Source organism: bacterium SCSIO 12827, assembly GCA_024397995.1.
In the GTDB taxonomy this organism is placed as follows: Bacteria; Pseudomonadota; Alphaproteobacteria; order Rhodospirillales; family Casp-alpha2; genus UBA1479.
On record CP073746.1, the window covers coordinates 3,273,624 to 3,730,877 of the forward strand.

The window sequence follows — 457,254 nt, forward strand, 5'->3', positions numbered from 1 at the left end:
GATAGACGTCCTTGCCGTCGCGGTCCTGGCCGATCGGGTCTTTCAGCAGGTCGATGTTGATGTTGCCGGCAAGTGCATAGGCGACGACCAGCGGCGGCGAGGCCAGATAGTTGGCGCGGGTCAAGGGATGCACCCGGCCTTCGAAATTGCGGTTGCCGGACAGCACGGCGGCAACGCACAGGTTTTGTTCCGCAATCACATCTTGGATGTCTCCCGGCAGAGGGCCGGAGTTGCCGATGCAGCTGCCGCAGCCGTAGCCGGCAAGGTTGTAGCCGATGGCATCCAGATGTTCGGTCAACCCGCCTGCGTTCAGATAGTCGGTGACGACTTGGCTGCCGGGGGCGAGCGACGTCTTGACCCAGGGCTTCTTGGTCAAACCCCGTTCGTTGGCCGCCTTGGCGACCAGGCCGGCGGCGACCATCACCGCCGGGTTCGACGTGTTGGTGCAGCTGGTGATGGCGGCGATGACGATGGCGCCGTCGGACAGGTCGAAATCACAATGCGGCACGTGGATGGTTTTCTGCGTGTCGCGACCGGCCGAGATTTCCTTGAAGTTGTCTTTGAAGGACGACGCGGCGTCTGTCAGCTTGATGCGGTCCTGCGGCCGTTTCGGGCCGGCCAGGGACGGCACGACGGTGCTGATGTCCAGTTCCAGGGTGTCCGTATAGATCGGGTCCGGCGTCGACGAATCACGCCACATGCCCTGGGCCTTGGCATAGGCTTCGACCAGGGCAACGCGATCAGCATCGCGGCCGGTGAAGGTCAGGTAATCGAGAGTTGCCTGGGTCACCGGGAAGAACCCGCAGGTGGCGCCGTATTCCGGGGCCATGTTGGCGATGGTCGCCTGATCGGCAAGGGACAGGTGATCCAGGCCGTCGCCGTAGAATTCGACGAACTTGCCGACCACGCCCTTCTTGCGCAGCATTTCCGTGACCGTGAGTACCAGATCCGTGGCGGTCATGCCTTCGGCCAAGGCCCCGGTCAGCTTGAAGCCGACGACTTCGGGGATCAGCATGGACACGGGCTGGCCCAGCATCACGGCCTCGGCCTCGATGCCGCCGACACCCCAGCCGAGAACCGACAGGCCGTTGACCATGGTGGTGTGGCTGTCCGTGCCGACGCAGGTGTCCGGATAGGCGACCGTCTTGCCGTCGACCTCGGTCGTCCAGACGACCTGGGCCAGATATTCCAGATTGACCTGATGGCAGATGCCCGTGCCCGGCGGCACCACGCGGAAATTGTCGAAGGCACCCTGCCCCCATTTCAGGAATTCATAGCGTTCCTGGTTGCGCTCGAACTCCAGCGCCACGTTCTCCACGAACGCGGTCGGGGTGCCGGCATTGTCGATCATCAGGGAATGGTCGATGACCAGATCGACGGGGCTGAGCGGATTGATCTTGGACGGGTCGCCGCCCAGGGTGTTCATGGCATCCCGCATGGACGCCAGATCGACCACGGCGGGAACGCCGGTGAAATCCTGCATCAGCACGCGGGCCGGGCCATAGGCGATTTCGTGGTCCGATTTGCGGGTGTCCAGCCATTTGGCCACCGCCTTCACGTCATCGACCGTCACCGTGCGGCCATTCTCGCGGCGCAACAGGTTTTCCAGCAATACCTTCAGCGAGAACGGCAGCCGTCCGACGGCGCCGATGCCGGCCGCTTCCGCCGCTTCCAGAGAGAAATAATCGTATTCTTTGCCGCCGACCGAGAGGGTGCGGCGGGTTTTAAGGGTATCTTGGCCGGTGATGGACATATGGGGAACCTCCGCTTGGCGCTGGCGCATGATTTGCGCATGCTGGACTTAGCACTAATCCCCCTTCTGTCTATAGCTATGGTGCCCCGTGAGCCAGGTCAACCAGGAAGCGGACAGCTCTTCACGCTCACGCAAGGGCGGTGGGCTAATCCGCGCCCCTTATCAGGAACCCTCTGCGATGAAGGTTTCGACTGGCGTTGACGTATGATCACGCAAGCAGAGAGATAAGGAGAATTTTCCAAGCCAACCGCTTCGTTTTCGTCTGATCCCGGCACGACCGCTGATTCGGAATGAAACCGAACTAAACCCTAGCATATCAAGCGATTGGATTCACCTTGCAAGCCGAACTAGGCTAAACTAAACCATCCCCGGCGTTATTTCGGCGAGATCGTCTACTCGATCCGCCGTTCATTTGTCGAGAACACCCAGTATCGCGGAGCAATCATGAGCTTGTACACGGATTATTTGGCCGAAATCGCAGAACGTAAAAAGCAGGATTTGCATCCGAAACCGATCGAAGACGGCGCGCTTGTCGAAGAACTGATCGCGCAGATCAAGGACACCGGGAACGCGCATCGGGAAGACTCGCTGAAGTTCTTTATTTACAACACGTTGCCGGGAACGACGAGCGCCGCCGGCGTCAAGGCGGCCTTCCTGAAAGAGATCATTCTCGGCCAGGCCGACGTCAAGGAGATCACGCGGGACTTCGCATTCGAGCTTCTCTCGCACATGAAGGGCGGGCCGTCGGTCGAGGTGCTGCTGGATTTGGCGCTGGGCGACGATGCCGACATCGCCAAGGCCGCGGCCGACGTTCTGAAAACGCAGGTCTTCCTATACGACGCGGACACGGACCGCCTGCAGGCTGCCTACAAGGCCGGAAACCCGATTGCCAAGGACATCCTGCAAAGCTACGCCGATGCCGAATTCTTCACCAAGTTGCCGGAGATTGAGGACAAAATCGACGTCGTGACCTACGTCGCGGCGGAAGGTGATATCTCCACCGACCTGATGTCCCCGGGCGCCGAGGCGCATTCCCGCGCCGACCGGGAACTGCACGGCAAAAGCTTCATTTCGGAAAAAGCCCAGAAAGAGATCCAGGCGCTCAAACTTCAGCATCCAGGCAAGCGCCTGATGCTGATCGCCGAGAAAGGCACCATGGGCGTCGGCTCGTCGCGCATGTCCGGGATCAACAACGTGGCGTTGTGGATGGGGGAGCAGGCCAGCCCCTACGTGCCGTTCGTCAACATCGCGCCGATCGTTGCCGGCACCAACGGTATTTCGCCGATCTTCCAGACCACGGTGGGCGTCACCGGCGGCATCGGCGTGGACCTTAAGAACTGGGTCAAAAAAGTGGACTCGGACGGCAATGCCATCATCAACAACGACGGCAGCCCCGTGCTGGAGGAAAAATACTCCGTCGCCACGGGCACGACCCTGACCATCGACACGAAAGCCAAGAAGCTCCTGAACGAAGACGGCACCGAAGAATTGGCCGACGTTTCGAAGGCCTTCTCACCGCAATCGATTGAGTTCATGAAGGCCGGCGGCTCCTATGCCATCGACTTCGGCAAGAAACTCCAGATCTTCGCCGCCGAAACGCTGGGCGTGGAACCGAAACCGGTGTTCGCGCCCGCCAAGGTGGTTTCCCACCCGGGCCAGGGTCTGACGGCGGTCGAGAAAATCTTCAACAACAATGCCGTGGGCGTTCCGGAAGGAACCGTTCTGCACGCGGGTTCCGACGCCATGGTGAAGGTCAACATCGTCGGCTCCCAGGACACGACCGGCCCGATGACCGTTCAGGAACTGGAGGCCATGGCCGCGACCGTGATCTCCCCGGTTCTGGACGGCGCCTACCAGTCCGGCTGTCACACGGCGTCCGTGTGGGACAGTAAAGCGCAGGCCAATACGCCCAAGCTCATGGCCTTCATGAACAAGTTCGGGCTGGTTACCGGCCGCGACCCGAAAGGCGTCTACCCGGCCATGACGGACGTCATCCACAAGGTCCTGAACGACATCACCGTCGACGACCGGGCGATCATCATCGGCGGAGATTCGCACACCCGGATGTCCAAAGGCGTCGCTTTCGGGGCCGACTCGGGCACCGTTGCGCTGGCGCTGGCCTTGGGCATGGCGAACATCACCGTTCCTGAATCCGTTAAAGTGACCTTCAAAGGCAAGATGGCCGACCACATGGACTTCCGGGACGTGGTCCACGCGACCCAGGCCCAGATGCTGGCCCAGTTCGACGGGGAAAACGTTTTCCAGGGCCGCATCATCGAAGTCCACATCGGCACGCTGCTGGCGGACCAGGCCTTCACCTTCACCGACTGGACCGCCGAGATGAAGGCCAAGGCGTCGATCTGTATTTCCAATGATGAAACCCTGATCGAGTCCCTGGAAATCGCCAAGTCCCGCATCCAGATCATGATCGACAAGGGCATGGAAATCCCGTCTGGGATGCTTCAGGGGCTGATCGACAAGGCGGACAAACGCATCGCGCAAATCAAATCCGGAGAGCAGCCCGCGCTGCGTCCGGACGACAACGCCAAATACCATGCGGAAGTCGTCGTTGATCTGGACCAGATCAACGAGCCGATGATCGCCGACCCCGACGTCGACAACATCGATGTCGCGAAACGCTATACGCACGACACCATCCGCCCGATTTCCTATTACGGCGGCAACAAGAAAGTCGATTTGGGCTTCGTCGGTTCCTGCATGGTGCACAAAGGTGACCTGAACATCGTCGCGCAAATGTTCCGGAACCTGGAAAAGGCCAACGGCAAGATCGAGTTCAACGCGCCGCTGGTTGTCGCACCGCCGACCTACAACATCGTCGATGAGTTGAAGGCGGAAGGCGACTGGGAAATCCTGCAAAAATACGCCGGGTTCGAATTCGACGACACGTCACCCAAGACCGAGGCGCGTAAGTCATACGAAAACACCCTTTATCTGGAGCGTCCCGGTTGCAACCTTTGCATGGGCAACCAGGAAAAAGCGGAAAAGGGCGATACGGTCATGGCGACGTCGACCCGCCTGTTCCAGGGCCGGGTTGTGGCGGACTCCAATGAAAAGAAAGGGGAGTCGCTGCTGGCGTCGACACCGGTCGTGGTGTTGTCGACAATCCTCGGGCGGACACCCAGCGTTGACGAGTACAAGTCCGCGGTGGATGGCATCAACCTGACCAAGTTCACGCCGCCGCTGGCGTAAATATCGGTCAAGTTCGCGGCACCGTTATTGGCCGAGAATTAGAATGGGAGCTTGCGGCCCGGTGGGATGCGTCGACGTCCTGAAACGCATCTCACCGGGCGCTCCCTGAATTCGGCGCTGCCGCCGGCGCACTAGGCTCAGCGGCACCTTCCCTTTCTTCATATCCATCGCATGCGATGATCAGCACGTCGTCAACGGGGATGATTGTCCCCGCATCGGCCCCGTCGGACCGTATGATGACGTGGCGTCAACTGCGAAAGTTCATACATGCTTGTTCAGCGCCGGGACATTTCGGCTTGCGTCTTTCGGGGCAATCTGCATCCTATTTCCCCATAGCGCTCGGCAAGAGGCGTCGACCATAAAAAAATCCTAAAGCACATCTGACTTAAGAAGGCTGAGGATTTACAGGGAGACATCGATGTCCGGCGATCATGCGGCGGGCCTAGACACTTTTCCCAAACTGTTGGCCGCGAACGCGCGCATCCGGGGGGGCAAACCCGCAAGCCGCGAAAAAGATTACGGGATCTGGCAGACCTGGACATGGTCCGAGGTCGCCGACGAGGTCCGCGCACTCGCCTGTGGCCTGGCGGCGTTGGGATTCAAACGGGGCGACCGGTTGGCCATCATCGGCGACAACCGGCCTCATCTGTACTGGTCCATGCCCGCGGCCCAGGCCGTGGGCGGCGTGCCGGTGCCGATCTATCAGGATTCCGTCGCCGACGAGATGCAGTACGTGCTGGCGCATGCGGAATGCCGTTTCGCCGTGGTCGAGAATCAAGAGCAGGTCGACAAGCTGCTGGAGATCAAGGCCCGCCTGCCCTTGCTGGAAACGATCATCTACCATTTCCCCCGCGGTATGCGTCATTACACGCAGGATTTCCTCCACCTGTACGCCGACGTGCAGGACAAGGGCCGCGAATTCGACGCAGCCACCCCCGACTTCTATGACGGCGAGGTCGCCAAAGGCGCGGGCGCGGACCTTGCCATCATGGTCTATACCTCGGGCACCACGGGCCGGCCCAAGGGCGTCATGTTAAGCGCCGACAATCTGATCCAGACGGCGCGCAACGCCGCCGACTGGGAAGGCCTGACGGACGCCGACGAGATGCTTGCCTATCTGCCCATGGCCTGGGTCGGCGACCACATCTTCTCGGTCGCCCAGGCCTTCACCCACGGGTTCTGCGTCGCCTGCCCGGAAAGTGCGGAAACGGTGCTGGAGGATCTGCGTGAAATCGGCCCGACCTATTTCTTCGCACCGCCGCGCATCTTCGAAAACATCCTGACCACAGTGATGATCCGGATCGAGGACGCCGCCCCCTGGAAACAGCGCATGTTCCATTATTTTATGGACCTGGCCGGCCGGGTCGGGCGCGATATCCTGGACGGCAAACCGGTCCCCTTCACGGACCGCGTGAAATACCGGCTGGGTGAATTCCTGGTCTATGGGCCGCTCAAGAACGTACTGGGTCTGACGCGCATGCGGCTCGGTTATACGGCGGGTGAGGCCATCGGCCCCGACATCTTCGATTTCTACCGCTCGCTTGGCCTGAACTTGAAGCAGCTGTACGGCTCGACCGAGGCCTCGGTGTTCATCACCATCCAACCCAACGGCGACATCCGCTCCGATTCCGTGGGCGTGCCGGCCCCCGGGGTCGACATCCGGGTCGCCGATACGGGCGAGGTCCTGTTTAAAAGCCCCGGCGTGTTCCATGCCTATTACAAGGACGACGACGCCACGGCCGAGACCAAGACCGCCGACGGCTGGGTCCATACCGGCGATGCCGGGTTCCTGGACGCCGACGGACATCTTAAGATTATCGACCGAGCCAAGGACGTGGGCAAGCTGACCGACGGCACGCTGTTCGCACCCAAATACCTGGAAAACAAATTGAAGTTCTTCCCCTTCGTATCCGAGGCCGTGACCTTCGGCGACGGTCGGGATTATGTCGCGGCGTTCATCAACATGGATCTGGAAGCGGTCGGCAACTGGGCCGAGCGCCGGGGGCTTGCCTATACGGGTTATACGGACCTGGCCGGCCGGCCCGAGGTTCTGGAGTTGATCGCCGACTGCGTCGACAAGGTCAACGCCGACCTGGCCCAGGACGACAAGCTGGCGGGATCGCAGATCAAGCGGTTCCTGATCCTACACAAGGAACTGGACGCCGACGATGGCGAGTTGACGCGCACCCGCAAGGTTCGGCGCAGTGTCATCACCGAACGCTACGGCGACCTGATCGCCGCCCTTTATTCGGACCAGGACCATTGCGAGGTCACCGCGACCGTGACCTTCGAAGACGGCCGCACGGACACCATCCACGCCGATCTGAAAATCCGCGATGCCAAGGTGATCCCACCCGGCGCGGCACAGGCGGCAGCATGAGCGGCACCCGCGGCGCATAGGAGCGAAAGGAACCTAAATGCCGGACGGCCCCCAGACACCCACCGGACGCGTGATCGGCGACGTCATCATGAAGGTGGAGAACGTGTCGCTGTCGTTCGGCGGTGTGCGCGCGCTCGACAACGTGTCGTTCGACGTGCGCGAACATGAAATCCTCGCCATCATCGGGCCCAACGGGGCCGGCAAATCGTCCATGCTGAACTGCATCAACGGCTTTTACCACCCGCAGGAAGGGGCCATCACCTACAAGGGCAAGCGCCGCGACACGGCCAAGCCCTATGAGGCGGCCGAGGAAGGCATCGCCCGCACCTTCCAGAACATCGCCCTGTTCAAGGGCATGTCGACGCTCGACAACATCATGACCGGGCGCGGGCTGAAGATGAAACGCAACCTGTTCTGGCAGGCGCTTTATTACGGCCCGGCGCTGCGGGAAGAACTTGAACATCGCGCCAAGGCGGAAGAGGTCATCGACTTTCTGGAGATCGAGGCAATCCGCAAGACGCCCGTGGGCCGCCTGCCCTACGGCCTGCAAAAGCGGGTCGAACTGGGTCGGGCGCTGGCCGCCGAACCGGACCTGCTGCTGCTCGACGAGCCGATGGCCGGCATGAACCACGAGGAGAAGGAGGACATGGTCCGCTACATCCTCGACGTGAATGACGAATACGGCACCACCATCGTTCTGATCGAGCACGACATGAGCGTGGTCATGGACATATCCGATCGGGTCGTGGTGCTGGACTACGGCAAGAAACTGGCCGCCGGCACGCCGGACGAGGTCAAGCGCAACCAAGACGTGATCGACGCCTATCTGGGCGTCAGCCACGACTAGGGCGCGGGGGGAACGACACTTATGGAATTTCTCGAATCGATCCTAGTCACCCCGTTCATCGAGATATGGGAAAGCCCGTACTATTTCATCGAACTGGTGCTGGTCGGCCTGTCCACGGGCGTTCTCTATTCCCTGGTCGCGCTGGGCTTCGTGCTGATCTTCAAGGCATCCGGCATGTTCAACTTCGCCCAGGGGGCGATGGTTCTGTTCGCGGCCTTGACCCTGGTCGGCCTGATGGAACACGGCCTGCCGCTGTGGGCGGCGCTGATCCTCAGCGTCGCCACCATGGTCGGGCTCGCCTTCCTGGTCGAACGCTTCATGTTGCGCCATCTCGTCAACCAGGAAGGCCTGATCCTGTTCATGGCGACGATCGGCCTCAACTTTATCCTCGAAGGCACGGGCCAGCTGGTGTGGGGATCGGACGTCAAACGCCTTGAGATCGGCATCCCGGACCAGCCGTTCGACATTCTCGGCGGCAAGGTATTACTCAACACCTTCGACGTGACCGCCGCCTTCATCGGCGCACTCCTGGTGATCACGCTTGCCGTGTTCTTTCAGAAAACCCCCATGGGCCGGGCACTCCGCGCCGTCGCCGACGATCATCAGGCGGCCCTATCCGTGGGCATTCCCTTGAAGACCATCTGGATCGCCGTGTGGACCATCGCCGGCCTCGTGGCATTGGTCGCCGGCATCGTCTGGGGGGCCAAGTCGGGGGTGCAGTTCTCGCTGTCGCTGATCGCGCTGAAGGCCCTGCCGGTGCTGATCCTGGGCGGGTTCACCTCGGTTCCCGGCGCCATCGTCGGCGGCCTGATCATCGGCGTCGGCGAAAAGGTGGCGGAAGGGTTCTGGGGCCCGGCCCTCGGCGGCGCCATCGAAAACTGGTTCGCCTACATGCTCGCCCTCGCGTTCCTGGTGTTCCGGCCCCAGGGACTGTTCGGCGAGAAAATCATCGAGCGCGTGTAGGAAGGAACCGGACAGATGTTTTACAGAGAAGCCGGCCAGTTCAAGACCACCTACCAGGACGACCAGGCCGTTTTCCCGGTGCTCCAGGACAAGGTCGCCGTGATCCTGCTGATCCTTGCCGCCTATGCGGTGCCGTTCGTCGCCGACGAATACTGGCTGCAGGCGATCTTCATCCAGTTCCTGGTATTCGCCCTGATGGCGATCGGGTTGAACATCCTGATGGGCTACGCGGGGCAGGTCTCGCTCGGCACCGGGGCCTTCGCCGCCGTCGGCGCCTATGCCTGCTACAAGCTGACGACCAACATCGAAGGCATGAACATCATCGTCGCCATCCTGCTGTCGGGTGGCTGTGCCGCCGCCGTCGGCGTGGTGTTCGGCCTGCCCAGTCTGCGCATCAAGGGCTTTTATCTGGCCGTCGCGACCCTGGCCGCCCAGTTCTTCATCCTGTGGCTGTTCAACAAGGTCGGCTGGTTCTACAACAACAACCCGTCGGGCACGATCACGGCACCGCCGCGCGAACTTTTCGGGGTGCTGATCACCGGACCCTCGGCCTCGCCCGAGGCCCGCTATATCGTCTGCCTGACCTTCCTGATCGTCTTCGCCTGGTTCGCGAAAAATTTGGTGCGCGGACGCATCGGGCGTAACTGGATGGCAATCCGCGATATGGACATCGCCGCCGAAATCATCGGCATCCGCCCGCTGCAGACCAAGCTTATGGCCTTTGCCATTTCGTCGTTCTATTGCGGCGTGGCGGGGGCCTTGATGATTTTCTGCTGGCTCGGCTCGGCGGAGACGGAGGCCTTTGACCTGGCCAACGTGTCGTTCCGCGTGCTGTTCATGATCATCATCGGCGGCCTGGGGTCGATCGGCGGCTCCATCATGGGGGCCGCGTTCATCATTCTGGTGCCGATCTTCCTGACCAATTTTCCGCCCATGGTCGGCCTGGATATTTCCACGGCTTTGCAGAAGCACCTGGAGGAAATCATCTTCGGCGTGATGATCGTGTTTTTCCTGATCGTCGAGCCGGAAGGCTTCGCCCGGTTGTGGCAGATTTTGCGCGAGAAGCTCAGGAAATGGCCGTTCCCGTACTGACGGGACGGCCCGAAGGTTTTTTGAAGTGACGCGGCGCGACTGCCGCCAAGACCAATAACAAGCGATGTTGGAAACCGGATTGTGCGCGCTGGGCCCCTTGCCCGGCCGTGCACAACCCGAAGGACAATCAAAAGGACCAAGCCCCACAATAACCGGGGCGTCCGCAACTGGGAGACACAACCATGAAGTTCCGTAAACTGGTATTGGCCACGGCAGGCGCCGTGGTTTGCCTCGGCACCTTCGCCGCGGCGGAGGCCGCCAAGGCCGACGAACAATTCTTTCCCATGCTGGTCTACCGCACCGGTGCCTATGCACCGTCCGGCATTCCCGTCGCCAACGGATTCCGCGACTACTACACCCTGCTTAACAAGCGCGACGGCGGCATCAACGGCGTCACCGTGACCTTCGAAGAATGCGAAACCCAGTACAAGACCAACCTGGGCGTCGAATGCTACGAGAAGCTGAAGGGCAACGGCCCGACGGGGGCCTCGCTGTTCAATCCCTATTCGACGGGCATCACCTATCAGCTGATCCCGAAGGCCAGCGTCGACAAGATCCCGATCCTCTCCATGGGTTACGGCCGCACCTCGGCGGCCGACGGACGGGTGTTTGAATGGGTCTTCAACCCGCCCGCCACCTATTGGTCGCAGGCATCGGCGGTCATCAAGTACTTCTCCCGCCGGGTCGGCGGATACGACAAGCTGGCCGGCAAGAAGATCGTCCACCTGCACCACAACTCCGCCTATGGCAAGGAAGCCAACCCCACCCTTGAGGTTCTGGCCGAACGCTACGGCTTCAAACTGACCCTGGTCCCGGTCGACCATCCCGGCCAGGAACAGGCATCGCAGTGGCGGCAAATCCGCCGCATCAAGCCGGACTTCATCTTCATGTCCGGTTGGGGCGTCATGAATCAGGTCGCGATCAAGGAAGCCGGCAACATCCGCTATCCCATGGATCAGTTCGTCGGCAACTGGTGGTCCGGTTCGGACGCCGATGTGGTGCCCGCCGGCGACGGCGCCAAGGGCTACCTGTCAACCACCTTCCATGGCGCGGGGTCTGACTTCGGCGTTCATGCCGACATCATCAAGCATATCTACGGCGGTGATGCGGCGGCGGCCAAGGAAAACAAGGTCGGCGAGGTTCTGTACAACCGTGGCGTCGTCAACGCCATGTTCGCCACCGAAGCCGTGCGCACGGCCCAGGCCAAATTCGGCAACAAATCCCTGACCGGCGAACAGGTCCGTTGGGGCCTGGAAAACCTGAACATCACCCAGGAAACCCTGGACAAGCTCGGGTTCAAGGGGATGGTCAGCCCGCTCAAGATCACCTGCGAAGACCATGAAACCATGGGGCCGGTGATCATCCAGAAATGGGACGGCGCCAAATGGTCCTATGCCAGTGAATGGCTGACGCCGATGCGCGACATCGTCCGCCCCCTCGTGGAGGCCGATGCCGCAGCCTACGCGAAGGAAAACAACATCACCCCCCGCAACTGCAACTAAGCGGTTGCGACGGGTCCCCGGGCAGAACACGAAAGGCGAGGTTCATGGCACAGGCTGTTGAACGCAAGACCGAGGCGGCCGCCCAGACGTCACCGCTCGTGGTCAACAACATCGAGGTCATCTACGACCATGTGATCCTGGTGTTGAAGGGGGTATCGCTTGAGGTTCCCGAGGGGGGCATCGTCGCCCTCCTCGGGGCCAACGGCGCCGGCAAGACGACGACGCTGAAGGCCATTTCCAACCTTTTGGGGGCCGAACGCGGCGAGGTTACCAAGGGCGAGATTCTGTTCCGCGGCGAACGCGTCGACAGCCTGACGCCCAACGAACTGGTCAAGCGCGGCGTCATCCAGGTCATGGAAGGCCGCCATTGCTTCGAACATCTGACCGTCGAAGACAATCTGATGACGGGTGCGTATACCCGCCGCGACGGCGCCGCCGCCGTCGCCGAAAGTCTGGAGAAGGTCTACCACTATTTCCCGCGCCTGAAGGAACGCCGCACCTCGCAGGCGGGCTATACCTCCGGCGGCGAACAGCAGATGACCGCCATCGGCCGTGCGCTGATGGCCAACCCCAACACCATCCTGCTGGACGAGCCCTCCATGGGCCTGGCCCCGCAGCTGGTCGAGGAAATTTTCGAGATCGTGAAGGCGCTGAACGAGCAGGAGGGCGTGTCCATCCTGCTCGCCGAACAGAACACCATGATCGCGCTGAAATACGCCGATTACGGCTATATCCTGGAAAACGGCCGCGTGGTCATGGACGGGGACGCGGCGGGCCTGCGGGAAAACCCGGATGTGAAGGAATTCTATCTCGGCCTGGCCGGGGAAGGCCGCAAAAGCTTTCGCGACGTCAAACACTACCGCCGCCGCAAGCGCTGGCTCTGACGCAAATCCCGGGCAATCCGGCACGGATTGCGACGACGCATTTGCGTGCAGCCAACAACGAGAGACCGACCATGCCCGACAACCCCCATTACGATGACCAGGAAACCCGGACGGCCGAGGCCCGCGAGGCGACCCTGTTCGAGGCGCTGCGGGCGCGGCTGGCCCAGGCCAAGGCGAAGGCCCCCTATTACCGCGAAGTCCTGTCCGACATCGACCCGGCCGGGATCATCGACCGCGCGGCACTGGCCAAACTGCCCGTGACCCGCAAATCGGAACTGGTCGACCGGCAGGCGCCGGGCCATACCCTGGGCGGCCTGACGACCGTGCCCGACGGCCGGCTTCGCCATATCTATCAAAGCCCGGGGCCGACCTACGACGCCGACGGTCAGGGGGCGGACTGGTGGCGCATGGCGCGCGGGCTGTATGCCGCCGGGATGCGCGCGGGCGACGTTCTTCACAACAGCTTTTCCTATCACCTGACCCCGGCCGGGCTGATGGTCGACAGCGGCGCCCAGGCCATCAATTGCGCCGTGGTGCCCGCCGGCGTCGGCAATACGGAACTACAGGTACGCGCCATCGAACACATCCGCCCCACGGCCTATTGCGGCACGCCGTCGTTCCTCAAGCTTCTGCTCGACAAGGCCGCCGAAACGGGGGCGGACGTGTCGTCGCTCGCCAAGGCCGCCGTCGGCGGGGAACCCTTTCTGCCCGATCAGCGCGCCGCCTGCGCGGCCGCCGGGATCGACGCCTACAACATCTATGCCTCGGCAGACATCGGCCTGATCGCCTATGAATCAACCGCCCGCGAAGGCCTGGTCCTTGAAGAAGGCCTGATCCTGGAAATCGTCACCCCCGGCACGGGTGAGCCGGTCGAACCGGGCCAGGTCGGCGAGGTTCTCCTGACCACGCCGTTCAATGCCGACTACCCCTTGATCCGTTTCGCCACCGGCGACATGTCGGCGGTGATGGCGGGGGTCAGCCCCTGCGGGCGCACCAACACCCGCATCAAGGGCTGGATGGGCCGCGCCGACCAGGCGGCCAAGGTCAAGGGCATGTTCATCCACCCGCGCCAGATCGCCGACATCCTGAAACGCCACCCGGAAATCGCCCGCGCCCGCATGGTGGTGGACCGCCGGGACGGCACCGACGTCATGACCCTGATGTGCGAGACCACCCCGCCCGCCCCGGACGCCCTCGCCGCCGCCCTCGCCGACACCATCCAGGCGACCTGCAAGCTCAAGGGCGGCGTCGAATTCGTGCCGCCGGGCAGCCTGCCCAACGACGGCAAGGTGATCGATGATCGGCGGGGTGCGGCAGCGTAAGAGTCAAACCAGAAGCTCGGTCGCCCCGCCGGGCATAGAAGCGTTAGGGCTTTAGGATGAACGCCGTCGAGAAATTAGCCGAACGGATTTACATTGAAACTGATTTCGGGCGAAGCATCGCAACGACGCTGGCCGGGGTTATTGGCCTAGGTGTCTATCTTTCTTATGGCGATTGGGTGATTGCCGCATTTTCTTCAATTATATCATTTCCGATCGTGCGTTTGATTGCCTCCGGTCTGCACGAGAAGGCCATGCGAAGAAAAATACGCGGTGCCGAAAGGGAAGAAGCAAAATACCGTTATGATCAAATGAGCTCGGATGAGAAAGCCGTGGTTCAGTATTTTGTTGAACAAGGCGGCTGTGTCGTCACTTGGGCACAAGTGAATAATTCGCCTTTGAATATGGCCGCAATTGAATCACTGATACAAAGAGATCTTCTTTCAACATCTATGACAGCCGATGGAATGCGAGAAACGTTCGTACTTGATGCGGCAATGTTTGACGCGGGCCAATCTGTCAGGTGAGTACCGTCTGAGTACAAAAAGTCCGCCTTGGGTTGGAAATAAACCTCACTTCCCACCCCCAAAATCCTCCGCCAGCCGCAGCCAGTCCTGCGGCGTGACCAGGGCGATGAACGCGAAGCCCAGGTCCGCGCCGGGGTCCGGGCGGAGCACCACGGCCCCGGCCTCGTCCGTGTACTGGCCCGTGGCGGCGCGCATCAGGTTGCCGTGGCCGACGATGACCCGGTTGGTGCCGGGCGGTAGGGGGCGGGTGAAATGGGCGCGCGCGTTCTTGACCGCCGCGTCATGGCCGCCGACGAATTGCTGGGACCGCAGGTTCATGATTTCCGTCGTCGTGCGCACAGCGCCCAGGCTCATCAGGTGGGCGGTTTCCGCCGTGCGGCAGTATTCCGAGGACAGGATCTCGCCGACCGGGATGGCGAGGGTGCGGATGGCAAGGCCGATCAACTGCGCCGTCATCCGCCCCGTGTCCGACAGTTGGCGCATCCGGGCGCCGTCACAGCTTTGCCAGTCGCCGGCCTGCCGCACCTGATCGTTCTGGGCCCAGTCCGTGGCGGCATGGCGGAAATAGAGGACATGGCCGCCCGCGCGCAGGGCCGCGACCAAGGCCGCGTCATCGCGTTCCGCCGACAGCGCCGGACGCGCGAACAGGGGCGCCAGGAACAGCAGCAAAAGCAGGGCCGGGGCGGCGCGAAGCCCCCCAAACGGGCGCGGATTTGCCATGGAATTCAGAATATCGTCAGGGGCGCCTTCGGAAAAGCCCGGAATTTCAGGCCTTTGGCAGGCACAAGAAAAGATCACATTGGGGACATAATCTCGCCCCAATCGGGGGCTAAATAAGAACCATAGACCTCCTCGTCTATTAACCAGAGACCCCCCTCTCTGGTCCCCTTAATCGGCACCAGCCGAACTTAAAGCCGGGCTCTCCCCAAGAGCCCGGCTTTTTTTCGTCGTTGGCCCGGCCAGAGGCCCCTGTATTCACGCGCCCGTCCGGGGTATCTATGACCGGAGGCACGCCCGCCCGGCAGGACAGGACCGTCATTCCCGTGAAGCGTTTCGAAGGCATATCGCTGGACTGTCTGCGCAGCGCCCGGCCCGTGTTCCGGGACTTGGCGTTCCAGATCGAAAGCGGCGGGGCGCTGGTGCTGACCGGGCCCAACGGCTCCGGCAAGTCGTCGCTGCTGCGGCTCATGGCGGGGCTGTTGCCGCCGGCAGCAGGCACCTTGTCATGGAACGGCCAGGCCATTTCCGACGACCCTGACGCCCACCGCCTGCGGTTGCGCTATCTCGGCCATCTGGATGCGGTGAAGCCGGCCCTGACGGCGGCGGAGAACCTCGCCTTCTGGGCCGGGCTGATGGGCGCCGATCCCGATACGGCGGTCGCCCCGGCGCTGGAGGCGCTCGGCATCGGGCATCTTTCCGATCTGCCGGCGCGGTTTCTGTCGGCCGGGCAGAAACGGCGGTTGAACCTTGCCCGCTTGGCCTTGGCCCCCTCGGCCCTCTGGCTGCTGGATGAGCCGGCGACGGCGCTGGACGCGGAAACGACCGACCGCCTGCGCAACCTGATCCAGGGCCACCGCGACGCCGGCGGCATGGCCGTGGTTTCGACCCATTCGGACCTGGGCCTGAAGGACGCCGACAATCTGGACCTCGCCGGCTTCGCCGCCCGCCCGTCGCTGGACACGGACACCGCCGCATGACCGGCTTCCGCGCCATCCTGATGCGCGACCTGCGCCTGGCCCTGCGTCAGGGCATGGACAGCGCCATGGTCGTCATGTTCTTCGTCATCGCCGTGGTGCTGTTTCCCTTGGGCGTCGGGCCGGAGCCCAACGTGCTGGCCCGCATCGCCCCCGGGGTGCTGTGGGTCGCAGCCCTGCTGTCGGTGCTGCTGTCGCTGGAACGCCTGTTCCACACGGATTTCGAGGACGGCTCGCTGGAGCTTCTGGCCCTCAGCCCGCCGGCCCTGGAGGTCGTCGTGCTGGCCAAGGTTCTGGCCCATTGGCTGATCACCGGCCTGCCGCTGATCATCGCCGCCCCCGTGCTGGCGGTGCTGCTGAACATGCCGGCGGACGGTTTCGGTTTGTTGCTGCTCGCCCTTTTGCTGGGCACGCCGACCCTCAGCCTGATCGGCGCCGTGGGGGCGGCCCTGATCCTGGGTTCGCGCCGGGGCGGGGTGCTGCTGGCGCTGTTGATTTTGCCGCTGTTCATTCCCGTGCTGATCTTCGGCGTCGGCGCGGTCGAGGCGGCCATCGGCGGCTTCCCGGCGCGCGCCCCCCTGCTGCTGCTGGGTGCGGTCTTCGCAGGCGCCTTGGCGCTTTGTCCCTGGGGGGCCGCCGCCGGGCTTCGCCAAGCCCTGGAATAATTCAAAGGAAGGGGGTAGCTTCCCGGCCATGTTCAATTACTTCGCCAATCCGCGCCGCTTCATGAAGCTGGCCACGGTGCTCAGCCCCTGGCTGGCCGGGGTGACGCTCGTGCTGGCCGCGGCCGGGCTGTATCTGGGCCTGTTCGCCTCGCCCGCCGACTATCAGCAGGGCGAGACCGTGCGCATCATGTACGTGCACGTGCCGGCGGCCTGGATGGCCCTGTTCTGCTATGTGGGCTTGGCGGTTTCCGCCGCCGTGGGGCTGATCTGGAAACATCCGGTGGCCGACGTGGCGGCCCGCGCAACGGCGCCCATCGGCGCCTGCTTCACCTTCCTGGCACTCCTCACCGGCGCGCTCTGGGGCAAGCCCATGTGGGGAGCCTGGTGGGTATGGGACGCGCGGCTGACCTCGGTCCTGGTGCTGTTCTTTCTGTATCTCGGCTACATGGCGCTCAACAGCGCCTTCGACGATCCGCAGCGGGGGTCCAAGGCGTCGGCGATCCTGGCCATGGTCGGCCTGGTCAACGTGCCGATCATCAAGTTCTCCGTCGACTGGTGGAACACCCTGCATCAGCCGGCCTCCATCGTGCGCATGGACGGGCCGACCATCCATCCCGACATGCTGTGGCCCCTGTTCCTGATGATCGGGGCGTTCACGACCTATTATCTTTGGGTGTTGATGCTGCGCATGCGCCGCGAGTTGACGGAAACCCGCCTGCGCGCGCGGCGACAGATCCAGGCCGAGGAAGCCAGGGCGTGAAAAACATATTCAATAAAATGCAACCTTGCCCCAGAGGTTCGGGCCGCTAAACTGACCGATATCAAGAACGGCGCCGGTATCGGGGATATGATGCCGGCGTTGCCAATCCGGCGCATGGTCACCACATAAATGCCGCAATCAGAGGGCCCCTTTCCAGCACCATGACCAAGATCAGTGAATTCCTCGACATGGGCGGCTACGCGGGCTTTGTCTGGCCCAGCTACGGCGCCGTAATCGCCGTGCTGGCGGTTCTGCTGTGGCTCAGCCTGCGCGGCCTCAAGGCGGCTGAAAACGAACTGGCCCGGCTTGAAGGAGACGCCCGCCGCCCCCGGCGTGGTACCACCCCGAACGACGGAGCGGCCGAGCCGTGAAGCGCAAGCATAAACGCCTGACCTTTGCCGCCATCGGGCTGTGCCTTCTCGGCATTGCCGCCGCCTTGGTGCTGACCGCCTTCGAGGAAAGCATCGTGTTCTTCCATTCCCCCACCGATATCGCCGAAGGCAAGGTCAAGATCGACCGCCGCGTGCGCCTGGGCGGCCTGGTTGAAGAAGGCAGCGTGAAGAAACAGGCCGGTGCCGTCACCGCCTTTCGCATCACCGACGGCGCCAATGTGATCGACGTGACCTACCGGGGCATCCTGCCCGACCTGTTCCGCGAGGGGCAGGGCGTGGTCACCGAAGGTCGCCTGCAGGGCGGCCTGTTCGTGGCCGAGGAAGTCCTGGCCAAGCACGATGAAAATTACATGCCGCCCGAGGTCGCCGACGCGCTGAAGAAATCCGGCCGCTGGCAGGAAGGATCGGGCAAAGGGGACGCTGCCAAATGATCGCTGAACTGGGGCATTTCGCGCTGATCCTGGCGCTGTTCGTTTCCGCCGTGCAGGCAACCCTGCCGTTGATCGGCGCCCATCGGGGCGATGCGGGATGGATGGCCGTGGCCCGCCCGGCAGCCCTGATGCAGTTCCTTCTGGTCGCCGTCGCCTTCGGCTGCCTGATGAACCTTTACATCACGTCGGATTTTTCCGTTCTCAACGTCGCCCAGAACTCGCACACCGATAAACCGCTGATCTACAAGATTTCCGGTGTCTGGGGGAACCACGAGGGCTCGATGCTGCTGTGGGTGCTGATCCTGGCCCTGTTCGGATCGGCCGTCGCCGCCTTCGGCGCCAACCTGCCGCCGTCCTTGCGCGCCCGCGTGCTGTCGATCCAGGCGCTGATCGCCGTCGGCTTCTACCTGTTCATTTTGCTGACATCGAACCCGTTCGAACGCCTGATCCCCGCCCCCGTCAACGGCAACGATCTAAACCCGCTGCTGCAGGACCCGGGCCTCGCCTTCCATCCGCCCATGCTCTATCTGGGCTATGTCGGTTTCTCCATGGCGTTTTCTTTCGCCATCGCAGCCCTGATCGAAGGCCGGGTCGATGCCGCCTGGGCGCGCTGGGTGCGGCCCTGGACGCTCGCCGCCTGGTGCTTCCTCACGGCCGGCATCGGATTGGGCAGTTGGTGGGCCTATTACGAATTGGGCTGGGGCGGCTGGTGGTATTGGGACCCGGTCGAAAACGCATCCTTCATGCCCTGGCTGGCCGGCACGGCCCTGTTGCATTCGGCGACGGTGGTGGAAAAGCGCGACACCTTGAAGGGCTGGACCATCCTGCTCGCCATCATCACCTTTTCCATGAGCCTGCTCGGCACCTTCCTGGTGCGCTCGGGCGTGCTGACTTCGGTTCATGCCTTCGCCACGGACCCGACGCGCGGCGTGTTCATCCTGGTTTTGCTGATCATCGTGATCGGCGGCTCGCTCGCCCTTTATGCCTGGCGCGGCCCGCAATTGGTCTCGACCGGCCTGTTTCAGCCGATCAGCCGCGAGGGCGGATTGTTGTTCAACAATCTGGTCATGGCGACGGCGACGGCGGTGGTGCTTCTGGGCACGCTCTACCCCCTGATGCTTGATGCCGTCGGCGGCGGCAAGGTCTCGGTCGGCCCGCCGTTCTTCAACGCCGTGTTCATCCCCATCATGCTGCCGATGATCGTGGTCATGGCGATCGGCCCCATGCTCAATTGGAAACGCGGCGATTGGCGCGCCGCCGTCGCCCGCCTGTGGCCCGCCATGGTGGCCGCCCTGCTGGCCGCCATCGGCGCCTGGGCCCTGGTCACGGACGGCCCGTTCCTCGGCATCGTCGGCATGGCGCTGGCGGCCTGGCTTGCCATCGGCACGCTGGTTGAACTGACGGAACGTTTGCGACTGCGCCGGGACGGCCTGGGCCGCGCCCTCAGCCGCCTGGCGCGGCAGCCGCGCGCCGCCTGGGGCATGACCCTGGCCCATCTCGGCTTGGCCGTGACCATTGCCGGGATGACCGGCGCCGGGGCCTGGGTCAAGGAAAGCATTCAGATCATGGCGCCCGGCGATACGGTGACGCTGGCCGGTTACGAATTTCGCTTCGACGGCGCGCAAGACGGCCAGGGCCCCAATTACGCCTTCACCGCGGGTCATTTCACAGTGTCCAAGGGCGGGCGGGTGCTGGTTGTTCTCGACCCGGAAAAACGCGTCTACAACGTGTCGGGCCAGCCGACCACCGAGGCCGGGATCGAGCCCACCTTGCTGGGCGACATCTATGCCGTGATCGGCGACCAGGGCACCACGCCCGCAGGCAAGCCGGGCTTCGTCACCCGGCTGTACTTCAACCCGCTGGTCGCCTGGATGTGGGGCGGCCTGTTGATCATGATCGCGGGCGGAGCGCTCAGCCTGTCGGACCGCCGCCACCGCGTCGGCGCCCCGGCGCGGCGTGGCGCCGTGGCCCAGGCCGCCGGCGCGGACTGAGGACAGGCCATGAAATCACGCCTGCCCTATTTGCTGCCGCTCGGCCTGTTTCTGGTGCTCGCCCTTTATTTCGCGGTCGGCCTGACCAAGGACCCGAAAATCATTCCCTCGGCCCTGATCGACAAGCCCGCCCCCGAGTTCACCGTGCCGCCCGTGGCCGGCGGCACCTCCCCGGGGTTTTCCACGGCCGATCTGAAAAAGGGCCAGGTCAGCGTGGTCAACGTGTTCGCCAGCTGGTGCGTGCCCTGCCGCGCCGAACATCCGGAGATCAACAAGCTGGCCAAGATGGGCATCGTTCCCGTCTATGGCCTGAACTACAAGGACACGCCCCAGGCGGCCCGTGCCTGGCTTAACCAATTGGGCGACAACTACACGGCCACGGGCGCCGACGAAAGCGGACGCGTCGGCATTGATTGGGGCGTTTATGGCGTGCCGGAAACCTTCATCGTCGACGGCAGCGGGCGCATTCGCTTCAAGCATGTCGGCCCCATCGTCGGCGACAAGCTGGAAAAGGAAATCCTGCCGCTGATCCGCTCGATCCAGGGGACCGGCAAATGATACGCGTCATGGCTTTCGCCGCCCTGCTGTTGGCCGCCCTTCCCCTGTCACCCGCCCACGCCGTCAATCCGGACGAGATGCTGGCCGACCCCGCGTTGGAACACCGCGCGCGGGTGATCTCCAGGGATTTGCGCTGCCTGGTCTGCCAGAACCAGTCGATCGACGATTCCGACGCGGGCCTGGCCAAGGATCTGCGCGTGCTGGTGCGCGAACGCCTGAAGGTCGGTGACAGCAACGAACAGGTGATCGACTATGTGGTCGCCCGCTACGGCGATTTCGTCCTGTTGAAGCCACCCGTCAAGGGCTCGACCATCGTGCTTTGGGCCGGGCCGGCGGTGGTCGCCTTGTTCGGCATCCTGGCCCTGATCCTGTTTTATCGCCGCCGCCGCGCGGCATCGCCGGTCGCGGCGAAACCTCTGTCGCCCGAAGAACGGGCGCGTCTGAACAAACTGCTTGAGGGAGATGCCCCATGACCGCCCTGGTCATCGCCATGGCGGTGCTGGCGGCCGTTGTCGGGCTGGCCCTGGCGGGGCCGCTGCTGCGCCGCAACGCCGTACCCGCGGCCCGCGCCGAATACGATTTGACCGTGTTCCGTGATCAGTTGAAAGAGATCGAGCGCGACGCGGGCCAAGGACTGCTGGATGCCGAAGCCGCCGAGGCCGCGCGCCTGGAAGTCCAGCGCCGCATGCTGGCCGCCGATACGGAATTGCAGACCAGGACAGGCGCCACCGGCAGCGGCAGCCCGCGCCGCCTGACCGCCGTGCTGATCGGTGCCGGCGTGCCGTTGGCAGCGGCAGCCCTTTACATCGTGCTCGGCTCTCCCGACCAGCCGGACCAGCCCTTTGCCGCCCGCGACCTGCCCGCCGAACAGGTGGCGGCACAAACTGCGGCCCGCCCGGAAGCCAATCCCGAAATGGCCGCCATGGTCGGCCGCCTGGCGGAACGGTTGAAGGAAAACCCGGACGATATCGAAGGCTGGTTGTTGTTGGGCCGCAGCTATATCTCCATGGAACGCTTCGCCGACGCCCTGAATACCTTCGCCTACGCGCGCAAGATCGCCAATGGCCGGACCGACGTGGACATCGCCTATGCCGAGGCCCTGATCCTGACCGGCCAGATGAAGGTCACGGACGATGCGGCGGTAATCTTCCAGGCCGTGCGCGACAAGGCACCGTTCGACCCCAAGGCCCGCTATTACCTGGGCCTGAAGAAGGCGCAGGCGGGCGACGTCAATGGGGCGCTGCGTGATTGGGCCGACCTGGTCGCTATTTCGCCGGAAGAAGCCCCCTGGGTGCCCGTGGTGCGCCAGCAGATCGCCCGCGCCGCCGAAGAACTGAAGATCGACCCCCAGACCATCACCATGTCCGAGGACGCCCGCAAGTTGCTTGCGCAACAACCGCCGGTGCTGCGCCCCTCGACCCCCATCATGCCGCCCGAGGGCGCTGATTCCCATGCCGGTCACCCCCATGCAGACGCCCCCGCCGCCCAGCCGGGACCGTCTCGCGAACAGATGGAAGCGGCCCAGGAAATGACCGCCGAAGACCGCGACGCCATGGTCCGCGGCATGGTCCAGCGCCTGGCCGACCGGCTGAAGGAAAACCCGGACGATCTGGCCGGCTGGACACGGCTTGAGCGCGCTTACCGGGTGCTGGGCGAAACGGCCAAGGCCGACGCGGCGGCGGCGGAGATCAAACGCCTCGCACCCTAGGTTCCGCGCAACGCCCCCTTGGCGGCGCGGCCACTTCCGCCTATAACCCCGGCAATTCCGCGACCAAGAAACCGACTCAGGGGATTTCCGCACCATGCGCCAGTTCAAGACCATCGATGATTTCGACGTCCGGGGCAAAACCGTCCTGGTCCGCTGCGACCTCAACGTCCCCATGAAGGACGGCCAGATTTCCGACGCCACGCGCCTGGAACGGTCCGCCCTGACCCTGACGGATTTGGCGACGGCGGGTGCGCGGGTTTGCGTGCTGTCCCATTTCGACCGGCCCAAGGGCAAGGTCGTCCCCGGGATGAGCCTGAAACCCGTGGCCGACGCCCTGTCCGGCGTTTTGGGCCGCCAGGTCGCCTTCGCCGCCGACTGCGTCGGCCCGCAGGCGGAGACCGCGACCGGCGCCCTGAAGGACGGCGAGATCTGCGTGTTGGAAAACCTGCGCTTTCATGCCGAAGAAGAAGCCAACGATGCGGCCTTCGCGGGCAAGCTGGCGGCTCTCGGCGATTTTTACGTCAACGACGCGTTCTCCGTGTCGCACCGGGCCCATGCCTCGACCGAAGCCATCGCCCGCATCCTGCCGGCCGCCGCCGGGCGCCTGATGCAGGCCGAACTGGACGCCCTGACCAAAGCGCTGGAAGCCCCTGAACACCCGGTCGCCGCCGTGGTCGGCGGGGCCAAGGTATCGACCAAGATGGAAGTCTTGGGCAATCTGGTGGAAAAGGTCGACCTCTTGATCATCGGCGGCGGCATGGCCAATACCTTCCTGCATGCCCAGGGCATCGACGTCGGCAAGTCGCTGTGCGAACACGACATGGCCGACGCGGCCAGGGATATTCTGGCCCGCGCGGAAAAAGCCGGCTGTGATGTCGCCCTGCCCGTCGATGCGGTGATCGCCCGTGAGTTCAAGGAAGGGGCACCGTCGGAGGTGGTCGATGTGCGCGCCATGCCCGATGACGCCATGATGCTGGACGTCGGTCCGACCACCGTCCAGGACCTGACCAAGCAGCTGAAGGATTGCCGCACCCTGGTATGGAACGGGCCCCTGGGGGCGTTCGAAATCAAACCCTTCGATGCCGGCACCAATGAGTTGGCCCGCGCGGCAGCGGTACTGACCCGGGACGGCACGCTGACATCCGTCGCGGGCGGGGGTGACACGGTGGCGGCGCTGATCAACGCCGGCGTGGCAGCCGAATTTTCGTACGTTTCCGCCGCAGGCGGAGCGTTCCTGGAATGGCTGGAAGGCAAAGACCTACCCGGCGTCGCGGTCCTTCGAACCTGAGGCCTGGGCCCCTGCCGGCCCGGTGATCGCCTGCGGCTGCGTGCGGTGGGCGAGTGTATCGAGCAGTGCCCGCAGATAATCGGATTGCGCCGCCAGCTGGTCGGTCGCCAGGCGCGCCTCGTCGGACGCCGACGCGGCCAGACGCTGCGCCGTGTCGGTGACGTGTTCGACTTCACGCGTGCAGGCGCCAAGCGCCCGTTCGGCGCGGTCGACGGCATCGCGGATGGCCGCCAAGCGGGCCCGCGATTCCGGATCTTTCAGGCTTGCCTGACGAACGGCGCCACCATTCAGCGCAACGGTTTTATCGTCATCAGCCGCCGCCTCGGCCCCGCCTGGCGTGTTCGGACGGCCGAACAGGAACTGGTTGAATTCCTCGCGCACGGCGACGACATGGCCACCCAGACCGTCCAATTGTTCGCGCGCGGCGGCGATGTTGCGGATCAGGGTATCGGTCAGCTCGACGTCGATAATCGCCGCAGATGCCTGCCGGCTGACCTGCGACAGGTGGTCGGAAACCTTGCCCAGCGCCGCCTCGCCGCCCGCCGCCGCGGCCTGAACCTGGGATTGCGCCAGGGCCTGCGCCTTGGCGAGCGCCGGCACCGGAACCTGGTTGGCCTGATCCTCTTCGAATTCGGCCAGCAGGTTTTCCATCTCGTCCATTTCGCGGCGGTAATCGGCCAGCGTACGGCGCAGGACCTCGGCATCGTCGGCCGCGGCCTGGGCCCGGCGCGCTTCGGCCTCCATGGTCTCGACCGCCTGCAGGGTCTTGGCCTGGGCATGATCCAAGTCCTGACGCAAATGCTCCGCGTCGGCCATGGCCGCCATCCAATCGTCGAAGGCGCGGGCAAGCTGGCCAACGGCATCGCGGTTTCCGCGGCCCGGAATCATGACCGTGCGGTCGCCCCGGGCCAGCCGGTCCGCCGCCTCGGCCAGGGCCTGGACCGGGCGGGTAATGGTGCGCATGACGATCAGCCCGAGTGTCACCACCCAAAGAATGATCGCCGCACCACCGCCGACCAGGGATGCGGCGGCGAACTTGCGGGCGGCGGTCAGGGCTTCCCAGCGCTCACCGATCAGTTCGCCGGCGACACTGGTCAGCGCCGTCAGGGAAGGTGCGATATAGGTCAGAATATCATCAAAACGCTGGGCGTCTTCGTTGACGCCCACCCGTGCCGTGATCAACGCCATCATGGCGTCCTGGTGACGGGCCAGCAGGTCGGTGATCGCCGCAAGGTCGCCGCGCGGCAAGCCCGCATCTTCGACCCGCGCCGCCAGTTTCTTATAGGCGTTCTGCAGATCGATCAGATGCACCGGATCTCCGGTCAGGACCATTTCGCTGCCCAACTGGTTGGCCCGCGACAGAAGTTCGGGCAACCCGCGCCGGCCCGAGGCGGCAAGCCGGGGCGACAGGGCCTGATCGGCGTCGCGCAGGGCACCGCCCGCCGCCGCAGGATTGCCGGACAGGCTGCCGACAAGTTCCGACAGGTGCTGGTCGTATTGCACCAGACCGTCCTTCAGGGTCGCGATGGGTCGTGAAAGGTCGCCCGCATCCGCATGGGCACCGAGGGCGTCAAGGGTGCGCGACTGTTCATCCAGAAGGCCGCGCATGTCCTGTGCGGCCGCCGCGTCGCGGGTCAGGATATAGCGTTTCTCATCGGTCTGCAGGGCGGCCTGTCCGCGGGCGATGGCGGTGACCAATGTGCTCAGATTCTGCGCCCGCTCAAGCCCCAGGTGGGCGGCGGATACCCGGTCGTTTACATGCACGATAAGCCCGGCATAGACCATGACCGCCAACAGCCCCACGATCACGAACATCCCCGTGCGCGTGGACAGCCGGGTTCCGCCCAGGAATGTGCGGCTGGCGTAGGTTGGGCGGCGAAGCGCCAAGTAGGTGTGATCGTAGTCGCGGTCTGCCACGGGTGCCTTCAGTCTGCTCTTTTTATACACGCCGACATTTGCGCCCTTTCATGGGCGCCGTCCAGTCCATGCGGATTATCGCAATTAGGTCCGAATATTTCCTTAAAATACAATGGTCCAGGCCCTTTGGAACCAGTCCATAAGGCATATTGAATTCTCTGCCTGATCTGCCATGATTTGAGACCGATTCGCAAAGGGAAAATGCCGTCATGGTCGGATCCGTCGGACCTCTGGGTGCCGTTGCCAACGTTCTGGGTTTGAAGCGCTCGCTGAAACAGGATCAGTTGGCGGCTGATCTGTTGCAGGATGCGCAGAACAACCTGAAGGAACTCAACGCCCAGAACGGCGCCGTCCCCGAACTTGACCCCAATGCCCCCGTGCGGCGCGGCCAGATCATCGACGTTATCGCCTGATCCTGCCGCAAGTGGCGTTGCCAGCCCCTTTGCCGCCTGGGCCAACATTCGGCTACAGTCCCCTCCATGAGTGACGATACGCGCAAACCCGGCCCCAGCGTGTGGACCGTGCCCGAGGGCGACGAACGTGAGCGCCTGACCTGCCTGGACTGCGGGTTCATCCATTACGACAATCCCAAGGTTATCGCCGGCGTGGTCGCGACCTGGGGCGAACGTTACCTGATGTGCCGGCGCGCCATCGAACCCCGCGCCGGGTTCTGGACCGTGCCGGCGGGATTCCTCGAGCTCAATGAAACGACCGCCGACGGCGCGAAGCGCGAAGCCTGGGAAGAAGCCCGCGTCGATATTGAGATCACCGGTCTGATCGGCGTATACGAAATCCCCCGGATTTCGCAGATCTACGTCATTCACGCCGGGCGCATGACCACGGGCGACCACGCCCCCGGTCCGGAAAGCACTGATACCCAACTGCTTGCGTGGGACGATATCCCATGGGACGACCTGGCCTTTCCCTCCATCCGATGGGCCTTGGAACGCCACAAGGACGGCCTGCCACCGGACATCGCCCAGGCCCCGCCCCGGCCTGCCGCCGGCCCCCGCTGACCGCCACATCACCAACTGGGCAAAATTTACCGGGCTTTGAGACTCCGTTAACTTTTGCCCGACTATCCTCGGCGCATGAACAGCGTCAACACGCCCACAGGCGGATCAACCGCCCTTCCCGCGAAGCCCGCCGGCCGGTCGACGGTGACCTACGAGTCGGAGTCCGTGCGCGAAGTCCAGGCCCGCGCCAACCATATCCGCCAAGGCGAAACGGCGGTCGAACGGCGCGGCATGCGGCGTTTGAACGAAGTCATGGCCACGGGCAAGGATCTGCGCCGCGACGTGCCGCGCGGGTTCTACCTGAACATCACGGTCTGACGCCCCCGCGCCCGCAGACCCCCTGCGGGCTTGATCCCAGCGCGATCCGTTCATAGCTTCACCCAAGAAGCCCGAAACCCGACACAGGATCCCCGGCCGGTGTTCAGAACTGCCCTGATTTCCCTGGCGATGTGCAGTGCATTGGCGACCGGCCCCGGCCATGCCGCCGATCTGACCGTGACCGTGACGGGGCTGAGGTCCGATGAAGGCAACGTGCATATGGCGGTTTATGACCGGTCGGAAACGTTCCCCAAAAGCGACGGCATGCTGTCGGAAGGTGTCATCCCGCCCGCGGGACGCCGCGCGACCTGGGTGTTCAAGGACCTGAAGCCCGGACGCTACGCCATCGCGGCGTTCCATGACGCCAACGGCAACCATTCCTTCGACCAGGGCCTGTTCGGGATTCCGCTGGAGGATTTCGGCTTTTCCATGGGCGCAAAGGTGTTCCTGAGCGCTCCCGCGTTCGAGGAAGCGGCCTTCTCCCTGGGGAAGGAAGGCCGCACCATCACGATCGATCTTGGAAATTAAAACGAAGAGCCGACGCCGTCAGCGTCGCCCCCTTCAATTCTGATCGCTGCTGCCGCCGCCCAGGCGATCCGAATAGATCCGCACGATGTCGAGCGGAAACACCTCGGTGCCGGCCGTGCCGGCGGGCTCACCGCGCTTCACGGCCTGGGTCAATTGCGGATTGTTGGCGAGTTGCTGGAACTTCCGTTCCATGACCACGGCAGGTGCCCGCTTGGTCAAGCCGGCGATATCCAGATGGCCGATCGCCGCAACCATGTCCTCTTTCGACAATTTGGTGCCCTGTGGCGCGCAGTAGTAACCGAAAAGGTGGTTGTCGTAACGGCCGCGATAGTCATGGGGATCGCTGTTGAATTCGGCATGGAAACCAAAGCAGCTTTGCCCCGTGTCCTTGCGTTCGAACGGCAGCAGGTAATAGGGCAGCTTGCCCTTGTAGGCAAAACTGTCGGCGCCGTAGGCGAACTTGCCGCCCTTGGCCAGATTCCAAAGCTCCAACGTGTCCCGGGTGGTCTTGTCGAATTCCAAGACATGCTTGTCGCCGCCTTGCGCGCCATAACCGTAGGACGAGGCCTCGACGGAAATGACTTCCGCCTGAGCGCCGCCGGCACCTCGGAACAAGGCGTATTCTTCTTCCTGGTAGTTGTCCTTGTACTCGGCACGCAGAACGCTTTGTGGCGCCAAACCCGGCGCGTCGAACGACAATAACTCGCTGCCGGGCGGCACCGGTGCGACGGCGGGGGAAACGTTCCAGGTCGCGTTCATGGTGCAACCGGCGATCAACAGCGCCGCACCGGCAACGGCGACGCTTTTCCACATCAACGCCGATGAGGATTGCGTACGGGAGGATTTCATCTGCGGACACTCCAGTGAATGGCGGATGGATCCGGAAACCGCCCCTTCCCGGACATACGTTCAATATTGCATTTATAAATTGGGTCCGCGGGCAGGGGAAATCAAGTTTTCGCGCGCGAAACAGGCGGCTTTATTTTCAATCAATTACGCCTCAGAATCCGCGCCCGTTGTCGGCCAGGAAGGCGATTTCAGCCTCCGTCGACGGCCGGCCGAAGACGGCGTTTCGATGGGGGAAGCGGCCGAATTCTCGGATAATCGCATGGTGCTTGAGCGCCGAATCGACGCCGGCATCGTTGGGGATCGTGGCGAACAGCAGGACCGAGCGTTCCTGGGCCGCCAGATCCTCGGCATGCATGAACGGCATATAAAGGAACATGCGCTGCGCCCAGTCGAGCCCCCGGTCGTGGCGCGCCATCAGCGCTTTGCGCGCATGCGCCAGGGCCTGCGCATCCGTGGCATAGGCGTCCGGTTTGTCACGGAACAGATTACGCGGCATCTGATCAAGCAGGATGACCAGGGCGAGGCTGCCCAGGGGTTTGCGCGCCAGGCTGTCGTAATGGCCCTTGGCCGCCCAATGGTAATGATCTTCGAAACGGGCCCGGATATCGGTGTCGAACGCCGCATCGGTCTTGAACCAAACGTCGCGGAACACGGGCTCGCCCGTGTCGTCCCGCACGAACCAGAAATCCAGAACCTCTTCGATCACCGCCGCCCGTGACATGCGGCCCTCCTGTGTCCCTTACCGCCAAACAACCATAACAGGCCCACGGACCCTTGTTATGCCCCCCTCTTTAGCGATAGCGTACACGCCCTGCCGTGCAAGCGGCGTGTTTTTTCCGGCTCGGCATATGGAACGGAGAGAGTCCCCCCATGACAGTCTGCTTCCGATGGCCCTTTGCCCCTGCAACCCTGCTTCGCGGCGCCGTCTGCGGCGCGGCCCTGGGCGTGATCGCGGCATGCCAGCCGACCGTGCAGGTAAATGCACCGGAAAAACCCATCGTCATCAATCTGAACGTGAAAATCGAACACGAGGTCCGGGTGAAGCTGGAGAAAGACGTGGACGATCTTCTCAAGAAAAACAGTGGTTTGTTCTGATGAAGCGCATGATGAAATCGATCGCCCTCGCGGCGGTGCTGGTCGTGACCCTGACCGTCAACGCCTTCGCCATGGATTTGAGTACGGCCAAGGGCCAGGGGTGGGTGGGTGAACGCCCGGACGGCTATCTGGGCGCTGTCGCCGCCGGGCGCGCCGACGTGCAGGCCCTGGTCAACGACATCAATGCGCAGCGCCGCGCCCAGTACCAGGCGCTCGCACAACGGAACGGCACCTCGCTTGCCGCCGTCGAACAGGTGGTCGGCCAGAAACTGATTTCCCGTGCCGGGCCCGGCGAATACGTGATGACGCCCGGCGGCCAATGGGTCCGCAAGTAGTCCCATGACCCCATCCGACACCAACACCGGCGACATGTCTGCTCTGCTCGACTGGCTTGACCAGTTTCAGGGATTCCGGCCCGAAGACGTAAGCCTGGCCGATCCGGCAGGGGCGTCCCGCAACGCCGCCAGGGCCGGACGCGACGCCGCCCGGGACCTGCCCTTCGATGCTGACCCGGCGGGCTTTACCCGCCTGCTTGAAACCCTTGCCCGCAAAGACCCCTGATCCCGTGACCAAGCCCGCCGCCGATCCCGCCTTCATGACCCTGGCCGAGGCCGCCGCCGCGATTGCCGCCGGTGACATTTCGTCGCGCGAACTGACCGAAGGCTGCCTCAAGCGCATGACGGCGCTTGATCCCAAGGTCAACGCCATCGCGGGATTGGACGAAGCAGACGCCCTGGCGCAGGCCGACGCCGCCGATCAGGCCCGAGCCAAGGGCGAGAACCTGGGCCCGCTGCACGGCGTGCCGCTCGCCCATAAGGACATGTATTACCGCCGTGGCCGGATCACCGCCTGCGGCTCCGTCATCCGCAAGGATTTCCGCCCCGACCACACGGCGACGGCGCTGCAACGGCTCGACGCCGCGGGGGCATTGGATATCGCGCGGCTGAATATGGTTGAATTCGCCTTCGGCGTGACCGGCCATAACGACGTCGTCGGCACACCCCGTAATCCCTGGAACACGGACCATATGACCGGGGGATCATCCTCCGGCTCGGGCGTGGCGGTGGCGTCGCGCATGTGCTTCGGCGCATTGGGATCGGACACGGGCGGCTCGATCCGCCTGCCCGCCGCCTGCTGCGGGCTTGTCGGGATGAAGCCGACCTACGGGCGGGTCAGCCGCCATGGCGCCATGCCCTTAGCCTATTCCCTGGATACGGTCGGGCCGCTGACCCGCACCGTGCGCGACAACGCCCTGATCATGCAGACCATCGCCGGGTTTGACGCCAACGACCCGGTTACCGCCGGGACGCCCGTCGGCGATTATCTGGGCGGGCTGGACAAGGACGTGCGGGGGCTCAAGGTCGGCCTGCCGGAAAGTTTCTTCTACGAAGACGTCGCCCCCGAGGTTCGGGTCCTGGTCGAAGCCAGCCTGAAGGTGTTCGAGGACCAGGGCTGCGAGATCGTGCCCGTGAAGATCCCCGATGCCGTCGCCGTCATGAACCGCCTGACCAACCTAATCACGGCGACGGAGGGGGCGGCCGTGCATACCCGCTGGATGGCCGAGCGGGCATCCAATTACGGCCCGCAGACCCGCGCCCGCCTGGCCATCGGCCTGTTCACGCCGGCGAGTGTCTATCTTCGCGTGCTGACCCTGCGCAAGCAGTTGGTCCGGGAATTCTGCGATCAGGTGTTCGGCAAAGTCGATGTCCTGCACACGCCATTGATGACCATGCCCGTGCCGACCCTGGCCGAAAGCAACATGTCCGCCAACCCGGGGTTCGCCGATTATCTATTGAAGATCGGGCACAACACCCGGCCGGGGAATTTCCTTGGATTGCCGGGCCTCAACGTGCCCTGCGGCTTCACGCCGGACGGCCTGCCCTGTTCGTTCCAATTGATGGGCCGCCCCTTCGACGAAGGGCTGCTCTATCGTCTCGGCCACGCCTATCAGCAGGCCACGGACTGGCACGAGAAAGCGCCCGACCTGGGTTAATTCAGGAAGTCCAACAGCGGCTCAAAGGTTCTTGAGTCCATGACCACGGGGGCACTCCCGTCGCCGGGCGCCATGCCCGCCTGGTTGTGCCAGAACACGTCCATCCCGGCCTTGTGCGCCCCCGCGATATCGAAGGGCGATCCCGCGACGTATAAGGTGCGTTCCGCCGTGGTGCCGAGCGCAGCCAAGCCTGCCGCATAGGCCTTGGGATTGGGTTTATACCAGCCCGAGGTCTCGGCGATGGTAACCGCGTCGAAATCGACACCGACACCGACACCGGCCACGGCCTTTTCACTCAGGGCGACGGAGCAGTTGGTGACGACACCGACACGAACCCGCCCCTTCAGCCCGGTCAGAGTCTCGGCGACACCCGGCCAAGGCTGGAGATCACCGTAACCGTCGAACAGAGTCTGCACGGCGGCCTCGGAAATATCTTCCTGACGGGCGGCCTCGCGCACCAGATCTTCATAGGACACATAGGGTCCGGGCTGGGCGAAGGTCACGCGCAGATAGGCCATGCGCCAACGGCGGCCCGGCTCCGTCCCACCGGCGGCATCATTCCACAGGTCCCAGGAATTCAGCAGGCCCGTCAGCAGGTCGCAAAGGACCGCGTCGTACCGGCCCGACGCCATCAGCCGTCCAACCCCATGAGCGAGCGGGCGAAGCTGCGGGCCTCGAAAGGTTTCAGGTCGTCGATACCCTCGCCCACGCCGACGGCATGGACCGGTAGGCCGAATTTTTCCGCCAAGGCCACGACCACGCCGCCCTTGGCCGAACCGTCCAGCTTGGTCATCACCAGGCCCGTCACCTCGACCGCGTCCTTGAACGCCTCGACCTGGGAATGGGCGTTCTGGCCGATGGTCGCATCCATCACCAGAAGACAGGCATGGGGGGCCGTTTCATCCTGTTTCTTGATGACGCGGACAACCTTTTCCAGTTCCGCCATCAGGTCTTTCTTGTTCTGCAGGCGGCCGGCGGTGTCGATGATGACGATGTCGTGGCCCTGGTCGCGGGCGTCGCGGACGGCATCGAACGCCAAGCCCGCCGGGTCGGCGCCCTGGGCGCGGGCGACCACTGGACAGCCCGTGCGCTCGCCCCAGACCTGAAGCTGTTCGATGGCGGCGGCGCGGAAGGTGTCGCCGGCGGCCAGCAAGACCGATTTTCCCTGAGCCTTGAATTGGGCCGCCAGCTTGCCGATGGTCGTCGTCTTGCCCGACCCGTTGACGCCGCAGACCAGAAGCACGAAGGGCCGGGGTCCGCCGTCGACGGAAAGCGGCCGGGCGGCGGGTTCCAGCAGGGCCGCGATCTCATCGGCCAGGGCTTCGCGGACTTCGCCGTCGGTCACTTCCTTGTCGAACCGGCCCTTGGCCAGCGCCGTGGTCAGGCGGGCCGCCGTGGCCACACCCAGATCACCCCGGATGAGAATCTCTTCAAGCTCGTCGAGGGCGGCCTGGTCCAGTTTGCGCTTGGTAAAGACGTCGGTAATGGCACCGCCGACCCGGTCGGCGGATTTCGCCAGGCCCGACCGCAGCCGGGCGAGCCAGCCCTGGGATTCCTCCGCCATCAGGCCGCGGTGCCTGTCAGACCGCCGGGCCGCACGCCGGTGATCCGCGCGGCGACGACCGCACCCTCGGCGACCGAGGCATCCAGATGCACGGGCGCGTATTGGGGGCTGTAGCCCATGGCGTCGCGTTCGATCAGCACCGGTACGGTCTGCCCCACACTGGCGGCGAGGAAGCGGTCAAGGTTGGCCGCGCCCGCATCGCGCAATTCCGCCGCACGGGCCTTGCGTTCCGGCACGTCCACGGTCGGCATCCTGGCCGCCGGTGTGCCCTCCCGTTCCGAATAGGGAAACACGTGCAGATGAACCAAGTCGAGGTCGCGCACGGCGGCAAGCGTGTTGTCGTGCATGGCCTGCGTTTCGGTCGGGAAGCCCGCAATCAGGTCGGCGCCCAGAACCAGATCGGGGCGCAGGGCACGGGCACGCTCGGCAACTTTGTAGGCGTCATCGCGGCTGTGGCGGCGCTTCATGCGCTTCAGGACCATGTCGTCCATGGCCTGGAGCGACAGATGCAGATGCGGCATCAGGCGCGCTTCCTCGGCAAGTGCGCGAAACAGCTCGTCATCCATGGCGGCGGGGTCGAGGGACGACAGGCGCAAGCGTTCCAGTTCCGGCACCGCCTTGAGCAGTCGCCGCACCAGCTGGCCCAAAGTCGGATTGCCCGGCAGGTCCGTACCGTAGGAACAGATATCGACGCCGGTCAGCACGACCTCGCGGTAGCCCCGGGCGACCAATGCCCGTACCTGATCGGCGATGGCGCCCATGGCGAGGGAGCGGTTGTTGCCGCGCGCGAAAGGGATGATGCAGAAGGTGCAGCGGTGGTCGCAGCCCTGCTGCACCTGAACGAAGGCGCGGGCGCGGCCGTCGAAACCGTCGATCAGATGGGCCGCCGTTTCCTTGATCGTCATGATGTCGGCAACCTGGATTTCCGGGCCGTCCGGATTGCCGAGCGCTGCATAGGCAGTGGGGTCGAGCTTTTCCTCGTTGCCCATGACGCGGTCGACTTCCGGCATGGCGGCATATTTCGCGGGGTCGAGCTGCGCCGCGCAGCCGGTAACGATGACCTTGGCCCCCGGGCGGTCGCGGCGCGCACGGCGGATCGCCTGGCGGGCTTGGCGTTCGGCCTCGGCCGTGACGGCGCAGGTATTGACGATGATGGTGTCGGCCAACCCGGCGCGGGCCGCGTTGGCGCGCATGACTTCGCTTTCGAAGGCGTTCAGGCGGCACCCCAGGGTGATGACATCCGCACCGCTCATGGCATCACCCGCCGGTCGCGGCGCCGTTCAGCAGCCGGGGGTCCAGGGTGCCGGTGAAACTGGTGGCCACGGGCCCGGTCAGCAGCACGTGGTCGTCAGGCAGCCATTCGACGGTCAGGGTACCGCCGTCGACGATCACGTCGGCCTTGCGGCCGGCGATCAGGCCGCGGCGCACGGCGGCGACCAAGGTCGCGCAGGCGCCCGTGCCGCAGGCCTGGGTCACGCCCGCCCCCCGTTCCCACACCCGCATGCGGATGGAACCGTCAGGACGCAGGCTGGCGGCTTCGACATTGGTGAACTGGGGGAACATCTTGTGCTGTTCGATGACGGGGCCGAACACCTCGATCGGCACGGCATCCGCATCATCGACGAAATAGACCGCATGGGGATTCCCCATGGAAACGCAGACCGCATCCTGAAGCGGCCCGGCACCGGCATCGACATGCAGGGTGTCGACCGCTTCGGACAGGGGGATTTCCCGCCAGTCCAGGCGTGCGGTGCCCATGTCCACGGTAACAAGGCCGTCCTTGCCCTTTTCCGCGTCCAGCAGCCCCGCACCCGTTTCGACGATCAGATGGTCGGAGGATTTTTCATCCATCAGCATGGCCGCGATGCAGCGGGTACCATTGCCGCAAGCCAGCGATTCCCCGCCGTCGGAATTGTGGAACCGCACGAAGACATCGGCGATGTCCGAGCGCGGCCGTTCCAGCACGATCAGCTGGTCACAGCCGACGCCGCGTCGGCGATCGGCGATGGCTGCGGCCTGACCGGCGGTCAGGGGCATCGGCGTCTCGCGGGCGTCCAGCACCACGAAGTCGTTGCCCAGGCCGTGCATCTTTATAAAGGGCACCTGTTCCATGGCTCGCTACATAGGCCCGACAGGCCGAGAAGTCCATGCCCTTCGCCCTCAGGACCCGAAGGCGGTGAGGAACGATTGGGCAAGGAACGCCTGATGTTCGGGACCGTAAGCATGGCCCGCGCCGACCGGACAGGCGCGCCGCGCCAGGCAACCGCCGGTCATGCAGCCCTCCCCTTCAGCCGCGCGCAGATGCCCCAGGCAGGCCGGAAGGTCGAAGCCCGTCTCTCCGAAGGCGTTCACGGGACAGGCCGACAAGCAGGGCCGGTCGACACAGCCGTCGCAGGGATGGGCGGCCGCCGGCGGCGAGCCCAGGTCGATCATCCCGGCGAACAGCAGCGCCCCCCGGTAGCTGTGCCACAACCCGAATTCAGGATGGGTGAGCGGGCCGATCGGCGATGGCTTCAACCCCTCCGCGCGCATGGCCCATTGCTGAAACGGATGATGGGGCGGGCCGCCAAAGGGGTAGACCACGCGGGCGCCAAGGTCCGCCGCCGCCGGGGCCAGGACCCGTTCCGTCCAGGCGTCCAGAGGATCGGGCTCATCCCGGCGATTGGCCTTGAAATGGGGCCACAAACGGCCACCCTGGTCGCCGACCAGGATCAGGGTCCGGGTTCCCCCCGGCACGGCGTCTTGCCCTGCCGGATGAAACCCGCCCCGCAGGGCAAGGCCCGTGGCCGCGATGCGGCGTGTTACCGTGATCAGGTCCATGACTGCGTTTGTCCTCCCGGCAGGTTCAGGGGTCAAGGCGTCAGGCGGTCTTATCCGCCGCCCGCGCCAGGGCGCGGATCGCCTCGGTGACGCTGCGGCGCAAGCTTGGGTCGCGGATGCGCGCAAGCTGCCGTAAGAAGTCCTCGGCTTCGCCCGCGAAGGCCTTCGCCGCCCCCGCGCCGATGTCCGGCCCTGACCAGATCTCGTCCGCGCCGTCGAACAGATCGGCGGGATCGCAGCCGAACAATCGCGACAAAATCAGGATTTCGCCCGCCTTGACCTCGGTCAAACCGATTTCCCGGTTGGTATAGGCCTGCACGGAAAGGCCGAGCGCACGGGCGGTGGTGGCGCGGGAAACACCGCCGCGTTCGCGAAGCGCCTGCAACCGCGCGCCGATATGTGAGGCCAGTTTCCCGTCGTCCTTACCGTCCGTCGCCATCTGCCGCTCAGAAATTCGCGCTATATCCAATCAAGTTGAAACTTTTGGTTGCATAATATGTAGTATTTTAACTCCTATAGCATGGGGCGCAGCATTCGCAAGCCTTTCAAATATGCGCCGGGACCAGCCGGCGGTTGACTTCCGGGGCCTTGGTCCATAGATTGCGCGCCGACATTCCACTGGGTGTACGGATCATTCCGTCCCGAGGGGCGACGCCAGTCCGCGAGTTTCGCGCACTGGCGCGTTTGCCGTTGGGCATTTGATCTGGTTTTTTTGAGTTTGGACCGAAAAGGGTAATCAGGCGCATATGTTCGAGTCTCTAAGCGAACGCCTGTCCGGCATTTTCGACGGCCTGAAACGACGCGGCGCCTTGAAGGAAGCCGACGTCGAGGCAGCGCTGCGCGAAATCCGCGTCGCCCTGCTGGAGGCCGACGTCGCCCTGCCCGTGGTCAAGGACTTCATCGACGGCGTCAAGGAACAGGCCGTCGGCCAGAACGTCCTGCGATCCGTCACACCGGGCCAGATGGTCGTCAAGATCGTCCACGATGCCCTGGTCGAGATGCTGAGCCCCGCCGACGCCGAAGGGGCGGGCCTGGCCATCCACGGCAACCCGCCGCAGGCGATCCTGATGGTCGGTCTGCAAGGGTCGGGTAAAACGACGACCAGCGCCAAGATCGCCAAGCGCCTGGTTGAGCGGGAGAAAAAACGCGTACTGATGGCATCACTCGACGTTTACCGCCCGGCCGCCCAGCAGCAGTTGCAGGTTCTGGGCGAGCAGACGGGCGTGCCCGTGATGACCCCGGTGCTGGGCGAACTGCCGGTCGCCATCGCCAACCGGGCCATGGAAACAGGGCGCCGCGAAGGTTATGACGTGGTCATCCTGGATACCGCCGGGCGCCTCGCGCTCGACCAGGAAATGATGACCGAGGTCATCAACGTGCGCATGGCCGCCGTACCGTCCGAGGTTCTGCTGGTCGCCGACGCCATGACCGGCCAGGACGCAGTCAATCTGGCCAAGGAATTCAACGACCGGGTCGGCATCACCGGCATCGTGCTGACCCGCGTCGACGGCGACGGCCGCGGCGGCGCGGCGCTGTCCATGCGCCAGGTCACGGGCAAGCCGATCAAGCTGATGGGGACCGGCGAAGGCGTCGACGCCATCGACGGCTTCGACGCCAACCGGGTCGCCGGCTCGATCCTGGGCATGGGCGACGTGGTCGGCCTGGTCGAAAAGGCCGCCCAGGTCGTCGAGCAGGAAGACGCCGAGAAGCTCGCCAAGAAGATGATGAAGGGCCAGTTCACCCTTGAAGACATGGGTGAGCAGTTCAAGCAGTTGCGCAAGATGGGCTCCCTCGACGGCATCCTGGGCATGCTGCCCGGCGCGGCCAAGGTCAAGAACGCCTTCGACCAGCATAACGTGGACGACAAGATGATCGCCCGCCAGGAAGCCATCATCCTGTCCATGACGCCGAAGGAGCGGCGCAATCCAAAGGAAATCAACGGCTCGCGCCGCAAGCGCATCGCCGCCGGTTCCGGCACCTCTGTGCCCGAGGTCAACCGGCTTCTGAAACAACATCGCCAGATGGCCGACATGATGAAGAAAGTCGGCAAGAAGGGCGGCCTCAAGGGTCTCATGGGCGGCATGCCGCCCGGCATGATGCCCCCCGGCATGCCCCGGTAATCCGGCATCACGTAACCCGCAATCAAGACAACCAGAACATCAACCCATTCCAAGACATCAGACCAGACAAGGATTGAATAGAACATGTCAGTAAAAATCAGGCTCGCCCGGGGCGGCGCCAAGAAGCGCCCCTACTACCAGATCGTCATCGCCGACAGCCGCCGCGCGCGCGACGGCAAGTTCATCGAGCGCGTGGGCTCCTACAACCCCATGCTGCCCAAGGACAGCCCCGACCGGGTGAAGCTGAATGAAGAGCGCATCAAGCATTGGCTCGGCGTCGGCGCCCAGCCGACCGACCGCGTGCACCGTTTCCTGGGCCAGGCCGGCCTGACCGACGCGCGTCCGACCCCGGAAAACCAGACCAAGCGCGCGGCCCCCAAGGCCAAGACGGTCGAGCGCATGAAGGAACGCGAAGACAAGTTAAAGGCAGCCGCAGAAGCCGCGGCCGAAGCCGCAGCGGCCCCGGCCGAAGCGGAAGCTCCGGCAGAAGAAGCCGCGGTCGAGGCGCCGGCTGAAGAAGCCCCGGCGGCACAGGAAGAGGAGACGAAGGAGTAGTCGGCGAAGCGCGACACGAGCGTCAGGGTGGCCAGGCCATGACGGGCGGCGAAGGGAAAACCCCGGAACGGGTCTGTCTCGGCGTCATCGTCGGGGCCAGGGGCCTGAAGGGCGACCTCAAGGTCAAGAGTTTCGCCCAGGTCCCGGAAGACCTCACCGCCTATGGTCCGCTGGAAGACGAAACCGGCAGCCGCCGGATCGACCTTCGGATCACCGGCCAGACCAAGGACGTTCTGATCGCCCGCGCCGAGGGTGTCGGCGACCGCACGGCGGCGGACAAGCTGAAGGGCCTGCGCCTTTTCGTGGGCCGCGACCGGCTGCCGCCCCCCAATGAGGACGAATATTATTATTCGGACCTGATCGGGTTGGCGGTCGAGGTACCCCAGGGCAATCTGGGCACGGTGCGTCAGGTGTTCGATTTCGGCGCCGGCGACGTGCTGGAGATCGCAGGCGGGGATTTCGGAACGGTCATGGTGCCCTTCACCCGGGCCATCGTGCCGGTGGTGGACCTCGACGGCGGCCGGCTGGTGGTCGATCCGCCGGACGGGCTGCTGGACGACAACGGACCGGACGAAGGCGGGCAGGACGCGTAATGAGCGGTTGGACGGCCAAGGTACTGACGATCTTCCCGGAAATGTTCCCGGGACCGCTTGGTTGCTCGCTTGCCGGAACGGCGCTTGAAAAGGGCATCTGGGCCCTGGAAACGGTGGACATTCGCGACTTTGCAAGCGATAAACACCGCTCCGTGGACGATGCCCCCTTTGGCGGCGGCCCCGGCATGGTGATGCGGCCCGACGTGGTCGACGGCGCCATCCGGAGCGCCCGGGAAGGTGCTGCGGATCTGCCGTTCATCTATCTGACCCCCCGGGGCCGGCCATTGGGCCAGAAACGGGTGGCGGAATTGGCGGCGGGGCCTGGGATGATCCTGCTGTGTGGTCGGTTCGAGGGCGTCGACCAACGGGTGCTGGAAGCCCAGGACGCGGAAGAGATATCGCTTGGCGATTTCGTCCTGTCGGGGGGCGAGCCGGCGGCCCTGGTGGTGTTGGATGCCTGCCTTCGTCTGTTGCCGGGCGTGATGGGCAAGGACGCATCGCTGGAGGAAGAGAGTTTCGAGCGGGGATTGCTGGAGTATCCCCACTACACGCGGCCCCAGGAATGGCAGGGCCGCAAGGTGCCGGAGGTTCTGGTTTCCGGGCACCACGAGAAAATAGCAACCTGGCGCCAGCGCCAGGCGGAGGAAATCACCCGCGACCGGCGGCCCGATCTTTGGGCGGCGCACGAGCGGACCTAGGAATTGCCGGCGACGGCAGAGCGTTTGTAAGGAAAGGTTTGAACCATGAACATGATTGAACAACTGGATCAGGAACAGATGGCCCGCCTGACCGGCGACAAGGAGATGCCGAAGTTCGCCCCGGGCGATACGATCCGCGTCAACGTCCGCGTCGTCGAAGGCGAGCGGACCCGTCTGCAGGCTTTCGAAGGCGTGTGCATCGCGCGCAAGAACGCCGGCGTCAATTCGGCCTTCACCGTGCGCAAGCTGAGCTACGGCGAAGGTGTGGAACGTGTATTCCCGGTGTATTCCCCGAACGTCGACTCGGTTGAGGTCGTGCGCCGTGGTGACGTCCGCCGGGCCAAGCTGTACTATCTCCGGGGCCTGACCGGTAAGGCCGCGCGTATCGCGGAAAAGACCGACGGGTTCTCGGGCAAGGTGTCGCAGGAAGAAAAGAAGGCCGCGCGCGAAGCCAAGGCCAACCGCGACGAAGCGTCGAACAAAAAAGGCGGCAAGAAAAAGTCCGCCGAACAGGAAGCCACGACCGAGGAATAATTCCCGAGGGGCAACCCAGGGAAGCTTTCCAAGGTTGGCACGCAGGGCCCGGCTTGTTCCGGTCGGGTCTGCGCGCCATATATAAGAAACCAAGGAACCGCAGCGCCGTCGGGGGCCGGCGTTCGTGCACACGTCGGAGGACACATACCCATGGCACAACCGAAAACGCTGTTCGAGAAAATCTGGGACAGCCATCTGGTCGAAGTACAGGAAGACGGCACCTGCCTGCTGTACATCGACCGGCACCTGACCCACGAGGTCACCAGCCCCCAGGCTTTCGAAGGCCTGCGTAACGCCGGCCGCAAGGTCCGCCGCCCGGACCTGACGCTCGCCGTCGCCGATCACAACGTCCCGACCAAGCGGGGCGAAACCATCGACAATCCTGAATCGGCGCTGCAGCTGGAAATGCTGACCAAGAACTGCGCGGAATTCGGCGTGCCGTTGTTCGACATGGGTGACGTCCGCCAGGGCATCGTCCACGTGATCGGCCCGGAACAGGGCTTCACCCTGCCCGGCACGACCATCGTCTGCGGCGACAGCCACACGGCGACCCACGGGGCCTTCGGGGCGCTTGCCTTCGGCATCGGCACGTCCGAGGTCGAGCACGTGATGGCGACCCAGACCCTGTTGCAGTCTCCGTTGAAGAACATGCGCATCACGGTTGATGGCGACCTGCCCTTCGGCTGCACGGCCAAGGACCTGATCCTGGCGATCATCGGCAAGATCGGCACCGCCGGCGGCACCGGCCATGTCATCGAATACGCCGGCAAGGCGATCCGCGACCTGTCCATGGAAGGCCGCATGACCGTGTCCAACATGACCATCGAAGGCGGTGCCCGCGCCGGCCTGATCGCGCCGGACGAAACCACCTTCGAATATCTGAAGGGTCGCCCCATGACGCCCAAGGGCGCCAACTGGGAAGCCGCCGTCGCCTATTGGAAAACGCTGCCCTCGGACGAAGGCGCCACCTACCAGAAAGAAGTCACGATGGACGCGTCCACCATCGAACCGCAGGTCACCTGGGGCACCAGCCCGGAAGACGTGGTGCCGATTTCCGCCGTCGTTCCCGGACCCGGCGATTTCACCAATCCGGACAAGCAGGAATCGGTCAAGATGGCGCTCAACTACATGGGCCTGGAACCGGGTACCCGCATGGAAGACATCAAGATCGACTACATGTTCGTGGGGTCCTGCACCAACGGGCGGATCGAAGACATCCGCGCCGTCGCCGAGGTCGCCAAGGGCCGCAAGGTCGCCGACCATGTGACGGCCCTGATCGTTCCCGGATCGGGTTTGGTCAAGGAACAGGCCGAACAGGAAGGTTTGGACAAGATCCTGCTGGAAGCCGGTTTTGAATGGCGCGAGCCGGGATGCTCCATGTGCCTGGCCATGAACGAGGACAGGGTGCCTGCGGGTATGCGTTGCGCCTCCACGTCGAACCGCAACTTCAAGGGCCGCCAGGGTGCCGGTGCGCGCACCCATCTGGTCAGCCCGGCAATGGCGGCGGCAGCTGCCGTCAGCGGCCACCTGGCCGACGTGCGCAAGCTCTGACCCCCGTTCGCAAAAGGAATCGTTCAAATGGAAAAATTCACCAAGCTGACGGGTGTCGCGGCACCCATGGACATGATCAACATCGACACCGACATGGTCATCCCCAAGCAGTTCCTGAAGACCGTCAAGCGCGACGGCCTGGGCAAGAATCTGTTCCACGATATGCGCTATGACGCCGACGGTAACGAAAACCCGGATTTCGTGCTCAACAAGCCGGCCTACCGGAACGCGGAAATCATCGTCGCCGGCGACAACTTCGGCTGCGGCTCGTCGCGTGAGCATGCCCCCTGGGCGCTCAAGGATTGCGGCATCAAATGCGTGATCTCCACCTCCTTCGCCGACATCTTCTATAACAACAGCTTCAAGAACGGCATGCTGCTGATCAAGGTGTCCAAGGAAGAGTTGGACAAACTGATGGACGACGCCGACCGGGGCGCCAACGCGACCCTGACCATCGACCTGGAAAACCAGACCATTTCCGGGCCCGACGGCGGGGAAATCTCGTTCGACATCGACCCCTTCAAGAAGCATTGCCTGATCAACGGCCTGGACGACATCGGCCTGACCGAGCAGAAAGTGAAGAAGATCGACAGCTTCGAAGAACGCCGCGACGCCGCGCAGCCCTGGATTCCGGGTGCCGCAACCGTCAGCTGAGCCACGCGATAAAAATCAAAGACGAGGAAACCAGCCCATGGCTGCCAACAAGAAACTGCTGATGCTGCCCGGCGACGGCATCGGCCCCGAAGTGATGAAACAAGTCCAGACCATCATCGATTGGATGGACAAGCGCCGCCACGTCTCGTTCGACGTGGCGGAGGACGTGGTCGGCGGCGCCGCCATCGATAAATACGGCCAGCCCCTTGGCGACAACACCCTGGCCGACGCCATGGGCGTGGACGCCGTTCTGCGGGGGGCCGTCGGCGGCCCCAAGTGGGACAACGTGGCGCGTGACCTGCGCCCGGAAATGGGCCTGTTGACCTTGCGCAAGGAAATGGACCTTTACGCCAACCTGCGCCCGGCGACGGTCCTGCCGGCCATGGCCAAAGCGTCGAGCCTGAAGGAAGATCTAGTGTCCGGCCTGGACATGCTGATCGTCCGCGAACTGACGGGCGGCGTCTATTTCGGCAAGCCGCGCGGCATCGAGACGCTGGCCGACGGCAGCCGCAAGGCCGTCGATACCCAGGTCTATTCGGAAGCCGAGATCGAGCGCGTCTGCCGCCTGGCCTTCGAACTGGCGGGCAAGCGGTCGGGCAAGCTGCATTCCGTGGAAAAAGCCAACGTGATGGAGACAGGCGTGCTGTGGCGCGCCATCGCCACCGAAGTCGGCAAGGATTTCCCCGACATCGAACTGCATCACATGTATGCCGACAACTGCGCCATGCAGTTGGTGCGTCAGCCCAAACAATTCGACGTGATTGTCACCGACAACCTGTTCGGCGACATCCTGTCCGATTGCGCGGCCATGCTCACGGGCTCGCTCGGCATGCTGCCTTCGGCCTCGTTGGGTGCGGCCGACAGCGACGGGCGGCGCAAAGCGCTGTACGAGCCGGTGCACGGCTCCGCCCCCGATATCGCCGGCCAAGGCATCGCCAATCCCATGGCCATGATCCAGTCCTTCGCCATGTGCCTGAAGTATTCCTTCGACATGGGTGAGGATGCGGACCTGATCGAACAGGCCTGCAAGAACGTGCTGGACGCGGGCCTGCGCACCGCCGACATCATGGAAGCCGGGATGACCAAAATCTCGACCACCCAGATGGGCGAAAACGTGGCCAAGGAACTGGACAAGCTGGCGGCTTGACCGGTTCCTTCCTCCGGCCCACGACAAATAGTGTTCTGCGTCACAGCTTTGCAGCACACCGCTGCTTAGGTTAGCCCCTTATAAACACTCGGTACCGGCGCGCCCCGACCCTGGGAGCGCCGCAACCGGAGGGTCGAGCATGCGGGATTCAGAAGAACAAGAGGCCCCGTCGGAACTGTCCGGAACAGCTTCCGACGCCGGGCCCGACTGGCAGACCATCGTCGACAGCATCGATACGTCGATCCGCGCCTTTGACGCGGACGACCGACTCGTCGCCTGGAACAAAGCCTTTACCGAGATTGCCGGCACCCCTCCACTGGAATGGCGCATCGGCATGACCCAGTACGAGGTGCTGGAGCAGCTGGCGCGGCGCGGCTACTACGGCGACGGTGATCCGAAGGAACTTGCGACCAAACGGCTTCGCACCATCCGCAACAACCGCGACCGCGGCGCACCCGAAGAAATCGCCGTTCTGCCCCGCATGTTCCGAACCCGCAAACGATTCTGGCGGGAAGACGGCATCCAGATCGCCACCTCGCGCAATATCGACCAGCAAACGATCATCGAACAGGAACTGGCTAACAAATCCGCAATCCTGAAAACACTGTTCGAAACTCTGGATCAGCCGGCTTGCGTGATAAATGGCGACCATCGAATCATCGCCTGGAACGATAAGTTTCTGGAATTGAGCGGCCTTGATGCGAAAGACGCCCACGAGGGCATGCATATCCTCGAAACCCTGACCAGTTCCGCCCGCCTCGGCAATCTCGGCGAAGGCGACCCGGAAGAACTGGCCCGCGCCCGCTACCGGAAAATGTGGGAAAAAGGCGCCCCCGCCCCGCACGAAGTCATCCACCGGGCGGGCGGGCGGACATTCGACGTCCACCGGGGGCAGCTGCCGGACGGCGGCGTGGTTTCCATCTTCAACGACGTGACGGAACGTGCCCGCGCCGCCGAGGAATTGCGCGAGGCCAAGGCCCAGGCCGAGAACGCCAACGCGGTGAAATCCGATTTCCTCGCCAACATGAGCCACGAGCTGCGCACGCCGCTCAACGCCATCATGGGCTTCGCCGAGATGATGATTCACACCAAATTCGACGATCCCGACCGTTATCAGGAATATGCCGGCGACATCCGAAACAGCGCCGAGCTGCTGTTGAACATCATCAACGATCTGCTTGACCTGTCGCGGATCGAGGCGGGCAAGACCGAATTCCGTCTGGTTACCGTCAACCTGTATGACTGTACCTCGACCTGCGTTGACCTGATTCAACGGACGGACGGGGCCCAGCGCCTGACCATCGAAAACCTGGTGCCAAGTGACTTTCCCAATGTCCAGTTGGATGAGACCTTTCTGCGCCAGGCGTTGCTGAACCTGCTGTCCAACGCGGTCAAGGCGACGCCCGACGGCGGGTGCATCACCGTCACCGCCGAAATGTCCGGCTACGAGCGGTTCGCCCTGACCGTCACCGATACGGGCATCGGCATGCCACCGGAAATGGTCGAGACCGTGTTCAACCCCTATGACGGATCGGGGAACAGTTATGTGCGCAAGGAGAAAGGCACGGGCCTGGGCCTGTCGATCGTCAAGCGCCTGGTCGAAATGCTGCGTGGCGACGTTTCCATCGTCAGCGTGCCGGGCGAAGGGACGGCCGTGCGCATGGACCTGCCGACCGCCTTCACACACCCGGGCAGTCACACGGATTAGCGGGATAACCCTGGTTTTTTCTTGCGTCACGGCCCCCTTGGGAGTATGCCAGCGGCCATGAACACGCATGACGCAATCCTGGCCCCCCTTCCCACCATTAAAGGGAAGATTAAAACCGCCACCACGAGGTGACGCGGGCTTGCTGCATTGTGCGATATTAGCAAACGGCCCGCGGATACACCCCGCGGGCCGTTTGCGTTAAGATACGCGCATCGTCCCGCCCGGGATATTCGATCCAAGGGCCCCAGGGACGTAAGGAGAGTTGAGAGCATGGGTTATAAAGTTGCCGTCGTCGGCGCCACGGGCAACGTGGGCCGCGAAGTTCTGCAGATCATGGCCGAGCGGGAATTCCCCGCCGACGAGGTCGTGGCACTGGCCTCCGCACGGTCGGTCGGCCGCGAGATTTCCTATGGCGAGGACGAAGTCCTCAAGGTGCAGAATCTCGAAACCTACGACTTCAAGGGCACGGACATCGTGCTGTCCAGCCCGGGCGCCAAGGTTTCGGCCAAGTATTCGCCGATCGCCGCCGCCGCCGGCGCCGTCGTGATCGATAACACCAGCCAGTTCCGCATGGACCCGGACGTGCCCCTGGTTGTGCCGGAAGTGAACCCGGACGCCCTGGCCGGTTATGCCAAGCGCAACATCATCGCCAATCCCAACTGCTCGACCATCCAGATGGTGGTGGCGCTGAAGCCGCTGCACGACCTGCAACCGATCAAGCGGGTGGTGGTGTCGACCTATCAGTCCGTGTCCGGGTCCGGCAAGGCCGGGATGGACGAACTGTTCAACCAGACGCGCGGCATCTATTCCAACGAGCCGTTCCACAAGTACCAGGAAAAGTTCACCAAGCAGATCGCCTTCAACTGCATTCCCCATATCGACGTGTTCATGGACGACGGGTCGACCAAGGAGGAATGGAAGATGGTGGTCGAGACCAAGAAGATCCTGGACCCGGACATCGCCGTTCATGCGACCTGCGTTCGTGTGCCCGTGTTCATCGGCCATTCGGAAGCGGTCAACATTGAGTTCGAATATCCGGTCAGTGTTGAAGAAGCGCGCCGCGCCCTGCGCAAGGCGCCCGGCGTGACCGTCGTCGACCACCAGGCCGACGAAGGCTATGTGACACCGATCGAATGCGCCGGCGAGGACCCGGTCTACGTGTCGCGCATCCGCAAGGACCCGACCGTCGAACACGGCATCAGCATGTGGGTTGTCTCCGACAACCTGCGCAAAGGGGCGGCATTGAACACGGTGCAGATCGCCGAGGAACTGATCCGCGCCTACATGAAGAAGGCGGCCTGATCCGATGACGACACAGGCGACGCAGGTGACCGCCCCCCGGCACAGCCGCATCGGCCAATGGATCGGCCTGGGCGTGATTGTTCTCTGCGTCGCCATCATCGGCTATATCGCCAGCCAGCGCCCGGCCGAAATCAGCCTGGCCGATGCGGAGAACCACAAACAGGTGGAGGTTGGCCAGCTGACCTATCAGCAGACCTGCATGGCCTGTCACGGGGTCAAGCTGAAAGGCAAGCCGTCGTGGGAGGTTGGCTCAGCCAAACAGGCCGGCATTCCGCTATCCGCCGACGGCACCACCTGGCACATGTCCGACCGCAATCTGTTCGACGCCATCGCCACCGGCACCCGCGTGAAGGGCGGCAAGACCGACCGTATTCACGACACGGCCTTTGGCAAAGTCCAGGGCGGGCGCCTGACGGATGCGGAAATCTGGGCCCTCATCGCCTACTTCAAGACCACCTGGACCGCGCGCCAGATCGAATCCCAAAAGGAAACGGGTCTGCGCGAACGGCCCACGGCCCCCGCGCCGAAATGACCGGCTGGCCGGTGACGCGCCGCCGGGCGCTGACCGGCCTGGGTGCGGCGGCGGGTGCCGCCCTGATTTCCGTCACCCTCCCGCCGCTGGCCCGCGCCAAGGGCAATATCCGCGACGTCCGCCTGCAGGCGGGTCCGGCCACGGCGCGGCTGGTCGGCCCGGAAGGCCCAGAGACCGCCGTCTGGGCCTATAATGGGCGCACACCGGGCCCCGTGATCCGGGCCATGCAGGGCGAACGCCTGCGCGTGCATTTCAAGAACACCCTGGAACAGCCGACCACGATCCACTGGCACGGCATCCGCCTGGCCAACGCCATGGACGGCGTGCCCTACCTGACCCAGGATCCGGTGCCGCCCGGCGGGACCTTCACCTACGAATTCGATGCCTTCGACGCCGGAACCTATTGGTACCACCCCCATTTCAATTCATCGGAACAGGTCGCCATGGGCCTGGCCGGGGCCCTGATCATCGACGAACCTGCCCCGCCCGAAGTCGACCGCGACGTGCTGTGGGTGATCGACGACTGGCGCCTGACCAAGGACGCGGCCATCGCCTCTTTCGACCGGCCCTTTCACGACATGGTTCACGGCGGGCGGTTCGGCAATACGGTGACCGTCAACGGCCAGATCGCCGAAGACGTGCCCGTGACCCCGGGTGAGCGCATCCGCCTGCGCATCGTCAATGTCGCCAACGCGCGCATCTTCCGCCTGATCTTCACCGGCCATCGGCCGTGGCTTGCCGCCATCGACGGCCATCCCGTGCCGCCCCGGCAGTTCGACGAAGGGCAGTTGATCATCGCCCCCGGATCGCGCGCCGACCTGATTATCGACATGACGGGCAAGACCGGCGACCGCTTCACCGTGATCGACAATTCGCCCGAGGGCATCCGCTACCGCCTGGCCGACCTGGCCTATGGCCCCACCCCGGCAACCCCGCCGCCGGCACGCAGGGCGCCCGAGGCCTGGGCCGAGAATCCATTGCCTGAGCCGGACCTGGACACCGCGACGCGCCTGGAACTGGTCATGGAAGGGGGTGCCATGGGCGGACTGGAAAGCGCCCTGTACAAGGGCGAAAAACTGACCGGCCGCGAATTGGCGCGTCAACACGGCATGGTCTGGTCGTTCAATGGGGAGGTCCATCCGCCCATGCAATACGGCGAACACAGCCACCCCATGTTCACCTTCAAGAAGGGGGAAAGCGTGATCCTGGCGATCCGCAACGACACCGCCTTCGAACACCCCATCCACCTGCATGGCCATACCTTCCGCGTGCTGACCCGGAACGGCAAGCCGGCCCCGGACCAGCCCTGGCAGGACACGGTGCTGCTTACCGTGGACGGCGAGGCGGAAATCGCCTTCGTCGCCGACAACCCGGGCGACTGGATGCTCCATTGTCACATCATGGAACACCAGAAGTCCGGGATGATGGGGCACTTCCGGGTCGGTTAGGCGGCAATGGCGACGGGCATCCTGGCGCCGCTTTCCGGTTTGCTCAAAACCGCTATGATCGCGGCTTGACCGGGCGGCTTTCTCTGATCGGTCTCAATCCGCCAACGGCGACACGGAGATGGTCATGACGGCAGGCATCGACTTGACGGCGGAAGCCGAGGACATCGCGAAGGACCAACCGCTGATCGAAGACATCCGGCTACTCGGCCGATTGCTCGGAGAGACGGTGAAGGCACAGCAGGGCGACGGCGTGTTCGACCTGATCGAAACCATCCGCCGCGTGTCCGTGCAGTTCCACCGCGAGGACGACCTGTCGGCGCGGCAGGCGCTGGAGGATATCCTCCGCGCCCTTGATCCCGCATTAGCGGTCCAGGTCATTCGCGCCTTCAGCTATTTTTCCCACCTGGCGAACATCGCCGAGGACCACCACCACGTGCGGCGCACCCGCCACCACGCCATCGCCGGATCGAAGCCCCGGCGGGGAACCATCGCCGACGCCCTTGACCGGGCCTTCAGCGCCGGCCTTTCCCCGGCCGAGGTTCGGGCGTTCTTCGACAGCGCCCAGATCAGCCCCGTGCTGACGGCACACCCGACCGAAGTACGTCGGCAAAGCATGATGCACCGCGAGATCGCCATCGCGGACCTGATCGCGCGGCGCGAGCGCACCGACCTGACACCCGATGAACAGCGGGAGGTCGAGGACCGTCTGGCCCGGGCCGTTCTGGTTCTGTGGCAGACCAACCTGCTGCGCCAGACGCGCCTGGATGTCATGGACGAGGTCACCAACGGCCTGACCTACTTTGACCATACCTTTTTCACCGAACTGCCGCGCCTGTTCGCGGAGGTCGAGGACCGTCTTGCTGCGGCCGGCGCCGATACGGACACGGCCGCCCTGCCGTCGTTCCTGATGATCGGCAGTTGGATCGGCGGCGACCGGGATGGCAATCCCTTCGTCGATGCCGACGTCCTGCGGGGCACCCTGCGCCGGCATAGCGAGAAGGCGCTGACCTTCTACCTGCAGGAGGTTCATAAGCTCGGGCAGGAGCTTCCCCTATCCTCGTTGATCGTGGACGTGTCGCCGGCCCTTGCGGAATTCGCCGCCGGGTCGCCGGACACCTCACCGCACCGCAATGCGGAGCCCTATCGCCGCGCCCTTAGTCGCATTTACGCCCGCTTGGCTGCGACGCAGCAGCACCTGAACGGAATCACCCCAGCGCGCGCGCCGCTGGGCGAGGCCGCACCCTACGGCAGCGCCCGCGAGCTGAGCGACGACCTTCGGGTCATTCACGACTCACTTGCGCAGCACGGCTCCCTCGCGTTGACCAAGGGCCGGTTGCGCCATCTGCGCCGGGCCGTCGACTGCTTCGGATTCCACCTTGCCCGCCTTGACCTGCGGCAGGGGTCGGACGTTCACAACGCAACCCTGGCGGAACTGCTGGACGCGGCCGACCCCGGCACTGGCTATCTGGACATGAACGAACAGGCGCGGCGCGATCTTCTCGGCGCCGAACTGCAGCGCCGGCGCCCCCTGATCATCCCGCGCCACGCCTATTCCGTAATGACGGCGAAGGAACTGGCCGTGCTGCGGACGGCCCGCGACGGGCTGGACAGATACGGCGCGGACGCCATCCGCACCGCCATCGTGTCCAACACCCGGGAAGCCTCCGACATCCTATGCCTGGCGGTCCTGTTGAAGGAAGCCGGTCTGATCGACGAGGCGGGGCAGAGCAGCCTCAACCTGGTGCCTTTGTTCGAAACCATCGACGACCTGCGCCGTTCGGTCGAAATCATGGACGCCCTGCTGTCGACGCCCGCCTACCGCCGTCTGGTCGACAGCCGCGACGGGCTGCAGGAAATCATGCTGGGCTATTCCGACAGCAACAAGGACGGCGGCTACGTCACTTCTGGGTGGGAACTGTACAAGGCCGAGACGGGCCTGGTTGATCTGTGCAAACGCCACGGCGTCAAACTGCGCCTGTTCCATGGCCGGGGCGGGTCCGTCGGGCGCGGCGGCGGTCCCAGCTTCGACGCCATCCTGGCGCAGCCGGCGGGTGCCGTCGACGGCCAGATCCGCCTGACTGAACAGGGCGAGATCATCTCGTCCAAATACACCAACCCGGAAGTCGGCCGACGCAACCTGGAAATTCACGTCGCGGCGACGCTTGAGGCCTCGCTGCTGCACCCGTCCGACGGCCCCGTGCCCGAGGCATTCACCGGGGCCATGGATCGGCTGTCAGATCTGGCTTTCCGCGCCTACCGCGACCTGGTGTTCGAGACACCCGGGTTCAACGACTACTTCCGTGCCTCGACCGTCATCGACGAGATTTCGACCCTGAACATCGGATCGCGGCCGGCATCGCGCAAGGCGTCCGGGCAGATCACCGACCTGCGCGCCATCCCCTGGGTGTTCAGTTGGTCGCAATGCCGGATCATGCTGCCGGGATGGTACGGATTCGGGTCGGCCGTTCAGGCCTGGCGGGACGAAGCGGGCGACGGCGCCCTTGACCTGCTGCGCCAAATGCACCGCGACTGGCCGTTCTTTGCCACCTTGCTGTCGAACATGGACATGGTGCTGGCCAAATCGAACATGGCGATCGCCTCGCGCTATGCGGACCTGCTGCCGGACAAGGCCTTGCGCGATACCATTTTCAACCGCATCCGCGAGGAACGCATCGCGACCATCACGGCGCTGTTCGAAATCACCGGCAACGACCGGTTGCTCGCCGGCAATGCGCTTCTCGCCCGATCCATCAAGAACCGCTTCCCTTACATCGACCCGTTGAACCACCTGCAGGTCGACCTGCTGCGCGCCCATCGGGGCGGCGCCGACGACCCCAAGGTGCTGCGCGGCCTGCTGCTCTCCATCAACGGCATTTCGGCGGGCCTGCGCAACAGCGGGTAACCCCGCGGCCCGGGGATCAGGCGAATTTCACGGCCGCGATCGGCGGCAGGCGCGCGTCCAACGCCTGCCAACTGTCGCCCGCGTCCTCGGATATCCAGAACCCGCCCGAGGTCGACCCGAAGGCCAGCCGCTCGCCTGTTTCGTCGACGGCCAGCGCGTGGCGGTAGACCAAGTCATAGGCATGGCGTTGTGGCAGGCCCTTGGACAGAACCTCGAAGGTCTTGCCGCCGTCGCGGGTGCGCGAGACGACCAGCTTACCGTCCTTGGGGATGCGCCGCTCATCCTTTTCCGCCGGCACGAACCAGGCCGTGTCGCCGTCCGTCGGATGGGCCTGCACAGCGAAGCCGAAGCCCGTGGGCTTGGCCGCCGTCACCATCACCCAGTTCTCGCCGCCGTCGGTGGAGCGGAAGATGGCGCTGTGGTGCTGGCACCACATGACGTCGGGATGGGCGGGGCATTGGGCGAGCTGATGGATGTCCTGGGGGATGGGGTCGCCCTGCTGATCCGGCGGCATGTATGCGTTGGTCATGCCCTTGTTGATGACGTTCCAGGTTTTGCCTTCATCCCGCGTCGCCCAGACGCCGCCCGTGGACACGCCGACGGTGACATGGGCGGGGTCGCGGGGATCGACCAGGACCGAGGACAACCCCGGCTGCTCGCCCCCGGCAACGCCGAACCATTGCTTGCGGCCGGGATGCCGCCACAGTTCCTCGACCAGGGACCAAGTTTCGCCCATGTCGTCGGAGCGGAACAGGCCGCCCGGCATGGTCCCGGCGTAAAGCCGCCCCGGCGCACCGCCCGGCGTGAAATTCCAGATACGGCCAAGCGTCCAGGGGTGCGGGTCGTCGTCAGCATCCGCCGGCTTTTCCGGAAAGGTCGGCATGGCCATTTCCGACCATTTGCCCTTGCCGTCGCGGCGCCACAGCTTGGGCCCGAAATGGCCCAGGTCGGGGGCGGCCAGGGTCATGCCATCGATGCTCAGCACGGCGGAAATGGGATCGCCCAGGAAATGGCTGGCGACGATGTCCCAGCCGCCGTTCTTGCGGGCGATTTCAAACAGGCCCTTGCGGGTCGCTACCTGCAACAGATCACTCATCACTCGTTCCTTTTGTTTCAGCCCCCGGCCCCGTCATCCACCGGACAGGGCCTGGAATACGTGGATTTCTTCGTCCGGCCCCACGGGGTCGGTCAATTTCTCGCGGTCCCGGACCGGCTTGCCCGCGACGAACACCGCGACATGACGGCGCAGCGCTCCCTGGTCATCCAGGATGTAGCTTTTCAGCGCCGGATGGTCCGCGAACACGGCGGCCAACGCCGCCCCCAGGGTCGGGGCTTCGGCCCCCACGTCGACACTGGGGGCCGGCAGGAAGCGTTCAAGCTGGCTGGTGAAATGCACGGTCGCCATGGCGCGTCGGTTCACCCGGCCGCCAGAAGGGTGGCGATCTTGTCGAAGCACATGCCCCAGCCCTGGCCGTGCAGGTCGCGCGCTTCGTCGTCGGTGAAAGCTTCGTGGCGCAGGGTCAGGTCCGTGCCGCCGTCCTGTTCCGCCAGGGCCACGGTGACCAGGGTGTCCGCGCCCTTGAAACCGCCGGCTTCCCAGGACCAGGTGAAGACCAGACGGTCCGGTTCGGATATCTCGCGGTACACACCCCACACGCGGTTGACGGTGCCGTCGGGCATGCGGCCTTCGGAAACGAATTCGCCGCCCACGCGCAGGTCGTTGCGGAAGGTGACATCGCTTTCCGGTGCGCAGCCCAGCCAGCGGACGACATGCCGCGGCTCCGTGAACATGCGGAAGACGAGCGCCCTGGGGGCGGCGAACCGGCGCGTGACGATCAGGGCGTCGGCGTCGGTCGAGGCTGTTTTGATCTGTGAGGTCATGGCAGCGACGTCCCTTCAACCGTTGCAATCAGCGAGGTAGCCGCCAAGGCGGTCGAGGCTGGCGCCCCAGCCCTCGCCATGGGCGTCACGGTGGTCTTCCTGGGTGAAGGATTCGTGGCGCAGCGTCAGTTCCGTCTGGCCGTCCTTGTCCGCGAACGTCACCGTGACCAGGGTCTCACCGCCCTGGAAGCCGTCCGTGTTTTCCCAGGACCAGGTGAAGACCAGACGCGCCGGTTCCTCGATCTTGCAGTAGACGCCGGTGATGCGGTGCGTATGACCGTTAGACAATTGCATAACCGCGGTGAATTCGCCGCCGACCCTAAGGTCGTTGGTGAAATCGACGTCGCCCGCTTCGGCGCAGCCCCACCAGCGAACGATATGTTCCGGCTGGGTCCACAGTTTGAACAACAGGGCGCGGGGTGCCGCGAAGGTGCGAGTCAGCAGCAAGGTCGTGCGGGGTGTGTCGAGTTCCGCGGGTTCGATGGAATCCATGTCTGCCCCTCCCCGGGCCAGAAGTTAAGAGTATCGGGTTACTGTTCCAGGTAGGTGTGCAGCCGCTCAAAGGTACCGGACCATCCGCCTTGCATGGCGGGGATGCTCATAGCGAAAATCTGCTGTTCTTCCGCCGTGGCGTTGTGCGGCTCGGCACGCAGGATGATTTCCGTCTCGTCGCCCAGGTCCGTGAACGTGACGACGTTCACGGTCTCAAGCGGCCAGTTGTCGGCGAAGGGGGCTCGGGCGAAAGCCCCCTCCGGGTCGGAAAAGCCGGAAAGATAGATCAGCCGTTCCGGCGCCGTGATTTCCTGGTATCGGAAGATGCCCCACAGCACCCCCATACCCGGCACCGTCATGCGGTAATGGAAGGTGCCGCCCACGCGCAGGTCGACGCGCGAATGCGACATGGTGCTGCCGTGCGGACCGAACCAGTCCGCAAGCTGGCCTTCGTCGGTCCAGGCCTGCCAGACAAGATCGCGGGGCGCCTTGACCCGGCGGGACATCTCGAACACGGACAAGGCGTTAGTGCCGCTCATCGCTGGCATCCTTTTTCTGTATTTCTTCCAAATAGGCTTCAAGCCGGTCGAAGCTCTGCTCCCAGAACCGGCGGTATTCTTCGACCCAGTCAAAGACCGGCTTCAACCCCTCGCCGTTCAAGCGGCAGGGCCGCCATTGCGCCTGGCGGCCGCGTTCGATCAGGCCAGCGCGCTCCAGCACCTTCAGATGCCGGGAGATCGCGGGCATGGACATGGCGAACGGCTCGCTAAGTTCCGACACCGACGCCTCGCCCGAGGCAAGCCGCGCCAGGATGGCCCGACGGGTCGGGTCGGCCAGGGCCTGGAAGGTTTCGCTGAGGGCGTCTGTGCTCATGCTGCATTGGCTTTCTTTATTTAACACATTAGTTAAATACTAAACCGGCGGCGACCTGTCAAGAGCACCTCTGTGACCATTTCGGGTCAGCGCACGGCTTGTGGTTTGAAGCTGCGTTCGGGCGTCACCAGAAGCTCGCGGCGACGGATCACCGGTAGATCCAGATCACTTTCATCGGCCGCTTCCAGCAACCCATGAACCGAGGCCGTGGCCCGCGCCGCCGCATCGCGCAATGCCATGCCGGTGAGCAGATGTCCGATGATCAAGCCCGCGAACACGTCGCCCGCCCCTTTCGCCCGGCGGGTCAGTTTCGGCGCCTCGATCAGCCATTCGCCCTCGTCGTCGACGGCGAGTGTCCCGATCATCAATCCGCCCAGGTTCGGATCTGGGTGATCGGGCACGGAGGTCACGACCACGGCCCCCGTGCCCCGCGCGCGCAATGCATGGGCGGCGGCCACGGCCGTGCCGACGTCGACCACCCGGTCGCCGGTCAGCTGTTCCAGCTCGAAGGCATTAGGCAGGGCCAAATCGGCGCGCGGCAGGGCGTCGCCGCGAAAGAACGGCACCAGGGCGTCGTCCACGTAGATGCCTTCATCCCGGTCGCCCAGGATTGGATCACAGACATAGAATGCCCCGGCGCGCGCCGCCTTGACCCGGTCGACGACACCAAGCGCCGCCCGCGCCGTATCGACCCCGGCCATGTAACCGGTCATCACCGCACGGAAGGCGGGGGTCCCGGCCAGCACCAGGACCGCGTCGGCCAATGCGCGGACTTCTTCGGCGGGCACCCGGCGGCCGGTCACCGTGCGGTGACCCGGATGATTGGACAGCACGACCGTATCCACGGCGGCGACGTCGCGGCCTAGGGACTGCAGCGCCGGCACAACGGCGCTGTTGCCCACGTAGCCCCGGGAAACCCGGGAATGGAAGGACAGAACGGACATGCGCGGAAGCTTGCCACCGGTCGCGGGAACTTGCTAGTGTGCGCCGCAACATAATCATCGCATTTCCGACCCAATTCATTGTCCCAAGGAGAGCTTTCAGATGGCCCCCTCCATTCGGCCCCGCCGTTCCGTTCTGTACATGCCCGGCTCCAACGCCCGCGCCCTGGAAAAGGGCCGCAGCCTGGCCGCCGACGGCCTGATTCTGGACATGGAGGACGCCGTCGCCCCCGACGCCAAGCAGACCGCCCGCGACCAGATCACGGCGGCGATCGCCGAGGGCGGATACGGGGGGCGCGAGTTGATCGTGCGCACCAACGGGCTGGACGGTCCCTGGGGCGAGGACGACCTGAAGGCCGCCGCCAAGATGGGCGCCCATGCGGTGCTGCTGCCCAAGGTCGAAAGCAAGGCCATGGTCGATCAGGCCATCGCCATCCTGGACGGCGCCGGGGCGCCTAAGGACCTGCCGATCTGGGCCATGATGGAAACGCCGCTCGGCATGTTGCACGCCGAGGAAATCGCCTTTTCCAGCCCGCGCCTGCAATGCCTGGTCATGGGCACGTCGGACCTGGCCAAGGATCTGCGGGCACAGCACACGCCGGACCGCATTCCCTTCATGACGTCGCTGGGCCTGTGCATTCTGGCGGCGCGGGCGGCCAAGATCGCGATCCTCGACGGCGTGCATCTGGACTTGGCCGACGACGACGGCTTCGTGGCGTCCTGCCGCCAGGGCCGCGAATTGGGCATGGACGGCAAGACCCTGATCCATCCCAAGACCATCGCCATGGCCAACGAAGCCTTCTCGCCGTCGGAAGATGAAATCGCCTGGTCCAAGCGCATCATCGAGGCCCATGCCGAGGCCGAGAAGGCCGGCAAGGGCGTGGTTCTGGTCGACGGCAAGCTGATCGAAAACCTGCATGTCGAGGGCGCCAAGCAGATGGTCGCCATGGCCGGTGCGATCGCGGCCATGGAACAGGCTGCCCAGGCCGCCGAATAATCTACTTCCCAATCCATACGACCGGAACACCACAGGCCATGAGCGACAAGACAAACCGGGGCAATTTCTTCGAGGACTTCGTCCCCGGCCAGATCCTCCGCCATGCGACGCCGCGCACAGTGACCGAGGGCGAGATCGCGCTCTACACCGCCCTTTACGGCAACCGTTTCGCGCTGCACTCGTCGGACATGTTCGCCATGGCGCTGGGCTACGACGGCATGCCCGTGGACGACATGCTGGTGTTCCACATCGTGTTCGGCAAAACGGTACCGGACATCTCGCTCAACGCCGTGGCCAATCTGGGCTATGCGGACGGGCGATTCGGGGTGCCCGTCTATCCGGGCGACACGCTGAGCGCCCAATCCGAAGTCATCGGCGTAAAGGAAAATTCCAACGGCAAGACCGGCGTCGTCTGGGTCCGCACCACGGGCACCAACCAGCGCGGCGAGGAAGTTCTCTCCTACGTGCGCTGGGTGATGGTCCGCAAGGGCGACGAAGCCGCGCCGGCACCAGTAACCCAAGTGCCAGACCTGCCCGACGCCGTCGCCGCCGAGGATTTGGCCGTGCCAGAAAGCCTGAACCTTGCCGTCTATGACGAGATCGCCGCCGGCAGCCCCCATTTCTGGGACGACTACGCGGCCGGTGAGAAGATCGACCATGTCGACGGCATGACCCTGGAAGAAGCGGAGCACATGCTGGCGACGCGGCTTTACCAGAACACCGCCAAGGTGCATTTCGACCTGCATGCGCAATCAGGCGGGCGGTTCGGCAAGCGCCTGATCTACGGCGGACATATCATCTCCCTCGCCCGGGGCCTCAGCTACAACGGCCTAGCCAACGCCTTCCACATCGCCGCCATCAACGGCGGACGGCACGTCGCGCCATCCTTCGCGGGCGACACGGTCTATGCCTGGTCGGAAGTCCTGGACAAGGCCGCCCTGCCCGACCGCGACGATGTCGGCGCGCTCCGCCTGCGTCTGGTCGCGGCCAAGGATCATCCCTGCGCCGATTTCCCGCTGAAGGATGGCGACAACAAGGATAACCCGGCCGTGGTTCTGGATTTCGATATCTGGGCACTGATGCCGCGCCGGGCCTAATCCGTCACCCGGACGTCCATTCACGTCCGTTATTTGGCCCGCCCTGTCTTCCCCCTTATCCGCGCGCGAGCAAACTGTTCGCACGAATTGATCGGCGTATTGTTATTTTAACATTTGTTATGTTATAACATTTTGCGCATCAATTTTCGCGCAAATGATAATTATTATTATCTATGCCATCCCGGCTCATGATAAGAACGATTCGCAAATAAGACGCGACGTCGCCGCGCAAAGACCACCAAAGGGGTTACGAATGACCAAAATCAACCGACGTTTCACATCCATCATGCTGGCCTCGACGGCGCTGGTCGCCGGCCTGGGCTTGGTGTCCGCACCAGCGTCCGCAGGGTCCATCAAGAACAACAGCCCCGTAGAACTGACCATCGGCGGGCAACTGAACCGCGCGTTCCTTTACGTCAATGACGGCGAGGAAGGCATGTACCGCCATGTCGACAACGAGAACGATTCGACGCGGATGTTTCTCAATGCCGACGGCAAGATCAATGAAGACTGGTCGGTGGGCACGCAATTCATCGTGCTGATGCGCTCCAACCCGTCGAACGAGATGAGCGCCTCCACGGAATCCGCAGGTGCAGGAAGCTTCGAGGAAGAAGCCGCCGAAGTCTATTTCACCCACAGGCGTCTCGGCACCTTGTGGCTGGGTCAGGGCGACACGGCGACCAACGGCATCTCAGAAACCGACCTGTCCGGGACTGGCGTCGCGGGCTATTCGTCGGTTGGCGACGTGGCCGGCGGTTTCGCCTTCGTCACCTCGGCCACGGGGGCCCGCTCGACGGCGACGATCGGTGGCTCGGCGGACAATCTCGACGGCCTCAATGTGGCCGATCGCATCCGCTACGATTCGCCCGAGATCAATGGCTTCCATCTGTCCACGAGCCTGTTGGACAATGGTATCATCGACGCCGCCCTGTACTATTCCGGCGACATCTCGGGCATCACCGTCGAAGCCGCGGCCGGCTGGTACAATGGGTCAGGCAATACGGACGCCTTCACGGACGGGGTTTCGGGCTCGGTATCGGCGCTTGCGCCGAGTGGCTTCAGCCTGACGCTGGCCGCAGGGACCAAGTCATCCGCAACCCAGGGCCGCGACGATCCGAAATTCTATTACGGTAAGGTCGGTTATCAGGCGAAGCTCAATACCTTCGGCACGACCGCCTTCGCCGTCGACCTGGGACGGTTCGAGGATTCGGCGCAGAACGGCGACACCCTCGACACCTTCGGCGCCCAGGCGGTGCAGGAGATTGAAGGGACCGGCTCCAGCGTCTATGTCGCCTACCGCTATCACACGCTTGATCGCAGCGGCACCGACTTCGACGCCATCCACTCGATCATGACCGGGGCATACGTGGCCTTCTAATTCCAGGACTTCCGATCAAGGAATACCCAACGGGCCCCGTCAATCGGGGCCCGTTTCCTTTTCCGGGGCCTGGGCCCGACGGCAACGGGCGGCGGCCATCAGCGTGATGGCACCGAAAATTCCCGCGAACAGTGTCATGGCGAGAACCCCGTCATATCCGGCGACCAGCCAGACCAGCCCCGCCAGGCCGGGGGCGAGGGCGGAAAATCCGATATAGGGCATGGCCAGAATTCCGGCGATGACACCATAGCGCCTTCGGCCCAGAAGTTCGGCGACGATGACCGGGCGGGTGATGCTCATGACCCCATTACCGGCCCCCTGGAACAACACGAAAACGACCAGCAGGCCGGGCACCGCATGGGCCCCCAGCAAGGCCGCCGAGGCGATCGCCATGGCCAGCAGACTGACGGCTGCAATAGGCGGTGCCGAGGTCACGTGGCGCTGCACGGCAAGCACGCAAAGCCGGCCTGCGACCTGCATGGGCCCGATCATCGATGCAGCCAGAACCGCCGTTTCCGGCCCGACGCCGCGTTCCGCCAGCAACGGCAACATGTGGGAAATGATGGCGAAATGATTGAACGCCATCATGGCGTAGGCCACGGCGAGCAGCCAGAACACGATATTCCGCGCCAGGTTCAGTGGCTTTCCCGTATTCGCCGCCGCATCTTCGGTCGGGGCCGGGGCTTCTTTGCCATGGTGGGCCAGACCATAGAACAGCAGCGGCACGCAGACGAAAGCCGCCAGACCGGCAAACACCAGCACCACGTTGCGCCAGCCCATGATCGCGTCCAGGGTATGGACCGTCGGGAACGCCACCGTGCCGGCAAACCCGGCGACCAGGGTGACGATGGTGATCGCCTGGCGCGATCGGTCGCCCATGATCCGGGTCAGGATCGCGAAACAGGGTTCATACAGGCAACCGGCCATGATCACGCCGATCCCGGCCCAGACGGCATAGAATTCCCACAATTCGGTCACCCGCGACAGCGCCACCAGCATCACCGCCCCCATGAAGGCGGAGCCGATGAACAGGCGCCGGCCGTGTCCATGATCGATCAGGCGCCCGGCGACGGGGGCAAGGAAGGCGGAGACCAGAAGCGCCGTGGTCAAAGCGCCCGCGATTTCCAACTTGGTCCAAGGAAATTCCTGTTCCCAAATGCCCAGCAAGGCCGGGAACAGATAGTAGAAACCGGCCCACAACAGGGTTTCCGCCACGGCGAGCGGCCAGACAACGCGGCGGAACGTATCACCAGACGCCACGGGGATACTCCTTGGTGGGCAACGGCGGAAACGCGGGCGGACGCCCACTGCATTTGTTTAGACCAATTTTCTCATGGAAGCAAAACAAGGGGGCCAACCAAGCGGATGCGCTTATTCCATAAGAAGAGGCGTCAGGGATACAGGTCCTGGGACACCTGCATCTCGTGCCGACAAGCGACACACCTGACACCTCTCTTGGAGCCGGCCAGGCTCCACGCTTACGAAAAACGCCTATCCGCCTGTGAAAACCCTTCCTCCCGCGGCCGCACCCTGGGCAGAGATCGAACCCCGGGACGATGGGTTTTTGGACTTGCGACCGGCGCGCGTTCGAAAACGTGCCCCGGGCCTGGGCCCTACGGCGGGATGCCGGACTGCGGCTGATACCGGCTCTCCCTCCCTCCGGATCGGCGAAGCGAAGCTTCGTCTTTCTTTCGGGTGGCCCGGCCGGACGGCCGGGACCATGGCGACGCCTTTCAAAGCGCGCAACATCATGGTCTTGGCATATGTGTCGCGGCAACGCGGAAACCTGGGGATGAGCGGCGAAAGTTGTGCATAACTCCCGTATCTTCCCACATTTCATCCACAGGTTTTCCCCAGGCGATCAAGGACATTCCACCTAACCCATTGAAAGGTTACGGAACCACCATATCGCCGCCGCCAAAACCGCGACGGCACGATCTGCATCGAGACGTGCGAGCACCAATGGGATTTATTGTGGGATACAAAAGACCATATACCATAAGTATCTGAAATCGTGACATATCCAATCGCCAACAGACGTTTGCGCAATTGCGAAATAGGCGTTAGGTTTGCCGCGGATTCATCACTAGGCGAGGTTCTCCCATGGCGCGTCGTGAACGGCCCCTGTCGCCCCATCTGCAGGTCTATCGGCCGCAAATCACTTCCGTACTGTCGATCACGCATCGCATGACCGGCATCGCCCTTGCGGGGGGCATCCTGATCCTGACCTATTGGCTGACGGCCGCGACCTACGGCGCCGACGCCTTCGCCGCCGCGCAGGCGGTCATTGGGTCCTGGGTCGGCCAGGTGGTTCTCTGGGGACTTCTGTTCTCTCTTTATTATCATTTGGGCAACGGCATCCGGCACCTGATGTGGGACGCCGGGTCTGGCTTCGACCTGCCGTCGGTCCGGCGCACGGGCATGCTGGTCGTGCTGTTCGCCATCGTCATGACGGCGGCGACGCTCGGTTGCGCCTACTTCGTGATCGGAGGTTAAGCCCATGGAAATGCGATCCCCCCTTTCCCGCGTGCGCGGTCTGGGTGCGGCCCACGAAGCCGTCGCCCATTGGTGGGCCCAGCGCTTGACCGGCATCGCCCTGGTGCCGCTGACCCTGTGGTTCATCTGGGCCATGTCCGGACTTCTCGGCGCTGACCTTGCGGCCATGAAAGCCTGGATCGGCACAGGACAGAACGCGGTTCTGCTGATCCTGCTGATCGTCGCCGGCATGCATCATGCGCAGCTTGGCCTGCAGGTCGTGATCGAGGATTACGTCCATGCCGAAGGCCCCAAGACCGCGTCGCTGATCCTTGTCAAACTGGGCGCCGTGTTCCTTGGCGTCATCAACATCTTCGCCGTCCTCAAGCTGACCTTCGGGAGCTGATCCGAAATGCCGAAAGCCTACGAACTCACCGATCATAAATACGACGTCGTCGTGCTGGGCGCCGGCGGCGCCGGGCTGCGGGCGACGCTGGGCATGGCGGCGGCGGGACTGAAGACCGCCTGCATCACCAAGGTATTCCCGACCCGGTCCCACACGGTCGCGGCCCAGGGCGGGGTGTCGGCAGCGCTCGGCAACCTGGATGAAGACCATTGGGAATGGCACATGTACGACACCGTCAAGGGCGCCGATTGGCTGGGCGACCAGGACGCCATCGAATACATGTGCCGCGAGGCCGTGCCGGCGGTGATCGAAATGGAACACTTCGGCATGCCGTTTTCCCGCACCGACGACGGGCGAATCTACCAGCGTCCCTTCGGCGGCCACATGCGTAATTTCGGCGAGGCCCCGGTGCGCCGCGCCTGCGCCGCCGCCGACCGCACCGGCCATGCCATGCTGCACACCCTGTATCAGCAGTCATTGGCCCATAACGCGGAATTCTTCGTCGAATATTTCGCCCTCGACCTGATCATGAGCGACGACGGCGTGTGTGAAGGCGTCGTCGCCTGGAACCTGGACGACGGCACCATCCATACCTTCCGCGCCCATCAGACCGTGATGGCGACGGGCGGTTACGGCCGGGCCTATTTCTCCTGCACCTCGGCCCATACCTGCACGGGCGACGGCAACGCCATGTTCGCGCGCGCCGGCCTGCCGCTGGAAGACCACGAATTCGTGCAGTTCCACCCGACCGGCATCTATGGCGCCGGCTGCCTGATTACCGAGGGGGCGCGCGGCGAAGGCGGCTACCTGACGAATTCCGAGGGCGAGCGTTTCATGGAACGTTACGCACCGACGGCCAAGGACCTGGCGTCCCGCGACGTCGTGTCCCGCGCCATGACCATGGAAATCCGCGAAGGCCGCGGCATCGGCGACAACAGCGATCACATCATGCTGCACCTGGAGCATCTGGGGGCGGACACGCTGATGAAGCGCCTGCCCGGGATCACGGAAACGGCCAAGATCTTCTCCGGCGTCGACGCCACGAAGGAACCGATCCCCGTGCTGCCGACCGTGCACTACAACATGGGCGGCATTCCGACCAACTACATGACCGAGGCCCTGAACCCCACGGACGACGATCCGGACGCGGTCAGTCCCGGCATCATGGCCGTCGGTGAATGCGCCTGCGCCTCCGTGCACGGAGCCAACCGGCTGGGCACCAACTCGCTGCTCGACCTGATCGTGTTCGGCCGCGCCGCCGGTCTGCGCGCCGCCGAAACCATCAAGCCGGGCTCGCCGCTGCGCCCTTATCGCTCGGGCTGCACGGACAAGGCGCTGGAGCGGCTCGACCGCATCCGCCATTCCTCGGGCAGCACCAAGGTCGCCGAGATTCGCGACGCCATGCAGCGCACCATGCAGAACGACGCCGCCGTCTACCGCACGTCGAAGACGCTGAAGGAAGGCTGCGAGAAGATGGACGCGGTTTGGAAATCCAAGGAAGACATGCGCATCGAGGACCGCTCCATGATCTGGAACTCGGACCTGGTCGAAGCCTTGGAACTGGAAAACCTGCTGATCTGCGCCAAGGCGACGATCCATTCGGCGGAAGCCCGCCACGAAAGCCGCGGCGCCCAGGCCCACGAGGATTATCCCGACCGCGACGACGCCAACTGGATGAAGCACACGCTCGCCTGGGTCAACGAGGACGGGTCCGTGCGTCTCGACTACCGGCCGGTCCACACCTGGACCCTGACCGACGAGGTCCAGTACATCGAGCCCAAGGCTCGCGTGTACTAAAAGAAGGAAGGAACGCAGCACATGGTCGAATTCAACCTTCCCGCCAACTCGCGCATTACCGAGGGCAAGACCGTCAAGGCCGCCCCCGACGCGACCAATATCCGCAAGTTCAAGGTCTACCGCTGGGATCCGGACACGGACGACCTGCCCAGGGTCGATACCTACGAGGTCGATCTCGACCGTTGCGGGCCGATGGTCCTGGATGCCCTGATCAAGATCAAGAACGAGATGGATTCGACCCTGACCTTCCGCCGGTCCTGCCGCGAGGGGGTCTGCGGGTCCTGCGCCTTCAACATCGACGGCACCAACACCCTGGCCTGTACCAAGGCCATCGAGGACATCAAGGGCGACGTGAAGATCTATCCGCTGCCGCACATGCCGGTGATCAAGGATCTGGTGCCTGACCTCAACGTGCCCTATGCGCAGCTGAAATCCATCGAACCCTGGCTGCAGGCCGACACGCCGGCGCCGACCCGCGAACGCCTGCAAAGCCCGGAAGAGCGCGAAAAGCTCGACGGCCTGTGGGAATGCATCCTGTGCTTCTGCTGCCAGACGTCCTGCCCGAGCTACTGGTGGAACGGCGACCGCTACCTCGGCCCGGCTATTCTGCTGCAAAGCTACCGCTGGATCGCCGACAGCCGCGACGAGGCCACGGGCAAGCGGCTCGATAACCTGAACGATCCGTACCGGCTGTACCGCTGCCACACCATCATGAACTGCACCAACACCTGCCCGAAGCACCTGAACCCGGGCCTGGCGATCGCGGAAATCAAGAAATCAATCGCGGCGCGGCAGTAGGTTTCATTCAATTTCGCCAACGAAAAGCCCGCCTTATGGCGGGCTTTTTGCTGTCCGACCTTAAGCGTCCTACTCAGTCGTAGGACGGCGTGCCGTGCGGGTCCTCGGGCTCCAGCGTGATGTCGCTGGTGATGTCGTGGCTCAGGCCCAGTTCGGGAATGCTGAGGGTCACCTTGGCGGTCACACCGCCATCTTCGGCCAGCTTGCCGGACGCAAGAGCGGCACGCACCGCACCCTCGATCTCGCGCTGGCTGGTCACGCCGACCTGTTTCAGGAATTTCCTGATCTGCATGTTGAAGTGTTCTTCGTCCATCGGTCCCTCCGTCGTCCGGGCGCGCCCATCCGCCATTGAACGGGCTGTCCCATTGCATCCTGGCAACCTAGGCCGTGCCCCGCGCCCGGGCAACGGCCAAAGCGGCCCTTTTCATTTCATGGAAATGGTCCTTTCATAGGCCCCATTCCAGGCCTAAACGGAAATCCGGCGCAGCCTGGGCCGCCCCCCGACGACTTGAAGGACCACCATCATGTACCGCCCCAAGATGTTCGACATTACCGACGTCACCGACATGCACGGAATTATCCGCGCCAACGGCTTCGCCGCCCTGGTGACGGCGGGCAACCAGGGCATGACCGCAAGCCATATTCCCCTGCACCTGATGGATGACGGGGAATTCGGTTTGTTGTGGGGACACCTGGCCAAGGCCAACGACCAATGGCAGGCCTTCGACGGCACGGCCGAGGCCATGGCCATTTTCGGCGGCCCGCACACCTATATTTCGCCGAGCTGGTACGTAACGGAAAAGTCCGTGCCGACCTGGAACTACGAAGCCGTGCATGCCTACGGCCGACCCAGAGTGATGGCTGACCCGGATCAGGTGATACGCCGGTTGGCGTCATTGACGGCGCAATACGAAGACGGCAAACCGCCGCCCTGGACCATGGACGGCCTGCCCGATGATTTCGTACGCGCGCAGTTGAAGGGCATTGTCGCCTTCGAAATGCGGATCGAGCGCCTGGAAGGCAAACGCAAGATGAGCCAGAACCGCAAGCCGGAGGATGCCCAGGGCGCCATCGACGGCCTGAAGGCAACGGGTGGCAAGGTCGAAAATCAGGTCGCCGAGATCGTCGCCAAAGCCAACAAGGACCGGCTTTAGGATCTGCGGAACGGCTGAACCAGCAGGTCGGTGAGCCGTAATTTTTGCGGGTCACGATAATCGCCGACGCCGATCGCCATGGCGTCGTGGCCATCGCGGGGCTGGGCCCGGTAAGTGCCGAACAGACGGTCCCAGACCGACAGGTTGAAGCCGAAATTGCTATCCGTCTCGTCCCGATGGACGGAGTGGTGAACCCGGTGCATGTCCGGCGTCACAAGGACCTGGCGCAGGACAGCGTCGAGCCCCAATGGCAGACGCAGGTTCGCATGGTTGAACAGGGACGTCGCGTTCAACACGACCTCGAACACCACCACGGCCGCCGCCGGCGCTCCTAAGGCCAGGACCAATCCGACCTTGATCGCGATCGACAGCAGGATTTCCAGCGGGTGAAAGCGCACGCCCGTGGTCGCATCAATGGCCAGGTCCGTGTGATGCACCCGGTGCAGGCGCCACAGCACCGGAATGTGGTGAACGGCCACATGCTGGGCATAGATGGCGAGGTCCATCAGCAGCAGAGCCACCCAGAAAGCCATCCAGCCGTCCAGCCCGAGCAGGGGAAACAGCCCCCAGCCCCGATCCGCCGCGAGCACCGCCGCCGCCACGGGCAGGAAGGCCGGCAGCGCCCAGGCCACGGCACGCACGGCCAGGGTATCGACCACGACCAGGGCCGCGTTACGCGGCCACCGTTGTGCCCGGCCCGTGTCCGGGCGGCGCGGCCACAGGGCTTCCGCCGTCGCCATGGCGATCAGCATACCGGCGAAGCAGCCCAGCCGTAGCAGAGGCTCATGGGCCGAGATGAAGTCGTTGAGCGCAGTCATGCCTTGGTCTTCGATTACCTGATCAATGGCCGGGGGGAATCCGGCATCGGGCCTGTTTCCCGTTCCGAATTGGGATACGGTTGTAGTATGGTGCGTTTTCCCCCGGGCGGCCAGCAGGGCCACGGAAACGTGATACCCGGGGGGACGCGCCGCACCCAGCCGCACCAGGGTCGGCCGCCAACCTGGGAAGTGGTGCCTGGGAACGGATCCGGGGAAAGGGTCCGGGGAAAGGGAACGGATGAACCTTAATTCGCTTCTGCACGCCCGCGCCGATGCAGGAAACCCCGTGCGCGTCGGCGTGATCGGCGCCGGCAAGTTCGGCTCCATGTTCCTCAGCCAAGCCCTGCATCATCCGGGCTTCCACGTCGTCGGCGTCGCCGACCTGAACCCCGCGACGGCGGAAAAGGCCCTGTTGAACACGGGTTGGCCGAAGGAACGGATCACCCGCCATTCCGCCGCCAAGGCGCTCAACAAGGGCATGACCTTCGTCACCGACGACGCCCTGTCGCTGATCGAACACGGCGGCCTGGAAGTCGTCGTCGAGGCCACGGGCATCCCCGAGGTCGGCATCAAACATGCGCTCGCCGCCTTCAGTCGCGGCCGCCACGTGGTCATGGTCAATGTCGAAGCCGATGTCCTGGCCGGCCCGCTGCTGGCCAAAAAGGCGGCCGAGATGGAGGTCGTCTACTCCATGGCCTACGGCGACCAGCCGTCGCTAATCTGCCAGCAGGTCGACTGGGCCCGCACCATCGGGCTTGAGGTCGTCGCCGCCGGCAAGGGCACCCTGTACATGCCGGAATTCCACGCATCGACGCCGGATACGGTCTGGTCCCATTACGGACTGACCCCCGAGCGCGCCAAGGAAAGCGGCATGAACGCCAAGATGTTCAATTCCTTCCTCGACGGCACCAAATCGGGCATCGAAATGGCCGCCGTCGCCAATGCGACCGGCCTGACCCCGGCGCCGCACGGGCTCGACTTTCCGGCCGTGCCGGTGGATGAGCTGGCCTCGACCCTTATTCCGAAAGAGGCCGGTGGCCAACTGCACCACAAAGGCCAGGTCGAAGTGATTTCAAGCCGCGAACGCTCGGGCGAGGATCTGGAAAACGATCTGCGCTGGGGCGTCTATGTGGTGTTCGAAGCGCCGACCGACTACGTCAAGCGCTGCTTTTCCGACTACGGCATGATCACCGATGCCGGGGGCGGCTATTCCGCCCTGTGGCGGCCCTATCACCTGATCGGCCTGGAACTGGGCGTGTCCGTCGCCTATGCGGCAATCTTGAAGCAGCCAACGGGGGCGTCGACCCAGTTCGTCGGCGATGTCGCCGCCTGTGCCAAGCGCGACCTGCGCGCCGGCGAGGAACTGGACGGCGAAGGCGGATTTACCGTCTGGGGCAAGCTGATGCCCGCCGCCGACAGCCTGCGCACCAAGGCCCTGCCCATCGGGCTGGCGCAAAAGGTAAAATTGAAACGCCCCATCAAACAGGGCGCCATCGTCACCTGGGACGATGTGGACCAGGACCGGACGGACGCCACCTACCAGTTCCGCCGCGAGATGGAGGCCCTGTTCGGCCCCGCGCCGAAGACCCCGGCGGGTGCGCCACCGGCCACACCCGGTGCCGCTTCGGGTGGCGGGACTGCATCCGGCCCCACGAAGCCCAAGGACAACCAGGTCGCCGCGGCAAGGAACTGACCCCTGCACGATTTCCAAAGACAAGAAAGGTGACCGCAGGTGTCGATCATCCGCACCCCGCAGGAAGCCTATGACGCGCTGATCAAAAACGGCGACGTGCGTCCCGACCCTGCCCAAGCCCATGCCATCAAGCGCCTGCAGGACCTGTCCGAACGGTTGCAAGGGTATGGCTCCCAGATGGGTCGTTCCGGCTGGGCCGCGCGCCTGGGCTTGGGCGGACGCAAACAACCCCCACCCAAGGGCATCTACATGTGGGGCGGCGTTGGCCGCGGCAAGACCATGTTGATGGACCTGTTCTTCGAACACACCCCGGTCGAGGCCAAGAAGCACGTCCATTTTCACGCCTTCATGCAGGAGGTCCATCGCCGCATCCACGCCTTCCGCGAAGCCCAGAAGGCGGGCAAGGTCGGCGAGGAAAAGGACCCTCTGCCGGCGCTTGCCCGGGTCATCGTCGATCAGGCTTGGCTTCTTGCCTTCGATGAATTCCACGTTACCGACATCGCCGACGCCATGATCCTGGGCCGCCTGTTCGAAACCCTGTTCGAACAGGGCGTGGTCGTTGTCGCGACGTCGAACCGGCACCCCAAGGACCTGTACAAGGACGGCCTGCAGCGCGAACGATTCGTGCCGTTCATCGAGACGTTCATCAATAAGATGGAGGTCATCGAGCTGGATTCCGGCACCGATTACCGCCTGCAACGGCTGCAGGAATTGGACATTTACATCACCCCCAATTCGGCCGAAGCGGACAGGAAGCTTGAACGGGCCTTCCGCGACCTGACCGTGGGCATGGAACCGCGGGCCGTGACGCTGGCCGTCAACGGCCGGTCGATCGACATTCCGCTGGCCGCCGAGGGCGTTGCCTTCACCACGTTTTCGGATCTCTGCGCGCGGCCGCTGGGAGCCGGCGACTATCTGGCGATCGCGGAAAAATTCCATTCCGTGGTGATGAACGGGGTGCCCAGGCTGGGTCCGGAAAAGCGCGATCAGGCCAAACGTTTCGTGACCCTGATCGACGCGCTGTACGACGCCCGCGTCAATTTCATCTGCGCCGCCGACGCGCCGCCCACGGAGCTTTACACACAAGGTGACGGCGCGTTCGAGTTCGAACGCACGGTCTCGCGCCTGATTGAAATGCAGTCGCCCGAGTACATCGCCCAGCCCCACGGCAACGGTGTTTAGGGCAAATTGCCACCCGTGCCGTCCAGGCACAGGTGTCATGCAATTGAAAAATACAGATTGACCCGACACCTTGTTCTGGTTTTCTTAAGGTCTGAACCTATATTAGGGTTCAGAGACCCCCTCCGAGGCTGGCCCCGATGCCGCTGGCCGGGGGAAGACGTTTCAAGGAGCTTTCAGGCAATGGCCGCCGATATGACCCCATTGATCGTGCCCGATACGGTGATCCCGGCGGGCCCCGAGGCAATCTCGTGGACGGACGTCGACCCGAATATCGACCTGTGGGCGGAAATCGACCGGCTGCGCAAGGAAAAGAACGCCGTCATCCTGGCCCACTATTACCAGGACCCGGAAATCCAGGATCTGGCCGATTTCGTGGGCGATAGCCTCGACCTGTCGCGCAAGGCGGCGGCCACGGAAGCCGATATGATCGTGTTCTGCGGCGTGCGCTTCATGGCCGAAGTCGCCAAGATTCTGAGCCCGACCAAGACCGTCGTGCTGCCCGATCTGGAAGCCGGCTGTTCGCTGGAAGAAAGCTGCCCGCCCGACGACTTCGCCAAGTTCGTCGCCCAGCACCCGGACCACATCGTGGTCACCTACATCAATTCATCGGCCCGGGTGAAGGCCCTGTCGGACGTCATCGTGACCTCGTCCAACGCCGAACACATCGTGCGCAACCTGCCGGCCGACCGGCCGATCCTGTTCGCGCCGGACAAGCATCTGGGGTCCTACATCCAGCGCCAGACGGGCCGCGACATGATTTTCTGGAACGGCGCCTGCGTCGTCCACGACATGTTCTCGGAACGCGAACTGGTCAAACTGAAGGCGCGCCACCCGGACGCCCCCGTTGCTGCTCATCCGGAATGCCACGAGGGCATCCTGAAGCACGCGGACCATGTCGGCTCGACCCGCTCGATCCTCGATTACGTGGTCGAGCATCCCGCCGATACGGTGATCGTCGCCACGGAACAGCACATCTTCCACCAGATGCAGAAGTCGGCCCCCGGCAAGACCTTCCTGGCCGCCCCGGGTGCGGACGGCACCTGCAACTGCGCCAACTGCCCCTATATGGAGCTGAACACCCTGGAAAAGCTGTACCTGTCCATGGTCAACGAAGCGCCTCGGGTGGAAATCAACGAGGATCTGCGCCTCAAGGCCCTGAAGCCGCTGGAGAAGATGTTGGAGATGTCGCCACCGGCCAAGGCGAACCAGGAAACCAAAAGCCAGAACGGTAAAGGCAAGGCCGCGGCCTGATCGCCGCCGCCCGCCTGTCCAGCCCAAAGCAGATGACCTTCGCCCCCCCTGATCCGGCCGACATCAAGGCCGTCGTCGACGCCGCGCTGACCGAAGACATCGGCGAAGGCGACGTGACGACCCGCGCCACGGTGCCCGCCGGCACACAGCTGACCCTCGACCTCAACACCCGCCAGGACATCGTCGTCTGCGGCATGCCGGTGGCGCTGGAAGTATTCCGCCGTCTTGCCCCCGACGCCGTTGTCGAGGTCTTCGTCAAGGACGGGGATCATGTGGCCAAGGGCACCCATCTGGCGCGCCTTACCGGCACGGCTCAGGGCTTGTTGTCGGCGGAACGCACGGCCTTGAACCTGCTGCAGAAGCTGTCCGGCATCGCGACCATGACCCGCCAGTACGTCGACGCCATCGACGGCACCGGGGCGGTGCTGCTGGATACGCGGAAAACCATTCCCGGCCTGCGCGGCCTGTCGAAATACGCCGTGCGTGCCGGCGGCGGCACCAATCACCGCATGCGGCTGGACGACGGCATCCTGATCAAGGACAACCATGTCGCGGTCTGTGGCGGATCGGTCGGCGAGGCCGTGACGCGGGCCAAGAACGCGAACACCGGGCTTGAGGTGCGCTGCGAATGCGACACGCTTGATCAGGTCCGCGAAGCGGTCGACGCGGGGGCGGACTCGCTGCTGCTCGACAACATGCCGCCGCCCGTCCTGCGCGAGGCCGTGGCCTGGGTCGCCGGGCGCGTGCCGCTGGAGGCCTCGGGCGGGGTCAAGCTCGACACCATCCGCGCCATCGCCGAGACGGGGGTCAATTACATCTCTGTCGGTGGCATCACGCAGAGTGCGCCCGCCGTCGACATCGGGCTTGATTTGGCCGAGTAGCTTTCACTTCTTCTGAATTCAACGCCGCACGCAGGCGGCCTGCGTATTGTAACGCACGCCGACCATGCCTTCGGCATCGGCAAAGCGATGGGCGAGACCAAGGATCGCCGCGCGGGCGGCTTCCTCTCCGTGCACCTCTTTATAGGGCGTCATCTTGGACCGCGACAGCATCAGCCCGGTGAAGCCTTCCGGCGTCAGACGCCAGGTCCAGGGATGGACGATCTCGGTCACGTCTTGCGCCCAGGCGAGCGCATGCAGTTCCGCCATCAGGTCCCAGCTGCGATAATTCCGCCAATAGCCCTCGACCGAGGTTTCGACCTCGGTCTCGAAGGCTGCCATCAGCGGATCGTCATAGAGATCGCGGTTATTGTAGAGGATCACCATCGCCCCGCCCGGCGCCAGGGCCCGCGCCGCATCGGCATAAAACCGGGGACGGTCAAACCAATGGGCCGCCTGCGCCGCCAGCAAAAGTCCGACAGCGCCGTCGCCGAATGGCAGGGCCTCTGCCGTGCCCTTCACCACCGAAACGTCCGGCCGGTCGGCCAGCGCCGCTTCCGCCTGGGTGCGCATGTCGTCGTTGGGCTCCACCACCTGAGCGGTCCAGGCATCCCCGCCGCCCTCGGCCAGAATCGCCAGCATGGCTCGGGTCGAGATCCCCGTGCCGCCGCCGATATCGGCCAACAGACGCGGCACACCGGGGGTTTCCGCCCAATAGGCCCGCACAGCCGCAAGGGCTTCCGCGGGATAGCTCGGTCGGAATTTCTCGTAGGTTTCGGCCAGGCCGGTGAAGCGGGTCGTGTTGTCCGGAGGGGCGATCTCGATCATTGCACAACTATAGCGCCAGAGCCGCGGGGGACGCATCGCCGGAACACTTGGCAGGCACAGAATTTTTTCATCACCCGGCGGGAACAGGCTTGCCGAGATGAAATCCCTGTGGGATATTGTATACCAGATTGTAACACCAAGGGGTGGGCAGCCAGTCCCGGTTGCCCTGGGGATCGTTTCGCGCTACGAACAGTTTGAGATTCTTGGGGTTCTTGGGGAGTTCCGGGACAAATCCCAATGTCCCGATCCGGAATCCAGGTAATCGCATCACCACAAACGACTCGCGGCAAGGGATTTAAAAATGGCACGCAACAAAATCGCGCTCATCGGCGCCGGTAACATCGGGGGCACGCTGGCCCATCTGGTCGGCCTCAAGGAACTGGGCGACGTAGTGCTTTTCGACATCGTCGACGGCATTCCCCAGGGCAAGGCCCTGGACATCGCTGAATCGGGCCCCGTCGAAGGCTTTGATTCCAACATGAAGGGTGCGAACAGCTACGCCGCCATCCGCGGCGCCGATGTCTGCATCGTCACCGCCGGCGTCGCCCGCAAGCCGGGCATGAGCCGCGACGACCTGATCGGCATCAACACTTCCGTCATGCAGTCCGTGGGTGCGGGCATTAAGAAGTACGCGCCCAACGCCTTCGTCATCTGCATCACCAACCCGCTCGACGCCATGGTTCAGGTCCTGCGCGATGCCTCGGGCCTGCCCCACCGCAAGGTCGTCGGCATGGCCGGCGTTCTGGACAGTGCGCGGTTCCGCCATTTCCTGGCCGAGGAATTCAAGGTTTCCGTCGAAGACGTCACCGCCTTCGTTCTGGGTGGTCACGGCGACAGCATGGTGCCGTCGGTGCGCTATTCCACGGTCGCCGGCATTCCCGTGCCCGACCTGATCAAGATGAAGTGGACGACCCAGGAAAAAATCGACGCCATCGTCCAGCGCACCCGCATGGGCGGCGGCGAGATCGTCGCGCTGCTGAAGACCGGCTCCGCGTTCTACGCGCCTGCGTCTTCCGCCATTCAAATGGCCGAAAGCTACCTGAAGGACAAAAAGCGCGTCCTGCCCTGCGCCGCCTATCTGTCGGGCGAATACGGGGTTAAGGGCATGTACGTCGGCGTGCCGACGGTGATCGGCGCCCGGGGTGTCGAGCGCATCGTCGAGATCCAGTTGGATGCCGACGAGAAGGCCATGTTCAAGGCATCGGTTTCGGCCGTGAAGAGCCTGGTCACCGTGACCCAGCGTCTGATGAAGAAGGCTGCCGCCGCGGCCAAGAAGGCGCCGGCCAAGAAAAAGGCACCGGCGAAGAAAAAGGCGCCGGCGAAGAAAGCTGCGGCGAAAAAGCCGGCCGCCCGCAAGGCCCCGGCGAAGAAGGCCGCCGCACCGGCGGCCGCTTCCACGCCGCCGACGAAGTCGTAGTGAACAACCGCCCGCGCCCGTCCCCCGGGCGCGGGCCGGTTTTTTTGAAACTTAACCAGCAGAGTTGGGAGTTTGAGGGGACGCAATGAACATCCATGAGTACCAGGGCAAGCAGCTGCTCGCCAAATACGGGGTCGCCGTGCCGAAAGGCAAGGTCGCCTATACCGTCGACGAGGCCGTCTCGGCCGCCCAGGAGCTGGGCGGACCGGTGTTCGTGGTCAAGTCCCAGATTCATGCAGGCGGCCGCGGTGCCGGCAAGTTCAAGGGCAACGAAGGCGGCAAGGGCGGCGTCCGTGTCGTCAAGTCCGTCGACGACGTCAAGGCGAGCGCTTCGGAAATGCTGGGCCAGGTCCTGGTCACCAAGCAGACCGGCCCCGAGGGCAAGGAAGTGAAGCGCCTTTACATCGAAGAAGGCTGCGACATCGCCCGCGAGCTGTATCTTTCGGTGCTGCTCGACCGCGATAGCTCGCGCATCGTCATCATGGCCTCCACCGAGGGTGGCATGGACATCGAGGACGTTGCCCACAACACCCCGGAAAAGATCATCAAGGTCTTCATCGACCCGGCCACCGGGATCCAGGCGTTCCACGCCCGACAGGTCGCCTTCGGCCTGGGCCTTGAAGGCAATCAGGTGAAGTCGGGCGTCAAGTTCGTGATGGCGCTGTACAAGGCGTTCATGGACCTGGATTGCTCGCTGGTCGAGATCAACCCGCTGGTCGTCACCGGTTCGGGCGACGTCATTGCGCTCGACGCCAAGATGAACTTCGACGACAACGCCCTGTTCCGTCACAAGGACGTGGCCGAATTGCGCGACGAAGACGAAGAAGACCCCACGGAACTGGAAGCCGCCAAGCACGAGCTGAACTACATCAAGCTCGACGGCTCAATCGGCTGCATGGTCAACGGCGCCGGCCTGGCCATGGCGACCATGGACATCATCCAATTGGAAGGCGGCTCGCCCGCCAACTTCCTGGATGTCGGCGGCGGCGCCACCAAGGAGCGCGTCACCGAGGCCTTCAAGATCATCCTGTCCGACCCCAACGTCGAAGGCATCCTGGTCAACATCTTCGGCGGCATCATGCGCTGTGACGTCATCGCCGAAGGCGTCGTCGCGGCGGCCAAGGAGGTTTCCTTGAGCGTCCCTCTGGTGGTTCGCCTTGAGGGCACCAACGTCGAAAAGGGCAAGCAGATCCTCGCCGATTCGGGGCTTCCCATCAAATCCGCCGACGACCTGGGCGATGCCGCCCGCAAGATCGTCCAAGCCGTGAAGGAGGCCGCGTAATCATGTCGGTTCTGGTCAACAAGAACACCCGGGTCATCTGCCAGGGCTTCACGGGTGCGCAAGGCACCTTCCATTCTGAACAAGCGATCGCCTACGGCACCAACATGGTCGGCGGCGTGACGCCGGGCAAGGGCGGCACGAAGCATCTTGATCTGCCCGTGTTCGACACGGTCAAGGATGCCCGCGAAGCCACCGGCGCCGACGCCTCCGTGATCTACGTGCCGCCGCCCTTCGCGGCCGACGCGATCCTGGAAGCCATCGCGGCGGAAATCCCACTGGTCATCTGCATCACTGAAGGCATTCCCGTGAAGGACATGCTGGCGGTGAAGCGCGCCCTGCAGGGCTCCAGCACGCGGCTGATCGGGCCGAACTGCCCGGGCGTCATCACGCCGGGCGAATGCAAGATCGGTATCATGCCGGGCCACATCCACAAGCCGGGCAAGGTCGGCATCGTGTCCCGCTCGGGCACGCTGACCTATGAAGCCGTGGCGCAGACGACCAAGCCCGGCCTGGGCCAGACCACCTGCATCGGCATCGGCGGTGACCCCATCAACGGCACCAATTTCGTCGACTGCCTGCAGATGTTCGTCGAAGACGACGCCACCAAGGCCATCGTGATGATCGGTGAAATCGGCGGTTCCGCGGAAGAAGAAGGCGCCGAGTTCCTCAAGGCATCCGGCACCAAGAAGCCCGTCGTCGGCTTCATTGCCGGCCGCACGGCCCCTCCGGGCCGCAGAATGGGCCACGCCGGTGCGATTATCTCTGGCGGTAAAGGTGGTGCGGAAGATAAGATCGACGCCATGAAGGCCGCTGGAATCCACGTATCGGATTCACCGGCGGCCCTCGGCGAAACGATGATGAAGGTGTTCAAGGGGTAACCCGCGCCTGGGATCGACCCGGCGCGGCCCCCATATCAGGGAGGGCGCGCCGGGCTCGCGCCTTATTGCATGACGGAAATCGATCTCGATCCGACACAATTTCTCTACTCCGGCAATACGGTCTACGTAGCCGAACTCTATGAACGCTACATGGACGACCCCGGCTCTGTAGACCTGCGCTGGCAGGATTTCTTCAAGGGGCTGGAAGACGACACCCGCGGATTCGCCAAGGAACAGGACGGGGCCAGTTGGGCGCCGCGGTCCGAGAAGATCCTCGGCCACGGCGATGTCGTCCCCCTGACCGACCATCTGACCGCGGCCCAACAGGGCCGCCGCCGCGACGACCGCGGACGTGACCAGGAACCGGCGCAAGACCGCATGAGTTCCGCCAAGGTCCGCGAAGCGACCCTCGATTCCCTGCGGGCATTGATGCTGATTCGCGCCTATCGCGTGCGCGGCCATCTGCACGCCAACCTGGACCCCCTCGGCCTGACCGAACCGGCGCCCCATTCGGAACTGGACCCGGCGACCTACGGTTTCACGGACAAGGACTGGGACCGGGAAATCTTCATCAACTACGTCCTGGGCCTGGAAACCGCGACGCTGCGCACGATCATGCAAATCCTGAAGGAGACCTATTGCGGGTCCATCGGGATCGAGTTCATGCACATCCAGGACCCGGAGGAGAAATCCTGGCTGCAGGAACGGATCGAGCGCATCCGGAATCAGACCTCGTTCACCAACGAAGGCAAGCGCGCGATCCTCAACCGCCTGATCGAGACGGAAGGCTTTGAGCGCTACCTGGACAAGAAGTTCACGGGCACCAAACGGTTCGGCCTGGACGGCGGGGAAAGCCTGGTCCCGGCCATGGAACAGATTTTCAAGCGCGGCAGCCAGCTGGGCATGGAGGAAATCGTTCTCGGCATGGCTCACCGCGGCCGCCTCAACGTGCTGGCCAACGTCATGTCCAAGCCGTTCCAGGCGATCCTCAATGAATTCCAGGGTGGGGCCTCCAAGCCGGAGGACGTCGGCGGATCGGGTGACGTGAAATACCACCTGGGGGCCTCGGCCGACCGCGTGTTCGACGGCCGCTCCATCCACCTGTCGCTAACCGCCAACCCGTCGCATCTGGAATGCGTCAACACGGTCTGTCTGGGCAAGACCCTGGCCAAACAGCGCCAGCGTAACGACCCGGAAATGGAAAAGGTGATGTGCATCCTGCTGCACGGCGATGCCGCCTTCATGGGACAAGGCATCATCCAGGAGACCCTGGATCTGTCCAACCTGAGCGGCTACCAGACCGGCGGCACCATCCATATCATCATCAACAACCAGATCGGCTTTACCACCAATCCGAAGCAGCACCGTTCGTCACCCTATTGTTCCGACGCGGCCAAGATCGTTTCGGCACCCATTTTCCACGTCAACGCGGATGATGTTGAAGCCGTTGTCCATACGGCGCGCATCGCCACGGAATACCGCCAGCGCTTCAAGAAGGACGTGGTGGTGGACATGATCTGTTATCGCCGCCACGGCCATAACGAAGGCGACGAGCCGATGTTCACCCAGCCGAAGATGTACAAGACCATCCAGACGCATCCGACGACGCTGAACATCTACGCCCGCAAGCTGATCCACGAAAAAGTCCTGACCGAGGACGAAATCGAAAAGCAGATGCAGACCTTCATCACCACCATGGATGAGGCTTTCGAAGCATCCAAGGGCTACAAGCCCAACAAGGCGGATTGGATGGACGGCGTATGGGCCGGCATGGCCGTTGCCTCCGGCGACGCCCGGCGCGGCGAAACCGGCTGTTCCATTGATTTCCTGAAGGAAGTCGGCGCCGGTTTGACCCGACTTCCGGGCAACTTCACCCCGCATCCGAAGATCGAACGCCAGTTGGCCGCCAAGGCCAAGATGATCGACACCGGTGAAGGCATCGACTGGGCGACCGCCGAGGCCTTGGCCTTCGGCACTCTGGTCGTCGAGGGCCATCCAGTACGCCTGTCGGGCGAGGATTGCGAACGCGGCACGTTTTCGCAACGCCACTCCGTGCTGATCGACCAGGAGAACGAAGACCGCCACACCCCGCTGGCCAACATCCGTTTCGGCCAGGCGCCGTTCGAGGTCCTGAACTCGCCGCTGTCTGAATTCGGCGTGCTCGGATTCGAATACGGCTATTCCCTGGCCGAACCGCAGACCCTGACCCTGTGGGAAGCCCAGTTCGGCGATTTCGCCAATGGTGCCCAGGTCATCATCGACCAGTTCATTTCCTCGGGCGAGCAGAAGTGGTTGCGCATGTGCGGTCTGGTGATGTTGCTGCCGCACGGCTACGAAGGCCAGGGACCGGAACATTCATCGGCCCGCCTGGAACGCTATCTGCAGAATTCCGCCGATGACAACTGGCAGGTCTGCAACTGCTCCACGCCGGCCAATTATTTCCATGTCCTGCGCCGCCAGATGCGCCGCGACTTCCGCAAGCCGCTGATCCTGATGACACCGAAATCGCTGTTGCGTCACAAGCTCTGCGTGTCGAAGCTGGAGGAAATGGGGCCGGGCACAACCTTCCATCGGTTGCTGTGGGACGACGCGCAACTGGTCAAGGGCGGCCTTGTCGCCGACGACAAGATCAAGCGGGTCGTGCTGTGTTCGGGCAAGGTCTATTTCGACCTGTTCGAGGAACGCGCCCAGCGCGGCATCAAGGATGTCTACCTGCTGCGGGTCGAACAGCTTTATCCGTTCCCGCATTCCGCCCTGGTCGAGGAATTGAAGCGTTTCAAGAACGCCGAGATCATGTGGTGCCAGGAAGAACCCAAGAACATGGGGGCCTGGAGCTTCATCCTTGAGCCGATGATGGCCGTGATGGAAGAACTGAAACTGAAACAGGCCAAGCCGTCCTATGCCGGCCGTGCCGCCGCCGCAGCCCCGGCAACCGGCAGCGCCAACAAGCACAAGGTCGAACTGGCCGCCTTCATGGATGCCGCGCTGACCGTCCAGGCGCCGCCGCGCGCCAGAACCAAAGCACCGGCCAAAGCACCAACCAAGACCCCGGCCAAGGCCCCGGCCAAAGCCAAGAAATAACGCCGAAACCGGTCGCAGGGTTTCGAGCAGTCGATAATCGCAGGGGAAGATTTTATGACCGTTGAAGTTAATGTCCCGACCTTGGGTGAATCCGTTACGGAGGCGACCGTCGGCAAATGGACCAAAAGTCCGGGCGACGCCGTCGCCATGGACGAGGCCCTGGTCGAGCTGGAAACCGATAAGGTAACCATCGAGGTCAACGCCCCGGCTGCCGGAACGCTGGGGGCCATCGCCGCCCAGGAGGGTGAGACGGTTGCCGTCGGCGCATTGCTCGCGACCATCCAGGAAGGGGCCGCCCCCGCCAAGGCAGCGGCCAAACCGGCCGCCGCCCCGGCTGCCGCACCCGCCGCTGCGAAATCGGGCGGCGGCAAGACGGTCGACATCGTCACCCCGACCATGGGCGAAAGCGTATCCACGGGCACCCTGGGCACCTGGGCCAAACAGGTCGGTGACGCGGTCACCGCAGACGAGGTCCTGGTCGAGGTTGAAACGGACAAGGTGACCATCGAGGTCAATGCCCCGGCCGCCGGACGCCTCGCCTCCATCGACGCGCAAGCGGGTGCTGAAGTCGGCCCCGGTGTGAAGATCGGCACCATCGAAGCGGGCGCGGCCGGCGCCGCCGCTGCTCCCGCCGCTACCCCTGCCCCTGCCGCTGCTCCCGCACCTACCGCCAAACCAGCCGCTGCTCCGGCACCCGCCGCGGCACCGGCGCCGGCCGCATCCGGCAGCCGTCCGCCCCTGTCCCCCGCCGTGCGCAAACTGGTCGATGACAACGACCTGGATCCGGCCCGCATCAGTGGCACCGGGCCCGACGGCCGGATCACCAAGGGCGACGTGCAGCAGGCCATCGCCAACGGCTCCGCCAAGCGCCAGGCGGCACCTGCCCCCGCCGCCGCCCGCGCCGTCGGCCCTGCCCCGGCGCTGACCACGGAAAACATGTTCGCCCCCCGTCCCCCCCGCGCGCCCAACGACCGCGAGGAACGGGTCAAGATGTCCAAACTGCGCCAGGTCATCGCCCGGCGCCTGAAGGAAGCCCAGAACACGGCGGCCATGCTGACGACCTGGAACGAGGTCGACATGGGCAACGTCATGGCGCTGCGTTCCGAATACAAAGAGGTCTTCGAGAAGAAGCACGGGGCCCGCATGGGCTTCATGTCCTTCTTCGTGCGCGCCGCCTGCATCGCGCTGAAGGAATGGCCCGCCGTGAACGCGGAAATCTACGGCGACGAGATCATCTACAAGAACTATTACAACGTCGGCGTCGCCGTCGGCACGCCGCAGGGCTTGGTCGTTCCCGTGCTCAAGGAAGCCGACAAGATGGGCTTCGCCGATATCGAGGGCGGCATTGCCGATTTCGGCCGCCGCGCCCGCGACGGCAAGCTGGGCATGGACGAAATGACCGGCGGCACCTTCACCATCTCCAACGGCGGCGTGTTCGGATCGCTCAACTCCATGCCGATCCTCAACGTGCCGCAGTCGGCGATCCTGGGCATGCATTCGATCCAGAAGCGCCCCATGGTGGTGAACGACGAGATCGAAATCCGGCCCATGATGCACCTGGCCCTCAGCTACGATCACCGCATCGTCGACGGCCGCGAGGCGGTCAGCTTCCTGGTCCGCATCAAGCAGTGCATCGAGGATCCGCAGCGCATCCTGTTGAACGTGTGACCCAGCGGGTTACATTGAAGAACGAGACTCCCGAAACACGATCAGGAGCGATCAGATTATGAGTGACGCTTACGACCTGGTGGTCATCGGCGGCGGGCCCGCCGGCTACGTCGCCGCCATCCGCGCGGCGCAGCTGGGCATGAAGACGGCCGTCGTCGAAGGACGCGGCGCCCTGGGCGGAACCTGCCTCAACGTGGGCTGCATCCCGTCGAAGGCAATGCTGCAGTCGTCCCACCACTTTGAGATGGCGGACAAGGAGTTCGCCCATCACGGAATCGACGTTTCCGGCTTGAAGGTCAACCTGAAGACCATGCTGGCGCGCAAGGACAAGGTTGTCGAAGGCCTGACCGGCGGCATCGAGATGCTGATGAAGAAGAACAAGGTCGACTACATCAAGGGCTGGGGCAAGATCGACGCCGTCGGCAAAGTGTCGGTGAAGCCGCTTGAGGGCAAGGCCAAGGCGCAGGTCTTGAACACGGCGAACATCCTGATCGCCACGGGCTCCGAGGTCACGCCCCTGCCCGGCGTGACCATCGATGAAAAGCAGATCGTGTCCTCCACGGGCGCCCTGGCGCTGCCCAAGGTGCCGAAAACCATGGCGGTGATCGGCGCCGGCGTGATCGGGCTGGAGCTCGGCAGTGTGTGGCGGCGGCTGGGTGCCGAGGTTACGGTGGTCGAATTCCTCGACGTTGCCCTTCCCGGCATGGACGGTGAAGTGTCCAAGCATGCGCAGCGCATCCTGAGCAAGCAGGGCCTGACCTTCAAGATGAAGACCAAGGTGACGGGCGCCAAGGCCGGCAAGGACGGTGTGACCCTGACCATGGAGCCGCGCGACGGCGGCAAGGCCGAAACCCTAAAGGTGGACGTGGTGCTGGTCGCCATCGGCCGCCGGCCGTTCACGGAAGGCCTGGGCCTTAAGGAAGCCGGGGTCGAGATCGGTGAGCGCGGGTTCATCCCCGTCGATGACGATTATCAGACCAACGTCGAAGGCATTTATGCCATCGGCGACGTAATCGGCGGCGCCATGCTGGCCCATAAGGCCGAGGACGAAGGCGTCGTCTGCGCCGAGATCATGGCCGGACAGACCGGGCATATCGATTACGGCGCCATCCCGGGCATCGTCTACACCCATCCGGAAATCGCCGCCGTCGGCAAGACCGAGGAACAATTGAAGGAAGCGGGCATCGCCTACAACAAGGGGAAATTCCCCTTCACCGCCAATTCCCGCGCGCGCTGCAATGACGACACGGACGGCTTCGTGAAGATCCTGGCCGACGCGACGACGGACAGGGTTCTCGGCTGCCACATCATCGGCCCCCAGGCCGGCGACCTGATCCAAGAGGTCGTCAACGTGATGGAATTCGAAGGCTCGGCCGAGGATATCGCCCGCATCTGTCACGGCCATCCGGGCCTGCCGGAATCGGTCAAGGAAGCCGCACTCGGCGTCGCTGGGCGCGCGATCCACATCTGATCGTCCCACCCAGCCTGATCTACCAATGGCCTGCCTCGTCCAGGGGCGAGCACGAATGCGCCTTTTCATCCATCTAGGCGTGGGCGTTTTTTAATGGTCTAAACGTCTATCCCTCCTGGCATCCGCCGGGGCGTCGTTCGACGAAAGATGGATCATGGATACCTGGATTCTCGCGCTGGTCCTGCTGGCGGCGGCCCTCCATGCGGGCTGGAACCTGCTGGTCAAGATGCGCGGCGACAAGCTGGTGATGATGGGCGTGATCGACGCGGGCCACGGCCTGCTCGCCCTGCCGCTGCTGCTGTTCTTTCCGTTCCCGAACCTGGAGGCCTGGCCCTTTATCGTCGCCTCGGCGGTGTTGCATGTGGGTTACAAGCTGTTTCTGGTGCGGGCCTATGTCCACGGCGACATGGGCGTGGTCTATCCCATCGCCCGCGGCATGGCGCCGGCCCTGGTGGCGCTGGGCGCCTATGTGTTCGCCGGAGAAAGCCTGAACCCGACGCAGCTTGCCGCCATCATCGCCATCGCCATCGCCATTTCCGGCCTGACCTTCGCCAACGGCTGGCGCGATCTTCCGCTGCTTGGCCTGGCCTTCGCCGTGGGCACGGCCGTGTTCATCGCGTCCTACACGGTGGTCGACGGGATCGGGGGGCGGCTTGCCGGCAGCGCCCATGCCTACGCATTGTGGATGTTCGTCACCGACGCCTGCCTGTTCACCCCGATCGTGCTGCTGCGGCGCGGACGGCAGTTCCTGGCCACGGCCAGGGAATACTGGAGGCCGGGCTTGACCGGCGCCGCCATGTCCATGAGCGCCTATTGGATCGTCATCTGGGCCATGAGCGTCACACCCATGGCCCCGGTGTCCGCGGTGCGGGAAACCAGTGTCCTGTTCGGCGCGCTGCTCGCCGGTTTCGTTCTGAAGGAAGGCCGCCTGGTTCTGCGCCTTGCGGCGGCGACCGTCATCGCGGCCGGGGTGATCAGTCTACAATTCTAAGACCACCTCGATGGCGCGGCGGCGGCCGCGCAACCTAGATTTTCTTGCGGGCCCTAGGGTGGGCGTCCTCGTAAACGGCGCTGAGCCGCGCCATGTCGACATCCGTATAGCGCTGGGTCGTCGACAGCGACGCATGGCCCAGCAGTTCCTGAATGGTGCGCAGGTCACCACCGCCGGCCAGCAAATGGGTGGCATAGGAATGACGCAGCGCATGGGGCGTCGCCGTTTCCGGCAGACCCAAAAGGGCGCGCAAATTCCGCACCCGGGCCTGGGCAACCCCGGCGGCAAGCCGCCCGCCGCGCGCGCCCAGGAACAGCGGCGTGGTGCCATCGCCTGAATAAGGGCAAACATCCAGATATGCCGCGATCGCCTGACGCACGGCGGGCAGAACGGGAACCAGACGGTCCTTGTTGCCCTTACCGCGGACCATCATGGTATCGGCCGGATTGCCGAACAGGCCCGGTGCGCGGTCGCGGTTGAGGTCCAACGCCTCGCCGATGCGCAGCCCGCAGCCGTAAAGCAGCGTCAACAACGCCCGGTCACGCAGCCCGATCCAGGCATCGTCGGCCAAGTCCGGCGCCGAGAGAATCAGGTCGAAGGCTTCCTCGATGCTGAGCGCCTTGGGCACGGATTTGGGCACGCGGGGCGTGCGCAGGGCGCTGATCGCCGAATTGCGCACCACACCCTGTTTTTCCAGATAGCGGAAGAAGCCCCGCAGGCAGGACAGCGCCCGGGCGGTGGAGGTCCGCGACAGGCCCCGGTGGTTGAGATCGGCCAGCCAGGCGCGGAAATCCAGCGGCTTCAAGCCTTCGATCTCCTTCAACCCCGGCGGCCCGCCCAGATGATCCGCCATGAAGCGCAGGAACCCGGCAAGGTCGTGCTGATATCCCGCAAGGGTGTGCTTGGAATAACGCTTTTCGTGGGCCAACCAATCCCGCCACCGCGACGCCGCGGCCGCCAGGGCAGGATCGCAGGTCAGCTCCGGCGCCAAGGTCACATCGAAGGTTCCTGCATGCGCTCGATGCAGTTTTCCAACACGCGGGCGAGGAACACCACCAGTTCCGTGCCCTGGCCCGGTTGGAAGAACGAATCGGAGCGTGAGCCGAGCGCCATCAGGCCCACGGGCGTGCGTGGTCCCGGGCGCAGGCGTGCCACGGCGGCCGACTGCACCAGACCGGCGGCGGCGCCGAACACGGACCCGTCGTCAGCGATGTCGCGGTACAGTTTGGCCGCCCCGCCCGACCCCAACAGGGCATCGACCAATCCCGGTTTCAGGTCGGTGATTTCAGGAGAGACCAACCAGGACAGCGGATTGTTCGACGGCTCATAGCCGACGCAGACGATATCCACGTCGAGAATCCGGGCCAGATCATCATTGACGATGCGGATCAGGGCTTCAAAATCGCGGGCGCTCAGCAGCGCCAGCACGGCGGCATGGGTGCGCTGTTGTACCGACATGTTGGAGCGGCTGGTCTCGATCACATCGCGCACGCATTCGCGCAATTCCTCGACCGCCTCTTTCTGCTGGGTCAGCAGGGCCTGCTGGAAATCCACCACCTGGGCCCCTTCCTGGGGGCCTTCCTGGGCGAATCGGCCCGGCATGTTCATGAAGGACAGCACTTCCAGGCGTTCGCGAAAGAAGTCGGGATGGGCCACCAGGAATTCGGCCACGTCGTCGTCCGACAGGCTGATATCCGCCGTTTCCAGGGTCTCGGCTGCAACCTCGTCCTTGCCTTGGGGCATCCCTTGGGTCCTTTCGTACTCACGCGCGGTGAAGGCGCGCGCCTATGATCCCTATTATAATGCCAAGCCCCGCGTCCCCATAGAACCACCCCCAAGGACCCTGCAAACCCACCATGACGAAGGATCACCAATCGGCCGACGGGAAAGACGCCCCGGTTTTCCAGCCGGGCACGCGGGTCGCCGTGCGCCTGCCGCTGCCGTTGACCGACGCCTATGACTACCGGGTACCGGCCGGACTGCCCCTGGCCGCCGGGGATTTCGTGCGCGTCCCCCTGGGTCCGCGCCGCATGGCCGGCGTCGTCTGGGGCCCCGGCACCGGCGACGTGCCCGACGCCAAGATGAAGGAAATCCTGGACCGGCTTGACGCCCCGCCCATGACGGCGGAGGCCATGGCCTTCGTCGACTGGGTCGCCGAATACACCCTGAACCCGCCGGGCGCCGTGCTGCGCATGGCCTTGAGCGTGCCGGAAGCCCTGGAACCACCCAAGCCGCTGACGGCCTACCGCCCCGCCGATCCCCGGCCTGAGATCAAGATGACCCCGGCCCGCGAGCGCGTGTTGGCCGCCGCCGCCGAAGGCCCGCCGCGTCAGGCGGCGGAGCTTGCCCGCGCCGCGGGCGTCACCCCCGCCGTGGTCACCGGTCTGGCTAAGGTCGGCGGGCTGATCGCCTACCCGATTCCGGCCTTTCCCCCGCCCCCGGCGCCGGACCTGGGTCGTCCCGGCCCCGATTTATCGGCGGAACAGGCAGCGGCGGCGGATTCGCTGAGTGCGGCCGTGACCGAGGGCTTTTCCGTTCAGGTTCTGGAGGGCGTCCCCGGGTCGGGCAAGACCGAGGTTTATCTGCAGGCCGTGGCGGAAGCGGTCTCGCGCGGCCGCCAGGTGTTGGTGCTGCTGCCGGAAATCGCCCTGTCGGCGCAATGGCTGGAACGGTTTCAGGCCAGGTTCGGCGGGGAGCCGGCGCTCTGGCATTCCGAGGTCACCCAGGCGCAAAAGCGCGAGACCTGGCGCCATGTGGCCCTGGGCCAGGCGGACGTGGTGGTCGGCGCGCGATCGGCCCTGTTCCTGCCGTTCCGGGATTTGGGCCTGATCATCATCGACGAGGAACACGACGGCTCTTTCAAGCAGGAAGAGGGTGTCGTCTACAACGCCCGCGACATGGCCGTGGTGCGGGCCCGGATGGGCCGCATCCCCGTGGTTCTGGTCTCAGCAACGCCGTCCCTGGAAACCCAGGCCAACGTGGACCGGGGCCGCTACGTCCATCTGCATCTGCCGGCCCGCCACGGCGGCGCCGACCTGCCCGATGTCGAACTGGTCAACATGACCAAGACGCCCCCGCAGCGCGGACAATGGCTGTCACCGCCACTGCGCGAGGCCGTGACGGCGACGCTTGAGCGCGGCGAGCAGGCCTTGCTGTTTCTCAACCGCCGGGGTTACGCGCCGCTGACCCTGTGCCGGACCTGCGGCCACCGCCTGCAATGCCCGCAATGCACGGCCTGGCTGGTCGAACACCGCCTGCTCGGGCGCCTGCAATGCCACCATTGCGGCTACCAGATGGCCCCGCCCCATACCTGCCCCGGCTGCGGCGCTGAAGATAGCTTGGTGCCTTGCGGGCCGGGGGTTGAGCGCCTGGAGGAAGAGGTCCGCGGCCTCTACCCTGATGCCCGCATCGCCATGGCGACATCGGACAACCTTTACAATCAGCGCACGGCCCGCGAATTCGTCCACCGCATCGAAGCCCATGAGATCGACCTGATCATCGGCACCCAGATCGTCGCCAAGGGCTACCATTTCCCCCTGCTGACCCTGGTCGGCGTGGTCGATGCCGATCTGGGGCTTTCCGGCGGCGACCTGCGGGCGGCGGAGCGCACTTATCAGTTACTTTACCAGGTCGCCGGGCGGGCCGGGCGGGCGGACCGCCCGGGCCGGGTCCTGATCCAGACCTTCATGCCCGAGCATCCGGTCATGGATGCCATTCTGAAGGGCGACCGCGCCGCCTTCCTGACCGCCGAGGCCAAGGGCCGCGAGGACGCCCGCATGCCGCCCTACGGCCGCCTGGTCGGCGTGGTGGTGTCCGGTACGGACGAAGCGGCGGTCGATGCCGGGGCCCGCGCACTGGGTCGCTCCGCCCCTCAGGGCGCGGATATTCAGGTCCTGGGCCCGGCGCCGGCGCCGCTCGCCATGATCCGGGGCCGCCATCGCCGCAGGCTGTTGTTGAAGGCCGGGCGTGGCACGGCAGTGCAACCCCTGGTGCGGGCCTGGATCAAGCGCGCCAGCATTCCGAAAAAGGTTCGCGTGCTGATCGATATAGATCCCTATTCCTTCATGTAACCGGCATGTGACCGGCCCCCAAATCCGGTTGCTCATCGGGCTTTAAAATTGCCCCGAAACGGGCCCAATCAGAGGTCTTTCACAGTCTGTGAAAAAACCCGGGCGACTCTGGTTGCATGCGCGAAACCTCTGTGGTAGGACTGGCCGCGCTTTCCAGGCGGGGCCCGCCGGAATTGGCGGGATTACGGCTGTTTTTTAGGCGCGATCCCTGTCCGAAACCGGCATATCAGGGTCCGTAAAAAAAACTTAATCAAGGGGTTTCCCAGGTGTCATCGGATATCGCAGGCGCTTCCGGCCTTGCAGGTCGCTACGCGACCGCCCTTTTCGAATTGGCTGAGGCCGACAAGCAGCTGGACACGGTCGCCCAGGATCTGGCTGCAATCCGTGATATGGTCGATGGCAGTGCCGACTTGGCGCGCCTGATCCGATCCCCGGTCATTGCCCGGGACAACCAGATCGCCGCCATGGATGCGATCCTGACCAAGGCCGGGGTTTCCGAGCTAACCAAACATTTCGTTGGTGTCGTCGCGCAGAACCGCCGTTTGTTCGCGCTGACCGCCATGATCACGCAATTTCAAGGTATCTTGGCCCAGCACCGGGGTGAAATGACCGCCGAGGTCACGTCCGCCCAAGCGCTGAGCGACAAACAGCGTCAAGCGATCGAGGACGGACTGAAAAAGGCCATGGGCGCGAAAGTCGCCGTGGACGCACGGGTTGATGAAGATCTTCTGGGCGGCCTCGTGGTCAAAATCGGTTCACGTATGATCGATTCCTCGATCAAAACCAAACTTCAGCAACTTCGCTTAAGCCTGCGATAAGAGGGGATCCCGAAAATGGAAATCCGCGCCGCGGAAATCTCCGCCATTCTCAAGAAACAGATTGCCGACTTCGGTTCGGAAGCCGAGGTCGCGGAAGTCGGCCAGGTGCTGTCCGTCGGTGACGGTATTGCCCGTGTCTATGGTCTGGACCAGGTCCAGGCCGGCGAAATGGTCGAATTCCCGGGCGGCATCAAAGGGATGGCGTTGAACCTGGAAACCGACAACGTCGGTATCGTTATTTTCGGCGACGACCGAGACATCAAGGAAGGCGACACGGTCAAGCGGACCGGCGACATCGTTGACGTCCCCGTCGGCAAGGCTCTGTTGGGCCGCGTCGTTGACGCGCTCGGCAACCCAATCGACGGCAAGGGCGATATCGACACCACCGAACGCTCCCTGGTCGAAGTCAAGGCGCCCGGCATCATTCCCCGGAAATCGGTGCATGAGCCGGTGCAGACCGGCCTCAAGGCCATCGACAGCCTGATCCCGGTCGGCCGCGGCCAGCGTGAATTGATCATCGGCGACCGCCAGACCGGCAAGACCGCCGTCATCATCGACACCATCCTGAACCAGAAGTCGGTCAACGAGAACGCCAAGGACGAGTCGGAAAAGCTCTACTGCGTTTATGTCGCCGTCGGCCAGAAGCGGTCCACCGTGGCCCAGCTGGTCAAGACCCTCGAAGATTACGACGCCCTGAAATATTCCATCGTCGTCGCCTCGACCGCATCCGAGCCGGCGCCGCTGCAGTTCCTGGCCCCCTACACGGGCTGCGCCATGGGCGAATATTTCCGCGACAACGGCATGCACGCCGTCATCTTCTATGACGATCTGTCCAAACAGGCCGTCGCCTATCGTCAGATGTCCCTGCTGCTGCGCCGTCCGCCGGGCCGCGAAGCCTATCCGGGCGACGTCTTCTACCTGCACTCCCGCCTGCTCGAGCGCGCGGCCAAGATGAACGACGAACTGGGCGCCGGTTCGCTGACCGCCCTGCCGGTCATCGAAACCCAGGCCGGTGACGTTTCCGCCTACATCCCGACCAACGTGATCTCGATCACCGACGGTCAGATCTTCCTGGAAACGGAACTGTTCTATAAGGGCATCCGCCCGGCCGTGAACGTCGGCCTGTCGGTGTCGCGCGTCGGTTCCGCCGCCCAGACCAAGGCCATGAAGCAGGTCGCCGGCTCGATCAAGCTGGAACTGGCCCAGTATCGCGAAATGGCGGCCTTCGCCCAGTTCGCGTCGGACCTGGACCCGTCGACCCAGCGGCTTCTGGCCCGTGGTGCCCGTCTGACCGAACTTCTGAAGCAGCCGCAGTATTCGCCGCTGACCGTGGCCGAACAGGTCGTCGTCATCTTCGCCGGCGTGAAGGGCTACACCGATAAGGTCGCCGTCAACGACATCACCGCCTACGAGCGCCGTCTGCTGGACGCCGCCCGTGACAAGGGGGCCGATATCCTGGCGACGATCACCAAGGAAAAGGCGCTCAGCGACGACACCACGGAGAAGCTGTCGGCATTCCTCGACGACTTCACCAAGTCTTTCGCGGCCTAACGGACGCCGAAGACCGGTTTAACGCACGCCTGACGGACGAACGAGGAAAGCGCTTTCATGCCTTCGCTCAAGGACCTGAAAATCAGGATCAACAGCGTCAAGTCGACGCAGAAGATCACTTCCGCCATGAAAATGGTGGCTGCCGCCAAACTGCGGCGCGCCCAGGAAGGTGCGGAAGCCGCCCGTCCTTATGCGCAGCGCATGGAAGGCATGGTTGCCGCCATCGGAGCGTCGATTGGGGACCCGACCGGCGCGCCGAAAATGTTGGCGGGAACCGGTTCGGACAACACCCATCTTCTTGTCGCCTGCACCGCCGACCGCGGTTTGTGCGGCGGTTTCAACGGCACCATCGTTCGCGAAGTGCGCCGTGTGGCCCGCAAGCTCAAAAGCGAAGGCAAGACGGTCAAGATTCTCTGCGTGGGTAAAAAGGCTCGCGACCTTCTGCGCCGCGACTTCAAGGCCGACATCGTCGAAACCTTTGAAGGCATTGGACGGCGCGGTGTCGAATACGAGCAGGCTCAGAGCGTCGCCGATAAGATCACGGAAATGTTCGAAGCCGGTGAATTCGACATCTGCACCGTCATCTTCAACCGATTCCAGTCGGCCATGACGCAGATCGTCACGAACCAGCAGATCATCCCCTTCCAGCCGCCGGAAACCGACGGCGACAAGGAAAAGACCGGTGGCCCGTCGGCGATTTATCTGTACGAGCCGGAAGAACAAGAAATTTTGGCCGATCTGCTGCCCCGCAACATGGCGGTGCAGTTGTTCCAGGCGTTGCTGGAAAGCTCCGCTTCGGAACACGGTGCGCGCATGACCGCCATGGACAGCGCGACCCGAAATGCCGGCGAAATGATCGACAATCTGACGCTGACCTATAACCGGACACGTCAGGCATTTATCACCAAGGAACTCATCGAAATCATCTCGGGCGCGGAAGCGGTCTAGAGACGATTTGAACGGGAGCTAGAAAGAGTATGGCTACGAACAGTGTTGGTAAAGTGTCCCAGGTTCTGGGCGCCGTGGTGGACGTCAAATTCGACGGCGAATTGCCGGCGATTTTGAACGCCCTGCACCTGAAGATCGGCGACCGTTTGCTTGTTTTGGAAGTGGCGCAGCACCTGGGTGAAAACACCGTGCGCACCGTTGCCATGGACAGCACGGACGGCCTGCAGCGCGGTGCTGAAGTGACCGATACCGGCGACAGCATCACGGTTCCCGTGGGCCCCGAAACCCTGGGCCGCATCATGAACGTCATCGGCGACCCGGTTGACGAACGCGGCCCGGTGAAAACCAAGTCCCGCGCCCCCATTCACCGCGCGGCCCCGAGCTTTGCCGAGCAGTCGACGGAAACCGAAATTCTGACCACCGGCATCAAGGTCGTCGACCTGATCGCGCCCTACTCCAAGGGCGGTAAGATCGGCCTGTTCGGCGGCGCCGGCGTGGGCAAGACGGTGCTGATCATGGAACTGATCAACAACGTCGCCAAGGGCCACGGCGGGTATTCGGTGTTTGCCGGTGTCGGCGAACGTACCCGCGAAGGCAACGACCTCTATCACGAAATGATCGAATCGGGCGTTATCGACCTGGAAGGCAACAATTCCAAGGCAGCCCTGGTTTACGGTCAGATGAACGAACCCCCGGGGGCCCGCTCCCGCGTGGCGTTGACCGGCTTGGCGCAGGCGGAATACTTCCGCGACGAAGAAGGTCAGGACGTGCTGCTGTTCATCGATAACATCTTCCGCTTCACCCAGGCCGGCTCGGAAGTGTCGGCGCTGTTGGGCCGCATTCCCTCGGCCGTGGGCTATCAGCCGACGCTCGCCACGGATATGGGCACGCTGCAGGAACGCATCACCTCGACCAAGAAGGGCTCGATCACCTCGGTCCAGGCCATTTACGTCCCGGCCGATGATTTGACCGACCCCGCGCCCGCGACCTCGTTCGCCCACCTGGATGCGACCACGGTGCTGTCGCGCCAGATCGCCGAACTCGGCATCTATCCGGCCGTGGATCCGCTCGATTCGACCTCGCGTATCCTTGATCCGCGGATCATCGGTGAAGAGCATTACGGCGTCGCCACCAAGGTTCAGCAGACCCTGCAGACATACAAGTCCCTGCAGGACATCATCGCCATTCTGGGCATGGACGAACTGTCGGAAGAAGACAAACAGACCGTGTCGCGCGCCCGTAAGATCCAGCGCTTCCTGTCGCAGCCGTTCCACGTCGCCGAAGTGTTCACCGGCACGCCGGGCGTCCTGGTGTCCCTCGAAGACACCATCAAGGGCTTCAAGGGCATCGTCGACGGCGAATACGATCACCTGCCGGAAGCCGCCTTCTACATGGTCGGCACCATCGACGAGGCCATCGAAAAGGCCAAGAAGATGGCCGCGGAAGCCGCCTAAGGACTTGGTGCGAACAAAGGACATCCGATAATGGCCGATACGATCCAATTCGATCTGGTTTCGCCGACAAAGCTGGTGGCGTCACAGGCCGTGGACATGGTCGTCGTTCCCGGCGGCGAGGGCGACCTGGGTGTCCTGCCCGGCCACTCGCTGCTGATCGGCACCGTGCGTCCCGGCGTCATCGACATCCATGAAGGCGGCAAGGTGACCAACAGCATCTTCGTCGCCGGCGGGTTCGTTGAGGTTAATCCCGAAACCTGCACGGTCCTGGTCGAAGAAGCGACCGCCGTCGCCGATATCGACAAGGCGGCCGCCAGCCAGCGCCTTCAGGACGCACAAAAGGCCCTCGCCGACGCCGATGACGCCAGGGCAAAATCCGCCGCCGAAAGCGAAGTGAAGGTCGCCGAGGCGATGATCGCCGCCGCGCCCTAAACCGGCCCACGCATTTGGGAAAAAGCCGCGCTTGCGCGGCTTTTTTCATGCCCATTACCCCGCGTTCATGAGCCCCCCCCTCACGCCAAAGAGCATTTGGCCGGGGCAGGGGGGCTGCTATAACAAGGCTGCCCATTAAAGATAAAAAACAGACCAATTGAAGGGAAGCCGTCTATGCGCCTCTACCTCGTGCGTCACGGCCTTGCGCTGACCAAGGACGAAAATCCAGATCGGCCACTCAGCGAGCAAGGTCAAAAGGATGTAAAGCGCATGGCGTCGTTTCTCGGACGGGCCGGTGTTCGGATGCCACGCGTCATCCATTCGGAAATCCTCCGAGCCCAACAGACCGCCATGCATCTGTCGGCCGTGATCGGACCCGGGCGCATCGTCGAGGAAATGAAAGACCTGAAGCCGTCGTCGCGCCTGGACAGCCTGGTGCAGGCCGCGTCCGGATGGACCGAGGACACCATGGTCGTCGGCCACGATCCGTTCATGAGCCGCATCACCTCGTTCTTCACCGCGGGCGATGCCAACGCCGGGGTCATCGCCTTCGATCCGGGTTCCGTGGTCTGCCTGGAACGCGACCCCATCATCACGGAAAACGGCGGCCATTGGACCATCCTCTGGCACATGAGCCCGGTCTTGCTGAGTACGTGATGACTGCGTTCCCCAGCGGCCCGGCGGCCATCGTCCTATTGGTGGTGCTGATCTACCTGGCGATCCGCGTGTTCATCGTCGCCCATCCCAAGAACGAGCGCACGGTGAAGGAAGTGTTCGAGGACATGCTTCTAGAACTCGTCGGCGCCGCGATCATCATAATCGGCGTTCTGCTTCTGCCGCTGTTTCTGTGATCGTGTAGCCAGCGATGTTCACGACCGCCGCTTCGGCGCGCGAGACGTCGCCTTGCGCGCGCCCTTGCCTTTCGGTTTCCACGCCGGGCCGCCCGCCGCGCGCTTTTCCGCCCCCGGCTTGCGACTGACCAGTTTGGAAGGCGCCGTGCCTGGCGAGGCCAACCCGAGGTCGACCGCTTCCAGCCTTCGAATTTCGTCACGCAGGCGGGCCGCTTCCTCGAATTCAAGGTTACCGGCGGCCTTGCGCATCTTGTCGTTCATGTCATTGATGACGGCGGTCAGGTTGTTGCCGGCGAGATGGGTTTCGCCGGTAACGCCCGTGTCGACGGTCATGTAATCGCCCTCGTAAACGCTTTCCAACGCCTTGGAGAATCCCTTCTTCACGCTTTCCGGGGTGATGCCGTGGGCGAGGTTGTATTCCTGCTGCTTTTCCCGCCGCCGTTCGGTTTCCGACAGGGCATAGTCCAGGGCCTCGGTCATGTTGTCGGCATAGAGAATGACCCGGCCATCCAGGTTGCGGGCGGCGCGGCCGATGGTCTGCACCAGCGACGTCTTGGACCGCAGATATCCCGGCTTGTCCGCGTCGAGAATACAGACCAGGGCGCACTCCGGAATGTCCAATCCTTCGCGCAGAAGGTTAATACCGACCAGTACGTCGAAAGCACCCAAGCGCAGATCCCGGATGATTTCGATGCGTTCCAGGGTGTCGATGTCGGAATGCATATAGCGCACCCGCACACCCTGTTCATGGAGGTATTCGGTCAGGTCCTCGGCCATGCGCTTGGTCAGGGTGGTGACCAGGGTGCGCTGGCCCTTGAGCGCCGTTTCCTTGACCTCCATCAGCAGGTCATCGACCTGATTTTCCACCGGCCGGACGATACACAGCGGGTCGATAAGCCCGGTCGGGCGCACCACCTGCTCGGTTATTACGCCCCCGGTACGATCAAGCTCCCACGGGCCGGGTGTGGCCGAGACAAACACCGTTTGCGGGCGCATGCCGTCCCATTCCTCGAACTTCAAGGGCCGGTTGTCGACGCAACTGGGCAGGCGGAAGCCGAATTGCGACAGGGTCGTTTTGCGCGCGTAATCGCCTTTGAACATGCCGCCGATCTGCGGCACGGTGACATGGCTTTCATCGACCACCAAAAGGGCGTTTTCCGGCAGGTATTCGAACAGGGTGGGCGGCGGCTCGCCGGGGGCCCGGCCCGTAAGGTAGCGGCTGTAATTTTCGATACCGGAACAATGCCCCGTGGTCTCCAGCATTTCGATGTCGAAGGTGGTGCGTTCCTGCAGCCGTTGCGCCTCCAGAAGCTTGCCCTCAGCGATCAGACGGTCGAGGGTTTCCTTCAACTCGACCTTGATTTGGGGGATCGCCTGCATCAGCGTCGGACGCGGGGTCACATAGTGGCTGTTCGGATAGACAATGATTTCGTCCAGGGTTGCGATCTTGTCGCCGGTCAGGGGATCGATCTCCCACATGGCCTCGACCTCGTCGCCGAACAGGGACAGCCGCCAGGCCCGGTCTTCCAAATGCGAAGGGAAAATTTCCACGACATCGCCCCGCACCCGGAACGTCCCCCGGACAAATGCCGCGTCATTGCGCTTGTATTGCAGCTCGACCAACTGCTTTAGCAGTTTTTGCCGGTCGACGATGGACCCAGCCTTCAGGCGCACGATCATCTCGGCATAGGTCTCGACAGCGCCGATACCATAGATGCAGGACACCGAGGCGACGATCACCACGTCGTTGCGTTCCAACAGGGCGCGGGTCGCCGAATGGCGCATGCGGTCGATCTGTTCGTTGATGGAGGCGTCTTTTTCGATATAGGTGTCCGTCCGCGGCACGTAGGCTTCCGGCTGGTAATAATCGTAATAGCTGACGAAATATTCGACCGCGTTTTCCGGGAAAAACTCCCTCATCTCGCCGTACAATTGCGCCGCCAAGGTCTTGTTTGGCGCCAGCACCAGGGTCGGCCGGTTCAGATTGCGGATGACGTGGGCCATGGTAAACGTCTTGCCCGAGCCGGTAACGCCGAGCAAAACCTGATCCCGTTCCCCCGCCTCCAACCCCGCCGTCAGCTCGGCGATGGCCTCGGGCTGGTCGCCGGCCGGGGAATATTCGCTTTGCAGGTCGAACGCGGGGCCGCCCGCGACCGCCGGTCGCCGGGACGGATGATAAAGCGCCGGGTCGTTTTTCAGTTCCATGACCATGGCTGATTATATAGGCGCTGTGCGCCCGCCGGTCATCCCTTGGCTTGGCTAAATTCCCAGGATGTCGGCGGGCGCAAACACGGTTCAGGCTTTAGGATTCAGGATGGCATCCACAAGCTGCGCCGACAGACCCGTGTAGCGCGCCGGATCAAGCAGGGTATCCAGTTCCTCAGCGGTCATGATTTCCGCCACCCGGGCGTCTTCCAACAACAGGTCGCGGAATACCTTGCCTTGTTCAAAGGCCGTCATGGCTGCTTCATAGACCACGTCATGGGCCGTGTTGCGGCCGATGGTCTCGCCCAGCTTCATCATCACCGCCTCGGACAGCAGCAAACCGCCGGTCAGATCCAGGTTTCGGCGCATGTTGTCGGCCCGCACGGTCAGCCCGCCGGTGACCATCACCGCCTTGCGCAGGGCCGATTCCGTCAGGCAGCTGACCCGCGGCACGAAATCCCGTTCGACCTGGTTGGCGACCTTGTCGCGTTCGTGGTCGGCGATCATGCTTTCGAAGGCCGGGGGCACACAGGCCCAGGCCAAGCGGACAATGCCCTGGGTCACTTCGCAGATCGCCGGGTTACGTTTCTGCGGCATGGTTGAGGATCCAACCTTGCCCGGCTTGTGCGGTTCCTCCAGCTCGGCCGCTTCCGTGCGTTGCAGGGTCGCGACCTCGCGGACGATGCGGCCCATGGTGCCGGCGATGCTGGCCAGCACGGCCGCGTATTCGGTGAACCGGTCCTTGGCGACATGCCAGGAAATCGCCGGCGCGCCGAGCCCCAGATCGGCCATCATCCGGGCCGCGACCTCGGGCCCCTTCCCGCCGACCGCCGCATGGGTGCCGACGGCGCCGGAGAACTGGCCGACCAGAACACGCACGGCCATCTGGTCCAGGCGTTCGCGCTGGCGGCGGATTTCGTCGATCCAGACGGCAACCTTGTAGCCGAAGGTGATCGGCAGGGCCTGCTGGCCATGGGTGCGCCCGGCCATCGGTGTGTCGCGATGGTCCCGCGCAAGCTTGGCGCAGTTGGCTTCGAGTTCATCCAGACCATCGCGGATCAGCGCGACCGCGTCCTTCATCTGCAGGACAAGACCGGTGTCCATGACGTCCTGGGTGGTCGCCCCCCAATGGACGTATTCACCCGCCTTCTTGTCGCCCTGGGCTTCGCATTGCGCGGCCATGGCACGGACCAGCGGCACGATGGGATGGCTGGTGCGGGCCATTTCATCGCGGATGGCGTCAAAATCGTACAATGACATGTCGGCCGCCTTGGTGATCTGCGCGGCGGCACTTTCGGGAATGATGCCGAGGGCCGCTTCGGCGCGGGCAAGCGCCGCTTCCATGTCTAGAAATTTCTGCAGTGTCGCGGTGTCGTCGAAGGCCGCGCGCATGGCGGGGGTGGAAAACTGGTCGCGGTAAAGGACGCTGTCGATGCCGGAAACGGCCATGGGGTATTCCTCCTGGAGGCGTGGTTTCTTATTGAGAAGGCCGCCATGTTAGGGGGAACTACGGGCCAGGTTAATCAGAATCGCTGTTCCGCCGTGACGATCAGGCGAAACGGGCCGCCCGGCGTCCAATCTTCGAACGGATAACAGGTGATCAAGGTCAACAGGTTTGCCTCCGGATGCAGCATGACCTGTTCGCGGCGCGTGTCGATGACCCGGCGTTCGACGATGCGATAGCCGCTTTTGGCGCCCGACGGTTGTTCGATCCCGATCAGGTCGCCGACACGGGCATCCTTCAGATAGGCGAAATGGGTGTCGCGATGGGCCGAAACGATGCTGTGCCCCGGTTGCCCCGGCAGGGCGGTACCATCGACATGACCAGGCCCGAAGGCCAGCGTGCTGCCCGACGCCCCGGTGAGCACGATGCTCGACGATTTCAGCCGATCGATACCGAGCCGCGCAACCGGCGTCATGTCGGCCCATGGCCAGGGCCGGGCCAGCACGCCCGAGGGGGCCTGATTGGCCCGCGACTGGTCCCAAGCATGTTCCAGCAGCATCTGCGCCGCCCAGGCCTTGGCCGGGATATAGGCCCCCCAGGCAAAAAGACCCAGGCCGGCGGCGGCCATAAGAACAGCCGCCGGCCTGGAAGGTGCCTTGGAGGCAGGGAGCAATCGCGAAATATGGGCGGCCAAGGCCATCAATCCGCCCCTTCCGTTCCCCGACGTCGGCGCGGCCGCGGACCACGCCAGCCGAGCGCAAGAATGGCGAGGGCGGCGACCACGAACAGCAGGCCGAGCCCCATGTAGGCATGGGCCGGGGTCGCCGTCTGGGGAGTGGCCGCCAACGGCGTGCCGGAACCGGCGGCCGCGAGATGGGCGCGCATGGCCGGGTCCGTCCGATCAAAGGCCAGGGTTGCCGCCTGTCCGGCCGGCACCGGAGCAGCCGGCGCCATGGTCTTTTGCGGGCCCGGCACAGGGGAGGACACGGGTGCTGCGGAAGATCCTTCCAGGCCCGAACGGTCTTGGCCGGCCGGCAGGTTGACCGGCACCTGGGACGTCGCCATCGGCGTGCCGGCGGGACGGCCCGGTTCCGCATCAACGGCGACCAGGCTGGTGAACTTGCTGATCAGGCCCAGGGTCAATGCCGTATCGACGATTTCCCGGCGGATTTCGACGCGGGCGGCGTCCGCGTCCTTGGGTTCAAGATGCAGGCTGGCCGTCCGCATGTTCGCCATAAGTTGGCGGATCTTTTCGCGCCCCCACAGGCCCGCCACTCCGGGTGCTGCGGCACCGCCGGTAATGGTCACCGACTGTTCCCAAAAGCGCCCGCCCAGATGGCCGGCGACCTTCAGTTCCGGCCCGGCCCCGTTCAGTTTCATCAATGCGACCAGCGGTTCGCCCGCATAAAGGTCCGGCAGTGGCCGGGGCCAAACCTCGACCGAATGGGTTCCGCCCTGGGGCCACGTCAGGGTCACGTCGGTCAGGGCCGGGCGTTCCAGCTTGAGGAACAGCTCGGCCATACGTTCCTGAATTTCGTCGGCTGCCTGAATGAACGTATAGGTGCCGCGTCCGGCGCGGGCGGCGCGGGTCATCAGGAAGCCGTTGGGGGCCGATCCGATGCCGACCGTGAACAGGCGAGCAGCGCCGATGCGACCGTTGATGAGGGACAGCAGGCGGTCCTCGTCGCCGACGGCGCCGTCGGTGATCAGCACGATCTGCTGCAGGCGGGTGCGGCCCTCGGGTGCCGCGTCTTCGGCCCCGCTGTCGACACCGGCAAGCGCCGCCGTGACCGCGTTGGTGATCTCCGTGCCGCCTTCGGCCTCAAGCCCCCGCACATAGGCCTTGGCACGATCAATGGCCGCCGTGTCGGCGGTCACCGGCAAGGGCGTCAGATCCGAATAGCCCGAGGCAAAGCGGATGATGCGAAAACGATCTGCCAACGTCAGGCGGTCGAGCGCCATGACCAGGGCGTCCTTGGCCTGGGTCAGTGAGGTCCCCTTCATGGAGCCGGAGGTATCGATCACGAAGGTCACATCGCGGGCCGGCCGGGGCAGGTTCAGTCCGGCCCCGCCGGACACGGGCGGCATAAGCATGAGCAGGCCGTAAGTTTCATCCCCAACCTGCTCCCAGAAGAACCCAGCCTGCGGAGCAGCCCCCGCCTCGGCCGGTGCCCAGCGCAGGATGAAATCACGGTCAGCAGGCACGGCGTCGCCATCCAGGCGCACGACGGCTCGGCCAGAATCCGGGCGCGTCACGGTAACGTCGTGGCCGGGACTGGTGATCTTGCCGATATCGAAGCCGGCGGCCAGAGCGACCTCAAGCGTGACCGGATTGCCCTTGCCGGCCCCTTCATCGCGCAGCGGCGGTGTGATTTTGGAGGCATCGGGCACCCGATCCGTGTCCTGGGCCCAGCCCGTGCCGCCCGCGAAGTTCACGGGATGTGCACGGCCGGGGATATAGCGCGGCCCCACGACCAGCGGCAGACGCAGGGTGAACTGCCCGTCGCGGAAGGTCAGGCGTTCCTGAAATTCGATGGCGACGGTGACTTCCTCGCCAGGCCCCAGGTTGGCGACGGCGGTGGTGAAGATGTTGGGCCGCTGCTGTTCGACCAAGGATGCCCGGCGCCCGGCGCTTTTCGCCGCCGTATACAGGCGCCGCGCCTCGGCCCGTTCCTTGATTTGGCCCACGGTCACGCGCCCGCCGACGATCATCTTCAGACGGTCGACGGCACTGTCCGGCGGTAGGGGATAGGTATAGATGGCTTCGGTCCAGCGCGCCGTTGGGTTGCGAAAATGGTGGGTGACGGTAAAGCGCGCGATCAGGCCCGAAACCTGGACCTTGATGTCCGTGCCCAGCAGCGGCACGGCCCGCACCCGGGTATCGCCGCCTTCATCCTGTCCCCCGTCATCCCCGGCCGGCAGAAACAGGCCGCCCAGGTCCATGGCCGCAGCCGACACAACCGCCGACCGTCCGGCCGAACCATCAGCACGCGCCGATGACGTCGCCATGATGGTCATCAGAACCAAGGTAACGGCCAAAGCCAGAGGAAAGGCCCACCAGCGGCGGCCGATGACGGTGACGATGGGCATGGCGTACTTCTCTCCCGGCGAAATTCCGCCTGACGCGGTTCGGCATGGCCGCCCGTAATGCTGCGTTCCAGCGGGCGGCGGTTCGATGCATTGAAGAGGGAGAGTGCGGCGGCCCTAGGGTTCACCCAAGACCATTTGGGGGCAGTCAGGCCGCGATTTCGCCATAGTTCCCACGCGGGGAGGAATTGTTCCGTTCCCAGGGCTTCAACATGGCCCGAAAACGATCTAGTTTACGCGCCATCCAGATGGAACCGGGTTGAAGGAGACATCCCATGCATAAGAATACGATCTGCCTGCACCACGGCTACCGTGCCGACCCGGCAACCAATTCCGTCGCCGTGCCGATCTATCAGACCACGTCCTATCAGTTCGACGACACCGCCCATGCGGCCCGTCTGTTCGGGCTGGAAGAACTGGGCAATATCTACACCCGCATCATGAACCCGACCTGCGACGTGCTGGAACAGCGCATGGCCGCCTTCGAAGGCGGCGCCGCGGCGCTTGCGGTGTCATCGGGTCAGGCGGCATCGGCCATGTCCGTGCAGAACATCGCCCAGGCCGGCGACAACATCGTCGTATCGACGGATATCTACGGTGGCACCTGGAACCTGTTCGGCAATACCCTCAAGACCATGGGCATCGAGGCCCGTTTCGTGGATCCGGCGGATCCGGAAAATTTCCGCCGCGCCACCGACGACAAGACCCGCGCCTATTACGGCGAAACCCTGGCCAATCCCAAACTGCGGGTGTTTCCCATCGCCGCCGTCGCGGCCATCGGCCGTGAACTGGGCGTGCCGTTGATCATCGACAACACGGCGGCGCCGACCCTGTGCCACCCGTTCGAACACGGTGCCGCGATCATCGTCTATTCCATGACCAAATATATCGGCGGCCACGGCACGTCGATCGGGGGCATGATCATCGACGGCGGCACTTTCGATTGGGAAAAGAATGCCGCGCGCTTCCCCCTGCTGACCCAGCCCGACCCCAGTTACCATGGCGCGGTCTGGACCGAGGCCGCCAAGGGCTTGGGCGCGCCCATCGCCTATATCCTGAAGGCGCGGACCACTCTGTTGCGCGACATGGGCCAGGCGATGAGCCCGTTCAACGCCTGGATGTTCATCCAAGGACTGGAAACCTTGCCGCTGCGTATGCGCGAACATTGCCGTAACGCCGAAACGGTGGCGCGCCACCTGGCCGCACACCCGGCGGTGAGCCGGGTCATCTTCCCCGGCCTGGAAAAAGACACCGCCATCCGCGCCCAGGGGGAAAAGACCATGCCCGGCGGATGGGGCGGTCTGGTCGGCTTCGAACTGAAAGGCGGCGAAGCCAGCGGCGCCATGTTCATCGACGCCCTGAAGCTGTTCTATCATGTGGCCAACATCGGCGACGTGCGCTCGCTGGCCATCCATCCCTGGTCGACCACGCACCAGCAATTGACGCCCGAAGAACGGGTTTCCGCCGGCGTCACCGAAAGCTATGTGCGGCTGTCGGTCGGGATCGAACACATCGACGACATCATCGCCGATCTGGACCAAGCGCTCGGCGCGCAGTAGCCGCCGAGCCCCCAAGGTCATTGGACAACGCCGGGAGGTCATGCCGTTTCCCGGCGTTTTTCATTGCGTGTCTTGCCTGAAACAAATGGGCAGCGTAGTCTCCGGTCGGCTCGAAACCGGGCCAATGCCCTTGTCCCATGGATCAAAATACAAGGACCCGATCATGGCTTTCCTCGCCGACCGCCTTGCCGCCATCAAACCGTCCCCCACCATCGCCGTCACCCAGAAGGCCAACGATCTGAAGGCCCAGGGCAAGGACGTCATCGGCTTAGGGGCCGGTGAACCCGATTTCGACACGCCCCAGCACATCATCGAGGCGGCGAAAAAGGCGCTCGACGCCGGCATGACCCGCTATACGGCGGTCAACGGCATTCCGGAACTGCAGGACGCCATCATCGCCAAGTTCAAGCGCGACAGCGGCCTGGATTACGCCCGCGATCAGATTCACGTCAGCTGCGGCGGCAAGCCGGTGATCTTCAACGCCTTCATGGCGACCATCAATCCGGGTGACGAGGTCATCGTGCCCGCCCCCTACTGGGTGTCCTACGCGGACATTCCGCTGATGTTCGGCGCCGAGGTGAAGGTCGTTCAATGCAGCGCCGAAAACAGCTTCAAGCTGACCCCGGAACAACTCGACGCGGCGATCACACCGAAAACCAAATGGCTGGTCTTCAATTCGCCGTCGAACCCGACCGGCGGCGCCTATACTCGCGACGAGATTAAGGCCCTGACCGATGTCCTGTTGCAGCATCCGCATGTCTGGATCTTCTGCGACGATATCTATGAGAAGCTGGTCTATGACGGCTTCGAGTTCACCACCATGGCCCAGGTCGAACCCAAGCTGTACGACCGCGTCGTGACCATGAACGGCATGTCCAAGGCCTATTGCATGACCGGCTGGCGCGTCGGCTATTGCGGCGCGCCCAAGCAACTGGTCAAGGCCATGACCATGATCCAGTCCCAGGGCATCACCCATACGGCCGCCGTATCGCAGGCCGCCGCCGTGGCGGCCTTGAACGGGCCGCAGGATTTCATCGAAAAGCACAACGCGATCTTCAAGGAACGCCGTGACCTGGTCGTCAGCATGCTGAACCAGGCCAATGGTCTTTCCTGCGCCACCCCGGAAGGGGCGTTCTACGTCTATCCGTCCTGCGCCGGCACCATCGGCAAGAAGACGCCGTCAGGCCAGGTCATCAAGAACGACGAGGATTTCGTGACCTACGTCCTGGAATCCGAGGGTGTGGCCGCCGTGCACGGTGCGGCATTCGGGTTGGAGCCGCATTTCCGGATTTCCTACGCCACGGCCACGGATCTGTTGGAAGACGCCTGCCAGCGCATCCAGCGGGCCTGCGCCAACCTAAGCTGACCGCCAGACAGGTGACATTGGGATTGTCCCCAAGGCGACGTCATCTATCGCGGGCCGTGGTCTTGGCCGTTATCGTTCTTGTTGCCGCCGTCCGGCCTGCCCAGGCCGACCTGGCCGAGGCGCAGGCCGCCTATAACGCCGGCGATTTCGCTGCCGCCTTCAAGAACCTGAAGCCCGCCGCCGAAGGCGGCGACGCCGAGGCCCAAACCCTGATCGCCGGCATGTACGCCCGCGGCCAGGGCACCGCGGCCGACCTTGGCGAAGCCGCGCGCTGGTACGGCTTGGCCGCCGACCAGGGGCATCTTTACGCCACCACCATGCTGGGCTGGTTCCACATGCGCGGCATCGGCGTCGAACAGGACGCGGTCAAAGGATACCGTCTATTGTCGCGGGCAGCGGCGCGGGGCCAACCACGCGCCGTGGAAATGAAACAGGCCGTGGCTGAAAAGGCGCTCGCCGGTCTCGACGATTTGGTGACCACGGAAGCGCAAAGCCAGTCCATCGACCGCCGCGCCGCCTACTTCCGGATCGGCCGGAGCTTCGCCCTCGGCCACGGCGTGCCGCGTTTGCCGGAGGTCGCCGCCGAGGCCTTCCACCGCGCGGCGGACCTGGGCCACCGCGACAGCCAATACGAATACGCACGAAGGCTGGATACTGGCGACGGAGCCCCGGAAGACGCCAAAGCGGCCTTCACCTGGTTCAAAAAGGCGGGCGAGCAGGGCCATGCGGACGCCCTCGCCATGGTTGGAAAGGCCTACCTGACCGGACGCGGCACGGCCCCCGACCGCCATCAGGCGATGGTCGCAATCACCCGGGCACGGGCCGCAGGCTCCCCCATCGCTAAACTAATACTGGAAGACATGAGCAAATGACCTCGACGATCACCGCGTTTACGGCTGAACTTCTCCGCCTGCCGCTGGACCGCCCCGTGGGCGGATCCGGCGTGGCCCAGATCGACGTCCTGGCCGTCGATCTGACGGACAGCGACGGCGCCACCGGCACGGGGTTCAGCTACTGCCTGAACGGCGGCGCAGGGGTCGTTCTGGCAGCAGCCCGAGATCTTTTGGAAACCCGTGTCCAAGGCCAAGCCGCCCATACGCCGGAAGCCCTGTGGCGGCACATGGCCGGGTCCCTCAACCGCATCGGTCGGGGTGCGCACAACCTGGCCATGGCGGCCATCGACGTGGCCGCCTGGGACCTGCATGCCCGGCGCCTGAACCTGCCCCTGGGCATCGCCATGGGTGGCACCGCGCGCAGCCTGCCCGTCTACGGCTCCGCCGACCATCGCCCGGACCACAGCCCGGAAGAAACCCGTGATCTGGCCCTGGCCCAGGTCGCCCAAGGATTCGCCGGGGTCAAGCCGCGCCTTTCCGGGGACGGCACGGACGGCGCACGGCTGAGCACCCTGCGCGCCGCCCTGCCCGACCGGGTGCGTCTGATGGCCGACGTGAACGAAAAATGCGATCCGGCATCGGCCCTGCATCTGGCGGCGGCCTGCGCCGACGCCGGCTGCCTGTGGCTGGAGGAACCCCTGCCGGCCGGTGACACCATTGCCTTCGCCCGCCTGGCGGCGGCTTCGCCGGTCGCCATCGCCGCGGGTGAACACCTCCAGGGCATGTCCGAGGTCATGCCCTATTTGACGTCGGGCGCCCTGCACGTCCTGCAACCGGACCTGGCCATGATGGGCGGCCTGACGCCTTGCCTCACGGCGGCGCGGGCGGCCGAGTCCTTCGGTCTGCCGGTCGCGCCGCATTTCCTGCCGTCCCTGTTCATCCATTTGGCGGCGGCGCAGCCCAACGTCACCTGGCTGGAGGATTTCCCCCTGCTGGAACCCCTATTCGAAATCGCGGCCAGGACCGAGAACGGCGCCATGGCCCTGCCCACCCTGCCCGGCCACGGCATGGCCTGGGCCGAGGGGGCCAGGGAACGGTATCGTCTGGACGGCTGAACGGGTGACGAGCGGCGCTTAATCCGTGTCATCGGGGGCGTCGATGTCGACGGGCACTCCCGGCTTGGCCTTGGAGGCGCGAATCGACAGCGCCGATTTCACGTGGCTGACATTGGGCGCGGCGGTCAGCTTGGTCGTCAGGAAGTCCTGATAGGCGTCCCAATCGGCGGCGACCACCTTCAGCAGGAAATCCGTTTCCCCCGCCAGCATGTGACATTCGCGCACCTGGGGCCAGGCACGCACGGCATTCTCGAAGGCCTCAAGATCATGTTCCGCCTGGGAGTTAAGCCCGACCTGGGCAAACACGGTGACATTGAAGCCCAGCATCTTGGGTTCCAGATCGGCATGGTAGCCGCGGATGAAGCCTGCTTCCTCCAACGCCCGGACCCGACGCAGGCAGGGAGGGGCGGAAATTCCGGCGCGTTTCGACAGTTCCACGTTGGTCATGCGACCATCGTTTTGCAGGTCGCGCAGGATACGCCGGTCAATCTTATCCAGTTTCACGCGCTGCATGATCGTTTCCTAACCCCCGGGTCACGGCGAAATATTGTTGCGAAATTATATTATAACAACGCCGGGGGAAAGCCCTGTCGCTGGGCGCCTTCCCATGGTTGCTGAAGATGTCCCCGTCGCTGGGCCGCTTGTCCTTGCACGGCGGCCGGGGCCCACTTATCTTAGGTCCCCAATCCGCCGTGAATCCTGGGCAGACACGGCCCCCCCATCTTCGTTCAAAAGGTAGATCGCTTCATGCCCGCCGCTTCCGACCCTAGCCCCCGCCACACCAAGGTTCTGATCATCGGCTCTGGCGCCGCCGGCTATACGGCCGCCGTCTATGCCGCGCGTGCCAATCTGGCGCCCCTGCTGGTGCGCGGCCTGCAGCCGGGCGGCCAACTGACCATCACCACGGAGGTCGAGAACTATCCGGGCTTCGCAGAGCCGATCCAGGGCCCCTGGCTGATGGAACAGATGTTCGAGCAGGCCAAGAACGTGGGTACGGAAATGGTCGAAGACACGATCATGGAGGTCGACCTGAAGGCGCGGCCGTTTCGCGCCGTGGGCGATTCGGGCGCGGTCTATACCGGCGACACCCTGGTCGTCGCCACGGGGGCCAGTGCCCGCTGGCTCGGCCTGCCGTCCGAGGAGAAATTCATGGGCTTTGGCGTGTCCGCCTGCGCCACCTGCGACGGGTTCTTCTACCGCGGGAAGGAAGTCGCCGTGATCGGCGGCGGCAACACCGCGGTTGAGGAAGCCTTGTTCCTGACCAATTTCGCCTCGCGCGTGACCCTGATCCACCGCCGCGACGAGCTGCGCGCGGAAAAGATCATGCAGGACCGCCTGTTCAAGAACGACAAGATCGAGGTGATCTGGGACACGGTGCTGGAGGAAGTCCTGGGCGACGGCAATCCGCCGGGCGTTTCGGCCATGAAACTGCGCAACATGAAGACCGGCGAGATCACCGAGCGCGCCGCCGACGGCGTGTTCATCGCCATCGGCCATGACCCCAACACCGCCCTGTTCAAGGGCCAGGTCGACATGGACGACGAAGGCTATATTCTGACCAAACCGGACAGCACCAAGACCAACATTCCGGGCGTGTTCGCCGCCGGCGACGTCCAGGACAAGGTGTTCCGCCAGGCCATCACCGCGGCCGGCACCGGATGCATGGCGGCGTTGGAGGCTGAACATTTCCTGGCCGCCCAGGAGGCACAGCAAGCGGCCGCCGAATAGGCGGCGACAACCGGCCCGGATGCATTAGGGAGCGCATCCGCGAAGGGCCGATCAGGGGGCTTTCCCATGGATTGGGACAAACTGCGGGTGTTTCACGCCGTCGCCGAAGCGGGTAGCTTTACCCGCGCGGGCGAAGATCTGCACCTCAGCCAATCGGCGGTCAGCCGCCAGGTCAGCGCGCTTGAGGAAAGCCTGCGGGTACCGCTGTTCCACCGTCATGCACGCGGGTTGATCCTGACGGAACAGGGCGAACTGCTGTTTCGCACGGCGCATGACGTGTTTTCCAAGCTGGCCATGGTCGAGGCACGCATCGCCGACAATAAGGACGAGGCCCAGGGGCCGCTCAAGGTGACAACCACCGTTGCCTTTGGCTCGATCTGGCTGACGCCGCGCATGCGCGAATTCAAGACTCTGTACCCGGACATCGCCATCAGCCTGGTGCTCGCCGACACGGAACTGGACCTCAGCATGCGCCAGGCCGACGTCGCCATCCGCCTGGCCCCGCCGAAGCAGCCGGACCTGATCCAGCGCTACATCATGACCATGAACTACCATGTCTATGCGTCGGAAGAGTATCTGGCCGAACACGGCACGCCGGCCCGGCCCCAGGATTTGGACGACCACGACCTGGTCGTCTATGGCGACGATGCCCGCCCGCCGGTCGAAAACCTGAACTGGCTGCTGACCGCCGGCGCGCCGCCCGGCGCAACGCGAGAACCGGTTCTTCGGGTCAATTCCATCTATGGCATCTACCGCGCCGTGCAGTCGGGGCTCGGTATCGGCGCATTGCCCGATTACATGAGCCGCGAGGCCGACAATTTGAAGGAAGTGCTGCCGGAACTACGGGGGCCCTCGATCGAGGCCTATTTCGTCTATCCGGAAGAACTGCGCAATTCCAAGCGCATCACCGTGTTCCGCGACTTCCTGGTCGACCGCCTGAACCCGGAAAATTTCTAGAATCCGCCGACGCGAACTTCACAAAATTCACAGCCGGCGGCGATTTTTTGTTACCCAAATGCAATATTTGCAGGGCGATGAACGAGATATGCGTGAATTGCATATCTGGAATGCAGGTTTGTGACTGGTATACCAAGCATGGCGGTTTATATAACCACCATCCCGTCGCCGCCGATTGCTCCTAAGCGCTGTGGCAACGGAACGGATTTTGGGTCTCCTCCCAGACCCACCCCGCCGGAGGTCATCCGGCACCGGGACCGCTCCCTGGCCCCCCAGGCCAGCGGCCCCAACGTCTCCCAGACGTGAAGCCTCCCTGTCAAACTCGCCGGTCCCTTCCCAGGGACCGGCGGTTTTTTTTATGGGCCCCGGGTATGGCTGGCAGTGCTATAGCGCCGGGTCAAATAGTTGGCGGCGCTATTGCGCCGCCTGGGCCCGCAGCGCGACCACTTGGTCCGCCTCCTTGCCCATCAGTTCCTGCAGGTGGTCGAATGCCCATTCGAAGGTGCCGACCCCCATGGTCATGGAGCGCAGTTCGATCACCAGGTCGTGCATTTCCGATTGCGGTAGTTGGACCTGAACCTCGTCCCAACCGGCCCAACCGGGCTTGGCATCAAAGCCCATGATCTGCCCCCGCCGTCCGGACACCAGGCGCTGCATCCGGGACGTGAATTCCGACGGCATGGAGATGACGACCTTGCAGATCGGCTCCAGCAGCACCGGCTGACAGTTGGGCATGCCTTCGCGCATGGCCTGCTGGGCCGCCTTGCGGAACGCCATGTCCGAGGAATCGACGTTATGGTACTGCCCATCGGTCAGGGTCACGGACAGGTCGACCACGGGAAAGCCCAAAGGCCCACGCGCAAGATACTCGCGCACCCCGGCCTCGACCGCCGGAATATACTGTTTGGGCACCACCCCGCCAGTGATCGTGTCGCCGAAGGTGAACCCCTCGCCCCGGGCAAGCGGCTTGATATCCAGGTGCACATCGCCGAATTCACCATGCCCGCCCGATTGTTTCTTGTGGCGCGCGTGCTGGCTGGTCGGCTTGCGGATGGTTTCCTTGTAGGGGACCTGGGGCCGTTCGCTGTCGACGTCGATGTGGAACTTGCCCTTCATCCTGTCGAGGGTGATCAACAGGTGCATTTCGCCCTGCCCCCAGAGCAGCATCTCACCCGTATCCGGATTGTGCTCGTGGGAGATCGAGGGGTCTTCTTCCATGATCTTGGCCAGTGCGCCGGACATCTTGACCTCGTCACCGCGGTTGGCCGCGTGCACGGCCATGGAAAACAGCGGCGTCAGGGGCGGTGGCCAGGCCATGCCCTTGACCTTACCCGAGGCCGAGACCAGATCGCCGGTCTTGACCGCGTCCATGCGGCCGAGGGCGACCACCTCGCCGACCCCCGCCTTGGCGGTCTTTTCCGTCTTCTGGCCGAAGGCTTTGGACAGGCCGGACACCCGACCCTGGGCCGACGCCATACCGTCGGTGATGTCGTCGCACCACACCCGGGCAAAACTGAGCTTGCCCGCATGGCCGGCATGGACGGTCTTGAACACCCGCGCCGCCGCTTCGCCCGACACCGGCTCACCCAGGCGCGCGGCCGTGGTCTCCGGGCCCGGGGCTTCGTGACGCAGGGCCTTGAGCAGGCGGCGAACGCCGTTGCCGTGTTCGGCCGAACCGAAGAACACGGGCACGGCCTTGCCGTCCTGCAGGACCTTGGTCAGATGTTCGAACACCTCCCCCGTCTGCGGCACCACGTCTTCCAGCAGCGTTTCCAGCAGCGCGTCATCGAAATCGGCGAGGCTTTCCAACAGTTCCGTGCGCGCCGCCGCCTCGCGGTCGCGGATGCTTTCGGGCAGTTCCATCAATTCCGACGGCTTGCCTTCCTGCCAGCGAAAGGCGCGTTCCGACACCAGGTCGACATGGCCGGTCACGTCGTCACCGTCACGGAGCGGGATTTCCCGCAGCACCAAGGGGCTGTCGGACAGACCCTGCAGGGCGTCCAAAGTCTCGGCGACACTGGCCTCGGCTGTGTCCATCTTGTTGATGAAGATGAGGTGCGGAATCTGGTGCTGATCCAGGAATTTGAGGATCGGCGCCGCCGTCAGGGCCCGCGCCTGTCCCGGCTCACAGACCACCACGGCGGCATCGGCGACCATCAGGGCGTTATGGGCGTCCTGCAGCATGTCGATGGAACCGGGACAGTCGATAAAGGTCCAGGGGTCGCCCAGGTAGGGGGCGCTCACGATATTCATTTCCGTGGACATCTGGCGGGCGCGGGCTTCGGGCGAGCCGTCGCCGACCATGTTACCGTCCTTGACGGAGCCCTTGCGGTCAATGGCTTCGCATTGACGCAGGATTTCTTCGAGTAAGGATGTCTTGCCGCTTAAGTAGGGGCCGACCAGGGCTGCCACGCGGGGCCGGTTGTCGGATTTGGTCATCGTTTCCTCCCAAGTGCGTTTTTTTGTCGCAGGAAGGGGCCGTTCAGTCGGCCTTCGAAGTCCGTTTATGGTTAAAGCCTAGCCTGCCCAGAGGGGGATTCAAGTAGATTCCGGGAATCCGGCCGATATTTGCCATTGCACAGGCCTTTGGCCGAACAGATGAGTGTCACGAACAACAAACCCTTGGCGTTAGTGGACAACCCCCCCATATCCGAGGCTAAACTGGCCTTTCTCGGCGCGCCGCCGTGGCAGAAACAGCGACAGACCATGAACACCAAGACACATAGCTACTCAGAAACGACCCGCGACATCCATGTCAGCGTGATCCCTCAGTACCTTCCCGACCAATCCGCGCCCGAGGACGGCCGCTATGTCTGGGCCTATACGGTGCGGATCGAGAACCAGGGGACAGAGACGGTGCAGCTGCGCAACCGCTATTGGCGGATCACCGACGCGCTCGGCACTTCTCACGAAGTCCGCGGCGAGGGTGTGGTCGGCGAACAGCCGGTCCTGAACCCGGGCGAGGCCTTCGAATACACCAGCGGCACGCCTTTGGCGACGCCGTCGGGCATGATGATGGGATCCTACGAAATGGAGACCCAGGCCGGTGATTTCTTCGACGCCGCCGTGCCGGCCTTCTCGCTCGACAGTCCGCACGAACGCATCCATCTGAACTGAGCCCCAAAAAACCAACAGGACCGGGAACCCCGACCGTGACCGCCAAGAAACATCTGAGTGTCGCCAATATCGCCGCCGCCAAAGCAAAGCCGACCCGCGCCGAGGCCGAACAGGCCGTGCGCACGCTGATCCGCTGGGCCGGCGACGACCCCACCCGCGAGGGCCTGGTCGACACACCCAAGCGGGTTGCCAGCGCCTATGAGGAATTCTTCGCCGGTTACGATGCGGATCCGATGGAAATCCTGCAGCGCACCTTCGAGGAAACGGACGGTTACGATGAGATCGTGGTCCTCAAGGACATCCGCCTGGAAAGCCATTGCGAGCACCACATGGTGCCGATCATCGGCGTCGCCCATGTCGCCTATCTGCCGCACCGTCGGGTCGTCGGCATCTCCAAACTGGCGCGGGTCATCGACGCCTATGCCAAACGCCTGCAGATTCAGGAGAAGATGACCGCCCAGGTGGCCAACGCCATCAATGACGTGCTGGAGCCCAAGGGCGTTGCCGTCGTCATCGAGGCGGCACACCAATGCATGACCACGCGCGGCGTCTCGAAGCCGGGCGTGACCATGGTGACGTCGCGCATGCTGGGGGCGTTCCGCGACGATCCGACCACGCGCCGTGAGTTCCTGGCCATGATCGGCCACTAACCTTCTCAAGGGGCTGGCCCGACCCCAGCACCGTCGATTGGTTCCTTCTTTGTCCAAAATGCTCTAAACCTCGTCGCAACGGGGATAAGACGAGGCAAGGGCATGGATTTCCGTCCCATTCTGATGATCGTGGGCACGCTGCTGGCGACGCTGGCGCTGGTCATGTGTGTGCCGGCCGTGGTCGATGCCTCGCTCGGCAATCCGGACTGGGAAGTGTTCGCCGCCTCCGCCGGGGTGACCCTGTTCCTCGGCGTCGCCATGGCGCTGACGGCGACGACCGGCGGCGTGCGGAACCTCAGCGTGCGCCAGGCCTTCGTCATGACGACGCTGACCTGGGTCGCCCTGACGGTGTTCGCATCCTTTCCCTTCATGTTTTCGGAACGGGATCTCAGCTTCACCGACGCCTTTTTCGAGGCCATGTCGGGCCTGACAACCACGGGATCGACCATCCTGACCGATTTGGACAGCCTGCCGCCCGGCATTCTGCTGTGGCGTTCCCTGCTGCAATGGCTCGGCGGCATCGGGATCATCGTCATGGCGATCGCCATTCTGCCCATGCTCAAGGTCGGCGGCATGCAGCTGTTCCGCATGGAATCGTCGGATCAGTCGACGGAAAAGGCTCTGCCCCGCGCAGCCCAGATCGCCAGCACCATCGGCGTTATCTATCTGTTCCTGACCATAATCTGGGCGGGAGCGTTCTGGCTGGCGGGGATGAGCGGGTTCGACGCGGTGGCCCATGCCATGACCACCATCGCCACGGGCGGATTTTCGACCCATGACGATTCCATGGGCCACTTCGACCATGCGGCCATCGACTACATCGCCTCGGCCGGCATGATCGTCGGCGCGCTGCCGTTCATTCTTTACGTGCGCTTCCTGCAGGGCCAATTCATGGCCCTACCCCGCGACCCCCAGGTGCAATGGTTCCTGACCACGGTCTGCGCCGTCGTCATTGTGACCGCCGTGTGGCTGTGGCTGGAACAGGACAAGCATCCGTTGGATGCACTCAGGCTTGCGACCTTCAACATCATTTCGATCATCACCGGCACGGGCTACGCCACGGATGACTATTCCCTGGGGGGGCATTTCGCCCTGCCGATCTTCTTCTTCATAATGTTCATCGGCGGCTGCGCCGGGTCAACGACCTGCGGCATCAAGGTGTTCCGTTTTCAGATCCTCTACGCTGCCTGCCGCACCCAGCTGCGCCATCTTTTGCATCCCCACGGCGTGTTCATTCCCTACTACAACAAGCAGCCGATTTCCGACGAGGTCATCATCTCCGTGCTGTCGTTCTTCTTCGTGTGGTTCCTTTGCTTCACGGTGCTGGCGCTGGGGCTGGGACTTCTCGGACTCGATTTCGTGACCGCCTTTTCGTCCGCCGCCACGGCGATCGCCAATGTCGGCCCGGCGCTGGGCGAAACTGGTCCGGCGACGACCTTCGCCGACCTGCACGACGGCGCGAAATGGCTGATGGCCATCGGCATGCTGTTGGGACGGCTGGAACTGTTCACGGTGATCGTGCTGTTCACCCGCGCGTTCTGGCGGAACTAGGCGGCCCGAAGCAGCCCACACTTATTGTTGGGCGATCACCGCGAGTGCCACGACCGCCAGCATGGACAACGCCATGGCGACATTGATGGCGAACTGGGTGCGTTTCGGCAGGTCCAGGCGGTGCAAGGTCACCCCGGCCCATAGCCAGAGAAAATGGATGCAGACCCAGAGCGCGTTCATGATCGCGAACTTGATCGCAAGTTCCATCACCAGATTGTCCGGCATGAACGCAAAGCCCGAGAAAAAGGCCGTATTCACGGCATAGGCCTTGGGGTTGATCGCCTGCAGCATGAGGCCGCCGATTATGCCGGGGGCGGACTGGCGTTCGATGAAGGCGATCTTGGAGCCGGCGAAGGCGATGCGCAGCGCCAGATACAGAAGATAAGCGGCCGACGCATAAAGCAGCGCGGTACGCACATGCGGCACCGCCAACACGGCGGCGGCAAGGCCCGTGACCACGGCCAGCGCCACGAAGTTGGTGCCCAGGAACAGCCCGACCATGTAGCGCCGCCCCTGGGCGAAGCCGAAGCCGGACCCAACCCCGGCCAGCGACAGCACCCCCGGCCCCGGCGTGATGAACAGGAAAAAGCAGGCGGCGGCGAACGTCAGCATGAAGGCCTTCCGGCAGGGATGGAGCAGAGTGTTGCGGGATTACGGATGCACACCGGACATTGGCGGCCCGGACACATGGTGCGGAGCCGGCGTCACCCGGTCAAGCCCCAAAGGGGTCAGTCAGCGCATCCAGTTGCCGAGGAACCGGCGCATGTTGGTTTCCATTTCGTGGTCGAAGTCCTTCAGCGCCGCTTCCATCATCGCGAACCAGGTCTTGTTCAGATCATTCAGGGTCACGTCCTCGGGCACGGTCTGGTTGCGGGTGGCGCGCGCCGCCGCATGGCCGACACGCCGGCCCTGGGGGTCGAACACCTCGATCATGGCCGACATTTCCAGGTCGTAACGGGCGTCCTGATCCGTCGTGAAAGCCCCCTTGATGCCTTGGGTGCGCGGCAGCTTGGTCTCCACGACCTCCGCACGTTCGATGGTCAGGCGTGCGACCGTGCCGGCGGCGCCACCCACGGCCTTGAGACGGTCGCGACCCCAAATCGCCATCGCCTTGGCCGGCGGCGTCTGCATCTTGTGCTCCACGTTGGGCGGCGCAAGCGGCGCCTTGTGGACATCGACGATTTCAACCCGGTCGACGGCAAGGTTCAGGGCCGGTGCGTGCTGGAAGGTGATTTCCGGCAGGTTGACGCTGGGATCCGGCGTGGTGCAAGCACCCAGCGCCAACAGGCCGGCGACAAGGGCGGCGGTCAGTGATCTGGTCAAGGTCATCGGTTGTCGGTTCCTCGCTCCAATGGTTTCCCCGGCACCCCTCATACTGGGCATGCCCTGTGTCAGGATCAAGGCATGGGTCGAATTATCCGCGCCGACGGGACGGGCGCGGCGTCAATCCTGGTAAAGTGCCTCGACCTGGTCCGGGCCGAAGACATAGTCCGTACGGCAGAATTCGCAGGTTACCGTGACCGTACCGTCATCGGCCATGTCCTCGATTTCCGCCTGCGGGAAGGAACGCAGGGTCATTTCAACCTTGTCCCTGGAACAACGACAGGTCTGTTTCACAGGTCGGCCCTCGGTCACCCGCACACCGTCCTGATGGTAAAGACGATAGAGCAGCCGGTCCGTCGTCACCGCCGGGTCGAGCAGTTCGCCGGACGACAGGCTGCTCATCAGGATCACCGCCCGACGCCAAGCTTCCTCGGCCTCGTCCTTGTCGGCGCCGTGCTTGTCCGGCAGGCGCTGCACCATGATCGCCCCGGCGCTCAACGGATCGGCGCCGGACGCCAGAAGGATCGCGGTTTCCAGCTGTTCGGATTGGCGAAAATAATCATGGGCGCAGTCGGCCAGGGTCGCCCCCACCAGTTCGGTGATGCCCTGATAACGGTCTGTGTCCGGCCCCTGGTCGACCGTGAAGGCGAGATAGCCGGAACCGAGCAACGCCGGAACGGGCGCCCCCTGAGCGCCCGCGGCATCAACCGCCGCGAGACGGTCCGCGTCATAACGCGCGTAGCTGCGCACCCCGCCGGCCGACGTCCCGTCCGCCATGACCAGGCCGACCGGGCCGTCACCTTGGACCTGCAGGGTGAACACGCCGTCGAACTTGAGCACGCTGGACAGCGTCGCCGCCAGCACCACGACCTGCGACAACAGATCGGCGACCAACGGCGGATAGCCGTGCGGCCCGACCAATTGGTCGAGTATCGGACCCAGGCGCACGACGCGCCCGTTGACGCCCAGTGCATCTACATGGAACGGCTGAACAACGTCGTCGAGGGAAAGGGTCACGTCAGGCATTGTCTCGGTCGGCGGCATCTGGGAGGGCATCGTTTGGAGCGGCTTGTGTCTGTGTCCGATAGTAATAGGTATGCGCGGCTTGGAAACCCGCCAAGTGATAAAGCGCCATGGCGGGACGATTGTCCGATTCCACCTGCAGAAACAGGCGGCGGTCGCGGTCCGTATCAGCAGCCCAGGCGGCGAGTGCGGCCAGCACCCGCGCGGCATGTCCCCGGCGGCGGTAACCATCCCGTGTCGCCATGCACAGGATCAATGCCCAGTCATCGCGAATAACGGCCGCCCCCACGGCGGCGGGCTCGGTCCCGTCGTCCACCACCGCATAGGCCCGCGGCGCAGGCAGGCTTTCAGCCAGACGACAGCGTAGGCCACGTTCGCGCCCCTGCGCCAGGCCGCCGCCATAGACCTGAAACCACGCCCCGGTGGGGCCGGAAAACAGACGCGCGCGAAAACGGAGCGCCTGTCGGTCGGCTAAATTTTTCACCACGGACGCGGCATCGGCGATCATGACCAGGGTGCGCGCCTCGATCACGTAGCCACGGCGTTCCAACTCAGCGTCCAAGCCGTGCGGCGCGACCGCGCCGGAAATCTGAAAGCGGCAAGGCAGGCCGCGCTGGCGATAGAATTTTTCCGCGGCGTCGATGCGTAGCTCAAGGGCGCTCGACCCCGTTTCCTCAAGCGCCAGAACGGAATTGGCACGCCGCGATACCCCTTCGGAAAAGCGCAGTTGCCAGCCTTCCAGAATACCCTGGCTGAACGGCGGCCAGCATTCGGCGGCCCGGCGCTCCAGGTCGCGGATGCCCTCTTCGTTAAACATGAGGGGCGTCCTTCACCATCATTCGGAAGGCCCGATCAGACGTCGCCCAGACACCAGGCCAGGATACCCTTCTGCGCATGCAGGCGGTTTTCGGCCTCGTCCCAAATAACGGACTGGGGACCGTCGATCACGGATTCGGTGACTTCCTCGCCGCGGTGCGCGGGCAGGCAATGCATGAACAGGGCATCGGACGCAGCCTTGGCCATCAGGCGGTCATCCACCCGGTAAGGCGTCAGCAGGTTGTGGCGCGGCCCCGCGTCGGCGTCGCCCATGGACACCCAAGTGTCGGTAACAACCAAATCCGCCCCGGCAATCGCCGCTTCGGCGTCTTCGGTCACTTGCACGTCCGCACCCTCGCCCGTCGCCCAGGACACCAGCTCGGGATTGGGAGACAGCGCCTCGGGACAGGCTAGGCGCAACTGGTAGCCAAACCGCGCGGCCCCGTGAATCCATGACGCGGCGACGTTGTTGCCGTCCCCGGCCCAGGCCACGGTACGCCCCTTGATGTCGCCCCGGTGTTCTTCATAGGTCATGATGTCGGCCATGATCTGACAGGGATGCGACGCGTCGGTCAGTCCGTTGATCACCGGCACGGTGGCGTATTCAGCCAGATCGTGCAGTTTCTGCGGATCGTCCGTGCGGATCATGATGACATCGCAATAACGCGACAGTACGCGCGCCGTATCGGCCACGGTCTCGCCCCGGCCAAGCTGCGATTCATTGCCCGACAGCACGACGGCGCAACCGCCCAGTTGCTGGATCGCGACCTCGAACGACACGCGGGTGCGGGTCGACGGTTTTTCGAAGATCATCACCAGCGTTTTCCCGGCCAGGGATGGTGACGTCGAGGCCGCCGCTCCGTTCTTCTTCATCGCGGCCGCGCGGTCGAGAATCCGGCGCAGGGTGCCCGCGTCGGCGCGGTCGAGGTCGAGGAAATGGCGAAGCGCGCTCATCCCGTCTTCTCCTTGGCCATGTCCGCCGCGATTTCACCGCAGCTTTTGTCGAGGGCGGCGACGGCTTCGTTGATGTGACTTTCCTCGAGGATCATCGGCGGCAACATGCGCACGACGTTGTCGCCCGCCGGCACCGTCAGCACGCCGTTGTCGGTCATCTTGCCGACCAGGATGCTGTTTTCCACGGCGCAACGCATGCCGACCATCAGGCCCTGGCCGCGCACTTCGGTCAGCACGGTCGGATGTTTGGCGACGACGGCGCCCAGCCGGTCCCACAGAATACGGGCCATCTTATCGACCCGGGGAAGGAAGCCGGGCTCCAGCACCACGTCCAGCATGGCGCCGACCGCCGACATGGCAAGCGGCGTGCCGCCGAAGGTCGACCCGTGACTGCCCGCCGTCATGGCCTTGGCCGCGGCCTCGGTCGCCAACACGGCGCCGACGGGGAACCCGCCGCCCAGGCCCTTGGCCGTGGCCAGGATGTCCGGGGTCACGCCGGCCCATTCATGGGCAAACAGTTTGCCCGTGCGGCCGTTACCGGTCTGCACTTCGTCCAGCACCATCAGGATGCCGAACTCGTCGCACATTTCGCGTACACCCTTGAGGAAGCCCGGCGACGGCGCCTTGATGCCGCCCTCGCCCTGCACCGGCTCGACCAGGATCGCCGCCGTCTGGTCGGTGATCGCGGCGCGCATGGCGTTCAGGTTGTCGAACGGCACATGGTCGAAGCCTTCCGGCATGGGGCCGAAACCCTCGCGATGCTTTTCGTTGGACCCTGCGGCCAGATCGGTCAGGGACCGCCCGTGGAACGAGCCGTCGCAGCTGATGATGCGGTAACGCTCCGGATGCCCGGCCCCGTGGTGATACCGCCGCGCCATCTTGATCGAGGCCTCGACGGCCTCGGCGCCCGAGTTGTTGAAGAACACGGTATCGGCAAAGGAATTGGCGACCAGAAGGCCTGCCACCCGTTCCTGCCCGGCGATGCGGTACAGGTTCGAGACATGCCACAGGGTCTTCGCCTGTTCGGTCAGGGCGGCGACCAGTTTCGGATGGCAATGGCCAAGTGAATTGACAGCGATCCCCGACCCCATGTCGAGGAATCGTCGGCCGTCGTCCGCCCAGACATACATGCCCTCACCCCTGACCAGGGCGAAAGCGGTCCGTGCGTAAGTCGGCATGACGGCGCTGATCATTTCGCTCTCCTTTGGCTCAACGTGTCAAAACGGAAAAAAGCCCCCGTTTTCCAGGAGCTTCAACCATCTTCCTTACCAGGAAAGCCGCCGAGTATCAGTATCTCATGGCCCCTTGTCAACGGCGGCAAGATGACCGTTCGGCGACGGCTTGCGCACGGGCCTCAGGCCTTCAGCTTGTAGCCCGTGCGGAACATCCAGGTACAAAGCCACCAGAGGCCCGCGTTGATCACCGCCATGACCGTGACGCCGATCCACAGGTTGCCGTCGGCATGGCCGATGAAACCATAGCGGAAGCCGTCGATCATGTAGAAGAAGGGATTGAAATGGGCCGCGATCTGGACACCTTGGGGCAGGCGTTCGATCGAATAAAAGGTCCCCGACAGGAACGACAGCGGCGTGATGACGAAGTTGGTAACCGCCGCGATATGGTCGAACTTATCGGCCCAGATGCCCCCCGCCAGCCCCAGCAGCGACAACATCAAGGACCCCATGACCGCGTGATAGACGACGAAAAACGGATCATGCAGGCCCAGGTCCACGGTCATCGCCATGGCCACGCCGACGACGACGGCAACGGCGACGCCCCGTGTCATGCCGCCGATGGCAAAGCCGAACGTCAGTTCATGGGCGTTGAGGGGCGCCATCAGGCTGTCGACGATGTTGCCCTGAATCTTACCGATCATCAGCGAACTTGAGGTATTGGCGAAGGCATTCTGGGCGATCGCCATCATGATCAGGCCGGGCGCCAGGAAGGTCATGAACGGCATGCCGGCGACGACCCGGTGATCGCCGCCCAGCGCCAGGGCAAACACGGCGAGGAACAGCATGGTCGTCACCAGAGGGGCCACCAGGGTCTGGGTATAGACCTTGATGAAGCGCCGCACCTCGCGCAGGTAGAGCGTCTTCAGCCCGATCCAATTGACCGCACCCATAGCGGGCAGGTCGTCGGACGCGGACGGCATGTCGGGCAGGGCGGCAAGGGGTGTCTGGTCACGCATCATCGCGCTCCTTATAAGATATGACCATGGAGAGTCCAATCGGTTCCGACGATCCGGCGCCCGCCAAGGGTGCCAGGCGCAAGCCCCGGGGGCCCAAGAAGGCGACGCAGAGCCATCTTGCCAACGCGGCCCTCCACTATCTTGCGCGCTTCGCCACGTCGGCCGAAAACCTGCGCCGGGTGCTGATGCGCCGGGTCGATAAATCCGCCCGCCATCACGGCACGGATCCTGAGGAAGGGGCCGCCTGGGTCGAGGATCTGATCCAGCGCTACCAGCGGGCGGGTCTGCTGGACGACGCCGCCTATGCCGAAGCCCGGGCCGGCGACATGTTGCGCCGGGGCACGCCGATGAAGGGTGTGCGGTTCAAACTGATGCAGAAGGGCGTGGGTGCGGACGACATCGACAAGGCCCTTGCCGCCGCGACCGAGGACACAGCCGAGCCCGATCTGACCGCCGCCGCCGCCCTGGCCCGGCGCCGCCGGTTGGGACCCTACGCCGCCCCGGACAAGCGTGAAGAACGGCGCGACAAGGACCTGGCGACCCTGGCCCGCGCCGGGTTCGATTACGACACGGCGCGGCGGGTGATCGAAGCCGAAACCGTCGACGACCTGACCCGGATGCTCGACGACGGCTAGGGTTTGCCGCCAGCCCGGAATTCGGGAACAATAGGCTAAACCGGTCCGGGAGGGACGGATGACGCCACGCATGCCGGTGATATTCGGGATTTGGGCCGCCCTGATGACAGGCGCCGCATCCGCACAGGCAGACAGCGCGCTGAAAACCGTCGGCCTGATCGAAACCGTCCACATTCAGCCGGAAGGCATCGACATCCGCGCCAAGGTCGACACGGGGGCCGAGAATTCGTCCCTCGACACCCGGGACTGGCAAACCTTCGAGCGCGGCGGTGCGACCTGGATTCGCTTCACCTTGAATCTCGACGGCGGCGACAGCCGGACCCTGGAACGCCCGCTTGGGCGCATGACGATGATACACCGCGCCGGCAGCCGCCAGGAACGCCCCATCGTGACGATGACCCTTTGCGTCGGCGACGTCGCCCGCGCGGTCGAGGTCAACTTGGCCGAGCGGCCCAAGCTGACCTACCGCATGCTGCTGGGGGCGAGCTTCCTCACCGGTGTCTAGGTGGTCGACGTGTCGCAATCGGACCTGACCCACCCTACCTGCGGCGAGGCCGCAAAATGAGGAACCGCACGGTCTATCTGCTGGCGGCGGTATTCGCGGCGGCGGGGCTGGCGCTGTTTGCCTACAAGGTTTTGGCCCTTGATTTTCCCCTGACCCCGGGGGATGCCCCTGACAATTGGGCGGTTGAAACCCGCGTTACCTTCCAGGCCGCGGGCGGCCCGGTGGCCGTGCGCCTGTTCATCCCGCGCAACACCCGGGCCTACACGATCCTGGATCAAAGCTTCGTCTCCCGCGGCTATGCCCTGGCCATGGAACTGACACCCGACGGCCGCATGGCGAGCCTGACGCGGCGCCAGGCCAAGGGGCCGCAGACGGTCTATTTCCGCTTTCTGATTCACCGGGCCGAACCCGCCCCTCCGCCGCCCCAGGCGGAACCGGCCCCGGTGCAGCCGCCGCCGTGGAAGACCCTGCGGCTGATCGCGGCGCGGGCCCTTCTCGACCAGATCCGAAATGAGGGCGAGACGGCGACCGCCCTGGCCCAAGCCCTGATCAAACGGCTGGCGGCAACCGACCCGGACGACGCGGCGCGCAGCCTACTGGGTAAAACCGCCGGCGCAGAGCGTATCGTCGACGTGGCGGCGGGCGTGTTGGCCCTGGGCGGCATCCACGCCCGGTCCGTGCACGGCATCGCCTTGGCCGAAAGCCAGAAACCGGTGCACACGGTCCATTGGCTGGAAGTGGCCGAGGCCGGTGCCTGGCACCGCATGACCGCCGACCCGGCTGCACCAGAAGTCCCGGCAGGTTGGTTCCCCTGGTGGCGAGGCACCGGCAAGATGGCCCAGGTCGATGGCGGCAGCCACCCCAAGCTGCGCATCACGGTCGAACGGGCAGCCGACCAGACGATTGTCGACAGCCTGTCGCAGGACCGCGCCCAGGCGAAAAACCTTGTGACCTCGGCCATGGCATCCCTGCCGTTGGAGGTGCAGCAGGTCTACCGCGTGTTGCTGGTGGTGCCGCTGGGGGTGTTGCTGCTGGTCGTCCTGCGCAACGTGATCGGGCTGAAAAGTTTCGGCACCTTCATGCCCGTGCTGATCGCCCTGGCGTTCCGTGAAACGCAACTGCTTTGGGGCATCGTGCTGTTCACCGTGATCGTCGCCATCGGTTTGGCGATCCGCTTGTGGATGGAGAACTTGCGCCTGCTCGTCGTGCCGCGCCTGGCGGCCGTGCTGATCGTGGTGGTCGGGGCCATGGCCGTGCTCAGCGTCGCCAGCGCCCAGTTGGGCCTGACCGGCGGCCTGTCCGTCGCCCTGTTCCCCATGGTCATCCTGACCATGACGGTGGAGCGCATGTCCGTGATCTGGGACGAACGCGGCCCGCGCGACGCCGTGCAACAAGGGGTCGGCAGTCTGGTTGTGGCCACGGTCTGCTACCTGTTGATGAGCCATCCCCTGGTCGAACACCTGTTCTTCCAGTTCCCTGAACTGCTGCTGGTCGTGCTGGCGGCGGTGCTGCTGCTGGGCCGCTATTCCGGCTACCGGCTGACGGAGCTCTACCGTTTCAGGCCGCTCGCGGGCGGGCAGCCCTAGGATGGAGATTGTCGACCTTTACAGGCGTCTTCGCGCCAACGGGGTTCTCGGCCTGAATTGGCGCAATGCGGAGTACCAGTTGGTCCACAATCAACGCAGGTATTTCCCCCTGGTCGACGACAAGCTGAAATCCAAGCGCCTGGCCGAGGCCGCGGGCATCGCCGTGCCGCCCCTGTTCGGTGTCATCGAGTATCCGCACGAAGTCCGCACCTTCGACGCCATTGTCCAGGATCATGAGGATTTCGTGGTCAAACCGGCCGAAGGCAGCGGCGGCGACGGGATTCTTGTGATCGTGGGCCGCGACGGCGCCGGATTCCGCCTGGCCAACGGCACCGTCATGTCGGCGGACGAGATGCGTTTTCACATCAACAATATCCTGGCTGGCACCTTTTCCCTGGGCGGGCAGCCGGACAAGGCGCTGATCGAATACCGAATCCGTTTCGATCCATTGTTCAAGCACATCGCCTTTCAGGGCGTGCCGGACATCCGCATCATCGTGTTCTACGGTGTACCGATCATGGCCATGACCCGCCTGCCGACCGAAGAATCGTCGGGTAAGGCCAATTTGCACCAGGGCGCGATCGGCGCCGGCATCGACATGACATCGGGCCGAACCCTGAATGCCGTGTGGCACGACCGCATCATCACCACCCATCCCGACACCGGCGCCCCCGTGTCGGGTGTGCAGATCCCCCATTGGGAGATCCTGCTGCACCATGCGGCACGATCCTTCGATCTGACCCATCTGGGTTATCAGGGCATCGATATGGTGTTGGATTCCGAACGCGGGCCAGTGATGCTGGAATTGAACGCCCGCCCGGGCCTGAGCATTCAGATCGCCAACGGCGAGGGTCTGGGCCTGCGGCTCGCCAAGGTGGAGGAATACCTGCAAAGTGCGCCGGACACCTTGGCCTTGGTCGACAGCCGCGTGGCGTTCACGAAAGCGCATTTCGTCCCCCGCCCGGCGGTTTGAAGCCTGCCCATTATTTTATTGCGGAACTTCGATGGCCTCGCGGCGGCGGATCAGGATCAGCTTGCCCTTGAAGGAAATGCGATCCTCCATCAGCAGCGCCGTGCCGAACTCGGGCACGTACCAAGCGTTGATTTCGACCAGGTCCCATTTCATGGACTTGGGCCCCTCGATCACCTTCTGCGAGATGTCGACCAGATAGGCGGTGAAATCGCCGGCCGGCAGTTTCAGGACCTTGGAGCCGCGCACACACAGTGACGACTGCAGCTTGAACACCGACTTGCCGTCCTTTTTGCCTTCGACGACATAGTTGGCCTCGTTGCCCTGCTTCAGGGGCCACAGCTTGTCGTACTCCGGCATCTTGAAATCGAAATTCCACCCGCCGCCGCCGGCGACACGGGCGAAAGCGCGGTACAGGGTCACGTCCTGGATCGGCCCCTTGCCCTGGACCGGTTCGCGGAACCAGCGCACCTTGTCGCCATCGATGGTTTTCACTCGATAGCGGTGATGGGTCACGTCCGGGGTTTTCGAATCCGGATTGTGGGTGATCTTGAAAATGAAATTGGCGTTTTCAGCAGGCGACGAATAGGGAATCGGCGCGTCCCCGCCCTTCGAGGCGATGCAGGCCGAAGCCCATGCGGAAGACGACGAGGCCATGGCCCCGATCAGGGCTGCCACAAATGCAGTAGTACGGGACAGGCCCATTCGGCTCCCCTTGGCTGTCACGGTGCGGGACGAGCCCGCCCTCGCCCCCAAGAAGCAATTTTATCCGGGCAACAGTCTAGTCAAGCAGGCCCAACATACAATAAACAACTGTTATGAAAGACATGACAGAGTTCTGGAATCTGGTTGTCGACGTGTGGCAGCACGGCGTGATCGGCATCGACGTCGGGCGCATGGCCGCCGCCCTGGGGATTTTCCTCGTCTTCCTGATGTTGCGCGGTTTGCTGACCCGCTTCCTCATGGGTTGGCTGCGCATGATGACCAAGCGCACGCCCTGGACCCTGGACGATCAAATTCTGGCCGCTATCGAACCGCCGGTCCGCTTCGTGCCCGTGGTCATGGGCCTGTTCTTCGCCTTCCAGGTCCTCAAGCTTGCGGGCACGCCCGACCAGATGGCGTCGAACCTGGTACGCTCGCTGATTGCCTTCACCATTTTCTGGGCGCTTTACCGGGCAGTCGATCCCTTGAGCGTGCTTCTTCATCGCCTCGACCGGATCTTTTCCACGGAACTGGTGGAGTGGATGGCGCGTGCGATCCGCGTGCTGGTGTTCATCATCGGCGCGGCGGCGGTGTTGGAAATCTGGGGCATCAAGGTCGGCCCGATCATTGCCGGGTTCGGCCTGATCGGGGTCGCCGTGGCCCTGGGCGCGCAGGACCTGTTCAAGAACCTGATCGCGGGCCTGTTGATCCTGGCGGAAAAACGCTTCCACAAGGGCGATTGGATCCATGTCGAAGGCGTGGTCGAAGGCCATGTCGAGATCATCGGATTCCGCTCCACCATGGTTCGCCGGTTCGACAAGGCGCCGGTCATGGTGCCCAATTCGCAACTGTCTGACACGGCGGTCATCAACTTCACCGCCATGACTCACCGCCGCATCAAGTGGCTGATCGGGGTCGAATACCGCACCTCGGTCGACCAGTTGCGCCAAATCCGCGATCAGATCGCGGCCTACATCGATGAAACACCCGACTTCGCGCCGAAAACCGATGTCTCGACCTTTGTGCGAATCGACAGCTTCGGCGATTCCTCCATCAACATCATGGTCTACTGCTTCACCCTGACGACGAAATGGGGGGAGTATCTGGAGATCAAGGAACGCCTGGCCTACAAGGTCATGGACATCGTCCACGGTGCCGGGGCGGCCTTTGCCTTCCCGAGCCAATCGATTTATGTGGAAAGCCTGCCGGGCGACGACGCGCCGGAAATCTTCCAACCGCCCACGGGGCCCACATCCGGCGGAGACGCATGACGACGGTCCCACCGGCAGAAGATGACAAACATCAGGAGAGCAGACATCATGGGCATCACCATCTATCACAACCCGAAGTGCAGCAAATCACGCCAGACCCTTCAACTGCTGGAGGACAACGGCGTCACTCCGGAAATCGTGCTGTACCTGGACACCCCGCCCACGGTGGACGAAATGAAGGCGCTGTTGCGTAAACTCGGCCTGAAAGCCTCCGACATCCTGCGCCAGGCCGAAGCCAAGGAGGCGGGCCTCGCCAAGGACATGGACGAGGATGCCTTGATCAAAGGCATGATCGCCAATCCCCGGTGCATCGAACGGCCGATCGTCGTCAAGGGCGCCAAGGCGGTTCTCGGACGGCCGCCGGAAAACGTTCTGGCGCTTATCTGACACCTACCTGACAGACCACCCGAACCGCCGAGTTTTATTGTAATCCTCGTAGGTTACGGGACTTGCGGTTCCGTTGTGGACACTTCAATATGTGCGCGCGAGGGGAGTGTGGTTCCACATCACTTCTCTGGTTTGCCTTAAGATCACCAAAACGGGGCATGGGCAGGCCAGATGAGCACTACCGACAGCGGTCCAGGGGCCGCTGAAATCGTGGAGGACTGATGGCCGCCGAAGATCGCGCCAGCCCGGATCAATCTCCGGTGGACGTCGCTGACGCCCGCGCCGCATGGGAGTCTCTTCCGGAAGAAGAACGCACGGCCCTGCGCGACCGCGAAGCTGCGCGCCTGTTCGCCATCGGCTCCGACCATCAACGGAACGGCCGACTGGAAGAAGCGATCCCCGATTACACCCGGGCCCTCGCCCTCAACCCCAATCTGGCCGAAGCCTACAACAACCTGGGCGTGGTGCTGCGCGCCACGGGCCGACCGGAAGCGGCTGTCGCCTGCTACCGGCGGGCCATCGCGCTGAAGCCGCGCAACGCGACATCCCATTCCAACCTGGGCAACGTACTGCGTGACCTGGGCCGGTTCGAGGCCGCGGTGGCCAGCCACCAACAAGCCGTGCACCTGGACCCGAAAAATCCCGACACCCTGCACAACCTGGGCGTGGCGCTGCGCGACCTTGGCCGCCGTGATCAGTCCCTCGATTGTTTCGAACGCGCCCTCGACCACAACCCCGACCATATCCCAAGCCTGCTCGACCGCGGGCGGTCGCTGCTTTTGGCGGGTGAATATGCCGCCGGCTTCAAGGACCTGGAAGCCCGTTTCCGGATGCGTCGCTTCCAATTGCGCGGCACCGACACGCCGCGCTGGACCGGGGCCAAGGTCAAAGGCAAGACGGTTCTGGTGCCTTGCGAGGGCACACCGGGCGACATCATCCAGTTCGCCCGCTACATCCCCATGATCAAGGCCCAGGGTGCCAACGTCGTTCTCGAAGCGCCTGCCGCGCTGGCCGATCTGCTGGCCACCGTGCCCGGCGTCGACAAGCTGGTGGTCCAGGGCGCCGCCTTGCCGAAATTCGATCTGCACGCGCCGCTGTTGTCGCTTGCCGCCATCTTCAAGACGACCGCCACCAAGGTGCCGGCCGCGCCCCCCTACATCACCCCGCCCGACCCCGGGGCCTTTCGCCTGCCGCCGGGCGGCGATTTCCTGAAGGTCGGGATCGCCTGGGAGGATGAGCGGACACCGGCCCACGTCACGCCGACACCGGGTCTGCGCCCGTTCCTCGATCTGGCCGGTCTGGCCGGTGTTACCTTGTTCGGCCTGCAGACGGGACCGGCGGCGGGGGATTTGAAGGCACAGGGGGCGGGCGCCCTGATCATCGACGTGGCGCGCCGTTCCGGCGGGCTGGCGGGCCTGGCGGCCTATATCGATCAGATGGACGTGGTGATCGCCGTCGACGGCGCCGTCGCTCATCTGGCCGGTGCGCTGGGCAAGGAAACCTGGCTGATCGCCCCGGCCTCACCCGATTGGCGTTGGGGTACTTCGGGTGATACCACGCCCTGGTATCCGACCATGCGCATCCTGCGCACGGAACGGCGGGGCGACTGGTCAGCCTTGCTGGACCAGACCCGGCGTGACCTGCGGGCCCGGGTGCGGCGCGGCAACGGGGCTTAAGTTCGACTCTAGAAGCGGTAGCTGTAGCGCAGGCCGATGTTTTCCAGGCCTTCGTTGTAATCACAAATCTTGGCATTCGAGATATGGTCGAAGATGGCCGCGATCTTGTGATGTTCGGTCAGTTGCCAGCCAAGCGTGAACGATTCCCGGAACAACAGGTGACAGCCCAGATCCTTCTTGTCGGCCGCCCCTGAATCCGTTTCTCCGTCATGATAGGCACCGCCGACGCTGACCCCCGCGAACAGCCCCTTCCACAGGTTCCATTCATAGCTAAGACCGGCGAACACCTGGCTGGTGTCGCCTTCGGAATTGATGTTAGCGCCGATGTGGGGCTCCGGGCTCCAGATCAGGTCGAGGAATTTCGGCGAAGCGAAGCGGATTTCGATATGCCCGTCGTAGCCATCTTCCTTGGAGTTGGAGAACGGCCCTTCGTCGTGAATCAGGGCGCCGATGGAAATTTCAGAAATGATGCCGCCGAGCGGTTTGCCCCGCGAACTGGCGCGGGCTCCCTGTTCCGTACCGCCGGGCCACAGCGGCCCCGTTTTCGACGACACCCGCGTCATCGGTTCGGCCTGCGGCTGCGGTGCCGGCGCGGAGGTCGGAATGGGGCGGACCTGAGGTCGGGGCGCCGGACGCGCCGGCATGGGGGCGTAAATCGGCTGGGCTACGCGCCCTGCGGCAGGCTGTCCCGGTCGGGCTTGGTCCCACTCTTTGGCCGGACGAGCGGCGAAGGGATGGGCCTTGCCCATCAGAATTCGGATGTCGTACCCGGTCGACGCACTATCCGCCTGCGCACCGGAAACAGTCACCATGCAGAGCCCGACGACCCAGCACAATCCCTTGAACTTATTATACAAAATAGCCCCTCACTCGCTCACAGGACGCCGATTTCGACGGTCCCCGTCTCCGGTCATATCCTTAGCATTCAGCCGCGATAAGGAAGCAGATCGGCCTTAAACAAGGGTAAACCTTCTTTCTGTTTAATGGACGGGGCGGCAATCGTCCAGCGCCGCCGTCGGCTCCGATCGGATTGGATAACCGGCGAACTGGTGGATAGCGTTTAGCGAACAGGCCAAGGTCCGTGAACAGCAGGAAACAACAGTTCCGCGACAAGGACATCATCTTCCGCGAGGGGGATCCGGCGACCCGTGCCTTCACCATCATCGCGGGCAAGGTCGAACTGATGACCGAGGTCGACGGCAAGGAAAAGCATCTGGGAGTTCTGGGCCCGGGCAAAACCCTGGGCGACGCGGATGTCGCGCACGGCCGCCACAAATCGACGGCGATCGCCGCCGGCATGGTGACGCTGCGCCCGCTCGACCAGCAGGCCCTGGCCCTGGTCAAGGCGCCGGCACAGCAGGCCGGCCTGCTGGCCCGCTTGCTCGCTCCCCTGGCTGTGCCGGACACCGGGGCACCACGCCGCCGGTTTTCCCTGTTCGGCTGGTTCCGCCAGATCAAGGAAGCAAGCCAACCCGCCGACCCGACCCGCATCGAGGTCCGCGTTGCGGCCCTGCCTCCCGAAGGCCAAGCCCCGGAAGGCATCAACATTGATAGCGACACCGCGACGGACCCTGAAATTCTGATTCTCGACGCCTTCGCCGAACTTGAAGGCGTGCGCGCCCGCCCCCTGAAGAAGCCCCTCACTCTCCCTGAGGATACGGAACCCGAGGACCGCGCGAACCGCCTGCATTGGGCGGCACGCCAAGCCCTGGCGCAGGTCGAGGCGGACATCCTGATCTGCTTCGAATTGGATGCCGCCGGCAAGCGCCTGACCCTGCGGTTCCTGCCCTTGGGCATCCAGAACGAGGATCCGCCCGGGATGTTCCATGCGGCCCAGGCGCTGGTGCTGCCGGCCCAGCCGGATCCGGCCCTGTCCGCCTTGGCCACGGCCGTCGCCCTGACGGCGACGATCCCGCTGACCGAGGTCAAGAAGAGCCGTCTTGCCAAAGTCCTGCCCCAGGCCATGGAACGCGCGGCCCCGGCCATCGAAGCCCTGGGCACGGCCCCCGACATCACGGACCGCGATCGTGCCATCGCCCGGCTGTTTTTCGCCAACCTGCTGACGCTTCAGTCGGGCCCGGCGGGACAGCTTGAGGGCTACCGCATGGCCGCCGACATCTACGGTCAGGCCATCGCCTTCCTGAAGGATGACAGCGATGCCTTCGACCGCGCCGTGGCACAACGCGCGCTCGGCGCGATCCTGCCGACCCTGGCCCCTGAATGGGAAACCCTGGAGATGGCGGCCGACGACGAACATAAGGCGGCCGGGCCGATGGCCCAGGCGATGGCGCTTCTGGAAGCGGCGGCCGAGCAGTTCACCCGCGACGCATATCCTAAGGAATGGGCGGCGCTACAGAACCGGATGGGGCAAATCTGTTACCGCATCGACGCCCAGGAAGGCGACCAAGACCTTCTGAAACAGGCCCTGAATCACTATCAGGCCGCCTTGCAGGTCTTCAACCGGATCGACCATCCCATGCGCTGGGCCGAAGTCATGAACAACATCGGTCAGGCGGCGGCGATTCTGGGTGAGCAGTTGAAATCGGTGGAGCTGTTTGAAAAAGCCATCGAAGCCTGTTCCGGCGCCCTGGAAGTCCGCCACAAGCTGGATCATCCGTTGCTGTGGGCAGCGACCCAGAACAACTTGGGTTCGGCCCTGTTCATGCTGTCCAAGCTGACCCACGATCCGGGTCAGTTGGAAGCCGCCCGCGAAGCCTTTTCCCTGGCCAAGGGCGTGTACGAAGCGCGCGGCGCCCACCGCCTGACCATGATCACGGAAAAAAACCTGTCGCGCGTCGAACGCCTGATGGATATCGCCCGGCCCAAGTCGCCGCCGCCCCTGCCTTGGGAGCCCAAGGATTACGCCCCGCATCTGGCCGAGGCATCGGACCTTGAGGAAGAGGACGACGAGGAAGAGGGCGACATGTCGGTCTATGACGCCCCCAAGGACGACGATGACGACCGCGGCCTCAAGAGCCGGGCCGCCAGAGGCTGAGCCTCGCCCGGCCTTCAAGGGGACTTGCACCCGGCCGCGAAGATATTACACTTAGGGCTCAGCATCGCGACCAAGCCATCGAACCGGCGCGATAGCCCAAGGACCGCGGACGGACCCATGACCAGCTTGCGTTCACCCATCGGATCGGAGATCACCTGGCGTCAGCCGGACGGTGAATTGGTGTCCTGTGAGGAGAAGCTCAAGGTCCTGAACGAGAATCTCGAGGAAATCCGTCAGTACTGCCAGGACGCCTTCGAGGATGCGATCCTCATGGGCTGCGACGAGGCCCAGGTTCGCGAGGTCCTGCAGTCCGTCGTCGACGCGATCGAGAACCCCTACAAGGGCCGCGCGTCCTAACTTTCCATGATATCGATCAGTCGGCGCCGATGAAGCGATCGGCGAAGGTGAAGGGATCGGGGCTGGGCTTTCCGAAGTGCCAGCCCTGGCCGTAGTCGATGCCGCAATAGAACAACTTGTTGGCCGCATCCTTGTCCTCGACCATTTCCGCGACCGTGTGCACGCCGGCGCTTGAACACATCTTTGCCATCGACGACAGCATGTCGCGGCCCTTGTCCGAGGCACAGGCCCGGCGCACCACCGGGCCGTCGAACTTGACCACGTCGACGTCGAGGGCGTTGAGGTAATCGAAGCTGGCAGCCCCCGCGCCGAAATCATCGAGACAGAACTGGAACCCGCGCGAGCGGATTTCCTGGATCACCTTGTTGAGGGTTTCCAGGTCTTCGGCCTCGGCCGATTCCGTCAATTCGAACATCACCCGGCGGTTCATATCGCGGCGGCTTTCGAGAACCTGAATCAGGCGCTGCACAAACTGCGGCTGAGCCAGCGACAGCGACGAAAGATTGACCGCCACCGGCGGCAGCGGCCCGCGCTTCGCCATATGCCCCAGAATATCCATGACCTGACGGACCACCGCAAAGTCGAAATCGACAATCAGGCCCAGTTGTTCGGCCAGCGTGATGATCTGGAACGTCGTCTTGGCGCGGGTCTGGTCGCGGAACCGGGACAGGGCCTCAAAATGATGGACCCGGCCCAGGCGTAGATCGCAGATCGGCATGAACACCAGATCAAAATCGCAGCGTTCCGTCGTTTCCTTGATGTATTTCACGGTTTCCACCGTGTCCTGCATCATGTCGTCGAGCGCGTCGGACAACTTCTCGACCGGCAGCCGCGCCTTGCCGGTGCAGAACTGCTGCATGGTATGGACCAGGGCACGGGCGACCTGATCCTCGCTGAGCCCGGCACCGTCGGCATCCAGGGTCGAGGAACGGGCACCGAATTCGGCGGCCTTGTCGCCGAGAAGCCGCTGGGCGGCTTCCTCGACCTTCATGTTCACATCCTCGGGGTCGACGTCACCACCGTGAACATAGGCAAAGTTCTCGGCATCCAACTGGCCCGCCGTGCTGCCGCCCAGCGAATGGGTTTTCAGGATACTGCCGACAGCGGTCATCAGGTTGCGCTTCTCGCTGGCGCCCAGGGTTTCGGTCAGGGATTTGACGTTGTCCAGGCGCACGAAAGTCAGCTGCCCTCTGGCGCCCGTGCGATCGTAATCTTGAATGCGTTCGACCGCGGCGCGGGTGAAGGACTCGCGCTCCAACACGCCCGACCATTCATCCTCGATCAGGTCTTCGGCCGGGACATGGGTCTTGCGCACCGGCTCGACCTTCAGCGCCAGGAAATAATGATCCTCGAAATCAGGCATGCGGTAGCCTGAAAACACCACGGGAATGCGTTTGCCGGCGATGCTTTTCAGGTCGAGGACAACGTCCTCCAGGCGACCGTTGCGGCCGCCGCCCGTCAGCAGATCGCGGGCATAGGTCTTGTGCTCGTCACCGACAAAGTCGAGGAACGACGACCCCAACAAGGTTTCCGGCGTAGCGCCCAGCACCGGGGTCACCCCGGCGGCGAAGGCAATGTTGTAGTTGCCGTCCAGTTCAAGAAGCAGGTCCGCGCGGCAGAAGGCCAAGGCCACGAAGCGTTCGCGGTCGGTCTTGCCCTGAACGCGGGATTTCGCCGCGGGCTTGGCCTTGGCGGCCGCGCCCGATTTCCCCGCCGTGTCGTCCCTGTCCGCACCGGTCATGGCAGCCCCTGAATGCTTGAGCGCGATCTCGTTCATGTCGAGCCTACCTTACCCCGTCGCCGGGGTCCACGGGCCGCCCCCTGGCCGACCTTATGGCGATAGCGTAGGGATGCGGGTTCGCGCCATCTGTGACGGGCGGCACAATTTGAAATTAAAGGAAAATTGGTTGCGCAGGCGTTACGAGCCGGCGGCGTCCTCGACCAGGTCTTTCATGCGTTTGGCGATCGCGTCGTAGCGATAGTCGGAAATCCGGAACACCCAGGGCCCGGTGCGCGCGCGCAAGCCATCGGCCTCGGCCGTGCCCTCACCGCCGGCAATGTCGAGCGACACCCAATATTCAGCCGTCGGCCCCTTGAGATCACCCTCGGGCAGGTCGATCAGGGCGGTCACGGTCAGCCCGTCAAAAGTTTCGTAGACGACACGGGTCGCCGTCGCCGGATCGATGGGATGCTTTTCGCGAAGCGCGACGTCCATGATCTTGTAATCGTCGATGGCCGACGCGATGCCGTTGACGCTGAACCGGCTTTTTACCTTTTTGCCGTCGGGGACACCGTTCAGAACGAAATCCAAATCCCCCTGCTGTTCCTTGAAGATGGAAATCTTCTCGCCATCGGCGTGATGAATTTCGACGCGACGGATGCGCTTGGTCTGAATATCGAAGATGTCCGTCTCGATCCATTCGGAAATCAGCTTGCCGATTTCGATCGAGCCCTTGGCCAGCCAGGCCTGATCCTTGCCGGGAATGCGGAAATAGGTGCCGCCCGCGGCCGAACCCTCGAGCGAGCTGCGGGCCTTGCCGAGCACCATATCGACCATCGGCCGCCCGCCCTTGTCGTTGAGACGCAGGCTGATGGCCTTCGAGCCCACGACATCGGGATCACCCAGATCAAGCCGTGGGAACAATTCCGGGGTCGCGGTCTTGGGCGCCAGATAGGTGAGTTCCGCCACGCGCAGCGCCAGCGCATTCACTTGGCTTGCCTTCGCCGGGTACATATCGCGGTTGGCAATGCCCCAGTCCCCGGCATCCTTGGCGTTGCGCTTGAAGGTCAGCACCCCGCCTTCGTGGCTTTCGATACGCACCGTGTCGACATCGTTCAGGTTGTCGATCAGGCCGGGCACCACCGGGTCGCCCAGATTGGCATAGACCGCGTCACCAGGCCGGGTGACCACGGCGGCGGCGGCGGCAACGATGCCCAGCACCGTGGCGACCAGAAGGATCAGGAAATTTTTCGCACTCATGCCGGCTCTCCCTATTCCGTCACCGGCCGCGCGCGGGCGCGGCTCAGGCGGCGGGCAACGGCGATGACCAAGGCGGCAAATCCCAGGATCAACGGAATGGCCGCGATGTTGAGGAACTTCAACCAGGCGTCCAGCGCGTCGATATCCTTGCGCAGCGCATGCTGCACGTTGCGCAGGTCGTGGCGGATATCGATCATCTTGCGGCGGAATTCGGCGATCGCGGTTTTTTCCTCCGCCGTCAGAATGGCTTCGCTATTGGCGCCTTCGCGGTTGGTCAGGCCCTCGATCCGCTTTTGCGTTTCCTGCAATTCCTTGGCCAGCTTTTCCTGTTCGGCGCGGAACTTGCGCTCCGCCTCAAGCTGGATTTTCTCAACCATCAGGAACGGACGCTTGGAATCTCCGCGCGAGCGCAGGCCCAGCAACACATCGCCGCCGGACAGGTTCTCGACCGCATTGATGACGAAGTCGCTGTTGCCCGCATAGGGCACCAGAAGCTGTTCGCCGTTGACGTTGCGAATTTCCGCCCACAGACCTTCGTGCAGGACATCCGTATCGGCGACGATCACCGCGTTGAGCGGCTTCTGCGCTTCCGCCAGATGGGTCTTGGCCCTCTCTAGGCGGGCCTTTTCGGCATCCTCGCCCTCACCGATCAAGGGCGGGCCGTCGGGGAATGCCGATTTGACCGGACCGGTCACGCGCGCGGCCATGGTCAGCTTCTTACCCGACGCCTTGAAGTCGCGGAACAGGGCGACAATGTCGATCCGTCCCTGCAGCTTGGCCACGTCAAGGGCTTCGGAATCCTCCGAGGTGGTGACGAGCGGGCGGAAGGTCGTGGTCGCGCCTTCGGCCGGCTCGAGTATCCCGGCCGAACCGACGTTGAGGTCGCGGATGTCGGCGACCACCGCGTCGGTGGTGTCCAGGTTGCGCCGGTCGAGCGTATTCCACGCCACGTAATCAACCTGGGTGATCTGGCCTTCGTGGCGGACATTGACGCGGCGCGCCGATTGCAGGTCGGCGGCAACCTTGTCCTTGATGAAGGTGACGCCCCAGGATTTCAGAAGCCGATCGATGTCCGACGGGCCTGCCGGTCCCTGGGGACTGGGGGCTTCGGTTTCCGCGTTGGGGTCGATAAAAGCCAGCACCCGACCGCCGCGCATCACGAACTGGTCGATGGCGTACAGGGTTTCGTCGCTGAGGTTCTTGGGATGAACCAGCATCAGCATGCCGATTTCCGGCGGCACGGCATTGAATTCGGCCGGCATGGTGCGGACGTCGAACAGTTCGCGGATCTGGCTGATCACGGCCCAGGCCGGCACGGGCCGCTGGCCCATCATGAAGCCGCCTTCGACCGGCAAACGCGCGACCATGCCGACAACCGGACGGTCCAGGGTCGCCAGCGAATAGACCAGCTTGGTCAAATCGTATTCCAGGAACGGCTCGCGCTCCGTCGTGAAGTAGGGGATGACGGCCTTGCCGTCGACGGAATTGGTGCCGGCCAGGCCGAAATAGCCGCGGTCACCGGACTGGTCATAGGGCAGGCCCTGCAGGCCGAAAGTGACGGCCTCGTCCTCGACCTCGGAAAAGGCCTCAGGGTTCTTGACCTCAAGCCGGATCTTGCCGCCCGAAATGTTGACGTAGCGTTCCAGAAGCTCCCGCACGCGGTTGGCATAGGCCTGATGGCCGGGATAGCGTTCACCCAGCGCCCGGGTGAAATAGAGGCGCAGCGTGATCGGTTCCGTCAGCGACGTCAGCACCTTGCGCGTGCCGTCGGACAGTGTGTAGAGCCCGCGTTCCGTCAGGTCGACCTGGGCCGAGCGCAGGGACAGATTGACCGCCAGATTGACGGCAAGGAACAAGACGGCGGCAAGGCCCACGCCGATCACGGCAAGACGGTTGCGGTCTATGGTCTTCAATGCGTTCATGGTCGTTCCCGCCCCCCTACGCCGATTTCTTCACTTCCACGACGATCACGTTGGTGAACAGGAAGAACGCGATCAGCGACACGAAGAACAGCACGTCGCGCAGGTCGATGACGCCGCGCATCACCGCATCGAAACGAACCAGGAAGCTAAGACTGGCCACCGTGTCGACGATCAGCGCCGGCGCCCAGGCCTGGAAGAAGTTGAGCACCAGATCCAGGCCGCTCATGGTGAACAGGAAGCACACCGTGGCCGAGATGATGAAGGCGATCACCTGGTTCTTGGTCATGGCCGACATGCAGGCGCCGATGGACATGAAAGCGCCCGCCATCAGAAAACTGCCGACATAGCCCGCGACGATCACGCCGTTGTCCGGTTCGCCCAGCACGTTGACGGTAACCCAGACGGGAAAGGTCAGCGCCAGCGCGATGCCGCAGAACGCCCAGGCCGCCACGAATTTGCCGAGCACCGCCTGCGCCGTGGTCACGGGCAGGGTCATCAGAAGCTCGATGGTCCCCGACTTGCGTTCCTCCGCCCACAGGCGCATGGCGACGGCGGGGATCAGAATCAGATACAGCCAGGGATGAAAGCGGAAGAAGGCTTCCAAATCCGCTTGGCCGTTGTCGAAGAAACGGCCCAGGTAGAAGGTGAAGGCGCCAGTCAGCGCCAGAAAGATGACGATGAACACAAGCGCCAGCGGCGTCGCGAAATAGCCCGCCAGTTCGCGCTTGGCGATGATCCAGATGTTACGCATCGGCTCCCCCTTGGGCGTCGCCCTGGGTGATCTTGCGGAACACTTCGTCCATATGGCCGCGTTCCACGTACATTTCCTCGGGCGTCACGTTCTTGGACCTGAGCAAATCGCCGACCGGCAGAACGATGGACGCCCCCGCCTTTGGCCGGGCGCGGAAAGCCGCCGTACCGTTGACCGGATCGCCCAGCGCATCGACGCCCGCAACCTGATCCAGGGCCGCCAGTCCGGCCACGATGTCGGCGGCCTGATCGGCGGCCAGCTTGACCACCACCGCATTGTGGCGCGCATCACGGCACAGCAACTGTTCCGGCGTGCCGTCGGCCAACAGCTTGCCATGGGCGATGACCACCGCGCGGGTGCAGATGGCTTCGACCTCTTCCAGGATATGGGTCGAGATGACGATGGCCTTGTTATGGGCCATGTCCTTGATCAGCGAGCGGACCTGATGTTTCTGGTTGGGGTCGAGGCCGTCCGTCGGCTCGTCCATGATCAGAACTTCCGGATCATGAAGGATCGCCTGGGCCAGACCGACGCGGCGTTTGAAGCCCTTGGACAGGGTTTCCACCGGGCGATCGAACACCTCGTCCAATGCCGCCATCTCACGCACCCGGTCGACCCGGCGGCCGATTTCGGCGCCGTTGAAGCCGCGGATCTGGGCGATGAAGCGCAAGAATGAGGAAACCCGCATGTCGCCGTAGGTCGGCGCCCCTTCGGGCAGATAGCCGATCGCCGCCTTCACGGCCATGGGCTCGGTCACCACGTCGTGACCCTGCACCCGGGCGGTGCCGCTGGTCGGCGTCAGATAACCGCAGACCATCTTCATGGTCGTCGATTTGCCGGCGCCGTTGGGCCCGAGGAAGCCCAGCACCTCGCCCCGGCGCACGGCCATGGACACGGCATCGACGGCAGTCAAATCACCGAACCGTTTGGTCAGATTTTCAAGAACAATCATGTCAGACATTGCGCGTCACCAACCCCCACTGGCGTGCGTGATCCCACGGGACGGGGACCGGCGCAATGATAATCGCGAATATGTCCGGAATGCGGCAAACGCAATTCACGGGTCTCTCTCCCTGCTTGTCCGGTTGTTGACCAACCTTGAACGGCAAGGGAGATAGTCTGATTAATCGGGCATTTGCAACCCTTTGGCGGGAAGATTTTTTGCCGGGCCAATCAAACGGCCTGGGAATGGCGGGCCAGGGGGGCCGCCCCCGGGCCCGGCAGATAGGCATCAAAGACCGCCGCTACCGCCCGCATCAGGGGCCGCGCGTCTTCGGGAACGGTGACCACCGCCCCGTCGACACGCACCAATCCGTCCGCCGCCATATCATGCAGGCGCGCCAGTTCGGCGGCGAACGAGGCCGCGCCGCCGAAACGATCGAGATCAACCGTCATGTCGCACATCAGGCGTTCGATGACCGCCCGGCGGCGCTGGTCGTCGGCGTCGATGGTGATGCCTTTCACCGTTGCCAACTGCCCGGCGGCGATGCGCCGGCTGTAGGTCCCTGTGTCCGGCGCGTTCTGGAAATAGCCGCCCGGAAGCTCACCGATGGCCGATGCGCCGAGCCCCAACCGGACATTGGCCGTATCGGTGGTGTAGCCCTGGAAATTGCGACGCAAGCGGCCGCCGTCGAGGGCTTGGCACAGGCTGTCGTCCGGCAGTGCGAAATGGTCAAGGCCGACCCGCCGGTAGCCATTGCGGGCCAGGCGCAAGGCAGCGGCGGCGGCCTGATCGAACCGTCCTTGCGCATCGGCCCGGGGCAAGTCGTCCAGCAGGCGTTGGTGGCTTTTCATCCAGGGCACATGGGCATAGCCGAACAGGGCGATGCGCTGGGCTTCCAGTTCCGCCGTGCGGTCCACGGTGCGCAACACGTGATCGACGGTCTGCAAGGGCAGGCCGTACATGAGATCCAGATTGATGCGGTCGATGCCGGCCGCGCGCAGAAGATCAACGGCGCGGCGCACGACCGTGAACGGCTGCTCACGATTGATCGCCCGTTGGACCCGTTCGTTCAGATCCTGGACCCCGATGCTGACGCGGGTCACGCCGGCCGCCGCCATGGCTTCTGCCATATCATGGGTCAGCACGCGGGGATCGATCTCGACCGCCGCCTCGGTCTGCGGGCCGAAGCGAAAGGCGGCATGCAGATGATCCATCATGGCGCGAAAGTCGTCGGCGCCCAGGATGTTGGGTGTGCCGCCGCCGAAATGAACATGCGATACGGCGGGCGGATTGCCCAAAGCCGCCGCGACCAGATCGATTTCCGCCCTCAGGTCGTCGACATAGGCGGCGATGGGGGCGTATCGGCGGGTGATCTTGGTGGTGCAGCCGCAATAGGTGCAGAGTTCGCGGCAATAGGGGATGTGGAGGTAGACCGACACGGGGCCGTCGGCGGGCGTCAGCCCGGCGAGACCATCCGCATAATCCGCGGGACCGATGCTGTCCCGGAAATGCGGCGCGGTCGGATAGCTGGTGTAGCGCGGCACGGGACCGCCATAGGTCTCAAGCAAATGCCGGCTCATTTCCCGGTCCCCTCCCGACGTCATTGGCGCCGGAATTTAAGGACGGCGGCGGAAGCCCCGCATTGATATGGGTCAAAAATGCCCGCGTCGTGACGGCGGATCAGCGGGCCGCGTTGACCCGCCAGTCATAGGCATGGCCGTCGATTTCCGTGCGCCCGGTCAGACGCGCCTTCAGGTCCGGCCCGGCGTATTGCGTCAGATGCGCCAGCACACCCGCCTCCTCACCGCCGAAATCATTAATGAACCAGTCATAAATCTTGGACACGACCAGCCTGCCGTCGCTGTCGATGCGCACGCCGCGCGGGCTGTTGACGTAGGTTTCCGCCGCCGCCGTCAGCATGCGCTCCGCGGTGTCGCCCGTGAAGGGCCGGGGCGCCAGATCGGGACAGCCGATGGATGCGCAGTTGACGGCGTAATGGATGCGAGGGTCCCGCCAGATCGGGCGCAGGATGCGGTGTTCGATATCGTCGAGGGCGATCTTCTCGCCCTCCACCACGGCCAGTTTCTTGCCCCAGGGACCATCGGAAAACAGGCCCGGCGAGATATCGATATCGCGGATCGAGGACACCGGCCAATGATCGAGGATCACCTTCACCGTAAGCGCGTTATAGAGGTTGATCCAGAACGCCATCTGTTCCCGCCGGTTCAGGCCGGAGACCGCGACCGCCTCCATCTCCGCGACATAGGCCGCGAGGCCCACATGGTCGGCCGCCGTGACGCGGGCGTAATCGACTTGGTTGGCCCCTTGGGGTTCAACGCGCAGATAATGGGCGAGGAAGCGGCCCCAAGCGCCATGATCGACCCGCACCATCGACGTCGGATCATGGGCCAGCCAGCGCGCCCAAAGTTCCGCCTTCGGCCCTGCGGCGGCGGCAGGCAGGGCAAGGACGACGATAAACAGAAAAACGGCGGCGCGGATCATGGATTAGGGTCCTGAAAATCAAGGGTCGGGGGCAACGATGTGATGGGATGACAGGGATAGAATATTCCGCAGGCAGGCGCCCTACACAGCCGTTCACATCCCCGTCACCAGCGTCGAAACGCCCGTCACAGGGCGGAAATCGCCCTTTAACGCCGGTTTAACTGGAAATCCGCGACGATGCCCCTTATATCGGGTCGTTAAATACCCTGGGAAAACGAACATCTTAAGCCTTTGAAGAGGTGCCTTATGGCGATCAAATGGACGCCCGACTCCTGGCGTGGCAAGCCGATCCTTCAGGTTCCGGAATATCCGGACGCGAAGGTCCTGGAAACCGTTGAAACGCAGCTGAAGCGCTGCCCGCCGCTGGTTTTTGCTGGCGAGGCGCGCTCGCTGAAGAAATCCCTGGCCCAAGTGGCCGAGGGTGAGGCCTTCCTGCTGCAGGGCGGTGATTGCGCCGAAAGCTTCGCCGAATTCCATCCGGACAACATCCGCGACACCTTCCGCGTGCTGTTGCAGATGGCGGTCGTGCTGACCTTCGGCGCGGCCTTGCCGGTGATCAAGGTCGGCCGGATGGCCGGTCAATTCGCCAAACCGCGATCAGCGCCGACGGAAGTCATCGACGGCGTCGAACTGCCGTCCTATCGGGGCGACATGGTCAACGGCATGGAATTCACGCCGGACTCCCGCATTCCCGATCCGCAGCGCCTGATGCAGGTCTACAACCAGTCCGCATCGACCCTGAACCTGCTGCGCGCCTTCGCCCAGGGCGGCTATGCCGACCTGCACAAGGTCCATCAGTGGAACCTGGGCTTCGTCGCGGACAGTGCCGAAGGCGAAAAATACGCCGACATGGCCAACCGCCTCGACGAAACGCTGGGCTTCATGGCCGCCTGCGGCCTGACGTCCGAAACCACGCCGCAGATCCGCGAAACGGATTTCTACACGTCCCACGAGGCGCTGCTGCTTTGGTACGAACAGGCGCTGACGCGCATCGATTCGACCACGGGCGACTGGTACGACACCTCGGCCCATATGCTGTGGATCGGTGACCGCACCCGCCAGCCCGACGGCGCCCATGTGGAATTCATGCGCGGCATCAACAACCCGATCGCCTTCAAGGCCGGCCCGTCCCTCGACCCGGACGAGATGATCCGCCTGATCGACCAATTGAACCCGAAAAACGAACCCGGGCGCATCACCATCATCGCCCGTATGGGATCGGACAAGATCGCCCAGGGCCTGCCGCCCCTGGTGCGCAAGGTGAAATCCGAAGGCCGCAAGGTCGTCTGGGTCACCGACCCCATGCACGGCAACGTCATCAAGGCGTCCAGCGGCTACAAAACGCGGCCGTTCGACCGCATCCTGTCGGAAGTGCGCGACTTCTTCGCCGTCCATCAGGCCGAAGGCACCCATGCCGGCGGCGTGCATCTGGAAATGACCGGCCAGGACGTGACCGAGTGCACGGGCGGGGCGCAGGCGATCAGCGACACGGACCTCAGCGACCGCTATCACACCCATTGCGATCCCCGGCTGAACGCCCGTCAGGCGCTGGAACTGGCGTTCCTGGTGGCGGAAATGCTGAAGGAAGCCCGCACGCCGAAGCTGAAACAGGCCGCCCTGCCGTCCTAGGCGGCAGCCGGCCGGCGGCACGGTTGGGGGACATTCCATGGCCGGTCCACCGGATGATGCAGGCGACAGGTTGCCCGACGCGGCGCCCGACGATGACGCCGTCCGGTTCGAAGACCAGATCACCCGCTGGGCCGATCATTATTTCCTGCGCACCAAACAGGCCGTGCGCCGCTTCGGCGACACGCAAGTTACTTATGCGATCTTCATGCGTCGGCCCGTCGTGTTCGCGCCGCGCATCGCGCTGGACTGGCTGAACGACGCCGCGCGGGCGCGGAACACGGATTTCAGGATCGAGCCCAATTTCACCGAGGGCCAGTGGGTGGGCGCGGGCGAACCCCTGATGTACGTCACCGGCTCGCTCGAACATCTGGTCGACCTGGAAACCCTGCTGCTGCAAAAGCTGGGAGCCTGCTGCGTCGCTGCCAACAATGCTTATGTGATGTGCGCGACCCTGCCCAAGGTCGCCTTCATGGCCATGGACGCGCGGCACTGCGCGGGCACGGAAATGGCCGACCAGATGGCCTATGCGTGCTCCGTCGGATCGCACGCCGCGCGGGAACAGGCGGGGGCCAAGGGCTTCATCGGCAACGCGACCGAGGCCACCGCTCATCACTTCGGCAATACGGACGGCATGGGCACCATGCCCCACGCCATGATCGGCTACGCGGGATCGACGCTGCGCGCAGCGGAAATGTACGCCGAGACCTTTCCGGGCGAGCCGATGACCGTGCTGGCCGACTATTTCGGGGCCGAGATCACGGACGCGCTTGCCGTCTGTGAACGGTTTCCGGACCTGGTCGCAGCGGACAAGCTCGCGTTCCGCCTGGACACCCACGGCGGGCGCTATATGGAAGGCCTCGACCCTCAGGAAAGCTATGCCGTGCTGGAGCGCCACGTGCCCTTGGCCGTGCGCCGCTACCGCAATGAAAAGGAATTGCGCTATCTGACCGGCACGGGCGTGTCGGCCGCCGCCATCTTCCTGTTCCGCGAACGGCTCGACGCCGCCGGATATGACAAGGTGAAGATCGTCTGCTCGTCGGGCTTCGATGTCGAAAAATGCAAGGTCATGGCCGACGTGGAGGCCCCCATCGACGTGGTCGGCACCGGCTCCTACCTGCCGTCGAACTGGAGCGAGACCTACGCCACGGCGGATATCATCGCCTATGACGGCAAGCCGCGCGTGAAGCTGGGCCGGGAATTCCTTCTCCAGCGCCCCGGAAAGGACAAGTAACCGGCCCCATATCGCGCCGGTTTCGTTGACAGGGGAAAGGTGCATCCCTACCCTGCCGCCGCCTGATCGACCCCTTCTGACCCCTTGGATTCCATGACCGAAACCCTGGCCATCGCCATTGCCCAGATCAACCCGACCGTCGGCGACGTGGCGGGCAACCTGACGCTTGTCCGGGATGCCCGGGCCGAGGCCGCCAAGCTGGGCGCCGACCTGGTGGTCACCGGGGAATTGGCGCTGTGCGGTTATCCGCCGGAAGACCTGGTATTGAAGCGCTCGTTCCAGGATCGCATCGAGGATGCGGTGAAGACGCTGGCCAAGGAAACTGCCGACGTCGGCCCGGCCGTGCTGACCGGCGCCCCCTGGCGGGAAAAAGGCAAGCTATACAACGCGGCCCTGCTGCTTGACGGCGGCGAGGTGCAGGTCGTGCGCCTGAAGCACGAATTGCCCAATTACGGGGTGTTCGACGAAAAACGCCTGTTCCAGCAAGGCCCCCTGCCCGGTCCGGTGCCGTTCCGGGGGGCGCGCCTGGGTGTCATGGTCTGCGAAGACATGTGGTTCGAGGACGTGACCGAATGCCTGGACGAATCCGGGGCCGAGATGCTGATCGTCCTCAACGGATCCCCCTATGACATCGAAAAAAGCGACCAGCGCCTGGCCTATGCGGTTGCACGGGTCAAGGAATCGGGCCTGCCGCTGCTTTACGCCAATCTGGTCGGCGGACAGGATGAACTGGTGTTCGACGGCGGATCCTTCGTGCTGGATACGGATTGCGTCCTGACCGCCAAGATGCCCTGCTGGCAAAGTGCGGTGACCCTGACCACCTGGACCCGCAATGGCGAGGCCTTCCGGCCCGAACCGGCGGAGATCGTCGCCGCCCCCGACGACACGGAATCCATTTACCGCGCCATGGTGCTGGGGCTCCGCGATTATGTGAACAAGAACGGTTTTCCCGGTGTGGTTCTGGGCCTGTCGGGCGGTGTCGACAGTGCCCTGTCCGCCGCCGTCGCGGTCGACGCCCTGGGGGCGGACCGTGTGCTGACGGTGATGATGCCCTCGCCCTATACCTCCGCCGACAGCCTGGAGGACGCGACCGAAGCGGCCGCTCTCATGGGCACGCGGCTGGAAAGCGTGCCGATCCAGCCCGCCATGGACGCCTTCGATGCCATGCTGGCCCCCCTGTTTGCGGGCCGCGACCGCGACATCACGGAAGAAAACATCCAGGCCCGCACGCGGGGTCTGCTGCTGATGGCGCTTTCCAACAAGTTCGGCCATATGCTGCTGACCACCGGCAACAAGTCGGAAATGTCCGTCGGCTACGCCACCATCTACGGCGACATGAACGGCGGCTATTCGGTGCTGAAGGACGTCTACAAGACGACCGTGTTCAAGCTGTGCCATTGGCGCAACCAGAATTGCCCGGCGGACTTCCTGGGCCCGAAGGGTCGCGCCATTCCCGAACGCACCATCACCAAGCCGCCCAGTGCCGAACTGCGCCCCGATCAGACGGATCAGGACTCACTCCCGCCCTATGAAGACCTGGATGCCATCCTAATGTGTCTGGTGGAGAAGGAAATGGGCTTCGACGCCACGGTCAAGGAAGGCTTCGATGCCGACGTGGTGCGCCGCATCTGGGTCTTGCTCGACCGCGCCGAATACAAACGCCGCCAGGCCCCGCCGGGGGTTAAGATTACCGGCCGCGCCTTCGGCCGCGACCGCCGCTATCCCATCACCAACGGATTTACAAAGCAGTTCTGATGACCCTTCGCCTGCACAACACGCTGACCCGGGACAAGGTCGATTTCAAACCGATCGACGACAAGAACGTGCGCATGTACGTCTGCGGCCCCACGGTCTACGACTTCGCCCATATCGGCAACGCCCGGCCCGTGGTGGTGTTCGACGTGCTGTACCGGCTGCTGAAGCGGCTTTATCCGGCCCCCGACCACAAGGTTACCTACGTGCGCAACATCACCGACGTTGACGACAAGATCAACGCCCGCGCCCAGGAATCCGGCCGCCCCATCGAAGACATCACCAAGGAAACGGCGGCCCAGTTCCACGCCGATATGGCGGCGCTGGGCGCCCTGCCCCTGCCCCGCAAGTACGAACCCCGCGCCACCGACCATATCCCCGAAATGATCGCCATGATCGAAACCCTGATCGAAAAGGGTTTCGCTTATGAGGCCGAAGGCCATGTGCTGTTCAGCGTGCCGGCCATGGACGATTACGGCCAGTTGTCGCGCCGCGACCGGGACGAATTGATTGCCGGTGCCCGGGTCGAGGTCGCGCCCTACAAGAAAGACGCCGCCGACTTCGTGCTGTGGAAACCGTCACCGATTGCCGACGGTCTGCCCGGCTGGGACAGCCCCTGGGGCCGCGGGCGGCCCGGCTGGCACATTGAATGCTCGGCCATGTCGGCCAAGATCCTGGGCAAGACCTTCGACATCCACGGCGGCGGCCAGGACCTGATCTTCCCCCACCACGAAAACGAAATCGCGCAAAGCCGCTGCGCCCACGGCACGGACGTGATGGCCAGCGTGTGGATGCACAACGGCTACCTGATGGCCGAGGGCGAGAAGATGTCCAAGTCGCTCGGCAACTTCTACACGGTCCACGACCTGCTGCAGGAATTCCCCGGCGAAGCGATCCGCCTGACGCTCTTGAAAACCCACTACCGCCAGCCCCTGGACTTCACCAAGGACGGCATCCGCGAGGCCAAGGCGGACCTGGACGGGTTCTATGGCGCCCTTCGTGGTGTCCCCGTTACCGACAGCAACGATGCACCGGCGGCCCTGATGGACGCCCTCTGCGACGATCTGAACACGCCGCTGGCGATCAGCCAGCTTCACAGCCTCGCCGCTGTCGCCAACAAGGCCGATAGCGCGGCCAAACCGGCGGCAGCCGCAGCCCTGAAATCCGCTGCCAGCGTTCTCGGCCTTCTCCAGCAGGATCCGGAGGAATGGTTCAAGTGGCAGCCGCCGGCCAAGGCGGGCGGGTTGTCAGACGCCGAGATCGACGCCCTGATCGCGGAGCGCGTTGCCGCCCGCCAGGCCAAGGATTTCGCCCGCGCCGATGAGATTCGCGGCATCCTGACCGCCGAGGGCATCGCGGTCGAGGACAGCGCCGAGGGCGCGACCTGGCGGCGGATTTAACTTAAACGGGCTAGCCACCGAAGGCGCGGAAGCGCCGGCGGATTTCCTGTTCCGAGGCATCGCGGGGCGGCTCGCGCAGGGCGGCGGCGTCTGCCTTGCTGCGCTTGATTCCGGACCATGTCTCGGCGCAATGCGGCAGGGGGGCGTCATCCGCCGCCAGATGTACCGCGTACTTCTGAAACAGGCCGATACAGCGCTGATAGGCCATGACCTCAAGCTCATCGTGGCGCAGCTTTACATCCGCCGGCAGGTCGAACCAGGCGACATCAATGATCGCGCCTTCATCCACGCGCCGCTCCATGACATGCAAGGTCGCGCCGAATCGGGTCGCCCCTTCGTAAAGGGCGAAGCCGGCGGCCCGGCTTCCCGGATAGGTCGGCGGGCCGGGGTGAAAGTTGTAGGCCGGGCCCGGCAGGGCGGCGAGAACGTCAGGCGGCACCACGACGCCGGTGCAGAAGGCGATCAGCCGGCAGCCCGCGTTGGCGGCAGCCCCACCCGCCAGATCAAGAGCAGCGCGCAGGGAATCCGCGCCGTCGACGTGGTTGACGTGAACGGTCGGGTTATGGGCCATCAAGACAGCCGCCAGATGGGGCCCCTCGACGTCGCCGGTCAGCAGGATGATCTCGGTCGGCATGACCGAACGCTAGCACGCCACCCGCCATGCGGCGAGCCTGCTAAAGCAATGTAACCTTTTGGCTAGCTTGACGGTTTCGCCCTTTCACCCGCTATAATGCGGGACAGGGTGAGAAAATCCCCCGAACCTGCGGAGATCGGCCATCGAGGATGGTCAGGGGGCAAACAAAAGCTGGTTCAATGGCGGACATCTACGAAATCAAGCCTGGGGCCCGGCAGACAGGCGGGCACCTTAAGACCGACGGTGATGCCACGGAAGAGGCCAACGAGACTCTTCTGGAAACCCTTAGCCACGACCTGCGCACCCCCCTGAACACCATCATCGGATTCGCCGACATGATGGACCAGGAAATCCTGGGTCCGCTTTCGAACCCCCATTACCGTGAATACGTGGAAGTGATCTCCACCGAAGGCCGGCGCATGCTGGACTTCATCAACGACCTGCTGAACCGCAAGCGCTTCGAGAACATGAAACGCACGGAACAGGGCTTTCGCCACGTCATCGAACTGGCCCCGGACCTGATCGCCGTGTGCCGAAGCGGCGCCATCGACCTGATCAACCCGGCCGGCGCCGACATGCTGGGCGTGTGGCCGGCGGTTGAACTGAAGGGCCGTATCTTTACCGACTTTGTTCATGCCGACAGTCTTGAGCATTTCAAGGGCGGGATTGAAAACCTGACCAAGGAACGCCTGCGCACGCCCATGGTCCTGCTGCGGGCCGACGACACGACCTTGGATGTTGAACTGGCCGCCCTGCCCTATGAGGAGCACGAGGACGACGGCGACGGCACCGCCTACATCATCATGGCCCGCGACGTGACCGAGCGGAACCGCGCCCTCAAGGCCCAGGCAACGCGCGAAGAACACCTGCGCAAGATCATGGACACGGTCGCCGACGGCATCATCACCATCGACGAGACCGGAACCATCGAGACCTTGAACCCGACGGCCGAGGAAATCTTCGGCTACAAGCCCGGCGAACTGGTCGGCTCCAACGTCAAGGTCTTGATGAATGAGGACGACGCTGCCAACCACGACCATTATCTCGCGCGGTACACCAACACCGGCGTGCGCCATATCATCGGTAGTGCCCGCGAAGTCATCGGCCGGCGCAAGAACGGCTCGCTGATCCCCATTGAACTGGCGGTCAGCGAAATGCGGTTTTCCGGGCGGCGCCTGTTCATCGGCGCGCTTCGCGACATCACCGAACGCAAGGAAAACGAGGAACGTCTGCGCGACCTGGCGACCCGCGACCCGTTGACCCGCCTGCCCAACCGCAACCTGTTCACCGAACGCCTGGAAGAAGCCATCGAACAGGCCGATACCTGTGGCGTCGGCTTCGCCGTTCTGTTCCTTGACCTCGACAACTTCAAGACCATCAACGACGCTCTCGGCCACCTGATCGGCGACCGTATCATCCAATTGGCGGGACAACGCGTGTGCGGCTGCGTGCGCGGCCAGGACACGGTCGCCCACCTGTCCGGCGACGAATTCATGGTCATCCTGGAAGGCATGGACGACGAAGCCCGCGCCGCCAAGATCGCCCGCGATGTTCTGAAAAGCCTGTCGCAACCGTTCAAGGTCGACGGCCGCGAGGTCTTCACCTCGTGCAGCATCGGCGTGGTGATGTACCCGAAGAACGCCAATTCGCTGGTAGAACTGATGCGCAACGTGGACACCGCCGCCCACTTCGCCAAGAAGCAGGGCCGGGCCAATTTCCAGTTCTACACGGAACAACTGTCCGAGGACGCCCGGCGGCGGATCGAGGTTGAAAGCGGCCTGCGCCGGGCCTTGGAGAACAACGAGTTCGAACTGGTTTTCCAGCCCAAGGTGGACCTTGAAACGCGCCGCATCATCGGCGCGGAGGCTCTGCTGCGTTGGGACAACGCCAACCTGGGCAAGGTATCCCCGGTGGAATTCATCCCCGTCGCCGAGGAAACGGGCCTGATTGTTCCCATCGGCAGTTGGGTGCTGCGCCAGGCCTGCGAGACGGCGGCGCTCTGGATCAAGGAAGGGCTGACCGCCTGCCATATCGCGGTCAACCTGTCGGCCATGCAATTCCTGCACGGCGACCTCGCCGGTGAAATCAAGGATGTGCTCGACAGTTGCGAGCTTGACCCGAACCTGCTTGATGTCGAATTGACGGAAAGCATGTTGGTCTCCAACGCCGAGGAAACCATACGCATTCTCAAGGTCATCAAGGACATGGGCGTCAACGTGTCGATGGACGACTTCGGCACCGGCTATTCATCGCTCAGTTATCTGACGCGCTTCCCGCTCGACAACCTGAAGGTCGACCGCTCGTTCGTCACGGGACTTCCCGATGACCGCGATGCCTCGGCCGTGGCGCGGGCCATCATCTCCATGGCGCAGAACCTGAATCTGAAGATCATCGCCGAAGGCATTGAAACGGAAAATCAGGTTGGCTTCCTGCACGCCCTGGGCTGCCAGGTCGGCCAGGGCTATCTGTTCAGCCCGCCGGTCAGCAACGAGAAATTCATGGAACTGGTGCGCGCAGGCACAAGCGCCTTCCTCAAGACGCCGCCCGCCGCCGGGGAATAGCCGGGGAACCGGCGCCGCCCCCGCCCGCACCGCCTTCAGGTCGCGATGATGGTATCGATCTCTTCCTGATCCATGGTCTTGGTCGCGCCGTGGATGATGCCCGACGCGGTATCCAACAGACGCTGGATCATGCGTGACATCACCGTCGCCTGCTCGCGCAGCATGCTCTGGTCGCCTGCCTCGATATAACGTTCCAGAAGCTGGACGCTGGTCACGATCACATTGTCCAATTGCCGCACCGTATGGTCGAAGGGTTCGCGGTAAACCGGCAATACATGATCGTAGGCTTCCATGGCCAGTTCACGGTCGGCGATGGTCGAGTCGCGAAAGTGTTCGACATAGCCCTTGGGCTGCCACGCCTTCACCTCCTCCATGATTTCCGGCATATCGGGAACCATTTCCAACAACATGACGATTTCATTGAAGTGGTTGAGGTAATCGGTGGCCAGCAGGGTGTCGGAATCAAGATTCGACCCGGCAGCGCGGGCCTTGAGGTCCAGATATTCCGGCGATGGTTCCGTCACCATGTTTACACCCACAGCCGCCGCGGAAGTTAACGCCACGATAAATCCCTTCAGACCGCCTTCCCCCATCCCGGCGGCGCCGCACCAGCCGATGTCGGAGCCCCCCGCGAAACCGGCCGGATCAATCGAATTTACCCGTCCAGCATAGTCACCTGGGCGGCAATTTCCAATCGGCCATTGAGAACCCCCAATCTTGCATACAACCTGACCTGGGTCGGAACGCTTGAGAAATGCCGCCGCATTCGGCATTCTCCCGCGACCCTGCGACGGGCAATGCGCCCGGGATCAGAAAACCGAGGCCAGCCCCCATGACGGACACCCGCGTCTATCTGTTCGACACCGCGCCCTGCGGCGGCGTCACGCCCGAAAGGGCCTGACCCGGGTCATGGCGGGCACGGATTCCTCGCGGCGCGGCGACGCCGATACGATCGACGCCTCGGGTGCGCCCGCGGTCGTCCTGGTCGAACCGCAATTGGGCCAGAACATCGGCATGGCGGCGCGCGCCATGCTGAACTGCGGGCTGACGGATCTGCGCCTGGTCAATCCCCGCGACGGCTGGCCGAGTGAGCCGGCGCGGGCCGCCGCCTCCGGCGCCGATCTGGTGATCGACCAGGCCCGCGTCTACGCCACCGCCGCCGAGGCCGTTGCCGACCTGAACCTGGTCATCGCGACCACGGCGCGGTCCCGCGACATGACCAAGCGTGTCCTGACCCCGCGCCGCGCGGCCGAGGAAATCCGCCACATTTATGCAGATAGCGGGGCCCGCACGGGCATCCTGTTCGGCCGCGAGGCCAAGGGCCTGACCAACGATGAGGTCGCCCTCGCCGACGCCATTTTGAACGTGCCGCTGAACCCGGCGTTCTCGTCCCTCAACCTGGCGCAGGCAGTGCTGCTGGTCGGCTACGAATGGCGGCTTATGGGATTGGACGTGGCCGACGAAGACTTGGCCATGCCCAAGACGACCCGTCCCGCCGACCACGGGGACCTAGTCCATCTATTCGAACATCTGGAAAGCGAACTGGAAACCTGCGGCTTCCTGCAGCCGCCGGAACGGGCGCCGACCATGGTCCGCAACCTGCGCAACCTGTTCGGCCGTGCGCGTCTGACGGACCAAGAGGTCCGCATCCTGCGCGGCGTGATCGTCGCCCTGCGGCGGGGCCCCAGAGACCCCGCCAGCCAGGATTAATCCATCACGAACACGCCCTTGCCGGTGGTCTGGGTGTCGAACAGCTTGTAGGCTTCATCCGCCTGATCCAGCGTGAAGCGGTGGGAGAACAGGGCGTCGACGTCGATCTTGCGTTCGGCGACGAAGGCCGCGCAATCGGCCTGCCCGTTCTTGGAAAAGGTCCAGGACCCGAGGATGGAAACCTGACGGCGCAGGATGTCCTGGCTGACGTCGAGCGTCACCTGCCCGCCTTCACCGACGAAACACGCCACCCCCCAGGCCCGCAGGCAGCGCACGGCCGATGCCCGGGCTTCGGCGTTGGATGAACAGTCGAGGGATTTATGCGCCCCTTCGCCGCCGGTCAGGTCGCGGATCGCCGCGACAACGTCATTGCCCATGGGGTCGATGACCTCATCCGCGCCGAAATCTTCCGCCAGCTTGCGCCGCTCGGCGGAAATATCCAGGGCGATGACCCGCGCGCCCATGGCCTTGGCCAGTTGTGTGGCACTGAGCCCCACGGGCCCCTGACCGAAAATCACCACGGTCTCATCCCCGGCCAGGTCCAGGCGCTTCAGCGCACCATAGGCCGTGCCCGTGCCGCAGGAAATTGCCGCACCGGTGGTGAAGCTGAGATCGTCCGGCAGTTTGACCAGGGTATGGGCCGGCACTTTCATGTACTCCGCATGGGCGCCGTGGCCCGTGGTGCCATAGACGGTGATGCCGTCGATGCACATCTGCGACCAGCCCGTGCGGCAATGCTTGCACACGCCGCAGCCGGAATAGTGGTGATCCATCATGCGGTCGCCGATGCGCGCCTGGGCTTCGGACACGCCCTCGCCGACCTCGACCACCACGCCGCAGGGCTCATGCCCGGCGATGATCGGGCCCTTGCGCTCGCCCAGGCCCAGCGTCGGGGTGCCCGGCGGGTTGCGGTAGTACTTCAGGTCGCTGCCGCACATACCGGATGCCTTGATCTGCAAAACGACTTCGCCCGGGCCCGGATGGGGGTCGGGAAAATCCATGATCTCGATCTTGCGGTCGCCGGGGAATACCACTGCCTTCATCGTCTTGGTCCTCTTGGTTTCTTTTGGTTTCTTCTGTGTCTTGGATGGTCTTCAGGAGCGCGCGGCGGATCAGATCCGCTCCGACAGCCAGATGGCGAGCTTCGATCCCCGCTTGATGACGCCCTTCAGGGCCTCATAGCCGGGGGCTTCCTCGGCCCCCAGGTCCAGCGCCGTGTCGTGGTGCTCCAACTCTTCCTGGCGGAATTTTTCGAAGGTGTCGCGCAGATCGTCCTCGCCCTCGCCGTCCAGGCGCGCGATCTGGGCCGCGTAATGTTCGTCGATGGCTTCCTCGACCGCGACGGTGCAGGCATGGGCCGCCTTTTCGCCCAAAAGCGCCGTACCGGCGCCGAGCGCGAAACCGGCCAGATGCCACAGCGGCAGCAGCGCCGTCGGGCGCACCCCGCGTTCGGCCACCAAGTCATTGAAGGTGGCAAGATGAACTTCTTCCTGTTCCGCCATGTGCTTGATGGCGCCGCCGCTGGCCTTCTCGCCCAGTACAGCCATCTGGCCCTCGTAGATGCGCACGGCGCCGTATTCACCTGCGTGATCAACGCGCAGCATGCGTTCGACCATCGCGGCCTTGGACGGGTCGCCCGGCATGCGCCGGGGCTTGGCAGTTGGCTTCGCAGAGGTCTTGGTCGCCATGGTTTCCTATTGCGTCCTTGAACGCCCTGTCAGGCGGCCTTCATGCGGCGGACGGCGACAAAGCACAGCCCGGCCATGACGGCGGAGAAGGCCGCATTATAGGTCGCCATGGAAAGGCCAAGAAAGACCCAGTCCACGGAATCGCAGGATTTTTCCGGCGGGGCCGACAATCCGGCCATCAGGTCCATGGTCGACCCCAGGGTCGGCAGCGCGCCGCCGCAAACGGCGGACGCCCACCAATGCTGCTCCACGCCTACGTGATAGACCGCGATCCCGGCCCCGATGGCGAAGCCGAGAGCCGCCAGCCCGACCACGGCGCGAACGGCCTTGGCATTGGGGCGCATCATGCAGGCCCCGGCGAACAGGCCGATCACCGCGAACGGAATGCGCTGATAGAGGCAGAGGTTGCAGGGCTCCAGCCCCAGAACGAACTGGGCATGCAGGGCCAGGCCGAGGGCCCCGGCCGATATGGCGAACAGAACAGCCGGGTACCAGCGTTGCAGTTTGGGATCGTCGAGCAAGGATAACATCTCGGTCTCCTACAGCACGAACCTGATAACCACGAATCCGCCGACCAGGAGAATGCAAAAGATCGTGAACAGAAGCCCCAGGCGCCGTTCGATAAAGGCGCGGATGGGTTCCCCGAAATACCACAGCAACCCCGCCACCAGATAAAACCTGAGCCCCCGCGCCAGCACCGAAGCGACACAGAACACCCAGATATCCAGCGACGCCAGGCCGGACAGGATGGTGATGACCTTATAAGGAAAGGGCGTGACCCCCGCGATGAAAACGGCCCAGGCCCCCCCATCCGCATAGGTCTGGCGGAAGGTCTCGAACTTGGCGGTGTAGCCATAGAATTCCAGCATGGGTCGGCCGACCTGATCGAACAGGAAGGCGCCGATGGCGTAGCCCAGCATGCCGCCCAGCACCGAAGCGACCGTGCAGATGAAGGCGATGCGCCAAGCCCGGGCCCGGTCGGCCAGAACCATGGGAATCAGCATCACATCGGGCGGGATGGGAAAGACCGAGCTTTCGATAAAGCTGACGAACGCCAGCCAACGGTCCGCATGGCGATGGCCGGCAAGGGCCAGAATTCGGTCGTAAAGGCGGCGCAGCATGGGCGGAAGGCCCCGTCCCGTCAGTGAAAGCGTCGGGCGCTTCTATCAGGCGACCGGCCTGGAGACAATGGGAACGGCGCCGCACCGATGCCGCCGGAAGACCTGGAATTCGGCCGGAAACGGTTCGCATCCACCCCGCTTTGGGGCTTTGAATTTCGCAAGAGCACCCGTATCCTTTGATCAGAAACATCTAACAAAAGGCAGATACCAATGAACCATCCAACCGCGCCGCTGAAAGGCGATTTCGGCATTTTGATCGATCAAGTCACGCCCGACGACCTGGGCAACCCGGACTTCCAATCCTGGGCCCATGGCCTGTGGCTGGACCATGGCGGGCTGCTCGGCGTTCGGGGGGAGAAGCTGGCCGAATTGACGCCCGCGCAGCTTGTCGCTTGGTCCGAGGTCTTCGGCGTCATCGAGGACAAGATCCAGACGGCGCGCGAGGATAAATCCGTCAAAGGCTTTCCCATCCTGCGCATCGGCAACGTGAAAAACGAGGATGGCAAGATCGTCGCGCAACTGCTGCAGGTGCCGCAGCTGACCAGCGACGCGGACATTCGCTACAACCCGGAAACCCGGCGCCCGGTATGGCATACGGATTCCACGTTCCGCGCGCGGCCGCCGGTCGGCTCCGTCTTCCACTGCCGCAAGGCCCCGCCCGAGGGCGCGGAAACCCTGTTCGCCGACATGCAGGGCGCCTATGCCGCCCTGCCGCCGGCGGAACGGCAGAAACTCGACGGCCTGGAGGCCGTCTGCTCCCTCGCTCATCATGACAAGAAGATCAACAGCTACTCGCCCCATTATCCGGTGCTGACGCCCGAGCAGCGCAAGGAAAACCCGCCCAATCGCGTGCCCATCGTCCTGAACCATCCGATCACCGGCCGGCCGTCGCTGTACGGCCTCAACAGCTCGACCTGCGCCATCGTGCCCAAGGGGCAGGAAGTCGATCCGGCGGACCTGGACAAATGGGATCTGGAAGGCGTGGAAGACGACAGCGTGATGATCTGGCGCAACATGCTGCCCACCGTCACCGGCCCCGACTTCACCGTGAAATGGCAGTGGCAAGCCGGCGACGTCGTCGTCTGGGACAACCGCTCGACGATCCATGCGGGGACCGGCTTCGACTACAGCAAGTACGAACGGGAAATGTGGCGGCTGACGTTGGTGGACGAGGCTCGGGCACGGGCCTGACGGCAGCCGAATTCTTCAAGGGAAGAATGGTGCGGGCGGGGAGAATCGAACTCCCACTTCCTTGCGGAAACCAGATTTTGAGTCTGGCGCGTCTACCAGTTCCGCCACGCCCGCGCACCTTGGAAGGGCGCTGTTCTATCATCCCTTTTGCCGCAAGGTAAACCGCGATGACGCGGTCGCCCTGCAATGGATGCGGATTTTTCCCCGCCTCCAGGCGAACGACCGCGCCCCTATTCCACCACGCGGTAGCCGACACCCTTCATGGTGAGGATCACCGTGGGATTTTTCGGGTCCGGTTCGATCTTGCGGCGCAGCCGTGAAATATAGGTGTCGATGGTGCGGTCGAGGGGCGCGTCGTCAAAACCGCTGATGGCGTCCAACAGGGTATCGCGGCTGACAACCCGCCCGGGGTGCCGCGCCAGAGCCGCCAGGACCAGGAATTCCGAACGGGTGAAGTCGACATCCTCGCCCTTGGGATTTTGCGCCGCATAACCGGCAAGGTTCAGGGTCCAGCCGGAAAACTGCACCACGCCCGGGCCCGGCGCGCTCAACGGGCTGCGCCCGGCGGTGCCGGGCGTCCCCGATTGCGCCCGCGCGATCATGTTCCGGATGCGCAGCAACAGTTCGCCCGGATCGACCCCCTTGGTCAGATAGTCATCGGCGCCCAGTTCCAGCGCCGCCAGGCGCTGTTCCGTGGTGGTGCGGGCACTCAGCACGATGATCGGCACGTTGGACCGGGTCCGCACCTTGCGGATCAGGGTCAGGCCGTCCTCGTCGGGCAGGCCCAGGTCGGTGAGGATCAGGTCCGGGGGACGGGCCTCGATGGCGGTCAGGGCGTCTTCGACGGTCTTAGCGATATCAACGCCATAGCCCTCGGACTTCAGATGGAATTCCAAGAGACCGCTGATCAGCGCGTCGTCTTCAACCAGGAGAATATGTGTGGTCATGGCGCGCAGATTATGAATTTTCAGCCGCCCTCGCCAGTTCAATCCCGTCAGGCTGTGTCAGGTGCGAGTCAGGTTGCCGCCATCACGGGTCAAGGTGCCGCGGCGAGAATGGTGTCACTCCAGAGCCGCCCTTTCGGCCTCTGGTCACAGAACGTGAGCCAACAGAAGAGAGCCGACCATGACCATCTTCCGCCGTATCACCCTCGCCGCCCTTGTCCTGATGTCCACCGCCTTCGTCGGCGCGCAGACGTCCGCGCAGGCCGCCGATGAACTCGCCCAGGTTCGCGTGCCGCGCCTGGACATGCTGATCGACGCCCGCTGCGAAGGGGGTGCTGCCGTGTTCCGCATGAAGAACCGGGGCGACATGTGGCCGAAGACCGGGACGCTGATGGTCGTGACCCATGACGGCGAGACGCTTCTGGCGAAACGCGAGATGCGCTTTGCCGTCAATCAGACCGCGACCGTGAAATTCCTCAAGGCCGCCAAATATCCCGCGGGCGTGACACTGTACATCCAGCCGCGCTGGGAAGACCGTGGATACGGCTCGGGCCTGCGCCTGCGCTGCGGCTGACGCCTCAGGCGGCGTATGCCGCCGCGATGGCCTCCGCATCCAAGCCGTATTTCCGATGCAGATCCTGGACCGTGCCGCATTGGCCGAAGTCCTCGACCCCCAATGCGCTCACCCGATGGCCCAGCACGCCGCCGAGCCATGACAACGTCGCCGGATGGCCGTCGATGACGGTGACCAGCTTGCCTCCCCGCTTGACCGCCCCCAGCAGCTTGGCCGCGTGGCTGTCGGCACCGTTCTTGCGCCAATCGGAATACAGCCGGTCCGGCGAGGTCACGGCGAGCACGCCCGGGCCGTTCTTCCCGGCCAGCGTTTCCGCCGCCGCCATGGCTTCCGGCGCCAGCACGCCCGTATAGACGATGGCGCCCGCGTCTTTTGACGACGGTTGCTTCAACCAATAGGCGCCGGCGATCACCTGATCGGCCAAGGCCTTGTCCATCTTGCGGTCGGGCTGTTCCAGCGGCCGGGTCGACAGGCGCAGATAGACCGAACCGCCGTCCGCCGCCTGCATATGGCTGAAGCCCCAGCGCATGACGGCTTCAAGCTCGTCCGCATAAGTCGGCTCGAAATAGGCCAGGCCCGGCTGCCCCATGCCGATCATCGGCGTGGCGACGGACTGATGGGCGCCGCCTTCAGGGGCCAGGGTCACGCCGGCCGGTGTCGCCACCACCATGAACCGCGCATCCTGGTAACAGGCATAGTTCAGCGCATCCAATCCCCGCTGAATGAACGGATCGTACAGCGTGCCGATGGGCAGCAGGCGTTCGCCGTACAGTTCGTGGCTGAGCCCCAGGGCCGCCAGCGCCAGAAACAGGTTGTTTTCGGCGATGCCCAGTTCCAGGTGCTGGCCTTCGTCGTTGGCGCCCCATTTCTGCACCGACGGCACGTTGACCTTGCGGAAGGTGTCTTCCCGTTCCTCCATGGCGAAGATGCCGCGGCGGTTGACCCAGGGCCCCAGGTTGGTCGACACGGTGACGTCGGGCGAGGTGGTGACGATGCGGTCGGCCAGGTCCTGGTCCGTCGCCGCCAGTTCGAACAAAATCTTGCCGAAGGCTTCCTGGGTCGAGCCCTTGCCCTTGCCCGTTTCCGCCAGCCTGGCCGGCACGGCGACCGGCTTGGCCGACATGCGGCGGGTCTTCGCGCCGGGGCCCATGAAGGGAGTTTGGGCGATGAAATCCTGGAGCGCCTGGGCGCGGTCTTCCATGCCCGCGAAGGGTTCCCACTCCTGGCCTTCCTGGATGCCCAGGTCCTTGCGGAAGCCCGTCAGCTGATCCGGCGTGAGGATGCCCGCGTGGTTATCCTTATGCCCCGCCAACGGCAGGCCCCAGCCTTTGATGGTATAGGCCAGGAAGCAGGTCGGGATGTCGTCATCGGCGGATTTGAACGCCTCGCAGATGGTTTCCAGGCAGTGGCCACCCAGATTGGACATCAGGTCCTGCAATTCGTCGTCCGTATGGGACGCCAGCAGTTCCGGCACCCCCGGTTCGTTGCCGATATCGGCGGTCAGATGGTCGCGCCAGGCCGCGCCCCCCTGGAACGTCAGGGCCGCGTACATATCGTTGGGGCAATCGTTGATCCATTTCTTCAGCGCCTTGCCGCCGGGCCTTTTGAAGGCATCGCGCATCAGCTTGCCGTACTTCATGATGACCACGCGCCATCCGGCGGCGCGGAACAGTCGGTCGATCAGGCGGAACAGCTTGTCGTTGACGACGCCGTCCAGGCTCTGGCGGTTGTAGTCGATGATCCACCAGCAATTGCGCAGGTTATGCTTCCAGCCTTCGAGGATCGCCTCGTACATATTGCCTTCGTCCATTTCGGCATCGCCGACCAGCGCGATCATGCGCCCCGGTTCGCGCGCGCGGACGGATTCGAAATGGCGGCGGGTATAATCCTGGGTCAGGGAGGCGAACATGGTCATGGCCGGGCCCATGCCGACGGAGCCGGTGGAGAAATCGACGTCGTCCGTGTCCTTGGTGCGCGACGGATAGCTTTGCGCCCCGCCGAGGCCGCGGAAGTTTTCAAGCTTGTCCCGCGTCTGATTGCCCATCAGGTACTGGATGGCATGGAACACCGGGCTGGCGTGGGGTTTCACCGCGACCCGGTCCTGCGGGCGCAAGGCATGGAAATACAGCGCCGTCATCAGCGCCGCCGACGACGCGCAGGACGCCTGATGCCCGCCGACTTTGACCTCACCTTTGGCGCGGATGTGGTTGGCGTTATGGATGGTCCAGGTCGACAGCCACAGGATGCGTTTCTGCAGATCACTCAGACAGGCCAGGGTGTCCGCGTCGGGGCCGGCACCCGGATTGGGTTCGATCATCAGGTGGTTCGGGGTGTCGAGAGGGGCCATGGGGGTCTCCGGGCGGAAAGGATGCGGAAGCGCATTATCTGGCGCAATCCTACGCCAAAATATCAGGTATTTCCTTGCGATCTGAGGCGTTGAATGGAATATTTACGCAATAAATTAGTTATTCCCGGCTAGAAATTGGTGAAATATGCCAGATATTGACCTTGATGCCATCGACCGCCGCATCCTCACGGCGATCCAGACCAACGCCCGCATGCGCAACGTCGATCTGGCAGAGGCCGTGGGCCTGTCGGCCTCGCCCTGCCTGCGTCGGGTCAAGCGTCTGGAGGACGCGGGCGTGATCCGCGACTACGTCACCCTGGTTGATCAGCAGGCCGTGGGCCTGCCGGTGTCGATCTTCATCAGCGTGACCCTGGAACGGCAGGTGGAAAAGGCGCTGGAGGAGTTCGAGGCGACCATCCGGTCCTGGCCCGAGGTCATGGAATGCTACCTGATGACCGGCGACGCGGATTACCTGCTGCGGGTGGTCACGGCGGACCTTTCCGCTTACGAGCGGTTTTTGATGGACCGGCTGACGCGGGTCACCGGCGTCGCCTCCATCAAGTCGAGCTTTTCACTGAAACAGGTGGTTTACCGCACAGCTCTGCCGGTGGCGGTTTAAGGCCGCCCTGGCAACGCTATTTCTTTTTATCGACGTCGATGTAGCCGCGCTCGATCGCGGTTTCGATCATCTGCGCCCCATGGATCAACTCGTCGTATGAGCGGCGCAGCAGGTTCAGTTCGCGCACCTGATCTTCCGACGGCAGGTTGTCCGTGCCGTGGGCCAGATCGATGAGGCTTTTGATGTAAAGCCCCCGCGCCTTGGCCACCAGCTTGAAATAAGGGGTCAGTTCGGACACGGACACGTTGGGCACCAGGTCGTGGATCGTCTCGCGGTTGATGTCGCGCAGAATGCCATGCATTTCCATGCGCGCGCGGCCGATATCCCGTTCGTCACTAGGCATTGGATGGACTCCCGAAAAGGTTTGATCCTTGCCCCGACGTTACGCCGAAGCGGGCCCGCCGCCAATGCGCGAAATCAAGTCCCTGAATTGGGCCTTTGGGCGCCGGTCAATCCAGCGGCAGGTCTTCTTCCAGGATCGCGATTTGCAGGGAGTAGGAGACTTCGCCCTCGTCCTCGTCGCGGTGCAGAACGCCAACGAACTGTTCACCCAGATAGACCTCGACCGGATGGCCTTCCTTCTTCGGCGGCTTGACCGTGAAGCGGTTGTTGTCGAAGGCGCTGCGCAGATACTGCTGCAGGCGGGCGATTTCCGATAATTTCATGGCGATGGGGCCTTCCCTGTCTTTATTGCGATTGTGCCGGGCGTGGCGTGCATGAATGCACGATCATAGCCGACTTTTCAAATATCCAGCACCAGCGCCGTTTTCGGCACGGAACAGCAGATCAAAATCTCGTCCGGCGCATCCGGCTGATAGACGCCGTCGTCGCTGTATTCGATGTCGCCTTCGATCTTGCGGCATTGGCAGGTCGTGCAGATGCCCGACCGGCAGCTGTAGGCGAGCACCAAATCCAGGCTTTCCGCCAGTTCCAGGATGTTGTCGTGGGATCCGTCCCAGGTGCCGGTCACGCCCGAGCGACGGAATTCGACGGTCAGTTTCTCAGTCATTTGCGCCCCTGACCGCGGCCAATACCGCGTCCGTGACCTGGCGGGTGGTGGCGTTGCCGCCAAGATCCGGCGACACCGCCTCGCGCGATCCCGTGACCCGCTCGACCGCCGCCATCAGGCGCTTGGCGGCGGCGGGTTCGCCCAGGTGTTCCAGCAACATGACACCCGACCAGAAGCAGCCGATGGGATTGGCGACCCCCTTGCCGATGATGTCGAAGGCGGAGCCGTGGATCGGCTCGAACATGGACGGGAAATCGCGTTCCGGCCGCAGGTTGGCCGTGGGCGCGATGCCGAGCGATCCGGTCAGCGCCGCCGCCAGGTCCGACAGCACGTCGGCGTGCAGGTTGGTGGCGACGATGGTGTCCAGCGTCTCCGGCTTCAGCACCATGCGCGTGGTCATGGCATCGACCAACATCTTGTCCGTTTCGACGTCCGGGAAATCCTTGCGCACGACTTCGAACACGTCGTCCCAGAACACCATGCCGTGACGCTGGGCGTTGGATTTGGTGACCAGAGTCAGCTTCTTTCGAGGGCGTGAGCGGGCCAATTCCAGGGCGAAGCGCTGAATGCGCTCGACACCCGCGCGGGTGAACACGGCAACATCCATGCCGACCTCTTCCGCAAGACCCGTATGCACGCGGCCGCCGACGCCGGCGTATTCGCCTTCGGAATTTTCCCGCACGATGACCCAGTCCAGGTCGCCGGGCTTGACGTTCTTCAGCGGACCGTCGATGCCTGGCAGCAGGCGCGACGGGCGCACGTTGGCGTATTGATCCAGGGTCTGGCAGATCTTCAGGCGCAGGCCCCAGAGAGTGATGTGGTCGGGAATATTCGGGTCGCCGGCGGAGCCGAAATAGATGGCGTCGAAGGGCTTAAGCGTCTCGACCCCGTCTTCCGGCATCATCACGCCGTGCTTGCGGTAATAATCACCGCCCCAGGGGAAGGTTTCGACCTTGAGCGAGAACCCGCCGTCCTTTTCCGCGACCGCGTTCAGGACCTCGACACCGGCCTCGACGACTTCCGGCCCGATCCCGTCTCCGCCGATGGCGGCAATTCGGTATTCACCCATGGTCTAATTTTCTCCATAATTTAATCGGATGTTTCCCATTAATGGGCTTGAATAGTGGAATTTCCGCTGTGGTCAAGTTGTGCCTGGGCGGAAATGGTAAAATTCCCCGGCTAAGATACTGGAAATATAAGCGGCGAACCTGGACATATGCCTCGATTAAATCAGCACACCGCCTGGACCATTTTTGTCGATTGGTGCCAGAACCGGGGGCTTCGCCCCCTGCCGGCCAACCCGTGGACGGTGGCCGCCTATGCCCGCTGGTGCGAAACCAATCACCACTACCAGACCATCGTCAACATGGTGAAGGCGATCGCCAAGGAGCACATGCGCAAGTCGCGCAAGCGGCCCGACCGTCATCCCCTGGTGACGCGCACCCTCAACCTGATCGCCAAGCGCGAGGAGGAACGGGAAGAAGACAAGGTCCAGGCCGCCGCCCTGTTCCCGGAAGAAGATTTCGTTTCCGCCAAGGCCGCCGAAACCACGACCGCCCGCGTTCAGCGCGAGGTTCACACCCGCACCCAGGACGCTGCCAAGGGCCTGCGCCGAGCCTTGCGGGCCACGCCCAAACTGGTGTCACGCCGACCGTCCCTGACCTGACCCGCGCCGGGCAGACCGCCCCCACCCCCCTATTCGATATTCAGCCGGCGTTCGATGCGGAAGGTTTCCTTGCCGCCGTCCTTGGTCGTGCGTTCCAGAACGGCAACACCGAGATAGCTGCCCGCGTGCCAGTCCACGGTCTTGCGCTTGCCGACGAAGCGCATGTGCCGCGCCTGATTTTTATCCAAGGTAAAGGTCTTGGCCGCGATCTTGCGATCCTTGGGGCCGGTGAAGGTCAGGGTCAGGCGGTCACCTTGTTCAACCCAGAAGGCATCGACCCAGAAGGCCAGCAGCGGCGCCTTGGCCGACAACTTGGTGTCGCGGTAGAACCCCCGGCGCAGCGCGATGGGATTGACCTCGACCGGCGCGAAACCGGCGTCGTAAAGCGCCGTCGGCGTGCCCTTGAGCTGGCCCAGGGTACGTGAATCCCACAGCGGTGACGGCCCGGCGCCGCAGTTCGACGCACGCTGGACCCCGACGAAGGGGTCCACGATCTTGCCGTTCAGGCGCACGCCCAGGTGGATATGGGGAAATTCGGCCAGACCGGAGGAACCGACGGAGCCCAGCCTGTCGCCCTTTTCCACCCGCTGATCCGGCCGCACGGTGAGCGAGCCGCGCCGAAGGTGGCAATAAAAGGTTTCCCAGCCGCCGTCATGGCCGATGGCGATGAAATTGCCGCAGCCCTGGGACATCACCGCGTCGTGGCCGACCAGGGACGCGTCGCCGTCCAACATGCCGTCACGCAAACGCCGCACCGTGCCGGCCGCCGCCGCGACCACGGGCACGCCGTCTTCCATCGTGGAATAGTCGCGGATGGCAATGTCGACGCCCGTATGACCGTTGTAACTATGGGCATCGCAGGCATAGTCGCGAACACCGGGGCCGGGATCGTGGTCGACATGGTTGACCAGCCAGCAGGTCCGCCCCGGATCGCAGATCAGCGGCAAGCCCAGGGACGGCTGATCGGCGGCGCGCAGCGGGGCTGCGGACATGAGGCCCGCCACCAGCAGAATTGCCGCCAAAATCATGGAAAACCGGGGAATTTCAATGAACCGCACAGCACTGTCCCTTTCCCGGGCATGCTACACGGGCGGCTCCGCGCGACAAAACATTCCCTTGCCCGGCTTAATATTGCGATGCAATATACGAACGCTGCACCGCGAAATCCCACCAGATGTCAGAAAAACCCAATCCAACGGTGTATTGGAGCGCTTAAAATCATGGACACCCACGCCGTCACCGCCCTCGACAAACTCCACGGTTTCTACTTCGAAGACTTGGAGGTCGGGCAGAGCGACGAGTATTCCCGGACCATTTCCGAATCCGACATCCTGATCTTCGCGGGCGTGTCCGGCGACACCAACCCGGTGCACCTGAACCACGAATTCGCCTCGGAAACCATGTTCGAGGGCTGTATCGCCCACGGGCTGTTGACCGCCAGCTATATCTCCACCGTGATCGGCACCAAGATGCCGGGGCCGGGCTGCATCTATGTCGGCCAGACGTTGAAGTTCAAGGGCCCGGTCAAGGCCGGCGACACGGTCATCGCACGGGCGACGATCATGGAAAAGATCGACGCCAAGAAGTTCGTCAAGATCCAGACCCAATGCCTGGTCGGCGACAAGGTCGTGCTGGACGGTGAAGCCACCATCATGGTGCCGTCGCGCAGCAAATAACCCAATCCGGATCCGGTCCCTGAACGGCGGATCAGGCCGGGGTTGACCGGGTCGGCACCTGCGGGCACCTTCACCGGCATCATGCGTATTTTTCGCCATTACCAGAACATCCCCGACGACGCCCGGGGCGCCGTGGTCGCCATCGGCAATTTCGACGGCGTGCACCTGGGCCACCGCGCCGTGATCGGCGAGGCCGGGGCCATCGCCCATGCCACCGCCCGGCCCTGGGGTGTCTTGACCTTCGAGCCCCACCCCCGCGCCTTCTTCGCCCCCGGCAGCCCGCCTTTCCGCCTGACCCCGTTTCACGCCAAAGCGCGGCTGATTTTCGGGCTCGGCGTGGACACCATCTTCGTGCAGCAGTTCAACAAGGCGTTTTCGTCGCTCACGGCCGAGGACTTCATCGAAACCGTGCTGGTCGGCGGCATCGGCGCCCGGCATGTCGTCTGCGGCTATGATTTCGTGTTCGGCAAGGGCCGGGGCGGCAACGCCGAGATGCTGCTGGGCTTCGGCAAGCGCCTGGGTTTTGATTTCACGGCCGTGCGCGCCCAGACCTTCGCGGGCGGCGACAGCGCCGAAACCGCCTATTCCTCCACCGGCGTGCGTGAGGCCCTGCAATCAGGCAACCCCCAGGCCGCCGCCCACATCCTGGGCCGCCCATTCGAGATCGAGGGCCGGGTCATCGAAGGCCATCAACGCGGGCGCACCATCGGCTTTCCCACCGCGAACCTGGCGCTGGGCACCTATCTTCGGCCCGCCAGAGGCGTCTACGCCGTGCGCGTGCGCGTCGGCGAGGGCAAGGAAGGCAAGGAATATGCCGGTGTCGCCAATATCGGAAAGCGCCCGACCTTCGCCGGCGAGGCCGATTTGCTGGAGGTCTTTCTGTTCGATTTCACCGGCGATCTTTACGGCCAGCGGCTCGGTGTGCAGCTGGTCGAATTCCTGCGCCCGGAAAAGAAGTTTGACGGCATCGACCAATTGAAGGCACAAATCGCCGCGGACAGCGACCAAGCGCGCCAAATTTTATCGAAAACAGAGCCATGACCGTCGATTACAAAGCCACCGTGTTCCTGCCCCGAACCGACTTTCCCATGAAGGCCGGTCTGGCCGCCAAGGAGCCGGACATCATTCAGAAGTGGGAAGAGGTCGGCCTCTACCAGCTTCTGCGCGAAGATGCCAAGGGTCGCCCGCCCTTCGTGCTGCACGACGGCCCGCCCTACGCCAACGGCAACCTGCACATCGGCCATGCGCTGAACAAAATCCTCAAGGACGTGATCGTGCGCGCCCAGCAGATGATGGGCAAAAACGCCAACTACGTGCCCGGCTGGGACTGCCACGGCCTGCCCATCGAATGGAAGATCGAGGAACAGTACCGCGCCCAGGGCAAGGATAAGGACCAGGTTCCGGTCGTCGAATTCCGCCAGGAATGCCGCGATTTCGCGCAACATTGGATCGGTGTGCAGCGCGACGAGTTCAAGCGCCTGGGCGTTATCGGCGACTGGGCCAATCCCTACACCACCATGAGTTTCCCGGCGGAAGCCCAGATCGTGCGCGAACTGTTGAAGTTCCTGGACAACGGATTGCTCTACCGCGGCTCCAAGCCGGTGATGTGGTCGGTGGTCGAAAAAACCGCCCTGGCCGAAGCCGAGGTCGAATACCACGACCATGAATCGGACACGATCTGGGTGAAATTCCCGGTGGTGTCCGGCGACGGCGAATTGTCCGACGCCGCGGTCGTGATCTGGACGACGACCCCCTGGACCATTCCCGGCAACCGGGCGATCTGCTTTTCCAAACGCATCAGTTATGGCCTGTACGAGGTCACGGCGGCGGCGGAAGACAATTGGGCCAAGCCCGGCGACAAGCTGGTTCTGGCCGACGCCCTGGCCGCCGACGTCATGAAATCCGCCCGGGTCGAGGCGTATGAGCGCCGCAGCGACGTCGCCGCCGACACGCTGGCCGGCCTGACCTGCGCCCATCCCCTGCGCGGCATGGGATATGAATTCGACGTGCCGCTGTTGGACGGCGACCATGTCACGGAAGAAACGGGCACGGGCTTCGTCCATACCGCCCCCGGCCACGGGCGCGAGGATTTCGAGGCCTGGACCGGGTCCGGCAAGCTTTTGGCCGAACGCGGCATCGATCCGCACATCCCCTATACGGTCGATGCCGACGGCCGCTTTACCGCCGAGGCCCCTGCTTTCGAAGGCGGCCAGGTCATCACCGAGCACGGCAAGAAGGGCGACGCCAACGACCGCGTCATCAAGGCCCTGGTCGACGGCGGCAAGCTGATCGCGCGGGGACGGCTAAAACACCAGTACCCCCATTCCTGGCGCTCCAAGAAGCCGGTGATCTTCCGAAACACGCCGCAATGGTTCATCGCCATGGACCGGGATTTCGCCGTGCCGAACGGCAGCGGCCAGGCCAGCCTGCGCGACATCGCGCTGGGCGCCATCGACCAGACCCAGTTCGTGCCCGGCGGCGGACAGGCCCGCCTGCACGCCATGATCCAGAACCGCCCGGACTGGGTGATTTCCCGCCAGCGCGCCTGGGGCGTGCCGATCACCGTGTTCGTGCACAAGGAAACGGGCGATCTTCTCAACGATCCGGCGGTCAACGCCCGCATCGTCGACGCGGTCGAGGCCGAAGGCGCCGACGCCTGGTTCGCGTCCGAGCCCGCGCGCTTCCTCGGCAACGATTACAGCGCCGACGACTACGACCAGGTCATGGACATCCTCGACGTGTGGTTCGATTCCGGATCGACCCATTCCTTCGTCCTGGAACACCGCGACGACCTCACCTGGCCCGCCGCCCTCTACCTGGAAGGCACGGACCAGCACCGCGGTTGGTTCCATTCCTCATTGCTGGAATCCTGCGGCACCGGGGGACGCGCCCCCTATGACGCGGTGCTGACCCACGGCTTCGTCATGGCCGAGGACGGCCAGAAGATGTCGAAGTCGCTCGGCAACATCACCGCTCCGCAGGACGTCTGCAATCAGCACGGCGCCGACATCCTGCGCCTTTGGGTCGTCGGGTCGAACTACTCCGAGGACCTGCGCATCGGGCCGGAAATCGTCAAATTCCATGCCGACATCTACCGCCGCCTGCGCAACACGCTGCGCTATCTCTTGGGCAATCTGGACGGCTTCAACGCCGCCGAGCGCCTGGACCCGGCCGAGATGCCGGAACTGGAGCGCTGGGTGCTGACCCGCCTGTGGCGGCTCGACAAGATGCTGCGCGGCGCCTGCGACAGCTTCGAATTCCACGGCGTGTTCACGGAACTGCACAATTTCTGCGCCGTCGATCTGTCGGCCTTCTATTTCGACATCCGCAAGGACACCCTGTACTGCGACCGCGCCGATTCCCTCGAACGCCGGGCGGCCCGCACCATGCTGGACGAACTGTTCAATTGCCTGACCGCCTGGCTGGCGCCGTTCCTGTGCTTCACGGCCGAGGAAGCCTGGCAGGCGCGCCTCGGTCAGCCCGACGCCGCCGACAGCGTCCACCGCCGCCAGTTCCCGGAAATCCCCGACAGTTGGAACGATGAAGCGCTGGAAGCCAAATGGCGCACCGTGCGCCAGGTCCGCCGCGCCGTGACCGGGGCGCTGGAACTGGAACGGGCGGAAAAACGCATCGGCGCCTCCCTGCAGGCTCATGTCACCGTCCATGTCACGGCGGAACAGGCGGCGGCTCTCAACGGCCTCGACCTTGCCCAGACCTTCATCACCTCGTCGGGCGAAATCACCACCGCCCCGGCGCCCGAAGGGGCCTTCACCATGCCGGAAGCCCCCGGCGTCGCCGTCGTGCCGGTGCTGGCCACGGGCGAGAAGTGCGAACGCTGCTGGAAGGTGCTCGACGACGTGGGCACGGACACGGACCATCCGACGATCTGCACGCGCTGTGCCGACGCCGTGCGCCATTCGCCCCTGGCCGCCGAATAGACGGCAGGCGGCGGACCCTTGGCCGAACCCCATATCACGCTGCGCCGCCAGGGCCTGGGGCTTGCCTTCCTGGTCATCGTTCTTGATCAGATCAGCAAATGGTGGGTACTGACCGACATCATGAACCCACCCCGGGTCATTGAAGTCACGCCCTTCGCCAATCTGGTCCTAGTATGGAATCGGGGCGTCAGCTTCGGCCTGTTCAACACGCAGTCGGATTACGGCCCCTGGATTCTGGCCGCCGTGGCGGTTGGCGTTTCCGCCATTCTGGCGGTCTGGCTGTTCCGCGGACCGGAGCGCATTGTCGGCTGGGGAATCGGGCTGATCCTGGGGGGTGCCTTGGGCAATGTCATCGATCGCCTGGTCCATGGCGCCGTCGTCGATTTCGTCGATTTGCACGTGGGCGGCGCCCATTGGCCTGCTTTCAACGTCGCCGACAGCGCGATCACGGTGGGGGCGGTGCTTCTGATCCTTGATTCCTTGTTTCACCGGGATAAATCATCGTAGATTGGCATGCCTCGGCGGGGGCCGGAACGGTAAGCCGTCCCGCGAAAATCACCCCAGGGCGCAACCTGTTGAGCATGAAACGGCGGGCATGAAACAACAAACGGCACGAACGACGGGCATTCTTCTGGTGCTGATGATGGCGTTCAGCCTGAGTGCCTGCGATTCCGTGAAGCGCGCGATTTCCGGCGGCAAGAAGGCCCCCGACGAATTCGCCGTCTACAAGCGCCCGCCTTTGTCGCTGCCGCCCGATTATGCGCTGCGCCCGCCCGAGCCGGGACGCGAACAGCTTGAAACATACAGCCCGCGCGACCAGGCCCGCGCCGCCATGCTGCGCCGCCCGGTGCAGGCGCAGCCGCTTGCCGCAACCACGCCGGGCCTGACCGTGCTGATGGACAAGATGGGCACCGCCGATGCCGATCCCGCCATCCGTCAACTCGTCGACCAGGAAACGCTCGCGCTGTCCGAAGAGGACCGCCGCCTGATCGACAAACTGATCTTCTGGGTCGACGACCCGAAATATTCAGGCACCGTGGTCGACCCGGCGGCCGAACAGCGCCGCCTGCTGGAAACCCAGGCGTTGGGCAAGCCGGTCAACGAAGGCAAGACGCCCGAGATCAAGCGCGAGACCCGCAAGAAGGGCATTCTCGGATTCTAGCCGAAAGCCCGCAAAAAGCGTCTATCCGCCTTGAAATCGCCGTGATCTCGACGACAATCTCGATAATGGCAATTCCCATGTTTCCGGGCCCCCTCTTCCGGGGCCCTGCATCCCGCCCGCTGACCGCAACCCGCAACAGGTCCTGATCCCGACATGTTCATGCCCTCCGCCTCTCGCCACCGGTCCGGCCGGCACCGCCATCTGCTGATCGCCGCCCTGGCCCTGCTGACCGCCGCCCTGACCCTGGGCGCCACGCCGGCCTTGGCCAAGGTGTTCAGCCCGGAAACCTTCACCCTGAAGAACGGCATGCAGGTGGTCGTCGTGAGCAACCACCGCGCGCCCGTGGTCACCCATATGGTGTGGTACAAGGTCGGCTCCGCCGACGAAAGTTCCGGCTATTCGGGGATCGCGCATTTCCTTGAGCACTTGATGTTCAAGGGGACCAAGACGCGCAAGCCGGGCGAATTTTCCAAGCTGATCGCGCGTTACGGCGGCCAGGAAAACGCCTTCACCTCTTTCGACTACACGGCCTATCACCAGACCATCGCCCGCGAACATCTGGAGATGGTCATGGAGATGGAGGCCGACCGCATGACCAACCTGACCCTGACGGACGAAATCATCGAGCCGGAACGTCAGGTGGTGCGCGAGGAGCGCCGGTCACGCACGGACAACAACCCGGCTGCGATCCTGAGCGAACACGTATCCGAAGCGCTGTACCGCAACTATCCCTACCGGCGGCCGATCATCGGCTACGATCACGAAATCGTCGCCATGACCCGCCAGAACATCATCGATTTCTACAAGCGCTGGTACGCGCCCAACAACGCGATCCTGGTGGTCGCCGGCGACATCACCGCCAAGGAACTGAAGCCGCTGGCGGAAAAATATTACGGCGCCGTTCCCGCCGCCGCCCCGATCACCCGCGCGCGCCCGGCCGAGCCGCCGCAGGAAGCCGCGCGCATCGTCGCCATGCAGCATACCCAGGTGCGCCAGCCGTCGTGGCGCCGATCCTACCTGGCCCCCAGCTATCTTTACGGCGAAACACAGCACGCCTATGCCCTGCAGGTTCTGACCGAAATCCTGGGCGGCGGCGGCACGTCGCGGATATACCGCAAGCTGGTCATCGACGACCGCAAGGCGGTCTCGGCCGGCTCCTATTACGACGCCGATTCCCTGGGCCCCAGCAGTTTCACCATCTACGGCAGCCCCCGGCCCGGCGTCACCCTGCCCGAGATCGAACAAGCCGTCGATGCCGAGCTTGACCGGGTCGCCAAGGACGGCGTCACCAAGGACGAGGTCGCCCGCGCCAAGAAACGGCTGGTCGCGAGCGCCGTGTTCGCCCGCGATTCCTTCACCACCGGGGCGCGGACCCTGGGGGCAGCGCTGGCCGTCGGGCGTAAGGTCGCCGACGTGGAGGCCTGGCCCGACCGCATCACGGCGGTCACCGCCGAGGAAATCCAGGCCGCCGCCAAATACGTTTTCGTCAAGAAACGCTCGGTCACGGCCTTTCTCGTGGAAGATAAGGAGAAGCCGGAATGAGCCGCCTTCTGTCCCGCGCCGCCCTTGCCCTGGCGGCGGTCATCTTCGTCCTCTACGCGGCACCGGCCAAAGCGACGCAGATCGAACGCGTGGTCAGCCCCGGGGGGATCGAGGCCTGGCTGGTCGAGGATCACCTCAACCCCATCATCTCCCTGCATCTGGCATTCCGTGGGGGCAGCGCCCTTGACCCCGAAGGCAAGGAAGGCCTGGCCAACATGGTCTCGACCCTGCTCGACGAAGGGGCCGGTGACCTGGACAGCAAGGCCTTTCAGCAGACGCTGGAGGACAAGTCCATCACGCTGCGCTTCAGCGCCGCGCGCGATAGCTTCGGCGCCCGCGTCCAGGTATTGACCGAATACCGCGACCTGGCCTTCGACCTGCTGCGCCAGGCCATGACAAAGCCACGTTTCGACGCGGAACCCGTGTCGCGCCTGCGCGCCCAGCTGCTGGCCAATCTGCGCCATGAATCGGAAGACGCCGACGCGATCGCCGGCAAGACGCTGATGAAGACCCTCTACCCCGATCATCCCTACGGCCGCCCGACCGGCGGCACCCCGGAAAGCGTCGCCGCCATCCAGGTTGCCGACATGCGCGCCTTCGTCAAGGAACGGCTGGCCCGCGACACCCTGGCGATCGGCGTGGTCGGCGACATCACGGCCAAGGAACTGGCACCGCTGCTCGACAAGACCTTCGGCACCTTGCCCGCCAAGGCGGCCCCCTGGAAGGTTGCGGAAGTGGCGCCCAAGGTCGCGGGCCGCACCATCGTCATCGAAAAGCCCCTGAAGCAAAGCAACATCCTGTTCGCCGACCGGGGCCTGATGCGCAAGGATCCGGATTTCTACACCGCCTATGTGATGAACCACATCCTGGGCGGCGGCGGATTCACTTCCCGTCTCTATACCGAAGTGCGGGAAAAGCGGGGCCTCGCCTATTCGGTCTATACCTACCTGCATCCCATGGACCGCTCCGCGATCTATGCCGGCGGCGCCGGCACGGCCAACGCGCGGGTCGCGGAAACCCTGAAGGTCGTCCGTGACGAATGGGCCAAGTTGGCCAAGGACGGCGTGACCGAGGCGGAATTGACCGCCGCCAAGCAGTATCTGACCGGCTCCTTCCCGCTGCGCTTCACGGCGACGGAGCGAATCGCGGCCATGCTGGTCGGCATGCAGACGGAAGATTTGGGCATCGACTATCTGGACAAGCGCAACAGCTATATCGAGGCGGTCAGCCGCGACGATATCCGCCGCGTGGCCCGGAAACTCTTGCATCCGGACGACCTCACCATCGTCGTCGTGGGAGAACCCAAGGACGTCAAACCGACACCTTGAGCCCCGCCGTTGGCGACGCCGGGGACCGATGGTACTCTCGCCCGCGCAACGTCCCCCCGGAGGATCAGAGACCTTCATGCCCCCCCCCGCCCCAACGCCGGCCTGGCAGGCGCTCGCCGACCATCACCGGAAGGCAGCGGGCAGCCATCTGCGAGACCTTCTCGGCGACGACAAGCGCACCGAGGCCCTGACCTTCGCCCTGGGCGGCCTGTGCTTGGATCTGTCCAAGAACCGCCTCACCCCGGATACCCTTACCCTGCTGATCGCCCTGGCCGATGAGCGCGGTGTGGCGGCCCGGCGGGATGCCATGGCGGCGGGCGAGGCGATCAACACAACCGAAGACCGTGCCGCCCTGCACATGGCGCTGCGCGCCCGGCCTGAAGACGGTTTCGCCGTCTGTGGCACGCCGGTCCATGGCGAGGTTCAGGCCGTGCTCGACCACATGGCGGACTTTGTCGCCAGGGTGGAAGCCGGCACCCGCACGGGTGCCGCCGGCAAGCCCTTCACCGACGTCATCAACATCGGCATCGGCGGCTCGGACCAAGGCCCGCGCATTGCCTGTCGGGCCCTCTTTCCCTACCGGCGGCGCGGCCTCATCCCCCATTTCGTATCCAACGTGGACGCCACGGATCTGACGGAGACGCTTGAAGCTTGCGATCCGGAAACCACCCTGATTATCATTTCCTCCAAGACGTTTACGACCGCCGAGACCATGACCAACGCCATGACGGCGCGACGCTGGCTAACCGAGGCGTTGGGATCAGGCGCCGTCGCCAAGCATTTCTGCGCCGTCACCAGCAACGACGACGCGGCACGTGATTTCGGCATCGGCGACGACGCTCTGTTCGGGTTCTGGGACTGGGTCGGCGGTCGGTATTCGGTTTGGTCGGCGATCGGCCTGCCGCTGGCCCTGACGCTGGGCATGGACCTGTTCCGCGATTTCTTGGCCGGCGCCCGGGACATGGATCGCCACTTCCTGGAAACGCCGCTGGCGGAAAACCTGCCCGTGTTGCTGGCACTGGCCGGTATCTGGAACCGCAATTTCGAGGGGGCCGCCGCCCATGCGGTGCTGCCCTATAACCAGCTGCTGGACGGCCTGCCCGACTACCTGCAGCAGTTGGAAATGGAAAGCAACGGCAAGGCTGTCGATCGAGACGGCGCCATGGTGGTCCAACCCACCGCCCCTGTCGTATTCGGCCAAGCGGGCACCAATGGTCAGCATGCGTTTTATCAGCTGCTTCACCAGGGCACGGATCTGGTCTCCGCCGATTTCATCGCTGCCGTGGCGCCGGCCCATCCGGCGGGCGACCATCACGACAAGCTGCTGGCCAATTTCCTGGCCCAACCGGCGGCCCTGGCGCTTGGCCGCAAGGCCGGGCCGGGCGTGCCGCCGCACATGCAGTTTTCCGGCAACCGGCCATCGACCACGATCCTGCTTGATCGGTTGGACCCACGCAGCTTCGGCATGCTGTTGGCGCTTTACGAGCACAAGGTGTTCGTCCAGGGCGTGATCTGGAACGTCAATTCTTTTGACCAATTCGGGGTCGAACTGGGCAAGGAACTTGCCGGTCCGTTGACCAGGGCCCTTGCCCAGGGCACGGATGCCCCGGGGTTGGATGCCTCGACGCGCAGCCTGCTCGCCCGCATTCGCCGGGTCCGGGGCGGCGGGGACAGTTCATGATCAATCCCCCCGTTATCCGCCGTCTGCCGGAAACCGTGGTCAACCGCATCGCCGCCGGCGAGGTCGTGGAACGCCCGGCCTCGGCGGTGAAGGAACTGGTCGAAAACGCCATCGACGCCGGCGCCAAGCGTATCGAGGTCGTGATTCGCGACGGCGGTCAGACGGCGATCACCGTGACCGACGACGGCTGCGGCATGACGCCGGAAGAAATCGAATTGGCGCTGGAACGCCATGCCACGTCGAAGCTGCCGGACGACGACCTGATGGCCGTGTCCACCTTGGGTTTTCGGGGCGAGGCCCTGCCCTCCATGGCCGCCGTGGCGCGCATGACCATCACCTCACGCCCGCAAGGCGCCGAGCAAGCCTGGGCCGTCACGGTCGAAGGCGGCGGCCCCGCCAAGGCCCAGCCCGCCGCCCATCCCCACGGCACGCGGGTGGACGTGCGCGATCTGTTCTATGCCACGCCGGCCCGGCTCAAGTTCCTCAAGGCCGCGCGCACGGAACAGAACCATGTGGTCGAAACCCTGAACCGCTTGGCCATGGCCCATCCGGAAATCGCCTTCACCCTGTCCGACGGCAGCCGCGACCTGATCAAGCTGAATGCCGTCACCCCGCGCCTGGGCGACGATCCGGCCGCGGCACGGCTGGAGCGCCTGGCCGGCATCATGGGCCGCCCCTTCGCCGACAACGCCATGACCATCGACGCCGTGCGCGAGGGCATCCGGCTTTCCGGCCATGCCGGGGTGCCGACATTGAACCGCGGCAACGCGGCCATGCAGTTCCTGTTCGTCAACGGCCGGCCCGTGCGCGACCGCCTTCTGCTGGGGGCCGTGCGGGGCGCTTACCGGGAGTTCCTCGCCTCCGACCGCCATCCGCTGCTGGCCCTGTTTCTGGAGGTGCCGCCGACCGAGGTCGACGTCAATGTCCATCCGGCCAAGACCGAGGTCCGGTTCCGCGACGCCGGGGTGGTCCGGGGGCTGATCGTCAGCGCCCTGAAGCATGCCCTGGCCGAGGCCGGGCACCGGGCCTCGACCACCGTGGCGGGGGCGGCGCTGGGCGCCTTCCGGCCCAGCGAACTTTCCGGCGGCGCCCTGCCCCTGGGCCGAAGCGGCGGCGGATATGGCGGGGCCTATGCCCCCGCCGCGCGGCCAAGCGGCCTGTCGGACCATTACGCCCCCCTCCCCGATCTTGACCGTGCCCCCAGCGCGCCGATGACGATGGACCCAGACGGCGGCATGGCGTCGGAACAGCCCCCGGCGGAATACCCCCTGGGCGTGGCGCGGGCCCAGGTTCATGCAACCTACGTGATCGCCCAAACGGCGGACGGCCTGGTCATCGTCGATCAGCACGCGGCGCATGAGCGCCTGACCCAGGAAAAAATCAAGACGGCGATGGCATCCGGCGGCGTCAACCGCCAGATGCTGCTGATCCCCGAGGTTGTCGAGATGGAGGAGCCGGCGGTCGACCGCCTGCTTGCCCGCGCGGATGAACTGGCCGAGATGGGCCTGGTGATCGAAGGCTTCGGCCCCGGTGCCGTGGTGGTCCGCGAGACGCCGGCTCTACTAGGAGACATGGACATCCAGGGCGTGATCCGCGACCTGGCAGACGATCTGGCGGAATACGGTGAAACCATCGCGCTGGCCGAGCGCATCGGCGATGTTTGCGCGACCATGGCTTGTCATGGATCAATCCGCGCCGGCCGGCGCCTGAATGCGGATGAGATGAACCGTCTTTTGCGCGAGATGGAGGCGACCCCCCATTCCGGGCAGTGCAGCCACGGCCGCCCGACCTATGTGGAACTGAAGCTGGCCGATATCGAAAAACTGTTCGGCCGGCGTTAAGATCGCCCTGTTTTCCGCAACCGGACGATCAGGCCCATGCTGCGTGAATGGCTCACCCATCGGATGACCCCGGCCCCGGAACCGGTCAAGCGGCTCGGCTATCTGAAGGAACAGATTGCCATCGCCGCCCGCCATCGGCGGCTCCATCCCGCGTGGAAGGAGCACCTGGTCCGCTCGCGCCGCTTCGTCCTGTGGTCCGCCGCCAATTGCCCCGGCCAGAACAAGGTGGTGATCCTGGGCTCGGGGGGGCTTCTGGACGCACCGCTTTGTGATTTGGCCGACGATTTCGCCGAGGTCGTGCTGATCGACATCTTTCACCCCCCTGCCGTGCAGGCCTGGGCGGCGCAATACCCCAACGTCTATCTGGTCGAAACCGACCTGACCGGTCTGGTCGACGGCCTGGCCCAAAGCGAGATGCCGTCGGAGCCGCCGCTGCCGGACATCCCCGAGGCCGATGCGGATTTGGTCGTGTCCCTGAACCTGCTGAGCCAATTGCCGCTGATCCCGGCCCGACACGTGCCGGAGAAACAGGCCAAGGCCTTCGCAACGGAAATCCAGCGCCAGCACCTGCGCGCCCTGCAGGCCCTGCCCGGGCGGGTCTGCCTGATCACGGAAACGGTGCGGGAATTCGTCGAGGACGGCGAGGTGAATGAGACGGAACCCGCCCTTGGCGATATCAAGCTGCCGGAACCGGATGAACGCTGGATCTGGAATTTGGCGCCGGCGCCGGAAATTGAACGCAACCGCGGCCTGCGCCTCAGGGTCGCCGCCTATTCCAACCTTTTCAAGAAGTAGACCTTGGCCGCACCGTAGGTGCGTTCGTCCCGCACCTCGAACCCGCGCGTCCCGGCCAGGCTTTCCTCGGCCCCGACCTCGACCACCACGGTGGCATCGGGGGTCAGCCAGTTTTTGTTCAAAAGCCCGCGCAGGGCCGGATCAGCCATCCCCATGCCGTAGGGCGGATCGAGAAACACCAGCCCGGCCGGCGTCTTTGCCGCCCGCGGCGGCACGGCCAGATGAGTGCAGTCGAGCCCCAGCATCAGGCATTCCCGCCACAACCCCATGGCCGCCGCGTTGTCCTTGGCGATCTTGAGGTGCTGTGGATTGCGGTCCGCGAACAGGCCGAAGGCCGCCCCCCGCGACATCGCCTCAAGCCCCAACGCCCCCGTGCCGCAGAACATGTCAGCGACGGTGATGCCGTCCAGATCCACGGCCGCCTTGCCATGGGCCAGAATGTTGAACACGGATTCCCGGGCCCGGTCCGAGGTCGGACGCAGATCCCGGCCCTCCGGTGCCGTCAGCTTCTTGCCGCGAAATCTGCCGGCAACGATGCGCATCAGACCGCACCCCGCATCAGGACAGGACCTTGCCCAGCTGTTCCTTCAAGGTCTTGCCCTTGATCTCATAGACGTCGCCGCGCGCCAGATTGCCCAACTGGAACGGGCCGTAGGCCGTGCGGATCAGGCGGTTCACGGAAAGCCCCAGATGTTCCATCACCTTGCGGACCTCGCGGTTCTTGCCTTCGGACAGGCTGACGGTCAGCCAATGATTGGCGAAACCCTTGCGCATCTTGTCGCCGGCATCCATCTGGTCGATCTCGGCCTTGATCGGGCCATATCGCACGCCGGACACGGTGACGCCGCGGGCCAGTTTGGCCAGGTCTTCAGGTTTCACCACACCGTGCACGCGCACCCGGTAGCGCCGGTTCCAGCCGTTGGACGGCAATTCCAGGCGCCGCGCCAGGCCGCCGTCGTTGGTCAGCAGCAGCAGGCCTTCGGAATTGAGATCGAGACGGCCCACGGATACCACCCGGGGCAGGTCCTTGGGCAGGCGGTCGAACACGGTCGGGCGGCCTTCCGGATCCTTATGGGTGGTGACCAGCCCGACCGGCTTGTGATAACGCCACAGCTTGGGCGGCGCCTTGCCCGGCAAGGGCTTGCCGTCGACCAGGATGATGCTGGCCTCTGTCACCGTATGGGCGGGGGTCGTCAGCTTCTTGCCATCGACGATGACGCGGCCTTCTTCGATCCAGCGTTCGGCCTCGCGGCGCGAGCACAGGCCCGCGCGGGCGATCACCTTGGCGATGCGTTCGGGGGCGTCTGCGGGTTTCGTGGTCTTTGGTTTATCGGCCATGGCGGGGACATTAGGGGCGGACGGCGGCGGCGGCAAGCATTGACGACGGAGGGCCGGCGAGTATGGTTGGCGCCATGGACAAACCCGCATCCGACAGCTTCATGGCCCAGGCCCTGGATGAGGCCCACGCCGCCGCCAAGCGCGGCGAGGTCCCCGTGGGCGCCGTGGTGGTCGAGGCCGCGACCGGGCGCATCCTGGCCCGCGCCGGTAACGAGACCGAGGCCGGCCATGACCCGACGGCCCATGCGGAAATTCTGGCGCTGCGCCGCGCAGCACAAGCCCGGGGGGAACCCCGCCTTCCGGACTGTGATCTTTACGTGACGCTGGAGCCCTGTGCCATGTGCGCCGCCGCCATCAGCCACGCCCGCATCAGAAGGCTTTATTTCGGGGCCTACGATCCCAAGGGCGGCGGGGTCGAACACGGCCCCCGGTTCTTCACCCAGCCGACCTGCCACCACGCACCCGAGGTGGTCGGCGGCCTGGACGAAACAGCGGCCGCCGCCTTGCTCAAGGATTTTTTCAAGGAACGCCGCTAAGCGGCTGAAATTTCCGGGTTCAGGATTCCGCCGCGAGCGGCAAATTGACCAAAAGATTCTGTGGCTTCAGACGGACCCGCTGATCCGGGGTCATGCAGAGGGCGAGATAGATCGGCTTGCCCCGCACCTCGGCCGCCATCTGGTTGGGGTCCTTGAACTCGAGGCGGAACAGCGACAGCAGCCGCGCCATGCGCGCATCCTCGACATCCTCCCCTTCGTAGAGGTCGTTCAGCAGCATCGATGCCTCGGCGTCCAGCCCCAGATGCCAGACCCATTTCTCGTCGTTGATTTCTTGCACGGGCTGGATAGAGATCTCTGCCTCCAGGAAATGGCGGACCCAGGCTTCGAGCACGCGGCACAGCGCGTCAAGCCCCGGCCGGGCGAAGGAGATGTCGAGCACGGTGTCGTAACGCTCGTTGCGGTCCCAATAAATATCCGCCGTGTCCGGCTGCAATACGTCCATGTCGACCTGACGGGCGGCGGCACCGCTGCCGACCACCAATTTTCCCAGACTGCCCATGCCGGCTGTGGTCGCCAGCATCTCGACTGTTTCCGCGTCGCCCAGCAAAATCGCGCCGTCTTTCAGCGTCACCGTCTGCTCACGGAACAGAAGTTCCGCCGCACGGGCGCGAAACGGATCGTCCGTGCCGTCGATGACGCGCCGCGCCACGACCTGGGCCATCTGGTCGATGAACAAGGGTGGGATGGTGACGCTGTCGGCGCGGAAAATTTCCAGATAACAGGCCTCGACCGTGCCCGCCCCCACAAGGCGGTCACGGAAGGCCAGCATCACACGGTAATTGTCGCGCGCGTCTTCATCGGCCATGGCGTCGATACGCCCATCACCCACGGCTTCGCGGGGATTGGCCATCAACGCGCCATGCAAGGCGCGTTCAGCGTCACAGGATTCCGCGATAGGGGCGATTTCCGGGCGCTGCAGATAGGCGCGCAAGAAGGCGTCCGTCACAGCCAGATGGCCGGCCCCGTTCCGTGTCAGCAGGTGATAGCCGGAATTGGGCCAAAAGTCGGGCGCCGGGCCGTTCATGGGCTAGTTGTGGCCGCTGATATCGGCGTGCAGCGGCTTGGTGTCCTCAAAGGCCTTTTTCTGCGCTTCGTCGGCGGGTTTCTGGAACTTGTCCTTCCATTCGCCGAAGGGCATGCCGTAAATCGCCTCGCGGGCCGCATCGTAATCGACGTCCTCTCCCTTGGCCTGGGCCTCGGCGGCATACCATTTTGCCAAGCAGTTGCGGCAGAACCCGGCCAAGTTCATCAGGTCGATGTTCTGCACGTCCGTGCGTTTCTGCAGATGCTTGATCAGGCCGCGAAAGGCGGCGGCTTCCACTTCCGTGCGGGTCTTGTCGTCCATGTCGTCATCTCCTCCGTCTGCCGCCGCGTGCCCGATGGGCGCGCGAGGGTCGTCTGTCTCTGCGCTCTATATAGGGGCCGGCCTGCGTCGGCAAAAGGGCGGCGGCACCTAGCGCTTGATCGCCCGCCAACCAATGTCGCGGCGGCAGAAGCCTTCGGGCCAGTCGATCAAGTCGACCGCCTCATAGGCCCGGGCCCGGGCTTCGGTCACATCCTTGCCGATGGCCGTGACCCCCAGCACGCGGCCACCGTTGGCGAGGACCGTTCCGCCCGCGCCCGCCGCCGTGCCGGCATGGAATACGACCACGCCCTCGACCGTGCCGGCGGCATCCAGACCCTTGATTTCGGTGCCTTTTTTATACTTTCCCGGATACCCCTTGGCGGCCATGACAACGGTCATGGCGACATCGTCCCGCCATTGCAGCTTGGTCTTGGCCAGCCGTCCCTCGGCACAGGCCAGGAGAACCTCCAGCACGTCGGATTTGAGACGCATCATCATGACCTGGCATTCCGGGTCGCCGAATCGGGTGTTGTATTCGATCAGCTTGGGCCCGGCGTCGTCGATCATCAGCCCGGCGTAAAGCACGCCCTTGAAGGGCCGACCCTCGGCCGCCATGCCCTTGATTGTCGGCTCGATGATTTCCGCCATGACCCGGTCGACCATGGCCTGGTCGATGACGGGGGCCGGGGAATAGGCGCCCATGCCGCCCGTGTTGGGCCCTTCGTCGCCGTCGTGGGCGCGCTTGTGGTCCTGGGCGCCGACCATGGGCAGCGCCGTTTCGCCGTCAACCAAGGCGAAGAAGCTGGCTTCCTCGCCTTCCAGGAATTCCTCGACCACGATTTCCGTGCCCGCGTTGCCGAAGGCTTCCTCGATCATGATCTGGTCGACCGCCGCATAGGCCTCGTTCACATTGCGGCAGATGATGACCCCTTTGCCGGCGGCCAAGCCGTCGGCCTTGACCACGATGGGGGCACCATGGGTGCGGATGTATTCCTTGGCCGCGTCCGGCTCGTCAAAGCGGTCGTAATCGGCGGTCGGGATGCCGTATTTGGCGCAAAGGTCCTTGGTGAAAGCCTTGGAGCCTTCCAATTCCGCCCCCGCCGCCGTCGGTCCGAAGGATTTGACCCCCAGCGCATCCAGTTTATCGACCAGGCCCGCCACCAGGGGGGCTTCCGGCCCGACCACGACGAAGTCGATGGCGTTGTCCTTGACGAATCCGATGATGCCGCCCAGGTCCTCGGCCTCGATATCAAGGTTACGCGCAAGAGCGGCCGTGCCCGCGTTACCCGGAGCACAGAACAGTTCGCTGCATTTGGGGGATTTGGCGATGGCCCAGCAAAGGGAATGTTCCCGCCCGCCCGAGCCGACCACAAGTACCTTCATCCTGTCCCAATCCCTCCCGATTCCGGCGGTTTGATCGGCAGACGCGCTTGGCATCCTCCGGCCGTATTGTGTCCGTTCACTGGGCCTTGCATACTGCGCCCATGAGCGACAATTCCAGCGGCACCGCGCAGAGTCAACCCGGCGAAACCGAGACCAGCCACAACCTGCCGGTCTTTACCGTTTCCGAGATTTCCCAGGCCGTGAAACACACGGTCGAGGAGACCTTTCAATGGGTGCGAATCCGGGGCGAAATATCGGGTTTCAAGCGCGCCGCTTCGGGCCATCTGTATTTCACATTGAAGGATGCGGACGCGGTTATCGACGGCGTGTGCTGGCGCGGCACCGCCGGGCGCCTATCCATTAAACCCGAAGACGGGATGGAGATCGTCGCCACCGGGCGGCTGACCACCTACCCCGGGCGCTCAAAATACCAGGTCGTCGTCGACCACATGGAACTGGCCGGCGAAGGGGCGCTTCTGAAGCTGCTGGAGGATCGCCGCCGCAAGCTTGAGGCCGAAGGCCTGTTCGCGGCCGAGCGCAAGCGCGACATCCCCTATCTGCCCGATGTGATCGGCGTCGTCACCTCGCCCACGGGGGCCGTGGTCCGCGACATCCTGCACCGCCTGGCCGACCGTTTTCCCGTCCATGTCTTGGTTTGGCCCGTGCTGGTCCAGGGCGAGGACGCGGCCGCCCAGGTCGCCGCTGCCGTGCGCGGATTCGGCGCGATCGAGGCGGGCGGCCCCGTACCGCGCCCGGATGTGGTCATTGTCGCCCGCGGCGGCGGCAGCCTGGAGGATTTGTGGGCGTTCAACGAGGAAGAGGTCGTGCGCGCCATCGCCGACTGCCCGATCCCCGTGATTTCCGCCGTCGGTCACGAAACGGACACCACCCTGGCCGATTTCGCCGCCGACCGGCGGGCGCCGACACCCACCGCGGCGGCGGAAATGGCCGTGCCCGTGCGCCTGGACCTGCTGGCGCAGGTTCTGGAGGATGGACAGCGCATCGCCAGCGCCGTATCCCGGCGGCTCGCCGATCATCGCCGCAATCTGGACGCCACGGCCCGGGCCCTGCCCAATCCGGCGCGCATGCTGCAGGAACAGGCGCAGCGGCTCGACGATTGGACCGACCGCCTGGGCCATTCGCTCGGCAGCGGGCTGGAGCGCCGCCGCGCGCGCCTTGCCAATGCCGCCGCCGGGCTGACCCGGCCCGACAAGATCATCCAGATGGAGGTCGGCCGCCTTGCCTCGGAAGTGCGCGCCCTGAAAACCGCCGGAAAATCCGCCATGGACCGGGCGCGGGGCCGCCTGAGCCAGGCCTCGGCCCTGTTAGAAAGCTATTCCTACCAGCGCGTCCTCGACCGCGGGTTCGCCCTGGTCACCGATCCGGCGGGCGCCCCCGTGACCTCGGCCAAAACGCTCAAGACCGGCGACCGGCTGGACCTAAGGCTTCGCGACGGGACACGCCCGGTGGTCGTTTCCGGCGGCGCGGCCTCGGCCAAGACGGCAACGTCCGCACCGGGCAAGGATACTCCCGCGAAACCCGAAACCAACAAGCCCGGCGACGACCGGCAGGGGCGGCTTCTGTGACATTCCTTTTTCGCATTTTCCTGGTCGCGGCGGCCCTCGTCGCGGCGGGGGCTTATCCGGCCGGCGCGCTGGAAATTTCCGGCTCATTCGTCCAAGGCGGCCTGGCCACCGGTAAGGTTGAGCCGGGGACCAAACTGACGCTCGACGGACAACCCGTGGCGGTGGCGCCCAACGGCAGCTTCATCATCGGCTTCGGACGCAAGGCCAAGGCGAAGATGGTGCTGCGGGCGGAACCGCCGGAGGGCCAGTTGGAAGAGCGGGAGCTTGTCATCGAAAAGAGCAAATACAAGGTTCAGCGCATCGACGGCCTGCCGCAACGCAAGGTCAGCCCGACCAAACCGGAAGACCTCGCGCGCATCAAGAACGACCAGATCCAAATCGCCGAGGTCCGCAAGCGGACGACGCTCAAGACCTTTTTCGACACGGGCTTCATGTGGCCGGTCGAAGGCCGCATTTCCGGCGTCTACGGCAGTCAGCGCATCCTTAACGGCAAACCGCGCAGCCCGCATAACGGCGTTGACGTCGCCGCCCCCCGCGGCACCCCGGTCAAGACCATGGGCGACGGCATCGTCGCCCTGGTGAACCAGGACATGTTCTTTACGGGCAAGACGGTGATGATCGACCACGGCCTGGGCCTGACGTCGGTCTACATCCATATGGACAAGACCACCGTGAACGAAGGCGACTTCGTCACCAAGGGCACGCAGATCGGCACCGTGGGTGCGACCGGCCGGGCCACCGGCCCGCATCTTCATTGGGGCGTCAGTTGGTTCAAGACCCACCTGGACCCGGCGTTGCTGGTCGGGCCGCAGCAAACCGGAAAATAACCGGCTGCCCTATTCCCCGCCGTTGGGCCAGCGGTTGTGCAGCCACAACCATTGTTCCGGCGTGTCACGCACCCATTGTTCAACCTGGTTGTTGATCTGCGTCATCGCGGCAAGGACATCGGCCTTGTGGTCGCCGGTCTTCTCAAACCGGACTGGCGGCAGGGCCGTCATCTTGAAGGTCGCCCCCTTGACCCGCGTCACCCTAGCCGCCACTACGGGGCAATTGTGGCGCAGCGCCAATTCGGCCAATGCCGGGGCGGTCATGGCCGGGCGGCCGAAGAACGGCACGGCGATGCCGTCGTTCATTTTCTGATCGACCAGCATGGCCAGATGGCTGCCGGAGCGGAAGGCGTTGAGAAGCTGGCGCACGCCCTGTGGCCCCTTGGGGATCAAGGCCCCTTCGACGGCGGCGCGGCCATTGCGGTACAGCCATTCGACCAGGCGGTTGTTGGCCTCGCGGTAGACGCGGTCGAGCGGCAAACCCCGCTGTGTCGCGCCCAATGCCAGAATTTCCCAATTGCCGATATGGGCGGAATAGAAAATGCCCGCCTCATTATCGTCACGCAACTGGTCCACGTACTCGCCGCCTTCGACGATCACCCGGCCGTTTCCGGCGTAGACGTCTATTTCCTGCAAATGGGGAAACTCGGCGGCGAGCCGGCCCAGGTTGTCCCACATGCCGTGGACGATGCGCTCAACTTCGGCATCCGGCATCTCGGGAAACACGGCGCGCAGGTTTTTGCGCGCCCGATCCGACAGGCGCAAACGCGGCCCGATGGTGCGCGCCAGGAGCCCCCCCAGCCCCGACGCCCAGTCAAGCGGCAACATGCGGAAGAACATATAGACGGTGAACGCCGCCGCCGCCTGGACGGGGTGAATCACGTATTTGTTCAGCGGGGCCGGCGCATGAGCCATGGAATCGGCAGCCTGACTACGGTTTGACGGTTTGCAGCAATTGGTCGAGGGCCGCTTCGTCGTCCCATTGCAGGGTGATTGTCAAGACTTCAATGCCCGCGCGGTCGCCGGCGGGGATGCGTTGGACGTCCTTTTCCGTGGTTATCAAAACCCCTTTCAGGGCCTCCGCACGGCGTTTCAAGGCAGCCAGATCGGCGGAGTTGAAGGGGTGATGGTCTGGAAAGGCTTTCGTTCCCGCAAGGCGGCAGCCGTGATCGCGCAGGGTCTGAAAGAATTTTTCCGGATGCCCGATCCCCGCGAAGGCAACACCCAGGGTTTCTGAAATTTTCTTAACCTCAGGTCCGGGCACGATCCGGGCTGTCAACACGGGTAGGTTTTCCGGGCCGAAGCGGCGCACCGCATCGGCCACGCCCCAAATATCATCGCCGATCACAACCAACGCATCCGCCCGCGCGAGCCCCGCCCGCAGGGTTTCGCGAAGCGGCCCGGCCGGGATCAGAAAGCCATTGCCGAAACCATAACGGCCATCAACGACAACGATGGACAAATCCTTGGCAAGCGACGGATCCTGGAAGCCGTCATCCAGTACCAGGGTCCCGGCTCCGGCGTCCACGGCGGCGCGGGCCGCCTGGGCCCGGTCACCGCCGACCCAGACCGGCGCGGCCCTGGCGATCATCAGGGGCTCGTCCCCGACCTTGTCCGCCGTATCCATATCCGGGTCCACGGGTCGAGGGGCCGTGCCGACCGTGCCGCCGTAACCGCGGCTGATCACATGAGGCTGCTGTCCGATATTCGCCAAGCGGCGCGCGATATCGATCACCACCGGCGTCTTTCCCGCCCCGCCGGCCGTCAGATTACCGACGCAGACCACGGGCGCACCAGCACCGACCACCTTCTTGCGCTGGCGCAATGCCGTCGCGGCGCCGTAGATCAGACCGAACGGCGACAACAAGGCCCCCAGGGCCGACGCCTCGCCATACCAAAAATCCGGAGCTTTCATGCCCCCCCTTTGCACCGTCCAGACGCTGAAGATAGGGCGTGAGTTCCGCCATAAGCCGATCAATCACCCCGGCTTCCGCCTGGGCGAATATGCGGGCGCGAGCGGCAAAGGCCTCGGCCTCACCGGCATCGTCCAGCAGACGGCCCACGGCAGCACTCAAGCCCGCCCCGTCGGCGACGGGCAGGGAGGCACCGGCCGCCGCCATTCGGGCCCCCATGTCGGCGAAGTTTGTCATGCGCGGACCGTGCAGCACGGCGCAGCCGAGGCGCGCCGGCTCCAACAAATTCTGTCCGCCCTCTGCGGACAACGACTTGCCCATGAACACGACGGTAGCCAGAGTAAAGAACAGGCCCAGTTCGCCCATGGTATCGGCGATATAGACGTCCGTGCCAGTGTCGGGCAGTGTCCCCGCAGCCCGGCGCTTAACCCTGGCGCCCTGCGCGGTGAGCTGGGCCGCGATCTCGGCCCCCCGGTTCGGGTGGCGCGGCACGATGATGGTCAACAGCCCCGGATGGGTGGCCGCTTGGTCCTGATGGACCCGCCAGGCGATGTCTTCCTCGCCCGCCCAGGTGCTGGCCGCGAGCCACAGGGGACGGCCCGCCGTGGCGGCGCGCATATCCGCCAATCGCGCCGCATCTGCGGGCAGCGGGTCGGCCGCGAACTTCAGGTTCCCCACACTGCGCGCACCCGGTGCACCCAGGGCCCGCAAGCGCTCGGCATCGCCTTCCGTCTGGCCTAGGCAAAGCGCGAAGCCGCCGAGCAGCCCGGCGATGAATTTGGGGGCGCGGGACCAGCCCTTGAAGGAACGTGGTGAAATGCGCCCGTTGACCAGAACCAGCGGATTGCCCCGTACAGCCGTTTCCGAAATCAGGTTGGGCCAGAATTCCGATTCCGCCCAAAGGGTCAGGTTCGGCCGCCAATGATCGAGAAACCGGCGAACGTAAGCCATGCGGTCGACCGGCACATACTGATGAACCGCCCCCTTGGGCAGACGGTCGGCCAGCATACGGGCCGAGGTCACCGTCCCCGTGGTGACCAGGATGTTGGCGGCAGGCACTGCCGTCTTCAGACGGGCGATCAGGGTCAGCAGCGACATCGCCTCGCCCACGCTGGCGCCGTGCAGCCAGATCAATGGACCGTCGGGGCGCGCCAGGGCAGCCCGCCCCAGCCGTTCATTGAAGCGGTGGGGATCTTCCTTTCCAGCCTTGATCCGCCGGCCCAGGTAGATATGGATCACGGGCGCGCCCAGGGTCGTCAGGAAACGATAGAGGCCGAGCATCACGGGGTCTCCTCGGCCATGGCGGGTTCGACCGGCACACGCCCGGTCAGACGGTCGGCTTCGGCAGTGATGGCGTTGAGCGCGTCTTCGACCCGCGTTCGGGCCATGTTCATTTGCTCGGCATCGGCGTCGCGGGCAACCTCGATGGGATCGCCCCAGACGATCACCCCCCGCCCGAATGGCCAGGCGACCAGGAATCGGTCCCAGCTTTGCAGCACCTTGCCCCGCGCCGCACCAAAGGTCGCCGGGATGATCGGCGCACCCGACAGCCGGGCCAGGGCCACGGCGCCGTCGGTGGCCCGCATGCGGGGGCCGCGTGGACCGTCCGGCGTGATACCGACACAGTCGCCTGCCTTCAATGCCTTGACCATGGCCCGCAGCGCCTGGGCGCCGCCTTTTGATGACGACCCCGCCACGGTTTTGATGCCGAAATGGCCCACCGTGCGGGCGATGATCTGACCGTCGCGGTGTTGGGAAATCAGCATGTGGATCGTCTTATCGCGGGGCCAGCAGTGAGGCATCATCAGAAGGCGGCCGTGCCAGAAACACAGAATGAACGGCGTGCCCGCCGCCCAATGGGCGCGGGCGGCATCACCGCCGATGACCTGCCAGCGGCCCGTGGCATGAACTAGGCGGATATAGAGCGAGCCCAGCCAGCACAACGCCCGGCGCAATCCGTCGCTTTTCAGGATTCGTTTCAACATGGCGGGATCACCGGCCCGGGCCGGTTACCGTCCCGCCGCCTGGCGGGCGGCGTCCGGACCGTTCCCCGGGGCATCGCCGGCGAACTGCAATTCGTAGAGATGCTTATAATGGCCGCCGCGCGCCAACAGTTCCGCGTGGCTGCCCTGTTCCGCGACCCGGCCGTCGACGATCACGCAGATCAGGTCGGCGCGAACCACCGTCGACAGGCGGTGGGCGATGACCAGGGTCGTACGGTCGGTCATCAATGCGTCAAGCGCGGCCTGTACCTGGCGTTCGGATTCCGTATCAAGGGCCGACGTCGCCTCGTCGAGCAGCAAGATCGGCGCGTTCTTCAGCATCGCCCGGGCAATCGCCAGACGCTGACGCTGGCCGCCGGAAAGCTTGACCCCCTGTTCACCCACCAGGGTGTCATAGCCGTCGGGCAATTCCGCGATGAAGTCGTGGGCGGCGGCGTTCCTGGCCGCTTCGATAATCTCGTCCTCGCTCGCCCCGGCGCGGCCATAGGCGATATTGGCGCGCACGGTATCGTCGAACAGGGTGACTTCCTGGCTGACCAGGGCCATGGCGCCGCGCAGGGATGCGAAGGTCAGGCCACGCACATCCTCGCCATCGACCAGCACCGCCCCCTCGGCGACATCGTAGAACCGGGGGATCAGGTTGAGGATCGTCGACTTGCCCGCCCCGGACGGCCCGACCAGGGCCACGGTCTTGCCCGCCGGCACGGTCAGGGACAGATCGTTGAGGGTCACCCGATCCTGGGTATAGGCGAACCCGACATTACGGAACTCGACCGCACCCTTGACCGGTGTCTGCAGGTCACGGGCATCGGGCGTTTCCTGGATCGCCGGTTCCATGTCGAGCATCTGAAACAGGCGGTCGGCGCCGGCCAGGCCCTGCTGCAAAGCGGCGTTCAGATTGGCCAGCCGCTTCATGGGCTCATAAGCCAGCAACAGCGCCGTGATGAAGGAAAAGAACGACCCCGCATCCGTATTGCCGTGGATCACCCGGTAGCCGCCGTAGAAGATGACGATGCCGACGGCGACACCGCCCAGGGTTTCCATGATCGGGCTGGAAAGCGCCCGGGTGCGTTCGGCCTTCATGGTCAGATTGAATACGCGTTCGACGATTTCGCTGACGCGGCCGCGCTCGTAAGCTTCCATGGAGTAGGCCTTGACCACACGGATGCCCTGGATGGTCTGTTCCAGCAGGGTCGTGAACAGGCCCATTTCACGTTGCGTGTTGGCGGTCACCTTACGCATGCGGCGGCCCAGCTTGACGATGGGCAACAACGCGGCGGGGAAGATGATGAAGGCGATGAGCGCCAACCGCCAGTCCTGGTAGAAGGTGACGCCGATCAGGCCGATCAAGGTCATCGCGTCCTTGCCGAGCGAGACCCAGGCGTTGGACACCGCCCCCCGCATCTGGTTGATGTCGACCAGAAAGCGCGAGATCAGCCCGCCCGTGTTGGAATCCTGAAAGAACTTAACATCCATGCGCGACAGCTTGTCGAACAGGCGGTTCTGATTGTCGGTGACGATGCGGAGCCCCACATAGGCCATCAACGTCGCCTGCCCGTAATTGGCCAGGCCCTTGATGATGAACACGGCAAACACGGCCAAGCCCACGGGCATCAGCATGGATTCGTCACGATTGACGAAGATATCGTTGACCACCGGTTCCATCAGCCAGGCGCTGGCCGCCGTCGCCGCCGCCATCAGCGCCATGCAGGCCAATGCTGCGAAGAACCAGCGCGCGTAGCCGCGCATGCTTTCGCGGAACAGCCGGCCGAGCAGGCTTGCCGTGGAGGCGTGGACGGGGGAATGGGTGTCGATGGCGGACGCCACGGGCCTCGGGTCCTTCCGAAGGTTCCTGGGACAGGGTCGGACCTTTTACCACGTAGCCTTTGAAAGGCCAAGAATCCCGCGTGATTTCAGGGATTTATAAGACTGTTCTAAAGGCCTCAGCGAAACACGTGCAGATTGCCCTCGAACTGGTCGAAACTGGCATCCCAGGAATACTTCAACGCGTGATTGCGGCAGGCTTCGGCAGGAATCGCGAGGGCCGCCTTGACCGCCGCCGCCAGATCGTTGGACAGCACCCCAGCCCCCGACTGGCTGACCACGTCCAATGGCCCCGGCACGGGATAGGCCGCGACGGGCACGCCGGACGCCATGGCCTCCAGCAGGACCAGACCGAAGGTGTCGGTCCGGGACGGAAACACGAAAACATCGGCAGCGGCGAAATATTTCGCCAACTCCTCCCCCTCCTTCACGCCGGCGAAGCGAACAGCTGGGTATTTGCGTTTCAAGTCGTCCAGCTGCGGGCCGTCGCCGACCACGTATTTGGTGCCGGGCAGGTCGAGCTTCAAAAAGGCTTCGATGTTTTTTTCAACCGCTACCCGCCCGGTGAACAGGCTGATCGGCCGGGGAGCATCCAGGAACGCCTTGTCGCGGGGCTTGAACAAATCCGTCCACACGCCCCGCGACCAGCGCCGGACAGGCGGGCGGAAGCCCCGGGATTTCAGATCGTCCTCGATGGTCTGGGTCGCCACCATGATCGCCGAGGACGGCCCGTGAAACCATTTCATCACGGCGTAAAGCCAGCCGAGTGGCAGCGGCACCCGGGCGTGGACGTATTCGGGGAACCGCGTGTGATAGGCCGTGGTGAAGGGATAGCCCTTACGCAGACAATGGGCGCGTGCAGCAACACCCAAAGGCCCCTCGGTCGCGATGTGAATCGCTGGGGGGCGGAAATCCTCGATCATGGCCGCGACGTTGCGGCCCGGGAACAGGGCCAGCCGGATTTCCGGATAGGTCGGGCAGGGTATGGTGCGGAACTGGTCCGGCGTCACCAGACGGACCTGGTGGCCGCGCTTCTCCAGCCCCTGCCTCAGCGTGTCGAGGGTTCGGACGACACCATTGATTTGGGGAAGCCAGGCATCGGTGACGATGAGGAGTCGCATGCGTCTTCGTCCCTTAGAAAAGATAGGCCGCGCAGTTCCGCCCATTTGAGAATTTCCAGGCGCCCATCCTCGTGTTCGACCAGGGCCGTGCAGCTTTCGACCCAGTCACCGTCGTTGCAGTAGAGAATGCCGTCCATATCGCGCATTTCGGCGGTGTGGATATGGCCGCAGATCACGCCCTGCACACCCAACTTGCGCGCCTCGCCGACCACGGCGGCCTCGTAACTGGACACGAATTCGACCGCGTTCTTGACCTTGTGCTTCAGGTAGGCGGACAACGACCAGTAGGAGAACCCCAGCTTACGCCGGGCGATGTTCAGCCACAGATTCAGCATCAGCGCCGCGTTGTAGGCGTTGTCGCCAAGGAAGGCCAACCACTTGGCGTATTTCACCACGCCGTCGAACTGATCCCCGTGGATGACCATGAAGCGCCGCCCGTCGGCCATGGTGTGATAGGCCTCGTTCAGAACGGCGACCCGCCCAAAGCGATGGTTGGAGAAATCGCGGAAGTTTTCATCGTGATTACCGGGCACGTAGATGACCCGCGTGCCCTTGCGCGCCTTGCGCAGGATCTTCTGGATCACGTCGTTATGGGCCTGACGCCAATACCAGGCCCGGCGCATGCGCCAGCCGTCGATGATGTCGCCGACCAGGTAGAGGTATTTCGATTCCGTATGCTTGAGAAAATCGAGCAGCATTTCCGCCTGACAGCCCCGGGTGCCCAGATGGATGTCAGAAATCCAGATCGAGCGGAATTTGTAAGACGTTTTCCGGTTTACAGCGTTCATTTCGTCCACGGCGGTTGTTGTCGCATGGCCTATATTTAGTGGGGACTTTTATGTAATTTACCATATGTCCGCCATTACTTTCAGGTGCTGTCACCGAAACTTCACACACGCGAAATAGATTTGAAATTATAGTCGCAACAAAAGTGCCACAATCCTGGGTCTAAACGACACATCATGCCCGATTCAAACACCCTACCGGGGGAGCCGGACACGCTGATGGCCGCTCCCCGCAAGGCTCTTGTGATCTTCAACCCGACCGCGGGCGCCCGCCGGCGCGCGCGCCTGACGCGCATCCTGGAGATCATGTGGAGCCTCGGCACCGACGTCACGCTGCACGAAACCCGGGCTCGGGGCGATGCGGAACGCACCGCGCGCGAAGCATCTACCGAGGTCTATGACGTGATCGTCGCCGCCGGCGGCGACGGCACCATCAACGAGGTCATCAACGGCCTGGCGGGACGGCAGATGCCGCTGGGCATCATCCCGCTGGGCACCGCCAACGTTCTGGCCGCCGAACTGGACCTGCCGACGGATGATGTCGGTTTGGCCCGCACCATCGCCCTGGGCCGCACCCGGCCCGTCAACCTGGGCGACGTCAACGGCCGGCGCTTCGTGATGATGGCGGGCGTCGGCTTCGACGCCCATGTCGTGGCCTCGGTCGATGCGGGCCTGAAACGCCTGATCGGCAAATCGGCCTATGTGTGGGAAACCCTCCTCGGCTTCTTCCGCTACAAGTTCCGGTCCTACCGGCTGGTCGTCGACGGCATCCCCTACGACGTGGGCTCGGCCGTGTTCGCCAACGGCCATTTCTACGGCGGGCGCTTCGTCTGCGCCAAGGATGCGGCCTTGGGCGACCCGCGCCTGCATGTCTGCCTGTTCAAGTCGGTGGGGCCGTGGAGCGCGCTGCGCTACACCGCCTGGGTGGTCCTGGGCCGGCTCGACAAGCTGCCCGACTACGAGGTTATCCCCGCGACCTCGATCATCGTCGAGGGCATGGCCGGGGAGCCGGTGCAGGGCGACGGCGACATCGTCACCCGCCTGCCCCTGGACGCCCGCATCGCGAGCGAGCGCCTGAACATGCTGGTTCCGGCATAAGGTTTTTTCCAACCTTGCCCTTTGTCGCCCGGGCTGTTCCTTCCTAGACTGCGCCCAACCGCCGAAGGAGCTCCGCCATGTCCACGCCCGACCTCTATCAGGCCTTCGCCCGATACAACCGCGCCATGAACGACGCCGTCTATGCCGTCTGCGCCGATATCCCGGACGCCCTGCGCAAGGCCGACCGGGGAGCATTCTTCAAATCCGTGCACGGCACGCTCAACCATCTGATGTTCGGCGATCATGCCTGGATGAACCGGTTCGACGGCGGCAACCGCCCGGCCCCCGGCACGGGCGTGGAGTTGTTTTCCGACTTCGACGAGATGCGGGCCGCGCGGGAAACCTTGGATGATGAGATCAACGCCTGGACGGCGGCCCTGACCGATGCCTGGCTGTCGGAAACGGTGGCATGGACGTCGCGTACGGACAATCTGACCTTCAACCAGCCGCGCTGGATCCTGGTCAGCCATATGTTCAACCATCAGACCCACCACCGGGGGCAGTTGACGACGATCCTGACCCAGATGGGCCACGACGTCGGCGTCACGGATTTCCCGAAGCTGGTCTAGGGATCAGTCCTCGGCGCTGATCCGCACCACCTGCTTGCCGAAGTTCTCACCCTTGAGCATGGCGATGAAGGCGGCGGGGGCGGCGTCCAGGCCCTCGGCCACATCGATCCGGTATTTGATCTTTCCCGCCTTCAGCCAATCAATCATCTCCGCATCGAATTCGGCACGCCGGGCGGCGTGGTCGGAGACGATGAAGCCCTGCATGCGGATCGCCTTGCGCACCACATGGGTCATGTTGCGGATGCCCGGCGTCTCGTCGCGGGTCAGGTTGTACTGCGAAATCATGCCGCATTCGACGAAACGGGCGAACCGGTTGGCGGCGTCGAGGGCGGCTTCGAGGATCGGCCCGCCGACGTTGTCGAAATAGATGTCGATGCCGTCGGGGGCGGCGGCCTGAAGCGCACCCAGCACATCGTCGCCGGCGGCCCGGTAGTTGAAGGCCGCGTCGAAGCCGAGGTCGTCCGTGAGGTAGGCCACCTTGGCGTCCGTGCCCGCCGTGCCGACCACCCGGCAGCCGCGCAGGCGGCCGATCTGGCCGACGATCTGGCCGACCGCGCCCGAGGCGGCGGAGACGAACAGGGTGTCGCCCGGTTTCGGGTCGGTGAAGCCGAGCCCGACCCAGGCGGTCATCCCCGGCATGCCCAGCGCCCCCAGATGCCAAGTCAGCGGCACATCGGCGGCGGCGGGGTCGATCTTCTTCAGCCCCTTACCGCCCGGCACCAGGGTGACATCGGCCCAGTCGAGCGTGCCGAACACCAGGGTGCCTTCCGGATAATCGGCGTTCCGGGACGTCGCGACGCGGCCGATCACGCGGGCCTGCAGGGGTTCGCCGATTTGGAACCCAGCGGCATAGGACTTGGCCGCGTCCATGCGCCCCCGCATGTAGGGGTCCAAGGACATGTAGATCGCGCGCACCAGGACGTCGCCGTCGCCCACATCGGGCAGAACCGCGTCGCGAGCGGCGAAATTGTCCAGGGAGACCCAGCCCTCGGGCCGGGATTTGAAGATAATCTGGCGGTTGGTGGTCATGGTCTCTGTCCCCGTCACTTGCCGGCCACGGTCATGCCGTCGATGCGCAGGGTCGGCGCGTTTGTGCCGTACTTGAATTCCAGATCGTCGGCCGGGGTGATGGCCATGAACATGTCCTTCAGGTTGCCGGCGATGGTCAGTTCGCTGACCGGAAAGGTCAGTTCGCCGTTCTCGATCCAGAACCCGGAACAGCCCCGGGAATAATCGCCGGTCACGCCGTTCACGCCCATGCCGATCAGCTCCGTCACATACAGGCCCTGCTTGATATCCCCGATCAGGTCTTGGGGCGAAACGCTGCCCGCTTCCATGTACAGATTCGATGCCCCCGGTGACGGCGGCGACGAGGTGCCGCGCGATGCGTGGCCCGTGGTCACGAGCTTCAGTTGCCGGGCCGAGCGGCAGTCGAGAATCCAGGTCGTCAGGCGGCCGTCCTCGACCACGTTCAAGCGCCGCGTCGCCACGCCCTCGCCGTCGAAGGGTTTGGAGCGCAGGCCGCGGCGGCGATGCGGGTCGTCGACGATGGTCACGCCGTCAGCAAAAATCTGCGTGCCCATGGCGTCCTTTAGGAAGGTCGTGCCGCGGGCCACGGAAGACCCGTTGATAGCGGACGACATATGGCCCGGAATCGTATTGGCGACGCGCGGATCGAAAATCACCGGCGCCTGCTGGGTCGACACCTTCTGCGGATTGAGCCGTTTGACCGCTTTCTCACCGGCCGACCGCCCGATGGCTTCCGCATCGGCCAGGTCGCTTCCGTACACCTTGGTGTCGTAGTCGTAATCCCGTTCCATCGCCGTGCCGGTGCCGGCCAGGACCGAAACACCGATACTGTGGCGGGACGACTTACGCGTCTGTGCAAAGCCGGTGGAGGTGACAAGGGCGATCTCGCTCGACCCCCAACTGGCGCTGGCACCTTCCGAATTGGTCACGCCGGGCACGGCACGGGCCGCGTCCTCGGTCCGGGCCGCGAGCGCGATCAAATCGTCGGCCGCAGGCTCCATCGGATCGAAGTCATCGATGTCGGCAAGGTCGGTCGCCAACTGGTCCGGATCGGCGAGGCCGCAGAACGCGTCCTCGGGCACGTTACGGGCCATGGCGACGGCGCGCTCTGCCAATTCATCAAGGGCCGAATCGGACATATCCGAGGACGAAACCACCGCCTGGCGTTTGCCGACGAACACGCGAAGGCCCAGATCATTGTCCTCCGAACGCATCAAATCTTCGGGATTACCCAGCCGCTGCGACAGTGACAACGACGCCGAACGAACAAAAACCGCGTCCGCCGCATCGGCGCCCAGCGCCTCGGCCTTGCCGATAAGTGATTGAAGCCGGTCGATAATATTGCCTGTGGCGGTCATGATGTTCCGTCTTGGTTGTGGATGCAGGATGGGTTCTGGTCTTAAATATGGTCCGCAGGGGTCCTGGGGCCAGGATAATCGTGGACTGTAACACTACTTAAACTGTGGTTGTTCTGCGCCATGGGGTGCACTAGATAATTTGCAATCATGAAGTAACGGCCTCGCAGGGCGGTTCTTCAAGGCATCGACGGCCGGCGGGCGCCGGTCGTGAGCCCACATCGCAACCGCCGTTTTCATAAACGCCGGTTGAACGTCAATGGATCGCCAAAACATGTCCAACACCGCGCTTGCCGAAAAGACCTCCGACCCCTCCCATCGTGAAACCGTCGAATCCGCCGTCGTCCGCTTTGCGGGCGACTCCGGCGACGGCATGCAGTTGACGGGCGGGCAGTTCACCCTGGCCACCGCCTTCGCCGGCAATGACCTGTCGACCTTCCCCGATTTCCCCGCGGAAATCCGCGCCCCTGCCGGCACGACCTTTGGCGTGTCGTCGTTTCAGATCAATTTCGGATCGCGCGTGATCAAGACCGCGGGCGACGCCTTCGACATGCTGATCGCCATGAACCCGGCGGCGCTGAAGGTCGAACTGCATGGCTTGAAACAAGGCGGCGTCATCATCGCCGACACCGGCAGCTTCGGCGAACGCGATCTGCGCAAGGCGGGCTATGACGCCAACCCGCTGGAAGACGGCAGCCTGGACGGCTATCACCTGGTCGCGCTGGACATCTCCAAGCTGACCATGGAAGCGGTCAAGGACACGGGCCTATCCAAGCAGGAAGCACTTCGCTGCAAGAACATGTGGACGCTGGGCTTCGTCTATTGGATGTACGGCCGCGACCGCAAACCGACCGCCGACTGGCTGATCGCCAAATTCGGCAAACGCCCGGACGTCGCCGCCGCCAACGTTGCCGCCATGGACGCGGGCCATACGGTTGCCGAAACCATGGAACTGCCCGACGGCGTGCATGGCTTCCACGTCGACGCCGCCGACATCGCGCCCGGCACCTACCGCACGGTGACCGGAGCCGAGGCCCTGGCCTGGGGTCTGGCGGCGGGCACGCATTTGGCCGACATCAAAATGGTGTTCGCGTCATATCCCATCACCCCGGCGTCGCAATTGCTGCATTCGCTGTCCAAGATGATCGACCACAACGTCGTGACCTTCCAGGCGGAAGACGAAATCGCCGCCGCCTGCGCCGCCATCGGCGCGTCGTTCGGCGGATCGCTCGGCGTGACCTCGTCGTCGGGCCCGGGCATCGCGCTCAAGACCGAGGCCATCGGCCTTGCCATCTCGACGGAACTGCCGCTGATCATCGTCAACTCGCAACGCGCCGGGCCGTCCACCGGCATGCCGACCAAGACGGAACAGTCGGACCTGTACCAGGCCGTTTTGGGCCGCAACGCCGACAGCCCGCTTTGCGTGCTGGCCGCCCGTTCGCCCGCCGACTGCTTCGAGGTCGCGATCGAGGCCGTGCGCATCGCCATCAAGTACATGACGCCGGTGTTTATCCTGACCGACGGCTACATCGGCAACGCGGCCGAACCCTGGAGCATTCCGGACATCAACGATTACGCCAAAATCCCGGTCAATTTCCGCACCGACCCGGACGGCTTCCATCCCTTCCTGCGTGATGACGACACCTTGGCCCGGGTCTGGGCCGTGCCGGGCACGCCGGGGCTGGAACACCGCATCGGCGGGATCGAGCGCGATTACGATTCCGGCAACATCTCCTACGATCCCGACAACCACCAGAAAATGACCGACACCCGGTTCGCCAAGATCGAAGGCATCACCAAGGACATTCCGGCCCAAGGCGTCGAGGACGGCAACACGTCGGGCAAATTGGCCGTCGTCGGCTGGGGATCGACCTATGGGCCGATCAGCCGCGCCGTCGCCAACCTGCAGGCCGAGGGGCTGGACGTCAGCCACATCCATATCCGCCACCTCTGGCCGTTCCCGGAAAATCTGGGCGGCCTGCTGAAGGGGTTCGAGCAGGTTCTGGTGCCGGAAATGAACCATGGGCAGCTCGTCAACGTGCTGCGCGCCGAATACCTGGTGCCGGCGGAGGGCCTGAACAAGGTGTCCGGCCAGCCCTTCAAGATCACCGAAATCGAGGACGCGATCCGCGCCCGGTTGGAGAGCTAAGATGAATGTCGTCACCCCGCCTGAAAAACTGACGCCCAAGGATTTCGCCACGGACCAGGAAGTGCGCTGGTGCCCCGGCTGCGGCGATTACGCCATCCTCAAGGGCGTACAGAAGACGCTGGCCGACATCGGGGCCAGGCCCGAAAACACCGTGTTCGTATCGGGCATCGGCTGCGCCGCGCGCTTTCCTTATTACGTGAAGACCTATGGATTTCACACCATCCACGGCCGCGCCCCGGCCTTCGCCACAGGTCTGAAGCTGGCCAATCCGAACTTGGACATCTGGGTCGTGTCCGGCGACGGGGACGCCCTGTCGATCGGCGGCAACCACCTGTTCCACCTGCTGCGCCGCAACGTCGACCTGCAGTTCCTGTTGTTCAACAACGAAATCTACGGCCTGACCAAGGGTCAGTATTCGCCGACATCGCGCCAGGGCACGCGCTCGCCCTCCACCCCCTGGGGCTCGCTGGATAATCCGGCCTCTGCCACGGTGTTCGCGATCGGCGCGGGCGCGCGTTTCATCGCCCGCGGCATCGATTCCAACCAGAAACACCTGCCCGGCGTGCTGGCCCGCGCCCATGCCCACAAGGGCACGTCCTTCGTCGAAATTTTCCAGAACTGCAAGGTCTACAACGACGGCGTGTTCGAAAACTTCACGGGCCGCGACGTGGCGTCGGACCGGCAGATCTATGTCGAGCACGGCAAGCCGCTGATCTTCGGCAAGGACGGTGAAAAGGGCCTGCGCCTGAACACCCAGACCCTGGCCCTGGAAGCCGTCGTGATCGGCGAGAACGGCGTGAACGAGACCGACATCCTGGTCCATGACGAAACCAACCGGATGATCGCCACCCTGCTCGCCCATATGGAGCCGCCGGCCATGCCCGTGGCGCTGGGCGTGCTCTATTGCGCGCCGGGGCAAAGCTATGACGAGGAAGTGACCGACCTGGTCCACAGCCATACCCCGGCCGAAAAACCGGACTTCAACAAGCTGCTTCGCGCCGGGCGAACGTGGACGGTGGATTGACCTTACCGTAGGTAGGGGCTAACCAAGACGGATGACAATTTCCGTCGCCATTATCGGGTCCGGCCCTGCGGGGTTTTATACCGCCGACGCGCTCGTTAACGGCGGCTGCGACGTGCAGGTCGATATCATCGAACGCCTGCCCACGCCCTACGGCCTGATTAGGGGCGGCGTGGCACCGGACCATCAGACCACCAAAAAGGTCGCGCGCAAGTACGAACAGACGGCCCTGTTCGAGCAAGTCCGCTATTTCGGCAATGTCGAGGTCAACAAGGATGTCTCCCTTGCCGAGCTGCGCGAGATGTATGACGCGGTGGTCCTGGCCGTTGGCGCGCCCAGCGACCGCAAATTGACCATCCCAGGGTCGAACAAGGACGGCGTACACGGTTCCGCCGCCTTCGTCGGCTGGTACAACGGCCATCCCGATTTCCGCGACCTGGAGCCGAACCTCGACATCCGCGCCGCCGTCGTCATCGGCAACGGCAACGTGGCGCTGGATTGCGCCCGGGTGCTGGTGCGATCCCGCGAAGGCATGGCCGGCGCCGACATCGCCGCCCATGCCATGGAAATAATCGAGACGGCGCCCCTGACCGATGTTTACCTGACCGGCCGGCGCGGGCCGCTCGACGCCAAGTTCACCAACGTGGAACTGCGCGAACTGGCCGACCTTGAACGAGCCGTGCCGCTCGCCCGCGCCGAACAATTGCCCGACGCCGCCCCCGACGACATGGACCCGCGCGAAAAGCGCCTGGCCGAACGCAATCTGGCGAACCTGCGCGACTATGCGACGAACGATCCCGACGCCAAGCCGAAGCGTATTCATTTCGAGTTCTTCGCCCAGCCCGTGGCGATCCTGGGGGATCAGCGGGTCGAGGCCGTATGCTTCGAGCGCACCCGCGTCGTCGACGGCCGCGCCGAGGGCACGGGCGAAATGTTCGAAATTCCCTGCGGCCTGGTGATCGCCGCCATCGGCTACCGGTCGGACCCCATCGAAGGGGCGCCCTTCGACGACAAGGCCGGCATCATCCCCAACCGAAACGGACGGGTCGATGACGGGCTTTATGCCGTCGGCTGGATCAAGCGCGGGCCGACGGGGGTGATTTCCTCCAACCGGCCCGACGGCGTGACCGTCGCTGAATACATCTGCGAAGACTTCAAGGACGCACCGGGAAAGCCGGGACGCGCGGCCCTGGAGCCGCTGCTTTCGGAACGCGGCGTGCGCGCCGTCAGCTTCGACGACTGGAAAAAGATCGAAGCCGCCGAGGTCGCTCGCGCCGAGGGCTCAGGCAATCCACGCGAGAAATTCGTCACTGTCCCGGAAATGTTGAAAGTGCTGGACGCCTAGGGCGGGCTGCGCGATACATGGGCCGCGTCTCGGAACGGGCCGAGCGAACCAGGAACGACACTCCATGACTGACGGATACGCCGGAGACATTACACCCAAGGACGCCTGGGACCTTCTTCAGAAGGACCCCAAGGCCGTGCTGGTCGATGTGCGCACCCATGCGGAATGGGCCTACGTTGGCCTGCCCGACCTGTCGCCGCTGGGCAAGGAATTGCGGATGATTTCCTGGGTTCTGTTTCCCAAGGGTGACGTCAATCCGGAATTCACGGACGACCTGGAAGACCAGGTCGTCGACAAGGACGCGACCGTGCTGTTCCTGTGTCGTTCGGGCGTGCGCTCCATCGCCGCCGCCAAGGCCGCGACGGAAGCGGGCTATGCCAAGTCCTATAACATCCTGACCGGCTTCGAAGGCGACAAGGACGGCGCCAATCACCGCGGCACCATGGGTGGCTGGAAAGTCGACGGCCTTCCCTGGGTACAGAAGTAGTCCCTCTCTTGGCTGCCCTCTAAGAGGGTCAGCCGTTGGCCGCCTTCAGCCCCCGCGCCAAATCTTCCTTCAGATCCTCGACGTCCTCCAACCCGACCGACAGCCGGATCAGCCCGTCGCCGATGCCGAGTGCGGCGCGGTCTTCCGGCGTCAGGCGCTGATGGGTCGTGGTCGCCGGATGGGTCGTGAGCGACTTGGTGTCGCCCAGGTTGTTGGAAATATCGACCAGGTTGAGCGCGTTGAGAAAGCGGAACGCAGCCGCCTTACCGCCGGCCAGTTCGAACGACAGCATGGTCGATCCGCCGGACATCTGCTGCATGGCGAGGGCGTGCTGCGGATGGGATTTCAAGCCCGGGTAGAGCACCTTGACGATGCCTGTCCGGCCTTCGAGGAATTCGGCCAGGGCGCGGGCGTTGGCGCAGTGCTGGCGCACGCGGATGTTGATCGTCTCCAGCCCCTTCAGCATGGTCCAGGCGTTGAACGGGCTCATGGCCGGGCCGGTATGGCGCATCCAGGGCACCAGATGGTCCGTGTAATAGGCTTCGTCATTGGTCAAAAGCGCGCCGCCCATGCAGCGGCCCTGGCCATCGACATGTTTGGTGGTCGAATACATCACGATGTCGGCGCCAAGGGTCAGCGGCTTCTGCAATACCGGCGTGGCGAACACGTTGTCGACGATCAGCCGCCCGCCGGCCTTGTGGGTCAGGTCGGCCACGGCCTTGACGTCGATGATATCGAGACAGGGATTGGACGGCGTTTCCAGGAACACGGCGACGGTCGGTTTGGACAAGGCCGCTTCCCATTGGGCCAGGTCCGTGCCGTCGACCAGGACCGTCTCGACCCCGTATTTCGGCAGCAGGTCCTGAACCACGTAAAGGCAGGAGCCGAACAAGGCCCGCGACGCGACGACCCGGTCACCGGCCTTCACGAAGCTGGCGAGCGAGGCGAACATGGCCGCCATGCCGCTGCCGAAGGCCATGCCGAACTTGGCCCCTTCCAACAGCGCCATGCGACGTTCGAACATGCAGACGGTCGGGTTGGCGTAGCGCGAATAGATGTAGCGCTCGATCTCGCCCTTGAAGGACTGTTCCGCCTGTTCCGCCGAGGCATAGACATAACCCGAGGTCGCGAAGATGGCTTCGGACGTTTCCTCGAAATTGGAACGAAAGGTGCCGCCGCGCACCATCTGGGTCGCCGGGCGCCAGGTTTCGGGATTGTTGTTGTCGTCGGTCATCTCACGCTCTCTTCATCATTCCAGGCAGGCTGCATTACAGGTTCGGCCCGGCCATAAAAAACCCCGACCGCTAAGAATTAAGGGTCAGGGCGAGAACGCCACAGACCGTTTAGCGGGATTTTTAACGTGGCCGCAAGCTGGTCGAACAAATCACCACGAAGCTGAAAAATACAGCCGCCCCGGAAAACGTCAAGGGCCAATGGGGCCCGCAAGTGTCTCGGCATGGACGGCGGCGCACGGTATGTTGCCAGCATTCTGAAGGAGCATACCGTGCCAGACGATCAACCGCCGCTGTCCGGTGCCTGCCGTTGCGGCAACACCACGTTCGACGTTTCCGCCCCCGCCGTGATGACGTCGGCCTGTCATTGCCGGGGCTGCCAACGCATGAGCGCCAGCGCCTACTCCCTGTCCGCCCTGTTCCCGACCACGGCCTTTCGGGTCACCAAGGGCACACCGGTCAAGGGCGGCATCCAGGGCCCCGACCTGGACCACTATTTCTGTCCGGATTGCAAAACCTGGATGTTTACCCGGATCACGGCCCTGCCCGAACTGGTCAATGTCCGCCCGACCCTGTTCCAAGACCCCGTCTGGACCAAGCCGTTCATCGAGACCATGACGGCGGAAAAATTGCCCTGGGCCGACACGCCGGCAAGGCGCAGTTATGCGGGATATCCCCCGCCCGAGGAATTCACGCAACTGCTGGCGGATTTCGCGGCGGCGCATTGAACGGCCGTGTGCGGGACGATTGAACGCCGTCTGAAAAATGACCGTTTGCAGCCGGTCAAAGGTCCGGCGTCGGCTTGCCGTCCGCCGATTTTGAAATCACCCGGCGCATGCGCTTGACGCCGTACCAGATGCTGGCGACCACAGGCACGAAGGCGACCAGGACGACGACATAGGGATCAAAGTGCGACAGCCCCGCCGTCTTCGCCCCCTTGGCCAGGTAGGATACCAGCGACAACAGGTAATAGCTGATGGCGACGACGGAGAGCCCTTCGACCGTTTCCTGCAGGCGCAGCTGCAGGCGCGCGCGGCGGTTCATGGATTCCAGAAGGTCGCGGTTCTGGGCCTCCAGCGCGACGTCGACCCGGGTCCGCAGCAGCGAGGTCGCGCGCGAAATACGGCCCGACAGGCTTTCCACCCGCGTCGCCAGGTTTTCACAGGATTCCATGGCCGGGGCGAAGCGGCGATCGAGGAAATCCATGGCCGGCGGCACGCCTTCCATGCGTTCCTCGCGCATCGACGCCATGCGCCGCTTGATCAGTTCATGATAGGCGCGGGCGGCGGCGAAGCGATAGGCGGTCGCCACGTTGACGGCCTCGGTCTCGGCGGCCAGGGCCGATAGATCGTCGAGCAGCTGACGTTCGTCCTCGACTGCTTCGCGCGTACCCAGCCGCGCGATGATGCCGCCCAGTTTGGTTTCCACCGCCGTCAGGCGCGGGCGCGATTCCTTGGCCAGCGGAAAGGCCAGCATGGCCATCATACGGTAGGTCTCGATCTCCAACATACGCTGGACCAGCCGGCCCAGGGTCGGCGGCGTAATTTCGCCGACATTGAACAGAAACCGGGTGAAGCCGTCCGAGTGAAGCTGGAAATCCGTCCACAGCCAGGCGCTGCCGCCGGACACGATGGAGCCGTTCAACGGATTGTTGTCGAACAGCCCGGCCAGGTCGGAGGGCGTGCGATGGCTGCCCTGGCCCGTTTCCACCGCCACATGGCAGGCGGCGATGACCTGGCCCGGCAGGTTCGTCAGCCAATCCTTGGGCAGGCCGTCCACGGCCGTTCCCTTGAACGGCTGTGCAAAGGCGCCTGGGCGGATGATGGTGAAGGTGGAGAATTCCGTATGGCGTTCCCAGGTCAGGCGGATTTCGCCCAGGTCGGCGGAAAAATGGGTCGCGTCCGCCGACGGCGGGGAGACCCGGAAGTGCTTGCAGAGCGCTTCCAGATGGGCGACGTGGGGCGCCATGCCGTCCTCGCCCGAAATCAGGGCGATGTGCGAGACCTGTACGGGGGCCGCCAGATTGGCCGGCGGGCGGGCGTGAATTTCTTCCGCGAGCGCGCGGCGCAGGGGATGTTCCTTGAACATGGTCACCCGTATACTCGAAAATACCTTCTACGATCCCTATATAACCAGGACAGGGGCGTTTCGCGCCCATTAAATTTCAACGCCGCCGCTTCGCCCCGCCGCTTAACCCCAAGGGATGCCATGACCGATCTTGCCGCCACCGACGACCTGTTCTTCAACCGTACCGGCATGGACCGGGACCGCGTGCAAGGCATGCTGGACGACGCCCTGACCGGCATGGACGACGGAGAGCTGTTCCTGGAATACCGGCAATCTGAAAGCCTGGTGCTCGACGACGGCCAGATCAAAACCGCCAATTTCGACACGGCCCAGGGCTTCGGCCTGCGCGCCATCGCGGGCGAAAGCACGGGATATTCCCATGCCTCCGAACTGTCGGAAGCCGCCATCGGCCGCGCTGGGGAGACGGTGAAGGCCGTGCGCCGGGGCCATACGGGCAGCCTCGCCGCCGCCCCGAACGGCACCAACCGGGCGCTGTACATGGAAGACAATCCCCTGGCCCTGGTCGATTTTCAGGAAAAGGTCGACCTGCTGCGCGCCATCGACGCCTATGCCCGCGCCAAGGACCCCCGCGTGCGCCAGGTCTCGGCCTCGATCCTCGGCAATTGGCAGGCGGTGCAGATCCTGCGCTCGGGCGGTCATCGGGTCGCCGACATCCGCCCCTTGGTGCGCATGAACGTCTCCGTCGTGCTGGAACAGGACGGCCGCATGGAAACGGGCGGCTACGGCGTCGGCGGCCGCGTGACCTATGAACGCTACATGGATGCGGCCAGTTGGAAAGCGGTGGTCGACGAGGCCTTCCGCCAGGCCGAGGTCAACCTGCAATCCGTCCCCGCCCCCGCCGGCGAGGTTCCCGTGGTCCTGGGCCCGGGCTGGCCCGGCATTTTGCTGCACGAAGCCATCGGCCATGGCCTGGAAGGTGACTTCAACCGCAAGAAGACATCCGTGTTTTCCGGATTGATGGGTGAGCGCGTGGCCGCCAAGGGTGTGACCGTGGTCGACGACGGCACCATCCAGGACCGGCGCGGCTCCCTCACCATTGACGACGAAGGCACGCCCGCCGAAAACACCGTGCTGATCGAAGACGGCATCCTGAAAGGCTACATGCAGGACCGTACCAACGCGCGGCTCATGGGCATGGCGCCCACGGGCAACGGGCGGCGCCAAAGCTACGCCCATCAGCCCCTGCCGCGCATGACCAATACCTACATGCTGGGCGGCGACAAGGACCCCAAGGAGATTTTGGCCTCGGTCAAGAAAGGCGTCTACGCCGTCAGCTTCGGCGGCGGTCAGGTCGACATCACGTCGGGCAAGTTCGTGTTTTCCTGCACGGAAGCCTACGAGATCGAAAACGGCAAGGTCGGCCGCCCCCTGAAAGGGGCGACCCTGATCGGCGACGGCAAGGACGTGTTGAACCACGTCGGCATGGTCGGCAACGACATGGAAATGGACCCGGGCATCGGCACCTGCGGCAAGGACGGCCAGGGCGTGCCCGTCGGCGTCGGCCAGCCAACGCTGCTGGTCAATCAGCTGACGGTGGGCGGCACCGGGGCGTAGTCCTTTGAATTCGTATTAGCTTTTGCGTCAGGCGCTCTGCGCCAGATCCTCGCCCTTGAGCGCCCGGTCGATCAGGGCGACCGTTTCATTGACGCCGTAAAGCGCGATGAAGGAGCCCATGCGGGGGCCCTGGGACTGGCCGAGCAGGGTTTCATAAAGCGCCTTGAACCAGTCGCGCAGGTTCTCGAACCCGTGACGCTTGCCGACCTCGTAGACCTGGGTCTGCAACTCTTCGGCTTCGGCCGTCGCGTCCATGGCCTTGAGCGTGTCGGCCAGGTCCTGAAGGGCCGCGCGTTCGGTTTCCGTCGGCGGACGGTAGACCTTGGCCGGCTTGATGAAATCCCGATAGTAGGCGATGGCCGTGCCGACCAGCCCGTCGATGAACGGCGCGTTTTCCGCCGTCAGGTCCGGGCGGTAGCGTGAAATGAAATGCCAGAGCACGTCCTTGTCCTCGGTCCCGCACACGCCCGCGAGGTTCAGGAGGATCGAATAGCTGAGCGCCGCCTGGGGGGCGGGCGGATTGCCGGAATGGATGTGCCAGACCGGATTGGCGAGCTTCTGCGCGTCGTCCTGGCCCGGATAGGCGGAGAGGTGCGACAGATAGTCGTCGACGTTCTTGGGAATGACGTCGAAATGCAGGCGCTTGGCCGTCTTGGGCTTCTGGAACATGAACAGGGACAGGCTTTCCGGCGGCGCGTAGGCCAGCCATTCTTCCATGGTCAGGCCGTTGCCGCGGGATTTGGAAATCTTCTCGCCGTTTTCATCGAGGAATAGCTCATACGTGAAGCCCTTGGGCGGCTTGCCGCCCAGGATGCGGCAGATAGCGCCCGACTGCTTCACGGATTCGATCAGATCCTTGCCCGACATTTCGTAATCGACGCCCAGCGCCGTCCAACGCATGGCCCAGTCGGGCTTCCACTGCAGTTTGCAATGGCCGCCGGTGACAGGGGTTTCAAGCTTCTCACCGTCTTCGTTTTCGTAAACGATGGTGCCGGCATCGGGGTTGGTTTCCAACACGGGGGCCAACAGCACGCGCCCGGTCTTGGGACAAACAGGCAGGAAGGGGCTGTAAGTCACGCGCCGTTCTTCGCCCAGCGTCGGGATGATGACCTTCATTACCGCGTCATAACGTTGCAGCAGGGTCAGCAGCGTGGCATCGAAATCCCCCGCCTTGTAGCACTCGGTCGAGCTTTTGAATTCGTAGTCGAAGCCGAAGCCGTCAAGAAACGCGCGCAGCCGCGCGTTGTTGTGATGGCCCATGCTTTCGTGGGTGCCGAAGGGATCGGGGATCGAGGTCAGGGGCTTGCCCAGGTTTTCCGTCAACATGTCCTGGTTGGGCAGGTTTTCCGGCACCTTCCTGAGCCCGTCCATATCGTCCGAGAACGCGAACAGCTTGGTCGGCATGCCGGTCAGGATTTCGAAGGCGTGGCGCACCATCGTCGTGCGCGCGACCTCGCCGAAGGTGCCGATGTGCGGCAGGCCCGACGGGCCGTAGCCCGTTTCGAACAGCACATAGCCCTTTTCCGGCAGCTTGCCGCCGAGCTGTTTCAGCAGCTCGCGGGCCTCGGCAAAGGGCCAGGCGTTGGCGTTTTCGGCGATGTCGCGCAGATCGGTCATGGGTCGGGTCTCTCGGGCGGAATGGAGCGGGAACCTAACCCCGCGCCCCGCCCGGGGGCAAGCAAAGTTAGTAGGCGTACTCCGTGAACACAGGATCGATGTTGCCCTTCCAGCGGCGTTCGTAAGCGACCAGAAGCTCCTCGGCCTGGGTCATGCCGGAATCGCAGATCTGGTGCATGGGCTTCAGGAAATGGCTTTCGTCCAGGCCGACGGCGTCGAGACGGGCCCGGTTCTTCAGCCCCTGGCGGGCGATGCACAGGACTTCGCAGGCGATGTCCTTGACCTGCTTGTCGCGGAACGAGGTCTTCAGCGCCGTCTTGGGCACGTCCCGGCGCATGGCCTCGCGCTCGTCCTCGGTCCAGTCCTTGACCAGGTCCCAGGCGGCGTCGCGGGCTTCGGTATCGTACAGCAGCCCGACCCAGAAGGCCGACAGTGCGCACAGCCGGGCCCAAGGCCCACCGTCGGCACCGCGCATTTCCAGGAAGGTCTTGAGCCGCACCTCGGGGAAGGCCGTGGTCATGTGGTCTTCCCAGTCCTTCATGGTCGGCAGTTCACCCGGCAGGGCCGGCAGCCGGCCCGCCATGAAATCGCGGAACGACTGCCCGGCGGCATTGATATAGGTGCCGTCGCGGTAGACGAAGTACATGGGCACGTCGAGGATGTAGTCGACATATTGTTCGAACCCGAAGCCGTCCTCGAACACGAAGGGCAGAGTGCCGCAGCGGTCGGGGTCGACGTCGGTCCAGATGTGGGAGCGGTAGGACAGGAAGCCGTTGGGCTTGCCGTGGCGGAACGGCGAATTGGCCCAAAGCGCCGTGGCGATCGGCTGCAGCGCCAGGGCGACGCGGAACATCTGGCGCATCACCGCTTCGGAATTGAAGTCCAGGTTGACCTGCACGGTGCAGGTCGACTGCATCATCTCAAGCCCCAGGGAACCCTTGGTCGGCATGTATTCCCGCATGATCGCGTAGCGGCCCTTGGGCATCCAGGGCATGTCTTCGCGCGTCCATTTCGGATTGTAGCCCAATCCCAAGAACCCGATGCCGAGCTCACTGGCCACGTTTTTCACCTGTTTCAGATGCTCCGTCACCTCGCCGCAGGTCTGGTGGATGGTTTCCACAGGTGCCCCCGACAATTCGAGCTGCCCCGCCGGTTCAAGCGAAATCGAACTGCGGTCCGGCTTCGACAGGGCGATGACGTTGCCTTTCTCCAGCACCGGGGTCCAGCCGAAGCGGGTCAAGGCGTCGAGCATCTGGCGCACGCCCGGCTCCCCATCATAAGTCAGCGGACGCAGGGTCTTCAGATCGTAGGCGAATTTTTCGTGTTCCGTGCCGATCCGCCAGTCGCGCGCGGGCTTACAGCCCGCTTCCAGATATTCGACCAGGGTGGCCTTGTCGGTAATGGGCTGGGACTTGGGGGAACTGTCATTGGCCATGGCCGGGTCTTTCGTCGTTGGAGGGAATGGCGGCAAGAAGGAGAAGAAAAGGTCCGCCATTCCTATATTTGGTCAGGTCCAGTCGCCTACAACCGCCTGCCATACGGAAAGGGCGGCAAGGCAGGCCGTTTCGGCGCGCAGGATGCGGGGACCCAGCGTAACCGAGGTGATGAAGGGAAGCTTAGCAAACCTGTCAAGTTCCCGCGCCTGAAAGCCGCCTTCCGGGCCGACCAAAAATCCGACCGCCGCGCCCGCGGTCGCGGCAACGGCCGCAAGGGGGGCGCCGCCCCCGGTCTCGTCCAGGACGAACAGGGGCCGATCCTGGGGCCAATCGGCCAGCAGAGTATCAAGATCGGTCATGTCTGAAACCGCGGGCAGGGTCAAGCGCTCGCATTGTTCCGCCGCCTCGACCGCCTGGGCGCGGAGGCGCTCCGTATTCGTGCGCCCGGTCTGGGTATTGGCCGTGGCGACGGGCATCAGGCGCGATGCGCCCAGTTCCGTCGCCTTTTGGATGATGAAATCGGTGCCGGTCTTCTTCACCGGCGCGAAGGCGAGCCAGGGGCCCGCAGCTTCGGTCTGGTCGCGGTTTTTTTCCCGGATGGTCATCTCGGCCGCGCGTTTGTCCATGCGCGCGATCTCGGCCCGCCATTCGCCGTCACGGCCATTGAACAGCAGGACCGGATCGCCGACACCTAAGCGCATGACCCGGCCCAGGTAATGGGCTTGGTCGGCCGTCGCCTCGACGGCGGCGCCGGCCCCAAGGGGGCTGTCGACGTAGAGGCGGATCCCTGCCGCCATGGCGCTTTTCCCCTTTGAATGTCGCGGGTCCCGCCCCTATTACTTGAGGCCATGGATGAACGACAACAAGTTTCGGCCTCGGACATTCCGCCGCAAAGCTGGATTGACCGAGTCCCGGGGGAAGGCCTCAGGCCATATCTGCGCCTCGCGCGCCTGGACCGGCCGATCGGCACCTGGCTGCTGCTGCTGCCCTGCTGGTGGGCGACGGCGATGGCCGCACCGGGCTGGCCCGACCCCTGGTTCATGGCTCTGTTCGCCGTGGGGGCCCTGGTCATGCGGGGGGCGGGCTGCACCATCAACGACATCGCCGACCGGGATATCGACAAAAAGGTCGCGCGCACGGCCGATCGGCCCATCACGTCCGGCCAGATCTCGGTCGTCCAGGCGCTGGCGTTCCTGGCCCTGCAGCTTGGAATTGGGCTCGCCGTGCTGCTGCAATTCAACACCTATACGGTGACCTTGGGAGCAGCGTCGCTGCTCCTGGTCGCCCTCTATCCCTTCGCCAAGCGGGTCACCTATTGGCCGCAGTTCGTGCTCGGCCTGACTTTCAATTGGGGCGCGCTGGTCGGATGGGCCGCGGTGACGGGCGGGCTGGAGGCCCCGGCGGTACTGCTTTACGCCGCGGGCCTGCTGTGGACGATGGGCTACGACACCATCTATGCCCATCAGGACAAGGAAGACGACGTCCTGGTCGGCGTCAAGTCGACGGCCTTAAAGTTTGGTGATGCGACCCGCCCCTGGCTGGCCGCGTTCTACGGCGGCACGATCACCCTGCTGGCGGCGGCGGGCGTGCACGCGGCCCTGCACCCGATTTATTTCGCGGGTTTGGCCGTGGCAGGACTGCATCTCACCTGGCAGGTGCGCAGCCTCGATCTCGATAATGCCAAGGTCTGCCTGGCGCGGTTCAAGTCGAACCGGGATTTCGGGCTGATCGTGCTGGCCGCCATCATCGCCGGGCGGCTTCTTTCCGCCGCCGGCTGAGGCATCGGTAGAACTGCCAAGGCGTCAAAACCCAAGGTTCCTGCAGGCCAAGCACCCGCTTGACCGCCTCGACACAAGTATAGGGCCGCCAGGCCTGGGCGCGGGGCGGCGGCATGTGGGGCCGCGCCAAACGCAATCGGCAGCCCCGGCGGCGGAACACGCGCAACAGGCCCAGCAGCGGATAGGCCCCGATCGCCGAAGCGAAGGTGTAATGGGCCATGGGATCGTAATAGAGCCAATTGCCCTGCGTGCGCAGCAGCACGAAGCAGTGACGAAACCCGGGCTTCAGCAGGCGCAACCAGGGCAGGGTCGCCCGCCCGGTGAAGGCGACCACGGCCAGATCCGGGCCGGCCAGGACCTTGTCGTCGCTCATGCCAGGATGCCCTTGCGGCGCAGCACCGTCGTCATGCGGTCGAGGGCTTCGTCCCACAGGCGGGCGGGCCAGGCCTCGTCGCGCAGGCGGGCGTCGGGGGGGCGATCACGGGCGCCGAATTCCAACAAGGTGCGCAGATGCAGCGCCTTAAGCACCCGCGCCCGCACCAGGGAGACGGCGGCAAGGTAGACGTCGTCGGCTTCGCACGGTCGGGCCATGCCGCCGCCACCCTCAAACCGCTGGCCGTCGCGTCGCGCCCGATGGGCGCGCATGAACCAGAACCAGGCCTCTTCCGCCGTGTCGAAGGGCCGGACCGCGCCGGCGGGCTGGGGGCGCGGGAAATAGCGTTTGCGTTTCACGGGGGCGGCCTCCTTACGGCTTGAAATAGAAAAGAACATTTCAAGAACATATACAAATAACCAGTCTAAAATTCCCATGTCAATAATTTTTAAGGTTGATTTTCCTATATATCTTGCGAACCCATCTCACCTCAAAATCGGCTCTCTATGACGATTCGCTATGGAAATTGGCCACAAATTGTAAGACAATGTTCCCATGTTGCGGCATTCAAGCGTATGGCATGCAGTTGACCGGCTGGCCCGCGAACATGGCCTGTCGACCTCCGGGCTTGCCCGCAAGGCCGGCCTTGATCCCACCACCTTCAACAAGAGCAAGCGCACGACACGCGACGGCAAGCTGCGCTGGCCGTCGACGGAAAGCATCGCCAAGATTCTGCAGGCCACGGGGGCCAGCCTGTCGGAATGGGTGTCCTACGTGGACGAGACCGAAGGTGGCGGCGTCTACCGCAACGTGCCGCTGATCGGCTTCGCCCAGGCTGGAAATTCAGGGTTCTTCGACGATGCGGGATACCCCGTGGGCGGCGGCTGGGATGAAATCCCCTTCCCCGGCCTGAACGATCCCAACACCTTCGCCCTGGAAATCAACGGCGACAGCATGGAGCCCGTGTTCCGTGACGGCGATACCATCATCGTCGCCCCCCATGCCTCGGTCCGGCGCGGCGACCGCGTCGTCGTCAAAACGACGGAGGGCGAGGTCATGGCCAAGGTGCTGATCCGCCGCACGGCGCGTCACATTGATCTGCAATCCCTGAACCCGGCGCACGAGGACCGGTCCCTGGACCTTGCCCAGGTCGAATGGATTTCCCGCGTCGTCTGGGCCAGCCAGTAGGCCGCCCCCCCGGGGTAACTTTCCATCAGACGTTGAAATTCCACCACAAATAACTGTAATTACTTGATTTCCCGCCCCACCCTTGGCCTTTCGCCCCCCAAGGGGTATGCTGCATATGCGAAGAGAGTGGCGCTGGCTTTGGGAGTTTTGAAAGGCCGATGCCATGAAATATGGACAAAGTAGAGGCGGCAACGCCATCAGTTGGGTCGACGGCGAATGGCACGATGACGAGCCCGCCGTCGCGAAGGCGACCGATCACGCCATGTGGCTAGGGTCCGCCGTGTTCGACGGGGCCCGGTCGATGGCCGGCAAGGTTCCCGATCTGGAAGCCCATTGCGCGCGTGCCATCCAGTCAGCCCGCATCATGGGCATGGCACCTGACGTGACGACGGAAGACATCGTCGAGTTGTCCCTTGAAGGCATCCAGCAATTCCCCGACGACGCCCAACTGTACATCTGCCCGCTGTTCTATGCTTCGGGCGGGTTCGTCGTGCCCGACCCCGCATCGACCCATTTCGTCCTGACGGTGGAAGAATCGACCCTGCCCGCACCGACCGGCTTCAAGGCCTGCCTGTCGCCGTTCCGCCGCCCGACCGCCGACATGGCGCCGACCGGCGCCAAGGCCGCCTGCCTGTACCCTAACGTGTCGCGCGCCGTGGCCGACGCCAACGAACGTGGATTCGATACCGGTGTGATGCTCGACCCGGACGGCAACGTGGCCGAATTCTCGTCGGCCAATCTGTTCATGGTGAAAGACGGTGCCGTGCACACGCCGGCGCCCAACGGCACCTTCCTTGACGGCATCACCCGCCAACGGGTGATCCAACTTCTGCGCGAGGCCGGCATCGAAGTCGTGGAACGCGCGATTAGCTTCGAGGACCTGCTTGACGCCGACGAACTGTTCGCCACCGGCAACTATTCCAAGGTCATCCCCTGCACCCAGTTGGACGAACGTCCCCTGCGTCCCGGCCCCGTGTTCCAGAACGCCCGTGACATGTATTTCAGCTTCGCCGAGGCCTGTTAAGGCGTCATTTCCAGATCGGCTTGCCCGATCCCGGCAGGCCGTAATCAGCCCATTTGCGGGTGACCTCATCAATCACGTCATCCGACATGCGGATCTTGCGGCCCCATTCTCGGTGCGTTTCCGCCCCCATCTTGGCCGTCGCGTCGATGCCCATCTTGCTGCCCAGCCCCGGTTCGGGCGAGGCGAAATCCAGATAGTCGATGGGCGTGTTCTCGATCATCGTCACGTCGCGGGCCGGATCCACATTGGTCGAGATCGCCCAGATCACGTCGTTCCAATCGCGGGCGTTGATGTCGTCGTCGACCACGATCACGAACTTGGTGTAGGTGAACTGACGCAGGTAGGACCACACCCCCATCATGATGCGTTTGGCGTGCCCGGCGTAGGCCTTCTTCATGGAGACCACGGCAACGCGGTAGGAACAGGCCTCGGGCGGCAGCCAGAAATCGACCACTTCGGGGAATTGCTGGCGGAACAGGGGTACGAAGACTTCGTTCAGACCTTCGCCCAGGATCGACGGCTCGTCCGGCGGACGGCCCGTATAGGTCGACAGATAAATGGGGTCCCGTCGCATGGTGATGGCCGAGACCGTGAAAACGGGGAACGGCTCCACCGAATTGTAATATCCCGTGTGGTCGCCGTAGGGCCCTTCGTCGCTGTAATCCTCGAGCGAGACATGACCTTCGATGACGATCTCGGCTTCGGCCGGGACCTTCAAGGGCACGGTCTTGCAGTCAACCAGATCGACCCGCTTGCCGCGCAGCATCCCCGCGAATTGATATTCCGACAGGGTATCCGGCACCGGTGTGACGGCGGCCAGAATGGTGCCCGGATCTGCGCCGATCACGGCGGCAGCAGGCAGCGGCTCGGGCCGGGTTTCCTTCCACCGGGCGTGATGCTGCGCCCCGCCCCGATGCTTCAGCCACCGCATCAGGGTGGTATTCCGGCCCGTTACCTGCATGCGATAGATGCCCAGGTTGAAGCCGTCGCGCTTGTCCCCACCCTTCTGCCCGGCCTGGGGCCCCTGGGTCACGACCAGCGGCCAAGTGATCAGGGGGGCCGGTTCGCCGGGCCAGCAGGTCTGGATCGGCAGGGCCGCAAGGTCGATATCGTCGCCCTTGAGGACGATTTCCTGGCACGGCGCGGTCTTCACCGTTTTCGGCTTCATCGCGACCATGGTTTTCAGCAGCGGCAGCATGTCCATGGCTTGGCGCAGGTTTTCCGGCGGCTCAGGCTGGCGCAGAAAAGCCAGCGTCTCACCGACCTCGCGCAGTTCCGACGGTTCGCGCTCCATGCCCCAGGCGACGCGCTCCACCGTGCCGAACAGATTGACCAGGACCGGCATGCCGTAACCCTTGCCATCACGCCGCACGACGTTCTCGAACAGCACGGCCGGACCGCCCTCGGCGATCAGACGGGTCTGGATTTCCGTCATCTCCAATTCCGGCGACACGGGGGTTTTGACGCGCACAAGACGGCCTGCCGGCTCCAGCCGGTTGAAGATAAAATCCCTGAGCGAGGCATAAGCCATATGCGGTTTCCTTGTCGCCGGGGCAGGTTTTTCGGCGCGCGCCGACGTTAGCCGCTGAAACCATGGGGCAAAAGGTGAAATTGCCATCCCTTACGCCAATTCTCCGCCAAACTGCGTTCAGTTGTCATGAGGGACAAAGGCGGATACCCTTTCCGGTGCCGGTAAATGACATTAACTCCCTATAAACACCGGCAGATTAGGATTTCTAGGGAAGTCCGGTTGGAGAGGCCGGAAAAATTCCAAGGCACGACGGGAAGTGAAGACCTCATTGGTGAAACATGTCCGGTGACGCAATGACTGCGCAGACCGATCCGGCGCTGAAGAATTTTCAGCGCCTGATCGATATTGGCATCGCGTTGTCAGCCGAACGCGACATCAACCGATTGATGGAAAAGATACTTTTGGAGGCCAAGGACCTGACCTCGGCTGACGGCGGGACCCTTTACATCAAGACGGAAGAGGACGCGCTGAAGTTCGAGATCATGCGCACCGATTCCCTCAACATCGCGCTGGGCGGCACCACGGGCAAGGACATCACCTTTCCACCGATCCGCCTGTTCGATCCGGAAACGGGCCAGCCGAACCAGAAAAACATCGCCAGCTACTGCGCTCTGACCGGCGAATCGATCAACATTCAGGACGCCTACGAGGCAGAGAATTTCGACTTTTCCGGCACCAAGAAATTCGATGAGGGCACGGGCTATCGTTCCAAATCGTTCCTCACCGTGCCCCTGAAGAACAGCCAGGATGAAATCATCGGCGTCATCCAGTTGCTTAATGCCACTGATGCGTCGGGCACGGTCATCGATTTCTCCAAGCAAATTCAGCCCCTGGTCGAGGCCCTCGCCTCCCAGGCCGCCGTGGCGCTCGACAATCAGCAGTTGCTGGAAAGCCAGCGCAAGCTGTTGGAAAGTTTCATCGAGCTGATCGCGTCGGCGATTGACGCCAAGTCTCCCTATACCGGCGGCCACTGTCAGCGCGTGCCCGAGTTGACCAAGATGCTGGCCAAGGCCGCCTGCGACGACAAGGACGGCCCGTTCAAGGATTTCGACCTGACCGAAGAGCAGTGGTACGAACTGCACATCGGGGCGTGGTTGCACGACTGCGGCAAGGTCACGACGCCGGAATACGTCGTCGACAAGGCCGTGAAACTGGAAACCATCTACAACCGGGTTCATGAGGTGCGCATGCGCTTCGAGGTGGTCAAGCGTGAGGCCGAAATCGAGTACTACAAGGCGCGGCTTGAGGGCCGAGGCGACCCGGACGCGCTGAAGGCCGAACTGGACGCGACCCTGGCCAAGATCGACGCGGACTGGGAATTCGTCGCCAAGGCTAACGTCGGCGACGAATTCATGGCGCCCGAGGACCAGGACCGCATCCGCGAGATCGCCCAGACCCAGTGGACGCGAACTTTGGACGACCGTCTGGGCCTGTCGTTCGAAGAACGCAAGCGCAAGGACCGCATGCCGCCCGTGCCGGTGCCGGCCAAGGAATCCCTTCTGGCTGACCGCGACGACCATGTCGTTTTCCGCGACGCGCTGGAGCCCGCCGCCCAGCCCGACAACCCCTTCGGGTTCAAGCTGAACATCCCCGAGCACAAGTACAATTTCGGCGAAATCTATAACCTGTGCATCGCCCGCGGGACGCTGACCGAGGAAGAGCGCTTCAAGATCAACGACCACATCGTGCAGACCATTATCATGCTGGAACAGCTGCCGTTCCCCAAGCATCTGAAGCGGGTGCCGGAATACGCCGCCGGCCACCACGAAAAGATGGATGGCACGGGCTATCCCCGAAAGCTGACCGAGGATCAAATGTCCGTTCCGGCGCGCATCATGGCCATCGCAGACATCTTCGAGGCCCTGACCGCCGCCGACCGGCCCTACAAGGACCCGAAGAAACTATCGGACAGCATCAAGATCATGTCGTTCATGAAAAAGGACGCGCATATCGACAGCGAATTGTTCAAGTTGTTCCTGACTTCCGGCGTGTTCCAGGAATACGCCGACAGGTTCCTGGAGCCCTATCAGATCGACGACGTGGACATCGCCAAATACCTTGAATAACCCGCCCACCTCATCCGACCGTCCACGCCGCCCCCGGTCCGTTTCCCGGGGGCTGGCCTATCCTTATGACGTGCCCGACCGGTCGTTCGTGATCCACGCGGGCCATGTCCAACCAGTCGACAGCGACGCCCATCTCCACGACCTCGCGGGCGGCGACCTGGCCGATCGCGTGCCGGTGATTGCCTGCGGCTCGAACCAGGCGCCGTCGGCGCTGACCTGGAAATTCGCCCGGCCCGAGGACGGCCCCATCCCCGTGGTGCGCCTGGAGTTGAAGAATTTCGACAGCGTCTATTGCGCCCATTTCGCGCGCTACGGATCGGTTCCGGCAACCCTGCATCCCGCCCCCGGCACCATAGTATCGCTGTTCGTCAATTGGCTGACCCCGGCCCAGCTCGCCCATATGCACACCACGGAGACCACGCGCGGCAATTATGTTTACGGCGAGTTGGCGGAGCTTGAGGCCGAGGTCGAATTCGGCCCCGCCGTGAGCCGCGCCGGCGCCTATATCTGCACCCGGGGGGCGCTCGCCATTGACGGCCGCCCGGTGCCGCTTGCCGAGATTCCCGCCCGGGATCGCAGCCATCCCGCCTTGGCTCAACGCGACCTGATCCAGCGTCTGGTCGCCCTGCACGGCCTGGCCGACACGGTCGAAACTTTTGTTCAACGCAACCTCGACGATGAGGACGAACGGGCCCGCCGCGCGGCCCTGCTACACCGGGACGCCCTGCCCTTCGATTACCCGGCCTTCCGCCCGGCGGGCTGACTCATCCCGCGAATCGTGGGGCCGGCGGGATCATGCCGCCACGCCACATCGCCACCGCCCAGCCCCGGCCAGAGCCCCGCAGACGGGCGATTGGGCCATTCCCCTGTGCAAAATCAGCATGGGCGGGTATTTTTTCCGGTTATGGAACAGTTTCTGTCGGACTTGGTACTGATCCGTGACGGGGTACTGAACTCGACCGCGGACCTATGGGTGCCGCTGGTGGAAACCGTCGCGACGATGCCGACCTGGGTGCTTGCCGCGGCCGGGGCGGGGGCGCTGGCGCTAATCGGCGTACTGCTGTTCGGTGGCCGCAGGCTTCGCGGCGGCGACCGCCTGGACCGTCCCGACCCCATCCTGCGCAGCCAGCCGACCGCGGCGGACACGCCCCCGGTCGACGTAATGGCGCCCGCTCCCATGGAGCCGGCCCCCCTGCCCGACACGCCCGAGATTCAGGGCCTGGCCGAAATTCTCGCCGACCAAGGGATCGACGATCAGGCACGTGACGGGCGGCTGCGATCTTTCGCGGGCGAACTGGACGACCTGCGCGCCCGGCTCGGCACTGTCAGCGCCGGGTCACCGGCGGCAGCCAAGCTGCTGCATGACGCCCGGGGCGCCATCGCTTCCGGCGACATCGCCCGCGGCACGGACCTGCTGATCCGCGCCGCCGAGGAAGAGGACACCACCGGCCACAAACATGCCTGGACCGCCGGTATCCATGGCCGTGCCGCGGCCTTGGCCCGCTTGGTCGCGGGTGACCTTCTGGCGGCGCGTGGCGACGCGGAAGAGGCCACGACCTTGTTCCGGCTGGCCGCCGACGCCGTGCCCGAGGATGACCTGGAACTGCGGGTCGAATGTCTGGGCCGGCTGGGCGCCCTGGCCCACGGCCGGGAAGACTACAAAGCCGCGCGCAAGCATTTCGCCGCCGCTTTGGACCTGCTCGAAAAATCCGGCGCCGAGGGCCACCCCGACCTGGGCGGCATCCTCAACAACTTAGGATTGGCCTGCGACCTGGCCGGCGATGCCAAAGCCGCGGAACTGTATTATCAGCGTGCCCTTGCCGCCGACGAGACAACCTGGGGCGACAATCATCTCAACGTCGCCGCCGTGGTCAACAACCTTGGTCTTTATTACCGGCGACGGGGTAAGACCCAGGCGGCGGAACCCCTGTTCCGCCGTGCCGTCGCGATCAAGGAAAAGCATTTGATGCCGGGCGATGCCTCGCTCGCCCTCAGTCAGGTCAACCTGGCCGCCGCCCTCCGTGCATTGGGGCGCGAGGAAGATGCCCAGGACCTGGAACGTCGGGCCGGCCTGCCCCCGCCCGAGCCGCCGGAGGCCGAAGAGCCCGCGGTAGAGGCGGCCCCGGAAACCGCTGAGGACGGTGGCGAATCGGCACCCCCGGAAGACACCGAAGCGAACGGACGACCCGTGCCCGCCGGTTGACGCCGCGTCACCCTTTCCCCCCATCCTGAAACCTGTATAGTCGGCCCACTTTCCCGTCCGGAGGCAATGACCAGGCGGCGAAAAACCAGACCATTCCGCCGGCAATGGCGCCGGCGGTCGCTCGAAGGCAAGGACCAAGCGAATGCCCAATACGACTGAAAATTCCAGCAAGACCGGTATCATGATTTGCGGCCACGGCAGCCGCGACCAAGGGGCCGTCGATGAATTCGGCGCCCTGGCGGGCCATCTGGCCAAGCGATTCCCCGATTACGAAGTGGAAAGCGGATTCCTGGAATTCGCCACCCCCGTCATCCGCACGGGCCTGGACAAGCTGAAGGACCGGGGCGTCGACCGCATCATCTGCGTGCCGGGCATGCTGTTCGCGGCGGGGCATGTGAAAAACGACCTGCCGTCGGAGATCAACAGCTTCGCCCATGCGCACCCGGACCTGGATGTGCGCTTTGGGCGCGAACTGGCGATCGACGCCCGGCTTCTGCGCGCGGCAAAGGTCCGCATCGAAGAAGCCGAGGCCGCCGCCAACGCGACCGGCGAGATCGCCCGCAAGGACACGCTTCTGATGGTGGTCGGGCGCGGCACCAACGATTCGGACGCCAATTCCAACGTCAACAAGGTCGCGCGCATGTTGTGGGAAGGCATGGATTTCGGCTGGGCCGAAGTCAGCTATTCCGGCGTCGCCTATCCGCTTGTCGACGAAGGATTGAACAAGGCGGTGAAGCTCGGGTTCAAGCGCATCATCGTATTCCCCTATTTCCTGTTCACCGGCATCCTGGTCAACCGCATCTACCGCTGGGCCGATGACTGCGCCGCCGCGCACCCCGAGGTTGATGTCGTCAAGGCGCCCTACCTGAACGACCATGAGGACCTGATCGACTGCTTCGCCGACCGGGTCGAGGAAGCGCTCAACGGCGACAACAAGATGAACTGCCTGCTGTGCAAGTACCGGGAGCAGATCATCGGCTATGAGGACGACCAGGGTGCCGCCCAGGTCGGCCACCACCACCATGTGGTCGGCATCGGCACGGACGGCCACGGGGCTGAAGATTATGGTATCCATCACGGCAAGCATGGCCATCATCATCACGGGCACGGCCATGACCACGGTCACTCTCACGATCACGGGCACAGCCACGGGCACTCCCATCCGCATTCCCACGACGCCGACAACTGACCCGGGGACGCGATGTTCGATTACGTCCGCGACCCGGCGGAGATCTACCGCCGTTCCTTCGCCGCCATCGAGGCGGCGGCGGATTTGTCGCGGTTCAAGGGCGCCGAACGGGCCATGGCCGTGCGCCTGATCCATGCCTGCGGCATGGCGGAGATCGCGGCGGATTTGGTGCTGTCCGGCGATCCGGCGCAGGCCGGCAAGGCCGCCCTTGCGGCGGGGGCGCCCATCCTGGTCGATGCGGAAATGGTCGCCCGCGGCGTCATCGCCCATCGCCTGCCCGCAAACAACAGGATCATCTGCACCTTGAATGACGATGGCGTCCGCGAACGGGCGGCGGCCCTGGGCACCACCCGCTCCGCCGCCGCCGTCGATGCCTGGGTTCCGCATTTGGCGGGGGCGGTGGTTGCCATCGGCAATGCGCCGACGGCCCTGTTCCGGTTGTTGGAACTACTGGCCGAAGGCGCGCCCAAGCCGGCGGTCATCCTGGGCTTTCCCGTGGGCTTCATCGGCGCGGCGGAATCCAAGCAAGTCCTGATCGACCATGCGGGCGATATCCCGTTCACGACCTTACCGGGTCAGAAGGGTGGCAGTGCTTTGGCCGCCGCCGCCGTGAACGCGCTTTGCCCCGCCCCTGAGCAGCCGGAGGCACAAAATGGATAGATGGCTTTCCGTGATCGGCATCGGCGAGGACGGATTGGGCGGCCTGAGTGCCCGCGCCCGCGCCCTGATCGAAGCCGCCGATGTCCTGGTCGGCGGCGACCGTCACCTGGGCAAACTGTCCCCCGATGCCAGGCCGCGCCTGACCTGGGCCAACGGCCTGGACGCCGGGATCGCCGCCATCGAACAACATGCGGGCAGGCAGGTCTGCGTGCTCGCCTCGGGTGATCCGCTCAACTTCGGCATCGGCAAGCGCCTGGTCGCGCGCTTCGGCATCGAGGTCATGAACATCCTGCCCGCCCCCGGCGCCTTCGCCCTTTTGGCGGCGCGCATGGGCTGGTCATTGGCCGATGGCACCCTGCGCACGGTCAGCTGCCACGCCTTCCCGGTCGAGATCCTGAACCGCCACTTGCTGCCGGGCATGCGCCTGTTGATCCTGGCCCGCAACGGCGAGACCCCGGCGCGCGCGGCGGAATTGCTGTGCCGGCGCGGTTTCGGGGAAAGTCCCATGACCGTGTTCGAACACATGGGCGGGCCCGACGAAGGACGCTACGACACCGTGGCCGAGGAATGGGAAGGCCGGCGGGTCAAGGACCTGAACGTCATCGCCTTTCATCTGTGGCCGAGTCCGGGGGCGACGGTCTGGCCGGAAACCCCGGGCCTGCCCGAGGCTGCCTTTCGTCACGACGGCAAGATCACCAAGCGCGAGGTCCGCGCCGCGACCCTGGCCCGCCTGCAGCCCCTGCCGGGGCAACTGCTGTGGGACGTAGGTGCCGGATCGGGGGCGGTCGCCATCGAATGGCTGCGCGCGGCGGCCGACGCGCAGGCAGTCGCCATGGAACGCGACCCGGCCCGCTTCGACGACATCGAAGCCAATGCGAACAACCTCGGCGTGCCGCATCTGAAACTCATCAAGGGCGACGCCCCCCAATGCTTCACGCAAGCCGGGGACGCCCCCGACGCGGTCTTCGTCGGCGGCGGCCTGTCCCGGCCCGGCGTGATCGACGGCGCCCTGGCCGCCCTTAAACCCGGCGGGCGTCTGGTCGCCAACGGCGTGACCCTGGAAGCCCAGGAGATCTTGATTCAAAACCATCGCGCCCATGGCGGAGAGCTGACCCGCATCGCCGTCGCCCGCGCTGACGCGGTCGGCGGCCTGACCGGCATGCGGCCTTTGATGGATGTGCTGCAGTGGGCGGTGACCAAGTCATGAGCAAACCCGGCACCTTGTATGGCGTCGGCGTCGGCCCCGGCGACCCGGACCTGCTGACGCTGAAGGCCGTGAAGGTCATTGCCCAGGCCCCCGTCATCGCCTATCCGGCGGCGGCGGGCACGGACAGCCTGGCCCGCGCCATCGCGGCCCCGCATATTCCGGCGGGCAAGACGGAAATCGCCATCGTCACGCCCATGGTGCCGGGACGCTTTCCTGCCAACGACGTCTACGATGACTATGCCCGGGACATCGCAGGGCACCTCGCCGCCGGGCGCGACGTCGCGATCCTGTGCGAGGGCGACCCTTTTCTCTACGGCTCGTTCATGTATCTGTTCCTGCGGCTGGCCGAAAATTATCCGACCCAGGTGGTGCCCGGCGTGTCGTCGCTCGCCGCCTGTGCCGCCATGGCGGGCGCGCCCTTGGTGTCACGAAACCAGGTGCTGACGGTGATCCCGGGGCCACTGGACGAGGCCGACCTGGAAGCCCGCCTGGAAAAATCCGAAGCCGCCGCCATCATGAAGGTCGGCCGACACCTGCCGAAGATCCGAGGCGTGATCGAAAAACTGGGGCGGCTCGACCGCGCGCAGTATGTCGAGCGCGCGACCATGGCCGATCAGAAAGTCATGCCGCTTGTCGATGCCCCCGACACCGCCCCCTATTTCTCCATGATCCTGGTGCGCTCGCCCGAGGATGTCGAAACCACGGAGCCCCAGACATGACCGCCGCCCCACCCGTCATCCTCGCCGTGACCGAACCGGGGACGGCCCTAGCCCGCCGCCTGCAAAGCGTCATTCCGGGCGCGCTGGTCCATGGCCGGGTCGGCCGCGTTGCCGAGGCCGATGACTTCTTCGACGAAACCACCAGCCATGCCGCCCGCCTGTTTCAGGCCGGGCATCCGGTGATCGGCATCTTCGCCTCGGGCATTCTGATCCGCGCCCTGGCCCCGCTGCTGGCCAACAAGGTCGCCGAGCCGCCGGTGATTTCCGTGGCCGAGGACGGCAGCGCCGTGGTGCCGTTGTTGGGCGGGCATTCTGGCGCCAACGTTCTGGCCCGCGAGATCGCCAAAGCCTTGGGCATCAGCGCCGCCGTGACCACGACCGGCGACCTGCGCCACGGCATCGGCGTGGACGACCCGCCCGCGGGCTGGATGGTGGCCAACCGCAAGAAATCCCTTCCCGTTGCCGCCGCCCTGCTGGCGGGCGATCCCGTGCGCCTGAACGTTCAGGCCGGCGACGCAAGCTGGCTCACGGACACTGACCTGCCCATCGATCCGTCGGCACGGCCCGGCATTCTGGTGACCGACCGCGCCCAAGGGGATACGGACGATCTGGTCCTGCACCCGCCGGTGCTGGTCATCGGCGTCGGTTGTGAGCGCGACGCCGATCCCGCCGAAGTCCGGGACCTTGTCACCGAGACCCTGGCCAAACACAGGCTGGCGCCGGGGGCCGTTGCCTGCGTCGCCACCATCGACGTGAAGATGGACGAAGCCGCCGTCAACGATCTCGGCGACGTCTTGAGCGTGCCGGTTCGGTTCTTCGACGCGGCGACGCTGGAGGCCGAGACCCCGCGCCTCGCCAATCCGTCGGACGTCGTGTTCCAGGAAGTCGGCTGCCATGGCGTCGCCGAAGGGGCGGCCCTGGCCGCCGCCGGGCCGACGGCCGAACTGATCGTGGAAAAAAGCAAATCCAAACGCGCCACCTGCGCCATCGCAAGGGCCAGCGGCAACATCGACGCATCGGCCGTGGGCCGGGCACGCGGACGGCTGACCGTGGTCGGCACCGGGCCGGGCGCACCCTTGTGGCGCACCCCCGCCGTCTCCCGCGCCGTGGCCGGGGCGACGGACCTGGTCGGCTACGGCCTGTACCTGGACCTGCTGGGCCCCGCCGCCGAGGGCAAGGCGCTGCATTCCTCGGACCTGTCGGAAGAAGAGGCGCGCGCTCGCAAGGCCCTCGACCTTGCCGCCGAGGGCAGGCAGGTCGCCCTGGTCTGTTCCGGCGATCCCGGTGTCTATGCGCTGGCGACCCTGGTTGTGGAGCTGATCGACCGCGGGAACGATCCCCGCTGGAACCGCCTTGCCGTCACCATCGAGCCCGGCGTGAGCGCGCTGCAGGCCGCCGCCGCGCGGGCCGGCGCCCCCCTGGGCCATGATTTCTGCGCCGTGTCGCTATCCGATCTGCTGACGCCCTGGGAGGTCATCGAAAAGCGCCTGCGCGCGGCCGCCGAGGGCGATTTCGTCATGGCCCTCTACAATCCCGTATCCAAGCGCCGGCGCTGGCAGCTGGAAAAAGCCCGCGACATCTTGATGGCTCACCGCCCGCCGGAGACACCGGTGATCCTGGCCCGCAATCTGGGCCGTGACGGCGAGACCATCCAGATCATCGACCTCAAGGATCTGACGGCGGACATGGTCGACATGCTGACCCTGGTGATGATCGGATCCTCCGACAGCCGCGCGATCACCCGCGGCACCCGGCGTTGGGTCTATACCCCCCGGGGCTATGCCGGGAAAATGCAGAAACAGGAGACCGGCACATGACCGTCCATTTCATCGGCGCCGGACCGGGGGCTCCCGATCTGATCACCGTGCGCGGCCTGAACCTGATCAAGGCATGCCCGGTCGTGCTTTACGCCGGGTCCTTGGTTCCGGCCGAGGTCGTGGCCGAAGCCCCCACAGGGGCCCGCGTGATCGACACGGCACCGATGAACCTGGAGGAGATCATCGCCGAGATCGAAACGGCCCACGCCGCCGGACACGACGTCGCCCGCGTCCATTCCGGCGATCCGTCGATCTATGGCGCCGTCGCCGAACAGATGCGCCGGCTCGACGCGCTTGGCATCGATTACGACGTGACGCCGGGCGTGCCCGCCTTCGCCGCCGCCGCGGCCTCGTTGAAACGCGAATTGACCCTGCCCCAGGTCAGCCAGAGCATCATCCTGACCCGCACCTCGGTGCGGGCGTCGGACATGCCCAAGGGCGAAGACCTGGAAACGCTGGGCAAAAGCGGGGCGACCCTGGCGGTGCATCTATCCGTCAACAACTTGGCCAAGGTGGTGCGGGACCTGACGCCGCACTACGGCGCCGATTGCCCCGTGGTCGTCGCCTACCGGGTGACCTGGCCGGACCAGCAGATGGTCGAAGGCACGCTCGCCGATATCCGGGAAAAGGTGAAGGCGGCGGGCTTCACCCGCACGGCCCTGATCCTGGTCGGCCGCGCCCTCGGCGAAACGGCGTTCGACGATTCAGCCCTTTACGCCGCCCATCACCACCACGTCCTGCGCCCCAAGAAGGTGCAACCTTCCTAAAGACTGTCCAGCCAAGCGAGGGCCCCGTCGATGCTTTCGGCATGGGGCGGCGGCGGAAGGTCCGGCGGATCGATCAAAATCACACGCAAGCCCAGGTCCAACGCCGCATCGACCTTGGCCCGCGACGCGGCGCTGCCGCCGTTCTTGGCAACCAGGGTATCGATGGAGAATTGCTGCAGCATTCGGCGCTCGTCATCATAGGTTCCGGGGCGGCCCGTCAGGACTTCATAGCGATCAAACGTCGGCGGCGACGCAGGCGCGTCGATGAAGCGCAGCAAAAAGAAGCGGTCTTTTAAGGTGTTGAATTGATTAACTTCTTGCCGGCCTATGGCAAGGAAAATGCGCTGCCCGGCACTTTCCAGCGCTGATTTTGCTGCACTTATGCTGCACACATGCTGCATTGCAGCATTTTGCACAAATTGCCATGGTGGGCGGGCCAGAACCAGGCGCGGGACATGGGCAATTGTTGCGGCCTCTGCCGCGCTTTTCGAAATCTCGGCGGCGAAGGGATGGGTGGCATCGATCAGGGCGGTAACGCGTTCAGCCCTTATATATTCGGCCAGCCCGGCCGCGCCGCCGAAGCCGCCGGCCAGAACCTCGCCCACGGGCAGACGCGGGGTCGCCGTGCGCCCTGCCAGCGACGTGATGATACGCATATCCGGCCAGCGTGCCTGCACGGCGGCGGCCAGGATGCGGGCGTCCGCCGTACCGCCCAGGATCAGGAGCGTGCTAACCACCGGCGCGCCCGGCGCGTTGTCCCTGGCGGTCGAACACCAGAACCTCGACCGCGACGTCACCCGCCAGGGCCGCCAGGGCCACCTCCCGCGCACCAGCCGCCACCCGGTCGGCGAGCGAAACACCCGCCGCCTGGGCCAGGGTCAGGGCTTCCATCCCCGTGTTCGCCGTCTTGATGCATTCGGCCAGGGCCGCATCATCGGCGGCCAGCGCCGCCAATTTGTTCATGTCGAGGGATGAGCGCGCGGAGTGCAGATCCAAATTCCCCTGCGCCAGTTTGGCCAGCTTGCCGAAGCCGCCCGCGATGGTGAGGCGCGGCAAGGGATGGCGGCGCAGGTATTTCAGCAATCCGCCCGCGAAATCGCCCATGTCGATCAGCGCCATGTCCGGCAGATCATAAAGCGCCTTCACCGCCGCTTCCGAGGTCGAGCCCGTGGCCGCCGCGATATGGCTAAGCCCGCCCGCCCGCGCCACGTCGACGCCGCGGTGGATCGAATGGATCCAGGACGCACAGGAATAGGGAATAACGATGCCCGTGGTGCCCAGCACCGACAGCCCACCGCGAATGCCGAGGCGGCCGTTCATGGTTTTTTCAGCAAGCCGCTCGCCGTCCTTGATGGCGACCGTGATCTCGACGTCGCCGGGACCGTTCAGGCGCCGGGACAAATCCTCGATCACGCCAGTCATCATCCTGCGCGGGCCCGGATTGATGGCGGGCTCGCCAACGGCCAAGGGCAGGCCGGGCAGGGTCACCGTGCCCACGCCCGGCCCGGCGCGGAAGGTGACGCCGGTCCCGGCGCCCCCCGGGCGCAGGGACACCGAGACCTCGGCCCCATGGGTCACGTCCGGGTCGTCGCCCGCGTCCTTGATGACGGCGGCGCTCGCCCTGCCGTCGTCCAGGCCCGTGCGCGCCAAGTCAAAGGTCGGCTCCTCGCCACGCGGCAGGGTAATGGTGACGGCTTCCGGGAAGGCGCCCGTGACCAGGGCCTCATAGGCAGCCGCCGTCGCCGCCGTCGCACAGGCGCCGGTGGTCCAGCCACGTTTCAGGTTTCCATCCGGTTTGCGTGCGGGCATGGCGGGAATCTAGCGCATTGACCCGTCGTGACCCAAAGGGGAAAACAAAGAGAGGGAATGCCGGTGCAACGAACCGCCCAAGGAGGAGTGACCCCATGGCCGATCAAGCGCCACCCCCGGGCCGGGACCCGAGCCTGTTCGACGCCTATGCGCCGGCCCAGATGGCGCGGCGGGTCGAGGTTGCCGGCGTGGCCAAGGCAGGGCTGCCTCTGTTGCCGCTGTTCACCCTGGCCCTGCTGGCCGGTGCCTTCATCGCCTTCGGCGCCATGCTGTTCACCCTGACCATGACCAACCACGGCCTGGGCCTGGGGCCGTCGCGCATCCTGGGCGGGATCACGTTCTCCCTCGGCCTGGTTCTGGTCGTGGTCGGCGGGGCGGAACTGTTCACCGGCAACCTGCTGCTGGTCATGGGCTGGGCCGACCGCAAGATCGCGACGATGGCGCTGTTGCGCAATTGGGGCGTGGCCTATGTCGGCAATCTGGCCGGCGCCGTCGCCATGGCCGTTCTGGCCTATTGGTCCGGCTATATGGACCTGGGGTCCGGCGCCGTCGGCGCGACGGCGGTCAAGATCGCGGCCGCCAAGGTCGAACTGGATTTCACCACCGCCTTCGTACGCGGCCTGCTGTGCAACACCCTGGTCTGCCTCGCGGTCTGGCTGTGCTTCGCGGCCCATGACGTGATCGGCAAGATTTTCGCCATCCTGTTCCCCATCACCGCCTTCGTCGCCCTGGGCTTCGAGCATTCGATCGCCAACATGTTCTTTATTCCCGTGGGCATGCTGGCGGCGGGAAATGACGCCTATGTGACGGCGGCAGGCCTTCCCGGGGATGTGGGCGGTCTAACGCTCGCGGGTTTCGTGGGCAATCTCGTGCCGGTGACACTCGGCAACATGGTCGGCGGCGGATTGTTCGTGGCCGGAACCTACTACCTGGTCTATTTACGGCCACATTCCTGACCGACAAAGGTTGAATAGGCGGACAAAGTCCGTACCTTTCCCAGACGCTGAAACAGCCGGCAACGAGGCCATGACCAAGCAACCCAACAAGACCGTTTCCCGCCTGCGCCTGGTGCGCCGCATCGCCTTCGGCCTGGCGGCCGTCATCCTGATCGCCGTTGCCGCCGTGATCGCGCAGCAGCGCCTGGCCGATTCACCTCGCACGGGCACCGCGCCTGAAGTGAAGATCGGCGGCCCCTTCACCCTGACCGACCACACCGGCCGCCAGGTGACGGAAAAGGATTTCCAAGGCAAGGCCATGCTGATCTTTTTCGGCTACACCTTCTGCCCGGACGTCTGCCCGACCTCGCTGACCGAAATTTCGGCGGCCATGGATAAGCTCGGCCCCCTGGCGGCGAAGGTCGTTCCCATCCTGGTCTCCGTCGATTCGGAGCGCGACACGCCCGAGGTGCTGAAGGATTATGTCGCCCACTTCCATCCCAGCATCGTCGGCCTGACAGGCACGCCGGAACAGATCAAGCAGGTCGCCAAGGCCTACCGCGTGTTTTATGCCAAGGTCGTGGACGAAGGCGGGGACAAGGACGCCTATCTGATGGACCACTCATCGGTGATCTATCTGATGGGGCCGAACGGCAAGTTCCTGACCCATTTCAGCACCCAGACGGACGCCGAAACCATGGCGGCCAAGATCAAGTCCCTGCTGTGACCGGTGGGTTGCCGCCGGGGATCGTCATCGCCGCCCCGTCGTCGGGCAACGGCAAGACGCTGCTGACCCTTGGCCTGCTGCGCCATTTCCGAGACACGGGTGTTGCCGTGGCCTCGGCCAAGGTCGGCCCCGATTATATCGATCCCGCCTTTCATCAGGCCGCCGGCGGCCGGTCCTGCCCCAATCTAGATCTTTGGGCCATGCGGGACGGGACCTTGGCATCCGTCCTGGCGGCATCCGCCAAGGGGGCGGATCTGATCGTCTGCGAAGGGGTCATGGGCCTGTTCGACGGCGCCAGGCTGGACGAAGGTTCGACCGCCGACGCGGCCCGCACCTTCGGCTGGCCGGTGATCCTGGTGGTCGATGCGGCGGCCCAGGGGGCGTCGGCGGCGGCCCTGGTCGGCGGCTTCGCCCGTCACCGCCCGGACGTCACCGTCGCCGGGGTGGTGTTCAACCGAACGGGCAGCAGCCGGCACGCGGATATCCTCACTGCCGCCATGGCCCAGGATCACTCGGACATTCCCGTACTCGGCTGCCTGCCCCGGCTGGCGGACCTGACCCTGCCCGAACGGCACCTGGGTTTGGTGCAGGCGGGCGAGCATGGTGACCTGGAAGCCTTTCTGAATGCTGCTGCCGAAGCCGTCGCCGCCCATGTTGATACGATGGCACTGCGCGCCCTGGCTCACGCCACAGGCACCACCGCAAACACGGATGCCCTGCCGTTATCGCCGTTGGGCCAGAAAATCGCGGTCGCCCGCGACCGGGCGTTTTCGTTCTGCTATCCGCATGTGCTGGACGGCTGGCGCCATGCCGGGGCCGAAATCACCTTCTTTTCGCCGCTGGATGACGAGGCGCCGGCGGCCGGCGCCGACGCGGTCTATCTGCCCGGCGGTTATCCGGAACTGCATGCGGGGCGACTGGCCGGAAACGCCCGGTTCCTGGCCGGACTGCGCAGCATGGCGGCGGCAGGGCATACCGTGTTCGGCGAATGCGGCGGCTACATGGTGCTGGGCGATGTCTTGACCGATGCCGACGGCCAAGCCCATGCCATGGCCGGGCTGCTGCCCGTTGAAACGTCGTTCGCCCAACGCAAACTGCACCTGGGCTACCGCCGCGCGGTCATCGCGGATACCGGGCCGTTCGGGCCGGCCGGCGCAGCGCTGCGCGGCCATGAATTCCATTACGCGACGATCATCGCCGAGGGCTTGGCCGAAAGCATTGATGCCCCTCTGTTCCACGTCTCCAACGCCGACGGCATGTATCTGGGTGCCTTGGGCCGGCGGCGGGGCAGTGTCATGGGATCGTTTGTCCACCTGATCGACCGGGAGGACAGCGGCGCCTGAGGGCAGTATGCTGTCGGCCTTCATTGCCCCTTAAGGAAAGACAACGTCCATGTTCGGGCTGTTCAGGAAGAAGAAACGCGACCTACCGCCGCCGTTCTGGAAGACCAAGGGTCTTGCCGAAATGTCCAAGGGGGAATGGGAATCGCTGTGCGACGGCTGCGGACGCTGCTGTCTGAACAAGCTGGAAAACGAAGCGACGCGCGAGGTTCTCTATACCGACGTCGCCTGCCGCCTTTTGGACACGGACAGCTGCCGCTGCTCCAGTTACGAAGACCGCAAGCGATTCGTCCCCGAATGCCAGATTTTGACACCGCGCATGGTCAAAAAACTGGGTTGGCTGCCGTCAACCTGCGCATACCGCTTGATTTCCGAAGGCCAGGACCTTTATTGGTGGCATCCCCTGGTTTCCGGCGATGCGGAAACGGTTCATTATGCAGGTATCTCGGTGCGCGGCCGCGTGGTTTCCGAACGCGACACCGACGATCTGGAAAATCATGTGGTGGGCTGGCCCAAATAGCCGCCCCGCCGCCCGGCAAGCAGGCCGGAAAGCGCTGCGAAGGAGAAAGACATGAGTGCGAGCAACCTGGAACTGACGGGCGTCTATGCCGCCGTCCTGACCCCGCAGCATGCGGATTTGAGCCCCGATCACGCCCGCATGGCGGCACATGCCAAATGGCTGCTGGCCAACGGCTGCGACGGCCTGGGCGTTTTGGGCACCACGGGCGAGGCCAATTCCTTTTCCGTCGCCGAGCGCCTGGAAATTCTCGACAAGCTGGCCGAGAACGGCGTGCCGACCAAAACCATGATGCCCGGCACCGGGTGCTGCGCCATTCCGGACACGGTCGAGATCACCAAGAAGGCGCTTGAAGTCGGCGCCGGCGCGGTGCTCATGCTGCCGCCGTTCTATTATAAGAATCAGTCCGACGAAGGCCTGTTCGCAGCCTATTCGGAAGTCATCCAGCGCATCGGCGATGACCGCCTGAAGATCTGCCTCTACCACTTCCCGCAGATGTCGGGCGTGCCGATTTCCATGAACCTGATCGGCATGCTGCGCAAGGAATACCCGAACACAGTCGTGGGCATGAAGGATTCGTCCGGCGTGCTGGAAAACATGCTGACCGCCGCCCACGAATTCCCCGGCTTCTGCGTGTTCTCCGGCGCCGACGATCTGATGCTGCCGGTCCTGCGCGAAGGCGGGGCGGGCTGCATCACGGCCTGCGCGAACATCGCCTCCGACCTGGCCCAAGCGGTCTATTCCGAGTACCGCACGAACGGCGACGACGGCAATGTGGAAGAGCTTCAGAAGCCGCTGGCCGCCGTGCGCAAGATCATTTCCGGCTATCCGCTGATTCCGTCCCTGAAGGCCATGGTCGCCCGTCACACGGGCGATAATGCCTGGGCCAACATGCGCCCGCCGGTCATGCCGATGGACGCAGCCGCCACCCAGCGCCTGTATCAGGAATACGATGGCGCCGGCCTGGCCATGGCAGAAGCGGCCTGAGTTGACCGACGGCGGGAGCGGCCGGACCTTACAGACCCTGGGCCACGGCCTTGACCGCGCCGACGGCGGCGCGGTGCCGCTCACCATCCGCCGCAACAAGCGCGCCAAGCGCCTGATCCTGCGTGCCGACCCGGCGACGGGGACGGCGGTGGTGACCTGCCCACCCTGGGTCTCGGACTCGGAGGCCCACGCCTTCGCCGAGAAACAGGCAGGCTGGGTCCATGCCCGTCTGGCCTCCGCCCCCAAGCCCCTGCCCTTCGCCGACGGCCAGGTCATCCCCTATCTCGGCCGCCCGCATATGATCCGCCACCGCCCAGACGCGCGCGGCGGCGTTTGGGTTGAGGACAGCGGGGACCAAGGGGAAATCCATGTCACCGGCCAGGCCGAACATCTGCCACGACGGCTTGCCGACTGGTTGAAGCGGGATGCCCGGCGACGCATCCTTCCCTGTGTCGAAGCGGCCTCGGCGGCCCTCGGTGTCACCGCCGGGCGGATTACCCTGCGCGACACGAAAAGCCGCTGGGGCTCCTGCGCCATCAACGGCAACCTGAATTTCTCCTGGCGCCTGGTGCTGGCCCCGGAACGGGTGCTGCGTTACGTCGTCGCCCATGAGGTCGCCCATATCCGCGAACACAACCACGGCCCCCGGTTCTGGGGCCTGGTGCGCGATCTGGCGGACGATATGGACGCCTGCCGAAAATGGCTGCGTGACGAAGGATCGGCGCTGTTTCTGGTCGGCCCTGTCTCGGATTAGAATTACCCCGCAAGCTTCGGATGGCCTGATCCAGGCCTTGGGCGTAGGCTTTCCCCATGGATCACACAACACACCAAGACCCGACCCTTGAAGACGACCGCTGGCGCCAAGTTCTGGACCGCCGCACCGGCGGCGGTTTCGTCTATGCCGTCACCACCACGGGCGTCTATTGCACGCCGGGCTGTGCCTCGCGCCGGCCCAAGCGGGACAACGTCCGCTTCTTCGACACAGGCACGCAGGCGGAAAGTGCGGGGTTCCGCCCCTGCAAGCGCTGCCGCCCGGACAACAACCGCATCATCGACCCGCGCCTTGCCGCCGTGGCCGAGGCCTGCCGCCTGATCGAGGCGGCCGGGATCCCCCCGCCCCTGGACGCCCTGGCCGAGGCCACGGGCTACAGCCCCTTCCACCTGCAGCGCATGTTTCTGGCCATGGTCGGTGTCAGCCCCAAGCAATACGGCGACGCGGTGAAGGCGGAACGCCTGCGCCGGGGATTGAAGGCCGGCGGCGGCGTGGCGGGGGCGCTTTACGGCGCCGGATACGGCTCCGCATCCCGGGTCTATGAGAAATCCGCGGCGTTGCTGGGCATGACGCCGGCAAGCTATGCCGCCGGCGGACGCGGGGCCACGATCCGTTTTGCCATCGCCGAGGGACCTTTGGGCCAGGTGCTGGCGGCGGCAACGGACAAGGGGCTCTGCATGGTTGCGCTGGCCGACGACGACGGCGCCCTGGAATCGGAGCTGCGCCGCGACTTTCCCCTGGCCGAGATCACCCGCGACGACGCGACCCTGAAACCCCTGATGGAAGGCGTGGTCGCCTTTTTGGACGGGGCCGATACGGCGCAATCCCTGCCGCTGGACGTGCGGGCGACGGCCTTTCAATGGCGGGTCTGGCAGGCCCTGGCCGCGATCCCGGCGGGAGAGACGCGGACCTACGGCGAACTGGCGGCGGCTTTGGGCCGCGACGGCGCCGCCCGCGCCGTCGGCCGTGCCTGTGCGACCAACCCGATCTCCCTGGTTATTCCCTGCCACCGCGCCGTAGGCTCCAACGGATCGCTGACCGGATACCGCTGGGGCGTCGCGCGGAAACGCGCCCTTCTTGCCCGCGAACGGGGGCGGAAGACCTAAACGCCGCGCACCAGCCGGTCCGCCGCCGCGCGGGCGAAGGTCAGAGTCTGTTTGCGCCGGCGGTTGCCCTTCATGGGCGTTTCGTCGGCCGACCGCAGGATCGCCCCATCATGAGCATCCGCGACGATCAGCCCGGCATTCATCGGCAGGATGTCCTGGGGAAACCCGGGCGGCACCGCGAAATAGAACCCGTCGCAGAAATCGGGATATTCGTGCCATTTCCCGTCGGCGCGGAAATCCTCGACCGACGATTTAACCTCGACGAAGAGAAACCGGCCCTGGCCGTTCAGGCCGGCCACGTCGATGCGGCGGCGTGACGTCAGCTTGAATTCCGTGAGCGGGCTGAACCCCATGCGCCAGAGCAGGCGCACGACGCCGCGGGTCACGCCCTGGGTCACCTGCGGGCGGGGTGCGTCCGGCAGAGACAGAGTATCGCGGGCATCAATTTCGTTCATCATATGTTCTTTTCCTATCGAACCTGATTACCCGTCCGACACGGATATGACAAGCCCTTGCCGCCGGGCTTGGGGAAGGCTAAGCATCCCCCATGCGACAGGCGCAGCATGAACTTGGCGTGGCCACCGATGGTCCCGGCCTTTACGAGATTACCCGCGACGTCGCGGCCTGGGCCGCTGGCCAGGGAATGACGACGGGGCTGCTGACCCTGTATTGCCGTCACACCAGCGCATCCCTGACCATTCAGGAGAATGCCGATCCGGACGTATGCCGCGACCTTGTGACCTTTTTCGAACGGCTGGTGAAGGAGGATCCCACCCTTTACCGTCACACCGCAGAAGGCCCCGACGACATGCCCGCCCATATCCGCAGCGCCCTGACCAACGTTCGGCTATCGGTCCCCATGACCGGGGGCCAAGTGATGCTTGGCACTTGGCAGGGCATTTATCTGTTCGAACACCGCCGCCAGGCACATCGCCGCCGGGTGTTGATGCACCTCGCGGGCGCATAGGATCAGCACATGGAAAACGGTTGGAAACTCGTCATCATTCTGGTGCTCGCCGCCGTGGCCGGCGTCCTGCTGCGCCGTCGGTTTCTGACCGGCGACGCCCCCCTGCGCCATTGGTTCGACACCCGCGTGGCGCCGCTGGGCGGGAAACTGTTCACGGCCTTCTGCTTTCTTACGCTGGCGGCCTGGATCGCGCTGTGGGCCGTTGCCAGCCCGGAAGAACGCGCCCGCTTGCCCGGCGAATTCCAGAAGGTTCTGAGGTCCATGGAATGGGGACAGAAGGACAAGCCCGGCGCCGCAAGTTCAGAGACCACGGCCCCCGCCCCGGCACCCCCGGTCCACGGTCCGGAGCCGGAGCCGGAGACGCCAAAGTGAAAAAGCAGAAGCGGCGGGCCAATCCGGGGGCATCGAAAAAACGCAAGCGCGCGTCCCCGCCCGCGCCCACGGCAAAACCCCGCCCGCAGCCGCAACCGGCCCCGGCCGCGCCGGGACTTGCCGGCTTCGCCCCGCCGGCCATTGATGCCTTGCTCGACACGGGCCGCAGGGCGCTGGCCCAAGGCGACTGGCGGGCGGCATTGGCCGCCGGGCGCGACGCGTTGATGGCCGCACCGGACGACGCGGACGCCCTCAACATCACCGGCGTCGCCGCCTTTCACCTGGGTGACCGGGCCGAGGCCTTGACCCTGTTCGACACAGCCCTGGCCTTTCATCCCGGCCACGGCGAGGCGTTGATGAATCGAGGGAACGTACTGTCCGACATGGGCCAGTGGGGTGCCGCAGAGGCTGCCTATCGTACTGTCCTGAGGACCGACCAAAACCATACGGGCGCGCGCTTCAACCTGGGCGTTCTGTTGGAGGTGTCGGGCAAGTTCACGGAGGCCGAAGCCGCCTTCCGCCACATTCTGGCCCATCAACCCGATCATGCGGAGGCGCTGTTCCACCTGGGTAATATTCTGAAGGCCCTGAACCGCCTGTCCGATGCCCTTGCCCAGTATGACGCGGCCCTCAAGGCCCAGCCGGGCCACGCCGGCGCGGCGACCAACCGGGGGGCCGTGCTGCAGGAAACGGGCAAGCCTTTGGAGGCCCGCGCCGCCTATGCCCAGGCCTTGGCGGCGGAACCGAACAACCCCGATGCACGCTACAACCTGGGCACCCTGTTGCAGGAGACGGGCCATCCGGAAGAAGCCATCACCGAGTACGAGGCCGTGCTGATCCGAGAACCCGGCCATGCGGGCGCCCAAGTCAACATCGCCTATGCGCTGCGCGAACTGGGACGACTGGAGGACGCCCACGAAGCCTCGCGAAAAGCCATCGCCCTCGCCCCCGATTACGATAAAGCCCGGGTCAACCTGGGCGATCTTTTGCTGGAGATGCGCCGGCCCGAGGATGCCGTCACTGAGACGGCGGCCTTTCTCGCCAGTCATCCGGGCAATACCTCGGCCCTGGCATTCCAGGCCATTGCCCTGAACGAGGCCGGCGACCGGGCCGGCGCGGCACGGCTGTTGGATTTTGAACGATTGCTGAGGCCGATTGAGATTTCGCCGCCCGAGGGCTTTGCCAGCGTCGCCGATTTCAACGCCGCCTTGGCTCGCCATCTGCGCGCCCATCCGTCCCTCGCCTATGCGCCCGCCAGTCACGCCACACGCCGGGGACGCCATTCAGGGGAACTGACGATCGGCGACAAGGGTCCCGTGGCCGGGCTTGAACAAACCATTCTGAGGGCGGTTGAGGCCTATCGCAGGGCCCTGCCGCCGGAACCCGATCATCCATTCCTGGCGCAGCGGCCGGACAAGCTGGCGCTGTCGATCTGGGGCGTGGTGATGGAAGATCGGGGCCATCAGATCGCCCATATCCACCCGGCGGCCTGGCTGTCGGGCGTTTTTTATCCGGAAATTCCGGATGTCGTGCGTAACGATGATCCGGATCATCAGGGCTGGATCGAATTCGGCCGGCCGCCTGCTGATTTCCACGCGACGCGGGAACCGATCACGACGCGGGTCTGCCCCCGGGAGGGGCTGATGCTGCTGTTTCCCAGTTATCTGTACCACGAGACAGTGCCGTTCCATGCGCCCGTGGAACGGCTCTCCGTCGCCTTTGATGTGATGGCCGGGGATTAAGCCGGGGCCTAGAAATTACCCTCGACCACGGTCAGGCCAAGAACGTGCCAAGCCTGCATGCCGCCCCGGTAGTAGAGGATCTTGTCCGCCGGATAGCCCTCGCGCAGCATCGCCTTGATCGCCATGGGGGACTGTCCGCACCACGGGCCGTTGCAGAACAAGAGAACCTTTTCCGCCTTGGCGCAGTCCCATTTCTTGTCGGCGCCGCGGGTGCAGCCGATTTCATCGAGGCGTTCCGCCATTTGCGTGTAGGGCATGTTGATGGCCCCCGGAATTGTGCCCTTGACGTGCCATTCGACCGTGCGGCCGTCGATCATCTTGCCGCCCGCCTTGGCGAATTCCAAAAGTTCGACCTCGCCGACCGTGGTCACGCCGGGCGCCACCTGCATGGGCTGAATGCAGAACGGCGGACATTTGCGCGACGTCTTGGCATAGGCCGGGTCGATCGTGTTGTTGGTGTCCTGGTTGCGCATGATCTTCACCGGGCCGTCGGCGGTGGGCACGGTGACGCTGGGCATGCGGGCGTTGATCTTGACCTCCAGGGCGTCGTCATCGGCGGCCGCCTGCGGGGGCGCCGAGACGGCAAGGGTGAACAGACAGACCAGGGCGATCAGGAGATGTTTCATGGGGCGGGGTCCTTGGATGTTTCCGGGGATGTTTCACAATGCACGCAAGCGATACGATGGCGTCGCGCGGGCCTTCATTTTATATTTGATGAATATGATGGCGGGATTTGTACACTCTCGCAAGTGTTGAATGCACCGCGGCCAAAACCCCCGGCGGCCCTCGGAATGGCAGACGGGAAGGCATGTGTCGGTTGAAGGAAATGGTGCACCCGGCACGATTCGAACGTGCGACCTCTGCCTTCGGAGGGCAGCGCTCTATCCAGCTGAGCTACGGGTGCAGCGCGGCGGAAACCTACGCTTTGCAACCTGTTAAGGCAAGGCTTTGATCGGAGGTCATATCCATTTTCTAGCCTGTTGCCACCTTGTTGCCATTCCCCGAGCCTTCGTTTCCTCCTTCCAGGGCTTGGAATGGCAGTTCGAACACGGCTGATTTGATCGCGTCTTCCTGGGGGATGACATAGTAGCTGTCAGTCACTTGGGAAGTGGGCGAATGGCCGAGAAGTGATTTCAAGACCCGCTGGGGAACCTTGCCGTTAATCGCCTGCCACGTCGCATAGGCCTTTCTAAGCGTATGCGGGGTGACGTGGACGGGCTTTCCATCTCGCTTGATGTTCGCTTTCTTCACGGCCTTGTCGAACGCTTTCTTGATGTTCGTGATCGGCCTGTCGGGAACCTTTCCCCGAAACACGTAATCGCCATCTTTCGGCAAGTGCCGCAAAATACCGATCAGTTTTCGGGACAAAGGCACCCGACGGATCGATGCCCTGGTCTTAGGCGTCCATCCATCTTTCGGTTTGAAGTCGGCGTATCCATCGGAAATCGAGATGCGATCCCAGGTGAGGTTGAAGGCCTCTCCTGACCTGCATCCGGTTTCCGCGATGAACGTGACCAACGGCCTGAGCCTTTCGGGAAGATTAGAGATGATCTGTACGACTTCTGCCGGCGTCGGAATGACGGCATTCGACGGTTCTTCCGGTATCCGCTCAACGCGGGGGACGATTGCAATATGTCCATTGCGCTTAGCCCAATTGAGGATTTGCACAACGGTCTTCATGTCGCTGTTGATCGTCGCGGGCGTTCTGCCCTGCTGGCAGCGATAGTCCTGAAACTCCACAAGGCGGGTTTCGGTGATCTTTGCCAGTTCATCATCCCCAAGAAATGCCAGTACGGCTCTCAGACGGTATCCATCCGTTTTAAGGGATATCTCCCGCTTCTTGCTCGTGCTGACCCTCAAGCGTTGCAAGGTCTTCCAATCCTCCACGGCTTGCCGAAACGTTAGCCTGACCTTTGGCGATGGTTCCGGTTGGGAAAGCTCTCCGCGCCGGTATCGTCGTTCCATCCGCTTGGCGTATTCGTCCGCAAGCTTCCGGTTCTTGAAGAACTTGCGGGCGCGTTGGTCGCCGGTGATCGACTTTGGGATGGTGACGACCCACTGACCATTGAGCTTCCCGTTTCGTTTTTGCGGGCTGACCAGGAACGGTCCGAAATGGTGTCCTGTTGTCATGGCGTTCTCCTTCATTGTGAACGCCCCCGCACACTATCCGCTTCCGAGTCTAACAAGCGCCTGCGCCTCCTGGAATTCTCGGATGCGTCCCGCCTCTCATTGATCTTCGTGCGGTGGTATCGCAGCACGTCTTCCTTGGCATACAGGTTCCTGCGGCCAGGTCTTGCGAACGGAAGATCGGCGAACGGGATTTTGCGCACCGTATCGATGGCGACATGAAGGAGCTTGGCGACTCCTTGAATAGCGAGAATATCGCTGTCGGTTCGCTCCAACTCTTTCTGCTTTAGCCAGGCCGCCCGTTGCTTGCGAAGCTTCACCAAGGACGGAGACGGCCCTTTTCGACGGGCAGACCCGTTTGGGTTCTTCCGGCGGCGGAAGCCCTTAGGTGTACGCAACTTTTTCTTTTTGCGGGCCTGCGGCTGTTCGGTAGCTATTTCGCTCATGCCGCCGCCCTCCACAAAAAACTCTGCCATTCCTCATCAAGCAGTCGCAGACGTTCTACGGCACGTTCGTAGGTCTGCGTCACAACGTACACGCCATGCTGCAATCGTCGCAGAATGCCATCCGCTACCAGTCTGGAGATAAACCCTCGATCAAAGCCGCCTCTGATCCGACCATGCCGAATGAGATTTCGACAAAGGTCCACTGCCCTTTCAGGCGTCCTCGTTCGTTTGCAAACGTTGGCAAAAAAGACTTCTGGCGGCTCCCCTGGGGGCGGGGGAATGTTACGACTGCTCGAATGGATTAAGTCGATGTGCGGGAACGCCACCCGCGCCACGTCTTCGATGATTGAGCCGAGTTCCAGGCCTTCATCGTGACGCATTGAGCGACTAATCCCATGCCTCTTGAACGCCTTCACACCGAAAACGCATTCCAGCCTTACCCGCCTGTTGGTTTTTTCGTAGAGCTTCACGCGCTCATCTGGGCCCGCAAAGCCATAGACAAGTAATTGCTCTCGATCTCGTTCCACGTACCCCTGGGCACTTGACCCATAATGATTTTCGAGTGTCCGCGAGAAACTACGATGAACGGTAGGGGCTAGGCTCTGCACCAACGAATGCGGATCATCTGCGGAGACATCGAGTGCAATCTCCATCTCACGAACTGAAATGCCTTCGGGCGTGGAATAGCCTTCCGGCGATAAGGCTTGGGCTAGTTCGTTGGTGAAGTCCGATAGAACAGACTCAATTGTCCAAACCATTTGAGTGGCGACTTCAAAGACGAAATTGTTGTCGTCTTCGATGTCCTCAGGATGCAGCCAGTTCACCGCATCGTTGCGACCGCACTCCCCTTCGTAATCCTCTCGAAGACAATGAAGATATGAGAGCGGATTGACCTTCACGTAGATGCAAATAGGAGCGTCTGGTTGCGGTCGCGTGAGCCGTACGGACTGGACGTGATCCGCTGTAGCCTGACTGGTCAGGCGTCCGAAGTTCATTCTGCGGCTTGCCGCATTCTGCGTTCGCGTTCGACGGAACCCAAATTCCTGTACCAGAACGTTCGCAACGTTCCTGAATGAGGCACGAGGAACGCGATATCTAAAGTTCAATGTTATGGCATCAGGATAGAGGCTACTGACACTGATTGGGCTATGTGCATTCGGCAAAGGCATTTGATCTTTCCTTATCCTATTAAGACGACGGGGCCTCCTTTCGCCGAAGCGGGTCGGTTTGGCCATCATCCATAGAATGCCTGAGAAAGATCGGTTTTAGAGTTACCCGCAGCTTTTAACGGCAGAAAGTATCGTACACCTCCTGAAACAACGAATGACCTGCCTCCCAAGGTAATTCACCGTCACAACTGTCCCGCAGTCGAATGAGCCGCTTCCGAACGAGGGCAACCAATTGCTCCTTCGCATCGTACGCAGTATTTTTCGGCTTCTTGATGGTGAGGATATGTTCGAATGCATTGGCCAAGGGATACCAGTTGCGTCGCTCGACCCGCGTACGCCCATTGGCAGCGATGTAACCAAGTATGATTAAGGTTTGAACGCGCTCAAGAAACCGTTCGGTATAAGTTTCACGTTTGTCTGCTGTGCCTTGGAAGACCGCCGTCCCTCGTCTGCCGTCAGCCATCAATTGGTATTGGCCTAACCAAAACTGGCGTTTTTTGTCAGACCGCCAATCCTCGCAAGATTTAACACCGATAAGAAGTGCTTCACAAATCTTGGGCTCTATACCGTTTCGCTCAGCAGCCCGTATCGCCTTCCGAAGGCTCTCCCACTGCTTTTGCTTCCTAAACGCCCGTGCGTTTCGGCTGGCATGAAGATGCACAAAATCTGGAAGTTCATCAGGGATCAAAACCATTCAAGGATGCTAGCACTGACTCGGAAGTGCCGTACACCTAAATGGCAGCCTATCTCTCAAACCTCCTGGACGCTCCGCATCATCAATTTTCTAACTGTACTTGGATACCACTCCCCGCCCCGTGCCGTCGCAATGCCACGCATGTTGAGGGCGTCGGCTATCGCTGTGTAGGTGACGGCACCCGTGGCTTGGATGTCGCGAATGACGGGAAGCACGTTGGCGGCGAATTGATCGGCACGACGAAGGCGCTCCCTGAGGCCCTTGGACTGCGCTTCGGCCAGGTTCGTCCGATTGCCGAGGCTCGCCCCCGCCGCCCGCTTGGCTTGCAACGCGGCTTTTGTCCGTTCGGCGATGAGGTTCCGCTCCTTCTCCGCCAGGGCGGCGTAGATATGGAGCATGAACGGCTCAACCTCTGGGCCGAGTTCCGCCACGATGAAGCGGACGTTCCGAGCGACTAAGCCTGAGATGAAATGCACGTCGCGACTGAGACGATCCAGCTTCGCGACCAGCACGGGGCATTTCCGCTTCTTAGCGTCGGATAGAGCCGCAGCGAGGCGTGGGCGCCTGTCGATAGCGTCGGCCCCCTTACCCGTCTCGACCTCGGAATGCTCTTGTACGATCTCGTATCCGTTCTGTAGGGCGAATTGACGGCATACGGTGCGTTGCGCTTCCAGCCCGAGGCCGCTTTTGCCCTGCCGGTCGGTGGATACACGGGTATAGAGAACGATGGGATGCATGGCCTTTACCTTGATTAAACGTGGGTTTAGTTCGTCTAATCCAGACCTTGCCAACCACGAATTCTGGCCTGCAAACCTAATCGCTCTCCTTTGATCTGCTATTTCGACATGGGGTTCTGCCCGCAAAACATGGCAGGCCAAAAGACGACGTTTGTCTCTTGGAGGATAGCCCGCGCGATCCAGACTTACTGTTTGTGTCGCTAGGCCTGTTTACTACGGCGTCAATGCGTAGAGCGCGAAGAAGCAAATCGCAGCGACGCCCAGGACCATGGCCGCAGCGCCCAGGTAATCATTTCGCGACAACCCGACCCAAACGGAGGGCAGGAATTGCCGAACGATGCCTTGCGCATTCGGTCGCTGGTCACGCCCGCTCTTTCTTCGGTCGTAGATGTAAACGGCCAACACAAAGACCACCAGCACGGGGAAAGACCAAAGCGTCCATTTGAAAACGCGGATGGGGTCTCCGCTGGCAATTGCCACCAAGACAAAAATACCTGCATAGGCAATGAACGAGAGAGTGGCCCGAACGAAGTTACCGCCGCCCAGAAGGACCAACAGAATGCAGAATAGGAGAATGACGATGAGCCAAATCATCGGGACAGGGGCCGCCTATCTGCCCTTGGCAGCGGCAAAGACGATGCCCGTATCGATCACGCCATAGATACAGCGCATTTCATTGAGCACCAACCCGCCGAACTTATTCTTCCCCCTGATGCGGGCCGTGTAGACGACGCGGCGGGGCGGCAGGTGATCCCACTTCTGCCCGTAGGTGGTATCGATCCAGATACGGTTGATCTCAAGCGGCCCCGCCAGTTCGAAGGAACTCGGGTCATGCATGTTCCGCTTGAAGTCGGTGATGCAGAGTTCCTTGTCGGCATCTGTGAAATGCTTCTGAGCGATGGCGATATCCCGTTCGATATCGGCGGCGCGTTGCGCACGGTCTTGCGTCGTCTGACAGGCCGCTACCGTTCCCGCAATTGCCAGCGCGGCGACAGCGGAATTCATGCGCCGGCGACGGCACTGCTTAAAGCGTTCACTCATCAGACGATCCCCTATCGTGGGAGCCAGAGCTTGCGGCACGCCTACCGCAAGGTGACTACACTTAACCCTGGTGATCGGGGAGTTAGTAAGCCGTAGCAAGACGGCCCCTGTGACCTTTAGGCGGAGAGCCCTGGACTTACGTCACAGGCTCCCCGACCGCATAGGTCAAGGGTGGTTTTGCGGTCCCACCAGACCGCTTGCTACGGGGTTACTACGCCCCAGAACGATGCGTCTTCGCTCCGAGGCACAGAGTAATCAATTAATACAAGGTCAGAAAGGGTAATCGCTGAATTGCTGGTCAGTCTTCGCCCCGACGCTTCCACGCAAATCCGCGATAGCCTTTCCTGAAGAACAGATACAATTTTTTGCGGAATTCATTGTAGGTGGGGTCTGGTGCCCATGCCTCCGTTTTCGCCAATCTGAGCGTCACGGGGCATTGGTATCTGGGCTTTTCTAGCTATCGCAGATCGCAGATTAGGGAATTTGCGTTCATCATTGCAGATTTGGCTAAGGGCCTCTTATGACTCGATGAATCTGCGATCCAGGCAACGTTCCATAGAGTGCTTATCGACATAAGGTAGGTTAGTCGTCCCACACGATTCCTTGGGGAAGACCAATAGTATCACCCCGCAATCCGTCTCATATCGAATGCCCAAGACAGCAAGCCAATTAGACTTTATTTTCTAGTTTTGCGCCTTGATCTTCTTTTTCTTTTTTGAGCGCTGGCATGGGAATCGGATAATTTCGCCTCCCGTTGAATTTCTGCTTTTCTTAGCGTAATTCGTGTGGGCTTCAATATTTCGTCTGCAAGGTTCAACAACAACAATCGGTCTTTTGAGTTCCAGTGATCCCAATAAACACGGGTTAATATGTGTTCACTAAGCATTACCCTAAAGAAGACTCCTGGGTTCACTTTCTTGAGCGCTGCATCTATGAGCTTCACTCCTGAAGGGGTATCCAAATCCGCAATCCAACACCCTTTTAGAACCTCCTCTACTCCATTGTTTGTATTTACCGCTTCGATGGATTTTGAGAGGACTTTGTGACGCCCAAACTCATCAAAGACATAAAAAACAAAACCCGTTGCCTCACTCAAAATATCGATCTGCAGCCGTTCTGCTATGTGATCGAGCAAATTATCAATACGATTTCGCTTTTCTTCAGTAGAAAGAGCATTTCGAAATTCAAGGTACTCTTCGGACCTCTTCAAATCTTCCGCTATCTCTTCGACAGATATGCTTGAGCGATCTCGGGTCCAGCCATTAATAATGTTTGATGCTAGCTTTAGAATTCCGGCAACCAAATCTTGCTTTGTTTTTCCTTCAATCCGTTCTGCGCCAGCGGATAATGCCGTGCACCCAATCATCAGATCGAATGCAGCCCAATGCTTCCGCTCTTTGACAATCTCCTCAGCCTCGTCCTTTTCTCCTACGTCAGAGGCATGCCGCTCAGTTTGAAGCAGCACTTGATTGGTAAAATCTAAAGCTGCCTGCTTTTCTCTCGCAGCCGAATTTCCCTCTTGCACTGTAGCCACTGCTTCTGTAATCGCGTTTCTCGCCCGTCGAACATGAGCTGGCCACGACAATCCAATCGTGTCGAGACTATGAGTATTCATTATGTGCCCCTCGGGGTACATTTCAGATATCGCGGCCGAACTATTTTCTATTCTATTTTTAATTATATCCAACAAACCATTATTAACTGACATTTCACAATATAAATCAAGCGTACCAAAATCAACAAACCTAGAACTAAAATCAAAATACTTAATATCAGAACCAGGCCTCTCGCACATTTCAGTTGCAAGTAAGTAGCTCTCCATAAATGGTAAAACAAATTCTACATGGCCAAATTCTTCACGCAAAAATCCAAATGAGAAGAAACCCTCAATGAATTTCGTCGCGTCTATAGGGTAGTCCATTTTTTTTGCGAACTCTTCGGCGCGCAGCACCAGACCTGCCTTTGATATCTTCAAAAGCTCAACTTTTAAATCAAACGCAAGATGCTGGAGGAATTTCTGCCTCGTCGTCCTGCTTAAAGATACATCATCCGTGTCACCCATAACCATAAAGGTCAAATAGCCTTGAACCGCTAATTGGATGAGCTCCGACCTTCTATTGGCCTGCAAAAACGCCATTAGAGTTGCTTCAGGGATGCCCGCGAAATAAGAGGGGTGAGCGTTAAGGTCAAAACGAGAGAAGACATTATTTAAACGACTGGCGAGCACCTCCGCCTTTTGCGGCTCTAGTTCAAATGATTTTTGAAGGAATAACGTTAATTCTAGAAAAGAAACCCGATCTACAGAATAAATCTGGGCCCCAATTTTCTTGGCAACTGAATCTCCCGAATGAAGATTGCTGCTTTCTCGAGACACCAGCACAAACTGAAGGTCGGGATTAGATTCTATTTGTTGCATCAAGAATTTCCGACGGTTCTGAGTGCTGAGGTTCGGCCCTGCAACAATTACAATCGGCAAACATCCATGATGTTCAACTAGATTACTGATGTCATAAGGGCCAATTAGATCTGAAATCGATCCATTCGGAGGCGATATCTGGCCACCATCAAGGACTATCGGATATGCGATCTTCCCGGATATTTCGGCACCAAGGATATGCTGCCCAATCACCCAGGGAAGGCTGTCATCAGGATAACTACTTTTAAGGTTAATCCATGAAATACGGTGCGTCGCTATTACTTCGTTGATTTCCTTCCCTGCCTCGGAGCGCTCGCTCTCCTGGACCGCAGATAAGGAGATTCTACTAAATCGCGGAGTAGGAAGAACATATCCAGAAGGCTTGTGCCTGTATTCTGGAGACAGTTCCGCAAGTGAGCTTTCAATCTCTTTAGAAACTCGAATAATTTGAGCCTGCAAATAATTGGATGACTGAACGTCCGGACCTTTATCAATCTCTAATGGAAGTGTGCGATTTTTGAATTGCTTCACAGAGCTTACGAAAGCATCAGAAAACATTTGCTTATAAAGAAAACGAGCAGCGTTGTGCGCCGCGCAAATGCGCGCAAGACCTTTTGTGCGTTCTTCGAGAGCATTTTTGTCGCCATCTGCTTGGTCACAAATGCCCCTAATGATGATAACGTTGTTATCAGGAACACGAGAACTAATGGCCTCGAATATTCCCGCGCTTTCCATTTCAACCGCCAACATTTGCCGGTTCAAAACCTTAAGGTCTTCCTTAAATTTTTTTGACTTGATAACCGGCCCACAAATGATCGGACCTGATGCCCGCGCATCTACCTTTTCCGGAACATCCGCACATTCCTCTTCAGATAGTCCCAGATTTTCCACAAAACGAGCTCGGTTCTGTGCACAAAGTTCCTGCCAATTTTCAAAATGGTGTTTAGTTGGCGGATGATTCCGCAAAAAAATCGTTGCTCTGAATAAATCTTTATCTGAGCGGTACGTTTCCGGAGAAAAAGCAAGCTTTGGTTCGGCATCAGCTACTCCCGATGCCGAAAGATTATTTGTCACATCTATAAGCTCGCCACCGTAACAAACGTCTCCAATCGAATTGTCTTTATTCAGGCTTCCCGCAATTCCATAAGAAACGAAGACACCAACATCAAATCGTCGTAGAGCATACTCTGTCGCATCCCTAGCAACCTTCTTCCCCATGTCAGCTAATAATATTGAAGCAATTCTGATGTCCCCATTCGGAGCAACTAATTCTGAAACAATATAGTCCCCTTCTGATAGGTCCGATTTGAACTCAAACGTGCTCATCAAAACATCGTGCTCCTCCTCAAGGGGCACAAAAATCAAAATGTCGAAAAACTCTTTTTCCATCAAAGCAGCCTATACAAAATTGGGATGTTACGGGGATACTCCGGTGACTCAGTTTGTAACAATAGAAGAATTTCATATTAGGTGCAGCAACTAGCACGAACAAAACTGACGCAAGGCACATCTCGAGGTTAATATTTGCCGCATCCGATTTAAACGGCATTGTAGAAGTTGCCGCCTTCCCACGTTTGCTGCCATCTGCTGCCATTCCCTACACCCAACGAAGCCATAACCGACACAAAAGAGCGTCGGAGCGGATAGCGTGCGGGGGCTTTAAGTTGTTGAGATTTAGCGGCTTTCGGATTTAGCGATTTTTGCCCTGGAGAGTTCGGAGGGCAGCGCTCTATCCAGCTGAGCTACGGGTGCCTTGGTCGGCGCTGGCGCGAACGGGCGGACCATACGCCGAACCCTTGCCCGCTGGCAAGCATTGCGCGCCCCCGAAATCATGGGCAGACTTCCGTCATGCAGGGGCTTCAGCGCCGCAACAAGGCGCCGGGCCCGCTTGTTCCTTGGGAGGGAAACAGATGACACAGAGCCTTACGTTCCGCACGCCCGTCCACGCCGTTCTGGCCACGGCCGCCGTCGCCGTTGTTGCCGCCCTGTCCGCCAGCCCCGCCTGGGCCACGGGCGACGTGAAGATCACCCCGCTTGGCAGCCACGAAGGTGAGTTCTGCCGCCAGGACCGGGCCTTGATTTTCGAGGATCCTGACGGCACGCGGCTGCTTTATGATCCGGGCCGCACGGTTGCGGGGGGCAACGACCCGCGCCTGGGCAAGATCGACGCCGTCCTGGTCAGCCATATGCACGGCGACCACGCGGGCGACCGCCACCTGCCCGCCCCGGGGGCCGGGACCTGCGCCAAGCCCGACGTTTCAGCCAAGGCGACACCCAACACAAGCGCCGTCAACATCGCGCTGGCGACCGGAGCGAAGATCGTCACCGGTTCCGAAATGCCCAAGTTCTTCGCGGGCAAGCTGAAGGCGTTGGGCGGGGACCCCAAGAAATCCGTGCTGGTACGTTTCGGCGCCTCGACTGCCGTCGGCGGCGTCACCATCACCACCGTGCCGGCCGTCCATTCCAACGGCGTCGCCGGCGCCATGGTCGGCGGTGATCTCGGCAAGATGCTGGATGCGTCGGGGCTGACCGCCTACGCCGGGCCGTCCACGGGCTACGTGCTGACCTTTTCCAACGGCCTGGTCACCTATCTCTCCGGCGACACCGGCATGACGGCGGAACAGAAAACCGTGGTCGGCGATCACTACAAGGCCCAGTTGGCGGTCATGAACATCGGCGACACCTACACCACCGGCCCCATGGAGGCGGCCTATGTCATCAACGACCTGATCAAACCGGCCTCCGTCATCGCGTCCCACGCCAACGAGACGGGCACCGAGGGCGGCAAGGTCGTCGGCAAGCGGACCCTGACCTTCATCAAGGCGGCCAAGGTGCCGGTGCACGTGCCCCTGAGCGGCAACACGATGTCGTTCGACGGGGCCGGCAAATGCACGGCCGGCTGTTGACCGCTAGGGAGATGTCTTAAGCGCCCGGGCCGCCCGCCCGTCCGCGCCGGACGGCGGGGGGGCCTGGGCGTTTTCGATCCAGGCGCGGATGTCGCGCCACACGGTCTCGGCGTTGAGGTCGCGCAGCAGCATGTGATAGCCGCCGTCGTAGAGGGCGAAGGTCTGGCGATCCTTGGCGGCGGCCGGAAGGCGGCGTACCATCTCGAACGTCGGCCGGCCGGGAATGATGTCGTCCTTGGCGCCATAAAGAATCAGCGCCTTTTCGGAAAACTGGGGGGCCGCGGCCAGCGCCCGGTCCATCAGTTCAACCAAGCCGTAAATGGTTTCGACCCGCGTACGCTTGATGACCCGCCAGTCGCGGCCAAGTGCACGCAGCATGTCGATGTTGTCCGACGGCTGAATGTTGAGGCCCTGCGCCGTCAGGCGGAAAGTCGGGATGGTATGGGCCGTGAGCCACAGCGCGCCCCGCTCGTACCACGCCATGGCGGCACGGCCCCAAACGGCGGGGGCGGCCAGGATCATGCCGTCGGCATCGGGCCGGGTTTCCGCCGGGCCCGCCCCAGCAACCAGGGCGACGGCGCCGCCCATGCTGTCGCCCAGCACATAGACCGGAACCCCCGGATGGGTGCGGCGCACGAGGGCCGTGAAATCGGCGAGGTCGCGGGCATAAGCATCTGCCCCGGCCCACAGGCCGATGCCGATACCGTCGCCAAAGCCGCGCTGATCGTACGCGTAAGACGCAATGCCCCGGCCCGCCAGCCAAGCCCCCGGGGCCGCGAAAAAGTTGGAATAGTCGTTGAACCCATGAAGGGCAACGACGATGGCCCTGGCCGGCCCCTTGGGCCGCCATGACCGCACGGTCATGCGGATGCCGTCGCGGGCGACGAACCAGTCCATCAGGAAGTGGGGCGTGGTCGCCGCCGGTCCCGCCGGATAGGTCAGCGGCACAGCGCAGGCCGCGAGCAGCCCGCAGATCGCCAGGGCGGCGAGCCGCCGCAGGAGGCCCCGGGTCATTGCCCGGCGGCCGCCCGGTCGCCGTCCGTGGGGCCGCCGGACGTCAGGCGCAGGAACACGTCTTCCAGCGCCGCTTCCTTGGTCGTGAGATTGGTGATGACGTAGCCCGCATCCTGCATAGCGGCGATGATTTGGCCCGAATGGGCCTGCGACGGCGGAAAGGACACGGAAATCTGCCGGGGCGTGGGCAATTCCGTGCGGAACGTGCTCAGAATTTCCGGCACATCGGTGATGTCGCGGTCGACGGTGATCAGCATTTCCTTGGAATCCAGGCGCGCCAGCAGCGCTGCCGTATCATCGCAGGCGACCAGCTCACCATGGTTGATGATGGCGACCCGGTCACACAGCGCCTGGGCTTCCTCCAAATAATGGGTGGTCAGCAGGATCGTCGTGCCGCGCGCGTTGAGATCGCGCATGGTGACCCAAAGCTGGCGGCGCAGTTCCACATCGACCCCCGCCGTGGGCTCGTCCAGGATCAGCACCGGCGGCGAATGGACCATGGCCTTGGCGACCAGCATGCGCCGGCGCATGCCGCCCGACAACGAGCGGGCATAAGCATTTGCTTTGTCGGCCAGGCCAACGGCTGCGAGAATGTCGTCGGAGCGACGACGGCTGACCGGCACGCCGAACAGGCCGGCCTGAACCTCCAGCAATTCGCGCGGTGTGAAAAACGGGTCCAGGTTCAGTTCCTGGGGCACCACGCCGAGTGACAACCGCGCCGCCCGCATGTCACGGTCAATGTCATGGCCCCACACCCGGGCCTGGCCCGAGGATTTGATGACCAAACCCGACAAAATGTTGATGAGTGTCGATTTGCCCGCCCCGTTGGGCCCCAACAGCGCGAAAAACGAGCCCCGGGGCACGTTCAGCGAAAGGTCCTTGAGCGCCGCCACGGTCTGGCCCGTGTCCCCGGGCACATTGCCGCCGCGCCCGTAGACCTTACGTAAATGGCTGATTTCCACCGCGAATTCAGGCTGGCTCCGGGCGGTATCGGAAGTTTGGACCGTCATTGGCTCCTCGGGAGGGCGCCGGTACGCCGGACCGGATCGGTCGGCGGCGCCGGAATGATGCCGCTGCATATTGATTGTCGGGCCGCAATCGGTATCATCCGCTCAAGCGCAGGGTCAACGGTCATGGCCTGACCCGGGCGGACTGGAACAGCGAATCAAGGGATACGACATGGACCCGGAAGAACCCATCTACGTGGACACGCCGATCGTCGCCTGCGACGGAGGCGGCGGCGCGCTGGGCCACCCAAAGGTGTTCCTGAAGTTCGACGAAGAGGCGGAGGTTGTCTGCCCCTATTGCTCAAAACGCTATCTTCTCAACCCTGACGCCCCGGTCGCCAGCCACGGCCACTAGGCTGCGGCCTTGGTCTTCGCCTGGCCCAAGGGGATGGCTTAAATATCCTTGCCCCGGCAGGTTAACCGGCGGGGTGTTCTCGTCGCCGCAACGGCGCATATCTAACGCCCTTTCGGTCGCGATGACGAACGGCCGTTCGTCATAGATAAACCCTTCATGCCCGCCCGCCCGTCGGGCTATAACAGGGGGCGCGCCGACCCAGCCCGCCAGCCTGCATCCCCACCTACCGAAATGGATCCCCATGACCGATCAACGCGAACATGTCTTTCTGGTCGACGGCTCGGGCTTCATCTTCCGCGCCTATCACGCGCTGCCGCCGATGACGGCGCCCGACGGCACGCCGACCAACGCGGTGTTCGGGTTCACCAAGATGCTGATGAAGCTGGTCGAGGATACGGAAGCCGATTTCGTCGCCGTCATCTTCGACCGCGCGCGCAAGACCTTCCGCAACGACATCTATCCCGAATACAAAGCCCACCGCCCGCCCGCACCCGACGACCTGATTCCGCAGTTCGACCTAGTCCGCAAGGCGACCGAAGCGCTCAACGTGCCGGCAATCGACATGGACGGGTTCGAAGCCGACGACCTGATCGCAACCTACGCCCGCCAAGCCCGCGAACGGGGAGCAGAGGTGACAATCGTGTCTTCGGACAAGGATCTGATGCAGCTGGTCGATGACAGCGTGGTCCTGTTCGATGCCATGAAGAACCGTGAGATCGGCCCTGAGCAGGTTATGGAAAAATTCGGCGTCGCGCCGGACAAGGTGATCGACGTGCAGGCCCTGGCCGGCGATTCGTCGGACAACGTGCCGGGTGTGGCCGGTATCGGTGTGAAAACGGCGGCGCAGTTGATCGGCGAATACGGTGACCTCGACACCCTGCTGGCCCGCGCGGAAGAAATCAAACAGCCCAAGCGGCGCCAATCCCTGCTGGAACAGGCCGACATGGCGCGCATTTCGCGTGATCTGGTGACGCTCAGGGACGACGTGCCCACAACGCGGACCATCGACGAGATGCGCAAGAAGACGCCGGATGCGGAAACGCTATTGGCCTTCCTGCGCGACCTCGGCTTCAAGTCCTTGGCGACCACGGTGGAAAGCCGCCTGGGCATGCCCGCGAATGGCGGCAACGGCGCGGCAACGCAATCGTCCGCCGTGCTCGCCCCGCAATACGACCTCGTGCAGACGCTCGACCAGCTTCAACCCTGGATCAAGGCCGCCTACGCCACCGGCGTCGTCGCCGTGGATACGGAAACGGACGCGCTGGACGCCATGGGGGCGGGTCTGGTCGGCGTGTCGCTTTCGACCGAGGCGGGCCGTGCATGCTATATCCCGCTGGCCCATGTGTCGTCCGTGCCCCAGGGTCAGCTGGATCTTGGGGATGGGGATGGAGACGGCGGCGGCGAAAGCGCGCCCGAGCAGATCCCCCTTGATGACGCCCTGGCCGCCCTCAAGCCGATGCTTGAGGATCCGTCAATCCTGAAGGTCGGCCAGAACATCAAGTACGACATCCAGGTGCTCGGCCGCTACGACGTCGAGGTCGCACCCGTGGACGACACCATGCTGCTGTCCTATGTGCTGGACGGCGGTCTGCACGGCCACGGCATGGACGACCTGGCCCGCGATTTCCTTGATTACGACACGATCAAGTTCAAGGATGTCGCCGGCACCGGCAAGGCCCAGGTGTCGTTCGACCGGGTGCCGCTGGACAAGGCGCTTGATTACGCCGCCGAGGACGCGGATATCACGCTGCGTCTGCATGGCGTGTTCAAGCCGCGTCTGGTGGCCGAACACATGGTCACCGTTTATGAGACCCTGGAACGGCCCCTGGTCCCGGTGCTGCGTGACATGGAACGGCGCGGCATCAAGGTTGATGCCGGCGTCCTCAGGGACCTAAGCGCCGATTTCGCCGCCCGCATGGACAATCTGGAGGGCGAGATTCACAAACTCGCCGGCCATGAATTCAACATCGGATCGCCCAAACAACTGGGCGAAATTCTGTTCGACGAGATGAGCCTGGACGGCGGCAAGAAAACCAAGACCGGCGCCTATGCCACGGGGGCAGAGGTGCTCGAAGAGCTGGCCGCCCAGGGCCATGACCTGCCGCAGAAGGTTTTGGATTGGCGGCAACTGTCGAAGCTGAAAAGCACCTATACGGACACCTTGGTCGGCCAGATCAATCCCAAGACAGGGCGGGTCCATACGAACTATGCCCAGGCCGTCGCGGCAACCGGGCGGCTGTCGTCGTCGGACCCCAACCTGCAGAACATTCCGATCCGCTCCGAGGAAGGGCGCAAGATCCGCACCGCCTTCGTCGCCGACAAGGGATATACCCTGATGTCGGCGGATTATTCGCAGATCGAACTGCGCCTGCTGGCCCATGTGGCGGGGATCGACGTTCTCAAGCAGGCGTTCCACGACGGCATCGACATTCACGCCCTGACGGCCAGTCAGGTATTCGGCATTCCGGTCGAGGGCATGGACCCCATGGTCCGGCGCCGCGCCAAGGCCATCAACTTCGGCATCATCTACGGTATTTCCGCCTTCGGCCTAGCGCGCCAGCTGGGCATTTCCCGCGGTGAGGCGGGTGAGTACATCAATGCCTATTTCGAACAGTATCCGGGCATCAAGGCCTATATGGAGCGAACCAAGGAACAGGCCAAGAAGCAGGGCTTCGTGGAAACCACATTCGGGCGCAAATGCCATGTCCGCGGCATCAACGACCGCAACCCCAACATGCGGGGGTTTGCCGAGCGCGCCGCCATCAACGCGCCGATCCAAGGCGGCGCCGCCGATATCATCAAGCGCGCCATGATCCGCGTGCCGGATGCTCTCGAGGCGGCGGGCCTGGGTGCCCGCATGCTGCTGCAGGTCCATGATGAATTGATCTTCGAGGTTCCCGACGCCGAGATCGAGGCGACCCGTGACGTGGTCCGCAAGGTCATGTCCGGCGCGGCGCATCTCAGCGTGCCGCTCGACGTCGACATCGGCACCGGCGCCAATTGGGACGAGGCGCATTAGGCGGGGACAGCCTCGCCCTCGCTGCGTCCCCTCCGCTGCACGCTTTTACCTTTTCTTCATTTTATGGCACGGCCTTTGCTACGAAATTTTCGTGGGGACCGCTCGCGCGCGGGCAAAAGCAGAGGAGAGCAATCATGAAAATCGACAACGTCGCCAACATCCTGTTTCCGCAAAAAACCGACAAGCCGGCGGCAGCCGATGCGGGGTCCGGTTCCTTCGCCGAGATGATGGCCGCCTCCGTCGCGCCCCAGAGTGGCGACGAAAGCGGTCTGCCCAAGACCGACCTGGACATCGTCCGCGAGAAGGGGTTCACCGCCTACGCGAAAGAAGTCGAGGAACGGAAGCGGGAAGAACTGCGCGAAAAGATTCTCAACCGCATGGGTCTTTCCGAGGAAGATTTGGAGAAAATGCCGGCTGAACAGCGGGCCGCCATCGAGGACCTGATCGCCCAGGAAATTCAGCGCCGCATGCAGGCCAGCGCCGAATTGGAGAATGACAAGCCCGGCCTCCTTGGCGATGCGCCGGACTTGGCCCGCGACATCTCCGACACCAGCGGAACGGGCAGTGCAGGGTCGGTTCTGCTGGCTGCGATGGAAGCCCGAGATGCCCTGGACGATGACCCGGCGGCCGTCACCGACGAATCAAAGGACGACAAATAAGTCTTAAAACCGCCACGAGGCGCCGACCCACCCCCGGCGTCCATGGATGACTGGCCGGAATCAATTGCCGCCCAATTGGGAAAATTATGCCCAACCGGGAAAAATTTTCCCAGTTTCACGGCCCCATAGGCACGCTGAGCAGGGGCATTTTTAACCCCATCGCACGTGGGGTTGCCTAATCACGCGCGCCCCGGCACCATTCGAGAAACGATAATTTCCACGGGGAGAATGGTGATGATGAGGCATAAGCCCCTCACGCGCGCCTGCCTGCTGGCTGTCGGGCTGGCTATTACCGCCGGGCCCGCCGCGGCCGGAGCAGGGCACAATCACAGCATCGATGTCGCGCAGGCCAAGACTTCGGAAATCACAATCGGCGCCCAACCGGTCGCCGGCAAAATCACCATGCTGATAGGGGTCGGCGGATTTTCCGGCGGCAACGTCGCGGTTCTGCCGGGGCCGGACGGCCTGCTGATCGTCGATGACAAGCTGGAAGCGTTTTCGGAGAAGCTAACGGCAGCGCTCAAGCCGTTCGGCGGCGGGACGCCCAAATTCGTGCTCAACACCCATTGGCATTTCGACCATACGGGCGGCAACAAGCATTTTGCCGAGGCCGTCATCATCGCCCATGACAACGTGCGCAAGCACATGGCCGTGGATCAGGACTTCAAGGCTCTGGACAAGACGATCCCCGCCTCGCCGCCCGAAGCCCTGCCCGACGTCACCTACAACGACCGCATGACGGTTCATTTCAACGGCGAGGAAATCCAGCTTCTCCATCTGCCGGGCGGTCATACGGATGGCGACACTGTGGTCTATTTCAAGACGTCCAACGTCCTGCATCTGGGGGACCTGTTCTTCAACGGCATGTTCCCCTTCGTCGACGTGGCCCATGGCGGCAACGCGCTGACCCTGGCGCGCAACATTCGCGACATCACCGGTCGTTTCCCGGCCGATGCCAAGATCATTCCCGGACACGGCCCCTTGGCGACCATGGCCGACCTCGAGGCCTATCTGGACATGCTGACGTCGACGACAATGTTCGTGCAGAGCGCCGTCATGGAAGGCAAGGACCTGAAGGCCATTGAGGCCCAGGGTTTCCCCGAGCAGTGGAAAAAATGGGAATGGCCGTTCATTTCCCAGGCCATGTGGATCGATCTGATCCATCAGAGCCTCAACTAGAAACGGCCGGATAGAAACACACTGCGGCGGTCAGGCCGCCTGAACGTCCGCCCGGGCGGCGCGCGACCGCATCCGCATCTTTATCCAGGCAACGGCGCGATAGGCGAGCAACAAACCCGCGATCCCACCATAGATCAGGGGTTCGATCTGGAATCCCTTGCGCATCATAAAGAAATGAACCGGCGCGGCGATGGCCGCGACGTAGACCAGCTTGTGCAGGCGCTGCCAATTGCGCCCGCCCATCTTCTTGACCATGGCCTTGGGCGAGGTAACGGCGAGGGCCGTCAGGATCACCAGCCCCAGCATGCCGACGGTGATGTAATTGCGTTTCAGGATGTCCTGCCAGATTGCGGCCCAGGCGAAATACTGATCGAGCACCACGTAGCTTGAGACATGCAGGAGAGCATAGAAGAACGCATAGAGCCCAAGCATGCGGCGAAAACGCATGACCACGGCCAGCCCCGTGATCCCGCGAACCGGCGTCACGGCAAGGGCGATCAACAGAAAGCGGATGGCCCAGTCGCCCGTGTAACGGTTGATGAATTCCGCCGGGTTGGGCCCGAACTGTCCGCCCAGGCCGAGCCAGACCAGCCAGACGAGTGGGCTCAGCGCGGCCGCATGGACCAGGGGTTTGAGGCCCCAGTTAAGACGGGCTTCCTTGTTCATGACACCATCCTAACGCAGCCGGCACCGATTGGGCACCGGCGGGCGGCCCGTACGCAGACCTAGAAGAATTTCTTGAGATCCATGCCCGCGTAAAGGCTTGCGACCTCGTCCTCGTAGCCGTTGAACATCAAGGTCGGCTGGCGGATCGGCAGGCCGAAGATGTTGTTCAGGCCGATCTTCTTTTCCGTGGCCTGGCTCCAGCGCGGATGGCTGACGTTGGGATTCACGTTGGAATAGAAACCGTACTCGCGGCCATTGGCGATGGACCAGGAGGTCGGCGGCTCTTTCTCGACGAAGCGCATGAGCACGATCGACTTGATGGATTTGAACCCGTACTTCCACGGCACGATCAGGCGGATGGGGGCACCGTTTTGGTTGGGCATGACCTGGCCGTGCACACCGACCGCCAACAGGGTCAGCGGATTCATGGCCTCGTCCATGCGCAGGCCTTCCTTATAAGGCCATTCCAGATACGGCCGACGTTGCCCCGGCATCTGGTCCGGGTCGAACACGGTTTCGAAATAGACGTACTTGGCTTTCGACGTTGGGTTTAGGCGCTGGATCACTTTGGCAAGCGGCACGCCCAGCCAAGGCACGACCATCGACCAGGCTTCGACGCAGCGGAATCGGTAGACCCGGTCCTCGATGTCCTCGGCCTTGATCAAGTCGTCAATGTCGTAGGTGCCGGGCTTTTCCACCGCCCCCTCGACCTTGATGGTCCAGGGCGTGGTCTTGAAATTTCCGGCGTTTTCCGCCGGGTCGCCCTTGCCGACGCCGAATTCATAGAAGTTGTTGTAGGTGCTGACGACCTCGAACGACGCCGGTTCCTGGCCCAGGACCTGGGCGTTGTATTTCGGATGCGGCGCGCCGGAAAGCGCCTTGCCCTCGGCCGGGCGCCAGGCCGCGGCGGCCTGGTTCGGAAGCCACATGGGCATGGTCGCCGCAAGCCCGCCGAAGCCGAGCGTCTTGAGCACCCTGCGGCGGTCTTCGAACACGCTTTTCGGCGTGATCTCGCTGGACGAGATGGGATGGCGGGGGCGCTGGCGGATGATCATGGCGGTCTTCCTTCCGGTTCGTCTGCGTCGATATCCGGCGCGCAATAGGATCGCCGGGCCGGGGTCATGCGGTCTTTATGGTTCCGCGAAGAGTATAAGCCGGGAAGGTGCCCACCCAATAAGGCGAAGGCGGGGCAGGGCCGTCACATCTTCGCGAGGGTTTCGCGAGCGACCCGCCAACTGGGGCGTTCCCATTCGCCGGAAAGCGGTGTAGGAGAAACCACCATGCGCACGCTTTATCATCTGTGGATGTCGCCTTTTTGCCGTAAGGCCCGAATCTTCCTGGGCGAAAAGCGGCTGGAGCACGAACTTCGGATCGAGAACATCTGGGAACGCCGCGAGGAGTTCCTGGCGCTTAATCCTGCCGGAACCGTGCCGGTGCTGGTGGAGATCGACGGCACGGCGATTTCCGGGGCCGATGTGATCTGCGAATTCCTGGACGAAGTCCATGATGACCCGCCGCTGATCGGCCGCACGCCGGTGATCCGGGCCGAGGTCCGCCGCCTGACCAACTGGTTCGATGAAAAATTCAATCGCGAGGTCACGGATAATCTGGTCGGCGAAAAGCTGCTGAAGCGCTTTCTTGGCCAGGGTGAGCCCAAGGGCGCGCGGATCCGTGCCGGGCACGCTAACATCCACATGCATCTGAACTACGTGTCGTTCCTGGTAGAGCGGCGGCGCTGGCTGGCCGGGGATGATTTTTCCATGGCCGACGTAGCGGCGGCGGCGCATCTGTCCTGTGTCGACTATCTGGGCGACGTGCCCTGGGAAGATCACCCGGAGGCCCGCGACTGGTATGCCCGGGTCAAGTCACGGCCCAGCATGCGGTCCGTGCTGTCCGACCGTATGCCCGGCTTTCCGCCGCCCCGCCATTACGCGGATTTGGATTTTTAACGCCGCGGCGGCACGCTGTCAGGCCGCACATCCATGTTTTCGATGTTCTGCCGCGCCGGTCCGGCGGCTGCGCTGTCGGGCATGGCATTCAGGATTTTCAACCAGTCCGCCCGGGCCCCCGCATCATCGCCCTTGAGCCGCCGCAGGATTCCGCGCTCCAAAAGGGCCTCCGGGTTCGCGGGATCGATTTCCAACGCCGTGTTGGCGTCGGCCAGCGCATCGGCCGCCCGATCCAGGAAACGCCGGGCACTGGCCCGGAGCGCATAAGCGTCGGCACGCGACGGCGATAGGTTGAGCGCGGCACTCAGGTCCGTGTCCGCCGCGTCGTAATCGCCCCTTGCCGCCCAGGCCTGGGCCCGGTCGACCAGCAGGTCCGGATCACCGGGCATGAGTGCTATGGCGGAGGCGAAAGCCCGCGTCGCGTCCTCGGGCCGGCCTTCCAGCAGCCAGGCCTGGCCCGCCTGATCGTACAGCCCGGCCTTGACCGGCGGTTCCTCGATGGAAATCTGGGCAAGGCGCTCCAGGCGCTTGGCCGCTTCGCCAAATTGTTCAAGCTCGATCAGAGCAACCGCCGCGCAATGGTCGGCCGCGTCACCCCCGCCCAACGACCGCCAGCCGATGGCCATTTCGAACCCATCCTGGGGCCGGCGGCGTGCCAGGGTCATGCATTTCTGGTATTCCGCCGCCTGAGCGGCCTTGGATGCAGTGCCAAGTCCCGTCTGCGCGGACGGTTGCCCAAGCAGTCCCTGCTGGGCCGCCGCCGGCAGGGGCGGCAGGCCGACGGCCAGGCACATCAACAGTCCCGCAAGCGGGCGGAGGGCACGGCAACGATGAATGGGCGGGATCCCTGGCATGACGGTCGGGCTCTGGTTATAACCAAGCCTGCTTATAGGAGGCATTCCGCCCCCTTGTCGACCGGGGCCGCACGCACATGACCAACCTGTTCTGTTTCGGATTGGGCTTCAGCGCCCAGACTTTGGCCCGCGGCCTGATGGCCGAGGGTTGGACCGTGGCCGGAACCTGTCGCACGCCGGGCAAGCAGGCGAAACTGCGGGCAGGCGGGATCGACGCCTATGTGTTCGACGGTGCTGCCCCCCTGGACATTTCCGCTGGGGCGGCCCTGGCCCGCGCCGATCACCTGTTGATGTCCATCCCGCCGAGCGGCGAAGGCGATCCCGTGCTGACACAGGCCGGCCCGGCCCTTGAACAGGCCGCCGGACACATCCGCTGGGCCGGGTATCTATCGACCACCGGGGTTTACGGCGACACGGGCGGCGCCGAGGTGACGGAAGACAGCCCCCTCGCCCCGACATCCCCCCGGGGCGCATACCGCGCCGCCGCCGAGGCGGCCTGGCTTGATCTCGGCCGCCGCAAAAACCTTCCGGTCCATGTCTTTCGTCTGGCCGGGATTTATGGGCCGGGCCGCAGCGTACTCGACCAGCTGCGCCAAGGTACGGCGCGCCGCATCGACAAGCCGGGGCACCGGTTTTCCCGCATCCATGTCGCCGATATCGCCGCCGTGCTGCGCGCCTCCATGGCGCGGCCGAACCCTGGAGCGATCTATAACGTGTGCGACAACGAACCCGCCGCCCAGGCCGACGTGATTGCCCATGGCGCCAAGCTCCTAGGCCTGCCGGCCCCCGATCTCGTGCCCTTCGATCAGGCCGCCGAGACCATGTCGCCCATGGCGCGCAGCTTCTGGCGCGACAATCGGTTGGTCAGCAATGCCCGCATCAAGGATGACCTGGGCGCGGCGCTGTCCTGCCCGACCTACCGCGAAGGCCTGGCCGCGATCCTGGCGGCGGAGAGTTGAGCCGGTTAGCGCAGACCCGGGAATCATCATATTCCCATATTCGGATTATTTTCCTTGACTACCGAATAACCCTCGGGTAGGGTCCCTTCATCGACAGGGCGAGGTGTGTCCGCGCTTCGGCGCCGGCCCTCCCTCTCGGCTTTTTCTTCATTCGATCCGGCCCGCCCGGCCCCGCTTTGACCAGCGGGGTGCCGATGGGCGCGCCCTCCTTCCGGAGACATTCCCATGACAGCGAAACCGACCGCGCGCCGCGCCCGCCGGGGCAGCGGTGCGCGCACCGCCTTTGACCGCCAGGCATTGATCGACCAGTTGACCCGTTCCGACGGCGGGCTGGAGGACATCCTGGCCAAATCACCCCGCGATCTGACCGAGGCCGAGGTCCGCCAGATTGCGCAACGCCGGCTCGCCCTGCCCGCCGGGGCGGAGAAGGAAACCCTCGACCGGTTCGAGCGCGCGTTCTACGACGATGCCTACGGCACAGACTTGGCCGAAGCCGATGAAACCGGCCGCCTGATGGCGCCGGCGGCGCGTCGTCCCGTCAGCACCGCCCCTGTTCCGGCCCGCACGGCCGACGGCATGGACCTGTCCCGCGCCATTGGGCGCCTGGCGGAGCGCGTCGCCGACATTGCGGAAACTCAGGGATCGCGCGATGCCGTCCGCTTTCTGCAACGGGGTCTGACCATCCTCAATCAAGCTGTCACGGAAGCCCGCGGCGACGATGCCATGGCCGCAGCCCCAACCAACGGCCCGATGTTCCAGGATCTTGTCGATGACGGCGACCCGGGCCCCAAGACCCGTGCCGCCCTGCGCACGGCGTCGGCCCGTCTGGGGGCCCCGAAGATTGAGGAAGCCCTCGCCCTCGGCCGTTTCGAAGCTGCGTTGCGTGGCCTCGCCGACGGAACGTCTGCATCGGGCCTTCGTGACGTTACATCTGCCTCATTCGCCGAGTTGTTTCGCGAGCCCGCGACCGTCGGCCCGCATATTCCGACCGAGGAAGGGGAGAGCCTGCAGATGACGGTCAACGACCTGGGCAAGGTTCTGCTCGGACCGCGCGGCTTCACGGCCCTGCGCGAGGACGGCATCATCGGGCCGAAGACCGAGGCGGCGTTGAAACGCGTTCTCAAGGCCGCGGGCCCCCGGCGCCTGACGGAAACCATGGGCCGCAACCTGGGCTTCTTCCTGTTCGAGCCACCCAAACCGGGCCGCCGATCCCTGCTGCAATCCGCCGCGGGCGCTTTATCAGGGCAAAATTTTGATGTTGTATAGGAAAATATTCTTGACGCGACAAGTCCGATCTGTCATAACCAAACCAACGAACGGGCGAGATGCGTCCGCCCCCCCGAACGTTCCCCCCCAACACCGATGATAGGAGCCCTTGATGGGGAGCATGGATAACAGGCCATCGCTGCCGCCCGCACCGTCTTCTTCCGACGATGACACGGTGACGGGGCTTCCCGGCAAGGGCGGCGCGGACGGCTTCGGTGGGTTCGGCAGAACATTCTTGTCGGACAGTGTCGGCCGCGGCCAAGCCAACAAGCCCGATGATGTCCTGCAGGTTTCGCGCTTTCTCGCCAAGAACGACATCCTGCCTGCACCGAGCGAAACCGCGGATGAGGATTTCTTCCGCGCCGTCGAAAAGGGCCAGGATCGCCTCAATGTACTGGCCGGCGGCGGCCTTCACCGCGATGGCATCATCAAGCCCTGGGGCCCGACGGAGGTTCTCAGCCAACGCGCGGTCTCGTCCGGCAAAATGCGCCCCTTCGACACGGACCAATCCGCCCCGGCCGACGGCAATTCCGCCCAGGTTGCCGACACGCAAAACGGGCGCCGGCCGGTGCCGCCGCAGTATCCTCCGCGGCTGCCGCCCTTGCCCGCACGCCAGGGTGATGGCGCAAACATCCGAACGATCGGGACGCATGGCACGCACGAAGAGACGCCACTTGAACGGAAGTCACGGTTCGGCTCCCAAGGCGTCGAGGCGGACCAACTCTTTCGCCCCGATAAAATGGATCCTGATTCCGCCGCCGCGTTCATGCGCCGCTTGGAAGACCGGCGAACAACTGTTCTTGAACCAAAGGCCAATGAGCGCTCCATCCCCGTCACCATAGGCGGATATCAACTCACCCGAGAAAGCTGCTACCTTCTAGGAAAGGCAATGACAGCGACAGCCGAGACCAGGAAGGCGGTCATGGCCGAGGTCAACAAGTCGGGTTTAGGGCGCACGCAAAAAGGGGCCGTGAATGAATTGATCACGCGCCGCCTGGAATCTAGTGGGAAGGACCCCGTCCGGTTCGGTGACAGGAAGGTTATTGCCCGGCTCATGAGCCAGATGGACGAACGGAACGCCAAGACCCGTGACACCGTTTCTGGGGCGTTGCCATTTTTGTTTCCGACGCTGCAGGTAGAGAAAGTTGCGCCGGCAATCAAGCTGCAGGATGCCATCGGCACGATCATCCGCGAGACGATCAAAAAGCAGACCGAGGACTAAATCTGGACAACAACCATTGTCAACGTGGCAAGATGCAAGTACCACTTCAGGATGAATTTCTCCGCACTCCGTCCGTTGATTTTCCTCATGGCCATATGCTTGACTACCCCGTCGCTGGCCACCGAACGGAATGATGTGATATCCCGCGAAGACGCTCTGGTTCGGCTATTCGAAGAATCCGTATTCAAGGGATGGACCTGGCCCATCGCATCAAACAACCAGAAACCGTTCAAGATCGAAATCGCGGTCAAATGGCAAGCTCCGCTCAATATCTGGATTATGCATGAAATAGGCTTCGGCTATCCGCTTTCATGGGAAGACGACTACGAAAATTTTCGAGCATTCATCGCCACCCTATTGCTGGAACTGTCCCAGCTGACGGGATTGCCCATCACCGAGTACCCTCCAACCGAAGGTCCCGACCTCAATGCCGCCGTTTATATCATCGGCGAAGATTACATTGAAACGTACTACGAGAATTTCAACCGCGCCGGTTTGGCGCGCCTCGGCACCCAAAGCTTCGTATGCAGTGGCTGGCCGCAACCGAATGAGGCCGGCACCTTGAGCCGCGGGTACATGTTGCTACGAACTGACTTACCCAAGAACCTGGCGCAGCACTGTATCGTCAAGACGATGCTTGAGGCCTTGGGGCTCTCAGGTATCGGCGGACGCCAACAAGTCTCCCGTGACCGAATTGACGGACACCCTCTGTATCCGCTGAGCCTTGAAGTGAAGCTGATCCTCCGCACGCTCTATGATCCGCGGATCAAGCACGACATGGCCAGGGCCGACGCCATGGCGCAAGCCCGCACCATTATCGGCGGCCTGCTGCGCGCCATCGACCGGCAAGGTGAAAGCGCGCTCTACCAACACTGAACGCTCCGGACCGCGCCGACACCCGCCGGTTCACCTCAACCCTAATCAGGAGACGAAGATGATGAGGTATGACCCGGCCGCCATTATGGCGGCGGCGGGCGCTTTGCTGTGTGCGGCGATGATCGCGCAGGGATTGGCCTGACCGATGTTCGATCTGACCGGTGGCGGCTGGGCACTCGGCCTTGCCGCCGCCGACGCGGCCGCGATCCTTGCCCTGGTCATGCTGATTGAACGCCGGGGGCGGAGCCAGGCCATCGCGCTTGAGGATGCCCGCCACGAGTTCGAGACCGGTTTGGCTTTCCTCGAAAGCCGGCTGCGGGCACGCAGCGCCCCCGCCGGCAAACTTCCCCCCATCGATGACGAAGGAACCTGAGATGAGCCGACTCCCGGATCACGCGCAGGCGGCCCAACACGCCGCCGATGTCCTGGCCCGCACCCTTTATGGCGAGGCACGGGGCGAGTCCGTGCGCGGCAAGGAAGCCGTCGCCGCCGTGGTCATGAACCGGGTGCGCCGCGCCCGCATCGCCGGCGGGACTTATTGGTGGGGCGGCACGGTGGAAGAAGTCTGCCGGCGGCCGTGGCAGTTTTCCTGTTGGAACGCGGGCGATCCCAACCGCGTGAAGATTGAAGCCGTGGCCGCCGACAATCGCGTGTTCCAGACTTGCCAGCGCATCGCGCGGCGTGCCCTTGCCGGAACCCTGGCCGATCCCACAGACGGCGCCACCCATTACCACACCAGGTCAGCCAACCCGCCCTGGGCCCGGGGCAAGGCCCCTTCCGCCGAGATCGGCGGCCACCTGTTCTATGCCGATATCGAGTAGCCGCCATGCTGAGTGCATTGATTGCGCCCGTGATCGGTGGGCTGTTCAACGTCATCGACCAGGCCGTCGAGGACAAGGACGAGGCCGCCCGCATCAAGGCGCGGCTGCAGGAAATGGTGCTGACCGGCCAAATGAAGGAGATCGAGGCGGCGGCCCAAGTCATCGTCGCCGAGGCCCAGGGCGACAGTTGGCTGCAGCGCAACTGGCGGCCCCTGCTGATGTGCCTGTTCGGCATCATTGTCGCCAACAACTACATCGTTCACCCCTGGTTCGGCGTGCCCATGCTGCCCCTGCCGCCGGACATGTGGGAACTGCTGAAGATCGGCGTCGGCGGCTATGTTGTCGGCCGGTCCGTAGAAAAGGGCATCCGCGTTTGGAAGGACCAGCCGTAATCCGGCCCGTCCCGACCGCGACACCCTCCCCCTGCTGACATTCCGGAGAAACCCATGGCAGATCATATTCAGATCGGCGACATCACGCCGCGCAAGCGCTACGTCGCCGACGGCACGCAGACCCTGTTCACTTATCCCTTCCCCATCTTCAAGGCCGCCGACCTGGAGGTCTATCTGGACGACGCCCTGCAGGAAACCGGTTATGCCGTTTCTAACGCCGGACAGGACCTGGGTGGTGAGGTCAATTTTGACACGCCGCCCGCCGCCGGCGTCGCCGTTACCCTGCGCCGCCGACTGACCATCGCGCGACAGTCCGACTTTCAGGAATCTGGCGCCTTCCGGGCGCGCGTCATTAATGACGAATTGGATTTCCTAACTGCTGCCCTGCAGCAGGTCGCCGACGACACGCGACGCGCGCTGCAACTGTCACCGACGGATCCGGACGCAGTGCTGACCCTGCCGGACCGCGCGGCACGCGGCGGCACCTTCCTCGCCTTCGATGCAGAAGGAAATCCAGTGGCCGGCGCCGGGTCCATCGGCGGCTTTCCAGCCACCACCTTCATCACGACACTGCTCGACGATACGGATCCACTTTCGGCCCGCGCCACCTTGTCGGCGCAGGAAGACTTGGGCGTGACACCGCCGACGGCCGGCAACGTGGGGGCCGTTCTTACCGTCAATCCGGCAGGCACCCTCCATTACGACCCGACCTTGACCCATGGCGCCCATCTGACGGCGCTCAGCTTCGGCCTTTGAGGAGACCAAGACATGGCAACCACCCCCGATTATCTCGGTGCGCGAAATTGCAAATGCACCATCATCACCAACAGTGACGGCACCACGGCACAGACCATCTTCACCGCCGGCACCAACGGAGCCCGCGTGCATCTGGTTTCCGCCTCCACGGACGACACCACGCCGTCGCTCACTTTGATGAAAAACGACGGCACCACGTCCTGCATCCTGGCGACCTTCCAACTACCGACGAATTCGGGCCGCGTGAACGGGGCGCCGGCTGTCGACCTTCTGGACCCCACAGTCATCCCGTCGATCTCCGCCGACCCGGGCCGTTTCCTCACGCTCGGCGCGGGTGAAACACTGGCCATCGCCATGACCACCACCCTGACCGTCGACAAGACAGTCCACGTCGTGGTGGACGGGGTCAATTACTGATGAGTGCACGGGGCGGCGATGATCCGCGTAAACTCGGCCCAGGTCCGGAAAAACCGCAGGCGGACGATGGCGGATTGACCATGGGCCTACACCGTCAGACGGCGCATATGGACGACCCCGGCGTGAAGACCCACGGCCGCCTGCACGGTATTGGCCCGTCGCGGCGGCCGGTCGATGGCTTCAAACGTGAACGCCGCGTGGACGTCCGGGTTGAGAATTGCACGGGACTACTGAAGAACGGCAATTGCGCCGGGGACCCTTTCTGGATGCCGCCGGACGGTGCCTGGTACACCTGGCCCGGGATCGGCGGCACAGCCTCCAATCGCAATGGCGGCACGATTATGGCTCAGAACCCGACCAATCCCGGATTCGACTTCGCGGGCGGGCAGACGACATCAAACACAGACATCGTCGACTGGAACGCACCACAGCGAACCGCCTACGCAATTACGTCAGACGACACATTGACGGTCGTGAAACAGCGCGAGGTCACTGGCTTCGGCCAAGGCGCCGGCGGCGCCGGCGACGACAATTACAACTGCTATTCCAACTGCAACTGCAATTGTGCCTGTGCCTGTGCCTGTGTCTGCCAATGCGCCTGTGACTGCTGCTTTCCCGCCGGAACGCCGGTAACCATGGCCGACGGCAGCCAACGCGATATTGCAATGCTGCAGCCTGGCGATCTGGTGAAGGGCGCGTTCGATACCATCAACCGCATCGACCGCATGTTCGTTGGCCGCATCGGCCCGCACAGCGCCTTTCTGATCAACGGCCGCTATTTCGTAGCGGGCGCGCACCGCATCTGGTCCCTTACCCGCGGCTGGGTCGCCCCCGATCCGGCCAGTTGGTACGCCGCCATAAAGGAACCTGGATCCCTCGCCCGGTTCGCCACCATCCACGGCGTGGCGGAACCGCCGGCGGACGGCATCTACGCCCCCGAGAGCGAACGCCCAAAACAGATGGTGCTGGGCGACCGTCTCGCCTGGGGCGACCTCGGCAGCTTCCTTGCCATCGACAGTATCGAGCCCATCCACCATGACGGCTCCCTGATGCTGTATGAGCCGATCTGCCACAACGGATCCGGCAGCTACGAGGTTCATGGCGGCCTGTGGGCCGTCGCCGGACCCGACTACTCCTTCCCCTTCCAAAGCTACCTGCGAGAGGAGATTCGCCATGACGCCTGGCATGACCCGCGACCGGTTGCTCAACTGGGACCGTGACACGGCCTTGGACATCGCACCCCGACTAACCTGGCTGCATCCCAACTGGATCACCACGGCAAGCCTGATCCTGGCGCTCGTCGGCCTAGCGCTCATCTGGCGCGGAACGGATTGGGCTTCCGCCGTGATCGGCGCTGGCTTGATCTTTGCCTCACGCTGGGTCGACTGGATCGACGGTCATGTCGCCCGCGCCACCAGTCGCGCCACCAACCTGGGCGGGCTCTACGACATCGCCGTCGGCTATATCACCATGGTCCTGGTCATGGTTGTCATCGGCCTACGTCAGAATGATCTTGCCCTGGCATGGGTCGGCGCGGGCGCTGCAGTTCTACTGCGTCTTGTGCTCATGGGCGTCGGCTGGGGCCTAGCGCGACGCCAGCGTCTTGATGTCGTTCCCTGGAATCCGCAGAAGCTTTTGACTCCACGTCAGCGGCCCGCCATGCGTCAGATGAAATGGGGCCTCGACGTCTGCCGCAACGACTACTGGATCGTGCTGTTCGCCCTTGTCGGCGGCGCCGGCCTTCAGGCCTGGGCTTGGGCCTATACTGGCGTCGTCGTCGCCCTCACCGCCTGGGTTGCGGCCGCCGCCGCGCGCTACGTCCGGCGGGTTCACCCCACAGCATCGGCGCTTGAAGTCCGTGTTTCGCAGAGTGAGGACGGCCCATGTTGAAACGCGCACGACGCATTTGGACCCTTCCCGGAACCGACGTCGAGAACCTAGTCCACGACTGCACGGTGACGGCGGACAGCCTGCGCCTGCGCACTTGGTACCGCCAACGCGACGGCGTCAACCGGCCAGGCAAGGGTGGTGCCGGCGGTAGCATCTTCGGCGAAGATCTCGCGCCGCGGCTTTCGGGCATGCTGCTGACACCCGCGGGCAACGTGACCCTGGATTGGGATAACACCGCTATGCGGGATGGCGCGGTCCATTACCTGTCCACAACCTGCAATGGGTCGCCAGCACCGGCACCCTACCGCGTGATGGAGATCGATGCTATTGCTCGCCTCTGTCCCGCGGAGTTACGCCAAGCCGCCGAGTACCCCCATTGGGAGCATAAGCAATACGTCTACATCTACGATCTCATTGACCACATCACCGCAGTCTCGGGTGTTAGCCTGTTTCCCGCCCTCAAGATCGTCACCGACGGGGATGGCATAGGTGGGTTCACCGGACCTGGCGTGATTGTCGAGGCACGTCTGGGCCCGCTCGGCTTCGTCGGCGCATTCGACCACACCGTGACGGGGAACGGCGTCGACTACCGGGACGCCCGCCGCCTTCTGCCCGACGGCACGCTCAATCCTAATCGCGGTTTTTTCACCCTACCCTCGGTCATGCCGCCGGAATGGGAGTTCGGCTGATGCCATACAGGCTGACCCTGGAGGGGAAGGACACCCTTCATCTTCTATACGATCCGATGTTCTCAACCCTGACCCACGAGGAAGACGACGGCGGACAGATCGTCCATCCCGCCTTCACCGCCGAAGGCCCCGTGTCCTGGTCTGTGCCGCAGCGCGTGTCGCCGGACAACCCCGGCCGCAAGGCAGGTATCCGCACTCTGAAAATCCAGATGGGATTCAAGTGCAACTACGCCTGCGCCTATTGCAATCAGGCAAGTTGGAGCACTTTCCTGGGCGGCGCGATTGAGGACGCCAAGCTGTTCTTGCGCAATCTCGATACCTGGTTCGCAACCGATTCTGCCGCCAAGGACGGCGGCAACGACCTACGTATCGAATTCTGGGGCGGCGAACCTTTCGTCTACTGGGCCAAGCTGAAGATCCTGGGCGACGAGCTGCGCCGGCGCTATCCCAGAGCACGATTCAATGTCATCACCAATGGCTCGTTGCTCGACGATGAAAAGATCGATTGGCTGATCGCCCAGCGGGTCGGGGTGCAGATCAGCCACGACGGCCCAGCCCAGAAATACCGCAACCCGGAAGACATTCTGGACGATCCGGAAAAATGCCGGCTGATTCGCCGGTTGATGGCGGCGGCGGGCCAGTTGGACAGTGCGGATCAATCTTCGAGCGACACGCCGTCCTTCGGCTTCGGTTTCGGCACGGTGCTGACGCGGTGGAATTATTCCCTCGCCGCCGTGCGCCGCCATATCGAGGAGAAGCTGAGCGTGCCGCCTGGGTCAATCTCCTCCAACACCGAAGAAATCCTTCTTCCCTATGACGATGACGCCCTGGCCTGCGTGCCGCAAGATGCACGCGACCATCGGGCGGCGTTACACACCCTATTCATTGAAGCAGCCAATGGTCTAACTGTCCCCGGTTGCAATTCCGTGCGCGGAAAGATCGAGGACTTTCTTGAATCGCTCAGCAAGAAGCGCCCAATCGCGGCCCTCGGCCAAAAATGCGGCATGGACCGCGAGGACACCATCGCCGTTAACCTGATGGGCGAGGTAACGACTTGCCACAACGTTTCCGCCGACGACCCTCGACACAACTTGGGCAATGTCCGCGACCTAGCTGCCGTGCGCCTGGACACCGCGCATCACCATCAGACACGCAACGAATGCCGCAACTGTCCGGTAGTCCAGTTGTGCAAAGGATCCTGCATGTTCCTGGAAGGGAAGTACTGGCAGACCGCCTGCGACGTCAGCTTCACCTACAACACGGCCATGCTGGCCGCCGCCCTCTATTATCTGACCGGGATGACATTGACCCGAATTGATGCCCTGGACGGTGCCTTCATCCGCCGGCCCGGCATTACATCGGCAGAGGTCATTCGCCTGAAGCCCGCGGATCTGGCGGAGGCGATCGATGCGTGACCTTGCCCGATGGTCGGAGCCGATCCCGAAAATCATGATCTTCGATTTCGCCGGTGGCCGCATCGCCGCCATGAACGACCTGATCCTTGCGGAAATGCGCACCGTCGACGCGACACCGGACAGCATCCACGGCGACAACATCGTCAATCGACGGGCGACGGAATGCCTATTCGACCGCAGACCCCTGCCGCCCGGGCTGACGGGCTTGGTCGAGCGGCTCTACGCCGCGCTCGCCGTCTATCTTGAACGCTGGCATCCGGCGCTCATTGATCGGCCCTTCCGCCACAGGTCTTGGTGCAATTATTACAAGCCCAACGAGGGTGTCCCCTGGCACGACCATGGAGAGACCCCCGTGGTTGCCGTCTATTCGGTGCAGGGAGACGGCGGCGATCTGATCATTCAGGACGACAGCGATCCCGCTCGATGCCATCGGGTGGAAACGCCGCCAGGACGGCTGATCTTCATGCCCGGACATCTGCGCCATTGTTCGACTCCGAATTTCGGGCCGATCAACATGCGGGTTTCCCTACCCGTCAACTTTCAGTTCACGAAGGGCCCCGGCGCGACGCTGACCAACCCTGAGCTTTCCTGAAATTAACACCATCACAGTCGCGAGGCCTCATGCCGCCGGTCGATTTTTCCGTCTTCGTCGTTCTGTGGAACAATCTGCAGGGACTGAAGACGCCGAACCTCCACATCCACATGGCCCGGTGGCTAGAAATCAAGCCGCAAGAAGGTCACCACGAACTACTAATGATGGCGTTCCGCAATTCAGGAAAGTCGACCTTAGTTGGTCTATTTTGCGCCTGGATGCTGTGGCGAGATGCAAATCTACGGATCATAGTGCTGGCGGCGGATCTGGCGTTGGCCCGCAAAATGGTGCGCAACGTCAAACGCATCATCGAACGCCACCCATTGACACAACGCATGAAGCCGAAACGGGCAGACCAATGGGCATCAGAACAATTCACGGTCAATCGCGGGGCCGAACTGCGCGACCCATCCATGTTGGCCCGTGGCATTAGCGCCAACCTGACCGGGTCGCGCGCCGATGTCGTGATCTGCGACGATGTCGAGGTTCCAAACACCTGCGACACTGCACCCAAGCGGGCCGACCTACGCGCACGTTTGGCGGAAATAGAATACGTTTTGGTACCGGGTGGCCTGCAGCTTTATATCGGCACACCCCATGCCTACGACACCATCTACGCGGCCGAGGCACGGATAGGTGTAGAGAACGGTAATCCGTTCCTTGCCGGGTTCGAAAGGCTTGAGATGCCATTGTTGGGCCCCAGTGGGCAATCACGCTGGCCGGAACGCTTTCCCACTGCGCGCATCGACGCGATCCGCGAGCGCAGCGGCCCCAACAAGTTCCGCAGCCAGATGCTCCTGGAGCCGGTCAACATCCTGGACAGCCGCCTCGACCCGGACCGCCTGATCTCCTACGCCGATCCGCTGGTTTATGCGGAACGCAACGGCGTCGGCGTCCTGACCCTTGGCGGCACGCGCCTAGTGTCCGCGTCCTGCTGGTGGGATCCGGCGTACGGTGCGCCTGGTATCGGCGACGCCAGCGTGGTTGCCGCCCTGTTCACGGACGACAACGGCACCCATTACCTGCACGCCGTCCGATACCTGGAACACGACCCGGAGGAAGCGGCGCGCGCGGCGGTTGGATCGGACAACAATGACCGTGACGAGGCCTCGCAGCAATGCCGGCAGATCGCCGCCTTCCTGCGCGACAACCACTTGACCGCGGTAACGCTGGAGACCAACGGCATTGGACGGTTCCTGCCGGGCCTGCTGCGCCGGGCCCTGGGAACGGCCGGGGTCGAGGCGGCGGTGATCGAAGCGTCCAGTCACCGCGCCAAGGACCTGCGCATCCTGGATGCCTTCGATGCCGTCCTTGCGGCCGGGCGTCTGCGTGTCCATGAAAGTATATGGCGGACTCCTTTCGTCCGTGAAATGCGCGAATGGGCCCCCGGCACAACATGCCGAGACGACGGCCTGGACGCGGTCGCCGGCTGCCTGCTGTCGGAGCCTGTGCGCTTGGGCCGCGGTGTCCCGCCTTCCGGCGACGCCCCCCGCCGCAAACCCAATTGGCGAAGCGGCGACACCTTCACGGCAAAAACCGATTTCATTTTGTGACGATCGCCGAAACCGATTTGAAAAGGAATATTCCCATGGGAACCACGGAGCAAAACCACGCGCTGCCGCCCGATCAGACCCCGACCCCGGATCGGCCCGGCCATACCACCGAATCCGATCTGCCGGGCGTCGGCGGCGTGGACGGGATGGGAGGCTACGGGCGCACCTTCCTGACCGCACCTGTCGGACGCAATCAGGAAAACCGCGCCGATGACGTGCATAAGGTCTCCGCCTTCCTTGCCGGAAACAACCTGATGCCTGCGGCCACGCGGGAAGCCAACGAAGATTTTCTCGGCGCCATCGAAAAGGGCCAGATGCGGCTCAACGAGCTTGCCGGTGGGGGATTGCAGGTCGACGGGATTGTCAAACCCTGGGGCCCGACAGAGGTCCTCAGCCAGCGAGCGGTTTCGGCAGGTAAAATGAAGACTCCATCGCCCAACGACCCGTCCCCGGCATCAAGCAGGATTCCGAATGTGCTCCAACAATACATTGGGGACGGCCCGCACCAGCCCGAAGAGACTCCCCTGCTCATCGATCTGCTGAAATCGCTCAGCGCCCAGATTCGAAAGGACAAGAACCTGTTCAAGAACGCCAAGGTAATCGGCGGCATCAAAGGTTGAACGGGACGCACAACCGTTGTTGATCACCTAGCGCCGGTTTTCTAAATTTCAGGTTGTCTTGGCGCAGTAACCATACTGGACAGAAAATGCCGGTCGGCCGCTCATCCCATCCGCCCGAACTATCGGCCGCCGAAATCGCTCTCGTGGCCATTCTGTTCGCGGCAAGCGTCCTCGACGACGTCATCCTGATGATGCATATCGCGGACATAAATCACTTCCTCCTGTTCGACTATGGAAAGAAGGCCATCATGTTCGCCGTTTGCTTGTCCATGCCGGGCTTTCGGCAGGCATGCCGGCAAGCATTTGCCGCGCCGGGCGTGCCGTGGAGCGGTTCCGGCTGGTTTAACCCGCACGTCCTTGTCGTCATGACCGGCGCCTTCGCCGCCGACCAAGTGGTTTATCAGATTGGGGGTACTTGGAATTGGCACTTCGGCGGGCTTGAGTTGTATCAGGTTCCGACCTATCGCGAGGACGTCATCAAGTATCTCGACCTGACCTTCGGGCTGGTCTTCAATTCGGTGGTGGAGGAGTTGTTCTACAGAGCCATCCTGCTCGCCGCCCTCGTCCGTTTCATTCCCCATTGGGGCCTGCGTATCGTGATCGCGGGCCTCATGTTCGGAGCCGTTCACTGGTCTCAGGGCATTATCTGGGTGATGACGATCTCCCTCCTGGGCGGCCTGTTCGGTTACCTATATCACCTGACACGGTCAATCTTCCCCGGCATCGTCGTCCACACCGCGCACAATCTGATCGCCTTCACGAATTGATGCCGGCCGGCACAAAATTGGGAGTGACCCGCATGCCTTCCACTGCCGACACTGCCAATACCCGCGCCCTGCACACCGCCAACGAAGCTTTGCGCGAGGCAAGCCTCGCCCGCCAAGCCATCATCGCCCACGAGCGGCAATGCGTGGAGCGGTCGCGCGAAGCAGCCCAGTCGTTCGAGCGCATGGGTCAGGAACTGCGTGCCTTCATGGCCCAAACCCGCGATGCCCGCGCCCGCCTGCATGACCGGGTCGACCAGACACAGGATCGCATCACGGATAATCAGGTGCAGGTTCTGGAGGGTTTCGCGGCACTCCGCTCTGGCCTGATCCGGGGATTGTTCGCGGCCCTACTGGCGCTGACAGGCGGCGTCGCCGCCATGGCCTGGTATCTGATGACGGGACCAATGACTGAGCGGCTGATGCCCTAAGGCGCGGGACGCATCATGTGGCTGTCGAAATCCGGTGGATCAGTTCCGCCATGGTTTCCTCGGCGATCGAATTGTCCGCCTGACAGGTGCCGGCAGCGCGATGACCACCGCCGCCGAAGCGCAGCATGAGTTCGCCCACGTTGACCGGCGAGGAGCGGTCGAAAATCGACTTACCGACGGCGAACACGGTGTTCCTGTCCTGCTTTCCCATGACCACATGCATGGAGATATTACACTCCGGAAACAGGGCATAGATCAGGAACCGGTTGCCGCAATAGATGTCCGTTTCCTTGCGCATGTCGATGACAGCGAGCTTGTCGTGCATGGCGGTGCAACGCCGCAGTTGTTCCTCGAACTTGGGCCGATGTTCGTTGTACAAATCGATGCGTTCCTTGACGTCGGGAAGTTCCAGGATCTCCTCAATAGTGAAGTTCCGGCAGTCCTCGATCAGGCCCATCATCAATTCGTAGTTGGGAATGCGGAAGCCGCGGAAGCGGCCGAGCCCCGTGCGCGGGTCCATGATGAAATTGAGCAGCGCCCAACCCTGGGGATTGAGTACGTCATCCATTTCGTATTGCGCCGAATCCGCCTGGTCGACGGCGTCCATCAGTTCGCCCGACACATAGGGGAAGCCCTCTTCCCCGCCGAAATAGTTGTAGACCACGCGCGCCGCCGACGGCGCCGTCGGGTCGATGACATGGTTGTCACGCTGACCGCCGACGCGCTCCATCTCGCTCAGGTGGTGGTCAAAGGCGAGATAAACCCGCTCGTCAAATGGCACGTTGGTCGAGATGTCGCTGTCAGTGAGGTCGACCTCGCCGTACTGCATTTGGCGCGGATGAACGAACAGGATGTCGTCGATCAGTTCCATTTCCTCGAACAGAACGGCGCAAACCAAACCGTCGAAGTCGCTACGGGTGATCAGGCGGAACTGCCGCCCACTTTCCTTCAACGCGCGGGCCAGCGGCTTTCCAGCGCCCATGATCGGAGATTCGATGGGCTTCGTGACTGGCTTGGCCTCGGGCTTGGGTTCTGGGGCGGACGTCGTACCGTTTTCAACAGGCTGGTCCGCTGGCTCAGCTACCGGTGACACGGAGACACGCTGCGGCGTGCCGCCCTTGACGGCAAGGCCGATTTCCAGCGTCTCGAACCAGTTGAGAAAACGGCCCACATTAGTGCCGGTGAACACCAGACCGCGCTGCGGCACGATGATTTCAGGGCTCAGTTCCCGCACGCGGCGGATCCAATCATCGCGCGCGGCGGGAGAGCCCATCCAACGCTGATGGAACCCGGTCAGGTACTGAACATGGCGGTCAAAGTCGCGCACCGTGAACCCGTCACGGTCATCGGGTGGCACCAGGGCGCCACCGATGTCGCCCGAGAACAACACCTTGGCGACGGGATCAAAGACCGAGAAATTGCCCGGAGAATGCAGGTAGTGGGCCGGGATCAGTTGCAGTCGGCCGCCCTCGCCAAAACGGATTTCCATGCCTTCGTCGGGCACGGCGACGAAATCGGCCTCGCGATCGTAATGGGTGACGTAGCCCAGCCATAGCCAGGGCACATGGACCTTCAGTTCGTCGACGCAGACCTCGCGCCACAGCGGCAGCGATGATCCTGCGTCCGGATCCTCATGGGTCAGGATGACATGTTTGATGTCGGCAAGCGGCACCTCGCGTTCGACGGCGTCGAACACGGCCGGAAAAATCTCCACACCGCCCGGATCGATCAGCACGGCCTCATTGCCCGCGCGCACGACCACCTGGTTGGAATCAACCAGATCGGGCGGCTTGCCGCTGTCCTGGCCAAAGATCAGCCAGGACCGCGTTCCGTCTCGGAACACCACTTCTGAACGCACTATGACAACCCCTGTCGTTGGACTTGGTTCAAGTGGCCTTCCTCTTGAGCACAATCGGTTTCTTATCACTTGCCGGCCCCAACAATAGAAGATTTTTCTAAACCGCGCCAAGGGCTTGTGAATGCCCGCGCAACCGACCCGCGGCCTGTTTCATCCGAAGCGGCAAGACATTTGTCCGTTCCGCCTGGGAACCCGCGAACAAAGGACAATGTTCATGCGCCCGACTTTCCTCGGAACACCAACCAGGCGGCTCGATCCCGTCACCGCCGCCAGTGAGTTCCGTCATGTCGCGGCTTCCGGCCAGGGTAGGTTTCAGCGCGACCCATCCGGCAATGCCGATATCCAGGGTGTCAGGATCGACAAACAAAAAGCCGACCTATTGGAGACCGCGCTGAAAACGCGCGGAATTGCCGATCAGAAAGCATTCTCTGAACGGTTACGCCGCCATGGTGCAGGCCTTGAGGATGAGGAACGCGATCTCCTCATCAATCTGGCGGCAAACTGGTTCGAGACAACCGCAGATCAGGAATTTGAGGTCATTGCGGCGAATAGCCTTGAACTGCTGGGAAATAGAGCATCAGGGAACATTGCCTCTACGCCAGTCAAGCGGGACACTTCCGACGCGCCGGCGCAACCTGCATCTCTGGATTTCGGGCGTTTGCAGGCCGAGCTTGAAACTGCGAGCCGAAACCGGCGCGCCGCGATCGAACGGGCGGCCCGTAAAGAAGCAGAGTTCAATGTCGCGAGAGATGCCTCCAACATTGCCTGGGAGCGGGTCCAGAAAGAATCTGCCAAGGCCGGCATCCAGGTCGGGTACATCCTATTGACCGGGAAAGGGCGCGCCGCGCCTCCTGCCCTGGCGGCGGCGATAGGCGCCTACAATCAGGCGATGACGGATGCGGCACGACAACAGGATGAGTTAAATGTTTTGCGAAACGACATCGCGGAATGGGACAATGTGATCCGCGAAATTCTCGCGCGCATGCCCGGAGCACCCCCGGCAAAATAGCCGTATCATCTTCGTTTCAGCGCGGGATTTCAGGGGTTATATCCCCTTTAGCCAAATGCCCGCGCCGCCCGATGGCCCGGGCGACAGGGAGAACAGGGAGTTCGACATGAAGTCCATCTCTTCGATAGTCCTCGGCATGCTGTTCGGTGTCGCGGCAACCGTGGGCCTCTCGGCCGCAAACGAGGTATTCCGACCGCATCAAATTGTCGATCGGCACGCATTCCTTGAAAAGCTGCCGCCCACTGCGCAAATCGAATACCTGACCGGCCTCGCGGATGCGATCGCCTATATCCGACCCAAGGATGCAATCGGCGAGGGCGTTTCGAATTGCCTGAGCGAGGCGAACGCACACAAAGGCATGATCTTTGATGCCCCGATGATGCACTTCGTGAAGCAGGCACAACCCGACACGCCCGTCGTCGCGGTTCTTCTTGATCTTCTGCGCAAGGACTGCGCGGACCATCTGAAGTAGGTTAAAACCCGACGCGCTCACAAGCGCGTCTTTGTATCTTTGCCCTTTCCCCACCCCGGACAACCCAGGGGCCGCTTCCCTCATTGAAGCGCCGATGGCCCGGATTTATCCCGACGCTCCCCGCGGCGGCGGGCCCGTTCACGCGCCCGCCACAACCGCCGGGACCGGCGTCCTTCCCTCAACGCGACACGACAAAGGAGTCCGGATTTCCGGAGAACACGCATGTCGACACATATCGCACAATCCTTCATCAAGCACTTCCAGACGGACGTGCACCTGGAGTACCAGCGCGTCGGCTCAAAGCTGCGCAACACGGTGCGTTCCAAGAACGACATCCAGGGGTCGTCCACCACCTTCCAGAAGGTCGGCAAGGGCACCGCCTCGACCAAGGCCCGCCACGGCATGGTCCCGGTCATGAACCTGGATCACACCCCCGTCGAATGCCCGCTGCAGGACTATTACGCCGGCGACTGGGTGGACGAGCTTGACGAGATCAAGACCAACATCAACGAACGCCAGATCATTGCCCGGGCCGGCGCCAATGCGCTGGGCCGCAAAACGGACGAACTGATCGTCACCCAGTTGGACACCAGCACCAACTATTCCGGTGACGGGTCCGACGGCCTGACCAAGACAAAGGTGCTGACCGCCTTCGAAATGCTGGGCGACGCCGACGTCCCCGACGACGGCGACCGCTTCGCGGTCATCGGCTGGAAGCAGTGGACGGACCTTCTGAAGATCCCCGAGTTTTCGGACATGGATTTCGTCGGCTCCGACGATCTGCCGTGGCGCGGCATCCAAGCCAAGCGCTGGCTGGGCACCCTGTGGATTCCCCATTCGGGCCTGACCAAAACCACCGGCGTGCGGTTCTGCTACTGGTACCACAAAAGTGCAGTGGGTCACGCCGTGGGCAAGGATGTGAAGACCGACATCACCTGGCACGGCGACCGCGCGTCCAACTTCGTCAACAACATGATGAGCCAGGGGGCCTGCTTGATCGATCCGTCGGGCGTGGTGTCTCTGCGCTGCCTGGAAAGCTAGGAGGCGACCATGGCATTCGTTTCGAAAGACCTGAGCGTTCTCAGCTACGCCAACGGCTTCACCTTGTGGCACTACACCACGGTCGACGCCGCCGCCGCCGTGGACAGCGCCGGCTACTTCAACGACGCGTCTCACATGCTGCGGACCGGCGACATCCTGATGGCCAATGTCGATACCGACGGCACGCCAGGTGCCGGCCTGTTCCTGGTCAGCGCCAACACAGGCGGCATCGTCGACGTTGATGATCTGACCGCTGTCGGCGGCACGGACACCGACTAGTCCTCACCGCCCACGCATCACACTTTGGGGCGCCCCGATATTCTCCGGGGCGCCCCTTTGCGCCTGCCCTTTCCCCGATCCATCACCGGAGTTTCCGCCATGGCGTTAAGTCAGATCGCCCTTTGTTCCCGCGCCTTATTGAAACTGGGCGGCACCACCATCACCTCGTTCGACGAAGGCACGGCGGAGGCTGAAATCGCGGCCAACCTGTACCCTTCCATACGCGATGCCATGCTGTCCGGCCATCCGTGGAGCTTCGCCACGGCGCAGCAGCGCCTGCCGGTTCTGGCGGCGGAGCCGGTCGCCGATTACGCCAAGGCGTTCCAGCTGCCGGCCAATTTCCTGCGCGCCCTGTCGGCCGGCGGCAGCGCCCGCGGACACGGCCTGGAATACCGAATCGCCGAACGGCGCCTGCACGCCAACACGGACGACGTGGTCATGACCTACATCTTCCGACCGGCCGAGATCGATTTTCCTCCATTCTTCGACCAGGCCCTGATCACCCGTCTGGCCGCCGAGTTCTGCATCCCGCTGACGGAAAGCACGTCACGGGCCGAAGCCTTGCACCGCCTAGCCGATCAGGAGTTTCAGCGCGCCAAAACCATCGATGCCCAGCAGGAAACACCGGGGCGCATCGATGACTTCTCTTTGGTGGAGGTGCGCGCCTAATGCCCCGCCTGACAACACATAAATCCAACTTCACCGCCGGTGAGGTTTCAACCCGCCTGCTCGGGCGCAGCGATTTACGGTCCTACGCCAATGGCGCATCGAAACTGCGCAACGTGGTGATCCAACCGACCGGCGGCGTCACCCGCCGCGCCGGCACGCGGTTCGTCGACATGGCCCCAGGGCCCGGGCGACTGACCGCCTTCGAGTTCAATACGGAGCAGACGTACCTGCTGTGCTTTTCCCACCTTCAGATCGATGTCTACACGGACGGCACGAAGACCGCGACGATCGCCGCCCCTTGGACCGAAACGCAAACCACCAAGCTGGCCTGGGTACAAAGCGCGGATACCTTGTTGGTTGTTCATCCGGATACAGCACCCAAGAAGATCACCCGCACCTCACATGCCGATTGGCAGATTACCGATTGGGTCTTTGCCGAAACAGACAACCGCATCCATCAGCCCCACCATAAGTTCGCGGCGACGGACGTCACCCTGGAGCCGACCGGAACCAGCGGCACCATCACGGTCGCCGCATCGGCCCCCGTGTTCGAGGCAGGTCACGTCGGCACGCGGTTCCGCATCGCCAACAAGGAGATTGAAATCACCGCCGTCGCATCGACAACGTCTGCCACGGCGACGGTGAAGGAGACCCTGGCTAACGCAAATGCCACCAAGGACTGGGAAGAGCAATCGTTCTCCCCCGTCCGTGGATACCCGGCGACCGTCACTTTCCATCAGGACCGCACGGTGATCGGCGGATCGCGAGATCTACCCAACCAGATATGGATGTCCAAGTCAGCAGACCTGTTCAACTTCGATCTGGGCGAAGGCTTGGATGATGAAGCCATCGAATTCGCCCTGCTGTCCGATCAGGTCAATGCTTGTTCCGCCGTGTTTTCTGGCCGCCATCTGCAAGTCTTCACTTCGGGTGCGGAATGGATGGTGACGGGTGATCCACTGACCCCAGCGTCCGTGCAGATCCGCCGTCAGACCCGTATCGGCTCGCCCGCAACCCGCTTCGTGCCGCCGCGCAATGTGGATGGTGCCACACTGTTCGTGCCGCGGACAGGGCGTGAGTTGCGCGAGTTTCTATTCACGGATGTCGAACAGGCCTACCAGTCGCGCGATCTGGCGACCGTCGCGGAACACCTGATCCGTGATCCCGTCGACCAAGACTTCGATGCGGGGCGCCGCAACCTGCATTTGGTCATGGCCGACGGCACCATCGGCACATTGACCCTCTACCGGGCGGAAGAGATCATCGGCTGGACCCTGTCCGACACCCAAGGTGCCTTCCGATCCGTCTGCGCCGTGGGTGACGCGGTCTATCTGCTGACGGAGCGGTCGGGCAAGTATTTCATCGAAGCCTTCGACGACAACCTGCGGGTTGATTGCGGGCTGCACATCACTGACGCCACGCCCAAGACCGAATGGGGCGGCCTGGACCATCTGGAGGACTGCACGGTGAAAATCGTCGCCGATGGGTCGGTTCAAAGTGACGCCACGGTCGCAGACGGGCGGATTACCCTGAACGTCGCGGTGTCCGAGGTGACGGTCGGGCTGGGCTACACCCATGTCATCGAACCGCTACCGCCGGCGGTTAACGGTCTGCAGGGATCCAACCAAGGTGGACGCCTGCGCATGGTCGCCGCCACCTACCGCCTGAAAGACGCATCGGCCCTTCGCTTGGACACCGGACGCGGGTTCATCGACGTCCCCTTCCGCGAATTCGGCGACGATCTTTTGGATGCACCACCCGTCGCCTTTTCCGGCGACCGAACGGTGCGCGCCTTCGGCTGGCGGCGAGACGGCACGCAATCCCTGTGGCGCATCGAACAGGACACGCCCCTGCCATTCACCCTGTTGTCCGTGACTGAGGAAGTAAACGTCAACGGCTGAGCCTTCCCCACAAATTCAAGGAGACCCACTCAATGGCAGAGTTCGCAACCCTTGCCTTGACCACGGCCATCAGCACGGGGCTTTCGGCCGTGCAGCAGCAGGCCGCCGCGAAACAGCAGGCGGCGCAGGTCGAAACGCAGCGCCGGCAGCAGGTCGCACAAATCAACCAACAACAGGAGATTGAAACCAAAAAGCGGCGCGAACAGCTGCGCCAAGCCCAGGCCGCACAGCGCGCGCGCTTCTCCGGCAGTGGCATCAACGCCAGCAGCGGATCGGCATCGAGTCTTTTGTCCGGTTTGGCTCGCCAGGTCGACGAGGCTATCGCCGACACCGGCAGCCTGAACAAGCTGCGCATCGATGGCATCAATTCCAGCGCCGCCGCCCAGCGTTCCAGCCTGCTCAGCAAGCCGCGCGCAACCTTGCTCGGCGGATTTTCCGACATCCTGACGGCCGGCATCGGCCCGAAGGGGCTTAATTTATTCGGCAAATAGTCGGTTGGCACAGCTCCCAATGGGAACCACCCCCCCGTTGCGAACAATCCGCACCGCCGTCAAGCGACGGCTCCCGAAATTGATGCGCAAGGCGATGGCTGATTATGCCGCCTTCGCTGCCCAGCCCGCCCCCGATGACGCCAAGGGCTTCGCCGGCCATCAGGCCGCCTGCAAAGCGGCGCTGGCGCACCTCGACGCCGGGGCGAAGTTGCTCACCTGGGCCGAAGGGTCCGGCCCGGATACCGGTGAAACGGACGACCTCGCCCGCCTGATCAAGGCGGCAGAAGACGCCGTCTCCGCCGCCGACCCGGACAACATCTGATTACCGGCCCTGATCTCCAGCTTCACCGAAACGCAAGATAAAGGAGCCCCCGCCATGGGAGGAATCTTCAGTTCGCCCAAATTGCCACCCGCGCCGCCGCCGCCCCCACCACCGCCCGATCCAGAAGAAGGCGAGCGCGAACGCCGTCTGGAACGCCTGGAGCGTCAGCGCCGCGGCCGCGCCGGCCTGATCACCACGTCGCGCCGTGGTCTGTTGGACGCGCGACCGAACAACGCCGGGGCCGACCAAGTCGGTGCCAAGACCAAGTTGGGAGAATGACCATGATGGAACTCACGCCCGAAGCGGTGATGGCCCGGTATCGACGGGCTCGGGACCGGCGCGCAACCTGGGAGCCTCTGTGGCAGGAATGTTTCGACTTCGCCTTGCCACAGCGGGAAACAGCCTTGGGCCGCACCCAGGGGGCCAGCCGCAAGACCGACCGCCTGTTCGACGGCACGGCACCCGACGCCGTCGATCAATTGGCGGCCAGCCTGTTGGCGCAGCTTACGCCACCCTGGGCGCGGTGGTTCGGCCTGATGCCGGGCACAAAAGTCGAGGACACCCAGCGCGCCGGCCTGTCCCAGGAATTGGAAACGGCGGCACAGACCCTCCAATCCCATTTCGACCGCTCCAACTTCGCGGTTGAAATGCACCAGTGCTATCTGGATCTGGTCACGGCAGGCACGGCGAGCCTAATGTTCGAAGCCGCACCACCGGGCGAGCCCTCGGCCTTCCGCTTTACCGCCGTTCCACTAAGCCAGGTCGCGTTCGAGGAAGACGCCTCCGGCCGCCTGGACACGACATTCCGCACCAGCCGCCTGACCCGCGCGCAGATCGTCGAACGATTCCCAAAGGCCAAGCTGCCCGACGCCTTGAAGGCCCGCAAGCCAGGTAACGGGGAGGAGCCGTCGGCGGATATTCTCGAAGCCCTGACCCCGACCAAGGGTAGCTTCGAGTACATGGCGTTGATCGATCCCGGCGAGGGAACGACGGGCGATCAGGCAGTGACGGTGTTGAAGACCGGTCGGTTCGAACGCTCACCCTTCATCAATTTCCGCTGGCTCAAGGCGCCCGGCGAAATCTACGGGCGCTCGCCGGTGATGAAGACGTTGCCCGACATCAAGACCGCTAACAAGGTGGTCGAACTGGTCCTGAAGAATGCATCCATCGCCGTCACCGGCATCTGGCAGGCGGACGACGACGGCGTGTTGAACCCGGCCAACATTCGTCTGACGCCGGGCACCATCATTCCCAAGGCTGTGGGCTCGGCAGGCCTGAAGCCCTTGGAGGCACCGGGCCGGTTCGACCTGTCCCAGGTCGTGCTGCAGGATTTGCGGGCGGGCATCCGTCGCGCCCTACTGGCCGACCGCCTTGGGCAGATCGAGGGACCGCGCATGACCGCGACGGAAGTTCTGGAGCGCGTCGCCGAAATTTCCCGCCTTCTGGGCGCGACGTATGGACGGCTTCAATCGGAACTTTTGACGCCATTGGTGACGCGGGGGCTGTCGATCCTGATCCGCCGGGGCGAAGTGCCGGCCCTTCGCATCGACGGCCAGACCATCGATCTGGAATACAAATCGCCCCTCGCCCGTCATCAGGCGCAGCAGGACGTTCAAGCGACCTTGGCGTTCCTTGACGGTCTGGCACGTCTGGGGCCGCAGGCACTGGCTATCATCGATGTCCCGCAGGCGGCGCAGGTCCTTGCCGCGGCTTTCGGCGTACCGTCTAAAATACTGAGAGACCTCGACAGAAGGATTGAACCGGCAACCCCACTCCCGGCCGACGATATACCGCCGGGGGCAACCGGTGACGGAGGCGGCGGACTTGCCGCGCTTGCGTCAGCCTTGGGCGTGACACTGCCGTCTTCCCCGACAACGGGGAGCGCATGATGATCGCCCCTGAAGTCGAATGGCCTTGGCGACCTGAAGATCTTGCCACGCCCACCATGGACAGGACCACGGCGATGGAAGGCGACCGCACCGCCCAGCTGGCGGCCAGATGCTTTCGCGGCGCCGATGGCGTGGCACTGCTGGCCTACCTGAAGGGACTTACCCTGGACCGCGCTCTCGGCCCCGACGCGAACGACGCGGCACTTCGCCATCTAGAAGGCCAACGCCAATTGATCCGCCACCTGTCTCATCTCATCGATTTGGGCCGCGCCGGCCCTGATCCTTCCCCCGCCCAGAAAGGAGACAACGCATGACCGATCCCCAACCTCTGCCCGCAGCGCCCGACGCGTCGGTGGAAATGCTGCAGCCCATGGACGGCGGCGGTGCCGAAACGCCTGAAGCGGCGACGGCGCCCGACTATCTGCCGCCCAAGTTCTGGGATGCGGAGGCGGGTGAGGTGCGGGTCGACGACCTGGCCCGCTCTTACGCCGCACTGGAACGGCGGCTGGGAGCCGCTGCCGGGGACACCGTCCCCGATGATCCGGCGGGCTACCGGATCGAGCCCGCCATGGAAGGGTTGACCGCCGACCCGGAAATCAACGCCCGGCTGATGGACGCCGGGTTCACCCAGGCCCAGGCGCAACTTGTCTATGACCTGGCGGCGGAGAAGCTCGCCCCTTTGGTCCGTGACCTGGCGGCGGAAACGGTGCAGGGCGAACAGCGCCGCCGCCTGACCGAGCATTTCGGCGGCGCCGATCGCTGGCAGACGGCCGCGGCGCAGATCGACGCCTGGGGTCAGGCCAACCTGCCGGCACCGGTGTTCGAGGCGCTCTGCAATTCCTATGACGGCGTTCTGACCCTGCATCGGATGATGCAGGACGGTGAACCGCAACTGCTTTCGGGTGCGGCGCCCGCGCCGTCCGGCCGATCAGAATCGCAGCTTCGCCGCATGATGCAGGATCCCCGCTACTGGCGCGATCACGACACGGCCTTCGCCGCCGAGGTCCGCCGCGGCTTCGAGGATCTGTATCCCGACGAGGGGTGAGCGCGTTCCCTCCGCCGCACCCCCTCATTCTCGGGACGGGGCGCCGGCTGCCTGTGCTCCCTTCAGGCGCCGGCGCCCCGGCTTTTTGTGTTTATGGCAAGAAGAAAACCCCTCATGGGCGAATTCGAACGTGTCTCCCTGCCGCCGCCCCCGCGCGGCGGCGACGCCGAAACATCGTGCGGCAACGACGGCCTGCCCGGGGTCGGCGGCACGGACGGGTTCGGCGGTTTCGGCCGCTCGTTCCTGACCGATTCCGTCGGCCGCGGTCAGACCAACCGGTCGGAAGACGTGTTCCAGGCATCCAGCTTCCTCGCCGCCAACAGCCTCCTGCCCGCGCCCACGCGGGACGCCGGCGAGAGCTTTCTGCGCGGGATCGAGCAGGGGCAGGTACGCCTCAGCGGCCTGGCCGACGGCGGCCTGTTCGTCGACGGCATCGCCAAACCCTGGGGCCCCACGGAAATGCTCAGCCAGCGGGCCGTGACCTCGGGCAGGATGAAGATGCCTGCCTCAGGGCCCGATCCCGCGTCCAATCCCGTGACCGCCGCCGGTACGTCGGACCGCTCGCCGGCGCAACAGGCGGAGACGGCCCGCACGCTTCAGGCGACGATCGCCCCCGGCAACCGTCCGTCCGAACCAAGTATCAGCGCCCGAATTGACCTTAGCGCAGACACGCCGCAGGAGATGCTGGCACGGGGAACATCTCAGGAAAACAAAGGGATGTTGGTGTCGGATCGTCCACTTCACACCAATAATCCTGCATCGAAACGGGAAGCCACAGCGCGACCAATTGTAAACATGGCGAACGAACGGATTGACGTGATTATCACCAACAAACCCGCAATTTTTGAAGTTCGTGACAATCCTAAGGCCGATGGCAGTGACCCCTGGTATGCATCTCCAAGTGTTGGGAAGACCTCTGTGCTGAATTACGAGGAACTCTTAAACAAAGAGGCGAGAAAACAGGGCGTTGATCCCGATCTTGCGAAGGCGATCATTTTCGCGGAAAATGCAAGAGGCCACTATTTCGGGTTAGCGAAGACTGCCGAAGGACTCGGCGCCGCAAAGACGATCTTGCCGATGAACATCAACCCGAGCATCTGGACCGGCCTTGGAATTGACGCAATATCCACGCATGATCCTGCCACCAACATCCGGGTCGGCGTAACCTTGATCAAGCGGATAAGTGATCGGATCGTCAATCCGACACCTGCGAAAATTGCATCCGTTTGGAACTTGACAGGTCGAGAGAACGTCAACGACTTTGGCGCCTACGTTGGTCGGATTTATCGGGAAAAACCGTGGGCTAAGTAGGGATAGGTAGGGAAAGGACGACCGCGTTGAGGATCAGCCGGGAAGCGGGCAGCATCATCCTCGCACTGGTTTGTTCCGTGGCGATTGCGGCCATTCCTGTCTTCTTAATTCTCGCAGCATCTGATGGCACCGAACCTCGAGGTCTGTGCGAGTTTGTCACGGGCTCGAATGGGCTTCTGGCACTCAATCCGAACTCCGGCGGCACGGTGCAATACTCATGCGATTTGAACTGGACGCAATTTGCATCTTATGTCCTTCCTCCGTCGGTCCTTCTTCTTTATCCCGCGTGGCGCATTGTGCGACGGATTACTCGGCGGCGGGAATACCCAGCACCTTAAACAGTTGCAAGGGCTGCGCCGCCTTCGGCAACACCCTGTTCCGCCATGGCGCGAAGCGGCAGAACGACAGCGGCAAGGGCGGCGAGCGACATCAGAAACCGAAAACGCATCCTTGATGTGTCGCCGGAATTCTGGCCTGTTCAAGGTGGCCGGCAGCGCAGGAGGCCGGGGCGTCCGTTCTAACGCAGGCCCTTCAGCAGCGCCTCCAACGTCCGCGTCATGCGGTCCAGGTCGTGATCTTCGGACAGGCGGTGGCCACCGTTCTTGACCAGTTGCACCTCGACGTCGTCGGAGACGAGCCGTTCCTGAATGCGCAGGGCGGTCCGCCAGGGCACGTCGTCGTCCATCAGTCCGTGGATCAGGCGCACGGGGATGTCCAGGTCGATGGAACTGTCCAAGAGAAGACGGCTCCAGCCGTCGTCGATCAAGGGCTTGCAGATGCGGTAAGGCTGCTGGTCGTCATAACAATTCGGCAAGTCCACGTAGCCGTCCCGTTCCATCTGCGCCTTCTGGTCGTCGGTGAACGCGTCCCACAAAAGCTCACGGGTGAAGTCGGGGGCGGCGGCAAGACCCAGCAGACCCCGGCTTCGCGGTTTTCGCGCGAGGGCCGTCAAAAGCATGATCCAGCCGCCCATGGACGAGCCGACCAGAACCTGATCGCCCGTGGTCAATTTATCGAGTGCCGTGACCGCGTCGTCGGCCCACTGGCCGATCGAGCCTTCCTCGAAAACCCCGGAAGACTGCCCGTGACCGGTGTAGTCAAAGCGCAGGAAAGCCCGGCCTTGGGTGCGGCAATAGGCCTCTATTGCAAGCGCCTTGCCCCCCGTCATGTCGGATTTGAAGCCGGTCAGGAAGACAACGCCGGGAGACTTGCCAGCCATTTGATGGTAGGCAATAGTCCTGCCGTCACCACATTCCAGGAATTGCGGCGGAGTGTCGGGTGCAACGTCTGGGCCTGAAGACATGATCGGTTTCCATCCATGAACAAGATGCCGGAACATACCACCGGCGGCGGTGAAAGCGAACGCGCACAATCCGCCCAAGGGATGACGGGCGAAGGCCGCCTGGCGACCGTGCTGCAGATTCTGCCGGCGCTGGGTGCTGCCGGCGGGGTCGAGCGCGGCACCGTTGAAATCGCGGGCGCGGTGGTGCAGGCCGGCGGTCGCGCCCTGGTCGCTTCGGCCGGGGGCCCCCTGGTCCATGATCTTGCGCGCGTTGGCGCGGAGCATGTCGAGCTGCCCTTGGATTCCAAGAACCCGCTCACCATCTGGCGTAACATCGATCGCCTAGCCCAAGTCATTCGCGACGAAAAAGTCGATATCGTCCATGCCCGATCCCGCGCCCCCGCGTGGAGTGCGCGGGCTGCGGCCAAGCGGACCGGGGCTCATTTCGTCACCACCTTCCACGGCACCTATGGGGCCAGCAATCATCTGAAGCGGGTCTATAATTCCGTCATGACCCGGGGCGAACGCGTGATCGCCATCAGCCAGTTCATCGCGGGGCACATCCGCCAGCTTTACGGCGTGCCGTCCAACAAGATTCGCGTCATTCACCGCGGCGTTGATCTGGACCGCTTCGATCCGGCCAAGGTTACGGCCCAGCGGGTGGTCAACTTGGCCACCGACTGGATGCTGCCCGACGGCATGCCGGTGATCATGCTGCCCGGGCGCCTGACGCGGTGGAAGGGCCAGCCGGTGGTTATTGATGCTCTTGGCAAATTGAATCGCCGCGACATCCGCTGTCTGCTCGTCGGCGGCGACCAGGGGCGCGAGGGCTACCGCGCTGAACTGGAATCCATGATCGCAGCCCGTGGCCTGAACGAGGTCGTGCGTCTGGTTGATCATTGCGACGATATGCCCGCCGCCTACATGCTGACGGACGTGGTGATTTCCGCCTCGACCGACCCGGAAGCCTTCGGCCGTGTGATCGCTGAGGCCCAGGCCCTCGGTCGCCCGGTGATCGCGACCGACCACGGCGGTGCCAAGGAAACCGTAATTCCCGGCGTGACCGGCTGGCTGGTGCCACCGGGCGACGCCGATGCGCTCGCCACCGCCATCGAAAAGGTGCTCTCGCTCGACAGCGCCCAGCGCAGCACCCTGGCCGGTAAGGCCATCGCCAACGTCCGCGACAATTTCTCCAAGGCCACCATGTGCGCCAAGACGCTGGACGTCTATGACGAGGTTCTGGGCGTCCGCCCGTCTGCCTGACGCCATGGCCGCGCCCCTGTCCCCTCCCGAAAATATCCTGGTCATCAAGCTGGGCGCGCTCGGCGATTTCGTGCAGGCGCTAGGTCCCATGCAGGCGATCCGTGACCATCACTCGGATGTTCGCGTCGATCTTCTGACCACCCCCTCTTTTGAAGAACTGGCCGTGGCCTCCTGCCTGTTCGACCGCGTCATCGCGCGGCCGCGCATGAAGTGGCATCAGTTGGGCGCCGTGTGCGCCCTGCGCCGCGACCTGATCCAAGGAGGATATGCGCGGGTCTACGATCTGCAGACCTCGGACCGCTCATCGTTCTATTTCCGTCTGTTCCCGGCCAGGGCAAGACCGGAATGGTCCGGCATCGCCCGCGGCTGCTCCCATCCCCACGCCAATCCGAACCGCGACCGGATGCATACGGTGGAGCGCCAGGCGGACCAGCTTGCCATGGCCGGTATTCCGTCGGTTCCGGCCTCCGACCTGTCCTTCGCCGAAACGGATTTGTCCCGCTTCGCCCTGCCCGATCCCTTCGCCCTGATCGTGCCCGGCGGCGCCGCACACCGGCCGGACAAGCGCTGGCCCGCCGACCGCTTTGCCGCCCTGGCCCGCCATCTGTCAGATCATGGCATGACACCCCTGCTGATCGGCGGCGCGGACGAGCGGGCCCTGCACGACACCATCCTGACCGCCGCGCCGGGGGCACGAAGCCTCTGCGGCAAAACATCCTTGCTGGACCTGGCAGCGCTTGCCCGCCGGGCGGCGCTGGCCGTCGGCAACGACACGGGGCCGATGCACATGGCCGCCATCGCGGGCGCGCCCACGGTGGTGCTCTATTCCCATGCCAGTGACCCGGCCCTTTGCGCCCAGCGGGGGCACCAGGTGGCGATCCTGCGCGCGGCCCGCCTGTCCGAGCTGGCGCTTGCGGATGTGCTGAAGGTCCTGCCGATCCCGTCCCCGTCCTGATTGCGGCCCGTGAACGCTTGACACACGGGGGCCACGGCCTACATTCCCCCCCCTATCCGAACGCTTTTTCAAACGGCCCGAGCATCATCATGGTTGCCATTACCCTTCCGGACGGCAGCGTCCGCCAATTCGACGGCCCGGTCACGGGTCTGGACGTCGCCGCCGACATCGGCCCCGGCCTGGCCAAGGCCGCGCTGGCCGTGCGTATCGACGGCGAGATGAAGGACCTGTCGACGACCATCAAAAGCGATGTCAACTTGGCCATCGTCACGTCGAAGGACGCGGATGCGCTTGAGCTGCTGCGCCACGACTGCGCCCATGTGCTGGCCGAAGCCGTGCAGGAGCTTTACCCCGGCACCCAGGTGACCATCGGCCCGACGATCGAAAACGGTTTCTATTACGACTTCGCGCGGGACGAGCCCTTCTCCTCCGACGATCTGGAGAAGATGGAGCAGAAGATGCACGAGATCGTCGACCGCGATACCGCCTTCGTCCGCGAAGTTTGGAACCGCGAAGACGCCATCCATCACTTCAAGAAAATCGGCGAAAAGTACAAGGCCGAGATCATCCAGGACCTGCCCGACAGCGAGGAGATCAGCATCTACCGCCAAGGCGACTGGCTGGACCTGTGCCGCGGCCCCCATTTGCCGTCGACAAGCCGGGTCGGCCATGCCTTCAAGCTGATGAAGGTGGCCGGCGCCTATTGGCGGGGCGACCACCGCAACGAGATGCTGCAGCGGATTTACGGCACCTGCTGGTTCAACGAAAAGGACCTGAAGGCCTATCTGCACATGCTGGAGGAAGCGGAAAAGCGCGACCACCGGCGGCTTGGCCGGGAAATGGACCTGTTCCATATGCAGGAAGAAGCCCCCGGCTCGGCCTTCTGGCATCCCAAGGGCTGGACGCTCTATCGCCTGTGCCAGAATTACATGCGGACGCGCCTGGACGACGCCGGCTATGTCGAGGTCAACACACCCCAACTGGTCGACCGCACCCTGTGGGAAGATTCCGGCCATTGGGAGAAATTCCGCGAGAACATGTTTATCTCCGAGTCCGAAGATAAACTTTTGGCCATCAAGCCGATGAACTGCCCCTGCCATGTGCAGATCTTCAAACAGGGCATCACCAGTTACCGCGATCTGCCGCTGCGCATGGCCGAATTCGGATCCTGCCACCGCAACGAGCCGTCGGGCGCGCTGCACGGCCTGATGCGCGTGCGCGCCTTCACCCAGGACGACGCCCATATCTTCTGCCGCCCGGACCAGATCGAAGCCGAGACCAAGATCTTCATCGACCTACTGTCCTCGGTCTACAAGGACTTCGGTTTCGATGAATTCGTCATCAAGTTTTCCGACCGGCCGGACGTTCGCGCCGGGTCGGACGATACCTGGGACCGCGCGGAAAAGGCCCTGTTGGACGCGACCAAGGCCGCCGGCCACGACCCGGTCCTCAACCCGGGCGAAGGGGCGTTCTACGGACCCAAGCTGGAATTCGTGCTGCGCGACGCCATCGGCCGCGACTGGCAATGCGGCACCCTGCAGGTCGATTTCGTGCTGCCGGAACGCCTGGACGCCCATTACATCGCCGAAGACGGCGCCAAACACCGCCCAGTGATGCTGCACCGAGCGATTTTGGGCTCGTTCGAGCGCTTCATCGGCATCCTGATCGAGAACTATGCCGGGCGATTCCCGCTGTGGCTAGCGCCCCATCAGGTGACCGTGGCGACGATCACCAACGAGTCCGATGCCTATGCCGCACAGGTCGCCAAGGCCTGCCGGAAGGCGGGATTGCGGGTTGAAATCGATACCCGCAACGAAAAGATCAACTACAAAATCCGCGAGCACAGCCATGCCAAGGTGCCGGTGATCATGGTCGTGGGCGCCAAAGAGGCCGAAGCGGGCACGGTCGCCATTCGGCGTCTGGGCGGCAAGGATCAAGAAATCCTTGCGCTTGAACAGGCGATAGATACATTAGTGACCGAAGCGGCGGGGCCGTTGGGCGCCGGGGCCGGTCGATAGGCCGCCCCCCTTAAAATCATAAACAACGATTTGCGTTCACGTTCCGCCGGAGCGGGGTAATTTGACCGCAACACCCCCGTTTGTCGAAACCGATTGAGGAGCAAGGCAATAGCACGCCGCCCCATGCAACAGACGCCGCCGTCCAAGGACGGTCCGCGGATTAACGAAGATATTGATGTCGCCCAAGTGCGGCTGGTTGACGCCGATGGTGAAATGGTTGGTGTCGTTTCCACCAAGGAAGCCATCGAAATGGCCGGCGAGGTAGGTCTTGACCTGGTCGAGGTCTCGCCTAACGCCGACCCGCCCGTGTGCAAAATTCTGGATTACGGCAAGTTCAAGTACGAAGCCCAGAAGAAAGCCAACGAAGCCCGCAAGAAGCAGAAGGTCATCGAGGTCAAAGAGATCAAGATGCGCCCGGGCATCGACGAGCACGATTACCAGACCAAGATGAAAGCCGTGCGCAAGTTCCTGGACAACGGCGACAAGGTCAAGATGACCATCCGCTTCCGGGGCCGCGAAATGGCGCACCAGGATCTGGGCATGAAGGTGTTGGACCGTGTGCGCGTCGAAGTCGACGAACAGGCCAAGGTCGAACAGTTTCCCCGGACCGAAGGCCGCCTCATGACCATGGTAATCGCACCCCGGTAATTCCCTCGGATGGAAGGAACGGCGCATGCTGTCCTTCTTTTTCTACGGAACCTTGATGGATTCTGACCTGCAGGCGGTCGTCCTTGGCGGACGGCTGCCGACGGGGGTTTCCGCCGTGCTTGATGGATACCACCGCCGTACCGTCGCGGGACAAGGCTATCCCGCCATCGCACTGTCCAGGAACAGCCAGGTCAGCGGCCTGCTGGTCGGGGACATCAGCCCAGTTATGGCGGCCAGGGCCAGCCTGTACGAAGGCCCGCAATACACCGCCACCTCTCTGACCGTGACGACCGAAGACGGCACGCCCCGCCGTGCCTGGACCTTCCTACCCGTGGCGGACGTCCGGTTAAGCGCCCGCGACTGGTCCCTCCACGCTTGGCAGCGGCGGCGCAAGACCCTCACTCTCAAATCAGCCAACACCCACATGACAGCCATACGGGCGGGGGCGTTGCGGCGAAATGAATCCGACTGGATCACCCGCCTGCGGGATTCACGCCGCCCCTGATCGCGGTTTCCGCGCGCGACCGCTTCCCAATTTCATCACAAAGGAGACAACCCCATGGGTGGAACCACCGGTGGCCCCAAAGACCTGCCCAATGCCCAAACCCCGGTCGAGACGACGGCGACGGGCCCTGATGATGCAAGGCCCGGCCTGCCTGGGCGCGGCGGCACGGACGGGTTCGGCGGGTTCGGACAATCCTTCCTGACCGAAGGCGTCGGCCATGGTCAGGCCAACCAGCCCGAGGACGTGTTCCACGCCTCCAATTTTCTTGCCGAAAACGGCCTCCTGCCCGCTCCCACGCAGGACGCGGACGAAGGTTTTCTGCGCGGGATCGAGAAGGGGCAGGAACGCCTCAACGACTTGTCCGGCGGCGGACTGCAAATCGACGGTATCGCCAAACCCTGGGGACCGACGGAGATTCTCAGCCAGCGGGCCGTGTCGTTCGGCAAGATGAAGCCGCCGCGCCCGGATACAGAGACAGAAACAGAGACGATCTCCATAACCCAGAGCAGCATCCCGCATGGCGTGCAGATTAAGCCAGCATCTCCGCCACCGCCCACGGCGGCACCGACTTGGCCCGTCAACGACGGGCGGAATCAGACCTTCAACGACCTTCTCGCCCACACCAAGCGGATCGAGGGCGGCTACGCAAATCGACCGAAAAGCGCCGACCGGGGCGGCCCGACGATGAAAGGGGTTTCGCAGAAAACCCTCGACGGCATCAGGGCCAAATACCCGCAGTGGAAGCTGCCGAAAGACACCAAGAACCTAACGGATGAGCAGATCGACGGAATTTACCGTCATGACTATTTCGATCTGCCCAAGTTGGACAAGATGGCGGCCATTCCCGGCATGGATATACGCCTGCTGCGCCACGTCTATGATGCCGGTGTGCAGCACAGCCCGGTGCGGGCCGGAAGATGGCTTCAACAGGCGCTCGACAAGCATCTTGGAACGGATTTGCGGTCGTATGACAAAAGCGGTGGCACTTACTACGACGGAAATATCGGCCCCAAAACGCGTTCCGCCCTGGCCAAGGCCATCAGACGGGGAAAATTGAAGGATGTGAACAATGAAATTGTGCGCACGCGGGAGGCATTCATGCGCGGCTTGCCGGAATTCCCTGCGAACCCTGGCTGGATAGCGCGGGCCAAATCATTTTCCATGCCATGACGAACAAGCGGAGAAGTACTAGAACTCATACTCTATCCGTTGCGCCACAATGGTCTTCAACATCTTTTCGTATATCGCCGCCGTTTCGCTCAAATGGAACGTATAATACATCGTACCGCAGTGCGGCTTGCAGCCAGGGTTTTCATTATAAATCCACCAATACAATGCACCTGCGGAAGCGCTAATTTCGCGCAACTTCTCTCTGACTTTTTCGACCGTGGGGCGTTTATCTTCCGGCGCGAGGTACAACGTCAGATTAGGGCTAAAAACCTTGAACTGGTCGACGATGCGATCTTCCAGGCATTGGACAGAATCGAGTATTCCGTCATAGATACGGCCGGTGCTCGGACTAGATCGCTGCTCCAAAGTTGCATCCCAGCACGCCTTTATAATGGCATCCGCATCCGGACGTTCGACCGGATTGCCGCCAGCCGATGAAGATATGGGCATGGCGATCAGCGCCGTTATCGCGATGATTGCAATAATGATTATTTTCATCTTCAGAATTGTACCCGACTTTGCGGCACCATCAAGGCGGATGCGTTGCCTTTGCCGTACAATCAGCCTATGTCCTCTGCCCGTCCCCCACCGACAAGGAAGCCCCGCCATGAAACGCAAGGCGCCGGTGCGGCGGAACCCGGTGGCCCGGGTTGTGCGGACCCTGCGACAGCAGAAGATACAGTCGGCCAAGGCCTACCGCCGCCGCACCAAACATATGAAAGCCCGCCCCGAGAACGATCCCGGGGCGGGCTTTTCATTTTGCGTTTCAGGCCCCCGATACGGCCGCCTGATTATTCAGCAGCAAGAGGTCTGGTGCGGATGATTTCCATGATCTCGGCGGCGGCGGTCGGGATGTTGGTGCCCGGGCCGTAGATCGCGGCAACCCCCTTGGCCTTCAGGAAATCATAATCCTGGGCCGGGATCACGCCGCCGCAGACGACCAGAATGTCCTCTGCCCCCTGGGCCTTCAACTCGTCGATCAGGGACGGCACCAGGGTCTTGTGGCCGGCGGCCTGGGACGAGACGCCGATCACATGCACGTCATTTTCGATGGCCTGGCGGGCGGCCTCGTCGGGGGTCTGGAACAGGGGGCCAACGTCGACGTCGAAGCCGATGTCGGCGAAGGCCGTGGCGATCACCTTGGCCCCCCGGTCGTGGCCGTCCTGCCCCATCTTGACGACCAGCATGCGCGGGCGGCGGCCTTCGGCCTCGGCGAAGGCGGCGACGTCCTTCCTGATCTTGTCGAACCCGGCGTCGCCTTCATAGGCCGCGCCGTAGACGCCTGAGATCGAGCGGATTTGCGCCCGGTGGCGGGTGTAGACCTTTTCCAGGGCGTCGGAAATCTCGCCCACGGTGGCGCGCTTGCGCGTCGCGTCGACGGCCAGTTCCAACAGGTTGCCCTCGCCGCTTTCGGCGGCCCGGGTCAGGACGTCGAGCGCCGTCTGACAGGCGGCAGCGTCACGGGTGTTGCGGATGGTATCGAGGCGCTTGATCTGGCTTTCGCGAACAGCCGCGTTATCGACGTCCAGAATATCAAGATCGTCCTCGTCCGCGCGGGCGTACTTGTTGACCCCGACGACGACTTCCTCGCCACGGTCGACTCGCGCCTGCTTGCGCGCGGCGGCTTCCTCGATCACCTTCTTGGGCATGCCCTCTTCCACGGCCCTGGTCATGCCGCCGAGATCTTCGACCTGGGCAATCAGTTCCCGCGCCGCCTGGGCCAGGGAGGCCGTGAGGCTTTCCACGTAATAACTGCCGGCAAGCGGGTCAATGACCTGCGGGATGCCCGTTTCTTCGGCCACGATGAGCTGCGTGTTGCGGGCGATACGGGCGGAGAACGGGGTCGGAAGCGCGATCGCTTCGTCGAGCGCATTGGTGTGCAGACTCTGCGTGCCGCCCAATACCGCCGCCATGCATTCGATGGTGGTGCGGATCACGTTGTTGTAGGGATCCCGCGCCGTCAGCGACACGCCCGAGGTCTGGCAGTGGGTGCGCAGCGTGGAGGACCGGGGGTCCTTCGGCTCGAACTGCGCCATCAGTTCCGACCACAACAGACGTGCGGCCCTCAGCTTGGCGACCTCCATGAAGAAATTCATGCCGATGGCGAAGAAGAACGACAGACGCGGCGCGAACTTATCTACGTCCAGCCCCTTGTTCTTGGCCGCGCGCACGTATTCCAGGCCGTCGGCCAGGGTGAAGGCCAGTTCCTGCACCGCCGTCGCCCCCGCTTCCTGCATGTGATAGCCGGAGATCGAAATCGAATTGAAGCGCGGCATGTTGAGCGCCGTGTATTCAATGATGTCGGCGACGATGCGCATGGAAGGCGTCGGCGGATAGATGTAGGTGTTGCGCACCATGAATTCTTTGAGAATATCGTTCTGGATGGTGCCCGACAGCTTTTCCGGCGCCACGCCCTGTTCCTCGGCGGCAACGATGTAGCCCGCCAGCACGGGCAGCACGGCGCCGTTCATGGTCATGGAGACAGACATCTCGTCGAGCGGGATCCCGTCGAACAGGATTTTCATGTCCTCGACACTGTCGATCGCCACCCCGGCCTTGCCGACATCGCCGACCACGCGCGGATGATCTGAATCATATCCCCGGTGGGTCGCCAGGTCGAAGGCCACTGACAGGCCCTTTTGCCCGGCGGCCAGATTGTCGCGATAGAACTTGTTGGAATCTTCGGCCGTGGAAAAGCCCGCGTACTGGCGGATGGTCCAGGGCCGGTTGGCGTACATGGTGGCGCGCGGGCCGCGCAGATAGGGTGCCATGCCGGGCAGGGAATCAATGTGTTCCAGCCCCTCCAGGTCCGCCGCCGTATAAAGCGGCTTCACCGCGATGCCTTCCGGCGTCTGCCAAATCAGATCGTCGGGGGATTTGCCCTTCAGTTCCTTGGCGGCGGCCGCCGCCCATTCGTCCATGCCGTTCTTATCGACAGCCATTTTTTGTCACTCCTGATGGTCCCGCCAAAATCCCCCTTCGGCTCCCCCCGATTATACCGCCCCCTTCGCCCGACAAAGGAATTTTTTTGCATCTGCGTCGCAGAAATCCTCTCTAGTTTATGTTTTTATCAACAACACAACATGTATTGTGGATAACTATATGTGGTGGAGCTAGTTGACGGTCAGGCGAAATCTTGTAATTATTAACGCGTTCCAGCCTGATTTTCGGGCAAAAATGGGCATTTCGGGCCGGTATGACCCGCAAATATCCGTTCCAGGGGCAAGAAATTTGGATTTCGGCCGCGATGCGACATCGGGCCGAAAAGCGGGAGGCAAGGGTACATGCAAACGACGTACGAATGGACGCCCCAACGGGTCAACGCCCTGATCGCCCTATGGGACGAGGGATTGCCGACCAGCGAAATCGGCCGCCGCCTCGGCATTACCAAGAACGCGGTGATCGGCAAGGTTCATCGTCTCGGTCTGGCCAAGCGTGGATCGCCCATCAAGGAACGGCCCGACCAGCCCCAGGTCAACGAGAACCTCGTGACCATGGCGAAGTTGCGGCCCGGCATGTGCAGCTGGCCCGTGGGCGAGCCCAATGATCCGGATTTCCATTTCTGCGGCGAGGAAGCCCTGGACGGCAAACCTTATTGCCGCACCCATTGCGCCAAGGCCTATATTCGCATCACTAAAGACGGCCGCAAGGTGGCTGCCGCCTAGGCGCATCACCAAGGACGGCCGCAAGGTCGCCGCCGCCTGATCACCCATATCTGATCATGCCCCCCTGCCCGGGTAATCACTTTTCCGCGCTTTTTGCCGCCCGCCTTGAATTTTAAGGCGGGCGGACTATCATCAGGGCATGAGGATTGCATCGCCCCTCCGTGTGACCGGAACCATCCGGCGAATTATCGTCCCGGCCTCGTAATCGAGGACCGGGCCTTTTCTGATTCGCCGTGACCGGCTTCCCCCACACCAAAGGATTTTCCGATGCGGACCCAAGACCGCGGGCACGCCCCGCATTCCCCCGCTTTTTCCCCGGCCCCCCGTGCGCGACACAAACGCAAGGCCCAGCCGACGCAATGCTTTTCCGTACAGGCCCTGGCCGATCCGGGCACCCTGCCCCGCGTGGTCGAGGTTTTCGCCAAGCGCGGCCTGATCCCCGGGCGCATCCACGCCAGCCGCACATCCACGCCGAAGGAAGGCTTGATCGTTGAGGTTCATCTTGAAGATGCGGACGCGGAACAGGCCCGGCTCATTGCCCAGGAACTGCGCCGCCAATTCTGCGTCGAGGCCGTTCTGGTCACCGAAAAGCAAGGTGACGCCCATGCCTAACCTTTTGGGCGGGACATCCGCATGAGCTATCTGGAGCGTGTCCGCGCCCTGCAGGCCTGGGAACCGTCGGCCTATCGGCCCTTCATCGCGGACCGCAGGCGGGTCGGCCTGATCCACCGGGATTTCATTCCCCATCTCGCGGATTTCAGTGCGGTCTTTCAAGTTTCCGAGACCGCCGTCGCCCTGGCCCCGGACCTGGGCGATGCGGCGTCGCGCACCGCCGCCATGGCAGAGGTCCTGGCCGAACTGCGATCACGGGACCTGATCCCCGGCTGGCGCAACGAGCCCTATGCCGTTTGCGAAGACTGGGGGACCCCGCCCCTGTTCCAGATGGAGCGCGCGGCCGTGCCCCTATTCGGGACCTTGGGCTACGGTGTGCACCTGAACGGGTTCGTGCGAGACGGCGACCGGCTGAAGATGTGGGTCGGGAAGCGCTCGATGACCAAGCCGACAGGGCCCGGCAAGCTGGATCAGCTTGTCGCCGGCGGCCTGCCCGCCGGGATTAGCGTCATGGATAATCTGATCAAGGAATGTGTCGAGGAAGCCGGAATTCCCGACGACATCGCCCGCCGGGCCAAGCCCATCGGGGCCATGTCCTACTGCACGGAGCGGCCCGAGGGCCTGCGCCGCGACGTGTTGTTCAACTACGACCTGGAGCTTCCGGCCGACTTCGTGCCGCACAACACGGACGGCGAGGTCGAGGAATTCTACTTGTGGTCCATGGACCAGGTCATGGACACTGTGCGCGAGAGCGAAGATTTCAAATTCAACTGCGGGGTCGTCGTCATCGACTTTTTAATCCGCCGGGGGTTTATCGGACCCGATCATTCCGATTACCTTGAGATTCAACGGGGCCTGCACACGGCCCTGCGCTGACCGAAAATCAGAAAACGAAGGGAACGACCCAGTGAGCAACCAAGCGAACAACCGCCCGTTCAGCGACGATACGCCCTGGACTGTTTATCTGTCCGGCGAAATTCATACCGACTGGCGCGACCGGATCGCCGCCGGCGCCGCCGAGGCAGGCCTGCCCATCGAATTCGTCGGCCCGGTGACCGACCATGCGTCGAGCGACGATTGCGGCGTGGCCATTCTGGGTGATGAGCCCGACCCCTTCTGGAAAGACCACAAGGGCGCCAAGGTCAACGCCATCCGCACCCGTACCCTGATGGAACGCGCCGACGTTGTTGTCGTGCGCTTCGGTGACAAGTACAAACAATGGAACGCCGCCTTCGACGCCGGATATGCCGCCGCCCTTGGGACGCCGATGATCACGCTGCATGACCCGTCCCTGACCCACGCGTTGAAGGAAGTGAACGGCGCCGCCATGGCAACGGCGGAAACGCCCGAACAGGTCGTGCGCCTGTTGAAATACGCGATCTCCGGCCAACTTAATTAACGAGGGCCCGCGCCCGCAACCGCCCCTTGGGGGCCTTTGAAAACCCGAACCGGCCAACGAACATTGGATAAATCCAACACCGCCTTGAACCGCCCGTCGCCGGACCTCTATCCCCGGATCGAACCCCATGCCCAGGGCCATCTGGACGTTTCCGGCGGGCATCGCATCTATTGGGAACAGTCGGGCAATCCGACCGGCGTGCCGGTGGTCTTTCTGCACGGCGGGCCGGGGGCCGGCTCCAACCCGTCGCACCGCCGGTTCTTCGACCCTGATCATTACCGCATCGTCGTGTTCGACCAGCGGGGGGCCGGACGATCCACCCCCTTCGGTGAAACGCGCAACAACACGACCCAGGACCTGATTGACGACATGGAGGCTCTGCGCCGCCAGCTCGACATCGACAAATGGTTCGTGTTCGGCGGCTCCTGGGGGTCGACCCTGGCGCTGGCCTACGGCATCGCCCACCCGGACCGATGCCGGGGCTTCGCGCTGCGCGGCATCTTCCTCGGCCGCCAGTCGGAGGTCGACTGGTTCCTCTACGACATGAAGCGGGTGTACCCCGAAGCCTGGCGCCGGTTCTCGGGATATCTGCCCGAAAACGAACGGGGCGATATCCTGACCGCCTACCACAAACGCCTGAACGACCCCGACCCGGACATCCACCGACCGGCGGCCGAGGTCTGGAGCCAGTTCGAATCCGCCTGCTCAACCCTGCATCACAGTGGCGGCGGCGGCGGGTCCGGGCGCGGTGCCCTGTCCCTGGCCCGGCTTGAGGCCCATTACTTCGTCAACGACGTGTTCATGGCGGAAAACCACCTGCTCGCCAACATCGGGCGCATCACCCATCTGCCCTGCGCCATCGTGCAGGGCCGCTATGACATGGTCTGCCCGATCGTCACGGCGGACGAACTGGCGCAGGCCTGGCCCGACGCCGACTACGTCATCGTGCCCGACGCCGGCCACTCGGCCATGGAGCCGGGCATCCGCTCGTCCCTGGTCAAAGCCATGGACGGCTTTCGGCGGCTCGACGCGGTCTAACCTCGTTCCCATGCGTAACGGCTTGAAAGATCAGGCTGATCCCTTAAGATGCAGGCCAAAGGGGCGGGCCCGATAACCGGGCCTTATCGGGGAAAAGCCAACATGTTCAAGAAATTGATCGTTCCGGCATTGCTTGCCGCCGTGACGGTATTGCCACCCGGCGCGGCACGGGCCGCCGACGACCCCGACTTCCTGACCCTTGCGGTCGGCAAATTCGATATCCTGCGCAACCGGGAAGAGGATGCGGAAATCCGCCTCGATTACCGGTTCGGCAACAAATTCTGGATCTTCAAACCGTTCCTGACCGCCGCCTATGCGACCAATAATTCGTCGTTCATCGGGGCCGGCGTGCTGGTCGACATCTACCTCGGGCGGCGCTTCGTGCTGACGCCTCAGTTCTCGCCGACCTACTGGCGGGGCGCCACGTCGAACCTGGACCTGGGACATGAACTTGAATTCCGCTCCCGGCTGGAACTTGCCTACCGCTTCGACGATCGGTCCCGCATCGGCATTTCCATCGACCATTCATCGAACGCGGGCCTGGGCGACGGCAATCCCGGCGTGGAATCGGTCATGCTGAACTATTCCGTGTCCATGGACCGCATCAAGAGCATGTTCAAATAGGCCGTCCGCCGCCCCACCATCCCCGCCAGCAAATCTTGGAATCGGCACGGAAACCTGTGGTATAGACGGGCGCGCATGATCGCGCGTCAGGCAGCTGGCGACAGGGCCCCGTAGCTCAGTCGGATAGAGCACAGGATTCCTAATCCTGGGGTCGCAGGTTCAAATCCTGCCGGGGTCACCAGCCGCCCGGCCCGACTTTCCGGTCAGGCCCAGCTCAAACCCGGCGCGGACAGGCCGGTGATCCAGCCCACCTCGATCCAGCCGCGTAGGAACCCGGCCGCCCGCAAGGCGGCCGCGTCCTCATCGCCGAACCCCGCAAGGGTTTCACAGAACGTCTGGAAATCGCCGCCCGCGCGCAGCAGGGCGAGCCCTGACGCTTCGTCCGTATCGAGCGCGCGGTAGCGCACCTGACAGGTTTCCCCGTCGCGCCAGAAGGCCCAGGTCTGCGGGCCGTCCGGGATCGCTTCGGGGGCGGCGTCCGGATCCTGGTCCCGGGCCACGGCCTGTTGGAACGGGGCGACGTCATGGTGAAGGACCGCCGTGTTCAGCGCGGGATGGAAATCGAAGGTCAGGATCGGCCAGGCTTCCGGCGGCACGGCGGCCAGCGCCGCGACCCCAAGGGCATCCGCGTCGGACGCATCGAATGCCAGGCCCAGCCCCCATTCGAAAGCCGCCATGTCGGCCACCACCGGCAGATCCGACCAGGGCGCGGTTTCGCCCAGCCAGTTCGCAAAGCCGCCGCCCAGCCAGCGCACGGATCGCGCGGTCGACGGATGGCCCCGCACATAGGCCGCCGCCGCGTCGGCGAATGCGTCATCGCCGAGCAAGGTGTGCACGGCGGGGAAATCCTCGACCATCACTTCCAACAAGCGCGCCACGTAGGCATGGTCATAGACCTTGAGGAACGGGCCGCCCGAGGTCAGATGCGCTTCGATATCCGTGCGTCCGGTCAGCAGCCGATCCTGGAACAAGTTCTGGAGTTCGAACAGGGGCACGGTCATGCCGCAGCCTCGCCCAGGGCTTCGGCCGCCAGACGGCGCGCGGCACCCAGTTCTTCCACCAGGTCGGCAAAGGGCGGGATGTTGGCGTCGCGCTCGATCATCGTCGGCACCGCGCCGAAGCGGCGGACCGCGCGGCGGTACAAATCCCACACCGGATCGGCCACCGGCGCGTCGTGGGTATCGACGATATGATCGCCGTTGTGCTCATGCCCGGCCAGATGGATCTGGCGCACCCGGTCCTTGGGAATACCAGCCAGATAATCGGCGGCGTCGAACCCGTGGTTGAAGGCCGAGACATAGACATTGTTGATGTCGAGCAGCAGGTCGCAATCGGCCCGCCGCGTCAGCTCCGCCAGGAATTCCCATTCGTCCATGGTGTCGGACGTGAAGGTGACATAGGTCGATGCGTTTTCAAGGGCGATGCGCCGTCCCAGGATATCCTGCACATGGATGACCCGCGCCGCCACATGGGTCAGGGTTTCCTCGGTCAAGGGCAGGGGCAGCAGATCATGCAGATTGACGCCGTGGGCCCCGGTCCAACACAGATGGTCGGAAACGACCGCCGGGTCGATCAGATCGGCCAGCGATTTGAGATTCTTGAGGTAGTCGTCATTCAAGGGATCGGGGGCCCCGATCGACAGAGACACCCCGTGCATGGCCATGGGGCGGCGTTCGCGCACGGCCATCAGGTTGCGCAGCGGCATGCCCCCCACGGCCATGAAGTTTTCCGAGATGATTTCGAACCAGTCGACATGCCCCAGGTCATCGTCCCCGTCAGGGCCGAGAATGTCCGGGAAATGCTGCGGCCGCAGGCCGAGCCCGAAACCGCCAAAGGGATCCTGGCAGAGAGTCATGGAATGAAGCCTAGCGCGAAACGGGATCGAGGGGCCGGATTCCTCCGGCCCCCCGCAATCCGTCGTGTTGGGTAAGGGGCTGGATACCGTTACTTGGCAACCGTGCCGCCCTTTTCCATGCATTCCTTTTCCGAGCTGGTGGAAATCCAGCCCTTGCCCTTGCAGGCGTTGTGGCCCTTGCATTCGTTTGACGCGGTCTTGCAGGAACCGTGGCCCTTGCAGGAATTCGCGCCCATGCATTTGACGCCATCGGCCTGGGCCGCGGTCGGGGCGACCGTCATGGCGGCACCGGCGATGAACAGGGCGGCGGCGGCAGTGGCCAGGGTGGCGCCGGCGGTCTTTTTCTGGATCGACATTGGGTACTCTCCTTTGATGAAGCCTCTGATCCGGCTCTCATGTCCGGTCGATGGGGAGTGTACCCGTGCATGCGGATAGCGGGCGTAACGTTGACGTCGCACGGCATCACAAGGGTGTGAGAGAGGGTTGAACAGAAAACCGGCGAAAGCCGTGAGCCGTTCAGGCCGGATCGTCCCCCGCCACACCCCAGATGCGGGCATGCTGACCCTCACCCTTGGCGGGAATGACGCGCACGCGTTCGGCGATGCCTTCGTCCGTCAGGTCCCGTTCGATGGCAAGCAAGGTGCCCGCCGGATGGTCGCACAGGTCGGCCATGTCGCGGCATTCGCCCCGGGCCGCGTCGAGGGCCGCCATCATGTCGGGCGCACCGTAACGTTCGAACAGATGCCCCGCCAGGGCACGCACCGCGTCCTCGACCTGGCCGTCGGGCAGCACCGCGACCTGCACGAAGGTCGAGCGCCCGAAACTGCCGAGGCCGAGCCAACCGCTTTTGAACGCCAGCTGCTGTTTATTGGTCCAGGAAGACGGATCGCCATCGGCGAATTCAAAAGTACCGGCGACAGCCCATTCACCCGGTTCCGCCGGAATATCGAACACGTTCTGATCCGAGGCGTCGAGCCGGATGGTGCGTGCGAATTTCATTGTGTCGGACGTCCTCCCAAGTCGTGACCCGTCAATATAGAGGTCGGCAGGCCGCTTCGCATCATGGTAAAGACGAAGGCATGAGCGCACGTTTTCTCATTCCTTCCGCCCTGGCGGCAACCCTTGCTTTGGCCCCCCGCATGGGAGCAGCCGACGGCATCGATCCCGCCGCCGTGGCCAAGGCGGCACAGTCCGTGGTCGTCGTGTTGCCGAGTTGGCAAGGCGTGCGGCCCGGCTTCGCGCCGAAAAGCACCGATGGACGCATCGCCCCGGAGGGCTCCGGCGTCGCCGTTCTACCCGGCGGCTATGTCGTGACCAACGATCATGTGTTGGGCAACGCCATCAGCGTCCGCATTCGCCTTTCCGATGGGCGCACCGTTACCACCGAGATCGTCGGCCGCCACAAGGCGACGGACATCGCCCTTCTGAAAGCCCCCATCGACCTTCCCGTGGCCGAACCGGGGCCCGAACCGAACCTGGCCGAACCGGCCTGCGCCATCGGCAATCCGTTCGGGCGGGGGATTTCCGTGTCCTGCGGCGTCGTCTCGGCCGTCGGCCGGGCCAATGCCGGGTTCAACGAGATCGAGGATTTCATCCAAACCGACGCGGCGGTCAACCCGGGCGGATCGGGCGGCGCATTGGTCGACGGCCAGGGCCGCTTGGTCGGTTTGGTTTCTGCGATTTTTGCGCAAGGGTCCGATGCCAACATCGGCGTCAACTTCGCGGCGTCCAGGACCCTGGTCGCGCGGGTCGTCGATGACCTTGTCGCCCACGGCAAGGTGATGGCGGCGACGGCGGGGATGGAGACTGGGCCCCTATCCGCCCTGCAGCAAGAACGGACCGGCGGCGTTGCAGTCGTTGAAGTGACACCGGGCGGCCCCGCCTTCACGGCCGGAATCGATGCCGGAGATATCATCACAAAAGTCGACGGCAGGCCCGTTACGTCACCGGGGCAGGTTCGCGCGTCCTTGTTCCGCCATCACGCGGGGGACGCCATCGTCCTGACCGTACAGCGCGGTGGAGAGATTCGGGAAATTACCTTGACCTTAAAGCCCCTGCCCTAGTCGGCGGCAATCACCGCCCCTTCGTCGATCAAGGCCTGGATCTCATCCGCGCCATAGCCGTATTCCGCCAAAACTTCGCGCGTGTGCTGGCCATAGACGGGCGCACCCTGGTCCGTCTTCGCGGGTGTTCCGGAAAACTTCACCGGCATGCCCAGCGCCTTGGCCGCGCCGAGGGTCTTATGCGGGACCTCGACGATCATGTCGCGGGCGATGGCGTGCGGGTCGGCGTGCATCTGCGTGATGTCGAGGACCGGGCCGGCGGGCAGGCCCACCGCATCGAACTTGGCGAGCCAGTCGGCGGACGGTTTCGATTTGAAGATCGGCGTCAGCACGTCTTCGAGCGCCTGACGGTTCGCCATCCGCCCGGTGTTGTCCGTGAACCGGGGATCATTGGCGATCTCGGGATTGTCGAGGGCTTCAAGCAGGCGCTCCCATGTCCGCTGGTTGGCGGCGCCGCAGGTGATCCAGCCGTCGGCGGTTTCAAACGCCTGATAGGGCGCGTTCAAGGGATGGGCCGAGCCCATGGCGGCAGGGGATTCCCCGGTCGCGAAGGCGATCGCCGATTGCCAATAGGTATGGATGATCCCCGCCTCGAACAGCGACGTGTCGACGACCTGGCCCTGGCCGGTCTTGACCGCATGGGCATAGGCCGCGGACACCCCCATGGCCGCCAGCAGGCCGGCGGTGATGTCGGTGATCGGCGAGCCGACCTTGCAGGGCGGGCGGCCCGGGCCCTCGCCGGTGATGTGCATGAGCCCCGACATGCCCTGGGCGATCAGATCAACCCCCCCGCGTTCCGCGTAAGGCCCCGTCTGCCCGAAGCCGGAGATCGAACACCACACCAGCTTGGGGTTTTCCTTTTTCAAGGTTTCGTAATCCAGGCCCAGCTTGGCCAAGGTCCCCTGGCGGTAGTTTTCCAGCAGCACATCGGCCTCGAGCGCCATGCGCCGCACGGCAGCCTGACCGCCCGGGGTCTTGAGGTCGACGGCAACCGACCGCTTGCCCCGGTTCATGACCAGGAAGGCGGCGGCTTCACCCCCGATCTTGGGCGGTGCCGCGCGGCGCGTGTCGTCGCCGCCCGGCACCTTTTCCACCTTGATCACGTCGGCCCCCATGTCGGCCAGCATCAGGGCACAGGTCGGCCCGGCCATCACATGGGTCAGATCCAAGACCTTCATGCCGCCGAGCGGCCCGTCACCTCGTGCCATGGGATTTCCTTCCGTTTCTTCTTATCGTCGTCAGTCGTCTTGCCGTCAGCGGGCCTGCGGATTGACCAGATAGGCCATGGCGGCATCAACGCCGCCCTTTTCAAACGGCACCTTGGCCAACTCCAGGCCCATCTCCACACCCGACAGCGTGCCCATGAGCATCAATTCGTTGAAGTCGCCCAAATGGCCGATGCGGAACACCTTGTCGGCGATCTTGTTGAGCCCGTTGCCAAGCGACATGTCGAAGTTTTCCAAGGTCACCTTGCGGAAGTTGTCGGCGCTGTGGCCCTCGGGCATGACCACGGCGGTCAGTACGGGGGAATATTCCTTGGGTTCCTGGCACAGAACCTCCAGGCCCCAGGCGCGGACAGCGCGGCGGGTCGCTTCGGCCATGCGGTCGTGGCGGGCGAACACGTTGTCGAGTCCTTCCTCCATCAGCATGGCGATGGCTTCCTTGAGGCCGTAAAGCAGGTTGGTCGCCGGCGTGTAGGGGAAGTAGCCGGTCTTGTTCATCTTGATCATTTCATCCCAGGCCCAATAGGACTTGGGCAGGGACGAGGACTTGGACACTTCCTGCGCCTTTTCCGACACGCAGTTGAAGCTGAGCCCCGGCGGCAGCATCAGGCCCTTCTGCGAACCGGCGATGGTGACGTCGACGCCCCATTCGTCCTGGCGGAAATCGGCAGAGGCCAGACCCGAGATCGTGTCGACCATGAACAGGGCCGGATGCCCCGTGCGGTCCATGGCTTCGCGCACCAGCTTGACCCGCGAGGTCACGCCGGTCGACGTTTCGTTATGGACCATGCAGACGGCCTTAATCTCGTGGTCCTTATCCTCGTTCAACCGCTTTTCAATGACGGCGGCGTCAACGCCGTGGCGCCAGTCGCCGTCGATGAATTCGGGCACCAGGCCAAGGCGCAGCGCCAGGTTCTTCCACAGGGTAGCGAACTGACCGGTTTCGTACATCAGCACCCGATCGCCCTGGGACATGGTATTGGCGAGCGCCGCTTCCCAGGCACCCGTGCCGGAGGCCGGATAGATCACGACCTCGCACTTTTCCGTCTTGAACACCTTCTTCATGCCGGCGATGCAGGACAGACCCAGGTCGGCGAAATCGGGACCGCGATGGTCCATCACCGGGTAGTCCATGGCACGAAGGATGCGATCGGGCGTGTTGGAGGGGCCCGGAATCTGCAGGAAATGGCGGCCGCGGCGCACAGTCATGATCGGATGTCCTCTTTATATTCAGGTTTTCGCGCCAGGGGGCGCGATGGCCTGGGAATTATGCATACATTTTTTTCCCAGGCAACCCGGATTAATTGAAAGCTGGTAAAATTCGTTATTATTTACGTAAAAACAATGAGGTATAGGACTTTCAGTAGCCTTTTTCCGAATCAAGATGATTTGCCTTATTGAATTTTGAATGCAATTTGCTACACTCCCGCCATCGAAACAGCCAACTAAAGTGGATCCGCCCATGGCCCTGTCCGACGCGCCCCTCGCCGCCCCCGCCCCCCGCAGCCGCCCGGCCAAGGGTGACGCCGGACTGGCCCGCCGCCTGAAGGCCGCGATCAAGGGCCAGGTCCTGTTCGATCCGTTCTCGCGTGGACGCTATTCGACGGACGCCTCGATCTATCAGATCGAACCGCTCGGCGTCGTCGTGCCCGAGGACGCCGAGGACGTGGAAGCGATCATCACCATCGCGCGGGATGCAGGTGTACCGCTTCTGCCGCGAGGCGGCGGCACCTCGCAATGCGGGCAGACGGTTGGCGAAGCCCTGGTCGTCGACCTGTCCAAACATCTGAACAAGATTCTCGACTTCGATGCCTCGGGGCGCCAGGCCCTGGTCGAACCGGGTTTGGTGCTCGATCACCTCAACGCTTACCTCAAGCCCCATGGCCTGTGGTTTCCGGTCGACGTTTCGACCTCGTCCCGCGCCACGCTCGGCGGCATGGCGGGTAACAACTCCTGCGGCTCGCGCTCCATCGTTTACGGCACCATGCGCGACAATGTGCGCGCCATCGACGCCGTCACCATGGACGGCCGGGCCATGCGCTTCGGCGAAGTGTCCGACAATGAACCCGCGGCCAAGCTGGATCCCGTGCAGCAGGACATGGTCGCCAAGCTTTTGGATATCGGCCGGCGCGAGGGCGACCACATCCGCCAGTCCTTCCCCGACCTGATGCGCCGGGTCGGCGGCTACAACATCGATTCCCTGATGCCGGGCGGCGCGCCCAAGGGCCCCTGGGCCGAGGCGACGCTGTACCGTCAGCAGACCCACCCGAACCTGGCGCACCTTCTGATCGGATCGGAAGGCACCCTGGCCTTTTCGACCAAGCTGCACCTGGATCTGCAGCCCCTGCCGAAGCACAAGGTGCTGGGCGTCTGTCATTTCCCGACCTTCTACAAATGCATGGATGCGGCCCAGCATCTGGTGACCCTCGGCCCGGCGGCGGTGGAACTGGTCGACCGCACCATGATCGGCCTGGCCCGCGATATCGAGATTTTCCGCCCCACGGTCGAACGCTTCGTAAAGGGGGAGCCGGACGCCCTGTTGCTGGTCGAATTCGCCGGCGAGGAGCGCGAACCCCTGATCGCCAAGCTGAAACAGCTGGTCGAGATGATGGCCGACCTAGGCTTCCCCGACGCGGTGGTCGAGGCCGTGGACCCGGCCTTCCAGCGCGACGTCTGGGAGGTCCGCAAATCGGGCCTCAACATCATGATGTCCATGAAGGGGGACGGGAAGCCGATCTCCTTCGTCGAGGACTGCGCCGTGCGCCTGGAAGATCTCGCCGAATACACGGACCGCCTGACGCAGGTGTTCCACAAGCACAACACCGAAGGCACCTGGTATGCCCATGCCTCGGTCGGCACCCTGCATGTCCGGCCCGTGATCAATCTGAAACAGGAACTGGGTGCGAAGCAGATGCGCGCCATCGCCGAAGAAGCCTTCGAGATGGTCCGCGAATACAAGGGATCGCATTCGGGCGAACACGGCGACGGGTTGGTGCGTTCTGAATTCCACGAAGCCATGTTCGGCAGCCGCATGATCGAGACCTTCAAGGAGGTCAAGAACACGGTCGACCCCACGGGCCTGATGAACCCGGGCAAGATCGTCGACCCGCCCAAGATGGATGACCGATCGCTGTTCCGTTTCAAGCCCGGATACAAGACGGAGCAGATCGCGACGGTTCTCGACTGGTCTGACTGGGGCGGCTTCGCGGGCGCTGTCGAGATGTGCAACAACAACGGGGCCTGCCGCAAACGCGACGCCGGGGTGATGTGCCCGTCCTACCGCGCGACCGGCGATGAACAGCACCTGACCCGGGGCCGCGCCAACACGCTGCGCCTCGCCATTTCCGGACAGCTCGGCCCCGACGCCTTCACCTCCGACGACATGGCCGCGACCATGAAGCTTTGCGTCGGCTGCAAGGGCTGCAAGCGCGAATGCCCGACGGGCGTCGACATGGCGCGCATGAAGATCGAGTTCCTCAACCAGTACAACAAGCGCCATGGGCTGCGCCTGTTCGACCGGCTGGTCGCCTACCTGCCGCGCTATGCCCCCGCCGCCAGCAAAGTTTCCTGGCTGCTGAACCTGCGTGACACGGTCCCCGGCGCCGCCTGGTTGTCGGAAAAGCTGCTGGGCTTTTCCGCCGACCGCAACCTGCCCCGCTGGGCCGCGACGCCGGACAAGGGCGCAACCCCGGTCGACCCAAGTTCCTGTCCGGCAGGCAAGGCGGTCGTTCTGCTGGGCGATACCTTCAACACCTATTTCGAGCCCGAGAATCTGGCCGCCGCTCGCCGGGTGCTGACCGCCGCCGGCTACCGCGTCGTCACCGCCCAGGCCCCGGACCGCGCGCGGCCGCTGTGCTGTGGCCGCACCTTCCTGGCCGCCGGCCTGGCCGACGAGGCGAAGAAAGAAGCCCAGCGCACGCTTGACGCCTTAAAACCTTTCGTCGACGCGGGCGTGCCCATCGTCGGGCTGGAGCCGTCGTGTCTTTTGACCCTGCGCGACGAGTTCACGGTCCTGCTGCCGGGCGACGACAGCAAGGCGCTGGCCGCCAAGGCCATGCTGTTCGAAGAATTCCTGGCGGCGGAAGCCGAGGCCGGCACCCTGACCCTACCGCTGAAGGACGCGGCCGACGGCAAGGCGCTGCTCCACGGCCATTGCCATCAGAAGGCCTTCGCCGCCATGGGGGCGGTCGAACGGACGCTCCGTCTGGTGCCGGGATTGAACGTGGAGACGGTCGACTCAAGCTGCTGCGGCAGGGGGGGGGCCTTCGGCTATGACAAAGACAACGTCGATGTCTCCAAACGCATGGGCGAACTGTCCCTGCTGCCCGCCGTGCGCGACGCCGACGGCGACACGGTGATCGTCGCCGACGGCACCAGCTGCCGCCATCAGATCGCCGACGGCACGCCGCGCGAGGCGGTGCATGTCGCCCAGGTCCTCGACCGCTATCTGGTCACGGAGTGATGCCCATGGATGCCTCACCGCAAACCCCGATTGAGCGCCGATCCCTGCATGACACCATCGTCAACCGGGTGCGGGCCATGGTCTATGACGGCGACCTGAAGCCGGGGGACAAGGTGCCGGAACGGCTGTTGTGCGAAACGCTCGGCATCTCGCGCACCCCGCTGCGTGAAGCCTTGAAGGTGCTGGCATCCGAAGGGGTCTTGGAACTGCTGCCCAACCGGGGCGCGCGGGTCGCCAAGCTGACCGCCGCCGATGTCGACGAGATGTTCCCCGTCATGGGCGCCTTGGAAGCACTGGCCGGCGAACTTGCCTGCGCCAATGCGACGGAGGCCGACCTGGCCGAGCTGCGCGCCCTGCATTACCAGATGGCCCTGCATCACACGCGGGGGGAGCGGTCCGAGTATTTCGCCCTGAACCAGAAGATCCACGAAAAGATCATGGGCTCGGCCGGCAATGATCTGCTGGTCGCCATGTATGAAGGCCTGGCCGGACGCATCCGCCGGGCGCGCTATATTTCTTCCATCACGTCCCAACGCTGGAAACAGGCCATGGCCGAGCATGAAGACATGCTGGCCGCCCTGGAAGCCCGCGACGGCCCCAAACTCGCCAAGGTCCTGCGCGACCACCTGCAGAACAAATGCGAAGCGGTGAAGGAAGCATTGCGCCAGGACGGCGGCGATACGAACGCCGGCTGATCCCCTGCCAGATGACGCAGCCGTGACTTCCCGGTGAGCGCTTCGGTCTGATAGACAGGCGGCCACCTGAAGGGAGCCTGCATTCCGTGATTGAGCATTTGTCCGGGACAGTCCATCGTTCGGGCATGTGGACATCCTGCATGACCTTTATCTTCGGCGAACCCGTCTCCGGGCGGCTGCCCGCCCGCGTGCGCGAGCGCATCGCCCGTCAGCAATTGCAAAGCGAAAAGCTTATCAGTTGGGTTCAGATGCTGCTGGTCGTGCTGTTCGCCAGCCTGTGGGCCGTGGCGCCCAAGACCGCGACCAATCCGGATTTCAATCTGGTGCCCTTCGCCCTGGGCTTCTATTTCCTGTTCACCCTGGCGCGCTTGATCGCCGCCTATCGCGGCACCCTGACCAAGCCCTTCCTGATGATCTCGGTGGTCATCGACGTCGGGCTGCTGATGCTGCTGATCTGGTCGTTCCATATTCAGTACATGCAGCCGGCGAGCTTTTATCTGAAGGCGCCGACGCTGATGTACGTGTTCATCTTCATCGCACTCCGCGCCATTCGGTTCGAGCCGGGCTACATCGTGCTCGCCGGGGCGTCCGCGGCCCTCGGCTGGGTCATGCTGATGCTCTACGTCGTCCATGCCGAGGCGGGCAACCCCATGATCACCCGCAACTACGTGGAATACATGACATCCAACGCCATCCTGATCGGGGCGGAAGTCGACAAGATCGTCTCGATCCTGATGGTCACCTGCGTCCTGGCCATCGCCGTGCTGCGGGCTCAACGATCTCTCTACCGCGCGATCATCGACAGCACGGCGGCCCAGGACCTGATGCGCTTCGTGTCCAGGGAGGTGGCCGAGCGCATCACCCAGGCGGACCGTGCGATCCAGCCCGGCGACGGCGAAAGCAAGATCGCGACCATCGTCTTCACGGACATCGAGGGGTTTTCCACGGCCTCGGAAAAGATGACGCCGAAGGAGTTGGCCCGCACCATCAACGATTACTTCCAGGCGGCCGGCGACGTCATCGCCCGTCACGGTGGTGTGGTTCTGCTGTTCGAAGGGGATGCCATGCTGATTACCTTCAACGCCGTCACACCGCAGGATGATCATGCCGCCCGGGCCCTCGACTGCGCGCTTGAACTTGAACAGGTCTGTCGTGAACGAACCTTCGGCGATGGCGTGCGCCTATTAACCCGCTGCGGCGTCAACACGGGGCCCATCGTGGTCGGCGCCGTCGGAACGGCCGAACGCTTGACCTTCACCGTGCACGGCGACAACGTGAACATCGCCGCCCGCCTGGAACAACTGAACAAGCAGTACGGGACCTACGTCATGTGCACGGAGGAAACCGCCGACAGCTGCGGCGATGGATATGACTGCGCGTTTCAGGGAGAAATCCCGGTCAAGGGCCGGGCGGCGCCGGTGAAGGTCTATTCCGTCGCACCCGCTGCGGCCTGAGCCGCCAGCACCGCGTCCACCGCTTCCGCGAAGCCGGCGCCAGAGGCGCTTTCCGTCACGTACTTTGGCTTGGCCGAAAGACGGTCGCCGAAATCGCGCACGTTGGCGACGCCGACGGCATGGGGAAAGAAGTCGAACAGCGGCGCGTCGTTGGGGCTGTCGCCGACGAACATCCAGCGCCCGCGTTCGCCCTCATCCGACACGTCGGCGCGGAACAGTTCGCGCAGCACCAGGCAGGTCGTCGTCAGCTTGTCATAGGGGCCGAGCCAGCCGTTGACGTGAATGTTGGAATAGGTCGCGGTCATGCCCGCGGCCTCCATGATGGAAACGATCTGGGCCACGGCCTCCTCGCCCAAGGGCGCCACGTCCTGGGCATGGTCGATGGCAAGGTCGGTCTCGCGATATGCCTGATCGGCGGCCAGCGCCGCCCCCGGCACTTCGGCGATGATTGCTTCCAGCACTTTTTCGTACTGCGCCCAATGATTGCGCCGTTCGTCCCGCGCCAGGATATGCAGATGCACCATGCGCCCCGTGTCGGGATGCAGGCGGAACACGAAGCCGCCCGATTCACCGACCACGGCATCGACCGGCCAGGTCCGCGCCATGGCATCGCAGGTGCCGGCGGCGGCCCCGGTCACGGCGACGACCTTCAGCCCCGCCGCCTGAGCACGTTCCAGCGCCGCGAGGGCGGTCGACGTGATCTTGCCGTCGGTGGTCAGGGTGCCGTCGACGTCGGTGATGATGCCGCGGATGGCACGGCGATGGTCGGTGGAGAATGCGTCGAGCGGGCCCATCAGGTCCGCAGCTCGCCGCCCGTGGCCTTGGTCACGCCGGCGATGACCTTGTCGGCGACGGCCTCGATATCGGCGTCGGTCAGGGTCTTGTCCACGGGCTGCAGGACGACGTTGATGGCCAGCGACTTCTTACCTTCACCCACACCCTTGCCTTCGTAAACGTCGAACAGGGTGACCTCGGTGATCAGGGCCTTGTCGGCGGCATGGGCGGCATTGATGACCTTGGCCGCCTCGACATCGGCATCGACGACGAAGGCGAAATCGCGGGCGACCGGCTGCAGGGCCGACAGCACGAGGTGCGCCTTGGCGGCGGACTTCTTCGCCTTCACCGCCGGCAGGTTGTCGAAATAAATTTCGAAGGCGACGGCCGGGCCCTTCACGTCCAGGGCTTTCAGGACCGCCGGATGGACCTCGCCGAAGGCGGCCAGCATCATGGGGCCGAGACGCAGCGTGCCGGAACGGCCCGGGTGATACCAACTTGGCGCATCGGTCTTGATCTGCGCCCGGTCGGCCGGCAGGCCGAGATCGGCCAGCACCGCCTGGGCATCGGCCTTGGCGTCATAGGTATCGACGCCGCGCGGCTGCGCCGCCCAATGGCGCGGGCCGGTCTTGCCGACGCGGATACCTGCGGCGACCAACTGCTGGTCTTCCGGCTTGGCGCCCGGGAATTGAGGGCCGACCTCGAACAAGGCCAGATCGGCATAGCCCCGGGCCTGATTGCGCGCCGCGGCGGCCAACAGGTTGGGCAGGATCGACGGACGCATGACGTCAAGATCGGTAGAGATCGGGTTGAGCAGCCGCATGGTATCGGCCACGCCGCCGAACAGCTTGGCCTGGGCGTCGGGCATGAAGGAATAGGTCACGGCCTCGACCATGCCGCGGGCGGCCAGCAGGCGACGCGCCTGGGCGCGGCGGCGCTGGTCCGGGGTCATCACGGGGCCTTGGGTTCCCGCGGGCCGGGTGACCGCAACCGGCGCAATGCGGTCATAACCGTTGATGCGCACGATTTCTTCCACCAGGCAGGCTTCCGACACGATGTCGGAACGCCAGGACGGCACACTGACCACCAGACGGCTGCCCTGGTCGGAATCGATGGCGAAGCCCAGGACGTTGAGAATCCGCCGCGCCTCGACGCCCTCGATCTCGGTGCCGCCCAGGGTCAGAACCTTGTCCAGGTTGAAATCGAGGGTACGGCGCCAGTCGGGGCCGTCGCCGGCGGAGACCACGTTCGACGCCTCGCCGCCGCAAAGCTCCAGGATCAGGCGCGTCGCGATCTCGCAGGCGTCGTCAAGGAAGTCGGGATCGACGCCGCGTTCGAACCGGTACCGCGCGTCGGTCTGCAGGTTGAGCTTGCGCCCGGTCATCGCCGTGCGCACGGGATCGAAATAGGCGACTTCCAGGAACACCTCCGTCGTCGCCTCGGTGCAGCCCGAGTCCAGACCCCCGACCACACCGGCCACGGCCCGCGGGCCGTTATCGTCGGCAATCACGGTCATGTCCGCGTCCAGGTCGTATTCGACCTCGTTCAGCGCCAGAATTTTTTCGCCCGGCTTTGCCAGGCGGGCGGTGATCGTACCCGCGACCTTGGCCGCGTCGAACACGTGCAGCGGGCGGTCGAATTCGAAGGAAATGTAGTTGGTGATGTCGACCAGGGCCGAGATCGGGCGCAGCCCCACGGCGGTCAGACGATCCTGCAGCCATTTCGGGCTGGGGCCGTTCTTGACCCCCCGGAAGGCGCGGCCCACGAATTTGGAACACGCACTGGCCGTCTCTTCCGTGAAGTCGAGAGCCACGCCGAGGGGGCTGTCGAACACACCCGGCACCGGCGAAGTATCAAGGGGCTTCAGGCTGCCGAGTCCGGAAGCCGCAAGGTCGCGGGCGATGCCGCGCACGCCGAGGCAATCGCCCCGGTTGGGCGTGATGGCGATTTCGATGACCGGATCGGCCAGGCCCATGACATCGACGGCGCGGGCACCGACCTCGGCATCCGCGGGCAGTTCGACGATGCCGTCGTGTTCATCGGACAGGCCCATTTCCCGTTCCGACAGCAGCATGCCGTTCGACGTCACACCGCGAATTTCCGTGGGCTTCAGGGTAATACCCGTGCCCGGGACGTAAGAACCGGAGGGGGCGAACACGCCCTTCAGGCCGGTCCGCGCGTTGGGCGCGCCACAGACCAGTTCGACCGTCTCATCACCAGTGTTGACCTGACAAACGCGCAGGCGGTCGGCATCTGGATGCTGCTTGGCGTCCAGAACCTCGCCGACGATGAACGTCTCCAGCCCCTTTGCCCGGTCGGTCACGCCTTCGACCTCGAGCCCGACCATGGACAGGCGGTCGGTGATTTCCGCCAACGTGGCGTCGGTTTCCAGATGTTGCTTGAGCCAGCCGAGTGTGAACTTCATCGGTTCAGCCCCCCGGTCCGGGACGGAATGTCGAGGGACGCGAAGCCGTAATGGCGCATCCAGCGCAGATCCGATTCATAGAAGGTGCGCAGGTCCGGCACGCCGTATTTCAGCATCGCCATGCGCTCGACCCCCATGCCGAAGGCAAAGCCCTGGTATTTCTCGGGATCGATGCCGCAATTGCGCAGCACGTTGGGATTGACCATGCCCGAGCCGCCGATTTCCAGCCAGTCGCCGCCATGCCCGATCTTCAGCTCGCCGCCTTCGCGGGTGCAGCCGATATCGACCTCGGCCGAGGGTTCGGTGAAGGGAAAATAACTGGGCCGGAAGCGCACGGGCAGATCGTCGATGCCGAAGAAGGCGCGGCAGAATTCGATCAGGCAGCCCTTGAGATGGCCCATATGGGTCTTCTCGTCGACCAGCAGTGCTTCGACCTGATGGAACATCGGTGAATGGGTCGCGTCGTAATCGCAGCGGTAGGTGCGGCCCGGCACGATCACCCGGTAGGGCGGCGGGCCGGCCTGCATGGTGCGGATCTGCACCGGCGAGGTATGGGTGCGCAGGACCAGACGGCCCGCGTCCGCGCCGTCGGCCCCGGGCAGATAGAAAGTGTCGTGATCCTGGCGGGCCGGATGGTCGGCCGGGATGTTGAGGGCGGTGAAGTTGTGCCAATCGTCCTCGACGTCCGGGCCCTCGGCGATGCCGAAGCCCATGTCGCCCAGGATGGCGACGATTTCCTCGATGACCTGGCTGACGGGATGGATGCGCCCCGCGTCCTCAGGTCTGGTCGGCAGGGTGACGTCGATGCGCTCTTCGCCCAGGCGGGCGTCCAGCGCCGCCCCCTCCATGGCCGCCTTGCGAGCGTCCAGGGCGTCTGCGACGGCATCCTTCAACGCGTTGAGGGCTTGGCCCGCCTCGCGCCGCTGGTCGGCGTCAAGCGCCCCCAGACCTTTCATCTGATCGGTGATGCGGCCCTTCTTGCCGAGCGCTGACACACGCACCTGTTCGAGCGCGTCCAGATCGCCCGCCGCCTCAACGGCGGCAAGCAGTTCCTCACGGAGCTTGTCGACACTCTCCATGGCCAGGCCTCGTCATTCAGATGGCGGTGCCGGTGCCGGCGCGCCGCCCCAAGCCGGGACGGGCGCCGGATACCGGGTCGGGATTAGTTGCCGAGGGCGGCCTGAGCCTGTTCCACCAGCGACTTGAAGGCTTCCGGTTCGCGGATCGCGATATCGGACAGGACCTTACGGTCCAGTTCGATCCCGGCCTTGTCCAGGCCGTTCATGAACTGGGAATAGGTCATGCCGTGCTCGCGCACGCCCGCGTTGATGCGGGTAATCCAAAGACGACGGAAGTTCCGCTTCTTGGCGCGGCGGTCGCGGTAGGCGTATTGCAGCGCCTTTTCGACCTTTTCCAGCGAGATGCGGAAGTTGTTCTTGTTCCGGCCGCGGTAACCCTTGGCGCGGGCGATGACCTTTTTATGACGGGCGTGCGCGGTGACGCCCCGAGTGACTCGTGCCATTGTCCAGCTCTCCTAATTCAAAAATACGCGGCGTTACAGGTAGGGCGCGAAGGATCGAATCTGGCGCGCGTTCGTCGCGTCCAGGACCATCGTGCCCCGTGCCTTGCGCTTCATCTTGGTGGAGCGCTTGCGCAGATTGTGGCGTTTGAAGGAGAAATTGCCGCGCACCTTGCCGGTCCCGGTAACCCGGAACCGTCCCTTGGTGCTGGACTTGGTCTTCAGCTTGGGCATTTCGACATCCTTTCTTTGGTGGGCCCCGCGCATGGCGGAGGCCGCAAGGTCTTGATCAATAGTCGTTTCGGGGCGGCCAGGCATGCCCGTTACAAAGCCATGCCGCCCGGTCGAGCCGCGGGTTATAGCGCCGAGGGCGGAATGATGCAAGGGCCCCCGGAAAATAAGGGATAAAGGGACATTCAGCCCGCCGCGCCGGGGGCCCGATACTCGGGCAGGTCGACGGTTACCGTGGTGCCCTTGCCGAGGCGGCTGTCGATGGCGATGGCGCCACCGTGCATTTCCACCAATGACCGCGAAATCGCAAGCCCCAAACCCCAGCCCTTTTCCCCCGTATAGGGCGCCTGCGGGTCCCCCGCATAGGGTGATCCCGGGCCGCCGGTGAAGGCCGCCATCATGTCGCTTAAACGTTCAGGCGCGATGCCGATGCCCGTATCGGACACCCGGACACGCACCACACCGGGGCCGGTTTCCGCCGTTATGACGATACGCCCCCCCCATTCCGTGAACTTCGCCGCGTTGGACAACAGGTTCAGCAGCGTCTGTTTGATGGCGCGACGATCCGCGAGGATCGGCGGCAGATCGCCCGGCACCATGGTCTCAAGCGTAATACCCTTGGCGCGGATGACCTCGGTCATGGTCTGGGCGCAGTCGGCGATGATGCCGGCGACAGGTTCCGCCTCCAGGCAAAGCGCCGTGCGGCCCGCCTCGATCGCGGAAATGTCGAGAAGATCGTTTACCAGATCAAGCAGGTGGCTGGCGCTGGCGTGGATGTCGCCGGCGTATTCGCGGCGCTTCGCCCCTTCTGGCGCGCCGAAATAGTCATTGGCCAGGATATCGGAGAACCCCAGGATGGCGTTCAAGGGTGTGCGCAGTTCATGGCTCATGGCGGCCAGGAACTCGGACTTGGCGCGGTTCGCTTCCTCGGCCGAACGTAGCGCCGCGTCGCGGGCACGCTGGGCCCGACGTTCCTCGGTCACGTCCGTTCCGGTGCCCCGGTAACCGGCGAACTGCCCGTCCTCGGAGAACAGCGGCTTGCCGCTGATCCGGGCCGAGCGCGGATTGCCCCTACCGTCCATGAATTGATATTCGAAATCACGGAACGGCCGATGATTTTCCAGGTCGTCCAGATGACGGCGCCACTTCTCCTGGTCCGTGTCTTCACCAGCCACCTCCGCCCGCCGCCGGCCCAGGTAGACCGTGGGATCGAAGCCAATGACTTCGCCCGTGCGGCGGGAGAAATAACTGAACCGCAGATCCGCATTCATTTCCCACAGCCAATCGGACGCGACCTCGGCGAAGTCGCGGAACCGCGCCTCGCTTTCCGCCAATTTGCGCTGGGCCGAGACCTGTTCGGTCAGATCGACGCTGACCGAACCGACCTTGATGATGTTGCCGTCGGGGTCGCGGATCGGGAATTTGGTGATGTTCAGGATGCGTTTCTCACCATCGGCGAAGGTGCGTTCAACCTGACGGCTGAGCGTGTTGCCGGTGGTCAGGACATGGCGTTCCTGTTCATTCATGACGACCGCCTCGGCCGGCGACTGGAAATCCTCGATCTGATCCGACCGGCGGCCGACCATGGTGTCGATGTCGAAGCCATACCAATCCGTATAGGTTCGGTTGGGCCGCTCGATGATATGGTTTTCGTCCTTGATCAACAGCCCGACGGGGACGTTCTCGAACACCGACCGCAGGACGCTTTCACTGTCTTCGAGCGCTACCTTCTGGCGGGCGACCAGGCCCGTCTGGCGGACCATCTGCAGCACGGTGATGACCAGCCCGACCAGGATCAACACCGCCGACAGTCCGTTGAAATACCAGCTGTAGGTCAGATGAAGAGCGGTCATGGCCGGCATCGCCGCCTCGATGGCCGGCCGGCTGACCATCAGGTAAAGGTCGGCAATGTACAGGGACACGCCGCACCACAGGCCGGCCAGGATAAGGCCGACGCCCGGCGTGGCCCCCGCCTGTCGCAGCGCCCGCCAGCGCAGCAGCGCCGCCGTGGTCCCGGCACAAGCCACGGCGACCAGCAGCAAATCCGTGGTGACCATGACGCCCCACGGCGGAAACCGTTCGAGAATTGATCCGTCCTGCATCTTCGCCCCCCAAGGCGCCCCTCCCGGCGCGCCCGAACGCAGGTTTATTCGATAATTGTCACACCGCCTCGGAAGCTGAAGGTCCCCGATTTCGACATACCGACGATCACGCAACCATCCCCCTGATTATAGATCTGCCATCCGCGCAGCAGAATCGATTCCCCCACCTGGATCGGATGAAGGGTTGCCCTGCCACTGAAATTTTCAACCACGCCCTTGCCCTCGGCATCGGCCGTCAGGAAGTATCGCCCGGACTTGTCGGCATTAAACTGCGCCTTTTGGCAGACATAAACATGGCGCGCGTGATGAGACATGGTCTCCATCTTGGCGACGGCCTTGGCAAACTGGATGCAGCGTTCTGTCACCTGTTCGTCTGATGCGAACTTGGACAGGCCGACCAATTGGCGCTGGGTAAATTCCGTGTACACGATGCCCGCGGGAATCCGGTATTGCTCCTTAATCTGGGCGCAGGCATCGAAATCCTGAATCTTGAAGCCTTCCTTGGCGGCGCGGCGGGCGAATTTGTTGGCCTTGCTGGCCAGTTCCTTCGCCCGGGCGTCAAGCGCTTCCTGGCTGTCCTTCGCGACATGGCCCATCACCTGATAGGCGTACCAGCCCAAAAGGGCCACGGCCGGCACGACAAGAATGAGGATAAAGCCCCAGAAGAAGCTTTTGGGCAGGCCCTTCTTGGCCTTGCCGCCGGCCTTTGCCTTGCCCTTCGGCTTGCCCTTGGCCTGGGGCTTTGCCTTGGTCGGTGCCTTCGGTTTTGCCTGTTCCGCCATGTTCCTGCTTTTCTCATGCCCATGTCGTCGCTTGTCCGGGCGGGAGCCTAATCATCGACCCTTACATTACCCTTAAAATCACACCGATACAGCCCCCACGCCCGCCCATACCATTGTACGCGGCGCCATTGACCCGGCGGGGAGCACCCCCCATTCTGCCGACGCCATGCTGTTGATCGGTCTCATCGACGGGGGGAAAGCGGCCTTCGATCCCCTGATTTTGCTGCTGCTCGCCCTGCTGCTTGACGCCTATCTGGGCGACACGCCGTGGCTGTTCAAGCGCGCCAAGCATCCGGTGGCGCTGCTGGGCGCCGTGATCGACTGGCTCGACCGCAAGCTGAACCGCGACAAACGCCCGGAAATGGACCGCGCCGTGCGCGGCGCGGTGGCCGTCCTGGCCGTGGTCGCGCTGACCGGCGGCCTGGGGCTGGGCGTGGCCTGGCTGTCCTTCGTCCATCCCTGGGGCTGGATCGTCGAACTGTTCTGCATCGTTCTGTTGATCGCGCAGCGAGGTCTTTACGACCACGTGCGCGCCGTGCGACGGGGGCTGGACAACAATCTGGAGGCCGGGCGCAAGGCCGTGTCGCACATCGTCGGGCGCGATCCGCAGCAGCTCGACCGTTACGGCGTCGCCCGCGCCGCCATTGAATCCGCGGCCGAGAATTTCTGCGACGGGGTCGTCGCCCCGGTCTTCTTCTATGTGCTGTTCGGCGCCCCCGGCCTGTTCATCTACAAAGCCGTCAACACCATGGACAGCATGATCGGCCACCGCACGCCCAAGTACCGGGCCTTCGGCATGACGGCGGCGCGGCTGGACGACGTGTTGAACCTGATTCCGGCCCGGCTTTCCGGCCTGTTCATCTGCCTGGGCGCCCCCTTCGCGCCGGGCGGCCAGCCCTGGCAGGCGATCAAGGTCATGCTGCGCGACGCCGGCAAGCACCGGTCCCTCAATGCCGGCTGGCCCGAAGGCGCCATGGCGGGTGCCCTCGGCCTGGCCCTCGCCGGACCCCGCCGCTATGCCCAGGATGTCGCCCGCGACCCCTGGATCGGCCACGGCACGGCCCAGGCCACGGCCGCGGACATCGGCCGTGCCCTCTATCTTTACGCCGTCGCCTGTTTGATCAACGCGGGCTGGGTCGCCGCCCTTGCCGTGGTGCGCTTTTCCCAACCCGTGACCGGTTAACAGCAGCGCAACAGACCGTTGCCGCGCTGCCGGGGTGCGGGCAGAATGCGCGAAACATTCCGCCGGACCGGTTTCCCGGCGAGAAAATCACATCAGGGAGTGCACCCGCAGGCCATGGATCAGACACATCGCGATCAACCCCTCTGGATCCCGTCCCCCGAATACGCCGACGGGTCGACGATCAACCAATTCCGCCTTCACCTGAACCAAACCCTCGGCCTGAACCTGGCCGATACGGCGGACCTGCATGCCTTTTCCGTCAATGACCGGGAACGCTTCTGGATCGCCCTGAAGGATTACACCGGCGTGCGGGCGCAGACCTGGGGCGACACCGTCCTGGTCGACGGCGACAAGATGCCGGGGGCCAGATGGTTTCCCGATGCGCGGCTGAATTACGCGGAAAACCTACTGCGCCGGCGCGACAGGGCGGAAGCCATCGTGTTCCGTTCGGAAAACGGCGCGCGCCGAGCCGTGACCTTCGCCGAACTGTACGATCAGGTATCGTCCCTGACGCAATACCTGAAGGACCGGGGTGTGCAATCGGGCGACCGGGTCGCGGGATACCTTCCCAACATGCCGGAAGCCGTGGCCGCCATGCTGGCGGCGACGGCGCTGGGGGCCGTGTGGTCGTCGTGCTCGCCCGATTTCGGGGTTCAGGGGGTGCTCGACCGGTTCGGGCAGATCGAACCCAAGGTGTTTTTCTGCACGGACGGCTATTTCTACAACGGCAAGCGCCATGACGTGATGCCTAAGAACGCCGAGATCCTGGCCGGCCTGCCGACGGTGACCGACGTCATCGTCGCGCCCTACGATCCTGCCGACCAGCCGAGCTTGGAAATGATTCCGAAGGCGGTCCTATTGGCCGACGCAGCGGTGGCCCATGCCCCCGGCGACATCGACTTCGTGCAGGTGCCGTTCGACCACCCGCTCTACATCATGTTTTCCTCGGGCACCACCGGGGCGCCCAAATGCATGGTTCATTGCGTTGGCGGCACGATACTGAAACACGCCAGTGAACAGGCCATTCATTGCGACATCCGCCGCGACGACCGGGTATACTTCTTCACGACCTGCGGCTGGATGATGTGGAACTGGCTGGTCTCGGTGCTCGCCTGCGAGGCCTGCCTGCTGCTCTATGACGGCTCCCCGTTCCACCCCGGCCCCGAAACAATCTTCGATTACGCCGACGCCGAGAAAATGACCCTGTTCGGGACCTCGGCCAAATACATCGACGCCGTCGCCAAGTCGGGCATCCGCCCGAAGGAAACTCACGGCCTGACCAGCGTGCGCATGCTGTGTTCCACCGGATCACCCCTGGCGCCGGAAGGCTTCGAATTCGTCTACGACCACATCAAGTCCGACGTGCATCTGGTGTCGTTCACCGGCGGCACGGACATCATGGGCGTGTTCGCCGGCGGCGACGCGACCCGGCCCGTGTGGCGGGGCGAACTGCAGGCCCCGGCGCTGGGCATGGCCGTGGAATGCTGGGCCGACGACGGCAAGCCGATGATCGGGCAGAAGGGCGAGCTGGTCTGCATTAAGGCCTTTCCCTCCATGCCCACGGGTTTCTGGGGCGACCACGACGGGTCGCGCTATCACGCCGCCTATTTCGAACAGTTCCCCAATGTCTGGACCCATGGCGACTACATCGAGATCACCGAACACGGCGGCATGATCGTTTACGGCCGGTCGGACGCGACCCTGAACCCCGGCGGCGTGCGCATCGGCACGGCGGAAATCTACCGCCAGGTCGAGAAACTGGAAGAAGTCGTCGAAAGTCTGGTCATCGGCCAGGACTGGGACAATGACGTGCGGGTCGTGCTGTTCGTGCGCCTGGCCGAGGGCAAGACCCTGGACGATGGGCTCACGAAACGAATTAAGGATCAGGTGCGCGCCAACTGCACGCCACGCCATGTGCCGGCCAAGGTGGTCCAGGTCACCGATATCCCGCGCACCAAGTCTGGCAAGATCACGGAACTGGCCGTGCGCGACATCATCCACGGCCGACCCGTGAAGAACAAGGAAGCGATGGCCAATCCGGAAGCGCTGGATCTGTACGAAGACTTGGTCGAATTGAAAAGCTAGACTGCGGCGCGACCCGGCCGTGCCTGGAAATGCGCGACCTCGTCCAACAACCAATCCCGGAACAGACGGCATTCGGGCGCTTCGGCCCGGCCCGGCACCGTGAGCAGGTAATAACCCGGCTGCAGCGTCAGGGACGGCCCGAAAGGCACGGCCAGACGCCCCGCCTCGATGTCCTCGGCAGCCAACGACCAGCGGCCCAGCGCCACGCCCGCCCCCGCGATCGCCGCCTGCAACACATTTTCCGGTGCCGTGAAGCGCGGGCCGTCCTCCGCGTCCAGGTCCGGGCAGCCGGCCGCCGCCAACCAAGACCGCCAATCCGGCGCGAGCGGATCGAAGGTAACGGAATCGTCGTGCAGCAGGGTGAAGCGGCCAAGATCATGGGGCCGTTCGAGCGGCCCATCGGCCGCCAGCAGCGCGGGCGACGCCAGGGGCACGACCATTTCGTCGAACAAGCGGTGCGCCTCGAGCCCCGGATAATTCCCCATGCCGAAGCGGATCGCCATGTCGGCTTCGCCGGCGATCAGGTCCGCCCGGTCGCGGGTCGCCACGATCTGCACCTGCAGACCCGCCGGTCGCCGGTCCAGGCGCGGAATCAGCCATTTCATGGCAAAGGACGGCACACAGGACAGGACCAAGGGTCCGGGCTTTGGCGGGTGGATGTGCGCGACCGCGCCCGCCAGTTCCTCGAACCCGCGGCGCAGCCCCGGGTAAATGGCCCGTGCCGCCGCCGTCGGCGCCACCGCCCGCACCTCGCGGCGGAACAGGGGTTGGCCCAGAACATCCTCCAGCAGCTTGATCTGATGGCTGACCGCCGACGGGGTGACGTTCAATTCACGCGCCGCGGCGATGAAGCTTTCGTGGCGGAACGCGACTTCGAATGCGCGCAGCGCCTTCAGGGGCGGAAGCTTGGCAAACATGAGTTATTTTTTCTCATTCAATAAATTAAGTTTATGCGTTTGTTTTCATAATTTATGTCAACATAATAACTCAGAAATTCAAATAAGGATGATTATTTTTCATCCTAAAGTGATAACACGGCCTGCGGGCTGACGAAAAGGATCCCGATCATGACCAACGACCCCGTTCTCTATGACCAACGCCACGGCGTGGCGATTCTGACCCTCAACCGCCCGGATCAGCTCAACGCCCTGAACTTCGCCCTGATCGACCGTTTCATGGCCCATCTCGACGTCATCGAGCGCGACGATACGGTCCGCGCCGTGATCGTCACGGGAGCCGACGATCGGGCCTTCAGCGCCGGCGCCGACATCAAGGAATTCTCCCATTCGGTCGCCGCCGGGGTCGAGGTCGCGCTGCGTGACTTCGTCGCCCGGGGACAGGCCTTCACCTCGCGCATCGAACGCTTTCCCAAGCCCATCATCGGCGCGGTCAACGGGTTGGCCTTCGGTGGTGGCTGCGAAATGCTGGAGGCCATGCCGCTGGCCGTGGCGGCGAACACGGCGACTTTCGCCAAGCCGGAAATCAACCTGGGCTTTCCCCCGCCGTTCGGCGGCAGCCAGCGCCTGCCGCGCCTGATCGGGCGCAAACGGGCGCTGGAAATGATCCTGACCGGCGATCCCATTACCGCCGAGGAAGCCCGCCAGGCGGGCTTGGTAAACCGCGTTGTTACGAAATCGAAACTGATGTCCGAGGCAGAGAATCTGGCCCAGCGGATCATCGAAAAGTCAGCCGTCAGCGTCGCCGCCAGCCTGACCGCCGTGACCCGCGGCATCAACCTGAGCATCGACGAGGGCTTGGCCGTGGAGGCCGCCCAGTTCGCCCGCGCCGCCGCGACCCCGGCGGTCGCGCAGGGAATCGGTCGGTTCTTGGCCCGCTCGGCCGGGTCTCCTGCCGCCGAATGAACCCAATTTGGCGGCTACGGCCCTTCGAAGCGCTGGCCGGAAATGGCCGGATGGTAAATCGGCTGAATCACGTTGCCGGCCGGGTCCGTGCAATGGAACGAGCGCGCCCCGTCGAAATGGTCCGCCGGCGTGTCCAGCAGGTTGACCCCCTTGGCCTTCATGAAGTCGTACCAGGCCTGCAGGTCTTCCTTGGTGTCGACGACGAAGCCGAAGTGGTCCATGGGCCGCTTGGCCGGGGGCGCTTCGCCGGGCCGGGCGCGGCCGAGCGACAGATTGTCGTTGCCCAGGGTCAGATAGACCAGATCGTCGTTGAAACGGCTGAGTTCGCGCATGCCCAGGATATCGCGGTAAAAACGTTCGCAGGCGTCGAAGTTTTCGACCACCAGGGCGAGATGGCGCAGGCCGTTCAAGGGCGGCGGGGTTGCGGTCATGACGAGAGTCTCCTCCTGTTTTGCGATCACCTTAAAAGGCCATCGGTCCGCCGTCACGCGGCATCGAATTCACCTTCGAGCCATTCCCGGAAGGCACGGACCTTGGGCCGGTCCTCCTCGCCCTCGACGCAGGCTAGGTAATAGGCCTGGGGGGCCGGCAGGGCAAAGTCGAAGAGGCGCACCAGGCGCCCCGCCGCCAGATCGTCGGCGACCATGACGCTGCGGCCCAAGGCCACGCCCTCGCCCGCCCGGGCCGCCAGCAACACCAGATTGGAATGGGAATAACCGGGCCCGCGTTCCGGGTTGACCGTGTCGCAGCCGGCGGCGGCCAACCAGTCCCGCCAGTCCACGGGCATTTCGTCGTGCAAAAGGGTGAAATGCGCAAGGTCCCCGGGCTCCTTCAGCGGCGGGCCGGTTTCCAGCAGTGTCGGCGCGCAGACGGGAAACAGCTCCTCGGTCCGCAGCAGGGACACCGTAAGTCCGGGCCAACTGCCGCGGCCGTAGCGCACGGCGACGTCCACGCCTTCCCGCGCCAGGTCGACCATGCGATCGGCCATGACCAGGCGCACGTCGATGTCGGGATGGGCCTGACGAAACCGGCCAAGGCGCGGCACCAGCCAGGATTGGGCGAAGGAATCCATGGTCGTCACGGTCAGGACCCCTTCGGAATCCTGGCGCTGCACCCGATTGACCGCCGTGGTCAGGATATCCATGGCCTCGCGCACCTCGGGAAACAGGGTTTGTCCCGCCTCGGTCAGGACCAGGGCGCGGCTGAGCCGCCGGAACAGGGGAAAGCCGAGCCAATCCTCGAGCCCGCGAATTTGATGGCTGACCGCCGCCTGGGTCACATTGAGTTCGTCCGCCGCCTGGGTGAACGACAGATGACGGGCGGCGGCCTCAAAGGCGCGCAGAGCATTCAGCGGCGGCAGGCGGCGGGACATGATTGTACCATAACATTAAATTTCCTTATCCAAGCGATTGTCATCAGAATCATAAAATTTATAAACCATTGAAATAACATAATTTTAATATTGTATTGATACATATGGATAATATTTTCTAATCCATATAGGAGTTTTTGTCGTTTGTGAACCAGCCTTGAACCGGCCTATTCAACTTGGGCGCCACCGATCGGCGCAGCCCACGAACCGACTTAATTTGCAACCTCGCCCGGCCGGCCCCCGCCGCCCCGGCAACGAAACAAGGACAGGACCCATGGCCTCGTCATCGACGACCACGCAGACCGCGGATCGCTCCGTCGCCCGCCCGGGCCTGTTTCCCCTCGGACAGGCCCTCGCTTCGCTGACCACTTCCACCGCCCGGGCGGTGTTTAATTTCCCGACCCTGCTCGTGGAATGGCAAAAGCGCTACGAGATGCGCCGCCGTCTTGCCGAACTGGACAACCGGATGCTTGCCGACGTCGGCCTGACCCGGGCCGACATTCACCGCGAGACTGAAAAGCCGTTTTGGATTTCCTGATCCAAACGACTACACTTTCCCTGGCACATATGTGCCCCTGGACGGGATCGGCCCTGTGGCCGGTCCCGTCTCCCTTTGTCCCCGGCACTGACATTGCCGGACCGGACCGGACCCACTGCCGTGATCTTGCTGCTTTACGCCGTGACCGTGATTGCCTGGGGCTTCAGTTGGTACGGGGTCCAGATGCAGTTGGGCGTGGTGGCGCCGGAGGTTTCCGTGTTCTACCGTTTCGCCCTGTCGGCGGCGGTGATGTACGCGTTCTGCCGCGCCACCGGGCGCGCCATCGATTTCCGGCCGCGCGACCATGCCTGGGTCGCCACCCAGGGCCTGTTCCTGTTCGGCAGCAATTTCTATCTGGTCTATCTCGGCGCGCAGTATCTGCCGTCCGGCCTGGTGTCGATCCTGTTCTCCCTGGTCATCGTCATGAACGTGGCTGGAGGGGCGCTGTTCCTGCACAACCGGGTCGAACCCCGCATGGTCATCGGCGCGGTGTTCGGGATCGGCGGCATCGCCGTGATCTTCTGGCCGGAATTGGCCCATTTTGACCTCACCCAGGGCGGCGCCAAGGGCATGATCCTTGTGCTCTGCGGCACCGCCTCGGCGGCCACGGGCATGCTGATTTCGGCCTTGAACCAGCGCCGGGGCTTGGGCGTGGTGCGCACCAACACCATGGGCATGGTCTACGGATCCCTGATCATGCTGGTGTACTGCCTGGCGCGCGGCGCCGAATTCCGGTTGGAATGGACCTGGGAATATATATCATCACTGCTGTTCCTATCCGTGGTCTCGACCGTCATCGCATTCGCCACGTATCTTACCTTGGTCGGGCGCATCGGGCCGGAACGCGCCAGCTATTCGTCGGTCCTGTTCCCGCTCGTCGCGCTTGCCGTATCGACCTGGATGGAAGGCTTCCAATGGACAAGCGGCGCCGTGCTCGGCGTCGGCTGCGTGCTGATCGGCAACCTGTTCGTCCTGACCCCGCCGGCCATGCTGGCGCGCCTAACGCGCCGCGCCGCAGCGCCGCCCGCCGCCGCTTCCGACTGACCCCCGGTTTCAACGAGGAAACACCATGTCCACCAAACGCATCGGTATCGCCATCTGGATCGTCGCCTTCGCCGGCTGCCTGATCGGCAGCCTGAACCTAGGCACCCGCACCACTTTCGGGCTGTTCCAGACCGACATCCTGCGCGACCTGGCCATCACGCCCAGCGACTTCGGCCTGGCCATCGCCGTGCAGAACCTGATGTGGGGCATCGCTACGCCGTTCATGGGGGCCATCGCCGACAAATTCGGCAGCATGCGCATGATCATCCTGGGGGTCCTTCTGTACGCCGTGGGTCTTTACGTCATGGGCACGGCCGACAGCCTGTTCGCGTTCAACGTCGGCGCCGGATTCCTGATCGGCATCGGCATGGGCGGCGTCGGGTTCGGCGTCGTGCTGGGCGCCGTCGGCCGCCGCGTGCCGGCCGAGCACCGCTCCCTCGCCCTCGGCATCGCCAGTGCCGGCGGCTCCTTCGGACAATTCTACATGGCCCCCGTGGGCCAGGCGCTGCTGGAAACCTACGGCTGGACCGGGGCGCTGACGGCGCTCGCCGTAATCATGCTAATCGCCGTGCCGCTGGCCTTTCTGTTGGCCCGCCAACCGCTGGCCGCCGACGCGGCGCCCGTTGCCGCGCGCCAGGGCAAGACACCCGACATCAGCTTGGGGGAAGCCCTCGGCGAAGCCTATCGCCACCTGGGCTTTAACCTGCTGACCCTGGGATTTTTCGTCTGCGGGTTCCAGGTCGCCTTTATCACCGTGCACTTCCCCAAATATCTGGAGCTTCTGCACATTGACCTGCGCATCGCCGCCCTGGCGTTGTCGCTGATCGGGCTGTGCAACATCGTCGGCACCTTCGCCTGCGGCGCGCTCGGTGGCCGGTTCCCCAAGAAATGGGTGCTGGCCTGGCTCTATTTCCTGCGCTCACTCTGCATCATCGCCCTGCTGGCAGCCCCCAAGACGGAACTCAATATCCTGCTGTTCGCCGGCGCCATGGGCTTGCTGTGGCTCGGCACGGTGCCGCTGACCTCGGGCCTGGTCGCCCATATGTTCGGCGTGCGCTACCTGTCCATGCTGTTCGGGATCACCTTCCTGAGCCATCAGATCGGCAGCTTCCTGGGCGTGTGGCTGGGCGGTTATCTGTACCAGACCACCGGGTCTTATGACTGGGTATGGTACGGCTCCATCGCCCTGGGCTTCATCGCCGCCGCCCTGCATATCCCCATTCCGGAAAAACGCCCCACCGCCGCCACGGCTTGATCCACCGCCGCCGACTTTCGCTTCGCCGGTCCCGCCCGGGCCTCGGTCCGGGCGGGTGCTGGCTGTTGTCGCCGCCCTTTCGTACATCTATAACCCATGCGAATCCTGCACCCTCGGCCCGCATAGCCTCCGGCCGCCAACCCAGTTCGGCTGGTCATGATGTTCAACATGAGTTCCATCCTGATCTCGCTGGCCGTGGTGCAGTTCATCATGGCGACGATTCTGGTCACGTTCTGGTTGGCCCGGCTGAAGATCGGCGGCCTGAAGGAAATGGCCCTGTCCATGACGATCGGCGGGATCGGCGCGCTCGCCATCAGCACCGGCGCCGCGATACAGGATTATCGCCCCGCCAGTTTCGGCCTGCTGTGTTTCGTCGTCACCACCCTGTCTGCGGCCCGCGCCATGCGGCGCCTGCAGGGACGCCACCCGCGCTACGTTCTGGAAGCGACGGCGCTGGCCTTCTCCTGTGCCGCCATTTATTACTTCCTCATCGTCAAGAACGACGTCCCCGGCGTGCTGGTTTCGAACTCCGTCGTGTTCGCCATCGTCTGCGCGCTGACCACCCGGGACCTTTGGCTGGAACGCGATCCGGGCCTGATCCGCGGCTGCCGGATTCTCGGCACGATGTTCGCCGTATTCGCCGTCGTTCAGGCCCTGCGCATCTTCATCCGCCCGCTGTTCGATGGCCCCGTGGGACCGAATCCACAGATCGTTGCCCTTGATGTCGCCATCGCCTTCATCGGCATGGCGATGGTGATCGGTTGGAGCCTCGGCCTGTTGTGGACGGCCTACAGCTACGCCGAATATCAGATGCGGGCAGCCTATGAGGAGCTTGAGCGGTTTTCCGGCGCCGTCGCCCACGACCTGAAATCGCCGCTCAATGCCGTGATCGGGAATCTTGAGGCCGCCGCCCTGCCGTCCGCAGCCATGGACACCCAGCAGAGGGCGGAATTTCTTGCCTCCGCCCATAAGGCGGCCCTGCGCATGAACCGGTTCATCGGCGACCTTCTCGACGACGCCCGGTCGGTACAGCAAGGCCCGCCGGTTGATGTTGCCGACCCCGGCCAATGCCTGCGCGAAGCCCAGGACAGCCTGCGCCCGATGATCGACGCCATCGCCGCCGAGATCACCATCGGCGATCTTCCGCCCGTCGCCGTCAGCCCGTTGCAATTGACCCGCGTGTTCCAGAACCTGTTGGACAATGCCCTTAAATACAGGTCGCTGGAACGGCCCCTGACGATCGATATCTCCGCCCTGCGCCAGGGTGATGCCGTGATTATCTACATCAAGGACAACGGCGTCGGAATCGCCCAGGCCGATCAGCCCCGCGTGTTCAACCGATTCGTGCGCGCCGGCAAGCAATCCCTGGTGCCCGGCGACGGCGTGGGCCTGTCGGAATGCCGGCGGATCGTCGAGAAGGCCGGCGGGTCGATCGACCTGTCCTCTCAACTGGGCGCCGGTGCGACCTTCCGCCTGATCCTGCCCGCCGCTAGTTAAGGGTTCCCGGCGCGGCCCCCGTGGTCAGCACCACCTTGCCCGTCGACTTGCGCGACAACAGCATGTTCATGCCATCCTTGGCATCGGCCAGGTCGAACACATGACTGACGTGGGGGCGCAGGTCACCCGCCGCCATCCAGCCCAGAAGTTCATCGAACGAGCGCTGGATCAAATCCGGATCAAGAGTGCGGTGGGCCCCCCAGTAGAAACCAATAACCGAAAGGTTTTTGACCAGAAGAATGTTGGCCGGGATCTGCGGAACCGTGCCCGACGCAAATCCGACGACCAGAATGCGCCCGCCCTGCACCGTGCAGCGCAGCGACGCGTCAAACGCCGTACCGCCGACCGGATCATAAACGCAATCGGCCCCGCGCCCGTCGGTCAGCTGTTTGACCCGCTCGCGGATGTCTTCCTTGCGGTAGTCGATCAGATGGTCGGCGCCATATTCCTTGGCCACGGCCAGCTTGTCCGGCCCGCCCGCCGTGGCGATCACCGTCGCCCCCAGCTTCTTGCCGATTTCGACCGCCGTCAGGCCGACCCCGCCGGCGGCGCCATGGACCAGCAACACCTCGCCCGGCTGAACCTTCAGCTTTTCGACCAGGCCGACGTGGGACGTGCCGTAGACGATGGGAAAGGCGGCGGCGGAGACGAAATCCAGATTGTCGGGAATAGCAAAGACCGTGGCTTCGTGGGTGACCGCTTCGGACGCGTATCCGCCGTAATGCACCGTCGCCATGACCCGGTCGCCGGGGGAGACGCGGGTGACGCCGGGGGCGACTTCCAGAACCTCGCCCGCGACCTCCAGCCCCGGCGAGAACGGGAACGGCGGCTTGACCTGATATTCGCCCTTGCACATCAGGGTGTCGGCGAAATTGATGCCCGCCGCCTGCACCCGGATGCGCACGCCGTTCTCGGTCATCGGCGGGGTGGGGGCATCGTCGACGCAGGTCAGGGCGTCAATGCCGTCGAAGGTGGTGCAGACAACCGCGCGCATCGGGGTCTCCTTGAAATTAGGTTGGTCAAAACTTGATTTCGGGCCGGAATTGGCCAAGGTTGCGCAACCTGACCATACCAAGGGCCAAAGGGCAAGACGCCCCGGGCCCGCTTTCAGGGGATGAAGTCAAACCATGCGCGGATATTTCGGGATCGGGGTCGAGGGCATTTCCAAGACCATGAACGTGGGCAATCTGTTCCGCACGGCCCATGCCTTCGGCGCGTCCTTCGTGTTCACCATCGACGCGACGTACGAGCGCACCATCGGGCAAAAATCCGACACCTCGAAAAGCGGCGGCCATGTGCCGTTCTACAGCTTTCCCACGGCGGATCAGGTGATGCTGCCCGACGGCTGCAAACTGGTCGGGGTCGAACTTCTGGAAAATTCGATCGAACTGCCGAGCTTCCGCCACCCGCAGCAGGCGGCCTATGTCCTGGGGCCGGAGAGGGGCGAGCTGAGCCCCGCGATGATCGAACGCTGCGACCACATCATTCAGATTCCCATGTCGTTCTGCGTCAACGTCGGCATCGCCGGGGCCATCGTCATGTACGACCGGCTGACCAGCCAGGGCCGCTTCGCCCCGCGCCCCGTGGCTGAGGGCGGCCCGATCGAGGAGCTGCCCGCCCCTCAGTTCGGCGGGCGCTTCTCGCGCAAGGAGCAGGCCCGCATGAAGGCCTTCGAGGATACGCCGCCGGAAGTCTATAACGACTAGGGCCGGTCCCAGCCCGCCTGCGGCCGCACGGCGCCGACGGGCACACCCGCCGCATTGACCACGGTCATCTCCAGGAACGGCGCCATGTCGGCGCGGGCGCCGTCGTCGAAGGCGCCCAGGAAATTCAGCACGTTCGCCATCATGCTGTCGGATGCGCGCTTGGTGCCGTCCTCGGCCTTGACCGCCACGCCCAATCCCAGGCCCGGCAGGATCGCCGCGTGCACGGCCTCGGCGCCGGTCTTGGTCGCGAACACGGGTGCGCCCGTGCGCTTGGCAACACCGATGCCCGCCGTCATGGCGGCATGATCCAGGCGCCCCCGCCCGGAAACCATGAAGTTGTGCTTGGCCATGGACTGGACGATGCGCTGGGCGGCCGCGCTGCGTACCGTGCCCAGGCCCGCCTTTGCCGGGTCGGCCATTTTCGCCATGGCGCGGGCAAGAGCCGCAAGCGGCATGCCGTAGACGGGAATGCCGCAGCCGTCGACGCCGCGCCCGGTACCGGACAGTGCCGCCCCGCCCATGTCCATGAGCGCCTGGTAAAGGCGCTGTTGCACCGGATGGTCCGCACCCGTGTAGCCATGAATATCCTCGCCCATGTGCAGGGCCGTCGCGAGAAAGCCCGTGTGCTTGCCCGAACAATTGTTGTGCAGCCGCGTCGGGGCCGCCCCCTGCTTGATCAGGCGATGGGCCGCTGTCTCGTCCGTCGGCATATGGGCGCCGCATTCCAGATCGTCCTCGCCCCGGCCGATGTCGGCCAACCAGGCCTCCACCGCCATGATATGGGCGGCCGAGGCGGAATGGGACGCCGTGGCCAGCGCAATGCGCTCATCGGTCAGCCGCCAATGATCCGCCGCCCCGGTTTCGATCAGGGCCAGGGTCTGCAGCGGCTTGATGGCCGACCGGGGAAAGATTTCCAATTCCCCGTCGCCCCAGGCATGAACAACGGTGCCGGCCGCGTCGGCGACCACCGCATGTACGCGGTGGCGGCTTTCGACCAGGGTGCCGCGCGTGACCTCGATGATCGCGGGGTTCGGCGAATGAATGGATTTTGTCATGCCTTCCCATGCCACCGAACGGGGGCCCTGGCAAGGGGGCCGGAAAGTTATCCCACCGCCCGGGCTTGAGGCCCGCCGCCGTCCCGGCTATCTATGAGCAATGATCAAATGCATCGCCGCCACCCTCGCCGCCCTGGCCATCCTGACCCCCGCCGCCGCCCAGGCCGCGCCGGAACTGATCGGCCTGTTCGACGACTGGGAGGCCTATACGGCCAACGAGGCCGGGGCCAAGATCTGCTACATGGGGTCCGAGCCCAAGAAGATGGAGGGCAAGTATTCCGCGCGCGGCCGCGTGGTCATGCTGGTCACCCACCGGCCCAAGGACAAGGAGAAGGGCGTCGTTTCCGTGACCACGGGCTATACCTATAAGGAAGGCTCGGACGCCACGGTGACCATCGGCGACAAGACGTACAAGCTGTTCACCTCGGGCGGACATGCCTTCGCCGAAGAAGGCAAGGACGCGGCCCTGGTCGACGCCATGATCCGGGGTGCGGACATGGTCGTGAAGGGTACGTCGTCGCGCGGCACCCTGACCACCGATACCTATTCCCTAACCGGCTTCACCGCCGCCTGGAAGGCCATCGGCAAGGCCTGCGGCTACTGACCCCCTTCGCGTTTTCACGTTGGGAAGCGGGGCCGGACGCGCTATATGAGGGCCCATGACGATTGATGCTGCCCCTGAGAAGACCAATCTGGTCGGCCTGTCCCGTGAGGAACTGGCGGCGACGGTTGCCGCCGTGGGCGAAAAACCGTTCCGTACCAAGCAGTTGTGGCACTGGATCTATCATCAGGGGGCGACCGACTTCGCCCAGATGACGACCCTGGCCAAACCGTTGCGGGAAAAGCTGGCTGAAATCTTCGAAGTGCGGAAGCCCGTCGTCAGCCGCGAACAGACCTCGAACGACCGCACCCGCAAATGGCTGGTCAAGTTCGAGGACGGTAACGAGGCGGAAACCGTCTACATCCCCGAGGATGACCGGGGCGCGATCTGCATCTCGTCCCAGGTCGGCTGTACCCTGACCTGCACGTTCTGCCACACAGGCACGCAGAAACTGGTGCGCAACCTGACGTCTGCGGAAATCGTCGGCCAGTTCATGGTCGCCCGCGACAGTTACGGTGAATGGCCGACGCCCATGGACGGCGGGCGGATGATCTCCAACATCGTGATGATGGGCATGGGCGAGCCCCTGTTCAATTACGATAACGTATCGAAAGCGCTGAAGATCATCATGGACGGCGAGGGCATCGCACTGTCCAAGCGGCGGATCACGCTGTCGACCTCGGGCGTGGTGCCGATGATGGAAAAATGCGGCGCGGAATTGGGCGTCAACCTGGCGGTCTCGCTGCATGCCGTGACGGATGAATTGCGCGACGTTTTGGTGCCCATCAACAAGAAGTATCCGTTGAAGGATCTGATCCGCGCCTGCCGCGAATATCCGGGCGCCAACAACGCCCGGCGCATCACCTTCGAATACGTGATGCTGAAGGGTGTGAACGATTCCGAGGCCGACGCCCGGGAACTGCTGCGCCTGGCCAAGGGCATCCCGGTCAAATTCAACCTGATCCCCTTCAACGCCTGGCCGGGGGCCCCCTATGAATGCTCGACGCCCGAGGCCATGGACAAGTTCGTCAACATCCTCAACGACGGCGGCTTTTCCTCGCCGATCCGCCAGCCCCGCGGCCGCGACATCATGGCCGCCTGCGGACAGTTGAAATCGGCGAGCGAGCGCGAACGCCTGAAACGCATGACGGCCCGGGTCGAAGCCCTGGTTCCCGAGGGCGCCGAGCCCGCTCCGCGCGACGCGGCGGGCAATGCCTGATCCGGCGATGGCCGCCGGCGGGATCACCATCGCCGATTTCCCCGAGCGCGTGCGCACCGCCGTTTGCGGCATCGTCATCGCCGACAGCACCAACACCAAGATCCTGCGCGAAGGCGACTATCCGCCAATGTTCTACTTTCCGCCCGAGGACGTGCGCATGGGCGAGTTCCTGATCCCCACTCCCAAGCAGACCACCTGCCCCAAAAAGGGCGTGGCCCGCTATTGGACCTTCCGCCTGGGCGACACCGAGGTGCCCGACCTGGCCTGGGCCTATCCGGACCCGATCCCGGCCTGCGCCGCCATCAAGGACCATATCGCCTTCTATTGGGACCGCATGGACGTGTGGTTCGTCGGCGACAAGCCCGTATCGGCGCCCCCCGCATGAGTGCGTCCGCCAGGAAGGCCCCGCGCCTTGGCCGCCGCCTGTTGGTCGGCCCGACCTTGGGGTGGAAGCCCTATGCGCTGCTGACCCTGTTCTGCTGCATCCTGTTCCTGCCGGGCATCGCCAGCCTGCCGCCCTTGGACCGGGACGAAGCCCGCTTCGCCCAGGCGACCGCGCAGATGCTGGAAACCCAGGATTTCGTCGACATCCGTTTTCAGGACCAACCCCGCCACAAGAAGCCTGCCGGCATCCATTGGCTGCAGGCGGCCAGCGTCACCCTGCTGTCCGACGTGGCGGCCCGGGAGATCTGGGCTTACCGCGTGCCGTCCGTGATCGGTGCCTGGGCGGCGGTGCTGCTGACCTTCGCCATCGGCACCCTGTTGTTCGACCGGCGCGCGGCCTTTGCGGCGGCGGCCATGCTGGCGGCCTCGACCCTGCTGATTCTGGAAGCCCATCAGGCCAAGACCGACGCGGTGCTTCTGGCCTGCGTCCTGGCGCTGATGCTGCCGCTGGCCCGTCATTACCTGGCGGCGCGGGGTAAAACCGGCGCGGCCGGGTTCGGCTGGTCGCTGCTGTTCTGGCTCGCCATGGCCGCCGGCATTCTCATCAAGGGGCCGATCGCCCCCCTGATCGCGGTCCTGACCCTGGTCGCCCTGACCATCGCCGACCGCGACGGCAAATGGATCAAGGGCCTCGGCTGGCTGTGGGGTCTGCCGCTGATGCTGGCCCTCGCCCTGCCCTGGTTCCTCATGGTCGGCGGCGGCGATGACGGCGGCGACGGGTTCGTCATGACGGCGATCACCACGGACCTGATCCCCAAGCTGCTGGGCGGGCAGGAATCCCATGGTGCACCGCCGGGATATTATGTCCTGACCATGCTGCTGTTCTTCTGGCCGGGGGTGTTCCTGGCCTGGCCGGCGGTTTACCGCGCCTGGCGGGAACGGGCCGATCCGGCGCTGCGCTTCTGTCTCGCCTGGCTGATCCCGGCCTGGATCCTGATGGAAATCATCCCGACCAAATTACCCCATTACGTATTGCCGCTTTACCCGGCCCTGGCCCTGGTCTGCGCGCGGTCGGCCATCGCCATCCTTGAGGGTGCCACCCCCTGGTACGACAAACGCGTCCTGTGGCTGACCGGCGGGCTCTGGGCCCTGGTCGGCCTGATCCTGGGCGGCGGGGCGGCCTATCTGCCACTTCATTTCGGGTTCGATTCAAACTGGCATACCTGGTTCTTCATCCTGTTCGCACTTTACCTTCTGGCCACCACGGCGGCGGCCATGAAACACCACGTCATCACCGAGGCCCTGGAGAATTCCCTGATTTCCGGGGGCATCCTGACCGCCATGGTGGTCTGGCTGATGGTATCGAACTTCAGCCCCATGTGGGTCGCCGAACGGGCGGCACAGGCCGTGGCCGGGGAATTCAAGGACGGCCCGCCACCCGTAACCGCCGTTGCCGGATTTTCCGAGCCCTCCTTGGTATTTCTTTCCGGAACAGGAACGGTTTTGACCTCGGGCGGCGGGGCGGCGCAACATCTGTTGAACGAACCACAGGCCGCCGCCATCATCGAGGGCCGGGAAATGCCCGCCTTCACCCGGGCGATCGGTGACCGGGGGGCCGATATACGCGAAGCCGCCCAGGTATCCGGCATCAATTATTCCAAGGGTAAGCCCGTGACCCTGCATGTCTTCGTGCGGAAGGCCCCGGCCAAATGACGAACACGGCCGCGAAACCCCTGAACTGGGGCCTGATCATCGGCGGGTTCCTCGCCGCCGCCGCCGTCTCGGCCCTGTGCATGGCCTTCGTCGACGAAGCCGCCGCACGGTTCTTCCGTGACGCCTTCGATGCCGATCAGCGGCGGTTTTTCGGCCATACGGTAGGGGCCTTGGGCAAACCGGAAATCTATTTCGCCGCCGCCGCCGTGACCGCCGCCGCCTGCTGGGTCCTGCGCCGCCGCGTGGCCCAGGGGGGCGAGCGCCTGCGCTGTGCCATGCATGCCGCCCTGTTCGTGATTTTTTCCATCGCCTCTGCGGGGGTGCTGGTCAACCTGCTCAAATTCGTGATCGGGCGCATGCGGCCCCGTGAACTGCTGGAAAACGGGCTCACCGGCTTCCTCCCCTTCAACACGGATTTCGGCATGAACTCCTACCCATCCGGTCATTCCCAGATGGTGTGGTCGTTGGCCGTATCCCTGTTCCTGATCTTTCCTCGCCTGTGGCCGGTGCTGTTCACCTTCGCCGCCGCCGTCGCCGCCAGCCGCTTTCTGGCCAGCGTCCATTTTGTGTCCGACGTGGTGATGGGCAGCTATATCGGCGCCGTGGTTCCGTTGCTGCTGAAACATTACTTTTATGATCGGCGCGGCATCCCCCTCCGCCCTTAAAGCCCCTGCCCCATTCAGACTGTCTTAACCGGTTGCGCCATAGACTCAGGCGCTTATCGGGGATGATCGAACTGGGGATCCATGACCGTGTTGCGCCTGATCCGCACCCTATTCACCGCGGGCCTTGTTTGGGGGCTTGTCGCGCTGCCCGCCCATGCGGCGGAACCGGCACCGGGCCTTGAGGTGCGTACCGGTCTGCACAAGGATTTCACCCGCCTGGTGCTGGAAACCCGTGCGCCTGTTCCCTACAAATTCGCCTTTCCCGGCAAGGACGAGATTGTCGTCACGGTGACCGGCGCGGCCCTGTCCGAAGCGGCCGACAAGCCCGAGGCCCAAGGCATCATCCGAGCCATCGAGATCGAACGTGACGCCCGCGGCAGCCGCCTGATCATCAAGACGCGCCACCCCGCCGACATCCGTCGCCAGTTCACCCTGCTGCCCAAGGGCGGCCAGGGGGCGCGCATCGTCATCGACCTTGCCGCCGCCGCGCCGTCCCAACCACCTGCCCCGGCGCATCCCCGGATCCTGCTGCCGGCGCCGCATACCACCATCACCGTGGCCCCCGCATCCGCCCATCCGGCACCACATGCCCAGGCCCTGCCGGCCAGGCGCAAGACGCCACGGCCGATGCAACCCTTCGAGGTCGCCGCCGCCGGTGGCGGCGAAATGCTGTTCGACGGCGGCCCGGCCGAAGCCCTGGCGCAGCCGGTCGAATTGGCCCGGCAACCCCTGAACTCGGAAGAACTGGCGCCACAGGAACTCGCCCAGGCCGGCGGCCTGTCCGTCAACGATTGGCTGATGCGCGAGGGCGGCAACCCGAACCTGCGCCCCATTCCCCCCGCACCGGCACCGGCCAGCGCCGTCAACCCGCCCGCGCCCCCGGCCTATCCGGCGACGCCGGTCTATCAGGCACCGATCCCCGCCGCCTACTCGGCACCCCCCGCCGCCCAAACCAATCCGTCCCATCCCGGCTACCGCGCAGCGCCGCAACCGACGCCCACCTGGGCGCCCCCGCCCCGTGGCCAAGCAGCCGCCCCCCCGGGCGGAGACAGCGATCCCGCCGCCCGTTATGCCAGCCAAAAGCAATCCGTACCCGTCGAAGACCAGACCTCCGTCCGGCCGCAGCGGTTCTACGCCGGCATCGGCCTGGGCATGGGCATGCTCGATTACGAAAGCGACACCCCCAACACGACGATCGACGAAAAGCCCTTCGCCTGGAAGATTTTCGGCGGCTACCGGCCCAACGACGTCCTGGCAATCGAAGCATCGATCGGCAAGGTCGGCGCGTTCGACGAAGACTTTGCCAGCGGCGCTTCGGTGGAAAGTCAGTTCCACGCCTTGACCGCGAGCGCGCTGATGTCGCTGCCCCTGAACGCGGCCATCAAGCCGTTCGCCCGTGCCGGCGTCAGCCTGTGGTGGGAAGATCGGGACCCGTCCAGCGGGAGCGGCCGCCAGGAGGAAACGGGGACAGGCGTTGTGCTCGGCCTGGGCGCGGACTACCGGTTTTCCGACCGCATGGCCCTGCGCGGTGAATGGGAGCTCTACATCCTGTCCGATACTGCCTATGCCAACGTGTTTTCAGCCAACGTGCTGTATAATTTCTAATCCCGCCGGTCGTTGATTTTTGCCGGGCGGCGTATTGCGGCGGCAGGCGAAATCCCTATACTGCGCCGTCTTTCCGCCGGGCCGCTTGCCGCCCGCGCCGCATCAGGGAACCCGCCATGACCAAAGACGTGAAAAAAGTCGTGCTCGCCTATTCGGGCGGCCTGGATACCTCGGTCATTCTGCGCTGGCTGCAGGACGCCTACGGGGCCGAGGTCGTGACCTTCACCGCCGACCTGGGCCAGGGCGGCGAGCTTGAGCCCGCGCGCAAGAAGGCAGAGATGCTGGGCATTAAGCAGATCTTCGTCGAGGACCTGCGCGAGGAATTCGTGCGCGACTACGTGTTCCCCATGTTCCGGGGGGCGGCTCTGTACGAAGGCACCTACCTGCTGGGCACTTCCATCGCGCGGCCGCTGATCGCCAAGCGGCAGATCGAGATCGCCGCCGAAACGGGTGCCGACGCCGTGTCCCACGGCGCCACCGGCAAGGGCAACGACCAGGTGCGGTTCGAATTGGGCTATTACGCCCTTAACCCCGGCATCCGCGTGATCGCCCCCTGGCGCGAATGGGACCTGACCTCGCGCACGCGGCTGATCGAATACGCGGAAAAGCACCAGATCCCCATCCCCAAGGACAAGCGCGGCGAAGCCCCCTATTCCCAGGACGCCAACCTTTTGCACATCTCGTCCGAAGGCAAGGTGTTGGAAGACCCCTGGGTCGAGGCCGACGACAGCATCTACACCCGCGTCGTCGCCCCCTGGGACGCGCCGGACAAGGTCACGGAAATCACCATCGACTTTGACCGCGGCGACGCCGTCGCCGTGAACGGCGAGAAGATGTCGCCGGCGACCCTGCTGACCAAGCTGAACGAATTGGGCGGGGCCAACGGCATCGGTATCCTGGACATCGTGGAAAACCGCTTCGTCGGCATGAAGTCGCGCGGCGTCTACGAGACCCCGGGCGGCACAGTGCTGTTCGCCGCGCGCCGCGCCATGGAAAGCATCACGCTGGATCGCGGCGCCATGCACCAGCGCGACGAGCTGATGCCGCGCTATGCGGAGCTGATCTACAACGGATTCTGGTTCGCGCCCGAACGCGAAATGCTGCAGGCCGCCATAGACAAGGCGGCGGAGCGCGTGACCGGCACGGTGCGCCTGAAGCTCTACAAGGGCAACGTCATGGTCACCGGCCGCAAGTCGCCCAACAGTCTCTACGACGAGGCCCTGGTCACCTTCGAGGAAGACCAGGTCTACGACCAGCGCGACGCCCAGGGCTTCATCAAGCTGAACGCGCTGCGCCTGATGACCTTGAAGCGCAACGGCGGATAACGCCCACGCGTTCTCTGCCCGCGACGGACACCGCATAAAAAGACGCCCCGGCCATCTTTGGCCGGGGCGTATCGTTTTGCGTTGGTCGGTGGTCTTACGTCACCTTGCACCACACCACGCGTTTCGACGTGATCATGTCGTCGTAGCTGCCGCGCGTGGAGGCCAGCAGCGCCGAATTCATATGCGCGTCGACCGCCGCCTTATTTGTGTAAAGCTCGTACAGAAAGACACTGTCACTGGCTTCCGTGGGGTCAAGCACGTCGAACTGCTCGCAACCCGGCTCCGAATCCAGGGTCATCTTGGCGTGGGTGCGCATGAGGGCGAGGAAATCATCCCGCCGCGCGGCCTTAACGCCGAATTCCACCATCAGGGCGATCTTGCCGCTCATGTTCTTCGTCTCCGGTCCGAAAGGGGATCAGGCGGGCACACCGCCCAAGGTCGAAATGCGGTGCAGGGTGCGCACCTTGTCCGGCGGCAGGTTCTTGGTCGTCGCCCGGTGCATGACGCAACGGTTGTCCCACAACACGATGGTGCCGGGGTCCCGCCATTTGAACTGGAAGTGAAATTCGGGCTTCGACAGGTGGTCGAACAGTTCGTCCAAAAGGTCCGCGCTTTCGATGGCATCCATGCCGACGATACCGCGCACGCCCGCCGACGCCCCCCGGAACACGAACAGGCCTTTGCGCCCCGTTTCCGGATGGGTGCGTACCAGGGGGCGGACGACCGGCGGGGTCTTTTCCATTTCTTCCGGCGTCAGGAAGTTCCAGCGCGATTCCGGATCGCCCCGGTTGGTTGACCAGCGGTACTGCGACACGTATTGCCGCCCGTCGATCCGAACCTTGGTCTTTTCCGGCAGGGCGTCATAGATCGCCTCCATGTCACCAAAAAAGGTGTCGCCGCCTTCGTCGGGGATTTCGATGGAGAACAGGATCGTCGCGTCGGCCGCGCGCTCCATGTAGGAGCGGTCCGAATGCCAGAACGATCCCGCGTCCTTGACGCCCAGCGGCTTGCCCAGGCGGGTCGAATTGGACAGCACCATGACCTTGGGAAAATCCGGGTGCAGAAAGTTCTTCACCGGATGTTCGACGGTTTCGCCGAACAGCTGGCCGAAGGCGTCGAACTGGGCGACGGACATGTCCTGACCCTCGATGACCAGCACCTTGTGGTCGAGATAGGCCTGATGCAGATCGGCGGCCTGGGCGTTGGTGAGATTTCCGGCGTCGATCCCGGAAACCCGGGCGGCGAAACTTCCCCCGAGCCGTTCAACGGTCATGTTCATGGTGGATGCATCCCTAGTTTTTCTACGTCGTTTTCTGGCCCGTTTGCATTCCGGGTCCTTGGCGCTATTGTACGCCGCCGCAAAAACGCGGCAAACGATCAAATCTATCGAAGTGTTTGAGGAAATCTCCGCTCATGGCGCATCCCATTCCGCCCCTCAACGCGCTGCGCGCCTTCGAGGTCACGGCCCGTCTCGGCACCCTGGCGCGGGCGGCGGACGAGTTGTGCGTGACGCCCTCGGCGGTCGGCCATCAGGTCAAGAACCTGGAGGACTGGCTCGGCATCCGCCTGTTTCAGGTCGAGGGCGGGGCACGGCGCCTGACCTTCGAGGGCGAGCGCCTGGCCCAGCAGTTGGGCGACGCCTTCGGCCAGATCAACCTGGCCTGCCGCGCCTTGTCACGCAACCAGGCGTCGACGGAACTGCACATCCATGTCACCCCGACCTTCGCCATTCGCTGGCTGGTGCCGCGCCTGGGCCGGTTCCAGGCCCTGCATCCCGGCATTTCCGTGCATATCGCGACCAGTGCGCGGCCCATCGATTTCGAGCGCGACGACGTCTACGCGGCGATCCAGTTCGGCGGCGGCGCCTGGCCCGGCATGATCGCGGACCTTCTGTTCAAGGAAGACGTGTTTCCCGTCTGCCATCCGCGCCTGCTGGAAGGCGACCGGCCCCTGGCGGCCCCCCACGACCTAAGCGGCCACACGCTGCTGCACACCTACCACCGGCGAGGCGACTGGGCGCGCTGGCTGGCGGCGGCGGGGGTGCCGGCATCGGCCGTCGATCCGGATCAGGGTCAGACGTTCGATCTGACGACCATGGCATTGGACGCCGCCGAGGCCGGCATGGGCATCGCCATCACCCGCGAGGCCCAGGTGCGCGACGCATTGGAGTCCGGGCGACTGGCCGCCCCGTTCCGACGCGACCTGCTGCGCGGGGAAGGATGCTATTTCGTGTCCCGCAAGGCGCGCCGCGACGAAATTCCGGTCAAGGCATTCCGCGACTGGCTGCTGGCCGAGGCCGCCGCCGGCCGCTGACTAGCCCTTCCGCGTGCCCAGCCAATAAGCATAGAGCGCCGCCGGCACCAGGGTCAGGTCAAGGCCGCCGCGCCGCGCCGGCCCGCCCCGGTTTTGCGTCAACAGGGTCATGCGCGCGTCCGGATTGGTACGGACGGCGAAATTGACCATGGTGTCCGGCCCGTTGTCGGAGGCCGCGACCGCGCCCGACCAATCGAACTGAAACAGCTGTTCCGGGCGGCCCTCCGGCTTGTCGAGCAGGACAAGATCGACCATGCCGCCCTTCCAACTGGCATAGGCCAGACGGTCGGCCAGGCCCGTGGCGAAGCATTGCGAAACGACCGCCGTTTCCACCAGCCGCGCGTATTCCGGCGCGTCGGGGGCGACGGGGCCGAACAGGGCGGTGTAGAGAGTCGGCGAGGTCAGATAGACCTTGAACAGGACTTGGCGCTGGAACGGCCGTCCGTCGCGGTTGAGGCGCGGCACCCGGCGGATCAGGAACGCGCCCTCCAGGAAATCGAGGTATTTGCGCAAGGTGTTTTTGGCCACGCCCGTGGCCTTGGCCAGGTCTTCGATGGCCGCCTCACCGCCCGTATTGCGGGCCAGGACCGCAAACAGGCGGCCCAGTTCGCGCGGCTCGATCACGCCGGCGAAGGCGGCGAGATCGCGATGCAGGACATCATGCAGCAGGGCGTCCCGGACCAGAGCCGGGGGGGCCTCGTCCTCGCGCTTGGCGGCGATGCCGGACGGGAACCCGCCAAAGGAGACATACCGCGCGAATTCGTCTTTGAGGGCCGCAATCCGGCCCGCGTCGAGCGGCAGCGACGATCCCGCCTCGGGCAGCACGCCCCCCGCGTCCGTGCGCCTGAACCCCATGAATTCGGCGAAGCTAAGCGGCGGCAGGATGCGGACCTCGACGGCGCCGGTCCCGCCGTCGCTGTCAATGTCGGCCCGCCCGGGGGTCAGCCGGGGGGCGCCCGAAGACAGGCCGGCGATCAGCCGCGCATTGGGCAGGCGCGATTGCAGGGCTGCCAACTGCCCGACCCCGTCGGCGACGTAATCCAGATCGTCCAGGAACAGGAACACTTTTTCATCGCGGCTGTAGGCGAACCGATCGAGCACCCGGTCGGCGAGCGCCGCCAGGTCTTCACCGGAAAACACCGGCGCGCCCAAGGACAGATAGGCGATGCGCATGGGCGACACACCGGCACGAACCACGGCGGCCAGGGCCTGGCGCAGAACGATGGTTTTGCCCGCCCCCGGCGGGCCGGCGGCGATCAGCGGCACGTCGAGCGCGGCATCGAGAGCGCGGGCCGCGAAATCACGGGCAAACCCCCGCTGCGGCGGGTGGCGGAAGCGCACCCGCGTGCCCGAGCGAAAAGCCCACCAGGGATTGTCGAATTCCAGGCGGCGCAGAATGTCCGATGCGGCGATGTGTTCCAAGGGATCCCCGTCCCATTCCCCGGCGCATCCGCAAAACAAGCTCAAGCGGATGTGCTTATCGACCAAGCATCGCGCCCTCGATGCCCGACGTCAAGACCCGACCCGGCGCGGTGCCGTGACGCAAGGGCCGGAGATCAGGCCAGGGCCTTGGCCACAACGCGCCGGAGGTCCGGCAACAGGTCCGATTCGAACCAGGGGTTCTTTTTCATCCAATGAGTGGTGCGCCAGCTGGGATGGGGGGTCGGCAGATAATCCGGCAGGAAATCACGCCAACGGGCGACCGTTTCCGTCATCGTCGCGGGGGCGCGGCTACCCAGGTGGTATTTCTGAGCGTACGTACCGATCAGCAGGGTGAGGCGCACCTCCGGCAGCAACGCCCGCAAAGCCCCATGCCATTGCGGCGCGCATTCCGGGCGCGGCGGGTTATCGCCGCCCTTGGGCGCCCGCCCCGGATAACAGAACCCCATGGGCATGATGGCGATGCGGGATTCATCATAAAAAACGTCCGAGCCGACGGCCAGCCAGTCGCGCAGCCGTTCCCCGGATTTATCGTCCCAAGGCACGCCCGAGGCATGAACCTTGGTGCCCGGCGCTTGTCCGATCAGCAGCACCCGTGCCGACGGCGCCATGCGCACCACGGGTCGGGGGCCCAGCGGCAGATGATCCGCACAGGTGGTGCAGGCGCGGGCGCGCTTTAACACCGTTTCCAGATTTTCCGATCCCATGGCGGCCCTCCCGCACCGTTGCGGCGGATAAATGTCATTGCGATTCGGGGCGTCACGCATGATCTGAAAAAAGGCGGGAACATTTTCGCCGACTGCCGCGTCCAATGACCAGACATCGTTAACCGCCTGAGGACGAAATTCAATGCACAGCGCCAGGAAGCCCGTTCACAAAGACGTCACGGTGACGGCGGCCGTCATCGACCAGGCCCGCGCCGGCGACCACACGGCGTTCGAAGCCATCATGCGCGCCCATAACCGGCTGCTGTACCGCTTTGTCCGCAACCTGGTGCCCAGCGACGCGGATGCCGAAGACATCATTCAGGAAACCTATATCAAGGCGTTCCGGGCGATTGACCGGTTCGACGGGCGGGCCCGGCTGTCGACCTGGCTGGTTAAGATCGCCCTCCATGAAGTTTACAACCGCGGCAGGAAAACCCGCATGACCGAACAATTGGATACGATGGAAAACGTGATTTCCATGGCCGCCCACCTGCGCCCGGCGGGCGGGTTGATGGCCCAGGCCACCACACCGGAACAGGACGCGGCGCGGGACCAAATCCGCCGCTATCTCGAAGTCGCCATCGCCCAGTTGCCGGAAGACTTCCGGGCGGTTTTCGTCCTGCGCGGGATCGAGGAATTTTCCGTCGATGAAACGGCCGACATGCTGGGCATTCCGGCGGCCACGGTCAGCACCCGGTTTCACCGGGCCCGGGCGCGGCTGCGCGACCTGCTTGACCGGGATGCCGGCAGCGCCTTGCAGGATGTCCATCCCTTCGCCGGGGCGCGCTGCGACCGCATCGTCAACGGGGTTCTCAATCGCCTGACGCCCTCACCCGACTGACGCTTCAGAACCTTTCCTGAGATGCAGGCGCCCCATGGGCGTCAACGCCACCCCTTTGCCCAGGTTCCATCACCCCCCAACCAAACCAAAAGGAGACCACCATGACCGATACCCAACCCGACTTTCAGGCCCCGGACCTTCCGGCTGAAGACAACGGTCTGATCCTGCCCCGCCGCAGCTTTCTGCGCGGCGCCGGAACCCTGACCCTGTCCGCCGCCGCCGTCGCCATGCTTGCCGGATGCGAAAGTGCCGCCGCCGGCAGCAGCGCCAGCGCGGCCGATATCTCGATCCTCAACACGGCCCTCGGGGCCGAGCTGGAAGCCATCGCCGCCTATCAGGTGGGGGCTGAAAGCGGCTTGCTGCAGAAGCCGGTTCTGGACCTTGCCGTGCAGTTCCAGGGCCATCACAAGGAACACGCGGATGTCCTGGCCAAGACCGTGCGCTCGCTCGGCGGCAAACCCGTGGACGCGAAAAAGACCTATGACTTCCCGGTCGACCAGTTGAAGTCCCAGAACGACGTGCTGGGCTTCGCCGCCGGCCTGGAAAAGGGTGCGGTCAGCGCCTATCTGGGTGCCGTGCCCTTGTTCCAGAACCGCGATCTGGCCAAGGCGGCGGCGAGCATCCTCGGCGACGAAGCCATGCATTGGGCGGTGTTACGCAACGCCCTGGGCCAGAACCCCGTGCCCGTGGCCTTCGTATCGTAATGCGCGCGCGCCGCACCCCCCTCGGCGCAGCCGGCGGCGGTCCCCGAAAGGGGGCCGCCGACCGCACCCGCGCCACCTTTCGCCGGGCCTGGGCCGGGCCGTTGGCGGCGGCCGTCATCGTCGCCGCGGTCCCGGCACAGGCCGCCGCTGCCCCGGACCCCGCCCGCGGCAAACAGGTTTACGACCGCTGCCTGGCCTGTCACGCCGTTGCCCATGACCGCGTCGGCCCGCGCCATTGCGGGCTTAAAGGTCGGCAAGCCGGGGGCATGCCCGGGTTCGAGTATTCCGATGCCATGCGGGCCATGGGGTTCACCTGGAACAGGCAAACCCTCGACCGGTTTCTGGCCGATCCGCTGGGGGTCGTACCCGGCACCACCATGACCTATGACGGCATCAAAGACGCGCGGGATCGCCGCGACCTCGTCGCCTATCTGCTGTCCCTGCCGCCCTGCGGCGGCCGATAAGACGGCGGTCGACGACAAGCGGCAGCCGCTTTCTGTTACAAGTTGCCATGGAATGGTCGTAATGCCGCCCTGATGTCGTCCCCCTTGCGGGGCATTCAGGGCCGCATGTTTGAAGGGTGGCCCCAAGGGGGCAATGCCGATAAGGCCTTGCAACGCCCAAGGGCCGACCACATCTTGGCCACACGGCCGCACCGGCAACGAAAAGTGATGAACATGACCGCATGCCTGCAGCGCCTGACCCCCGCGCGTTGGACCGCCACGGCGGGCCTTACCGCCGTCCTTCTGGCCGCCGCCGGGATCGTCTTCGACATGACCGACCGCGACGTGCGGCAGGAAGCCATGGGCAAGGCCCGCGCCGTGGCTGCCCTGGCCCATGATCCCCTGCATGCCGTTTCCCTGGACAAGGTCCGCCGGACCGGCGTGGTGCCGCCCGTGTTCGCGGCCCGCATCGCAACCGACCTGGACGCCCTCGACCTTGAGGCCAAGAAACAGGCCTTCCTCAAGATCGCCCTGCCCCTGGTCGCCCGCGAAAACGCCCGCATCCGAGGCGAGCGCCGACACGCCGCCGGCCCGGCCGAGGACGTGCCCGAATACATCTGGGAAAAGTACCAGGTAACGCCCGGCGACATTGCCACCCTGCGCCGACGGATCGACGTCATTCCCGCCTCCATGGTGCTGGCCCAGGCGGCGCTGGAAAGCGGCTGGGGCACCTCGCGCTTCGCGCGCGACGCCAACAACCTGTTCGGCATCCGCACCTACAACCCCGACACCCCGGGGCTGGAGCCAGAAAAGGCCGATGGCTTCAAGGTCGTGAAATATGCCGACCTGAGCGAAGGCATGGGCCATTACATGCTGAACCTGAACACCCACCCGGCCTATCTAGAGTTCCGCCAGGCACGCCTTGAGATGCGCGCCCAGGGCCGCGACCCGGACGCGCGGCACCTGGCGACGCGGCTGACCCAATATTCGGAAATCCCCAAGACCTACAGCAAGCTGCTGCACCAGATCATCGACGCGGAAAAGCTGGAGGATTTCGACGGCGTGCGCCTGATCGACGAAGGCTGATCTAGTCCACGGCGGCCAACCCCCGCATCAGCAGGTCATCGACAAAGGCCGGCACGGTTTCCGACGCGGGACCGTAGCGGGCGTGCTCGAACAGGCTCGCCCCCTCGCTGGGTTCCAGGTTCAATTCCATTGTCCGCGCGCGGCCGATCATGCGCACCTGGCGCACATATCCCGCCGCCGGATAGACATTGCCCGACGTGCCGATCGACAGGAACAGGCCGCAATCGCCGATCGCGTCGTCAATGTCATCCAGGCCCAAGGGCATTTCCCCGAACCACACCACATGCGGGCGCAGGGTGCCGAGGGACCCGCAAGCCGGACAGGCATGGTCCAAGGTGATGTCGTCCCGCCACGGATGCACCCCGGTACAGGCCGTGCAGCGCGCCTTCAACAGTTCGCCATGCATATGGATCAGGTTTTTCGATCCGGCGCGTTCGTGCAGGTCGTCGATGTTCTGGGTCACGATCAGAACCTCGCCCGGCCATTCGGCCTCCAGCCGCGCCAGGGCCAGGTGCGCCGCGTTGGGATGCACGTCGTCGGCGACGGCCCCCCGGCGCCGGGCGTTGTAGAACCCCAGAACCCGTTCCGGGTCGCGGGCATAGGCTTCGGGCGTGGCCACGTCCTCGATGCGGTAGCGGGCCCAGATACCGTCCGCATCGCGGAAGGTCGCAAGCCCCGATTCCTTGGATATGCCCGCACCGGTCAGAATCACGATGGACGGCTGATCTTCCGTCGTCCCCGCATCAGCCATGGTTGTCGCCCTTCCCCGCCGCGCGCTAAGCTGCGCCGTCTGATTTCACCGCCGCACTATTTAAGAGAGAGGGCCGCACCTTGGTCAACGTTCTGTTCGTCTGCCTTGGTAACATCTGCCGCTCGCCCACGGCCGAGGGCGTGTTCCGCGACCTGATTCGCCGCGAAGGCCTGGACGCCGACATCAAGACCGATTCCGCCGGCACCAGCGATTGGCATATCGGCGAACCGCCGGACCGCCGAGCCCAGGAAGCCGCCAAACGCCGGGGCGTCGATCTGTCGGACCTGCGTTGCCGCCAAGCCCGGACCGAGGATTTCGAGGATTTCGACTACGTGCTCGCCATGGATCGGCGCAACCATGCGGCCCTGTCCGTGCTGGCACCCCAGGGACGGGGGGACCGCCTGCACATGTTCCTGTCGTTCGCCCCTCAGCTTGGCCTGACGGAAGTGCCCGATCCCTACTACGGCGCCGGCGACGGGTTCGAACAGGTGCTGGATATGATCGAGGACGCGTCCCGGGGCCTGCTCGACCACATCCGCGCAACCAATCTGGCGCGCTGACCCGAAACCCGGGCGCGTTGCATCCTTTCTTTACAAGCGATGGCCGCAGCCCGTACACCTGCGGCCCCTTGATCCCTTCGGTGAGTAATCCATGCTTTTGATATTCGACTGCGACGGCGTGCTGGTGGACAGCGAGATGATCGCATCGCGCGTGCTGGCCGGCCAGCTGTCGGCCCTGGGTTATCCCATCACCGCCAAGCAGTGCCGTGAACGCTTCACCGGCAAATGGATGACCGATGTCGTCAACCTGGTGCGCGGCGAAGGCGTCGAGGTGCCTGACGATTTCATCGAGACCCTGAAGGTCAAGGACCGGGAAGCCTTCCAGCGCGAATTGAAACCCATGCCGGGGGTTTTGGAGATGGTGCGGGGGCTCTCCCATGAGCGCTGCGTCGCCTCGTCGGGCCCGATCGTGAAGATCGAGACGACCCTGGGTGTCACCGGCCTGCTGCCGTTCTTCAAGCCGCATTTGTTCTCTGCCGGCATGGTCAAACGGGGCAAGCCGGCGCCGGACCTGTTCCTTCACGCCGCCAATGCCATGGGCCGGGCGCCGGAAGACTGCCTGGTGATCGAGGATTCCACCGCCGGGGTGACCGGGGCCCGGCGCGCGGGCATGCGGGTCCTGGGCTTCGCAGGTGCCTCCCATGCCAGGGAGGTCGCGAATTACGGGGAAACCCTGATGGCCGCCGGGGCCGAGATCGTGTTCGACGACATGACGCGCCTGCCCGATCTGATCAAGGGCGCCTAGGCCTCGTTGTCGGCGTAGTCGGCGGCCAGATCCTCGAAATCGCCGTAGTCGGCGTAATCGAAGGTGCGCAGCGGATAGCGGCAGAGCGGCGTGTAATGCGCCCCTTCGCCGCCCAACGTACTTTCGAACAGCACGAATCGTTCCACCGTGAAGGGTCGGGTCGTGAACCCGGCGTGGTCTTCGAGGAACCGCTGCGCGGCAAGCTCCGGCGTGCCCTTGAGCCGCGCCAGGGTGACATGAGGTTTGAACTTGCGCTGTTCCTCGGCGAAGCCTGTGCGGACCGCCGCGCGCTCCACCTTGTCATGAAGATGGACAAGCGCGCCTGAGGATTCGAGCCCGGCCCAGATCGCCCGAAGCCGCCCGCGCGAGGCGAAACTGCCGACCCCGTGGAACGCCAGATCGAAGGCCGGCACGTCGATGTCGGCCAGGGCGTCGTCCAGGTCGGCCGCCTGATGGCGGTCGGCCTCGCCGATGAAACGCAGGGTGATGTGGAAATTTTCAGGGGGAACCCAGCGCGCCCCGTTGATGCCGGCGCGCAGCAGGCCAAGGGTGAGACGAAGGTCTTCGGGCAGGTCCAATCCGACGAAAAGGCGCATCACGCGGCCTCCCTGGCTGTTGGCTTCCCGGAACAGACGACACCGTTCCCTTGCCTTCGCTTCTATGGCGTCGGTTTGGGGATGTCCAGACGTATGCATCAAGGTGCCAAGGAAGCCGCCCGGACGACGCCGCTTTCCAGGCCCCGAGGGTCGAAAGCAAATGCGGCACCATCATGGCGCGGTTGGGCGGCGGTGGAAAAAAACCGGGGGCGAAATGGTCCCGATTCGCGGGATCGGCGGCGGGTCCTAGAGAAACAGCGCCAGCACGCCCGTATAACCGTAGAGCCGAGCGTTGGAAATCTCGCCGTTACCGTAGAAGCCGACCAGGGGGATGTCGCCCAGACGTTCGACGATCAGGGCCATTTCCTTGCCGGGTGCTCCGAACATGCCGGGGCCGCGCGCGACGCAGGAAAAATACAGCCCGCCCCGGGGCGGGGACGGCAGGCGCGCCTTCAGGCCGTTGACCATGTCGGCCAAATCCTGTTCGGCGGAGATCGGGTCGCGGCGCACGAACATGACGCGGTCGCCGGTCTCGACCGCACCGCCGACGGCGACCCAGCCGCGGTCCACGTCGATGCCGAGAAGCGAGCGCACCAGATAATCCCGGGTGTCGGACCCCGGCACGGGGAAGGCCGCATGAATATATCCCGCGACCCGTTCCAGATTGCGCGCCAGAAGTTCACCGATGTCAGCCTTCATGACGTCCAATGCCCGCTTGCCGTCGATCGACATGATGATGTTGTCTTCGGCCTCGGTCACTTGGCGCGGCTCGCCCACGGGTGTGCAGCCCTGACTGAGCCCCGTCGCGACCTGGACCTGCGGCCCGAACAGCGCACCCGAGACTCCGCCCTTGGCGATCGTGCCCGCGATCTGCGGACCGCTGCCGCGCGACGCCGTCAGCCCGCCGACCAGGAATGACGACAGGCCGCTCGCGGTTTCTTCCAAAAGCTCGGGCAGGTGATGGTTGTAGGGATCGCCGTGAACTACGCCGAAGGGCGCGGCGCCATCGTCGACCCAGCCGCGCAGCCCCGCCGGCATGTCGCCGAGCCCGCTGCGCAGGACCGGAAACACCCGGAACGAATCCGCGGGAAAGGCGCCCAGCAGCACCGCCGCCGCCGGCGCGTCATGATATTCCTGGGCGCCTGCGCAGATGCCCATGCCGACGGTGCCGACCCAGTCCTCGACGCCCGAAGTCTGACGCAGGAAGGTGAGAATCGACGTCAGGTCGTCGGCCAGCGCGTCGGTGACATAGAGAAAGCCCAGATTGGCGCCCTCGGGGATGGGGTCAAGCTGTCGGGCACAGTCGCGTGCGACCTCGGCCCAGTCCGATCCCCCCGCATGGGCATGTTTGAAGCCACTCACGACGCCCCCGCTTTCGTCTTCGCCCACGCCAGCAGGTCCAGCACATAGGGCAGGATACGGTCGACGACGGCCCGCACGCCTTTGGGGTTGGGATGAATGCCGTCGTCCTGGTTCAGTTCCGGTTTGGTCGCAACACCGGCCAGGAAGAACGGATAGAACAACACGTCGTTCTTTTCCGCGAGGCGCGGAAAGACCGCGTTGAAATCATCCGCGTAGTCGCGGCCCAGGTTGGGCGGCGCCAGCATACCGGTCAGCAGCACGGGCAGGCCGGCCGTGCGGATGTCGGCAATGATGGCGTCCAGATTGTCGAAGGTCGCCTTGGGGTCAAGGCCGCGTAGGCCGTCGTTGGCGCCCAGTTCGACGATCACCGCGTCGGGCTTGTCGCCCAGCGCCCAGCCGATGCGCGCCCGCCCACCCGCCGTGGTGTCGCCGGACACGCCCGCGTTCAGGACCACGACATCGCGCCCGGCATCCTTCAACGCCGCCTGCAGCTGCGCCGTGAATCCGTCTTCAGCCTTCAGCCCATAACCCGCGGTCAGGCTGTCGCCCAGCACGAGCAGACGCAGCGGCGGGGCCGCGCCCGCGGCCGGGGAAAACCACATCAACGCCAACAGAAAGACAGCCGCCGCGTTGACATTCGCGGCCTTACGCACATATCCCATGATAGACAAACGGCGGCGGAACGATTGCATGGATGCTCATCCGAATGGAAAGACCGGCCCGGCGACGCCCGCGGTACGGACGCGCGACCTGCGCCTTACCCTGGAGAGCGAAGCCGGTGAGGTCAATATCCTTAAAGGCATCGATCTGACCGTCGGGGCGGGCGAAACCCTGGGCATTGTCGGCCCCTCCGGGTCGGGCAAGACGTCGCTGCTGATGGTTCTGGGCGGCCTGGAACAGGCGACAGGCGGCGCGGTCGCCGTCGCCGGCCATGACCTGACGGCCCTGGACGAAGACGGCCTGGCCCGGTTCCGCCGCGACAACCTGGGCATCGTGTTCCAGGATTTCCATCTGATCCCGACCATGACGGCGCTGGAAAACGTCGCCGTGGCATTGGAATTCGCCGGGCGAAGCGACGCCTTCGACCGCGCGGCGGAGGAACTTTCCGCCGTCGGCCTGGGCCATCGCACCAGCCACTATCCGGGTCAGCTGTCGGGCGGCGAACAGCAGCGCGTGGCGCTCGCCCGCGCCTTCGCCGGCGCACCCAAGCTTCTGTTGGCGGACGAGCCGACGGGCAATCTGGACGAACACACCAGCGACCAGATCATCGACCTACTGTTCGGCATGCACGAACGCCTGGGCACCACCTTGCTGCTGGTCACCCATCAAAAATCCCTGGCCGAACGCTGCGGGCGCATGCTGACCATCCGCGACGGCCTGGTCGCGGACGACCAGACCGCCCTGCGCCTGGCGGGGGACTGACCCCATGGGCATCGCCCTTGCCTGGCGTCTGGCCTGGCGTGACCTCAAGGGCGGGCCCGGCGGGGTGTTGCGCGGGCTCGGCATTTTCCTCGCCTGTCTGGTGTTGGGCGTGACGGCGATCGCCGCCGTGAATTCCCTGTCCCGGTCCTTCGTCGCCGGGCTGGACCGCGACGGCACGAAACTGCTGGGTGGCGACGTCGACCTGCGCCTGACCCACCGCGCCGCCGACGCGGCGCAGCTTGCCTATCTCGACGCCCATACCCGGGCGCGCGCCGACACGGTGGAAATGCGCACCATGGCCCGGCCGCTCGACCCTCAGGCCCGGCGTTCCCTCGCCGAACTGAAGGCGGTGGACGGCGCCTATCCACTCGCCGGTAAACTTGTCACGGAGCCCGCCCTGCCGCTCAGCGACATTCTGGCAAACCGGAACGGCGCCTGGGGGGCCGCCGTTGACGGCAACCTGCTGGCCCGCCTGGGGGCCAAGGTCGGCGACCGGGTGCGCGTGGGCGAGGCAGAGTTTGAGATCCGCGCCGTCATCAAGAAAGAGCCCGACCGCGTCGCCAGCGTGTTTTCCTTCGGCCCCCGCTTCATGGTGTCCCTGGACGCCCTGCCCGCCACGGGGCTGGTGCAACCGGGCAGCCAGATCCGCTATCACCACCGGGTGATGCTGCCGCAGGGGACCACCGTCCCCGCCTTCATCGAAGGTTTGAGCGAACAATTCCCCGACGCCGGCTGGCGCATCCGCGCGGCGGACGAGGCCGCCCCCGGCGTTCGCCGCTTCGTCGAACGCCTGACCCTGTTCATGGGCTTCGTCGGGCTGACGGTCCTTTTGGTCGGCGGCATCGGCATCACCAACGCCGTCGCCGGATACCTGGACCAGCGGGCGACAACCATCGCGACCCTGAAATGCCTGGGGGCGCCCGGGCGGCTGATCTTCACGATCTACCTGATCCAGGTGCTGATCCTGGCCGCGGGGGGCGTGGCGCTGGGTCTTGTCCTGGGCGCCGTCCTGCCCTGGCTGGGGGTGACTGCTTTCGGCGGGCTGCTGCCGGTGGCGCCTGAACCCGGCATCTTCCCCGCCGCCCTGGCCACGGCGGCGGCCTTCGGCATGTTATCCGCCGTGACCTTCGCCCTTTGGCCGCTGGCCCGTGCACGGGAAGTCCGGGCGGGTGATCTGTTCCGCGACCGCGTCGCCCCCGCCGGCCGCCGCCCCAGGGCTGTCTATCTTATGCTGATGGCGCTGGGCGTGGCCGCCCTCGCGGCACTGACCGTCGCCACGGCGGCGGACCGCGGGTTCGCCTATTGGTTCGTCGGCGGGGCCATTCTTTTCCTGGCCGTGTTGCGCGCCGCCGCCTGGGCCGTCGGACGTGCCGCCCGGGCGTACAAGCACCCGCCGGGGGCGCGACTGCGTTTGGTCATCGCCAACCTGGGGCGGCCCGACAGCATGGTGCCCAGTGTCGTCACTTCTTTGGGCCTGGGCCTGGCCGTGCTGGTCGCCGTCGCCCTGATCGACGCCAACATGACCCGTCAAGTCAGCGAACGCTTGCCGGAAGAGGCCCCGGCCTTCTTCTTTTTGGATATTCAGCCGGATCAGGTCGCCGAATTCGACGCCGCCGTGATGGGCGTCAAGGGAGCCGCCCATCTGCAACGCGTCCCCTCCTTGCGTGGGCGCATCACCCATATCAACGGCACGCCCGTGGACGAAATCGAGATCGCCCCCGACAGCCAATGGGCAATCCGGGGCGACCGCGCCCTGACCTATGCCGCCGTGCGGCCGGAGGCCAGCGAGATCACCGCCGGTGAGTGGTGGCCCCAGGATTATGCCGGGCCGCCGCTGATTTCGCTCGACGCCAATCTGGCCAAGGGCTTCGGCATCGGATTGGGCGATACCCTCAGCCTCAACATCCTGGGCCGGCCGGTCACGGCCACCGTCGCCAGCCTGCGCCGCATCGACTGGCGGTCGCTGCGTTTCGATTTCGCCATCATCTTTGCGCCCGGCACCCTGGAAGGGGCCCCCCACAGCCATATCGCCGCCGTCGAAGCCCCGCCATCCGCCGAGGACGCCATCGAGCGCACGGTCGCCGACAAGTTCCTCAACGTGTCCGCCATCCGCGTGCGCGAAGCCCTGGAAGCCGCCGCGCGCATCATGGAAGGCGTCAGTTGGGCCGTGCGGGGGGTCGCCGCCATCACCATCGCGGCGGGGGCCCTGGTCCTGGCCGGGACCATCGCCGCCGGTCATCGGCGCCGGGTCTATGACGCCGTGGTGTTCAAGGTGTTGGGCGCCGGGCGCGGCCGGGTGTTGGGCGGCTATCTTTTGGAATACGGCGCCCTCGGTCTGCTGACGGCGGTCATCGGGGCGGCCGTGGGCACGGCGGCAGCCTGGGGCATCGTCGTCCACCTGATGAAAAGCGACTGGGCCTTCGATCTGCCCGCTGCCGCCGTGACGGCGGCGTTCTGCCTGGCGGTGACCCTGGTCATGGGGCTGTTCGGGACCTGGCGGGCCATGGGCCAGAAGGCCATGCCCCACCTGCGCAACCAGTGACGGAAACGTCGGCGCCGAAATCGTACGTAAAACCTATGTGACGCCCCCGGTAACAGTTGAATTTCCGGGATTCGCTGCCATATTAGGAACAGGGAAATTCACAGGTTTCACCGGGCAGGGCCGCAATGTCACAAGGACGGCCACCCGATTAGGGAAGTGTAAAAGGAGAACATCAATGGCTATGGGTCAGAACGATAGGTTCCGGCTGCAGACTGCGCGCATGGACCATGCGCAGGCCGCTGCCGCCGGCATCGACGTCGGCCTGCGCAGCTACATGCTGCGCGTCTACAACTACATGTGCATCGGCTTGGCGCTCACGGGTGCGGTGGCCTTCGCCGCCTCGACCTCGGGCGAGTTGATGAACGCGATTCACGGCACGGCGCTGCGCTGGGTTGTCATGCTGGCGCCGCTTGGCTTCGTATTCTACCTGTCCGCGCGCATCCACAGCATGAAGGCCGCGACGGCGCAGACCGTGTTCTGGGTCTACGCCGGGCTGATGGGCTTGTCGCTCAGCTACATCTTCCTGGCCTTCACCGGCGAAAGCATCGTCCGAGTGTTCTTCATCACCTCGGCCGCGTTCGCAGGCCTGTCGCTCTACGGCTATACGACCAAGAAGGACCTGTCCGGTTTCGGCACCTTCCTGGTCATGGGCGTGATCGGCATCCTGATCGCCTCGGTCGTCAACATCTTCTTAGAATCCTCCGCGCTGCACTTCGCGATCTCGGCCCTCGGCGTACTGATCTTCGCCGGTTTGACCGCTTACGATACGCAGCGGATCAAGGCGATCTACGCCGAAGGCGATCATTCGGAAACGCACGAAAAGAAGGCCATCATGGGCGCTTTGACGCTCTACCTGGACTTCATCAACATGTTCATCTTCATGTTGCAGTTCTTCGGCAACCGCGAATAGCCGAACCGCGTTCCCCTTCGGGGGAATCGAAAACCGCCCGGCGGCGCCAAGCCCCCGGGCGGTTTTTTTCATGCGCCGTTGCTAACCAATCAGGGCGAACCGATCAGGCCAGCCGGTCGACCGGCTCCTCGCCCCGGAAGAAGGCGTCCAGGTTGTCCAGCGCGCGGAAGCCCATGGCGTTGCGCGTTTCCACCGTCGCACTGCCGATATGCGGCAGGATGAACGCGTTCTTGGTGGTAAAGTAGCGCTTGTCCACGTCGGGTTCGCCCGCGAATACGTCGAGCCCGGCGGCCGCGATACGCCCGGATTCCAGTGCCGGAATAAGCGCGTCGTCGTCGATGATGTCACCCCTGGCCGTATTCACGATGATCGCCCCCTCGGGCATCAGGGCGATGCCGTCGGTGTTGATCAGATGACGCGTTTCCGGCGTCGATTCGCAATGGATCGACAGGAACTGCGAGACCTTCAACAGCGACTGCGGCGTGTCGTGATAGACCGCGCCTTGTTCCAGGTCCGGCGCCAGGCGGGATCGGTTGTGATAATGGATCGTCATGCCCATGGCCCGCGCCCGGGCCGCCGCCGCGCGGCCGATGCGGCCCATGCCGAGAATCCCCAGGACCTTGCCTTGGGCGCCGGTGCCGAGGAACTGAGTCGGCCGCCAGCCGCCGATGTTCAGCCAGTTGTCGCCGGAAATCATCTCAAACGCTTCGCGCGCCCGGCGCGACGCCGCCAGCAGCAGCAGGATGGTGATGTCGGCCACGGCCTCGGTCAGCACATCCGGCGTGTTGGTGACGACCAGGCCCCGCGCCTTGGCGGCGTCGAGGTCGATATGCTCATAGCCCACGGAAAAGGTCGCCAGCATGCGCACGTTCGCCGGCAGGCCCTGGATGACCTCGGCCGGATATTTGGTGCGCGCGGACGTCAGGATCGCATCGACGTCGCCCGCCCGGGCGATCACGTCGGCCCCCGACCAATTGGCGTCCTCGGAATTGACGATGCAGTCATAGTCACGGGCAGCGCGGTCCATTACGTCTTGCGGGAAGATGCGGGCGACCAGAAGGCGCGGCTTGTTGTTGGGCATGGATGGATACTCCCCCTGTTGTGATTATGGTGGCGGCGGATGCCTAAATGCAGCGCCCGCCGTCGACCTCTAGGCACACGCCGGTCAGGAACTCGGCCTCGTCCGAGGCCAGGAACAGGGCCGCGTTGGCGACATCCCGGGGCGTCGACATGCGGCCGAGCGGAATGGTGGTATTGAACTGGGCGCGCAGGTCCGGGCTATCGCCGCCCATGAAATCGGCGGTCAGGCCCGTCGCCCCCAGTACGGGGTTGATCGCACAGACGCGGATCTTGTCCGCCGCCAGTTCCCCGGCCATGGACTTGGTCAGGGTGATGACCGCCCCCTTGGATCCGTTGTACCAGGTCAGGCCCGGGCGCGGGCGCACGCCGGCGGTCGAGGCCGTATTCAGGATCACGCCGCCGCCCTGTGTCCGCATCTGCGGGACGGCATGGACGGCCGCCAGATAGATGCTCTTCACATTGACGGCGTAAATTCGGTCGAAATCGGCCTCGCTGACGCTCAGCATGGGGCCCCGCTTCTGCGCGATGCCCGCGTTATTGACCAGGATGTCGAGGCGGCCGTGCCAGCTGACGGTGGCGTCGACCATGGCCTTGACCTGGTCGCTGTTCGAAACATCGCATTGGAAGGAGCGAGCCTGAATGTCCTTGGCCACCCGCTCGGCCGCCGTGCCGTCAATGTCGGCGACGACGACCCGTGCCCCTTCTTCGGCGAAGCGGTGGGCGATGCCTTCACCAAAGCCTGACCCGGCGCCGGTCACCAGCGCCACCTTATCTTTTAGTCGCATGATCTTATCCTGAATGTCGTTGGTCCGCCGCTGCCGAACGGCAGGGCGGCGCGTCTCGTCCTTGGCCGGCATGAGGCCATAACGGCCGGACCGCCTCAAGAAAAAATGGCTCGCAGGGCGTCGGATTCAGGCCAGGAGAACAGCGGTTTTCATTCCGCTAGCGCACCGGTTATGCTCCCAGCCCTCTCGGCAGCCGGAACTGCGGTCAGGCCGCGCCGCGCTTCAGGATGTCCATGGCGCTGTTGAGCTGGCTCATGCGCCGATGGTCGCCGTGGGGACTGTCCGGATGATGAATGGTCGCCAGCATGCGGAACCGTGCGCGCAACGTCTCGCCGTCGGGGGTGCGGCCCGGCGGGAAGCCGAGGACGTAAAGGGCGTCCTCGCGCGAGCGCACACCGTCGTTCAAGGGGTCGAAGGAAAGCACCGAAACGATGGTGCGCAGACGGACGATCTCTTCGGGGTCGACGACCTCCCGTCCGGTCGTTTCCGGCGGCTCTTGCGGGGCGTCCTCGGAATGCAGCAACACCCGAGTTTCCCCGTGATCCAAGGCCAGGGCGATGGCCAGGGCGCGGCGCATGAATTCAACCTCGAAGCCGGGCGCCATCCGTACCTGCAGGCGCGGCTTGCGCCGCCATGGACGGCCCTTGGCCGTGCCGGATTTGAGAATGACCGTTTCGCGGTCGTCCTGATCCGGCTCGCCCGGATCGGGGAAATCCCGGATCACGCCTTCCGGAACGACCAGCAGCACCGAGCGCGCCAGATCGCCCACGTTGACACGCCGCCGGGCGGCCAAGTCCATCACCGCGTCGCGGAACGCGGAGGCACATGGAATGGTATAGGAATGTTTTTTAATGTCCTGGGTCATTGCCTTGCCCCATACCTGTTCGCTGCCGACGTCACCCCTCCGGCCTGCCGTCCCGCCCCGAACCGGGATCCCCGCGAACGTCGGATGGCCGTCCGGCCGGTCCGGTCCATACCCGTGATGCAATGAATTTACCCGCTCGCCGGCACCATGCAACTGCTATCGTTGTTAAGCGGGGGCCAGACAGCCGAAACACCGGCGGCAGAGGTCTTGAACATCAACGGGCCTTCTCCCGAATCCAAGGTTATTGTTGAGGTAAATTGGTTAATGTTTTGATAATTCAGGACTTCACATCCATATGGACAGGCGGGCATTGACCCGGCCCGAAGGAAGCCGGCTGGACCTCGGCGGCTCGAAACCAGCCCCGTGAAGGACAAAATCGTTCCGCAACAGTGGCGGAATCGCACTTTCGCAACTACTTGCGCAGTATTGCGGTCCGATTCGCGGACCGGACGTTGATTTTGTTAACCATTAAAATTCAATTAGTTAGGCGGTTTCGCTGAGATTCCGTCACGCTCCAAAGCATCGCCGCAGTTGGCTGCCGCCCTCCCGCTTGCTAGACTGAGCACCGACTTGACGTCCAGGATGGCCCGAGGAACGGGCCGTTCCGCGCATTCCGGACCGCGCACAGAACGGACCGCGGCCGCCAGAACGAACCGCCCCACTGAGGAACGGTTCCCGGGAATGTCCATGGCCACGGACATCAACGCCGCCATCGCCACGCAATTGAACCTGTCGAGCGGGCTTGCCGTCAGCCGTGCCCGCAGTGCCCTTTCCTTCGAACGAACCGCGGCGGCGACACCGTCCCGCGCCACCCCCGATTCCCTTGGCCTGTCCCTTGATCCGCGGCAAGGCATCACCCTGCGTGCGGCCGACGCCGCCACCGCCCTCGGCCGCGCCACGACGGCGGGCGGGCAGATCGTCAATCATCTGCGCGCCCTGGAAGAGCAATTGTCCACCGCCATCAACGGCGGGCTGATATCGCCCCGCACCGCCCTTCGCCTTGACGAAACGCGGGTGTCACGGCTGAACATCACCACCGCCGCCGGGCGCGCGCTGGGTGCCATCGACCGCCTTGTCGCGCGCGCCGAAACGGGTGGCGTTAACCTGATTTCCAGCCGCCAGGGCCGGGTAACCATCCAGACCACGGAATTCGGCGGCCGCATCACCGTGCGCGCCCAACCGCTCGACAGCACAGGCCTGGACCTTGCCGGGATCAGCGCCCTGACCCAGGATGAGGCGGTGGCGGCCCGCACCCGCGTGCGCGTCGCCCTACGCACGGCGGAAAGCCGGCTGTCGAGCCTGGCCGCTCTGGGCGACACGCTTGAGTTCCGCGGCGGCACCGCTCAGTCCTTTATCCAGATCGGCAATGAAGGATTGTTCGAAAGCGCGGTGCGCGGGCGATTGGTCAATCTTCGCGCCTAAACACCGCCGTTCATCAGGCAAGTCTTTTTTTCGCCCTTCGGGCCGATTTTTAGTTTGAAAAGCAGGTGACCGCCGCGTTACGTAGTGCGACTAAGTGCTCTCCCCCTGTCACCCCATAGAAGACCAAGAAACCGAAGAAGAATGAAGAAGCGTCGCATCGACCTTGGCGCCCGTTTCGTGAAGGTGGACGAACCCCGCATGGTCTGGGTCGTCGCCGCCAACGGCAGCGAACGCACGCCTGTTCCTCATTACGTTCTGGTTCGCGAAGATTCCCAAAACCGCCGCCGTACCTTGTCCGAGGCCGTGCTGCTGGATCGCAACTTCTATCGTCAGCTCCAAGAACACTGACGCGCCCGGCGCACCCGCGCTCAGACCACTGCCAGCCCTTTAAATTATTTTTTTTGAATGTGACTTTGGTCACTGAATCAGACCGATCTGCCCGCTAGGGTATGGTCATTGTCGAGGTATCCCTCTCCCCTCCCTCCCCGGATGCCTCGGCAGCCTCCCTGTTAAAACTCGCCGGCCCGCTCCTCGCGGGCCGGTTTTCTTTTCCGTGTAGGGGGGGGCTTATCCGGAAAGTGTCGCGCAGGCACCGACGGGTGCATTGTCCCCGATGCTGTCCGACAGCACAGCGCCGAGCACTTCCTGCCCATGACGGTTCAGGTGCTTCCAATCGCGCGGGCCGTGGATCGCCCGAACCCGCGCCGCAGCGTGAAGCGCCACGCGGGTATCGAGAAACCCAACGCCGGCACGGCCCGCGATGTCACGCAGGCGCCGGCACAACGCATCACTGCGGGCCGCAACGGCCGCCGCAGGCCAGCGGGCTGGGCCTTTGTGGTAAGTCTGAATGACGACATGATCCGACGCCGGCTCGTAAACCGTCAGCGGGGACGGCAGATATACAGTGACGATGTCTGAATCCGGAAACAGCGCACGCAGGCGGACGAGCGCCCGTTCCGAAATCAACAAGGCGCCATCTGTTTCGGTCGGAGAAAGTTCAAGGCTTGGAGATTGCATCGGCCCGCTTACCGGTTCGGCGCGACCGTCGATGCGGATAGCATTTGAAGATTGTGAAGATGAGGGCGCCGTCACGGGGCGGTCCTGGGTCGCGGCCTGCAGTTCGGCCTCCGCCACATCGCTGCGCGACGAAAGCCCGTGACGCAGGATATTGCGGGCGAACTTTAGAGCGAAAAGATTGTAGAGCACCGTCACATTGTCCCGTTGACGGGCACCGGCGAACGTTTCGAGATAGGTATCGACGGCCGCGGCATTCGTCAGGAAGTCATTCGGAATAGCACCTCCGAAATGAAATGCCGCGCGGCGCAGATTGTCGTCGAGATCGTTGCCTTCGTAGAAATAGGCGAACACGGTCTTCGGCCGCTCGACCCCGTAGCGCCAACTCAGGTCCAGCCAAGTCATGTATTCTTCCGGACGCATGACCCAGGCGCCGGCACTGCCGGCCCCCGGCAACCCGAAATTGAGCACATCGCGTCCGGTCTTTTCGTGGATGACATGCGCCGCCTGAAACGGTGGGTTGCCCCCCTTGTCGACGGACAGAAACCAATCGCCATTCCCCTTGGCATAGGAGTCCCCGACAAGCAGCACCCATTCCCCTTTCGGCCGCAACCCGGATTTCGAGCTCTGGGCCAAGGGCTCCAACTCACCCAGGAACGCATGCAGGCGCATGGGCAGGTTAGGAACCGCCATCGGGAAAATCACCGATTCGATCCCGCCCCAGGCAACCACCAAGGACAGCAGGAGAAGTCCGAAATTCTGCAGCGCCGATTTCACGTTGGGTTTTCCGCCGACGGTACGCCGGCGCCCTTCAATCCAGTTCAAACGCGTCCTTGTAGTCCGTGATCGGCGCGACGACCTGTTCGGATTTCCGCACCATGCAATTGCCGATCACAAGAAGCTCAAGTTCCGTGCCCATCAAGCATCGGAAAGCATCCTCCGGCGTGCATACGATCGGCTCCCCGCGGATATTGAAGCTGGTATTGACCAGTACGGGACATCCTGTCACCCGATCAAATTCCGTCAACAAGGCGTGAAACCGGGGATTTGTATCCTGGGCGACCGTGTGGAGCCGGGCGGAAAAATCCACATGCGTCACCGCCGGGACCGGCGACCGCGCGATATTCAACTGATCGGCACCCCAAACGTTATGATCGGTCTCACTCGGCGCCTTCCGAAGATCCTCGCGCAACCAATCAACGAACAGCATGTAGGATGACGCCCCCCCTCCTTCGAACCAGTCTCCCGCCCGGTCCTCAAGGACAGACGGGGCGAAGGGACGGAAACTCTCCCGATACTTCACTTTCAGATTCAGCTTTCGCTGCGCATCCGCCGGGCGTGGATCGGATAATATGGAGCGCGCGCCAAGTGCCCTTGGCCCGAACTCCATCCGGCCTTGGAACCACCCCACTGCGGCACCCTCGGCCAAGGCCTTGGCGGTTTCCGTGATGACCTTCTCGTCGGACAGAACCTGAAACCTGGCGTCCTGTGCCGCTAATCTTCGTTCGATTTCGTCCTGGGCGTATTCCGGCCCCAGATAGGCACCGGCCATGTCGTCGCCGGCGGCGGCCCTTGTCCGCGGTTGCTTCAGATACATGTGGTGGCCGGCCAATGCCGCACCCAGGGCGCCACCAGCGTCACCGGCGGCAGGCTGAATCCAGATATCGCGAAAAATGCCTTCGCGCCGCACTTTGCCGTTGGCGACGCAGTTAAGCGCAACACCACCGGCAAGACACAGATTCGAAATTCCCGTCTCAGCCGCTAGTGATCGTGCAAGGCGCAAGACCACTTCTTCGGTAACGGCCTGAATGGAAGCGGCGATATCCATGTCACGCTTTTCCAGGGGGGCTCCGGCTTGCCGGGGCGGCCCACCGAACAGGGCATCAAAGTCCCCATTGGTCATGGTCAGGCCGGTACAGTAATTGAAATAGGATAGGTTCAACCGGAACGATCCGTCCGCCTTCAGGTCAATCAGATTGTCGAGAATCGTATCCACATAGACAGGTTCGCCATACGGCGCCAAGCCCATGACCTTGTACTCACCAGAGTTGACCTTGAACCCCAGATAATAGGTAAACGCGGAGTACAGAAGCCCCAGCGAATGGGGGAAATGGATTTCCCGGTCGATGAGAATGTCGCTGCCCCGACCGATTGCCGCCGAGGTCGTGCTCCATTCGCCGACACCGTCCATGGTGAGAATGACCGACTCGTCGAACGGCGACGGATAAAAGGCCGATGCCGCGTGACTGAGATGATGTTCCGAGAACAACAACTTGTTCTGCCCATCGAAGTCCCCGAACGCCGCCTTCAGACGCTTTTGCAGAAGGTCTTTGAGAAACAGCTTTTCCCGCAACCAGATCGGCATCGCGCGACGGAACGACGCAAAACCGCGGGGAGCGAAGGCGACGTACGTCTCAAGTAGACGTTCGAACTTCAGGAAGGGCTTGTCGTAGAATACGACCGCCTCGACGTCAGAAAGCGATATCCCCGCTTGATCAAGGCAAAATCCGATGGCCTGCTGAGGAAATCCCGGGTCGTGCTTTTTCCGGGTGAACCGTTCTTCCTGCGCCGCAGAGACAACCTTACCGTCCCTGACCAGCGCCGCAGCGCTGTCGTGATAAAATGCGGAAATTCCCAGAACATACATTCGCCGCGCCGCCGTCCGTCAGAACAGCGTGTAAATAAAGGGCGCAATCGCTGAGCCGTGGGACAGGACGATTAGGCCGCCGAACAAAGCCAGCATCGCGAATACGGGAAGAAGCCAGAATTTCTTGCGTACGCGCAGAAACCGCCAAAGTTCAGCAACAAAAGCCATGGCCTACCTAAAACTGGTCTTTCAATGTGGTCGGTGCCGGGCCCGGTGGATCACGGCGGATCCAGTAGCTTTCAGCGCTTGGGTCTAGCGTCCGCGCCATCGAGTCTTTTCCGGCCATCCGCCGGATCACGCCTGTCGGCGTGACCACGGTCAACCAGACCAGACCCATTACGAGAGGACTGACAACACTATTGAGACAATGCCCCACCGCCTGCCAAGCCTTGTTTGGGCCCCGCAGCAGGTGCGGATATAAAAGCGCGATGACGAATAATGCAACGGAGGCAACGCCCGACAGGTAAGCCCCCTCTGTCGCCCAAGCGACGGTGGCGAACAGGATCAGCCACAGGGCAACCAGCGCGAACACCACGGTAAACACAAAGCCAAAGGCTCGGTCAGAGCTTGCCGGAACCTGGTCCGATAATTCCAATCGTTCGTGCAAATTGGTTTTCACCACAAAACCTACCCTGCTCGTGGTCTTATTGGGCGCGTAGAATCACCACGTGCCCGGAGATTACAGCAAGGGTCTTCTCAAAGCCAACCTCAACGGCACGCACAATCGCCCGCGTGGTTGCACCAATGCCCGGATGGACTGTGATGATGGGAAATGGTGCCGCCTGGGTGACTCGAACACCCGACCCCCGCATTACGAATGCGATGCTCTACCAACTGAGCTAAGGCGGCGACGCGGCCCTAAGGCGCGTTTCCAGGCGGAAACTCTATCAGGCGGGCCTGCAAGTCAAGTTCAAACACGCAGCCCGGGGTCAGGGCTGCGGCGTTCAGGCGCCGCCGGCGTCATCCGGTGCCGGCAGGCGGGCCGTACCGCCGTCGGGAATCGCCCCCACACGCCCGTCCGGAGCGTCGACATGGAGCCCCGCATGCGGCGGCGTGCGCCAGGAATAACCGTCGAACTGTCCGCAGTTGGAACAGGTCACGGACCATTCCGGAGCCGCGTTACCGCAACTGGCGCAGACCCAGGCGTTGTCCGGGCCCGCCGTCGCGGCGCGCAGCAACCAATCGCGGGCCCGCGCGGGGTTTTCGCCTTCACCCTCCTCGACCGCCGCCAAGAGGCGCAGCGCGCGGCCCACATAGCCGTCGTGACCCGTCCCCGTGACCACCAGATCCAGATGTTTGCGCGCTTCGCCCCACAGCGCCGCATCGGCGGCCGCCTGGGCCAGAGCAAGGTGACTTTCAGGATGATCCGGGTTGGCCCGGGCCAGTTTTTCCATGGCCTTGACCGCGGCCAGCGCATCATCGGCCCGCCGCGCGTTCAGATATTCGCGGGCAAGGTCCGGAGGGGGGGCGGTGATCCAGGCTTTTTCGATCAAGCCGGCGGCCCGCCGATCCTTGCCGTCGATCACCAGCAGGTGAGCCAGACGCACCGACGCCGGCACCAGGTCCGGCGCCAGATCATGAGCTTGGCGCAGGTGCTTGAATGCGGCGGCCGGATCGCCGTTGGCCTGGGCCAGACGCGCCTGTTCAAAGGCCAGCACGCCCTTGCGCCGCTCGGCCGTGGCGCGGTCGACCAGCTTGCGGCGGCCGAGTTCGTCATTGGTTACGCTGGCATCGAGCCACAAGCCCGACTGGGCCTGCAGGTCAAACAGGGTCCCTGCCACCCATTCGCTGGCCGGGCGCAGACGGTAGGCGCGGCGCGCAAGATCGAGCGCGCGGTCACGGTCGCCTTTATTGAGCGCCTGCGACAATAGGCCGCGCAAGCCGAGGAATTCCGTTTCCGGCCGTTCCGACATGGCCTTGAAGAAGCCTTCAGCGGCCTTAACGTCGCCGTCGAGCTGCGCCGCCTGGGCCGACAGCAGCATGGTCAGCGGCGGTTCGTTGAGCAGCACCTCCGCCCGCTTGGAATGTTTGCGGGCCTCCCCCGGGTCGCCGGCGGCGACGGCGACCATGCCGCGGGTCAGGGCCTCGTAGCCGCGCCGACGGCGACGTTCGCGCCAGGCAGCGGCAATGGCGCCCGGCGTGCGGCGCAGGAAAATCCAGCCCCGATAGATCACCGCCGACGCCCCCATCAGCAACGCCACGACGGCGGTCAACAGGGCGGCCGAGGTTTCGACCTGATAGCCCCGCCATTCGGCCCGGATCGTGCCGGGATTGTCGGTCAGCCACAGAACCGCGGCGATCAGGACCGCGAGGACGGCGAGGAAGCGGAGGGCGCGGAGCATGTTTTCGTTCCCGTTCAGCCGCCGGCCTTGGCCGGGGCGATCAGAGACAGGGCATGGACGTGCAGATTGGCGACAGCCTTCTCCGCCGCCAGGCGCGCCTCGGCAGACCGCAGCCGGGGGGCAACGACCTCGGCCGGCTTGCCCTTCAGCAGCGTGAGTGCTTCAACCGCCGAGCGCAGATCGCCCGCCGACAGCAGAGCATCGACCCGCGACACCAGGGCGTCGATGGAATCGTCGGGCGCGGTATTGCCGACGCGCCGGATGGTGACCAGGGACGCCAGCCGGGCCGCCGCCTCGGCGAACCAGCCGTCACCTTCCGCCGCATCGGCCGCGTTGACGATGGGGCCGGCCAAGGTCGCGAAGCGGGTGCGCAGCACGGCCAGGGTCGAGACGCCAAGATCTGCATGGGGGGTCAGGGACCCCAGGATCTGGGTAAGCGCCGGACGGCCGTCGGCAAGCACCTTGAGAGCGTCCAGGTCATCGGTAAACGGCCGGCCTTCCCGCACGGCGTCGCGCAGCTGCGCCGTGGCCAGGACGATGGCACGGGCCGCCGCACCGTCAAAATCGGCGGCCTTACCGTCGGTTTCCTGTTCCAGGCGCTTCAGGCGCTCGGCCATGGCGTCGCGCGCCGCCGCGACTTTCGGGTCCGGCCCGACGTCGGGGGCCGCCCCTTGGCCCGCGCCGATCTTGGCCTTTTCGATTTCCTCGATCCGGGCGGCCAGGGCACCGACCTGCCCACCGCCATGCTCAAGCTCGGCCAAGCGGTCGGACAGCACCTTGAGGGATTCCGCCGCTGCTGCCGTGCTGGCCGGGGCTTCGGCCGCCTTGACCAGATTGCGGGCCTCGGCCACGGCCTGTTCGACCTCGGTCAGGCGCGTCATCAGGGTCTTCAACTCACTCTGAAACCGGGCGCGTTCCTGTTCCAACTGATGCAGGGTGCCGGTCTTTTCCTGTTCCAAGGCCTGAACGCGGCCGGCCAGTTCGTTGATCACGGGGGGCCCGGCATCGGCCGTCGCCAGATGGGGAAACACCTTGACCAGATAGGGCGACCACTGGGGCCAGGTAAACGCCGCCGTGCCGACACAGACGCCGATGGCCAGGGTCAACCAGGCCAGGGCGCGCGCCGCACTTGCCGTGCGCGCCGGCGGCGGGATGAAGGCCGCCGGGGCCTCGGCCTTGGTGGAGGATTTCGGCTTTTCCGCCGCCGGAGCGGCCTTTTCTTCGGGCGCCTCAGCCTGGGGCGCCGGGGCGTCCTGGGTATCCTTCGGCGACGCGGCCGATGACGATGCCTGGGAGCGGCTCTTGGCCGGGGTGCGTTTGGCGCTGGCGCGTTTGCGCGGCGGGGTGGTCATGGTCCGATGGCTCCCATCTGGTCTGCGTCGCTTTGAGATTCGGGCCCGCCGCCGATCCTGTTGGAACCGGTCCTGTCGGGCCGGCGGTCGTTGTCGTCCAAGGTACGTTGAGGGACCGCCCGGCGCAAGGCGCGACGCCCGACACCGGGCCCTATTCTGAGGCCCATTCGACGACCGCATCCATCAGGGACGGTTCCGTCGGCCGCGCGGCCACCACGACCCGGCGCCATCCCGCACCGGCCCGCCCGGCCACATTGGCGCTGAGGCAGAAAGCGGTCAGGTTCTCGACGAACCCATCCAGCCCGGCGGCCAGAACCAGATCGCGGAACAGGGCCGCCGTGCGCGGCGAATAGAGCAGAACCCCCGCCGCGCCGTCGGCGAGAACCGCCTGGGCCGCCTGGGGCAGCGCCGCCACGGGCCGTGCGTCATAAAGCACGCTGCGCCGGTAGGTATATCCGGCCTGGGCCAGCATCCCCGCCAGATCGCCCGCGACCTTGCTGCCCGCGACATGCAGCAGGGCGCCGTCCCCGGGGCGCAAACGTTCCGCCGCCAGACGCGCCAGGTCATCGACATCGCCGCCGGCACTTTCCACGTCCGCGAATCCCAAATCCCGGGCCGCCCGCGCCGTGGCATCGCCGACGGCCAGCACGGGCAGAGGGATATTCGACCCCGCCTGACGCGCAGCAAGGGCGCGCGCCCCGTTGGCGCTGGTCACCAAAAGCGCCTGCACCCCTGCCAGATCAAGGGGGGGGCCGGGCAGGAAATGAACCGCCATCAGGGGCATGATGAGCGCCTCGTGCCCCATATCCCGAAGCCGTGCCGCCGTCGCCGCGGCATCCCGTTCCGGTCTCGTAACCAGAATTCGGGCCACGGCTCAGTTCCCGCCGCCGGGACCGGGATCATCGAGAAATCCAGGGCCGGCCATGGCTTTCAACTGCTCGCCCAGGTCGCGGCCAAGGCGATAGGCATCCCCGGTCCGGCCGCTGCGCCGGGCGCGGTGCAGCGCGCTGCCGTCACCGCGGGCGACCAGGCCGTCGAGGGTCATTTCGCTGCCGTCATCCGACAGCACGGCCAGGCCGCCGATGGGCGTGCGGCAGGATCCGTCGAGGGCTTCGAGCATGGCGCGTTCCGCCGTGACCCGGGCCAGGGTCGGAGCATGATTAATGGCCGCCAATAAATCCAGCACCCGATCGTCACCCGCGCGGCAGGTGATGGCGACCGCCCCCTGGGCGACGGCGGGCAACATATCTTCGGGCGCAATCGCCTGGGTCACGACCTCGGCCCGGCCCAGGCGGTTGAGCCCGGCGCAGGCAAGCAGGGTCGCGTCCGCCTGACCGTCGGCCAGCTTGCCGAGGCGCGTCTGCACGTTGCCACGGAAGGTCACGCATTTAAGGTCAGGGCGCCAGTGCAGCAGCTGCGCCTGCCGGCGCACGGAAGCGGTGCCGATCACCGCCCCCTGGGGCAGATCGGACAAGGATTGATGCGAATTCGAAATGAAGGCGTCGCGGGGGTCTTCCCGTTCCAGCACGGCGGCGATGACGATGCCGTCGGGCATCCAGGTTTCCAGGTCCTTCATGGAATGGACGGCCAGATCGACGCGATTGTCCAACAGCGCCCGGTCGATTTCCTTGGAAAACAGGCCCTTGCCGCCGATATCGGCCAAGGGCCGGTCGAGCACCAGGTCGCCCGTTGTCTTGAGGTCGACGATCGAGGTCGCCCCCAGCGGCGTCGGCTTGCCGTGGGCAGCCTCAATCAAGTCGCGGGCCGCATGGGCCTGGGCCAGCGCCAGGGGGCTGGCGCGGGTGCCGATGCGCAGGAATTTCGGGTCGGTCGGGTCGATGGGATCGGTCACGGGCAAAAAAGCCTTTTGGTTGTGCGGCGGGCGACAGAGTAAAGTCCCCGGCCATTGCCGCAACCATGAAATTCACCCATGTAGATAGCCATGCGCGTTCTGGGCATTGAAACCAGTTGTGACGAGACCGCCGCCGCCGTGGTGAGCGACGGGCGCGACGTGCTGTCCAACGTGGTGCATCAGCAACTGGCCGACCACCAGCCCTTCGCCGGCGTGGTGCCAGAGGTCGCGGCCCGCGCGCACCTGGATCAGGTCGGCCGGGTGGTGCAGGCGGCGCTGGACCAGTCCGGCGTCGGCTGGGACGGCATCGACGCCGTCGCCGCCACGGCCGGGCCGGGCCTGATCGGCGGCGTGCTGGTCGGCGTGATGACCGGCAAGGCCCTGGCGGCGGCGCGCGGCCTGCCCTTCGTCGCCGTCAACCATCTGGAGGCCCACGCGCTCACCGCGCGGCTGACCGACGACGTGCCCTTTCCCTATCTGCTGCTGCTGGTGTCGGGCGGCCATTGCCAACTGCTGGTGGTCGAGGACGTGGGCAGGTATCGGCGGCTCGGCACCACCATCGACGACGCCGTGGGCGAGGCCTTCGACAAGACCGCGAAAATGCTGGGCCTGGGCTATCCCGGCGGCCCGGCGGTCGAACAGGCCGCGCAGGCGGGCGATGCGACTCGCTTCGAGCTGCCGCGCCCACTGAAGGGCCGGGACGGCTGCGATTTTTCCTTTTCCGGCCTCAAGACCCGCGTGCGCATGGCGATCGAGGGCCTGCCCCCCGGCCCCATGCAGGACCGGGACATCGCCGACCTCTGCGCCTCGTTCCAGGCCGCGGTCGCCGACGTGCTGGCCGAACGCACGGGCCGGGCCATCGACATGTTTCTGGAAAGACATCCGGCGGGCCGGACCCTGGTCGTCGCCGGCGGGGTCGCCGCCAACCAGGCGATCCGCACACGATTGCAGGCTCTGGCGGCGGACCGGGGGCTGGGTTTCGCCGTGCCCGCCCCGGCGCTGTGCACCGACAACGGCGCCATGGTCGCCTGGGCCGGGGTCGAACGCTTTCGCCTGGGCCTGACGGACGGGCTCGACTTCCGCCCGCGCCCGCGTTGGCCGCTTGACCCCGATGCGCCCAAGGCCATCGGTGCCGGGGTCAAGGCATAAGGAACAAGAATGCGCCATCTCCCTCTTCCCAGCCCCCGGCCCGGCCTATAAAAGAGTCGCCATGGAACGTTTCGCCGTCATCGGCGCCGGTGCCTGGGGCACGGCGCTTGCCATGGTCGCCCGCCGGGCGGGCCGTTCGGTGATCCTGCAGGCCCACGAACCCGATGTGGCCGCCGAGATCAATTCAAGCCATCAGAACCCCTACCTGCCCGGCGTGACGCTGGACCCGGCCATCGAGGCGACGTCGGACATGGCGACCGCCATCGACGGCGCCGAAGCGGCGATTCTGGTCGCCCCGGCGCAGTTCATGCGCCCGGTGACCCTGGCCATGTCGGCCGCCAAGCCGTTCAAGGCGCCGGTGCTGATCTGCGCCAAGGGGATCGAGAACGGCAGCTGCAAGCTGATGACCGAGGTCGTCGCCGAAACCCTGCCCGCCGCCCCGCAGGCCGTTTTGTCCGGGCCGACCTTCGCCATCGAGGTTGCCCAGGAAATTCCCTCCGCCGTGACCCTGGCATCCGACGACGGCAAGCTGGCGGAACAGTTCATTCAGGCCATCGGCACGCCGCGCTTCCGGCCCTATCGTTCGGAAGACCCGATCGGCGCCGAGGTCGGCGGAGCGGTGAAGAACATCCTGGCCATCGCCTGCGGCATCGTGCAGGGCCGGGGCATGGGCGACAACACGCGCGCCGCCCTGATCACCCGGGGCCTGGCCGAAATCGTGCGCCTCGGCCTGGCCAAGGGGGCGCAGGCGGAAACCCTGATGGGCCTGTGCGGCATCGGCGACCTGACCTTGACCTGCAACGCCCTGCAGTCGCGTAATTTTTCCCTGGGCGTGGCGCTCGGCCAGGGGCGGCCGCTGGCCGATATTCTGGGCGAACGCAAGGCCGTGACCGAGGGCGTGTTTTCCGCCCGCGCGGTGATCGAACTGGCCGGGCGGCTTGGCGTCGACATGCCGATCTGCACCGCCGTCAACGCCATCGTCAATCACGGCAAGGACATCGACCGCATGATCGAAAGCCTGCTTGCCCGCCCATTCACCAAGGAATTGTGAGCCCCCTGCCCCCTGCCCCTGCCCCCTGCCCCTGCCCCCTGCCCCAAGAAACGTCAGCCAAAAGGATCGTCCCATGCATTACATCGTGTTCGCCATCGACAAGCCCGGCCATGTCGATATGCGTCAGAGCATCCGCCCGGATCACTTGGAATACCTGAAGTCCCAGAAGGACATCCTCGTCACCGCCGGGCCCATGCAGTCCGACGACGGCGAGGCCATGATCGGCAGCATGCTGGTGATCGACGTGGCGGACCGCGCCGCCGCCGAGGCCTTCGCCAAGGGCGACCCCTATGCCAAGGCAGGCCTGTTCGAAAGCACGGTCATCAAGCGCTGGAAGCGCACCATCCCCGCCGAATAACGCGACCGAGACCCGACCCGAGAGCATCATGACCGAACACGCCCTCTGCCCATTGGACGATATCGCCGACGGCGGCTCGGCCGGGTTCGAGATCGCCGGCAAACTGGTCATGGCGATCCGCCAGGGCGATACGGTCTTCGCCTATGTCAATTCCTGCCCCCATGTCGGCACGCCGCTGGACATGTGGCCGGGGCGGTTTCTGACCCGGGACGGGGAATACATCCTCTGCGCCACGCATGGTGCCTTGTTCCGCATCGAAGACGGCCATTGCGTCGCCGGCCCCTGCGTCGGACGCGGCCTGACGCCGATTGACGCGCGTGTCGTGAACGGCGTTGTAAATATTTTCAATATCGATTGACGCCCTTGTAAATAAAGAAAAATTTCCGCCACGCACTTGCGCGATCCCTAATTTTTCCCTATCCAACGAATCGCCCAACCGACTTCCGGGGCGCTATACCTTGTTCTCGGGCGAGATTTCGCCATACCATTCGAGACCGCAGGGGGAAACCCGGGAGGAACAATCCCGGCTCCGGGGAAACGGCACACGGCACGGCCGGCGCAATCAAGCTCAAGCAACCGCCGGCCGACGCAGGGAGCAAGATCGGGCGGGACGCAGACCAGCCCCGCGCCAAAAAAGCGGCGCTTGCCGCGCGCAATATTGGGAGGTTTCTACCGTCATGTCTGAAGATCAATTGTTTCCGGTACCCGACGCCGTTGCCAAGGCGTCGCTGTGCACCAACGACCAATACCTGGAAATGTACAAGCAATCCGTCGACGACCCGGACGCCTTCTGGGGCGAGCAGGGCAAGCGTCTGGATTGGATCAAGCCCTACACCAAGGTCAAGAACGTCAGCTACGACTACGGCAACGTCTCCATCAAGTGGTACGAAGACGGCAGCCTGAATGCCTCGGTCAACTGCATCGACCGGCACTTGGCCACGCGCGGCGACCAGGTCGCCATCATCTGGGAAGGCGACGACCCCAAGGACGACGCCAAGATCACCTATAAGGAACTGCACGAACACGTCTGCCGCCTGGCCAACGCCATGAAGGCGCGCGGCATCAAAAAGGGCGACGTGGTCACCATCTACATGCCCATGGTGCCGGAAGCGGCCTATGCCATGCTGGCCTGCACGCGCATCGGCGCCATCCATTCCATCGTGTTCGGCGGGTTTTCGCCGGACGCGCTCGCGGGCCGCATCGAGGATTGCAAATCCAACTGCGTCATCACCGCCGACGAAGGCATCCGCGGCGGCCGGCCGATCCCGCTCAAGGTCAACACGGATGCCGCCATCGAAAAATGCGGCGGCGTCGACACGGTGTTCGTGGTCAAGCGCACGGGTGCGGACATCAACTGGGTCGAGGGCCGCGACGTGTGGTACGAGGAGGCGACCGCCGCCGCCGAGGCCGATTGCGCGCCCGAGGAAATGAACGCGGAAGACCCGATGTTCATCCTCTATACCTCGGGCTCGACCGGCAAGCCCAAGGGCGTGCTGCACACCACCGGCGGCTACATGGTCTATGCCTCGATCACCCATCAATACGTGTTCGATTATCACGACGGGGAAATTTACTGGTGCACGGCCGACGTCGGCTGGGTCACGGGCCACAGCTATATCGTCTATGGCCCGTTGGCCAACGGGGCGACCACGCTGATGTTCGAAGGCGTGCCCAACTACCCGTCCATGTCCCGCTTCTGGGAAGTCTGCGACAAGCATCAGGTCAACATCTTCTACACGGCCCCGACGGCGATCCGCGCCCTGATGCGCGACGGCGACGGCCCGGTCAAGAAGACCTCGCGCTCATCGATCCGCCTGCTGGGCTCGGTCGGGGAGCCGATCAACCCGGAAGCCTGGCTGTGGTATTACAACGTGGTCGGCGACGGCCGCTGCCCCATCGTCGATACCTGGTGGCAGACGGAAACCGGCGGCATCATGATTACCCCGCTGCCGGGTGCGACGGCGCTGAAGCCGGGGTCGGCGACGCGGCCCTTCTTCGGCGTCCAGCCGCAGATCGTCGATGCCGACGGCAACCCGCTCGAAGGGGCGACCGAAGGCAATCTCTGCATCATCGAAAGCTGGCCGGGCCAGATGCGCAGCGTCTACGGCGACCACAAGCGGTTCGAAGACACCTACTTCGCCACCTACAAGGGCAAGTACTTCACCGGTGACGGCTGCCGCCGCGACGCGGACGGATATTACTGGATCACCGGCCGCGTCGACGACGTCATCAACGTGTCCGGCCACCGCATGGGGACGGCCGAGGTCGAAAGCGCGCTCGTCGCCCATCCCAAGGTCGCCGAGGCCGCCGTCGTGGGCGCACCCCACGACATCAAGGGTCAGGGCATCTACGCCTATGTCACGCTCAACGCCGGCGAGACGCCGTCGGACGAGTTGAAGAAAGAACTGGTGCAATGGGTGCGCAAGGAAATCGGACCCATCGCCAGCCCCGACTGGCTGCAATGGGCACCGGGCCTGCCCAAGACGCGGTCGGGCAAGATCATGCGCCGCATCCTGCGCAAGATCGGCGAGGACGATTTCTCCAACCTGGGTGATACCTCGACCCTGGCCGACCCGGCCGTGGTGGATGATCTGGTCAACAACCGCCAGAACAGAATTCACTAAGCACCGATTACCATCCGAACAAGAAAGGCGGGGCCGTTTGGTCCCGCCTTTTTTCTGCGTCGGGCCGGGTTGGGCTTCTCAGGTCCAGGCAGCCAGCGTAGAAAAGAACAGCGGCGCCCGGCCGCTATGAACAAGGGAGGCATCTATGGCCCGCATCGCGATCGGCGGTTTCCTGCATGAAACGCACTGCTTCGTGCCCATGCGAACCGACTATGACTATTACGCCCGGGGCGGCGAGTTCCCGCCGTTGGCACGGCGCGCGCAAATCATCGAGCGTACCAAAGGCGGGTCGTTCGGCATGTCAGGCTTTCTCGACACCATCGACCCGTCCCATGAGCTTGTCCCCCTGATCTGGGGCCATGCCGGTGCCGGCGGCTATATCACCGACGATTGCTTCGAGCGCATTGTCGGCGAACTGGTCGGCATGCTGTCCCAAGCCATGCCCGTGGATGCGGTGTATCTAGACCTGCACGGCGCCATGTGTTCGGAAACGTTCCCCGACGCGGAAGGCGAGGTGCTCCGCCGCGTGCGGGCCTGCATCGGCCCGGACGTGCCGCTTGTCATCTCACTCGACTATCACGTCAACCTGACGCAGCAGATGGTCGACAATATCGACGGCGTCGCCATCTATCTGACCTACCCGCACATCGACCGCCAGCATACCGGCGCGCGGTCGGCGCGGATCCTGATGCGCGTGCTTGAGGAAGGCATCCCCCGGGGCAAGGCCCTGCGTCGCATTCCGTTTCTGCTGCCGCTGAATTTCCAATGCACCCTGATCGAGCCGACCAAGGCGATCATCGAGGCCTCCGTTGCCGCCGAGGGCGGCGACATTCTGAACCTGTGTTATGCCGCCGGTTTCCCGCCGTCCGATCTTGACGAATGCGGCCCTGCCATCGTCTGCCATGCCCGCACCCAGGAGGCCGCCGACCGCGCCGCCGACATGCTGGAGGCCATGGTGATGGACCGAGAAGCGGATTTCGCCGAACCCCTGATGACACCAGACGAAGCTGTGACCAAGGCCATGGAATTGGCGCAAACAGCATCGGCGCCCATCATCATCGCCGACACCCAGGACAATCCCGGCGCCGGCGGGACCTGCGACACCACGGGCATGCTGGCGGCCCTGGTGCGACACGATGCCCAGGGGGCCGCCATGTGCGTGATGTGGGATCCGGAGGCAGCCAAGGCCGCGACCGAAGCCGGGGTCGGCGCGACCGTGACCCTGGATCTGGGCGGCAAACATTCGATACCGGGTGACAAGCCGTTCCACGGCACCTTCGAGGTCGCGGCGTTGAGCGACGGCCGGTTCACGACCACGGGGCGGAGCATCCCCGGCCGCCGCATTGACATCGGCCCGGCCGCGGTCCTCAAGATCGGCGGCGTGTCTGTAGTGACCACCAGCAAGCGCATGCAGGCCTACGATCAGGACATCTTCAAACACATCGGCATCGAGCCCACGGAGCAGAAAATCCTGGTTCTGAAAAGCACCTGCCACTTCCGCGCCGATTTCGACCCTATCGCTGCCGCAACCCTGGTTGCCGTGGCCCCAGGGGCGCATATCGTCGACCCCAGGGAATATCCCTACCGGCATCTGCGCGCGGGCGTTCGTCTGGTCCCCCTGGGGCCTGCGTTCGTGCCCTCACCGGCGTAAGGCCGCCCGGCAAGGGGGGCACCAATCACTGAAACAAGAAAGGCGGGACCGTGATCAGGTCCCGCCTTTTTTTGTCTGATCAATCGGCCCGCGCCTATTCGGCCGCAACCATGGTCCGGACCAGAAGCAGCAGGTCCTTGGCGTTATCGAACTGCTTTTCCTTGCAGCGCTGTTTCGCCAGCTCCATGACTTTCAGCAGGATTTCCTCGGACTTGCCTTCGACGGCTGGATTCTCGTCAACTGCTTGGGCCGTGTCCGTCATCACCTGAAGGCATTGCTTTTCATCCCGGATCTCTTGCGCGGATGCAGGTGATGAAACCGCCACACCCAAGGCAATCGCCGTAAAGGCCACTGCCATAAGACCGAGCCGGCCATTGAAATTAGACATTTCAAACCTCCGTTGGTTGGTTGATCGAACATGGGCCGTCCAGGCACGAAAAATTTCCCTGCCGAGTTGACATGGAAAAATGCGGCTTAGGTTTGTGCTGTTTCACCGGACGCAGCCTGTCCGCGCGTTGGCGGCGCTCGTAAGGCACTGCCTTTTTCAGTCGCTTCTAATATACCAGAACGGCGGATACGCCGCTACTGGACAAACAGATTACCGAGTGCCGCACGCCCCTTGCTTACGCCATGCGCAGGCCCGCTTTTTTCAGCGGGAAATCGCGGATGCGTTTACCCGTAGCGGCGAAGATGGCGTTAAGCACGGCAGGGGCCGCGACCGCAATCGTCGGCTCGCCGACCCCGCCCCAGAACCCGCCTGACGGCATGACCAGGGCTTCGACCTTGGGCATGTCCTTCATGCGCATGACGTCGTAGGTATCGAAGTTCTGTTGTTCGACCCGACCGTCTTTCACGGTGCATTCACCCATCAACATGGCCGACAGGCCATAGACGAAGGACCCTTCGACCTGGGCCGCGATCTGCTGCGGGTTGACGGCATGGCCGGAATCCGTGGCCGCGACGATGCGGTGGATCTTCACCGTACCGTCGGGCGTGACCGAAACTTCGGCACAGGCGGCGACATAGCTGGCGAAGGCCGTACAATGGGCGAGGCCCCGGAACACGCCCTTGGCCTCCGGGGTGCCCCAGCCGGCCTTATCCGCCACGGCCTGCAGAACGGCCCGGCTTTTCGGATGGTCCTGCATGTATTTCAAGCGGAACGTAAGCGGGTCCTGGCCCGCGATATGAGCCAGTTCGTCCATGAAGCATTCCAGGTAGATGACGTTCTGGTTGGCGTTGACTCCGCGCCAGAAGCCCGGGCGCAGGTGCGGGTTGCGCATGGCGTGATCGACCTTGAGGGCGGGGAAACCATAGCTGATGGCGTGGTCGCCCTTAGGCCCCAGGCACTGGAAGGTGACCGGATCCATCCCGCCCTTGAGCCGCCCCGGCATGATGCCGGCCAGGATCGACTGCCCGGATATGCGCACGCGCAGCCCCGTTATCTCGCCCTTGTCGTCGAGCCCGGCCGTCATCCGGCATTGGGTGATCGGGTGGTAGGCGCCGTGGGTCATGTCCTCTTCCCGGGTCCACAGCAGTTTCACCGGCGTGCCCGGCATCTGCTTGGCGATCAGGACCGCCTGGCGCAGGTAGTCATGAACCGGGCCGGCACCCCGCCGCCCGAAACCGCCGCCCAGCAGCGTCTTGTAAACATCGCATTTGTCGGCGGGCAGGCCCGCCGCCTCAGCCGTGGCGTCGAGCGCCGATTCCCCGTTCTGGGTCGGACACCAGACCTCGCAGCGGTCCGCCGTCCACAAGGCCGTGGCGTTCATAGGCTCCATGGTCGCGTGGTGCTGGAACGGGTAGGAATAGGTCGCCTGCACCTGCTTGACCGAGCCGGCGATGGCCGCGTCGACGTCGCCGACCTCGTTGGCGACGAAGGCGTCCTTGGCATCCAGGCCCTCGGCGACCATGGCCGCGATGTCGGCGCTGTCGACCTTGGCGTGGGGGCCGTCGTCCCATTCGATGGGCAGGGCGTCGATCGCCGTCTTGGCCTGCCACCATTTGTCGGCGATCACGGCGACGGCGTCATCACCGACGGCCACCACCTTCTTAACCCCGGGCATGCCCATCACCTTCGATGCATCGAAGGATTTCAGCCTGGCCCCCAACAGGGGGTATTGACGGATCGCCGCGTTGAGCATTCCGGGCAGCTTCAGGTCCGTGCCGTAAACCTGCTTGCCCGTCAGCTTGTCGGCGGTGTCGAGACGCTTGAGCGGTTTCCCCGCGATGGTCCAATCCTTGGGGTCCTTCAGGGCGACGGTCTCTGGCACCGGCAGCTTGGCGGCGGCCTCGGCAACCTTACCGTAGGTCGTCGTGCGGCCCGTGGCGCCGTGGGTGATGACGCCCTTGGCGGTGGTGCAGTCGCCAGCGGCGACACCCCAGGCATTCGCCGCCGCCGTCACCAGCATCAGGCGCGCGGCGCCGCCGCCTTCGCGCACGTAATCGTGGGACCCCCGGATGCCCCGGCTGCCGCCCGTTGCGAAGCTTTTCCACACCTTGCCGCGCGCAAGGTTGGTGCCCGGCGTGGGATATTCCGTGGTCACACGGGCCCAGTCGCAATCCAGTTCCTCCGCGACCAATTGGGCAAGCCCCGTCAAAGTGCCCTGCCCCATTTCCGAGCGCGCGATGCGAATGACCACAGTCTCATCCGGCTGCACCACGACCCAGGCGTTGATCTCGTCCCTCTGTCCGGCCCCGGCCAGGGCGGTCCCGCCGCCACTGCCCAAGGGCACGCGGAAGCCCAGGATCAGGCCGGCGGCCCCAGCCCCCGCCATGAAGGTGCGCCGCGAAACGTTCATCGATATCGTCATGTCCGTTCCTCCCCTTACGCTTTCTGGCCGGCGGCCTGATGGATGCCGGCGCGTACGCGCTGATAGGTGCCGCAGCGGCAGATGTTGGACATCTCGGCGTCGATGTCGGCGTCCGAAGGCTTGGGGTTTTTCGCGAGCAGCGCCGCCGCCGCCATGATCATGCCGGTCTGACAGTAGCCGCATTGCGGCACGTCGAGATCCAACCAGGCCTTCTGCACCGGATGGCTGCCATCCGGCGACAGGCCTTCGATGGTGACGATCTTGTCCGTGGCCGCGACGGCCTCCAGCGGCAGGGCGCAGGCGCGCACGGCCTCGCCGTTTACATGGACGGTGCAGGCGCCGCAGGCAGCGATGCCGCAGCCGTATTTCGCACCCGTCAGGTCCAGGTATTCGCGCAACACCCACAACAGGGGCGTGGCGCCATCGACATCGACCGTGACGGCCTTACCGTTGACGTTGATGTTCGCCATGGGGCGATCCTCCGCAATTTGAAGATGAGATTGCGGTGATGTTCCGCCCGCGCGGATGAAATGTCTAATCACATTGTGATGACACGAAAGCCCGGTGATCAGCTTTCGTAGCGCGTGTTGCCGCGGCGGTTGGTGTCGATGGGGAGATCCATCAACAGCGGCTGATGGGCGCGCTGTGAGCAGTTCTTGCGCGGACACAGGTGGCAATTGATGCCGATGGGCGCGAACAGCTCATCATCTCGGCTGTTGAAGGGGGCGGCATAGGCCAGGCGATGGGCGTGTTTCAACTCGCAACCCAGGGACAGAGCCAGGCGGCGATCTTGGGTGTCGCGCGAGAACACGGGCCGTTCGGTCGTGCGCGACATGGTGAAGAATCGTTCCCCATCCGGCAATTCCACGAACTGCGGGACAATAACGCCCGGCGTGCGGAACGAGGTATGGATGTTCCACACCGGGCAGGCGCCACCGTAATCGGCGATGTTGAAGGACGTCGAATTGAACCGCTTAGTCACGTTGCCCGCCTTGTCAACGCGCAGGAAGAAGAACGGCACCCCCTTGGCCCCGTCGCGTTGCAACGTCGTCAGGCGATGGCAAACCTGTTCGAACGACACGCCGAAGGCGGCCGCCAGGCGGTCGACGTCATAGCGGGTTTCCTCCGCCGCCTCGAAAAACGGGCCGTAGGGCATGAGGAAGGCGGCCGCGAAATAGTTGGCAAGTTCGACATGGCAGCGCGCCACGGCGGTTTCGGAGCTGAGGGCGCTGCCGTCCGTGAGCTTTGCCAAAATCCCCGGCAGTTCGACCAGACAGAGCACATGGGCCAACTGGAACACCCGGTTCTGATGATCCAGGGCTTCCGACAGACGAACGATCGACGTCGCCTCGTCGTGGATGCGAAGCGCCTGTCCCATGTCCTCGATGGAGGCGATCCGCACTTCCAACCCGTGCACGCGCATCAACCGGCCCTTCAACACGGCATAAACGTTATCGACCTCGCAAGGCGTGGCGGCACGCAGGCGTTCCGCCGCCGCCTCCAGGTCGGGGAAGTGGTTGGAATGGTCACGGAAAAAATCATGGATGATGCGCTCCGGCGTCGACGACAGCAGGTCCGCCGGCATCCCCTCGCTGCCCAGCCGCATCATGTTCTCAAGCGCGTTTCGGTGATTGCGGTAGAGATGCAGGAAATGATCGACCAGCCGGGGCGCGTGGTCGATGGCGGCCCGCAGTTCCTGCAGGTCGGGCTGGTCGCCGCCGAACAGCGGGTCCTGCAGCATGTTGCGCAGATCGGCCAGCTGGGTCGAACTTTCGTCTTGGATCAGGTCGCGCCAGTCAACGCCATAGGCGTCGGACAAGGACATCAGCATGGTCACGGACAGCGAGCGCTGATTGTTTTCCAGCAGGTTCACATAAGCGGTCGAAACGCCCAGCGCCGACGCCATTTCCGCCTGGGTCTGACCGTGCTCGCGGCGCAACTGGCGCAACCGCGGCCCGACCAGGGTTTTGCGCATGCGCATGACCGTGTTCCGCTTTTAACTCAGATATTAACAAATTTACATTTAACTAAGAATGTTGCCAATACAAATAACACATAAACCCGATAAATCGTGATTTCGTGGTATACCAAGCGTAGGGTCTCGCCTGAAACATCGTCCTCTTGCAGGGGCGACGGTGGAAAGCAAAGACATCTGAGGAGACCCCACATGGCACATAACATTCTCATTCTTGGCGCTTCCTACGGCTCCCTGCTGGGCACCAAACTGTTGATGGCCGGCCACAACGCAACCCTGGTCTGCCGCGAGGAAACGGCCAAACTGATCAATGAAAAAGGCACGGAAGTCCGCATCCGCCTGAAGGGCGAGGACACGCACCGCACCTTCCGCTCCAAGGACCTGCCCGGCCGCCTTGACGCCCAGACGCCGGAAAACGTCGCCGCCGGGGCCTATGACCTGGTCGGCCTGGCCATGCAGGAGCCGCAGTATTCCGCCCATTCGCTGCGCACCCTCTTGATCCGCATCGCCGACGCTGGCATTCCCTGTCTTTCGATCATGAACATGCCGCCGCTGCCGTTCCTCAAACGCATTCCCGGCCTGGACACGGGCAAGCTGGAAACCGCCTATACCAACCCCCGGGTCTGGGACCGTTTCGAGCCCGACTTGATGACGCTGTGCAGCCCCGATCCCCAAGCCTTCCGCCCGCCGGAAGAAGGGGCGAATGTCTTGCACGTGGGCCTGCCGACCAACTTCAAGGCCGCGCGCTTCGGCGACCGCGACGCCAACAAGCTGCTCGACCGCCTGGACGCGGACATCGCCGCCGTGCGGGTCGGCCGGTCGGACGTACCGGTCAAGTTGAAAGCCTTTGATTCGATTTTCGTGCCGCTTGCGAAATGGTCAATGCTGCTGACCGGAAATTACCGCTGCGTGACGCGGGACGATGTCCGCCCAATCCGCGATGCGGTGCACGAAAACCTGGGCAAGTCGCGTATGATCTACCAACACGTGGACGCCATCGCCCGCAACCTGGGCGCCGATCCGGCCGACGCCGTGCCGTTCGAAAAATACGCCAATGCGGCGGAAAACTTGGCAAAGCCGTCGTCCGTGGCCCGCGCCGTGGCCGCCGGATCACCGGTGATCGAACGGGTCGATAGGCTGGTTCAGCTGATCGGCCGCTCGCTCGGCATGGCCAATCCCGAAATCGACGAAATCGTCGCCACGGTGGACGCGCGCCTGGCCCGGAATCAGCGCCAGTCCGCCTGACTGGCCCGCGCCCGGGACGGCGTTTACGCCACATTCGTTTCCTTCCTCCTTGCATGGGCGGAACCTTCGGGTTCCGCCCCCTTTTTTTGCATCTGGCCGGGCACGACGACGCCGATTGCCTGGCATTTATTGATTTCCAGGGCCGGATCGCGCATCGTCCGGGACCGCCCGGCGCCGCCGCCGGGCCCATCAACCTACAGAAAACACTCAAAGGGACGGAACATGACGAAAGACGCCATCGCCGACCTGCTGGACCCCACGGTCCTGCAGGTCGGAATCAACCTGGGTAACATCCTTCTGGTCACCGGCAAAAAGGCCAACGGCGACCCCGAGGGCATCGCCCCCGACATGGCCGCGGCCATCGCCGAAAAGCTGGGCATCAAGGTGAAATTCAACACCTTCGCCACGCCGGGCGAGGTCGCCGACGCCGCCGAGCGGGGCGAATGGGACATCGGCCTGATCGCCATCGAACCCAAACGGGCCGAGGTCATCGATTTCTGCAATGCCTATGTGCAGATCGAGGCGACCTATCTGGTCCCCGATGCCTCGCCTTTCCAGAAGGTCGAGGACGTGGACGCACCCGGCGTGAAGATCGCCGTCTCCGAACGGGCGGCCTATGACCTTTATCTTTCGCGTACTTTGAAGAACGCCGAACTGCATCGCGCCAAGGGCCTGCCCGGCGCCTTCGAGCTGTTCAAGCGGGAAAAGCTGGACGCCCTGGCTGGGCTGGTCCCGGCCTTGCGCGACAACGCCAAGGACATGCCGGGCACGCGGTTGCTGCCGGGCCGCTACACGGCGGTCAAACAGGCCATCGGCACCCGCCATGGCAAGCCCGCCTTGAAGGCCGTTGTGCAGGCTTTCATCGCCGAGGCGATCACGAGCGGTTTGGTGCAGAACCTGATCGACAAACACGGGGTGACCGGCAAACTGGCCGTCGCGACCGACGACTAAGCGGTGGGCCAGGGGGGCGTCAGGCCCCTCTGGCCATCTGCTTCACGCGCTGCAGATTTTTTTCGATGACGATGACCCGCTTCTGGTTGCCGGCGGCACGATAGATTTCCGACGCGCCGGAAAAGTATTTCTGCGCATCGGCGACCAGCTGCGGTGACGGTTGCCGCTTGGCCAGGGCGAAGCAGGCGGCTCCTAAGTTGTTCGCCGTCTGCGCCCACAACAGCGGCACCAATTCCTTCTTGCGCACGTCCAACGCCTGTTTGAAGGCATCGACCGCCTTGGCCGCCAGTTCCGGGCCCTGGGCCCGTTCGGCCAGGGCCAGCATGACCGTGCCGTAGCCGTTCATGGCCTCGGCCCAGCGCCCGGGATTCAGTTCCACGTCAAAGGCGGCCAGAGCACTTTCAAAGGCCTGGGCCGATTCCTTGAGCCGCGCCGGCGTGGTTTCCTTGTTGCCGATCTTGTACAGCACCATGGCCGTGTTGATCAGCGCGAGCGCGTATTCGTTGGGGTAATTGTCGCGGCCGAGGGCATCGGCGACCTCGCGGTAGGCCGCCGCTGCGGCGGCCAGGGCGTCCGGATCCGCATCCTGGGTCGATTTCATTTGCAGGCCATCGGCGAAATGGTTCTGCGCCAAGGCCCATTGCAGCAGGTCCTGCGACTTGTCGATCGTTTTGACCGCTTCCTGATAAGCCTTCAACCCCTTGGCCAGGTACTTCTTGGCGCCGACCCGGCACAAGGACAGGCAGACATTGCCATAGCAGGTCAGGCAGGACGCCAGATGCGGCGGTTCCAGATGCGGCGGGCTGTCCCAGACCTTCTCCAAATCCTTCATCTCGCCCTCAAGCACGCTCGCCAGTTTCTTGCGTGCCCCCCGGTGCACGGGCAACAGCGCGCCCATGGCCGACACCAGGATCAGTTTGTACAGATCGCGCGGCATGGGGATCGGCAGGGTCAGGTGATCAAGCGGCCCGAACGTGCTGGCCGCCCCTTCGGCCGCCCCCACGGGCAGAAAGCGCAGTTCGACCGCTGTGCCGAGGTCGACCGTGGCCCCCCAGACCAAAAGGTCCGCCTCTTCCTCGCGCAACCATTCCGCACCCGTGCGGACCCCTTCCTGCAGAGCGCTGAGCAGGGGGGCCTTGGGATTGAGCTTGATCGCCTGGGTCCGGCGGTAGACGGCGACGTCGGAAATGGCGCCGAAGATGTCGGCCAGGCTTTCGGTAATCTTGTCGCCGCCGGCACCGTCGATATCGGTCAGCACGATGCTGGCCGCCGAGCCCGACATTTCGGTCGGCACAAAGCCGCCGCCGACCCGTTTCCCTTTGCGGCGGGATTTCTTTTTGGCTTTGGTCCCGCCCAACCCAAACAGTGCCTTGAGAAGACCCATTTCTGAATTCTTTGTATTGCGGCGCGAACGTGCGGCGATCACCGGCGTCCGCGTCTCCGTCCTCGCCCGATCAGGGCATAGAATGTCCCACCGGCGCGCCAAGAGCAAGCCCCCGGCAGCCCGCGGGATCGTGGACGGTTCGGAAGCGGATCAAAAATCGATGCAGCGGCCGTTCTTTTCCCAATCACCGAAGCGGGTGGGGTCCGGGCGTGCGGCCTTGACACCGTCCGCACCCTCGGCGGTGGGTGCCTGGGAAGCGGCCTGGGGTGCCGGTTGCAGACGGGGGTCGATCTGTGTACGCCCGGCCGCGAGAAAGGCCCGCGCCCGTTCCAAGCGTTGAACGCGCTTGCTGTCGTTGTCGTCGGTCATGGCCGCAGTTTAGCGGGATCTCTGCCCGCCCGCCAAGGCCGTGGTTGAATCCCCTTGCCCGCCCCGCGCCACCCTGGCATGACCGGGGCATGAACCATGACAGCCCGGATGCCCGCGCGGCGGCCCTCGACCTGTTGCAGGGCGTGATTCGCCGCAAGCAGGCCCTCGACCAGCAAATGACCGGTGGTGCCTTCGCGGCGCTCGACCCGCGCGGGCGCGCTTTTGCCCATAATTTGGTCGCCACGACCTTGCGCCGCCGGGGCCAGATCGACACGCTGATTGCTTCCTGCCTGGAGAAGCCCCTGCCGGCAAGCGCCCGCACGGCCCAGGACATCCTGCGGCTGGGCGCCGCGCAACTGCTGTTCACGGGCACGGCCGACCATGCCGCCGTGGACACGGCCGTGGACCTGGCCCGCGCACGCGGCCAGGGACGCCTGGCCAAGCTGGTCAACGCGGTGCTGCGCCGCCTTCAGCGCGAGGCCGCCGCCGCCCTGGCCGGACAGGACGCGGCCCGGCTCAACACGCCGGACTGGCTGTGGCAGGCCTGGGAGGCCGCCTACGGCCCCGATATCTGCCGCGCCATCGCGGAAAGCCACCTGACCTCGGCCCCTCTCGACATCACGGTCAAGGACGATGCCGCGGACTGGGCCGAACGCCTGGGCGGCACGGCCTTGTCGGACCGCAACCTGCGCCTGACCGATGCGGCACCCGTGCCCGAACTGCCCGGATTTGCCGACGGTGCCTGGTGGGTACAGGACCGGGCAGCGGCCCTGCCCGTACGGTTGTTGGGCGATGTCGCGGGCCTGAGTATTCTCGACCTATGCGCCGCACCCGGCGGCAAGACGGCGCAATTGGCGGCGGCGGGTGCCCGGGTGACCGCCCTTGACCGCTCGGAAAAGCGCCTGGAAACCCTTGTCCGCAATCTGGACCGCCTGGCGCTTCAGGTGGAAACCGTGGCCGCCGACGCCCTTTCCTGGGACGCCCCCACCCGCTTCGACGCAATCCTGTTGGACGCCCCCTGTTCGGCCACGGGAACGATCCGCCGCCACCCGGACCTGCCCCATCTGAAGCGGCCAGAGGACACGGCCAAGCTGGCCGACCTGCAGGACCGCTTGCTGACCCGGGCGGCCGGATGGGTCCGCCCCGGCGGCGTGCTGGTTTTCGCGACCTGTTCCCTACAGCCCGAGGAAGGGCCCGAGCGCGTTCGGGCGTTCCTGAGCCGACAGGCCGACTTCAAGACCGAGCCGGCGACAGCCGGCGAATCGGGCGTCACACCGGACATGCTGTCGCCGGAAGGATGGTTGCGCACCCTGCCCTGCATGGCGGCGGAAATCGGCGGCATGGACGGGTTTTTCGCGGCCGTCCTGCGGCGTATCGCCTAGCGCCCCGTTCGGTGCTATTCATCCGCGGATGGTATTCCGGTTCGCCCGCGACGTGTTTTACCGCAGCGACATCTACAACAGGATGTTGCACCGCCACGGGACGGCCCAAATCCACGCCATTACCACCGATCCCCTGCCCGGTGACCCGGTGCGCGGCGCCGGAATCCTGAACGGCGAGATGATCCTGGCCGCGCGCAAACGCACCTTAGGGTCCTATCCTTTTGCCGCCGACCTGAAAAGCCGCCGCGCCGTGGCCGAGCTTTACGGATTTTCCTGGCTGCGCGATCTCGCCGCGCTCAGCGCGCCGGACGCCCGTGAGGCCGCCCAGGCCCTGATCCGCGACTGGCTGCGTCATCACGACCGCTGGGATGCCGTGACCTGGGCCCTCGATGTGGCTGGAACCCGAATTCTCGCCTGGCTTAATTATATCGATTTCATAACAGATGGGGCTGACAATGGTCTGCGCGCGGAAATGGCGGCCGCTGCGTCGGCTCAGTTGCGCCACCTTGCTGGCAGAAACCGTTCCGGAAACGAACATTCCGGACTTGATGAAAGTCCGTTCACGGCCGGGGCAGCCCTGATCGCCGGGGCTGTCAGCCTGCCGGGCCTGGATTCCCTGCTCGACACCGGCCTTGAACGGCTGCGGACCGCCATCGCCCGCGATATTCTGGCCGACGGTGGTCACCGGACGCGAACGCCGGAAACCGCCCTGCGCACCCTCACCCGGCTGGTCGCGGCGGCGCGCGCCCTCCGGGCCGGGCGTCGGCCGGTGCCCGATTTCCTGACCGACGCCCTGGCCAGGGTGGCCCCTGCGGTCAAGGCGACCGTACTGGGCGACGGGGGGCTGGCCGCTTTCAACGGCGGCAACAACGGCAGCGCACCCGCGGTAACGGCAATCCTGAGTGCGGCAGGCATGCGTGGCCCGGCGCCCACCAGCCTGCCTGATTGGGGGTATGAGCGCCTTCACGCCGGCACCACCACGGTGGTCGCCGATACGGGCTGTTACGGCGGCATCCACGCGGGGGCGCTCAGTTTTGAAATGTCGGCAGGCCGCCACCGCCTGGTCGTCAATTGCGGCGCCCACCCTGACGAGACCACGGAATGGGCGCGGGTGCTGCGCTCGACCGCCGCCCATTCGACACTTGCCGTTAACGACACGGACGCCCTGCCGACGGACGGGTCCTGCACGGCCGAGGTCGGCATGGCATTCCGCCGCAACGAGCGGGAAGGCAGCTCCCTCGTCCAATCGGCGCACGACGGCTACCGCCGGGCATTCGGCATTGTCCACAACCGCGACCTCTACCTGTCGGGGGCGGGCGACGATTTCCGGGGCAAGGATACCCTGGTCGGCGGTACCGGCGCCTTCACTTTGCGTTTTCATCTGCATCCGGAAACCGGGGCGTCGATGTTGGAAGGCGGCGACGCCGTGTTGTTGAAACTGCCCGGCGGCAAGGGGTGGCGCTTTCGCTGTTCAGGCGCCCGGCCGGCGCTGGAGGAAAGCGTTTATCTGGGCGATCCGGCCCGCCCCCGGCGCTGCGGGCAGATCGTCCTGCGCGGCGAACACCGAGGCCGCGAGACGGCGGTGCGCTGGTCGTTCCTGCGCGAAGGGGCCTAAACCTGCGGCCGCGCAAGTGGACCCGCGCGGAGGCTTCTGCTATCAGCGGTCAAACTTTATAACCCCGGCCCTTCGGGGTTCAGCGGACCCTTCATGGCCATGACCGACGACCATCCACATTCGACCTGGCTGCGTGACGTGACCGCGGTCGCGATCGGCCTGACCGTTCCCGTCATGGTGTCGGGGCGGGCGATACTACAGGGGATCGTGGCGGCGGCGTTGATCGCCGTCCTGATCGTTGCCTGGCGGGACCGCGCCATTTTTGCGCGGGCCGGCGCCGCCGTACGCTCACGTTTCGGCATGATCGTGCTGGCCGCCTTCGCCGGGATGGCAATCAGCATTCCGGGCTCGCTCGATCCTCTCAGATCTTTCGAAGCCTGGGCGCGGACGCTCGCCTACATCGGTGGATGCACCTTGTTTTGGGCGTTCCTGTCCGGGGACCCGCGTGCGCTTCGACAAACGACCCGTACCCTTGTCCTGTTTTCCCTGATCAGTGTGGGGATCATAATCATCGCGCAGTTGGGGTATCGAGAGCCCCTGAAATGGATCCGTGGCGAATTCCGCTTCATGCCGTCGACTTGGGCCTTCCACGCGCCAAAGGCCTATGCCGCACTGGGCGCCTGCGCCGCACCAGTCCTAGCCTGGGTGGCCGTGCGGGAAACCGGCGCCTGGCGGTGGGCCGCCCTGAGCGCCGCCCTTCTCCTAGTTTACATCGTCATCACCACGGCGAACAAATCAGCCCTTGGCGGTCTGCTGACCATGCTTTTGGTCGTCAGCTTCGCCCTTGCTACGCGCAAGAACCGAAAATGGCTTGCCGCCTGGGTGGTTTGGGCCGTGGCGACGACGGCCGCGGTTCTGTTGCTGGTCTATGAATTGCCGGACGAACCCTCGTCGACCGCCGTCTGGGACTGGGTGCCGCCACAACTGGTCGACACCCACCGTCAGCAGATATGGCACTTCACCGCGGGAAAGATCGCCGAGGCCCCCTGGACCGGATATGGGATCAACGTCATTAACCGCGTCGAAGGCGCCGGTGATATTCTGCCCGGTTATGAGGCCGAGGCCTTGCCGTCGCATCCGCACAATTGGATTCTTGAAATTCTGGGGGAAACCGGCCTGATCGGATTCATTCCGGTCTTTTTCGCCATCGCCTGGTCGGCCGCCCGCAGCTTTCGCCGCTATCTTTTATGGGCGGATCCGGCAGCGCTGGCCCAGCTTGGCCTGACCGCCGTCTTCTGGGGGTCGTCCCTGTTCAATTTCTCGATCTGGTCGTCCTGGTGGCTGATCGGATATTTCCTGCTGATGGCGGTCATCAGTGCCGGGACACGGCAGCGAACATAAGGTCCATCAACGCTGGCGCAGCCGCTCCTGACGGGGCGGGTAAAGGTCACTCGCCCAGGCCCCGATCAGGCGCGAGCGAAACCGCGTTTGCGCGGCGGGGGGCGCCCCATCCGGCAGGCTGTCATGAAGCGCGATGATCATCCCTTTGGGATGCACCGCCAACCAGTCTTCCAGTTCCGCCGGCCCATCGACGACCCCGAACGGGCGCGTCAAACGACCGAGAAAGTGGAACTGGCCGTGGTATTTGCCAAAGGTGACGAAGTCATACCCCTTGTCTTCATGGGCCTTGAGGGCTTTCGCGAAGGACCGGAAGTCGTGCGATTCCATCATCAACGGCCTGAAGGTCAGGTGAATGCCGATTATCATCGTCACGGATAACGCCGCGATTCCCACGGTCCGGGCCGCGGCCCCACCTTGAGCCCGGAAATACAACGCAACCGCGACCAGCACGACCGCCGCAAGGGGCCAGAGCTGCGCATCACCGACCGAGGTTGCCCAGGACGGCCTCAAATCGAAATGGAAAGCCCCGGCGATCACCCCCGCCGCCAAGACGAAGAACACCATCGGCAACCAGCGGTCGACGGGGCGCCAAAATCCGCTCGTCCCGGCCGATGCACCGCAGAGGGCCCGCGCCAGCAGCAACGCCAGGGCGGGAAACTCGGGCAAAAGATAATGCGGCTGCTTGCCACTGATCGCCGAGAACACCAGGAAGGCTGCGGCAAACCAGATCACGGCGAGGCGCGCGCCGCCGTCGGCGCGCATGACCGGCATCTCGACGCGGATGGCGCGCCACGCGGCCGGCCAGATCAGCCATGGCAGCACCATCGCCGGCAGGATGGCCGCGAACCACCAGAACGGGCGGCCATGGGCGAAGGAATCGACCATCCGTCCGGCCGACTGGCCCCACAGAATGGCGTCGCGGTAGGCATCGCCCCCGGCCGCCGCCGCCGGAAGCGCCCAGGCCAGCCCGATCGCCGCCCCAACCAGCACGGCGGCGCCAAGGCACGCATACCACCGGCCCCATCCGCCGCCCCAACCGAAACTCTGCGCCCAAAGCGGAGCCATCAGGGCCGCCGGCAGAAGATGAACCAGGATCGCCGGTCCCTTGCCGAGAACGCCGAGACCGACGGACAGCGCGAACAAGGAGAATCCCACAAACAGCCTGCCACGCGCCACAAACGCCAACCCGATCATGCCGGACACGGCAAAACAGGCGTGCAGCATGTCGAACATGGTCATGGAGGTGAACAGGGTCCAGAACAGGGCCCCCAGAGCCAGGGCCGCCGCCACGGCGCCGGCCTCGGCCCGATCCGGCCACAACAGACGCCCCAGCCGCCACGTCCCCAACAGAGCCGCAAGTCCGAACAAAGGCGCCACCAATCTTGGCCACCAGTCGTTGACGCCGAACAGGGCCCAACCCAGATGCATGCCCCAGAACAGAAGCGGCGGCTTGTGGCTGTAAGGCTCCCCGTTCAGATAGGGAACCAGGAAATCGCCGCGCTGCCACATTTCCCAGGCAACGGCGAGATAGCGGGTTTCATCGACCGGCAGAAGCGGGCGCACCGCAATCGCAACCGCAACCATCACCGCCCACAGAATGGTCAGGATCAGGACAAAGGGGGGCCGACGTACCGTCATGGGCCCCTGTTAACCGATCAGCCGGGGCAAACCAACGGCAAATTGCGTCGTCGCCGCCCCCGGCCCGTCCCTTGACAGCACTGCCGTTGCCGACTATTCCGCGTCGGCGGACATTGGGGGCGGGCATCCGGCCCGGCGGCGCATAACGGCACGGTCCAATTGCAGGGGAAATCAAGTGTTGCGGTTCGAGACCACGCTGGAGCGGCGCCTTCCCTTGATCCTCGCCATGATCTTCGTCGGCTGGGGCGCCTACATGATCGGCATGAAGTTCCGCCTGCTCCATTACGGGCTGGCGACGGACGATCTGTTCAACTACGTAAACGCGCTCTACAACACGAATTTTCAGGACAAATGGCTGTTTTCCGGTCGCTATGAACTTCTGCGCGGTCTGCCGTCGCTGCTGTTCAACCACTGGCAGCCGACCTTGCTGGTGCTCTGGCCCGTTGTCCATCTGGCCGGGGCCGAGGGACTGTTGGTGGTCCAGGCGCTGGCCCCCCTATGGGCCGCGGCCTTCCTTCTGAAGATTGCCGAGAGGTTCGGCCTGTCGGCCTTCGAACGCCTGTTCGTGGCCGTTGTCTGCCTGTTCCATCCGAACCTGATGGCCGCGGTGATGGACAGCATGTACGGCTTCCACGGCACCTGTCTGTTGCTGTATTTCGGCGCCCCGATGGCTTGGGCCGCCGTGACAGGGCGCTGGCGGCTCACGTTCGTGTTGCTGATCTTCTTCCTCAACATCCGTGAAAACGCAGCCCTTTACGTTGGCGGCGCCGCTGTCGGTTGGTTGCTCTTCACCAACCCCTATTTCGCCACCCGACGCGGCCTCGCGGCCGCCGTCCTGATCGCGGCCGCGACGTTCGTCGGCGGACTGATCGTGGCGCCTTGGCTTATGGGCGTTGTTCATGAGCACGCCAACCACGCCCGTGAAGTTCTGACGACGCCCAGCCGGATCGCTCTTGCCCTGAAGAACATGGACACGGACTGGCACAACCTGTTCCTCTGGCTGTGGCCGGGGCTGGCGGCACCGGGCGCGCTGCTGGCCATCGTGCCGGAGTCCGTCATTCTGATCCTGGCCCAGAAGAAGGCATCACACTGGTACGGCATGACGTTGGTGTTCGCCGGTGCGCTGGCCGTGGCCCAGGGGCTGCCGAAGGTACGCGCCTACGCCGACCGGAAGGGCCTGGCCAAGGCGCTGATGGTGCTGCTGACCCTGCACATGATCGCCATCGCAGTGGCCGGCCCCAAGGAAGTCTGGGGCCAGACACGCAAGCTGGTCACCCGCATCGGCTACCATGTGCCACCGGAATCCCGCCTCCAGGCACGGGCCGTCATCGACACCCGCTGCCGCGTGGCGGTCGAACTGCAGGCCATGTACGGGTTCGGCGATCTGCCCTACCTTCAGTACCCCCGTCAGGCCGCTCAATCGAAATATATCGTTGCCATCCCCAGCATGGCGTCCAGCCTGACAAAATGGGTGAACGCAACGAAAGGCGACCTTAAGCTGATTTACGAAGACAGCCATGTGGCGGTTTTCGAAAATCCGAATGTGCCCTGCGTGTGGCCACTTGATACGGCGGCCAAGGGCTAGCCCCCCCACCAACAGGTTTTAGGCAAGGGAGGACGTGCGTGGCTGCCCTGGACGACAAAACACCCGCCGCCGCGATCGAACGCAACATCGGCCTCCTCACCATCCTGATCATCGCGGGATGGGCTGTGTTCATGCTGATCGTCAAATTCCGCCTGGCCCACCACGGCCTCGCGACGGACGACCTCTACAACTACGCCAACGCCCTCTACAACACCAATTTCTGGGACAAATGGCTATATAACGCACGCTATGCGGTCGGCCGTGACCTGCCGTCATTGGCTTTCGACCATTGGCAGCCGACAACCCTCGTTCTATGGCCTGTCGTGCGTCTGTTCGGCCCCCATTCCCTGCTCGTGATCCAGGCCCTGGCGCCGATCTGGGCCTGTCTGTTCCTTATCAAAATCGGCTGCCATCTCGGGCTGAATGCGTTCGACCGCCTGTTCACGGTGATCATCTGCCTGTTCAGCCCCTACATGATGCTGGCCGTGATGGATTCCATCGAAGGGTTCCACGCCACCAGCCTGCTGCTCCTGTTCGGCGCACCTCTCGCCTGGGCCGCCGTTATGGGACGGTGGACACTGGCCCTCGTGCTGTTGTTGTTCTTTCTTAACGTGCGCGAGAACGCCGCACTTTATGTTTTAGGCGCGGTGATCGGCCATTGGATCCTGGGGAACGGATACTTCGACGGACGCAGGCGCGCACTCGCCGCCCTGCTGATCGCGGCCCTGGTTTTCTGGATCGGCATCAAGGGGGCCCCGATGCTGGCCGGGGTCGACAATTTCCACTTCAGCAAGGTCGGGCACGCGGTCGGCACGTCGGAAATCCTCAAGTTCAATATTGCAGCCATCGACAAGGATTGGGCCGCTTATCTGCTCGGCCTGTGGCCGGCGATTTTCGCGCCTGGCGCACTGATCACCGTGATCCCGGAAGCGATCGTACTTCTGATCGCCGACAAAAAGATCGTAAACTGGTACGGCATGTCGCTGGTGTTTGCGGGGGCACTGGCGGCGACATTCGGTATTGCCTGGATCCGTCGCACGTTGCCGGCCGGCATCTGGGGCCGGACGCTGACAGCGGTGTTCGCAGTGCATATGGCCGCTCTGGCGATGACCAGTCCGGTCAATGTGTGGGAAAAGACCGGTACGATTATCGAACGTTATGGCTATGTAGTTCCTGAGGCATCCCTGGCCGCCGCACGAGCCAAAATTGACCCGCAATGCGGAACGTCCGTGTTCTTCCAGGCAATGAAAGGGTTCGGCGATCTGCCGCAGCTTTTGTACCCGCACCCGACGCAGGCCGCGCAAGCACGCTATATAATCGTGAGCAAGCGCGAACCGCTGGGCCTAAACCACAATCGCTTACAGGTAGAGTTTGTGGCAGACGTCAAAAACAGCCTGATCCTTCTGCATGAAGATCCATTTTTGAGAGTGTATGAACGGACGGACGCCCCGTGCGTTCCCGGGTTCTCACCGAAAGCCGGTTAACGGTCGCAATCGTTCTGGCAGAAATCGGTTTTCTTTTTGTAAAGCGTCTCGAACAGGTTTTCGTTTCGCGCATATATGTCGGCGAAATCTTCCGTAAAGATATTGCCGTCCAAAACATGCTTGGAACACGTGACCTCGATGGTTCCCACAGGATCGACGCGGATATTTTCCAAGGAACGATTGCATGTGCCATAGGGCTTATTCGAGCGATCTTCGTTGAATTCCGTCGATGTCAGACGGTCGCCCAGAATTGCGCGCAGCCGCTTAACGACGGCGAAGAACCGGCCTCTTTCCATGCGATGGAACGGGTTCACCGTGTTGCGCATGCGCGGCAGGAGATGCCAGAACCAGAACGTGTCGAACAGCTCGTCGTTCTCACGCACGAAGATTTCGGCCTCGTCGGCATTCTCCTCGAACGCCGTCCAATTGATGTTAACCACCGGCTTATTGACGCCGCGCTCATCCTTCAGCGCCTTCAGCTTGCGCAAATTCTTGAGCACCCGATCCAGATCGTTGACCTCGCGGATCTTCTTATAAAGCTCGGGCGTCGCGGCATCGATGGAAACCGCCATTCGGTCGACACCACAGGTAACCATGGCCTCCATCATCTCATCCGTCAGAATGGCCCCATTCGAGACAAAGTGGATGTAGGGAACCTTGTAGCGAGCTGCAACACGGATAAAGTCGGCCAAGTGCTTGTTCATTGTCGGCTCCCAAGCACATGACAGCGCAAGCGAGTGTGCATACGGGAACAAGTTCTCGGCGGTCTTTTCAAAATCCGCCAATGACATCAACTGAGTCCGGTGGCCCGTAAGGTCCAGCGTGTAGCAATACTGACAGCGATGGTTACAGGCGGACACGGTATCAATGCGCACCGAGAGGTAGCGCTCACCCTTTTTCCGCCGCTCCATCAATTTGTAGTGTTCGGGCACGGAAAGCAGGCCGTTCTTGACTCTCGACAAGGCGTGATAGGTCGAATCAGGAAGGACTTTACGTGCGAACTGCTTAATCAGCATCGGCGTTCCGCTAAGTTACAAGGGCATCCGCATACAGCATGCCTGAAGGCCGTATATAGAGGCAGACCTTGGCGCATTCAACCACAACCTCCGAAGTGAGGATCTCCGCGCACGGCTTTCCGGCCCCCAAAGAGCCGTCATAAACGTGCGAGGGGGCGGTCACCCGCGTCGCAAAATCTATCGAGATTACAGTATGAAAAGACGACACTCTCAGTACCTCCAAGGCATGCACGCAGATTGACGTTCATGCCTTGAACATAGTATGTTCAGGGCATGAACAGAGGCTCTTATGGCAAACGGTAAATTCGACGCGCAAAATCACAACCAAATGATTGAGACGACTCTCGATCTTTTGGATGCGGTGGCCGAAGATGAAACGATTTCGCAGCGCGGTCTTGCCGAACGGTTGGGCGTCGCCTTAGGGCTGACAAATGCCGTTCTCAAGCGTTGCGTCAAAAAAGGCTTGCTCAAAATCAGTCAGGTTCCCGCGAGACGCTACGCTTATTATTTGACGCCGCAGGGATTCGCCGAGAAAAGCCGCCTGACAGCCGAATACTTGAGCCATTCTCTGAATTTCTACCGCACCGCACGCCATGAGTACGCTGAGATTTTCCGGTTCTGCGCAACCCGCAACTGGCGACGGGTCGTCATCGTCGGCGCGACGGACCTTGCTGAAATTGCCTCCCTGGCCATTGTCGGCACCGATGTCAGCATCGTCGGCATCCTCGATCCCGGCCGAAACGAGGCCACTTTCTGCGACATTCCCGTGTATCAGACGCTTGAGGCCATTCAATCATCGCAGCGCCCTGATGCAATCATCATCGCCGACATGACCGACCCTCAGCAGACCCGCGACCGGTTGATCGCACTGCTGCCGGAAGATTGTGTTCTGACCCCCAAGTTTATGCGCGTGAGCGGAATGTCGGCGCATCAAATTCCCGGAGCGAACGTTCAATGAATTGGTATGTCGTCTATACCCAGCCGCACAAAGAACAGATCGCCTTCCAAAATCTGCAAAAACAGGGGTTCGACACCTATCTACCACGCTATCAGAAACGCTGCCGGCACGCGCGCCGCGTCTATACGGTCATGTCGCCGCTGTTTCCCCGCTATCTGTTCGTGCACATGAACCCGGCGACCCAACGATGGCGTTCGATCAACGGCACCTTGGGGGTCAGCTATCTTCTCAGTGACGGCCCCGACCCGATCTCTATCCCTGACGGGATCGTGGACACGATCCGCAACCAAGAGCAGGAGGGCATCGTCCAGGTCATGCCGCCGGCTTTCGTCAAAGGGCAAAAAATCTGCGTCACAAACGGGCCGTTCGCCGAACTCGAAGGCCTATTCGAATGTGTTGACGACGACCAACGCGTCGTCCTTCTGCTGGAATTCATGGGCCGGGTCGTGCGCACACGCCTGCCTGGTCACGCCGTCACCGCGGCCTGATTTTCAGCACCCTCGGCGGCCATTCGGCCGCGCACTGCCTTAAGCGCAGTCTGGGTGTCCCGCTTCACCCGGACTGCGGTAGCATGCCCGGATTCTTGCGCCGGGCCGGGAACATCTTGATCAAGATGATAGACGGAAAGACCTGTCTGGGCGTGATTGTTGCGCGTGGCGGCTCCAAGGGCCTGCCAGGCAAGAATATCGCCGACCTAGGCGGCCGCCCTTTGATTGCCTGGACCATCGCCGCGGGACAACGATCTGCGTGTCTTGATCGGCTTATCTTGTCTTCCGACGACGACGCCATCATTGATGCGGCCCAGGCCGCGGGCTGTGACGTCCCTTTCCGCCGCCCGGCGGTGCTTGCAACCGACGAAGCCCCCATCGCCGACACCTTAATCCATGCATTGGACAATTTGGACGGTCCCTTCGACTACGTCGTACTGTTGGCCGCAACCTCACCCTTGCGCAGCAGCGACGACATTGATGCTTGCATCGCGGCCTGCCATTCCGGCGGCGTCTGCGCCGTCACCGTCGTCGAGGCACCCAAACCCCTGGAATGGATGTGCCGCATCACGAATGGCGGCCAGCTGGTTCCAGCCATCCCGGGCGACGGCCTGCACACCCGCCGCCAGGACACCGCCCCCACCTTCCTTCCCAACGGCGCCGTCTACGTCGCGCGCACCGACTGGTTCCGTGAACACCGAACCTTTTATGGCAACGATACCCGCGCCAGCATCATGCCCGCTGACCGTTCGGTCGACATCGACGGCGAATTGGATCTGATGATGGCCCGCATGATCGTCGAACAGAATGCCGCTGCCGCTGGAGGCACATCAACGTCATGACCCTCGCTCGCAAACGCATCCTCGTAACCGGCGCGGATGGGTTCATCGGCTCCCATTTAACCGAGGCCCTGGTCCGCCGCGGGCACGACGTTCGCGCCTTCGTGTACTACAACTCGTTCAACTCTTGGGGTTGGCTCGACCACGCGGACGCTGACATCCGTGAATCGCTCGACGTGTTTGCCGGAGACGTTCGCGACGCCCACGGCGTTCGCGAGGCCGTGCGCGGCTGCGATGTCGTCCTGCATCTCGCCGCACTGATCGCCATTCCCTATTCCTACCATTCGCCCGCGACCTACGTCGAAACCAACATTCAAGGAACCTTGAACGTTCTGCAGGCTGCGGCGGACCAGGGGTCGACGCATGTCGTGCATACCTCGACCAGCGAAGTCTACGGGACCGCGCAGTTTGTGCCGATCACCGAGGAACATCCCCTGCAAGGCCAATCGCCCTATTCGGCGACCAAGATCGCGGCCGACCAAATGGCGCTCGCCTTCCACCGTTCGTTTGAAACGCCTGTCGCCGTGATCCGGCCCTTCAATACCTACGGCCCCCGGCAATCGGCGCGTGCCGTGCTGCCGACGATCATCACTCAGGCGCTGTCCGGGCAACCGCGCCTGCGGCTCGGCGCTCTTCATCCAACACGGGATTTCAACTTCGTTTCGGACACCGTCCGCGCCTTCATCATGATGGCCGAAGGCGGCGGCGGCGTGGGCGACGTCATAAACATCGGCAGCAACTTCGAAATTTCCATCGACGATGCCATCAACGTGATCACCGAGGTGACCGGCACACCACTTGAGGTCGAGACCGAAGATCAGCGGCTGCGCCCGCAGCAGAGCGAGGTCGAGCGCCTGTGGGCCGACAACACGAAGGCCCGCGACGTGCTTGGATGGGAGCCGGAGTACGGCGGCTTGTCCGGCTTCAAACGCGGCATCGCGGAAACGGTCGAATGGTTCCGCGCCTCGGGTCACCTGACCCGCTACAAGGCTGACCGATACAATGTCTGACCCCATCGCCGCAGCCCCGGCCGTCCGCACAGACGCCGCCGACGAGGCAGGGCGCCGATTGATCGGCTTTCTGCGCAATACCCTGGGCGCGGAAGGCCCGGTTGCGCTTCACGAACCGTCTTTCGAAGGCAACGAATGGGCCTATGTGAAGGACTGTCTGGATACCGGTTGGGTGTCTTCCGCCGGCGCTTATGTGGAGCAGATCGAGCGCCTGACCGCCGATGCCTGCGGCACGGCACACGGCATCGCCGTGGTCAACGGCACGGCAGGTTTGCACACCGCCCTTCTGGCGCTCGGCGTCGAGCCCGGAGACGCCGTTATCTGCCCGGCATTGACCTTTATCGCCACGCCCAACGCCATCAGTTACTGCGGTGCGGTGCCCCTGTTCGTCGACAGCGACGCCGTCACGGGCGGTATCGACGCGGTGAAGCTTGCCGGTCTGTTCAAGGATGATTGCACGCCGGGCCCGGACGGCCTGATCCACACGGCAAGCGGGCGGCGGATCGCCGCGATCCTGCCGGTCCACTTGTTCGGACACCCTGCGGACATGACGGCCCTTGATACGTTGGCTCGCGAATTTTCGTTGCCGATTATCGAGGACGCCGCCGAAGCCCTCGGCAGTCGATATCAAGGCCGCGGCTGCGGAAGCTTGGGGGCGGCCGGCGTCATCAGCTTCAACGGGAACAAAACCGTGACCACGGGCGGCGGCGGTGTAATCGTGACCAACGACGATACGTTGGCCGCTCGCCTCAAGCATCTGACAACGACCGCACGCTTGCCGGACCGCTGGTGGTTCGATCATGACGCGGTCGGTTACAACTACCGCATGCCCAATATCAACGCGGCCCTGGGCTGTGCCCAGTTGGAACTGCTGCCTGTCTTTATCGACCGCAAACGCGATCTTGCGGCACGCTACGCCGACTTGTTCAGCGATCTCGACGGGGTCGCGACATTCGCTGAACCGGCCGGCTGCGAAAGCAATTTCTGGCTGAACGCCTTGATGTTCGAAAATGCAGACAGCCGCGATCGCTTCCTAACTCAAACCAACGACGCCGGCATCCAAACGCGGCCCTGCTGGCGCCTGATGCCGGATACCTCCGTTTATGCCGAGGCCCCTCGAGCCGGCGACCTTGCGACGGCACGCGACTTTGTCGAGCGCTTGGTGAACATCCCAAGTGGCCCTCGGCTATTGCACGGGACGAACGGCTAACCCATGGCGTCGCGCCGGATCTGTGTGCTGACAGCAACGCGGGCCGAATACGGCCTGTTGGTACCTTTGCTGCGCGCGATCACAGCGCAAAAGGATCTTGATCTGCAATTGATCGTGACCGGAACGCATCTGTCCGAAGCATTCGGCCATACCGTCGACGCCATTGAATCCGACGGCTTTGATACTACGGCACGGATCGACATCCTGCACCCCGGCGACGACGCGCAGGCCGCCGCCGACACGATGGCCGCGGGACTGAGCGCATTCACGACGACCTTGAGTGAACGGCAGCCCGATGCCCTGGTGCTTCTTGGCGACCGCTACGAAACCCTGGCTGCAGCATCGGCGGCCATGCTTGCCAATATCCCCATCGTGCACATTCACGGCGGGGAGTTGACCGAGGGCGCCTTCGACGACCCGATCCGGCACGCCGTCACCAAGATGGCGCATCTGCATTTCACGGCCGCAGAACCTTATCGCCAACGGGTCATCCAAATGGGGGAGGATCCGGCATCCGTCTACACCACCGGCGCTCTTGCCGCCGACAATATGCGGACCCTGAAATGGATGGGCCGCGCGGATCTGGAAAGCGACCTATGTCGTGATCTCGGCGCGCCGCTGTTTGTCGTGACGTATCATCCGGTGACCCTGGATAACGACGATGGATTGGCCGGCGTGGCCGCCTTGATCGAAGCCCTCGAACACCATGCCGACGCGCGCGTCGTGATCACCGGCGTCAATGCCGATCCCGGGCATAGTGCCGTCAGCCGCGCCCTGGACGCCTTTGTGACGCGCAATTCAGAACGCGCCTCTCTGCATCCATCGCTCGGCAGTCGCCGTTACCTGAGCCTGATGAAACTTGCCGACGCCGTCATCGGAAATTCCTCGAGCGGCGTGATCGAAGCGCCGATCCTGGGAACGCCCACCGTCAATGTCGGACCTCGTCAGGCCGGTCGGCTACGCTGGCCGAGCATTATCGATTGCGACGAAAACCCGGCCGCCATCATCGCCGCCATCGATGCGGCTCTTGTGCGGGACCACGCCGCCGAGGGCGGACCGGCGTCTCTTTTCGGCGACGGCCATGCCGGTGAACGGATGGCGGAAATTTTGGCCACGACCGACTTTTCAGGGCTGTGCCGCAAAAAATTTCATGACCAGCCCCCCGCTTTGCCCAATCCAACAGGCGCAGTGACGGTAATTGCCGAAGCCGGCGTAAACCACAACGGATCCTGCGCGACGGCGATTGCGCTGGTCGACGCTGCTGCCGATGCGGGCGCCGACGCGGTCAAGTTTCAGTCGTTCAAGGCCGACCAGCTGACGACAGCGACAGCCGCGAAAGCCGGCTATCAGGCGAGCCGGACGGGCGCCGAAGAAAGCCAGCGCGACATGCTGAAGGCATTGGAACTCAGTGAAAAGGACCAACGCGTAATCCACGCCCATTGCGTCGAAAGGGGCATTACTTTCTTGTCGACGCCGTTCGATATGGGCTCTCTCGTCTTCCTTGCCGATGGTCTCGGGTTGCGGCGGATCAAGGTCGGCTCCGGCGATTTGACCAACGCACCATTGCTCCTGGAGATCGCGCGCCGCGGATGTGACGTCATTCTATCCACGGGCATGGCAACCATGGATGAGATCGAGACCGCCCTCGGCGTTCTTGCCTTCGGTTACAATGGTGGCGCCGGCGTACCCGGAAGCGTGGCATTCGACCGGGCACTTCGTGATCCCGTCACGCGGATGACCTTGGCGCGCAAGGTGACATTGCTTCAATGCACGACCGAGTATCCCGCACCCGCAGGCGACCTGAATCTTCGAGTCATGGATTCGCTGTCCGCGCGATTCGGCTTGGCCGTCGGGTTTTCCGACCACAGCCAGGGCCCGACCGCGGCGATTGCCGCCGTCGCCCGGGGCGCCCGTATGATCGAAAAACACATCACGCTGGACTGCACAATGGCCGGGCCTGATCACAGTGCCTCCATGGAACCACGCGATTTCGCCGCCTTGGTGACCGCCATCCGCGATGTCGAGGCAGCGCTTGGTGACGGTGTAAAGCGGCCGTTGGAAAACGAGGTCGCCAACAAGGAGGTCGCCCGCAAGAGTCTGGTCGCCGCCTGCGCCATAAAGAAGGGCGAGCCGTTCACGGCAACGAACCTGACAGTCAAGCGGCCGGAGACAGGCATACCGGCCTACGAATATTTTGATTGGATCGGGCGACCGGCATCGCGCGACTTCATCGCCGATGAGATGATCTCGTGACCCGACCGCTTATCATTATCGGGGCCGGGGGCCACGCGGCGGTTGTGCTCGACGCGGCACGCAGCGCGGGCATGCCCGTCCTTGGTTTGGCCGATGCCGATCCGGCACGGCGCGACACGCTGGTACTCGGCGCGCCTGTGATCGGAGACGACGTTGATGTGCTCAAACACGCCCCCGCGGATATCCTTCTGATAATTGGTATCGGATCGACCGGGAGCACGGACCGGCGGCGCGCGGCGTATACCGCATTCAGGAACAAGGGATACACCTTTGCCACGGTTGTGCATCCCACCGCGACCGTCGCCGCCGAAATTGAACTCGGCGCCGGAACGGTGGTCATGGCCGGCGCCATCATCCAGCCCCGCGCTAAGGTCGGAGACAACGTGATCATCAACACCGGTGCCCGGGTCGACCACGACAGCAAGATCGGGGCCCATGCCCATATCGCCCCCGGTGCCGTACTGTCCGGCAACGTGACGGTTGGCGACGGCGCTCATGTCGGCGTCGGCACAACAATATTGCAGGGCATCGACATCGGCGCGCAGGCCATCTGCGCCGCCGGCGCGGTCGTCATCCGCAATGTCACCGATGGCGCCACGGTGGCAGGGAACCCAGCGCAGGAGATCGGATAATGGGAAATTGGCGAGACGCCATCATCCGGCCGCACGACACGATCCTTGCCGCCATCGAAAGCATCGAAAGAGGCGTTCGGCAGATCGCCTTGGTTCTTGACGATGACGAACGCCTCATCGGATCGGTCACAGACGGCGACATAAGGCGGGCAATTCTCAAGGGCATGACTTTGGAGCAGCCTGTCGTGCATGCCATGAACAGTGCGCCATTTCGCGTCGATCGCGATCATGACAAGAGCGCACTGAAGGCAACCATGCTGGCCCGTCGCCTACACCAGGTGCCCGTCACCGACAGCGACGGCCACGTCATCGACCTGATCATCATCGACGACCTCGTCAAAAGCGGTCAGGCGCGGGAAAATTGGGTCGTGTTGATGGCTGGCGGCTTGGGCAGGCGACTGCACCCGCTGACGGAGAACACGCCAAAGCCCTTGATCGAGGTCGGCGGCAAGCCGCTACTCGAAGGTATTGTCGAGAATTTCGTCAGCCAGGGATTTTCCCGCTTCTACATATCGATCAACTACAAAGGCGATCAAATCCGCAACCATTTCGGTGACGGCGGTAAGTGGAATTCCGAAATCCGCTATCTGTCCGAGAACATCCCCATGGGAACAGCGGGCGCCCTGAGCCTGATTGACCCTCCTCCCGAAACACCGCTGATCGTCATGAACGGCGACTTGTTGACGGAGATTGATTTCAATCGCGCGCTTGAATTCCACGATGAACAGGGCGCAACCGGCACGATGGGAGTCAGATCGTATGATTTCCAAGTCGATTTTGGCGTTGTCGATATCGACAACGGCCGCATTTCGGCAATCAACGAGAAGCCGGTGCACAAATTCTTCGTGAATGCCGGAATTTACGTACTGGATCCTTCTGCCTTGGCAGACATCCCGCGCGACACGGCGACCGACATGCCGGCCCTGTTTGAAAGCTGGATGGCCGCCGGCAAAAACTGCGCCGCGTTCCCCATTCACGAATATTGGCTGGACGTTGGTCGGATCGAGGATCTGGAACGCGCGCGTGAGCAGAAAAAGCCATAAGCGTTTATTCTCCGCCCCCAACAAGACCACGGAACCGAATGCCCCCTACTCGAATCATCGCGCGCCTCGACATCAAGGGTGAAAATGTCATCAAGGGCGTTAACCTGGAAGGTTTACGTGTCGTAGGCAAACCGTCGGAGATGGCGCACAAATATTACAACCAAGGTGCCGATGAATTGCTTTACATGGACGCCGTCGCGTCTTTGTACGGGCGGAACAGCATCCTTCATATCGTCGAGGATGCGGCGCGCGATATCTTTGTGCCAATGACCGGGGGGGGGGGGCTCCGGACGCTGGACGACATCAAGACCGTGCTGCGAAGTGGCGCCGACAAAGTGGCGATCAACACAGCGGCCGTAAACCGCCCGGTGTTTCTCGGAGAAGCCGCCCGCGCCTTCGGCAGCCAATGCATCGTGCTGTCCGTCGAGGCAATCCGACGGGAACCGGGGTCCTGGGAAGCCATGACAGATAATGGGCGAGAACGCACAGGACGCAACGTCCTTGATTGGATCCAGGAAGCCGAGCGGTTTGGTGTCGGAGAGGTTCTGCTGACGTCCATAGACAAAGAAGGCACACAATCCGGCTTTGACCTGCCGTTGATCGAAGCCGTTTCTAAAGTCGTCAAGGTGCCGGTCATCGCGTCAGGAGGTGCTGGAAGTGCGGATCATGTCGCTGCAATGATTAAAGGCTCCCGGACAGAGGCCGTCGCCTGTGCCTCTGTCTTTCACTACGACACCTGTTCGGTGGGCGATGTGAAAATGGCCGTTATCGCCGCCGGCGGCGAGGTTAGGCCATGATCGGCATAATCGATTACGGACGCGGAAATTTGTTCAGCCTTCGCCAGGCACTATTCGCTCTCGGCCATGAGCACGAGGTCACAAACGACGCGGACCTTCTCGGCAATTATAGCACCGTGATCTTGCCGGGTGTCGGCGCCTTTGGTGATGCGATCGCCAAGCTGAAGAGTATCGGCATGGATCAGGCGCTCCACCAGGCGGCGGCCAGAGGCACCCGCCTGGTAGGCATCTGCCTGGGCATGCAGCTTCTCGCCACGCGCAGCGAGGAATTCGGTGACCATGAGGGCCTGGATCTAATCAAGGGAAATGTTCTTCGCCTGCCAAGGGCAAAGAACGGCGATGAACAAACACGGATTCCGAACATCGGCTGGCGCCGCGTCACAGGAGAAGGTGGTGAAACGTTTTTCGAAGGCATCGTCCAAGCCCCCTACTTTTACTTCGTGCATTCCTATGGGTTCCATTGCTCGGACGCACGAGATGTTGTCGGCAGCATTGCCGTCAATGGCGAGAACATTGCCGCAATCATCATGCGCGGAAATGTCTGGGGATGTCAGTTCCATCCAGAAAAAAGCGGGCCGGACGGGCTGCGCCTTCTGGATCGATTAGTCCGCGCCGGCAGCTCCTTAAACAATCAACCAAGCTGATAACGAATTGAACATGAAAAAACACGACGTCATCGCCAAATACAACCTGCCCGCCGAGGTAAAGTTCTGCAAAAGGTGCACGATATCCAACCAGCGCCCGCGCATCACGTTCGATGAGGCCGGAGTGTGTAGCGCATGCAATTTTGCGGACCACAAGAAGTCGTTCGATTGGGACACGCGCGAACGGGAACTGGTTGACCTTCTCGACAAGCACCGACGCACCGACGGCAGCTACGATGTCATCGTACCCTGTAGCGGCGGGAAGGACGGCAGCTTTGTCGCCCACCAACTCAAGTTCAAATACAACATGAACCCGCTTTGCGTGACCTGGTCGCCAAACATTTATACCGACATCGGCTGGGTCAATTTGCGCAATTTCATCGATTCCGGATTTGACCACGTGCTCGGCACGCCGAACGGGCGCGTCAATCGCGAATTGACCCGTCTGGCTCTGCTGCACATCGGCGACCCGTTTCAGCCTTTCATTTACGGGCAAACAAACTACCCCCTTCAGATGGCCGTGAAACACGGGGTGCAATTGATTTTCTATGGTGAGAACGGCGAGGTCGAATATGGGGGAGACATGAAGAACGCGTTTCGCCCAACCCGAGAAATCACCGATCACGATAAGCATTACTTCTCCGGCATGCCGCCGGAATTCTGGCAGGATCACGGGCTATCGCTGGCCGACCTTCACCCTTACCGGGCGCCAGATTACGCTAAGATCATGGACAATAAGACCGAAGTCCATTTCCTTGGTTATTACAAAATGTGGGACCCCCAAGAGAATTTTTATTACTGCCAAAAGAACACCGGCTTCACGACAAACGCCGAACGCAGTGAAGGCACGTATTCAAAGTACGCAAGCCTCGACGATAAACTCGACGGATTTCATTACTATCTCGCCTACATCAAGTTCGGGATCGGTCGCTGCACGTCTGATGCAGCCCACGAAATCCGCGATGGGAAAATTACACGCGAAGAAGGCATCGCCTTGATCAAGCGCTTTGATGGCGAATTTCCATCGCGGCATTTCAAAGTACTGCTCGACTATTGCAATATCACTGAGGATCAATTTTGGGAGTCCATCGACCTTTGGCGCTCTGATCACTTATGGGCCAAAGACGGAAACGATTGGAAGCTGCGTCACCCCATTTGGGATGAAGCCTAATTGCAGCGACACCCAGGTCTGACATGACACGCCCCCGGCATCGTCGGCGCTACGTTCTGCTTGGGCATCATTTGATATTACAACGGGATTATACTCGCTTCGGCTGTGATGAATTCAAGCGGCGCGGATACGAGGTTCGCCTGATCAGCTGCTGGAACGTCCTGCGCAATGGACAGAATCTCGACACGCAATCGGAATCGTTCAGGAATGCCCCCGGGGTTGAGACCCCAAATTCCAGGGAAGAGCTTTTCGAATTTCTTGACACCTTGCAGCCCACAGATTTCATCCTGCCCATGGTTGGGCTGACATATGAAAATTACTGGCTATTCAAGGCTCTTTCAGAACGGGGTCTTCGATACTCGTTCGTCAATCGCGGCAAGATACCGTCTACTTACCTACTCCGGCTCACCGCAACGTCGGGTGTCCGCCGCCTACTCGGCATGACGTTCCGTAACGCGCGTCAATTCCTCACAAGGCTATACAATAAGCTGCACCTGGTGGCGCAGATTGGATTGGATTATTGGCGAATCGACGGCCCGCTTATTGAAATTCGAGGCGGTGTTTATCAGGCGCCTTTTACAAGCCTGTTCCCGTTCTCCGGAAAAAGCGAAAAGGTCGATGTCGAGGGGTTCGAACTTTTCTGGGCGAAGCAATCGGAAGACGACCCCGCCGTAACGACAGTGGAGAAATACGCCCTATTCCTCGAAGGCGGGGTCGGCAATCAACCGGACGCCGCTATCTGGAATATCCCGCGGCCAAAAACCATCGATTTGTACTTCGAATCCCTCAGGAAAACCCTGGACAAGGTAGAGGCGAATACAGGTCATCCCGTCATTATCGCTCTGCACCCGAAATCTTCTTACTCCAAATCCGAAGCGGACCGCTTGTTCGGCGGCCGCGTAACAATTCAGGGCAAAACGGCGCAGCTTGCCCGGAATGCATCCTGCATTCTTGTGCACTACAGCACCTCGATGTCATTTGCGGCGATCTATCGAAAACCGATTCTGTTTCTGACCAACTCAACATTGAGGGATTTTCCGGAAGGCGAATATGTTGACTTCATGGCCAGTTGGTTTGAACAGGTCCCACTGGATATGGACTTGATCGATGATCAGTCGATCGCAATTCCACCGGTACGGGACGACGTCATCGATCGCTACGTGCATAATTTTCTCCGCGCAAAAAATGCATCGGATGAACCAGCATGGGTCGTTGTTTCTAGAACTTTCGAACATCTGATGCCGTTCACACCGAACCGTCCGTCGCTCTGATCACAAAATTGCAAGGTTCCCGCCCTATGCCCTTTTCGCCCTGTCCGCCCCCGCCACTGCTCGACTCCTGTTTGATCGTCGATGGCATGACCCGTACGGGCAAGTTCATGGCCTGCAATTTGGTTGGCGCACTTTCTCTGGTAGAGCATCCGCTGCACAATCCGCAGATCGAGAACATCTGCTTCATGTGGCAGTTGGGGCAAATGTCGACGGAAGCCGCATCGACATTGATCAGCAACACCTTAAGCACAATGCTCTATGAGAGCATCATCGGTCGGCACTTGAACACCCGTCTGAGTGACAACTCCAGCATTTACAATTCCCCCAAACTTTCCGAAATCATCAAGAGAACGGCATCACCCGACGGTCAAGCCGCAGTCGATGCGTTTATCTCCGCGAAGTCCATCCCGCTGGTATGCACGCACGACGCCTTGCCGAGCGCAGACCTATTATTTGATATCGTTCCTGGGCTCAAATTTCTTCATGTCGTCCGTCATCCGGTCGACGTCATTGACTCATGGCATCGGCGTCAATGGGGAACGCGTTTCGGATCCGATCCACTGGCCTTCACCGTCGTCTCATCAACGCCCTCAGGCCGCTGTCCGTGGTGGGCCGTCGACTGGCATGCTGATTTTTTTTCCTTAACAAATCCAATCGACCGATGCATTCGTGGCGTCCTGACAATCTCAAACATATATCGCGAACGGATAAGCCTTCTATCCCCTGCGCGCCAATCATTGATCAAGACCATAACCTTTGAGGGGCTTGTCACCGATCCAGCGAAAGAGCTCGGTAGCATCGGTGATTTTCTAGGTACGGATATCCACGAAAAGTATAGCGGGGTTTTCGGTCGAGAGCGGGTGCCGAGAACGCTGCCGATCGCCGCGCGGCGCGCAAAGGTCAAACAGTTTCAGAAAATCGGTGCGGCCCCCAATTTTCTGGCAGAACTTGAAGCGGCTAGCCGTGATTTCGAGCGAACCCACGGCCTTACGGAATCGGCCTTCTGAGCTCTCCGAGATATGGCCGGAACAACTCAAAAAACCCTAATGACGCAATGAAATGAGAAAGCATTCTGAACATGGTTATTTGGCTAACTGGTATGTCGGGCGCCGGAAAAACAACAATTTGCACGGCACTTCACGACCTACTGAAACCCCACTTACCTGAACTGGTGCTGTTGGACGGCGACGTAATCCGCCGCGCCTTCAGTCAAGACCTTGGATTCATAGAGAGTGATCGCAAGGTGCAAATTGGGCGAATCCAGAAGTTGGCGAAAATCCTGTCCGATCAAAATCTCATCGTCCTTGTGGGCGCTCTGTACGCGCACCCCGATTTGCTGTCCTGGAACCGACAGAACCTGCAGCCCTATTTCGAGGTTTACGTGAAAGCGTCGATGTCTCTTTTGAAAGAACGGGATTCAAAAGGCCTTTATGGATCGAGCGCACCGAATGTCGTGGGTGTGGACATTCCTTGGCACGAGCCTACGCATTCTGACCTGGTCATCGACGCGGACCAGCTTCCCAATCCGGCGTCGGTTGCGCATGACATCGCACGTGCCGTCCCCCGCCTAGCCGCCAAGCTGTCAGAAATACAACAATGACCACGATTCATCTCGATCGCGACCAATACCTGGAGCTTGAAAAAATCGGGCTAGGCGCGCTCGCGCCAGTCACCGGCTTCATGACCGAGACGGAGCTCCATTCCGTGGTCGATCATATGCGCTTGCCGAGCGGTGCCGTGTTTCCCTTACCCGTCATTCTCCCCATCCAGTCGGCACAGGCCCAAGGACTTGAATGCGGCAGTCAGGTCGATCTCTATTTCCACGGCACTCAAGTCGGCGTGATGCAGATCAAGTCGATTTTCGAATTCGATAAGAAAATTGCCGCGCAAAAGGTGTTTGGCACGACAGACCCTGCCCATCCTGGCGTCTCGCAGTTCCTTCGCGCCCCAAGCATAACCATCGGTGGTCCCGTCAAACTTCTTACTCGCGTACCCCTGGAGTTCGACGCCCATGAACTAACGCCCGAGGAGACAAAACGGACATTCAATGAAAGAGGCTGGCAGACTGTCGCCGGATTTCAAACTCGGAATGTTCCGCACCGTGCGCACGAATACCTGCAACGGATCGCCTTAGAGCATGTCGACGGGTTGTTCATTCAGCCGCTCGTTGGGCGCAAGAAAAAAGGGGATTATACCCCGATCGCCGTTATCACCGGCTACAAGGCATTGATCTCGGAATTCTTCCCGCCAGATAAGGTTGCGTTCGGCGTCCTTTCTACGGCAATGCGCTACGCAGGCCCCCGTGAAGCGGTGTTCCATGCGATCGTTCGTCGCAATTACGGATGTACGCACTTCATCGTCGGTCGGGATCACGCCGGCGTCGGAGACTATTACGGAAAGTATCAGGCCCAACAATTGACTAGGCAATTCGAAGGCGAACTCGGGATCGAGATCATGCGCCTTCATGGTCCTTACCATTCTTCAAAATGCGACGGGATCGTTACCGAACAGACCTGCCCCCATGAAATGACAGACCCACGTTCCGTGACGCATATTTCCGGCACGGATATGCGTGCAATGTTGATCGGTGGGCGGACTCCCGCCCCTCATCTTATGCGGGACGAAGTCATTTCCAGCCTCCGGGACGTCCCCCTGTTCATTACCGACGAGAACCTCGACGACCAATAAGGCTAAGATTATTACGACGGTCGGTCCGCGGCGACGTCGCGAAGGGCCCCTCCCCACATTTTTCAAGACCGGGATGACCGTTGCCCGCTTAACGGCGGACAAACCAATAGAAGCGCAGAAATTCCGGATACAATGATGAAATGGCGACGCAAAGCTTTAATATGTATTATAAAGTAGTAGGTGTTTTCCGGCCTCATTGAATTCGGCAAGACCAGCATCAACCGCATTCTCGGCTGATCAGAAACGCGATCACGTCATGGCCCTATAGCCAATGACGGCCTTGTTTTTGATACTTCCGCTGGCTATCCGAAATCGGGAAACAGGATAAAGCTGATTGATGCCCATTACGTGCGGGATTTTGTAGACCCTCAAGGTTGGACATGAGTTTCCTAACTCGCAATGAACATTGCCTCGGCACGGCCCACCCCGGAGAGGTTCGTGAAATTGGTTGGCAAACGCGGCTCCCGACCACATCTGATGCCTAAGCCCGCTTCACAGAAAGACCAGGATCAAATTGTGCGCAGCAATCCATTCAAGCCACTGTATGAGTCCTGCAACGCAGGTAATTCGCGAAAGAAGTTCGAAGAACTTCCCGACTTTCCGAATTTCGTCGATCTGGAATTGACGAACACCTGCAATTTTCGTTGCTTGATGTGCCCGACCGGAAACCATTCCTTGGAACGCGGTGCCGGGTTTATGGCGGAAGACACCTTCCGCAAGGTGGTCGATGAACTTGCGCTCCACAACACGCCGATCCGCTTCATTCTTTGGGGCGAACCGACGCTGCATCCGAAGTTTCTTGAATTTCTGTCAATGGCGAATGAGCGCGGCATTCTGACGCACATCAACACAAACGGCAGCAAGCTTACGCCAGATTTTATCAAAAAAATGATCGATCGCGGGATCGACTCTATTAAGTTTTCATTCCAGGGCGTCGACCGTAAGAGCTATCACGAGATGCGTAATATCGACTACTTCGATGGATTAATCGAAGTAATGAAAGTCTTTCGTGACATGCGGGGCGACCGCGACCTTCCATACCTTCATGCCTCCACCAGCATCACATACGAAACTCGCGAACAGGTTCAGGCATTCCGTGATTTAATGAAGGAACTTGTAGATGCCGTATCGATCGGGCGGACGGTGTTTTATCACGCAGATCTGAAATCCGTACGACTGCGGCCAAGCGAAATGAAAATTCTTGAGACGCTGATCGAAGAAGAGAGCGTCGTCAAAAAGCACCCCGAATGCCCGGAGGTTTACGACAAGCTATCGATCAACTGGGACGGCAGTGTCACCGCTTGTTGTGACGACCCCAACAATGAAATGGTTCTCGGTTCATTGGACAACATGTCGATTTCCGAGATTTGGCATTCTGAGAAACTCAATTATTATCGCGAAATGCTTGCACAAATGCGGCACGACGAGTTGCCTCGCTGCAAGACCTGTTATGATTATCAGGGGCTGGTCACCCCAGGCTTGCAAGAGATTGATTAACCCCGCCCAAGCTTAATTTGCACGCTCGTGCTCGCCGAAATGACCCCTTTATCACGTCTCATCCGCAATTGATAAAGCGCTCACGTAGCGCTTTAGCCAATCCTTACGCCCCTCACATCAATGCCCATCACCGGGCAGCAGACCGGAAGCAAGTCCATGGGAATTCTTGACGGCCATTCAGTATTAATAACCGGCGGCACTGGCTCCTTCGGGAAGGCCTTCGTGCGGCACGTCTTAACTAACCACAACCCAAAGCGACTTGTTGTTTATTCTCGCGATGAGCTGAAACAGTTCGAGATGGCGAACGAGCTCAATGCGCCGAACTTACGCTACTTCATCGGCGACGTGCGCGATGTTAAGCGGTTGGAGCGCGCATTGGACGGGATCGACATCGTGATCCATGCCGCCGCGCTGAAACAGGTGGTCGCGGCGGAATACAACCCCATCGAATGCATCATGACCAACGTGATGGGGGCCGAGAACGTCATCAATGCGTCGATCAACGCCGGCGTCAAAAAAGTCATCGCCCTGTCGACGGACAAGGCCGTCAATCCCATCAATCTCTATGGCGCCAGCAAGCTATGTTCCGACAAGCTATTCGTCGCCGCCAACCACATTTCCGGCAGCGACGGCTGTCGCTTTTCAGTCGTCCGCTACGGCAACGTGATCGGATCACGTGGTAGCGTCATTCCGGTCTTCAGGAAGCAGATGGAAAGCGGAACTCTGCAAATCACCGACCCGGATATGACCCGCTTCTGGCTGACCGTGGAACAAGGCGTGCAGTTCGTAATCGACAGCCTGGGGCGCATGCACGGCGGCGAGACATTCATCCCGAAGATCCCTTCCATGCGCATCGTCGACTTGGCAAAGGCCATTGCTCCCCACTGCACGCATGAGATCACCGGGATCCGCCCCGGCGAGAAGCTGCATGAAATCATGATCCCCTCGGACGAAGCGCGCCAGACCCGGGAATTCGACAACTTTTACATCATCCATCCCAGCTTCCATATGTGGGAGGCGGAGAAAGCACGCCTTTACGAAGGAAGCGAAGGCAGCCCCGTCGGCCAGGGATTTGCCTATACCAGCGACAACAACCAGCAATGGGTCGATGCGGATACGCTGCGCACGATGATAACCGAAGAGAGCCTGGCTTGAGCCGCAGATTCCTCGGTTACGGTCGCCAGTCGGTCGACGACGCCGACATCGCGGCAGTCGTCGGCGTCCTGAAGGGCGATTTCCTGACCCAAGGGCCCGCGGTCGAACGCTTCGAGGCCGCGTTGGCCGAGAGGGTCGGCGCACGCCATGCTGTCGCGGTCGCCAACGGAACGGCCGCCTTGCACATCGCCTGCCTCGCAGCCGGCCTGGGGCCGGGCGACCGCGCGTTGGTGCCGACCCTGACCTTCGTTGCAACGGCTAATGCACCCGCCTATTGCGGTGCGTCACCATGCCTCGCCGACATCGACGTGGATAGCCGTGCACTTGCCGCTGAAACTGTGGCCAATTTTGTTGCCAGGCAACCTGAAACCAAAGCCGTGTTGCCGGTGCATTTCGCTGGCCTGGCGTCGGCGATGCCAGAGATTCGCACGGCCGCCCAGCATCGCATCGTCATTGAGGACGCCTGCCACGCATTGGGTGGAACCTATGCGAACGGGGCCCCGGTCGGCAGTTGCGCTCATTCCGACATGGCTGCGTTCTCCTTCCATCCGGTGAAACCGATCACCACCGGCGAAGGCGGCGCGGTGACGACCAATGATGCGGAACTCGCACGCCGCCTGCGGCTGTTCCGCAATCATGGGATCGAACGCGACCCTGCCCATTTTACCGGCAAAGAAACCGCCGCGCCCTGGCTGTACGAGCAACAGGTTCTCGGCTTTAATTATCGCATGACTGATCTTCAGGCCGCGTTGGGCGTCGCCCAACTCGGCAGGCTGGATCACTTTCGTTCGCGTCGAAAAGAAATTGCCGACTATTACGACGGCCGCTTTATCAGTCTGGACAACCTTACCGTACCACAGTCGAGACAGGACCAACGGGCCCGTTCGGGTCTCCATCTCTACCAGGTTGACATTGATTTTGACGGCCTGGGCCGCTCCCGCACCGAAGTGATGTCGGCGCTCAAAAGCGTCGGGGTCGGAACCCAGGTTCATTATATTCCGGTCCACCGACAGCCCTTCCACAAGGACCTGGGTAGTTATCGCGACGACGCCTTTCCGCACGCGGAGCGCCATTACGCGCAGACACTTTCCATTCCCCTGTTTCCGTCAATGACCGACGAAGACGCGGACTACGTTGCCACTCAGGTCATTGATCAGGTCAAATGAATCTTCCCCGCTTCATCGGCGAGCTATTTTCCCGATATCCCAGGCTTCTTATCGGGAACGTCATTCTGGCCGTGATCTTGATGGCTGTGGATGCGGCGACCCTCGCCTCCATCGCCCCGGTCGTCAATCTCCTGACCCAGGGCTCTGGGACGGATGCGATCACACCCATCGTCACCGATGCACTTACCTGGATTGGCATTGAACCAGGCATCGAAGCCTTCCTGACGACCTTCGTCATCTTGACGGTAATCAACAGCCTGATGCTGGTGGTGATCAACTATTTCATCCTACGCGCGCAATTCAAGGTGCGCGGCGACATGGTGGTCGGGACGACGGAGAAAGTGATCTACGCTAGCGGCGCCTATATTAACCGCCACCATCAGGGCGATTTCATCAACACGCTGACTCAGGAAGCCGCCCGGGTTGCCGATTCCTTCACCGCATTAACCCGGCTGATCGCTCCGATCGGTCAGGCGATCATTCTACTAAGTGTTCCGCTTTTGATTTCGTGGCAGGTCACGGGCTTCGCCCTGATCGCGATCACCATCTTGACTGTGCCTCTTCGCCTGTTCCGGAACCGGGGGTACACGTTGGGCCAAGTGTACACGAAGTCGTCCAACCGCATGGCGACGACGCTTCAAGAATCTCTCCAAAACCTACGCCTGATTTCCGGGTTCGCCAATGAAAGCCGGACCATTGACAGTATCAGAAAGGCGTTTTCCCACGTCCGTGATTCGTCGGTGAAGATGCAGATTTTGCAAACGTCAGTCTATTCAGCCTATGCGCCCATCGGCATGGTCGTTGTTTTCCTGACGTTTCTCATGTCCCGCCACCTCGGCGTCGAATTGTCGGAAGTTGCGGTGATTCTCTACGCCTTCAACCGCCTTTCTGGAGCCCTTGCGACGATCAACCAGAACCGCCTGCAGTTGATCGGGCTTTATCCCAGCTATGAGCAAGTCATGCGGGTTCGCAACGAGGCCGATGCGTCGCGCCTCAGGTTTGGTGACAAAACATACACTGGCCTCAAGAAGGAAATTCGCATCGAAGATGTTTCGTTTTCCTACGATGTCGGCCAGCCCGTTCTTCAGAACGTCAATCTGACGATCCCCGCCGGCGCAATGACCGCCTTGGTCGGCGCTTCCGGATCCGGAAAATCCACGCTCGCCGACATGGTCATGGGTCTGCAACAGCCCACATCGGGACGCATCCTGATCGATGGCACGCCGCTGAACGATTTGGACATCGCGCTCTATCGGAATGCCTTGGGATACGTGCCGCAGCAGCCGGCCTTGTTTCACATGTCGGTGCGCGAGAACATTGCCTGGGCGCGCCCGGATATCGACGATGCCGCAATCAAGCGCGCCTGCAAGCTAGCCAATGCGAAGGAATTCGTCGATGCCCTGGAAGATGGGCTCGATACGACGGTCGGCGACCGCGGCACTCGCCTATCCGGCGGCCAACTGCAACGCATCGCCCTGGCCCGGGCGATGGTTCGCGAACCCTCGTTTCTGGTCCTAGACGAAGCAACCAGCGCCCTCGACTCGGAAAGCGAGGCAGCAATCCAGGCCGCCATCGAAAGTATAATCGGCAACACAACCATTCTGGTGATCGCCCATCGCCTATCGACCATATCGAAGGCACAAAATATCGCCGTACTGGATAAAGGGCGCATCGTCGAGCAAGGAACTTTCGATGCTTTGATCGCCCGGCGCGGCATATTCGCCCGCCTGGTCGAAATGCAAAAGTTATCCGTCAGCACATAGGAAGAATTATGGTTCATTCACAATCCTACTTTCGGCAGGTCCAAGAGATCGCCCAAGAGATCGACACCGACAAGGTTGAACGGCTCGTCGCAGAACTGGTCGCGCTGCGTGCGCGCGGCGGGCGCCTTTTCGTTCTAGGTGTCGGCGGCAGCGCCGCGAACGCATCGCACGCGGTGAACGATTTTCGCAAGCTCTGTGGCATCGAAACCTATGCGCCGACGGATAACGTCTCGGAATTGACTGCGCGCACAAACGACGAAGGATGGGAAACGGTCTTCACTGGCTGGCTGAAGATCAGCCGTCTTTCCGCCGAGGACGCCGTGCTTGTCTTTTCCGTGGGCGGCGGAAATTTGGAAAAGAACGTCAGCGTCAACCTGCTGCATGCACTGGAACTCGCCAAGGAACGAGGCGCGAAAATCTTAGGCGTGGTTGGCCGAGACGGAGGACACGCTGCAAAAATTGGCGATGAAGTCGTGATTGTTCCGATCGTGGATTCAAGTTTGATAACCCCACATACGGAAGCGTTTCAGGCCGTCGTGTGGCACTGCCTCGTATCGCATCCCGATCTTCAAGAGAATGCGACGAAGTGGTAAACGACTGATACCCTATCAGTCCGTCAGCACGTCGCCATAAAGTTCAGGAACGCTTGTGCCGGACGATGGAAATTGGTTCCCGGGCGCCGTCGCGTCGTGATCTGGCTGCCGACCTCCGCGTTGTTCCAATGATAGAGGCCGGTCAACAATCCGAACGCGTACCGGTAATCGATGAATAATTCTGAGTAGTCAGCGTCTGGGTAAATTCCGGTTTCCCAAGAGCTAATTTCCGGCGCCTCCTTGTTTGCATTTAGGATAAAGGAATTGGCGCGGTTCTCCGGTGCCTGAACATTAAGGATGAAATAGTAGTCCGTAGCGACTTCGCTTTTGACGATTGCTTTCCCGTATGCCGCCCGCACGAGCCTGGCAAAGTTGATCTTCTCGAACGGAATCTGAATTTCCCTTTCATAGTCCAAGGGCAAGTTTTTTATCTCGTTGATCCGCGATTGACGGTCCGCCTCGGAATAAGGTTCGTCGCGGGTTTCTCCAACAACATCTGCAGCTAAATCAATCGTACCCGCGCCCCCATCGGCAAGGACGATGGCTTTCGGGTCGATCTTTAGGATCTCCACCGGGTCCGCCACGCCACGAAATTCATTCAAGCCAGCCAGCTTTCCGCCCAACAAGTACTTCCCAGCGAATGGCAGATTGTAGCGCGCGGGGAACGCCTCACAGTATTTCTGGTAACGGGCGAAGAACCGCTGCTTCTTGCCCTCCGCTTCGGCAATCAGCGCGTCGCGCTCAGATATAGGATCGAAGTAGGTCTGGGGATAGGGGCCGGCACCTGTGAAACCTGATGCCAAAAGGTCCAGGGAAATGCTCTTTCGAGACATATAGGCATGAATCGCGTCAACGTGCGCATCGTTCCATTCACAGTCATTTAGATTCAGGACTGCGTTGGTGCCATCTGAAACAAGTACAGCTGAATCAATATCGGAGACGGAACCGGATAGATTGGGGAAAATAGCGATATCGGTATTGCCGATCTGCATTTCCGTCGTCGGCAATGCGGTGATGCCGTCGGTTTTTGTCTTGAGGGCGAGGAAGTTGTTTTCAAAATCTGGGATAATGACGGGTTTTTCCCCATACCTTGCAAATAACTGTTTCAGGAAGGTGGAATCGTAATGGTCGGGGTGAATGTGGGAAATGTAAATCACGTCCGGCTCTTCAAGGATGTCCAACGGATCTTGGATTCTGGGAAAGTGGTACCAGCTTCCGTCGTAAATCCCTTCGGTGAACCATGGGTCAGTTAGCAACGTCAGGTCGTCATTGCTAACTTCGATACAAGCCGAATAAATATATCTAACTTTCATGATGTCGGTTGTCCGATCTTTCCAATAACTGACAGCAGCTTTACCTATATTTCCTGACAATCAAGCTTCCACGCCATTGGCGCACAACTTCCACCACAAGGCGCCCGAAAATCATTCCGAACCAACGGTCTTATTCCTGATATGTCGATGACCCAGATCAAATACGGCAGGGCGACGTCTTTTGTCATTGGACGAATTTTCGTGCCTATATTGTTTCCAATTGCCCGCCACGTGAAGGATCAGTTGTTCCTGCGGCGAATGAACAACCCTCTTCTCAAACCGTCGCCAATTTCCCGCCCCCTCTCTTACATAACCCGAGCCTGGGGATATTTCGGTCGCGTGTTTCGAAGGGAATTCGACGATTACGCCTTGCGCCGCTATTCAACCTATATCCGCCGACACTACAGCCAGAGCGGGCGCGGATACTTTTCTTATAGCAACTTGAAAGAAGAAGAAAAGGCCGCGCTATTCGGCCAGCCGGAAGGCCGTCTTCAAGGATTCATCGATCATTATGGCGACTTATTGAATTATCAAGACGGCGACACCATTTTCGACGCCGGCTGTGGCCGTGGCCAGAATGTCAAGACACTGCTGGAAGCGCTCCCGACATCACCGATCGACGCGATGGACATCAGTGCGGAAGCCGTCAGCGTAATTACCGCCGCGATTAAATCTCCCCGCGTCAAGACCTGGGCTGGCGACCTCACGGATCCAGCGGTTCTTGGCGATCTGCAAGACAACGCCTATGACCACGTCGTTATCTCACATGTGCTCAGCGTCATCCTGGGAAACGGGATCGATGCGACGCAAAACGTGCGGAAAGAAATCATCGGAAACCTAGCACGGCTCGCCCGCAAAACAGTTCTCATCATCGATAGCCCCGCGATCATCGCAGCTGAGGAGCGTTTTGAGATTGAGCAACGTGATCGCGGTTGGTTCGCCAGTTCCATTCTACCCATTTGCGAAGACCTGCCGACACAGGTGGTCGTTCTGACCTCATCCGGCAGTATCGGTGTCCTGATGCGAAAGCATTCCGGAGATAGAGATTGAGCGCCGCGTCTCAACCCTGCAAAAATTAGGACGACACTATAAAGGTGCCTTATGACTGACCCTAAGAACACGGCAACGGCCCGAGCCGGGCGCCGCCGGTCCGGTACATCCGTGCCGAAGACATCGAAAACCCGAACATCCAACACCGCCTCTCGGCTAAATGCTCATATCAACCCTGAGGACTTAACGACGGTTGTTGCTGTTCTGACATCAAGCCGAAGCGGAAGTGGTTTGATGTCTTCGCTGCTCGACAATCATCCTTCGGTTGCGTCTACTCCGGATTGTGTCCTGATGGGCTTTTACGAGTTCTGGACCGATTTCGGTGATCTGCCCAGCAACGAACTGATCGATACTTTCGTTGATCAGTTCGCGACCCTGTTTATCGGGTCGAAGCCTTCAAAGGTTCATCGCAGCGCAAATTGCTATGGTGATGCCGTGGGCTTCAACACCCTGGGTGAAGCCCGGGACCAGACACTGTCTGCGGACATCGGGGTCTTCCGTAACTCAATGCTGGAAATGCTGCCGGACAATGCCACGGTCACCCGCCGCCTGTTTTTTCAGACGCTTCATGTTGCCTACGCGAATGCAATCGGACACAGGTTGGAAACAGGCGCGATCATTTCTTTCGGCCTTCATACGACACCACGTCACGCGGCAACGGCATTCGCTGATGATTTTCCCGACTGCCGTTTTCTTCACATGGCCCGCGACCCCATCCAAACCCTGGGGTCGCAATTTCGCGCCCATGTCGAAGCCGTCCGGCTCGGACTGCGCACATACGACCCAACAGTTCCCAGCGACGTTACGTTGACCCGGTTCTTCAGCGGCAAGCCCGCCCTTGAATGGGTTAAGTTTCAATCTCGGGTCGTCCGCCTGGAGGACCTCCATCGCCAACCGAAGAAAACGATGATGGCGGTTTGCGGATGGCTGGGCATCCCTTGGGATGACAGCTTGATGCAATCGACAATGAACGGGCTCAAGTATTGGAATGACAATACCTCCGCTCATCAGGTAAGCGGTTTCAGCGAAGCGATCGTCAGCCAACGCCACGAAGCCTATATCACCAGGTTCGACCGGTTCCGATATACCCTGATCTTCTCCCCGCGGTTTTCGCGCATGGACTATTTCGACGGCTCGCCACTGATGCGGCAATTTCCCATATTTCTCTTTTTGTCGCCGCTTATCCTGCTGCCATTTCGCACCGAACGAATTATGTTCCGCGGCGCGCCGCTCATGAAGTGCGTGAAGAACTACGTGTCGATGCGACTGCGCATCTGTCAGTACATTCTGAAACCGCACGACATCGTCCCGATGATTTTTTAAAGCTTCTCACCAATTTCCAGCCTGAGTACACCCACGGTTATTTCGGGCATCGGACTTTGCGATGCTGGTAAAAAACGATGATCCGCAAAGCTGTCAGAAAGCGCACTGAAACCTACTTACCCCCGTTCCTGCTGCGTAGTGGCGCGGCGACCAAATCGCACATCAAGTCCCCGAAGGCCGTCGACAACCTGTCGGGAATACCTTCGTTTGTCGAAAAGGACGAATAATATGACACCCACTAAAATCGTTGCCACGATCGGCCCCGCAACGGCAACACCCGAGATGCTGCGCCGCTTGTCCGAATTCGGAATGTCGATAGCCCGGCTGAACGGCAGCCATGCCGATCTGGATTGGCACAGAGACGCAATCAAGCTGATCCGAGATACGCTGCCCCAAACGCCAATACTTTTGGACATTCCGGGGCGCAAGGTACGGACGATACAATTGGCGCATGAACCGTCTTTTTCGGCCGGCGACACCTTGATCCTGACCACCGACACGGTTCACGACGGCACCGAGAAAGTCCCCGTCAATTACGCCAATTTGCACAAGGACGTCGAACCGGGAACGACCATTTTGGCGGACGACGGCACGCTGCGGTTCACGGTTATGGAGATCAACGGCCCCGACATTGTTTGCCGTGCCGATGTCAATGGAACATTGCGGAGCCGCAAAGGCATCAACGTGCCAAATGTTCGCCTGGGTACGGATCTCATCACGCAACGTGACCATGACATGGTCGCCTTTGCCCGCGATAATGAGGTGGATTTCATTGGAATCAGCTTCGTCGAATCAGCCGCCCATGTCGAAGCAATCCGCAGCCTGACCGGCGGCACATGGCCCCGCATTGTCGCCAAGGTTGAGAACCAAGGCGGGATCGATAATCTGGAAGAGATCTGCAGTGCCACCGACGCCATCATGATTGATCGTGGCGACCTCTCCGTAGAGACGAATCTGGAGACCTTGGCCATTGCACAGAAGAAGATCATCATCGCGGCGACTGCCGCCGCAAAGCCGGTGATCGTCGCCACCGAAATCCTCCACAGCATGATCGAGAATCCGTTCCCGACAAAAGCCGAAGTCAGCGATATCACCAACGCCGTGATCGATGGATGTGCGGCGACGATGCTCAGCGGGGAAACGGCGGTCGGCAAACACCCAATTCAGGCAGTCGAAATGATGCAGAATGTGGCGAAGGCGGCCTCGTCACATGTACAATCGGTTCTCGACTACGACACGCCCGACGACAAAAAAGCTGTGCCCAAAGCTGTCGACGCAGCGATCGCGCTTATCTGCCGACAGTTGGCAATCTCGAAGATCGTCGCCGTCACCGTGTCAGGCTATGCGGCGCGATTGGTCGCATCCCACCGCCCGAGCCAACCGATTCTCGCCATCAGCAACGATCCCATCGCCGCGCGCAGCTTCAATCTTCTTTACGGAACGGAAGGCTTTTTCATTGATATCCCGTTTCCGAAATCCAGCACCGACCATGTTGTACATTGTCTTGAACATTTGTGGCGGATCGGAAAACTTGTGGATGATGATTTGGTACTGGTTACCGCCGTCGGCTATCCAAATACCGGCAATCGAATGAACTTGATCCAGACGCATTATATCTCTGATCTCAAGCAGGTATTTGACTGGCAGCCGTAACGAAGAGCCATCTTGCCGGGACGCAACTGTCACTCAGGCGCATTCATGAGGGCTTCCATCATCAATGCCACACCATGGTCGAACGGAACAGAAGCTTGGAACCCAAGAATTTCACGCGCCTTGTCCGGCAAGCCGACGGACAATCGCACGCCGGCATCGGCCAGCCCGTTGAAAACAACTTCAAGCTCCCTACCGGCGACACGCTCCAACTGATCAATTACCTGGGCGACCGTTACCGGAACTCCCGAACATATATTAATGACGTCGGCGCCTTTCGGCTCCCTTGTCGCCGCCGCGACGATCGCCCGAGCCGCATCGTCCACATAGATAAAGTCCCGTTGCTGCGATCCATCCCCTGCGACCGTCACCGGCTCGGCCCGAAGAACGCGATCTGCGAACAGACGGACCACGCCGCAGTAAGGAGAGGAAGGCAGTTGGCCGGCACCATAGACGTTAAACATGCGAAGGCCCATCGATGCCAGGCCCGTAGTTTCGGCGGCGGATGCCGCAGCACGTTCCAACGCCACTTTCTCCATCCCATGCGAATTGACCGGATCGCACGGGGTCGTCTCGGCAATTGGGCTGTTAGCGGCTTCACCGTAGACAGCCGCAGAAGAAGCATAGATCACAGGAATGCCGGCGGAGGCAGCTGTATCAAAAAAGGTATCTGCGGAATTTTTGAAAACTTCCAAATGGTCCGCACGGTTTGCTCTTGGGCAGTCGAGCACCGGAGACCCCGCCAAATGGATGCACCGATCAACCCCGTCAAGTGCCGAAACAAGGACCGTACGGTCGCCGACGGACCCATTGATCAGTTCAACGGCACCCGCCATCCCCGAAATTTGTCCATAGGCGAGATTGTCGAGTACGCGAACGCGATGCCCTGCAGACATGAGCCGCTTGACAACTTCACGGCCAATGAACCCACATCCACCGCTTACCAGGAAATTCGCCAATCGCCGTCTCGATCAAAATTTAGAGGGGATCAAAAAGTAGGCCGAGTATTAGTGCATGAATGGAAACGGCGCAATCCTCCCGTCCCCAGCGCGATGGGCGGTTTTACTGTCGGAGAATTTGAATGAACAGCGACCCTATTTCACAAGGCCATCGCGCCTGCATGGTTTGTGATGCGCCGTTGGTGCCGGCCCACCGGTACCCGGGGCTGCTGAAGTGCGACACCTGCGGCTTCCATACGGCAGATGTAAGCCTGTCGCCGGAAAAAATCCGCGCCCTATACGGCCACGATTATTTTCATGGCGCCGAATACGGTGATTACATTGAAGAAAAGAATGCCCTGCAGATTAATTTTATCCACCGCCTGGCTGAGATCCGCGCACTACCGGGATTATCCGCGAGCTCCAAGCTGTTTGAGATCGGCTGCGCTTATGGCTTCTTTATGGAGATGGCCGACACGGTATTCTCGGACGTCGCCGGAATCGATATCGCTGCGGATGCCGTCGCCTATGCCCGTGATGATTTGGGCCTGAACGCGGTAGAGGGTGATTTTCTGGAGGCTGACCTTCCTTTCACGCCCGACATCATCTGTATGTGGGATGTGATTGAACATCTGGAACGACCGGATCTGGTTCTAAAAAAATCCTCCGAAATTCTAGCGCCGGGAGGATATCTCTGCATCACTACCGGCGACATCGGATCATTTACGGCAAGGCTGCGCGGGCCGAACTGGCGCATGATCCACCCACCAACGCATCTCCACTACTTCAGTGTTGCGACCTTAGGACGCTTGCTTCAGCGCAGTGGAATGGACCTCATGTCGGTAACGCATCCGGCGGTCAAACGGACCATTGGATCCATGCTATACGGTGTCTTCGATCTCCGTTTGGGCGCACACAAGTTATACTCTCTATTGTCACGCCTGCCCGGGCAGGACTTGACGGTATCGCTCAATCTTCACGACATCATGCTTGTCATTGCCAGGAAGCCCACATGACCAACCGCATTGATCACGCAAGCGCGGCCGATCGCGAAAACCTGCGGTCGCTTGCCGGCAAACTTATTTCGGTAACCGCGCCCGCGTTAAACGAAGAAGACAACCTTGAGGCTCTCTGCCAACAGATCGCGGAAGCCTTGTCTCCGCTTACAGAGAACTACGAAATCGTCATCGCCGACAACGCAAGTTCCGACAATTCCCACGCACTGCTGCAGCGCCTTTCCGCTAAGGATCCGCGCATCAAATACGTCCGGTTATCACGCAATTTCGGACATCAGGGCGGATTGATCGCGGGAATGCACCATTGCGCAGGTGACATCATCATCACGATGGATGCCGATCTACAACATCCTCCCAAAGTCATCCCGGAGCTTTTGGAACAATGGCAAAAGGGCTTTGATGTCGTCGGCACCCAAAAGCAGGCCGTCGGCTACACGACACCACTTCGGCTGCTCTTAAACCACATATTCTATAAGGTGGTTGGCCGATCGACAGGCATTCCCCTCACCCAGCATCAATCCGATTTTCGGCTTCTGGACCGGGCCGCATTGAATGCCTTGCTGGCGCTTCCCGAGCGGGAAAAGTTTCTGCGCGGGCTTTGCCATTGGATTGGGTTTCGTCAGACCAGCGTAGAATTCAAACCTTCGGCGCGACAATTCGGTCGGACCAAATTCCGCTTCATGGGGCTGATGGCGTTTGCCATTCACGGGGTCGTATCCTTCAGTGTCTTGCCGTTGCGTCTGTTCACGATCACCGGCCTCATTGTCGCGGCGCTCGCGCTCGGCAATGCCGCTTATCTGATTTTCGATTGGCTTTTCGGGCTTTCCACCGAACCGCCGGCGGGCTGGCTGACGCTTGCCACAGGGGTCTATTTCCTGGGAGGTCTGCAATTGGTCGGAATCGGTGTCTTGGGTGAATACTTGGCCCTGACGTTGGTCGAATCTCGCCGCCGCCCGAGCTTTATTGTGGCAGATGCCAACACACCGATGTACGTTGGCGACACCGCGACACCGCGATCAACTTCTCCCTAATCAGCCAATACAACCCGTCAGCCCAAGCGATTCAGTCCAATGTGCGGCATCTTCGGCATCATTTTGAAAAACCGCAACAGCGTCGCCCGGAATACGTTCGAGCACGCCTTGAATTTTCTGTACACCGCATCCATGGCACGCGGGCGGGATGCCACGGGATTGGCCCTTCATGATGGCGCCAAGGTTCATATTATCCGGCGCGACTGCGATCCCACCATGATGCTGGCCAGCAACGCTTATCGGCGCGTCATCGCCGAGGGGTTCGCTGCCGATGCCGCCGCCCCTCTGATCGCGTTCGGACAGTGCCGGTTGGTAACCAACGGATCCCTTGCGATTGACGATAACAACCAACCCGTAACGGCGGGCAACATCGTCGGCGCGCACAACGGAATCGTGATCAATGACGATAGCCTGCTGCCTCAAACGGCTGCCGCCGCGTCGGAAAAGACCCGGCCAACCGCATTGGCGGAAACCGTTCATGCGGCCAACGACACAACACGGTTGATGCAAGCAATCGACGCGGCTCTCGGTCACACAGGTGACCTGCGGGCAGCGGTCGGCGACGTTTTCGGGCGGCTTGAGGGCGAAGCTTCCGTGGTCGTTATGTCCAGGCTTAATGCCACATTGGAGCTGGCCACCAACACCGGCTCTCTGTATTTCGTCCAATCCGACGAATCAGAAGCGTTCGCTTTCGCGTCTGAACTGATTTTCCTGAAACAGCTGATTGCCAATAGCCCGATCTTCGCGGGTATAGATGAACACAAGATCGTTCATCTTCACCCGGGCGAGTACGCCCACATCAACCCGCGTACGATGGCCCTGCAACAGGGATCGCTCAACTCCCCATTGATGGCCGCCCCCGAAGATGGGGCGCTAGACACGACGCAAACGATTGCTGTCCCATTGGTTCGTGTCTCGAATTCGGCCGGCGCCTTACGCCGGTGCACGGCCTGCGTGCTACCTCATACGTACCCCGGCATTTCGTTCGATGACAAAGGCGTCTGCAATTTTTGCCGAAACCACAAGCGCCAAAAGGTCCACGGCCGGTTGGCCCTTGAACAACTTTTGGACAAACATCGGCGGACCGACGGGCGATACGACTGCATTGTCGGGTTGAGCGGCGGGCGTGACAGCAGTTACGGCCTGCACTTGCTTAAGACAGAGTACGGAATGAATCCGATTGCCTACACCTACGACTGGGGCCTTACCACGGACCAGTCGCGGCGAAATCAGGCAATCATGTGCAGCAAGCTCGGCATTGAACACATCATCAGAGCGCCGGATATCGGGAAGAAACGCCGTCACATTCGCAAAAACATCAACGCTTGGCTGGAACGTCCCCAGCTTGGCATGGTTCCGTTGTTTATGGCGGGGGACAAAGACTTCTATCAGCTCGGCCGCGACCTGAAGCACGACTACGATGTTGATTTGACCGTGTTCTGTTCAGGTTCCCTTCTCGAACAACGACAGTTCTTCGTCGGGTTCTGCGGTGTCCATGATCACGTCACCTATACGGCACGACTCTATGGCTATCCACTGAAGGTCAAGGCACAGCTCGCGTTTTATTACGCGTCCCAATATCTGCTCAATCCGCGCTACCTCAATGAATCGCTGTACGACAGCATCAGGTCTTTCTTCACCAGCTTCTTGTTCAAAGACGATTTTCTGTACCTCTACGAGTACATCGATTGGGATGAGGGGAAGATCGATGCAACGCTCCGCGATCTCTACGACTGGCAGTCGGATTCGCGCTATGGGAAAAACCAGTGGCGCATGGGAGACGGCCAAACGGCTTTCACCAACTACATCTTCCACGCCGTCGCGGGGTTTTCGGAGTTCGATAATTTTCGCTCCAATCAAATTCGCGAAGGCTTGATTGATCGGGAAGAAGCCATGCGGCTTGTGACCGAAGACAACCAACCCAAATGGGGCGCGCTTGAGTATTTCGCTTATGTGATCGGGATCAACCTCGACGAGGTTCTGGCCAAGATCAACAACATTCCAAAGCTGTATTGACCCAACCACCCAATTTCCCTGCACGCGATGCAGCCGGCCGCAACTTGGCCGCAGATACGAGCTGGAATCTGCTGTCGCTGGCAGTGCAGGTTCTCGCGGGTGCCGGCTTGACCATCGGTGTGTATTTCGGCTTCGGCAGCACGTCTCTTGGCATCTTCAATCAGCTTTATGCGATCTTTGTAATCAGCGGTCAGTTGTTCGTTTTCGGGCTGAATGATTCAGCCCTGACGCACTCTGCGCGGTACAGTGATAAGCCCCGCCAATCCGACATGATGCTCGAGACCGGCCTCCGTTTGGCGTTTCTCGGTGGTGGTATTGGCGTGGCTGTGATTTTCGCGGCGGCGATCCTCGGTGGCGAAACGATATTGAGCGCAGAGGTACGGGAGGGCGTTGCTTTTTTAGCGCCCGGTATCTTCCTGTTCGTAATCAACAAGGTGCTGTTCGGCGTTCTTAACGGGCGGCGCTGGTTTTTTCGCTTCGCCTTGGTGCAGGCGGTGCGGGCCCTCGTGTTGGTGGCCTCGGTTTTTGCGGTGCTTGGTTTTGACGCATCTCCCGGGCTGCTCGGCTTGTGTTTTACCTTCACAGAAACCGTCGTCCTGGCCTTTAATTTCGACCTGGTCCGCGATGCCTGGCGTATCCGTTCAGAAAGGTGCGGTGATCCTGACGGGTTTCACTCCTGGATACGGACCCACTTGTCATTCGGTATGCGCGCCGTTCCGCACGGGCTTCTTTCCGAAACATTCATACGCCTCGATATTCTGGTTCTCATGCTGTTTGTCGATGATTCCGCGATCGGCATTTACAGCTTTGCCGCATTTTTCGTTGAAGGCGTCTATCAATTGCCCGTCGTCATTCGCAACATCACGAACCCGCAACTTGTTCCTTTATTCACTGCCCGTGCCGGGAAATTGTTTCGCCGTCTCGTGATCCGAAGCGGGGGAGTCAGCCTGATCCTGACGGCATCGGCGACAGCCGTCATCCTCTTGGCGGCCCCCCAAGTGTCGCGATTGATCACAATCCAAGATTTCGATTCCATATACGGCATCTTGTTGATCATTCTGCCCGCCCTGACGTTTTATGCGTTTTCAATACCTTTCGATTTCGCGATCCTGCAGGCAGGGCGGCCCGGCCTGCAAAGTATGTTCATGACGGCAACGACGCTTGTGAACCTTGTCGCCAATCTCATTTTGATTCCGAGCTACGGGCTGCAGGGCGCGGCAATAGGAACAGCAATCGCTCTTTTCAGTTCGACCCTGATTCTCTGGCTCGTTCTAATCTGCGTGATTCGCATCCACACTTGGCCACATGACGGATAGTTAAAGTTCCCCCCTCATACATTACTTAGCCGGCGATGCCGCCGGCACGTCGAGTTCGAGGAGAAGCCCCATGTTGAAATACATCGTGAAAATGTATTGGCAAGACGATAGCTGGGTCGCCGTCGTACCCGACCTTCTTGTTGCCGGCAAAGGCCCCACAGCCGCTGCTGCCGTTGATGCCGCAATTTCACGTGCCGAAGAAACTGAGCGCAACCTTACTGAGGCTGGTTTTGCCGAAGTCAGCAGTGAGGGGACCACCCTGTCGATACATCGCCCCAGATCCCTTCGCGACATCGCCGTCGAAACCTTAACCGAGTTTGGTCTGCGCGCGGCAATCGTCGGAGTTGTCTTGCTGGTCCTATTGCTTCCCGTGGCCGTCGGCTTATTTAGCTTCGCACAACAGCTGAAGACCGAGGTCCTCGCAGAAATCAGTGTGGTTCGACAGGACCTTCTGGGGGACTCCGTCGACAGCTCCAGCGACAAGGGCGAGCGCCTCCGGATTCGCGCCGAACGCCTGCGCGATATGTTGACGCCCGCCGCAGAAGAGCTTCGGCCGCTGGTTCGCATCCTTATGGGCACGGACACCGCAAATAACGGCACCGGCAAATAGGCCGATGGCTGCGAAGCTTCCGAACGGCGCGAACGTCCGCTCAGCGTCTGCGGTGGTGGCGCTGACGGCCATCCAGCCCGCGTTACACCAGCGTTGGATCGCGCCACTGCTGGCCATGGTCCTTCTGGGCGCCCTGGCGTTTGGTTTGGGGTGGCATCAACTGGTTCCAATCCTCAGCAAGTGGGAAGCATTCCAGTATTTCTACAACTACGCGACCGTCGATCCTCATTTGTCATTCGCGATTGCCCCGCGGGCAAACATCGGTGGACAAGGGTATCCCTTGCTGGACATGGGCCGGTTTGCAACGGACCTTTTCGGCCTTTCGCTTCCCACTTTCCGGACGGCGTCTTTGCTGTATGGGCTCGCTGCCTACGGTCTGATCATCGTCGTCTTTCGCCGATGGTTTGGACTATATGCTGCCTTGGCCGGTACGACGCTGACCGTGCTGAGCATCGGCTATCTGTTCATGTCGAATCAGATGCTCGTGTTCACGCCAACTTCTCTTCTTTGTGTGCTGTTAGTGGAACGAACACAAACTCTTGGCCGCAAACCAAATTGCTTGATTGCCCAATCCACGGTGGTGTTCGTCCTAGCCATGCTATTGATCCATTATGCCATGGGTCGTTACTTCGCGGTCGGTTGGATAGCCTGGTTTTTCTTGTCACGCATCGCCGTTGCGCAGCGCGTGTTCGGCTTAGGGGCAGCGTGGCGGGAATTCGTTTCGTGCCAATTTCGCCTCGCTTTCGGAATTACCATTGCGACCGCGACGCTACTCTGCCTGCTTGACCCGCGTAACGCTGCTTATCTGATCGATCCGGTCAGCATTTTTTTCCCCGACCAATGGGACGAAGTTGAAACGTCACCCGGAAAGTTACTGCCGACGGTGCTCGGAAATATCGCCTTACTTGGCGAAATGATCTTTCCTTTCCTGACGCAGGCCGCACCCAATCTACCGGACCCGCTGCTAACCGGCGCACGGGCACCAATACTGAACTATTGGCATACGCCGTTTCTGATCCTCGGGTTTTGCGTCGCCGTTGTTCGAACCGGGCGGCGGACGGTTGCGGACGTTCTGCCGTATGCATCCATCCATGTGATTGCATTCCTGACGCTCGGCCTGACGTTATTTTCCGAACAGATTGGCGATCTGGCGACCATCTCGGCGAACCGGACATTTTGTGGATTTTTCGCGTTTGCCGGGTACATCGTGGTGGCATTTAAGTGGATCGCCGAAAAGGCCCAGAATCAGAGCGCACTCTTACGGTTCGGGCTTTTGGCGCTTCCCTATATCTTTTGTGCTGCTGCGGTGCCCGTTCTCAATGTGACATTTCGCGGCATGTCTGAACGGATCTCGGCCATGGCGACAATCGACGATGTCAAAAGGCAGTTTTCACCCGTTCCCACCGTCCTTCCTGCTGGTATCCAGGCGGATACCTACCTACACGCACGCTACGCCCGTCTGGCGGAGCGCCTGATGCCGTGGCAAGCATGCTTCGCCAGACACGAGGTCGTTCTGTTAAGGGTCAGCCCGCAAATTCTACTCAACCGCGGCAAGTATGATGGTCTGCATTATATTCACAATTTCAATGACTTATCGTCCACCTTTGCTCTGTACCTAAGCAATCTCGGCATGAATGTCGGCCATGTCGTCGTCCATGGCATACGCGCCAAGGGGTACAAGGATCGCGGTCATGGGTACGGCGGACGGCCCCGGGTATTCTCCGGCCCAATCGCTTGGCGAGATGAAGAAATTATCTACCCTGCGCGGGGACCTCGCGCATTTCAGTTAGTGGCCTCACACCAGGGCCGCATCCCCGACTTCATCGTTACCTTTTCCCAAGCGGAAGCAGACGCCGCCAGGCAGCTGCTGGCGGATTTGGGGCGCCGCACGAGCGAACCCGTTCCGATCACCTCCCTGCCGGCGTCATTCATAAGGGCCGATGGCGCAAGCACGCCGTGTCAGGCAATTCGGTAGGCCGACAACAGGGCTTGGGAGAAGCGAAGCAGACCGATCTGAAACGGCAGAAATCTGCGGTTTTATGATTGCATCGACACCACCACTGTGCAATATTCTGACTTCATTGTTCACTGCATGAACATCGGGCAGCCTGCGTCTCACACACCTCTCGTGCCCCCATCCGGTATTTCGCCGTGGTTTCACCCGGAGTGCGGTAGCATGGCGTGATGCCCTTAAGATCTGCCCCATCCAACAGCATGCCGGTTTCCGCCCATGGCACCCAGTGAGCGCCTTCGCAAAGCCGTCTTTCTTGACCGTGACGGCGTGCTGTCCCGATCCGATGTGCGCGACGGCAAGCCATATGCACCGACCCGGTTTGAGGATTTCGACATTCTCCCGGATGCGGCAGGCGCCCTTGGCGCCTTGAAGAAGGATCGTTTCCTGTTGATCGTTGTGACCAACCAGCCGGACGTCGGCAACGGCCATGTCGACCGTGCCGTTGTCGAAGACATGAACGCGCGATTGGCCCGCGATCTGCCCATCGACGCCGTGAAGGTTTGCTATCACGGACAAGCCGACGGTTGCGATTGCCGCAAGCCCAAGCCTGGCATGATCCTGAATGCGGCCAAGGAATTCGATATCGACCTTGCCGCCAGCTTCATGGTCGGCGACCGCTGGAGTGATATCGACGCCGGCCGCGCCGCAGGCTGCCGAACTGTATTCATCGATCGCGGCTATGGCGAAAGGCGCCCGGTGACCCAGGATTTCACCGCTGCATCCATGGGCGAAGCCGCGGATCTGATCCGCACCGCCGCCCATCTCTGATCCACCGAGGAAGTTAAAGGAACCTCGCCATGCCGGACGTCAATGACCTGACCATCAAGCTTTTCGCCGACGGCGCCGATCTGGACGGCATGATCCGGATGTACGCCAACCCGCTGATCAAGGGCTTCACCACCAACCCAACCTTGATGCGCAAGGCAGGGGTGGGAGACTATGAAGCCTTCGCCCGCGAGGTGCTGAAAGCCATTCCGGACCGCCCGGTCAGCTTCGAAGTGTTCGCCGACGACCTGCCGACGATGGCCGCGCAGGCGCGGGCCATCGCCGCCTGGGGGCCCAGCGTTAACGTCAAAATTCCCGTCACCAACACCAAGGGCGAATTCACCGGCCCGATCATCGAGAAATTGTCGGCCGAAGGCGTGCAACTAAACGTCACCGCCGTGTTCTCGCTGGATCAGGTCCGCGCCATCACCGATGCCTTGGACAAAGAAGTGCCGGCCATCGTCTCCGTTTTCGCCGGACGGATCGCCGACACGGGTCTCGACCCCATGCCGCTGATGGCAGAGGCGCTGAAGATCATGGCCGACAAGCCCAAGGCAGAGCTGCTCTGGGCCAGCCCGCGTGAATTGCTGAACGTCATCCAGGCTGATCAGGTCGGCTGTCATATCATCACCGCGACCAATGACCTTCTCGGCAAGCTTGGGGGCATCGGCAAGGACCTGGAAGTCTTCAGCCGAGAGACCGTCCAAATGTTCTACAGCGACGCCAGCGCCGCCGGCTACACCATCGTCACGCCCGCCGACGCGGCCGCCGAATAACCAACGGAGCTTCGAGACATGCCCAACGCCTTCAATCACGTCCTGATCACCGGCGGCGCCGGATACGTCGGCAGCCTTCTGGCACCGCAGCTGCTTGCCCGGGGATACAAGGTCACCGTGTTCGACATCATGTATTACGGCGACGATTTCCTGCCCAAGGACAACCCCAACCTGCGCGTCGTCAAAGGCGACATCCGCGACACGGCGGCGCTCAAGGGCGCGCTCGACGGTGTCGACGCCGTTATCAGCCTGGCCTGCATTTCCAACGACGCCAGCTTCGAGCTGGACGAAAACCTGTCGACCTCGGTCAACCTGGACGCCTTCGAGCCCATGGTGATCGCCGCCAAGGAAGCGGGGGTGAAGCGTTTCATCTTCGCCTCGTCGTCATCGGTCTACGGCGTGTCTGAATCGCCTGACGTGACCGAGGACCACCCCCTGGTGCCGCTGACCTTGTACAACAAGTACAAGGGCATGTGCGAACCGCTGTTGTTCAAGCATCAGTCCGACGATTTTGTCTGCGTCACCATCCGTCCCGCGACCCTGTGTGGATACGCGCCGCGTCAGCGCCTGGACGTGTCGGTCAACATCCTGACCAACCATGCCGTGACCAACGGCAAGATCACCGTGTTCGGCGGATCGCAGATGCGCCCCAACCTGCATGTCCAGGACATGTGCGATTGCTATGAAATGCTGCTCGACCTGCCGAACGACAAGATCGCTGGCGAAACCTTCAACGTTGCTTTCCAGAACATGAGCATCATGCAACTGGCCGAGATCGTCAAAAAGGTCGTCCAGGAAGAGTTTCCCGAAAAGGGCGATATCGACATCGTTACCACGCCGACCGACGACATTCGCTCCTATCACGTCAATTCCGACAAGATCACCCGCATGCTCGGCTTCTCGCCGAAATACAACATCGAAGACGCGGTGCGCGGCCTGTGCCGGGCCTTCCGCAACGGCGATCTGCCCAACAGCATGGATGACGACAAGTACTTCAACGTTCGCCGCATGAAGGCGCTTAACGCCGCATGACGACCAAACCGATCGCCATTGTCACCGGCGGCGCCGGGTTTATCGGCAGCCATATGGTTGACGTGTTGCTGGAGCGCGGCCACGCCGTGCGTGTGATCGACGACTTCTCCGGCGGCCATGAACGCAATCTCACGCACCTCGCGGGCAATCCCGACCTCGCCGTCGAACATGCCGACATCCGCGCCCTCACGCCGGGGTCGGCATTATTCCAAGACGCCCGCTTCGTGTTCCATTTCGCCGGCATCGGCGACATCGTGCCGTCGATCGAAAAGCCCATCGACTACATGGACATCAACGTCCAGGGAACGGTGAAGGTTTTGGAATGCGCGCGCGCGGCCGGCGTGCAGAAACTGGTCTATGCCGCGTCATCGTCCTGTTACGGCCTGGCCGACGTGCCGACCCGCGAAGACCATCCCATCGACCCCAAATATCCCTACGCCCTCAGCAAGTACCAGGGCGAACAGGCGGCCCTGCACTGGCACAAAGTTTACGGCCTGTCGGTCAACGCGATCCGCATCTTCAACGCCTACGGCACCCGCGTCCGCACCACGGGTGCCTATGGCGCCGTGTTCGGCGTGTTCTTCAAGCAGAAACTGGCCGGCAAACCCTTCACCGTCGTCGGTGACGGCACCCAAGGCCGCGACTTTCTTTATGTCACCGACGTGGCCCGCGCCTTTCTGGCAGCGGCGGAGACGGAGCACACGGGTGAGATCTACAATCTGGGCGCGGGCAATCCTCAGACGGTCAACCGCCTGGTCGAACTTTTGGGGGGCGAGGTCGTTTACATCCCCAAACGTCCGGGCGAGCCGGACTGCACCTGGGCCGACATCGGCAAGATAACAAAAGACCTAGGCTGGGCGCCTGTGGTGTCGTTCGAAGAAGGCGTCGGCCGCATGACCGCCGAGATCGAGAACTGGCGCGATGCGCCATTGTGGGATCCGACAAGCATCGAACAGGCGACCAAAACCTGGTTCAAATACATGGCGCCGACGGACAAGACATGACCGCTGAATTTTTCGAAAAATACCAATTCAAGCTGAAGACCGCCGCGGAACTGCGCGACCTGATCGGCCCCTTCCCGCGTAAGAACAAGGTGATCATGTGTCACGGCGTGTTCGACGTCGTGCACCCCGGGCATGTCCGACATCTGGCCTATGCCAAAACCAAGGCCGACATTCTCATCGCCTCGATCACCGCCGACAGGCATATCAAGAAAGGCACCTACAGACCGCACGTCCCCGAGCGTCTGCGCGCCTTGAATCTTGCCGCGTTCGAAATGGTCGATTACGTGATGATCGACGAGAATGCCAAGCCGCTTGAGAATCTTCGCGGCCTTCAGCCCGACCTTTTCGCCAAGGGGTTCGAATACACCTCGGGCGGGCTTCCGGCGGCGACGCAGGAAGAAGCTGATATCGTCGAAGGCTATGGCGGCGGCATGATCTTCACACCGGGCGACATCGTCTATTCATCATCGCGCCTGATCGAGCTTGCCGCGCCGAACATTCAGATGGAAAAGCTGCTGACGCTTCTCCACACCCATAATCTGAGCTTCACCGATCTGCGGGCGACCTTGGACAAGATGCGGGGCTTCCGCGTCCATGTCGTCGGCGACACCATCGTCGACAGCTACACCCGGACGTCACTGATCGGCGGTCAAACCAAGACACCGACCTTCAGCGTACTTTACCAAGGCAAGGACGATTACATCGGTGGCGCCGGCATCGTCGCCCAACACCTGAACGCGACCGGCGCGGACGTCACTTTTTCAACGGTCCTGGGTAAGGACGTGCTTGCCGATTTCGTGATCGACGGCCTGAAAGAGGCCGGCATCAAGATCAACGCCATCATCGATGATACCCGCCCGACAACCAACAAGAACGCCATCATTGCCGGCGGGTACCGCCTTCTGAAGGTTGATACCCTTGACAACCGTTCGATTTCCGAAGGCATTCTCGAACAGCTGACCTCGAAGATCACGGGCACGGAAACCGATGCCGTCGTGTTCAGCGATTTCCGGCACGGCATCTTCAATCACTGGACCGTGCCGCAGTTAACCAGTGCCATTCCGCACGATGTCTATCGCGTGGCCGACAGCCAGGTCGCCAGCCGTTGGGGCAACATTACCGAGTTCAAGAACTTCGACTTGGTCACGCCCAACGAACGGGAAGCACGGTTCGCGCTGGGCGATCAGGATTCCACCGTCGGCGCGCTGGCCAGCGCCTTGGTTTCCGCCAACGCATGTAAACTCCTAATTCTCAAACTCGGTGACCGCGGTGCGTTCGTTTCCCGGCCCAAAATCGGCACAGAGGATGAAGGCAACTATTTCTCCGTCGACAGTTTCGCCCACAACATCGCCGATGCTGTCGGCGCGGGTGATGCGCTGCTGTCCTACGCAACGATGACCATGCTGGCGACCGGTAACGAAGTCATTGCCGGAATCCTCGGCTCCATGGCCGCCGCCTGCGAATGCGAGATCGACGGCAATGTGCCGATCCGTCCGGGCGACGTTCTGGCCCGCATCGACCAAGTCGAAAAAGCCGCCGGGTACGGCGGCTGACGCACATGCGGGTCATCGTTGCCGGAATGGGGGTCCAGGGCGCCAAGCGGCTTTCCGCCGCGGGTGCCGACGCGGTCGCCACCGTGGACCCTGTACGGGAAGACGTCGATTACAAAGACGTTCGTGACGTGCCGGTCGACGCTTATGACGCCGCCCTGCTGTGTATTCCTGACGAGCCGAAAATCCAGCTTCTGGAATATCTGCTGTCTAACCGGAAGCATGTGCTTGTTGAAAAGCCCGTGCTATCCACCAACGATGATGACCTGATCGGCCTTGCGAACCTGGCCGAAAAGTCCGGCACGGTCTGCTATACCGCCTACAATCATCGCTTCGAGCCGCACTTCATGCGCATGGCCGACCTGATCAAGAGCGGCCGACTGGGCAAGATCTATTCACTGCGCATGTTCTACGGAAATGGCACCGCCCGCCTGGTGCGCGACAGCGCCTGGCGTGACCAGGGTGCGGGCGTTCTGCCGGATCTGGGCAGCCATCTACTCGACACCCTGCGGTTTTGGCTTGGCCAGGATTTCGACGCGCGCTTCCGTGTGCGGGGTGCATACCGTCACGAGAACCGGTCCTTTGATCATGTCGTGATTGACACCGCCGATGGCTTGGCCATCCAACTTGAGATAACGATGCTGAGCTGGCGCAACCATCACACCACCGACATCGTCGCCGCGCACGGCAGCGCGCATATCGAAAGCCTGTGCAAATGGGGACCATCGACCTTCACGCACCGGACCCGCGTGCTGCCCAGCGGCCGCCCCCCGGAAGAGGCCGTGACCCTTGTCCAGGCCGATCCGACCTGGGACCTGGAGTACGCGCATTTCAAGGAGCTCTGCGCCAAGACGCCGGGCACCAACAGTCTGGCCAATGATCTCTGGATCAATCGCACCCTGCGCGATCTGGCCGCCCAGGCTGGCGTGCACGACTTAGTGCGCGAAGGGGCGGACACATGACGGCACCCGTCATCGGTTTTGCCGGCCTGACGCATCTCGGCCTTAACATGGCGGCGGCATCGGCGGCACGCGGATTCAAGGTCGTGGGCTATCAAGACGACCCGGCGGGTGTCGACGCCATCAACGCCGGGCACCTTCCCGTCGCCGAACCGGACCTGGACGACATGATCGCGCGGAACCGTGAACGCCTGACCTTTACCAGCGACGACACCAAGCTTGCCGATTGCGACATCGTCTATATCTCCGTCGACGTGCCCACCGACGACAACGGCCAAAGTGATCTGGCCCCTATTACCGGCATCATCGCGACGACCGAACGCGCCATGAGCGACGATGCCCTTCTGATCGTTCTCTGCCAGGTGCCGCCAGGCTTCACCCGCACCCTGGGCCGCGATCCCGCCCGGCTTTACTATCAGGTTGAAACCCTGATCTTCGGGCGTGCCGTGGAACGCGCCATGCATCCGGAACGGTTCATCGTCGGCTGCGCGAAACCGGATGCGGCAATAGACCCGCGTCTGGAAAATTACCTCGGCGCCTTCGACTGCCCCATCCTTCCCATGCGATATGAAAGTGCCGAACTGGCAAAGATCTCCATCAACATGTGCCTGGTCGCCTCCGTCGGCGTCGCCAACACCATGGCCGAGGTTTGCGAGCATGTCGGCGCCGACTGGTCGGAAATCATCCCGGCCCTGCGCCTGGATGCCCGCATCGGCCCGAAAAGCTATATCGCGCCGGGCCTGGGCTTGGCAGGCGGCAATCTCGAACGCGATCTTGCCACCGTGATCGGGCTCGCCGACCGGCACGCCACCGATGCCGGGATCGTCCACGCCTGGCTGGCCAACAGCCGACACCGCAAGGACTGGTGTTATCGCACCTTGAAGCAGGCCGTGCTCGACACGAAGCCCGATGCCACCATCGGCCTGCTTGGGCTGGCCTACAAAGAAAACACCCACAGCACCAAGAACGCGGCATCACTGGCGCTGCTGTCACATCTGGATGCGCGGTGGGTGACCGCCCATGACCCACAAGTCCGTGCCGCTAATATCCTGCCGGAATTGCGCCAAGCGGAAACCGCTCTCGACGCCTGCGACGGCGCCGATGCGGTGGTGATCGTCACGCCCTGGCCCCTGTACCGTGAGATCGACCCCGAGGAACTTGCCCGCCGCATGCGCGGTCGCACGCTAATCGATCCGTATGGCCTGATCCCGCGCGCGGGTGCCATCGCTGCCGGGCTTGACCATCACATGTTGGGCACGGCACCGACCCGCGCCGAGGCCTGCTGATCCCATGTTGCAACGCTCACCCGATAGATCGTCCATTACTTTTATACACATCAAACGACATGCCTGATCACGTTCTGATATATGCCGTAATCTCCGTATGCGCCGTCGTACAATCCTTGTTCGGTGTCGGCATTCTCGTATTCGGCACGCCGGCCCTGTTGCTCCTGGGATTTGATTTTGTAAGCACGCTGAGCTACCTCATCCCCGCGTCTTTTAGCGTATCCTTGTTACAGGTACTGGCCAAGGATGCCCGCCGGACATCAATCTCCATTTATCTTTATACACTTTGCCTTCCGGGCATCGCCTTCGGTCTATGGCTTTCGACGGTTGTCCATTTCACGTCCTGGCTCAACAGCTTCATCGGGGCAATCTTGCTGATTTCGGCGATGCTGAGGTTCTACACCAACCACGGTGGCGCCAATAAGTTCGACCTTGGCCGCGTTCTTCCTGCCTATCATTTCGTTATGGGGCTGATACATGGCAGCACCAATTTAGGTGGTGCGCTTTTGGCGATCCTTGCCGCATCGACCAAAAAGGAAAAGGAAGTTTTCCGCTATACCGTCGCTTATTACTATCTGATGTTCACGATCGTGCAATTCTTCGTTCTGCTCGCCAGTTTCGGGCCGGATAAGATGCTGTCGTACAACCTGCTGACCGCCGTCTTCTCCGCAACCATCTACGTGATAATCGGGAACCGCATATTCCTTCGAACTGGGGGGGGGCTTTATCAGCACGCCCTTACATCGTTCATGGTTGCCTTCGGCGTCTTGTTGATTTGCAAACCCTATCTGTGATCCATGCCAAAGCATGATGTAAATGGAGCCGATAAGATTTTAGATGCCGCTTGAACATACGCAATCTCACCCAAGCCAACCGACCCGTGTCGTCGTTCTCGGCGCCGGCGGGTTCGTTGGGCGAACCGCCGCCGACGCCTTCGCCACCGACGGGACGCCTGTTCTCGGCCTCGGCCGCAACGATGTCGACCTGATCGCCGACCGTGCTGACACCGTCCTGGCCGAGCAGCTTCGCGACACCGACACCTTGATCGTCATATCTGCCGAAGCTCCCTGCAAAGACGGTGCGATGCTGGAACGCAACATCCGTATGATGCGGAGCGTGACGGGTGCACTCACCCAGGTTCAGCCCGCGCATGTCGTTTATGTCAGCTCGGACGCCGTTTATGCCGACAGCGCGGCTCCGCTGACGGAAGCCTCCTGCGCCGAACCCGGTTCGCTCCACGGCGTCATGCATCTGGCCCGCGAATTGATGCTCAAAGAGGCCACCAAAGGACCTCTCGCAATCCTGCGCCCGACCCTGATCTACGGTGCGGCCGACCCGCACAACGGTTATGGCCCCAACCGCTTTCGCCGCCTGGCCGCGGCCGGCGAAGACATCCTCCTGTTCGGCGAGGGCGAGGAACGCCGCGATCATGTCGACGTCCGGGATGTCGCTGAACTGATCCGCCTGATCGCGGCGCATCGCTCGTCCGGCGTGCTGAATGCAGTAACCGGAACAGTAACGTCGTTCCGCGAGATCGCTGAGCTGGTTGTTGCCCTTTCCGAAACGGAAGTTGGCATCAAAGGCTCACCGCGCCAAGGGCCCATGCCTCACAACGGATACCGCGCCTTCGACCCGTCCGACACGCTGGCGGCCTTTCCGGAATTCCGATATACGCCCCTGGCGGACGGCTTGGCCCACGCGCAAAACGAGATGGCGGAGACCCTCTGATGGCCGAAGCAAACCTGCTGCGCGGCCTTCCCCAAGGCAAACGCAACGTCCAGGCGCGCGAGACCGCCAAGACAGAAGACCATATCCGCATTTCCCGCGAATACGGCGAGATGTACTTCGACGGCCCTCGCGAATACGGTTACGGCGGATACCGCTATGACGGCCGCTGGCAGCCGGTCGCCAAGGACATCATCACTCATTTCGGACTGAAGCCGGGCGACCGGGTGCTCGACGTCGGTTGCGCCAAGGGATTCCTCGTGAAAGATTTGGTCGCAGAGGGCATCGATGCCTACGGCATCGACATATCGAAATACGCATTGATGCACTGCGAACCGGAGGTCGTCGGCCGCCTACAGATCGGCAGTTGCGACGACCTGCCGTTTCCCGACGACAGTTTCGACGCGGTTCTGGCGATCAACACGATCCATAATCTGGATCGTGACGGCTGTATTCGTGCCGTGAAGGAAATCGAGCGCCTGGCCCCGGGCAAGGGGTTCATTCAGGTCGACAGCTACCTCACGCCGGAACAGAAGGAAATCTTCGAAAGTTGGGTGCTGACCGCACGGTTCCACGACTACCCGGACGGTTGGTTGAAGGTCTTTGAAGAGGCCGGATATACGGGCGACTGGTACTGGACCATCATCAGATGAACACGATAACGGGAGAACGGTTTCTTGCTTCCCAATTCCTTTGACGATTCAACTGCGCGCAAGCGCTGCATGGGATACCGTCGGCGTGTCCTAGAAATCTCCCAACAGGTCCAGGCCCTGCACGCGGCAGGCGCTTTTTCCTGCCTCGAGATGGTGGACGTTATCTACAACGGCCTGATGCGCGGCGCCGCCGGCAACAGCCCGGACACCTTCCTCATGTCCAAGGGGCATGGCTGCATGGCGCAATACGTGATCCTCGAAGACCTCGGCATCCTGTCTCGTCAGGACTTGGACCTTTATTGCAAGCCCGACGGCCGGCTCGGCTGTCATCCCGATTACGGCGTTCCGGGCATTGAAGCCTCGACCGGATCCCTCGGCCACGGCATGGGTCTGGCCACGGGCATGGCCTACACGGAACGCCATGTGAACAAGGGCGACGGACTGATCTTCACTGTCCTGAGCGACGGCGAACTGCAGGAAGGTTCGACCTGGGAATGCATGATGATGGCCGCGAACCTTGAGGTCGACAACCTGATCTGCTTCCTTGATCACAACGGCATGCAGTCCTTCGGCAACACGGCCGAGACCCATCCCAGGTTTTATCCGATCCGCGAAAAAGTTGAGGCCTTCAACTGGGAGGTCGCCGAGGTCAACGGCCATGACGGGGCCGCTGTCTTCGACGCCGTCGCCGCCCGCAAAGGGGGGCGTCCTTTCCTGTTGATCGGGAACACGGTGAAGGGCCGGGGCGTTTCCTACATGGAGGGCGGTGCGATCTGGCATTACCGTTCACCCAACTCCGAGGAATATAAACAAGCGCTCGACGAACTGGTGGAGATCTCGTCATGAGGAACAAGTTCGCCGATGCGATCTACGAGATCGGAAAGACCAATTCGAAGATCTGTGCCTTGGTCGCGGATATTTCGCCGGCCGGCTCCATGGTCAAGTTCCGCGAAGAGTTTCCCGAACGCTTCATCAATTGCGGCGTCGCGGAACAGGCGATGATCGGCATCGCCGCCGGCATGGCGCTGAAGGGCATGCGGCCATTCTGCTATACCATCGCAACGTTCTCCCTCTATCGGCCGTTCGAAATGGTGCGCGACGACCTCGCCTATCAGAATCTGCCGGTGACGGTGATCGGCATGGGGGCGGGCATCATCTATTCGACCCTCGGCGGCACCCATCACACCATGGAGGACATCGCCGTCGCCTCCGCCATTCCCAATATGACGGTGCTCGCACCCTGCGACCCTGAAGAGATGCGCCTGGCGACAACTTGGTGCGCGACCGAAAGCACGGGGCCCGTCTACATGCGGCTCGGCAAGGCGGGCGAACCCGACCTGACAGCCAACGCCGTCGATCCGTTTATAGTCGGCAAGATCCGCTATCTGGTCCGCGGAGACGGTGATCTGTGCATCCTGACCTACGGCATCACCATGAAGATGGCGTTCGACGTGGCCGACCGCGTGCGCGCCAAAACCGGCAAAACACCATCGGTTGTTTCCGTCCATACCATCAAGCCACTGGATGAGGCCGGCATCCTGGACGCACTGACGTCGCACAAGCAAACAGCGGTGATCGAAGAACACGTGCCGCACGGCGGCCTCGGGTCCCGAGTCAAGGAGATCGCCTGGGACAACGGCATCACAAACGGCCTCAAGAACTTTACGCTCAAGGACGAGTTCATCCATTTCTATGGCAGCTATGAAGAGCTTTTGGCCCGCCATGGGCTGGAAGCCGGTGCCATTGCAGAGGCCATATGAGCACCCTCCCGACAAACATGGCAGACAGACTTGCCATCCTGGGCGGCACACCAGTAAGGGGCGTGCCGATGCCGGCCCGCCTCGCCATCGCGGAGGCCGAAGAGGCCATGGTCAAACAGGTCATGGCTTACTACCGGGAACGCAAACTGGACCCAGGTTATCAGGGGCATTTCGAAGACCGATATTGCCAAGCCTTCGCCGAGAAGATGGGAGGCGGGTTCGCCGACGCGGTCGCCACGGGAACGGCGGCGCTCTATGTCGCGATCGCAGCACTCGATTTGCCGAAGGGATCGGAAGTCCTCGTCTCTCCCATCACCGACCCTGGCAGTTTAAGTGCAATTATCCTGAATGGCCTAACCCCCCGACTTACAGACAGTAAGCCGGGCAGCTACAACATGGGGCCTAACCAGTTTCTTGATCGCATCAGCGATTCCACCTCAGCCGTGATGGTCGTCCATGCCGCCGGCCAGGCGACGGAAATTGATGCCATTACGGCAGAGGCACATGCGCGGAAAATCAAGGTCATTGAGGATTGTTCTCAGGCCCATTTCGCCACTTGCGCCGGCAAACCCGTTGGCAGCTTTGGGGACATCGCCGCATTCTCGACCATGTACCGCAAGGCCCACATTACGGGCGCCAGCGGCGGCCTCGTCTTCACACGCGACGAAGAAATCCACCGCATGGCGCTGGCACATGCAGACCGTGGCAAGCCGCGCTGGCAGGATGAATTCGACGACCGCGATCCGTCGGGCTACCTGTTTCCCGCACTCAACCTGCATTCGGACGAAATTTCCTGCGGCGTTGGCTTAATCTCGCTTGCCCGCCTTGATGACACCATCGCCCGGCGCCGCGCCTTTGTCGATGCCGTGGCATCCGGTATCGACGAACGGTCTCGTGTCTGCACGCCGTCCGCCCATTCGGATGCGGATTCACCTTTCTTCTATCCCGTGTTCATCGACCCGGCGAAGATCACTTGCACCAAGACCGAATTCGCACTCGCTGTCCGAGCCGAAGGCATCGACCTTAACCCCGACTATAAATATTTGGCCACGGACTGGCCGTGGTTACGCTCACATCTGTCGGACGGTTTCGATTGCCCCAACGCGCGGCGCGCTCTTGCAGAAAGTTTCAATCTTTATTTGAACGAGAATTATGGCGCGGCCGAAGCTGACGATACGGTCCGGGCAATTCTCAAAGTTGAATCCCATTTCGTCGAATAGTCGGCATCTGGCAAGCAGCATAACGGCAAACACATCATGATCGTTCTTGGAATTCACGGCGGCGTCACCTTGGGCCAACACGAGCCCGCGGCAGCCCTGATTATTAACGGGCGTTGCGTCGCGCTATGCGAAGAGGAACGCTATCTGCGGATCAAATCCTGCTACGGCATGCTTCCCTTCTACTCCATAAAGGCTTGCCTGGAGATTGCCGGTATTTCCTTTGAGGACATCGACCTGGTCGTGACGCCAGGCATCACCTACCCGGGCCATGATGGCCGGATCGAAGCATATCTGCGCCACAACTTCGGCTCGTGCCCGAAGGTCGAGCAGGTCCACCACCAGATGGCGCACATCGCCACGGCATTTTACGGCTCTGGGGTTGATGATGCGATTTGCGTGTCTCTGGATGCCGCCGGCGATGGCATGGCGGGAATGGTCGCCAGTGCATCGCGCGAAAACGGCATTACTGTGCTGGAGGAAATTCCGACCGATAATTCTCTTGGTTACTTTTACACGCTGATGACCTACTTCCTGGGTTTTGGCGATGGCGACGAATACAAGGTCATGGGCTTGGCGCCGTATGGTGAGCCGACCGTCGATCTTAATAAGATCATCCGGCCTGTCGACGGCGGGTGGGAATTTGATTGGTCGTTCGTGCGCCGGGACCCGTCGGTCAAATCACCGTTTGAGCCACTTTACGGCCCCAACTTGGCCGAGGTTTTAGGCCAACCCAGCCGCATTCCGGGAAGCGAGATGACGCCGTTCTACCGAGACTTGGCACGCTCGATTCAGGCCGCCACGGAAGAGTGCCTTTTGAGTCTGCTTAAATCCGCCCGGGCACGCGTCCCCGATACGGCCAATTTCTGTTATGCAGGCGGCGTTGCACTCAATTGCTCGGCCAACCGCCGCGTTGTCACCGACGCGGGGTTCGAGACTTTCTATGTTTCGCCCGTGTGTTCGGATCGCGGCCTCGCTCTTGGCTGCGCCTATTATGGGGCGGTACAGATGGGCGACACGCCGTGGCCGCTGCTCACCCCCTATCTTGGGTCTTCCTATTCCGACGACCATATTCGCCAGGAACTAACGGGCAATAGCTGCACCTTTGAGGAAGTGGAAGATCCAGCTGAATCAGCGGCAGCACTTCTTGCTGAAGGCAAAATTCTGGGATGGTTTCAAGGCCGGTCAGAAGCCGGGGCGCGGGCGTTGGGTAACCGCTCAATCATTGCCGCAGCCGGAACCGAGGAGATGCGTGACCTTGTGAATGCTCGCATCAAATACCGTGAGGAATTTCGTCCCTTCGCGCCGTCTGCCCTGAAAGAGCGGGCGCAGGATTTCTTCGATATCGATTCCAGAGACTACCCATCCATGTCGATTACGGTAGATGCCAAAGCCGATGCCGCCGACAAAATTCGCGCCGTTGTCCATACGGACGGAACCGCCCGGCTGCAAACCGTGCGAAGCTCGGACAACGAAATTTATTACAACCTGATCCGCGCCTACGATGCGGTCACCGACGTTCCGGTGATACTGAACACCAGCTTCAATCTTAAGGGCCAGCCGATCGTCGAAACTCCGCGGGATGCCCTTATGACATTCTTCGGATGCGGCTTGGATGCGCTGATGTTGGGCCGTTTTCTGGTTCGAAAGCCCGCCGCGTGATTCCTGTTTCAGCCGGACCGGAAAAGCATATCGCCGGTGCATTTTCTCGATTCGGCGTACCCCGCGACAGCACATTGTTCGTTCACAGTTCATTTAAGGCCTGCGGCCGCGAGGGTGGCGATCCGGTCAATGTATTGGAAGCAATGCTCGAGTACATGGCGCCCGGCACGTTGATGTTACCGACCATGTCCTGGCGGTTCGTCAAACCGTCCGACCCATTTTTTGATGAACTGAAGACACCGTCCAACGTCGGTATCCTGACGGAAATATTTCGCACACGATATGCCGACGGGCGCAGCATTCACCCAACCCATTCCGTCGCCGCCAAGGGCAAGGATGCCGCAGCGCTGCTTGATGGCCATCACTTGGATGACACGCCGTGTTCCGCCAACAGCCCCTTTGGCCGCCTTTGCCAGGCGGATGGATGGGTTGTCATGTTCGGCATCTCCATGGATTGCTGCACTCTCATCCATCACGTCGAAGAGATAATCGCACCGGACCTTTACCTACAGCCGGTAGAGCGGACCGAACATTATAATTGCCGCCGTCGCAACGGCGAGGAAATCTCCGTTGCCTTGCGTCGCCATTTGTTCTTGCCTCGCGATTACTGGCAATTTCAGGACATCATTGCGGCAGACGGAAAGTTATCGGTTTTTGCCATCGGCAACACAGTGATCCGTGCGTTCCGAGCCCGTGATCTTGTTTCGGCCACAACCCGCGTTCTTGAACATAAGCCCGACGCCGTGATCGCCCGGCCGGGACAACGCTATCGAATGATGTAAACACGGACATCACGTTTCGATAGGTTCTGACTCATTTCACAATAATACGGCATAACAAATCCATGATTGTTCTAGGTCTTCATTTCGGCCACGACGCGTCGGTCTCGGTGGTCCGCGACGGCATTGTCCTCAACTGCATCGAGAGCGAACGCTTTACCCGCGCCAAGCATGCCATCGGGTTGACCGCTCGCGAGGTCGGTCTGGCCTTGGCAGACGCAGATGTGGCGGTCGCCGACATCGATTACTGTTCCGTGACGTCGACACAGCGCCTGGAATATTTGTTCGAAGACCCGGCGCGACTGTCCTTCACTGTCGATCTGGCGGCGCCGCATGCAAAATATTGCACAAGCGGAATCGACGCCGACACCCTTAGCCAGAAATCCCCCAAATATCTTGGTGAGATCCTCGCGCAGGGCCGCTTTCATCCCTATCTGAAACGGCTGCCCGAAAGCTTTTTGAATAATTTCCAAGCCCTCGAAAGTGTCGGCGCCATCGAGGACTTCCTGATTCCCGATAAGTGGCTGAAACCACGCACCTTGACTGAAACCGCCGATATCGACCTGAGCGATGTGCTGAGCGATGAAAATCGGTTTGGCATGCAGGTTCCAGTCACGGTTCAGGTAGAAGGTCGCGCCATACCGGGCTTCATGATGTCGCACCAATTTGCCCACGCGGCTTACGCATTTTTCGCGTCGGATTTCGATGCGGCCGCGATAATGACCCATGATGGCAGCGACCCCGGCACGTCCTACTGGGGTGGCATGTACTACTATGGAGAAGGCACGAACCTGTACTCGGTCGCGCCCCATTTCCTGTCGGCGGGAAACCTTTATGAGCGCATCGCCTTCTTATTGAATTTGGGTTACGACACAGGCGCCGGCAAACTTATGGGCCTGGCACCCTGGGGCAAGCCGCGGTTCTATGATCCAGCCTTTGTCGGCAATTGGTTCGACGGCCTGCAGGCACCCATCGTCGAGCCGGGGGAAAAGGCGGCAGCCGCAATTCCCGACTGGATCACCGACGAACGCCACCCGCTGCTTTATCGCTGGCTATGCCATTGTCTCAATCAGGCCGAGACGGAAGGCTACGATTTCGATCCTCTCGGCGACACAGACCGGATTCTCGAACCCATAAACGCGGATTTGGCCGCGAGTACCCAGCATCTGATCGAAGAAATTCTCCTCCGTGCGGCGGAAAGTCACGCTGTCTTACAGGACCGACTGGGCAGGCCGACCCCTAATCTGTGCCTAAGCGGCGGTGTTGCGCTCAACTGCCCCGCCAACAGCGTCCTGTCCAATAAGTCGCCGTTCGAACATCTGTTCGTCCCGCCAGCGGTCAGCGACCGCGGACTTTCCATCGGTGGTGCGCTGGCCGTTACCCACAACATATTTGCCGTTCCGAGGCCTAAAAGAAAATTGGATGCCCGAGAGTGCGCCTATCTCGGCCCCGCACGCTCAAATGAGGAAGTGCAAGCCGCGCTGACGCGCTTTGCAGACGACATAATCGCAACCGAACTGACCGAGTATTGCGACGTTGCCGCCAAGATGTTGGCTGAAAACAAGGTCATCGCCTGGTACGACGGACGATCCGAAACAGGTCCGCGCGCCCTCGGTCATAGATCGATCCTGGCGCATCCGGGACACGATGAGAATTGGCGACGGGTCAACGCCATCAAGGGGCGCGAGCACTGGCGACCGTTTGCCCCGGCAGTGTTGGAAGAAGATGCCGGCGAATGGTTCGAGGAATGCCCGATTCCTTCCCCGTTTATGCTATTCACGGCCCGTGTTAAAAACGACCGCTTACCCGCGATCACACATGTAGACGGCAGCTCGCGGATTCAGACTGTGAGCGAATCCGAGGGCGCCTATTTTCATGTTATTAGCGCGTTCAAAACGTTGACGGGGCTGCCCGTAGTCATGAATACATCCCTCAATGGACCGGGAGAGCCCATCGTTGAGACCCCGGATGAAGCACTATTGCTGTTTCTCAACACCGACTTGGACGCTCTATTTTTCCCGGGCGTAATGGTTGTTGCATCCTAGAGCAATCGTTGTTTCAGCATGGAAACTCGCCGTGCAGACATGGAATCACCACAGTTAAACCCACATGGGTTTTACTTGACTCACATTGACCGGAAATAAATTTAGATTAGTATATCAACGCGTTATTGGAGACTTACGTCATGGACATGAAAATTGTCGACCCAAAGATCAAGCAGGAGAATGAAGGCGTTGTCGCTGACTTCGCCAAGGTGATGGGTATCACCTCAAATCACGAGCTGGAGCGCTTTCCCAAGCGCATTGCGATCGAAGTGACTTCGACCTGCAATGCCCGCTGCGTGATGTGTCCCATTGAGGAATGGGAGCGCAGCGTCAACTTCATGCCCGATGACATTTTCAACAAGATTGTCGAAGACATGCGCCCTCACGTCGATTGGATCGAAGAGGTTTCTCTCCATATCGACGGCGAGCCGTTAATGGACAAGAAGCTCGAAGCCAAGCTCATCGTCATGAAGGAGATGGGAATCAAGTCGGTGATGATCACGTCAAATGCCGGATTGATGTGGGAACACCGTTCCGAATCTCTTCTGAAAGCAGGCCTTGATCGCGTCGACTTTTCCATCGACGGCGCGACCAAAGAGACTTTTGAGGCGATCCGCCTGCGCCTTAATTTTGAAGAATGCGTCACCAATATCGAAAACTTCCTCAAGGTGCGTGACCGTTTGGGTAAAACGGACGATGTGCATGTCACGATCCGAATGACCGTGTCTGAAACCAACTGCGACGAGTACGAAGATTTCAAGGCCTACTGGAAGCCGTTGTTGGGGAAGAACGATCGCGTCTACGGAAAGCTTCTGCACAATTGGGGTGCCTGGGCCGAAGAGTTTGCCCCGGGATCCGGGATTGACAAAACCGCCCTGAATAATCGCGCCTGTCCGTCCCCCTGGGTTAACTTCAACATCTTCACCGACGGTCGCGTGCCGTTGTGTTGCGTCGACTTTAACGCTGATCTTGAGATGGGCAACGTGGTCGACAACACGATTCAGGAAATTTGGCAAAATCCAGTATCGCGCAATGCCCGCCAACAAATGCTTGAGCAGGGCCGAAATTGGAGCGCCAAGTGTGTCGATTGCCTGGCCTGGGATCAAACGCTGAAACTTTCCTGACGGCTTCGGAATAAGCCGTTTCTCTGCCTTCATCCGCTTTGATGCTCCGCCGCTTGTACCGCACGGTTAGATCACTTGCCGTATTTGTGATCAGGAATGCGCTCGTGCGGCCGCTATTTTTCATCGCGTCGCGGTTTTCGCAAATCCACATCATCGTCATGCAGGGCCGGATCGGTCCGCTTGCGTGCATACCTGAATACTGCGCCCGGATGGTTCAGATGGGGGGGATCGGTCCAAAGGATCGGTTTGTTTTCATTCTTGAAAGCCGTGAAAACAACAGCCTGATTGAAATCGTCCGCCGTCGATGGCCTGTCTTTGTTGCCGAAAGATTCAATGAGTTCGTTGCCGATGTGTTTACAGGCCTGGAACAGAACGACGGCCAGGCCTTTGCCCTAAAGCCGCTCAACAAGCCATTTGCCTTGGCAAAAGGTGAGACTCAATTCTCTAAGGATGAAGACGCGCGCGGTCGCCGGCTTCTCGCGGATATGGGGATTGGGGCAGACCAATGGTTCGTCTGTTTCCATAGCCGTGATCCGTCTTATCTAAACGCACGATTTCCGAAACAGAATTGGTCTTATCATTCCTACCGCGACACGGACATCACACGGTCCCGCAAGGCAATGGAGTATATCGCCGGGCTGGGGGGCGTCGCTGTCCGAGTGGGATCTCACCCACATGCCCCCATCGAACCGGGCCCTGGAATCATCGACTACGCAAGCAATTACCGCGATGAGTTCGGCGACATCTATCTTTTGGCCAAGTGCCGGTTCATGGTTGGCTGCTCGTCCGGGTTGACCGGCGTTGCCACGATGTTCGATGTACCGGTGGCGATGAACAATCTCATTCCATATGCCCCAGGACCACACGGACCTTGTGACATTTTCACGCCAAAACTTGTCTGGAGCCATGATCAGAAGCGGCATCTGAGCTTTGATGAATGCAGGGATCTGGGATTGTTCGATCCGTTTTCGAAAGGTGCAACCCAGAGCTTCTACGATGACAACAGGCTTTCTCCCGTCGAAAACAGCGAAGATGAAGTCTTGGACCTTTGCATGGACATGCTCGATAGGCTCGACGGTCGACAACCGGATTCTGAATTGGCCGGCCTTCAAGAACGATTCAACGCCCGCTACTACGCCAATTTCGAGGATATCCAATACAGAACTCGTATCGGCCCTAGGTTTCTCAGCAAGTACAGACATCTGATGGGCTGACGGTTCCGGCATTCTGATATGCCCTCTCCAATTATCGCAACGATAGTTCAAGCCTCTATGGCACAGCCGGCTGATGGCAAGGAAATCCGTTGACCCTCTGCGCAATCATTCAGGCCCGCATGACTTCGACCCGGCTTCCGGGAAAAGTCCTGAGCCCGCTATATGGCCAGCCGGTTCTTGCGCGTGTAATCGAGCGGCTCGGCCGGGCGCAAAGCATTGATGCCATCGCGGTTGCCACAACCGTCAATGCGACCGACGACCCTATTGCCGCTCTCACCGCCGAACTGTCGGTACCGTGTTTTCGCGGAAGCGAGAGTGATGTCTTGTCCCGTTATCTGGGTACGGCCCGCATGATGCAAGCGGATGCCGTCATCCGCATCACCGCGGACTGTCCCCTCATCGACCCTGCCATCGTCGATTTGGTTGCCTCGGCTTTCGCAAGTTACGGCGCGGACTATGCGGCTAATACCCTTACCCGATCCTACCCGATCGGCCTCGATACTGAAATTTTCACCTTTGCCGCCCTGGACCGCGCCCAACAAAGTGCCACCCGGCCCGATGAACGTGAACACGTGACCCCTTACATCTATCGCCATCCTGAATTTTTTTCGTTACACGGCATCGACGCGCCCCCGGCACACCGCCATCCCAACCTGCGCCTGACCCTCGACACGCCCGAAGATCTGCAACTCATCACTGCGGTCTATGATGCGCTTTATCCTGAGAACCCGGAGTTCTGCCTGGACGATGTCCTGACCCTGTTGGGCTCTCACCCTGACCTTGCCAAGATCAATCAGGATGTGCCGCACAACTGGATCATGGGGCGCCCATGACGGCCAAGGCCCCGTCGGTTGTCGTATTCCGCAAATTGTCGGCGGCCGGCCTTATCGCCGCCGCGGCATTTCGGATTCTCGGACGTCGGGTGATTTATCTCGAGCCGCTCAACATGGTCCGTTCCGAACGATGGATCGAACGCCTGGGCAAGGTCGGGATAGATTGGATCGACTATCACGCCTACGACGGGTTCAAGGTCAATGCGGACATCGCGGTAAGCGCCCGATACGCGGGAGAACTGGTCGCCGGACAGACGCTTCACCTCGCCCTGGAAACATTGTGCGCGCGTGTGCCCGGTCTTGCCGGCAATCCGCAGCGGGCGCGTGCCTTGCTGTTCGATCGCCTCGCCGGGAGCCTGGCGCCCGTAGCGCCCGCCTATGCCTTGGCAGAGCATCTTCGCAACCTGGGCAACAAGGCTGATGTGTTTCATCCGGGAACACCGATAGAGGCCCTGATTGCCGCAGAGGGTGTCACGAAGGTCCGCAATCTGTTCCCCGGGTGGCTTGCACTTCTTGGCCGCGCCGCCACGCTTGGCCGAACGGCCGCGCTGACGCTCCTGTACCGCGCCGCACGGTCGGTGACGCGCGTTGCGTTTCGGGGCGATACCGTAGCTGCGACACCCAAGATGAATGCAGCCCCCACCGCAGAGACCGTGAACATGCCGGCTGTCCTTCTGTTCCCTCACAAAGGACTGGCTTACGGCAACCTTCTGGTGAAAGACCAATATTTCTCTTCAGACCCGGACAGCCCGTTTCATCCCTCACGCATGAAAATGATCGAATTGGCCTGGATGCTTTCAGCCGACACCCGCGAAAGCATTGCCGCCGATTACCGTCGGCGTGGGTTCAGTGTCACCTTTCTTGAACGGTCCCCCGTTTCACTCAAAGAAAAGATGTCGTGCGTAGCCTTTTATCTTTTCCGAAAACCAAGCCCCCGGAAAGCCTGGGCACAGGCTCTGATTCTCGCTCAATTGGAAACCCAAGTCTGCGCTTGCCGAAAAAGCTTTCAACCTTTTGCCGGCGCGGCGCTTGCGCTGATCGATTCTGACAACCTGTTTCCACGGGCCGCCACGGTCGCCCTGCAATCTTTGAACATCACCGTCGCCGCGCTACAAGAACGGTTCATGAGCGCCCAACATGAAGTGTTCGTGCCGCTGTTTGATGTTCTATTCGTGCATGGTGACGCAGTCAGACGCCGGATTGCGGCAAACCCGAACGCATCCGTGGGGCGGCTTATCGTCACCGGAGATCCGAATGTCGCCAAGATTGCGGCCAATCGCATCACCGCACAAGCCGAACGCAAGGAACGATTCGCCAAGTTCTCGCATGTCTGTCTGGTGCTGGACTTTCACAGCCCGGAAAACATCTTTGCCGACGCCCTGAGCTACGGTCCTGACCAGCGGAGCAATCTCGACTTCTACCGCGTCATCGCGGACTTGGCGGCGGCGGAACCTGATTGCGCCTTCATCATCCGGGGCAAGGACAACAATTGGATGGGCCTGCCCGCGATGGCTGCCGCCCGTCGGCGTTTTGAACAACTCGCCAACGTTGTCGTGGACGACGAATACGATCGGTTCGATCGATCCTACGAACTTGCCGCCATGTCCGACATCGTCATCGCACGTTATACGTCGCTTTGCGACCAGTGCCTGGCAGCGGGTATTCCGGTGCTGATCTACGATGCCCTGCCCAACGGGGATAAGCTGATTTCCTCATGGCACGATTACGCGCCTTATCCGGTGATCGTGTATGACGCCGAGACCCTGCACGCACGGTTTACAGAGACCGTCTGGAAAGGCCATTACATGGACGCCGACCTGTTCACGAGCCTGCGCCGGGATTACTACAACGCGGGCGGCCCAAACCCACGACAACGAATGGATGCGGAACTTGGGGCGTTGCACCAGTCCGCAACCGAACGCCCCATTCAATCACAGGCAGCCTCCGAGTTTGACCGGTGACGGATCAACCACATGCCGTTTTTCGGGCCGATGCCAGTGCGGCCATCGGCGGCGGACATATCATGCGCTGCCTAGTTTTAGCGGATGAACTACAAACCCTCGGCTGGCGTACGACGTTCGCCGTCAACGAGGGAGCCGAGGAAGTTATTGCATCCAGCATGACGGCAGCAAGTCGCGTCACCCCCCTGCCGCCCGATGTCCTCGCCTGTCGCGCGTCGGTGATTCGCGCCATCGGGGGCAGTTGTGATCTTATGGTCATAGATCACTATGGGCTGGACACGGCATTCGAAAAAGGCGCCCGCCAGGGTGCCGCCAGAGTGATCGTGTTGGACGACCTGGCGACACGCCCACACGATTGCGACTTGCTGCTTGATCCTTCTCCAGGCCGGAAACCATCGGATTACACCGGCTTGGTCCCGGCCAATTGCCGCGTTTTGACCGGACCTCATTTCGCATTGCTTCGGCGCGAATTTATCTCCGCACGCTCAGGAATGCCCTTACATGACCAGACTGCGGACAACCGGTTCCGGATCGTAATTTCCTTCGGGCTGACGGACCCTACGAACATGACGGCCCATGCCTTACGTGCGATCACCGGAAGCGGCCTGGATGTCGATATCGACGTGATCCTCGGTGGCAAGGCACCGTACCTCGAAGAGATCGTGCAGATTATCGGAACCGTGGACGAAAATATCGTTTTGCATATCGACCCTGAGAATATACCCAGGATATTGGCAGCCGCCGATCTCGCAATTGGCAGCGCAGGTGGTTCCGCCTTTGAACGCTGCTGCCTAGGCCTGCCTTCCATCGTGCTATCTATCGCCGACAATCAAGAAAGTAACATTCAAGGGCTTGCAGCGATGAATGCCATCTTCCCGCTAAAGGTAACGGCCGGCGATGAGCAGACATTGATCGCGCACGCTTTCCAAGAGCTCGTAGCCGACCGTCCGCGTCGGATTGCCATGTCAATAGCAGCGGCACAAATCTGCGACGGCCGTGGTGCAGGAAGAGTTGTGCAATATCTTTTGCCGGAGACAGACACCTGCGGCAACACAGTAGCAACCCGGCCTGCCGGAGAAGAAGATATCAACCGCATCTTCGAATGGCAGACAATTCCCGGCATTCGGAAGTACAGCCGAACACCGCATGCGCCAACGCTCGACGAACATCGGCGCTGGATGCAGCGCCGCTTAGCGAGCACGAAGGGAGTGTTCGAAATTCTTGAATGCGAGTCCTCTCCTTGCGGATTCATACGCCTGGACCCCGTTGCAGAGACCAAAAATACATTCGAAGTCTCCATTCTCATTGACCCGGCATTTCAGGGACGTGGGATTGGAACTTGCGCCTTAAGGCTTGCCCGGCGCCTGATTCCAGACGGAATTTTTCATGCATCTATTCATAAAGACAACGCACCGTCGATGCGGATATTCATGGCTACAGGTTATTGCAAAGAAGGTGATCGCTTCATAAGTCGGGTGAAGCATTGAGCGCACGTCGGAGACATCCTGGCTTCGCCATCGCCGGCCGTGCCATCGGCACGGACCATCCCCCTTATGTGATCGCCGAAATGTCGGGCAACCACAACGGCGACATTGAACGCGCTTTGGCATTGGTCGACATGGCGGCGGACAGGGGCGCCGATGCGCTCAAGCTACAGACCTACACTGCCGACACCCTGACCATCGACCACGACGGCCCCGGCTTCAGGGTCGAGGGCGGACTGTGGGACGGACGCACGCTCTACGACCTGTATCAAGAAGCGGCCACACCCTGGGACTGGCACGCCGCGCTGTTCGCGCGCGGCCGCGAACGCGGCATCACTGTGTTTTCATCACCCTTCGACGAGACCGCTGTCGATTTTCTCGAAACCCTCGACTGCCCAGCCTACAAGATCGCCTCGTTCGAGGCCATGGACCTGCCCCTCATCCGCAAGGCCGCATCGACCGGAAAACCATTGATCGTGTCGACCGGAATGGTCACACCCGACGAAATCAATGAACTGATGTCCCTATTGTCGGGCATGGGCGCCGATCAGGTTGCGCTTTTGCATTGCGTCAGCGCCTACCCCGCCCCTATCGAGGCCTCGAATATCCGTTCGATCCCGGAGCTCGCGGCCCGTTATGATGTGGTCGTCGGGTTGTCGGATCACACTCCCGGCACGGCTGTCGCCGTGGCCGCCGTCAGTCTGGGGGCCGCCATCATCGAAAAACATGTCTGCCTGGCCCGTGCCGACGGCGGGGTCGACAGCGCGTTTTCTCTGGAACCCTCGGAACTGGGCACCCTCGTGACTGACTCCCGCAACGCCTGGGCGGCCTTGGGTGAAGCCCGCATCGGAAGGCAGAGCGCCGCGGAACCGAGTGCTGTGTTCCGGCGGTCGCTCTACGCGGTGACCGACATCCCTGCCGGTGGAGAGTTGACGTCCGCGAACGTACGCTCGATCCGCCCGGGTCACGGTCTTGCGCCGAAGCATTTTGACGCTGTTCTGGGACGCCGCGCCAAACATGACATCTCACGCGGCACCCCGCTGTCCTGGGAACTGATCGACGGTCCGCAGGACTGAACCACCCCCATCTGAACAGGGTTTCCATGCTCCAATTCACCAAATGCATTCTGGTCACACTGGCCCGCATCCTCACTTGGCCACTGGGCGCAGGTGGTCGGCGGCGCCTGTTGCGCATCCTCCGCCAAGGCATGAAGACCCATGGATACGACGAGGTCATCGCCGAGATTCCAACGCCGCGTGGGCTGGTCAAATTTTACTGCCTGGGCGATCTCCCGTTGTGGCGGGCCAAGACCCTGCTGACCAAAGAGCCGGAAACGATCGAATGGATCGACACCATCGAAGACGGTGCCGTTCTTTACGACATCGGCGCCAATGTCGGCGTCTATACGCTATATGCCGCGATCAATCGCAAGGTGCGCGTGCTGGCGTTCGAGCCGCTGGCCGCCAACTATTTTCTGCTCAACCGCAACATCGAAGAGAACGGCCTGTCAGACAACGTGCGCGCCTATTGCCTTGCGCTCAACGACGCGGACATGACCGCCAGCTTTCACGTGCGGGACACCGGATTCGGATCGGCACTGTCCAGTTTCGCGGAAGCCATCGACCATAACGGGGAGCATTTCGCGGCGCGCTTCGAACAAGGCATGGTCGGCATGACGCTGGACAGCTTTATCGAGAAGTTCGCGCCGCCCTTCCCCGATCACATCAAAATCGACGTCGACGGCATCGAAGACAAAATCGTCATCGGTGCAAGGCGCACGTTGGCCGACCCGCGCCTGAAGTCCCTGTCCATCGAACTGGACGCGGCGCGGCCCGACTACACGGATGCCGTCGTTCGCGACATCGAGGCCGCGGGCCTGGCCCTGATCAGCAAGCGTCGTTCACCGGAACTGGACGGCACACCGTTCGGCAACATCTATAACTATCTGTTCCGGCGCCCGGCCATGAACGAAGTTCCGAAGACATGACCGCCGACAATCAGCCCCTTCGCATCGCCATCGCCGGCTACGGCGTCGTCGGCAAACGTCGGCGGGAATTCATCGACGCGCATCCGGCACTGAAAACCGTCGCCGTCTGCGACAGGGCCTTCGACGGTAATGGGCAGCTTGAGGACGGCGTTCCCTATTTCCGTACGCCGGACGAACTTCTGGCTCAGGATTTCGACGCTCTGTTCGTCTGCATGACCAACGACATCGCACCTGACGTGACGATCGCCGGCCTGGA

Annotated in this window: 431 protein-coding genes, 4 tRNA genes, 1 pseudogene and 1 riboswitch (2 of these 437 running past the window's edge); of the genes and pseudogenes, 285 read left to right on the top strand and 151 right to left on the bottom strand. The window is 63.1% G+C overall.

Annotated elements, in window-relative coordinates; translation table 11 throughout:
* Nucleotides 1-1,753, bottom strand: partial view of an aconitate hydratase AcnA gene (acnA, locus tag KFF05_15295; protein UTW51258.1) — the 5' portion only. Its footprint begins 935 nt before the window's first position; 1,753 of the gene's 2,688 nt are visible here — the first part of the coding sequence; the start codon lies at nt 1,751-1,753; its stop codon lies beyond the left edge, outside the window.
* Nucleotides 1,754-2,197: 444 nt separating this feature from the next.
* Here acnA and KFF05_15300 point away from each other — a divergent pair, with 444 nt between their 5' ends.
* From KFF05_15300 to KFF05_15340, 9 genes are all read left to right on the top strand, one after another.
* Complete coding sequence (locus tag KFF05_15300) at nt 2,198-4,963, top strand: bifunctional aconitate hydratase 2/2-methylisocitrate dehydratase (protein ID UTW51259.1); 2,766 nt, start codon at nt 2,198-2,200, stop codon at nt 4,961-4,963.
* Nucleotides 4,964-5,381: 418 nt separating this feature from the next.
* A complete protein-coding gene (locus KFF05_15305) occupies nt 5,382-7,343 on the top strand; it encodes an AMP-binding protein (protein UTW51260.1) in 1,962 nt (653 codons plus the stop codon).
* Between the two features lie 37 nt (nt 7,344-7,380).
* Nucleotides 7,381-8,190: an ABC transporter ATP-binding protein gene (locus KFF05_15310; protein UTW51261.1), complete on the top strand. Its 810-nt coding sequence runs from the start codon at nt 7,381-7,383 to the stop codon at nt 8,188-8,190.
* Between the two features lie 21 nt (nt 8,191-8,211).
* The gene (locus KFF05_15315; protein UTW51262.1) at nt 8,212-9,153 is read left to right on the top strand and encodes a branched-chain amino acid ABC transporter permease; all 942 of its coding nucleotides are present in this window, start codon (nt 8,212-8,214) and stop codon (nt 9,151-9,153) included.
* A 15-nt stretch (nt 9,154-9,168) separates the two neighbouring features.
* Nucleotides 9,169-10,245 (top strand): branched-chain amino acid ABC transporter permease, encoded by a 1,077-nt coding sequence (locus KFF05_15320; GenBank protein UTW51263.1) that lies wholly within the window; start codon nt 9,169-9,171, stop codon nt 10,243-10,245.
* Between the two features lie 182 nt (nt 10,246-10,427).
* Nucleotides 10,428-11,747 carry an ABC transporter substrate-binding protein gene (locus KFF05_15325; protein ID UTW51264.1) on the top strand — a complete coding sequence of 440 codons (1,320 nt, stop codon included), beginning with the start codon at nt 10,428-10,430 and terminating at the stop codon, nt 11,745-11,747.
* Nucleotides 11,748-11,791: 44 nt separating this feature from the next.
* The gene (locus tag KFF05_15330) at nt 11,792-12,631 is read left to right on the top strand and encodes an ABC transporter ATP-binding protein (GenBank protein ID UTW51265.1); all 840 of its coding nucleotides are present in this window, start codon (nt 11,792-11,794) and stop codon (nt 12,629-12,631) included.
* A 71-nt stretch (nt 12,632-12,702) separates the two neighbouring features.
* On the top strand, nt 12,703-13,953 hold the full coding sequence (locus KFF05_15335; protein ID UTW51266.1) for an AMP-binding protein: 1,251 nt from the start codon (nt 12,703-12,705) through the stop codon (nt 13,951-13,953).
* A 56-nt stretch (nt 13,954-14,009) separates the two neighbouring features.
* On the top strand, nt 14,010-14,477 hold the full coding sequence (locus KFF05_15340; protein ID UTW51267.1) for a hypothetical protein: 468 nt from the start codon (nt 14,010-14,012) through the stop codon (nt 14,475-14,477).
* A 45-nt stretch (nt 14,478-14,522) separates the two neighbouring features.
* Here KFF05_15340 and KFF05_15345 read toward each other — a convergent pair whose 3' ends face one another.
* Entirely contained in the window at nt 14,523-15,197 is a 675-nt protein-coding gene (locus tag KFF05_15345) for a histidine phosphatase family protein (GenBank protein ID UTW51268.1), read from the bottom strand.
* A gap of 317 nt (nt 15,198-15,514) precedes the next feature.
* On the opposite strand from KFF05_15345, the gene ccmA reads away from it, so the two are divergent.
* The 10 genes from ccmA (at nt 15,515) to KFF05_15395 (ending at nt 23,964) form a co-directional block, all read left to right on the top strand.
* A complete protein-coding gene (ccmA, locus tag KFF05_15350; protein ID UTW53746.1) occupies nt 15,515-16,174 on the top strand; it encodes a heme ABC exporter ATP-binding protein CcmA in 660 nt (219 codons plus the stop codon).
* On the top strand, nt 16,171-16,836 hold the full coding sequence (gene ccmB, locus KFF05_15355) for a heme exporter protein CcmB (protein UTW51269.1): 666 nt from the start codon (nt 16,171-16,173) through the stop codon (nt 16,834-16,836). The genes ccmA and ccmB overlap by 4 nt, the downstream gene beginning before the upstream one ends.
* 28 nt (nt 16,837-16,864) lie before the next feature.
* The gene (locus KFF05_15360; GenBank protein UTW51270.1) at nt 16,865-17,596 is read left to right on the top strand and encodes a heme ABC transporter permease; all 732 of its coding nucleotides are present in this window, start codon (nt 16,865-16,867) and stop codon (nt 17,594-17,596) included.
* Nucleotides 17,597-17,757: 161 nt separating this feature from the next.
* Nucleotides 17,758-17,967 carry a heme exporter protein CcmD gene (gene ccmD / locus KFF05_15365; protein ID UTW51271.1) on the top strand — a complete coding sequence of 70 codons (210 nt, stop codon included), beginning with the start codon at nt 17,758-17,760 and terminating at the stop codon, nt 17,965-17,967.
* Nucleotides 17,964-18,419 (top strand): cytochrome c maturation protein CcmE, encoded by a 456-nt coding sequence (gene ccmE, locus KFF05_15370; GenBank protein ID UTW51272.1) that lies wholly within the window; start codon nt 17,964-17,966, stop codon nt 18,417-18,419. The genes ccmD and ccmE overlap by 4 nt, the downstream gene beginning before the upstream one ends.
* The gene (locus tag KFF05_15375; protein ID UTW51273.1) at nt 18,416-20,410 is read left to right on the top strand and encodes a heme lyase CcmF/NrfE family subunit; all 1,995 of its coding nucleotides are present in this window, start codon (nt 18,416-18,418) and stop codon (nt 20,408-20,410) included. The genes ccmE and KFF05_15375 overlap by 4 nt, the downstream gene beginning before the upstream one ends.
* Before the next feature lie 9 nt (nt 20,411-20,419).
* A complete protein-coding gene (locus KFF05_15380) occupies nt 20,420-20,968 on the top strand; it encodes a DsbE family thiol:disulfide interchange protein (protein UTW51274.1) in 549 nt (182 codons plus the stop codon).
* Nucleotides 20,965-21,441, top strand: a complete 477-nt coding sequence (locus tag KFF05_15385; GenBank protein UTW51275.1) for a cytochrome c-type biogenesis protein CcmH — start codon at nt 20,965-20,967, stop codon at nt 21,439-21,441. The genes KFF05_15380 and KFF05_15385 overlap by 4 nt, the downstream gene beginning before the upstream one ends.
* The gene (gene ccmI / locus KFF05_15390) at nt 21,438-22,676 is read left to right on the top strand and encodes a c-type cytochrome biogenesis protein CcmI (protein ID UTW51276.1); all 1,239 of its coding nucleotides are present in this window, start codon (nt 21,438-21,440) and stop codon (nt 22,674-22,676) included. Before KFF05_15385 ends, ccmI begins: the two co-directional genes overlap by 4 nt.
* 94 nt (nt 22,677-22,770) lie before the next feature.
* Nucleotides 22,771-23,964: a phosphoglycerate kinase gene (locus tag KFF05_15395; GenBank protein UTW51277.1), complete on the top strand. Its 1,194-nt coding sequence runs from the start codon at nt 22,771-22,773 to the stop codon at nt 23,962-23,964.
* On the opposite strand, the gene KFF05_15400 is transcribed toward KFF05_15395, so the two are convergent.
* Nucleotides 23,935-25,881: a HAMP domain-containing protein gene (locus tag KFF05_15400; protein UTW51278.1), complete on the bottom strand. Its 1,947-nt coding sequence runs from the start codon at nt 25,879-25,881 to the stop codon at nt 23,935-23,937. The genes KFF05_15395 and KFF05_15400 overlap by 30 nt on opposite strands.
* A 209-nt stretch (nt 25,882-26,090) precedes the next feature.
* Between KFF05_15400 and KFF05_15405 the strand changes: the two genes are divergently transcribed.
* The 4 genes from KFF05_15405 to KFF05_15420 all read left to right on the top strand — a co-directional run bounded on the left by KFF05_15405 (nt 26,091) and on the right by KFF05_15420 (nt 27,743).
* The gene (locus KFF05_15405) at nt 26,091-26,294 is read left to right on the top strand and encodes a hypothetical protein (GenBank protein UTW51279.1); all 204 of its coding nucleotides are present in this window, start codon (nt 26,091-26,093) and stop codon (nt 26,292-26,294) included.
* A gap of 66 nt (nt 26,295-26,360) precedes the next feature.
* Complete coding sequence (locus KFF05_15410; protein UTW51280.1) at nt 26,361-26,897, top strand: NUDIX hydrolase; 537 nt, start codon at nt 26,361-26,363, stop codon at nt 26,895-26,897.
* A gap of 75 nt (nt 26,898-26,972) precedes the next feature.
* Complete coding sequence (locus KFF05_15415; GenBank protein ID UTW51281.1) at nt 26,973-27,215, top strand: hypothetical protein; 243 nt, start codon at nt 26,973-26,975, stop codon at nt 27,213-27,215.
* Nucleotides 27,216-27,314: 99 nt separating this feature from the next.
* The gene (locus KFF05_15420) at nt 27,315-27,743 is read left to right on the top strand and encodes a DUF2141 domain-containing protein (protein UTW51282.1); all 429 of its coding nucleotides are present in this window, start codon (nt 27,315-27,317) and stop codon (nt 27,741-27,743) included.
* Nucleotides 27,744-27,776: 33 nt separating this feature from the next.
* Here KFF05_15420 and KFF05_15425 read toward each other — a convergent pair whose 3' ends face one another.
* Together KFF05_15425 and KFF05_15430 are read right to left on the bottom strand one after the other, a co-directional pair.
* Nucleotides 27,777-28,592, bottom strand: a complete 816-nt coding sequence (locus KFF05_15425; GenBank protein ID UTW51283.1) for a hypothetical protein — start codon at nt 28,590-28,592, stop codon at nt 27,777-27,779.
* A gap of 151 nt (nt 28,593-28,743) precedes the next feature.
* A complete protein-coding gene (locus KFF05_15430) occupies nt 28,744-29,313 on the bottom strand; it encodes a DUF924 domain-containing protein (GenBank protein ID UTW51284.1) in 570 nt (189 codons plus the stop codon).
* Nucleotides 29,314-29,462: 149 nt separating this feature from the next.
* On the opposite strand from KFF05_15430, the gene KFF05_15435 reads away from it, so the two are divergent.
* Genes KFF05_15435 through KFF05_15450 form a run of 4 tightly spaced genes read left to right on the top strand, consistent with a single transcriptional unit; the run spans nt 29,463 to nt 31,680 of the window.
* Nucleotides 29,463-29,687 (top strand): YnbE family lipoprotein, encoded by a 225-nt coding sequence (locus tag KFF05_15435; GenBank protein ID UTW51285.1) that lies wholly within the window; start codon nt 29,463-29,465, stop codon nt 29,685-29,687.
* Nucleotides 29,687-30,022: a YdbL family protein gene (locus KFF05_15440; protein UTW51286.1), complete on the top strand. Its 336-nt coding sequence runs from the start codon at nt 29,687-29,689 to the stop codon at nt 30,020-30,022. The genes KFF05_15435 and KFF05_15440 overlap by 1 nt, the downstream gene beginning before the upstream one ends.
* A 4-nt stretch (nt 30,023-30,026) precedes the next feature.
* A complete protein-coding gene (locus KFF05_15445) occupies nt 30,027-30,248 on the top strand; it encodes a hypothetical protein (GenBank protein UTW51287.1) in 222 nt (73 codons plus the stop codon).
* Nucleotides 30,249-30,282: 34 nt separating this feature from the next.
* Nucleotides 30,283-31,680: an amidase gene (locus tag KFF05_15450; GenBank protein UTW53747.1), complete on the top strand. Its 1,398-nt coding sequence runs from the start codon at nt 30,283-30,285 to the stop codon at nt 31,678-31,680.
* Here KFF05_15450 and KFF05_15455 read toward each other — a convergent pair.
* Genes KFF05_15455 through KFF05_15480 form a run of 6 tightly spaced genes read right to left on the bottom strand, consistent with a single transcriptional unit; the run spans nt 31,677 to nt 36,503 of the window.
* A complete protein-coding gene (locus tag KFF05_15455) occupies nt 31,677-32,312 on the bottom strand; it encodes an HAD-IA family hydrolase (GenBank protein UTW51288.1) in 636 nt (211 codons plus the stop codon). The two genes, KFF05_15450 and KFF05_15455, sit on opposite strands and share 4 nt — an antisense overlap.
* Entirely contained in the window at nt 32,312-33,244 is a 933-nt protein-coding gene (gene ftsY, locus KFF05_15460; protein UTW51289.1) for a signal recognition particle-docking protein FtsY, read from the bottom strand. Before ftsY ends, KFF05_15455 begins: the two co-directional genes overlap by 1 nt.
* Nucleotides 33,244-34,497, bottom strand: coding sequence for a tRNA (N(6)-L-threonylcarbamoyladenosine(37)-C(2))-methylthiotransferase MtaB (gene mtaB / locus KFF05_15465; protein UTW51290.1), 1,254 nt, complete (start codon nt 34,495-34,497; stop codon nt 33,244-33,246). Before mtaB ends, ftsY begins: the two co-directional genes overlap by 1 nt.
* Nucleotides 34,498-34,501: 4 nt before the next feature.
* Entirely contained in the window at nt 34,502-35,356 is an 855-nt protein-coding gene (locus KFF05_15470; GenBank protein UTW51291.1) for a diaminopimelate epimerase, read from the bottom strand.
* A gap of 48 nt (nt 35,357-35,404) precedes the next feature.
* Nucleotides 35,405-36,064, bottom strand: coding sequence for a 4Fe-4S dicluster domain-containing protein (locus KFF05_15475; protein ID UTW51292.1), 660 nt, complete (start codon nt 36,062-36,064; stop codon nt 35,405-35,407).
* Between the two features lie 40 nt (nt 36,065-36,104).
* Nucleotides 36,105-36,503 (bottom strand): helix-turn-helix transcriptional regulator, encoded by a 399-nt coding sequence (locus KFF05_15480; GenBank protein ID UTW51293.1) that lies wholly within the window; start codon nt 36,501-36,503, stop codon nt 36,105-36,107.
* A 307-nt stretch (nt 36,504-36,810) separates the two neighbouring features.
* On the opposite strand from KFF05_15480, the gene ffh reads away from it, so the two are divergent.
* From ffh to ppc, 13 genes are all read left to right on the top strand, one after another.
* A complete protein-coding gene (gene ffh / locus KFF05_15485) occupies nt 36,811-38,184 on the top strand; it encodes a signal recognition particle protein (GenBank protein ID UTW51294.1) in 1,374 nt (457 codons plus the stop codon).
* A gap of 84 nt (nt 38,185-38,268) precedes the next feature.
* On the top strand, nt 38,269-38,739 hold the full coding sequence (rpsP, locus tag KFF05_15490) for a 30S ribosomal protein S16 (protein UTW51295.1): 471 nt from the start codon (nt 38,269-38,271) through the stop codon (nt 38,737-38,739).
* A gap of 38 nt (nt 38,740-38,777) precedes the next feature.
* Nucleotides 38,778-39,332 (top strand): 16S rRNA processing protein RimM, encoded by a 555-nt coding sequence (rimM, locus tag KFF05_15495; protein ID UTW51296.1) that lies wholly within the window; start codon nt 38,778-38,780, stop codon nt 39,330-39,332.
* Nucleotides 39,332-40,030 (top strand): tRNA (guanosine(37)-N1)-methyltransferase TrmD, encoded by a 699-nt coding sequence (trmD, locus tag KFF05_15500; GenBank protein ID UTW51297.1) that lies wholly within the window; start codon nt 39,332-39,334, stop codon nt 40,028-40,030. Before rimM ends, trmD begins: the two co-directional genes overlap by 1 nt.
* A 45-nt stretch (nt 40,031-40,075) precedes the next feature.
* Complete coding sequence (gene rplS / locus KFF05_15505; protein UTW51298.1) at nt 40,076-40,564, top strand: 50S ribosomal protein L19; 489 nt, start codon at nt 40,076-40,078, stop codon at nt 40,562-40,564.
* A gap of 150 nt (nt 40,565-40,714) precedes the next feature.
* Nucleotides 40,715-42,115 (top strand): 3-isopropylmalate dehydratase large subunit, encoded by a 1,401-nt coding sequence (gene leuC, locus KFF05_15510; protein ID UTW51299.1) that lies wholly within the window; start codon nt 40,715-40,717, stop codon nt 42,113-42,115.
* Nucleotides 42,116-42,142: 27 nt separating this feature from the next.
* On the top strand, nt 42,143-42,769 hold the full coding sequence (gene leuD / locus KFF05_15515) for a 3-isopropylmalate dehydratase small subunit (protein ID UTW51300.1): 627 nt from the start codon (nt 42,143-42,145) through the stop codon (nt 42,767-42,769).
* Nucleotides 42,770-42,806: 37 nt separating this feature from the next.
* Nucleotides 42,807-43,916 (top strand): 3-isopropylmalate dehydrogenase, encoded by a 1,110-nt coding sequence (gene leuB, locus KFF05_15520; GenBank protein ID UTW51301.1) that lies wholly within the window; start codon nt 42,807-42,809, stop codon nt 43,914-43,916.
* A gap of 139 nt (nt 43,917-44,055) precedes the next feature.
* Nucleotides 44,056-45,624 (top strand): PAS-domain containing protein, encoded by a 1,569-nt coding sequence (locus KFF05_15525; protein ID UTW51302.1) that lies wholly within the window; start codon nt 44,056-44,058, stop codon nt 45,622-45,624.
* Nucleotides 45,625-45,894: 270 nt separating this feature from the next.
* Entirely contained in the window at nt 45,895-46,926 is a 1,032-nt protein-coding gene (locus tag KFF05_15530) for an aspartate-semialdehyde dehydrogenase (GenBank protein UTW51303.1), read from the top strand.
* Nucleotides 46,927-46,930: 4 nt separating this feature from the next.
* Entirely contained in the window at nt 46,931-47,458 is a 528-nt protein-coding gene (locus KFF05_15535) for a cytochrome c (protein UTW51304.1), read from the top strand.
* Nucleotides 47,455-48,906: a multicopper oxidase family protein gene (locus KFF05_15540; GenBank protein ID UTW51305.1), complete on the top strand. Its 1,452-nt coding sequence runs from the start codon at nt 47,455-47,457 to the stop codon at nt 48,904-48,906. Before KFF05_15535 ends, KFF05_15540 begins: the two co-directional genes overlap by 4 nt.
* 118 nt (nt 48,907-49,024) lie before the next feature.
* Nucleotides 49,025-51,808 carry a phosphoenolpyruvate carboxylase gene (gene ppc / locus KFF05_15545; GenBank protein ID UTW51306.1) on the top strand — a complete coding sequence of 928 codons (2,784 nt, stop codon included), beginning with the start codon at nt 49,025-49,027 and terminating at the stop codon, nt 51,806-51,808.
* A 16-nt stretch (nt 51,809-51,824) separates the two neighbouring features.
* Here the strand turns inward: ppc and KFF05_15550 are convergent, their stop codons facing one another.
* From KFF05_15550 to pdxY, 7 genes are all read right to left on the bottom strand, one after another.
* Entirely contained in the window at nt 51,825-52,904 is a 1,080-nt protein-coding gene (locus KFF05_15550; GenBank protein UTW51307.1) for an exo-alpha-sialidase, read from the bottom strand.
* A 33-nt stretch (nt 52,905-52,937) separates the two neighbouring features.
* Complete coding sequence (locus tag KFF05_15555) at nt 52,938-53,213, bottom strand: MoaD/ThiS family protein (protein ID UTW51308.1); 276 nt, start codon at nt 53,211-53,213, stop codon at nt 52,938-52,940.
* Nucleotides 53,214-53,224: 11 nt separating this feature from the next.
* Nucleotides 53,225-53,689: an SRPBCC domain-containing protein gene (locus KFF05_15560; GenBank protein ID UTW51309.1), complete on the bottom strand. Its 465-nt coding sequence runs from the start codon at nt 53,687-53,689 to the stop codon at nt 53,225-53,227.
* A 15-nt stretch (nt 53,690-53,704) separates the two neighbouring features.
* Nucleotides 53,705-54,181: an SRPBCC domain-containing protein gene (locus tag KFF05_15565; protein UTW51310.1), complete on the bottom strand. Its 477-nt coding sequence runs from the start codon at nt 54,179-54,181 to the stop codon at nt 53,705-53,707.
* Between the two features lie 38 nt (nt 54,182-54,219).
* Complete coding sequence (locus tag KFF05_15570) at nt 54,220-54,720, bottom strand: SRPBCC domain-containing protein (GenBank protein UTW51311.1); 501 nt, start codon at nt 54,718-54,720, stop codon at nt 54,220-54,222.
* A complete protein-coding gene (locus KFF05_15575; GenBank protein ID UTW51312.1) occupies nt 54,707-55,054 on the bottom strand; it encodes a winged helix-turn-helix transcriptional regulator in 348 nt (115 codons plus the stop codon). Before KFF05_15575 ends, KFF05_15570 begins: the two co-directional genes overlap by 14 nt.
* An 86-nt stretch (nt 55,055-55,140) precedes the next feature.
* On the bottom strand, nt 55,141-55,998 hold the full coding sequence (gene pdxY / locus KFF05_15580; GenBank protein ID UTW51313.1) for a pyridoxal kinase: 858 nt from the start codon (nt 55,996-55,998) through the stop codon (nt 55,141-55,143).
* Between the two features lie 100 nt (nt 55,999-56,098).
* Here pdxY and KFF05_15585 point away from each other — a divergent pair, with 100 nt between their 5' ends.
* The 3 genes from KFF05_15585 to KFF05_15595 all read left to right on the top strand — a co-directional run bounded on the left by KFF05_15585 (nt 56,099) and on the right by KFF05_15595 (nt 59,467).
* Nucleotides 56,099-56,992, top strand: a complete 894-nt coding sequence (locus KFF05_15585) for a CoA ester lyase (protein UTW51314.1) — start codon at nt 56,099-56,101, stop codon at nt 56,990-56,992.
* A 38-nt stretch (nt 56,993-57,030) separates the two neighbouring features.
* Nucleotides 57,031-58,089 carry a MaoC family dehydratase gene (locus KFF05_15590; GenBank protein ID UTW51315.1) on the top strand — a complete coding sequence of 353 codons (1,059 nt, stop codon included), beginning with the start codon at nt 57,031-57,033 and terminating at the stop codon, nt 58,087-58,089.
* Nucleotides 58,090-58,342: 253 nt separating this feature from the next.
* Entirely contained in the window at nt 58,343-59,467 is a 1,125-nt protein-coding gene (locus KFF05_15595) for a hypothetical protein (protein UTW51316.1), read from the top strand.
* 39 nt (nt 59,468-59,506) lie between these two features.
* Here the strand turns inward: KFF05_15595 and KFF05_15600 are convergent, their stop codons facing one another.
* Complete coding sequence (locus KFF05_15600) at nt 59,507-60,727, bottom strand: MFS transporter (GenBank protein UTW51317.1); 1,221 nt, start codon at nt 60,725-60,727, stop codon at nt 59,507-59,509.
* Between the two features lie 843 nt (nt 60,728-61,570).
* Between KFF05_15600 and sdhC the strand changes: the two genes are divergently transcribed.
* The 4 genes from sdhC to KFF05_15620 are packed head-to-tail and all read left to right on the top strand — an operon-like array spanning nt 61,571 to nt 64,943.
* Nucleotides 61,571-61,963 carry a succinate dehydrogenase, cytochrome b556 subunit gene (gene sdhC, locus KFF05_15605; GenBank protein ID UTW51318.1) on the top strand — a complete coding sequence of 131 codons (393 nt, stop codon included), beginning with the start codon at nt 61,571-61,573 and terminating at the stop codon, nt 61,961-61,963.
* Between the two features lie 4 nt (nt 61,964-61,967).
* Nucleotides 61,968-62,348 carry a succinate dehydrogenase, hydrophobic membrane anchor protein gene (gene sdhD / locus KFF05_15610; protein UTW51319.1) on the top strand — a complete coding sequence of 127 codons (381 nt, stop codon included), beginning with the start codon at nt 61,968-61,970 and terminating at the stop codon, nt 62,346-62,348.
* 6 nt (nt 62,349-62,354) lie between these two features.
* Entirely contained in the window at nt 62,355-64,145 is a 1,791-nt protein-coding gene (locus KFF05_15615) for a succinate dehydrogenase flavoprotein subunit (GenBank protein ID UTW51320.1), read from the top strand.
* A gap of 21 nt (nt 64,146-64,166) precedes the next feature.
* Nucleotides 64,167-64,943 carry a succinate dehydrogenase iron-sulfur subunit gene (locus KFF05_15620; GenBank protein ID UTW51321.1) on the top strand — a complete coding sequence of 259 codons (777 nt, stop codon included), beginning with the start codon at nt 64,167-64,169 and terminating at the stop codon, nt 64,941-64,943.
* 73 nt (nt 64,944-65,016) lie between these two features.
* Here KFF05_15620 and KFF05_15625 read toward each other — a convergent pair whose 3' ends face one another.
* Nucleotides 65,017-65,256, bottom strand: coding sequence for a hypothetical protein (locus KFF05_15625; GenBank protein ID UTW51322.1), 240 nt, complete (start codon nt 65,254-65,256; stop codon nt 65,017-65,019).
* Between the two features lie 211 nt (nt 65,257-65,467).
* On the opposite strand from KFF05_15625, the gene KFF05_15630 reads away from it, so the two are divergent.
* The gene (locus KFF05_15630; GenBank protein ID UTW51323.1) at nt 65,468-66,097 is read left to right on the top strand and encodes an FMN-binding negative transcriptional regulator; all 630 of its coding nucleotides are present in this window, start codon (nt 65,468-65,470) and stop codon (nt 66,095-66,097) included.
* Here KFF05_15630 and KFF05_15635 read toward each other — a convergent pair.
* A complete protein-coding gene (locus KFF05_15635) occupies nt 66,094-66,915 on the bottom strand; it encodes a sterol desaturase family protein (GenBank protein ID UTW51324.1) in 822 nt (273 codons plus the stop codon). The two genes, KFF05_15630 and KFF05_15635, sit on opposite strands and share 4 nt — an antisense overlap.
* A 238-nt stretch (nt 66,916-67,153) precedes the next feature.
* Here KFF05_15635 and KFF05_15640 point away from each other — a divergent pair, with 238 nt between their 5' ends.
* The 4 genes from KFF05_15640 (at nt 67,154) to nadC (ending at nt 71,922) form a co-directional block, all read left to right on the top strand.
* Nucleotides 67,154-68,608: a flagellar biosynthesis protein FlgA gene (locus KFF05_15640; GenBank protein ID UTW51325.1), complete on the top strand. Its 1,455-nt coding sequence runs from the start codon at nt 67,154-67,156 to the stop codon at nt 68,606-68,608.
* Nucleotides 68,609-68,653: 45 nt separating this feature from the next.
* The gene (locus tag KFF05_15645) at nt 68,654-69,790 is read left to right on the top strand and encodes an AFG1 family ATPase (GenBank protein UTW53748.1); all 1,137 of its coding nucleotides are present in this window, start codon (nt 68,654-68,656) and stop codon (nt 69,788-69,790) included.
* A gap of 192 nt (nt 69,791-69,982) precedes the next feature.
* Nucleotides 69,983-71,041 carry a quinolinate synthase NadA gene (gene nadA / locus KFF05_15650; GenBank protein ID UTW53749.1) on the top strand — a complete coding sequence of 353 codons (1,059 nt, stop codon included), beginning with the start codon at nt 69,983-69,985 and terminating at the stop codon, nt 71,039-71,041.
* A gap of 32 nt (nt 71,042-71,073) precedes the next feature.
* Nucleotides 71,074-71,922, top strand: coding sequence for a carboxylating nicotinate-nucleotide diphosphorylase (gene nadC / locus KFF05_15655; GenBank protein UTW51326.1), 849 nt, complete (start codon nt 71,074-71,076; stop codon nt 71,920-71,922).
* An 18-nt stretch (nt 71,923-71,940) separates the two neighbouring features.
* Here nadC and KFF05_15660 read toward each other — a convergent pair whose 3' ends face one another.
* Nucleotides 71,941-72,747, bottom strand: a complete 807-nt coding sequence (locus KFF05_15660) for a class I SAM-dependent methyltransferase (protein UTW51327.1) — start codon at nt 72,745-72,747, stop codon at nt 71,941-71,943.
* A 301-nt stretch (nt 72,748-73,048) separates the two neighbouring features.
* Between KFF05_15660 and mdh the strand changes: the two genes are divergently transcribed.
* From mdh to KFF05_15695, 7 genes are all read left to right on the top strand, one after another.
* On the top strand, nt 73,049-74,164 hold the full coding sequence (gene mdh, locus KFF05_15665) for a malate dehydrogenase (protein UTW51328.1): 1,116 nt from the start codon (nt 73,049-73,051) through the stop codon (nt 74,162-74,164).
* 85 nt (nt 74,165-74,249) lie between these two features.
* Nucleotides 74,250-75,446 carry an ADP-forming succinate--CoA ligase subunit beta gene (gene sucC / locus KFF05_15670; GenBank protein ID UTW51329.1) on the top strand — a complete coding sequence of 399 codons (1,197 nt, stop codon included), beginning with the start codon at nt 74,250-74,252 and terminating at the stop codon, nt 75,444-75,446.
* A 2-nt stretch (nt 75,447-75,448) separates the two neighbouring features.
* Entirely contained in the window at nt 75,449-76,324 is an 876-nt protein-coding gene (gene sucD / locus KFF05_15675; GenBank protein UTW51330.1) for a succinate--CoA ligase subunit alpha, read from the top strand.
* 69 nt (nt 76,325-76,393) lie between these two features.
* A complete protein-coding gene (locus tag KFF05_15680) occupies nt 76,394-79,405 on the top strand; it encodes a 2-oxoglutarate dehydrogenase E1 component (protein UTW51331.1) in 3,012 nt (1,003 codons plus the stop codon).
* 54 nt (nt 79,406-79,459) lie between these two features.
* Nucleotides 79,460-81,073, top strand: coding sequence for a 2-oxoglutarate dehydrogenase complex dihydrolipoyllysine-residue succinyltransferase (odhB, locus tag KFF05_15685; protein ID UTW51332.1), 1,614 nt, complete (start codon nt 79,460-79,462; stop codon nt 81,071-81,073).
* A gap of 58 nt (nt 81,074-81,131) precedes the next feature.
* On the top strand, nt 81,132-82,544 hold the full coding sequence (gene lpdA / locus KFF05_15690; protein ID UTW51333.1) for a dihydrolipoyl dehydrogenase: 1,413 nt from the start codon (nt 81,132-81,134) through the stop codon (nt 82,542-82,544).
* A gap of 154 nt (nt 82,545-82,698) precedes the next feature.
* Entirely contained in the window at nt 82,699-83,535 is an 837-nt protein-coding gene (locus KFF05_15695; GenBank protein ID UTW51334.1) for an EamA family transporter, read from the top strand.
* A 34-nt stretch (nt 83,536-83,569) separates the two neighbouring features.
* On the opposite strand, the gene KFF05_15700 is transcribed toward KFF05_15695, so the two are convergent.
* Nucleotides 83,570-84,532 (bottom strand): tyrosine recombinase XerC, encoded by a 963-nt coding sequence (locus KFF05_15700; GenBank protein ID UTW51335.1) that lies wholly within the window; start codon nt 84,530-84,532, stop codon nt 83,570-83,572.
* Nucleotides 84,529-85,278, bottom strand: a complete 750-nt coding sequence (locus KFF05_15705) for a DUF484 family protein (protein UTW51336.1) — start codon at nt 85,276-85,278, stop codon at nt 84,529-84,531. Before KFF05_15705 ends, KFF05_15700 begins: the two co-directional genes overlap by 4 nt.
* Nucleotides 85,279-85,391: 113 nt before the next feature.
* On the opposite strand from KFF05_15705, the gene KFF05_15710 reads away from it, so the two are divergent.
* The 8 genes from KFF05_15710 to KFF05_15745 all read left to right on the top strand — a co-directional run bounded on the left by KFF05_15710 (nt 85,392) and on the right by KFF05_15745 (nt 93,659).
* Nucleotides 85,392-87,605, top strand: coding sequence for a primosomal protein N' (locus tag KFF05_15710; GenBank protein UTW51337.1), 2,214 nt, complete (start codon nt 85,392-85,394; stop codon nt 87,603-87,605).
* A gap of 266 nt (nt 87,606-87,871) precedes the next feature.
* Nucleotides 87,872-88,423, top strand: coding sequence for a F0F1 ATP synthase subunit delta (locus tag KFF05_15715; protein UTW51338.1), 552 nt, complete (start codon nt 87,872-87,874; stop codon nt 88,421-88,423).
* 15 nt (nt 88,424-88,438) lie between these two features.
* The gene (gene atpA / locus KFF05_15720) at nt 88,439-89,974 is read left to right on the top strand and encodes a F0F1 ATP synthase subunit alpha (protein ID UTW51339.1); all 1,536 of its coding nucleotides are present in this window, start codon (nt 88,439-88,441) and stop codon (nt 89,972-89,974) included.
* A gap of 57 nt (nt 89,975-90,031) precedes the next feature.
* Complete coding sequence (locus KFF05_15725; protein ID UTW51340.1) at nt 90,032-90,922, top strand: F0F1 ATP synthase subunit gamma; 891 nt, start codon at nt 90,032-90,034, stop codon at nt 90,920-90,922.
* 29 nt (nt 90,923-90,951) lie between these two features.
* On the top strand, nt 90,952-92,376 hold the full coding sequence (gene atpD, locus KFF05_15730; protein ID UTW51341.1) for a F0F1 ATP synthase subunit beta: 1,425 nt from the start codon (nt 90,952-90,954) through the stop codon (nt 92,374-92,376).
* 30 nt (nt 92,377-92,406) lie between these two features.
* The gene (gene atpC / locus KFF05_15735) at nt 92,407-92,808 is read left to right on the top strand and encodes an ATP synthase F1 subunit epsilon (protein UTW51342.1); all 402 of its coding nucleotides are present in this window, start codon (nt 92,407-92,409) and stop codon (nt 92,806-92,808) included.
* A gap of 174 nt (nt 92,809-92,982) precedes the next feature.
* The gene (sixA, locus tag KFF05_15740; GenBank protein UTW51343.1) at nt 92,983-93,465 is read left to right on the top strand and encodes a phosphohistidine phosphatase SixA; all 483 of its coding nucleotides are present in this window, start codon (nt 92,983-92,985) and stop codon (nt 93,463-93,465) included.
* The gene (locus tag KFF05_15745) at nt 93,465-93,659 is read left to right on the top strand and encodes a hypothetical protein (protein UTW51344.1); all 195 of its coding nucleotides are present in this window, start codon (nt 93,465-93,467) and stop codon (nt 93,657-93,659) included. The genes sixA and KFF05_15745 overlap by 1 nt, the downstream gene beginning before the upstream one ends.
* Before the next feature lie 18 nt (nt 93,660-93,677).
* Here KFF05_15745 and uvrB read toward each other — a convergent pair whose 3' ends face one another.
* From uvrB to KFF05_15765, 4 genes are all read right to left on the bottom strand, one after another.
* Nucleotides 93,678-95,864 (bottom strand): excinuclease ABC subunit UvrB, encoded by a 2,187-nt coding sequence (gene uvrB / locus KFF05_15750; GenBank protein ID UTW51345.1) that lies wholly within the window; start codon nt 95,862-95,864, stop codon nt 93,678-93,680.
* 90 nt (nt 95,865-95,954) lie between these two features.
* Nucleotides 95,955-97,313 carry an adenylosuccinate lyase gene (gene purB, locus KFF05_15755; GenBank protein UTW51346.1) on the bottom strand — a complete coding sequence of 453 codons (1,359 nt, stop codon included), beginning with the start codon at nt 97,311-97,313 and terminating at the stop codon, nt 95,955-95,957.
* Nucleotides 97,314-97,387: 74 nt separating this feature from the next.
* A complete protein-coding gene (locus KFF05_15760; GenBank protein UTW51347.1) occupies nt 97,388-97,936 on the bottom strand; it encodes a class GN sortase in 549 nt (182 codons plus the stop codon).
* Nucleotides 97,937-98,007: 71 nt separating this feature from the next.
* The gene (locus KFF05_15765; protein ID UTW51348.1) at nt 98,008-100,398 is read right to left on the bottom strand and encodes a marine proteobacterial sortase target protein; all 2,391 of its coding nucleotides are present in this window, start codon (nt 100,396-100,398) and stop codon (nt 98,008-98,010) included.
* Between the two features lie 272 nt (nt 100,399-100,670).
* On the opposite strand from KFF05_15765, the gene KFF05_15770 reads away from it, so the two are divergent.
* The 4 genes from KFF05_15770 to KFF05_15785 all read left to right on the top strand — a co-directional run bounded on the left by KFF05_15770 (nt 100,671) and on the right by KFF05_15785 (nt 105,268).
* Nucleotides 100,671-101,954: a PLP-dependent transferase gene (locus KFF05_15770; GenBank protein ID UTW51349.1), complete on the top strand. Its 1,284-nt coding sequence runs from the start codon at nt 100,671-100,673 to the stop codon at nt 101,952-101,954.
* Between the two features lie 163 nt (nt 101,955-102,117).
* Nucleotides 102,118-103,320 (top strand): pyridoxal phosphate-dependent aminotransferase, encoded by a 1,203-nt coding sequence (locus tag KFF05_15775; protein ID UTW51350.1) that lies wholly within the window; start codon nt 102,118-102,120, stop codon nt 103,318-103,320.
* A 62-nt stretch (nt 103,321-103,382) separates the two neighbouring features.
* Nucleotides 103,383-104,192, top strand: a complete 810-nt coding sequence (locus tag KFF05_15780) for a sel1 repeat family protein (GenBank protein UTW51351.1) — start codon at nt 103,383-103,385, stop codon at nt 104,190-104,192.
* Nucleotides 104,189-105,268: a mandelate racemase/muconate lactonizing enzyme family protein gene (locus KFF05_15785; protein ID UTW51352.1), complete on the top strand. Its 1,080-nt coding sequence runs from the start codon at nt 104,189-104,191 to the stop codon at nt 105,266-105,268. The genes KFF05_15780 and KFF05_15785 overlap by 4 nt, the downstream gene beginning before the upstream one ends.
* Nucleotides 105,269-105,286: 18 nt before the next feature.
* On the opposite strand, the gene KFF05_15790 is transcribed toward KFF05_15785, so the two are convergent.
* Nucleotides 105,287-105,781 carry an Lrp/AsnC family transcriptional regulator gene (locus tag KFF05_15790; GenBank protein UTW51353.1) on the bottom strand — a complete coding sequence of 165 codons (495 nt, stop codon included), beginning with the start codon at nt 105,779-105,781 and terminating at the stop codon, nt 105,287-105,289.
* 234 nt (nt 105,782-106,015) lie between these two features.
* Between KFF05_15790 and trxB the strand changes: the two genes are divergently transcribed.
* Together trxB and KFF05_15800 are read left to right on the top strand one after the other, a co-directional pair.
* Nucleotides 106,016-106,996 (top strand): thioredoxin-disulfide reductase, encoded by a 981-nt coding sequence (trxB, locus tag KFF05_15795; protein ID UTW51354.1) that lies wholly within the window; start codon nt 106,016-106,018, stop codon nt 106,994-106,996.
* A 66-nt stretch (nt 106,997-107,062) separates the two neighbouring features.
* Nucleotides 107,063-107,953: a LysR family transcriptional regulator gene (locus KFF05_15800; protein ID UTW51355.1), complete on the top strand. Its 891-nt coding sequence runs from the start codon at nt 107,063-107,065 to the stop codon at nt 107,951-107,953.
* Between the two features lie 414 nt (nt 107,954-108,367).
* Here the strand turns inward: KFF05_15800 and KFF05_15805 are convergent, their stop codons facing one another.
* Complete coding sequence (locus KFF05_15805; GenBank protein UTW51356.1) at nt 108,368-110,392, bottom strand: elongation factor G; 2,025 nt, start codon at nt 110,390-110,392, stop codon at nt 108,368-108,370.
* 267 nt (nt 110,393-110,659) lie between these two features.
* Here KFF05_15805 and apaG point away from each other — a divergent pair, with 267 nt between their 5' ends.
* The 3 genes from apaG to KFF05_15820 all read left to right on the top strand — a co-directional run bounded on the left by apaG (nt 110,660) and on the right by KFF05_15820 (nt 113,271).
* A complete protein-coding gene (apaG, locus tag KFF05_15810) occupies nt 110,660-111,070 on the top strand; it encodes a Co2+/Mg2+ efflux protein ApaG (GenBank protein ID UTW51357.1) in 411 nt (136 codons plus the stop codon).
* 35 nt (nt 111,071-111,105) lie between these two features.
* Nucleotides 111,106-111,720, top strand: coding sequence for a GTP cyclohydrolase I FolE (folE, locus tag KFF05_15815; GenBank protein UTW51358.1), 615 nt, complete (start codon nt 111,106-111,108; stop codon nt 111,718-111,720).
* A 102-nt stretch (nt 111,721-111,822) separates the two neighbouring features.
* Nucleotides 111,823-113,271, top strand: coding sequence for a TrkH family potassium uptake protein (locus tag KFF05_15820; GenBank protein ID UTW51359.1), 1,449 nt, complete (start codon nt 111,823-111,825; stop codon nt 113,269-113,271).
* A 21-nt stretch (nt 113,272-113,292) separates the two neighbouring features.
* Here KFF05_15820 and KFF05_15825 read toward each other — a convergent pair whose 3' ends face one another.
* The 7 genes from KFF05_15825 to KFF05_15855 all read right to left on the bottom strand — a co-directional run bounded on the left by KFF05_15825 (nt 113,293) and on the right by KFF05_15855 (nt 119,512).
* Nucleotides 113,293-113,883 carry a LysE family translocator gene (locus KFF05_15825; protein ID UTW51360.1) on the bottom strand — a complete coding sequence of 197 codons (591 nt, stop codon included), beginning with the start codon at nt 113,881-113,883 and terminating at the stop codon, nt 113,293-113,295.
* A gap of 120 nt (nt 113,884-114,003) precedes the next feature.
* Complete coding sequence (locus tag KFF05_15830) at nt 114,004-114,600, bottom strand: hypothetical protein (protein UTW51361.1); 597 nt, start codon at nt 114,598-114,600, stop codon at nt 114,004-114,006.
* 114 nt (nt 114,601-114,714) lie between these two features.
* Nucleotides 114,715-115,620, bottom strand: a complete 906-nt coding sequence (locus KFF05_15835; protein ID UTW51362.1) for an Hsp33 family molecular chaperone HslO — start codon at nt 115,618-115,620, stop codon at nt 114,715-114,717.
* Nucleotides 115,613-116,434, bottom strand: coding sequence for a GNAT family N-acetyltransferase (locus tag KFF05_15840; GenBank protein UTW51363.1), 822 nt, complete (start codon nt 116,432-116,434; stop codon nt 115,613-115,615). Before KFF05_15840 ends, KFF05_15835 begins: the two co-directional genes overlap by 8 nt.
* A 35-nt stretch (nt 116,435-116,469) precedes the next feature.
* Nucleotides 116,470-117,387 (bottom strand): ornithine carbamoyltransferase, encoded by a 918-nt coding sequence (gene argF / locus KFF05_15845; GenBank protein ID UTW51364.1) that lies wholly within the window; start codon nt 117,385-117,387, stop codon nt 116,470-116,472.
* Nucleotides 117,384-118,580, bottom strand: a complete 1,197-nt coding sequence (locus KFF05_15850) for an aspartate aminotransferase family protein (protein UTW51365.1) — start codon at nt 118,578-118,580, stop codon at nt 117,384-117,386. Before KFF05_15850 ends, argF begins: the two co-directional genes overlap by 4 nt.
* 161 nt (nt 118,581-118,741) lie before the next feature.
* Nucleotides 118,742-119,512, bottom strand: coding sequence for an ABC transporter permease (locus tag KFF05_15855; GenBank protein UTW53750.1), 771 nt, complete (start codon nt 119,510-119,512; stop codon nt 118,742-118,744).
* A 92-nt stretch (nt 119,513-119,604) separates the two neighbouring features.
* Here KFF05_15855 and KFF05_15860 point away from each other — a divergent pair, with 92 nt between their 5' ends.
* From KFF05_15860 to KFF05_15875, 4 genes are read left to right on the top strand one after another with little or no spacing between them, the layout of a single operon-like run.
* Complete coding sequence (locus tag KFF05_15860) at nt 119,605-120,213, top strand: RecX family transcriptional regulator (protein UTW51366.1); 609 nt, start codon at nt 119,605-119,607, stop codon at nt 120,211-120,213.
* Between the two features lie 58 nt (nt 120,214-120,271).
* The gene (locus tag KFF05_15865; GenBank protein ID UTW51367.1) at nt 120,272-120,718 is read left to right on the top strand and encodes an ATP-dependent zinc protease; all 447 of its coding nucleotides are present in this window, start codon (nt 120,272-120,274) and stop codon (nt 120,716-120,718) included.
* A gap of 56 nt (nt 120,719-120,774) precedes the next feature.
* Complete coding sequence (locus KFF05_15870) at nt 120,775-122,304, top strand: UUP1 family membrane protein (GenBank protein ID UTW51368.1); 1,530 nt, start codon at nt 120,775-120,777, stop codon at nt 122,302-122,304.
* Nucleotide 122,305: 1 nt separating this feature from the next.
* Nucleotides 122,306-123,277: an alpha-L-glutamate ligase-like protein gene (locus KFF05_15875; GenBank protein UTW51369.1), complete on the top strand. Its 972-nt coding sequence runs from the start codon at nt 122,306-122,308 to the stop codon at nt 123,275-123,277.
* Between the two features lie 15 nt (nt 123,278-123,292).
* Here the strand turns inward: KFF05_15875 and KFF05_15880 are convergent, their stop codons facing one another.
* Complete coding sequence (locus KFF05_15880) at nt 123,293-123,979, bottom strand: hypothetical protein (protein ID UTW51370.1); 687 nt, start codon at nt 123,977-123,979, stop codon at nt 123,293-123,295.
* A gap of 113 nt (nt 123,980-124,092) precedes the next feature.
* Here KFF05_15880 and KFF05_15885 point away from each other — a divergent pair, with 113 nt between their 5' ends.
* The 3 genes from KFF05_15885 (at nt 124,093) to KFF05_15895 (ending at nt 127,310) form a co-directional block, all read left to right on the top strand.
* Nucleotides 124,093-125,247: a mechanosensitive ion channel family protein gene (locus KFF05_15885; protein UTW51371.1), complete on the top strand. Its 1,155-nt coding sequence runs from the start codon at nt 124,093-124,095 to the stop codon at nt 125,245-125,247.
* A 48-nt stretch (nt 125,248-125,295) separates the two neighbouring features.
* Nucleotides 125,296-125,634: an arsenate reductase (glutaredoxin) gene (arsC, locus tag KFF05_15890; GenBank protein UTW51372.1), complete on the top strand. Its 339-nt coding sequence runs from the start codon at nt 125,296-125,298 to the stop codon at nt 125,632-125,634.
* 221 nt (nt 125,635-125,855) lie between these two features.
* Nucleotides 125,856-127,310 carry a glycosyltransferase family protein gene (locus tag KFF05_15895; protein UTW51373.1) on the top strand — a complete coding sequence of 485 codons (1,455 nt, stop codon included), beginning with the start codon at nt 125,856-125,858 and terminating at the stop codon, nt 127,308-127,310.
* Between the two features lie 8 nt (nt 127,311-127,318).
* On the opposite strand, the gene KFF05_15900 is transcribed toward KFF05_15895, so the two are convergent.
* On the bottom strand, nt 127,319-128,167 hold the full coding sequence (locus tag KFF05_15900) for an acyloxyacyl hydrolase (protein ID UTW51374.1): 849 nt from the start codon (nt 128,165-128,167) through the stop codon (nt 127,319-127,321).
* 224 nt (nt 128,168-128,391) lie between these two features.
* On the opposite strand from KFF05_15900, the gene KFF05_15905 reads away from it, so the two are divergent.
* Nucleotides 128,392-130,305, top strand: a complete 1,914-nt coding sequence (locus KFF05_15905; GenBank protein UTW51375.1) for a cyclic nucleotide-binding domain-containing protein — start codon at nt 128,392-128,394, stop codon at nt 130,303-130,305.
* 117 nt (nt 130,306-130,422) lie between these two features.
* Nucleotides 130,423-130,662 carry a hypothetical protein gene (locus KFF05_15910; GenBank protein ID UTW51376.1) on the top strand — a complete coding sequence of 80 codons (240 nt, stop codon included), beginning with the start codon at nt 130,423-130,425 and terminating at the stop codon, nt 130,660-130,662.
* 16 nt (nt 130,663-130,678) lie between these two features.
* Here the strand turns inward: KFF05_15910 and KFF05_15915 are convergent, their stop codons facing one another.
* The 7 genes from KFF05_15915 to KFF05_15945 form a co-directional block, all read right to left on the bottom strand.
* The gene (locus tag KFF05_15915) at nt 130,679-132,439 is read right to left on the bottom strand and encodes an EAL domain-containing protein (GenBank protein ID UTW51377.1); all 1,761 of its coding nucleotides are present in this window, start codon (nt 132,437-132,439) and stop codon (nt 130,679-130,681) included.
* 141 nt (nt 132,440-132,580) lie between these two features.
* Complete coding sequence (locus tag KFF05_15920; protein ID UTW51378.1) at nt 132,581-133,642, bottom strand: DUF4340 domain-containing protein; 1,062 nt, start codon at nt 133,640-133,642, stop codon at nt 132,581-132,583.
* A gap of 11 nt (nt 133,643-133,653) precedes the next feature.
* Nucleotides 133,654-135,564, bottom strand: coding sequence for a Gldg family protein (locus tag KFF05_15925; protein ID UTW51379.1), 1,911 nt, complete (start codon nt 135,562-135,564; stop codon nt 133,654-133,656).
* Between the two features lie 16 nt (nt 135,565-135,580).
* Nucleotides 135,581-136,315 carry an ABC transporter permease subunit gene (locus KFF05_15930; GenBank protein ID UTW51380.1) on the bottom strand — a complete coding sequence of 245 codons (735 nt, stop codon included), beginning with the start codon at nt 136,313-136,315 and terminating at the stop codon, nt 135,581-135,583.
* On the bottom strand, nt 136,308-137,267 hold the full coding sequence (locus KFF05_15935; protein UTW53751.1) for an ABC transporter ATP-binding protein: 960 nt from the start codon (nt 137,265-137,267) through the stop codon (nt 136,308-136,310). Before KFF05_15935 ends, KFF05_15930 begins: the two co-directional genes overlap by 8 nt.
* A gap of 221 nt (nt 137,268-137,488) precedes the next feature.
* A complete protein-coding gene (gene hemN, locus KFF05_15940; protein UTW51381.1) occupies nt 137,489-138,838 on the bottom strand; it encodes an oxygen-independent coproporphyrinogen III oxidase in 1,350 nt (449 codons plus the stop codon).
* A gap of 100 nt (nt 138,839-138,938) precedes the next feature.
* Nucleotides 138,939-139,760, bottom strand: coding sequence for a DUF547 domain-containing protein (locus KFF05_15945; protein UTW51382.1), 822 nt, complete (start codon nt 139,758-139,760; stop codon nt 138,939-138,941).
* A gap of 246 nt (nt 139,761-140,006) precedes the next feature.
* Between KFF05_15945 and KFF05_15950 the strand changes: the two genes are divergently transcribed.
* The 4 genes from KFF05_15950 (at nt 140,007) to cysS (ending at nt 145,772) form a co-directional block, all read left to right on the top strand.
* Nucleotides 140,007-141,389 carry a 3-deoxy-7-phosphoheptulonate synthase class II gene (locus tag KFF05_15950; GenBank protein UTW51383.1) on the top strand — a complete coding sequence of 461 codons (1,383 nt, stop codon included), beginning with the start codon at nt 140,007-140,009 and terminating at the stop codon, nt 141,387-141,389.
* Nucleotides 141,390-141,426: 37 nt separating this feature from the next.
* Complete coding sequence (locus KFF05_15955) at nt 141,427-142,620, top strand: nicotinate phosphoribosyltransferase (GenBank protein UTW51384.1); 1,194 nt, start codon at nt 141,427-141,429, stop codon at nt 142,618-142,620.
* Nucleotides 142,621-142,713: 93 nt separating this feature from the next.
* Nucleotides 142,714-144,375 carry an NAD+ synthase gene (locus KFF05_15960; GenBank protein ID UTW51385.1) on the top strand — a complete coding sequence of 554 codons (1,662 nt, stop codon included), beginning with the start codon at nt 142,714-142,716 and terminating at the stop codon, nt 144,373-144,375.
* On the top strand, nt 144,375-145,772 hold the full coding sequence (cysS, locus tag KFF05_15965; GenBank protein ID UTW51386.1) for a cysteine--tRNA ligase: 1,398 nt from the start codon (nt 144,375-144,377) through the stop codon (nt 145,770-145,772). The genes KFF05_15960 and cysS overlap by 1 nt, the downstream gene beginning before the upstream one ends.
* 10 nt (nt 145,773-145,782) lie before the next feature.
* Here cysS and KFF05_15970 read toward each other — a convergent pair whose 3' ends face one another.
* A complete protein-coding gene (locus tag KFF05_15970; GenBank protein UTW53752.1) occupies nt 145,783-146,343 on the bottom strand; it encodes a methionyl-tRNA formyltransferase in 561 nt (186 codons plus the stop codon).
* 242 nt (nt 146,344-146,585) lie between these two features.
* Here KFF05_15970 and KFF05_15975 point away from each other — a divergent pair, with 242 nt between their 5' ends.
* The gene (locus KFF05_15975) at nt 146,586-148,967 is read left to right on the top strand and encodes an EAL domain-containing protein (GenBank protein UTW51387.1); all 2,382 of its coding nucleotides are present in this window, start codon (nt 146,586-146,588) and stop codon (nt 148,965-148,967) included.
* Nucleotides 148,968-149,002: 35 nt separating this feature from the next.
* Here KFF05_15975 and KFF05_15980 read toward each other — a convergent pair whose 3' ends face one another.
* A complete protein-coding gene (locus tag KFF05_15980) occupies nt 149,003-149,494 on the bottom strand; it encodes a hypothetical protein (GenBank protein ID UTW51388.1) in 492 nt (163 codons plus the stop codon).
* 382 nt (nt 149,495-149,876) lie between these two features.
* Here KFF05_15980 and KFF05_15985 point away from each other — a divergent pair, with 382 nt between their 5' ends.
* Complete coding sequence (locus tag KFF05_15985) at nt 149,877-150,677, top strand: RNA methyltransferase (GenBank protein UTW51389.1); 801 nt, start codon at nt 149,877-149,879, stop codon at nt 150,675-150,677.
* On the opposite strand, the gene KFF05_15990 is transcribed toward KFF05_15985, so the two are convergent.
* The 4 genes from KFF05_15990 to KFF05_16005 form a co-directional block, all read right to left on the bottom strand.
* On the bottom strand, nt 150,674-151,720 hold the full coding sequence (locus KFF05_15990; GenBank protein ID UTW51390.1) for a zinc-binding dehydrogenase: 1,047 nt from the start codon (nt 151,718-151,720) through the stop codon (nt 150,674-150,676). The genes KFF05_15985 and KFF05_15990 overlap by 4 nt on opposite strands.
* Before the next feature lie 69 nt (nt 151,721-151,789).
* A complete protein-coding gene (locus tag KFF05_15995) occupies nt 151,790-152,365 on the bottom strand; it encodes a demethoxyubiquinone hydroxylase family protein (protein ID UTW51391.1) in 576 nt (191 codons plus the stop codon).
* A gap of 29 nt (nt 152,366-152,394) precedes the next feature.
* Complete coding sequence (locus KFF05_16000) at nt 152,395-152,895, bottom strand: disulfide bond formation protein B (GenBank protein ID UTW51392.1); 501 nt, start codon at nt 152,893-152,895, stop codon at nt 152,395-152,397.
* A 9-nt stretch (nt 152,896-152,904) separates the two neighbouring features.
* Nucleotides 152,905-153,486, bottom strand: coding sequence for a DedA family protein (locus KFF05_16005; protein ID UTW51393.1), 582 nt, complete (start codon nt 153,484-153,486; stop codon nt 152,905-152,907).
* Nucleotides 153,487-153,696: 210 nt separating this feature from the next.
* Here KFF05_16005 and KFF05_16010 point away from each other — a divergent pair, with 210 nt between their 5' ends.
* Nucleotides 153,697-154,677, top strand: coding sequence for a TauD/TfdA family dioxygenase (locus KFF05_16010; protein ID UTW51394.1), 981 nt, complete (start codon nt 153,697-153,699; stop codon nt 154,675-154,677).
* A gap of 27 nt (nt 154,678-154,704) precedes the next feature.
* On the opposite strand, the gene KFF05_16015 is transcribed toward KFF05_16010, so the two are convergent.
* Together KFF05_16015 and KFF05_16020 are read right to left on the bottom strand one after the other, a co-directional pair.
* Nucleotides 154,705-154,791, bottom strand: a tRNA-Leu gene (locus tag KFF05_16015).
* A gap of 116 nt (nt 154,792-154,907) precedes the next feature.
* Complete coding sequence (locus KFF05_16020) at nt 154,908-155,624, bottom strand: response regulator transcription factor (GenBank protein ID UTW51395.1); 717 nt, start codon at nt 155,622-155,624, stop codon at nt 154,908-154,910.
* A 178-nt stretch (nt 155,625-155,802) separates the two neighbouring features.
* Here KFF05_16020 and KFF05_16025 point away from each other — a divergent pair, with 178 nt between their 5' ends.
* Nucleotides 155,803-156,195 carry a hypothetical protein gene (locus tag KFF05_16025; GenBank protein UTW51396.1) on the top strand — a complete coding sequence of 131 codons (393 nt, stop codon included), beginning with the start codon at nt 155,803-155,805 and terminating at the stop codon, nt 156,193-156,195.
* A 4-nt stretch (nt 156,196-156,199) separates the two neighbouring features.
* Here the strand turns inward: KFF05_16025 and KFF05_16030 are convergent, their stop codons facing one another.
* Nucleotides 156,200-158,512 (bottom strand): transketolase, encoded by a 2,313-nt coding sequence (locus KFF05_16030; GenBank protein ID UTW53753.1) that lies wholly within the window; start codon nt 158,510-158,512, stop codon nt 156,200-156,202.
* A gap of 175 nt (nt 158,513-158,687) precedes the next feature.
* Here KFF05_16030 and KFF05_16035 point away from each other — a divergent pair, with 175 nt between their 5' ends.
* Entirely contained in the window at nt 158,688-159,161 is a 474-nt protein-coding gene (locus tag KFF05_16035; GenBank protein ID UTW51397.1) for an Lrp/AsnC family transcriptional regulator, read from the top strand.
* Between the two features lie 16 nt (nt 159,162-159,177).
* Here the strand turns inward: KFF05_16035 and KFF05_16040 are convergent, their stop codons facing one another.
* From KFF05_16040 to KFF05_16055, 4 genes are all read right to left on the bottom strand, one after another.
* Nucleotides 159,178-159,504 (bottom strand): hypothetical protein, encoded by a 327-nt coding sequence (locus KFF05_16040; GenBank protein ID UTW51398.1) that lies wholly within the window; start codon nt 159,502-159,504, stop codon nt 159,178-159,180.
* 106 nt (nt 159,505-159,610) lie between these two features.
* Nucleotides 159,611-159,826, bottom strand: coding sequence for a DUF3126 family protein (locus tag KFF05_16045; protein UTW51399.1), 216 nt, complete (start codon nt 159,824-159,826; stop codon nt 159,611-159,613).
* Between the two features lie 77 nt (nt 159,827-159,903).
* A complete protein-coding gene (locus KFF05_16050; protein UTW51400.1) occupies nt 159,904-160,170 on the bottom strand; it encodes a 2Fe-2S iron-sulfur cluster binding domain-containing protein in 267 nt (88 codons plus the stop codon).
* A complete protein-coding gene (locus KFF05_16055) occupies nt 160,163-161,239 on the bottom strand; it encodes a tartrate dehydrogenase (protein UTW51401.1) in 1,077 nt (358 codons plus the stop codon). The genes KFF05_16050 and KFF05_16055 overlap by 8 nt, the downstream gene beginning before the upstream one ends.
* A gap of 147 nt (nt 161,240-161,386) precedes the next feature.
* Here KFF05_16055 and KFF05_16060 point away from each other — a divergent pair, with 147 nt between their 5' ends.
* Nucleotides 161,387-161,836: a hypothetical protein gene (locus tag KFF05_16060; protein UTW51402.1), complete on the top strand. Its 450-nt coding sequence runs from the start codon at nt 161,387-161,389 to the stop codon at nt 161,834-161,836.
* Nucleotides 161,837-161,865: 29 nt separating this feature from the next.
* Here the strand turns inward: KFF05_16060 and KFF05_16065 are convergent, their stop codons facing one another.
* Nucleotides 161,866-162,894 carry a M23 family metallopeptidase gene (locus tag KFF05_16065; GenBank protein UTW51403.1) on the bottom strand — a complete coding sequence of 343 codons (1,029 nt, stop codon included), beginning with the start codon at nt 162,892-162,894 and terminating at the stop codon, nt 161,866-161,868.
* A gap of 162 nt (nt 162,895-163,056) precedes the next feature.
* Here KFF05_16065 and KFF05_16070 point away from each other — a divergent pair, with 162 nt between their 5' ends.
* From KFF05_16070 to KFF05_16115, 10 genes are all read left to right on the top strand, one after another.
* Nucleotides 163,057-163,512, top strand: a complete 456-nt coding sequence (locus tag KFF05_16070; protein ID UTW51404.1) for a MaoC family dehydratase — start codon at nt 163,057-163,059, stop codon at nt 163,510-163,512.
* Nucleotides 163,513-163,593: 81 nt separating this feature from the next.
* On the top strand, nt 163,594-164,553 hold the full coding sequence (locus KFF05_16075; GenBank protein ID UTW53754.1) for a bifunctional riboflavin kinase/FAD synthetase: 960 nt from the start codon (nt 163,594-163,596) through the stop codon (nt 164,551-164,553).
* Complete coding sequence (locus KFF05_16080) at nt 164,550-167,450, top strand: isoleucine--tRNA ligase (GenBank protein UTW51405.1); 2,901 nt, start codon at nt 164,550-164,552, stop codon at nt 167,448-167,450. Before KFF05_16075 ends, KFF05_16080 begins: the two co-directional genes overlap by 4 nt.
* Before the next feature lie 39 nt (nt 167,451-167,489).
* Nucleotides 167,490-167,957 (top strand): lipoprotein signal peptidase, encoded by a 468-nt coding sequence (locus tag KFF05_16085; GenBank protein ID UTW53755.1) that lies wholly within the window; start codon nt 167,490-167,492, stop codon nt 167,955-167,957.
* An 88-nt stretch (nt 167,958-168,045) separates the two neighbouring features.
* Nucleotides 168,046-168,612, top strand: coding sequence for a DUF3035 domain-containing protein (locus KFF05_16090; protein ID UTW51406.1), 567 nt, complete (start codon nt 168,046-168,048; stop codon nt 168,610-168,612).
* A 159-nt stretch (nt 168,613-168,771) separates the two neighbouring features.
* Nucleotides 168,772-170,154, top strand: coding sequence for an insulinase family protein (locus KFF05_16095; GenBank protein UTW51407.1), 1,383 nt, complete (start codon nt 168,772-168,774; stop codon nt 170,152-170,154).
* On the top strand, nt 170,151-171,482 hold the full coding sequence (locus KFF05_16100) for an insulinase family protein (GenBank protein ID UTW51408.1): 1,332 nt from the start codon (nt 170,151-170,153) through the stop codon (nt 171,480-171,482). The genes KFF05_16095 and KFF05_16100 overlap by 4 nt, the downstream gene beginning before the upstream one ends.
* Before the next feature lie 76 nt (nt 171,483-171,558).
* Nucleotides 171,559-173,163: a glucose-6-phosphate isomerase gene (gene pgi, locus KFF05_16105; GenBank protein UTW51409.1), complete on the top strand. Its 1,605-nt coding sequence runs from the start codon at nt 171,559-171,561 to the stop codon at nt 173,161-173,163.
* Nucleotides 173,160-175,004 (top strand): DNA mismatch repair endonuclease MutL, encoded by a 1,845-nt coding sequence (mutL, locus tag KFF05_16110; GenBank protein ID UTW51410.1) that lies wholly within the window; start codon nt 173,160-173,162, stop codon nt 175,002-175,004. The genes pgi and mutL overlap by 4 nt, the downstream gene beginning before the upstream one ends.
* 36 nt (nt 175,005-175,040) lie before the next feature.
* Nucleotides 175,041-175,799: a hypothetical protein gene (locus KFF05_16115; protein UTW51411.1), complete on the top strand. Its 759-nt coding sequence runs from the start codon at nt 175,041-175,043 to the stop codon at nt 175,797-175,799.
* Here the strand turns inward: KFF05_16115 and rsmD are convergent.
* Nucleotides 175,775-176,341, bottom strand: a complete 567-nt coding sequence (gene rsmD / locus KFF05_16120; protein UTW51412.1) for a 16S rRNA (guanine(966)-N(2))-methyltransferase RsmD — start codon at nt 176,339-176,341, stop codon at nt 175,775-175,777. The genes KFF05_16115 and rsmD overlap by 25 nt on opposite strands.
* Before the next feature lie 16 nt (nt 176,342-176,357).
* Nucleotides 176,358-177,137: an rRNA pseudouridine synthase gene (locus KFF05_16125; protein ID UTW51413.1), complete on the bottom strand. Its 780-nt coding sequence runs from the start codon at nt 177,135-177,137 to the stop codon at nt 176,358-176,360.
* A 101-nt stretch (nt 177,138-177,238) separates the two neighbouring features.
* Here KFF05_16125 and KFF05_16130 point away from each other — a divergent pair, with 101 nt between their 5' ends.
* Nucleotides 177,239-177,673 (top strand): nucleoside deaminase, encoded by a 435-nt coding sequence (locus KFF05_16130; protein UTW53756.1) that lies wholly within the window; start codon nt 177,239-177,241, stop codon nt 177,671-177,673.
* Between the two features lie 19 nt (nt 177,674-177,692).
* On the opposite strand, the gene KFF05_16135 is transcribed toward KFF05_16130, so the two are convergent.
* The 3 genes from KFF05_16135 to purD all read right to left on the bottom strand — a co-directional run bounded on the left by KFF05_16135 (nt 177,693) and on the right by purD (nt 180,422).
* Nucleotides 177,693-178,718, bottom strand: a complete 1,026-nt coding sequence (locus KFF05_16135; protein UTW51414.1) for a hypothetical protein — start codon at nt 178,716-178,718, stop codon at nt 177,693-177,695.
* Between the two features lie 3 nt (nt 178,719-178,721).
* On the bottom strand, nt 178,722-179,039 hold the full coding sequence (locus tag KFF05_16140) for a DUF1244 domain-containing protein (protein UTW51415.1): 318 nt from the start codon (nt 179,037-179,039) through the stop codon (nt 178,722-178,724).
* A 108-nt stretch (nt 179,040-179,147) separates the two neighbouring features.
* A complete protein-coding gene (gene purD / locus KFF05_16145; protein UTW51416.1) occupies nt 179,148-180,422 on the bottom strand; it encodes a phosphoribosylamine--glycine ligase in 1,275 nt (424 codons plus the stop codon).
* A gap of 101 nt (nt 180,423-180,523) precedes the next feature.
* Between purD and KFF05_16150 the strand changes: the two genes are divergently transcribed.
* Together KFF05_16150 and KFF05_16155 are read left to right on the top strand one after the other, a co-directional pair.
* Complete coding sequence (locus KFF05_16150; protein ID UTW51417.1) at nt 180,524-182,008, top strand: exodeoxyribonuclease VII large subunit; 1,485 nt, start codon at nt 180,524-180,526, stop codon at nt 182,006-182,008.
* Nucleotides 182,009-182,022: 14 nt separating this feature from the next.
* Entirely contained in the window at nt 182,023-182,835 is an 813-nt protein-coding gene (locus KFF05_16155; GenBank protein ID UTW53757.1) for a M23 family metallopeptidase, read from the top strand.
* 9 nt (nt 182,836-182,844) lie between these two features.
* On the opposite strand, the gene KFF05_16160 is transcribed toward KFF05_16155, so the two are convergent.
* The 7 genes and pseudogenes from KFF05_16160 to KFF05_16190 form a co-directional block, all read right to left on the bottom strand.
* Nucleotides 182,845-183,750 carry a lauroyl acyltransferase gene (locus tag KFF05_16160; protein UTW51418.1) on the bottom strand — a complete coding sequence of 302 codons (906 nt, stop codon included), beginning with the start codon at nt 183,748-183,750 and terminating at the stop codon, nt 182,845-182,847.
* Between the two features lie 16 nt (nt 183,751-183,766).
* Complete coding sequence (locus KFF05_16165; GenBank protein UTW51419.1) at nt 183,767-184,750, bottom strand: tetraacyldisaccharide 4'-kinase; 984 nt, start codon at nt 184,748-184,750, stop codon at nt 183,767-183,769.
* Nucleotides 184,751-184,766: 16 nt separating this feature from the next.
* A pseudogene (locus KFF05_16170) lies at nt 184,767-186,032 on the bottom strand (3-deoxy-D-manno-octulosonic acid transferase).
* Nucleotides 186,029-186,733, bottom strand: a complete 705-nt coding sequence (locus KFF05_16175) for a lysophospholipid acyltransferase family protein (GenBank protein ID UTW51420.1) — start codon at nt 186,731-186,733, stop codon at nt 186,029-186,031. Before KFF05_16175 ends, KFF05_16170 begins: the two are co-directional and overlap by 4 nt.
* A 24-nt stretch (nt 186,734-186,757) precedes the next feature.
* The gene (locus tag KFF05_16180) at nt 186,758-188,500 is read right to left on the bottom strand and encodes an ABC transporter ATP-binding protein (protein ID UTW53758.1); all 1,743 of its coding nucleotides are present in this window, start codon (nt 188,498-188,500) and stop codon (nt 186,758-186,760) included.
* Nucleotides 188,501-188,694: 194 nt separating this feature from the next.
* Nucleotides 188,695-189,696 carry a glycosyltransferase family 1 protein gene (locus KFF05_16185; GenBank protein UTW51421.1) on the bottom strand — a complete coding sequence of 334 codons (1,002 nt, stop codon included), beginning with the start codon at nt 189,694-189,696 and terminating at the stop codon, nt 188,695-188,697.
* Nucleotides 189,624-190,484: a UDP-2,3-diacylglucosamine diphosphatase gene (locus KFF05_16190; protein ID UTW51422.1), complete on the bottom strand. Its 861-nt coding sequence runs from the start codon at nt 190,482-190,484 to the stop codon at nt 189,624-189,626. The genes KFF05_16185 and KFF05_16190 overlap by 73 nt, the downstream gene beginning before the upstream one ends.
* Before the next feature lie 174 nt (nt 190,485-190,658).
* On the opposite strand from KFF05_16190, the gene KFF05_16195 reads away from it, so the two are divergent.
* Nucleotides 190,659-191,579 carry a diacylglycerol kinase family lipid kinase gene (locus KFF05_16195; GenBank protein UTW51423.1) on the top strand — a complete coding sequence of 307 codons (921 nt, stop codon included), beginning with the start codon at nt 190,659-190,661 and terminating at the stop codon, nt 191,577-191,579.
* Nucleotides 191,580-191,656: 77 nt separating this feature from the next.
* Nucleotides 191,657-192,148 (top strand): damage-inducible protein DinB, encoded by a 492-nt coding sequence (locus tag KFF05_16200; GenBank protein UTW51424.1) that lies wholly within the window; start codon nt 191,657-191,659, stop codon nt 192,146-192,148.
* 3 nt (nt 192,149-192,151) lie between these two features.
* Here KFF05_16200 and KFF05_16205 read toward each other — a convergent pair whose 3' ends face one another.
* Together KFF05_16205 and KFF05_16210 are read right to left on the bottom strand one after the other, a co-directional pair.
* Nucleotides 192,152-193,177 (bottom strand): NADP-dependent oxidoreductase, encoded by a 1,026-nt coding sequence (locus tag KFF05_16205; protein UTW51425.1) that lies wholly within the window; start codon nt 193,175-193,177, stop codon nt 192,152-192,154.
* Between the two features lie 14 nt (nt 193,178-193,191).
* Entirely contained in the window at nt 193,192-194,535 is a 1,344-nt protein-coding gene (locus KFF05_16210) for a TldD/PmbA family protein (protein ID UTW51426.1), read from the bottom strand.
* A 271-nt stretch (nt 194,536-194,806) separates the two neighbouring features.
* On the opposite strand from KFF05_16210, the gene KFF05_16215 reads away from it, so the two are divergent.
* The 4 genes from KFF05_16215 to KFF05_16230 all read left to right on the top strand — a co-directional run bounded on the left by KFF05_16215 (nt 194,807) and on the right by KFF05_16230 (nt 199,534).
* Nucleotides 194,807-196,681 (top strand): 2-oxoacid:acceptor oxidoreductase subunit alpha, encoded by a 1,875-nt coding sequence (locus tag KFF05_16215; protein UTW51427.1) that lies wholly within the window; start codon nt 194,807-194,809, stop codon nt 196,679-196,681.
* A 1-nt stretch (nt 196,682) separates the two neighbouring features.
* Nucleotides 196,683-197,705, top strand: a complete 1,023-nt coding sequence (locus KFF05_16220) for a 2-oxoacid:ferredoxin oxidoreductase subunit beta (protein ID UTW51428.1) — start codon at nt 196,683-196,685, stop codon at nt 197,703-197,705.
* A gap of 31 nt (nt 197,706-197,736) precedes the next feature.
* Nucleotides 197,737-199,047: an FAD-dependent oxidoreductase gene (locus tag KFF05_16225; GenBank protein UTW51429.1), complete on the top strand. Its 1,311-nt coding sequence runs from the start codon at nt 197,737-197,739 to the stop codon at nt 199,045-199,047.
* A gap of 64 nt (nt 199,048-199,111) precedes the next feature.
* A complete protein-coding gene (locus KFF05_16230) occupies nt 199,112-199,534 on the top strand; it encodes a rhodanese-like domain-containing protein (GenBank protein ID UTW51430.1) in 423 nt (140 codons plus the stop codon).
* A gap of 28 nt (nt 199,535-199,562) precedes the next feature.
* Here KFF05_16230 and metZ read toward each other — a convergent pair whose 3' ends face one another.
* Entirely contained in the window at nt 199,563-200,768 is a 1,206-nt protein-coding gene (gene metZ / locus KFF05_16235; protein ID UTW51431.1) for an O-succinylhomoserine sulfhydrylase, read from the bottom strand.
* Between the two features lie 89 nt (nt 200,769-200,857).
* Nucleotides 200,858-200,935, bottom strand: a riboswitch (SAM riboswitch).
* A 55-nt stretch (nt 200,936-200,990) separates the two neighbouring features.
* On the opposite strand from metZ, the gene KFF05_16240 reads away from it, so the two are divergent.
* The gene (locus KFF05_16240) at nt 200,991-201,494 is read left to right on the top strand and encodes a GFA family protein (protein ID UTW51432.1); all 504 of its coding nucleotides are present in this window, start codon (nt 200,991-200,993) and stop codon (nt 201,492-201,494) included.
* 55 nt (nt 201,495-201,549) lie between these two features.
* On the opposite strand, the gene KFF05_16245 is transcribed toward KFF05_16240, so the two are convergent.
* Nucleotides 201,550-202,854, bottom strand: coding sequence for a DUF3422 domain-containing protein (locus KFF05_16245; GenBank protein ID UTW53759.1), 1,305 nt, complete (start codon nt 202,852-202,854; stop codon nt 201,550-201,552).
* 120 nt (nt 202,855-202,974) lie between these two features.
* Here KFF05_16245 and tldD point away from each other — a divergent pair, with 120 nt between their 5' ends.
* On the top strand, nt 202,975-204,408 hold the full coding sequence (gene tldD / locus KFF05_16250; protein UTW51433.1) for a metalloprotease TldD: 1,434 nt from the start codon (nt 202,975-202,977) through the stop codon (nt 204,406-204,408).
* A gap of 27 nt (nt 204,409-204,435) precedes the next feature.
* On the opposite strand, the gene KFF05_16255 is transcribed toward tldD, so the two are convergent.
* The 3 genes from KFF05_16255 to KFF05_16265 all read right to left on the bottom strand — a co-directional run bounded on the left by KFF05_16255 (nt 204,436) and on the right by KFF05_16265 (nt 208,258).
* Nucleotides 204,436-206,025, bottom strand: a complete 1,590-nt coding sequence (locus KFF05_16255; GenBank protein UTW51434.1) for a lysine--tRNA ligase — start codon at nt 206,023-206,025, stop codon at nt 204,436-204,438.
* 67 nt (nt 206,026-206,092) lie between these two features.
* Nucleotides 206,093-207,460 carry a glutamate--cysteine ligase gene (locus tag KFF05_16260; GenBank protein ID UTW51435.1) on the bottom strand — a complete coding sequence of 456 codons (1,368 nt, stop codon included), beginning with the start codon at nt 207,458-207,460 and terminating at the stop codon, nt 206,093-206,095.
* 72 nt (nt 207,461-207,532) lie between these two features.
* On the bottom strand, nt 207,533-208,258 hold the full coding sequence (locus KFF05_16265) for a 16S rRNA (uracil(1498)-N(3))-methyltransferase (GenBank protein UTW51436.1): 726 nt from the start codon (nt 208,256-208,258) through the stop codon (nt 207,533-207,535).
* Nucleotides 208,259-208,309: 51 nt separating this feature from the next.
* Between KFF05_16265 and KFF05_16270 the strand changes: the two genes are divergently transcribed.
* A complete protein-coding gene (locus KFF05_16270) occupies nt 208,310-209,239 on the top strand; it encodes a 4-hydroxybenzoate octaprenyltransferase (GenBank protein ID UTW51437.1) in 930 nt (309 codons plus the stop codon).
* Here the strand turns inward: KFF05_16270 and KFF05_16275 are convergent.
* On the bottom strand, nt 209,205-209,612 hold the full coding sequence (locus tag KFF05_16275) for a hypothetical protein (protein UTW51438.1): 408 nt from the start codon (nt 209,610-209,612) through the stop codon (nt 209,205-209,207). The genes KFF05_16270 and KFF05_16275 overlap by 35 nt on opposite strands.
* Nucleotides 209,609-209,971 carry a hypothetical protein gene (locus KFF05_16280; GenBank protein ID UTW51439.1) on the bottom strand — a complete coding sequence of 121 codons (363 nt, stop codon included), beginning with the start codon at nt 209,969-209,971 and terminating at the stop codon, nt 209,609-209,611. Before KFF05_16280 ends, KFF05_16275 begins: the two co-directional genes overlap by 4 nt.
* 196 nt (nt 209,972-210,167) lie before the next feature.
* Here KFF05_16280 and KFF05_16285 point away from each other — a divergent pair, with 196 nt between their 5' ends.
* Complete coding sequence (locus KFF05_16285) at nt 210,168-210,800, top strand: helix-turn-helix transcriptional regulator (protein UTW51440.1); 633 nt, start codon at nt 210,168-210,170, stop codon at nt 210,798-210,800.
* A gap of 163 nt (nt 210,801-210,963) precedes the next feature.
* On the top strand, nt 210,964-211,824 hold the full coding sequence (locus tag KFF05_16290; protein UTW51441.1) for a branched-chain amino acid aminotransferase: 861 nt from the start codon (nt 210,964-210,966) through the stop codon (nt 211,822-211,824).
* A gap of 4 nt (nt 211,825-211,828) precedes the next feature.
* Here KFF05_16290 and KFF05_16295 read toward each other — a convergent pair whose 3' ends face one another.
* On the bottom strand, nt 211,829-213,355 hold the full coding sequence (locus KFF05_16295; GenBank protein UTW51442.1) for a UbiD family decarboxylase: 1,527 nt from the start codon (nt 213,353-213,355) through the stop codon (nt 211,829-211,831).
* Nucleotides 213,356-213,633: 278 nt separating this feature from the next.
* On the opposite strand from KFF05_16295, the gene KFF05_16300 reads away from it, so the two are divergent.
* From KFF05_16300 to cobM, 9 genes are all read left to right on the top strand, one after another.
* On the top strand, nt 213,634-215,421 hold the full coding sequence (locus KFF05_16300; GenBank protein ID UTW51443.1) for a GAF domain-containing protein: 1,788 nt from the start codon (nt 213,634-213,636) through the stop codon (nt 215,419-215,421).
* Nucleotides 215,414-216,184: a hypothetical protein gene (locus KFF05_16305; GenBank protein UTW51444.1), complete on the top strand. Its 771-nt coding sequence runs from the start codon at nt 215,414-215,416 to the stop codon at nt 216,182-216,184. The genes KFF05_16300 and KFF05_16305 overlap by 8 nt, the downstream gene beginning before the upstream one ends.
* Before the next feature lie 141 nt (nt 216,185-216,325).
* Nucleotides 216,326-217,624, top strand: a complete 1,299-nt coding sequence (locus KFF05_16310; protein UTW51445.1) for a tetratricopeptide repeat protein — start codon at nt 216,326-216,328, stop codon at nt 217,622-217,624.
* Between the two features lie 181 nt (nt 217,625-217,805).
* Entirely contained in the window at nt 217,806-218,813 is a 1,008-nt protein-coding gene (locus tag KFF05_16315; protein UTW53760.1) for a sirohydrochlorin chelatase, read from the top strand.
* 12 nt (nt 218,814-218,825) lie between these two features.
* The gene (locus KFF05_16320; protein UTW51446.1) at nt 218,826-219,473 is read left to right on the top strand and encodes a precorrin-8X methylmutase; all 648 of its coding nucleotides are present in this window, start codon (nt 218,826-218,828) and stop codon (nt 219,471-219,473) included.
* Entirely contained in the window at nt 219,466-220,680 is a 1,215-nt protein-coding gene (cbiE, locus tag KFF05_16325; GenBank protein ID UTW51447.1) for a precorrin-6y C5,15-methyltransferase (decarboxylating) subunit CbiE, read from the top strand. Before KFF05_16320 ends, cbiE begins: the two co-directional genes overlap by 8 nt.
* A complete protein-coding gene (locus KFF05_16330) occupies nt 220,677-221,399 on the top strand; it encodes a precorrin-2 C(20)-methyltransferase (GenBank protein ID UTW51448.1) in 723 nt (240 codons plus the stop codon). The genes cbiE and KFF05_16330 overlap by 4 nt, the downstream gene beginning before the upstream one ends.
* Entirely contained in the window at nt 221,396-223,216 is a 1,821-nt protein-coding gene (gene cobJ / locus KFF05_16335) for a precorrin-3B C(17)-methyltransferase (GenBank protein ID UTW51449.1), read from the top strand. Before KFF05_16330 ends, cobJ begins: the two co-directional genes overlap by 4 nt.
* Nucleotides 223,213-223,983: a precorrin-4 C(11)-methyltransferase gene (gene cobM / locus KFF05_16340; GenBank protein ID UTW51450.1), complete on the top strand. Its 771-nt coding sequence runs from the start codon at nt 223,213-223,215 to the stop codon at nt 223,981-223,983. The genes cobJ and cobM overlap by 4 nt, the downstream gene beginning before the upstream one ends.
* Here the strand turns inward: cobM and KFF05_16345 are convergent.
* On the bottom strand, nt 223,980-224,720 hold the full coding sequence (locus KFF05_16345) for a cobalt-precorrin-6A reductase (GenBank protein UTW51451.1): 741 nt from the start codon (nt 224,718-224,720) through the stop codon (nt 223,980-223,982). The two genes, cobM and KFF05_16345, sit on opposite strands and share 4 nt — an antisense overlap.
* Complete coding sequence (locus tag KFF05_16350) at nt 224,713-225,792, bottom strand: cobalt-precorrin-5B (C(1))-methyltransferase (GenBank protein ID UTW51452.1); 1,080 nt, start codon at nt 225,790-225,792, stop codon at nt 224,713-224,715. Before KFF05_16350 ends, KFF05_16345 begins: the two co-directional genes overlap by 8 nt.
* Nucleotides 225,793-225,887: 95 nt before the next feature.
* On the opposite strand from KFF05_16350, the gene KFF05_16355 reads away from it, so the two are divergent.
* From KFF05_16355 to ada, 7 genes are all read left to right on the top strand, one after another.
* Nucleotides 225,888-226,748 (top strand): formate/nitrite transporter family protein, encoded by an 861-nt coding sequence (locus KFF05_16355; GenBank protein ID UTW51453.1) that lies wholly within the window; start codon nt 225,888-225,890, stop codon nt 226,746-226,748.
* Between the two features lie 70 nt (nt 226,749-226,818).
* A complete protein-coding gene (locus tag KFF05_16360; protein UTW51454.1) occupies nt 226,819-227,454 on the top strand; it encodes an SCO family protein in 636 nt (211 codons plus the stop codon).
* Between the two features lie 8 nt (nt 227,455-227,462).
* Complete coding sequence (locus KFF05_16365) at nt 227,463-228,797, top strand: cobyrinate a,c-diamide synthase (GenBank protein ID UTW53761.1); 1,335 nt, start codon at nt 227,463-227,465, stop codon at nt 228,795-228,797.
* Nucleotides 228,798-228,846: 49 nt separating this feature from the next.
* On the top strand, nt 228,847-229,314 hold the full coding sequence (locus tag KFF05_16370; GenBank protein UTW51455.1) for a YcgN family cysteine cluster protein: 468 nt from the start codon (nt 228,847-228,849) through the stop codon (nt 229,312-229,314).
* 51 nt (nt 229,315-229,365) lie between these two features.
* Complete coding sequence (locus KFF05_16375) at nt 229,366-230,298, top strand: dihydrodipicolinate synthase family protein (GenBank protein ID UTW51456.1); 933 nt, start codon at nt 229,366-229,368, stop codon at nt 230,296-230,298.
* Complete coding sequence (locus tag KFF05_16380; protein ID UTW51457.1) at nt 230,264-231,052, top strand: M48 family metallopeptidase; 789 nt, start codon at nt 230,264-230,266, stop codon at nt 231,050-231,052. The genes KFF05_16375 and KFF05_16380 overlap by 35 nt, the downstream gene beginning before the upstream one ends.
* Before the next feature lie 56 nt (nt 231,053-231,108).
* Complete coding sequence (ada, locus tag KFF05_16385) at nt 231,109-232,176, top strand: bifunctional DNA-binding transcriptional regulator/O6-methylguanine-DNA methyltransferase Ada (protein UTW51458.1); 1,068 nt, start codon at nt 231,109-231,111, stop codon at nt 232,174-232,176.
* Here ada and KFF05_16390 read toward each other — a convergent pair.
* A complete protein-coding gene (locus KFF05_16390; protein ID UTW53762.1) occupies nt 232,173-232,631 on the bottom strand; it encodes an MmcB family DNA repair protein in 459 nt (152 codons plus the stop codon). The two genes, ada and KFF05_16390, sit on opposite strands and share 4 nt — an antisense overlap.
* Before the next feature lie 92 nt (nt 232,632-232,723).
* On the opposite strand from KFF05_16390, the gene KFF05_16395 reads away from it, so the two are divergent.
* Genes KFF05_16395 through KFF05_16405 form a run of 3 tightly spaced genes read left to right on the top strand, consistent with a single transcriptional unit; the run spans nt 232,724 to nt 235,257 of the window.
* On the top strand, nt 232,724-233,143 hold the full coding sequence (locus KFF05_16395; protein UTW51459.1) for a secondary thiamine-phosphate synthase enzyme YjbQ: 420 nt from the start codon (nt 232,724-232,726) through the stop codon (nt 233,141-233,143).
* 9 nt (nt 233,144-233,152) lie between these two features.
* Nucleotides 233,153-233,515, top strand: a complete 363-nt coding sequence (locus tag KFF05_16400; GenBank protein ID UTW51460.1) for a hypothetical protein — start codon at nt 233,153-233,155, stop codon at nt 233,513-233,515.
* Nucleotides 233,512-235,257 (top strand): tetratricopeptide repeat protein, encoded by a 1,746-nt coding sequence (locus KFF05_16405; GenBank protein UTW51461.1) that lies wholly within the window; start codon nt 233,512-233,514, stop codon nt 235,255-235,257. The genes KFF05_16400 and KFF05_16405 overlap by 4 nt, the downstream gene beginning before the upstream one ends.
* Before the next feature lie 8 nt (nt 235,258-235,265).
* Here KFF05_16405 and KFF05_16410 read toward each other — a convergent pair whose 3' ends face one another.
* The 10 genes from KFF05_16410 to KFF05_16455 all read right to left on the bottom strand — a co-directional run bounded on the left by KFF05_16410 (nt 235,266) and on the right by KFF05_16455 (nt 245,276).
* Nucleotides 235,266-235,883, bottom strand: a complete 618-nt coding sequence (locus KFF05_16410) for a rhodanese-like domain-containing protein (protein UTW51462.1) — start codon at nt 235,881-235,883, stop codon at nt 235,266-235,268.
* 201 nt (nt 235,884-236,084) lie between these two features.
* Nucleotides 236,085-236,161, bottom strand: a tRNA-Arg gene (locus KFF05_16415).
* A 68-nt stretch (nt 236,162-236,229) separates the two neighbouring features.
* Nucleotides 236,230-237,402: a site-specific integrase gene (locus KFF05_16420; GenBank protein UTW51463.1), complete on the bottom strand. Its 1,173-nt coding sequence runs from the start codon at nt 237,400-237,402 to the stop codon at nt 236,230-236,232.
* Complete coding sequence (locus tag KFF05_16425) at nt 237,399-237,830, bottom strand: hypothetical protein (protein ID UTW51464.1); 432 nt, start codon at nt 237,828-237,830, stop codon at nt 237,399-237,401. Before KFF05_16425 ends, KFF05_16420 begins: the two co-directional genes overlap by 4 nt.
* A complete protein-coding gene (locus tag KFF05_16430; protein ID UTW51465.1) occupies nt 237,827-238,825 on the bottom strand; it encodes a hypothetical protein in 999 nt (332 codons plus the stop codon). Before KFF05_16430 ends, KFF05_16425 begins: the two co-directional genes overlap by 4 nt.
* A 289-nt stretch (nt 238,826-239,114) precedes the next feature.
* Nucleotides 239,115-239,693: a hypothetical protein gene (locus tag KFF05_16435; GenBank protein UTW51466.1), complete on the bottom strand. Its 579-nt coding sequence runs from the start codon at nt 239,691-239,693 to the stop codon at nt 239,115-239,117.
* 56 nt (nt 239,694-239,749) lie between these two features.
* The gene (locus KFF05_16440) at nt 239,750-240,430 is read right to left on the bottom strand and encodes a recombinase family protein (GenBank protein ID UTW51467.1); all 681 of its coding nucleotides are present in this window, start codon (nt 240,428-240,430) and stop codon (nt 239,750-239,752) included.
* Nucleotides 240,431-240,643: 213 nt separating this feature from the next.
* Nucleotides 240,644-241,024: a hypothetical protein gene (locus KFF05_16445; GenBank protein ID UTW51468.1), complete on the bottom strand. Its 381-nt coding sequence runs from the start codon at nt 241,022-241,024 to the stop codon at nt 240,644-240,646.
* A gap of 15 nt (nt 241,025-241,039) precedes the next feature.
* Nucleotides 241,040-241,471 (bottom strand): hypothetical protein, encoded by a 432-nt coding sequence (locus KFF05_16450; protein UTW51469.1) that lies wholly within the window; start codon nt 241,469-241,471, stop codon nt 241,040-241,042.
* A 676-nt stretch (nt 241,472-242,147) separates the two neighbouring features.
* A complete protein-coding gene (locus KFF05_16455; GenBank protein UTW51470.1) occupies nt 242,148-245,276 on the bottom strand; it encodes a hypothetical protein in 3,129 nt (1,042 codons plus the stop codon).
* Nucleotides 245,277-245,797: 521 nt separating this feature from the next.
* On the opposite strand from KFF05_16455, the gene KFF05_16460 reads away from it, so the two are divergent.
* Entirely contained in the window at nt 245,798-246,793 is a 996-nt protein-coding gene (locus KFF05_16460; protein ID UTW51471.1) for an MBL fold metallo-hydrolase, read from the top strand.
* 3 nt (nt 246,794-246,796) lie between these two features.
* Here KFF05_16460 and KFF05_16465 read toward each other — a convergent pair whose 3' ends face one another.
* On the bottom strand, nt 246,797-247,807 hold the full coding sequence (locus KFF05_16465; GenBank protein ID UTW51472.1) for a lysophospholipase: 1,011 nt from the start codon (nt 247,805-247,807) through the stop codon (nt 246,797-246,799).
* Nucleotides 247,804-248,817 carry an ABC transporter ATP-binding protein gene (locus KFF05_16470; GenBank protein ID UTW51473.1) on the bottom strand — a complete coding sequence of 338 codons (1,014 nt, stop codon included), beginning with the start codon at nt 248,815-248,817 and terminating at the stop codon, nt 247,804-247,806. The genes KFF05_16465 and KFF05_16470 overlap by 4 nt, the downstream gene beginning before the upstream one ends.
* Before the next feature lie 169 nt (nt 248,818-248,986).
* Between KFF05_16470 and KFF05_16475 the strand changes: the two genes are divergently transcribed.
* The 4 genes from KFF05_16475 to KFF05_16490 all read left to right on the top strand — a co-directional run bounded on the left by KFF05_16475 (nt 248,987) and on the right by KFF05_16490 (nt 254,026).
* Entirely contained in the window at nt 248,987-249,169 is a 183-nt protein-coding gene (locus KFF05_16475) for a zinc-finger domain-containing protein (protein ID UTW51474.1), read from the top strand.
* A gap of 241 nt (nt 249,170-249,410) precedes the next feature.
* Complete coding sequence (gene polA, locus KFF05_16480; GenBank protein UTW51475.1) at nt 249,411-252,188, top strand: DNA polymerase I; 2,778 nt, start codon at nt 249,411-249,413, stop codon at nt 252,186-252,188.
* A gap of 134 nt (nt 252,189-252,322) precedes the next feature.
* On the top strand, nt 252,323-252,847 hold the full coding sequence (locus tag KFF05_16485) for a hypothetical protein (protein UTW51476.1): 525 nt from the start codon (nt 252,323-252,325) through the stop codon (nt 252,845-252,847).
* A gap of 234 nt (nt 252,848-253,081) precedes the next feature.
* The gene (locus KFF05_16490; protein UTW51477.1) at nt 253,082-254,026 is read left to right on the top strand and encodes an MBL fold metallo-hydrolase; all 945 of its coding nucleotides are present in this window, start codon (nt 253,082-253,084) and stop codon (nt 254,024-254,026) included.
* A 30-nt stretch (nt 254,027-254,056) separates the two neighbouring features.
* Here the strand turns inward: KFF05_16490 and KFF05_16495 are convergent, their stop codons facing one another.
* On the bottom strand, nt 254,057-254,692 hold the full coding sequence (locus KFF05_16495; protein UTW51478.1) for a sulfoxide reductase heme-binding subunit YedZ: 636 nt from the start codon (nt 254,690-254,692) through the stop codon (nt 254,057-254,059).
* Between the two features lie 59 nt (nt 254,693-254,751).
* Nucleotides 254,752-255,747 carry a protein-methionine-sulfoxide reductase catalytic subunit MsrP gene (msrP, locus tag KFF05_16500; GenBank protein ID UTW51479.1) on the bottom strand — a complete coding sequence of 332 codons (996 nt, stop codon included), beginning with the start codon at nt 255,745-255,747 and terminating at the stop codon, nt 254,752-254,754.
* A 225-nt stretch (nt 255,748-255,972) separates the two neighbouring features.
* Between msrP and KFF05_16505 the strand changes: the two genes are divergently transcribed.
* A complete protein-coding gene (locus KFF05_16505; protein UTW51480.1) occupies nt 255,973-256,641 on the top strand; it encodes a glutathione S-transferase family protein in 669 nt (222 codons plus the stop codon).
* On the opposite strand, the gene KFF05_16510 is transcribed toward KFF05_16505, so the two are convergent.
* On the bottom strand, nt 256,638-257,435 hold the full coding sequence (locus tag KFF05_16510) for a hypothetical protein (GenBank protein UTW51481.1): 798 nt from the start codon (nt 257,433-257,435) through the stop codon (nt 256,638-256,640). The genes KFF05_16505 and KFF05_16510 overlap by 4 nt on opposite strands.
* Before the next feature lie 137 nt (nt 257,436-257,572).
* On the opposite strand from KFF05_16510, the gene KFF05_16515 reads away from it, so the two are divergent.
* From KFF05_16515 to KFF05_16600, 18 genes are all read left to right on the top strand, one after another.
* Nucleotides 257,573-258,454 (top strand): SDR family oxidoreductase, encoded by an 882-nt coding sequence (locus KFF05_16515; protein UTW51482.1) that lies wholly within the window; start codon nt 257,573-257,575, stop codon nt 258,452-258,454.
* Nucleotides 258,455-258,679: 225 nt separating this feature from the next.
* A complete protein-coding gene (locus KFF05_16520) occupies nt 258,680-259,720 on the top strand; it encodes a hypothetical protein (GenBank protein UTW51483.1) in 1,041 nt (346 codons plus the stop codon).
* Nucleotides 259,721-259,841: 121 nt separating this feature from the next.
* The gene (locus KFF05_16525) at nt 259,842-260,942 is read left to right on the top strand and encodes a hypothetical protein (GenBank protein UTW51484.1); all 1,101 of its coding nucleotides are present in this window, start codon (nt 259,842-259,844) and stop codon (nt 260,940-260,942) included.
* Nucleotides 260,943-260,993: 51 nt separating this feature from the next.
* Nucleotides 260,994-261,818, top strand: coding sequence for a DUF2927 domain-containing protein (locus KFF05_16530; protein UTW51485.1), 825 nt, complete (start codon nt 260,994-260,996; stop codon nt 261,816-261,818).
* A gap of 145 nt (nt 261,819-261,963) precedes the next feature.
* Nucleotides 261,964-262,191, top strand: coding sequence for a hypothetical protein (locus tag KFF05_16535; protein ID UTW51486.1), 228 nt, complete (start codon nt 261,964-261,966; stop codon nt 262,189-262,191).
* Nucleotides 262,175-262,639 (top strand): cell wall hydrolase, encoded by a 465-nt coding sequence (locus KFF05_16540; protein ID UTW51487.1) that lies wholly within the window; start codon nt 262,175-262,177, stop codon nt 262,637-262,639. The genes KFF05_16535 and KFF05_16540 overlap by 17 nt, the downstream gene beginning before the upstream one ends.
* Before the next feature lie 5 nt (nt 262,640-262,644).
* Nucleotides 262,645-263,031 (top strand): hypothetical protein, encoded by a 387-nt coding sequence (locus KFF05_16545; protein ID UTW51488.1) that lies wholly within the window; start codon nt 262,645-262,647, stop codon nt 263,029-263,031.
* Nucleotides 263,032-263,085: 54 nt separating this feature from the next.
* A complete protein-coding gene (locus tag KFF05_16550) occupies nt 263,086-263,787 on the top strand; it encodes a hypothetical protein (GenBank protein UTW51489.1) in 702 nt (233 codons plus the stop codon).
* A 12-nt stretch (nt 263,788-263,799) separates the two neighbouring features.
* Nucleotides 263,800-264,204, top strand: a complete 405-nt coding sequence (locus KFF05_16555; GenBank protein ID UTW51490.1) for a hypothetical protein — start codon at nt 263,800-263,802, stop codon at nt 264,202-264,204.
* Complete coding sequence (locus KFF05_16560; GenBank protein UTW51491.1) at nt 264,204-265,424, top strand: hypothetical protein; 1,221 nt, start codon at nt 264,204-264,206, stop codon at nt 265,422-265,424. Before KFF05_16555 ends, KFF05_16560 begins: the two co-directional genes overlap by 1 nt.
* Complete coding sequence (locus tag KFF05_16565) at nt 265,378-266,094, top strand: CDP-alcohol phosphatidyltransferase family protein (protein ID UTW51492.1); 717 nt, start codon at nt 265,378-265,380, stop codon at nt 266,092-266,094. Before KFF05_16560 ends, KFF05_16565 begins: the two co-directional genes overlap by 47 nt.
* On the top strand, nt 266,088-266,783 hold the full coding sequence (locus tag KFF05_16570) for a hypothetical protein (protein UTW51493.1): 696 nt from the start codon (nt 266,088-266,090) through the stop codon (nt 266,781-266,783). Before KFF05_16565 ends, KFF05_16570 begins: the two co-directional genes overlap by 7 nt.
* Nucleotides 266,783-268,198, top strand: coding sequence for an SPASM domain-containing protein (locus tag KFF05_16575; GenBank protein ID UTW51494.1), 1,416 nt, complete (start codon nt 266,783-266,785; stop codon nt 268,196-268,198). Before KFF05_16570 ends, KFF05_16575 begins: the two co-directional genes overlap by 1 nt.
* Entirely contained in the window at nt 268,191-268,790 is a 600-nt protein-coding gene (locus tag KFF05_16580; GenBank protein UTW51495.1) for a hypothetical protein, read from the top strand. Before KFF05_16575 ends, KFF05_16580 begins: the two co-directional genes overlap by 8 nt.
* Nucleotides 268,791-268,819: 29 nt before the next feature.
* Complete coding sequence (terL, locus tag KFF05_16585; protein UTW51496.1) at nt 268,820-270,343, top strand: phage terminase large subunit; 1,524 nt, start codon at nt 268,820-268,822, stop codon at nt 270,341-270,343.
* The gene (locus tag KFF05_16590) at nt 270,340-270,963 is read left to right on the top strand and encodes a hypothetical protein (GenBank protein ID UTW51497.1); all 624 of its coding nucleotides are present in this window, start codon (nt 270,340-270,342) and stop codon (nt 270,961-270,963) included. Before terL ends, KFF05_16590 begins: the two co-directional genes overlap by 4 nt.
* An 86-nt stretch (nt 270,964-271,049) precedes the next feature.
* A complete protein-coding gene (locus KFF05_16595; GenBank protein ID UTW51498.1) occupies nt 271,050-271,730 on the top strand; it encodes a CPBP family intramembrane metalloprotease in 681 nt (226 codons plus the stop codon).
* A gap of 32 nt (nt 271,731-271,762) precedes the next feature.
* Nucleotides 271,763-272,158: a hypothetical protein gene (locus KFF05_16600; GenBank protein UTW51499.1), complete on the top strand. Its 396-nt coding sequence runs from the start codon at nt 271,763-271,765 to the stop codon at nt 272,156-272,158.
* A gap of 13 nt (nt 272,159-272,171) precedes the next feature.
* Here KFF05_16600 and KFF05_16605 read toward each other — a convergent pair whose 3' ends face one another.
* Nucleotides 272,172-274,016, bottom strand: coding sequence for an MBL fold metallo-hydrolase (locus KFF05_16605; protein ID UTW51500.1), 1,845 nt, complete (start codon nt 274,014-274,016; stop codon nt 272,172-272,174).
* 121 nt (nt 274,017-274,137) lie between these two features.
* Between KFF05_16605 and KFF05_16610 the strand changes: the two genes are divergently transcribed.
* From KFF05_16610 to KFF05_16670, 13 genes are all read left to right on the top strand, one after another.
* Entirely contained in the window at nt 274,138-275,025 is an 888-nt protein-coding gene (locus KFF05_16610; GenBank protein UTW51501.1) for a hypothetical protein, read from the top strand.
* Nucleotides 275,026-275,131: 106 nt separating this feature from the next.
* Nucleotides 275,132-275,497: a hypothetical protein gene (locus tag KFF05_16615; GenBank protein ID UTW51502.1), complete on the top strand. Its 366-nt coding sequence runs from the start codon at nt 275,132-275,134 to the stop codon at nt 275,495-275,497.
* A gap of 222 nt (nt 275,498-275,719) precedes the next feature.
* Complete coding sequence (locus KFF05_16620; protein ID UTW51503.1) at nt 275,720-276,538, top strand: hypothetical protein; 819 nt, start codon at nt 275,720-275,722, stop codon at nt 276,536-276,538.
* Between the two features lie 9 nt (nt 276,539-276,547).
* Nucleotides 276,548-276,817, top strand: coding sequence for a hypothetical protein (locus KFF05_16625; protein UTW51504.1), 270 nt, complete (start codon nt 276,548-276,550; stop codon nt 276,815-276,817).
* A 99-nt stretch (nt 276,818-276,916) separates the two neighbouring features.
* Nucleotides 276,917-277,486, top strand: a complete 570-nt coding sequence (locus tag KFF05_16630) for a hypothetical protein (GenBank protein UTW51505.1) — start codon at nt 276,917-276,919, stop codon at nt 277,484-277,486.
* The gene (locus tag KFF05_16635; protein ID UTW51506.1) at nt 277,486-279,387 is read left to right on the top strand and encodes a hypothetical protein; all 1,902 of its coding nucleotides are present in this window, start codon (nt 277,486-277,488) and stop codon (nt 279,385-279,387) included. The genes KFF05_16630 and KFF05_16635 overlap by 1 nt, the downstream gene beginning before the upstream one ends.
* 32 nt (nt 279,388-279,419) lie before the next feature.
* Nucleotides 279,420-279,878, top strand: a complete 459-nt coding sequence (locus KFF05_16640) for a hypothetical protein (GenBank protein ID UTW51507.1) — start codon at nt 279,420-279,422, stop codon at nt 279,876-279,878.
* 94 nt (nt 279,879-279,972) lie between these two features.
* The gene (locus KFF05_16645; GenBank protein UTW51508.1) at nt 279,973-280,200 is read left to right on the top strand and encodes a hypothetical protein; all 228 of its coding nucleotides are present in this window, start codon (nt 279,973-279,975) and stop codon (nt 280,198-280,200) included.
* Between the two features lie 54 nt (nt 280,201-280,254).
* Complete coding sequence (locus KFF05_16650) at nt 280,255-280,479, top strand: hypothetical protein (protein ID UTW51509.1); 225 nt, start codon at nt 280,255-280,257, stop codon at nt 280,477-280,479.
* A 5-nt stretch (nt 280,480-280,484) separates the two neighbouring features.
* Nucleotides 280,485-282,089: a head-tail connector protein gene (locus KFF05_16655; protein ID UTW53763.1), complete on the top strand. Its 1,605-nt coding sequence runs from the start codon at nt 280,485-280,487 to the stop codon at nt 282,087-282,089.
* Entirely contained in the window at nt 282,086-282,403 is a 318-nt protein-coding gene (locus KFF05_16660) for a hypothetical protein (GenBank protein UTW51510.1), read from the top strand. Before KFF05_16655 ends, KFF05_16660 begins: the two co-directional genes overlap by 4 nt.
* A gap of 44 nt (nt 282,404-282,447) precedes the next feature.
* A complete protein-coding gene (locus tag KFF05_16665; GenBank protein ID UTW53764.1) occupies nt 282,448-283,134 on the top strand; it encodes a hypothetical protein in 687 nt (228 codons plus the stop codon).
* A 114-nt stretch (nt 283,135-283,248) separates the two neighbouring features.
* Nucleotides 283,249-284,445 (top strand): lytic transglycosylase domain-containing protein, encoded by a 1,197-nt coding sequence (locus KFF05_16670; GenBank protein UTW51511.1) that lies wholly within the window; start codon nt 283,249-283,251, stop codon nt 284,443-284,445.
* 517 nt (nt 284,446-284,962) lie between these two features.
* Here KFF05_16670 and KFF05_16675 read toward each other — a convergent pair.
* On the bottom strand, nt 284,963-285,748 hold the full coding sequence (locus KFF05_16675) for an alpha/beta hydrolase (GenBank protein UTW51512.1): 786 nt from the start codon (nt 285,746-285,748) through the stop codon (nt 284,963-284,965).
* A gap of 81 nt (nt 285,749-285,829) precedes the next feature.
* Here KFF05_16675 and KFF05_16680 point away from each other — a divergent pair, with 81 nt between their 5' ends.
* The 6 genes from KFF05_16680 to KFF05_16705 all read left to right on the top strand — a co-directional run bounded on the left by KFF05_16680 (nt 285,830) and on the right by KFF05_16705 (nt 292,286).
* Nucleotides 285,830-286,990 carry a glycosyltransferase family 4 protein gene (locus KFF05_16680; protein UTW53765.1) on the top strand — a complete coding sequence of 387 codons (1,161 nt, stop codon included), beginning with the start codon at nt 285,830-285,832 and terminating at the stop codon, nt 286,988-286,990.
* 4 nt (nt 286,991-286,994) lie between these two features.
* Complete coding sequence (locus KFF05_16685; protein UTW53766.1) at nt 286,995-287,945, top strand: glycosyltransferase family 9 protein; 951 nt, start codon at nt 286,995-286,997, stop codon at nt 287,943-287,945.
* Between the two features lie 89 nt (nt 287,946-288,034).
* Nucleotides 288,035-289,963 carry a threonine--tRNA ligase gene (gene thrS / locus KFF05_16690; protein UTW51513.1) on the top strand — a complete coding sequence of 643 codons (1,929 nt, stop codon included), beginning with the start codon at nt 288,035-288,037 and terminating at the stop codon, nt 289,961-289,963.
* A 123-nt stretch (nt 289,964-290,086) separates the two neighbouring features.
* The gene (gene infC, locus KFF05_16695) at nt 290,087-290,611 is read left to right on the top strand and encodes a translation initiation factor IF-3 (GenBank protein UTW51514.1); all 525 of its coding nucleotides are present in this window, start codon (nt 290,087-290,089) and stop codon (nt 290,609-290,611) included.
* Between the two features lie 25 nt (nt 290,612-290,636).
* The gene (locus KFF05_16700; GenBank protein ID UTW51515.1) at nt 290,637-291,116 is read left to right on the top strand and encodes a gamma-glutamylcyclotransferase; all 480 of its coding nucleotides are present in this window, start codon (nt 290,637-290,639) and stop codon (nt 291,114-291,116) included.
* 54 nt (nt 291,117-291,170) lie between these two features.
* Complete coding sequence (locus tag KFF05_16705; GenBank protein UTW51516.1) at nt 291,171-292,286, top strand: hypothetical protein; 1,116 nt, start codon at nt 291,171-291,173, stop codon at nt 292,284-292,286.
* Nucleotides 292,287-292,304: 18 nt separating this feature from the next.
* Here KFF05_16705 and KFF05_16710 read toward each other — a convergent pair whose 3' ends face one another.
* Together KFF05_16710 and scpA are read right to left on the bottom strand one after the other, a co-directional pair.
* Complete coding sequence (locus tag KFF05_16710; GenBank protein ID UTW51517.1) at nt 292,305-292,784, bottom strand: hypothetical protein; 480 nt, start codon at nt 292,782-292,784, stop codon at nt 292,305-292,307.
* Between the two features lie 293 nt (nt 292,785-293,077).
* Nucleotides 293,078-295,228 (bottom strand): methylmalonyl-CoA mutase, encoded by a 2,151-nt coding sequence (scpA, locus tag KFF05_16715; GenBank protein UTW51518.1) that lies wholly within the window; start codon nt 295,226-295,228, stop codon nt 293,078-293,080.
* A 342-nt stretch (nt 295,229-295,570) separates the two neighbouring features.
* Here scpA and KFF05_16720 point away from each other — a divergent pair, with 342 nt between their 5' ends.
* The 7 genes from KFF05_16720 (at nt 295,571) to KFF05_16750 (ending at nt 299,805) form a co-directional block, all read left to right on the top strand.
* Nucleotides 295,571-295,951 carry a global cell cycle regulator GcrA-like protein gene (locus KFF05_16720; GenBank protein ID UTW51519.1) on the top strand — a complete coding sequence of 127 codons (381 nt, stop codon included), beginning with the start codon at nt 295,571-295,573 and terminating at the stop codon, nt 295,949-295,951.
* A gap of 267 nt (nt 295,952-296,218) precedes the next feature.
* On the top strand, nt 296,219-296,563 hold the full coding sequence (locus KFF05_16725) for a hypothetical protein (GenBank protein ID UTW51520.1): 345 nt from the start codon (nt 296,219-296,221) through the stop codon (nt 296,561-296,563).
* Between the two features lie 21 nt (nt 296,564-296,584).
* On the top strand, nt 296,585-297,439 hold the full coding sequence (locus tag KFF05_16730; GenBank protein ID UTW51521.1) for a DUF4743 domain-containing protein: 855 nt from the start codon (nt 296,585-296,587) through the stop codon (nt 297,437-297,439).
* A gap of 31 nt (nt 297,440-297,470) precedes the next feature.
* Nucleotides 297,471-297,962: a YtoQ family protein gene (locus tag KFF05_16735; GenBank protein UTW51522.1), complete on the top strand. Its 492-nt coding sequence runs from the start codon at nt 297,471-297,473 to the stop codon at nt 297,960-297,962.
* 84 nt (nt 297,963-298,046) lie between these two features.
* Entirely contained in the window at nt 298,047-299,000 is a 954-nt protein-coding gene (gene pip / locus KFF05_16740) for a prolyl aminopeptidase (protein UTW53767.1), read from the top strand.
* Between the two features lie 102 nt (nt 299,001-299,102).
* Nucleotides 299,103-299,624: an acyloxyacyl hydrolase gene (locus KFF05_16745; protein ID UTW51523.1), complete on the top strand. Its 522-nt coding sequence runs from the start codon at nt 299,103-299,105 to the stop codon at nt 299,622-299,624.
* A gap of 104 nt (nt 299,625-299,728) precedes the next feature.
* Nucleotides 299,729-299,805: transfer RNA gene (locus KFF05_16750), tRNA-Arg, on the top strand.
* A 22-nt stretch (nt 299,806-299,827) separates the two neighbouring features.
* On the opposite strand, the gene KFF05_16755 is transcribed toward KFF05_16750, so the two are convergent.
* The 4 genes from KFF05_16755 to KFF05_16770 all read right to left on the bottom strand — a co-directional run bounded on the left by KFF05_16755 (nt 299,828) and on the right by KFF05_16770 (nt 302,478).
* The gene (locus KFF05_16755; protein ID UTW51524.1) at nt 299,828-300,625 is read right to left on the bottom strand and encodes a putative DNA-binding domain-containing protein; all 798 of its coding nucleotides are present in this window, start codon (nt 300,623-300,625) and stop codon (nt 299,828-299,830) included.
* Nucleotides 300,622-301,479, bottom strand: a complete 858-nt coding sequence (locus KFF05_16760; protein ID UTW51525.1) for a DUF692 domain-containing protein — start codon at nt 301,477-301,479, stop codon at nt 300,622-300,624. Before KFF05_16760 ends, KFF05_16755 begins: the two co-directional genes overlap by 4 nt.
* 89 nt (nt 301,480-301,568) lie before the next feature.
* Complete coding sequence (locus KFF05_16765; GenBank protein UTW51526.1) at nt 301,569-301,835, bottom strand: hypothetical protein; 267 nt, start codon at nt 301,833-301,835, stop codon at nt 301,569-301,571.
* 160 nt (nt 301,836-301,995) lie between these two features.
* Nucleotides 301,996-302,478 (bottom strand): hypothetical protein, encoded by a 483-nt coding sequence (locus tag KFF05_16770; GenBank protein ID UTW51527.1) that lies wholly within the window; start codon nt 302,476-302,478, stop codon nt 301,996-301,998.
* An 80-nt stretch (nt 302,479-302,558) separates the two neighbouring features.
* On the opposite strand from KFF05_16770, the gene KFF05_16775 reads away from it, so the two are divergent.
* Complete coding sequence (locus tag KFF05_16775) at nt 302,559-303,542, top strand: trypsin-like peptidase domain-containing protein (protein ID UTW51528.1); 984 nt, start codon at nt 302,559-302,561, stop codon at nt 303,540-303,542.
* On the opposite strand, the gene KFF05_16780 is transcribed toward KFF05_16775, so the two are convergent.
* On the bottom strand, nt 303,539-304,750 hold the full coding sequence (locus KFF05_16780) for a CoA transferase (protein ID UTW51529.1): 1,212 nt from the start codon (nt 304,748-304,750) through the stop codon (nt 303,539-303,541). The two genes, KFF05_16775 and KFF05_16780, sit on opposite strands and share 4 nt — an antisense overlap.
* A 45-nt stretch (nt 304,751-304,795) precedes the next feature.
* Complete coding sequence (locus KFF05_16785; protein UTW51530.1) at nt 304,796-305,974, bottom strand: aminotransferase class V-fold PLP-dependent enzyme; 1,179 nt, start codon at nt 305,972-305,974, stop codon at nt 304,796-304,798.
* A 253-nt stretch (nt 305,975-306,227) separates the two neighbouring features.
* Between KFF05_16785 and KFF05_16790 the strand changes: the two genes are divergently transcribed.
* The 3 genes from KFF05_16790 to KFF05_16800 all read left to right on the top strand — a co-directional run bounded on the left by KFF05_16790 (nt 306,228) and on the right by KFF05_16800 (nt 311,376).
* Entirely contained in the window at nt 306,228-309,227 is a 3,000-nt protein-coding gene (locus KFF05_16790) for an FAD-binding protein (GenBank protein UTW51531.1), read from the top strand.
* A gap of 5 nt (nt 309,228-309,232) precedes the next feature.
* The gene (locus tag KFF05_16795; GenBank protein ID UTW51532.1) at nt 309,233-309,922 is read left to right on the top strand and encodes a GntR family transcriptional regulator; all 690 of its coding nucleotides are present in this window, start codon (nt 309,233-309,235) and stop codon (nt 309,920-309,922) included.
* Between the two features lie 125 nt (nt 309,923-310,047).
* Nucleotides 310,048-311,376, top strand: coding sequence for an adenylate/guanylate cyclase domain-containing protein (locus KFF05_16800; GenBank protein ID UTW53768.1), 1,329 nt, complete (start codon nt 310,048-310,050; stop codon nt 311,374-311,376).
* Here KFF05_16800 and KFF05_16805 read toward each other — a convergent pair.
* The 7 genes from KFF05_16805 to KFF05_16835 form a co-directional block, all read right to left on the bottom strand.
* Nucleotides 311,349-312,170, bottom strand: coding sequence for an HAD-IIB family hydrolase (locus KFF05_16805; protein UTW51533.1), 822 nt, complete (start codon nt 312,168-312,170; stop codon nt 311,349-311,351). The two genes, KFF05_16800 and KFF05_16805, sit on opposite strands and share 28 nt — an antisense overlap.
* Entirely contained in the window at nt 312,170-314,575 is a 2,406-nt protein-coding gene (locus KFF05_16810) for a phenylalanine--tRNA ligase subunit beta (protein UTW51534.1), read from the bottom strand. The genes KFF05_16805 and KFF05_16810 overlap by 1 nt, the downstream gene beginning before the upstream one ends.
* Complete coding sequence (pheS, locus tag KFF05_16815) at nt 314,572-315,654, bottom strand: phenylalanine--tRNA ligase subunit alpha (protein ID UTW51535.1); 1,083 nt, start codon at nt 315,652-315,654, stop codon at nt 314,572-314,574. Before pheS ends, KFF05_16810 begins: the two co-directional genes overlap by 4 nt.
* An 83-nt stretch (nt 315,655-315,737) precedes the next feature.
* Complete coding sequence (gene rplT / locus KFF05_16820) at nt 315,738-316,097, bottom strand: 50S ribosomal protein L20 (GenBank protein UTW51536.1); 360 nt, start codon at nt 316,095-316,097, stop codon at nt 315,738-315,740.
* A 33-nt stretch (nt 316,098-316,130) separates the two neighbouring features.
* Entirely contained in the window at nt 316,131-316,328 is a 198-nt protein-coding gene (gene rpmI / locus KFF05_16825) for a 50S ribosomal protein L35 (GenBank protein UTW51537.1), read from the bottom strand.
* 182 nt (nt 316,329-316,510) lie between these two features.
* A complete protein-coding gene (locus KFF05_16830; protein UTW51538.1) occupies nt 316,511-318,427 on the bottom strand; it encodes a PAS domain-containing sensor histidine kinase in 1,917 nt (638 codons plus the stop codon).
* A 44-nt stretch (nt 318,428-318,471) separates the two neighbouring features.
* Nucleotides 318,472-319,209, bottom strand: coding sequence for a hypothetical protein (locus KFF05_16835; protein ID UTW51539.1), 738 nt, complete (start codon nt 319,207-319,209; stop codon nt 318,472-318,474).
* A gap of 166 nt (nt 319,210-319,375) precedes the next feature.
* Here KFF05_16835 and cobD point away from each other — a divergent pair, with 166 nt between their 5' ends.
* Nucleotides 319,376-320,392, top strand: a complete 1,017-nt coding sequence (cobD, locus tag KFF05_16840; GenBank protein ID UTW51540.1) for a cobalamin biosynthesis protein CobD — start codon at nt 319,376-319,378, stop codon at nt 320,390-320,392.
* A 114-nt stretch (nt 320,393-320,506) separates the two neighbouring features.
* The gene (locus tag KFF05_16845) at nt 320,507-322,477 is read left to right on the top strand and encodes an acetoacetate--CoA ligase (protein ID UTW51541.1); all 1,971 of its coding nucleotides are present in this window, start codon (nt 320,507-320,509) and stop codon (nt 322,475-322,477) included.
* Here KFF05_16845 and gcvA (KFF05_16850) read toward each other — a convergent pair.
* Nucleotides 322,474-323,394, bottom strand: a complete 921-nt coding sequence (gcvA, locus tag KFF05_16850; GenBank protein UTW51542.1) for a transcriptional regulator GcvA — start codon at nt 323,392-323,394, stop codon at nt 322,474-322,476. The two genes, KFF05_16845 and gcvA (KFF05_16850), sit on opposite strands and share 4 nt — an antisense overlap.
* A 150-nt stretch (nt 323,395-323,544) precedes the next feature.
* Between gcvA (KFF05_16850) and KFF05_16855 the strand changes: the two genes are divergently transcribed.
* Complete coding sequence (locus KFF05_16855) at nt 323,545-324,339, top strand: crotonase/enoyl-CoA hydratase family protein (protein UTW51543.1); 795 nt, start codon at nt 323,545-323,547, stop codon at nt 324,337-324,339.
* 14 nt (nt 324,340-324,353) lie between these two features.
* On the opposite strand, the gene KFF05_16860 is transcribed toward KFF05_16855, so the two are convergent.
* Nucleotides 324,354-324,770, bottom strand: a complete 417-nt coding sequence (locus KFF05_16860; protein UTW51544.1) for a VOC family protein — start codon at nt 324,768-324,770, stop codon at nt 324,354-324,356.
* A gap of 53 nt (nt 324,771-324,823) precedes the next feature.
* Entirely contained in the window at nt 324,824-325,711 is an 888-nt protein-coding gene (locus tag KFF05_16865) for a transcriptional regulator GcvA (GenBank protein UTW51545.1), read from the bottom strand.
* 274 nt (nt 325,712-325,985) lie between these two features.
* Between KFF05_16865 and KFF05_16870 the strand changes: the two genes are divergently transcribed.
* The 4 genes from KFF05_16870 to KFF05_16885 all read left to right on the top strand — a co-directional run bounded on the left by KFF05_16870 (nt 325,986) and on the right by KFF05_16885 (nt 330,045).
* Nucleotides 325,986-326,249, top strand: coding sequence for a DUF1127 domain-containing protein (locus KFF05_16870; GenBank protein UTW51546.1), 264 nt, complete (start codon nt 325,986-325,988; stop codon nt 326,247-326,249).
* A 120-nt stretch (nt 326,250-326,369) separates the two neighbouring features.
* Nucleotides 326,370-327,293 carry a DMT family transporter gene (locus KFF05_16875; GenBank protein UTW51547.1) on the top strand — a complete coding sequence of 308 codons (924 nt, stop codon included), beginning with the start codon at nt 326,370-326,372 and terminating at the stop codon, nt 327,291-327,293.
* A gap of 25 nt (nt 327,294-327,318) precedes the next feature.
* Nucleotides 327,319-328,548: an MFS transporter gene (locus tag KFF05_16880; protein UTW51548.1), complete on the top strand. Its 1,230-nt coding sequence runs from the start codon at nt 327,319-327,321 to the stop codon at nt 328,546-328,548.
* A gap of 168 nt (nt 328,549-328,716) precedes the next feature.
* Nucleotides 328,717-330,045, top strand: a complete 1,329-nt coding sequence (locus KFF05_16885) for a HAMP domain-containing histidine kinase (GenBank protein ID UTW51549.1) — start codon at nt 328,717-328,719, stop codon at nt 330,043-330,045.
* Here the strand turns inward: KFF05_16885 and KFF05_16890 are convergent.
* Entirely contained in the window at nt 330,038-331,039 is a 1,002-nt protein-coding gene (locus KFF05_16890) for an NADPH:quinone oxidoreductase family protein (protein ID UTW51550.1), read from the bottom strand. The two genes, KFF05_16885 and KFF05_16890, sit on opposite strands and share 8 nt — an antisense overlap.
* A gap of 133 nt (nt 331,040-331,172) precedes the next feature.
* Between KFF05_16890 and KFF05_16895 the strand changes: the two genes are divergently transcribed.
* Nucleotides 331,173-331,751 carry an RNA methyltransferase gene (locus KFF05_16895; protein UTW51551.1) on the top strand — a complete coding sequence of 193 codons (579 nt, stop codon included), beginning with the start codon at nt 331,173-331,175 and terminating at the stop codon, nt 331,749-331,751.
* On the opposite strand, the gene KFF05_16900 is transcribed toward KFF05_16895, so the two are convergent.
* A complete protein-coding gene (locus KFF05_16900; GenBank protein ID UTW51552.1) occupies nt 331,748-332,806 on the bottom strand; it encodes an asparaginase in 1,059 nt (352 codons plus the stop codon). The two genes, KFF05_16895 and KFF05_16900, sit on opposite strands and share 4 nt — an antisense overlap.
* Before the next feature lie 100 nt (nt 332,807-332,906).
* Between KFF05_16900 and KFF05_16905 the strand changes: the two genes are divergently transcribed.
* The 7 genes from KFF05_16905 (at nt 332,907) to KFF05_16935 (ending at nt 340,318) form a co-directional block, all read left to right on the top strand.
* Nucleotides 332,907-333,410, top strand: a complete 504-nt coding sequence (locus KFF05_16905) for a hypothetical protein (GenBank protein ID UTW51553.1) — start codon at nt 332,907-332,909, stop codon at nt 333,408-333,410.
* Nucleotides 333,411-333,465: 55 nt separating this feature from the next.
* Entirely contained in the window at nt 333,466-334,626 is a 1,161-nt protein-coding gene (gene rlmN, locus KFF05_16910) for a 23S rRNA (adenine(2503)-C(2))-methyltransferase RlmN (protein ID UTW51554.1), read from the top strand.
* 7 nt (nt 334,627-334,633) lie between these two features.
* Nucleotides 334,634-335,011, top strand: coding sequence for a DUF427 domain-containing protein (locus KFF05_16915; protein ID UTW53769.1), 378 nt, complete (start codon nt 334,634-334,636; stop codon nt 335,009-335,011).
* On the top strand, nt 335,008-336,723 hold the full coding sequence (locus tag KFF05_16920) for a glycosyltransferase family 39 protein (GenBank protein UTW51555.1): 1,716 nt from the start codon (nt 335,008-335,010) through the stop codon (nt 336,721-336,723). Before KFF05_16915 ends, KFF05_16920 begins: the two co-directional genes overlap by 4 nt.
* Entirely contained in the window at nt 336,720-337,388 is a 669-nt protein-coding gene (locus KFF05_16925) for a phosphatase PAP2 family protein (protein ID UTW51556.1), read from the top strand. The genes KFF05_16920 and KFF05_16925 overlap by 4 nt, the downstream gene beginning before the upstream one ends.
* Nucleotides 337,389-337,469: 81 nt before the next feature.
* Complete coding sequence (locus tag KFF05_16930; protein ID UTW51557.1) at nt 337,470-338,993, top strand: outer membrane beta-barrel protein; 1,524 nt, start codon at nt 337,470-337,472, stop codon at nt 338,991-338,993.
* 116 nt (nt 338,994-339,109) lie between these two features.
* Nucleotides 339,110-340,318, top strand: coding sequence for an argininosuccinate synthase (locus tag KFF05_16935; GenBank protein ID UTW51558.1), 1,209 nt, complete (start codon nt 339,110-339,112; stop codon nt 340,316-340,318).
* Between the two features lie 94 nt (nt 340,319-340,412).
* On the opposite strand, the gene KFF05_16940 is transcribed toward KFF05_16935, so the two are convergent.
* Both KFF05_16940 and KFF05_16945 read right to left on the bottom strand, forming a co-directional pair.
* The gene (locus KFF05_16940) at nt 340,413-340,706 is read right to left on the bottom strand and encodes an antibiotic biosynthesis monooxygenase (GenBank protein ID UTW51559.1); all 294 of its coding nucleotides are present in this window, start codon (nt 340,704-340,706) and stop codon (nt 340,413-340,415) included.
* 27 nt (nt 340,707-340,733) lie between these two features.
* On the bottom strand, nt 340,734-341,597 hold the full coding sequence (locus KFF05_16945) for a TauD/TfdA family dioxygenase (protein ID UTW51560.1): 864 nt from the start codon (nt 341,595-341,597) through the stop codon (nt 340,734-340,736).
* A gap of 134 nt (nt 341,598-341,731) precedes the next feature.
* Here KFF05_16945 and gcvA (KFF05_16950) point away from each other — a divergent pair, with 134 nt between their 5' ends.
* Nucleotides 341,732-342,631: a transcriptional regulator GcvA gene (gene gcvA, locus KFF05_16950; GenBank protein UTW51561.1), complete on the top strand. Its 900-nt coding sequence runs from the start codon at nt 341,732-341,734 to the stop codon at nt 342,629-342,631.
* Here the strand turns inward: gcvA (KFF05_16950) and KFF05_16955 are convergent, their stop codons facing one another.
* Nucleotides 342,632-344,053 (bottom strand): ATP-binding protein, encoded by a 1,422-nt coding sequence (locus tag KFF05_16955; GenBank protein UTW51562.1) that lies wholly within the window; start codon nt 344,051-344,053, stop codon nt 342,632-342,634. It lies immediately after the preceding gene.
* Between the two features lie 134 nt (nt 344,054-344,187).
* On the bottom strand, nt 344,188-344,778 hold the full coding sequence (locus tag KFF05_16960) for a uracil-DNA glycosylase family protein (GenBank protein UTW51563.1): 591 nt from the start codon (nt 344,776-344,778) through the stop codon (nt 344,188-344,190).
* 142 nt (nt 344,779-344,920) lie between these two features.
* On the opposite strand from KFF05_16960, the gene KFF05_16965 reads away from it, so the two are divergent.
* From KFF05_16965 to KFF05_16980, 4 genes are all read left to right on the top strand, one after another.
* On the top strand, nt 344,921-345,619 hold the full coding sequence (locus tag KFF05_16965; GenBank protein ID UTW51564.1) for an RNA polymerase sigma factor: 699 nt from the start codon (nt 344,921-344,923) through the stop codon (nt 345,617-345,619).
* 101 nt (nt 345,620-345,720) lie between these two features.
* Nucleotides 345,721-346,323, top strand: a complete 603-nt coding sequence (locus tag KFF05_16970) for a ferritin-like domain-containing protein (GenBank protein UTW51565.1) — start codon at nt 345,721-345,723, stop codon at nt 346,321-346,323.
* Nucleotides 346,323-346,787, top strand: coding sequence for a c-type cytochrome (locus KFF05_16975; protein UTW51566.1), 465 nt, complete (start codon nt 346,323-346,325; stop codon nt 346,785-346,787). Before KFF05_16970 ends, KFF05_16975 begins: the two co-directional genes overlap by 1 nt.
* Nucleotides 346,788-346,994: 207 nt before the next feature.
* Nucleotides 346,995-347,852: a glucosaminidase domain-containing protein gene (locus KFF05_16980; GenBank protein UTW51567.1), complete on the top strand. Its 858-nt coding sequence runs from the start codon at nt 346,995-346,997 to the stop codon at nt 347,850-347,852.
* 1 nt (nt 347,853) lies between these two features.
* On the opposite strand, the gene cobB is transcribed toward KFF05_16980, so the two are convergent.
* Nucleotides 347,854-348,603, bottom strand: a complete 750-nt coding sequence (gene cobB, locus KFF05_16985; GenBank protein ID UTW51568.1) for an NAD-dependent protein deacylase — start codon at nt 348,601-348,603, stop codon at nt 347,854-347,856.
* An 80-nt stretch (nt 348,604-348,683) separates the two neighbouring features.
* Between cobB and KFF05_16990 the strand changes: the two genes are divergently transcribed.
* Entirely contained in the window at nt 348,684-349,163 is a 480-nt protein-coding gene (locus KFF05_16990) for a low molecular weight phosphotyrosine protein phosphatase (protein ID UTW51569.1), read from the top strand.
* 91 nt (nt 349,164-349,254) lie between these two features.
* On the top strand, nt 349,255-349,908 hold the full coding sequence (locus KFF05_16995; GenBank protein ID UTW51570.1) for an HAD family hydrolase: 654 nt from the start codon (nt 349,255-349,257) through the stop codon (nt 349,906-349,908).
* On the opposite strand, the gene thpR is transcribed toward KFF05_16995, so the two are convergent.
* From thpR to KFF05_17010, 3 genes are all read right to left on the bottom strand, one after another.
* Nucleotides 349,905-350,507, bottom strand: a complete 603-nt coding sequence (gene thpR / locus KFF05_17000; protein ID UTW51571.1) for an RNA 2',3'-cyclic phosphodiesterase — start codon at nt 350,505-350,507, stop codon at nt 349,905-349,907. The two genes, KFF05_16995 and thpR, sit on opposite strands and share 4 nt — an antisense overlap.
* Nucleotides 350,508-350,750: 243 nt before the next feature.
* The gene (locus tag KFF05_17005; protein ID UTW51572.1) at nt 350,751-351,866 is read right to left on the bottom strand and encodes an FIST C-terminal domain-containing protein; all 1,116 of its coding nucleotides are present in this window, start codon (nt 351,864-351,866) and stop codon (nt 350,751-350,753) included.
* A complete protein-coding gene (locus tag KFF05_17010) occupies nt 351,863-352,558 on the bottom strand; it encodes an arylesterase (GenBank protein UTW51573.1) in 696 nt (231 codons plus the stop codon). Before KFF05_17010 ends, KFF05_17005 begins: the two co-directional genes overlap by 4 nt.
* Here KFF05_17010 and KFF05_17015 point away from each other — a divergent pair.
* The 3 genes from KFF05_17015 to KFF05_17025 all read left to right on the top strand — a co-directional run bounded on the left by KFF05_17015 (nt 352,557) and on the right by KFF05_17025 (nt 356,740).
* Nucleotides 352,557-353,288, top strand: a complete 732-nt coding sequence (locus tag KFF05_17015) for an ATP-binding cassette domain-containing protein (protein UTW51574.1) — start codon at nt 352,557-352,559, stop codon at nt 353,286-353,288. The genes KFF05_17010 and KFF05_17015 overlap by 2 nt on opposite strands.
* Nucleotides 353,289-353,292: 4 nt before the next feature.
* Nucleotides 353,293-355,830 carry an FtsX-like permease family protein gene (locus KFF05_17020; protein ID UTW51575.1) on the top strand — a complete coding sequence of 846 codons (2,538 nt, stop codon included), beginning with the start codon at nt 353,293-353,295 and terminating at the stop codon, nt 355,828-355,830.
* 175 nt (nt 355,831-356,005) lie between these two features.
* The gene (locus KFF05_17025; protein ID UTW51576.1) at nt 356,006-356,740 is read left to right on the top strand and encodes a Bax inhibitor-1/YccA family protein; all 735 of its coding nucleotides are present in this window, start codon (nt 356,006-356,008) and stop codon (nt 356,738-356,740) included.
* A 103-nt stretch (nt 356,741-356,843) separates the two neighbouring features.
* Here KFF05_17025 and KFF05_17030 read toward each other — a convergent pair whose 3' ends face one another.
* The 3 genes from KFF05_17030 to KFF05_17040 all read right to left on the bottom strand — a co-directional run bounded on the left by KFF05_17030 (nt 356,844) and on the right by KFF05_17040 (nt 359,470).
* The gene (locus KFF05_17030; GenBank protein ID UTW51577.1) at nt 356,844-357,821 is read right to left on the bottom strand and encodes a D-glycerate dehydrogenase; all 978 of its coding nucleotides are present in this window, start codon (nt 357,819-357,821) and stop codon (nt 356,844-356,846) included.
* A gap of 43 nt (nt 357,822-357,864) precedes the next feature.
* Complete coding sequence (locus KFF05_17035; protein UTW51578.1) at nt 357,865-358,605, bottom strand: SDR family oxidoreductase; 741 nt, start codon at nt 358,603-358,605, stop codon at nt 357,865-357,867.
* 205 nt (nt 358,606-358,810) lie between these two features.
* On the bottom strand, nt 358,811-359,470 hold the full coding sequence (locus KFF05_17040; GenBank protein ID UTW51579.1) for a J domain-containing protein: 660 nt from the start codon (nt 359,468-359,470) through the stop codon (nt 358,811-358,813).
* Nucleotides 359,471-360,151: 681 nt separating this feature from the next.
* On the opposite strand from KFF05_17040, the gene KFF05_17045 reads away from it, so the two are divergent.
* Both KFF05_17045 and KFF05_17050 read left to right on the top strand, forming a co-directional pair.
* Nucleotides 360,152-360,892: a hypothetical protein gene (locus tag KFF05_17045; protein ID UTW51580.1), complete on the top strand. Its 741-nt coding sequence runs from the start codon at nt 360,152-360,154 to the stop codon at nt 360,890-360,892.
* A 141-nt stretch (nt 360,893-361,033) separates the two neighbouring features.
* The gene (locus tag KFF05_17050; GenBank protein ID UTW51581.1) at nt 361,034-361,240 is read left to right on the top strand and encodes a hypothetical protein; all 207 of its coding nucleotides are present in this window, start codon (nt 361,034-361,036) and stop codon (nt 361,238-361,240) included.
* Nucleotides 361,241-361,459: 219 nt separating this feature from the next.
* On the opposite strand, the gene KFF05_17055 is transcribed toward KFF05_17050, so the two are convergent.
* The 8 genes from KFF05_17055 to hemC form a co-directional block, all read right to left on the bottom strand.
* Entirely contained in the window at nt 361,460-362,638 is a 1,179-nt protein-coding gene (locus KFF05_17055) for a hypothetical protein (protein ID UTW51582.1), read from the bottom strand.
* 79 nt (nt 362,639-362,717) lie between these two features.
* Nucleotides 362,718-364,553, bottom strand: a complete 1,836-nt coding sequence (locus tag KFF05_17060; GenBank protein ID UTW51583.1) for a carbamoyltransferase — start codon at nt 364,551-364,553, stop codon at nt 362,718-362,720.
* 175 nt (nt 364,554-364,728) lie between these two features.
* Nucleotides 364,729-365,175 (bottom strand): hypothetical protein, encoded by a 447-nt coding sequence (locus tag KFF05_17065; GenBank protein UTW51584.1) that lies wholly within the window; start codon nt 365,173-365,175, stop codon nt 364,729-364,731.
* Nucleotides 365,176-365,326: 151 nt separating this feature from the next.
* Nucleotides 365,327-365,402, bottom strand: a tRNA-Thr gene (locus KFF05_17070).
* A 95-nt stretch (nt 365,403-365,497) separates the two neighbouring features.
* Nucleotides 365,498-366,895, bottom strand: coding sequence for a heme biosynthesis protein HemY (locus KFF05_17075; protein UTW51585.1), 1,398 nt, complete (start codon nt 366,893-366,895; stop codon nt 365,498-365,500).
* A gap of 14 nt (nt 366,896-366,909) precedes the next feature.
* Nucleotides 366,910-368,247, bottom strand: a complete 1,338-nt coding sequence (locus KFF05_17080) for a hypothetical protein (GenBank protein UTW51586.1) — start codon at nt 368,245-368,247, stop codon at nt 366,910-366,912.
* A 151-nt stretch (nt 368,248-368,398) separates the two neighbouring features.
* Nucleotides 368,399-369,052 carry a uroporphyrinogen-III synthase gene (locus KFF05_17085; GenBank protein ID UTW53770.1) on the bottom strand — a complete coding sequence of 218 codons (654 nt, stop codon included), beginning with the start codon at nt 369,050-369,052 and terminating at the stop codon, nt 368,399-368,401.
* A 69-nt stretch (nt 369,053-369,121) separates the two neighbouring features.
* Nucleotides 369,122-370,063, bottom strand: coding sequence for a hydroxymethylbilane synthase (gene hemC / locus KFF05_17090; GenBank protein UTW53771.1), 942 nt, complete (start codon nt 370,061-370,063; stop codon nt 369,122-369,124).
* A 126-nt stretch (nt 370,064-370,189) separates the two neighbouring features.
* Between hemC and tsaD the strand changes: the two genes are divergently transcribed.
* The 6 genes from tsaD (at nt 370,190) to KFF05_17120 (ending at nt 376,932) form a co-directional block, all read left to right on the top strand.
* Nucleotides 370,190-371,248 (top strand): tRNA (adenosine(37)-N6)-threonylcarbamoyltransferase complex transferase subunit TsaD, encoded by a 1,059-nt coding sequence (tsaD, locus tag KFF05_17095; protein UTW51587.1) that lies wholly within the window; start codon nt 370,190-370,192, stop codon nt 371,246-371,248.
* 61 nt (nt 371,249-371,309) lie between these two features.
* Complete coding sequence (locus KFF05_17100; GenBank protein UTW51588.1) at nt 371,310-372,299, top strand: NAD(P)-dependent glycerol-3-phosphate dehydrogenase; 990 nt, start codon at nt 371,310-371,312, stop codon at nt 372,297-372,299.
* A 73-nt stretch (nt 372,300-372,372) separates the two neighbouring features.
* Complete coding sequence (locus tag KFF05_17105) at nt 372,373-372,657, top strand: YciI family protein (protein ID UTW51589.1); 285 nt, start codon at nt 372,373-372,375, stop codon at nt 372,655-372,657.
* 28 nt (nt 372,658-372,685) lie between these two features.
* A complete protein-coding gene (locus KFF05_17110) occupies nt 372,686-373,015 on the top strand; it encodes a Rieske (2Fe-2S) protein (GenBank protein UTW51590.1) in 330 nt (109 codons plus the stop codon).
* A 319-nt stretch (nt 373,016-373,334) separates the two neighbouring features.
* A complete protein-coding gene (gene acs, locus KFF05_17115; GenBank protein ID UTW51591.1) occupies nt 373,335-375,281 on the top strand; it encodes an acetate--CoA ligase in 1,947 nt (648 codons plus the stop codon).
* Nucleotides 375,282-375,426: 145 nt separating this feature from the next.
* Nucleotides 375,427-376,932: a M81 family metallopeptidase gene (locus KFF05_17120; GenBank protein ID UTW51592.1), complete on the top strand. Its 1,506-nt coding sequence runs from the start codon at nt 375,427-375,429 to the stop codon at nt 376,930-376,932.
* Nucleotides 376,933-377,026: 94 nt separating this feature from the next.
* Here the strand turns inward: KFF05_17120 and KFF05_17125 are convergent, their stop codons facing one another.
* The 4 genes from KFF05_17125 to KFF05_17140 all read right to left on the bottom strand — a co-directional run bounded on the left by KFF05_17125 (nt 377,027) and on the right by KFF05_17140 (nt 381,717).
* Nucleotides 377,027-377,320, bottom strand: a complete 294-nt coding sequence (locus KFF05_17125) for a hypothetical protein (protein ID UTW51593.1) — start codon at nt 377,318-377,320, stop codon at nt 377,027-377,029.
* A 235-nt stretch (nt 377,321-377,555) separates the two neighbouring features.
* On the bottom strand, nt 377,556-379,742 hold the full coding sequence (locus KFF05_17130) for a xanthine dehydrogenase family protein molybdopterin-binding subunit (protein UTW51594.1): 2,187 nt from the start codon (nt 379,740-379,742) through the stop codon (nt 377,556-377,558).
* 14 nt (nt 379,743-379,756) lie between these two features.
* Nucleotides 379,757-380,212, bottom strand: a complete 456-nt coding sequence (locus tag KFF05_17135) for a (2Fe-2S)-binding protein (protein ID UTW51595.1) — start codon at nt 380,210-380,212, stop codon at nt 379,757-379,759.
* 98 nt (nt 380,213-380,310) lie between these two features.
* Complete coding sequence (locus tag KFF05_17140) at nt 380,311-381,717, bottom strand: DUF2083 domain-containing protein (protein ID UTW53772.1); 1,407 nt, start codon at nt 381,715-381,717, stop codon at nt 380,311-380,313.
* A gap of 192 nt (nt 381,718-381,909) precedes the next feature.
* Between KFF05_17140 and KFF05_17145 the strand changes: the two genes are divergently transcribed.
* Nucleotides 381,910-382,962 carry a hypothetical protein gene (locus KFF05_17145; protein ID UTW51596.1) on the top strand — a complete coding sequence of 351 codons (1,053 nt, stop codon included), beginning with the start codon at nt 381,910-381,912 and terminating at the stop codon, nt 382,960-382,962.
* A gap of 222 nt (nt 382,963-383,184) precedes the next feature.
* On the top strand, nt 383,185-383,913 hold the full coding sequence (locus KFF05_17150) for a transporter substrate-binding domain-containing protein (protein ID UTW51597.1): 729 nt from the start codon (nt 383,185-383,187) through the stop codon (nt 383,911-383,913).
* A gap of 19 nt (nt 383,914-383,932) precedes the next feature.
* On the opposite strand, the gene KFF05_17155 is transcribed toward KFF05_17150, so the two are convergent.
* Both KFF05_17155 and KFF05_17160 read right to left on the bottom strand, forming a co-directional pair.
* Complete coding sequence (locus KFF05_17155; GenBank protein UTW51598.1) at nt 383,933-385,297, bottom strand: hypothetical protein; 1,365 nt, start codon at nt 385,295-385,297, stop codon at nt 383,933-383,935.
* Nucleotides 385,298-385,447: 150 nt separating this feature from the next.
* On the bottom strand, nt 385,448-385,666 hold the full coding sequence (locus tag KFF05_17160) for a DUF1674 domain-containing protein (protein ID UTW51599.1): 219 nt from the start codon (nt 385,664-385,666) through the stop codon (nt 385,448-385,450).
* 89 nt (nt 385,667-385,755) lie between these two features.
* Here KFF05_17160 and rsmB point away from each other — a divergent pair, with 89 nt between their 5' ends.
* The 3 genes from rsmB (at nt 385,756) to KFF05_17175 (ending at nt 390,004) form a co-directional block, all read left to right on the top strand.
* A complete protein-coding gene (rsmB, locus tag KFF05_17165) occupies nt 385,756-387,048 on the top strand; it encodes a 16S rRNA (cytosine(967)-C(5))-methyltransferase RsmB (protein UTW51600.1) in 1,293 nt (430 codons plus the stop codon).
* A 28-nt stretch (nt 387,049-387,076) separates the two neighbouring features.
* Entirely contained in the window at nt 387,077-388,663 is a 1,587-nt protein-coding gene (locus tag KFF05_17170; GenBank protein UTW51601.1) for a heparinase II/III family protein, read from the top strand.
* A 93-nt stretch (nt 388,664-388,756) separates the two neighbouring features.
* On the top strand, nt 388,757-390,004 hold the full coding sequence (locus KFF05_17175) for an O-antigen ligase family protein (protein UTW51602.1): 1,248 nt from the start codon (nt 388,757-388,759) through the stop codon (nt 390,002-390,004).
* Between the two features lie 6 nt (nt 390,005-390,010).
* Here the strand turns inward: KFF05_17175 and KFF05_17180 are convergent, their stop codons facing one another.
* Complete coding sequence (locus KFF05_17180) at nt 390,011-391,642, bottom strand: glycosyltransferase family 39 protein (protein ID UTW51603.1); 1,632 nt, start codon at nt 391,640-391,642, stop codon at nt 390,011-390,013.
* A gap of 178 nt (nt 391,643-391,820) precedes the next feature.
* Here KFF05_17180 and KFF05_17185 point away from each other — a divergent pair, with 178 nt between their 5' ends.
* Nucleotides 391,821-393,227: a hypothetical protein gene (locus KFF05_17185; GenBank protein ID UTW51604.1), complete on the top strand. Its 1,407-nt coding sequence runs from the start codon at nt 391,821-391,823 to the stop codon at nt 393,225-393,227.
* A gap of 38 nt (nt 393,228-393,265) precedes the next feature.
* The gene (locus KFF05_17190) at nt 393,266-394,711 is read left to right on the top strand and encodes a hypothetical protein (protein ID UTW51605.1); all 1,446 of its coding nucleotides are present in this window, start codon (nt 393,266-393,268) and stop codon (nt 394,709-394,711) included.
* Here KFF05_17190 and KFF05_17195 read toward each other — a convergent pair.
* Nucleotides 394,708-395,727, bottom strand: a complete 1,020-nt coding sequence (locus KFF05_17195) for a radical SAM protein (protein ID UTW51606.1) — start codon at nt 395,725-395,727, stop codon at nt 394,708-394,710. The two genes, KFF05_17190 and KFF05_17195, sit on opposite strands and share 4 nt — an antisense overlap.
* A gap of 289 nt (nt 395,728-396,016) precedes the next feature.
* Here KFF05_17195 and KFF05_17200 point away from each other — a divergent pair, with 289 nt between their 5' ends.
* The 20 genes from KFF05_17200 (at nt 396,017) to KFF05_17295 (ending at nt 416,905) form a co-directional block, all read left to right on the top strand.
* Nucleotides 396,017-396,685 (top strand): winged helix-turn-helix transcriptional regulator, encoded by a 669-nt coding sequence (locus KFF05_17200; protein UTW51607.1) that lies wholly within the window; start codon nt 396,017-396,019, stop codon nt 396,683-396,685.
* On the top strand, nt 396,682-397,173 hold the full coding sequence (locus KFF05_17205) for a transcriptional activator RfaH (protein ID UTW51608.1): 492 nt from the start codon (nt 396,682-396,684) through the stop codon (nt 397,171-397,173). Before KFF05_17200 ends, KFF05_17205 begins: the two co-directional genes overlap by 4 nt.
* Nucleotides 397,174-397,298: 125 nt before the next feature.
* On the top strand, nt 397,299-398,015 hold the full coding sequence (locus tag KFF05_17210) for an acylneuraminate cytidylyltransferase family protein (GenBank protein ID UTW53773.1): 717 nt from the start codon (nt 397,299-397,301) through the stop codon (nt 398,013-398,015).
* A complete protein-coding gene (locus tag KFF05_17215; protein UTW51609.1) occupies nt 398,012-399,022 on the top strand; it encodes an NAD-dependent 4,6-dehydratase LegB in 1,011 nt (336 codons plus the stop codon). Before KFF05_17210 ends, KFF05_17215 begins: the two co-directional genes overlap by 4 nt.
* Entirely contained in the window at nt 399,015-400,232 is a 1,218-nt protein-coding gene (locus KFF05_17220; GenBank protein UTW51610.1) for a LegC family aminotransferase, read from the top strand. Before KFF05_17215 ends, KFF05_17220 begins: the two co-directional genes overlap by 8 nt.
* Nucleotides 400,233-400,235: 3 nt before the next feature.
* Nucleotides 400,236-402,485, top strand: a complete 2,250-nt coding sequence (gene neuB / locus KFF05_17225) for an N-acetylneuraminate synthase (protein UTW51611.1) — start codon at nt 400,236-400,238, stop codon at nt 402,483-402,485.
* On the top strand, nt 402,482-403,117 hold the full coding sequence (locus KFF05_17230) for an acetyltransferase (protein UTW51612.1): 636 nt from the start codon (nt 402,482-402,484) through the stop codon (nt 403,115-403,117). The genes neuB and KFF05_17230 overlap by 4 nt, the downstream gene beginning before the upstream one ends.
* Nucleotides 403,117-404,160, top strand: coding sequence for a nucleotidyltransferase family protein (locus KFF05_17235; GenBank protein UTW51613.1), 1,044 nt, complete (start codon nt 403,117-403,119; stop codon nt 404,158-404,160). Before KFF05_17230 ends, KFF05_17235 begins: the two co-directional genes overlap by 1 nt.
* Nucleotides 404,161-404,198: 38 nt before the next feature.
* Nucleotides 404,199-404,957 carry an imidazole glycerol phosphate synthase cyclase subunit gene (locus KFF05_17240; protein UTW51614.1) on the top strand — a complete coding sequence of 253 codons (759 nt, stop codon included), beginning with the start codon at nt 404,199-404,201 and terminating at the stop codon, nt 404,955-404,957.
* Nucleotides 404,954-405,601, top strand: a complete 648-nt coding sequence (gene hisH / locus KFF05_17245; GenBank protein UTW51615.1) for an imidazole glycerol phosphate synthase subunit HisH — start codon at nt 404,954-404,956, stop codon at nt 405,599-405,601. Before KFF05_17240 ends, hisH begins: the two co-directional genes overlap by 4 nt.
* Before the next feature lie 13 nt (nt 405,602-405,614).
* Nucleotides 405,615-406,772, top strand: coding sequence for an N-acetyl sugar amidotransferase (locus KFF05_17250; protein ID UTW51616.1), 1,158 nt, complete (start codon nt 405,615-405,617; stop codon nt 406,770-406,772).
* Between the two features lie 23 nt (nt 406,773-406,795).
* Nucleotides 406,796-408,043, top strand: coding sequence for a hypothetical protein (locus KFF05_17255; GenBank protein UTW51617.1), 1,248 nt, complete (start codon nt 406,796-406,798; stop codon nt 408,041-408,043).
* 86 nt (nt 408,044-408,129) lie between these two features.
* A complete protein-coding gene (locus KFF05_17260; GenBank protein ID UTW51618.1) occupies nt 408,130-409,050 on the top strand; it encodes a sulfotransferase domain-containing protein in 921 nt (306 codons plus the stop codon).
* Between the two features lie 71 nt (nt 409,051-409,121).
* A complete protein-coding gene (locus tag KFF05_17265; GenBank protein UTW51619.1) occupies nt 409,122-409,643 on the top strand; it encodes an adenylyl-sulfate kinase in 522 nt (173 codons plus the stop codon).
* Nucleotides 409,640-410,731: a sulfate adenylyltransferase gene (gene sat / locus KFF05_17270; protein UTW51620.1), complete on the top strand. Its 1,092-nt coding sequence runs from the start codon at nt 409,640-409,642 to the stop codon at nt 410,729-410,731. The genes KFF05_17265 and sat overlap by 4 nt, the downstream gene beginning before the upstream one ends.
* Before the next feature lie 438 nt (nt 410,732-411,169).
* The gene (locus KFF05_17275; protein ID UTW51621.1) at nt 411,170-412,228 is read left to right on the top strand and encodes a radical SAM protein; all 1,059 of its coding nucleotides are present in this window, start codon (nt 411,170-411,172) and stop codon (nt 412,226-412,228) included.
* Between the two features lie 156 nt (nt 412,229-412,384).
* Nucleotides 412,385-413,383 carry a UDP-N-acetylglucosamine 4,6-dehydratase (inverting) gene (gene pseB, locus KFF05_17280; GenBank protein UTW51622.1) on the top strand — a complete coding sequence of 333 codons (999 nt, stop codon included), beginning with the start codon at nt 412,385-412,387 and terminating at the stop codon, nt 413,381-413,383.
* Entirely contained in the window at nt 413,329-414,549 is a 1,221-nt protein-coding gene (pseC, locus tag KFF05_17285; GenBank protein ID UTW51623.1) for a UDP-4-amino-4,6-dideoxy-N-acetyl-beta-L-altrosamine transaminase, read from the top strand. The genes pseB and pseC overlap by 55 nt, the downstream gene beginning before the upstream one ends.
* Nucleotides 414,546-416,312: an ABC transporter ATP-binding protein gene (locus KFF05_17290; GenBank protein ID UTW51624.1), complete on the top strand. Its 1,767-nt coding sequence runs from the start codon at nt 414,546-414,548 to the stop codon at nt 416,310-416,312. Before pseC ends, KFF05_17290 begins: the two co-directional genes overlap by 4 nt.
* An 8-nt stretch (nt 416,313-416,320) precedes the next feature.
* The gene (locus KFF05_17295; GenBank protein ID UTW51625.1) at nt 416,321-416,905 is read left to right on the top strand and encodes an SIS domain-containing protein; all 585 of its coding nucleotides are present in this window, start codon (nt 416,321-416,323) and stop codon (nt 416,903-416,905) included.
* A gap of 23 nt (nt 416,906-416,928) precedes the next feature.
* Here the strand turns inward: KFF05_17295 and KFF05_17300 are convergent, their stop codons facing one another.
* Entirely contained in the window at nt 416,929-418,218 is a 1,290-nt protein-coding gene (locus tag KFF05_17300) for an MBL fold metallo-hydrolase (GenBank protein ID UTW51626.1), read from the bottom strand.
* Between the two features lie 147 nt (nt 418,219-418,365).
* Between KFF05_17300 and KFF05_17305 the strand changes: the two genes are divergently transcribed.
* The 3 genes from KFF05_17305 to pyk all read left to right on the top strand — a co-directional run bounded on the left by KFF05_17305 (nt 418,366) and on the right by pyk (nt 422,244).
* Nucleotides 418,366-419,268 (top strand): class I SAM-dependent methyltransferase, encoded by a 903-nt coding sequence (locus KFF05_17305; protein UTW51627.1) that lies wholly within the window; start codon nt 418,366-418,368, stop codon nt 419,266-419,268.
* A gap of 234 nt (nt 419,269-419,502) precedes the next feature.
* Nucleotides 419,503-420,591: a sulfotransferase gene (locus tag KFF05_17310; GenBank protein UTW51628.1), complete on the top strand. Its 1,089-nt coding sequence runs from the start codon at nt 419,503-419,505 to the stop codon at nt 420,589-420,591.
* Nucleotides 420,592-420,819: 228 nt separating this feature from the next.
* Nucleotides 420,820-422,244 (top strand): pyruvate kinase, encoded by a 1,425-nt coding sequence (pyk, locus tag KFF05_17315; protein ID UTW51629.1) that lies wholly within the window; start codon nt 420,820-420,822, stop codon nt 422,242-422,244.
* Between the two features lie 29 nt (nt 422,245-422,273).
* Here the strand turns inward: pyk and KFF05_17320 are convergent, their stop codons facing one another.
* The gene (locus KFF05_17320) at nt 422,274-423,200 is read right to left on the bottom strand and encodes an NAD-dependent epimerase/dehydratase family protein (protein UTW51630.1); all 927 of its coding nucleotides are present in this window, start codon (nt 423,198-423,200) and stop codon (nt 422,274-422,276) included.
* Between the two features lie 122 nt (nt 423,201-423,322).
* On the opposite strand from KFF05_17320, the gene KFF05_17325 reads away from it, so the two are divergent.
* The 30 genes from KFF05_17325 to KFF05_17470 all read left to right on the top strand — a co-directional run.
* Nucleotides 423,323-424,195, top strand: a complete 873-nt coding sequence (locus tag KFF05_17325) for a class I SAM-dependent methyltransferase (GenBank protein UTW51631.1) — start codon at nt 423,323-423,325, stop codon at nt 424,193-424,195.
* Nucleotides 424,192-425,226, top strand: a complete 1,035-nt coding sequence (locus KFF05_17330; protein ID UTW51632.1) for a glycosyltransferase — start codon at nt 424,192-424,194, stop codon at nt 425,224-425,226. Before KFF05_17325 ends, KFF05_17330 begins: the two co-directional genes overlap by 4 nt.
* A gap of 39 nt (nt 425,227-425,265) precedes the next feature.
* On the top strand, nt 425,266-427,242 hold the full coding sequence (locus KFF05_17335) for a hypothetical protein (GenBank protein UTW51633.1): 1,977 nt from the start codon (nt 425,266-425,268) through the stop codon (nt 427,240-427,242).
* Nucleotides 427,243-427,286: 44 nt separating this feature from the next.
* Nucleotides 427,287-428,558 carry a polysaccharide biosynthesis C-terminal domain-containing protein gene (locus KFF05_17340; protein UTW51634.1) on the top strand — a complete coding sequence of 424 codons (1,272 nt, stop codon included), beginning with the start codon at nt 427,287-427,289 and terminating at the stop codon, nt 428,556-428,558.
* 70 nt (nt 428,559-428,628) lie between these two features.
* Entirely contained in the window at nt 428,629-429,168 is a 540-nt protein-coding gene (locus KFF05_17345; GenBank protein UTW51635.1) for a hypothetical protein, read from the top strand.
* A gap of 4 nt (nt 429,169-429,172) precedes the next feature.
* Nucleotides 429,173-431,143 (top strand): hypothetical protein, encoded by a 1,971-nt coding sequence (locus KFF05_17350; protein ID UTW51636.1) that lies wholly within the window; start codon nt 429,173-429,175, stop codon nt 431,141-431,143.
* A 255-nt stretch (nt 431,144-431,398) separates the two neighbouring features.
* Nucleotides 431,399-431,950 (top strand): HAD family hydrolase, encoded by a 552-nt coding sequence (locus tag KFF05_17355; protein UTW51637.1) that lies wholly within the window; start codon nt 431,399-431,401, stop codon nt 431,948-431,950.
* A gap of 29 nt (nt 431,951-431,979) precedes the next feature.
* On the top strand, nt 431,980-432,723 hold the full coding sequence (locus KFF05_17360) for a transaldolase (GenBank protein ID UTW51638.1): 744 nt from the start codon (nt 431,980-431,982) through the stop codon (nt 432,721-432,723).
* 18 nt (nt 432,724-432,741) lie between these two features.
* Nucleotides 432,742-433,755, top strand: coding sequence for an SDR family oxidoreductase (locus tag KFF05_17365; protein UTW51639.1), 1,014 nt, complete (start codon nt 432,742-432,744; stop codon nt 433,753-433,755).
* The gene (locus KFF05_17370; GenBank protein UTW51640.1) at nt 433,752-434,759 is read left to right on the top strand and encodes an NAD-dependent epimerase/dehydratase family protein; all 1,008 of its coding nucleotides are present in this window, start codon (nt 433,752-433,754) and stop codon (nt 434,757-434,759) included. Before KFF05_17365 ends, KFF05_17370 begins: the two co-directional genes overlap by 4 nt.
* The gene (locus tag KFF05_17375) at nt 434,756-436,312 is read left to right on the top strand and encodes an adenylyltransferase/cytidyltransferase family protein (GenBank protein ID UTW51641.1); all 1,557 of its coding nucleotides are present in this window, start codon (nt 434,756-434,758) and stop codon (nt 436,310-436,312) included. The genes KFF05_17370 and KFF05_17375 overlap by 4 nt, the downstream gene beginning before the upstream one ends.
* Nucleotides 436,313-436,317: 5 nt before the next feature.
* Entirely contained in the window at nt 436,318-437,271 is a 954-nt protein-coding gene (locus KFF05_17380) for a Gfo/Idh/MocA family oxidoreductase (GenBank protein ID UTW51642.1), read from the top strand.
* Nucleotides 437,268-438,554, top strand: a complete 1,287-nt coding sequence (locus KFF05_17385) for a UDP-glucose/GDP-mannose dehydrogenase family protein (GenBank protein UTW51643.1) — start codon at nt 437,268-437,270, stop codon at nt 438,552-438,554. Before KFF05_17380 ends, KFF05_17385 begins: the two co-directional genes overlap by 4 nt.
* A gap of 59 nt (nt 438,555-438,613) precedes the next feature.
* Complete coding sequence (locus KFF05_17390; GenBank protein UTW51644.1) at nt 438,614-439,348, top strand: hypothetical protein; 735 nt, start codon at nt 438,614-438,616, stop codon at nt 439,346-439,348.
* Between the two features lie 43 nt (nt 439,349-439,391).
* Nucleotides 439,392-440,282 carry an NAD-dependent epimerase/dehydratase family protein gene (locus KFF05_17395; protein ID UTW51645.1) on the top strand — a complete coding sequence of 297 codons (891 nt, stop codon included), beginning with the start codon at nt 439,392-439,394 and terminating at the stop codon, nt 440,280-440,282.
* Complete coding sequence (locus tag KFF05_17400; protein ID UTW51646.1) at nt 440,282-440,932, top strand: class I SAM-dependent methyltransferase; 651 nt, start codon at nt 440,282-440,284, stop codon at nt 440,930-440,932. The genes KFF05_17395 and KFF05_17400 overlap by 1 nt, the downstream gene beginning before the upstream one ends.
* Before the next feature lie 69 nt (nt 440,933-441,001).
* The gene (locus KFF05_17405; GenBank protein UTW53774.1) at nt 441,002-441,778 is read left to right on the top strand and encodes a transketolase; all 777 of its coding nucleotides are present in this window, start codon (nt 441,002-441,004) and stop codon (nt 441,776-441,778) included.
* Complete coding sequence (locus KFF05_17410) at nt 441,775-442,692, top strand: transketolase (protein UTW51647.1); 918 nt, start codon at nt 441,775-441,777, stop codon at nt 442,690-442,692. Before KFF05_17405 ends, KFF05_17410 begins: the two co-directional genes overlap by 4 nt.
* On the top strand, nt 442,689-443,912 hold the full coding sequence (locus KFF05_17415; GenBank protein ID UTW51648.1) for a DegT/DnrJ/EryC1/StrS family aminotransferase: 1,224 nt from the start codon (nt 442,689-442,691) through the stop codon (nt 443,910-443,912). The genes KFF05_17410 and KFF05_17415 overlap by 4 nt, the downstream gene beginning before the upstream one ends.
* A 36-nt stretch (nt 443,913-443,948) precedes the next feature.
* On the top strand, nt 443,949-445,571 hold the full coding sequence (locus KFF05_17420; GenBank protein UTW51649.1) for a hypothetical protein: 1,623 nt from the start codon (nt 443,949-443,951) through the stop codon (nt 445,569-445,571).
* Entirely contained in the window at nt 445,568-446,353 is a 786-nt protein-coding gene (locus KFF05_17425) for an AAC(3) family N-acetyltransferase (GenBank protein ID UTW51650.1), read from the top strand. Before KFF05_17420 ends, KFF05_17425 begins: the two co-directional genes overlap by 4 nt.
* Before the next feature lie 62 nt (nt 446,354-446,415).
* Nucleotides 446,416-448,395: a carbamoyltransferase gene (locus KFF05_17430; protein ID UTW51651.1), complete on the top strand. Its 1,980-nt coding sequence runs from the start codon at nt 446,416-446,418 to the stop codon at nt 448,393-448,395.
* A gap of 140 nt (nt 448,396-448,535) precedes the next feature.
* On the top strand, nt 448,536-449,519 hold the full coding sequence (locus tag KFF05_17435) for a radical SAM protein (protein ID UTW51652.1): 984 nt from the start codon (nt 448,536-448,538) through the stop codon (nt 449,517-449,519).
* A gap of 104 nt (nt 449,520-449,623) precedes the next feature.
* Complete coding sequence (locus KFF05_17440; protein UTW51653.1) at nt 449,624-450,733, top strand: TIGR04372 family glycosyltransferase; 1,110 nt, start codon at nt 449,624-449,626, stop codon at nt 450,731-450,733.
* A gap of 89 nt (nt 450,734-450,822) precedes the next feature.
* A complete protein-coding gene (locus KFF05_17445; protein UTW51654.1) occupies nt 450,823-451,566 on the top strand; it encodes a glycosyltransferase family protein in 744 nt (247 codons plus the stop codon).
* Nucleotides 451,563-453,527, top strand: coding sequence for a hypothetical protein (locus tag KFF05_17450; protein UTW51655.1), 1,965 nt, complete (start codon nt 451,563-451,565; stop codon nt 453,525-453,527). Before KFF05_17445 ends, KFF05_17450 begins: the two co-directional genes overlap by 4 nt.
* The gene (gene pseG, locus KFF05_17455) at nt 453,524-455,014 is read left to right on the top strand and encodes a UDP-2,4-diacetamido-2,4,6-trideoxy-beta-L-altropyranose hydrolase (GenBank protein UTW51656.1); all 1,491 of its coding nucleotides are present in this window, start codon (nt 453,524-453,526) and stop codon (nt 455,012-455,014) included. Before KFF05_17450 ends, pseG begins: the two co-directional genes overlap by 4 nt.
* Before the next feature lie 80 nt (nt 455,015-455,094).
* Entirely contained in the window at nt 455,095-456,087 is a 993-nt protein-coding gene (gene pseI / locus KFF05_17460; protein UTW53775.1) for a pseudaminic acid synthase, read from the top strand.
* A gap of 26 nt (nt 456,088-456,113) precedes the next feature.
* Complete coding sequence (locus KFF05_17465) at nt 456,114-456,998, top strand: FkbM family methyltransferase (protein UTW51657.1); 885 nt, start codon at nt 456,114-456,116, stop codon at nt 456,996-456,998.
* Nucleotides 456,995-457,254, top strand: the start of a protein-coding gene (locus tag KFF05_17470) for a Gfo/Idh/MocA family oxidoreductase (protein ID UTW51658.1). Its footprint extends 781 nt past the window's final position; the window shows 260 of its 1,041 coding nt (coding positions 1-260); the start codon lies at nt 456,995-456,997; its stop codon lies beyond the right edge, outside the window. Before KFF05_17465 ends, KFF05_17470 begins: the two co-directional genes overlap by 4 nt.

What these genes read in the sequence shown, in the direction of transcription:
- KFF05_16440 (UTW51467.1), bottom strand. Translation starts at nt 240,430, where the DNA reads ATGCATCCCATCGTTCTCTATACCCGTGTATCCACCGACCGGCAGGGC.
- cobB (UTW51568.1), bottom strand. Translation starts at nt 348,603, where the DNA reads ATGGCTGATGCGGGGACGACGGAAGATCAGCCGTCCATCGTGATTCTG.
- KFF05_17025 (UTW51576.1), top strand. Translation starts at nt 356,006, where the DNA reads ATGGCTATGGGTCAGAACGATAGGTTCCGGCTGCAGACTGCGCGCATG.
- KFF05_16080 (UTW51405.1), top strand. Translation starts at nt 164,550, where the DNA reads ATGACCGTCGATTACAAAGCCACCGTGTTCCTGCCCCGAACCGACTTT.
- lpdA (UTW51333.1), top strand. Translation starts at nt 81,132, where the DNA reads ATGAGTGACGCTTACGACCTGGTGGTCATCGGCGGCGGGCCCGCCGGC.
- KFF05_15445 (UTW51287.1), top strand. Translation starts at nt 30,027, where the DNA reads ATGACCCCATCCGACACCAACACCGGCGACATGTCTGCTCTGCTCGAC.
- KFF05_15850 (UTW51365.1), bottom strand. Translation starts at nt 118,580, where the DNA reads ATGATCAGCGCCGTCATGCCGACTTACGCACGGACCGCTTTCGCCCTG.
- KFF05_17180 (UTW51603.1), bottom strand. Translation starts at nt 391,642, where the DNA reads ATGACGGTACGTCGGCCCCCCTTTGTCCTGATCCTGACCATTCTGTGG.
- KFF05_16095 (UTW51407.1), top strand. Translation starts at nt 168,772, where the DNA reads ATGCCCTCCGCCTCTCGCCACCGGTCCGGCCGGCACCGCCATCTGCTG.
- KFF05_15775 (UTW51350.1), top strand. Translation starts at nt 102,118, where the DNA reads ATGGCTTTCCTCGCCGACCGCCTTGCCGCCATCAAACCGTCCCCCACC.
- KFF05_16615 (UTW51502.1), top strand. Translation starts at nt 275,132, where the DNA reads ATGAAGTCCATCTCTTCGATAGTCCTCGGCATGCTGTTCGGTGTCGCG.
- KFF05_17390 (UTW51644.1), top strand. Translation starts at nt 438,614, where the DNA reads ATGCCTGATCACGTTCTGATATATGCCGTAATCTCCGTATGCGCCGTC.
- pseC (UTW51623.1), top strand. Translation starts at nt 413,329, where the DNA reads ATGGGTCGATGCGGATACGCTGCGCACGATGATAACCGAAGAGAGCCT.
- sat (UTW51620.1), top strand. Translation starts at nt 409,640, where the DNA reads ATGACCACGATTCATCTCGATCGCGACCAATACCTGGAGCTTGAAAAA.
- KFF05_15430 (UTW51284.1), bottom strand. Translation starts at nt 29,313, where the DNA reads ATGTCACGGGCGGCGGTGATCGAAGAGGTTCTGGATTTCTGGTTCGTG.
- KFF05_15960 (UTW51385.1), top strand. Translation starts at nt 142,714, where the DNA reads ATGACCGAAACCCTGGCCATCGCCATTGCCCAGATCAACCCGACCGTC.
- KFF05_15705 (UTW51336.1), bottom strand. Translation starts at nt 85,278, where the DNA reads ATGCCCCAAGGCAAGGACGAGGTTGCAGCCGAGACCCTGGAAACGGCG.
- KFF05_16680 (UTW53765.1), top strand. Translation starts at nt 285,830, where the DNA reads ATGACGGGCGAAGGCCGCCTGGCGACCGTGCTGCAGATTCTGCCGGCG.
- KFF05_15745 (UTW51344.1), top strand. Translation starts at nt 93,465, where the DNA reads ATGACTGCGTTCCCCAGCGGCCCGGCGGCCATCGTCCTATTGGTGGTG.
- atpA (UTW51339.1), top strand. Translation starts at nt 88,439, where the DNA reads ATGGAAATCCGCGCCGCGGAAATCTCCGCCATTCTCAAGAAACAGATT.
- KFF05_17235 (UTW51613.1), top strand. Translation starts at nt 403,117, where the DNA reads ATGGGAAATTGGCGAGACGCCATCATCCGGCCGCACGACACGATCCTT.
- KFF05_16805 (UTW51533.1), bottom strand. Translation starts at nt 312,170, where the DNA reads ATGGGCCCGCTCGACGCATTCTCCACCGACCATCGCCGTGCCATCCGC.
- KFF05_16370 (UTW51455.1), top strand. Translation starts at nt 228,847, where the DNA reads ATGTTCGGGCTGTTCAGGAAGAAGAAACGCGACCTACCGCCGCCGTTC.
- neuB (UTW51611.1), top strand. Translation starts at nt 400,236, where the DNA reads ATGGCGTCGCGCCGGATCTGTGTGCTGACAGCAACGCGGGCCGAATAC.
- KFF05_16265 (UTW51436.1), bottom strand. Translation starts at nt 208,258, where the DNA reads ATGGCGGCAGGGATCCGCCTCTACGTCGACAGCCCCCTTGGGGCCGGC.
- KFF05_16210 (UTW51426.1), bottom strand. Translation starts at nt 194,535, where the DNA reads ATGACCGCCACAGGCAATATTATCGACCGGCTTCAATCACTTATCGGC.
- KFF05_17195 (UTW51606.1), bottom strand. Translation starts at nt 395,727, where the DNA reads ATGCTGATTAAGCAGTTCGCACGTAAAGTCCTTCCTGATTCGACCTAT.
- KFF05_16540 (UTW51487.1), top strand. Translation starts at nt 262,175, where the DNA reads ATGACGAAGGAACCTGAGATGAGCCGACTCCCGGATCACGCGCAGGCG.
- KFF05_16310 (UTW51445.1), top strand. Translation starts at nt 216,326, where the DNA reads ATGGAACAGTTTCTGTCGGACTTGGTACTGATCCGTGACGGGGTACTG.
- KFF05_16930 (UTW51557.1), top strand. Translation starts at nt 337,470, where the DNA reads ATGACCGTGTTGCGCCTGATCCGCACCCTATTCACCGCGGGCCTTGTT.
- KFF05_16160 (UTW51418.1), bottom strand. Translation starts at nt 183,750, where the DNA reads ATGGCTCATGCGCCGGCCCCGCTGAACAAATACGTGATTCACCCCGTC.
- infC (UTW51514.1), top strand. Translation starts at nt 290,087, where the DNA reads ATGCAACAGACGCCGCCGTCCAAGGACGGTCCGCGGATTAACGAAGAT.
- KFF05_15835 (UTW51362.1), bottom strand. Translation starts at nt 115,620, where the DNA reads ATGCCTGACGTGACCCTTTCCCTCGACGACGTTGTTCAGCCGTTCCAT.
- rsmB (UTW51600.1), top strand. Translation starts at nt 385,756, where the DNA reads ATGAACCATGACAGCCCGGATGCCCGCGCGGCGGCCCTCGACCTGTTG.
- KFF05_16075 (UTW53754.1), top strand. Translation starts at nt 163,594, where the DNA reads ATGCGTATTTTTCGCCATTACCAGAACATCCCCGACGACGCCCGGGGC.
- KFF05_15360 (UTW51270.1), top strand. Translation starts at nt 16,865, where the DNA reads ATGTTCAATTACTTCGCCAATCCGCGCCGCTTCATGAAGCTGGCCACG.
- KFF05_17420 (UTW51649.1), top strand. Translation starts at nt 443,949, where the DNA reads ATGATCGTTCTTGGAATTCACGGCGGCGTCACCTTGGGCCAACACGAG.
- KFF05_15575 (UTW51312.1), bottom strand. Translation starts at nt 55,054, where the DNA reads ATGAGCACAGACGCCCTCAGCGAAACCTTCCAGGCCCTGGCCGACCCG.
- sucD (UTW51330.1), top strand. Translation starts at nt 75,449, where the DNA reads ATGTCGGTTCTGGTCAACAAGAACACCCGGGTCATCTGCCAGGGCTTC.
- KFF05_16400 (UTW51460.1), top strand. Translation starts at nt 233,153, where the DNA reads ATGGAAAACGGTTGGAAACTCGTCATCATTCTGGTGCTCGCCGCCGTG.
- KFF05_17215 (UTW51609.1), top strand. Translation starts at nt 398,012, where the DNA reads ATGACCCTCGCTCGCAAACGCATCCTCGTAACCGGCGCGGATGGGTTC.
- KFF05_16770 (UTW51527.1), bottom strand. Translation starts at nt 302,478, where the DNA reads ATGAAATTCGCACGCACCATCCGGCTCGACGCCTCGGATCAGAACGTG.
- KFF05_16035 (UTW51397.1), top strand. Translation starts at nt 158,688, where the DNA reads ATGCCAGATATTGACCTTGATGCCATCGACCGCCGCATCCTCACGGCG.
- KFF05_16570 (UTW51493.1), top strand. Translation starts at nt 266,088, where the DNA reads ATGTTGAAACGCGCACGACGCATTTGGACCCTTCCCGGAACCGACGTC.
- KFF05_16215 (UTW51427.1), top strand. Translation starts at nt 194,807, where the DNA reads ATGTCCAACACCGCGCTTGCCGAAAAGACCTCCGACCCCTCCCATCGT.
- KFF05_17175 (UTW51602.1), top strand. Translation starts at nt 388,757, where the DNA reads ATGGCCATGACCGACGACCATCCACATTCGACCTGGCTGCGTGACGTG.
- KFF05_16855 (UTW51543.1), top strand. Translation starts at nt 323,545, where the DNA reads ATGACCAACGACCCCGTTCTCTATGACCAACGCCACGGCGTGGCGATT.
- KFF05_16620 (UTW51503.1), top strand. Translation starts at nt 275,720, where the DNA reads ATGTCGACACATATCGCACAATCCTTCATCAAGCACTTCCAGACGGAC.
- nadA (UTW53749.1), top strand. Translation starts at nt 69,983, where the DNA reads ATGACCCCATTGATCGTGCCCGATACGGTGATCCCGGCGGGCCCCGAG.
- KFF05_16445 (UTW51468.1), bottom strand. Translation starts at nt 241,024, where the DNA reads ATGATTTGGCTCATCGTCATTCTCCTATTCTGCATTCTGTTGGTCCTT.
- KFF05_16610 (UTW51501.1), top strand. Translation starts at nt 274,138, where the DNA reads ATGCCCGCGCAACCGACCCGCGGCCTGTTTCATCCGAAGCGGCAAGAC.
- KFF05_15340 (UTW51267.1), top strand. Translation starts at nt 14,010, where the DNA reads ATGAACGCCGTCGAGAAATTAGCCGAACGGATTTACATTGAAACTGAT.
- KFF05_16980 (UTW51567.1), top strand. Translation starts at nt 346,995, where the DNA reads ATGAACATGACCGCATGCCTGCAGCGCCTGACCCCCGCGCGTTGGACC.
- KFF05_16275 (UTW51438.1), bottom strand. Translation starts at nt 209,612, where the DNA reads ATGAGCGACGACAAGGTCCTGGCCGGCCCGGATCTGGCCGTGGTCGCC.
- KFF05_15860 (UTW51366.1), top strand. Translation starts at nt 119,605, where the DNA reads ATGGAGAGTCCAATCGGTTCCGACGATCCGGCGCCCGCCAAGGGTGCC.
- KFF05_16220 (UTW51428.1), top strand. Translation starts at nt 196,683, where the DNA reads ATGAATGTCGTCACCCCGCCTGAAAAACTGACGCCCAAGGATTTCGCC.
- KFF05_17040 (UTW51579.1), bottom strand. Translation starts at nt 359,470, where the DNA reads ATGACCCAGGACATTAAAAAACATTCCTATACCATTCCATGTGCCTCC.
- KFF05_15880 (UTW51370.1), bottom strand. Translation starts at nt 123,979, where the DNA reads ATGGGCCTGTCCCGTACTACTGCATTTGTGGCAGCCCTGATCGGGGCC.
- KFF05_17360 (UTW51638.1), top strand. Translation starts at nt 431,980, where the DNA reads ATGCCGGACGTCAATGACCTGACCATCAAGCTTTTCGCCGACGGCGCC.
- KFF05_17410 (UTW51647.1), top strand. Translation starts at nt 441,775, where the DNA reads ATGAGGAACAAGTTCGCCGATGCGATCTACGAGATCGGAAAGACCAAT.
- KFF05_16635 (UTW51506.1), top strand. Translation starts at nt 277,486, where the DNA reads ATGCCCCGCCTGACAACACATAAATCCAACTTCACCGCCGGTGAGGTT.
- KFF05_17060 (UTW51583.1), bottom strand. Translation starts at nt 364,553, where the DNA reads ATGTATGTTCTGGGAATTTCCGCATTTTATCACGACAGCGCTGCGGCG.
- KFF05_16055 (UTW51401.1), bottom strand. Translation starts at nt 161,239, where the DNA reads ATGGGTGAATACCGAATTGCCGCCATCGGCGGAGACGGGATCGGGCCG.
- KFF05_15915 (UTW51377.1), bottom strand. Translation starts at nt 132,439, where the DNA reads ATGAACGAGATCGCGCTCAAGCATTCAGGGGCTGCCATGACCGGTGCG.
- KFF05_16515 (UTW51482.1), top strand. Translation starts at nt 257,573, where the DNA reads ATGACCAACCTGTTCTGTTTCGGATTGGGCTTCAGCGCCCAGACTTTG.
- atpC (UTW51342.1), top strand. Translation starts at nt 92,407, where the DNA reads ATGGCCGATACGATCCAATTCGATCTGGTTTCGCCGACAAAGCTGGTG.
- KFF05_16800 (UTW53768.1), top strand. Translation starts at nt 310,048, where the DNA reads ATGTGGACATCCTGCATGACCTTTATCTTCGGCGAACCCGTCTCCGGG.
- KFF05_16455 (UTW51470.1), bottom strand. Translation starts at nt 245,276, where the DNA reads ATGGAAAAAGAGTTTTTCGACATTTTGATTTTTGTGCCCCTTGAGGAG.
- KFF05_16975 (UTW51566.1), top strand. Translation starts at nt 346,323, where the DNA reads ATGCGCGCGCGCCGCACCCCCCTCGGCGCAGCCGGCGGCGGTCCCCGA.
- msrP (UTW51479.1), bottom strand. Translation starts at nt 255,747, where the DNA reads ATGATCATCCGCCAGCGCCCCCGCCATCCCATCTCGTCCAGCGAGATC.
- KFF05_15805 (UTW51356.1), bottom strand. Translation starts at nt 110,392, where the DNA reads ATGACCAAATCCGACAACCGGCCCCGCGTGGCAGCCCTGGTCGGCCCC.
- KFF05_16530 (UTW51485.1), top strand. Translation starts at nt 260,994, where the DNA reads ATGAATTTCTCCGCACTCCGTCCGTTGATTTTCCTCATGGCCATATGC.
- KFF05_16355 (UTW51453.1), top strand. Translation starts at nt 225,888, where the DNA reads ATGGCCGATCAAGCGCCACCCCCGGGCCGGGACCCGAGCCTGTTCGAC.
- KFF05_17010 (UTW51573.1), bottom strand. Translation starts at nt 352,558, where the DNA reads ATGCAATCGTTCCGCCGCCGTTTGTCTATCATGGGATATGTGCGTAAG.
- KFF05_15785 (UTW51352.1), top strand. Translation starts at nt 104,189, where the DNA reads ATGACCTCGACGATCACCGCGTTTACGGCTGAACTTCTCCGCCTGCCG.
- KFF05_16765 (UTW51526.1), bottom strand. Translation starts at nt 301,835, where the DNA reads ATGTCGATCCAGAAAAAGACCGCCGGCGCCACCCTGGCCACTGCCGCC.
- rpsP (UTW51295.1), top strand. Translation starts at nt 38,269, where the DNA reads ATGTCAGTAAAAATCAGGCTCGCCCGGGGCGGCGCCAAGAAGCGCCCC.
- KFF05_15725 (UTW51340.1), top strand. Translation starts at nt 90,032, where the DNA reads ATGCCTTCGCTCAAGGACCTGAAAATCAGGATCAACAGCGTCAAGTCG.
- KFF05_15540 (UTW51305.1), top strand. Translation starts at nt 47,455, where the DNA reads ATGACCGGCTGGCCGGTGACGCGCCGCCGGGCGCTGACCGGCCTGGGT.
- KFF05_15855 (UTW53750.1), bottom strand. Translation starts at nt 119,512, where the DNA reads ATGGGTGCGGTCAATTGGATCGGGCTGAAGACGCTCTACCTGCGCGAG.
- KFF05_15410 (UTW51280.1), top strand. Translation starts at nt 26,361, where the DNA reads ATGAGTGACGATACGCGCAAACCCGGCCCCAGCGTGTGGACCGTGCCC.
- cobJ (UTW51449.1), top strand. Translation starts at nt 221,396, where the DNA reads ATGACCGCCGCCCCACCCGTCATCCTCGCCGTGACCGAACCGGGGACG.
- mtaB (UTW51290.1), bottom strand. Translation starts at nt 34,497, where the DNA reads ATGAGCGGTGCGGATGTCATCACCCTGGGGTGCCGCCTGAACGCCTTC.
- KFF05_16190 (UTW51422.1), bottom strand. Translation starts at nt 190,484, where the DNA reads ATGAACGCTGTAAACCGGAAAACGTCTTACAAATTCCGCTCGATCTGG.
- KFF05_16255 (UTW51434.1), bottom strand. Translation starts at nt 206,025, where the DNA reads ATGACCGATCTGCGCGACATCGCCGAAAACGCCAACGCCTGGCCCTTT.
- KFF05_17370 (UTW51640.1), top strand. Translation starts at nt 433,752, where the DNA reads ATGACGACCAAACCGATCGCCATTGTCACCGGCGGCGCCGGGTTTATC.
- KFF05_16720 (UTW51519.1), top strand. Translation starts at nt 295,571, where the DNA reads ATGCAAACGACGTACGAATGGACGCCCCAACGGGTCAACGCCCTGATC.
- KFF05_17415 (UTW51648.1), top strand. Translation starts at nt 442,689, where the DNA reads ATGAGCACCCTCCCGACAAACATGGCAGACAGACTTGCCATCCTGGGC.
- KFF05_15895 (UTW51373.1), top strand. Translation starts at nt 125,856, where the DNA reads ATGGCCGCCGAAGATCGCGCCAGCCCGGATCAATCTCCGGTGGACGTC.
- KFF05_16020 (UTW51395.1), bottom strand. Translation starts at nt 155,624, where the DNA reads ATGACCACACATATTCTCCTGGTTGAAGACGACGCGCTGATCAGCGGT.
- KFF05_16050 (UTW51400.1), bottom strand. Translation starts at nt 160,170, where the DNA reads ATGACTGAGAAACTGACCGTCGAATTCCGTCGCTCGGGCGTGACCGGC.
- KFF05_17220 (UTW51610.1), top strand. Translation starts at nt 399,015, where the DNA reads ATGTCTGACCCCATCGCCGCAGCCCCGGCCGTCCGCACAGACGCCGCC.
- KFF05_15760 (UTW51347.1), bottom strand. Translation starts at nt 97,936, where the DNA reads ATGGCCGCCGCCGGCCTGGGTCTTTTTGCCTGGGGGGCCTATATCCCG.
- KFF05_16435 (UTW51466.1), bottom strand. Translation starts at nt 239,693, where the DNA reads ATGGTTTTGATCCCTGATGAACTTCCAGATTTTGTGCATCTTCATGCC.
- rplS (UTW51298.1), top strand. Translation starts at nt 40,076, where the DNA reads ATGAACATGATTGAACAACTGGATCAGGAACAGATGGCCCGCCTGACC.
- KFF05_15630 (UTW51323.1), top strand. Translation starts at nt 65,468, where the DNA reads ATGTACCGCCCCAAGATGTTCGACATTACCGACGTCACCGACATGCAC.
- KFF05_15385 (UTW51275.1), top strand. Translation starts at nt 20,965, where the DNA reads ATGATACGCGTCATGGCTTTCGCCGCCCTGCTGTTGGCCGCCCTTCCC.
- KFF05_16535 (UTW51486.1), top strand. Translation starts at nt 261,964, where the DNA reads ATGTTCGATCTGACCGGTGGCGGCTGGGCACTCGGCCTTGCCGCCGCC.
- leuB (UTW51301.1), top strand. Translation starts at nt 42,807, where the DNA reads ATGGCTGCCAACAAGAAACTGCTGATGCTGCCCGGCGACGGCATCGGC.
- KFF05_16490 (UTW51477.1), top strand. Translation starts at nt 253,082, where the DNA reads ATGATGAGGCATAAGCCCCTCACGCGCGCCTGCCTGCTGGCTGTCGGG.
- KFF05_17365 (UTW51639.1), top strand. Translation starts at nt 432,742, where the DNA reads ATGCCCAACGCCTTCAATCACGTCCTGATCACCGGCGGCGCCGGATAC.
- KFF05_16100 (UTW51408.1), top strand. Translation starts at nt 170,151, where the DNA reads ATGAGCCGCCTTCTGTCCCGCGCCGCCCTTGCCCTGGCGGCGGTCATC.
- KFF05_16630 (UTW51505.1), top strand. Translation starts at nt 276,917, where the DNA reads ATGGCGTTAAGTCAGATCGCCCTTTGTTCCCGCGCCTTATTGAAACTG.
- KFF05_16775 (UTW51528.1), top strand. Translation starts at nt 302,559, where the DNA reads ATGAGCGCACGTTTTCTCATTCCTTCCGCCCTGGCGGCAACCCTTGCT.
- KFF05_15925 (UTW51379.1), bottom strand. Translation starts at nt 135,564, where the DNA reads ATGAACGCATTGAAGACCATAGACCGCAACCGTCTTGCCGTGATCGGC.
- pgi (UTW51409.1), top strand. Translation starts at nt 171,559, where the DNA reads ATGCCCCCCCCCGCCCCAACGCCGGCCTGGCAGGCGCTCGCCGACCAT.
- KFF05_16135 (UTW51414.1), bottom strand. Translation starts at nt 178,718, where the DNA reads ATGAACGGCCCGGCGCCCGACTTTTGGCCCAATTCCGGCTATCACCTG.
- KFF05_15450 (UTW53747.1), top strand. Translation starts at nt 30,283, where the DNA reads ATGACCCTGGCCGAGGCCGCCGCCGCGATTGCCGCCGGTGACATTTCG.
- KFF05_17110 (UTW51590.1), top strand. Translation starts at nt 372,686, where the DNA reads ATGACCGAACACGCCCTCTGCCCATTGGACGATATCGCCGACGGCGGC.
- KFF05_15770 (UTW51349.1), top strand. Translation starts at nt 100,671, where the DNA reads ATGCATAAGAATACGATCTGCCTGCACCACGGCTACCGTGCCGACCCG.
- KFF05_16745 (UTW51523.1), top strand. Translation starts at nt 299,103, where the DNA reads ATGTTCAAGAAATTGATCGTTCCGGCATTGCTTGCCGCCGTGACGGTA.
- KFF05_16600 (UTW51499.1), top strand. Translation starts at nt 271,763, where the DNA reads ATGCCTTCCACTGCCGACACTGCCAATACCCGCGCCCTGCACACCGCC.
- KFF05_15695 (UTW51334.1), top strand. Translation starts at nt 82,699, where the DNA reads ATGGATACCTGGATTCTCGCGCTGGTCCTGCTGGCGGCGGCCCTCCAT.
- KFF05_16205 (UTW51425.1), bottom strand. Translation starts at nt 193,177, where the DNA reads ATGACCACCAACCGCCAGATTATCTTCAAATCCCGGCCCGAGGGCTGG.
- KFF05_15530 (UTW51303.1), top strand. Translation starts at nt 45,895, where the DNA reads ATGGGTTATAAAGTTGCCGTCGTCGGCGCCACGGGCAACGTGGGCCGC.
- KFF05_17240 (UTW51614.1), top strand. Translation starts at nt 404,199, where the DNA reads ATGCCCCCTACTCGAATCATCGCGCGCCTCGACATCAAGGGTGAAAAT.
- KFF05_15565 (UTW51310.1), bottom strand. Translation starts at nt 54,181, where the DNA reads ATGGATTCCATCGAACCCGCGGAACTCGACACACCCCGCACGACCTTG.
- KFF05_15405 (UTW51279.1), top strand. Translation starts at nt 26,091, where the DNA reads ATGGTCGGATCCGTCGGACCTCTGGGTGCCGTTGCCAACGTTCTGGGT.
- KFF05_17260 (UTW51618.1), top strand. Translation starts at nt 408,130, where the DNA reads ATGACCCGTACGGGCAAGTTCATGGCCTGCAATTTGGTTGGCGCACTT.
- KFF05_16780 (UTW51529.1), bottom strand. Translation starts at nt 304,750, where the DNA reads ATGGCACGAGGTGACGGGCCGCTCGGCGGCATGAAGGTCTTGGATCTG.
- KFF05_15710 (UTW51337.1), top strand. Translation starts at nt 85,392, where the DNA reads ATGACGAAGGATCACCAATCGGCCGACGGGAAAGACGCCCCGGTTTTC.
- KFF05_15865 (UTW51367.1), top strand. Translation starts at nt 120,272, where the DNA reads ATGACGCCACGCATGCCGGTGATATTCGGGATTTGGGCCGCCCTGATG.
- KFF05_16920 (UTW51555.1), top strand. Translation starts at nt 335,008, where the DNA reads ATGAGTGCGTCCGCCAGGAAGGCCCCGCGCCTTGGCCGCCGCCTGTTG.
- KFF05_16410 (UTW51462.1), bottom strand. Translation starts at nt 235,883, where the DNA reads ATGAAACATCTCCTGATCGCCCTGGTCTGTCTGTTCACCCTTGCCGTC.
- KFF05_15435 (UTW51285.1), top strand. Translation starts at nt 29,463, where the DNA reads ATGACAGTCTGCTTCCGATGGCCCTTTGCCCCTGCAACCCTGCTTCGC.
- KFF05_16260 (UTW51435.1), bottom strand. Translation starts at nt 207,460, where the DNA reads ATGGCCAATGACAGTTCCCCCAAGTCCCAGCCCATTACCGACAAGGCC.
- tsaD (UTW51587.1), top strand. Translation starts at nt 370,190, where the DNA reads ATGCGCGTTCTGGGCATTGAAACCAGTTGTGACGAGACCGCCGCCGCC.
- thrS (UTW51513.1), top strand. Translation starts at nt 288,035, where the DNA reads ATGGTTGCCATTACCCTTCCGGACGGCAGCGTCCGCCAATTCGACGGC.
- KFF05_17145 (UTW51596.1), top strand. Translation starts at nt 381,910, where the DNA reads ATGGCACATAACATTCTCATTCTTGGCGCTTCCTACGGCTCCCTGCTG.
- KFF05_15970 (UTW53752.1), bottom strand. Translation starts at nt 146,343, where the DNA reads ATGGCCCATAACCCGACCGTTCACGTCAACCACGTCGACGGCGCGGAT.
- KFF05_16860 (UTW51544.1), bottom strand. Translation starts at nt 324,770, where the DNA reads ATGACCGCAACCCCGCCGCCCTTGAACGGCCTGCGCCATCTCGCCCTG.
- KFF05_17450 (UTW51655.1), top strand. Translation starts at nt 451,563, where the DNA reads ATGACGGCCAAGGCCCCGTCGGTTGTCGTATTCCGCAAATTGTCGGCG.
- cobD (UTW51540.1), top strand. Translation starts at nt 319,376, where the DNA reads ATGCTGTTGATCGGTCTCATCGACGGGGGGAAAGCGGCCTTCGATCCC.
- KFF05_16040 (UTW51398.1), bottom strand. Translation starts at nt 159,504, where the DNA reads ATGCCTAGTGACGAACGGGATATCGGCCGCGCGCGCATGGAAATGCAT.
- KFF05_15975 (UTW51387.1), top strand. Translation starts at nt 146,586, where the DNA reads ATGGCGGACATCTACGAAATCAAGCCTGGGGCCCGGCAGACAGGCGGG.
- KFF05_16555 (UTW51490.1), top strand. Translation starts at nt 263,800, where the DNA reads ATGGCAACCACCCCCGATTATCTCGGTGCGCGAAATTGCAAATGCACC.
- KFF05_15425 (UTW51283.1), bottom strand. Translation starts at nt 28,592, where the DNA reads ATGAAATCCTCCCGTACGCAATCCTCATCGGCGTTGATGTGGAAAAGC.
- KFF05_16700 (UTW51515.1), top strand. Translation starts at nt 290,637, where the DNA reads ATGCTGTCCTTCTTTTTCTACGGAACCTTGATGGATTCTGACCTGCAG.
- KFF05_17435 (UTW51652.1), top strand. Translation starts at nt 448,536, where the DNA reads ATGGACATGAAAATTGTCGACCCAAAGATCAAGCAGGAGAATGAAGGC.
- KFF05_16725 (UTW51520.1), top strand. Translation starts at nt 296,219, where the DNA reads ATGCGGACCCAAGACCGCGGGCACGCCCCGCATTCCCCCGCTTTTTCC.
- KFF05_15820 (UTW51359.1), top strand. Translation starts at nt 111,823, where the DNA reads ATGGATTTCCGTCCCATTCTGATGATCGTGGGCACGCTGCTGGCGACG.
- KFF05_16880 (UTW51548.1), top strand. Translation starts at nt 327,319, where the DNA reads ATGTCCACCAAACGCATCGGTATCGCCATCTGGATCGTCGCCTTCGCC.
- KFF05_15590 (UTW51315.1), top strand. Translation starts at nt 57,031, where the DNA reads ATGAGCGACAAGACAAACCGGGGCAATTTCTTCGAGGACTTCGTCCCC.
- pyk (UTW51629.1), top strand. Translation starts at nt 420,820, where the DNA reads ATGACACCCACTAAAATCGTTGCCACGATCGGCCCCGCAACGGCAACA.
- arsC (UTW51372.1), top strand. Translation starts at nt 125,296, where the DNA reads ATGGGCATCACCATCTATCACAACCCGAAGTGCAGCAAATCACGCCAG.
- KFF05_15560 (UTW51309.1), bottom strand. Translation starts at nt 53,689, where the DNA reads ATGACCTCACAGATCAAAACAGCCTCGACCGACGCCGACGCCCTGATC.
- KFF05_16510 (UTW51481.1), bottom strand. Translation starts at nt 257,435, where the DNA reads ATGTGCCTGGCCGTCGGCCTGCCGCCCCTGCCGGCGGCGGCCCAGCAG.
- rlmN (UTW51554.1), top strand. Translation starts at nt 333,466, where the DNA reads ATGACGATTGATGCTGCCCCTGAGAAGACCAATCTGGTCGGCCTGTCC.
- KFF05_17130 (UTW51594.1), bottom strand. Translation starts at nt 379,742, where the DNA reads ATGACGATATCGATGAACGTTTCGCGGCGCACCTTCATGGCGGGGGCT.
- KFF05_16230 (UTW51430.1), top strand. Translation starts at nt 199,112, where the DNA reads ATGACTGACGGATACGCCGGAGACATTACACCCAAGGACGCCTGGGAC.
- KFF05_16115 (UTW51411.1), top strand. Translation starts at nt 175,041, where the DNA reads ATGCTGCGTGAATGGCTCACCCATCGGATGACCCCGGCCCCGGAACCG.
- KFF05_15930 (UTW51380.1), bottom strand. Translation starts at nt 136,315, where the DNA reads ATGCGTAACATCTGGATCATCGCCAAGCGCGAACTGGCGGGCTATTTC.
- KFF05_17140 (UTW53772.1), bottom strand. Translation starts at nt 381,717, where the DNA reads ATGCGCAAAACCCTGGTCGGGCCGCGGTTGCGCCAGTTGCGCCGCGAG.
- KFF05_15305 (UTW51260.1), top strand. Translation starts at nt 5,382, where the DNA reads ATGTCCGGCGATCATGCGGCGGGCCTAGACACTTTTCCCAAACTGTTG.
- KFF05_17135 (UTW51595.1), bottom strand. Translation starts at nt 380,212, where the DNA reads ATGGCGAACATCAACGTCAACGGTAAGGCCGTCACGGTCGATGTCGAT.
- KFF05_16665 (UTW53764.1), top strand. Translation starts at nt 282,448, where the DNA reads ATGCTGCAGCCCATGGACGGCGGCGGTGCCGAAACGCCTGAAGCGGCG.
- KFF05_17020 (UTW51575.1), top strand. Translation starts at nt 353,293, where the DNA reads ATGGGCATCGCCCTTGCCTGGCGTCTGGCCTGGCGTGACCTCAAGGGC.
- hisH (UTW51615.1), top strand. Translation starts at nt 404,954, where the DNA reads ATGATCGGCATAATCGATTACGGACGCGGAAATTTGTTCAGCCTTCGC.
- KFF05_16005 (UTW51393.1), bottom strand. Translation starts at nt 153,486, where the DNA reads ATGCTGCGCCGCCTTTACGACCGAATTCTGGCCCTTGCCGGCCATCGC.
- KFF05_16245 (UTW53759.1), bottom strand. Translation starts at nt 202,854, where the DNA reads ATGTTCAAGGAACATCCCCTGCGCCGCGCGCTCGCGGAAGAAATTCAC.
- nadC (UTW51326.1), top strand. Translation starts at nt 71,074, where the DNA reads ATGACCTTCGCCCCCCCTGATCCGGCCGACATCAAGGCCGTCGTCGAC.
- KFF05_15640 (UTW51325.1), top strand. Translation starts at nt 67,154, where the DNA reads ATGAACCTTAATTCGCTTCTGCACGCCCGCGCCGATGCAGGAAACCCC.
- KFF05_16180 (UTW53758.1), bottom strand. Translation starts at nt 188,500, where the DNA reads ATGCGCGGCTACGCGCGCTGGTTCTTCGCAGCATTGGCCTGCATGGCG.
- KFF05_16645 (UTW51508.1), top strand. Translation starts at nt 279,973, where the DNA reads ATGGCTGATTATGCCGCCTTCGCTGCCCAGCCCGCCCCCGATGACGCC.
- ccmB (UTW51269.1), top strand. Translation starts at nt 16,171, where the DNA reads ATGACCGGCTTCCGCGCCATCCTGATGCGCGACCTGCGCCTGGCCCTG.
- KFF05_16375 (UTW51456.1), top strand. Translation starts at nt 229,366, where the DNA reads ATGAGTGCGAGCAACCTGGAACTGACGGGCGTCTATGCCGCCGTCCTG.
- KFF05_16045 (UTW51399.1), bottom strand. Translation starts at nt 159,826, where the DNA reads ATGAAATTATCGGAAATCGCCCGCCTGCAGCAGTATCTGCGCAGCGCC.
- KFF05_16710 (UTW51517.1), bottom strand. Translation starts at nt 292,784, where the DNA reads ATGAAAATAATCATTATTGCAATCATCGCGATAACGGCGCTGATCGCC.
- KFF05_16090 (UTW51406.1), top strand. Translation starts at nt 168,046, where the DNA reads ATGAAACAACAAACGGCACGAACGACGGGCATTCTTCTGGTGCTGATG.
- KFF05_16885 (UTW51549.1), top strand. Translation starts at nt 328,717, where the DNA reads ATGAGTTCCATCCTGATCTCGCTGGCCGTGGTGCAGTTCATCATGGCG.
- KFF05_16185 (UTW51421.1), bottom strand. Translation starts at nt 189,696, where the DNA reads ATGCGACTCCTCATCGTCACCGATGCCTGGCTTCCCCAAATCAATGGT.
- hemN (UTW51381.1), bottom strand. Translation starts at nt 138,838, where the DNA reads ATGAGCCGGCATTTGCTTGAGACCTATGGCGGTCCCGTGCCGCGCTAC.
- KFF05_17085 (UTW53770.1), bottom strand. Translation starts at nt 369,052, where the DNA reads ATGGGGCACGAGGCGCTCATCATGCCCCTGATGGCGGTTCATTTCCTG.
- KFF05_17120 (UTW51592.1), top strand. Translation starts at nt 375,427, where the DNA reads ATGGCCCGCATCGCGATCGGCGGTTTCCTGCATGAAACGCACTGCTTC.
- KFF05_17080 (UTW51586.1), bottom strand. Translation starts at nt 368,247, where the DNA reads ATGACCACCCCGCCGCGCAAACGCGCCAGCGCCAAACGCACCCCGGCC.
- KFF05_15455 (UTW51288.1), bottom strand. Translation starts at nt 32,312, where the DNA reads ATGGCGTCGGGCCGGTACGACGCGGTCCTTTGCGACCTGCTGACGGGC.
- rsmD (UTW51412.1), bottom strand. Translation starts at nt 176,341, where the DNA reads ATGCGCATCGTTGCCGGCAGATTTCGCGGCAAGAAGCTGACGGCACCG.
- KFF05_16200 (UTW51424.1), top strand. Translation starts at nt 191,657, where the DNA reads ATGTCCACGCCCGACCTCTATCAGGCCTTCGCCCGATACAACCGCGCC.
- cysS (UTW51386.1), top strand. Translation starts at nt 144,375, where the DNA reads ATGACCCTTCGCCTGCACAACACGCTGACCCGGGACAAGGTCGATTTC.
- KFF05_15955 (UTW51384.1), top strand. Translation starts at nt 141,427, where the DNA reads ATGGCCGGTCCACCGGATGATGCAGGCGACAGGTTGCCCGACGCGGCG.
- ftsY (UTW51289.1), bottom strand. Translation starts at nt 33,244, where the DNA reads ATGGCGGAGGAATCCCAGGGCTGGCTCGCCCGGCTGCGGTCGGGCCTG.
- KFF05_16795 (UTW51532.1), top strand. Translation starts at nt 309,233, where the DNA reads ATGGATGCCTCACCGCAAACCCCGATTGAGCGCCGATCCCTGCATGAC.
- KFF05_15320 (UTW51263.1), top strand. Translation starts at nt 9,169, where the DNA reads ATGTTTTACAGAGAAGCCGGCCAGTTCAAGACCACCTACCAGGACGAC.
- KFF05_16225 (UTW51429.1), top strand. Translation starts at nt 197,737, where the DNA reads ATGACAATTTCCGTCGCCATTATCGGGTCCGGCCCTGCGGGGTTTTAT.
- KFF05_15440 (UTW51286.1), top strand. Translation starts at nt 29,687, where the DNA reads ATGAAGCGCATGATGAAATCGATCGCCCTCGCGGCGGTGCTGGTCGTG.
- KFF05_15325 (UTW51264.1), top strand. Translation starts at nt 10,428, where the DNA reads ATGAAGTTCCGTAAACTGGTATTGGCCACGGCAGGCGCCGTGGTTTGC.
- KFF05_16450 (UTW51469.1), bottom strand. Translation starts at nt 241,471, where the DNA reads ATGAGTGAACGCTTTAAGCAGTGCCGTCGCCGGCGCATGAATTCCGCT.
- pheS (UTW51535.1), bottom strand. Translation starts at nt 315,654, where the DNA reads ATGGAGAGTGTCGACAAGCTCCGTGAGGAACTGCTTGCCGCCGTTGAG.
- sixA (UTW51343.1), top strand. Translation starts at nt 92,983, where the DNA reads ATGCGCCTCTACCTCGTGCGTCACGGCCTTGCGCTGACCAAGGACGAA.
- KFF05_16575 (UTW51494.1), top strand. Translation starts at nt 266,783, where the DNA reads ATGCCATACAGGCTGACCCTGGAGGGGAAGGACACCCTTCATCTTCTA.
- KFF05_17210 (UTW53773.1), top strand. Translation starts at nt 397,299, where the DNA reads ATGATAGACGGAAAGACCTGTCTGGGCGTGATTGTTGCGCGTGGCGGC.
- KFF05_16625 (UTW51504.1), top strand. Translation starts at nt 276,548, where the DNA reads ATGGCATTCGTTTCGAAAGACCTGAGCGTTCTCAGCTACGCCAACGGC.
- KFF05_15555 (UTW51308.1), bottom strand. Translation starts at nt 53,213, where the DNA reads ATGGCGACCGTGCATTTCACCAGCCAGCTTGAACGCTTCCTGCCGGCC.
- apaG (UTW51357.1), top strand. Translation starts at nt 110,660, where the DNA reads ATGAACACCAAGACACATAGCTACTCAGAAACGACCCGCGACATCCAT.
- KFF05_16060 (UTW51402.1), top strand. Translation starts at nt 161,387, where the DNA reads ATGCCTCGATTAAATCAGCACACCGCCTGGACCATTTTTGTCGATTGG.
- KFF05_16195 (UTW51423.1), top strand. Translation starts at nt 190,659, where the DNA reads ATGCCCGATTCAAACACCCTACCGGGGGAGCCGGACACGCTGATGGCC.
- KFF05_17380 (UTW51642.1), top strand. Translation starts at nt 436,318, where the DNA reads ATGCGGGTCATCGTTGCCGGAATGGGGGTCCAGGGCGCCAAGCGGCTT.
- KFF05_16420 (UTW51463.1), bottom strand. Translation starts at nt 237,402, where the DNA reads ATGAAGGAGAACGCCATGACAACAGGACACCATTTCGGACCGTTCCTG.
- KFF05_17105 (UTW51589.1), top strand. Translation starts at nt 372,373, where the DNA reads ATGCATTACATCGTGTTCGCCATCGACAAGCCCGGCCATGTCGATATG.
- mdh (UTW51328.1), top strand. Translation starts at nt 73,049, where the DNA reads ATGGCACGCAACAAAATCGCGCTCATCGGCGCCGGTAACATCGGGGGC.
- KFF05_17310 (UTW51628.1), top strand. Translation starts at nt 419,503, where the DNA reads ATGTCTTCGCTGCTCGACAATCATCCTTCGGTTGCGTCTACTCCGGAT.
- KFF05_17335 (UTW51633.1), top strand. Translation starts at nt 425,266, where the DNA reads ATGTGCGGCATCTTCGGCATCATTTTGAAAAACCGCAACAGCGTCGCC.
- purD (UTW51416.1), bottom strand. Translation starts at nt 180,422, where the DNA reads ATGAAGGTACTTGTGGTCGGCTCGGGCGGGCGGGAACATTCCCTTTGC.
- odhB (UTW51332.1), top strand. Translation starts at nt 79,460, where the DNA reads ATGACCGTTGAAGTTAATGTCCCGACCTTGGGTGAATCCGTTACGGAG.
- KFF05_17170 (UTW51601.1), top strand. Translation starts at nt 387,077, where the DNA reads ATGGTATTCCGGTTCGCCCGCGACGTGTTTTACCGCAGCGACATCTAC.
- KFF05_17325 (UTW51631.1), top strand. Translation starts at nt 423,323, where the DNA reads ATGAACAGCGACCCTATTTCACAAGGCCATCGCGCCTGCATGGTTTGT.
- KFF05_16790 (UTW51531.1), top strand. Translation starts at nt 306,228, where the DNA reads ATGGCCCTGTCCGACGCGCCCCTCGCCGCCCCCGCCCCCCGCAGCCGC.
- KFF05_15375 (UTW51273.1), top strand. Translation starts at nt 18,416, where the DNA reads ATGATCGCTGAACTGGGGCATTTCGCGCTGATCCTGGCGCTGTTCGTT.
- pseB (UTW51622.1), top strand. Translation starts at nt 412,385, where the DNA reads ATGGGAATTCTTGACGGCCATTCAGTATTAATAACCGGCGGCACTGGC.
- KFF05_16945 (UTW51560.1), bottom strand. Translation starts at nt 341,597, where the DNA reads ATGAACATGACCGTTGAACGGCTCGGGGGAAGTTTCGCCGCCCGGGTT.
- KFF05_16390 (UTW53762.1), bottom strand. Translation starts at nt 232,631, where the DNA reads ATGAACGAAATTGATGCCCGCGATACTCTGTCTCTGCCGGACGCACCC.
- KFF05_16870 (UTW51546.1), top strand. Translation starts at nt 325,986, where the DNA reads ATGGCCTCGTCATCGACGACCACGCAGACCGCGGATCGCTCCGTCGCC.
- KFF05_15615 (UTW51320.1), top strand. Translation starts at nt 62,355, where the DNA reads ATGCCGAAAGCCTACGAACTCACCGATCATAAATACGACGTCGTCGTG.
- ccmI (UTW51276.1), top strand. Translation starts at nt 21,438, where the DNA reads ATGACCGCCCTGGTCATCGCCATGGCGGTGCTGGCGGCCGTTGTCGGG.
- KFF05_15680 (UTW51331.1), top strand. Translation starts at nt 76,394, where the DNA reads ATGACGGAAATCGATCTCGATCCGACACAATTTCTCTACTCCGGCAAT.
- KFF05_15980 (UTW51388.1), bottom strand. Translation starts at nt 149,494, where the DNA reads ATGGTGACGGAACCATCGCCGGAATATCTGGACCTCAAGGCCCGCGCT.
- KFF05_16845 (UTW51541.1), top strand. Translation starts at nt 320,507, where the DNA reads ATGGATCAGACACATCGCGATCAACCCCTCTGGATCCCGTCCCCCGAA.
- metZ (UTW51431.1), bottom strand. Translation starts at nt 200,768, where the DNA reads ATGACCGACGACAACAACAATCCCGAAACCTGGCGCCCGGCGACCCAG.
- KFF05_16350 (UTW51452.1), bottom strand. Translation starts at nt 225,792, where the DNA reads ATGCCCGCACGCAAACCGGATGGAAACCTGAAACGTGGCTGGACCACC.
- KFF05_16895 (UTW51551.1), top strand. Translation starts at nt 331,173, where the DNA reads ATGCGCGGATATTTCGGGATCGGGGTCGAGGGCATTTCCAAGACCATG.
- KFF05_17355 (UTW51637.1), top strand. Translation starts at nt 431,399, where the DNA reads ATGGCACCCAGTGAGCGCCTTCGCAAAGCCGTCTTTCTTGACCGTGAC.
- KFF05_16925 (UTW51556.1), top strand. Translation starts at nt 336,720, where the DNA reads ATGACGAACACGGCCGCGAAACCCCTGAACTGGGGCCTGATCATCGGC.
- KFF05_16430 (UTW51465.1), bottom strand. Translation starts at nt 238,825, where the DNA reads ATGAACTTCGGACGCCTGACCAGTCAGGCTACAGCGGATCACGTCCAG.
- KFF05_15345 (UTW51268.1), bottom strand. Translation starts at nt 15,197, where the DNA reads ATGGCAAATCCGCGCCCGTTTGGGGGGCTTCGCGCCGCCCCGGCCCTG.
- ppc (UTW51306.1), top strand. Translation starts at nt 49,025, where the DNA reads ATGGTCATGACGGCAGGCATCGACTTGACGGCGGAAGCCGAGGACATC.
- KFF05_16670 (UTW51511.1), top strand. Translation starts at nt 283,249, where the DNA reads ATGGGCGAATTCGAACGTGTCTCCCTGCCGCCGCCCCCGCGCGGCGGC.
- KFF05_16475 (UTW51474.1), top strand. Translation starts at nt 248,987, where the DNA reads ATGGACCCGGAAGAACCCATCTACGTGGACACGCCGATCGTCGCCTGC.
- KFF05_16810 (UTW51534.1), bottom strand. Translation starts at nt 314,575, where the DNA reads ATGAAGTTCACACTCGGCTGGCTCAAGCAACATCTGGAAACCGACGCC.
- KFF05_15765 (UTW51348.1), bottom strand. Translation starts at nt 100,398, where the DNA reads ATGCCCATCGTCACCGTCATCGGCCGCCGCTGGTGGGCCTTTCCTCTG.
- KFF05_15945 (UTW51382.1), bottom strand. Translation starts at nt 139,760, where the DNA reads ATGATCCGCGCCGCCGTTTTTCTGTTTATCGTCGTCCTTGCCCTGCCT.
- KFF05_16000 (UTW51392.1), bottom strand. Translation starts at nt 152,895, where the DNA reads ATGTTATCCTTGCTCGACGATCCCAAACTGCAACGCTGGTACCCGGCT.
- KFF05_16995 (UTW51570.1), top strand. Translation starts at nt 349,255, where the DNA reads ATGCTTTTGATATTCGACTGCGACGGCGTGCTGGTGGACAGCGAGATG.
- KFF05_16905 (UTW51553.1), top strand. Translation starts at nt 332,907, where the DNA reads ATGATCAAATGCATCGCCGCCACCCTCGCCGCCCTGGCCATCCTGACC.
- KFF05_17305 (UTW51627.1), top strand. Translation starts at nt 418,366, where the DNA reads ATGACCCAGATCAAATACGGCAGGGCGACGTCTTTTGTCATTGGACGA.
- KFF05_15595 (UTW51316.1), top strand. Translation starts at nt 58,343, where the DNA reads ATGACCAAAATCAACCGACGTTTCACATCCATCATGCTGGCCTCGACG.
- KFF05_17125 (UTW51593.1), bottom strand. Translation starts at nt 377,320, where the DNA reads ATGTCTAATTTCAATGGCCGGCTCGGTCTTATGGCAGTGGCCTTTACG.
- KFF05_15395 (UTW51277.1), top strand. Translation starts at nt 22,771, where the DNA reads ATGCGCCAGTTCAAGACCATCGATGATTTCGACGTCCGGGGCAAAACC.
- KFF05_15625 (UTW51322.1), bottom strand. Translation starts at nt 65,256, where the DNA reads ATGGACGAAGAACACTTCAACATGCAGATCAGGAAATTCCTGAAACAG.
- KFF05_16025 (UTW51396.1), top strand. Translation starts at nt 155,803, where the DNA reads ATGACCATCTTCCGCCGTATCACCCTCGCCGCCCTTGTCCTGATGTCC.
- KFF05_16330 (UTW51448.1), top strand. Translation starts at nt 220,677, where the DNA reads ATGAGCAAACCCGGCACCTTGTATGGCGTCGGCGTCGGCCCCGGCGAC.
- KFF05_16165 (UTW51419.1), bottom strand. Translation starts at nt 184,750, where the DNA reads ATGAAAGCTCCGGATTTTTGGTATGGCGAGGCGTCGGCCCTGGGGGCC.
- KFF05_17150 (UTW51597.1), top strand. Translation starts at nt 383,185, where the DNA reads ATGACGAAAGACGCCATCGCCGACCTGCTGGACCCCACGGTCCTGCAG.
- KFF05_16125 (UTW51413.1), bottom strand. Translation starts at nt 177,137, where the DNA reads ATGGCCGATAAACCAAAGACCACGAAACCCGCAGACGCCCCCGAACGC.
- KFF05_15830 (UTW51361.1), bottom strand. Translation starts at nt 114,600, where the DNA reads ATGACCTTGACCAGATCACTGACCGCCGCCCTTGTCGCCGGCCTGTTG.
- leuD (UTW51300.1), top strand. Translation starts at nt 42,143, where the DNA reads ATGGAAAAATTCACCAAGCTGACGGGTGTCGCGGCACCCATGGACATG.
- KFF05_16705 (UTW51516.1), top strand. Translation starts at nt 291,171, where the DNA reads ATGGGTGGAACCACCGGTGGCCCCAAAGACCTGCCCAATGCCCAAACC.
- trxB (UTW51354.1), top strand. Translation starts at nt 106,016, where the DNA reads ATGCCCGCCGCTTCCGACCCTAGCCCCCGCCACACCAAGGTTCTGATC.
- KFF05_15620 (UTW51321.1), top strand. Translation starts at nt 64,167, where the DNA reads ATGGTCGAATTCAACCTTCCCGCCAACTCGCGCATTACCGAGGGCAAG.
- KFF05_17465 (UTW51657.1), top strand. Translation starts at nt 456,114, where the DNA reads ATGCTCCAATTCACCAAATGCATTCTGGTCACACTGGCCCGCATCCTC.
- KFF05_17405 (UTW53774.1), top strand. Translation starts at nt 441,002, where the DNA reads ATGGGATACCGTCGGCGTGTCCTAGAAATCTCCCAACAGGTCCAGGCC.
- KFF05_17345 (UTW51635.1), top strand. Translation starts at nt 428,629, where the DNA reads ATGTTGAAATACATCGTGAAAATGTATTGGCAAGACGATAGCTGGGTC.
- KFF05_15825 (UTW51360.1), bottom strand. Translation starts at nt 113,883, where the DNA reads ATGCTGACGTTCGCCGCCGCCTGCTTTTTCCTGTTCATCACGCCGGGG.
- KFF05_16270 (UTW51437.1), top strand. Translation starts at nt 208,310, where the DNA reads ATGGATGAACGACAACAAGTTTCGGCCTCGGACATTCCGCCGCAAAGC.
- KFF05_17430 (UTW51651.1), top strand. Translation starts at nt 446,416, where the DNA reads ATGATTGTTCTAGGTCTTCATTTCGGCCACGACGCGTCGGTCTCGGTG.
- KFF05_15660 (UTW51327.1), bottom strand. Translation starts at nt 72,747, where the DNA reads ATGATCGAGATCGCCCCTCCGGACAACACGACCCGCTTCACCGGCCTG.
- KFF05_16485 (UTW51476.1), top strand. Translation starts at nt 252,323, where the DNA reads ATGAAAATCGACAACGTCGCCAACATCCTGTTTCCGCAAAAAACCGAC.
- ada (UTW51458.1), top strand. Translation starts at nt 231,109, where the DNA reads ATGGATCACACAACACACCAAGACCCGACCCTTGAAGACGACCGCTGG.
- KFF05_16240 (UTW51432.1), top strand. Translation starts at nt 200,991, where the DNA reads ATGGACGGCGGCGCACGGTATGTTGCCAGCATTCTGAAGGAGCATACC.
- KFF05_16730 (UTW51521.1), top strand. Translation starts at nt 296,585, where the DNA reads ATGAGCTATCTGGAGCGTGTCCGCGCCCTGCAGGCCTGGGAACCGTCG.
- acs (UTW51591.1), top strand. Translation starts at nt 373,335, where the DNA reads ATGTCTGAAGATCAATTGTTTCCGGTACCCGACGCCGTTGCCAAGGCG.
- KFF05_15990 (UTW51390.1), bottom strand. Translation starts at nt 151,720, where the DNA reads ATGAAGGCAGTGGTATTCCCCGGCGACCGCAAGATCGAGATCATGGAT.
- leuC (UTW51299.1), top strand. Translation starts at nt 40,715, where the DNA reads ATGGCACAACCGAAAACGCTGTTCGAGAAAATCTGGGACAGCCATCTG.
- KFF05_16655 (UTW53763.1), top strand. Translation starts at nt 280,485, where the DNA reads ATGGAACTCACGCCCGAAGCGGTGATGGCCCGGTATCGACGGGCTCGG.
- ffh (UTW51294.1), top strand. Translation starts at nt 36,811, where the DNA reads ATGTTCGAGTCTCTAAGCGAACGCCTGTCCGGCATTTTCGACGGCCTG.
- KFF05_16755 (UTW51524.1), bottom strand. Translation starts at nt 300,625, where the DNA reads ATGACCGTGCCCCTGTTCGAACTCCAGAACTTGTTCCAGGATCGGCTG.
- KFF05_16960 (UTW51563.1), bottom strand. Translation starts at nt 344,778, where the DNA reads ATGGGATCGGAAAATCTGGAAACGGTGTTAAAGCGCGCCCGCGCCTGC.
- KFF05_16070 (UTW51404.1), top strand. Translation starts at nt 163,057, where the DNA reads ATGGACACCCACGCCGTCACCGCCCTCGACAAACTCCACGGTTTCTAC.
- KFF05_15470 (UTW51291.1), bottom strand. Translation starts at nt 35,356, where the DNA reads ATGGAACAGGTGCCCTTTATAAAGATGCACGGCCTGGGCAACGACTTC.
- KFF05_17255 (UTW51617.1), top strand. Translation starts at nt 406,796, where the DNA reads ATGACACGCCCCCGGCATCGTCGGCGCTACGTTCTGCTTGGGCATCAT.
- KFF05_16940 (UTW51559.1), bottom strand. Translation starts at nt 340,706, where the DNA reads ATGAGCGGCAAGATCGCCCTGATGGTGGAATTCGGCGTTAAGGCCGCG.
- KFF05_15870 (UTW51368.1), top strand. Translation starts at nt 120,775, where the DNA reads ATGAGGAACCGCACGGTCTATCTGCTGGCGGCGGTATTCGCGGCGGCG.
- KFF05_16545 (UTW51488.1), top strand. Translation starts at nt 262,645, where the DNA reads ATGCTGAGTGCATTGATTGCGCCCGTGATCGGTGGGCTGTTCAACGTC.
- KFF05_16470 (UTW51473.1), bottom strand. Translation starts at nt 248,817, where the DNA reads ATGACGGTCCAAACTTCCGATACCGCCCGGAGCCAGCCTGAATTCGCG.
- KFF05_17400 (UTW51646.1), top strand. Translation starts at nt 440,282, where the DNA reads ATGGCCGAAGCAAACCTGCTGCGCGGCCTTCCCCAAGGCAAACGCAAC.
- KFF05_15310 (UTW51261.1), top strand. Translation starts at nt 7,381, where the DNA reads ATGCCGGACGGCCCCCAGACACCCACCGGACGCGTGATCGGCGACGTC.
- KFF05_16660 (UTW51510.1), top strand. Translation starts at nt 282,086, where the DNA reads ATGATGATCGCCCCTGAAGTCGAATGGCCTTGGCGACCTGAAGATCTT.
- KFF05_16010 (UTW51394.1), top strand. Translation starts at nt 153,697, where the DNA reads ATGAACCATCCAACCGCGCCGCTGAAAGGCGATTTCGGCATTTTGATC.
- KFF05_15950 (UTW51383.1), top strand. Translation starts at nt 140,007, where the DNA reads ATGGCGATCAAATGGACGCCCGACTCCTGGCGTGGCAAGCCGATCCTT.
- KFF05_16685 (UTW53766.1), top strand. Translation starts at nt 286,995, where the DNA reads ATGGCCGCGCCCCTGTCCCCTCCCGAAAATATCCTGGTCATCAAGCTG.
- purB (UTW51346.1), bottom strand. Translation starts at nt 97,313, where the DNA reads ATGGCCGTTTCCGGCATCGACAGCGTCCTTTACCGCGACCAGTTTTCC.
- KFF05_16290 (UTW51441.1), top strand. Translation starts at nt 210,964, where the DNA reads ATGAAATATGGACAAAGTAGAGGCGGCAACGCCATCAGTTGGGTCGAC.
- KFF05_17075 (UTW51585.1), bottom strand. Translation starts at nt 366,895, where the DNA reads ATGCTCCGCGCCCTCCGCTTCCTCGCCGTCCTCGCGGTCCTGATCGCC.
- ccmD (UTW51271.1), top strand. Translation starts at nt 17,758, where the DNA reads ATGACCAAGATCAGTGAATTCCTCGACATGGGCGGCTACGCGGGCTTT.
- polA (UTW51475.1), top strand. Translation starts at nt 249,411, where the DNA reads ATGACCGATCAACGCGAACATGTCTTTCTGGTCGACGGCTCGGGCTTC.
- KFF05_15475 (UTW51292.1), bottom strand. Translation starts at nt 36,064, where the DNA reads ATGGACCTGATCACGGTAACACGCCGCATCGCGGCCACGGGCCTTGCC.
- rplT (UTW51536.1), bottom strand. Translation starts at nt 316,097, where the DNA reads ATGGCACGAGTCACTCGGGGCGTCACCGCGCACGCCCGTCATAAAAAG.
- KFF05_16030 (UTW53753.1), bottom strand. Translation starts at nt 158,512, where the DNA reads ATGATCGAACCCAATCCGGGTGCCGGCCCCGACGCGGACACCCTGGCC.
- KFF05_16915 (UTW53769.1), top strand. Translation starts at nt 334,634, where the DNA reads ATGGCCGCCGGCGGGATCACCATCGCCGATTTCCCCGAGCGCGTGCGC.
- KFF05_15935 (UTW53751.1), bottom strand. Translation starts at nt 137,267, where the DNA reads ATGATTGTTCTTGAAAATCTGACCAAACGGTTCGGTGATTTGACTGCC.
- KFF05_17050 (UTW51581.1), top strand. Translation starts at nt 361,034, where the DNA reads ATGAAGAAGCGTCGCATCGACCTTGGCGCCCGTTTCGTGAAGGTGGAC.
- KFF05_17200 (UTW51607.1), top strand. Translation starts at nt 396,017, where the DNA reads ATGGCAAACGGTAAATTCGACGCGCAAAATCACAACCAAATGATTGAG.
- KFF05_15550 (UTW51307.1), bottom strand. Translation starts at nt 52,904, where the DNA reads ATGAGTGATCTGTTGCAGGTAGCGACCCGCAAGGGCCTGTTTGAAATC.
- KFF05_15875 (UTW51369.1), top strand. Translation starts at nt 122,306, where the DNA reads ATGGAGATTGTCGACCTTTACAGGCGTCTTCGCGCCAACGGGGTTCTC.
- KFF05_15790 (UTW51353.1), bottom strand. Translation starts at nt 105,781, where the DNA reads ATGCAGCGCGTGAAACTGGATAAGATTGACCGGCGTATCCTGCGCGAC.
- KFF05_15920 (UTW51378.1), bottom strand. Translation starts at nt 133,642, where the DNA reads ATGAGTGCGAAAAATTTCCTGATCCTTCTGGTCGCCACGGTGCTGGGC.
- KFF05_17205 (UTW51608.1), top strand. Translation starts at nt 396,682, where the DNA reads ATGAATTGGTATGTCGTCTATACCCAGCCGCACAAAGAACAGATCGCC.
- KFF05_16650 (UTW51509.1), top strand. Translation starts at nt 280,255, where the DNA reads ATGGGAGGAATCTTCAGTTCGCCCAAATTGCCACCCGCGCCGCCGCCG.
- KFF05_15885 (UTW51371.1), top strand. Translation starts at nt 124,093, where the DNA reads ATGAAAGACATGACAGAGTTCTGGAATCTGGTTGTCGACGTGTGGCAG.
- KFF05_17015 (UTW51574.1), top strand. Translation starts at nt 352,557, where the DNA reads ATGGATGCTCATCCGAATGGAAAGACCGGCCCGGCGACGCCCGCGGTA.
- argF (UTW51364.1), bottom strand. Translation starts at nt 117,387, where the DNA reads ATGAGCGCGCTTCGCCATTTCCTCGACCTCGACCGCGCCGACGCGGGC.
- KFF05_17375 (UTW51641.1), top strand. Translation starts at nt 434,756, where the DNA reads ATGACCGCTGAATTTTTCGAAAAATACCAATTCAAGCTGAAGACCGCC.
- KFF05_16300 (UTW51443.1), top strand. Translation starts at nt 213,634, where the DNA reads ATGTCCGGTGACGCAATGACTGCGCAGACCGATCCGGCGCTGAAGAAT.
- KFF05_17300 (UTW51626.1), bottom strand. Translation starts at nt 418,218, where the DNA reads ATGAAAGTTAGATATATTTATTCGGCTTGTATCGAAGTTAGCAATGAC.
- KFF05_15300 (UTW51259.1), top strand. Translation starts at nt 2,198, where the DNA reads ATGAGCTTGTACACGGATTATTTGGCCGAAATCGCAGAACGTAAAAAG.
- pdxY (UTW51313.1), bottom strand. Translation starts at nt 55,998, where the DNA reads ATGTCCGTTCTGTCCTTCCATTCCCGGGTTTCCCGGGGCTACGTGGGC.
- KFF05_17290 (UTW51624.1), top strand. Translation starts at nt 414,546, where the DNA reads ATGAATCTTCCCCGCTTCATCGGCGAGCTATTTTCCCGATATCCCAGG.
- gcvA (UTW51542.1), bottom strand. Translation starts at nt 323,394, where the DNA reads ATGTTTGCCAAGCTTCCGCCCCTGAAGGCGCTGCGCGCATTCGAAGTC.
- KFF05_15480 (UTW51293.1), bottom strand. Translation starts at nt 36,503, where the DNA reads ATGGCGACGGACGGTAAGGACGACGGGAAACTGGCCTCACATATCGGC.
- KFF05_15840 (UTW51363.1), bottom strand. Translation starts at nt 116,434, where the DNA reads ATGTTTAACGAAGAGGGCATCCGCGACCTGGAGCGCCGGGCCGCCGAA.
- scpA (UTW51518.1), bottom strand. Translation starts at nt 295,228, where the DNA reads ATGGCTGTCGATAAGAACGGCATGGACGAATGGGCGGCGGCCGCCGCC.
- KFF05_15910 (UTW51376.1), top strand. Translation starts at nt 130,423, where the DNA reads ATGACCAGCTTGCGTTCACCCATCGGATCGGAGATCACCTGGCGTCAG.
- KFF05_16785 (UTW51530.1), bottom strand. Translation starts at nt 305,974, where the DNA reads ATGACTGTGCGCCGCGGCCGCCATTTCCTGCAGATTCCGGGCCCCTCC.
- KFF05_16900 (UTW51552.1), bottom strand. Translation starts at nt 332,806, where the DNA reads ATGACAAAATCCATTCATTCGCCGAACCCCGCGATCATCGAGGTCACG.
- KFF05_17035 (UTW51578.1), bottom strand. Translation starts at nt 358,605, where the DNA reads ATGCGACTAAAAGATAAGGTGGCGCTGGTGACCGGCGCCGGGTCAGGC.
- KFF05_15985 (UTW51389.1), top strand. Translation starts at nt 149,877, where the DNA reads ATGGCGGGCACGGATTCCTCGCGGCGCGGCGACGCCGATACGATCGAC.
- gcvA (UTW51561.1), top strand. Translation starts at nt 341,732, where the DNA reads ATGGCGCATCCCATTCCGCCCCTCAACGCGCTGCGCGCCTTCGAGGTC.
- KFF05_17250 (UTW51616.1), top strand. Translation starts at nt 405,615, where the DNA reads ATGAAAAAACACGACGTCATCGCCAAATACAACCTGCCCGCCGAGGTA.
- mutL (UTW51410.1), top strand. Translation starts at nt 173,160, where the DNA reads ATGATCAATCCCCCCGTTATCCGCCGTCTGCCGGAAACCGTGGTCAAC.
- KFF05_17395 (UTW51645.1), top strand. Translation starts at nt 439,392, where the DNA reads ATGCCGCTTGAACATACGCAATCTCACCCAAGCCAACCGACCCGTGTC.
- cobM (UTW51450.1), top strand. Translation starts at nt 223,213, where the DNA reads ATGACCGTCCATTTCATCGGCGCCGGACCGGGGGCTCCCGATCTGATC.
- KFF05_16965 (UTW51564.1), top strand. Translation starts at nt 344,921, where the DNA reads ATGCACAGCGCCAGGAAGCCCGTTCACAAAGACGTCACGGTGACGGCG.
- cbiE (UTW51447.1), top strand. Translation starts at nt 219,466, where the DNA reads ATGGATAGATGGCTTTCCGTGATCGGCATCGGCGAGGACGGATTGGGC.
- uvrB (UTW51345.1), bottom strand. Translation starts at nt 95,864, where the DNA reads ATGGAACTGAAAAACGACCCGGCGCTTTATCATCCGTCCCGGCGACCG.
- KFF05_16320 (UTW51446.1), top strand. Translation starts at nt 218,826, where the DNA reads ATGTTCGATTACGTCCGCGACCCGGCGGAGATCTACCGCCGTTCCTTC.
- KFF05_16425 (UTW51464.1), bottom strand. Translation starts at nt 237,830, where the DNA reads ATGAGCGAAATAGCTACCGAACAGCCGCAGGCCCGCAAAAAGAAAAAG.
- KFF05_15800 (UTW51355.1), top strand. Translation starts at nt 107,063, where the DNA reads ATGGATTGGGACAAACTGCGGGTGTTTCACGCCGTCGCCGAAGCGGGT.
- trmD (UTW51297.1), top strand. Translation starts at nt 39,332, where the DNA reads ATGAGCGGTTGGACGGCCAAGGTACTGACGATCTTCCCGGAAATGTTC.
- KFF05_16525 (UTW51484.1), top strand. Translation starts at nt 259,842, where the DNA reads ATGGATAACAGGCCATCGCTGCCGCCCGCACCGTCTTCTTCCGACGAT.
- pseI (UTW53775.1), top strand. Translation starts at nt 455,095, where the DNA reads ATGTCGGGCAACCACAACGGCGACATTGAACGCGCTTTGGCATTGGTC.
- KFF05_17350 (UTW51636.1), top strand. Translation starts at nt 429,173, where the DNA reads ATGGCTGCGAAGCTTCCGAACGGCGCGAACGTCCGCTCAGCGTCTGCG.
- KFF05_16675 (UTW51512.1), bottom strand. Translation starts at nt 285,748, where the DNA reads ATGTCTTCAGGCCCAGACGTTGCACCCGACACTCCGCCGCAATTCCTG.
- atpD (UTW51341.1), top strand. Translation starts at nt 90,952, where the DNA reads ATGGCTACGAACAGTGTTGGTAAAGTGTCCCAGGTTCTGGGCGCCGTG.
- KFF05_15635 (UTW51324.1), bottom strand. Translation starts at nt 66,915, where the DNA reads ATGACTGCGCTCAACGACTTCATCTCGGCCCATGAGCCTCTGCTACGG.
- sucC (UTW51329.1), top strand. Translation starts at nt 74,250, where the DNA reads ATGAACATCCATGAGTACCAGGGCAAGCAGCTGCTCGCCAAATACGGG.
- KFF05_16175 (UTW51420.1), bottom strand. Translation starts at nt 186,733, where the DNA reads ATGTTGAAACGAATCCTGAAAAGCGACGGATTGCGCCGGGCGTTGTGC.
- KFF05_15315 (UTW51262.1), top strand. Translation starts at nt 8,212, where the DNA reads ATGGAATTTCTCGAATCGATCCTAGTCACCCCGTTCATCGAGATATGG.
- rpmI (UTW51537.1), bottom strand. Translation starts at nt 316,328, where the DNA reads ATGCCCAAGCTGAAGACCAAGTCCAGCACCAAGGGACGGTTCCGGGTT.
- KFF05_16760 (UTW51525.1), bottom strand. Translation starts at nt 301,479, where the DNA reads ATGACTCTCTGCCAGGATCCCTTTGGCGGTTTCGGGCTCGGCCTGCGG.
- terL (UTW51496.1), top strand. Translation starts at nt 268,820, where the DNA reads ATGCCGCCGGTCGATTTTTCCGTCTTCGTCGTTCTGTGGAACAATCTG.
- KFF05_17295 (UTW51625.1), top strand. Translation starts at nt 416,321, where the DNA reads ATGGTTCATTCACAATCCTACTTTCGGCAGGTCCAAGAGATCGCCCAA.
- KFF05_15415 (UTW51281.1), top strand. Translation starts at nt 26,973, where the DNA reads ATGAACAGCGTCAACACGCCCACAGGCGGATCAACCGCCCTTCCCGCG.
- KFF05_15330 (UTW51265.1), top strand. Translation starts at nt 11,792, where the DNA reads ATGGCACAGGCTGTTGAACGCAAGACCGAGGCGGCCGCCCAGACGTCA.
- KFF05_16465 (UTW51472.1), bottom strand. Translation starts at nt 247,807, where the DNA reads ATGACCCGGGGCCTCCTGCGGCGGCTCGCCGCCCTGGCGATCTGCGGG.
- KFF05_16640 (UTW51507.1), top strand. Translation starts at nt 279,420, where the DNA reads ATGGCAGAGTTCGCAACCCTTGCCTTGACCACGGCCATCAGCACGGGG.
- KFF05_17030 (UTW51577.1), bottom strand. Translation starts at nt 357,821, where the DNA reads ATGCCCAACAACAAGCCGCGCCTTCTGGTCGCCCGCATCTTCCCGCAA.
- KFF05_16890 (UTW51550.1), bottom strand. Translation starts at nt 331,039, where the DNA reads ATGCGCGCGGTTGTCTGCACCACCTTCGACGGCATTGACGCCCTGACC.
- KFF05_17160 (UTW51599.1), bottom strand. Translation starts at nt 385,666, where the DNA reads ATGACCGACGACAACGACAGCAAGCGCGTTCAACGCTTGGAACGGGCG.
- KFF05_15585 (UTW51314.1), top strand. Translation starts at nt 56,099, where the DNA reads ATGGCCCCCTCCATTCGGCCCCGCCGTTCCGTTCTGTACATGCCCGGC.
- KFF05_15995 (UTW51391.1), bottom strand. Translation starts at nt 152,365, where the DNA reads ATGGCGACCAAGACCTCTGCGAAGCCAACTGCCAAGCCCCGGCGCATG.
- KFF05_15335 (UTW51266.1), top strand. Translation starts at nt 12,703, where the DNA reads ATGCCCGACAACCCCCATTACGATGACCAGGAAACCCGGACGGCCGAG.
- KFF05_16935 (UTW51558.1), top strand. Translation starts at nt 339,110, where the DNA reads ATGACCAAAGACGTGAAAAAAGTCGTGCTCGCCTATTCGGGCGGCCTG.
- KFF05_16360 (UTW51454.1), top strand. Translation starts at nt 226,819, where the DNA reads ATGACCAAGCAACCCAACAAGACCGTTTCCCGCCTGCGCCTGGTGCGC.
- KFF05_16865 (UTW51545.1), bottom strand. Translation starts at nt 325,711, where the DNA reads ATGTCCCGCCGCCTGCCGCCGCTGAATGCTCTGCGCGCCTTTGAGGCC.
- KFF05_17330 (UTW51632.1), top strand. Translation starts at nt 424,192, where the DNA reads ATGACCAACCGCATTGATCACGCAAGCGCGGCCGATCGCGAAAACCTG.
- KFF05_16595 (UTW51498.1), top strand. Translation starts at nt 271,050, where the DNA reads ATGCCGGTCGGCCGCTCATCCCATCCGCCCGAACTATCGGCCGCCGAA.
- KFF05_16395 (UTW51459.1), top strand. Translation starts at nt 232,724, where the DNA reads ATGCGACAGGCGCAGCATGAACTTGGCGTGGCCACCGATGGTCCCGGC.
- KFF05_16560 (UTW51491.1), top strand. Translation starts at nt 264,204, where the DNA reads ATGAGTGCACGGGGCGGCGATGATCCGCGTAAACTCGGCCCAGGTCCG.
- KFF05_16150 (UTW51417.1), top strand. Translation starts at nt 180,524, where the DNA reads ATGAGCGACAATTCCAGCGGCACCGCGCAGAGTCAACCCGGCGAAACC.
- KFF05_16130 (UTW53756.1), top strand. Translation starts at nt 177,239, where the DNA reads ATGGCCCAGGCCCTGGATGAGGCCCACGCCGCCGCCAAGCGCGGCGAG.
- KFF05_16380 (UTW51457.1), top strand. Translation starts at nt 230,264, where the DNA reads ATGGCGCCGGCCTGGCCATGGCAGAAGCGGCCTGAGTTGACCGACGGC.
- rimM (UTW51296.1), top strand. Translation starts at nt 38,778, where the DNA reads ATGACGGGCGGCGAAGGGAAAACCCCGGAACGGGTCTGTCTCGGCGTC.
- KFF05_17155 (UTW51598.1), bottom strand. Translation starts at nt 385,297, where the DNA reads ATGGGTCTTCTCAAGGCACTGTTTGGGTTGGGCGGGACCAAAGCCAAA.
- KFF05_16285 (UTW51440.1), top strand. Translation starts at nt 210,168, where the DNA reads ATGTTGCGGCATTCAAGCGTATGGCATGCAGTTGACCGGCTGGCCCGC.
- KFF05_16295 (UTW51442.1), bottom strand. Translation starts at nt 213,355, where the DNA reads ATGGCTTATGCCTCGCTCAGGGATTTTATCTTCAACCGGCTGGAGCCG.
- KFF05_16520 (UTW51483.1), top strand. Translation starts at nt 258,680, where the DNA reads ATGACAGCGAAACCGACCGCGCGCCGCGCCCGCCGGGGCAGCGGTGCG.
- KFF05_16580 (UTW51495.1), top strand. Translation starts at nt 268,191, where the DNA reads ATGCGTGACCTTGCCCGATGGTCGGAGCCGATCCCGAAAATCATGATC.
- KFF05_16550 (UTW51489.1), top strand. Translation starts at nt 263,086, where the DNA reads ATGGCAGATCATATTCAGATCGGCGACATCACGCCGCGCAAGCGCTAC.
- KFF05_16505 (UTW51480.1), top strand. Translation starts at nt 255,973, where the DNA reads ATGCGCACGCTTTATCATCTGTGGATGTCGCCTTTTTGCCGTAAGGCC.
- KFF05_16565 (UTW51492.1), top strand. Translation starts at nt 265,378, where the DNA reads ATGACGCCTGGCATGACCCGCGACCGGTTGCTCAACTGGGACCGTGAC.
- KFF05_17385 (UTW51643.1), top strand. Translation starts at nt 437,268, where the DNA reads ATGACGGCACCCGTCATCGGTTTTGCCGGCCTGACGCATCTCGGCCTT.
- KFF05_16970 (UTW51565.1), top strand. Translation starts at nt 345,721, where the DNA reads ATGACCGATACCCAACCCGACTTTCAGGCCCCGGACCTTCCGGCTGAA.
- KFF05_17045 (UTW51580.1), top strand. Translation starts at nt 360,152, where the DNA reads ATGTCCATGGCCACGGACATCAACGCCGCCATCGCCACGCAATTGAAC.
- KFF05_17100 (UTW51588.1), top strand. Translation starts at nt 371,310, where the DNA reads ATGGAACGTTTCGCCGTCATCGGCGCCGGTGCCTGGGGCACGGCGCTT.
- KFF05_16315 (UTW53760.1), top strand. Translation starts at nt 217,806, where the DNA reads ATGATTTGCGGCCACGGCAGCCGCGACCAAGGGGCCGTCGATGAATTC.
- sdhC (UTW51318.1), top strand. Translation starts at nt 61,571, where the DNA reads ATGGCGCGTCGTGAACGGCCCCTGTCGCCCCATCTGCAGGTCTATCGG.
- KFF05_16460 (UTW51471.1), top strand. Translation starts at nt 245,798, where the DNA reads ATGACACAGAGCCTTACGTTCCGCACGCCCGTCCACGCCGTTCTGGCC.
- KFF05_15380 (UTW51274.1), top strand. Translation starts at nt 20,420, where the DNA reads ATGAAATCACGCCTGCCCTATTTGCTGCCGCTCGGCCTGTTTCTGGTG.
- KFF05_16835 (UTW51539.1), bottom strand. Translation starts at nt 319,209, where the DNA reads ATGGCGGAACAGGCAAAACCGAAGGCACCGACCAAGGCAAAGCCCCAG.
- KFF05_15525 (UTW51302.1), top strand. Translation starts at nt 44,056, where the DNA reads ATGCGGGATTCAGAAGAACAAGAGGCCCCGTCGGAACTGTCCGGAACA.
- KFF05_16495 (UTW51478.1), bottom strand. Translation starts at nt 254,692, where the DNA reads ATGAACAAGGAAGCCCGTCTTAACTGGGGCCTCAAACCCCTGGTCCAT.
- KFF05_15535 (UTW51304.1), top strand. Translation starts at nt 46,931, where the DNA reads ATGACGACACAGGCGACGCAGGTGACCGCCCCCCGGCACAGCCGCATC.
- KFF05_17265 (UTW51619.1), top strand. Translation starts at nt 409,122, where the DNA reads ATGGTTATTTGGCTAACTGGTATGTCGGGCGCCGGAAAAACAACAATT.
- sdhD (UTW51319.1), top strand. Translation starts at nt 61,968, where the DNA reads ATGGAAATGCGATCCCCCCTTTCCCGCGTGCGCGGTCTGGGTGCGGCC.
- KFF05_15570 (UTW51311.1), bottom strand. Translation starts at nt 54,720, where the DNA reads ATGAGCGGCACTAACGCCTTGTCCGTGTTCGAGATGTCCCGCCGGGTC.
- KFF05_16830 (UTW51538.1), bottom strand. Translation starts at nt 318,427, where the DNA reads ATGCAGGACGGATCAATTCTCGAACGGTTTCCGCCGTGGGGCGTCATG.
- KFF05_16140 (UTW51415.1), bottom strand. Translation starts at nt 179,039, where the DNA reads ATGGACGACAAGACCCGCACGGAAGTGGAAGCCGCCGCCTTTCGCGGC.
- tldD (UTW51433.1), top strand. Translation starts at nt 202,975, where the DNA reads ATGACCGATCTTGCCGCCACCGACGACCTGTTCTTCAACCGTACCGGC.